At 62.1% G+C, this 450,995-nt stretch carries 428 protein-coding genes, 1 tRNA gene, 2 pseudogenes and 1 riboswitch (2 of these 432 running past the window's edge); of the genes and pseudogenes, 199 read left to right on the top strand and 232 right to left on the bottom strand.

Features of this window, described 5'->3' with window-relative positions:
- Positions 1–339, bottom strand: the start of a protein-coding gene (locus AB8A23_RS16265) for a rhomboid family intramembrane serine protease (RefSeq protein WP_439058968.1). Its footprint begins 435 nt before the window's first position; only the first 339 of its 774 coding nucleotides appear in the window; it begins with the start codon at positions 337–339; the stop codon falls past the left edge of the window.
- Positions 340–927: 588 nt separating this feature from the next.
- On the opposite strand from AB8A23_RS16265, the gene AB8A23_RS16260 reads away from it, so the two are divergent.
- The 3 genes from AB8A23_RS16260 to AB8A23_RS16250 all read left to right on the top strand — a co-directional run bounded on the left by AB8A23_RS16260 (position 928) and on the right by AB8A23_RS16250 (position 3,204).
- Positions 928–1,485 (top strand): PAS domain-containing protein, encoded by a 558-nt coding sequence (locus AB8A23_RS16260; RefSeq protein WP_089264908.1) that lies wholly within the window; start codon positions 928–930, stop codon positions 1,483–1,485.
- A 149-nt stretch (positions 1,486–1,634) separates the two neighbouring features.
- On the top strand, positions 1,635–2,249 hold the full coding sequence (locus AB8A23_RS16255) for a PilZ domain-containing protein (protein WP_089264909.1): 615 nt from the start codon (positions 1,635–1,637) through the stop codon (positions 2,247–2,249).
- A gap of 331 nt (positions 2,250–2,580) precedes the next feature.
- A complete protein-coding gene (locus AB8A23_RS16250; RefSeq protein ID WP_093762025.1) occupies positions 2,581–3,204 on the top strand; it encodes a transglutaminase-like cysteine peptidase in 624 nt (207 codons plus the stop codon).
- 246 nt (positions 3,205–3,450) lie between these two features.
- On the opposite strand, the gene AB8A23_RS16245 is transcribed toward AB8A23_RS16250, so the two are convergent.
- The 3 genes from AB8A23_RS16245 to AB8A23_RS16235 form a co-directional block, all read right to left on the bottom strand.
- Positions 3,451–3,690: a hypothetical protein gene (locus tag AB8A23_RS16245; RefSeq protein WP_089264911.1), complete on the bottom strand. Its 240-nt coding sequence runs from the start codon at positions 3,688–3,690 to the stop codon at positions 3,451–3,453.
- 65 nt (positions 3,691–3,755) lie between these two features.
- The gene (locus tag AB8A23_RS16240) at positions 3,756–4,124 is read right to left on the bottom strand and encodes a hypothetical protein (RefSeq protein WP_439058969.1); all 369 of its coding nucleotides are present in this window, start codon (positions 4,122–4,124) and stop codon (positions 3,756–3,758) included.
- Positions 4,125–4,279: 155 nt separating this feature from the next.
- Positions 4,280–4,576: a hypothetical protein gene (locus AB8A23_RS16235; RefSeq protein WP_439058971.1), complete on the bottom strand. Its 297-nt coding sequence runs from the start codon at positions 4,574–4,576 to the stop codon at positions 4,280–4,282.
- 108 nt (positions 4,577–4,684) lie between these two features.
- Between AB8A23_RS16235 and AB8A23_RS16230 the strand changes: the two genes are divergently transcribed.
- Genes AB8A23_RS16230 through AB8A23_RS16220 form a run of 3 tightly spaced genes read left to right on the top strand, consistent with a single transcriptional unit; the run spans position 4,685 to position 5,395 of the window.
- Positions 4,685–4,966: a hypothetical protein gene (locus tag AB8A23_RS16230; RefSeq protein WP_093762019.1), complete on the top strand. Its 282-nt coding sequence runs from the start codon at positions 4,685–4,687 to the stop codon at positions 4,964–4,966.
- 8 nt (positions 4,967–4,974) lie between these two features.
- Entirely contained in the window at positions 4,975–5,253 is a 279-nt protein-coding gene (locus tag AB8A23_RS16225) for a hypothetical protein (RefSeq protein WP_439058973.1), read from the top strand.
- The gene (locus AB8A23_RS16220; RefSeq protein ID WP_170849843.1) at positions 5,222–5,395 is read left to right on the top strand and encodes a hypothetical protein; all 174 of its coding nucleotides are present in this window, start codon (positions 5,222–5,224) and stop codon (positions 5,393–5,395) included. The genes AB8A23_RS16225 and AB8A23_RS16220 overlap by 32 nt, the downstream gene beginning before the upstream one ends.
- A 78-nt stretch (positions 5,396–5,473) precedes the next feature.
- On the opposite strand, the gene AB8A23_RS16215 is transcribed toward AB8A23_RS16220, so the two are convergent.
- Complete coding sequence (locus AB8A23_RS16215) at positions 5,474–6,004, bottom strand: gamma carbonic anhydrase family protein (protein ID WP_089264916.1); 531 nt, start codon at positions 6,002–6,004, stop codon at positions 5,474–5,476.
- A 48-nt stretch (positions 6,005–6,052) separates the two neighbouring features.
- Complete coding sequence (locus tag AB8A23_RS16210) at positions 6,053–6,382, bottom strand: DUF6949 family protein (RefSeq protein ID WP_439060511.1); 330 nt, start codon at positions 6,380–6,382, stop codon at positions 6,053–6,055.
- 229 nt (positions 6,383–6,611) lie between these two features.
- Between AB8A23_RS16210 and AB8A23_RS16205 the strand changes: the two genes are divergently transcribed.
- The gene (locus tag AB8A23_RS16205; RefSeq protein WP_439058975.1) at positions 6,612–7,319 is read left to right on the top strand and encodes a hypothetical protein; all 708 of its coding nucleotides are present in this window, start codon (positions 6,612–6,614) and stop codon (positions 7,317–7,319) included.
- Positions 7,320–8,269: 950 nt separating this feature from the next.
- On the opposite strand, the gene AB8A23_RS16200 is transcribed toward AB8A23_RS16205, so the two are convergent.
- Genes AB8A23_RS16200 through AB8A23_RS16190 form a run of 3 tightly spaced genes read right to left on the bottom strand, consistent with a single transcriptional unit; the run spans position 8,270 to position 10,276 of the window.
- The gene (locus tag AB8A23_RS16200) at positions 8,270–8,875 is read right to left on the bottom strand and encodes a hypothetical protein (RefSeq protein WP_089264920.1); all 606 of its coding nucleotides are present in this window, start codon (positions 8,873–8,875) and stop codon (positions 8,270–8,272) included.
- A 4-nt stretch (positions 8,876–8,879) separates the two neighbouring features.
- Positions 8,880–9,518 (bottom strand): hypothetical protein, encoded by a 639-nt coding sequence (locus tag AB8A23_RS16195; protein WP_439058977.1) that lies wholly within the window; start codon positions 9,516–9,518, stop codon positions 8,880–8,882.
- Positions 9,515–10,276 (bottom strand): MotA/TolQ/ExbB proton channel family protein, encoded by a 762-nt coding sequence (locus AB8A23_RS16190; RefSeq protein WP_439058979.1) that lies wholly within the window; start codon positions 10,274–10,276, stop codon positions 9,515–9,517. The genes AB8A23_RS16195 and AB8A23_RS16190 overlap by 4 nt, the downstream gene beginning before the upstream one ends.
- A gap of 194 nt (positions 10,277–10,470) precedes the next feature.
- Here AB8A23_RS16190 and AB8A23_RS16185 point away from each other — a divergent pair, with 194 nt between their 5' ends.
- Both AB8A23_RS16185 and AB8A23_RS16180 read left to right on the top strand, forming a co-directional pair.
- On the top strand, positions 10,471–11,850 hold the full coding sequence (locus AB8A23_RS16185) for a histidine kinase (protein ID WP_439058981.1): 1,380 nt from the start codon (positions 10,471–10,473) through the stop codon (positions 11,848–11,850).
- A complete protein-coding gene (locus tag AB8A23_RS16180) occupies positions 11,847–12,497 on the top strand; it encodes a response regulator (RefSeq protein ID WP_068736182.1) in 651 nt (216 codons plus the stop codon). Before AB8A23_RS16185 ends, AB8A23_RS16180 begins: the two co-directional genes overlap by 4 nt.
- A gap of 78 nt (positions 12,498–12,575) precedes the next feature.
- Here AB8A23_RS16180 and AB8A23_RS16175 read toward each other — a convergent pair whose 3' ends face one another.
- From AB8A23_RS16175 to AB8A23_RS16160, 4 genes are all read right to left on the bottom strand, one after another.
- Positions 12,576–12,794, bottom strand: a complete 219-nt coding sequence (locus tag AB8A23_RS16175) for a DUF3126 family protein (protein ID WP_068736180.1) — start codon at positions 12,792–12,794, stop codon at positions 12,576–12,578.
- A gap of 174 nt (positions 12,795–12,968) precedes the next feature.
- Positions 12,969–13,796, bottom strand: coding sequence for a serine O-acetyltransferase (gene cysE, locus AB8A23_RS16170; protein ID WP_068736178.1), 828 nt, complete (start codon positions 13,794–13,796; stop codon positions 12,969–12,971).
- 226 nt (positions 13,797–14,022) lie between these two features.
- Positions 14,023–14,775, bottom strand: coding sequence for an alpha/beta fold hydrolase (locus tag AB8A23_RS16165; protein ID WP_175365776.1), 753 nt, complete (start codon positions 14,773–14,775; stop codon positions 14,023–14,025).
- Between the two features lie 69 nt (positions 14,776–14,844).
- Positions 14,845–16,053 carry a hypothetical protein gene (locus AB8A23_RS16160; protein WP_439058984.1) on the bottom strand — a complete coding sequence of 403 codons (1,209 nt, stop codon included), beginning with the start codon at positions 16,051–16,053 and terminating at the stop codon, positions 14,845–14,847.
- Between the two features lie 229 nt (positions 16,054–16,282).
- Here AB8A23_RS16160 and AB8A23_RS16155 point away from each other — a divergent pair, with 229 nt between their 5' ends.
- Both AB8A23_RS16155 and AB8A23_RS16150 read left to right on the top strand, forming a co-directional pair.
- Complete coding sequence (locus AB8A23_RS16155) at positions 16,283–16,528, top strand: zinc-finger domain-containing protein (protein WP_089265655.1); 246 nt, start codon at positions 16,283–16,285, stop codon at positions 16,526–16,528.
- 9 nt (positions 16,529–16,537) lie between these two features.
- A complete protein-coding gene (locus AB8A23_RS16150; protein ID WP_439058985.1) occupies positions 16,538–17,704 on the top strand; it encodes an FAD-dependent monooxygenase in 1,167 nt (388 codons plus the stop codon).
- A gap of 11 nt (positions 17,705–17,715) precedes the next feature.
- On the opposite strand, the gene AB8A23_RS16145 is transcribed toward AB8A23_RS16150, so the two are convergent.
- Positions 17,716–18,132, bottom strand: coding sequence for a twin-arginine translocation pathway signal (locus tag AB8A23_RS16145; protein WP_439058986.1), 417 nt, complete (start codon positions 18,130–18,132; stop codon positions 17,716–17,718).
- A 148-nt stretch (positions 18,133–18,280) separates the two neighbouring features.
- Between AB8A23_RS16145 and AB8A23_RS16140 the strand changes: the two genes are divergently transcribed.
- Positions 18,281–18,366: transfer RNA gene (locus tag AB8A23_RS16140), tRNA-Leu, on the top strand.
- Positions 18,367–18,370: 4 nt separating this feature from the next.
- Here AB8A23_RS16140 and AB8A23_RS16135 read toward each other — a convergent pair.
- From AB8A23_RS16135 to AB8A23_RS16100, 8 genes are all read right to left on the bottom strand, one after another.
- On the bottom strand, positions 18,371–19,135 hold the full coding sequence (locus AB8A23_RS16135; protein WP_439058988.1) for a DeoR/GlpR family DNA-binding transcription regulator: 765 nt from the start codon (positions 19,133–19,135) through the stop codon (positions 18,371–18,373).
- 148 nt (positions 19,136–19,283) lie between these two features.
- Positions 19,284–20,285, bottom strand: coding sequence for a 4-hydroxythreonine-4-phosphate dehydrogenase PdxA (pdxA, locus tag AB8A23_RS16130; protein ID WP_439058989.1), 1,002 nt, complete (start codon positions 20,283–20,285; stop codon positions 19,284–19,286).
- Complete coding sequence (locus AB8A23_RS16125; RefSeq protein ID WP_439058990.1) at positions 20,282–21,544, bottom strand: four-carbon acid sugar kinase family protein; 1,263 nt, start codon at positions 21,542–21,544, stop codon at positions 20,282–20,284. The genes pdxA and AB8A23_RS16125 overlap by 4 nt, the downstream gene beginning before the upstream one ends.
- 1 nt (position 21,545) lies before the next feature.
- A complete protein-coding gene (locus tag AB8A23_RS16120) occupies positions 21,546–22,574 on the bottom strand; it encodes a 2-keto-3-deoxygluconate permease (protein ID WP_309948694.1) in 1,029 nt (342 codons plus the stop codon).
- Between the two features lie 258 nt (positions 22,575–22,832).
- A complete protein-coding gene (locus tag AB8A23_RS16115) occupies positions 22,833–23,789 on the bottom strand; it encodes a PDR/VanB family oxidoreductase (protein WP_439058991.1) in 957 nt (318 codons plus the stop codon).
- Positions 23,786–24,307, bottom strand: coding sequence for an MOSC domain-containing protein (locus tag AB8A23_RS16110; protein WP_439058992.1), 522 nt, complete (start codon positions 24,305–24,307; stop codon positions 23,786–23,788). The genes AB8A23_RS16115 and AB8A23_RS16110 overlap by 4 nt, the downstream gene beginning before the upstream one ends.
- A 133-nt stretch (positions 24,308–24,440) precedes the next feature.
- The gene (locus tag AB8A23_RS16105) at positions 24,441–25,697 is read right to left on the bottom strand and encodes an MFS transporter (protein WP_374725737.1); all 1,257 of its coding nucleotides are present in this window, start codon (positions 25,695–25,697) and stop codon (positions 24,441–24,443) included.
- Between the two features lie 221 nt (positions 25,698–25,918).
- Positions 25,919–26,266, bottom strand: a complete 348-nt coding sequence (locus AB8A23_RS16100) for a RidA family protein (protein WP_116664285.1) — start codon at positions 26,264–26,266, stop codon at positions 25,919–25,921.
- Between the two features lie 314 nt (positions 26,267–26,580).
- Between AB8A23_RS16100 and AB8A23_RS16095 the strand changes: the two genes are divergently transcribed.
- Positions 26,581–27,159 carry a helix-turn-helix domain-containing protein gene (locus tag AB8A23_RS16095; protein ID WP_439058994.1) on the top strand — a complete coding sequence of 193 codons (579 nt, stop codon included), beginning with the start codon at positions 26,581–26,583 and terminating at the stop codon, positions 27,157–27,159.
- 109 nt (positions 27,160–27,268) lie between these two features.
- Here AB8A23_RS16095 and AB8A23_RS16090 read toward each other — a convergent pair whose 3' ends face one another.
- A complete protein-coding gene (locus tag AB8A23_RS16090) occupies positions 27,269–28,894 on the bottom strand; it encodes an ABC transporter substrate-binding protein (RefSeq protein WP_089264938.1) in 1,626 nt (541 codons plus the stop codon).
- Positions 28,895–29,063: 169 nt separating this feature from the next.
- On the opposite strand from AB8A23_RS16090, the gene AB8A23_RS16085 reads away from it, so the two are divergent.
- On the top strand, positions 29,064–29,294 hold the full coding sequence (locus AB8A23_RS16085; protein WP_089264939.1) for a hypothetical protein: 231 nt from the start codon (positions 29,064–29,066) through the stop codon (positions 29,292–29,294).
- On the opposite strand, the gene AB8A23_RS16080 is transcribed toward AB8A23_RS16085, so the two are convergent.
- Positions 29,291–30,910 (bottom strand): ABC transporter substrate-binding protein, encoded by a 1,620-nt coding sequence (locus tag AB8A23_RS16080; RefSeq protein ID WP_439060512.1) that lies wholly within the window; start codon positions 30,908–30,910, stop codon positions 29,291–29,293. The genes AB8A23_RS16085 and AB8A23_RS16080 overlap by 4 nt on opposite strands.
- Positions 30,911–31,240: 330 nt before the next feature.
- On the opposite strand from AB8A23_RS16080, the gene AB8A23_RS16075 reads away from it, so the two are divergent.
- The 8 genes from AB8A23_RS16075 (at position 31,241) to AB8A23_RS16040 (ending at position 40,624) form a co-directional block, all read left to right on the top strand.
- Positions 31,241–32,374 (top strand): M20/M25/M40 family metallo-hydrolase, encoded by a 1,134-nt coding sequence (locus AB8A23_RS16075; protein ID WP_439058996.1) that lies wholly within the window; start codon positions 31,241–31,243, stop codon positions 32,372–32,374.
- Between the two features lie 246 nt (positions 32,375–32,620).
- Positions 32,621–33,562, top strand: a complete 942-nt coding sequence (locus tag AB8A23_RS16070; protein ID WP_089264942.1) for an ABC transporter permease — start codon at positions 32,621–32,623, stop codon at positions 33,560–33,562.
- A gap of 13 nt (positions 33,563–33,575) precedes the next feature.
- Positions 33,576–34,460, top strand: coding sequence for an ABC transporter permease (locus AB8A23_RS16065; RefSeq protein WP_439058998.1), 885 nt, complete (start codon positions 33,576–33,578; stop codon positions 34,458–34,460).
- The gene (locus AB8A23_RS16060; RefSeq protein ID WP_439058999.1) at positions 34,457–36,142 is read left to right on the top strand and encodes an ABC transporter ATP-binding protein; all 1,686 of its coding nucleotides are present in this window, start codon (positions 34,457–34,459) and stop codon (positions 36,140–36,142) included. The genes AB8A23_RS16065 and AB8A23_RS16060 overlap by 4 nt, the downstream gene beginning before the upstream one ends.
- Positions 36,143–36,172: 30 nt before the next feature.
- Positions 36,173–37,696: a M81 family metallopeptidase gene (locus AB8A23_RS16055; RefSeq protein WP_439059001.1), complete on the top strand. Its 1,524-nt coding sequence runs from the start codon at positions 36,173–36,175 to the stop codon at positions 37,694–37,696.
- Between the two features lie 12 nt (positions 37,697–37,708).
- On the top strand, positions 37,709–38,869 hold the full coding sequence (locus tag AB8A23_RS16050; RefSeq protein ID WP_439059003.1) for a M20 aminoacylase family protein: 1,161 nt from the start codon (positions 37,709–37,711) through the stop codon (positions 38,867–38,869).
- 184 nt (positions 38,870–39,053) lie between these two features.
- Complete coding sequence (locus AB8A23_RS16045; RefSeq protein ID WP_439059004.1) at positions 39,054–39,944, top strand: crotonase/enoyl-CoA hydratase family protein; 891 nt, start codon at positions 39,054–39,056, stop codon at positions 39,942–39,944.
- Between the two features lie 8 nt (positions 39,945–39,952).
- Positions 39,953–40,624, top strand: a complete 672-nt coding sequence (locus tag AB8A23_RS16040) for an esterase/lipase family protein (protein ID WP_439059005.1) — start codon at positions 39,953–39,955, stop codon at positions 40,622–40,624.
- A 4-nt stretch (positions 40,625–40,628) separates the two neighbouring features.
- On the opposite strand, the gene AB8A23_RS16035 is transcribed toward AB8A23_RS16040, so the two are convergent.
- The 3 genes from AB8A23_RS16035 to AB8A23_RS16025 form a co-directional block, all read right to left on the bottom strand.
- A complete protein-coding gene (locus AB8A23_RS16035) occupies positions 40,629–41,606 on the bottom strand; it encodes an NADPH:quinone oxidoreductase family protein (protein ID WP_439059007.1) in 978 nt (325 codons plus the stop codon).
- Positions 41,606–42,235, bottom strand: coding sequence for a 2-hydroxychromene-2-carboxylate isomerase (locus AB8A23_RS16030; protein ID WP_439059009.1), 630 nt, complete (start codon positions 42,233–42,235; stop codon positions 41,606–41,608). Before AB8A23_RS16030 ends, AB8A23_RS16035 begins: the two co-directional genes overlap by 1 nt.
- A gap of 61 nt (positions 42,236–42,296) precedes the next feature.
- Positions 42,297–43,001 carry a glutathione S-transferase N-terminal domain-containing protein gene (locus tag AB8A23_RS16025; protein WP_439059011.1) on the bottom strand — a complete coding sequence of 235 codons (705 nt, stop codon included), beginning with the start codon at positions 42,999–43,001 and terminating at the stop codon, positions 42,297–42,299.
- A 134-nt stretch (positions 43,002–43,135) separates the two neighbouring features.
- Between AB8A23_RS16025 and AB8A23_RS16020 the strand changes: the two genes are divergently transcribed.
- A complete protein-coding gene (locus AB8A23_RS16020; RefSeq protein ID WP_439059012.1) occupies positions 43,136–44,158 on the top strand; it encodes a methionine synthase in 1,023 nt (340 codons plus the stop codon).
- 112 nt (positions 44,159–44,270) lie between these two features.
- Here AB8A23_RS16020 and AB8A23_RS16015 read toward each other — a convergent pair whose 3' ends face one another.
- From AB8A23_RS16015 to AB8A23_RS16005, 3 genes are all read right to left on the bottom strand, one after another.
- Positions 44,271–44,894: a hypothetical protein gene (locus AB8A23_RS16015; protein WP_439059013.1), complete on the bottom strand. Its 624-nt coding sequence runs from the start codon at positions 44,892–44,894 to the stop codon at positions 44,271–44,273.
- A gap of 23 nt (positions 44,895–44,917) precedes the next feature.
- A complete protein-coding gene (gpt, locus tag AB8A23_RS16010; protein ID WP_068736116.1) occupies positions 44,918–45,442 on the bottom strand; it encodes a xanthine phosphoribosyltransferase in 525 nt (174 codons plus the stop codon).
- Positions 45,443–45,515: 73 nt separating this feature from the next.
- Complete coding sequence (locus AB8A23_RS16005; protein WP_309948719.1) at positions 45,516–46,250, bottom strand: competence/damage-inducible protein A; 735 nt, start codon at positions 46,248–46,250, stop codon at positions 45,516–45,518.
- 221 nt (positions 46,251–46,471) lie between these two features.
- On the opposite strand from AB8A23_RS16005, the gene AB8A23_RS16000 reads away from it, so the two are divergent.
- From AB8A23_RS16000 to AB8A23_RS15970, 7 genes are all read left to right on the top strand, one after another.
- The gene (locus AB8A23_RS16000) at positions 46,472–47,890 is read left to right on the top strand and encodes a circularly permuted type 2 ATP-grasp protein (RefSeq protein WP_175365791.1); all 1,419 of its coding nucleotides are present in this window, start codon (positions 46,472–46,474) and stop codon (positions 47,888–47,890) included.
- A 62-nt stretch (positions 47,891–47,952) separates the two neighbouring features.
- Entirely contained in the window at positions 47,953–48,897 is a 945-nt protein-coding gene (locus tag AB8A23_RS15995) for an alpha-E domain-containing protein (RefSeq protein ID WP_068736110.1), read from the top strand.
- Between the two features lie 40 nt (positions 48,898–48,937).
- A complete protein-coding gene (locus AB8A23_RS15990) occupies positions 48,938–49,780 on the top strand; it encodes a transglutaminase family protein (protein WP_120292654.1) in 843 nt (280 codons plus the stop codon).
- Between the two features lie 78 nt (positions 49,781–49,858).
- A complete protein-coding gene (locus tag AB8A23_RS15985) occupies positions 49,859–50,605 on the top strand; it encodes a proteasome-type protease (RefSeq protein WP_093756417.1) in 747 nt (248 codons plus the stop codon).
- The gene (locus AB8A23_RS15980) at positions 50,602–51,135 is read left to right on the top strand and encodes a GNAT family N-acetyltransferase (RefSeq protein WP_439059015.1); all 534 of its coding nucleotides are present in this window, start codon (positions 50,602–50,604) and stop codon (positions 51,133–51,135) included. Before AB8A23_RS15985 ends, AB8A23_RS15980 begins: the two co-directional genes overlap by 4 nt.
- Before the next feature lie 22 nt (positions 51,136–51,157).
- A complete protein-coding gene (locus tag AB8A23_RS15975) occupies positions 51,158–51,916 on the top strand; it encodes an SDR family oxidoreductase (protein ID WP_439059017.1) in 759 nt (252 codons plus the stop codon).
- Positions 51,917–51,994: 78 nt separating this feature from the next.
- A complete protein-coding gene (locus tag AB8A23_RS15970) occupies positions 51,995–53,245 on the top strand; it encodes a NupC/NupG family nucleoside CNT transporter (protein ID WP_184518253.1) in 1,251 nt (416 codons plus the stop codon).
- A gap of 19 nt (positions 53,246–53,264) precedes the next feature.
- Here the strand turns inward: AB8A23_RS15970 and AB8A23_RS15965 are convergent, their stop codons facing one another.
- The 3 genes from AB8A23_RS15965 to AB8A23_RS15955 form a co-directional block, all read right to left on the bottom strand.
- Complete coding sequence (locus AB8A23_RS15965; protein WP_439059019.1) at positions 53,265–54,326, bottom strand: dipeptidase; 1,062 nt, start codon at positions 54,324–54,326, stop codon at positions 53,265–53,267.
- Between the two features lie 101 nt (positions 54,327–54,427).
- On the bottom strand, positions 54,428–54,964 hold the full coding sequence (locus tag AB8A23_RS15960; protein WP_439059020.1) for a cupin domain-containing protein: 537 nt from the start codon (positions 54,962–54,964) through the stop codon (positions 54,428–54,430).
- Positions 54,965–55,071: 107 nt separating this feature from the next.
- Positions 55,072–55,356: an usg protein gene (locus AB8A23_RS15955; RefSeq protein WP_089265658.1), complete on the bottom strand. Its 285-nt coding sequence runs from the start codon at positions 55,354–55,356 to the stop codon at positions 55,072–55,074.
- 419 nt (positions 55,357–55,775) lie between these two features.
- Between AB8A23_RS15955 and AB8A23_RS15950 the strand changes: the two genes are divergently transcribed.
- The gene (locus AB8A23_RS15950; protein WP_089264960.1) at positions 55,776–56,093 is read left to right on the top strand and encodes a co-chaperone GroES; all 318 of its coding nucleotides are present in this window, start codon (positions 55,776–55,778) and stop codon (positions 56,091–56,093) included.
- Between the two features lie 42 nt (positions 56,094–56,135).
- Positions 56,136–57,779: a chaperonin GroEL gene (gene groL / locus AB8A23_RS15945; protein WP_089264961.1), complete on the top strand. Its 1,644-nt coding sequence runs from the start codon at positions 56,136–56,138 to the stop codon at positions 57,777–57,779.
- A gap of 104 nt (positions 57,780–57,883) precedes the next feature.
- Here the strand turns inward: groL and AB8A23_RS15940 are convergent, their stop codons facing one another.
- Together AB8A23_RS15940 and AB8A23_RS15935 are read right to left on the bottom strand one after the other, a co-directional pair.
- A complete protein-coding gene (locus tag AB8A23_RS15940) occupies positions 57,884–58,807 on the bottom strand; it encodes an SIR2 family protein (protein ID WP_439059023.1) in 924 nt (307 codons plus the stop codon).
- 756 nt (positions 58,808–59,563) lie between these two features.
- Positions 59,564–59,902 (bottom strand): ArsR/SmtB family transcription factor, encoded by a 339-nt coding sequence (locus AB8A23_RS15935; RefSeq protein WP_439059025.1) that lies wholly within the window; start codon positions 59,900–59,902, stop codon positions 59,564–59,566.
- 83 nt (positions 59,903–59,985) lie between these two features.
- Here AB8A23_RS15935 and AB8A23_RS15930 point away from each other — a divergent pair, with 83 nt between their 5' ends.
- Complete coding sequence (locus AB8A23_RS15930; RefSeq protein WP_184518261.1) at positions 59,986–60,738, top strand: SDR family NAD(P)-dependent oxidoreductase; 753 nt, start codon at positions 59,986–59,988, stop codon at positions 60,736–60,738.
- Positions 60,739–60,835: 97 nt separating this feature from the next.
- Here AB8A23_RS15930 and AB8A23_RS15925 read toward each other — a convergent pair whose 3' ends face one another.
- Both AB8A23_RS15925 and AB8A23_RS15920 read right to left on the bottom strand, forming a co-directional pair.
- Positions 60,836–61,189: a hypothetical protein gene (locus AB8A23_RS15925; protein ID WP_439059027.1), complete on the bottom strand. Its 354-nt coding sequence runs from the start codon at positions 61,187–61,189 to the stop codon at positions 60,836–60,838.
- Positions 61,190–61,316: 127 nt separating this feature from the next.
- The gene (locus AB8A23_RS15920; protein WP_439059028.1) at positions 61,317–62,144 is read right to left on the bottom strand and encodes a transglutaminase domain-containing protein; all 828 of its coding nucleotides are present in this window, start codon (positions 62,142–62,144) and stop codon (positions 61,317–61,319) included.
- 276 nt (positions 62,145–62,420) lie between these two features.
- Between AB8A23_RS15920 and AB8A23_RS15915 the strand changes: the two genes are divergently transcribed.
- The 5 genes from AB8A23_RS15915 to AB8A23_RS15895 all read left to right on the top strand — a co-directional run bounded on the left by AB8A23_RS15915 (position 62,421) and on the right by AB8A23_RS15895 (position 64,494).
- Complete coding sequence (locus tag AB8A23_RS15915) at positions 62,421–62,684, top strand: hypothetical protein (RefSeq protein WP_068736091.1); 264 nt, start codon at positions 62,421–62,423, stop codon at positions 62,682–62,684.
- Positions 62,681–62,977: a hypothetical protein gene (locus AB8A23_RS15910; protein WP_068736086.1), complete on the top strand. Its 297-nt coding sequence runs from the start codon at positions 62,681–62,683 to the stop codon at positions 62,975–62,977. The genes AB8A23_RS15915 and AB8A23_RS15910 overlap by 4 nt, the downstream gene beginning before the upstream one ends.
- Before the next feature lie 62 nt (positions 62,978–63,039).
- Positions 63,040–63,219, top strand: coding sequence for a hypothetical protein (locus AB8A23_RS15905; protein WP_068736084.1), 180 nt, complete (start codon positions 63,040–63,042; stop codon positions 63,217–63,219).
- A gap of 15 nt (positions 63,220–63,234) precedes the next feature.
- Positions 63,235–63,510 (top strand): DUF1488 domain-containing protein, encoded by a 276-nt coding sequence (locus AB8A23_RS15900; protein ID WP_089264967.1) that lies wholly within the window; start codon positions 63,235–63,237, stop codon positions 63,508–63,510.
- Between the two features lie 69 nt (positions 63,511–63,579).
- Complete coding sequence (locus AB8A23_RS15895) at positions 63,580–64,494, top strand: tetratricopeptide repeat protein (protein WP_439059030.1); 915 nt, start codon at positions 63,580–63,582, stop codon at positions 64,492–64,494.
- A 47-nt stretch (positions 64,495–64,541) separates the two neighbouring features.
- Here AB8A23_RS15895 and AB8A23_RS15890 read toward each other — a convergent pair whose 3' ends face one another.
- Both AB8A23_RS15890 and AB8A23_RS15885 read right to left on the bottom strand, forming a co-directional pair.
- Positions 64,542–65,678 (bottom strand): tlde1 domain-containing protein, encoded by a 1,137-nt coding sequence (locus AB8A23_RS15890; RefSeq protein ID WP_439059032.1) that lies wholly within the window; start codon positions 65,676–65,678, stop codon positions 64,542–64,544.
- 476 nt (positions 65,679–66,154) lie between these two features.
- Positions 66,155–66,856: a DUF899 family protein gene (locus AB8A23_RS15885; RefSeq protein ID WP_439059034.1), complete on the bottom strand. Its 702-nt coding sequence runs from the start codon at positions 66,854–66,856 to the stop codon at positions 66,155–66,157.
- A 167-nt stretch (positions 66,857–67,023) separates the two neighbouring features.
- Here AB8A23_RS15885 and AB8A23_RS15880 point away from each other — a divergent pair, with 167 nt between their 5' ends.
- Entirely contained in the window at positions 67,024–67,545 is a 522-nt protein-coding gene (locus AB8A23_RS15880) for a DUF6886 family protein (protein WP_439060513.1), read from the top strand.
- Positions 67,546–67,712: 167 nt separating this feature from the next.
- On the opposite strand, the gene AB8A23_RS15875 is transcribed toward AB8A23_RS15880, so the two are convergent.
- Complete coding sequence (locus AB8A23_RS15875) at positions 67,713–70,265, bottom strand: sensor domain-containing diguanylate cyclase (RefSeq protein WP_439059036.1); 2,553 nt, start codon at positions 70,263–70,265, stop codon at positions 67,713–67,715.
- 180 nt (positions 70,266–70,445) lie between these two features.
- Between AB8A23_RS15875 and AB8A23_RS15870 the strand changes: the two genes are divergently transcribed.
- Positions 70,446–70,949 carry an RrF2 family transcriptional regulator gene (locus AB8A23_RS15870; protein ID WP_089264972.1) on the top strand — a complete coding sequence of 168 codons (504 nt, stop codon included), beginning with the start codon at positions 70,446–70,448 and terminating at the stop codon, positions 70,947–70,949.
- A gap of 38 nt (positions 70,950–70,987) precedes the next feature.
- Positions 70,988–71,452, top strand: coding sequence for a carboxymuconolactone decarboxylase family protein (locus AB8A23_RS15865; protein ID WP_439059038.1), 465 nt, complete (start codon positions 70,988–70,990; stop codon positions 71,450–71,452).
- A gap of 111 nt (positions 71,453–71,563) precedes the next feature.
- On the opposite strand, the gene AB8A23_RS15860 is transcribed toward AB8A23_RS15865, so the two are convergent.
- On the bottom strand, positions 71,564–72,538 hold the full coding sequence (locus AB8A23_RS15860) for a Bug family tripartite tricarboxylate transporter substrate binding protein (protein ID WP_439059040.1): 975 nt from the start codon (positions 72,536–72,538) through the stop codon (positions 71,564–71,566).
- Between the two features lie 294 nt (positions 72,539–72,832).
- Here AB8A23_RS15860 and phhA point away from each other — a divergent pair, with 294 nt between their 5' ends.
- Entirely contained in the window at positions 72,833–73,720 is an 888-nt protein-coding gene (phhA, locus tag AB8A23_RS15855) for a phenylalanine 4-monooxygenase (protein ID WP_439059041.1), read from the top strand.
- Here phhA and AB8A23_RS15850 read toward each other — a convergent pair.
- Positions 73,706–74,155, bottom strand: coding sequence for a helix-turn-helix transcriptional regulator (locus AB8A23_RS15850; RefSeq protein WP_068736063.1), 450 nt, complete (start codon positions 74,153–74,155; stop codon positions 73,706–73,708). The two genes, phhA and AB8A23_RS15850, sit on opposite strands and share 15 nt — an antisense overlap.
- 370 nt (positions 74,156–74,525) lie before the next feature.
- Between AB8A23_RS15850 and AB8A23_RS15845 the strand changes: the two genes are divergently transcribed.
- Entirely contained in the window at positions 74,526–75,902 is a 1,377-nt protein-coding gene (locus tag AB8A23_RS15845; RefSeq protein ID WP_439059044.1) for an outer membrane protein, read from the top strand.
- 51 nt (positions 75,903–75,953) lie between these two features.
- On the opposite strand, the gene AB8A23_RS15840 is transcribed toward AB8A23_RS15845, so the two are convergent.
- Both AB8A23_RS15840 and AB8A23_RS15835 read right to left on the bottom strand, forming a co-directional pair.
- Positions 75,954–77,462, bottom strand: a complete 1,509-nt coding sequence (locus AB8A23_RS15840; RefSeq protein WP_439059046.1) for a glycosyltransferase family 39 protein — start codon at positions 77,460–77,462, stop codon at positions 75,954–75,956.
- A 7-nt stretch (positions 77,463–77,469) separates the two neighbouring features.
- A complete protein-coding gene (locus AB8A23_RS15835; RefSeq protein ID WP_439059048.1) occupies positions 77,470–78,603 on the bottom strand; it encodes a glycosyltransferase in 1,134 nt (377 codons plus the stop codon).
- A 457-nt stretch (positions 78,604–79,060) separates the two neighbouring features.
- Between AB8A23_RS15835 and AB8A23_RS15830 the strand changes: the two genes are divergently transcribed.
- The gene (locus tag AB8A23_RS15830) at positions 79,061–80,368 is read left to right on the top strand and encodes a M20/M25/M40 family metallo-hydrolase (RefSeq protein ID WP_439059049.1); all 1,308 of its coding nucleotides are present in this window, start codon (positions 79,061–79,063) and stop codon (positions 80,366–80,368) included.
- A 35-nt stretch (positions 80,369–80,403) separates the two neighbouring features.
- Positions 80,404–81,207 (top strand): DUF72 domain-containing protein, encoded by an 804-nt coding sequence (locus AB8A23_RS15825; protein ID WP_175365810.1) that lies wholly within the window; start codon positions 80,404–80,406, stop codon positions 81,205–81,207.
- 16 nt (positions 81,208–81,223) lie between these two features.
- Here AB8A23_RS15825 and AB8A23_RS15820 read toward each other — a convergent pair whose 3' ends face one another.
- Positions 81,224–82,192 (bottom strand): Bug family tripartite tricarboxylate transporter substrate binding protein, encoded by a 969-nt coding sequence (locus AB8A23_RS15820; RefSeq protein ID WP_439059051.1) that lies wholly within the window; start codon positions 82,190–82,192, stop codon positions 81,224–81,226.
- Between the two features lie 145 nt (positions 82,193–82,337).
- On the opposite strand from AB8A23_RS15820, the gene AB8A23_RS15815 reads away from it, so the two are divergent.
- Both AB8A23_RS15815 and bcsS read left to right on the top strand, forming a co-directional pair.
- On the top strand, positions 82,338–82,802 hold the full coding sequence (locus tag AB8A23_RS15815; RefSeq protein ID WP_175365812.1) for a DUF488 domain-containing protein: 465 nt from the start codon (positions 82,338–82,340) through the stop codon (positions 82,800–82,802).
- A gap of 133 nt (positions 82,803–82,935) precedes the next feature.
- Positions 82,936–83,778, top strand: coding sequence for a cellulose biosynthesis protein BcsS (gene bcsS / locus AB8A23_RS15810; RefSeq protein ID WP_439059053.1), 843 nt, complete (start codon positions 82,936–82,938; stop codon positions 83,776–83,778).
- Between the two features lie 8 nt (positions 83,779–83,786).
- Here bcsS and AB8A23_RS15805 read toward each other — a convergent pair whose 3' ends face one another.
- From AB8A23_RS15805 to AB8A23_RS15760, 10 genes are all read right to left on the bottom strand, one after another.
- A complete protein-coding gene (locus tag AB8A23_RS15805) occupies positions 83,787–85,109 on the bottom strand; it encodes an adenylate/guanylate cyclase domain-containing protein (RefSeq protein WP_439059055.1) in 1,323 nt (440 codons plus the stop codon).
- Between the two features lie 53 nt (positions 85,110–85,162).
- Entirely contained in the window at positions 85,163–85,489 is a 327-nt protein-coding gene (locus tag AB8A23_RS15800) for a DUF4189 domain-containing protein (protein WP_439060514.1), read from the bottom strand.
- Between the two features lie 155 nt (positions 85,490–85,644).
- The gene (locus tag AB8A23_RS15795) at positions 85,645–87,249 is read right to left on the bottom strand and encodes an NTP transferase domain-containing protein (RefSeq protein WP_439059056.1); all 1,605 of its coding nucleotides are present in this window, start codon (positions 87,247–87,249) and stop codon (positions 85,645–85,647) included.
- On the bottom strand, positions 87,246–87,962 hold the full coding sequence (locus tag AB8A23_RS15790) for an XdhC family protein (protein ID WP_439059057.1): 717 nt from the start codon (positions 87,960–87,962) through the stop codon (positions 87,246–87,248). Before AB8A23_RS15790 ends, AB8A23_RS15795 begins: the two co-directional genes overlap by 4 nt.
- Entirely contained in the window at positions 87,959–88,288 is a 330-nt protein-coding gene (locus AB8A23_RS15785) for an XdhC family protein (RefSeq protein ID WP_068736040.1), read from the bottom strand. Before AB8A23_RS15785 ends, AB8A23_RS15790 begins: the two co-directional genes overlap by 4 nt.
- 11 nt (positions 88,289–88,299) lie before the next feature.
- Positions 88,300–89,466 (bottom strand): vWA domain-containing protein, encoded by a 1,167-nt coding sequence (locus AB8A23_RS15780; RefSeq protein ID WP_120292714.1) that lies wholly within the window; start codon positions 89,464–89,466, stop codon positions 88,300–88,302.
- Between the two features lie 190 nt (positions 89,467–89,656).
- On the bottom strand, positions 89,657–90,565 hold the full coding sequence (locus tag AB8A23_RS15775) for an AAA family ATPase (RefSeq protein ID WP_439059059.1): 909 nt from the start codon (positions 90,563–90,565) through the stop codon (positions 89,657–89,659).
- 38 nt (positions 90,566–90,603) lie between these two features.
- Positions 90,604–91,410, bottom strand: a complete 807-nt coding sequence (locus tag AB8A23_RS15770; RefSeq protein WP_439059060.1) for an FAD binding domain-containing protein — start codon at positions 91,408–91,410, stop codon at positions 90,604–90,606.
- 46 nt (positions 91,411–91,456) lie between these two features.
- A complete protein-coding gene (locus AB8A23_RS15765) occupies positions 91,457–91,942 on the bottom strand; it encodes a (2Fe-2S)-binding protein (RefSeq protein ID WP_089264990.1) in 486 nt (161 codons plus the stop codon).
- A gap of 171 nt (positions 91,943–92,113) precedes the next feature.
- A complete protein-coding gene (locus AB8A23_RS15760; RefSeq protein WP_089264991.1) occupies positions 92,114–92,560 on the bottom strand; it encodes an SRPBCC family protein in 447 nt (148 codons plus the stop codon).
- A 210-nt stretch (positions 92,561–92,770) separates the two neighbouring features.
- Between AB8A23_RS15760 and AB8A23_RS15755 the strand changes: the two genes are divergently transcribed.
- From AB8A23_RS15755 to AB8A23_RS15745, 3 genes are read left to right on the top strand one after another with little or no spacing between them, the layout of a single operon-like run.
- Positions 92,771–94,120 carry a 3-carboxy-cis,cis-muconate cycloisomerase gene (locus tag AB8A23_RS15755; protein WP_439059062.1) on the top strand — a complete coding sequence of 450 codons (1,350 nt, stop codon included), beginning with the start codon at positions 92,771–92,773 and terminating at the stop codon, positions 94,118–94,120.
- A 23-nt stretch (positions 94,121–94,143) separates the two neighbouring features.
- Entirely contained in the window at positions 94,144–94,923 is a 780-nt protein-coding gene (pcaD, locus tag AB8A23_RS15750) for a 3-oxoadipate enol-lactonase (RefSeq protein ID WP_175365821.1), read from the top strand.
- Positions 94,924–94,936: 13 nt separating this feature from the next.
- Positions 94,937–95,326: a carboxymuconolactone decarboxylase family protein gene (locus AB8A23_RS15745; protein ID WP_175365822.1), complete on the top strand. Its 390-nt coding sequence runs from the start codon at positions 94,937–94,939 to the stop codon at positions 95,324–95,326.
- Positions 95,327–95,338: 12 nt separating this feature from the next.
- On the opposite strand, the gene AB8A23_RS15740 is transcribed toward AB8A23_RS15745, so the two are convergent.
- Positions 95,339–95,953 carry a hypothetical protein gene (locus tag AB8A23_RS15740; protein ID WP_439059064.1) on the bottom strand — a complete coding sequence of 205 codons (615 nt, stop codon included), beginning with the start codon at positions 95,951–95,953 and terminating at the stop codon, positions 95,339–95,341.
- Positions 95,954–96,191: 238 nt separating this feature from the next.
- On the bottom strand, positions 96,192–96,344 hold the full coding sequence (locus AB8A23_RS15735) for a hypothetical protein (RefSeq protein ID WP_170849538.1): 153 nt from the start codon (positions 96,342–96,344) through the stop codon (positions 96,192–96,194).
- A 318-nt stretch (positions 96,345–96,662) separates the two neighbouring features.
- Here AB8A23_RS15735 and AB8A23_RS15730 point away from each other — a divergent pair, with 318 nt between their 5' ends.
- The 6 genes from AB8A23_RS15730 to AB8A23_RS15705 all read left to right on the top strand — a co-directional run bounded on the left by AB8A23_RS15730 (position 96,663) and on the right by AB8A23_RS15705 (position 103,050).
- On the top strand, positions 96,663–97,580 hold the full coding sequence (locus tag AB8A23_RS15730) for an ABC transporter permease subunit (RefSeq protein ID WP_089264995.1): 918 nt from the start codon (positions 96,663–96,665) through the stop codon (positions 97,578–97,580).
- A 10-nt stretch (positions 97,581–97,590) separates the two neighbouring features.
- The gene (gene livM / locus AB8A23_RS15725) at positions 97,591–98,913 is read left to right on the top strand and encodes a high-affinity branched-chain amino acid ABC transporter permease LivM (protein WP_439059066.1); all 1,323 of its coding nucleotides are present in this window, start codon (positions 97,591–97,593) and stop codon (positions 98,911–98,913) included.
- Positions 98,910–99,740 (top strand): ABC transporter ATP-binding protein, encoded by an 831-nt coding sequence (locus AB8A23_RS15720; protein ID WP_089264997.1) that lies wholly within the window; start codon positions 98,910–98,912, stop codon positions 99,738–99,740. The genes livM and AB8A23_RS15720 overlap by 4 nt, the downstream gene beginning before the upstream one ends.
- Positions 99,741–99,751: 11 nt before the next feature.
- Positions 99,752–100,474: an ABC transporter ATP-binding protein gene (locus tag AB8A23_RS15715; RefSeq protein ID WP_439060515.1), complete on the top strand. Its 723-nt coding sequence runs from the start codon at positions 99,752–99,754 to the stop codon at positions 100,472–100,474.
- 139 nt (positions 100,475–100,613) lie between these two features.
- A complete protein-coding gene (locus AB8A23_RS15710) occupies positions 100,614–101,723 on the top strand; it encodes a branched-chain amino acid ABC transporter substrate-binding protein (protein ID WP_439059068.1) in 1,110 nt (369 codons plus the stop codon).
- 211 nt (positions 101,724–101,934) lie between these two features.
- The gene (locus tag AB8A23_RS15705) at positions 101,935–103,050 is read left to right on the top strand and encodes a branched-chain amino acid ABC transporter substrate-binding protein (protein WP_089265000.1); all 1,116 of its coding nucleotides are present in this window, start codon (positions 101,935–101,937) and stop codon (positions 103,048–103,050) included.
- 264 nt (positions 103,051–103,314) lie between these two features.
- Here AB8A23_RS15705 and AB8A23_RS15700 read toward each other — a convergent pair whose 3' ends face one another.
- Complete coding sequence (locus AB8A23_RS15700; protein ID WP_439059070.1) at positions 103,315–104,049, bottom strand: cytochrome c biogenesis CcdA family protein; 735 nt, start codon at positions 104,047–104,049, stop codon at positions 103,315–103,317.
- A 138-nt stretch (positions 104,050–104,187) separates the two neighbouring features.
- On the opposite strand from AB8A23_RS15700, the gene AB8A23_RS15695 reads away from it, so the two are divergent.
- Positions 104,188–105,180 carry a P1 family peptidase gene (locus AB8A23_RS15695; RefSeq protein ID WP_439059072.1) on the top strand — a complete coding sequence of 331 codons (993 nt, stop codon included), beginning with the start codon at positions 104,188–104,190 and terminating at the stop codon, positions 105,178–105,180.
- A gap of 65 nt (positions 105,181–105,245) precedes the next feature.
- Positions 105,246–105,497: a KTSC domain-containing protein gene (locus tag AB8A23_RS15690; protein ID WP_439059073.1), complete on the top strand. Its 252-nt coding sequence runs from the start codon at positions 105,246–105,248 to the stop codon at positions 105,495–105,497.
- Here the strand turns inward: AB8A23_RS15690 and AB8A23_RS15685 are convergent.
- Complete coding sequence (locus tag AB8A23_RS15685) at positions 105,462–106,211, bottom strand: EF-hand domain-containing protein (RefSeq protein ID WP_439059075.1); 750 nt, start codon at positions 106,209–106,211, stop codon at positions 105,462–105,464. The two genes, AB8A23_RS15690 and AB8A23_RS15685, sit on opposite strands and share 36 nt — an antisense overlap.
- A 289-nt stretch (positions 106,212–106,500) precedes the next feature.
- Here AB8A23_RS15685 and rpe point away from each other — a divergent pair, with 289 nt between their 5' ends.
- Together rpe and AB8A23_RS15675 are read left to right on the top strand one after the other, a co-directional pair.
- Positions 106,501–107,202, top strand: a complete 702-nt coding sequence (gene rpe / locus AB8A23_RS15680) for a ribulose-phosphate 3-epimerase (protein ID WP_175365829.1) — start codon at positions 106,501–106,503, stop codon at positions 107,200–107,202.
- 540 nt (positions 107,203–107,742) lie between these two features.
- Positions 107,743–108,447, top strand: a complete 705-nt coding sequence (locus tag AB8A23_RS15675) for a DUF2259 domain-containing protein (protein WP_439059077.1) — start codon at positions 107,743–107,745, stop codon at positions 108,445–108,447.
- 350 nt (positions 108,448–108,797) lie between these two features.
- On the opposite strand, the gene AB8A23_RS15670 is transcribed toward AB8A23_RS15675, so the two are convergent.
- Both AB8A23_RS15670 and AB8A23_RS15665 read right to left on the bottom strand, forming a co-directional pair.
- On the bottom strand, positions 108,798–109,307 hold the full coding sequence (locus tag AB8A23_RS15670; protein ID WP_439059079.1) for a hypothetical protein: 510 nt from the start codon (positions 109,305–109,307) through the stop codon (positions 108,798–108,800).
- A gap of 7 nt (positions 109,308–109,314) precedes the next feature.
- On the bottom strand, positions 109,315–110,202 hold the full coding sequence (locus tag AB8A23_RS15665; protein WP_439059081.1) for a hypothetical protein: 888 nt from the start codon (positions 110,200–110,202) through the stop codon (positions 109,315–109,317).
- Between the two features lie 189 nt (positions 110,203–110,391).
- Here AB8A23_RS15665 and purB point away from each other — a divergent pair, with 189 nt between their 5' ends.
- From purB to AB8A23_RS15630, 7 genes are all read left to right on the top strand, one after another.
- Entirely contained in the window at positions 110,392–111,702 is a 1,311-nt protein-coding gene (purB, locus tag AB8A23_RS15660; protein WP_120292744.1) for an adenylosuccinate lyase, read from the top strand.
- A gap of 82 nt (positions 111,703–111,784) precedes the next feature.
- Positions 111,785–112,339, top strand: coding sequence for an MOSC domain-containing protein (locus tag AB8A23_RS15655; RefSeq protein WP_439059082.1), 555 nt, complete (start codon positions 111,785–111,787; stop codon positions 112,337–112,339).
- A 321-nt stretch (positions 112,340–112,660) separates the two neighbouring features.
- Entirely contained in the window at positions 112,661–113,452 is a 792-nt protein-coding gene (gene murI, locus AB8A23_RS15650) for a glutamate racemase (RefSeq protein WP_184518349.1), read from the top strand.
- Positions 113,453–113,531: 79 nt separating this feature from the next.
- Positions 113,532–113,939: a cupin domain-containing protein gene (locus tag AB8A23_RS15645; RefSeq protein ID WP_439059084.1), complete on the top strand. Its 408-nt coding sequence runs from the start codon at positions 113,532–113,534 to the stop codon at positions 113,937–113,939.
- A gap of 17 nt (positions 113,940–113,956) precedes the next feature.
- Positions 113,957–114,727, top strand: coding sequence for an HpcH/HpaI aldolase family protein (locus AB8A23_RS15640; RefSeq protein ID WP_439060516.1), 771 nt, complete (start codon positions 113,957–113,959; stop codon positions 114,725–114,727).
- A 284-nt stretch (positions 114,728–115,011) separates the two neighbouring features.
- Positions 115,012–115,629: a 30S ribosomal protein S4 gene (gene rpsD, locus AB8A23_RS15635; protein WP_089265666.1), complete on the top strand. Its 618-nt coding sequence runs from the start codon at positions 115,012–115,014 to the stop codon at positions 115,627–115,629.
- A 103-nt stretch (positions 115,630–115,732) separates the two neighbouring features.
- Positions 115,733–116,800 (top strand): threonine aldolase family protein, encoded by a 1,068-nt coding sequence (locus AB8A23_RS15630; protein ID WP_439059086.1) that lies wholly within the window; start codon positions 115,733–115,735, stop codon positions 116,798–116,800.
- Between the two features lie 156 nt (positions 116,801–116,956).
- On the opposite strand, the gene AB8A23_RS15625 is transcribed toward AB8A23_RS15630, so the two are convergent.
- From AB8A23_RS15625 to grxD, 4 genes are read right to left on the bottom strand one after another with little or no spacing between them, the layout of a single operon-like run.
- Positions 116,957–118,237: a serine hydrolase domain-containing protein gene (locus tag AB8A23_RS15625; protein WP_439059088.1), complete on the bottom strand. Its 1,281-nt coding sequence runs from the start codon at positions 118,235–118,237 to the stop codon at positions 116,957–116,959.
- Positions 118,218–119,516 (bottom strand): serine hydrolase domain-containing protein, encoded by a 1,299-nt coding sequence (locus AB8A23_RS15620; RefSeq protein ID WP_439059090.1) that lies wholly within the window; start codon positions 119,514–119,516, stop codon positions 118,218–118,220. Before AB8A23_RS15620 ends, AB8A23_RS15625 begins: the two co-directional genes overlap by 20 nt.
- Positions 119,517–119,562: 46 nt before the next feature.
- Complete coding sequence (locus tag AB8A23_RS15615; RefSeq protein ID WP_439060517.1) at positions 119,563–120,105, bottom strand: O-acetyl-ADP-ribose deacetylase; 543 nt, start codon at positions 120,103–120,105, stop codon at positions 119,563–119,565.
- The gene (gene grxD / locus AB8A23_RS15610) at positions 120,105–120,440 is read right to left on the bottom strand and encodes a Grx4 family monothiol glutaredoxin (RefSeq protein WP_068736311.1); all 336 of its coding nucleotides are present in this window, start codon (positions 120,438–120,440) and stop codon (positions 120,105–120,107) included. The genes AB8A23_RS15615 and grxD overlap by 1 nt, the downstream gene beginning before the upstream one ends.
- A 359-nt stretch (positions 120,441–120,799) precedes the next feature.
- Here grxD and egtB point away from each other — a divergent pair, with 359 nt between their 5' ends.
- Together egtB and egtD are read left to right on the top strand one after the other, a co-directional pair.
- Complete coding sequence (egtB, locus tag AB8A23_RS15605; protein WP_439060518.1) at positions 120,800–122,035, top strand: ergothioneine biosynthesis protein EgtB; 1,236 nt, start codon at positions 120,800–120,802, stop codon at positions 122,033–122,035.
- Positions 122,036–122,078: 43 nt separating this feature from the next.
- Positions 122,079–123,044: an L-histidine N(alpha)-methyltransferase gene (gene egtD / locus AB8A23_RS15600; protein ID WP_089265017.1), complete on the top strand. Its 966-nt coding sequence runs from the start codon at positions 122,079–122,081 to the stop codon at positions 123,042–123,044.
- 166 nt (positions 123,045–123,210) lie between these two features.
- Here the strand turns inward: egtD and AB8A23_RS15595 are convergent, their stop codons facing one another.
- Entirely contained in the window at positions 123,211–123,447 is a 237-nt protein-coding gene (locus AB8A23_RS15595) for a BolA family protein (RefSeq protein ID WP_068735968.1), read from the bottom strand.
- 181 nt (positions 123,448–123,628) lie between these two features.
- Between AB8A23_RS15595 and AB8A23_RS15590 the strand changes: the two genes are divergently transcribed.
- The 3 genes from AB8A23_RS15590 to AB8A23_RS15580 all read left to right on the top strand — a co-directional run bounded on the left by AB8A23_RS15590 (position 123,629) and on the right by AB8A23_RS15580 (position 126,292).
- Positions 123,629–123,991 (top strand): DUF427 domain-containing protein, encoded by a 363-nt coding sequence (locus AB8A23_RS15590; RefSeq protein ID WP_089265668.1) that lies wholly within the window; start codon positions 123,629–123,631, stop codon positions 123,989–123,991.
- A gap of 109 nt (positions 123,992–124,100) precedes the next feature.
- Complete coding sequence (locus AB8A23_RS15585; protein WP_439059093.1) at positions 124,101–125,273, top strand: acyltransferase family protein; 1,173 nt, start codon at positions 124,101–124,103, stop codon at positions 125,271–125,273.
- A 59-nt stretch (positions 125,274–125,332) separates the two neighbouring features.
- Entirely contained in the window at positions 125,333–126,292 is a 960-nt protein-coding gene (locus AB8A23_RS15580) for a 2-hydroxyacid dehydrogenase (protein WP_439059095.1), read from the top strand.
- A gap of 175 nt (positions 126,293–126,467) precedes the next feature.
- Here AB8A23_RS15580 and purL read toward each other — a convergent pair whose 3' ends face one another.
- Entirely contained in the window at positions 126,468–128,675 is a 2,208-nt protein-coding gene (purL, locus tag AB8A23_RS15575) for a phosphoribosylformylglycinamidine synthase subunit PurL (RefSeq protein WP_439059096.1), read from the bottom strand.
- Positions 128,676–128,897: 222 nt separating this feature from the next.
- Here purL and AB8A23_RS15570 point away from each other — a divergent pair, with 222 nt between their 5' ends.
- From AB8A23_RS15570 to AB8A23_RS15555, 4 genes are all read left to right on the top strand, one after another.
- Positions 128,898–129,377 carry a PaaI family thioesterase gene (locus AB8A23_RS15570; protein ID WP_371419948.1) on the top strand — a complete coding sequence of 160 codons (480 nt, stop codon included), beginning with the start codon at positions 128,898–128,900 and terminating at the stop codon, positions 129,375–129,377.
- A 196-nt stretch (positions 129,378–129,573) separates the two neighbouring features.
- Positions 129,574–130,320: a helix-turn-helix domain-containing protein gene (locus tag AB8A23_RS15565; protein WP_439059098.1), complete on the top strand. Its 747-nt coding sequence runs from the start codon at positions 129,574–129,576 to the stop codon at positions 130,318–130,320.
- Positions 130,321–130,434: 114 nt separating this feature from the next.
- The gene (locus AB8A23_RS15560) at positions 130,435–131,343 is read left to right on the top strand and encodes a PhzF family phenazine biosynthesis protein (RefSeq protein WP_439059100.1); all 909 of its coding nucleotides are present in this window, start codon (positions 130,435–130,437) and stop codon (positions 131,341–131,343) included.
- On the top strand, positions 131,340–132,536 hold the full coding sequence (locus AB8A23_RS15555) for a serine hydrolase domain-containing protein (protein ID WP_439059101.1): 1,197 nt from the start codon (positions 131,340–131,342) through the stop codon (positions 132,534–132,536). The genes AB8A23_RS15560 and AB8A23_RS15555 overlap by 4 nt, the downstream gene beginning before the upstream one ends.
- A gap of 43 nt (positions 132,537–132,579) precedes the next feature.
- On the opposite strand, the gene catC is transcribed toward AB8A23_RS15555, so the two are convergent.
- From catC to AB8A23_RS15535, 4 genes are all read right to left on the bottom strand, one after another.
- Positions 132,580–132,870, bottom strand: a complete 291-nt coding sequence (gene catC, locus AB8A23_RS15550) for a muconolactone Delta-isomerase (protein ID WP_115029691.1) — start codon at positions 132,868–132,870, stop codon at positions 132,580–132,582.
- Between the two features lie 3 nt (positions 132,871–132,873).
- Entirely contained in the window at positions 132,874–134,049 is a 1,176-nt protein-coding gene (locus AB8A23_RS15545) for a muconate/chloromuconate family cycloisomerase (protein WP_439059103.1), read from the bottom strand.
- 91 nt (positions 134,050–134,140) lie between these two features.
- Entirely contained in the window at positions 134,141–135,346 is a 1,206-nt protein-coding gene (locus AB8A23_RS15540; RefSeq protein ID WP_120292900.1) for an ABC transporter substrate-binding protein, read from the bottom strand.
- A 91-nt stretch (positions 135,347–135,437) separates the two neighbouring features.
- Entirely contained in the window at positions 135,438–136,436 is a 999-nt protein-coding gene (locus AB8A23_RS15535; protein WP_439059106.1) for a Bug family tripartite tricarboxylate transporter substrate binding protein, read from the bottom strand.
- 145 nt (positions 136,437–136,581) lie between these two features.
- Between AB8A23_RS15535 and AB8A23_RS15530 the strand changes: the two genes are divergently transcribed.
- Positions 136,582–137,478, top strand: a complete 897-nt coding sequence (locus tag AB8A23_RS15530) for a LysR substrate-binding domain-containing protein (protein ID WP_089265026.1) — start codon at positions 136,582–136,584, stop codon at positions 137,476–137,478.
- A gap of 110 nt (positions 137,479–137,588) precedes the next feature.
- On the opposite strand, the gene AB8A23_RS15525 is transcribed toward AB8A23_RS15530, so the two are convergent.
- From AB8A23_RS15525 to purC, 7 genes are all read right to left on the bottom strand, one after another.
- On the bottom strand, positions 137,589–139,133 hold the full coding sequence (locus AB8A23_RS15525; RefSeq protein WP_439059107.1) for a L,D-transpeptidase: 1,545 nt from the start codon (positions 139,131–139,133) through the stop codon (positions 137,589–137,591).
- Between the two features lie 224 nt (positions 139,134–139,357).
- Positions 139,358–140,812: a GntP family permease gene (locus AB8A23_RS15520; RefSeq protein ID WP_439059108.1), complete on the bottom strand. Its 1,455-nt coding sequence runs from the start codon at positions 140,810–140,812 to the stop codon at positions 139,358–139,360.
- A 3-nt stretch (positions 140,813–140,815) separates the two neighbouring features.
- The gene (locus AB8A23_RS15515) at positions 140,816–141,835 is read right to left on the bottom strand and encodes a patatin-like phospholipase family protein (RefSeq protein WP_093757281.1); all 1,020 of its coding nucleotides are present in this window, start codon (positions 141,833–141,835) and stop codon (positions 140,816–140,818) included.
- Positions 141,836–142,186: 351 nt separating this feature from the next.
- Positions 142,187–143,146, bottom strand: a complete 960-nt coding sequence (locus AB8A23_RS15510) for a tripartite tricarboxylate transporter substrate-binding protein (RefSeq protein WP_439060519.1) — start codon at positions 143,144–143,146, stop codon at positions 142,187–142,189.
- An 8-nt stretch (positions 143,147–143,154) separates the two neighbouring features.
- Complete coding sequence (gene purQ, locus AB8A23_RS15505; protein ID WP_309948809.1) at positions 143,155–143,856, bottom strand: phosphoribosylformylglycinamidine synthase subunit PurQ; 702 nt, start codon at positions 143,854–143,856, stop codon at positions 143,155–143,157.
- A 14-nt stretch (positions 143,857–143,870) separates the two neighbouring features.
- Entirely contained in the window at positions 143,871–144,110 is a 240-nt protein-coding gene (gene purS, locus AB8A23_RS15500) for a phosphoribosylformylglycinamidine synthase subunit PurS (protein ID WP_089265033.1), read from the bottom strand.
- 10 nt (positions 144,111–144,120) lie between these two features.
- On the bottom strand, positions 144,121–144,888 hold the full coding sequence (gene purC, locus AB8A23_RS15495; RefSeq protein WP_170849540.1) for a phosphoribosylaminoimidazolesuccinocarboxamide synthase: 768 nt from the start codon (positions 144,886–144,888) through the stop codon (positions 144,121–144,123).
- A gap of 347 nt (positions 144,889–145,235) precedes the next feature.
- Here purC and AB8A23_RS15490 point away from each other — a divergent pair, with 347 nt between their 5' ends.
- The 3 genes from AB8A23_RS15490 to AB8A23_RS15480 all read left to right on the top strand — a co-directional run bounded on the left by AB8A23_RS15490 (position 145,236) and on the right by AB8A23_RS15480 (position 149,314).
- A complete protein-coding gene (locus tag AB8A23_RS15490; RefSeq protein ID WP_089265035.1) occupies positions 145,236–145,559 on the top strand; it encodes a DUF1476 domain-containing protein in 324 nt (107 codons plus the stop codon).
- Positions 145,560–145,949: 390 nt separating this feature from the next.
- The gene (locus AB8A23_RS15485; RefSeq protein WP_439059112.1) at positions 145,950–148,286 is read left to right on the top strand and encodes a TonB-dependent siderophore receptor; all 2,337 of its coding nucleotides are present in this window, start codon (positions 145,950–145,952) and stop codon (positions 148,284–148,286) included.
- A gap of 2 nt (positions 148,287–148,288) precedes the next feature.
- Positions 148,289–149,314, top strand: coding sequence for an extracellular solute-binding protein (locus AB8A23_RS15480; protein WP_439059113.1), 1,026 nt, complete (start codon positions 148,289–148,291; stop codon positions 149,312–149,314).
- Positions 149,315–149,534: 220 nt separating this feature from the next.
- Here AB8A23_RS15480 and AB8A23_RS15475 read toward each other — a convergent pair whose 3' ends face one another.
- The gene (locus AB8A23_RS15475) at positions 149,535–150,557 is read right to left on the bottom strand and encodes an LLM class flavin-dependent oxidoreductase (protein WP_439059114.1); all 1,023 of its coding nucleotides are present in this window, start codon (positions 150,555–150,557) and stop codon (positions 149,535–149,537) included.
- A 273-nt stretch (positions 150,558–150,830) separates the two neighbouring features.
- On the opposite strand from AB8A23_RS15475, the gene AB8A23_RS15470 reads away from it, so the two are divergent.
- Positions 150,831–152,846, top strand: a complete 2,016-nt coding sequence (locus AB8A23_RS15470; protein WP_439059116.1) for a phospholipase D-like domain-containing protein — start codon at positions 150,831–150,833, stop codon at positions 152,844–152,846.
- 33 nt (positions 152,847–152,879) lie between these two features.
- Here the strand turns inward: AB8A23_RS15470 and AB8A23_RS15465 are convergent, their stop codons facing one another.
- Positions 152,880–153,926: an alpha/beta fold hydrolase gene (locus AB8A23_RS15465; RefSeq protein WP_439059118.1), complete on the bottom strand. Its 1,047-nt coding sequence runs from the start codon at positions 153,924–153,926 to the stop codon at positions 152,880–152,882.
- 219 nt (positions 153,927–154,145) lie between these two features.
- Here AB8A23_RS15465 and AB8A23_RS15460 point away from each other — a divergent pair, with 219 nt between their 5' ends.
- Positions 154,146–154,811 (top strand): hypothetical protein, encoded by a 666-nt coding sequence (locus AB8A23_RS15460; RefSeq protein WP_439059120.1) that lies wholly within the window; start codon positions 154,146–154,148, stop codon positions 154,809–154,811.
- A 191-nt stretch (positions 154,812–155,002) separates the two neighbouring features.
- Here AB8A23_RS15460 and AB8A23_RS15455 read toward each other — a convergent pair whose 3' ends face one another.
- Positions 155,003–155,881, bottom strand: coding sequence for an effector binding domain-containing protein (locus AB8A23_RS15455; protein ID WP_439059121.1), 879 nt, complete (start codon positions 155,879–155,881; stop codon positions 155,003–155,005).
- 228 nt (positions 155,882–156,109) lie between these two features.
- Between AB8A23_RS15455 and AB8A23_RS15450 the strand changes: the two genes are divergently transcribed.
- Complete coding sequence (locus AB8A23_RS15450) at positions 156,110–159,928, top strand: SIR2 family protein (RefSeq protein WP_439059123.1); 3,819 nt, start codon at positions 156,110–156,112, stop codon at positions 159,926–159,928.
- 31 nt (positions 159,929–159,959) lie between these two features.
- Positions 159,960–160,223: a hypothetical protein gene (locus tag AB8A23_RS15445; protein ID WP_439059125.1), complete on the top strand. Its 264-nt coding sequence runs from the start codon at positions 159,960–159,962 to the stop codon at positions 160,221–160,223.
- Positions 160,224–160,335: 112 nt separating this feature from the next.
- Here the strand turns inward: AB8A23_RS15445 and cynS are convergent, their stop codons facing one another.
- From cynS to AB8A23_RS15425, 4 genes are all read right to left on the bottom strand, one after another.
- Complete coding sequence (gene cynS / locus AB8A23_RS15440) at positions 160,336–160,824, bottom strand: cyanase (protein WP_092146678.1); 489 nt, start codon at positions 160,822–160,824, stop codon at positions 160,336–160,338.
- Positions 160,825–160,863: 39 nt separating this feature from the next.
- Positions 160,864–161,751 carry an ABC transporter ATP-binding protein gene (locus tag AB8A23_RS15435; RefSeq protein ID WP_092147189.1) on the bottom strand — a complete coding sequence of 296 codons (888 nt, stop codon included), beginning with the start codon at positions 161,749–161,751 and terminating at the stop codon, positions 160,864–160,866.
- 5 nt (positions 161,752–161,756) lie between these two features.
- Positions 161,757–162,596 (bottom strand): nitrate ABC transporter permease, encoded by an 840-nt coding sequence (gene ntrB, locus AB8A23_RS15430; protein WP_439059128.1) that lies wholly within the window; start codon positions 162,594–162,596, stop codon positions 161,757–161,759.
- Positions 162,597–162,801: 205 nt separating this feature from the next.
- A complete protein-coding gene (locus AB8A23_RS15425) occupies positions 162,802–164,187 on the bottom strand; it encodes a CmpA/NrtA family ABC transporter substrate-binding protein (RefSeq protein WP_089265048.1) in 1,386 nt (461 codons plus the stop codon).
- A gap of 165 nt (positions 164,188–164,352) precedes the next feature.
- Here AB8A23_RS15425 and AB8A23_RS15420 point away from each other — a divergent pair, with 165 nt between their 5' ends.
- Together AB8A23_RS15420 and AB8A23_RS15415 are read left to right on the top strand one after the other, a co-directional pair.
- Positions 164,353–166,257, top strand: a complete 1,905-nt coding sequence (locus AB8A23_RS15420) for a sigma 54-interacting transcriptional regulator (RefSeq protein WP_439059130.1) — start codon at positions 164,353–164,355, stop codon at positions 166,255–166,257.
- A 250-nt stretch (positions 166,258–166,507) separates the two neighbouring features.
- Positions 166,508–167,209, top strand: coding sequence for a hypothetical protein (locus AB8A23_RS15415; RefSeq protein WP_439059132.1), 702 nt, complete (start codon positions 166,508–166,510; stop codon positions 167,207–167,209).
- Positions 167,210–167,419: 210 nt separating this feature from the next.
- Here AB8A23_RS15415 and AB8A23_RS15410 read toward each other — a convergent pair whose 3' ends face one another.
- The 7 genes from AB8A23_RS15410 to AB8A23_RS15380 all read right to left on the bottom strand — a co-directional run bounded on the left by AB8A23_RS15410 (position 167,420) and on the right by AB8A23_RS15380 (position 174,468).
- On the bottom strand, positions 167,420–168,208 hold the full coding sequence (locus tag AB8A23_RS15410) for an HNH endonuclease signature motif containing protein (protein WP_439059133.1): 789 nt from the start codon (positions 168,206–168,208) through the stop codon (positions 167,420–167,422).
- Positions 168,209–168,292: 84 nt separating this feature from the next.
- On the bottom strand, positions 168,293–169,030 hold the full coding sequence (locus AB8A23_RS15405) for an HNH endonuclease (protein ID WP_439059135.1): 738 nt from the start codon (positions 169,028–169,030) through the stop codon (positions 168,293–168,295).
- Between the two features lie 96 nt (positions 169,031–169,126).
- The gene (locus tag AB8A23_RS15400) at positions 169,127–169,807 is read right to left on the bottom strand and encodes a hypothetical protein (protein WP_439059137.1); all 681 of its coding nucleotides are present in this window, start codon (positions 169,805–169,807) and stop codon (positions 169,127–169,129) included.
- Positions 169,808–170,199: 392 nt separating this feature from the next.
- Positions 170,200–170,598 carry a hypothetical protein gene (locus AB8A23_RS15395; RefSeq protein WP_439059139.1) on the bottom strand — a complete coding sequence of 133 codons (399 nt, stop codon included), beginning with the start codon at positions 170,596–170,598 and terminating at the stop codon, positions 170,200–170,202.
- A gap of 440 nt (positions 170,599–171,038) precedes the next feature.
- Positions 171,039–171,530, bottom strand: a complete 492-nt coding sequence (locus AB8A23_RS15390; RefSeq protein WP_439059140.1) for a hypothetical protein — start codon at positions 171,528–171,530, stop codon at positions 171,039–171,041.
- A 684-nt stretch (positions 171,531–172,214) separates the two neighbouring features.
- Positions 172,215–173,045 carry an isocitrate lyase/PEP mutase family protein gene (locus AB8A23_RS15385; protein ID WP_439059141.1) on the bottom strand — a complete coding sequence of 277 codons (831 nt, stop codon included), beginning with the start codon at positions 173,043–173,045 and terminating at the stop codon, positions 172,215–172,217.
- A 202-nt stretch (positions 173,046–173,247) separates the two neighbouring features.
- The gene (locus AB8A23_RS15380) at positions 173,248–174,468 is read right to left on the bottom strand and encodes a TrmJ/YjtD family RNA methyltransferase (protein WP_439059143.1); all 1,221 of its coding nucleotides are present in this window, start codon (positions 174,466–174,468) and stop codon (positions 173,248–173,250) included.
- Positions 174,469–174,756: 288 nt separating this feature from the next.
- On the opposite strand from AB8A23_RS15380, the gene AB8A23_RS15375 reads away from it, so the two are divergent.
- The 6 genes from AB8A23_RS15375 (at position 174,757) to AB8A23_RS15350 (ending at position 183,449) form a co-directional block, all read left to right on the top strand.
- Positions 174,757–176,487: an alpha/beta hydrolase gene (locus AB8A23_RS15375; protein ID WP_439059145.1), complete on the top strand. Its 1,731-nt coding sequence runs from the start codon at positions 174,757–174,759 to the stop codon at positions 176,485–176,487.
- Positions 176,488–176,735: 248 nt separating this feature from the next.
- Positions 176,736–178,460 (top strand): carbamoyltransferase C-terminal domain-containing protein, encoded by a 1,725-nt coding sequence (locus tag AB8A23_RS15370; RefSeq protein ID WP_439059147.1) that lies wholly within the window; start codon positions 176,736–176,738, stop codon positions 178,458–178,460.
- A gap of 195 nt (positions 178,461–178,655) precedes the next feature.
- Positions 178,656–179,870: an NADP-dependent isocitrate dehydrogenase gene (locus AB8A23_RS15365; RefSeq protein WP_068735892.1), complete on the top strand. Its 1,215-nt coding sequence runs from the start codon at positions 178,656–178,658 to the stop codon at positions 179,868–179,870.
- Between the two features lie 94 nt (positions 179,871–179,964).
- Positions 179,965–182,031 carry a prolyl oligopeptidase family serine peptidase gene (locus AB8A23_RS15360; RefSeq protein WP_439059149.1) on the top strand — a complete coding sequence of 689 codons (2,067 nt, stop codon included), beginning with the start codon at positions 179,965–179,967 and terminating at the stop codon, positions 182,029–182,031.
- 144 nt (positions 182,032–182,175) lie between these two features.
- Positions 182,176–182,604, top strand: a complete 429-nt coding sequence (locus AB8A23_RS15355) for a DUF3455 domain-containing protein (RefSeq protein WP_439060520.1) — start codon at positions 182,176–182,178, stop codon at positions 182,602–182,604.
- A 140-nt stretch (positions 182,605–182,744) separates the two neighbouring features.
- A complete protein-coding gene (locus tag AB8A23_RS15350) occupies positions 182,745–183,449 on the top strand; it encodes an SDR family oxidoreductase (protein WP_439059150.1) in 705 nt (234 codons plus the stop codon).
- Positions 183,450–183,471: 22 nt separating this feature from the next.
- Here AB8A23_RS15350 and ybaL read toward each other — a convergent pair whose 3' ends face one another.
- Both ybaL and alaS read right to left on the bottom strand, forming a co-directional pair.
- On the bottom strand, positions 183,472–185,163 hold the full coding sequence (ybaL, locus tag AB8A23_RS15345) for a YbaL family putative K(+) efflux transporter (RefSeq protein ID WP_439059152.1): 1,692 nt from the start codon (positions 185,161–185,163) through the stop codon (positions 183,472–183,474).
- A gap of 259 nt (positions 185,164–185,422) precedes the next feature.
- A complete protein-coding gene (gene alaS / locus AB8A23_RS15340; protein ID WP_439059154.1) occupies positions 185,423–188,101 on the bottom strand; it encodes an alanine--tRNA ligase in 2,679 nt (892 codons plus the stop codon).
- 272 nt (positions 188,102–188,373) lie between these two features.
- A riboswitch (glycine riboswitch) is annotated at positions 188,374–188,467 on the top strand.
- A gap of 140 nt (positions 188,468–188,607) precedes the next feature.
- Here alaS and gcvT point away from each other — a divergent pair.
- From gcvT to gcvP, 3 genes are all read left to right on the top strand, one after another.
- Positions 188,608–189,771, top strand: a complete 1,164-nt coding sequence (gene gcvT / locus AB8A23_RS15335) for a glycine cleavage system aminomethyltransferase GcvT (RefSeq protein WP_439059156.1) — start codon at positions 188,608–188,610, stop codon at positions 189,769–189,771.
- An 11-nt stretch (positions 189,772–189,782) separates the two neighbouring features.
- Positions 189,783–190,148: a glycine cleavage system protein GcvH gene (gene gcvH / locus AB8A23_RS15330; protein WP_309948859.1), complete on the top strand. Its 366-nt coding sequence runs from the start codon at positions 189,783–189,785 to the stop codon at positions 190,146–190,148.
- A 61-nt stretch (positions 190,149–190,209) separates the two neighbouring features.
- A complete protein-coding gene (gene gcvP / locus AB8A23_RS15325) occupies positions 190,210–193,074 on the top strand; it encodes an aminomethyl-transferring glycine dehydrogenase (RefSeq protein WP_439059158.1) in 2,865 nt (954 codons plus the stop codon).
- A 42-nt stretch (positions 193,075–193,116) separates the two neighbouring features.
- On the opposite strand, the gene AB8A23_RS15320 is transcribed toward gcvP, so the two are convergent.
- Together AB8A23_RS15320 and AB8A23_RS15315 are read right to left on the bottom strand one after the other, a co-directional pair.
- A complete protein-coding gene (locus tag AB8A23_RS15320; RefSeq protein ID WP_068735876.1) occupies positions 193,117–193,614 on the bottom strand; it encodes a YciE/YciF ferroxidase family protein in 498 nt (165 codons plus the stop codon).
- A 113-nt stretch (positions 193,615–193,727) separates the two neighbouring features.
- Complete coding sequence (locus tag AB8A23_RS15315; RefSeq protein ID WP_093756520.1) at positions 193,728–194,900, bottom strand: M20 aminoacylase family protein; 1,173 nt, start codon at positions 194,898–194,900, stop codon at positions 193,728–193,730.
- A gap of 165 nt (positions 194,901–195,065) precedes the next feature.
- Between AB8A23_RS15315 and AB8A23_RS15310 the strand changes: the two genes are divergently transcribed.
- The 5 genes from AB8A23_RS15310 (at position 195,066) to AB8A23_RS15290 (ending at position 199,447) form a co-directional block, all read left to right on the top strand.
- The gene (locus AB8A23_RS15310; RefSeq protein WP_439059160.1) at positions 195,066–196,685 is read left to right on the top strand and encodes a GMC family oxidoreductase; all 1,620 of its coding nucleotides are present in this window, start codon (positions 195,066–195,068) and stop codon (positions 196,683–196,685) included.
- Positions 196,686–196,762: 77 nt separating this feature from the next.
- Positions 196,763–197,713, top strand: a complete 951-nt coding sequence (locus AB8A23_RS15305; RefSeq protein ID WP_439059162.1) for a metallophosphoesterase family protein — start codon at positions 196,763–196,765, stop codon at positions 197,711–197,713.
- Between the two features lie 12 nt (positions 197,714–197,725).
- Complete coding sequence (locus tag AB8A23_RS15300) at positions 197,726–198,055, top strand: cupredoxin domain-containing protein (protein WP_089265065.1); 330 nt, start codon at positions 197,726–197,728, stop codon at positions 198,053–198,055.
- 79 nt (positions 198,056–198,134) lie between these two features.
- Complete coding sequence (locus AB8A23_RS15295; RefSeq protein WP_439059164.1) at positions 198,135–198,698, top strand: sigma-70 family RNA polymerase sigma factor; 564 nt, start codon at positions 198,135–198,137, stop codon at positions 198,696–198,698.
- A complete protein-coding gene (locus tag AB8A23_RS15290) occupies positions 198,695–199,447 on the top strand; it encodes an anti-sigma factor family protein (protein ID WP_439059165.1) in 753 nt (250 codons plus the stop codon). The genes AB8A23_RS15295 and AB8A23_RS15290 overlap by 4 nt, the downstream gene beginning before the upstream one ends.
- 3 nt (positions 199,448–199,450) lie before the next feature.
- On the opposite strand, the gene hpnO is transcribed toward AB8A23_RS15290, so the two are convergent.
- Entirely contained in the window at positions 199,451–200,842 is a 1,392-nt protein-coding gene (gene hpnO, locus AB8A23_RS15285; protein WP_439059167.1) for an aminobacteriohopanetriol synthase HpnO, read from the bottom strand.
- Between the two features lie 99 nt (positions 200,843–200,941).
- Between hpnO and AB8A23_RS15280 the strand changes: the two genes are divergently transcribed.
- Complete coding sequence (locus AB8A23_RS15280; RefSeq protein ID WP_439059169.1) at positions 200,942–201,649, top strand: DUF2147 domain-containing protein; 708 nt, start codon at positions 200,942–200,944, stop codon at positions 201,647–201,649.
- On the opposite strand, the gene AB8A23_RS15275 is transcribed toward AB8A23_RS15280, so the two are convergent.
- Complete coding sequence (locus AB8A23_RS15275; RefSeq protein ID WP_439059171.1) at positions 201,639–204,227, bottom strand: MMPL family transporter; 2,589 nt, start codon at positions 204,225–204,227, stop codon at positions 201,639–201,641. The two genes, AB8A23_RS15280 and AB8A23_RS15275, sit on opposite strands and share 11 nt — an antisense overlap.
- 394 nt (positions 204,228–204,621) lie before the next feature.
- On the opposite strand from AB8A23_RS15275, the gene ispH reads away from it, so the two are divergent.
- Positions 204,622–205,587 carry a 4-hydroxy-3-methylbut-2-enyl diphosphate reductase gene (gene ispH / locus AB8A23_RS15270; protein ID WP_439059172.1) on the top strand — a complete coding sequence of 322 codons (966 nt, stop codon included), beginning with the start codon at positions 204,622–204,624 and terminating at the stop codon, positions 205,585–205,587.
- 21 nt (positions 205,588–205,608) lie between these two features.
- Complete coding sequence (gene hpnH, locus AB8A23_RS15265; protein WP_068735862.1) at positions 205,609–206,778, top strand: adenosyl-hopene transferase HpnH; 1,170 nt, start codon at positions 205,609–205,611, stop codon at positions 206,776–206,778.
- Between the two features lie 105 nt (positions 206,779–206,883).
- On the opposite strand, the gene AB8A23_RS15260 is transcribed toward hpnH, so the two are convergent.
- The 6 genes from AB8A23_RS15260 to AB8A23_RS15235 form a co-directional block, all read right to left on the bottom strand.
- Positions 206,884–207,618: a phosphorylase gene (locus AB8A23_RS15260; protein WP_439059174.1), complete on the bottom strand. Its 735-nt coding sequence runs from the start codon at positions 207,616–207,618 to the stop codon at positions 206,884–206,886.
- Positions 207,615–209,588 carry a squalene--hopene cyclase gene (gene shc / locus AB8A23_RS15255; RefSeq protein ID WP_439059176.1) on the bottom strand — a complete coding sequence of 658 codons (1,974 nt, stop codon included), beginning with the start codon at positions 209,586–209,588 and terminating at the stop codon, positions 207,615–207,617. Before shc ends, AB8A23_RS15260 begins: the two co-directional genes overlap by 4 nt.
- A gap of 42 nt (positions 209,589–209,630) precedes the next feature.
- Positions 209,631–210,881 carry a hydroxysqualene dehydroxylase HpnE gene (gene hpnE, locus AB8A23_RS15250; RefSeq protein ID WP_439059178.1) on the bottom strand — a complete coding sequence of 417 codons (1,251 nt, stop codon included), beginning with the start codon at positions 210,879–210,881 and terminating at the stop codon, positions 209,631–209,633.
- Complete coding sequence (hpnD, locus tag AB8A23_RS15245) at positions 210,881–211,735, bottom strand: presqualene diphosphate synthase HpnD (protein ID WP_374725736.1); 855 nt, start codon at positions 211,733–211,735, stop codon at positions 210,881–210,883. Before hpnD ends, hpnE begins: the two co-directional genes overlap by 1 nt.
- Positions 211,732–212,613, bottom strand: coding sequence for a squalene synthase HpnC (gene hpnC / locus AB8A23_RS15240; protein ID WP_068735856.1), 882 nt, complete (start codon positions 212,611–212,613; stop codon positions 211,732–211,734). The genes hpnD and hpnC overlap by 4 nt, the downstream gene beginning before the upstream one ends.
- A gap of 231 nt (positions 212,614–212,844) precedes the next feature.
- On the bottom strand, positions 212,845–213,087 hold the full coding sequence (locus AB8A23_RS15235; RefSeq protein ID WP_068735855.1) for a cysteine rich repeat-containing protein: 243 nt from the start codon (positions 213,085–213,087) through the stop codon (positions 212,845–212,847).
- A gap of 430 nt (positions 213,088–213,517) precedes the next feature.
- Here AB8A23_RS15235 and AB8A23_RS15230 point away from each other — a divergent pair, with 430 nt between their 5' ends.
- Positions 213,518–214,018, top strand: coding sequence for a hypothetical protein (locus tag AB8A23_RS15230; protein ID WP_439059180.1), 501 nt, complete (start codon positions 213,518–213,520; stop codon positions 214,016–214,018).
- Between the two features lie 85 nt (positions 214,019–214,103).
- Here the strand turns inward: AB8A23_RS15230 and AB8A23_RS15225 are convergent, their stop codons facing one another.
- The 12 genes from AB8A23_RS15225 to AB8A23_RS15170 form a co-directional block, all read right to left on the bottom strand.
- Positions 214,104–216,443, bottom strand: a complete 2,340-nt coding sequence (locus AB8A23_RS15225; RefSeq protein ID WP_439059182.1) for an efflux RND transporter permease subunit — start codon at positions 216,441–216,443, stop codon at positions 214,104–214,106.
- A 247-nt stretch (positions 216,444–216,690) separates the two neighbouring features.
- Positions 216,691–217,476 carry an ethanolamine ammonia-lyase subunit EutC gene (gene eutC / locus AB8A23_RS15220; RefSeq protein WP_439059184.1) on the bottom strand — a complete coding sequence of 262 codons (786 nt, stop codon included), beginning with the start codon at positions 217,474–217,476 and terminating at the stop codon, positions 216,691–216,693.
- A gap of 16 nt (positions 217,477–217,492) precedes the next feature.
- A complete protein-coding gene (locus AB8A23_RS15215) occupies positions 217,493–219,076 on the bottom strand; it encodes a B12-binding domain-containing radical SAM protein (protein WP_089265078.1) in 1,584 nt (527 codons plus the stop codon).
- Positions 219,077–219,301: 225 nt separating this feature from the next.
- Positions 219,302–220,684 carry an ethanolamine ammonia-lyase subunit EutB gene (locus tag AB8A23_RS15210; RefSeq protein ID WP_439059186.1) on the bottom strand — a complete coding sequence of 461 codons (1,383 nt, stop codon included), beginning with the start codon at positions 220,682–220,684 and terminating at the stop codon, positions 219,302–219,304.
- A gap of 32 nt (positions 220,685–220,716) precedes the next feature.
- Complete coding sequence (locus AB8A23_RS15205; RefSeq protein ID WP_439059188.1) at positions 220,717–221,916, bottom strand: NAD(P)/FAD-dependent oxidoreductase; 1,200 nt, start codon at positions 221,914–221,916, stop codon at positions 220,717–220,719.
- Complete coding sequence (locus tag AB8A23_RS15200; protein WP_439059190.1) at positions 221,913–222,791, bottom strand: transglutaminase family protein; 879 nt, start codon at positions 222,789–222,791, stop codon at positions 221,913–221,915. Before AB8A23_RS15200 ends, AB8A23_RS15205 begins: the two co-directional genes overlap by 4 nt.
- Entirely contained in the window at positions 222,788–225,295 is a 2,508-nt protein-coding gene (locus tag AB8A23_RS15195) for a circularly permuted type 2 ATP-grasp protein (RefSeq protein ID WP_439059191.1), read from the bottom strand. Before AB8A23_RS15195 ends, AB8A23_RS15200 begins: the two co-directional genes overlap by 4 nt.
- 31 nt (positions 225,296–225,326) lie before the next feature.
- A complete protein-coding gene (locus AB8A23_RS15190; protein WP_439059193.1) occupies positions 225,327–228,614 on the bottom strand; it encodes a DUF2126 domain-containing protein in 3,288 nt (1,095 codons plus the stop codon).
- A 234-nt stretch (positions 228,615–228,848) separates the two neighbouring features.
- A complete protein-coding gene (locus tag AB8A23_RS15185; RefSeq protein WP_439059195.1) occupies positions 228,849–230,372 on the bottom strand; it encodes a UxaA family hydrolase in 1,524 nt (507 codons plus the stop codon).
- Positions 230,373–231,255: 883 nt separating this feature from the next.
- Positions 231,256–232,254: a Bug family tripartite tricarboxylate transporter substrate binding protein gene (locus AB8A23_RS15180; RefSeq protein WP_244499825.1), complete on the bottom strand. Its 999-nt coding sequence runs from the start codon at positions 232,252–232,254 to the stop codon at positions 231,256–231,258.
- Between the two features lie 175 nt (positions 232,255–232,429).
- Positions 232,430–233,380, bottom strand: coding sequence for a polysaccharide deacetylase family protein (locus tag AB8A23_RS15175; RefSeq protein WP_439059197.1), 951 nt, complete (start codon positions 233,378–233,380; stop codon positions 232,430–232,432).
- Positions 233,359–234,519, bottom strand: a complete 1,161-nt coding sequence (locus tag AB8A23_RS15170; RefSeq protein WP_439059199.1) for an FAD-dependent oxidoreductase — start codon at positions 234,517–234,519, stop codon at positions 233,359–233,361. Before AB8A23_RS15170 ends, AB8A23_RS15175 begins: the two co-directional genes overlap by 22 nt.
- A 298-nt stretch (positions 234,520–234,817) precedes the next feature.
- On the opposite strand from AB8A23_RS15170, the gene AB8A23_RS15165 reads away from it, so the two are divergent.
- Genes AB8A23_RS15165 through AB8A23_RS15150 form a run of 4 tightly spaced genes read left to right on the top strand, consistent with a single transcriptional unit; the run spans position 234,818 to position 237,920 of the window.
- Complete coding sequence (locus AB8A23_RS15165) at positions 234,818–235,786, top strand: ABC transporter substrate-binding protein (RefSeq protein WP_439059200.1); 969 nt, start codon at positions 234,818–234,820, stop codon at positions 235,784–235,786.
- Complete coding sequence (locus tag AB8A23_RS15160) at positions 235,786–236,607, top strand: ABC transporter ATP-binding protein (RefSeq protein ID WP_439059202.1); 822 nt, start codon at positions 235,786–235,788, stop codon at positions 236,605–236,607. The genes AB8A23_RS15165 and AB8A23_RS15160 overlap by 1 nt, the downstream gene beginning before the upstream one ends.
- A gap of 1 nt (position 236,608) precedes the next feature.
- Entirely contained in the window at positions 236,609–237,358 is a 750-nt protein-coding gene (locus AB8A23_RS15155; RefSeq protein WP_439059204.1) for an ABC transporter permease, read from the top strand.
- Between the two features lie 4 nt (positions 237,359–237,362).
- On the top strand, positions 237,363–237,920 hold the full coding sequence (locus AB8A23_RS15150; protein ID WP_309948038.1) for a MarR family winged helix-turn-helix transcriptional regulator: 558 nt from the start codon (positions 237,363–237,365) through the stop codon (positions 237,918–237,920).
- Positions 237,921–238,086: 166 nt separating this feature from the next.
- On the opposite strand, the gene AB8A23_RS15145 is transcribed toward AB8A23_RS15150, so the two are convergent.
- From AB8A23_RS15145 to hpaR, 7 genes are all read right to left on the bottom strand, one after another.
- A complete protein-coding gene (locus AB8A23_RS15145) occupies positions 238,087–238,863 on the bottom strand; it encodes an HpcH/HpaI aldolase family protein (protein ID WP_068735824.1) in 777 nt (258 codons plus the stop codon).
- Between the two features lie 64 nt (positions 238,864–238,927).
- On the bottom strand, positions 238,928–240,013 hold the full coding sequence (locus AB8A23_RS15140) for a malate/lactate/ureidoglycolate dehydrogenase (RefSeq protein WP_068735822.1): 1,086 nt from the start codon (positions 240,011–240,013) through the stop codon (positions 238,928–238,930).
- Positions 240,014–240,065: 52 nt separating this feature from the next.
- Positions 240,066–240,809: an ABC transporter ATP-binding protein gene (locus AB8A23_RS15135; protein WP_068735820.1), complete on the bottom strand. Its 744-nt coding sequence runs from the start codon at positions 240,807–240,809 to the stop codon at positions 240,066–240,068.
- Positions 240,809–242,587: a branched-chain amino acid ABC transporter ATP-binding protein/permease gene (locus AB8A23_RS15130; RefSeq protein WP_439059207.1), complete on the bottom strand. Its 1,779-nt coding sequence runs from the start codon at positions 242,585–242,587 to the stop codon at positions 240,809–240,811. The genes AB8A23_RS15135 and AB8A23_RS15130 overlap by 1 nt, the downstream gene beginning before the upstream one ends.
- The gene (locus tag AB8A23_RS15125; protein ID WP_439059209.1) at positions 242,584–243,459 is read right to left on the bottom strand and encodes a branched-chain amino acid ABC transporter permease; all 876 of its coding nucleotides are present in this window, start codon (positions 243,457–243,459) and stop codon (positions 242,584–242,586) included. Before AB8A23_RS15125 ends, AB8A23_RS15130 begins: the two co-directional genes overlap by 4 nt.
- Positions 243,460–243,704: 245 nt before the next feature.
- The gene (locus tag AB8A23_RS15120) at positions 243,705–244,853 is read right to left on the bottom strand and encodes an ABC transporter substrate-binding protein (protein ID WP_089265093.1); all 1,149 of its coding nucleotides are present in this window, start codon (positions 244,851–244,853) and stop codon (positions 243,705–243,707) included.
- A 159-nt stretch (positions 244,854–245,012) separates the two neighbouring features.
- On the bottom strand, positions 245,013–245,534 hold the full coding sequence (hpaR, locus tag AB8A23_RS15115; protein WP_439059211.1) for a homoprotocatechuate degradation operon regulator HpaR: 522 nt from the start codon (positions 245,532–245,534) through the stop codon (positions 245,013–245,015).
- Positions 245,535–245,671: 137 nt separating this feature from the next.
- On the opposite strand from hpaR, the gene hpaH reads away from it, so the two are divergent.
- From hpaH to AB8A23_RS15085, 6 genes are all read left to right on the top strand, one after another.
- Positions 245,672–246,478, top strand: a complete 807-nt coding sequence (gene hpaH / locus AB8A23_RS15110; protein WP_439059213.1) for a 2-oxo-hept-4-ene-1,7-dioate hydratase — start codon at positions 245,672–245,674, stop codon at positions 246,476–246,478.
- Between the two features lie 16 nt (positions 246,479–246,494).
- The gene (locus tag AB8A23_RS15105) at positions 246,495–246,893 is read left to right on the top strand and encodes a 5-carboxymethyl-2-hydroxymuconate Delta-isomerase (RefSeq protein ID WP_439059215.1); all 399 of its coding nucleotides are present in this window, start codon (positions 246,495–246,497) and stop codon (positions 246,891–246,893) included.
- Positions 246,886–248,427, top strand: a complete 1,542-nt coding sequence (gene hpaE / locus AB8A23_RS15100; RefSeq protein WP_439059217.1) for a 5-carboxymethyl-2-hydroxymuconate semialdehyde dehydrogenase — start codon at positions 246,886–246,888, stop codon at positions 248,425–248,427. Before AB8A23_RS15105 ends, hpaE begins: the two co-directional genes overlap by 8 nt.
- 174 nt (positions 248,428–248,601) lie before the next feature.
- A complete protein-coding gene (gene hpaD / locus AB8A23_RS15095; RefSeq protein ID WP_439059219.1) occupies positions 248,602–249,585 on the top strand; it encodes a 3,4-dihydroxyphenylacetate 2,3-dioxygenase in 984 nt (327 codons plus the stop codon).
- Positions 249,586–249,726: 141 nt separating this feature from the next.
- Complete coding sequence (locus tag AB8A23_RS15090; protein ID WP_439059221.1) at positions 249,727–250,596, top strand: fumarylacetoacetate hydrolase family protein; 870 nt, start codon at positions 249,727–249,729, stop codon at positions 250,594–250,596.
- 15 nt (positions 250,597–250,611) lie between these two features.
- Entirely contained in the window at positions 250,612–252,240 is a 1,629-nt protein-coding gene (locus AB8A23_RS15085) for a thiamine pyrophosphate-dependent enzyme (RefSeq protein WP_439059223.1), read from the top strand.
- Between the two features lie 236 nt (positions 252,241–252,476).
- Here the strand turns inward: AB8A23_RS15085 and AB8A23_RS15080 are convergent, their stop codons facing one another.
- The 7 genes from AB8A23_RS15080 to AB8A23_RS15050 all read right to left on the bottom strand — a co-directional run bounded on the left by AB8A23_RS15080 (position 252,477) and on the right by AB8A23_RS15050 (position 259,377).
- Positions 252,477–253,694 (bottom strand): ABC transporter substrate-binding protein, encoded by a 1,218-nt coding sequence (locus tag AB8A23_RS15080; protein WP_439059225.1) that lies wholly within the window; start codon positions 253,692–253,694, stop codon positions 252,477–252,479.
- 110 nt (positions 253,695–253,804) lie between these two features.
- On the bottom strand, positions 253,805–255,049 hold the full coding sequence (locus AB8A23_RS15075; protein WP_439059227.1) for an MFS transporter: 1,245 nt from the start codon (positions 255,047–255,049) through the stop codon (positions 253,805–253,807).
- Between the two features lie 81 nt (positions 255,050–255,130).
- Entirely contained in the window at positions 255,131–255,781 is a 651-nt protein-coding gene (gene alkB, locus AB8A23_RS15070; RefSeq protein WP_439059229.1) for a DNA oxidative demethylase AlkB, read from the bottom strand.
- Between the two features lie 21 nt (positions 255,782–255,802).
- On the bottom strand, positions 255,803–256,549 hold the full coding sequence (locus tag AB8A23_RS15065; protein ID WP_439059231.1) for a 2OG-Fe(II) oxygenase: 747 nt from the start codon (positions 256,547–256,549) through the stop codon (positions 255,803–255,805).
- 318 nt (positions 256,550–256,867) lie between these two features.
- Positions 256,868–257,557 (bottom strand): DUF2848 domain-containing protein, encoded by a 690-nt coding sequence (locus AB8A23_RS15060; RefSeq protein WP_439059233.1) that lies wholly within the window; start codon positions 257,555–257,557, stop codon positions 256,868–256,870.
- 82 nt (positions 257,558–257,639) lie between these two features.
- The gene (locus tag AB8A23_RS15055) at positions 257,640–259,004 is read right to left on the bottom strand and encodes an amidase (RefSeq protein WP_439059235.1); all 1,365 of its coding nucleotides are present in this window, start codon (positions 259,002–259,004) and stop codon (positions 257,640–257,642) included.
- Between the two features lie 40 nt (positions 259,005–259,044).
- Complete coding sequence (locus AB8A23_RS15050) at positions 259,045–259,377, bottom strand: AtuA-related protein (protein ID WP_068735784.1); 333 nt, start codon at positions 259,375–259,377, stop codon at positions 259,045–259,047.
- A gap of 214 nt (positions 259,378–259,591) precedes the next feature.
- Here AB8A23_RS15050 and AB8A23_RS15045 point away from each other — a divergent pair, with 214 nt between their 5' ends.
- The 4 genes from AB8A23_RS15045 to AB8A23_RS15030 all read left to right on the top strand — a co-directional run bounded on the left by AB8A23_RS15045 (position 259,592) and on the right by AB8A23_RS15030 (position 263,758).
- On the top strand, positions 259,592–260,005 hold the full coding sequence (locus tag AB8A23_RS15045; RefSeq protein ID WP_439059237.1) for a Zn-ribbon domain-containing OB-fold protein: 414 nt from the start codon (positions 259,592–259,594) through the stop codon (positions 260,003–260,005).
- Positions 260,006–260,009: 4 nt separating this feature from the next.
- Complete coding sequence (locus AB8A23_RS15040; RefSeq protein ID WP_439059239.1) at positions 260,010–261,149, top strand: thiolase C-terminal domain-containing protein; 1,140 nt, start codon at positions 260,010–260,012, stop codon at positions 261,147–261,149.
- Between the two features lie 148 nt (positions 261,150–261,297).
- Positions 261,298–262,221 carry an SDR family NAD(P)-dependent oxidoreductase gene (locus tag AB8A23_RS15035; RefSeq protein ID WP_120291267.1) on the top strand — a complete coding sequence of 308 codons (924 nt, stop codon included), beginning with the start codon at positions 261,298–261,300 and terminating at the stop codon, positions 262,219–262,221.
- A 235-nt stretch (positions 262,222–262,456) separates the two neighbouring features.
- Positions 262,457–263,758: an MFS transporter gene (locus AB8A23_RS15030; RefSeq protein ID WP_175366507.1), complete on the top strand. Its 1,302-nt coding sequence runs from the start codon at positions 262,457–262,459 to the stop codon at positions 263,756–263,758.
- Positions 263,759–263,815: 57 nt separating this feature from the next.
- On the opposite strand, the gene AB8A23_RS15025 is transcribed toward AB8A23_RS15030, so the two are convergent.
- Positions 263,816–265,048, bottom strand: coding sequence for a tetratricopeptide repeat protein (locus AB8A23_RS15025; RefSeq protein WP_439059242.1), 1,233 nt, complete (start codon positions 265,046–265,048; stop codon positions 263,816–263,818).
- A gap of 112 nt (positions 265,049–265,160) precedes the next feature.
- Here AB8A23_RS15025 and AB8A23_RS15020 point away from each other — a divergent pair.
- Positions 265,161–266,470, top strand: a pseudogene (locus AB8A23_RS15020) (SMP-30/gluconolactonase/LRE family protein).
- 154 nt (positions 266,471–266,624) lie between these two features.
- Here AB8A23_RS15020 and ppc read toward each other — a convergent pair.
- The 6 genes from ppc to AB8A23_RS14990 form a co-directional block, all read right to left on the bottom strand.
- A complete protein-coding gene (ppc, locus tag AB8A23_RS15015; RefSeq protein ID WP_439060521.1) occupies positions 266,625–269,402 on the bottom strand; it encodes a phosphoenolpyruvate carboxylase in 2,778 nt (925 codons plus the stop codon).
- 260 nt (positions 269,403–269,662) lie between these two features.
- On the bottom strand, positions 269,663–270,586 hold the full coding sequence (locus AB8A23_RS15010; RefSeq protein ID WP_439059244.1) for a DUF1932 domain-containing protein: 924 nt from the start codon (positions 270,584–270,586) through the stop codon (positions 269,663–269,665).
- A 5-nt stretch (positions 270,587–270,591) separates the two neighbouring features.
- Positions 270,592–271,590 (bottom strand): tripartite tricarboxylate transporter substrate binding protein, encoded by a 999-nt coding sequence (locus AB8A23_RS15005; protein ID WP_439059245.1) that lies wholly within the window; start codon positions 271,588–271,590, stop codon positions 270,592–270,594.
- Between the two features lie 60 nt (positions 271,591–271,650).
- Positions 271,651–272,451 carry a transporter substrate-binding domain-containing protein gene (locus AB8A23_RS15000; RefSeq protein WP_439059247.1) on the bottom strand — a complete coding sequence of 267 codons (801 nt, stop codon included), beginning with the start codon at positions 272,449–272,451 and terminating at the stop codon, positions 271,651–271,653.
- A 16-nt stretch (positions 272,452–272,467) separates the two neighbouring features.
- The gene (locus AB8A23_RS14995) at positions 272,468–274,006 is read right to left on the bottom strand and encodes an acyl-CoA synthetase (RefSeq protein ID WP_439059249.1); all 1,539 of its coding nucleotides are present in this window, start codon (positions 274,004–274,006) and stop codon (positions 272,468–272,470) included.
- Positions 274,007–274,183: 177 nt separating this feature from the next.
- Positions 274,184–274,993: a crotonase/enoyl-CoA hydratase family protein gene (locus tag AB8A23_RS14990; RefSeq protein ID WP_439059251.1), complete on the bottom strand. Its 810-nt coding sequence runs from the start codon at positions 274,991–274,993 to the stop codon at positions 274,184–274,186.
- 112 nt (positions 274,994–275,105) lie between these two features.
- Between AB8A23_RS14990 and AB8A23_RS14985 the strand changes: the two genes are divergently transcribed.
- Positions 275,106–275,978 carry an SDR family oxidoreductase gene (locus AB8A23_RS14985; protein ID WP_089265117.1) on the top strand — a complete coding sequence of 291 codons (873 nt, stop codon included), beginning with the start codon at positions 275,106–275,108 and terminating at the stop codon, positions 275,976–275,978.
- A gap of 65 nt (positions 275,979–276,043) precedes the next feature.
- Here the strand turns inward: AB8A23_RS14985 and AB8A23_RS14980 are convergent, their stop codons facing one another.
- A complete protein-coding gene (locus AB8A23_RS14980; protein WP_439059253.1) occupies positions 276,044–276,337 on the bottom strand; it encodes a hypothetical protein in 294 nt (97 codons plus the stop codon).
- A 240-nt stretch (positions 276,338–276,577) separates the two neighbouring features.
- Here AB8A23_RS14980 and AB8A23_RS14975 point away from each other — a divergent pair, with 240 nt between their 5' ends.
- The 5 genes and pseudogenes from AB8A23_RS14975 (at position 276,578) to AB8A23_RS14955 (ending at position 281,264) form a co-directional block, all read left to right on the top strand.
- Positions 276,578–277,381, top strand: a complete 804-nt coding sequence (locus AB8A23_RS14975; protein WP_439059255.1) for an AraC family transcriptional regulator — start codon at positions 276,578–276,580, stop codon at positions 277,379–277,381.
- A gap of 109 nt (positions 277,382–277,490) precedes the next feature.
- Positions 277,491–279,068: a fatty acid--CoA ligase gene (locus tag AB8A23_RS14970; protein WP_439059257.1), complete on the top strand. Its 1,578-nt coding sequence runs from the start codon at positions 277,491–277,493 to the stop codon at positions 279,066–279,068.
- Between the two features lie 210 nt (positions 279,069–279,278).
- A pseudogene (locus AB8A23_RS14965) lies at positions 279,279–279,713 on the top strand (adenylate/guanylate cyclase domain-containing protein); the annotation flags it as partial.
- Between the two features lie 438 nt (positions 279,714–280,151).
- Positions 280,152–280,811: a formylglycine-generating enzyme family protein gene (locus tag AB8A23_RS14960; protein ID WP_439061206.1), complete on the top strand. Its 660-nt coding sequence runs from the start codon at positions 280,152–280,154 to the stop codon at positions 280,809–280,811.
- Between the two features lie 27 nt (positions 280,812–280,838).
- On the top strand, positions 280,839–281,264 hold the full coding sequence (locus AB8A23_RS14955; protein WP_089265122.1) for a DUF4399 domain-containing protein: 426 nt from the start codon (positions 280,839–280,841) through the stop codon (positions 281,262–281,264).
- A 104-nt stretch (positions 281,265–281,368) separates the two neighbouring features.
- On the opposite strand, the gene AB8A23_RS14950 is transcribed toward AB8A23_RS14955, so the two are convergent.
- Positions 281,369–281,857, bottom strand: coding sequence for a phasin family protein (locus tag AB8A23_RS14950; RefSeq protein ID WP_231079957.1), 489 nt, complete (start codon positions 281,855–281,857; stop codon positions 281,369–281,371).
- A gap of 491 nt (positions 281,858–282,348) precedes the next feature.
- On the opposite strand from AB8A23_RS14950, the gene AB8A23_RS14945 reads away from it, so the two are divergent.
- The 4 genes from AB8A23_RS14945 (at position 282,349) to AB8A23_RS14930 (ending at position 289,382) form a co-directional block, all read left to right on the top strand.
- Positions 282,349–283,890: a WS/DGAT/MGAT family O-acyltransferase gene (locus tag AB8A23_RS14945; protein WP_439059261.1), complete on the top strand. Its 1,542-nt coding sequence runs from the start codon at positions 282,349–282,351 to the stop codon at positions 283,888–283,890.
- Between the two features lie 9 nt (positions 283,891–283,899).
- Entirely contained in the window at positions 283,900–284,895 is a 996-nt protein-coding gene (locus AB8A23_RS14940) for an alpha/beta fold hydrolase (RefSeq protein ID WP_439059263.1), read from the top strand.
- A gap of 109 nt (positions 284,896–285,004) precedes the next feature.
- Positions 285,005–288,238: a bifunctional cytochrome P450/NADPH--P450 reductase gene (locus tag AB8A23_RS14935; RefSeq protein WP_439059265.1), complete on the top strand. Its 3,234-nt coding sequence runs from the start codon at positions 285,005–285,007 to the stop codon at positions 288,236–288,238.
- Positions 288,239–288,404: 166 nt separating this feature from the next.
- Positions 288,405–289,382: an alpha/beta fold hydrolase gene (locus AB8A23_RS14930; RefSeq protein WP_439060522.1), complete on the top strand. Its 978-nt coding sequence runs from the start codon at positions 288,405–288,407 to the stop codon at positions 289,380–289,382.
- Positions 289,383–289,388: 6 nt separating this feature from the next.
- Here AB8A23_RS14930 and AB8A23_RS14925 read toward each other — a convergent pair whose 3' ends face one another.
- Together AB8A23_RS14925 and AB8A23_RS14920 are read right to left on the bottom strand one after the other, a co-directional pair.
- Entirely contained in the window at positions 289,389–289,640 is a 252-nt protein-coding gene (locus AB8A23_RS14925) for a DUF6489 family protein (RefSeq protein ID WP_068735746.1), read from the bottom strand.
- 116 nt (positions 289,641–289,756) lie between these two features.
- A complete protein-coding gene (locus AB8A23_RS14920; RefSeq protein WP_439059267.1) occupies positions 289,757–291,010 on the bottom strand; it encodes an NAD(P)/FAD-dependent oxidoreductase in 1,254 nt (417 codons plus the stop codon).
- Positions 291,011–291,263: 253 nt separating this feature from the next.
- On the opposite strand from AB8A23_RS14920, the gene AB8A23_RS14915 reads away from it, so the two are divergent.
- The 5 genes from AB8A23_RS14915 to AB8A23_RS14895 all read left to right on the top strand — a co-directional run bounded on the left by AB8A23_RS14915 (position 291,264) and on the right by AB8A23_RS14895 (position 297,006).
- A complete protein-coding gene (locus AB8A23_RS14915; protein ID WP_439059269.1) occupies positions 291,264–292,871 on the top strand; it encodes an ABC transporter substrate-binding protein in 1,608 nt (535 codons plus the stop codon).
- 181 nt (positions 292,872–293,052) lie between these two features.
- Positions 293,053–294,033 (top strand): ABC transporter permease, encoded by a 981-nt coding sequence (locus AB8A23_RS14910; RefSeq protein ID WP_149531197.1) that lies wholly within the window; start codon positions 293,053–293,055, stop codon positions 294,031–294,033.
- Between the two features lie 9 nt (positions 294,034–294,042).
- The gene (locus AB8A23_RS14905) at positions 294,043–294,981 is read left to right on the top strand and encodes an ABC transporter permease (RefSeq protein WP_439059272.1); all 939 of its coding nucleotides are present in this window, start codon (positions 294,043–294,045) and stop codon (positions 294,979–294,981) included.
- Positions 294,982–295,006: 25 nt separating this feature from the next.
- Positions 295,007–295,996: an ABC transporter ATP-binding protein gene (locus tag AB8A23_RS14900; RefSeq protein ID WP_439059274.1), complete on the top strand. Its 990-nt coding sequence runs from the start codon at positions 295,007–295,009 to the stop codon at positions 295,994–295,996.
- Entirely contained in the window at positions 295,993–297,006 is a 1,014-nt protein-coding gene (locus tag AB8A23_RS14895) for an ABC transporter ATP-binding protein (RefSeq protein ID WP_439059276.1), read from the top strand. The genes AB8A23_RS14900 and AB8A23_RS14895 overlap by 4 nt, the downstream gene beginning before the upstream one ends.
- Before the next feature lie 184 nt (positions 297,007–297,190).
- On the opposite strand, the gene recA is transcribed toward AB8A23_RS14895, so the two are convergent.
- The gene (gene recA / locus AB8A23_RS14890) at positions 297,191–298,294 is read right to left on the bottom strand and encodes a recombinase RecA (RefSeq protein ID WP_089265133.1); all 1,104 of its coding nucleotides are present in this window, start codon (positions 298,292–298,294) and stop codon (positions 297,191–297,193) included.
- Here recA and AB8A23_RS14885 point away from each other — a divergent pair.
- From AB8A23_RS14885 to AB8A23_RS14870, 4 genes are all read left to right on the top strand, one after another.
- Complete coding sequence (locus AB8A23_RS14885) at positions 298,284–298,754, top strand: hypothetical protein (RefSeq protein ID WP_175366528.1); 471 nt, start codon at positions 298,284–298,286, stop codon at positions 298,752–298,754. The two genes, recA and AB8A23_RS14885, sit on opposite strands and share 11 nt — an antisense overlap.
- Before the next feature lie 177 nt (positions 298,755–298,931).
- A complete protein-coding gene (locus AB8A23_RS14880; protein ID WP_231079946.1) occupies positions 298,932–299,345 on the top strand; it encodes a hypothetical protein in 414 nt (137 codons plus the stop codon).
- A gap of 16 nt (positions 299,346–299,361) precedes the next feature.
- Positions 299,362–299,718, top strand: a complete 357-nt coding sequence (locus AB8A23_RS14875) for a hypothetical protein (RefSeq protein WP_439059279.1) — start codon at positions 299,362–299,364, stop codon at positions 299,716–299,718.
- A gap of 164 nt (positions 299,719–299,882) precedes the next feature.
- Positions 299,883–300,110 carry a hypothetical protein gene (locus tag AB8A23_RS14870; protein WP_068735728.1) on the top strand — a complete coding sequence of 76 codons (228 nt, stop codon included), beginning with the start codon at positions 299,883–299,885 and terminating at the stop codon, positions 300,108–300,110.
- Positions 300,111–300,150: 40 nt separating this feature from the next.
- On the opposite strand, the gene AB8A23_RS14865 is transcribed toward AB8A23_RS14870, so the two are convergent.
- The 3 genes from AB8A23_RS14865 to AB8A23_RS14855 form a co-directional block, all read right to left on the bottom strand.
- On the bottom strand, positions 300,151–300,588 hold the full coding sequence (locus tag AB8A23_RS14865; RefSeq protein WP_439059281.1) for an acyl-CoA thioesterase: 438 nt from the start codon (positions 300,586–300,588) through the stop codon (positions 300,151–300,153).
- A 103-nt stretch (positions 300,589–300,691) separates the two neighbouring features.
- Positions 300,692–300,850, bottom strand: a complete 159-nt coding sequence (locus tag AB8A23_RS14860) for a hypothetical protein (protein ID WP_439059283.1) — start codon at positions 300,848–300,850, stop codon at positions 300,692–300,694.
- Complete coding sequence (locus AB8A23_RS14855; protein WP_439059285.1) at positions 300,832–300,999, bottom strand: hypothetical protein; 168 nt, start codon at positions 300,997–300,999, stop codon at positions 300,832–300,834. Before AB8A23_RS14855 ends, AB8A23_RS14860 begins: the two co-directional genes overlap by 19 nt.
- A gap of 294 nt (positions 301,000–301,293) precedes the next feature.
- Between AB8A23_RS14855 and AB8A23_RS14850 the strand changes: the two genes are divergently transcribed.
- Positions 301,294–301,503: a DUF6894 family protein gene (locus AB8A23_RS14850; protein WP_068735723.1), complete on the top strand. Its 210-nt coding sequence runs from the start codon at positions 301,294–301,296 to the stop codon at positions 301,501–301,503.
- A gap of 89 nt (positions 301,504–301,592) precedes the next feature.
- Here the strand turns inward: AB8A23_RS14850 and AB8A23_RS14845 are convergent, their stop codons facing one another.
- Together AB8A23_RS14845 and AB8A23_RS14840 are read right to left on the bottom strand one after the other, a co-directional pair.
- Entirely contained in the window at positions 301,593–301,874 is a 282-nt protein-coding gene (locus AB8A23_RS14845) for a hypothetical protein (RefSeq protein ID WP_120291323.1), read from the bottom strand.
- Positions 301,875–302,020: 146 nt separating this feature from the next.
- Positions 302,021–302,314, bottom strand: a complete 294-nt coding sequence (locus AB8A23_RS14840; RefSeq protein ID WP_414716866.1) for an HdeA/HdeB family chaperone — start codon at positions 302,312–302,314, stop codon at positions 302,021–302,023.
- A gap of 227 nt (positions 302,315–302,541) precedes the next feature.
- Between AB8A23_RS14840 and AB8A23_RS14835 the strand changes: the two genes are divergently transcribed.
- Positions 302,542–302,781, top strand: coding sequence for a PilZ domain-containing protein (locus AB8A23_RS14835; RefSeq protein WP_089265685.1), 240 nt, complete (start codon positions 302,542–302,544; stop codon positions 302,779–302,781).
- A 7-nt stretch (positions 302,782–302,788) separates the two neighbouring features.
- On the opposite strand, the gene AB8A23_RS14830 is transcribed toward AB8A23_RS14835, so the two are convergent.
- On the bottom strand, positions 302,789–304,189 hold the full coding sequence (locus AB8A23_RS14830; protein WP_439059288.1) for a caspase family protein: 1,401 nt from the start codon (positions 304,187–304,189) through the stop codon (positions 302,789–302,791).
- Positions 304,190–304,363: 174 nt separating this feature from the next.
- Positions 304,364–304,603 (bottom strand): hypothetical protein, encoded by a 240-nt coding sequence (locus AB8A23_RS14825; protein WP_089265686.1) that lies wholly within the window; start codon positions 304,601–304,603, stop codon positions 304,364–304,366.
- A gap of 314 nt (positions 304,604–304,917) precedes the next feature.
- On the opposite strand from AB8A23_RS14825, the gene AB8A23_RS14820 reads away from it, so the two are divergent.
- Together AB8A23_RS14820 and AB8A23_RS14815 are read left to right on the top strand one after the other, a co-directional pair.
- Positions 304,918–306,129: a GNAT family N-acetyltransferase gene (locus AB8A23_RS14820; protein WP_439060523.1), complete on the top strand. Its 1,212-nt coding sequence runs from the start codon at positions 304,918–304,920 to the stop codon at positions 306,127–306,129.
- Between the two features lie 18 nt (positions 306,130–306,147).
- Positions 306,148–307,092, top strand: coding sequence for a JmjC domain-containing protein (locus tag AB8A23_RS14815; protein ID WP_439059290.1), 945 nt, complete (start codon positions 306,148–306,150; stop codon positions 307,090–307,092).
- An 8-nt stretch (positions 307,093–307,100) separates the two neighbouring features.
- Here AB8A23_RS14815 and AB8A23_RS14810 read toward each other — a convergent pair whose 3' ends face one another.
- Positions 307,101–307,766 carry a DsbA family oxidoreductase gene (locus AB8A23_RS14810; RefSeq protein WP_439059292.1) on the bottom strand — a complete coding sequence of 222 codons (666 nt, stop codon included), beginning with the start codon at positions 307,764–307,766 and terminating at the stop codon, positions 307,101–307,103.
- 63 nt (positions 307,767–307,829) lie between these two features.
- Positions 307,830–308,648, bottom strand: coding sequence for a helix-turn-helix domain-containing protein (locus AB8A23_RS14805; protein ID WP_439059294.1), 819 nt, complete (start codon positions 308,646–308,648; stop codon positions 307,830–307,832).
- Positions 308,649–308,764: 116 nt separating this feature from the next.
- Between AB8A23_RS14805 and AB8A23_RS14800 the strand changes: the two genes are divergently transcribed.
- The gene (locus AB8A23_RS14800) at positions 308,765–309,163 is read left to right on the top strand and encodes a hypothetical protein (RefSeq protein ID WP_439059296.1); all 399 of its coding nucleotides are present in this window, start codon (positions 308,765–308,767) and stop codon (positions 309,161–309,163) included.
- Here the strand turns inward: AB8A23_RS14800 and AB8A23_RS14795 are convergent.
- Positions 309,160–309,861 (bottom strand): SET domain-containing protein, encoded by a 702-nt coding sequence (locus AB8A23_RS14795; protein ID WP_439059298.1) that lies wholly within the window; start codon positions 309,859–309,861, stop codon positions 309,160–309,162. The genes AB8A23_RS14800 and AB8A23_RS14795 overlap by 4 nt on opposite strands.
- A gap of 148 nt (positions 309,862–310,009) precedes the next feature.
- Between AB8A23_RS14795 and AB8A23_RS14790 the strand changes: the two genes are divergently transcribed.
- Positions 310,010–310,648 (top strand): hypothetical protein, encoded by a 639-nt coding sequence (locus AB8A23_RS14790; RefSeq protein WP_231079936.1) that lies wholly within the window; start codon positions 310,010–310,012, stop codon positions 310,646–310,648.
- Positions 310,649–310,667: 19 nt separating this feature from the next.
- On the opposite strand, the gene AB8A23_RS14785 is transcribed toward AB8A23_RS14790, so the two are convergent.
- The 3 genes from AB8A23_RS14785 to AB8A23_RS14775 all read right to left on the bottom strand — a co-directional run bounded on the left by AB8A23_RS14785 (position 310,668) and on the right by AB8A23_RS14775 (position 313,687).
- Complete coding sequence (locus AB8A23_RS14785; protein WP_439059301.1) at positions 310,668–311,618, bottom strand: tripartite tricarboxylate transporter substrate binding protein; 951 nt, start codon at positions 311,616–311,618, stop codon at positions 310,668–310,670.
- A 136-nt stretch (positions 311,619–311,754) separates the two neighbouring features.
- Positions 311,755–312,654, bottom strand: a complete 900-nt coding sequence (locus tag AB8A23_RS14780; protein WP_439059303.1) for a VOC family protein — start codon at positions 312,652–312,654, stop codon at positions 311,755–311,757.
- A gap of 40 nt (positions 312,655–312,694) precedes the next feature.
- Positions 312,695–313,687: a zinc-dependent alcohol dehydrogenase family protein gene (locus AB8A23_RS14775; protein ID WP_175366542.1), complete on the bottom strand. Its 993-nt coding sequence runs from the start codon at positions 313,685–313,687 to the stop codon at positions 312,695–312,697.
- On the opposite strand from AB8A23_RS14775, the gene AB8A23_RS14770 reads away from it, so the two are divergent.
- From AB8A23_RS14770 to AB8A23_RS14760, 3 genes are all read left to right on the top strand, one after another.
- Positions 313,667–314,515, top strand: a complete 849-nt coding sequence (locus AB8A23_RS14770) for a GntR family transcriptional regulator (protein WP_420878656.1) — start codon at positions 313,667–313,669, stop codon at positions 314,513–314,515. The genes AB8A23_RS14775 and AB8A23_RS14770 overlap by 21 nt on opposite strands.
- A gap of 161 nt (positions 314,516–314,676) precedes the next feature.
- A complete protein-coding gene (locus AB8A23_RS14765; protein WP_439059305.1) occupies positions 314,677–315,537 on the top strand; it encodes a fumarylacetoacetate hydrolase family protein in 861 nt (286 codons plus the stop codon).
- A 50-nt stretch (positions 315,538–315,587) separates the two neighbouring features.
- Positions 315,588–316,169, top strand: coding sequence for an amino acid synthesis family protein (locus tag AB8A23_RS14760; protein WP_439059307.1), 582 nt, complete (start codon positions 315,588–315,590; stop codon positions 316,167–316,169).
- Between the two features lie 51 nt (positions 316,170–316,220).
- On the opposite strand, the gene AB8A23_RS14755 is transcribed toward AB8A23_RS14760, so the two are convergent.
- Positions 316,221–316,955 carry a TetR/AcrR family transcriptional regulator gene (locus AB8A23_RS14755; protein WP_439060524.1) on the bottom strand — a complete coding sequence of 245 codons (735 nt, stop codon included), beginning with the start codon at positions 316,953–316,955 and terminating at the stop codon, positions 316,221–316,223.
- 87 nt (positions 316,956–317,042) lie between these two features.
- On the opposite strand from AB8A23_RS14755, the gene AB8A23_RS14750 reads away from it, so the two are divergent.
- Positions 317,043–318,446 (top strand): carotenoid oxygenase family protein, encoded by a 1,404-nt coding sequence (locus tag AB8A23_RS14750; RefSeq protein ID WP_439059309.1) that lies wholly within the window; start codon positions 317,043–317,045, stop codon positions 318,444–318,446.
- A gap of 33 nt (positions 318,447–318,479) precedes the next feature.
- On the opposite strand, the gene AB8A23_RS14745 is transcribed toward AB8A23_RS14750, so the two are convergent.
- Positions 318,480–318,674: a hypothetical protein gene (locus tag AB8A23_RS14745; RefSeq protein WP_439059311.1), complete on the bottom strand. Its 195-nt coding sequence runs from the start codon at positions 318,672–318,674 to the stop codon at positions 318,480–318,482.
- Between AB8A23_RS14745 and AB8A23_RS14740 the strand changes: the two genes are divergently transcribed.
- From AB8A23_RS14740 to AB8A23_RS14730, 3 genes are all read left to right on the top strand, one after another.
- Positions 318,673–318,996, top strand: coding sequence for a hypothetical protein (locus AB8A23_RS14740; RefSeq protein ID WP_115029860.1), 324 nt, complete (start codon positions 318,673–318,675; stop codon positions 318,994–318,996). The two genes, AB8A23_RS14745 and AB8A23_RS14740, sit on opposite strands and share 2 nt — an antisense overlap.
- Before the next feature lie 90 nt (positions 318,997–319,086).
- Positions 319,087–319,662 (top strand): hypothetical protein, encoded by a 576-nt coding sequence (locus AB8A23_RS14735; protein ID WP_439059314.1) that lies wholly within the window; start codon positions 319,087–319,089, stop codon positions 319,660–319,662.
- A 56-nt stretch (positions 319,663–319,718) separates the two neighbouring features.
- Entirely contained in the window at positions 319,719–320,291 is a 573-nt protein-coding gene (locus AB8A23_RS14730) for an inner membrane-spanning protein YciB (RefSeq protein WP_439059315.1), read from the top strand.
- Here the strand turns inward: AB8A23_RS14730 and AB8A23_RS14725 are convergent.
- Complete coding sequence (locus AB8A23_RS14725) at positions 320,288–320,989, bottom strand: Ig-like domain-containing protein (RefSeq protein ID WP_439059317.1); 702 nt, start codon at positions 320,987–320,989, stop codon at positions 320,288–320,290. The two genes, AB8A23_RS14730 and AB8A23_RS14725, sit on opposite strands and share 4 nt — an antisense overlap.
- A 399-nt stretch (positions 320,990–321,388) precedes the next feature.
- On the opposite strand from AB8A23_RS14725, the gene AB8A23_RS14720 reads away from it, so the two are divergent.
- On the top strand, positions 321,389–322,378 hold the full coding sequence (locus AB8A23_RS14720) for an SH3 domain-containing protein (protein ID WP_439059319.1): 990 nt from the start codon (positions 321,389–321,391) through the stop codon (positions 322,376–322,378).
- Between the two features lie 90 nt (positions 322,379–322,468).
- Positions 322,469–323,371 (top strand): hypothetical protein, encoded by a 903-nt coding sequence (locus tag AB8A23_RS14715; protein ID WP_439059321.1) that lies wholly within the window; start codon positions 322,469–322,471, stop codon positions 323,369–323,371.
- A 371-nt stretch (positions 323,372–323,742) separates the two neighbouring features.
- Here AB8A23_RS14715 and AB8A23_RS14710 read toward each other — a convergent pair whose 3' ends face one another.
- Together AB8A23_RS14710 and AB8A23_RS14705 are read right to left on the bottom strand one after the other, a co-directional pair.
- Entirely contained in the window at positions 323,743–324,417 is a 675-nt protein-coding gene (locus AB8A23_RS14710; RefSeq protein ID WP_439059323.1) for a DUF429 domain-containing protein, read from the bottom strand.
- 115 nt (positions 324,418–324,532) lie between these two features.
- The gene (locus AB8A23_RS14705; RefSeq protein WP_439059325.1) at positions 324,533–326,185 is read right to left on the bottom strand and encodes a fumarate hydratase; all 1,653 of its coding nucleotides are present in this window, start codon (positions 326,183–326,185) and stop codon (positions 324,533–324,535) included.
- A 200-nt stretch (positions 326,186–326,385) separates the two neighbouring features.
- Between AB8A23_RS14705 and AB8A23_RS14700 the strand changes: the two genes are divergently transcribed.
- The 3 genes from AB8A23_RS14700 to AB8A23_RS14690 all read left to right on the top strand — a co-directional run bounded on the left by AB8A23_RS14700 (position 326,386) and on the right by AB8A23_RS14690 (position 327,962).
- Complete coding sequence (locus AB8A23_RS14700) at positions 326,386–326,859, top strand: hypothetical protein (protein WP_231079917.1); 474 nt, start codon at positions 326,386–326,388, stop codon at positions 326,857–326,859.
- Positions 326,860–327,015: 156 nt separating this feature from the next.
- Positions 327,016–327,186 (top strand): hypothetical protein, encoded by a 171-nt coding sequence (locus tag AB8A23_RS14695; RefSeq protein ID WP_165826873.1) that lies wholly within the window; start codon positions 327,016–327,018, stop codon positions 327,184–327,186.
- A gap of 101 nt (positions 327,187–327,287) precedes the next feature.
- Positions 327,288–327,962: a methyltransferase family protein gene (locus AB8A23_RS14690; RefSeq protein WP_439059327.1), complete on the top strand. Its 675-nt coding sequence runs from the start codon at positions 327,288–327,290 to the stop codon at positions 327,960–327,962.
- A 24-nt stretch (positions 327,963–327,986) separates the two neighbouring features.
- Here the strand turns inward: AB8A23_RS14690 and AB8A23_RS14685 are convergent, their stop codons facing one another.
- From AB8A23_RS14685 to flgB, 10 genes are all read right to left on the bottom strand, one after another.
- Complete coding sequence (locus tag AB8A23_RS14685; protein WP_439059329.1) at positions 327,987–328,694, bottom strand: glutathione S-transferase; 708 nt, start codon at positions 328,692–328,694, stop codon at positions 327,987–327,989.
- A gap of 182 nt (positions 328,695–328,876) precedes the next feature.
- Positions 328,877–329,545, bottom strand: a complete 669-nt coding sequence (locus AB8A23_RS14680; protein WP_089265691.1) for a lectin — start codon at positions 329,543–329,545, stop codon at positions 328,877–328,879.
- A 211-nt stretch (positions 329,546–329,756) separates the two neighbouring features.
- On the bottom strand, positions 329,757–330,794 hold the full coding sequence (locus AB8A23_RS14675; protein ID WP_439060525.1) for a Tim44 domain-containing protein: 1,038 nt from the start codon (positions 330,792–330,794) through the stop codon (positions 329,757–329,759).
- A gap of 215 nt (positions 330,795–331,009) precedes the next feature.
- Positions 331,010–333,583, bottom strand: coding sequence for a cell cycle histidine kinase CckA (cckA, locus tag AB8A23_RS14670; RefSeq protein ID WP_093756614.1), 2,574 nt, complete (start codon positions 333,581–333,583; stop codon positions 331,010–331,012).
- 160 nt (positions 333,584–333,743) lie between these two features.
- Positions 333,744–334,817 carry a flagellar biosynthesis protein FlhB gene (gene flhB, locus AB8A23_RS14665; RefSeq protein ID WP_089265170.1) on the bottom strand — a complete coding sequence of 358 codons (1,074 nt, stop codon included), beginning with the start codon at positions 334,815–334,817 and terminating at the stop codon, positions 333,744–333,746.
- A 10-nt stretch (positions 334,818–334,827) separates the two neighbouring features.
- The gene (gene fliR / locus AB8A23_RS14660) at positions 334,828–335,598 is read right to left on the bottom strand and encodes a flagellar biosynthetic protein FliR (protein ID WP_439059332.1); all 771 of its coding nucleotides are present in this window, start codon (positions 335,596–335,598) and stop codon (positions 334,828–334,830) included.
- Positions 335,599–335,611: 13 nt separating this feature from the next.
- Positions 335,612–335,875, bottom strand: a complete 264-nt coding sequence (gene fliQ / locus AB8A23_RS14655) for a flagellar biosynthesis protein FliQ (RefSeq protein WP_068735669.1) — start codon at positions 335,873–335,875, stop codon at positions 335,612–335,614.
- A gap of 42 nt (positions 335,876–335,917) precedes the next feature.
- The gene (gene fliE, locus AB8A23_RS14650) at positions 335,918–336,244 is read right to left on the bottom strand and encodes a flagellar hook-basal body complex protein FliE (RefSeq protein ID WP_068735666.1); all 327 of its coding nucleotides are present in this window, start codon (positions 336,242–336,244) and stop codon (positions 335,918–335,920) included.
- A 16-nt stretch (positions 336,245–336,260) separates the two neighbouring features.
- Positions 336,261–336,686 carry a flagellar basal body rod protein FlgC gene (flgC, locus tag AB8A23_RS14645; protein ID WP_089265171.1) on the bottom strand — a complete coding sequence of 142 codons (426 nt, stop codon included), beginning with the start codon at positions 336,684–336,686 and terminating at the stop codon, positions 336,261–336,263.
- Positions 336,687–336,715: 29 nt separating this feature from the next.
- Positions 336,716–337,129: a flagellar basal body rod protein FlgB gene (gene flgB / locus AB8A23_RS14640; protein WP_439059335.1), complete on the bottom strand. Its 414-nt coding sequence runs from the start codon at positions 337,127–337,129 to the stop codon at positions 336,716–336,718.
- A gap of 376 nt (positions 337,130–337,505) precedes the next feature.
- Here flgB and AB8A23_RS14635 point away from each other — a divergent pair, with 376 nt between their 5' ends.
- Positions 337,506–338,591, top strand: coding sequence for a flagellar biosynthetic protein FliO (locus AB8A23_RS14635; RefSeq protein WP_439059337.1), 1,086 nt, complete (start codon positions 337,506–337,508; stop codon positions 338,589–338,591).
- A complete protein-coding gene (gene fliP, locus AB8A23_RS14630; RefSeq protein ID WP_092146430.1) occupies positions 338,588–339,340 on the top strand; it encodes a flagellar type III secretion system pore protein FliP in 753 nt (250 codons plus the stop codon). Before AB8A23_RS14635 ends, fliP begins: the two co-directional genes overlap by 4 nt.
- A 12-nt stretch (positions 339,341–339,352) precedes the next feature.
- Here fliP and AB8A23_RS14625 read toward each other — a convergent pair whose 3' ends face one another.
- The 5 genes from AB8A23_RS14625 to fliL all read right to left on the bottom strand — a co-directional run bounded on the left by AB8A23_RS14625 (position 339,353) and on the right by fliL (position 346,042).
- Positions 339,353–343,033 (bottom strand): tetratricopeptide repeat protein, encoded by a 3,681-nt coding sequence (locus tag AB8A23_RS14625; RefSeq protein WP_439059340.1) that lies wholly within the window; start codon positions 343,031–343,033, stop codon positions 339,353–339,355.
- Between the two features lie 98 nt (positions 343,034–343,131).
- A complete protein-coding gene (locus AB8A23_RS14620; protein WP_089265175.1) occupies positions 343,132–343,902 on the bottom strand; it encodes a MotE family protein in 771 nt (256 codons plus the stop codon).
- The gene (locus AB8A23_RS14615; RefSeq protein ID WP_089265176.1) at positions 343,899–344,336 is read right to left on the bottom strand and encodes a DUF6468 domain-containing protein; all 438 of its coding nucleotides are present in this window, start codon (positions 344,334–344,336) and stop codon (positions 343,899–343,901) included. The genes AB8A23_RS14620 and AB8A23_RS14615 overlap by 4 nt, the downstream gene beginning before the upstream one ends.
- Positions 344,333–345,532, bottom strand: a complete 1,200-nt coding sequence (fliM, locus tag AB8A23_RS14610; protein ID WP_410001823.1) for a flagellar motor switch protein FliM — start codon at positions 345,530–345,532, stop codon at positions 344,333–344,335. The genes AB8A23_RS14615 and fliM overlap by 4 nt, the downstream gene beginning before the upstream one ends.
- An 18-nt stretch (positions 345,533–345,550) precedes the next feature.
- On the bottom strand, positions 345,551–346,042 hold the full coding sequence (gene fliL / locus AB8A23_RS14605; RefSeq protein WP_175366556.1) for a flagellar basal body-associated protein FliL: 492 nt from the start codon (positions 346,040–346,042) through the stop codon (positions 345,551–345,553).
- A gap of 362 nt (positions 346,043–346,404) precedes the next feature.
- On the opposite strand from fliL, the gene flgF reads away from it, so the two are divergent.
- The 4 genes from flgF to flgH are packed head-to-tail and all read left to right on the top strand — an operon-like array spanning position 346,405 to position 349,888.
- Positions 346,405–347,169 (top strand): flagellar basal-body rod protein FlgF, encoded by a 765-nt coding sequence (gene flgF / locus AB8A23_RS14600; RefSeq protein ID WP_439059343.1) that lies wholly within the window; start codon positions 346,405–346,407, stop codon positions 347,167–347,169.
- A 12-nt stretch (positions 347,170–347,181) separates the two neighbouring features.
- Positions 347,182–347,970: a flagellar basal-body rod protein FlgG gene (gene flgG, locus AB8A23_RS14595; RefSeq protein WP_089265180.1), complete on the top strand. Its 789-nt coding sequence runs from the start codon at positions 347,182–347,184 to the stop codon at positions 347,968–347,970.
- Positions 347,971–347,981: 11 nt separating this feature from the next.
- Positions 347,982–349,130, top strand: coding sequence for a flagellar basal body P-ring formation chaperone FlgA (flgA, locus tag AB8A23_RS14590; protein ID WP_439059346.1), 1,149 nt, complete (start codon positions 347,982–347,984; stop codon positions 349,128–349,130).
- A gap of 5 nt (positions 349,131–349,135) precedes the next feature.
- Positions 349,136–349,888, top strand: coding sequence for a flagellar basal body L-ring protein FlgH (gene flgH, locus AB8A23_RS14585; protein ID WP_068736258.1), 753 nt, complete (start codon positions 349,136–349,138; stop codon positions 349,886–349,888).
- A 134-nt stretch (positions 349,889–350,022) separates the two neighbouring features.
- Here flgH and AB8A23_RS14580 read toward each other — a convergent pair whose 3' ends face one another.
- The 4 genes from AB8A23_RS14580 to AB8A23_RS14565 all read right to left on the bottom strand — a co-directional run bounded on the left by AB8A23_RS14580 (position 350,023) and on the right by AB8A23_RS14565 (position 352,490).
- The gene (locus AB8A23_RS14580) at positions 350,023–350,811 is read right to left on the bottom strand and encodes a 2-keto-4-pentenoate hydratase (protein ID WP_175366558.1); all 789 of its coding nucleotides are present in this window, start codon (positions 350,809–350,811) and stop codon (positions 350,023–350,025) included.
- 139 nt (positions 350,812–350,950) lie between these two features.
- Entirely contained in the window at positions 350,951–351,214 is a 264-nt protein-coding gene (locus AB8A23_RS14575) for a hypothetical protein (protein WP_120291376.1), read from the bottom strand.
- Positions 351,215–351,416: 202 nt separating this feature from the next.
- Positions 351,417–351,827: an RNA polymerase-binding protein DksA gene (dksA, locus tag AB8A23_RS14570; protein ID WP_068735634.1), complete on the bottom strand. Its 411-nt coding sequence runs from the start codon at positions 351,825–351,827 to the stop codon at positions 351,417–351,419.
- Positions 351,828–352,079: 252 nt separating this feature from the next.
- Positions 352,080–352,490, bottom strand: coding sequence for a flagellar assembly protein FliX (locus AB8A23_RS14565; RefSeq protein ID WP_439059349.1), 411 nt, complete (start codon positions 352,488–352,490; stop codon positions 352,080–352,082).
- Between the two features lie 327 nt (positions 352,491–352,817).
- On the opposite strand from AB8A23_RS14565, the gene AB8A23_RS14560 reads away from it, so the two are divergent.
- From AB8A23_RS14560 to AB8A23_RS14545, 4 genes are all read left to right on the top strand, one after another.
- Positions 352,818–353,942 carry a flagellar basal body P-ring protein FlgI gene (locus tag AB8A23_RS14560; protein WP_184518763.1) on the top strand — a complete coding sequence of 375 codons (1,125 nt, stop codon included), beginning with the start codon at positions 352,818–352,820 and terminating at the stop codon, positions 353,940–353,942.
- Positions 353,942–354,289: a flagellar assembly peptidoglycan hydrolase FlgJ gene (gene flgJ / locus AB8A23_RS14555; protein WP_089265185.1), complete on the top strand. Its 348-nt coding sequence runs from the start codon at positions 353,942–353,944 to the stop codon at positions 354,287–354,289. Before AB8A23_RS14560 ends, flgJ begins: the two co-directional genes overlap by 1 nt.
- A gap of 17 nt (positions 354,290–354,306) precedes the next feature.
- On the top strand, positions 354,307–354,801 hold the full coding sequence (locus AB8A23_RS14550; protein ID WP_175366560.1) for a hypothetical protein: 495 nt from the start codon (positions 354,307–354,309) through the stop codon (positions 354,799–354,801).
- A gap of 160 nt (positions 354,802–354,961) precedes the next feature.
- Positions 354,962–355,348, top strand: a complete 387-nt coding sequence (locus AB8A23_RS14545) for a hypothetical protein (RefSeq protein WP_068735627.1) — start codon at positions 354,962–354,964, stop codon at positions 355,346–355,348.
- Between the two features lie 8 nt (positions 355,349–355,356).
- Here AB8A23_RS14545 and AB8A23_RS14540 read toward each other — a convergent pair whose 3' ends face one another.
- The 10 genes from AB8A23_RS14540 to AB8A23_RS14495 all read right to left on the bottom strand — a co-directional run bounded on the left by AB8A23_RS14540 (position 355,357) and on the right by AB8A23_RS14495 (position 368,298).
- Positions 355,357–355,716 (bottom strand): hypothetical protein, encoded by a 360-nt coding sequence (locus AB8A23_RS14540; RefSeq protein WP_175366562.1) that lies wholly within the window; start codon positions 355,714–355,716, stop codon positions 355,357–355,359.
- A 93-nt stretch (positions 355,717–355,809) separates the two neighbouring features.
- The gene (gene flaF, locus AB8A23_RS14535; protein ID WP_068735623.1) at positions 355,810–356,175 is read right to left on the bottom strand and encodes a flagellar biosynthesis regulator FlaF; all 366 of its coding nucleotides are present in this window, start codon (positions 356,173–356,175) and stop codon (positions 355,810–355,812) included.
- Positions 356,176–356,178: 3 nt separating this feature from the next.
- Positions 356,179–356,556, bottom strand: a complete 378-nt coding sequence (gene flbT, locus AB8A23_RS14530; protein ID WP_089265190.1) for a flagellar biosynthesis repressor FlbT — start codon at positions 356,554–356,556, stop codon at positions 356,179–356,181.
- A 255-nt stretch (positions 356,557–356,811) separates the two neighbouring features.
- Positions 356,812–358,410 (bottom strand): flagellin N-terminal helical domain-containing protein, encoded by a 1,599-nt coding sequence (locus AB8A23_RS14525; RefSeq protein ID WP_439059351.1) that lies wholly within the window; start codon positions 358,408–358,410, stop codon positions 356,812–356,814.
- A 375-nt stretch (positions 358,411–358,785) separates the two neighbouring features.
- Positions 358,786–360,375 (bottom strand): flagellin N-terminal helical domain-containing protein, encoded by a 1,590-nt coding sequence (locus AB8A23_RS14520; RefSeq protein WP_439059352.1) that lies wholly within the window; start codon positions 360,373–360,375, stop codon positions 358,786–358,788.
- A gap of 282 nt (positions 360,376–360,657) precedes the next feature.
- On the bottom strand, positions 360,658–362,247 hold the full coding sequence (locus tag AB8A23_RS14515; RefSeq protein ID WP_439059353.1) for a flagellar biosynthesis protein FlgL: 1,590 nt from the start codon (positions 362,245–362,247) through the stop codon (positions 360,658–360,660).
- A 7-nt stretch (positions 362,248–362,254) separates the two neighbouring features.
- The gene (gene flgK / locus AB8A23_RS14510; RefSeq protein ID WP_439059354.1) at positions 362,255–364,156 is read right to left on the bottom strand and encodes a flagellar hook-associated protein FlgK; all 1,902 of its coding nucleotides are present in this window, start codon (positions 364,154–364,156) and stop codon (positions 362,255–362,257) included.
- 58 nt (positions 364,157–364,214) lie between these two features.
- Positions 364,215–366,071: a flagellar hook-basal body complex protein gene (locus tag AB8A23_RS14505; RefSeq protein ID WP_175366566.1), complete on the bottom strand. Its 1,857-nt coding sequence runs from the start codon at positions 366,069–366,071 to the stop codon at positions 364,215–364,217.
- 217 nt (positions 366,072–366,288) lie between these two features.
- Positions 366,289–366,795, bottom strand: a complete 507-nt coding sequence (msrB, locus tag AB8A23_RS14500; RefSeq protein ID WP_120291386.1) for a peptide-methionine (R)-S-oxide reductase MsrB — start codon at positions 366,793–366,795, stop codon at positions 366,289–366,291.
- Between the two features lie 129 nt (positions 366,796–366,924).
- Positions 366,925–368,298 carry an NAD(P)/FAD-dependent oxidoreductase gene (locus AB8A23_RS14495; protein ID WP_439059355.1) on the bottom strand — a complete coding sequence of 458 codons (1,374 nt, stop codon included), beginning with the start codon at positions 368,296–368,298 and terminating at the stop codon, positions 366,925–366,927.
- 135 nt (positions 368,299–368,433) lie between these two features.
- Between AB8A23_RS14495 and AB8A23_RS14490 the strand changes: the two genes are divergently transcribed.
- A complete protein-coding gene (locus AB8A23_RS14490) occupies positions 368,434–368,970 on the top strand; it encodes a SixA phosphatase family protein (RefSeq protein ID WP_439059356.1) in 537 nt (178 codons plus the stop codon).
- A 58-nt stretch (positions 368,971–369,028) separates the two neighbouring features.
- Positions 369,029–369,454: a universal stress protein gene (locus tag AB8A23_RS14485; RefSeq protein ID WP_093757305.1), complete on the top strand. Its 426-nt coding sequence runs from the start codon at positions 369,029–369,031 to the stop codon at positions 369,452–369,454.
- Here AB8A23_RS14485 and AB8A23_RS14480 read toward each other — a convergent pair whose 3' ends face one another.
- A complete protein-coding gene (locus tag AB8A23_RS14480) occupies positions 369,455–370,069 on the bottom strand; it encodes a hypothetical protein (protein ID WP_439059357.1) in 615 nt (204 codons plus the stop codon).
- 70 nt (positions 370,070–370,139) lie between these two features.
- On the opposite strand from AB8A23_RS14480, the gene AB8A23_RS14475 reads away from it, so the two are divergent.
- Entirely contained in the window at positions 370,140–370,568 is a 429-nt protein-coding gene (locus AB8A23_RS14475) for a hypothetical protein (protein WP_439060526.1), read from the top strand.
- Positions 370,569–370,642: 74 nt separating this feature from the next.
- Here AB8A23_RS14475 and AB8A23_RS14470 read toward each other — a convergent pair whose 3' ends face one another.
- A complete protein-coding gene (locus tag AB8A23_RS14470; protein WP_439059358.1) occupies positions 370,643–371,149 on the bottom strand; it encodes a YciE/YciF ferroxidase family protein in 507 nt (168 codons plus the stop codon).
- 402 nt (positions 371,150–371,551) lie between these two features.
- Between AB8A23_RS14470 and AB8A23_RS14465 the strand changes: the two genes are divergently transcribed.
- Together AB8A23_RS14465 and AB8A23_RS14460 are read left to right on the top strand one after the other, a co-directional pair.
- A complete protein-coding gene (locus tag AB8A23_RS14465) occupies positions 371,552–372,628 on the top strand; it encodes a lysylphosphatidylglycerol synthase transmembrane domain-containing protein (RefSeq protein ID WP_184518800.1) in 1,077 nt (358 codons plus the stop codon).
- An 80-nt stretch (positions 372,629–372,708) separates the two neighbouring features.
- On the top strand, positions 372,709–374,667 hold the full coding sequence (locus AB8A23_RS14460) for a hypothetical protein (protein WP_439059359.1): 1,959 nt from the start codon (positions 372,709–372,711) through the stop codon (positions 374,665–374,667).
- 53 nt (positions 374,668–374,720) lie between these two features.
- Here the strand turns inward: AB8A23_RS14460 and AB8A23_RS14455 are convergent, their stop codons facing one another.
- Complete coding sequence (locus tag AB8A23_RS14455) at positions 374,721–376,265, bottom strand: MFS transporter (RefSeq protein WP_439059360.1); 1,545 nt, start codon at positions 376,263–376,265, stop codon at positions 374,721–374,723.
- Between the two features lie 158 nt (positions 376,266–376,423).
- Between AB8A23_RS14455 and AB8A23_RS14450 the strand changes: the two genes are divergently transcribed.
- On the top strand, positions 376,424–377,281 hold the full coding sequence (locus AB8A23_RS14450) for a LysR family transcriptional regulator (protein WP_068735591.1): 858 nt from the start codon (positions 376,424–376,426) through the stop codon (positions 377,279–377,281).
- Here AB8A23_RS14450 and AB8A23_RS14445 read toward each other — a convergent pair.
- The 3 genes from AB8A23_RS14445 to AB8A23_RS14435 form a co-directional block, all read right to left on the bottom strand.
- Entirely contained in the window at positions 377,278–377,847 is a 570-nt protein-coding gene (locus tag AB8A23_RS14445) for a DUF4865 family protein (protein ID WP_320445023.1), read from the bottom strand. The genes AB8A23_RS14450 and AB8A23_RS14445 overlap by 4 nt on opposite strands.
- Before the next feature lie 267 nt (positions 377,848–378,114).
- Positions 378,115–378,750: a DUF2147 domain-containing protein gene (locus AB8A23_RS14440; protein WP_320445024.1), complete on the bottom strand. Its 636-nt coding sequence runs from the start codon at positions 378,748–378,750 to the stop codon at positions 378,115–378,117.
- A gap of 264 nt (positions 378,751–379,014) precedes the next feature.
- Positions 379,015–380,043 (bottom strand): NAD(P)/FAD-dependent oxidoreductase, encoded by a 1,029-nt coding sequence (locus tag AB8A23_RS14435; RefSeq protein ID WP_439059362.1) that lies wholly within the window; start codon positions 380,041–380,043, stop codon positions 379,015–379,017.
- Positions 380,044–380,243: 200 nt separating this feature from the next.
- Here AB8A23_RS14435 and AB8A23_RS14430 point away from each other — a divergent pair, with 200 nt between their 5' ends.
- Positions 380,244–380,696, top strand: coding sequence for an acyl-CoA thioesterase (locus tag AB8A23_RS14430; RefSeq protein ID WP_092147107.1), 453 nt, complete (start codon positions 380,244–380,246; stop codon positions 380,694–380,696).
- A gap of 19 nt (positions 380,697–380,715) precedes the next feature.
- On the opposite strand, the gene AB8A23_RS14425 is transcribed toward AB8A23_RS14430, so the two are convergent.
- Together AB8A23_RS14425 and AB8A23_RS14420 are read right to left on the bottom strand one after the other, a co-directional pair.
- On the bottom strand, positions 380,716–381,036 hold the full coding sequence (locus AB8A23_RS14425) for a 2Fe-2S iron-sulfur cluster-binding protein (RefSeq protein ID WP_089265206.1): 321 nt from the start codon (positions 381,034–381,036) through the stop codon (positions 380,716–380,718).
- Between the two features lie 167 nt (positions 381,037–381,203).
- On the bottom strand, positions 381,204–381,674 hold the full coding sequence (locus AB8A23_RS14420) for an Hpt domain-containing protein (protein WP_439059363.1): 471 nt from the start codon (positions 381,672–381,674) through the stop codon (positions 381,204–381,206).
- A 303-nt stretch (positions 381,675–381,977) separates the two neighbouring features.
- Between AB8A23_RS14420 and AB8A23_RS14415 the strand changes: the two genes are divergently transcribed.
- Positions 381,978–387,392, top strand: a complete 5,415-nt coding sequence (locus tag AB8A23_RS14415) for a hypothetical protein (RefSeq protein WP_439059364.1) — start codon at positions 381,978–381,980, stop codon at positions 387,390–387,392.
- Between the two features lie 108 nt (positions 387,393–387,500).
- On the opposite strand, the gene AB8A23_RS14410 is transcribed toward AB8A23_RS14415, so the two are convergent.
- The 5 genes from AB8A23_RS14410 to AB8A23_RS14390 are packed head-to-tail and all read right to left on the bottom strand — an operon-like array spanning position 387,501 to position 391,763.
- A complete protein-coding gene (locus AB8A23_RS14410; RefSeq protein WP_093756638.1) occupies positions 387,501–387,905 on the bottom strand; it encodes a GFA family protein in 405 nt (134 codons plus the stop codon).
- Positions 387,906–387,958: 53 nt separating this feature from the next.
- Positions 387,959–388,834 carry an aldose 1-epimerase family protein gene (locus AB8A23_RS14405; protein WP_439059365.1) on the bottom strand — a complete coding sequence of 292 codons (876 nt, stop codon included), beginning with the start codon at positions 388,832–388,834 and terminating at the stop codon, positions 387,959–387,961.
- Positions 388,835–388,865: 31 nt separating this feature from the next.
- A complete protein-coding gene (locus AB8A23_RS14400) occupies positions 388,866–389,795 on the bottom strand; it encodes an MlaD family protein (RefSeq protein WP_089265211.1) in 930 nt (309 codons plus the stop codon).
- Positions 389,796–389,814: 19 nt separating this feature from the next.
- On the bottom strand, positions 389,815–390,627 hold the full coding sequence (locus tag AB8A23_RS14395; RefSeq protein WP_439059366.1) for an ABC transporter ATP-binding protein: 813 nt from the start codon (positions 390,625–390,627) through the stop codon (positions 389,815–389,817).
- Positions 390,628–390,632: 5 nt separating this feature from the next.
- The gene (locus AB8A23_RS14390; RefSeq protein ID WP_089265213.1) at positions 390,633–391,763 is read right to left on the bottom strand and encodes an ABC transporter permease; all 1,131 of its coding nucleotides are present in this window, start codon (positions 391,761–391,763) and stop codon (positions 390,633–390,635) included.
- 253 nt (positions 391,764–392,016) lie between these two features.
- Between AB8A23_RS14390 and dgcA the strand changes: the two genes are divergently transcribed.
- The gene (gene dgcA, locus AB8A23_RS14385; RefSeq protein WP_231081076.1) at positions 392,017–392,988 is read left to right on the top strand and encodes an N-acetyl-D-Glu racemase DgcA; all 972 of its coding nucleotides are present in this window, start codon (positions 392,017–392,019) and stop codon (positions 392,986–392,988) included.
- On the opposite strand, the gene AB8A23_RS14380 is transcribed toward dgcA, so the two are convergent.
- Positions 392,958–394,175 (bottom strand): MFS transporter, encoded by a 1,218-nt coding sequence (locus AB8A23_RS14380; protein ID WP_439059367.1) that lies wholly within the window; start codon positions 394,173–394,175, stop codon positions 392,958–392,960. The two genes, dgcA and AB8A23_RS14380, sit on opposite strands and share 31 nt — an antisense overlap.
- A 79-nt stretch (positions 394,176–394,254) precedes the next feature.
- Here AB8A23_RS14380 and AB8A23_RS14375 point away from each other — a divergent pair, with 79 nt between their 5' ends.
- Positions 394,255–395,505 (top strand): hypothetical protein, encoded by a 1,251-nt coding sequence (locus AB8A23_RS14375; protein WP_439061185.1) that lies wholly within the window; start codon positions 394,255–394,257, stop codon positions 395,503–395,505.
- 10 nt (positions 395,506–395,515) lie between these two features.
- On the opposite strand, the gene AB8A23_RS14370 is transcribed toward AB8A23_RS14375, so the two are convergent.
- The 4 genes from AB8A23_RS14370 to AB8A23_RS14355 are packed head-to-tail and all read right to left on the bottom strand — an operon-like array spanning position 395,516 to position 399,133.
- Positions 395,516–396,502, bottom strand: a complete 987-nt coding sequence (locus tag AB8A23_RS14370) for a threonine ammonia-lyase (protein ID WP_439059369.1) — start codon at positions 396,500–396,502, stop codon at positions 395,516–395,518.
- Between the two features lie 53 nt (positions 396,503–396,555).
- Positions 396,556–397,605 (bottom strand): glycosyltransferase family 4 protein, encoded by a 1,050-nt coding sequence (locus tag AB8A23_RS14365; RefSeq protein WP_439059370.1) that lies wholly within the window; start codon positions 397,603–397,605, stop codon positions 396,556–396,558.
- A gap of 14 nt (positions 397,606–397,619) precedes the next feature.
- Positions 397,620–398,417, bottom strand: coding sequence for a UDP-2,3-diacylglucosamine diphosphatase (locus AB8A23_RS14360; RefSeq protein WP_374725715.1), 798 nt, complete (start codon positions 398,415–398,417; stop codon positions 397,620–397,622).
- Positions 398,418–398,473: 56 nt separating this feature from the next.
- Entirely contained in the window at positions 398,474–399,133 is a 660-nt protein-coding gene (locus tag AB8A23_RS14355) for a class I SAM-dependent methyltransferase (RefSeq protein WP_093756645.1), read from the bottom strand.
- Positions 399,134–399,438: 305 nt separating this feature from the next.
- On the opposite strand from AB8A23_RS14355, the gene AB8A23_RS14350 reads away from it, so the two are divergent.
- On the top strand, positions 399,439–400,512 hold the full coding sequence (locus AB8A23_RS14350; protein WP_439059371.1) for an acyltransferase family protein: 1,074 nt from the start codon (positions 399,439–399,441) through the stop codon (positions 400,510–400,512).
- Here AB8A23_RS14350 and AB8A23_RS14345 read toward each other — a convergent pair.
- Together AB8A23_RS14345 and AB8A23_RS14340 are read right to left on the bottom strand one after the other, a co-directional pair.
- Positions 400,509–400,634: a hypothetical protein gene (locus tag AB8A23_RS14345; protein ID WP_439059372.1), complete on the bottom strand. Its 126-nt coding sequence runs from the start codon at positions 400,632–400,634 to the stop codon at positions 400,509–400,511. The genes AB8A23_RS14350 and AB8A23_RS14345 overlap by 4 nt on opposite strands.
- Positions 400,635–400,659: 25 nt before the next feature.
- Entirely contained in the window at positions 400,660–400,827 is a 168-nt protein-coding gene (locus AB8A23_RS14340; RefSeq protein WP_439059373.1) for a hypothetical protein, read from the bottom strand.
- Positions 400,828–400,883: 56 nt separating this feature from the next.
- Here AB8A23_RS14340 and AB8A23_RS14335 point away from each other — a divergent pair, with 56 nt between their 5' ends.
- The 3 genes from AB8A23_RS14335 to AB8A23_RS14325 all read left to right on the top strand — a co-directional run bounded on the left by AB8A23_RS14335 (position 400,884) and on the right by AB8A23_RS14325 (position 403,001).
- A complete protein-coding gene (locus AB8A23_RS14335; RefSeq protein WP_439059374.1) occupies positions 400,884–401,108 on the top strand; it encodes a DUF1127 domain-containing protein in 225 nt (74 codons plus the stop codon).
- Positions 401,109–401,447: 339 nt separating this feature from the next.
- Positions 401,448–402,398 (top strand): hypothetical protein, encoded by a 951-nt coding sequence (locus tag AB8A23_RS14330; protein WP_439059375.1) that lies wholly within the window; start codon positions 401,448–401,450, stop codon positions 402,396–402,398.
- Between the two features lie 135 nt (positions 402,399–402,533).
- A complete protein-coding gene (locus AB8A23_RS14325) occupies positions 402,534–403,001 on the top strand; it encodes an MAPEG family protein (protein ID WP_184518843.1) in 468 nt (155 codons plus the stop codon).
- 3 nt (positions 403,002–403,004) lie between these two features.
- On the opposite strand, the gene AB8A23_RS14320 is transcribed toward AB8A23_RS14325, so the two are convergent.
- Positions 403,005–404,987: a BTAD domain-containing putative transcriptional regulator gene (locus AB8A23_RS14320; RefSeq protein ID WP_439059376.1), complete on the bottom strand. Its 1,983-nt coding sequence runs from the start codon at positions 404,985–404,987 to the stop codon at positions 403,005–403,007.
- Between the two features lie 153 nt (positions 404,988–405,140).
- On the opposite strand from AB8A23_RS14320, the gene AB8A23_RS14315 reads away from it, so the two are divergent.
- The 4 genes from AB8A23_RS14315 to AB8A23_RS14300 all read left to right on the top strand — a co-directional run bounded on the left by AB8A23_RS14315 (position 405,141) and on the right by AB8A23_RS14300 (position 406,792).
- Positions 405,141–405,332, top strand: a complete 192-nt coding sequence (locus tag AB8A23_RS14315) for a hypothetical protein (RefSeq protein WP_116662864.1) — start codon at positions 405,141–405,143, stop codon at positions 405,330–405,332.
- 408 nt (positions 405,333–405,740) lie between these two features.
- The gene (locus tag AB8A23_RS14310; RefSeq protein WP_439059377.1) at positions 405,741–406,094 is read left to right on the top strand and encodes a hypothetical protein; all 354 of its coding nucleotides are present in this window, start codon (positions 405,741–405,743) and stop codon (positions 406,092–406,094) included.
- A 31-nt stretch (positions 406,095–406,125) separates the two neighbouring features.
- A complete protein-coding gene (locus tag AB8A23_RS14305) occupies positions 406,126–406,305 on the top strand; it encodes a hypothetical protein (RefSeq protein WP_439059378.1) in 180 nt (59 codons plus the stop codon).
- Positions 406,306–406,372: 67 nt separating this feature from the next.
- Positions 406,373–406,792: a DUF6647 family protein gene (locus AB8A23_RS14300; RefSeq protein ID WP_439059379.1), complete on the top strand. Its 420-nt coding sequence runs from the start codon at positions 406,373–406,375 to the stop codon at positions 406,790–406,792.
- Between the two features lie 113 nt (positions 406,793–406,905).
- Here the strand turns inward: AB8A23_RS14300 and thiD are convergent, their stop codons facing one another.
- Positions 406,906–407,706 (bottom strand): bifunctional hydroxymethylpyrimidine kinase/phosphomethylpyrimidine kinase, encoded by an 801-nt coding sequence (gene thiD / locus AB8A23_RS14295; protein ID WP_439059380.1) that lies wholly within the window; start codon positions 407,704–407,706, stop codon positions 406,906–406,908.
- A gap of 153 nt (positions 407,707–407,859) precedes the next feature.
- Between thiD and AB8A23_RS14290 the strand changes: the two genes are divergently transcribed.
- Positions 407,860–408,096 (top strand): Lrp/AsnC ligand binding domain-containing protein, encoded by a 237-nt coding sequence (locus tag AB8A23_RS14290; protein WP_068735543.1) that lies wholly within the window; start codon positions 407,860–407,862, stop codon positions 408,094–408,096.
- Positions 408,097–408,333: 237 nt separating this feature from the next.
- Here AB8A23_RS14290 and AB8A23_RS14285 read toward each other — a convergent pair whose 3' ends face one another.
- Positions 408,334–410,718: a transketolase gene (locus tag AB8A23_RS14285; RefSeq protein ID WP_439059381.1), complete on the bottom strand. Its 2,385-nt coding sequence runs from the start codon at positions 410,716–410,718 to the stop codon at positions 408,334–408,336.
- Between the two features lie 152 nt (positions 410,719–410,870).
- Between AB8A23_RS14285 and AB8A23_RS14280 the strand changes: the two genes are divergently transcribed.
- Positions 410,871–411,332 carry an Lrp/AsnC family transcriptional regulator gene (locus tag AB8A23_RS14280; RefSeq protein WP_439059382.1) on the top strand — a complete coding sequence of 154 codons (462 nt, stop codon included), beginning with the start codon at positions 410,871–410,873 and terminating at the stop codon, positions 411,330–411,332.
- Between the two features lie 10 nt (positions 411,333–411,342).
- Here the strand turns inward: AB8A23_RS14280 and AB8A23_RS14275 are convergent, their stop codons facing one another.
- The 10 genes from AB8A23_RS14275 to urtA form a co-directional block, all read right to left on the bottom strand.
- Positions 411,343–413,760, bottom strand: coding sequence for a bifunctional diguanylate cyclase/phosphodiesterase (locus AB8A23_RS14275; RefSeq protein WP_439059383.1), 2,418 nt, complete (start codon positions 413,758–413,760; stop codon positions 411,343–411,345).
- A 247-nt stretch (positions 413,761–414,007) separates the two neighbouring features.
- On the bottom strand, positions 414,008–414,961 hold the full coding sequence (locus tag AB8A23_RS14270) for a DMT family transporter (RefSeq protein ID WP_414716979.1): 954 nt from the start codon (positions 414,959–414,961) through the stop codon (positions 414,008–414,010).
- Between the two features lie 185 nt (positions 414,962–415,146).
- Complete coding sequence (locus tag AB8A23_RS14265) at positions 415,147–415,986, bottom strand: aldo/keto reductase (RefSeq protein WP_439059384.1); 840 nt, start codon at positions 415,984–415,986, stop codon at positions 415,147–415,149.
- 68 nt (positions 415,987–416,054) lie between these two features.
- On the bottom strand, positions 416,055–416,396 hold the full coding sequence (locus tag AB8A23_RS14260) for an FmdB family zinc ribbon protein (protein WP_439059385.1): 342 nt from the start codon (positions 416,394–416,396) through the stop codon (positions 416,055–416,057).
- 78 nt (positions 416,397–416,474) lie between these two features.
- Positions 416,475–417,704, bottom strand: coding sequence for a formamidase (fmdA, locus tag AB8A23_RS14255; protein WP_439059386.1), 1,230 nt, complete (start codon positions 417,702–417,704; stop codon positions 416,475–416,477).
- A gap of 49 nt (positions 417,705–417,753) precedes the next feature.
- Positions 417,754–418,443 carry an urea ABC transporter ATP-binding subunit UrtE gene (urtE, locus tag AB8A23_RS14250; RefSeq protein ID WP_068735526.1) on the bottom strand — a complete coding sequence of 230 codons (690 nt, stop codon included), beginning with the start codon at positions 418,441–418,443 and terminating at the stop codon, positions 417,754–417,756.
- Between the two features lie 10 nt (positions 418,444–418,453).
- On the bottom strand, positions 418,454–419,209 hold the full coding sequence (urtD, locus tag AB8A23_RS14245) for an urea ABC transporter ATP-binding protein UrtD (RefSeq protein WP_068735525.1): 756 nt from the start codon (positions 419,207–419,209) through the stop codon (positions 418,454–418,456).
- Positions 419,210–419,218: 9 nt separating this feature from the next.
- On the bottom strand, positions 419,219–420,364 hold the full coding sequence (gene urtC, locus AB8A23_RS14240; protein ID WP_175366595.1) for an urea ABC transporter permease subunit UrtC: 1,146 nt from the start codon (positions 420,362–420,364) through the stop codon (positions 419,219–419,221).
- Between the two features lie 36 nt (positions 420,365–420,400).
- Positions 420,401–421,327, bottom strand: coding sequence for an urea ABC transporter permease subunit UrtB (urtB, locus tag AB8A23_RS14235; protein WP_089265233.1), 927 nt, complete (start codon positions 421,325–421,327; stop codon positions 420,401–420,403).
- A gap of 133 nt (positions 421,328–421,460) precedes the next feature.
- Positions 421,461–422,720 carry an urea ABC transporter substrate-binding protein gene (urtA, locus tag AB8A23_RS14230; protein WP_089265234.1) on the bottom strand — a complete coding sequence of 420 codons (1,260 nt, stop codon included), beginning with the start codon at positions 422,718–422,720 and terminating at the stop codon, positions 421,461–421,463.
- Positions 422,721–422,881: 161 nt separating this feature from the next.
- On the opposite strand from urtA, the gene AB8A23_RS14225 reads away from it, so the two are divergent.
- From AB8A23_RS14225 to AB8A23_RS14185, 9 genes are all read left to right on the top strand, one after another.
- The gene (locus AB8A23_RS14225; protein WP_184518869.1) at positions 422,882–426,256 is read left to right on the top strand and encodes a hybrid sensor histidine kinase/response regulator; all 3,375 of its coding nucleotides are present in this window, start codon (positions 422,882–422,884) and stop codon (positions 426,254–426,256) included.
- Entirely contained in the window at positions 426,246–427,169 is a 924-nt protein-coding gene (locus AB8A23_RS14220) for a response regulator (protein WP_089265236.1), read from the top strand. The genes AB8A23_RS14225 and AB8A23_RS14220 overlap by 11 nt, the downstream gene beginning before the upstream one ends.
- A gap of 196 nt (positions 427,170–427,365) precedes the next feature.
- Entirely contained in the window at positions 427,366–428,571 is a 1,206-nt protein-coding gene (locus AB8A23_RS14215; RefSeq protein ID WP_115029955.1) for an ABC transporter substrate-binding protein, read from the top strand.
- Positions 428,572–428,577: 6 nt separating this feature from the next.
- Complete coding sequence (locus AB8A23_RS14210) at positions 428,578–430,305, top strand: FAD-dependent oxidoreductase (protein WP_439059387.1); 1,728 nt, start codon at positions 428,578–428,580, stop codon at positions 430,303–430,305.
- Positions 430,305–431,072, top strand: coding sequence for an SDR family NAD(P)-dependent oxidoreductase (locus AB8A23_RS14205; protein ID WP_439059388.1), 768 nt, complete (start codon positions 430,305–430,307; stop codon positions 431,070–431,072). The genes AB8A23_RS14210 and AB8A23_RS14205 overlap by 1 nt, the downstream gene beginning before the upstream one ends.
- A gap of 27 nt (positions 431,073–431,099) precedes the next feature.
- Entirely contained in the window at positions 431,100–431,885 is a 786-nt protein-coding gene (locus AB8A23_RS14200; protein ID WP_120291451.1) for an IclR family transcriptional regulator, read from the top strand.
- A gap of 172 nt (positions 431,886–432,057) precedes the next feature.
- On the top strand, positions 432,058–433,380 hold the full coding sequence (locus tag AB8A23_RS14195) for an ABC transporter substrate-binding protein (protein ID WP_439059389.1): 1,323 nt from the start codon (positions 432,058–432,060) through the stop codon (positions 433,378–433,380).
- Positions 433,377–434,336, top strand: a complete 960-nt coding sequence (locus AB8A23_RS14190) for a carbohydrate ABC transporter permease (RefSeq protein WP_439059390.1) — start codon at positions 433,377–433,379, stop codon at positions 434,334–434,336. The genes AB8A23_RS14195 and AB8A23_RS14190 overlap by 4 nt, the downstream gene beginning before the upstream one ends.
- Positions 434,337–434,338: 2 nt before the next feature.
- On the top strand, positions 434,339–435,151 hold the full coding sequence (locus AB8A23_RS14185; protein ID WP_068735498.1) for a carbohydrate ABC transporter permease: 813 nt from the start codon (positions 434,339–434,341) through the stop codon (positions 435,149–435,151).
- A 4-nt stretch (positions 435,152–435,155) separates the two neighbouring features.
- Here the strand turns inward: AB8A23_RS14185 and AB8A23_RS14180 are convergent, their stop codons facing one another.
- The 7 genes from AB8A23_RS14180 to AB8A23_RS14150 all read right to left on the bottom strand — a co-directional run bounded on the left by AB8A23_RS14180 (position 435,156) and on the right by AB8A23_RS14150 (position 443,167).
- Positions 435,156–437,861 (bottom strand): molybdopterin-dependent oxidoreductase, encoded by a 2,706-nt coding sequence (locus AB8A23_RS14180; protein WP_439059391.1) that lies wholly within the window; start codon positions 437,859–437,861, stop codon positions 435,156–435,158.
- Positions 437,861–439,078, bottom strand: coding sequence for an NAD(P)/FAD-dependent oxidoreductase (locus AB8A23_RS14175; protein ID WP_439059392.1), 1,218 nt, complete (start codon positions 439,076–439,078; stop codon positions 437,861–437,863). Before AB8A23_RS14175 ends, AB8A23_RS14180 begins: the two co-directional genes overlap by 1 nt.
- 9 nt (positions 439,079–439,087) lie before the next feature.
- Positions 439,088–439,513, bottom strand: a complete 426-nt coding sequence (locus AB8A23_RS14170; protein WP_439059393.1) for a globin family protein — start codon at positions 439,511–439,513, stop codon at positions 439,088–439,090.
- Positions 439,514–439,598: 85 nt separating this feature from the next.
- Positions 439,599–440,024: a globin family protein gene (locus AB8A23_RS14165; protein WP_089265244.1), complete on the bottom strand. Its 426-nt coding sequence runs from the start codon at positions 440,022–440,024 to the stop codon at positions 439,599–439,601.
- 74 nt (positions 440,025–440,098) lie between these two features.
- Entirely contained in the window at positions 440,099–440,893 is a 795-nt protein-coding gene (locus AB8A23_RS14160) for an ABC transporter ATP-binding protein (RefSeq protein WP_068735490.1), read from the bottom strand.
- A 12-nt stretch (positions 440,894–440,905) separates the two neighbouring features.
- On the bottom strand, positions 440,906–441,799 hold the full coding sequence (ntrB, locus tag AB8A23_RS14155) for a nitrate ABC transporter permease (protein WP_320445057.1): 894 nt from the start codon (positions 441,797–441,799) through the stop codon (positions 440,906–440,908).
- A 51-nt stretch (positions 441,800–441,850) separates the two neighbouring features.
- Complete coding sequence (locus AB8A23_RS14150; protein WP_439059394.1) at positions 441,851–443,167, bottom strand: CmpA/NrtA family ABC transporter substrate-binding protein; 1,317 nt, start codon at positions 443,165–443,167, stop codon at positions 441,851–441,853.
- A 417-nt stretch (positions 443,168–443,584) separates the two neighbouring features.
- On the opposite strand from AB8A23_RS14150, the gene AB8A23_RS14145 reads away from it, so the two are divergent.
- On the top strand, positions 443,585–444,100 hold the full coding sequence (locus tag AB8A23_RS14145) for a hypothetical protein (protein WP_439059395.1): 516 nt from the start codon (positions 443,585–443,587) through the stop codon (positions 444,098–444,100).
- Positions 444,101–444,127: 27 nt separating this feature from the next.
- On the opposite strand, the gene AB8A23_RS14140 is transcribed toward AB8A23_RS14145, so the two are convergent.
- A complete protein-coding gene (locus AB8A23_RS14140; protein ID WP_439059396.1) occupies positions 444,128–445,039 on the bottom strand; it encodes an intradiol ring-cleavage dioxygenase in 912 nt (303 codons plus the stop codon).
- 152 nt (positions 445,040–445,191) lie between these two features.
- On the opposite strand from AB8A23_RS14140, the gene AB8A23_RS14135 reads away from it, so the two are divergent.
- The 3 genes from AB8A23_RS14135 to AB8A23_RS14125 all read left to right on the top strand — a co-directional run bounded on the left by AB8A23_RS14135 (position 445,192) and on the right by AB8A23_RS14125 (position 448,926).
- Positions 445,192–446,448, top strand: a complete 1,257-nt coding sequence (locus AB8A23_RS14135; RefSeq protein ID WP_439059397.1) for a serine hydrolase domain-containing protein — start codon at positions 445,192–445,194, stop codon at positions 446,446–446,448.
- 619 nt (positions 446,449–447,067) lie between these two features.
- Positions 447,068–447,439, top strand: coding sequence for a helix-turn-helix domain-containing protein (locus tag AB8A23_RS14130; RefSeq protein WP_089265251.1), 372 nt, complete (start codon positions 447,068–447,070; stop codon positions 447,437–447,439).
- Positions 447,440–447,603: 164 nt separating this feature from the next.
- Positions 447,604–448,926, top strand: a complete 1,323-nt coding sequence (locus AB8A23_RS14125; protein ID WP_089265252.1) for a dicarboxylate/amino acid:cation symporter — start codon at positions 447,604–447,606, stop codon at positions 448,924–448,926.
- Between the two features lie 67 nt (positions 448,927–448,993).
- Here AB8A23_RS14125 and AB8A23_RS14120 read toward each other — a convergent pair whose 3' ends face one another.
- Together AB8A23_RS14120 and AB8A23_RS14115 are read right to left on the bottom strand one after the other, a co-directional pair.
- Positions 448,994–450,061, bottom strand: a complete 1,068-nt coding sequence (locus AB8A23_RS14120; RefSeq protein WP_439059398.1) for an alcohol dehydrogenase — start codon at positions 450,059–450,061, stop codon at positions 448,994–448,996.
- A 120-nt stretch (positions 450,062–450,181) separates the two neighbouring features.
- Positions 450,182–450,995: the end of a xanthine dehydrogenase family protein molybdopterin-binding subunit gene (locus AB8A23_RS14115; protein WP_439059399.1), read on the bottom strand. Its footprint extends 1,514 nt past the window's final position; only the last 814 of its 2,328 coding nucleotides appear in the window; its start codon lies beyond the right edge, outside the window — the gene reads right to left on this strand; it ends in the stop codon at positions 450,182–450,184.

The following is a 450,995-nucleotide window of genomic DNA, read 5'->3' as shown; positions in this document are numbered from 1 at the left end:
GAAGATGAAGAAGCGGACCGCGCCAAAGCGCCGCGCCAGCGCGCTGCCGAACGGCAGCAGCCACAACACGTTGAAGCCGATATGGCTGAGATTGGCGTGCAGCAGCGAATAGGTGACGAAACTCCAGACCTTGGCGCCATTGCCGCCGGGAAACGGCATCGACAGCAGCGTCTGGTCGTAGCGCTTCGGAATGAAACCGAAGACCTCAATGGTCCAGTATTCCAGATCCACCGGCAGCAACATGCGGATAATGTGGATCACGGCAAGCAACCCGACATAGGCCGTCAGCGCCCCCGGCAGGGTCAGGATCGGTTCGCGCGGGGGAGCGGGGGAATCCAAGGTGTCCAAGGGGATAACGGCCTGTCAGCGGCTCTGGCGAGCGATGCCCCAGATAGTCGGCTTTGCCGGTACCGCGCAAGCTCAGGATCGCCGCAGGACAGCAAACCCGCTTGAAAAGAAAAAGGGAGAGCCTCTGAGAAAGGCTCTCCCGGGTCCGTCTTGATCTTTTCCCGCGGATGGATGTCCCGGTGTGCCGGACGAGCCGACATCCCCACCCCTCCCCGCGTGACGACCAATTCTGTTTTCAGCCACCTGTTTATCGAAGCGCGTCACGAACTGCTGGAGACAGTCCGCTCCGCTCTGGAGTGAGCAGGAGACTACCGGCAATCCCCGCGTTGCCAAGCGCATGCTTAACTTAGAGTTAACGGCGAACCGGTCCACCCGCTCCGAAACCGGACGGTTAATGAGATCGTAACAATCATAGTAAACTTAACCTTAACGGCGGATACCCGCCCGAACGCGGTGGAAAACGCGCCTTCGGCATGGACGCTGCAATGACTGATCTGCACAACATGTAGCGGCGAGCGATGGATGGATTCGGGACAGAAATGTCCCCGATCCACTGCAAGCCGGGTCAGGATCAGGCGAATGAAACATCCATCCAGCCGCGCGTTCTTCGCCTATTGGGACGACAAACGCGGTTTTGCGCGCGCCCCCGATCGGAGTGAGCTGGAACCCGGCCCCGTTCGCGAGTTGCTGGGCGACATCTTCGTGCTGTCCTATGACCAGCCCGTCGAATTCCCGTTCCGCGTGGCCGGCACAAGAGTTTGTGCCCTACTCGGCCGCGACCTGAAGAACCAGCCGTTTCCGTTGCTGTTCGCGCCCGAGTGTCGCGACGAGATCCGGGACATGATCACCGTCGTATCCGAGGAGCAGCTCGTCGCCGTCGCTGGCGTGACCGCAATGACCGAATTCGGTCAGAAGGCGCATCTGGAACTGCTGTTGCTGCCATTCGCGACGCGCGCGCATTCCCCTATCAGCCTGACCGGCCTGCTGGCGCCCATGTATGAAGTCCGCGGCCGGCTCGGCGCATTCCAGCTGACGTCGTTTCGCTATCTCGCCCACCAGCCGCAGCGCTTTGCTCCGCGCGCCCTGCGCAAACTGCAGGTTGCCCGCGGCCTTATGGTCTATGAAGGACTGCGCTGAGCAGCCTTCTACGTACGCTGCCCATTATAAGTGTCGCGCAGAACAATCACGCCAACTGGTTGCGCCAGTTCGGTATTTGCTAACGCGGCGTTAACCCTACGGGCCGTAGGGTCGGTCGAAACTCGACCCGCATCACCGGCACGGCACTGATGGCGTTCGCGCAAACAAAATCGATTCTTCCGTCTGCAGAAGAACGCCGTCGCTTTCAGCGGGTGAAAGTGCACCTGCTTGGCCGCTATATGCTGCCGGATCGCCGCGAGTTTCCGTGTCAGGTCATCAATATGTCGCCCGGCGGCCTCGCGCTGCTCGGTCCCGGCATCGGCAATGTGGGCGACCGCGTCATCGCCTATCTCGACCATATCGGCCGCGTCGAAGGTAAAATAACCCGGATCATCGACAACGGCTTCGCCATGACCGTGGGTGCGACACCGCGCAAACGCGACAAGCTGGCAGCCCAGCTGACCTGGCTGGCCAACCGCGACATTCTCAATCTGCCGGAAGACCGCCGCCACGACCGTATCGTGCCGCGCAACCCGATGGTGCTCCTCACCCTCGAGGATGGCGTCCAGATGAACGGCCGCATTATCGACCTGTCGCTGTCCGGCGCCGCCATCGCGGCAGAGAAGCGCCCGCTGCTGAATTCGATTGTCATGCTCGGCCGAATCCAGTCCCGCGTGGTCCGCCATCTCGAAGAAGGCTTCGCTCTGGAGTTCTTCCACGAGCAGTTGGCGGAGACGCTCGAAGACAGCGTCAACGCCCGGTAAACGGCCGAACGCCCCCGATCCTCGTTTTTCAATGTCCTGAAGGCGCTATCCGCGTCAGCGGATACCGTTGCGCGTCATCTGCACGCGGTCGCGAGGGGTTAATTTCACGCCGCTTTGCGCACGCAAGTTCCTGAATTGCAGCATTCAAGCCATTAACGCGTAAAATTTGAATCAAATACAATTAGCTAAAATTTGAATCACATTCGATTCAAGTATAGTTCGAATTCGCCGCGCCTTTTACTTGTAATCGCTTCAATTGTACTTGAGCGATTTAGCGGCGACGAAAATCCTTTGTGCGAAACATGGTCCCAACAAGAAAACGGGGGCCACAATGTTTGGTAACAAGGGGCGATACTTCGGACTGGCCGTTTTAGCAGTCCTTCTTGGAGTGACTTCGTCGGCACGTGCCGGCAACGAAAAACTCTACGCAAGCCTAGGCGACAGCACGCGCGCACCGATCGGCTGGGTCGAATTCTGTTCAGACAATCCGACCGACTGCCGCGGCGGTGCGACGCAAGCACGTGACATCGTCATCACGCAGACTGCGTGGAAGGATCTGGTGCGGGTCAATCGCTGGGTCAACGAGACCATCAAGCCAATGACCGACATGGATCATTGGGGCGTGATCGAAAAGTGGTCGCTGCCATCAGACGGTTACGGTGACTGCGAAGACTATGTACTCCTGAAGCGCAAGATGCTGATCGAAGCAGGCTGGCCACGTGAGGCGCTGCTGATCACCGTGGTGCGTGACAAGAAGGGCGAAGGCCACGCCGTGCTCACGGTGAAGACGGACAAGGGCGAATACGTTCTGGACAACCAGAATGAGAACGTCCTCGCCTGGACCGAGACCGGCTACCGCTTCGTCAAACGCCAGTCACAGAGCGATCCGAATGTGTGGGTCTCGCTCGGCGACAACCGTCCTGCAGTGGCTACGGCCAGCGCGCGGGATCGCTAAACAACACGAATTCGAGACACGCGACCCGGTCACATCCCCACCCCTCCCCGTCCCAGACCGGATCGCGCGCGGCCAGCTCTCCCCCAAGAGCTGGCCGCAACTTTTTGGAGTGGTGCTCGCGCAGCTTCCGACAGGAAGCGGCCAAATGGGTGGGAACAGATGCAGGCTTGGCTGACGAAGTACAAAGCGCTGGGCTGATCTCAGACTGCCGTCTGAGAAACCCGAACCGACGAAGAAATCGCCGCGCTAGTCGCGGCGATTTGCGTCTCGGTCGATGGTGCCGTCGGGCCGATAGCCGAAGCGCACGAGTGCAATCGCCGTCAACCGCTTTCCGAACCGGCGCTCGAACTCACAGAACATCCAGACGAAAGCCATCACCAGCGCAAAGACGGTGGTGACGAACAGTAGCGTGAGACTGGCAATGTCGAGGGTCATGGTCATCGTTTCGATTTTGCAAAACGCGTACCAGACAATCTGACCAGCCATGATGTAGCTCCAGCACAGCTATGCTGGAGCCGACGAGGTAATCAGGTGGCGTCGCTCAAGGCCGATCAGTCACAAACCTCGACACGACGCACCCGATATCCAGCCGGTGTCCGTACGCGCTTACGCGTTATGTAACAACCGCCCTCGTCATCATAACCGCCATAAGCGTAGGGGTACCCACCGTAATACGCATAGGGGCCGTAGCCGTAGTAGCCGCCATAAAGGCCGGCGCCGGCGAGGCCAAATCCCAATCCTATTCCAGCACCGCGAAATCCACGGCCGAAGCCGCCGCCATGCCAGCCACCACCATGGAATCCACCGCCGTGGAATCCGCCGCCACCATGCCCGCCGCCACCGCGCGCCGATGCGGCTGTCGGCGCGACCAGCGCGACTGCGGCAAGGGTCAACAGACCAAACACCAATTTGCGTAACATCAACTACACTCCGTCACGGGTCACTCACAGCGCGCCCCTGTCAGATAGGTAGCTCTTTCGTTCGTGAACCGCCACGGTGTGACGATCAATAGCCGTCACTTGTTCGCGACTGTCGGTTACGGTGTGTTGCTGAAAGCCTGTCGCGCAACGTTGCGCTAGCACCCCTTACAGATGCTCTTCACCTTGCGATCGACGGCACGATCCTGCGCATCGACCGCTGCATCGCCTGTCGCCGGCTTGCCATCGGGCGACGCCTGTCCGGTCCCGCTCGCGCCTGCCGTGATCCCGGTCGCGGCGCGTCCACCGCTCGCATTCGCCGTGCCTGCACTGTTGGTGCCCGCAGCGCCGCCCGTCGCGCCGCCACCTGCACTGCCAGATTGGGCGAACGCCGCAACTGACGACAACAGGACGGTAGCCGTTGCAGTCGCGATGAGTTTCGAGGAATGCGTCATTGGAAATCTCCTTTGGCGTTCAACGAGACCAGCGGAAACGGGTTCCGTTGCGGGAACGAATTTGGCGCTCGCGGCTTGAATCCCTGACATTGCCGAGGAGAAGCCTGCGTGTCCTGGGACAAGCCGTTTCGCGAACCGATCGAATTGCCCGACGGCAACACGCTGGTGTCGCTGCGCGACGCCGGCGCTTACATCACACAGCTGTCACCGTCTGAACACGATGCGAAGGAGTGGCAGACCGCGATGCATTGCCTGATCGAGGCGGCTGACTACGGCGGCCCTATCAGTTTCGCGCGGCTCGGCGTTGCACAGGCGCTGCATCGCCATCAGGAGAAAGTATTCGACCCGACGCGCAAGCGATCGCGCTGGCGCAAGCCGGGCCTCAGTTAGCAGATGTCATGCGCAAGCTGATCGACTTCGACGACGAGACCCTCGACAAGCTCATCCAGCTTGGCCGCGACCGCATGGCGACGACGCAAGAACTTGCGGATGAAGCCTTCGCCGACCTCCTGAAAAAGCACGGCATTCCGATCGATCTCAAGGATGCGCTTCGCAAGAGCGTGAAAGCCGCCGGTCCATCATCGGCATCAAGCCGCAACACTGCGATGCGCCCCGCCTCGTCACGTCCAGCAAGGAAGAAGGCCCATGCCAAACGATCCGCAAAAAGATCCATTTGAGGAAGGCGAGCGTGCCGCCAGCGAGGGCATCCCCGCCGAAGCCAATCCCTATCAGGATGGCACCGAGGAGCATTCGCTATGGAGTGCCGGCCACGAGCGCGTGGCCGGCGAGACAGAAGCCAATGAGTCCGAAGGGACGTGATCGCGCTGCAAGGCTCTGGCTTTGTGTGGTGACGCGTTTTCTTGATGCGAACCGGTACCCGCTTCGCTCGAAAACGCTCTAGCCGATCTTCTTGAGACCTTTCTGGAAACGCGGGCCGTTGGCCGCATAGAATCGCGCCGCGCTGCCCATCGCCGTCACCTGCTCCGGCGACAGCGTGCGAATGACGCGCGCCGGCGATCCGATGATCAGCGAATTCTCCGGAAATTCCTTGCCCTCGGTGATCACCGAGCCGGCGCCCACGATGCTGTTCTTGCCAATTTTTGCGCCGTTCATCACGATCGAGCCCATGCCGATCAGCGCGCCGTCTTCAATCGTGCAGCCGTGCAGGATGACGTTGTGGCCGACGGTGCAGTTCTTGCCGATGGTCAAGGGAAAGCCCTTGTCGGTATGGCACGTGCAGTTGTCCTGCACATTGGAGCCTTCACCGATCTCGATCCATTCGTTGTCGCCGCGCAGCACCGCGCCAAACCAGACACTCGCCTGCTCCAGCAAACGAATCTTGCCGATCACATCGGCCGTGTCGGCGATAAAGTAATTTCCGCTGGCCGGAAGATCCGGTCCCTGCCCGTCGAGTTCGTAGATTGCCATGATTGAGTGGTCTCCCTTTGCGGGAGACACTGCCACGGATTCTTGCGCTTAGGCTAGTATGCCCAGCGCTTCCAGGGTCATCACGATGAAGGTGCCCGACATCAGGCTCCAGATGCCCGACAGCACGGTCGCGATCATCACGAACTGAATGCGATGCTGCTCGGCCGCGCCGTTGCGCAGGGTGTTGCGCATGATGATAAAGGGCGCCGTGAAGACCAGCAGCGGCACGGCTGCGAAGGCTTCAGGGGACGGCCCCTGCTGGAGCAGGCTGAAGCTCGGGGGACGTTTGGCAAAGGCCTGATAGGCGCTTGCAATGGCGCCTGCGAGCGCGAAGCCAATGCATAGCTGGAAGAATGAATTCAACGCATCGGGGTACATCGAAGCTCTTTCACGGCACATACAAACACCGCCCTGCATCGCAAAATGCGAAGCTCCCCGCCAGCATAACGTTAATAAAGGGTTAACGACATTGTCGGGAACCGCGCGCGGTGCATGGCTCCCGGATACCGCCTGCGGCGAGACGCGCGAGGCCGTTAACCATCGGCTGGCATATTCGCGGTTGATTCGCCCACCCGGTACACAGTCCCAGTTCCAATTTAGCGTGCGCATGTCTCTGCTGTTTCCGACCCACCCGACGACGCGGCCGCGGCGCCGCCACCGCCGCAACCACGTCGTACCGATGCTGGTCGGTGCCGCATTGGCAGCCCCCGCTATCGCAGTGGTGGCCTATCTGTTGTGGCCGACCTGGCAGAGCCAGAAGCCCGGCGATCCCGACCGTATTCCGGTGAGCGTGGGCGCCACGCTGTTCAACGTCCCGACCCATGCGTTTCGCCGTAAGGTGCAGAAACATTCAGGGCCGCAGGAACGCGTCGATCTGAGCTATGTCTATCCCTCGCTCGAAGCGAGCAACCTGCCGAGGCATGTCAGCGTCGAGAATTTCGATGAGAACGCGCAGCCGATCGATCGCATCTTCGTCTCGATCTCGGCGCATCACGATGCAACCTCGCCGGACACCCGCCTGCGCACGATCTATCCGCGCTATATCGACCACGCGACATCAAGCGAAGACGGCCTGACCACGCAGCCATTCCGCGACAACTCGCCTTACAGCAATGAAGATCTGTTTCTCGGCACGACGCCAGCGCTGGTGGCGCGCTGCACGCGCGACGGCGCCACCGAAGGCATGTGCATGAGCGAACGCCGCATCGGCGGCGCCGATCTCATTTTCCGCTTTCCACGTAGCTGGCTCGCGCAATGGCGCGATGTCGGCAATGCGATGGATCGACTGACGATCCAGCTCAGCGGGCTGCGGTAAACGCCCTCGTCGTGATTGCGTTGATCGTAGGATGTGGGGTGAGCGTCTGCGCGATGCGCCTGCACTCACTCCATCCCACGATCTTGCGTAACCCTCTCACTCGTCATAGCCAGATGGCGCGAAGCGAGCTTCGCAATAATCCCAGGCCTCTCCCCACGTCATGGCCGGGCTTGACCCGGCCATCCACCTTGTCTTGTGCGACGGTGTGCGGGCCAAGCTGGATCCCCGGGTCAAGCCCGGGGATGACACCTGTGGGGGCGGCGCCTTCATCGCGCCATCACAGATTCAACTATCAAACAGCCACTGTTCTTCAGACATGCGTCATCGCCCCCATTGTTTGCGGCGCGGGGGCGCCGTCGTTGCTTGCATTCTCGCCCTCTTGTGAGAGGGCGTGCGGAACGCCGGGTGCCCGTTGCACCCTTGGGCCTGATGCGATGCGGTCTTCCGCAATTGAGAGTGCATCAGGACTTTCGGAGGCGCCGAGCAAGTGCCCGACGTTCCGCCTGCGGTGTTTTTTCGGTTGCTTGCACTTTGCCTCGACGAACGCTCCGATCGCGAATTAAAGTCCCAAGGCGATGGGAAGGGAGCCTCAAGCGAATAGGCCGAACGCGTTTTGACTTGGTCGTCCGTCACACTGTCCAGAGAGTCTTTCCATCCGAAGGTCGGCCGTCTCCTTGCCAGTGGCAGTGCTGGCGCAGATCCGTCCTGCCCGAAGACAGACGTCACCCATGAACCGCGTGACGCCGCATCTCCGGCGTCCACCGCATCCCACCCCGCGAACGTGACGATCGCGATCGCCCCTCTCGGTGGGGCAGGACGAAGGGGAATATAAACCTGATAGGGATGTTGTCAACGGGAGATAGGAAAAAATGTTTGACGGCGCATCACCGCCCCAAACTGTCATTCCCCGCCACCCCAAGCGGAGCTAACGTTCGCGCCGGCCATCGCCGCTACGGCACATCTTTGGCTGGCAGGACGGGCACGGGCAGCGGGGCGAATGTGATGGACTGGGAGTCGCCGCGCATGAAAGCGGGGTCCAGCAGGCCACCGCCGGACGGATCGCCGCCGGGCTCGCCGCTAGCGAACAACGCACCTGGCGGCCCCCCTGGTGGCAACTCGCCCTCGCCGGATCCGAATTGCGCGGCACGCCCGCCTTGCGGATGACCCGCGGCGATCTCAGTGCGCGCACGCTCAGCCTTGCGCGCGAGCGCGGTGGAGTAAGGCCGCCGATAGGCCCGCGGCGCCCCGCTCGGGAGATTGTCGTCGTCGAGGGCCTCGACCCACATGTGGATGGCACCGGGCTCGCCCTGGGCGATGTTGGGCTCGACGCTGCGCACCCACAACAACTGGAAGTTCGGCGGCAGCGGATCGTCCGCCGACCAGCCGAGCAGGCCCTGGGTGCGGAAGAACACCAGCACGTAAAACGCCGAAGTCACCGCCACCGCACCGGCCTTCACCGGCCACGGCAGCCGCGTCCGCACCACCGCCAGCAACAGCAACAGGCCAAGCAGCACGTAGCCGAGCGACAGACCGATAATGCTGGTTTGCAGGCTCATCGCTTCATCCAGCCTTGCGCTCCCTGTACCGCTTGTTCAGCATCTGCACGAGCGATGTCTGGTCGTGATTGACCTCGGTAACATTGCCGGTCTTGTCCATGATGAAACGCACCGCGGTTGTCTCGGCGCCGCCATGATCGACATTGACGGTGTCGTAGTGCACCACTTGTACTTTCGGATTCAGCTTCTCGACCTTGACCGTCACTGGCACTGGCTGTCCGGTCAGCGCCGCGAAATGGTAGATGTTGACGATGTACTCGCCGGCCACGATGCCGCGCAGGCTGACGATCTCCTGACGGATCGGCGAGAGTACCTTCTGGCCGTTGACCATGATGAAATCGTTGAGCCCGCCGCGGTCATCGCGGTCGAGTACCATGAAGCCGGTCTCGCGCCGCCGGTACCACACAATATTGCCGAGCGGGTCCTGCACGAACATGTCGATGTCGTCCGGGTGCTTGTCGGGCCAGCTCACCGTGATCATGAATTCCAGCTTGGGATCGACCTTGCCTTCGTCGTCATGGGTCTTGATCGCCAGCAGCGCGATGAAGAACAGGAAGGCGATCACCTGCAGCGCCTTGAACAGCATGACGCCGAGCGGATCGAACGGTGCTTCCTTGCCAGAGAATTCGAACTCGTCGATCACCTGGCGTGCTCCGCTTCACGTTCGAGCAGCGACACGGCGTGAACGTCGATGACGCCGACGGCAAAGGCGAACAGTTTGGCGGTTGCGTCCTCCAGCATGTAATACTGGATGCGGATCAGGATCGAACCGATCAGCCCTGCCAGCGTGGTATACATCGCCACCGCCATGCCCTCGCTCATCAGGTTCATGGAGGCCTTGATGGCGCCCTGATTGCCGGTGTCGAGGCCGGCGATCGGCGCCAGCATCATGATGAAGCCAACTATCGTACCGATCAGGCCGAGTTTCATCAGCGTGTCGCCGGCAAAGCCGCCGAAGCCGTTAGAGCCGCGCAGATTGCCGGCAAGACGACGCAGCAGCAGCGTCTGGTCGAGCTGCCGACCGCTTTGCAGCGCGGACTTCACGGCGAGGTCGCGGATATGCGACGCCATCAGGCCTTTCGGTAACGCACCGACGCCGTCGATCGCGACACCGTCGCCGGCCACGACGATGCGTTGGCCGCCCTCCGCGAATAGCTCCGCTGCACCCCGCGCCGCGTCGGCTTCGCGCGACACGGCGATCAGGCGCCACAGGCAATGCAGCGAAGCACCGAAATAGAGCAGTACGATTACTGACGAGATATAGGTGCGATCGACGGCAAGCATCTGCCGCACCAGGCCATAGTGCCAGAGCAGAACCGCGGCGAACAGGCAGAGCCCGGTAAAGATCAACCAGTGCAGCAGCGGCGCGCGATCTGCCGGATCGAGATGATGCCGGCTCACCACATGTCCCTCCTGCTGGTTGTTTCACCGATCACGATCGGCGGTTGGCTTCAATCTGCCGCCTGTACGACTGAGCCTCCAAGGGCATCGCACCCGCCACATACCGGGCAAATTGCCCAAACGATGCAGAACCGCTTGCCAGACCGCGATGCGTGCCGCTTTAATATCAATGTCTCACCGCGGGGAATGCGATCATGCGCCTGCTGATACATCTCGTTCTTCGTCTCGTCGCCGTGGTGCTGCTCTGTCTGGCCTGTACGATCGGATGGATTCTGGTCGATGCGCACCGCACCATCGAGGCCGACACCGCCGCCTCCGCCGACCGCGTCGCGACAACCCTGCAGAACCTGTACTGGCGCGAATTGCTGTGGCGCGATGGCACTTACCGCGATGCACTGCTGCCGCTGCCGGACTGGAAATCCATTGCTACCATGAAGGTGATCGCGCCAGGCGTGTGCATTGACTTCCGGCTCGGCAGCGCGCCGCCTTTCGTCCTGTGCAGCCAGACCGAAGATATCGGCAGCCCGGCGCCGTCATGGTTCGTCAGTCTCTACGGCGCGCTGTTCGGGCCACATGCCACGGAGACGCGGCCGCTTACCGTGCGGCAGCGCGATGCCGGCACCGTGCAAGCCCGTGTCGAACCTGTCGCCGCCGTGCGTCAGGCATGGCGGCAGGTGACCGTGATGGTCAGCATCGCCGCGGCGATGGCGCTAGGCATCAGTCTGCTCGCGATCCTCCTGATCGGCCATGCGCTGATGCCGGCCCGGAGCATCGTACGCGGCCTGCGCCGCCTCGAACACGGTGACCACCGCCATCGCCTGCCCGCTTTCGGCGCCACCGAATTCAGCCATATCGCCCGCGCCGTCAACGATCTCGCCGGCCGTCTCGCGGCCACCACTGCCGAACGCGTCGCGCTGACCAAGCGACTGTTTCAGGTACAGGAAGAAGAACGCCGCGCACTGGCGCGCGATCTGCACGACGAGTTCGGCCAGTGCCTCACCGCCACCGCGGCGCTCGCCGCAGCCATCGAGACCGGCGCCACGCCCTCCCGTCCCGATCTGGCCGACGATGCCCGCGCAATCGCCCGCATCACCGGCCAGATGATGACGACGCTGCGCAGCGCGCTGGCGCGGCTGCGCTCGCAGGATCTCGAGGAACTGGGATTGCAGGCCAGCCTTGTGCAACTGGTGGCGCAGTGGAATGCGAGCGCAACGCGGCGCGCGGTGTTTCATCTCGACGTAACCGGCGATCTCACCGCCGTCCCCGCAGAAGCCGCCGTCAACATCTACCGCATCGCGCAGGAGTGCCTCACCAACGCCGCACGCCACGGCCGGCCGCAGCACGTTCATCTCCGCGTCAACCATGGGGAAGAGGTCCGCGACGCCATCGCCGTCAGTGTCGAGGATGACGGCGGCGGCGACGCCACGCAGGCCCACACCGCCTCCGGTCACGGCATTCTCGGCATCCGCGAACGCATCGCAGCGCTTGGCGGCAGCCTGTCGATCGGCCCGGCGGCACACGGTATCCGCGTGGCCGCGGTGATTCCGCTGCTGCCGCGACAAGCGGCGGCATGACCGCCGTCAGCATCCTGCTGGTCGACGACCATCCGGTCGTGCGCGAAGGTTATCGCCGGCTACTGGAGCGGCAGGTCGGTTTTCGCGTGAGCGCGGAGGCCGAGGATGCCGCTGCGGCCTATCGCGCCTATCAGGCAGAGCGCCCGGACGTGGTGGTCATGGATCTGTCGCTGCCCGGCCCCGGCGGGCTGGAAGCGATCCGGCATATCCGGCAATGGGATCGCACCGCGCGCCTGCTGGTGTTCACCATGCATGCAAGCGCTGCGTTCGCTCTGAAAGCGTTCGAGGCTGGCGCCTGCGGCTACATCACAAAGAGCAGCGCGCCGCACGAACTGGTGCGCGCCATCGCCACCGTCGCCCGCGGCGGACGTGCATTGAGCGAAGACATCGCGCGCGAAATCGCCAGCGAGCGGCTCGGCAACGAACGGTCGCTGGTGGAAGATCTCGGGCCGCGCGAAACGGAAATCCTGCGGCTGGTGGCGTCAGGCTGGACCACGGAGCAGATCGCGACATCGCTCAATCTGAGCACCAAGACCGTGCAGAATTATCACTACCAGATCAAATCGAAGATCGGCGCGCGCACCGACGCGCACCTGGTCTGGCTTGCCACCGCCGCCGGCCTGGTCGCGCCGGACAACGCGGCCTAGCGTGTGATGCGCAGAGCGCGGGGCCTGCGCAGCGCTTGCGTGACCTCGCCGCCGCCAAGCCGGAGGCGAGGCGCAGCCTCAGCCGTTATCGACGAGGTCTTCTTCGAGGATCGCCATCTGGAACTGGAACGAGCGATCGTCGTCTTCGTCATCGACGAACAGCACGCCGATGAATTCTTCGCCGATATAGACTTCGGCGGAGTCGTCCTTCTTCGGGCGCGGCACCACGCGGAGCTTCTGGTTGCCGAACACGCGCTTGAGATAGGCGTCGAGCTTTCTGACTTCCTGAACGTCCACAGGTGTCTCCAATGCAGTTGATGTCTGTTGAGCTGATGGAGAGAAGCTTTAATGCGAGATGACGGCCACGGCTAGGCCGTTTCTCGAAAAATCACGCCATCCCACAAGTGAACGAAAACGCGTGCAATATCAGCGCTTGCAAATCGCAAGCCCAGAAGTCTCAGCCCCTGAAAATCAGAGCCCGATCGCGTTCAGCATCTGGTTCATGGTGCGCGACGGCTCCGAACAGCCGGCTTCGCCGACGATCTTCGCCGGCACGCCGGCCACGGTGACGTTGTGCGGCACAGGCTTGACGACAACGGAACCCGCGGCAATGCGCGCGCAATGGCCGACCTCGATATTGCCGAGAATCTTGGCGCCGGCGCCGATCAGCACGCCGTGGCGAATCTTCGGATGGCGGTCCTCGTTTTCCTTGCCGGTGCCGCCGAGCGTCACGCCGTGCAGGATCGACACGTCGTCTTCGATCACAGCGGTCTCGCCAACGACAAAGCCGGTCGCGTGATCGAGAAAGATTCCGCGGCCGATCTTGGCGGCGGGATTGATGTCGGTCTGGAAGGCCGCCGACGAGCGGCTCTGCAGATACCACGCAAAGTCCTTGCGGCCCTTTTTGTGGAGCCAATGCGCAAGACGATGCGCCTGGATGGCATGAAAGCCCTTGAAGTATAGCAGCGGATCGATGAAGCGCGTGGTGGCGGGATCGCGGTCGAACACGGCGACAAGATCGGCGCGGAACGCATTGCCAAGATCCGGCTCGTCGCGCAGCGCTTCGTCGAAGGTCTGGCGGATCAGGTCGCCGGACAGCGCTGCGTGATCGAGACGTTCCGCAACGCGGTGCACCACCGAATCTTCCAGACGGTTGTGATGCAGCACGGTCGAATAGATGAAGGATGCGAGTTCAGGCTCGCGATGGACGATGTCTTCCGCCTCGGAACGGATGCGATCCCAGATTGGATCCAGCGTTGCGAGTTTTGAGTTCTGCGGATTGATGCTCTGCACGGCCATGGCGGACTCGCAATTTCCTGAATACGGCGTCGATTATAGCACAAGGCGCATCGCTGTCGCGACACGGCTCCTGCCATCGTGAACGGTGGCTTACCCGGAAATCACCTGCCAACACGTTGAAAGCGCAGGCATTTCCGGTGGAAGCCCCGTCCGCCCAAAAACCGGGCGTGCATCAGAAGTGGGCGCTCGTGTGATCAAAACAAGGTGCGCCCCTCGCCAATTGTCATCACGGGCGGCGGGACAGGAAATCCAGCACGCCTTCCTTGTAGACGCGATCGCCAACCGCCCGCATGTGATCGCGGTTCGGAATATCCAGCACTTCAGAGCCGGCGATGACCTTCTGCAACTCCTGCGCGGAGCCGCTGATCTCGTCCGTCGTTCCCACCGCGATCAGCAGCGGCACCTTGATGGCGGCGGCTTCCTCATTCGTCATCAGCCGGCGCGAACCGCGCAGACAGGCTGCGAGCGCGCGGCGATCCGAACGGGTCTGATCGGCGAAAGCGCGGAACGTGCGGCCCACGGGATCGGTGACGTCGTCGAGCGAGTCCGCCTCGAGCGCGAGGGCGACATTCTCACCGGGACCACCGCCCTTGATGAGGCCGATGCCGAGACCGCCGAAGATCGCGCTGCGGATCAATTCGGGATGGCTGTAGGCGATATAGGCAGTGATGCGCGCGCCCATCGAATAACCCATCATGTCGGTGCGCCCGATGCCAAGATGCGCGAGCAGCGCGCGCACGTCAGCGGCCATCGCACCAATGCTGTATTGTTCGGAATCGTAGAGCTTGCTGGAATCGCCATGGCCGCGATTGTCGAGCGCGATGACGCGGCGATTGTGCTTCTTCAATTCCGACACCCAGGTCGGATAGACCCAGTTGACGTTCTTGCTCGATGCAAAGCCGTGCACGAGAACGATCGGATCGCCCTCGCCTTCATCGAGATAAGCAATTTCGACAGCGCCGTTGTGAAAGCTCGGCATCCAGAATTCCGTTACGATTGAGAGATGGGTGATTGAGAGAATGAATGGTGGTGGTGGGAAGCGCGCAGTTTACCCGTGGACGAGCACCGGCGCCAGTGAGTGAGCCGGCGCGGGATGGCGGAGAGCCATGTCCCTGAGTAATGCGTCCTTGCGTGAGATCTCCTGCAGCAGCGCATCCTGACGCACCGCCAGTTCCCGGCGCGCGCGCCTCGCCTTGGAGCGCTGCAGCCACGACCACGTGATGCGCTCGGTGGTTGCCTTGATCGACACGACAAATCCAAGCAGCGCGAACAATGCCCAGAACACCCACATCGAAAGATTGAACGCGCCAGCCGCCAGCAGCAGCGCGCCCCGGCCGAACATCTTCATGATCGCGCGGGTCTGGCCGCCCTTGACCGTGGCCAGACGCGCTGCGCGCGTAACATCCTTGGGGCTCTGGGCGATACGCAACGTATCGAGCGCGCCGCGCGTGCCGGCTTTCTCGCCGACGCGGCCAACATCCCCGGCGAGACGCACGATGCCGCCGGCCTTCTCGGTGCGGAACGCCGCCTTCACCGCGGTGATGGTCTGGCCCGGACGCAGCAGCGAGGCATCGGCCACCGCAGCCCGCAACATCGGCCCGTCCACCACGCCGCGCGCCGAGCGCGCCGCCCAGGTGGTGAGCCCCTCGCCGATCCGTCCGACCTTGCGCGCATCCTTTACCAGCGTGAGGCCCGCGCGCACCGGCGCGACACCGCCAACGCTGACATAGGTCGCGGCGGTGACAGCCAGACCGGCCGCGGCAAGGCCGAGGATCAGGTGATCGGTATCCTCACCCATCGCCATGTGCTTGCCCTCGCGCACCACGTCGCGAATATCGCCAAACACAAAGAGATCACCGGCGACGGTGCCGGACAGGCTGCCGACATCGTCGGCATTGCCGGTGACAAAACCAGTGGCAAAGCGGCTGGCGAAATGGGAGGCGGAATTCTCGTCCGCAACCGCATCCGTCACACGCTTGGAAAGATCGTCCGGCAGTTGAACATTTCTAGCAGCCGCAACATCGGCAAAGCTTTTGGCGAGGTCGGCATCCCTGGCCGCGAGCGCCTCCTCGATATTGCGGGCGAGCACCGCGGGATCGTTCCGCAATGCAGAGCTGAGTTGCGCATCGGCCAGAGCGACGGGGTCGTCCTGCGCGGCCAGCACGGCGCCGGCGTCGCGCGCATGCGGCAGCAACAGCAGGCCGGCGGTCGCACAGACCGCTACCCCCGTCAAAGCTGTGTCGAGCCGGAACCACATGGCGAAAAACCCTATCCTTGCACCTCTTTAGAAATGGTGCGTCACATCGTGGACACAACTGCCCCGACGAAAGAAGGGCTATTCGGAGACACCCGAATTGTGTCGAATTTGTACGGATGAATGACCCCTGCGCGGTCTAGGAATCATGGTTCCGGACCAGTATGGTGCGCCGCACTGAATGGCGCGCCGGTTCATACGCCCGCGGCTGTTGCGAGCAAAGGTAGAGAAGATGTCCGACCACGTGGTTCCGCACTTTCACAATGACGCCGGCGTTCCGATCATCGAGATCGGCTCGCAGGAATTCATGTGCGTGGGTGCCAATCCGCCGTTCGATCATCCGCATGTCTTCCTCGATCTCGGCAACGACAACGAGATCATCTGCCCGTATTGCTCGACCCTGTATCGCTTTGCCGCCGATCTCGGCGCCGGCCAGTCACGTCCGCCGGAATGCGTGGTGAAAGACAAGGTTGCCTGATTCCCGGCCGTGACGGCGCCGCGCACCATCGTCATCGCTGGTGCGGGCATCGGTGGACTGACGGCCGCGCTGGCGCTGGCCGCCCGGGGCTTTCGCGTCCTCATCTGTGAGAAGACCGGACGGCTTGAAGAAGCCGGCGCCGGACTGCAGCTCTCGCCCAATGCGACCCGCATACTGATCGGCCTTGGCCTGCAACCACGCCTTGCGCCCCATGTCACGACGCCGGCCAGTGTGAGCATCATGACTGCACGCAGCGGCGGCGAAGTGATCCGCCTGCCACTCGGCAGCGCAAGCGACAATGCGCCCTACTGGCTGGTGCATCGCGCCGATCTGCAATCGGCCTTGCTTGGCGCGGTCACGGCGCATCCCGACATCGAACTGCGCCTTGGCTGTCCCGTGGACAATCTCCGCGCCACGCCCGCCGGTATCATCGTCAACGGCGAGTCGGTGCTGGCCTTGATCGGCGCCGATGGCGCGTGGTCTTTCGTGCGACGACAACTGTTTCCCGAAACGCAGCCGCACTTCTCCGGCCTGATCGCCTGGCGCGGCACGCTGGAAACGCGCCGGCTGGAAAGCGACCTGGTCCCCCGTGGCGTCCAGCTCTGGATGGGGCCGAGGGCCCATCTCGTTGTCTATCCGGTGTCATCGGGCGAGCGGATCAACATGGTCGCGATCATGCCCGGCGCTGTGATGCAGCCTGGCGGCAGCGATGCTGGCGACGCCAGCGAGATCCGCCGACATTTTGCAGCGTCGCGCTGGCCCGCCAATGCACGCGCCATGATCGACAGTATCGATACCTGGCGACGCTGGCCGCTGTTCACGATCCAGGATGGCGGCATGTGGCACGAAGGCGCCGTGGCGCTGCTCGGCGATGCCGCCCATGCGATGCTGCCATTCGCCGCGCAGGGCGCCGGCATGGCCATCGAGGATGCGGCGGTGCTGGCAGAGTGCCTTGCCGCCGCTGGCCACGATGCCGCAGCGATCGCGCCCGCATTGGCGCGCTACGCCGCGCTGCGCCAGCCACGCGTCGGCCTGATACAGCGCACCGCCCGGCAATCCGGCCAGATTTATCATCTGCGTGGCCCCATGGCGCTGGCGCGCGACCTCGCCATGCGCGCGCTCGGTGCAGAGCGTCTACAGGCGCGGCAGGATTGGATCTATGACTGGAAACTCTGATCCTGACAGGCTCAGGAGCGGGCGCCAGCCCGCTTGCGCGGCGTAACGGGTTCTGATGCCGCCGGCGCTTTCGGCGCACTCGCCACACACTTGCTCTTCTGCCAGTTCTCTTCTGCCAGCTTGGCCTGCGCACGCGTGGAGATGTAATCATTGCGATAAGCGAGTTCGCTGACCACCGCGCCACCCGTGCCGGTCTGCGCCTTGTCGATCAGCCCCTGCAATTCGGCCGTCCGCGTCGCAAGCGTCTTGCGCTCGGTCTCAAGCTGCGGGCAATCATAAAGGTCATATTTCGCAGGATCGACGAAAGCGCCCGACACCATGCCATCGCCCATGCTGGCGCAGCCGCCGAGATAGCCGGCCAGAACGAGCAATGACGGCATCGCGGCAGCACGCGTCGGCAGGCGGAAACGAAGGTGACGGTCGATCATCGGGACTTTCTAGCCGGGTACTATTGAGGTTGCGTAAAGCAGCCGCCGGTGGCCGGATTGAGGCCGAAGCTGTGCCCCCACCCGCCATTCGCCTGATCTCGCAAGCGATTTGGCGACTGGCGATTTTAAAGGTAAGGAAGCGCGGCCTGCCCCCTTGATGGAATTGGTAGACATACAAGACTTAAAATCTTGAGTCCTCTGGGCGTGCCGGTTCGAGTCCGGCAGGGGGCACCAGCGGCTAGACGCCCGCCAGCACGATATGAGCCCCTGCTTCCTCCATCAGCCTGCGCTGCTCCGTCGAGGCGCCAGCGCCCGTCACCAGCGTCCAGCGCGGCGGGAGCGGCGCCCAGGCGTCCTGTTCGGCGCGGCCGAGCTTGCCGGCATCGGCGAGCACGATGACCTCCTTGGCCTGCTGCATCATCAGGGACTTCAAGGCGACCTGATCGAGATCGGCCTCGCACAACCCACGGCCGCTCACGACACCATCGGCGCTCATGATGGCGCGGTCGGCCGTCAGGCGCCGCAGTCCCTCGCTGGCCAGCGGCCCCATGGTGCTCATGCTGGTTGAGCGCAGCGCGCCGCCGAGCACTACGAGTTCGATGCTTGGTGCCTTGGCGAGAAACGGCAGCAGCGCGATATTGTTGGTGATGATACGCAGGCGGCGCTGCAGCAGCAGCTTGCCGAAAGCGGCGACCGTCGAGCCGGCATCGAGGATCAGCGTGTCGCCGTCCTCGATCAGGTCGATCGCGGCCCGCGCGATGGCCTGCTTCTCCTTGCCCTGGACCGCGAAACGCTGGTCGAGCGTGGTCTCTGCGACATGGCCGGTGAGAATCGCGCCGCCGTAAGTACGGCGCACCGCGTTGTTCTTCGAGAGATGCTGCAGGTCGCGCCGCACGGTGGACCCGGACACACCAAAGCGCCGTGCGAGATCGTCGACATCGATCTCGCCGGCATTCAGCGCGTCCAGCAGGCGTGAGCGACGTTCCTTGTTGCGCATCGACATGGATGTCCCTGCCCTCTCATCACGCTCGTCGTTCCGGGGCGTCACCGCGCCTTCGCGGCGACGAACCCGGAACCTCGATATGTGACAGACACTTCGAGATTCCGGGTTCGCGCGCAAGAGCGCGCGCCCCGGGATGACGAAGGATGCGTCAAGCCGCCTTGGCGCCCGGTGCGAGATCGACCGCCTGCCGCAATGCCTCGAGAAGGCTGCGCTCATCGGCGATGCCCTTGCCCGCGATATCGAAGGCGGTGCCGTGATCGACCGAGGTGCGGATGACGGGAAGGCCGACCGTGATGTTCACGCCGGATTCCAGACCCAGCACCTTGATCGGGCCATGGCCCTGATCGTGATACATCGCGACCACCATGTCGTAGTCGCCGCGGCCGGCGAGGAAGAACAGCGTATCGGCCGGCAGCGGACCGCGGACGTCCCAGCCCTTCTTCTGGCAGACTTCGACGGCCGGCGTGATCTTCTCGGCTTCCTCGCCATAGCCGAACAACCCGTTCTCGCCGGCATGCGGGTTGATGGCGCAAACGCCGATCTTCGGATTCTTGATGCCGGCCTTGACCAGCACTTCATGGCCGCGGGTGATGACGCGCTCGACCAGACCCGGCTCGATCTTCTTGATGGCGTCGATCAGGCCGATATGCGTCGTCACGTGAATCACGCGCAGCTTCGGCGACACCAGCATCATCGACACTTCCGGCGTGCCGGTCAGATGCGCGAGCAGTTCGGTATGGCCGGGATATTTGTGACCGGCCGCATGCAGTGCTTCCTTGGAGAGCGGCGCGGTGCAGATGCCCTGTGCGATGCCGGCCTGGACGATCTCGACGGCCTTCTCGATGAAGCGGTAAGCCGCCTCGCCCGCGATCGGGGAGTTCTGGCCGAACGGCAGGTCATCGGGCACGATCTTCAGATCCACGCACTGGACGTTCTTCGACGCGAAATTCGCAGCCTTTGCATCGCTGAGCGAGTCGACGCCGATCTTGGCGCCGACGATCTCGCCGGCCTTGCGCAGGCGGTTGGCGTCACCGATCACCAGCGGATTGCACATCGCGAGCATTTCCGGATGCGCGAAGGCTTTCATGATCACTTCGGGGCCAATGCCTGCGGGATCGCCCATAGTGATCGCAATGGTCGGACGGGTCATGTGAAGCTTCCTTGAGTTCGGACGGTGTGAAGACGTTCGCGGATTTTGATCAGGCTGTTCTCGTCGCCAAAGGCGCCGGCCTTGGTTGCGATCGGAACTGATAGTGCGCCAAGCGTAAGACCCAGCGAGACGCCGGGCTCGATCTCGTCGGCCAGACGGATTCCGTTGACACCGAAGCGCGACAGCAGTGCTGCGGCAGTCTCGCCGCCAGTTGCTGCAAAGGCGCCGATGCTGGACGCCACCGGCATCAGCGCATCGGCGAGATTCTGCGCGAGCTGCGGGCCAAGCGACATTTTCGGATTGTCGTCCATCACGATCTCGACCAGGACATCGCCGCCTGCGATCAAGCCTTCGGTCACGCGTGTCGCCAGCGCCGCCTGTCCAGCCTTGTCGCCGAGCAGGACTTCCGGCGTGACAGGCAGATGAGTGACGGTGCCGCTGGCGATCAGCTTGCGCGCTGCGGAGCGCGACGCGCCGGCGAGCGAGCCGACGACAATCAGGGTACCATATGTGCTCGTCGGAATTTCCAGCTTCTCGGCGGCACTCGTGCCATCGAGCGCAGCCAGCGCATGTGCAAGGCCCGCGCTGCCGATGAACACTGTCGCCGGTGAAATCTTCAGGCTGGCTTCGGCGATCAGATGCAGATCGTGCTCGGTCTCTGCATCGCAGATCGCAACGACGCTGTCCTCGGACGCGATACGCGCCAGGTGAGCCTTGAGATGGCCGCCGCGGATCGTCGCAAGCAGCACCTTCTCGCTGCGAACGCCTGCAGATGCGAGCACGTCGGCGATATCGGCATTGTCATAGGTGTGATCGCGCTTCCACACTTCGGCTTCTTCCAGCGGACGGCCGCCGACCATCACGCGGCCATTGATCGTGGTGCGGTTCGTCGCGGGAAAGGCCGGCGCGAAAATGCCGAAGGCCGAACCCGACTGCGCCTTGAGATGTGCGAACGCGGCCGCCGTCTCGGAGGCCGGCTGTCCGCGCAGCGTGGAGTCGATCTTCTTGAACAGGAGCCGATCCGGCTCCATCAACTGTTGCAACACGTCGGCGTGCCGACGCGCAGCGGCCTCGGCCGTCAGGCCGCGGCTCGCTGCATCATAGGAGAGAACCGGATGCTGGCGATCCCCGGCACTTGCCCCGGCGCCTGCGATCTCGCCCCAGGTCACGGCAGCCGCAAGGCCCCGGCGACCGAAGGCGATGGCGCAGTCCGCTGCACCGGTGAGATCATCAGCGAGGATCAGCCAGCGTCCCGCCATCTTAGTGCCCGGCCACTGGTGCGGCTGATGCGACGCTTGGCGCGGCAGGCGTCGTCGCCTCTGCTTCCGGCTCGACATCACGGCCGACGATGCCGGCAACCCACGAGGTGAGGATCGGCGTCAGGATCGCCGTCACGACCACGCAGGCCGCGATGAGGATGGTCGCCGGACCGGCAGCAGCCGCATAGGCCGGATTGGCCGCAGCGACGATCGCTGGCACAGCCGCCGCATTGCCGGCGGTCGATGCCGCAGCAACACCCGCAACGCCGTTGCCGCCGGTGAGACGGTCAACGAAGAACAGCGGGATGCCGGTCACGATGACGACGGCAACGCCCATGCCGACGCCGAGCAGACCTGCCTGCCAGACCTGCGTCAGGTTCAGGCCGGTGCCGAGCGCAAAGGCGAAGAACGGGATCATCACAGGCACGGCCTTGCTGAGGAAGTCGCGCAGTTCGCGATCGAGATTACCAAGGATCATGCCGGCCACCAGCGGCAGGATCGCGCCAACGAGCGCGGGCCACTGGAACGACGACAGACCGGCAACGCCGAGCGTCACCATGGTGAGGAACGGGCCGCTTTCCAGCGTCATGATGCTGTAAGCACCCACGTCGCGCGGACGGCCATACTGGCCCATCAGCGCCATGTAGAGACCGCCATTGGTGTCGTTCATGGCGGCGACGATCGCCAGCGTCGAGACGCCTGCGAAAATGCCGGCGGTGACCGGCGCTTCACCGAGGAAGCGGCCGAAGATCAGGCCCAAGATAATTGCGGTACCGACCTTCACGATCATCAGGGCGCCGCCCTTCTTCACGATGTAAGGCGTCGCCTTGAAGTCGATGCTCGCGCCCATGCACACATAGAACACGGCGAGGATGCTGAGAGCGCCGCCGGAGAACAGCGCGCCGGTGAAGGAGCCGAAGAATTTCGGGGTGTTGGGGGCAAAGGTCGCGAACAGCGCGCCGATCAGCAGCGGCACCGTCATCATGCCGCCCGGCACCTTCTCAATCGCCCGCTTAATTGGAATCTGCATGGTTATTTCCTTCCCGCGCCGTGCGCATCACTGATTATTCTGCGCAATTTCCCTCAGGAGCCCCTGCGCACACCGCCCGATATGCGCAAATTACGCAGACATCAAACACTTTTTGCGCACTTTGCGCAATTTCTAAGAATTAGTTAAGCGGTCAAGGTATGTCTGTAAGCCATCCAAAGCGGGCGCTTCGCTGACCGGAACGCAAACGGGCGGCAACGGATGACCGTTGCCGCCCGTTGAGCGATCAGATTGATGCGCTCAGAGATCGAGAACCAGACGATCCCCAGCGGAACCTGCCACGCAGACCAGAAGGCTGCGTTCGCGCTCTGCCTGCGACAGCACGCGGTCGCGATGCACCGGCTGTCCTTCGAGCCAGTCCACCTTGCAGGAGCCGCAGATGCCGCCGCAGCAGGACGCGGGGACATCGACCCCGATATCTGTCAGCGCCGACAGCATGGTCTGTCCTGCAGCCACAGTGATTTCCCGGTTCGATTTTGCGAGCGCGAGCACATAGGGCTTCGCGTCGGGGTCGACCGGCAGCGGCGGCGGCACGAAGCGCTCGATATGAACGCGATCAGCGGGCCAGTCGCGTGACGCCTGTTCGAAGTCGTCGATCATGCCGTCGGGACCGCAGCAGGCGAGCGCGACGTCCGACAACGGCCGGCCGACCAGTGCCGCGATATCCGGGCGTTGCCCGCTCGACGTGTCGTGAATCACCACATGACCGGACTTGCGCAGCGGCGCGAGGAGATCGGCGAGTGGCGGCTCACCGCGCGCAATCATGTGCAGCATGAATTTCGAACGGCCCATGCGCTTGAGCCAGGCCGCCGCCGACAGGAACGGCGTCACGCCGATGCCACCGCCAATGAAGGTGAAGCGCGTCACATCCACAGATAGATTGAGCCCGCCGCGCGGCAGCGTCACGCCGATGGTGTCGCCGACCTTGACCTCGTCATGCAGCACAATCGAACCGCCCCGCCCTTCGGCCTCGCGTTTCACCGCAACGACATAGCGCTTGTCATCGGCGGGGTCGTTGCAGAGCGAGTAAGTCCGCACCAATCCACGGGGCAGATGCAGATCGATATGCGCACCCGGCCAGAACGGCGGCAGCTCCCAGTGATCGGGATCGACCAGCGAAAACAGCTTGATGCCCTTGCCGCCGTCCTCGATCTTGTCGACGACGGTCCTGACCCTGGTGATCGCTACCGCGCTCATTGCATGTTCCGCACGGCGTCGCCGACGCGCACGGTGCCGCCTTGCAAGATCTTGCAGTTGAGGCCGGAGCGGTTGATCAGCGGATCGAAGATCGCCTTGCCGGTGATCTCCTCGATATGCCGGCACGGAATCGACAAACGCGTCGATTCCAGCAGCGTCTCGCCGAGCCAGAACTGACGGCCAACAAGATGCGTCAGCGGCACGCCGGATACGGTGACATTGCGGCGATGCTCCTCGGGGGCGAGATCGATATTGTGATCGCGCTTCAGGGCTACCAGCGTCTCGTATTCGAACAACGTGACCTGACGCCCCTCTTCGGGCTTGTGCGAATAGAACCCCTCCTCGCGGCCGATCATGTAGCGATCGCCTTCGATGCCCTTGCCGGCAATCAGTGTGAGTTCTGGCATCTCGCGCATCGGCAGGAAAGCGCGCGGTGTGATGTGAAGATAGCGCACCACGCCGGTCCATGACGGGACCACGGCGCCGGATGCGAATTTGGCAGTCAATGTATCGAGCATGATTGTCGTCCTTATGCCTTGAGCAACTTTACTCCGTCATGCCCGGCGCATGCCGGGCATCCACGTCTTTTCTCTTTTGCCGCGAAGACGTGGATGGCCGGAACAAGCCCGGCCATGACGGCGTGTGTGTGCGTCAGGTCAGTTCCTTGTTCGCCATTTCCGGCGCAAAGGATGTCGCAATCGCGGTGATGCAGGCGCAGAAGATCAGGAACACGGAGACCGGCCAGGTCGCACCGGCCCAGGTCATCAGCGACGCTGCGATGAGCGGGCTGAGACCGCCAGAGATAGCCGCTCCGACCTGGAAGCCGAGCGAGGCACCGCTATAGCGCAGCTTCGCGGTGAACAGCTCCGAGTACCAGGGCGCGCCGATGCCGAACATCACCATCTGGCCGAACGAGATCGCGACAACGATGGTGAGGATCACGATGGTCGGATCGCGGGTATCGAGCAGCCAGAACATCGGGAATGCGAAAGCTGCGCAAAAGAGGCAGCTCGCATAGAACATCGCCTTGCGACCGACCTTGTCCGACAGCCAGCCGAAGAACGGGATCGAGAACAGCGCGACAAAGGATGCGATGAAGGCGCCGTTCAGCACCAGCCCGCGCGACAGGCCGAGCTTCGACGTCGCATAGGACATGATGAACACGCCGGCAATCGAGGCATAGGCAATTTCCGAGATCTTCAGGCCGACCGCCGTGAAGAACGGACGGCGGTGATACTTGAAGATGTCGACGATCGGCATCTTGGCGACTTCATTCTTCGCCTTGAGCGCGCGGAAGGCCGGAGTCTCTTCCATGCTCATGCGGATCCAGAGGCCGACGCCGACCAGTAGGATCGAGATCAGGAACGGAATGCGCCAGCCATAGCTCATGAAGTCTTCTTCAGGCAGTTGCGACACCAGCGCGAACATGCCGATGGCTGCGAGATTGCCGACGGGATTGCCGACCTGCACCATGCTGCCGAGGAAGCCGCGTTTATGCGTAGGACAATTCTCGACCACCATCAGAACCGCGCCGCCCCATTCACCGCCAAGGCCGATGCCCTGCAGGAAGCGGAGTGCGATGAGCAGGATCGGCGCCGCGATGCCGATCTGCGCATAGGTCGGCAGCAGGCCGATGGCGAAAGTGCCGAGGCCCATCACCATGATCGTAATCGCAAGCATCGCCTTGCGGCCGACACGGTCGCCATAGTGACCGAAGATCGCGGCACCAAGCGGACGCGCGAGGAAGCCAACCGCATAGGTGCCGAAGGCTGCAATAGTCGCGAGCGCCGGATCGCCAGCGGCGAAGAACACCTTGTTGAACACCAGCGCGGTTGCCGCGCCATAGATCAGGAAGTCGTACCATTCGACGGCGGTGCCGATCACGCTCGACCAGACGATCTTGCGCATGGCCGCATCGTCGGGATTCTCCGCCGTGGCGGTGACTGTATTGAATTCTTCTGCGACGGTCATGTTCACTCCTTCAAAAGACATGTTCAGTTTCAGGCGCGTGGGCTCGTTCCGTGCCGCGACATCTCGCGGCGCAGTCCGGGTCTTCTCGTGAACTTTCGCTGTTGCTTCAGTCGCCCCAGCGCAGGCGGAGGTGATGCCTAAGGAATGGCAGCGATTCCCTAGAGAATCGCAGCGATGGCTGCGATCTCGACTCTGATCGAGGGATTGGCGAGCCGCGCTTCGACACAGGCGCGTGCAGGCGATGCGCCTGCCGGCACCCACTCATCCCAGACCGTATTGAAAGCCGCGAAATCCGCGATGTTTGGCAACCACACCGTGGCGCTCAGGATCGATGACTTGTCGGTGCCGGCTTCGCTGAGCAGTGCATCGATCTTGGCGAGCACTTCGGCGGCCTGCGCTTCGACACCGACAGACAGATCGTCCGGCACTTGTCCTGCGAGATAAACGAGACCACCATGAACAGTGGCCATACTGAGCCGCTTACCGGGCTTCAAACGCTTGATCATATATCTGCCTTCGTGCCGTTTTCTGAGGACATATTCCCGTCATCAAAATCCAACAGGTTTACTGACAGAAATCAACGTCACGAAAATCGGCATCTGATGCCTAAATCGGCAAAAGGCAGCCGATGCACATAACGCAGGCTGAAAATCGGCGTTCTCCGGCACTTTTGCCTAAATTATCCTTGCCCGTGCTGGAAATATCTGCAGCAATGTTTTCCTGTAGAAACACTCCAGCATCGCTCTGGAGCTCTTTCAAAGAGATCAGCGAGACGGCCCTTCCACCATCGCCGCGCGCCCTCTAAAAGAACGAGCACCTCATGAGGAGATCGACGTTGCTCGACGTCAGCAAGAATGCGGTTGGCTTCAACCTGCGCCAGCTACGCACCACCAAGGGACTGACGCTGGATCAGCTCGCCACCCAGAGCGAGCTGACGCGCGGCTATATCTCCCTCGTCGAGCGCGGCCTGAAAACGCCGTCGGTCAATGCGCTGCTGCGGCTCGCCGCGGCGCTCGATGTCAACGTTACCTATCTGTTCGACCCCAACCCAACGCCGGCCCCGCGCTACACGCTGTTCCGGCAGGACGAACAGCAAACGCCCATGCAGGACGACGGCGTCGATCTGCTGGCGCTGGCTGCGGGACGCACACGCAAGATGATGGAGCCGTTCCTGATCCGGCCGCCGCTGAAATTCGCGCCGCGCGCATCGCATGCGGGCGAGGAATTCCTGTTCGTCATATCAGGCAAGATGGCGATCAAGATCGAGGACGAAGAGATCGTCCTGAAGAAAGGCGACTGCCTGTACTTTTCCGGCGAGACCCCGCACTGGGTGCGCAGCATCGGCAAGCCCAAGGCCGATGTGCTGCTCGTGGTATCGGCGGCATCGCCCGAGCGGTAGTACCGGCCCATCCCCGTCATTGCGAGGTCATTCGCAAAAACAAAGGCGCCGGCCTGATCACTCGGGCCGGCGCTCTCTTATTCAAACCTGCCCGCCGCAGCGGCGCCGGTTACTCCTTCTTGTCGATGTTCCAGAACACCGGAGTGGCGGCGCCCGGCAGCACGCCGGTCAGTGACTTCCGCCATATGCTGGGGATCCGGTATTCGCCAAGCGGCAGATACGCGACCTGCTCGAGCGCACGGGCCTGGACTTCCGCAGCGGCAGCCTTCTGTTCCGCAGGCGTCGCTGCGCGCGCATACTTGTCGCGCAGTTCTTCGATCTTGGCGTCCTCGAACCATCCGAACCAGCCGCCATTCTTGCCGCGGCCCGACGTCGAGACGTTGGAAACCGGGTTAAGAATATCAGCAGCGACCCAATTGGTGAAGAACATGTTCCAACCGCCCTCCTTGACGGGCTTCTGGCTGGCGCGGCGCGTCACCACGGTCTGCCAGTCGGTGGCCTGCACTTCGACCTTGAAGCCGGCATCGCGCAGAAGCTGCGCTGCAACGATCGGCTGCGCCTTCAGCGACGACACATCGGTGGGCGCCATGATGACCACGGGCGTGCCATCATAACCGGATTCGGCCAGCGCCTTCTTGGCTTCCGCCATGCCGCTGCCCTTGACCATGGTTTCCGAACCGACGTCGGTATCATTCGGCGTGCCGCAGCCGAACATGGCACCGCAGATCTTCATGTAGTCGGGATTACCGACCAGCGCATCGAGCACCGGCTTCTGGTTCATCGCGAGGAATGCCGCGCGGCGAACCTTGACGTTGTCGAAGGGAGGCAACAGGAAGTTCATACGCCCCAGCGTCTGGTAACCGAGCTCGTTCAGAACCTCGATCTTGAGGTCCTTGTCCTTGACGAGAATCGGCAGCAGGTCGTAGGGACCGTTCTCCATGAAATCGATGTCGCCGGACTGCAGCGCGTTCACCGCCGTCTGCGCATCGGGCATCGTGACCCATTCGACGCGGTCGACCTTGACGACCTTGCCACCGGCCGCCCAGCTCGCAGGCTCGGAGCGCGGCACGTAGTCCTTGTTCTTCTCATAGACCGCCTTCACGCCCGGCTGGAATTCAGCCTGCACGAACTTGAACGGACCCGAACCGATCTGCTCCGGAATGGCCTTGCCGGCGGGCGTCTCGGCGAGACGCTTCGGCATCATGAACGGCACCAGCGACGATGGCTTGGCGATCGAGTCGAGCACGAGGCCATAGGGCTCCTTGAGCGTCAGCACGATGGTCTTGGCGTCGGGGGCTTCGATGCTCTTGGTGAAGTCCATGAGCTTCTGGCCCATGCCGTCATTGCGGCCCCAGCGCTGCAACGAAGCGGCGCAATCTTCCGCAGTGACAGGCTTGCCGTCGTGCCACTTCAGGCCGTCGCGCAGCGTGAAAGTATAGACCATCTTGTCATCGGAGACTTTGTACTCCGCCATCTGCGGCTGGACTTTGAAGTTTGCGTCCATCGCCAGCAACGTGTCGTAAACCATGTAACCGTGATCGCGCACGATATAGGCCGTGGTAATACCCGGATCGAGCACGCGCAGATCCGAGTGCATCACTGCGGTGATGGTCTTGCCGGCAGCATGCGCGGGCGACGACAGCACCGGCAGCGCCAGCGCAACGGCTACCGCCAGACCTGGTAGCGTCAATTTCGTGAAGGCCGCAGAACGCTGCCAACGTGACATGTAGGACATTCGATCTCTCCTGACTTGAAACTGACCATCGGTCGATGATTGCTTGTGCAACGCGATAGAAATTTAGGCGCCACCACGCGTTGGCTTTATCTTTTAGACATCAAAGACTTGCATCAAGCGTGATGCGCGTCAATCGCGTTTTCCACGCGCTACATCCACATGCTGCAGAATGCATTCCAATGCACATCGTCAATTTGCAAAGGAGATTGCCTGCTGCTGCCAAGTCACGCACGCAGTCAACGGCATGCTCGACCCCGCTGCACGCGACATGGCAATCATGGGTGCGACCATCGAACGCATCGCTCGTGGAGAGGTCATTCGCAAAAACAAGAACGCCGGCCTGATCACTCAGGCCGGCGTTCTGTTACTTCACACGAACCGCGACAGCGGCGCCGGTTAGTCCTTCTTGTCGATGTTCCAGAACATCGGAATGGCAGCGCCCTGGGTGACGCCGGTCAGCGAGGTGCGCCAGATGCTCGGCACCTTGTATTCGCCGAGCGGGATGTAGATGACCTTGTCATAGATCTCCTTCTGGATCTCGGCGGCGAGCTTCTTTTGCTCTTCCGGCGTGGTCGCGCGTGCGTATTTGTCGCGCAGCACTTCCAGCTCGGCATCTTCGCTCCAGCCGAACCAGCCGCCATTGCTCTTGCCGCGGCCGGAGGTCGCGACATTGCTGATGGGGTTGAGAATGTCGGCGCCGACCCAGTTGGAGAAGAACATGTTCCAGCCGCCTTCCTTGATGGGCTTCTGGCTCGGACGACGGCTGAGCACCGTCTGCCAATCGGTGGCCTGCACTTCGACCTTGAAGCCGACATTGCGGAGCAGTTGCGCCGCAACGATCGGCTGCGCCTTCAACGTGGTCACGTCGGTCGGCGCCATGATCACCACCGGCGTGCCGTCATAACCGGCCTCGGCGAGCAGCTTCTTGGCTTCCTCGACGCCATTGCCCTTCACCAGGCTTTCCGAACCGACATCCGTCGCATTCGGCGTGTCGCAACCGAACACCGCGCCGCAGACCTTATAATATTTGGGATCGCCGACCAGCGCATCCAGCACCGGCTTCTGGCTCATTGCCAAAAACGCGGCACGGCGAATCTTCGGATTGTCGAAGGGCGGGTTAAGGAAGTTCATGCGACCGAAGGTCTGGAAGCCCAGAGGGTTGAGCACTTCGATCTTGAGCTCCGGATCCTTCGCCAGGACCGGCAGCAGGTCGTAGGGACCATTCTCCATGAAGTCGATGTCACCCGACTGCAGCGCATTCACCGCGGTCTGTGCATCGGGCATGGTGATCCATTCGACGCGATCGACCTTCACCACCTTGCCGCCTGCCTGCCAGTCGGTCGGCTCGGAGCGCGGCTTGTACTCCTTGAACTTCTCGTAGACCGCCTTCACACCGGGCTGGAATTCAGCCTGCACGAATTTGAACGGACCCGAACCGACCTGCTCGGCAATCGCCTTGCCGGCCGGCGTCTCGGCGAGACGCTTCGGCATCATGAACGGCACCAGCGACGATGGCTTGGCGATCGAATCCAGAACGAGGCCGTAGGGCTCCTTCAGCGTCAGCACGATGGTCTTGGCATCGGGAGCCTCGATGCTCTTGGTGAAGTCCATGAGCTTCTGGCCCATGCCGTCATTGCGGCCCCAGCGCTGCAGCGACGCGGCGCAGTCTTCGGCGGTGACCGGCTTGCCGTCATGCCACAGCAGGCCGTCGCGCAGGGTAAATGTATAGACAAGCTTGTCGTCGGAGACCTTCCAGTCGGCCATCTGCGGCTTGATCTCGTATTTCGAGTTCATGCCGAGCAGCGTGTCGTAAACCATGTAGCCGTGGTCGCGGACGATATAACCGGTGGTGATACCGGGATCGATCACACGCAGATCGGAATGCATCACTGCAGTGATGGTCTTACCTGCAGCATGCGCGGGCGACGACAGCACCGGCAGCGCGAGCGCAACGACGACCGCCAGACCGGGCAGCGCAAATTTCGTGAAGGCCGCAGAATGCTGCCAACGTGACATGTAGGACACTCAATCTCTCCTGACTGGAATCTGACCATCGATCGATGATCGATTATGCAACGCGATAGAATTTTAGGCGCCTTCGCGTATTGCCTTTATCATTTAGGCTTCAAGGACTTGGCATCAAGCGTGATGCGCGTCAATCGCGTTTTCCACGCGATACATCCACACGGTGTAGAATGCATTGCAATGCACATTGTCGATTTGCAAAGGCGATTGCGCTGCTGCTAAGTCATGCGCGAACTCTCGCCGACAAACTCTCGCAATGTGCGCAGGCACGGAGCGCCTTGATCATCCGTGACGAAATTCTCATCCAAGAGGAATGACTTGATGAACCCCGCCGAACTCCCGTTTGATCTCGAGAACATGTTGCAGGGCCTGCGCATCTGGGTCGAATGCGAGAGCCCCACATGGGACGCGAATGCGGTCAACAGCATGCTCGACCTCGCTGCACGCGACATGGCAATCATGGGTGCGACCATCGAGCGCATCGCGGGACGTCAGGGATTCGGCGGCTGCATCCGCGCCCGTTTTCCACATCCGAAATTCGGCGAACCCGGTATCCTGATCGCGGGCCACATGGATACGGTTCATCCGGTTGGCACCATTGAAAAGCTGAAGTGGCGCCGCGATGGCGAGCGCTGCTACGGCCCGGCGATCTGCGACATGAAGGGCGGTAATTATCTATCGCTGGAAGCCATCCGCCAGCTCGCACGTATCTCCTATACGACGCCGCTACCCATCACCGTACTGTTCACGCCCGATGAGGAAGTCGGCACGCCATCGACCCGCGACATCATCGAAGCTGAAGCCGCGCGGAACAAATACGTGCTGGTGCCGGAGCCCGGTAGTGCGGGCAACGGTGTCACCACTGGCCGCTATGCGATCGCCCGCTTCAATCTCGAAACCATCGGCCGGCCCAGCCATTCGGGCGCGACGCTGTCGAACGGCCGCTCCGCGATTCGCGAAATGGCGAAGAAGATCGTGCAGATCGACGAGATGACCGGACCGGACTGCACGTTCAGCGTCGGCATCGTGCATGGCGGACAATGGGTCAACTGCGTTGCCTCGTCATGCACCGGCGAAGCGCTGAGCATGGCCAAGCGTCAGGAAGATCTCGATGCCGGCGTCCAGCGCATGCTCGCTCTCTCAGGTACCGAGAATGACGTGACCTTCAACGTCACCCGCGGCGTCACCCGCCCGGTGTGGGAACCGAACGCGGCGACCATGGCGCTGTTCGAGAAAGCCAAGGCCATCAATGGTCGCCTCGGCCTGCCCGAACTGACCCATGGCAGCAAGGGTGGCGGTTCGGATGGTAATTTTACCGGCGCAATGGGCATCCCGACCCTCGACGGGCTCGGCGTTCATGGCGCCGATATGCACACGCTCAACGAATATATCGTCGCGCAGAGCCTTGTTGATCGTGGCCGCCTGATGGCGGGATTGCTGGCAACCCTCGATTGATGCAACGTCGCCCGGTTTGCACATGCATCGCATGGCGCAAATCGGGCGGTGGCACAGGACTTGCTACCTTTACGTTTAAGTTTAGCGAACTTCGGGTTGAGGCAAGTTGCGACAGTGAATCATTGTTTCTCGAAAAATCTGTGTTTCTCGCGGACCATGACGACCAAGAGCAGCGAGCCCGTGACGTTTCCGGTTGACCGACGCGGTCCAGTTACGTTCGATCAACACCACCACTAGGAAAGCGCCATGCTCGGATACCTCATTCGCCGGATTCTTGCGGCCATACCCGTTATGGGTGTGGTGGCCCTGTTTGTCTTCCTGCTGCTTCGGCTGACGCCCGGCGATCCTGCCGCGATCATCGCCGGCGATAACGCGACGGCCGAGCAGCTCGACCGCATCCGGACGCAGCTCGGCCTCAACGAACCGCTCTACACGCAGTTTTTCAGCTGGGTCTGGCGGCTGCTGCACGGTGACTTCGGCACCTCGCTGATCTCCAACGTGCCTGTGCTGCAGATGGTCAACCAGCGCATCGAGCCCTCTTTGAGCATTGCATTGAGCGTGATGCTGGTTTCGATCCTTGTTGCGATCCCGCTCGGCGTCATCGCCGCATGGAAACACGGCACATGGATCGACCGTTTCGTGATGGCGCTGTCAGTGATCGGCTTCTCCGTGCCGGTGTTCGTGATCGGTTACGTGCTGGTCCAGGTGTTCGCGATCGAACTGCGCTGGTTTCCGGTGCAGGGTTTCCGCAGCATCTCGCGTGGCTTCGGGCCGTTCTTTGAGCGCATCACGCTGCCGACCGTCGCGCTGTCCTTTGTCTATGTCGCGCTAATCGCGCGCATGACCCGCGCGGCGATGCTCGGAGTGCTCGGCGAAGACTATGTCCGCACCGCGCGCGCCAAGGGCATCAACGAGAGCGGTGTGCTGTTCCGCCACGCGCTGCGTAACGCCGCCGTGCCGGTCATCACGGTGATCGGTACCGGCTTCGCATTGCTGATCTCCGGCGTCGTCGTCACCGAAAGCGTGTTCAACCTGCCCGGCATCGGTCGCTTGACGGTCGACGCCGTGCTGGCGCGGGATTTTCCCGTGATCCAGGCCATGATCCTTTTGACCTCGGGCGTTTATGTCGGGGTCAATTTGCTTATCGACCTTGCCTACGCACTGCTCGATCCCAGAATTCGTTACTAGGAATCTGTATCTGATGGCGATCGAATCCCTTCCCAACCCGGCCCTCCCCTCCCGCAGCGGTCCGTCGCTCGGCTTTCTCACCGCGACGCCGATTATCGCCTTGGCGACGATTTGCCTGACGCTGGTGATCCTGTCGGCGATCTTCGCACCGTGGCTGACGTCGCACGATCCGCAATTGCTGGCACCCGCCTTGCGGCTGAAGCCGGCCAGTTCGGAATATCTGCTCGGCACCGACGCTTACGGCCGCGACGTGCTGGCGCGCATCCTCTATGGCGGTCGCATCTCGCTCCTGATCGGCCTCGGCGCCGCCGTCACCAGTATTGTCATCGGCCTCTTCATCGGCCTGTTCTCGGGCTTTTTCAAATTGGCCGACGCTGTGATGATGCGTGTCATGGACGGCCTGATGGCGATGCCCGGCGTGCTGCTGGCCATCGCCGTCGTGTCGCTGTCAGGCGCCACTCTGACGACGGTGCTGATTGCGATCACTATTCCGGAAATCCCCCGTGTCGCGCGACTGGTGCGTTCCGTGGTGCTGTCGGCGCGTGAGGAGCCCTATGTGGAGGCGGCGATCTCGCTCGGCTCCAGCATGCCGAAGATCATGTTGAAACATCTGATGCCCAACACGGTGGCGCCGCTGATCGTCCAGGGCACCTTCATCGCCGCATCCGCCATTCTCACCGAGGCGATCCTGTCGTTCCTCGGCGCCGGCATCAGCCCGGAAACCCCGACCTGGGGGAATATCATGGCCGAGGGTCGCGCCTTCTTCCAGGTCAAGCCATCGCTGATCTTCTGGCCGGGACTACTGCTCTCGGTTGCCATCCTCTCCGTCAATCTGATCGGCGACGCTGCCCGCGATGCGCTCGATCCCCGCATGAAACAGCGTGAGGCCGGCAAGTGAGTGAACTAGTGAACCCCACCGTGAATACCCGCCCCATCGCACTGGAAATCGAAAATCTCGTTGTCGGCGTCGGCAAGAGCGGCGCCGGCAAGAAGATCATCGACGGCATTTCTCTCGAGGTGCGCCAGGGCGAAACGCTCTGCGTGGTCGGCGAAAGTGGTTCCGGCAAGTCGGTGACCTCGCTCTCCACCATGGGCCTGCTGCCGCGAGATTCACTCAAAGCCATCGGCGGCAGCATTAAGTTGGTCGGCGAAGATGTGCTGCAGGCCAGCGACCGGCGGCTGCGCGAGCTCCGCGCCACCACCATGGCGATGATCTTCCAGGAGCCGATGACGGCGCTCAATCCGGTCGTCCCCGTTGGCAAGCAGATCGACGAAGTACTACGCACCCACACCAGTCTCGGCGCTAGCGCCCGCCGTGCGCGCATTCTCGACATGATGGAGCAAGTGCGGCTTCCCGATGTGAAGCGCATCTTCGCGTCCTATCCGCACCGCCTGTCGGGCGGCCAGCGCCAGCGCATCATGATCGCCATGGCGCTCGTGCTGGAGCCGAAACTGCTGATCGCCGATGAGCCAACGACAGCGCTCGACGTCACCACCCAGGCGCAAATTCTCAAGCTGATGCGCGACCTTCAGAAGGATCACGGCACCGCCGTGCTGTTCATCACTCACGATATGGGCGTGGTGGCCGACATCGCCGATCGCGTCGCCGTGATGCGTCATGGACGGCTGGTGGAAACCGGAGCATTGAAGGATATTCTGAGCGCGCCCACGCAGGACTATACTCGTAACCTGCTGTCGTCGGTGCCGAGCCTCATTCCCCGCGCGGCCCGCGAGGAAGTGGGCTTCAATCCAGTCGTGCTCGAAGCGAATGAGCTCGGCAAGGTCTATCGCGAGCGTTCCATGTTCGGGAAACCACGCGAAGTCCACGCAGCCCAGGACGTCACGCTGACACTGCGCAAGGGCCGCACGCTCGGCATCGTCGGCGAAAGCGGCTCCGGCAAATCGACCGTGGCGCGCTGTATCGTCCGACTGATCGATCCAACCTCGGGCGGCATCCGTCTCGCCGGACGCGAAATCTCCGATCTGTCACGTCACGCGTTGCAGCCGCACCGCAAGAAGATACAGATCGTCTTCCAGGACCCCTATCGTTCCCTCAATCCGCGCATCACCATCGGCGAGTCCATTTGCGAAGGTCCGATCAATTTCGGCACCAAACATTCGGTGGCAATGGCCAGAGCGCGTGAACTGCTCGAACTGGTCGGTCTTCCACCTGACGCAGTGTCGCGCTATCCGCACCAGTTCTCCGGCGGCCAGCGCCAGCGCATCGCCATTGCGCGCGCGCTAGCCCTCGATCCGGAAGTTCTGGTGGCCGACGAGGCCGTCTCGGCCCTCGACGTCTCGGTGCAGGCGCAGGTGCTGCGGCTGCTCGACGACATCCAGACCCGGCTCGGCATCGCCATCCTGTTCATCACCCACGATCTGCGCGTCGCCGCCCAGATTTGCGACGACGTTGCCGTAATGCAGCATGGTCGGGTGGTGGAACAGGGCCCGGCGGCGGAAGTCCTCGCAAATCCGCAACAGCCCTATACGCGCCAGCTGCTTGACGCGGCGCCCGGACGAGGATGGGATTTCGCCAACTTCCGCGCGGTCGATGGCAGCACCACCGTGCCGGCGGCCTGAGCCCATACCGAAACTGACCCTGGATTCTGAATGACCCGTATCGCTGTCGGCGGCTTTCTGCACGAAACGAACACGTTTGCGCCGACCAAGGCGACCTATGAGGCCTTTGTACATGGCGGCGGCTGGCCGTCGATGACGCACGGCGCCGACGTCCTTAAGGTGATGCGAGGCATCAATGTCGGCCTCGCCGGCTTTATCGAGGAAGCCGAGACACGCGGCTGGGAACTGATCCCGACCATCGCCTGCGGCGCGAGCCCTTCGGCGCATGTCACCAGGGATGCGTTCGAGCGCATCGTTGGCGAGATGATCGACGGCATCAAAGCGGCGCTACCGCTGGACGCTGTCTATCTCGATTTGCACGGCGCCATGGTCACCGAACATCTCGACGACGGCGAAGGCGAAATCGCGCGGCGCGTACGCGAGGTGATCGGGCCGGATATTCCGTTCGTGGTCAGCCTCGATCTGCACGGCAATATCTCGCCGGAAACGGTCGAATATACCGACGCGCTGATCGCCTATCGCACCTATCCCCATGTGGACATGGCCGACACCGGCCGCGCCTGCGCACGCCACATGGACTTGCTGCTGGCCGGCAATCGCTTCGCCAAGGCATTCCGCCAGTTGCCGTTCCTGATTCCGATCAGCTGGCAATGCACCAATGACGAGCCGACGAAGAGCATCTATCTGAAGCTGGCCGCGCTCGAACATGACCAGATCCCCACGCTGTCGTTCTGCCCGGGCTTTCCTGCCGCCGATTTCCCACATTGCTGCCCGAGCGTGTTCGCCTATGGCGTGACGCAGGCTGATGCCGACGCTGCAGCGGACACCATCGTCAAGCTGGTGATGGGCCACGAAGACGATTTCGACGGCAAGATCTACAGGCCGGATGAAGGCGTGTTGCATGCCATGGAATTGGCGAAGACCCTCACCAAGCCGGTCGTCATTGCCGACACCCAGGACAATCCCGGCGCCGGCGGCGACAGCGACACCACCGGCATGCTGCGCGCGCTGGTGAAGAACAAGGCGATCAAGGCCGCCCATGGCGTGATCTATGATCCCGCTGCGGCGAAGGCTGCCCATCAGGCCGGCGAAGGCGCTACGGTCAAACTCTCGATCGGCGGCAAGTCCTGCATCCCCGGCGATGCGCCCTATGAGAACACCTTCGTCGTCGAGAAACTCTCCGATGGCAAGTTCGTCGCCAACGGCCCCTATTACGGCGGCCGCGACATGGATATGGGCCTCTCGGCCTGTCTGCGTATCGACGACGTCCGCGTCGTGATCTCCTCGCACAAGGCCCAGCTCGCCGACCAGTCGATGTATCGCTATGTCGGTATCGAGCCGACTGAGCAGAACATTCTCGTCAACAAGAGCTCGGTGCATTTCCGCGCCGACTTCGAGCCCATCGCCGGCAAGCTGCTGATCTGCGCCGCGCCCGGTGCGATGCCCGCGGATACGTCGGTGCTGCCCTGGAAGCATCTGCGTCCGGGCATTCGGCTGAAGCCGAACGGCGAACCATTTACGCCCCAGACCTCATCACCTGCCCTCGTGCCGTGAACGGATAGACCCATGCCCACACCCGAACGTATCGACGCCTTCGCCGACGAACTCACCGCCATCCGCCGCGACCTGCACGCGCATCCGGAAATCGGCTTCGAGGAAGTCCGCACCTCCGGCATCGTTGCCGACAAGCTGACTTCATGGGGCGTCGAAGTGCATCGCGGCTTCGGGGGTACCGGCGTCGTCGGCGTGTTGAAGGGCAAAGGCTCGGGCACCAAGCGCATCGGCCTGCGCGCCGACATGGACGCGCTGCCGATGGAAGAAAACACCAACCTCGCCTGGCGCTCCACCATTCCCGGCCGTTTTCACGGCTGCGGTCATGATGGCCACACCACCATGCTGCTCGGCACCGCTCGCTATCTCGCCGAGACCCGCAATTTCGACGGCACCGTGCATTTCATCTTCCAGCCCGCCGAAGAAGGCCTCGGCGGCGCCCGCGCGATGATCAAGGACGGTCTGTTCAAGCAGTTTCCGTGCGACGAAATCTACGGCCTGCACAATGCGCCGGACATGAATCACGGCGAAGTCGGTATCTTCCCAGGTCCCGCAATGGCTGCCGCTGATTTCTTCGACATCACCATCCGGGGCTATGGCGCGCATGGCGCAATGCCGGAGCGCTCGAAGGACCCTGTTGTGATCGCGATGTCGCTCGGTCAGGCGATGCAGTCGATCGTGAGCCGCAACGTCAATCCGTTCGAATCCGCCGTGCTGTCGATCACCCAGATCCATTCGGGCTCGGCCTATAACGTCATTCCGGATGACGCCAAGCTCTGCGGCACCGTGCGCTGTTTCTCCGAGAAGGTCCGGATGCAGATCCGCGAGCGGATGCACGCCTTGGCCGCCGGCATGGCGACGGCGTTCGATTGCGAGATCAAGGTCGATATCCGCGACGGCTTCAGCGTGCTGGTCAATCAGGAAGAACATTCCAAAGCCGTCGAGGACGTTGCACGCACGATCGTCGGCGACGCCAATGTGATCACCCGCGCGAAGCCAAAAATGGGCTCCGAAGATTTCGCCGACATGCTGCATGCCGTGCCCGGTGCCTATTTCTGGGTCGGCCAAGAAGGCTCGGTACCCGTGCACAATCCCGGCTACTATCTCGACGATAAAATACTGCCCATCGGCGCCAGCATGTTCGCCCGCATCGTCGAAACCCGGCTGCCGGTATAAGAAGCGGCGGCCAACGCTGTCGGCATAATTCCGCAGGATGGGTTGAGAGCAGCCGTGCAAGCTGCTGTCCGACAACCCATCACGACCGCGCGCATGACAGGATGGGTTTCGCTATCGCGCAACCCATCCTAAAATCGGCGGCGAGCAACCGTCCAACAAACAAGAAAACAGGGAAGAAACCACCATGGCCTATGAGACGATCCTCTACAGCGTCGAAGATCAGATCCTCACCATCACGCTGAACCGCCCCGAAAAGCTCAATGCCTATAACGCTACGATGCAGGCCGAGCTGATCGACGCCTTCGACAAGGCCGATGCGGACGACAATGTGCGCGCGATCATCGTGACCGGCGCCGGACGTGGCTTCTGCGCGGGTGCTGATCTCTCCTCGGGTGCTGACACCTTCGATCGCGACGCGCGGCGCGGCCCGGTGAAGCGCCTCGCCAGTGGTGATGTCGATTACAGCGACCCGATGGTGCGCGATGGTGGCGGTCAGGTGACCCTGCGGATCTTCAAATGCCTCAAACCGGTCATCGCCGCGGTGAACGGCCCGGCCGTTGGCATCGGCGCCACCATGCAGCTCGCGATGGACATCCGCATCGCCTCGGAAGCCGCACGCTTCGGCTTCGTGTTCTCCCAGCGCGGCATCGTGCCGGAAGCCGCCTCGAGCTGGTTCCTGCCGCGCCTCGTCGGCATCTCGCAGGCGCTGGAATGGTGCTACTCCGGTCGCGTGTTCCCGGCGCAGGAGGCCCTCGCCGGCCGCCTCGTCAGCAAGGTTGTGCCCCCCGAGGAGCTACTGCCGACCGCACGCGCGCTGGCCAAGACCTTCATCGACAAGACGGCGCCGGTGTCTGTCGCGCTGATCCGCCAGATGATGTGGCGCATGATGGGCGCCGACGATCCGATGGAAGCGCACAAGATCGACAGCCGCGGCATCTATGCGCGTGGCCGATCCGAAGACGTCAAGGAAGGCGTCGTGGCGTTTCTCGAAAAGCGCCCGGCCGCGTTCAAGAACAAGGTCAGCACGGACATGCCGAGCTATTTCCCCTGGTGGGACGAGCGCGACTACAAATAGGACGACGAATGAATCCGACGCCCTCTGGTCGTCCGTCTGAGGGCGTCATTTTCCTGCACGGCATCAGCCGGTCGTTCCGATCTTTTATCAAGATGCAGCAGGCGGTCGAAGCTGCAGGATTCGCCACGCGGAACATTGGCTATCCCAGCCGGCGCAAGACGCTGTCTGCACTGGCCGATGACATCCATCCCGCCATCGCGCCGTTTGCCGAAGCCAACGAAGGCTGCACGCATTTCGTCTGCCATTCGATGGGAGGTCTGCTGGCGCGTGTCTATCTGGCGCGCCACCGTCCATCACGTCTGGGCCGCGTGGTGATGCTGGGTACGCCGAACGGCGGCAGCGAAATCGCCGATCTGTTCAAGAACTGGCTGCCGTATCGCCAGTATTTCGGCCCGGCGGGGCAGCAACTCGTTACGATGCGGGATGACGTAACTGAGGCGATGCTTCCCCCAGTTGACTATCCGGTTGGTATCATCGCCGGCGATCGTACGCTCGATCCGATCGCTTCGCGCTTGATGTTGCGTGGCCCGAATGATGGTCGTGTCACCGTCGCGCGCACAAAACTTGAAGGCATGACCGACCACCTCGTCATCCACGCGTCACATGCGATGATGATCCGGAACCGGGAAGCAATCATGCAGACCAGCGCCTTCCTGAAGGACGGCCAGTTTCGGCGCTGAGCGCTCAGCCCATGGTCAGCGCCACACGGCCGATCGCCCTGCGCTCCGTCAGCAGCCGCATGGCAGCCGCGACATCCGCCAGCGGCAGGCGATGCGAAACATTTGGCCTGATCTTTCCCGCTTCTGCCCATGCGAGGAGCTGAGCGATGCGGGCTTCGCCGATCTTCGGATCGCGCCGCGCCGCTTCGCCGGCGCGAACGCCGAGCACGCTGGCGCCTTTGATGAGCACGAGATTGGTTTTCGCCACGCCGATGCCACCGGTGAAGCCGATCACCAGCAGTCGCGCGCCCCAATTGATGCAGCGCAGGCTCTGTTCGAAGATTTCGCCACCAACCGGGTCGAACACCACATCGGCACCCTTGCCATCGGTGATGCGTTTCACGGCATCGCGGAACGGCTCCGCGCCATACAGCACGCCATGATCCGCGCCGCGCCCACGCGCCACTGCGAGCTTCTCTTCAGATGACGCTGCCGCAATCACGGTAGCCCCAAGCAGCTTGCCGATCTCCACCGCTGCTAGACCGACGCCGCCGCCGGCACCATGCACCAGCAGCGTCTCGCCTGGCTTGATCTGGCCGCGATCGACCAGCGCATGATGCGCGGTGCCATGCGCGGCGAGAAACGTCGCCCCCTCCGCGTAGTCGAATGTCGATGGCAGCGGGGTGAGTTGCGCCGGCGCAACCACGACTTCGTCCGCATAGCCGCCATGACGCAGCTTGACGATGACGCGATCCCCGACCGCGATGCCGGGCGCATCGGCGGCGACTTCGCTGACGTCGCCGGCCGCTTCCATGCCCGGCGTGAACGGCAGTTCGGGCTTAAGCTGATATTCGCCGGCCGCCATCAGGATATCCGGAAAATTGATCCCGGCCGCGCGCACGGCAACGCGGACCTGCCCCGGCTTTAGCGCCTTTGACTCGAATTGTTCGAGGCGCAGGCCTTCCGGCGCTCCGAGCTCACGGCAGACAATCGCTTTCGGCATCAGGCTGCGCTCTCGGCGCTTCCAGCGCCAACGTGGCGACGCTGCAGCGCCTCGCGGATCAGCGGCAGGCGGTCATTGCCGAAATACATGTCGGTCTTGTCGAGATAGATGGTCGGCGAGCCGAAGCCGCCCCGTGCGATCACATCATCCGTATTGACCTTGAGCTGGTCCTTGATCGCCTGATCGCCGATGCCCGCGAAGAATTTCGCGGGATCGATGCCGGTGCGCGTACAGATCTCGGTGAGAACATCATCTTTCGAGATATCCTTGTCGTCGCCCCAATAGGCTTCGAACACCCCGCGCGCGAACGGCACCATCGCGTCGCTTCCAAGCCAGATGCAGCCGCGCATCGCCTTGACGCTGTTCACCGGAAACACCGTTGGCGGCATCTTGATCGCCAGGCCCGCCGAGCGCGCCCAGTCGCCAAGGTCCTTCTTCATGTAGCGCGCCTTGGCCGGCACCGGCGTCTTGCGCGATTCATAGACGCTGGGATTGATCGAATTGAAGATGCCACCCACCAGAATGGGCCGCCACGAGATTTCCTCGCCGAACTCCTTCGCCAGCGGCTGGATGTTGTGGAAGGCGAGATAGGTCCAGGGGCTGGAACAGTCGAAGAAGAATTCGATCATGGGTGTTTCCTCGTTTTGTTATTATTTTCTTCGTCATGCGCGCGCCCCGAAATGACGAGCTCTATTGCTGCGCCTGCGCATGCGCCGGTGCATCGACACCGAACATAATCTTCCTCGCCTGCTCATCCATCGGCTTCTTCTCCTGCTTGCCGACGGCAAGCCCCGCCTGCACCTGCGGCCGTGCGCGGACCAGCGCAAACCAGCGCTTCACGTTCGGGAAATCATCCAGCGTTAGCCCCTGCGCCTTATGGGTCATGATCCACGGAAAGCACGCCATGTCGGCGACGGAGTAGTCGCCGGCGATATAATCGTGGCCTTTCCCGAGATGCGCATCGAGTACGCCGTACAGGCGCTTGGCTTCGCGGGTATAGCGATCCATCGCATAGGGAATCTTCTCGGGGGCATAGAGCAGGAAATGTCCGTTCTGGCCGAGCATCGGACCGAGCCCGCCCATCTGCCACATCAGCCATTGCATGACGTCGAAACGCTTTCGCATCTCGGCCGGCATGAAACGGCCGGACTTCTCCGCGAGATAGATCAGGATCGCGCCGCTCTCGAAGACCGACACCGGCGCGCCGCCATCGGCAGGCGCATGATCGACGATGGCCGGCATGCGGCCGTTGGGGCTGAGTTTCAGAAACTCCGGCTGGTGCTGGTCGCCGCGACCGAGTTGCATCGGGACGACCGTATAGGGCAGCCCGCATTCTTCCAGCATAATCGAGATTTTCCAGCCGTTCGGCGTCGGTGCGTAATGCAGGTCGATCATGTAATTTTCCCGGCGTCCTCGATACGTTTTGGCCGATCCTAGCCCTCCCTTATGGATGCGCCAATCCCATATACGGAGGGTCAGGAACGTGGCAGATAGGCCTCCGCAAAACACAATTTCCGGGGAGCGAACAAATGCTGTTTCCAACCACTATCGCCGGCTCGCTGCCGAAGCCCGAATGGCTCGCCGAGCCGAACAAGCTGTGGCCAACCTGGCGCTCCTCCGGCGACGAACTGGTACGCGCCAAGCGCGACGCGACGCTGCTGGCGGTGAAAGTGCAGGAAGATGCCGGCGTCGACATCGTCACCGAAGGCGAGCAGGCGCGGCAGCATTTCGTCCATGGCTTTCTGGAAAAGGTCGACGGCATCGACTTCGCCCACAAGGTCGAGATGGGCATCCGCAAGGATCGCTATAAAGCGATGGTGCCGCAGGTGATCGCGCCGCTGCAGCTCAAGGGCCGCGTTCACGCCTTCGAGGCGCAGGCTGCCCGCGCGCATACGACGAACAAGCTCAAGTTCACACTGCCCGGTCCGATGACCATTATCGACACCCTGTCGGACAGCTATTACGGCGACCGCGTCAAGATGGCCTTTGCTTTCGCCGAACTGCTGAACCAGGAAGCGCTCGCGCTGCAGGCCGACGGCGTCGACATGATCCAGTTCGACGAGCCGGCCTTCAACGTCTTCATGGACGAAGCCGCCGACTGGGGCGTCAAGGCGCTGGAGCGCGCGGCACAGGGCCTCACTTGCGCGACAGCCGTTCACATCTGCTACGGCTACGGCATCAAGGCCAATACCGACTGGAAGGAAACCCTCGGCAGCGAGTGGCGGCAATATGAGGAGATATTCCCGGCCATCGACGCCAGCCCGATCCAGCAGGTCGCCATCGAATGCCGCAATTCGCGCGTGCCACTGGAATTGCTGGGGCTGCTGAAGAACAAGATCGTGCAGGCCGGCGTGATCGATGTTGCCAGCGACACTGTCGAGACGCCGGAAGATGTGGTCGCCACCATCGAGGCCGTGATGAAACACGTGCCGAAGGACAAGATCGTGCCGACGACCAATTGCGGCATGGCCCCAATGCAGCGCGATATCGCGGAAGCAAAACTGCGCGCACTGGGTGCGGGTGCGAAGCTGGCGAGAGAGAAGCTGGGGTAAGACGTTCCCCGCAACAAACGCCGTCATGCCCGGCCTTGTGCCGGGCATCCACGTCTTAGCATCAAGCAAGGAAAGACGTGGATGGCCGGGACAAGCCCGGCCATGACGAATGCTAGTTTCCCGCGGCAGCACTCACATGCAGCACCGGACGATAGCCGGCGCGAAATGCATTCAGCGTCGATGGTGGCGTCAGCAATTGCGCATCGACGGGTTCGACATCAACCACGCGATACCCAGCAAACGACCACTGCAGCGCCTGCCCCTGCGCGATCAGAAAGCTCTCACCACCCGCCTGCACCATCGCCCCATCCGGCAATACCTCGACAGGCCCATCCACCGGATGCAATCGCTTCTTCCTGTTATCCAGCCGCTCACGATGCAGCACCGCATCGATCTCCGTCGCCCGCACACGCATGACGCCGTTGCCCTCCTCCCACGCCGCACGAAAGCGGTTGGCATCGTCGCGGCGGCAATAGAAGCATGGCCGGTGACCGGCGGCGAAGGATGTGGCCTCGTCGAGGAAGAACAGCTCGGTCCAGCTGCGTGTCGCCATGACATCGCGGCGACGCCCGCGAAACTCGCAGACGCAGGTGATCCAGGCCGGATTCGACCAGCGCCTGTTCAGGAGCGTTTTGGTCGAAGGATCATGGATGATGCCACGATTGCCGGTGAACGTTCCGCGTTCCGGTGTCGCGACGATCTCGCCTGCCGGCGTGACACGATTTTGCAGCGGCAATCGCGTCTCCTCGCAACGAGCGCCTAGCCTGCGCCTTCGCGCATCGGCGGCTGGAACGACAGGCCGAGATCCCATGGAAAGAATATCCATGTGTCCTGCGACACTTCGGTGATGTACGTATCGACCAGCGGCCGGCCCATGGGCTTGGCATAGACAGTCGCAAAGTGCGCTTTCGGCAGCATGTCGCGGACGATGCGTGCCGTCTTGCCGGTATCGACGAGGTCGTCGATGATCAAGAGGCCCTTGCCGTCGCCGCCGCCGAGTTTCAACGCATCGGCCGAGAGCCCCTTCAGTACCTGCAACTCACCGCGCTTGTTGTGCTCATAGCTGGCGATGCACACCGTATCGATGACACGGACGCCGAGCTCGCGCGCCACGATCGCTGCCGGCACAAGCCCGCCGCGGGTGATGGCGATGATCGCGTGAAATGGACCAGCGCTGTTCAGCCGCCAGGTCAGCGCGCGGCAATCGCGATGGAACTGATCCCAGGACACCGGGAATGCCTTGCCGGCGCGCTCCTCAGCACTCAATTCCGGATGATCGGCCATGTTCGTCTCCTCACATCGGTCGCCCTCAGGCGGCCGGACTTATGTTGATCCACTCGTTAGTTCACTCTTGATTTCACTTGGGCGCGTTGATTGTCGCCAACATCGCCTTGACGGCCTCCATTGCCGCATTGAGTTTATCCTGATCGCGCGAACGCACCACCAGATTGGTGTTCGGCTTGCCCTGTTCGTCCATGAACGGATAGCTGCCGATGATCGTGTCGGGATGCGCCTTCGCGATATCGCGTAGCGGACCGCCGACATCACCTTCACGCGCATTGGCCTTCACCGTATCGGATAGCATCCGCAAACCAGATTTCAGCTTCGGCGACACGATGTCCATCATCGCCTGCATGATCGTCGGCACGCCGGCCATCACGATCACGTTGTCGATCTTGAAGCCGGGCGCCAGGATGGTCGCGCTCTGGATCAGGTCGGCGCCGTCGGGAATACGGGCCATCCGCAGCCGGGCTTCGTTCAGGTCGGCGCCGAAGCGCTCCTGGAAGCGCGCGACCACCTCGGGATGGTGATCGATCTTGACGCCGAACGCCTTGGCGACCGCATCCGCTGTAATGTCATCGTGAGTGGGGCCGATGCCGCCAGTGGTAAAAACGTAGGTGTAACGTTTGCGCAGCGCATCGAGTGCCGCGATGATATCCGGCTCATCATCGGAGACGACACGGACTTCCTTGAGATCGATACCGATATTGGTGAGGTACTCGGCAATGAATCCGATGTTCTTGTCCTTGGTCCGACCTGACAGAATCTCGTCGCCGATCACCAGGATGCCCGCGGTCACAATCTCGGTCATTTGTCGTTCCTCACCATTCCCGGGACCATGCGCAGGCAAAGTCCTGATGTCACGGGGTTTTGCTGCCGAAACGAGCAGCGTCCAGCCGTTTTTTCAGGCAGCTTTACACGCATCTCATACGAATTGCTCTTGTTGAATGCATATCGTGCTGGCCCGCCCCTTGCTACCATCCCTTTCAGTCGTGCAATCTCCGTACGGCCTCGAAACAACAGTCAGGGTACATGGCAGTCGCGTTCGACGAAATGAACGGGCCCCAAGGCGAACTCCGCCCGGCCTATGAAGAACTCTCCCGCTGGCTCAAGGAGACGCCTCCGGACGCTTTGGAACATCGCCGCCAGGAAGCGGAGTTGCTGTTCCGCCGGATCGGCATCACCTTCGCGGTTTACGGCGACTCCGAATCCACCGAACGGCTGATCCCCTTTGACGTCATTCCGCGGATCATTTCCGGCAAGGAATGGACCCTGCTGGAAAAGGGCCTGAAGCAGCGCACCCGCGCCATCAACATGTTCCTCAAGGACATCTATCACGGCCGCGAAATTCTCCGCGCCGGCCTGATCCCCGATGACCTGATCTTCCAGAACCCGGTGTTCCGTCCGGAGATGAACGGTCAGGACGTCCCGCACGACGTCTATGTCCACATCGCCGGCATCGACATCGTCCGCACCAATCCGGACGAGTTCTTCGTCCTCGAAGACAATGCCCGCACGCCCTCCGGCGTCTCCTACATGCTGGAGAACCGCGAGATCATGATGCGGCTTTTCCCCGACCTGTTCGCTCGGCATCGCGTCGCGCCGGTCGAGAAATATCCAGACGAGCTGCTGTCCTGCCTGCGCTCCGTGGCACCACGCAGCGCCTCGACGGAGCCGACCGTCGCACTGATGACACCCGGCGTCTACAACTCGGCCTATTACGAACATTCGTTCCTGGCCGACAAGCTCGGCGTCGAATTGGTCGAGGGCCGCGACCTCATCGTCAAGAATGATGAAGTCTTCATGCGCACCACCGAAGGCCTCAAACGCGTCGACGTGATCTATCGCCGCGTCGATGACGATTTCCTCGATCCTCTCACCTTCCGCCCGGATTCAGCGCTCGGCGTGCCCGGCCTGATGTCGGCCTATATGGCCGGCAACGTCACGCTGGCCAATGCAGTCGGCACCGGCATCGCCGACGACAAGGCGATCTACAGCTATATGCCGGAAGTGGTGAAGTTCTATCTCGGCGAAGAGCCGATCCTGAAGAATGTGCCGACCTGGCGCTGCCGCGAACCTGGCGATCTTGCTTATGTGCTCGATCACTTAGGCGAACTCGTCGTCAAGGAAGTCCACGGCTCCGGTGGTTACGGCATGCTGATCGGGCCTGCCGCCACCAAGGCCACCATCGAAGCGTTCCGCGACAAGCTGAAGCGCGAGCCGGAAGGCTTCATTGCGCAGCCGACGCTGGCGCTGTCGACCTGCCCGACCTGCACCGAGTCAGGCCTCGCGCCGCGGCATGTCGATCTTCGCCCCTTCGTGCTCACCGGCAGCAAGAACGTCTCCATCGTCGCAGGCGGTCTGACCCGCGTCGCGCTGAAGGAAGGCTCACTGGTGGTGAATTCCAGCCAGGGAGGCGGCACCAAGGATACATGGATACTGGACGAATAACTCTCGATATAGGCAACCGGACTTCGACCGACGACCCAATTTTCAAAGAGTAACATCCCCGCATGCTGTCGCGCACCGCCGAGAACCTTTACTGGCTAGCCCGCTATGTCGAACGCGCCGAATATCTCGCGCGCACGATCGAGGCGACACTGCGCGTCACCGCGCTGCCAAATACCTATATCGGCCAGACCAACGAATGGGATTCGGCGCTACTGACCGCAGGCGTCAGCGCAGCCTTCTACGAGATCTACGAGGAAGCCAACGAGACCAATGTCGTCGAATATCTCTCGTTCTCGACGGCCAATCCCTCCTCTATCCGCAATTGCATCGAAGCCGCACGCCTGAACTCGCGCTCGGTCCGCACCGCACTAACCGGCGAGATGTGGGACACGATCAACAGCGCCTGGCTGGAACTGCAATCCGCCTGGAGCGGCGGTGCCAAGACACGCGAGCAACTGGCGAACTTCCTCCGCTTCGTGCAGGAAACATCGCTGCGCTTCGACGGCTCGGCCTACCGCACCATGCTGCGCAACGACGCCTACTGGTTCTCGCGGCTCGGCCTGCATCTGGAACGCGCCGACAACACCGCGCGCATTCTCGATGTGAAATATCATCTGCTGCTGCCCGAAGACGAACATGTCGGTGGCCCGCTCGACTACTATCAATGGACCTCGATCCTGCGTTCGGTCTCCGCACTGACGGCCTATCACTGGGTCTATCGCGAGACGCTGAAGCCCTGGCTGATCGCGGATCTGCTGATCCTCAATGACACGCTGCCGCGCTCGCTGGCGAGCTGCTACGGCAATCTGGTCCGCAATCTCGACCAGATCGGCGTATCCTATGGCCGTCAGGGCGCCGCGCAGCGCCACGCCCGCGGCGTCCGAAACCGCCTCGAACACAGCAACATGCAGGATATTTTCCAGCACGGGTTGCATGAATTCATCCAGGAATTCATTGCAGATAACAGCCGTCTGGGCGACATCATTGCCAAACAATACCTGATTTGAGCTAGCGTCCCGGCTCATCTGCAGATTCGGACACGTTGCCATGCGCCTGCGTATCGCCCATTCGACCACCTATCGCTACGAGCCGCCGGCTTCGGGCGTGATCCAGATTCTGCGGATGACCCCCGGCAGCCATGACGGCCAGTATGTCGCCGAATGGCAGATCGACGTCTCCACCGATTCCCGCCTCGATCTCCATGAAGACGCATTCGGCAACGTCACCCATGTGCTGACCCATGGGCCCATCGCCGACCTCACCGTGACCGTCGAAGGCCTGATCGACACCCAGGACACCGGAGGCGTGCTGAAGGGCACCGATGAGCGGTTTCCGCCGAGCTTCTTCCTGCGCCAGACCGACCTGACCGACGCCAGCGCAGCGATGCAGACCTTTGCCAAGGATCTGTCACCAAGCGCGGAGACCGACGTACTTGGCTTCCTGCACGCGTTGATGATGGCCATCAACGAGCACATGACCTTCGACGTCGATCCAACCAGCACCGGCACTTCGGCCAGCGAGGCCTTCATCGGCAAGCGTGGCGTCTGCCAGGATTACGCGCATATCTTCATCGCCTGTGCCCGCTCGGCCGGCGTCCCTGCCCGCTTCGTCTCCGGCCATTTCTGGCGTGCCGATGGCGAGACCAACCAGCAGGCCGGCCATGCCTGGGCCGAGGCCTATGTGCCTGATCTCGGCTGGGTCGGCTTCGACCCTGCGAATGCCATCTGCACCACCGACGCCCATGCCCGTGTTGCCATCGGCCTGGATTACCTCGGCGCAGCCCCCGTCCGCGGCACCCGCTATGGCGGCGGCACGGAAACCCTGACGGTCGCCGTCAAGGTCGATCAGGCCAATGGCCGCGGCCAGTCACAATCGCAGAGCCAGTCCTGAACAACCTCAAACTGGCTTTCCGAGGTTGCCCGGTCGATACCCACCGCGTAAGACGCTTCCCTGACCAAGGGACCGACGATGACCTATTGCTGCGGAATTCTCGTCAAGGACGGCCTGGTGATGATCGCGGACACGCGCACCAATGCCGGGCTCGACAACATCTCGACCTTCCGCAAGCTGCACATCTTCAACCAGCCCGGCGACCGCATCATGGCGGTGGCCTCCGCGGGCAATCTCGCCATCAGCCAGTCGGTGCTCTCCACCCTGAGCGAGGGCCTCGAGAACCCGACCACCGGCGAGCTGGAGACCCTGCTGAACGCGCCCACGATGTTTCAGGCTGCGCAGCGCATCGGCCGCGCCATCCGGCACGTCAACGCCACCGAGGGCAAGGCGCTGGAGGCCGAGGATATCAATTTCGACGTCTCATTCCTGTTCGGCGGCCAGATCAAGGGCGCCAAGATGCGGCTGTTCATGATCTACCCGGCCGGCAATTTCATCGAATGCACGGTGGACACACCCTATCTGCAGATCGGAGAGCACAAATACGGCAAGCCGGTACTCGACCGCGCGATGCATTACGACGTAGAACTCTATGAGGCACTCAAGACCGGCCTGATCTCGATGGACTCGACCATGCGCTCCAATATCGGCGTCGGTCTCCCGATCGATGTGCTGGTGGTGCGTACCGATGTCTGCGACGCCGACCTCAATCACCGTATCGAAGCCGGCGAGCCCTATTTCCATGACCTGCGCTCGCGCTGGTCGGCAGCACTGCGCGCGGCCCATCAAAACATTCCGCGCCCGCCCTACAAGAAAGACAATTGAGCGCGGCCGCGATGACCGCAGTTCCGATGAAATGGCGCATCATGACGGAGGCAGACCTGCCATCCGTCCTCGCCATCGCCGATGCCGTTCATCCGGATTTCCCCGAAGATGAGGTCGTGTTCGCGAACCGCCTGGCGCTCGATCCAAACGGTTGCGCCGTGCTCGAGGCCCAGGACGGGATCAAGGGTTATCTCGTCAGCCATCCCTGGCAATTCAGGGAGCCGCCGTCGCTGAACAGCCTGCTGACAATGCCCGCCGCCCCGTCGACCTTCTACATTCACGATCTCGCATTGCTGCCCGAAACCCGCAGATCTGGCGCGGCGACTGTGGCCGTCGATATGATGGCGGCACGCGCCAGGCTGATGCAACTGCCCAACATGACGCTTGTTGCCGTCAACAATTCAGTTCATTTTTGGCAGCGGCACGATTTCACCATCATGCGCGATTCCGAATTGGATCAGAAACTGCAAAGCTACGGCGACAACGCACGTTTCATGGTCCGGGACCTCACTCAAAAAGACCTCTCGTAAAAAGAAAACAGGGACGAAACAGATGACCAACAAAATCGCACTTGTGACCGGAGCTGGCACCGGCGTCGGCCGTGCCGCATCGCTTGCGCTGATGAATGCCGGTTTCACCGTCGTGCTCGCCGGTCGCCGGCTCGAACTGCTGCAAGAGACCCAGAAGCTCGGCGCGGCCAATGGCAGCAAGAGCCTCCCCGTGAGCGCGGACATGGCCGACCCGGCCTCCATCGCCGCGCTGTTCGCCAGGGTAATGCAGGAATTCGGCCGGCTCGACGTGCTGTTCAACAATGCCGGCATGGGCGCGCCCGCGATCCCGTTCGAAGACCTCGGCCTCGAACAGTGGCAGGCCGTGGTGAACACCAATCTCACCGCGCCGTTCCTGTGCACGCAGCACGCCTTCCGCATCATGAAGGATCAGACGCCCCGCGGCGGCCGCATCATCAATAACGGCTCGATCTCGGCGCATGCGCCGCGCCCGTTCTCCGCCGCCTATACCTCGACCAAACACGCCATCACCGGCTTGACCAAGGCCAGCAATCTCGACGGCCGCGCCTATGACATCGCCGTCGGCCAGGTCGATATCGGCAACGCCGCCACACCCATGACCGACCGCATGGTCAACGGCCCCGGCGTGCTGCAGCCCGACGGCACCTCGAAGCAAGAGCCACGCATGGACGCCAAAGCCGTCGGCGACGCCGTCGCCTATATGGCCGGCCTGCCGCTCGACGCCAATGTGCTGACCATGACGGTCATGGCGACGAAGATGCCGTTCGTCGGACGCGGCTAAAACGCAATCCGCCTCAGCGGCATTGCGATTGCATGACATGGGAAGCCGCGGCATCATCGCTGCGGTTTCGGGGGATTTATGCTTCAGCTACAATCGGCGTTCGGCGTCATCGCGCTTTTGGGGATCGCCTGGGCGCTCGGTGAAAACCGCAGCAAGGTGTCGCTGAGACAGGCCGCGATCGGTCTCGCATTGACGATCGTCGCTGCCGTGATCCTGCTGAAGCTTCCCGTCGTGACACGCGCCTTCAGCAGCATCAACGATGCTGTCAGCACCATCGCCGCAGCGTCGCGCGCCGGCACCTCCTTCGTGTTCGGTTATCTCGGCGGCGGCGCACTACCGTTCGATCTCAAGAATCCCGGCGCGGATTTCGTGCTCGCACTGCAGGCACTCCCCGTGGTGCTGGTCATCAGCGTGCTGACCAGCCTGCTCTTCTACTGGCGTATCCTGCCGCCAATCGTGCGCGGCATGGCGTGGCTGCTCGAACGCACGCTCGGCATCGGCGGCGCGGTCGGGCTGTCAACGGCCGCGAACATCTTTCTGGGCATGGTCGAGGCCCCGTTGTTTATTCGCCCTTACCTCGCGCAGCTCACGCGCAGCGAACTGTTTCTGGTGATGACGGGCGGCATGGCGGGGATCGCCGGTACCGTGCTGGTGCTCTACGCCACTTTCATGGCGCCACTGATCCCCGATGCGTCGGCGCATTTCGTGATTGCTTCCGTGCTCTCGGCGCCAGCTGCGATCCTTGTCAGCCTGATCATGGTGCCCGAGACGGAGGATCGTCGCACAGGTGGATTGCTCGCCAATCCGGACGCATCGGCCACGAGCACGATAGATGCGATCGTCAAGGGCACGAGTGCAGGCATCGAACTGCTCGTCAACATCATCGCCCTGCTGCTGGTCTTCGTGGCGCTGATGTATCTCATGAACGCGATCCTCATGATGATGCCGACCGTGGGAGGCAACACGCTGTCCGTGCAGCGCCTACTGGGTTACGTGATGGCACCGGTGTGCTGGCTGATGGGCCTGCCGTGGGACCAGGCGCTGACCGCGGGCTCGCTGATGGGCGTCAAGACGATCCTCAACGAGTTGATCGCTTATGTTCAATTGGCGAAGCTCGGTCCCGATGCGCTGGATGCGCGCTCGCGCCTCATCATGCTTTATGCGCTGTGCGGATTTGCAAATTTTGCCAGCCTCGGAATTATGATCGGAGGCCTGGGCACCATGGCGCCGGAACGTCGTAACGAAATCAACGCGCTCGGTGTGAAGTCGATCGTCTCGGGGACGCTGACGACCTGCCTGATGGGCGCGATCGTCGGCATGCTCACCTGAGACACGCCGCCAGCGCCGGTCAGCCGATCGTCCGCTGCAGCAGATCGAGCCAGTTGCGCGCGCCGAGCTTGCCGAGCAGCGTCTCGGAATAGCCCTTGTCGCGCAAGGCCACGAACAGCGCCTGCAGACCCGCGGCGGAGTCGATGGCCTCGGGCACCACCGCGCCGTCGAAATCCGATCCCAGCCCGACGTGATCCTCGCCCAACTTCTCCAGCAGATAGTCGATCTGCTGCACCATCAGCTCGATGCCGGTGTCGGGCCGCATGCTGCCGTCGGGGCGCAGGAAGCAGGTCGCGAAATTCAGGCCGACCATGCCGCCGGTGTCGCGGATCGCGGCGAGCTGCTTGTCGGTGAGATTGCGCGGCGACGGGCACAGCGCATGGGCATTGGAATGGGTCGCCACCAGCGGCGCCTTCGACAGCCGCGCCACATCCCAAAAACCCTTCTCGGTGATGTGCGACAGGTCGACCAAAATCTTCAGGTCATTGCAGGCGCCGATCAACCGCTCGCCGGCCGCGGTGAGACCGTCGCCGAGATCGGGCCCGGACGGGAAGTGAAACGGCACGCCATGGCCGAAGATGTTGGTCCGGCTCCACACCGGCCCGATCGACCGCAACCCCGCCGCATAGAGAACGTCGAGGAATCTGAGCTCGGCGTCGATGGCCTCCGCGCCTTCCAGATGGACCACCACGGCCAGCGCCTTGCGCTCAATGGCGGACCGGATTTCGGCGGTGGTGGCGCAGATCGCCACCGCGCCTGCGGAAGCGCGTTCGAGCTGCAGCAGGATGGCCAGTTCGGCGACGACGGAATTGCGCGCCTCGTCCATCGTCAGCGGCTCGGGGAGCGGCACGGCGTAGCGTCCGCCCGTCATCTGAGCCATGAATCCCGATGACGCCTGAGCTGCCGGCGAATACAGCGCGAACAGCCCGCCGACGAATGCGCCGGCCTTCGCCTTCGGCAGGTCGATGTGACCGGCGGCTTCCCCGGTCAGGAAGTCGGATACCGGATCGTGCGATTGCGATTTGTACAGCCGCAGCAGCACATCGTTGTGACCGTCGAAAACCGGAACGGATGCAGTCATGAGATACTCGTTGAGGGCCAGGGCAGCGACGGGCTCAGCATAGCTGATTCAACGCCACTGCGACGCGCGAACAAGGCACGCGTCGCATTTCCGCACGCGAACTACCGGACTTCCACCGTCTTGAACTCCGCCGGAAGGATCACTTCCAGCAGTTCGCAATTGTCGGAGTAATCACGGATCAGATGCCTGATGCGTGGCGGCTGGGTCCAGCATGACCCCTGACGCATGGTCATCTCGCCCTCGCCTTCCATATAGGCCTTCACCCAGCCGTTCAGCACATAGACCAGCTGAAACTCGGCATCGTGATAGTGAAGCTTGGAGACCTCTTTCGGATCGCAAGGTCCGATCAGCCGGATGACATGCGCATGCGCCAAACCGCCGGTCGCAGCGGCAACGCCGAGATCGCGATACTTTGCGTAGGCACGCAGGCCGTCGCCGAGAAATGCTTCTTCCTGATAGTGACTGATCGCGACGCGCTGCTTGCGGCGCTGGCCGGGTTTCGCGACAGCTTTTGCACTCGCCTTGGCTGGCTTGCCAACAGAGAGCTTCTTTGCTGCTTTCGCTACCGCCTGTGTCGCAGGCTTCTTCGTCGCAGCCGCTTTCGCTGCGCTCTTTGACGTTCGCTTCAGCTTCGCCATGTCGTGTTTCCCACCCGGCGCAATGCCGAACAAACGGCCAGCGCGTCCGGGAACCTAGCTGTAGTTCAGCACAGCGGCAATTCATCCGGCGCGTTGAGAGGCGCGGACTAGTGCAACCGGAAGACGCCATCCACGGCACGAAGCTCGGCCGGCTTGATCAGTTTCGAATGCGCGACGGTTACCGCAAAGAGCGGGCCATCGAGCTTCTCTTGCCAGAAATCCAGGAAATCCTTCAGCGCGGGAAACTTCGGAAACAAATCATAGTTCTGCCAGACATAGGTCTGCAGCAGCGAGGGGTGATCGGGCATGCGGTAGAGGATCTGCGCCGTCGTCAGTCCGTAGCCAAGCACCTGCTTCCTGAAATCGTCAGAAACTGCATTTCTCGAGACCATGTTCAACCTCCATGGACAGAGCGCATTCGGCTAAGTGGATTCCGGTTTGACGTCGAACTTCGCTCTGCTCTCCTGTGACCGTGCTGACTGCAGCGAACCGGCTTCCACTTCGCCCATGACAACACGATGCATGAAATGTGACGCAAGCAACGTCTTCATCACAAGCTTAAAAGTTTAATAATGTATTGAAAGCCGAGTGTTAGCAGCCACTTACCGTGGATGCTAACGGATTCGAGAGCCGGTATCGGAGGGTCTTAACCAATTCTGGCACCCGTCATATTTGAGTGCCAAAATATTTGATACAGACCCTTGCCGGTGAGGAACGTTCGGCCTATGTCCGGACCAGCTGCGCTGGCACTTGTTGGCTCAGACTGCCAATTTAAATTTCTCAAGCATCTACAGAAACTTAGGAGGACTGCATGAAATTCCGTCCGCTTCACGATCGCGTTGTGGTCAAGCGTATCGACGCCGAAGAGAAGTCCGCTGGCGGCATCATCATTCCGGATAGCGCCAAAGAGAAGCCCTCCCAGGGCGAGATCGTCTCCGTCGGCCCGGGCGGCCGCGACGAAGCCGGCAAGCTGATCCCGATCGATCTGAAGGTCGGCGAGCGCGTGCTGTTCGGCAAGTGGTCGGGCACCGAGGTCAAGATCGATGGTCAGGACCTGCTGATCATGAAGGAAAGCGACATCATGGGCGTCCTCGAAGGTGCCGCTCCCGCCAAGAAGAAGGCCGCTTAAGCGCCTTTTCCCCATCCATCCTGATTTTCAAGGAAGCAAAACATGTCAGCTAAAGAAGTGAAATTCGGCGTTGATGCCCGCGACAAGATGCTGCGCGGCGTCGACATTCTCGCCAACGCCGTGAAGGTGACGCTCGGTCCGAAGGGCCGCAACGTCGTCATCGACAAGTCATTCGGCGCGCCCCGCATCACCAAGGACGGCGTCACCGTCGCCAAGGAAATCGAGCTCGACGACAAGTTCGAGAACATGGGCGCCCAGATGGTGCGCGAAGTGGCCTCGAAGTCGGCCGACGCGGCCGGCGACGGCACCACCACCGCCACCGTGCTCGCTCAGGCGATCGTCCGTGAAGGCGCCAAGTCGGTTGCTGCCGGCATGAACCCGATGGATCTGAAGCGCGGCATCGACCTGGCTGTGGAAGCCGTGGTTGCTGACCTCGTCAAGAACTCCAAGAAGGTCACCTCGAACGACGAAATCGCTCAGGTCGGCACCATCTCCGCCAACGGCGACGCAGAAATCGGCAAGTTCCTCGCCGACGCGATGAAGAAGGTCGGCAACGAGGGCGTCATCACGGTTGAAGAAGCCAAGTCGCTCGAAACCGAACTCGACGTCGTCGAAGGCATGCAGTTCGACCGCGGCTACATCTCGCCCTACTTCGTCACCAACGCCGACAAGATGCGCGTTGAATTCGACGACGCCTACATCCTGATCAACGAGAAGAAGCTCTCCTCGCTGAACGAGATGCTGCCGCTGCTCGAAGCCGTCGTGCAGACCGGCAAGCCGCTCGTCATCGTCGCGGAAGACGTCGAAGGCGAAGCTCTCGCCACCCTCGTCGTCAACCGCCTGCGTGGCGGCCTCAAGGTCGCTGCCGTCAAGGCTCCGGGCTTCGGCGATCGCCGCAAGGCCATGCTGCAGGACATCGCGATCCTGACCGGCGGCCAGGCGATCTCGGAAGATCTCGGCATCAAGCTCGAGAACGTCACGCTCGCCATGCTTGGCCGCGCCAAGAAGGTGATGATCGACAAGGAAAACTCCACCATCGTCAACGGCGCCGGCAAGAAGGCCGACATCGAAGCACGCGTGGCGCAGATCAAGGCACAGATCGAAGAAACCACTTCGGACTACGACCGTGAGAAGCTGCAGGAGCGTCTCGCCAAGCTGGCTGGCGGCGTTGCCGTCATCCGCGTCGGCGGCGCGACCGAAGTCGAAGTGAAGGAGCGCAAGGACCGCGTTGATGACGCGATGCATGCGACCCGCGCTGCGGTTGAAGAAGGCATCGTCCCCGGCGGCGGCGTCGCTCTGCTCCGCGCTTCGGAACAGCTGAAGAAGATCAAGACCGCGAACGACGACCAGAAGACCGGCGTCGAGATCGTCCGCAAGGCCCTGTCGGCTCCGGCTCGCCAGATCGCCATCAACGCAGGCGAAGACGGTTCGGTCATCGTCGGCAAGGTCCTCGAGACCGCGACCTACAGCTACGGCTTCGACTCGCAGACCGGCACCTACGGCGACATGCTCAAGAAGGGCATCATCGATCCGACCAAGGTTGTCCGTGCAGCGATCCAGAACGCAGCTTCGGTTGCCGGCCTGCTGATCACCACGGAAGCCATGGTTGCCGAACTGCCCAAGAAGGGCGGCGCAGGCGGTGGCGGCATGCCTCCGGGCGGCGGCATGGGCGGCATGGACTTCTAAGTCCAACGCTTCAAGCAACTATCAGAATGCAGAACCCCGGCAGCGATGCCGGGGTTTTTGTTTGCGGGATAGGATAGAGAAAACAACTGGGCTCGCCGCCCATTTCAGATCGCAAGAAGATTCCTCAATGCGGGCGCTATGTCGATCCAATCGTCAAGCCAACATACACGCACTCCCAAGTGCAGCAAGGACACCTCCTGTATCTCGCGGACCTTGGGATCCACAGGGGACTTAGCCACCCAAATATGCCGAGGGGAGATCTCGTTTGCGCTGCTAACTACAGAGAATGTCTTGATGGAGTTTGCGTGTGTCCACCCTAGCCATTTTCTAATGTTGGGATCGGCAAGTGAGTGGCCGACTATCAGCAAGCGTGAGCTTTGCGCATGAAATAGAAAGAGCGACTGAGCCCATGTTGAGATACTTCCAGCAAGATCCAAGTATTCCTGCTCTCTAAATATCAATTGATCTCTAGAATCTCGCCGACGGCTGCTCTTTGACTTCCGCGAAGCGGGAGCGATCGCTCCATGGCAATGGAAGATCGGGGTCGCCAATCTACCTTTGGCTTCCCCTCCTCGAAATGACTTCACAAACGACGCTGGCGGGTTCTCTATCTTCCCTGTTCGAGCGCGATATTCCCTGATCAGAAACAAATCCAACAGGGCATAAAGCAACGTGTCAGCGTTGAAGTTGATGATCGACTCCGGCCCCTTCCCACTACCATTTGCTCGAGCCAGCTCTCTGGTAAGCTGAATCAAGGTGCAATCGGCATATTCAGCTTCAAAAAACGAGCACAGATCATGAAGCGGGCCATTTTTCAGCCATCGCGGATCATTTAACGCCTCGACTAGTGCTGCTTCGACCTTGGCTTTCTTCGCTATTTTCAGCAGGTCCGAGTAAAGCGCTTGCTCCAGTAAATTCTCGAAGTCCTCTAAAGACTTCCCATTCAATAACAAGCGACTCGCCGCGCCTTGTAACAAGGCATCCAGACCCCATCGCGTTTCCTGGATGACACTGCGAAATGACGCCATGTCGTACCACGTGCTGAATGCCTCATTCACGATTCGGCGAGATAACTCTTCCCATGTGGGGACTAGCCCCGTCGAAATACCGGCCCCAACGCAGAGACACCAAGAGCTAGATGCTAAGACCCCGCGATAACGATGATCAGTACCTTTAAACGGGCTGTTTTTTGGGGTTACCTTGATCGGGGAAAGAGACATTCTTGCTCTCTGGCGCGCGGTTAATTCCGGAGACGTACATTACACGCTCTGATCGATGGAAACGAGGTGCGAGTACCACAACGTTCATACGCCCTACTGCTCGTAATTCAGCAGCCCCTTGTCGCGCGTGATGAGCGTCGCAACGAGGTTGGGGGCGCGGCGACGATGCGGGCGGCGACTTGCCGGGCGGGAGTGACGACGCCCTCAGCAATCCCGATGATATGCCGGCAAGCTGCATCTACGGAAACGCAGGCAAAGATAGTTCGGTAATTGCGCACAAGGTGCTCGAAACACCACCTACGCGCACAGCTTGGACTCGCAGGCCGGCACCTACAGCGACATGTTCAAGAAGGAGTAACGGTCGCCGAACTGCCGAAGAAGAACGCTGCATGCCCCGTAATTCCTCCGGGTGATGGCGCGGGCGACATGTACTTCTAAGGTCCAGCCCCTCAGCTAGTTACGAAACGAAAGAGCCCCGGCAAGCTACGCCGGGGTGTTTGTCTGCGCGGTCGTTAACTAAGAGCGACGTGTCAACGCACAGCGCCCGTGCAAAATGCCGCCTAATCAGCTTCCCGCGGCCGGCACCACATCACTCATCGAATTCGCCAGGATCGCCATCAGAAGCCCGGGAAACCGCGCTTCGATATCGGCGGCCCGCACGGCGTTCTGATGCTCGACGCCCTTTTTCCTTGTCTGGATCAGGCCGGCCTCGCGCAGCACGCGAAAATGGTTCGACAAAGTGGACTTGGCAATGGTCGGGCATGGCGACGCCGCCGTGCAGGACAGGCAGCCGCTCTCCTGCAGCAAGCCCCGGACGATCTGCAGCCGAATGGGATCAGCCAGCGCCGAGAGCACGCCGGCCAGCGTGATGTCCTTGGTCGCGGGGTGAACGAATTGAACCATAAAAAAGATATAGGCGCCCCCTTGCGCTGGTTCAATAGTCCCATACTTCCGAACTATTGAAGCATCCGAGAGGGATCACGACCATGACCAAGACATTCGAAGGCAAAGTTGCGCTGGTGACCGGCGGCTCAAAGGGCATCGGCGCCGAAATCGCCATCCAGCTCGCCGCCGGAGGCGCTGCTGTCGCCGTCAATTACGCATCCAGCAAGAAGGGCGCCGACGAGGTTGTCGCGAAGATCACAGCCAAGGGCGGCAAGGCGATCGCGGTGCACGGCAATCTCGCCGAGCCGGACGGCGCCAAATCCGTGGTGGCCGAGACCGTCAAGGCGTTCGGACCGATCGACGTTCTCGTCAACAATGCGGGCGTCTATGAATTCGCCCCTCTCGACAGCATTACGCCGGAGCACTTCCACAAACATTTCGATCTGAACGTGCTCGGGCTGCTGCTCGTCTCGCAGGAAGCGGCCAGACACTTCAACGCCAATGGCGGCAGCATCGTCAACATCTCATCGGGCGTCTCGACCATCACCCCGCCGGGCTCGGCAGTCTACACCGCGACCAAGGCGTCTGTCGACGCGATCACGTCGGTACTGGCAAAGGAGCTTGCGCCGCGCAAGATCCGCGTCAACGCCGTCAATCCTGGCATGATCGCGACCGAGGGCGTGGTATCAGCCGGATTCCATGAAGGCGACATGCGCAAGTGGATCGAATCTGCCACGCCGATGGGCCGCATCGGCAAGGTCGAGGAAATCGCTTCCGTCGTCGCATTCCTCGCTTCCGACGCTGCATCTTACGTGACGGGCGAAACACTGCACGCTACCGGCGGCTTCAGGTAACCCACGCGCTCTGCTCAACAGTCTATCCGACATAGCCAAGGGCGGTGCAATCAGCACCGCCCTTGCTTGTTATCGCGAGGCCAGATCTCGCCTTGCCTCAATCATCATCACCGCCGGCCGGCGGCATCTGCGGCATAGACGGTGTCTGCATGCGATCCGCCGCTGATGGCTTCATGCGTTCGCGTGACGGAGCTTGCCCACGCATCATCTGAGCCTGATCGTGCTCGATCTGCGGAAAGAACACATCATAGCAAGCGCGGCTCAATCGCGGTCCTGCGCTGCGCAAGCAATTTTCGACCCGCCCCTCATCCGGCATTGCCGATGTACAGAGGCGAAACGCATCGGGCGTGCAGGCTTCGCGCTGCGCCTCCGTGCCGCTGCCCAAAGCCACGACGCTGGAACCCGCGATCAACGCCATGGCGGTCGTCAGGCTTGTCAGAGTGTTTGCCATCAGTCCTGTCCTTACGAAGTTATGACAGGTGAAATTCTCAGTGGCGCGCCCGGTTCCTTCCTGGCCGCTCACATGCTGCTGAAAATGCAGGCTTAAGCGAGCGTAATGACAGAACCGACAAAGCGATTCAGTTGACCGCCTGCGTGCTTTCGTCGATCTCGTCGGTCCACACCTTGAAACTCACCAGCGTGTTCGGCCCAAAAGTTTGCGTGATCGGCACATCCGCGGCATCGCGGCCCTGCGCGATCAACACGCGTCCGATGCGCGGGATATTGTTGCGGGCATCAAACGTATACCAGCGGCCGCCGATATAGGCTTCGAACCAGCCGGCGAAATCGCCGTCGGCCCATGGCTTCGGCATGCCGATGTCACCGAGATAGCCGGTGCAGTAGCGCGCTGGAATATTCATGCAGCGGCAGAAGGTGATGGCCAGATGTGCATAGTCGCGGCAAACGCCCTTCCCCTCGTTGTAAGCGTCCCAGGCGGTCTTGGTCGCGCGTGCGTGCTCGTAACCGAACTGGATATGGTTATGCACGAAATCGCAGATTGCCTGCACGCGCGCCCAGCCAGGCACAGTCTTCTCGAACAACTGCCAGGCGACGTCCGACAGCCGATCCGTCTCGCAGTAACGGCTACCGAGCAGATAGACGATCGTCTCGGCCGGCAGATCCTCCACTGCGTGCTGCACAGCGGACCGCACGATGATATCCGGCTTGCCGCTATCGTTGACGATACCGTCGGCTTTGAACGTGATGCGGCCCGTCGGCGCAACAATGCGGCTGCACCAGTTGCCAAAGCCATCGCGATACGGCGTGATCGGAACTGAGGGATTTATCGTGAGATAGTCCGGCACCACCACGTCGGAGGCACGCGTGAAGTGCATGCCCATCACGATCATGACGGGCGTCGGCTGCGGGAAATCATAGATCATCTCGTAGCCAACACGGATCTTCATGCAAAACACCTCATCCCGGCAAATCGTTGATTTCAAAAGCGAGACATCGCAAGCGTTGCACATTGCGCGACGATCTTGCGAGAAAAACCAGCGCAAGCGTCGGCGAGAATGTCATCGATGTCAGATACATCCTCGAAATGGCGACAAAACGTCCAATAACAAGACAATCATAGCGAAATTCGACGAAACACCGGATCGCTTAAAGAAATCGATGGCTAATGTCTGTGAATAGGCGCACGCTGAACGGATGCCGGATCTCAGCAGCGACATGCGCGCGTGACCACGAGATCGCGCCGTGAGACCGTTACTTTCAAGCATCCTTTCCAGTTGAAGGGCCTTGGTCGTTTGATCCCGGCGGGGTCGTATGACGTCATCACCGATGAGGAGATGATCGAGGGACTGTCCTTCGCCAGCTATCGGCGCACGGCGACCATGATGATCGTGCCCGGTGCACCACCCCATACAAGTTCCATGGAGATGATCTCCATTGGGTCGCTTGAGCTGGCGGATGTGCAGCGCATCGATGCGAGCGCACCATGACCGACACTCCCGTCGAGCTGGATAGCCGCCGCGGCATGGCGGCACAGAAAGCCACCGATATCCGGCGCAGTCTCGCCGAAGTCGAATCCAATGCCGCAGCACTGCGTGAGCGGCAGCTGGCACTCGAAGAGCAGTTACTGACCACGCCGGCCACCACATGGCCTGAGGCTGCAGCGAAGGCGCGCTACGTCCTCAATCTCTACGGCGCATCGCTCAGCGCACAGGATACCCAGCACCGCGATCTGATCGCCATCGTTCTGGACGATTTTACGCGGCTTGCCGCCAACGACTGATCCCATCATTACGCAGGTCGCAGCGATCCCGCAGCAGCCAGCGCTCAACCGAAAGCATCCTCATGCAGAACCTCTTGCACCGTCACGTTCAAGTTGCAGAATCTCTCCGCCTCGGCGTCGAGTCCGGCTGGTACAGCACCAAGATCAGCGGAACCTTTGTTACGGGCCCACATCCCACCGAGGCCGAATGCTTGCGCAAGATCGCTGAACTCAACCCTGTCGTGCCGAAGCGCAAGGCCTAACGCGGGAAGACGACGATGGCGCTTACACACGGTGTTTTCCAAAGCTTCGAATATAATCGTATGGTCGTCCTGTTCTCGATGATGAATGACGCGACCGAAGTCACCTGCGCGATCAGCACCAGTGCGATGGACGAGCTCGAAAAGGCGAAACGCACCAAGCCCGAACAACGCGAGGAACAATTCGTCCGGCTGCGTGATCGCATCGAGGCCTGCGCAGCGCGCAAATTCGCGAACGCCGAATTTGAGGGCAAGCCGCCCGGTATCGTGCTGCGCAGCATCGATTTCCGGTAGCCTCTCCCACCATTGAACCCTTCCTCCTCGCGGTGTGACCAACGCTTGTCACACGCGAGAGGTCGAGCCATGCGCCACTTTCCAAGCCTGAACCGTTGCGCCATCCGCGTCCTGTTCGCTGCCATGCTGGCGAGCGCAGCGATGCCGATCGCGCAAGCTGCCGCCGACGATGCACAGCAATGTACCGATGCCTCCGGCGTCCTGGCGATCGCGGCCTGCGACCGCGCCATCGCGTCGGGCAATTACAGCGGCCGCCAGCTTGCTGAGCTGCATTTCAACCGCGCCTTCGAATATCACGAGCGGCACGAGAGCGGCCCTGCCATGGCCGCTTTCGATGAAGCCATCCGCCTGAACCCGGACTATGCCCGCGCCTATTTCATGCGCGGCAATCTCTGGCTCGCCCGCGGCGACAACGACCGCGCCATCAGCGACTTCAGCGTGGCGCTCGGTCTCGATCCCAACAATACCGATGCCTATGTCAATCGCGGTGTCGCCTGGTACGCCAAGGATGACAACGACCGCGCTATTGCCGACTACGACATGGCGATCCGTCTCAATCCGCAGGAAGGTGGCGCCTATAGCAATCGCGGCGGCGCCTGGCTGGTGAAGGGCGATCATGCGCGCGCCATCGCCGATTTCGGCGAAGCAATCCGGATCAATCCGAACGACCCCTGCCCGGTGTTCAACCGCGGCTTCGCCTTCAGCCTGAAGGGGGACAACGATCGTGCTATCGCCGACTACAACGAGGCGATCCGCATCGCACCGACCTATGTGGCGGCGCTGACCAATCGTGGCAGCGTGTGGTCCGACAAGGGCGACAACGACCGCGCCATGGCCGATTTCAATGCGGCGCTGCGCATCAATCCGAAATACGCCAAGGCGCTCTATCTGCGCGGCATGACACGGCTTGAAATGGGCGACATTACGGGCGGCGCAGCAGATGTCGCCAGCGCACGGAAGATCGATCCGAAGGTCGGCTCATAGTCACTGAACACGCATCGCCTTCACGGGCGGCACGTCAGTCATATCGATCAGTCGAGTTTGGCAACCACGATGAGGCGCTTCACTTCGCCGTTGCGATAGGCCTGCAGGAACTTGTTGTAATCCCGGAACGAGACGCAGCCGTTGGAATCGCCATTGGGGCCGAGCATATAGGTATGCGCGAGCAGACCCGTGCGGCCATGGATCGCGCCCTCGCCGCCCACCGGCGTCAGGCGCAGCGCGGCCACGCCATGGAACAGAGCCTCGCGCGGCTTCAGATCATAGATGTGCGGCGGCGTCACGCCGCGCATCTTCTCATGGGCATAAGCGGGATTGTCGAGACGGCTGCCGAGGCCGGAATGCGCTTCCAGCTTGGTGCCGTCGGGCATGTAAACTTTACGCGCTGAGATGTCGTAGACTGCGGTGGTGCGATCGCTCAGGGTGGGCTCGTTGCTGGCCGCCGCATCGGTGCCGTTGCTCAGCACGCCGCCGTCGGAGCCGGCATAAGCGAGCACGGGGCCGGACTGCGGAGCGTTGCCGCCGAACAGTTTTTCAAAGACATTGAAATTGCCGGACTTGGGCTGTGCGGCCAGCGCCAGCCGTGCCTTCTGGACCAGCGAGTCGTGGCCATAGGCGCCGCCCCTGGCGGCGCTGGCCTGTGCGACCGGCTGCGACGGCGCTTGTGTTGCCTGCTGCGGCGCGGACGGCGTACGGGCATCGGAGGGCCGTGCGGCCGGCATCGGAATGCTGTCGACGAGCTGGCGCACCGTCGGCGCCGGCTGCATCAGTGCGACCTCCTGCGGCTTCGCAGCCGGTGCAGGGATCACAGCTTCAGAAGCCGGGTTGCGCTTGACGAAGCGCTCGGGCGCGGCGCCCATCGAATAGGTCGGGTCGAACCAGGCGACCTGACGCTTGGGCTCGGTCTGTGCGGCAGCGAGCGGCGCATTAACGGCCGGCTCAAAACGCTCGGAGAAGGATGTGCGGTGTTCGGTGCGTGAGAAGCGACTGTCGAAGCGCTCGGCGAAAGACGACTGGCCGACGCCTGCATCATTACCGAGATTGGCGGAGACCATCGCAGGCTGCACGCCGTTCTGGAAAAGCTTGCCGGCGAGCGTCCATCCACCGGTCAATGCGACGGCGGCAAGAGCAGCGCCGGTCACGAACATGCGTGAACTGGATTTCGACACTTGATGCTGGCCTCGGCGTGAGGGTGCAGAATGGTTCAACGCACGTTTACTGCTGCTCATACGCCTGACGTCCAACACACGTTTACTAAGCTCCCTGCCCGTTGTGCCTGACGAGACACACAGGTCTCGAAAAGCACCGCGCAGGGATGCGAAACGCCATTAAGGCGAGTTTTAGTTAAATGCGGATTAATTGGAGGTCCCCCACCGATACCTACCTAAAGGCCTGCCAATCATGGCCTTTTTGAGTAACCGACAGGACGAATTCGGGGAACCTGCGAGAGCTTTGTGGGCTCTCGCAGGCCGGTCTCAGGCGCGCTGGGGTTTTGGGTCACGCCCGGCCCGAACTATTGGCGCGCTGTGATTAGGCCATTGGCCTAGTGCGAGGCTGGTGCGCGGGGAACCACATTTCCTTTTGCGGTATTTAGGTAATCACAACGATCAATTTGTACCGGCTAAGGCGTCAAATGATCACGACCTCAGTAGTTCAGCTTCGGATACCAGTCGGTCCCCCGCCCCTCCGGCGTGACATCCAGAACCGTCCAGAGCGGCATCAGATCCGGCGCCCCACGCGGGTCCTGGCCGGGATCGGCCGTAGACCCATCCATCTCGCCGCTCCAGAAATGGCGAATCTTGCCGCTGCGGCGGGTGAAGACGTTGAAGGCAGCGTCGTCGCCACCGTCCTTGGTCAGCCCGTGATAGTCACGGCTGAACGCGCCGGAGGTGTCCGAGAACAGCGGCAGGTAATGCCAGCCACGCTGCTTCTTGAAAGCGACCAGCCGCTCGATCGGCGAGCGCGCCACAACGGCCAGCGCCACGCGCTGCGTAATGTCAGGCACCTCGCCGTCCCAGGCCGACAGCAACGATGTACACATCGGGCACGGCTTCTCGCGCTGCGGCCCGTACATGTAGGAATAGACGACGAGCGTCTGCTTGTCGCCGAACAGGCCCGCGAAATTCACGGGGCCCCTCTCGCCGATGAAGTCGTAGTCCTTGGTCACCTCGCCGCCATCTGGCAGCGCACGACGCAGCTCCGCGACGCGTTCGATCTGACGCCGCAGTTCGATCTCCTCGACAAGCAACGCATTACGCGCATCGCGGTATTCACGGCTCTCATTGGGATAGCGAAAACTGGCCTTCTTCGCGAGTTCGGGCGCAGGCGTCAGGCTGGAACCGGTCATGACATGATCCTCCCTTGGTGAATTTCAACGTGTTCCGTCTGAAAGACGTTCCGGGAGCGGCCAATCCGACATGACGATCCACAAATTCATCATGCGCAGCTTCGTGAACGGCCAGAACACGCATGAGGGTCATTGACGCGCTGTGCACGGATGCCCATGAGTGGGCGATGCGCCTGTTTCATTTCAGCGAAGAGAACAACATCGAAGTTTTCATGCCGCGGCAGGTGGAGGTTGCGACGCCTCGCACTCAGGGACAGGAGTGGCTCAACGGTCCCCTGATCTGGGCGATCGATGACTGGCATGCGCCGATGTATCTGTTCCCGCGCGACTGCCCGCGTATTTTTGTCTGGCCGACAGCGAGCACGACGCCGGAATACCTCACGGCCTACAAGAAGATGACCACCTGCCGCATGGTTGCGCATATCGAACTCAGCTGGCTGGACCGACTCTCCCACACCACCATCTATCGCTACGAGCTTTCGCCGGACGGGTTTGAATCGCTGGACGATGCGGGTATGTGGATTTCGCGCACGCCGTCCATGCCGCTGAACATGGAGCGGATCGACAACATCGAAAAGGCACTGGAAGCCGCCGGCGTCGAATTGCGCGTCCTGCCGTCCCTGAAGACGCTGGCGCCCTTGTGGGAGACATCGCTGCATGTCAGCGGCATTCGCCTCCGCAGTGCATAGGACGGACCGATCGCGCTGCCCTAAACCGACAAAGCATGCCTGGACGTTCAGGAGCCGTAGGATCGTAGCATCCTCGCGACATTCATCGCTCGTTGTCACGATGTGCGACGAGTATCGCTTTGACGTGATGCGCCTACGTTCTACCCATCCTGTAATGACCCACGAGCTCAGGCCGCGGTGTCGGCCTTTGCACGGCGATGACTGACCACGACGCGGTTGCGGCCCTCTCGCTTGGCCTCGTAAAGCGCGGCGTCGGCGGCCGCGAGCAGATCATCGCCCTCGGCGACGTGCACCGGCATCACCGCCAGACCGATCGACAGTGTGACGCCATCGAGCGTGGCCGATGGCAGCGTCACCTGCATGCGATGCACGGCATCGAGCACCTGCTGCGCCCGCTGCGCCGCAACCTCGACCGTGACGCCCGGCATCAACATCAGGAACTCCTCCCCGCCGAACCGGCCGATGATATCCGAGGCGCGCGTCGTCTCGCGCAATATCCTGCCGAGGCCGCGCAGCACGGCATCACCGGCCTCATGGCCGTGGCTGTCATTGATACCCTTGAAGTGATCGATGTCGAGCATCGCCAGCGCGAGCGGCTTGCCGTCCTGCTGGCTGCGCGTGGTCTCGCGCACCAGGGCATCTTCGAGGTAGCGGCGGTTGTGAAGATCCGTCAGCGGATCGCGCACCGCCTGCTGACGCAGCAGCTCGCGGAGTTCGAGATTGGCCATCGCCAGCGACACCTGTTCGGCCAGCATCGTCGCCAATTGATCCGCCCCCTCACCGAACACAGAAGTATGCTCGCGATACAGCAGACCAAGCAGGTTGTTCTGCGCGATCAGCGGCTGACAAACGAACCCCGTACCGGTGACACCGCAGGGACCGGCATGATTGCAGACCAGTCCCTGACTCGCCTCGGAAATCGGGAATGTCGTGCCACGACGCAGCGCCCAGCAGTCATCGACCGGAAACGACACCGCATCGGCCTGTAGTGCCCCCCAATGGGCGCCGCGCTGAACTGCGTTGCGGGCGTTATTCAGATAGTACAGAGCGCCCGCCTCTTCCGTAAACAGGTAACCTGCATAGGTCTGAACCGCCGCGAAAATCTCTTCGCGCGACTGACACGACTGCAGCACGCCCGAGAGTTCAGTGAGCAGCACGATTTCCTTGGCGCGAATTTCCGCCAGTTGCAGCGAGGTGGTCAGCCGTTCGTTGGCCTCCTCCATAGCGTGCGCATGCGCGCGCCGCTCCGCCTCGACAGCGAGCGCGTCGGTCTTGTCCTGGATCACCCAGAGGATATCGCCGGTCGCCAGCGGCTTGCCATAGGCATCGACCAGCAGCGTGGAACCGTCGCTGCGGCGCAGATGCAATTCGACTTCCGTCGCCATGGCGCTGTCACGAATGCGATTCAACGCGGCATCGAACGCCTCCCCGTCCACCTTCGTCGCAACCAGTTCGTCGATCGTGTTGCCGGGAAGCGTATCGGCGGAGCTGCGGCCGCAGAGTTCGGCAATCCGCCGATTGCCGCGCAGGATGCGATGGCCGGACGTAAACAGGATGCCTGCCAGCGGATTGTCGACCAGCGCGCGCTGCTCGGCATCGAGCGTGCTGAGATTGCCGGACAACCGGCGCGACCTCATCGTGATCACGGCGAGCAGCATCATCAGGAGGCTGATGGCGCTGCCGCTAGCGAGAACGACGTTCGGCACTGTATGGCTGACCTCGTAGATCGAGCCGGGATTGGCGGTGAACAGGACGCGCCAGACGCGCTCGCCGACAACCAGCGAACGATCCGCCGAGATTCCCGCCGACATCACCATCTGCGTGACGAGACCGAGATTGGGCTCAAGACTGTCATACATGAGGGTCGGAGTGACGGTCGTATCTTCCGGCTCGCCAATCATGACGCCTTCCTGCGTCGGCTTGGCATAACCGCGATCAACCACCTGGATATGCATCTGCTGCAGCGTCCGCGGGTCGAGGATGCCGCGCATCAGGTCATTGGTGCGATAGACCGATGCAACGAAACCGTGGAGCGCTGCGTTTCGCTGCGAGACGGTCTGCGTGGGCTCGCCGGCCCGGTAGATCGGCGCACGGATAATGAAACCGAGGCCACCCGAGGTGTCCTGCACCAGTTTGACCGGCGGCGTCGCGACAATCCGGCCGGTCTCCGCGGAACGCCGCAGCGAGTCCAGTTGCGCAGGATTGGCACCGGCATCGAAGCCCAGCGCATTTTCGTTGCCACGCATCGGCTCGACGAATTCGACCACGTTGTAGATTGATCGCGGCCCCGGCGGACGCACGGCGAAATCCGGCTGTCCGGAATGCTCGATGCTCTTGTCGGCACGAACTTCCGCAACGAAGGCATCGAGATGATCCGGCGTCACATGACGCAGCGACTGCAAGGCCTGGAAGCCGGGATAGCGGCGGCCGAGATCGAGCACATCGATGTAGCGACGGAACTGGGCGCGATCGACGCGGCCGATCGAGGCGTACAACCCCTGCATGCTGACCAGTACTTCGGCGTGGGTGCGCAGCCGTTCGCTGATCGCATTGGAAATATCAACCGCGTCGACCGCGAAGCGACGCTGCATATCGGCCGCAATCAGACGCTCCGAGAATTCGCGAATGGCGAATGTCGCGGCGAGGCCGGCTCCGAGAATGGCTGCTGCAACGAAAGTCGTCCGCCGCGCCTGCGGCGCCAGCAAGTCACGCAATGCCATGTCGAGTTCCCTGAACTGACCCGGCCCCCGGCTTCGGATCACAGTACCTAGGTCGGGTGATACCGGCATCGGGATTTAGATTCTGTTGCGCTGCCCACCAGCGAACCACCTCAGGACCTGACACTTGACGACATCCTTAATCGCGGATAATAATTATCCACGATAGAGGTGAAATAAGCCATGAAGATGAGCGACGGGGTTGAGCAGGCGATCCACAGCGTGGCGATGCTCGCAGGCCTGCAATCGAACGGCGTGTTGTCCGCCGGCGCCCTCGCCGAATTCCATGGCGTGTCCACCAGCTATCTCCTGAAACACCTGCAGGCGCTTTCGGGCGCCGGCTTGCTCATCGCACAGCCTGGCCCGACCGGCGGCTATCGCCTTGCCCGGACGCCAGACCAGATCACCTTGCTCGATGTCGTCCTTGCCGTTGAGGGCGATGCGCCCGCCTTCCGCTGCAGCGAAATCCGCCAGCGCGGGCCCAATCCCCTGCCCGGCAAACCCACGGCGCCCTGCGGCATCAATGCCGCGATGTTGCGTGCCGAGCGCGTCTATCGCGATGAGCTAGCCAAGGTGAGCATTGCCGATGTGCTCGGCGATCTCCGCGCCAAGGACACCGACGGCGCCATCGCCGCCCGCGGCTGCGCCTTTCTGGAACTCAACGAACGACGCCGTAACGCCAACTGAAACCTGAAACCTGAAACCGCACACCAAGGAGAAAGACCATGCAAGCCCGCCTCAACATCGCCAAGGCCGCCCCCGACGCCTACAAGGCCGTCGCCGCGCTCGATCAATATGTCGTCAAGGAGAGCGGCCTCGAGCCGGCGATCATCCATCTCATCAAGCTCCGCGCGTCGATCATCAATGGCTGCGCCTTCTGCGTCGATATGCATGTGAAGGAATCCCGCCACGACGGCCTCAGCGAGCAGTGGATCAACATGATGCCGGTCTGGCACGAATCCACGGTCTATACGCCGCGCGAGCGTGCCCTCCTCGCCTGGGTCGATGCCGTCACGCTGATCGCGCAGACGCGCGCGCCCGATGCCGATTATGAAGCGCTGCGCGCGCATTTCTCGGAAGAGGAATGCCTCAAGATCACGGTGGCGATCGGTGCCATCAATGTCTGGAACCGTCTGGCCGTCGGCTTCCGCGTTCCGCATCCGATCGAGAAGCCGAAGGCTGCTGCCTGAACACAGGCTTCAGCAGATAATCGACAAGCAAAAGGCCGGGTTGAAACATCAACCCGGCCTTTCTTGGTTTCAGCTTGGCCCGACCGATGTGTCAGGCAATATGGCTAGTAGTCAGAAAAGCTTCGCGCCAGACGCATCGACGACGCGTCCCCAACGGGCGTAATCGTCCTTGATCGTCTTGGCGAAGGCCTGAGGCGTCGAGGTCGTGATGCTGAGGCCCTGCTTTTCGAGACGCTCGCGAACATCCGGCAGCGCGCCGATGCGCACCACTTCGGCGTTCAGGCGATCAACAATGGCATCGGGCGTCCCTGCAGGCACGACGAGGCCGAACCAGGAGTCGACGACGAAGTCAGCCACGCCAGCTTCCGCCGGCGTCGGCACATCGGGAAGCTGCGACGAGCGCTCGCGGCTGGTGACCACGAGACCCTTGACCTTGCCGTCGCGGATCTGCGGCGCCAGCACCGTCAGCGTGTCGAAAGACAGATTCACCTGATTTCCGAGCAGTGCATTGACGGCCGGAGCGCTGCCCTTGAACGGCACATGCAGCAGATCCGTCTCGGTCAGGCTCTTGAACAGCTCGCCGCTCAGATGGCAGAGCGTGCCGGGTCCGCACGACGAGTAGGTGAATTTCCCCGGCTCGCGTTTCGCAGCAGCAACGAGCTCCTTCACTGATGACACCGGCGTATCGGGGCTGGCCGCGAGCACGTAAGGCACCGACGTCAGCATGGCCACCGGCGTGAAGCTCTTGAAGGGGTCGTAAGAGATGGTCTTGTTGATATGCGGCAGGATCGTGAGCTGTCCAGCAGGCGCCAGCGACAGCGTGTAGCCATCCGGATCGGCCTTGGCGACAGCATCGGCAGCAATAGCCGTACCGGCACCAGCCTTGTTCTCGACCACAATGGTCTGCTTCAGCGCCTCACCGAGCTTGTCGGCATAGACCCGCGCCGTGATGTCCGCAGCGCCGCCCGGCGGGAACGGAACGATCAGCTTGATCGTCCGGCTCGGCCAGCTGTCAGCGAGCGCCCCCGTCGCGCCGGAAACCAGCAGCACTGCCGCGAAAGCACCTGAGAGGAAGCGAAAAGACATGACGGACCGCACGGTCGTATTCCTTATGATCGATAATGAGAGTGTTTTGCCCGTGGCTCCCGCGAGGTTTCGCGGAGATTTCGCAATCATTTCAGCGATGTGGGACCACGTTTGTTACCACTGAAAATGTCATCGAGACGGGTGTCCGACAAGGAAACGCCTTTGCAAATAAGATCTGGACGATGGTGGATTGCTATCGTCGGACGGGCGGATGCGAGAAGTTGCTTCTTTTGACGGAACTATTCGGCAGCGGAACCTTATGCTCTGATCGGACCGTCGGAGTCGGAGAGCGTCATGACCGAGCTGAACCAGTCGACCGAGAAGAGCCGCTACCTCAGCGCCCCGAAACGCCCTGACTTCACGCTGGACCAGGACTGGGGCTCCTACTCCGCCGCCGAGCACGATCGCTGGGACCGCCTGTTCGCCCGCGCACAGACCGTCCTTAAAGGCCGGGCTTGCAACGAATTCCTCGCTGCGCTGAACACGCTGCAGCTGTCCGAATCCGGCATTCCCGATCTGGAGAAACTGAGTGCCCGTCTAACGCCGCTGACCGGTTGGCAGGTCGTGCCGGTCGCGGAACTGGTGCCCGACGAGATCTTCTTCGATCATCTTGCCAATCGCCGCTTCCCGGCCGGCGCCTTCATCCGCCCCGAACACGAAATGGATTACCTGCAGGAGCCTGACATCTTCCATGACGTTTTCGGGCACGTTCCGCTATTGGCGAACTCGGTCTATGCCGACTTCATGGAGGCCTATGGAAAAGGCGGCCAGCGCGCGATGGCGCTGGGCCAGTTGAAGAACCTGGCGCGTCTGTACTGGTACACGGTGGAGTTCGGCCTGATGAAGAGCGCGGACGGATTGCGCATCTTCGGCGCCGGCATTCTGTCGTCAGCAACAGAGTCGGTCTTCGCCCTGGAAGACTCCTCGCCGAACCGGATCACGTTCGACCTCGAACGCGTGATGCGGACGAACTACATCATCGACGATTTCCAGCAGAGCTATTTCGTCATTGAGAGCTTTGAGAAACTGCTGCAGGACAGCTATCAGGATTTTGGCGCACTCTATACCCGCCTGGCCAAAGCAGACGACATCGCGGCCGACGAGGTGACCCCTGAGGATCACGTCATCAGCCGCGGGACGCTAGACTATTTCAAGCGCAAGCGCGCGTCAGCCATTCATTGACTGGATGCGGAATTTAGCCGGCGACGCGCCGAAGCGACGACGGAAGCTGCGGTGGAAATAGGATAGTTCGTTGAAGCCGCAGGCGGCCGCGACTTCGCTGATCTTCAGGCTGCACTGCCGATCGCCGGTCAGCATGCTGCGGGCCTTTTCAAGCCTCAGCTCCATGATGCGATCGGTGATGCTGAGGCCGGAACCCTGCAGCAAATCCTGAACGTAGCGGACGGACAGGCCGAGCTTCTCGGCGACCACCCGGGTCGAGAACTGCTGGTCGGCAAAGCTCTCATTGATCTGGTTGATCACGCTGGCGATCCGCGCTCCGCGCAGGCCGCCGACCTCGGTGAGGTTCACGGGGTCCGGCTTTTCGATGCTGTGCACCTTGGCACGGTCGGATCCAAAGTCGGAGTGGCTGCTGAATGCGAGATTTGTGTTTTCCATGTTCCCAATCACCGCCCATTTCAATGTGTGCGGAGATAGGTCGTCCGGACCCCTGACTTTGGTTCAACGCCGACGACGATAATTTATCGTCTTTCGAAACCATAGCGGCGCACTGCGCCCCGATGGTGACCCATAAGTCGTTGGCCGGTGGTCGTCGTGTGGTCCCAAGATCGCGTTCCCCAGTAGTACTTCCAGGTGAGACCGAGCGGCGACAGCCGCTCACAATGCGACGCCAAGAGCGCGATCCAGCACAAGTCACGCGCTTACGACCACGACGAGAGCGGTATTTTTATACATGGTCGCTGCCGAAATGACGCGCGAAGCAGCTCCGATTCCTCGAGGGCCGCCAGCGCACCTGCAAGGAAACGACATGAAACAGCTTCTCCTCGGCACCATCGGCATCCTCAGCCTCGGCAATGCCGCCATCGCCGCAGACGTGCCGGCCCGCGCCTATACCAAGGCCTCCGCCATCGATCCTGCCTATAACTGGACCGGCTTTTATGCCGGCGTTCATGCCGGTTACGGTCTCGGCGGGACCGAATGGCAAATCCTGAATATCCGGACCGACGGCGCGCTGGGCGGCATTCAGGCCGGCTACAATCAACAGATCGGCAATCTGCTGCTCGGCATCGAGGCCGACATCAGCCTTAGCGGCATCAAGGGCAATCGCACGGTAAGCATTCTGAACCAGGCCACCCTGTCCCAGACGTCGCAAATCAACTGGCTGTCGACCGTGACCGGACGCATTGGCTTCGCCAATGGCCGCTGGCTCACTTACGCCAAGGGCGGCTTCGCCTGGGCCAATGAAGATCACGGCTACGACGTTCAGGTTTCGGTGCCGGGGCCGGACCGGCTTACACTGTCCGGCAGCGAGACACGGCGGGGTTGGATCGTCGGCGCCGGCATGGAATATGCGCTTGCCAACAACTGGTCGCTGCGCGGCGAGTATAACTTCGTCAACTTCCCCGACCACGAGTTCGATTTCAGCGGCACGCGGGCCTCCACCGGGCCGATCGCCTCCACGGCTTCGACCAAGCAGACGCTGCATCTCATCAAGCTCGGCGCGAATTACCAGTTCGGCGCTCCCGATGCCGCCAAACCGATCCCGCCGCTGCAATACGCACAGTCAGGATTCAATTGGACCGGGCTCTATCTCGGTGCGCAGGCAGGCTACGGATCGGGACACGGCGACTGGCGCGACTACACACCCGATGGGAAGTTCTCGATGACCGGAGGCTTTGGCGGCGGCCAGATCGGCGCCAATGTGCAGCTCGGGGTGATCGTCATGGGTGTTGAAGGTGAACTGGTCGGCGGCAATATCGGCGGCGGCACCCGCACCAACTTTGATAACAATCTCGAGATGCGCTCGCGCACCGAATGGCTCGCAATGGCCACCGCACGTATCGGTATGGTGACCAACGAGCGCTGGCTGACCTATCTCAAGGGCGGTGTCGCCGTCGCTGGGGATCATCACGCCATATCGCTGTCGTCGGGCCCGCAATACGCAAATCTCGACGGATCCCGCCTTCACACCGGTTACGTGGTCGGTGCCGGCGTGGAATACGCCTTCGCACCAAACTGGTCCGTCAAGGCGGAGTACAACTACATCGGCTTCGGCCACGACAATGCGAGCCTCGAAGGCGTGATCAATGCCCCTCCGATGGTCGGCCCTTATTATCTGAATGCCGATATTGCCCAGACCATGCAGCTCAGCAAGATCGGCGTGAACTATCACTTTGCGCCATAAACGCGACAGCCGACCACCATCGCGCTATCAAGCGCATGGTGGTCGCGCCTCCTAGCGCGGTAACATCTCGGGTGGCGGCGAACGGTCCAGTACATCGCCTTTCGCGCCTTCCAGCAGATTCAGCTCGACATTCTCCACGACCAGCGGGCCACGTTTGCGTTTGAGGTCAGCCACTTTCTCGATATTCGCAAAAGCCGCCCGCCATTCCGGATTGGCCGCAGCATTTTGCTCACCCACCAGCAAAAGCTTGCCGGATAGCTGCTCTGCACTCGGCTCCGGCATGTTCACCCAGCGAATCCGCTGGGTGCGCTGGAAGACACAGGTCCCCCTCGGCAGATAGAAGGTCAGCCATCCCGTGGTGCCGTAATCGGGCGCCACCACGCATGTGGCCCCGACACGGGCGCGAACCGCCTCGACGTCGGCCGCCAGTTCGACGAAACCCACGCCGATGCTGCGTACTGTCGCATCACGCTTGTAGCCGGACAGCAGACCCGTATTGGCCTGCACCACCAGTGCCGTGAACATGACGACGCCGGTCGGCCCCGCCCAGCGCAGGCAGAAGTCCACCGTGCGCTGCTCGCGCGGCTTCCATTGCACGATCGTTGCCGCGACGGCAGCAATGATGGCCAGCGTCGGATAGACCGGCGCGAACCAGTTGGCCTCGACGCGGCTGTGCAGCGCATGCCAGCCGAAATACAGCACGATGACCCAAAACATCGCATTCAGCAGCACCCGCGCCGGCCACGCTCCGGGCCTGCGGACCGCCAAGGCATAGAGACCCATCACGCCGAGAATGAACACCAGCGGTGTCGCGAAGGCGAATTGGGTCGGGATCAACTCGGCGATGAAAGCCGGATTGAAGTGATCGATCCGGGCGCGTCCGAGCTGCTTGATGAAAGACACCCAGCCATGTTCGGCATTCCAGAACAGCACCGGCGAGAACACCGCGAGCGCTACCAGACCGCCGAGATAGGGCCATGGCGAGATCAGCCAGCGCCGCATCTTCGGTACGGCAATGAGCCAGATCAGGATCGCCGGCCCGAAAAACAGTGCGGTATATTTCGATAGCAGCGCTACGCCGACGGCCACGCCCACCGCGAGCCACCACGCGCCCTGCCCGGTGGCCAGCACCTGGGCCAGCGTCAACAACACGAAACTCGAGGCGACCAGCACCGGCGCGTCCGGCGTGACGATCATCAACCCGACCGACGTGATCATCGTCGCATTGAGCAGGATCACCGCCGTCGTCGCGATCCGCTGACCGCCGAACAGCAGTTCGGCCGTGCGATACACCGCCCAGCTCATCGGCAGTGCCAGCAGCACCGAGACAAGCCTGACACCTAAGGCGGTATCGCCCGCGATCATCGTGCCGAGCCGGATCACGACTGCGACCATCGGCGGGTGGTCGTAATAGCCACCAGCCAGATGTTTCGACCACATCCAGTAATAGGCTTCATCGAAGGTCAGCGGCGTCCATGCGGCCGCCGCCAGCCGCAGCAGCACCAGACCGACGACCACGGCCGCGGTGCCGCGAACCAGCCGCAGTTCCTGCGCGGTCATCCAGCGATCACCGTTTCCGCCACACGAAGAGGCCCGACATCGCGTAGTTCCAGACCACGCCCATCAGCGCGCCGGAAGCACCCGCCAGCCACCAGATCGGCTCCTGGTCGAAGACCGACCAAGCCACGCCGACATTGGCGAGCAGACCCACGCTGCAGACCACGTAGAAGATCGCCAGACCACGCAGGATGCCGAAACCTTTCAAACGCTGGTCGCGATAGGTCAGGAAATTGTTGAGCAGGAAGTTGCCGGTCATCGCGCAAAACGCCGCAATGGCCTGCGCCTCTGCGAATGGCGGATCGAAAACTTCCAGCGTGACGAACAACACGGCGAAATGCACGAACAGGCCGATCGAGCCGACCATAGCAAACAGCAGGAAGCGCAGCGACACGGTATCGTTGGTCAGCTTTGCCAGCACAAGGCCCAGGAAGTCGAGCGCCACCATGGAATCGAGCTTGCTTTCACCATGCAGCCGCGAGCCGAATGTGTAGGGCACCTCGATAACGCGCAGATCGCCTTCTGCCGTCGCGACGACATCGAGCAGGATCTTGAAGCCCTGCGTTGAGAGTTTCGGCGCCAGTTGTTCAAAGCGATCGCGGCGGATCATGAAGAAGCCGCTCATCGGATCGGCGATCTCGACCTTCAGCACCCGCTGCGCCACGGCGGTGGCAAATTTGCTGGCGCCAAGGCGCTGCTGGTTGAAACTGTCGGCGCTGCCGCCCTCGATATAGCGGCTGCCGATCACCAGTTCGGCGGCGCCGCTTTCGATCAGACCAAGCATCTTGCCGAGCTGGGTCTCATCGTGCTGCAAGTCGCCGTCGATCACCGCCGCGCAGGGCGCGCTGGACGCCAGCATGCCCTCGATGCAGGCGCCGGACAGGCCGCGCCGGCCGATGCGCCGGATACAGCGCACGCGCGAGTCGGCGCGCGCCAGTTCGCGTACCGCGTCGGCGGTGCCGTCCGGCGAATTGTCGTCGACGAAAATGACTTCCCAGGAAATGCCGACCAGCGCCGCGTCCAACCGCTGCACCAGAGTGGCGACATTGCCGCGCTCGTTGAAAGTGGGGACGACAACGGACAGCTGCAGCGGAGCGCCCGCCTGCAATATCTGTCCGGGCCCCGGTCTGCTGGCTTCGTTCATGGCGCCAGCATATATCTGCCGCGCCGGACCATGCCAAGGCGGACAGGGAACGGCGGGGCTTAACAGGTGCCGGAACAAGCCATCAGAGGGGAAACGGCCGAAAGTGGCCCAAAAATGCTAACGACCCCGAACAACAGGCGCACGTACATCCGGCGCACCGAGCTATTCAAGGTCGTTCCAGCGCCGGAGCTATGAAGCATCATCGTCGCCGTTGGAGACAAAATAGGGACGCTGGAGACATTCCGCAAGGGGTGTCCCGGGACTGCGTTCAACGCCACAGTCCGGCCGCAAACACCGCACCCTGGCACCATTCTGTTGCTGGCGAGCTATAGCCAGTCTTGCCCGTGCCCGCTACCTTGCCCCGGTCAACAGCGGCGCGTTCGCGCGGTTTTCTGAGGCGGAAGCCCCGCCTGAACCGCGACCACAATCGTCTCCGCGCATGATAATCGGAGGCGCCATGCGACGCTCGCTCGGACCATGCCTATTCGCTGCATCGCTGACGCTGGCATCCTTCGGCGCCAGCCATGTCACCGCGCAGACAATTGATACCGTCACGACGACGCTGCTGTCCGATTCGCGCGTCACGGCTGCGCTCGATGCCATCAAGGCCGACGATGCCCACACCCTGAAAGAGCAGATCCGGATCACCGAAATTCCCGCGCCTCCGTTCAAGGAGAACCTGCGCGGCAACTACATTCTGTCACGGTTTCAGGAACTGGGCTTCAAAGACGCCGTGATCGACGCCGAGGGCAATGTGATCGCCCGGCGCAAGGGCACCGCCGGAACGCCGAAGCTGGTCATCTCCGCACATCAGGACACTGTCTTTCCCGAGGGGACCGACGTCACGGTGAAGGAAAAGGACGGCGTCTATCTGGCGCCGGGGATCGGTGATGATGCCCGTGGGCTCGCGGCCCTGCTGTCTTTGATGCAGACCCTCAACACGCAGCAGATTGCGACGGTCGGGGACGTCATGTTCGTCGCCAGCGTCGGCGAAGAAGAGCTGGGCAATCTGCGCGGCGTCAAAGCCCTGTTTCGCGACAACAAGGATATCGACGGTTTCATCTCGATCGACGGACTCGGCGTCACGCGCATCGTCAACCAGGGAACGGGAAGCCACCGCTACGAGATGATCTTCAAGGGTCCGGGCGGTCACAGTTTTCAGGAATTCGGCCTGCCGAGCGCGACCCATGCGCTGGGTCGCGCAATCGCGAAAATCTCGGAGCTGCAGACTCCCGCAGATCCGAAAACCACCTTCACGGTCGGAACGGTAAGTGGCGGCACATCCGTCAACGCCATCGCAGCGGAAGCACGCATGACGATCGACATGCGATCGAATTCGACCGAAGAACTGTTGAAACTCGAAGCGAGGCTTCTCGATCAGGTGAAGGACGCAGTGGGTGAAGAAAACAAACGCTGGGGATCGGACAAGATCACTGTCGAGATCAAACTGATTGGCGACCGCCCGGCGGGCGTTGTCGCAGAAGACTCTCCCCTCGTGCAGGCGACCGCGCGTGCCGTGACCGCGCTGACCCGCGCGCCCCATGTCACCTTTGCCGGCTCTAGCACGGACTCCAATCTCGCGATGTCGCTCGGCATCCCTGCGGTGACCATCGGCGGCGGCGGCCAGGGCGGCAACTGGCATTCGCGCAATGAATGGTACAAGCCCGTCGACGCTTATATCGGGCCGCAAAATGCACTGCTGACGATGCTGGTGCTGACCGGCGTGGAGGGCGTAACCAAGCCGGTGCTGCCGGCGCGGCACTGAGTAACACGGCGAATACTGAAAGGATCGGCCTCACAATGGTTGCGAAATCCGGACAAATCCGTATCGGCATCGGCGGTTGGACTTTCGCGCCGTGGCGCGGGGTGTTCTATCCGGAGAAACTCACGCAAGCGAAGGAGCTGAGCTATGCCGCGTCCAAGCTGACCTCGATCGAGATCAACGGGACCTTCTACGGCTCGCAGAAGCCGGAGAGCTTTCGCAAATGGGCGCGCGAGGTGCCGGAGGATTTCGTATTCTCGCTCAAGGGCCCCCGCTTCGCAACCAATCGCCGGGTGCTCGCCGAAGCCGGCGAGAGCGTGAGCCGGTTCTACGATTCCGGCGTGCTTGAACTCGGCGGCAAGCTCGGCCCCGTTCTGTGGCAATTCGCGCCGACCAAGAAATTCGACGAAGCCGATTTCGGGAAGTTTCTCGAATTGTTGCCGACAGAGCTCGGTGGGCGCAAGCTGCGCCATGTGGTCGAGGTCCGCCACGACAGTTTCTGCGTGCCGGCCTTCATTGCGCTGCTACGACAGTTCAAGATCCCCGTGGTATTCTCCGAACACGCCACCTACCCGGCCATTGCCGATGTCACCGGCGACTTCGTCTATCTGCGTTTGCAGAAGGGTGAGGACAGCATCAAGACTGCCTATCCACCGAAGGCGCTGGATGCCTGGGCCAAACGTTTCGAGACCTGGGCCGGCGGCGGCGAGCCAACCGACCTGCCGCGCGTCGACGACGCCAAGATCAAGAAACAGCCACGCGACGTGTTCGCCTATGTCATCCACGAGGCCAAGGTACGCGCACCACACGGTGCCATGGCGTTGATCGAGCGGGTGACGTAGCACCCACGCGCGTTGCTCAATCGAGCTTGATGCCAGCCTCGCGGATCAGTTTTGTCCAAGTCGCGTGTTCTGATGCGATGAAGCCGTCGAGCTTGTCGTCGGGCATATCCCAGGGCTCACCGCCGCTCTTCTCGAACCGCTCCTTCAGATCGGGCAACACCGCCCGAATGTCCTGACGGAGCTTTGCGATCACTGCAGGCGGCGTTTTGGCCGGCACGAAAATGCCCAGCCATGAATCCACATCGAGGCCGGGCACGCCCGCTTCCGCCATGGTCGGAACATCGGGCGCCAGCGGACTCCGCTTCGACGACAGGACCGCGATGCCCCGCACCTGCCCCGTCTGCACATAAGGCAGCCCGGCAGCAATCGAATCGAAGAACAGATCGATACGGCCCGCCAGCAGATCGGCAAAAGCAGGCGGAGATCCCCTGTAAGGCACCTCCTGCAGCTTGACGCCGGCAGACTTCATGAAGGCCGCGGCCACCAATTGCTGGCCGGTCCCGACGCCGGCCGTCGCCACAGTGATCGACCCCGGCTTGTCCAATGCGGCCGCGACGATCTCCTTCGGCGTCTGCTGCGGCAGATCCTTGCGGCCGACCATGATGTAGCCAAACTTGTAGACCAGCGCGACCGGCACGAAATCCTTCAACGGGTCATAGGCGAGCTTGGCGTAAAGTGCGGAGTTGAAGGCCATGTTGGAAAGGCCGCCGACCATCAGCGTATAGCCGTCGGCCTCGCTCTGGGCCGCAGCCTGCGTGCCCACGACGGTGCCCGCTCCTGGCTTGTTCTCGACAAAGAACGCCTGCCCCGTTCGCTTCGCCAGCGCATCGGCGAGATGCCGCCCGACCAGATCGTAGCTGCCGCCGGGCGCGATCGGCACGATAATTCTGACCGGACGATCCGGATATGCGCCTTGCGCCAGAGATGTGGACTGAAACGACACAAGCGCGAGCGCGAGCGCGATTACGCCTAACGCACCAACCATGCGAGCCATCATTCCCCCGGTAATATCGGCCATTGAACTGGCGGAGTTTGTTGAGTTGACTATGTGCCATGTTGCAAATGGGAGCAACGCCTCGCGGCTGGCCGCGACATTGTGCCAATCATTCGTCGATCACGGGGATGCTCACATGGCCCGAAAAGCGCCTCAACTCTTCACCGTCGGTTACGAGCAGACGCCAGCGAAAGCCGTGCTCGATGAACTGCAAAATGCCGGCGTCAAGCTGCTGGTCGATGTGCGTGCCGTCGCCGCGTCGCGGCGGCCGGGTTTCTCCAAGAACCAACTCGCCGCCGGCCTCGACGAGCGCGGCATCGGCTACATCCATCTGCGCGGACTGGGTACGCCCAAGGACGGCCGCGAAGCCGCACGCAGCGGCAAGCTCGCAGCGCTCGAAAAGATCTATATGGCTCATCTCAAGACACCGCAGGCACGGGAGGAGATGGATGAGCTGGCGGCGCTGGTGACGAAGTCCGGACCGGTCTGCATCCTCTGCTACGAGCGCGACCACGAACACTGCCATCGGCGCTGGATCGCCGAGATCATCGAGGAGCGCGAAGGTGCCAAGGTTCAGAACCTGCTGCCGTCGCAGCTTTGAAGCCGCGCGACGATCTCACAGCAGATTTTTTCAGATTATTACTTATCCACACTGGACGTAGGCTTATCCCCAAGATAATCTACCTTAAGTTGTATTTTTATGTTGTGTTTCTGTTGCGTTGGGTGGGGGCTCGATGCGTTGGGGACTGGCGTTACGCGCATTATGCGTTGCAGCGGCCGCATATTCCTGCGGCGTAGCCTCGGCTCAGGATGTCGGCGAGATCGATACGACGATCGAGCCGGCATCCGGCTCATCGAGCTTTTGGTCGTCCCTGTTCGACACGCGTATCAAAAAACGGCGCGCCTTCGATTTTCTCTCCGGAGGCATGCCGGACCGCCTGATGTATTTCGGCGGCGTGGACGCGTCGCATTGGAGCCTTGGTGCCTATTTGGGGCTGCAATGGGCTCCCGCCGGCCTTAACAAGGACGGTTTCATTCTGCGTTTCTTTCTGTCGGAAAACCTCGAACGCTACACGACAGGCACGCGCTCAGACTACACCCAGATCAGCCGCGCAGCGATCCTGCCGGGCTACCTCATCCGAAGCGGCAATCTGGAAGTTCAGCTATTGGCTGGCCTCGATATGGAAGCCGACTATTTCTACCACGATCAGCGCCGCTCCCGGCTTCGCGCGATGCTCGGCGCGCGGGGCACGATGGATGTCTGGTGGGAGCCGACACGCGAGCTGATGCTGCAATATGCCATCTCAGGCACGACCATCGATACTGGCTATACCACGCGCATTGCAGCCGGCTGGCGCCTGTTCGATTTGTTCTGGATCGGCCCGGAGGCAGCACTGTCGAACGACTATTTCAGCCAACAGACCCGGATCGGCGGCCATCTGACTGGCTTGCGCACCGGTCCTTACGAATGGTCATTCGCCGCGGGACATGTGCGGGACAATTTCGAGCGCCAGGGCGTCTATGCGCGCTTCGGCATGGTCATGCGACCGCCCCGCGCGCCATTCTTCGAGAACTGACGCAGCACTCAGCCCAAGCGCCAGATCGCCTGCGGCAGGTCATAGCCGCGGATCGGCACATCGCCGAGCAGCTCCGCATCGCTGCAAGTGTCGCCCAAGGCATCACGTATGGAGGCAGAGATCAGTAATTGTGAGCCGAACTGTTTGTTGAGCGCCTCAAGCCGAGCCGCGAAGTTCACGGTATCGCCGATGACGGTGTATTCCTTGCGGCGCGGGGAGCCAACGTTGCCGGCAATCACGGCCCCAATATGAAGCCCTATGCCGATGCGCAGGGGCCATTCGCTGTCCTGATTGCTTTTCTCGACAGCTATGAGCATCTCGCGTGCCGCCTGCACGGCGCCATGCGCCGCATTCGGATCCTCAATGGGCGCTCCGAACAGCGCGAGAAATCCGTCCCCGAGAAACTTGTTCACGATCCCGGAATGTCGATCCAGCACGTCGACCAATAGAGCAAAGGTCTCGTCGAGCCGATCCACCACCTCGCGGGGCGAATGCACACGGGTCGCTGCGGTAAAGTTACGGATATCGACGAACATCACCGCGACCTGACGCATCTCGGTCGTAGAGCTCGTTCCCGACGCCAGCAACTGCTCCACAACCTGCGGCGAGACATGCTGACCGAACAGATTGGTGACACGATCGCGCGCCGAAGTTGCCGCGATGCTCGCCTCGAACTGGCGACGGAGTTGCAAGCCGACCGCGCCTGCAAGAATACCGCAGAGCAGGACCATGGCGCTGCGGATAAGCTGAAACGCAAAATCCGGTGCCGGTTCCGAGGCGAATTGCACCGGATGATACAGCATGGCCAGCGCGAGCATCTGGGCGGCCGCGACAAAGCCCGTAAATGTCGACAGCCAGAAATCGAGCCGAAGCGTGGATAGAATGATGAAGATGAAATAGGACAAAGGCGCCGCAAATGCCAACGCCGCCGCCGGCCCCATCCAGCCCATATGGAGATGCAGTGCGGCCGTCGGAATGCTGGTCTCGATGAGTGCGCTCAAATAGCGCCGCCCCTGCGCAATATCCTGCCCTGCAGCGATGCGCTGATTGACCTTGTAAAGAACGAAGAACTCGAACAGCAGCAGCGGGCCCGTGATCATAAAAGACGATTTAAGATCGAACTGGCCATTGGATATGCGCGCGAAGCTCGACGGCGCCAGCAGATAGGCGATGGACAGCGACAGCGTCACGATCACCACGGTGCCAATGACCGTCTTGACCCGCAACCGTTCGGTCAACAGCATCTCGCGGCTCAGCGCCTTGCGAAATTCGCGAACGGACGGATCGGCGTCGGCGGCAGACTTCAGAAGTGTCCGGAAAAATTGAATCATTGCAGCAGTCTAGCTGCCGCAGGCGCATTGAACGAGATATTTGTCGGGGAGCTCTAGCCCTTGGCGTCGCAGGCCCATGCGCGGATGACGCATTCCTTACCGCCGTAGTCATAGCATTTCTTGGTCGCCTGATTCAGCGAACTCGAAATACGGGGCGCCCCGGCATAGCCGTGTGCGCCGCAGGGATTCTTCATATCGACGGCGAAGGCTGCACAGGCACGGTTGATCGTTACGGTCGTGCATTCGCCCTTGCACTGCTTTTTAGCGGCCGCCAGCGCCGCCCCCTGCGCCGGATAGTCGAAGGCCTGGCCATAGGCACCGCACTTGCCCACGGCGAGGGCACCAGCGGCCGAAGCCACGTCCATGGCACCGACGCTCATCAACAAGGCAACGGCGAGAATCGCGCGACGACGCGCGGCAACAAACAGTGACAATTTCCCCTCCCCCGAGGTCGATCGAGGCAGACGCTAAAGGAAGGGCGTTTCAACTTGGTGAACGAAAGTGCAATGCGGCGGCCCGCCGCATACGCCATGCGTTAGCCGCTCCGCGCGTCTTCCAGCGCCTGCGGTGTATCGATATCGAGGAAGGCGCCGTGACCTTCGACCGCCACATCGGCAACGGCTTCGGCGTGCTTCATGATCAGGTGCCGAGCGCCGATATCGCCGTCCAACGTCATCAACTCATTGAAGAAGCGCCGAGACCACAACACGGGATTACCGCGACGGCCCTCGCTTACAGGGACGACGATGAGGTTGCCGCGATCCGGCGCGAAGGCTTCGATCAACCGGTCGATCAAGCGGGCATCGATCAGCGGCATGTCGCCGAGACAGATCACGGCTCCATTGGCATCGGCCGGGACCGCCGCGATGCCGGCTTTCACCGAACTGGCAAGGCCATCAGCAAAATCAGGGTTGTAGACGAACGTGACTTTGAGTCCGGCCAGCGCCTTCTCGACCTCTGGCGCCTGATGACCTGTCACCACCGTTACGCTCGACGCTTTCGATGCGATCGCCTGTTCGGCGACTATCCGGACCAATGCCTTGCCGTTGAGTTCGGCGAGCAACTTGTTCGGCCCCCCCATCCGGGTCGAACGACCGGCGGCCAGAATAACGGCGGCGACGTTGCTGTTGCCATCGCTGCCGACGGGCACGCGCGGTTGCGGCCGGGTGACGATTTCCATCAGCAAACCGCCGACGCCCATGCCTGTGAGATCCGAACGCGTGACCTTGAGACCGGCCAGCAGCCGCATCAACACCCAATCGAAGCCGTTCTCGACTGGGGATCGCGCACAGCCCGGCGCACCCAGCACCGGCACGTTGCCGGCCCTGCCGATCAGCAGCAGATTGCCGGGATCTACCGGCATGCCGAAATGCTCGATGGCGCCGCCGATCTGTTCGATCGCCGACGGAATGACATCACGGCGGTCGGCAATGGCCGAGGCGCCGAACACAATCACCAGCTCGGCGCCCAGCCCGAGCAGTTCCTTGATTGTCTTTGCCAGCACCTTCTCGTCGTGTGGCACGCGGCGCTCGGCGATGATCTTCGCACCGGCAGGCGCGAGACGCTCTTCGGTCACACGCAGCGTCTTGTCGATCACCTTCGGCGACAGCCCCGGTAACAGCGTCGAGACGATGCCGACTTTCTTGACCGTGTAAGGCGCGATCCTCATCGCGCCGCCCGAGGCAGCCTGGACGGCCGCGTCGCGCAGCGTACCGGCGACGCCGAACGGGATCAGCTTGACGGTCGCGATCATCTCGCCTTCGACCACCGGCTTGTAGGCCGCCAGCGTTGCAAAGGTGATCGCTTCATCGACGGCATTGATGCGATCGACGATGGCGCGATCGACGACCAGCACGCCCGGAGTCCCCGCAAACAGATTGGCGCGGCCCGTGAAGGCTCGCTCGACATTGACGCCCTCGCCCGCCACTGACTGCGCGATACTAGCTGCAGCGACGTCTTCGGACACATCACCGTCCTCGAGACGCACGACGACCACGTCCTTGACCCCCGCGCCGGTCAGCGCGGCGACTTCATCGGGACCGATAGTGGTGCCCTTCTTGAGAACGAGCGAACCCTGACGCAGTGTGTGGACGGTCACGCCGCCAAGTGCATCCGCCGGACTGGCGGGACCGAACTTCATGGGTTGCTCACTTTGGACAATTCCGCGGGTATCGTCTTGGGCATGCGCAGTTCGGCGGTGATCTCGGCCATGATCGAGACCGCGATCTCCGACGGCGAAACAGCACCGATATTGAGACCGATCGGCGCCTTGATCCGCGCGAAGTCAGCCTCGCTGACGCCCTGCGCCTTCAGCCGGTCGCCGCGCTTCGCGTGGGTTTTCCGCGAGCCGAGCGCGCCGATATAGAAGCAGTTCTTCTCGAACGCATGCAGCAGCGCGGGATCGTCAATCTTCGGATCATGGGTCACGGCGACGAAGGCTGTGTAGTGATCGATGTGGAGGCCCGGCAGCGCCTCATCCGGCCATTCGGCGATCAGCTGCACGTCCGGGAAACGCTCGGGGCTGGCAAAGGCCGTGCGCGGATCGACCACGGTGACGTCGTAATCCAGCGACCGTGCCAGCGGCGCCAGCGCCTGGCTGATATGGACGGCACCGATGATCACGAGGCGCGCGGTCGGCGCGTAGACATTGAGGAACAGCTTCTTGCCATTTGACTCGATCATGGCGCTCTTGCCCATGCGCAGCTGCTTCTCCAGCTCGGCATGCAGCGGATCAGCGCCGAAATCGGCGGCCTTCATCAGGCGTTGTGTTCCATCGGATATATCGGTGATCAAAATAACGGGGCGCCGAGCGGCGCGTTCCGTGTTCAGGGTGGCGAGCGTCTCGGCTTTCACGACTGACCGACCTTCTCGACGAACACGCGGATGGTGCCGCCGCAGGACAGGCCGACATTCCACGCGGTCTCGTCAGCCACGCCGAATTCGAGCAATTTGGGCTCGCCACTCGCAATCACATCGAGCGCCTCGGTGACCACGGCGCCCTCGACGCAACCGCCGGAGACCGAGCCCAGGAAGGTGCCATCGTCATTGATGACGAGATTCGAGCCTGCGGGACGCGGCGCCGAACCCCAGGTCTCAACCACGGTGGCCAGCGCCACGCCGTGTCCGGCCTTCTGCCACGCTTCCGCGGCCTGCAGGATGTCTTCATCGCGATTGAGCATGGAAGCCTCTCTTAAGCTGCGGGCCGGATCAGGCTGCGGTGATGGACCGGGGGCGCCGATGACAGCGCCTTAATCAGTCCGTCGATCGAACTCAAATTATGCACCGGGCGGAATTCGTCAACGTGCGGGAGCATCATTTTGATGCCCTGCGCTTTCGGCTCGAAGCCGTCGAAGCGCAATAGCGGGTTGAGCCAGATCAGCCGCCGGCAGGAGCGATGCAGCCGGTCCATCTCGAAGGCCAGTTGGGAATCCGCCTCCCGCTCCAAACCGTCGGAAATTAGCAGCACGATGGCCCCTTGGCCGAGCACGCGGCGTCCCCAGAGCTTATTGAAGTTGTGCAGCGACGCGGAAATGCGCGTGCCGCCGGCCCAGTCTTCCACCGAGGCCGAGCATGAGGCGAGCGCCTCGTCGGGATCGCGCGAGCGCAGCGCCCGCGTCACATTGGTCAGCCTTGTGCCGAACAGGAAGACCGAGACGCGCTTGCGGGCGTCCGTAATGGCATGAAGGAAGTGCAGGAACAGCCGGGTATATTCACTCATCGAGCCGGAGATATCGAGCAATGCGACAATCGGCGCCGGCTTATCGATCAGGCCTAGCCTGCGGATATCGATGATGTCGCCGCCCGTGCGCAGGCTACCGCGCAGCGTGCGCCGCAGATCGAGCCGCGCGCCGTGCTTGTCCGGCTGGGTGCGGCGCGTGCGCAATTCAGCTTGCGGCAGCCGCATATTGGCGATGGCGCGCGTGACCTCGGCGATCTCCGCTGCGCTCATCTGCGCAAAATCCTTCTTCTGCAAAACCTCGCGGTCGGAGACCGACAGCCTGATTTCCTGCTCCTGCGGCGCCTCGCGCTCTTGGCCCTGCGCCGGCTGCGCCATGGCCTCCTGCACGCGGCGCGAGGCCGGCGGCGGCTTGCGCTTGGCATCGTCGGGCAGCGGCACCGAATCCAGCATCTGCTTCCATTCGTCGGCCGCACGGAAAAACAGATCGAAGGCCTGGGCAAACACCAACGCATGCTCGTGGCGTTTGACGAAGATCGCTTCCAGCGTGGTGAAAACGTCGGCGCGCTTGCCGATCTCGATCATCTGCAAGGCATTCAGCGCATCGATCACCGCACCCGGCCCAACCGGCAGGCCGGCGGCGCGGAGCGCACGCGCAAAGCCGATGACATTGTCTGCCATCTGGCCGGTCGGTGGGTTGAGATGGTCGATGGGCAAACCTAACTCCGTCGTTCCGGGGCGGGCGCGCCACTTGCGCGACCGAACCTCAGCCACTCCAATTGGAGTGGTGGGGAACCTCGATGTGTTCAACTACTTCGGGATTCCGGGTTCGCGTTCGGCTATCGCCGCCCGCGCCCCGGAATGACGAGTGTTAATCGCTCGTCGCTTCCTTGATCACCTTCGCCAGCGCATCGCCCTGCATGCGCTGGATGTCGTCCTGATACTTCAACAGCGCGCCCAGCGTATCGCCCACCACCTGCGGCGTCAGCGAGCGGGCGTCGAGTTCGGTCAGCGCGGTCGCCCAGTCCAGTGTTTCGGCGACGCCGGGCGATTTGTAGAAATCCTGGTCGCGCAGCGCCTGCACGAACTTCACCACCTGCTGCGACAGCTTCGCTGAGATGCCCGGCACGCGCGACTTGACGATGGCGAGTTCGCGCTCGGCGTTGGGATAGTCCACCCAGTGATACAGACAGCGCCGCTTCAACGCATCGTGGATTTCGCGGGTGCGGTTCGACGTGACGATGACAATCGGTGGCGCCGGCGCCTTCACGGTACCCAGTTCGGGAATCGTCACCTGGAAGTCGCTGAGGATCTCGAGGAGATAGGCCTCAAATGCCTCGTCGGCGCGATCGAGTTCGTCGATCAGCAAGACAGGCGCACCATTCACATCTGGCTCGAGCGCCTGCAGGAGCGGGCGCTTGATCAGGTAACGCTCGGCGAAGATGTCGCTGGAGAGCTGATCGCGGTCGGTATCGCCAGCAGCTTCCGCCAACCGGATCGCGATCATCTGCGAGGCGCTGTTCCACTCATAGACCGCGGAGGAGACGTCGAGGCCTTCGTAGCACTGCAGCCGGATCAGCTTGCGGCCAAGCGCGGCCGACAGCACCTTGGCGATCTCGGTCTTGCCGACGCCGGCCTCGCCTTCGAGAAACAGCGGCCGCCCCATTTTCAGCGAGAGATAGGTGACTGTCGCCAACGATCGCTCGGCGAGATAGCCGCGCGATGTCAGCAATTCCAGCATGCCATCGACGGAGGTGGGGAGCGCCGATGGCTTAGTCATGAGAGAACCAATCCGGGAAAGTGCGGACCTGACAAATATCAGGCCCGGTTGTTGGCAGCTTCGACCGCACGCTTGGCCAGCACGCCGATCAGATGCGCCCGATATTCGGCGCTGCCATGGAGATCGCTGTTGAGGCCTTCGGCCGGCACCGTAAGCCCGTCCAGCGCCTTTGGCGAGAACCGCTTCTGCAATGCTGCCTCGAACTCCTCGACGCGGAACACACCATCCGAGCCCGCACCGGTGACGGTGACGCGCACGCCCGAGGGCAGACGCGCCACGAACACCCCGACCAGCGCGTAGCGCGAGGCCTGGTTGCGGAACTTGATATAGGCGGCCTTCTTCGGCACGGGGAAGGAGACCTTGGTAATGATCTCGTCGGCCTCCAGCGCGGTCGTGAACAAGCCCTGGAAGAACTCTTCCGGCTTCAGCTTGCGCTTGTTGGTGGTGATGGTGGCGCCAAGCGCCATCACAGCCGCTGGATAGTCGGCGGTGGGATCGTTGTTGGCGAGCGAACCGCCAATAGTGCCCTTGTGGCGCACAGCGGGATCTCCGATCAGGCCCGCGAGTTCGGCCAGTGCCGGAATGGCTTCGCCAACGATCGGCGATGACGCGACAGCGGCATGCTTGGCGAGCGCGCCGATCGCCAGCGAGCGGCCCTTCATCTCGATGCCGTCGACACCCTCGATATGCGAGAGATCGATGATATGCGGCGGCGCCGCCAAACGCTGCTTCATGACCGGCACCAGCGTATGACCGCCGGCGATCAGCTTGGCGTCCTCGTTCTTGATGAGGAGATTCGCGGCCTGCCGCACGGTCGACGGACGATGATATTTGAATTCGTACATGGGTGGGGATCCCTGATTCGCGGTGCGCGATTATCGTTGTGCGTCGTTATGCGAGATCGGATTTCGCCATCGCCTTGGCGCCGGCTGCGATCGACGCCACGATGTTCTGATAACCGGTGCAGCGACAGAGATTGCCTTCGAGTTCTTCGCGGATCAGGTGATCGCTGAGATCATGTCCCTTGCGATGCACGAGGTCCACCGCGGTCATGATCATGCCTGGAGTGCAGAAGCCGCACTGCAGGCCATGATGCTCGCGAAACGCTTCCTGCATCGGATGCAGCGGCGCGCCATCGGCTGCGAGACCTTCGATGGTCTTCACCTCGTGACCGTCGGCCATGACAGCGAGCGTGGTGCAGGACTTCACGGCCTTGCCGTCGAGATGCACAACGCAGGCACCGCATTGCGACGTGTCGCAACCCACATGGGTGCCGGTGAGCCGCAGATTCTCACGTAGAAACTGCACCAGCAATGTGCGCGGATCGATATTGCCGGTGACGGGATTGCCGTTCACGATCATCGAGATTTTGGCCATATGCACTCTCTTGGTCCGCGTCCCATTGCGTGGCGACGCGGTCATTAAAATCATTCCAAATGCATAATATGGCCCATCCCGGCAATGAGCAACCTCAAGTCGGGACGGTCTCTGGTGTGTTTTTCTGCGGTATCAAGCACACTTGATCGCCGCTATCAGACGCTCCGGGCCTTAGCCCTGAACAGCCTTGGCGAAGTTCGCGAAGAACTCGTCGGCGATCTTCTTGGCCGAACCGTTGATCAGGCGCTGACCGAGCTGGGCCAGCTTGCCACCGATCTGGGCTTCCACATTGTAGGTCAACAGCGTGCCACCATCCTTGTCGGTCAGGCCGACGACAGCGCCGCCCTTGGCAAAGCCGGCCACGCCGCCCTCGCCTTCACCGGTGATCTTGTAGCCGTTGGGCGGATCGAGATCACTCAGCGTGACCTTGCCCTTGAAACGCGCGGAGACCGGGCCGACCTTGATCTTGGCCGTGGCGCGGAAGCCGCCTTCCTCTGTGGTCTCGAGCTCTTCGCAGCCCGGGATGCAGGCCTTCAGCACTGCGGGGTCGTTGAGCTTTCCCCATACCACTTCGCGGGGCGCGGCAAGCTGAACTTCACCGCTCATCGTCATGGCCATGGGTCTGTCTCCTGAATTTGTCGCCGTCCGGAATTGAGGCTGTCATCCCCAAGGGATTGAACCCCCAATCCCAAGTAATGCACGGACGGCGCAAAGGAAAGACCGTCCGGCGGGATGAGGCGATGCCTATTCGCAGTGCAACAGGGGACGGCGACAAGAAGATTGCGGGGGATTGGCAGACTCTCGCCGGAATGGTTAGGTCCCGCACAGATGAGCACATCCCTGTCCCCTCTGCTGGCACCCTTGTTGTCGAGCCCCGCGATGCGTGCGGTTTGCGATGATACCGCCCATTTGCAGCATATGCTGGACTTCGAAGCCGCACTGGCGCGGGCCGAGGCCGCAGTCGGGGTGATTCCCGCCAGCGCGGTGGCGGCCATCGAGGCCGCCTGCAAAGCCGACCAGTTCGATCTCGCTGCACTCGCCGATGCAGCCACGCGTTCCGGCAATCTCGCCATCCCGCTGGTCAAGACGCTCACCGCCAAAGTGGCGAAAGCCGATGCCGAGGCCGCGCGCTACGTGCATTGGGGCGCCACCAGTCAGGACGTCATCGACAGCGCAACCATGCTCGGCCTGCGCGCCGCCATCGACGCCCTGCTCGCGGATCTCGACCGCGCCATCGCCGGCTTTGCAGCCTTGGCGATCAAGCACCGCAACACCGCCGTGGTCGCCCGCACCTGGTTGCAGCACGCGCTGCCGATGCCATTCGGGCTGAAGCTCGCCGAATATGCTTCGGCGCTGCACCGTTCGCGCTTGCGGCTGAAACGATTGCGCACCGAAGGCCTCGCACTGCAATTCGGCGGAGCCGCCGGCACGCTTGCTGCGCTCGGCGACAAGGGGCTCGTCGTTGCAGAGCAACTCGCCAGGGAATTGCAGCTGCCGCTACCCGATGCGCCATGGCACACCCATCGCGACCGTATCGCCGAAGTAGCTTCCGTGTTGGCGATCCTGTCCGGCAGTTGCGGCAAGATCGCCCGTGACGTCTCGCTGATGATGCAGACCGATGTCGGCGAAGCGTTCGAGCCCTCTGGCGAAGGCCGCGGCGGCTCCTCCACCATGCCGCACAAGCGCAACCCCGTGGCATCGGCCTCTGCGCTTGGCGCCGCGACCATGGCGCCGAATCTCGCTGCAACGATCTTTGCCGCTCAGATCCAGGATCACGAACGCAGTGCCGGACCGTGGCACGCGGAATGGCCGACGCTGCCGACGCTCCTGCTGGTGACATCGGGCGCTCTTGCCGCCATTGTCGATATCGCCGAAGGACTCGAGGTCGACACCGAGCGAATGCGCCTCAATCTCGATGAAACCAACGGGCTCATTATGGCGGAAGCCGTGACCTTTGCGCTCGCCGAAAAGCTCGGCAAGAGCGCCGCCCATCATCTGGTCGAGGCCGCCACCAAGCGCGCCGTCGCCGAGAAGAAACATCTGCGCGATATTCTCACGGCCGATCCCAAGGTCAATGCGCAGCTCAACGCCGCCGCCATCGCCAAACTGTTCGAGCCGATGGACTATCAGGGTGTCTCGCAAGCCCTGATCGACCGCCAGCTCGCCTCACTCAAGTAATAAAGAAACGCGGGAGACACACCATGCCCATGATCGACGCCGACGGCTGCCTGCTGAATGTCTCCGTGGAGGGCCGCGACAGCGGGCCGACGCTGATGATGTCGAATTCGCTTGGCTGCACCATGGCGATGTGGGAGCCGCAGATGCCGGCGCTGACAAAGCTGTTTCGCGTGATCCGCTACGATCGGCGCGGCCACGGCAAGTCCGGCATGAACGGCCCGACCTCGATGGAACGCTACGGCAAGGACGTGCTGGCGATCCTCGACGACCTCAATATCGATAAGGTCCATTGGTGCGGGTTGTCGATGGGTGGCATGGTCGGCCAGTGGTTAGGCGCCCACGCGCCTGAGCGGTTCAACAAGATCATCCTGGCCAACACCAGCTGCTACTATCCGGATCCGACCAACTGGCACAACCGCATCAAGGCGGTGCGCGAGGGTGGCCTCAAAGCGGTGGCCGACGCCGTCATCGGCGGCTGGCTCACTGCCGACTTCCGCGAGCGCGAGCCCGAGACCACCGCGAAGATGAAGGCGATGCTGATCGCCTCACCGGTCGAAGGCTATCTTGCTGCCTGCGAGGCGCTGAGCACGCTCGATCAGCGCGCGCTGCTGCCCAAGATCAAAAGCCCGACGCTGGTGATCGCCGGCCGTCAAGACAACGCAACACCGGTTGCGGCTGGTGAACTGATCCGCAGCAACATCCCCGGCGCGAGCATGACGCTCCTGGACGCTGCACACATCTCGAACGTCGAACAGCCCTACGCCTTCACCGACGCCGTAGTCGGCTTCCTGACGCAGCGCTGAACGGAGACCTAAGATGGACGAGCAACAGCGCGCCGCCGACGGCACCGCAAAACGCCGCAAGGTTCTCGGCAATGCCTGGGTCGACAAATCGGCCGCCGGCAAGAACGCATTCAATGCGGATTTTCTCGACCTGATCAGCCGCTACGCCTGGGGCGAGATCTGGACGCGGCCGCATTTCGACGACCGCACGCGCCGCGTATTGGTGATCGGCACCATGCTCGCGCTCGGCCAGTGGGACGAATTTCGCATGCATGTGCGCGCCGCCCTCACCGAAGGCGGCTTCACACCGGACGACATCAAGGAAATCCTGCTACAGCAGGCGATCTATTGCGGCGTCCCGGCGGCCAATCACGCCACCAAGGAAGCCGGAGCGATCATTAAGGAGCTCGGGCTCGCCATTTAGGCGACCTTTTAGTTAGGCGACCTTCTGCAAAAGCTGCACGTCGTTAGCTGCCTTGCCCGGCTGCCCGGGATCAAGCTCCTGCGCCGCCGCGCGACGCAGCGGCGGCTCGATCGCCATCAACACCGCGGTGCCCAGCAGCAACAGCAATTCTGTGATGTGCAGCCGCATCGCAGCGATCTCGCCGACTTTCGATGCCATGATCATACTGGCGAACGAGATCACGCCGCCGATACCGAGCGCCATCATCAACGCCTCATCGCAGCCGCCCGTCTTGCGGATTTTCGGCCGTGTGATGAACACCAAGAATACCATGAAGAAAGCAACCACCGTCAGCTTGCCGACGGCGAGCAGCCACGCATAGCGCACCGTGCCCATGCTGGAAAATTGCATGTAGTCGCTGAGAAACAGCGCCAGTGAAATATTGGGGCGCTCATAGAAGCCCTGGATCGGCGAGACCATGATGCGGAACGCGAAGATCGTCCAGGTCGGGATGAAATAGCAGGCGATCAGCGCGCCCGTGAACGTGCTGATCCGCCAAGTCTGAAACGTACCGGTCTGAAACGTGCCAGCAGCCTGGAGAGTTCCACCCTGATGGGCTCCGGTCTGGTCTGCGCTGCTCTGATCCATCACGTCGTCCATCGCTCTGCCGGCGACTCGCAGGAGTCGCACGCCTGCGCCGACGTAACGCCCGTTCAATCAGACGGACAATGTAAACCAATTGGTAACCTTAATTCGAAAATTGCCGGGATAAACGGCGGGAGAATACGATCAGGACTTGCCAAACGAAAAGCCCCACCTTTCGGCGGGGCCTTCCACATGGGTCGCTGAGAACGCCCCAAATCTCGATTGATGTCTGCCTGACGGCCTATCTCTGGCCCTGCCGGCCCGGGTCCTGCTCATGGTCGGGCTTCATTCCACCGCCCTGCTGCTGACCGGGCTTCTGGCCCTGCTGCCCGGGGTTCTGGCTCTGCTGGCCTGGCTTCTGCTGACCGGGCTTTTGCTGGTTCTGATTGGACATTCTTCAATCTCCTGTGTTGAACCATTCAACGCCCGACAACGTGCAGCCCCGATCTTCGTTTCGGTTCCCGCGTGATGATTGCAAGGCCGTTGCACGGCGCAACTGTGACATCGGAACAGCCGCAAATAAGGCGGGGATTTGTGTGCGCTGCGGCGCAAGTGAACGGACGCCAATCGCCGCGAAAAACAGCATGTACAGGCTACTTTAGCCGCACCGGCCCCTGTTGCCGCCTCCAATGGCCGCTGTTAGAAAACGATACAACGACGCAATGATCCGGCTGCCGGATCATGGTGGCGCCTCACTCGAATTCGGCAGCGCATGGATTATTTCGCCCAGCAACTGATCAACGGACTCGTGCTCGGCTCCATCTATGGCCTGATCGCGATCGGCTACACGATGGTCTACGGCATCGTCGGCATGATCAATTTCGCCCATGGCGACATCTTCATGATCGGCGGCTTCATCGCGCTGATCACCTTTCTCATTCTCGTCTCGATCGGCCTCACCGCGGTGCCGGTGATCCTGCTGCTGGTGCTCCTGGTCTCGATGGCCATCACCTCGCTCTATGGCTGGACCATCGAGCGCATCGCCTACCGTCCCCTGCGCCATTCCTTCCGCCTAGCGCCGATGCTGTCAGCGATCGGCATGTCTTTTGTGCTGACCAATTTCTCGCAGGTCGCACAGGGCGCCCGCGTCAAACCGGTGCCGCCGATCATCACCGGCGGCTACACGCTGCACGAAGGTGCCGACGGTTTCGCCGTACGCTTGTCCAACATCCAGATCATCGTCGTCATCACCACCATCGTACTGCTGGCGTTGTTCACCTGGCTGGTCGCCCGCACGCGCCTCGGCCGCGACATGCGCGCCTGCGAGCAGGACCAGACCATGGCCTCGCTGCTCGGCGTCGATGTCGACCGCACGATCTCCATGACCTTTGTGATCGGTGCCGCGCTCGCCGCCGTCGCGGGGATGATGTATCTGCTCTATTACGGCCTCGTGGATTTCTTCATGGGCTTCGTCGCCGGCATCAAGGCCTTCACGGCCGCCGTGCTCGGCGGTATCGGCTCGCTGCCTGGCGCCATGCTCGGTGGCTTGCTGATCGGCCTGATCGAGACATTGTGGGCCGCCTACTTCTCGACCGAATACAAAGACGTCGCCGCCTTTTCGATTCTGATCGTGGTGCTGATCTTCCTGCCGACCGGCCTGCTCGGCCGTCCCGAAGTCGAAAAAGTCTGACGGGATCCAAGTGGCAGCAAACGCATCACAAGCTAAGACTGCCCGCGGGCCGGACGCCGCATTCATCCTCAAGAAGGCCGTGATCTCCGCGCTGGTCGCGCTGGTGCTGTTCTCGCTGATGATCGGCATCCGCACGGAGGCCGGCTCCGACGGGCAATTGACCTGGTGGACGCGCTTCGGCGATCTCGCCGCCATGGTCGCCGTGGTGTTCGGCGGCAGTATCGTGATGGAGTTGCTGCGCCGCTGGTGGGGCCCGGTGGACACCGTGCGCGTCGTGCCGCCATCGGCGCAGAAGGTATTTTCCTTCGCCGGCCGTGCGCTGGTGCCGGCGCTGTTGATCTTCACCTTCCTCGTCCCGGTGATCTTCTACGACGAGCGCTACATCCTCGATCTCGGCATTCTCGTGCTGACTTACGTGATGCTCGGCTGGGGCCTCAATGTGGTTGTCGGCCTCGCCGGTCTTCTCGATCTCGGCTATGTCGCCTTCTATGCCGTCGGCGCCTATTCCTACGCGCTGCTGGCCACCAATTTCGGCCTGTCGTTCTGGATCTGCCTGCCACTCGCCGGTATCCTCGCGGCGTTCTTCGGTGTGCTGCTCGGCTTTCCAGTCCTGCGGCTGCGCGGCGACTACCTCGCCATCGTTACACTGGCCTTTGGCGAGATCATCCGCCTCGTCATCATCAACTGGCAGACTCTCACCGGTGGTCCCAACGGCATCTCCGGCATTCCGCGTCCAACCATGTTCGGCATTCCGCTGACGCCGGGCGATGGCGGCCTCGCTGACCGCCTTGGCATCGAGTTCTCGCCGACCCACCGCATCGTCTTCCTGTTCTATCTGATCCTCGCGCTCGCACTGCTCACCAACTGGGTCACCATCCGCCTGCGCCGCCTACCCATTGGCCGGGCCTGGGAGGCGCTGCGCGAAGACGAAGTCGCCTGCCGCGCGCTCGGCATCAATACGACGACGACGAAGCTCACCGCCTTCGCCACCGGCGCCATGTTCGGCGGCTTCGCCGGCGCGTTCTTTGCGACCCGTCAGGGTTTCATCAGCCCGGAATCCTTCACCTTCCACGAATCCGCACTGGTGCTGGCCATCGTCGTGCTCGGCGGCATGGGCTCACAACTCGGCGTGGCCCTCGCAGCGCTCGCGATGATCGGCGGCTTCGAACTGTTCAGAGGCCTTGAGCAATTCCGCATGCTGGTGTTCGGCGGCGCCATGGTGCTGCTAATGATCTGGCGCCCGCGCGGCCTGATCGGCCACCGCGCGCCAACCGTCTTTCTCGAACGCAACACGGTGATCTCGTCCGACCTCGTCAAAGAGGGGCACGGATGAACATCAACGACATTCTCAGCGTTGAAAATCTGACGATGCGCTTCGGTGGCATCGTCGCCGTCAACGATCTCTCCTTCACCGCCGAGCGTGGCAAGATCACAGCGCTGATCGGCCCCAACGGTGCCGGCAAGACCACCGTCTTCAATTGCATCACCGGCTTCTACAAGCCGACATCCGGCACCATCAAGCTGCGCCACAGCGATGGTGAATGGCGGCTGGAGCGGCTGAACGACTTCCGCATCTCGAAGATCGCCAAGGTCGCGCGCACCTTCCAGAATATCCGGCTGTTTCCCGGCATGACCGCGCTGGAAAACCTGATGGTGGCGCAGCACAATACGCTGATGCGCGCTTCTGGCTTCACTCTTCTCGGCCTGTTCGGCGTGCCCAGCTATCGCGCCGCCGAGAAGGCTGCGATCGACCTAGCGCGCTACTGGCTCGATCAGATCGGCCTGCTGGAGCGCGCCGACGATGCCGCCGGCAACCTGCCTTATGGCGACCAGCGCCGCCTCGAAATCGCGCGTGCGATGTGTACCGAACCCGCACTGCTCTGCCTCGATGAACCCGCCGCCGGCCTCAATGCGCGCGAGAGCGCCGCGCTCAACGAGCTATTGCTCAAGATCCGCGCCGAACATGGCACATCGATCCTGCTCATCGAGCATGACATGTCCGTCGTGATGCAGATCTCCGACCATATCAACGTGCTCGATTACGGCGTGAAGATCGCCGACGGCACGCCGCAGCAAATTCGCGACAATCCCAAAGTCATCGCCGCCTATCTCGGCGCGGATGAAGAGGAAGCCATTGCGGTGATGGAGGGCGAGACGTGAGCGCTGCCCCCATGCTCGCCATCGCCGGCCTGCACGCATCCTATGGCAAGATCGAAGCGCTGAAAGGCGTCGATCTCGACATCAAGCACGGCGAGATCGTTGCGCTGATCGGCGCCAACGGCGCCGGCAAATCGACACTGATGATGACGATCTTCGGCAAGCCGCGGGCGCGCTCGGGCGCGATCACCTATGACGGGACGGACATCACCGACCTACCGACCCACGAGATCGCGCGCATGCGCATCGCGCAATCACCCGAAGGCCGCCGGATTTTCCCGCGTATGAGTGTGGCGGAAAATCTGCAGATGGGCGCCGACGTCAATGAGAGCACGCCGGCCGAACGCGCTGAAAGCCTCGACAAGGTATTGGCGCTGTTTCCGCGCCTCAAGGAGCGCATGACCCAGCGCGGCGGCACACTGTCCGGCGGCGAGCAGCAGATGCTGGCCATCGGCCGCGCACTGATGAGCCGCCCGCGCCTGCTGCTGCTCGACGAGCCGTCGCTGGGTCTGGCACCGCTGATCGCCAAGCAGATTTTCGACGCGATCCGCGTGCTCAACAAACAGGACGGATTGACGGTCCTGATCGTCGAGCAAAACGCCAATCACGCGCTGCGTCTGGCCCATCGCGGCTATGTCATGGTCAATGGGTTGATCACCCTCTCGGGCACCGGCGCCGAATTGCTCAAGGCCCCGGAAATCCGTTCCGCCTATCTCGAAGGCGGCCGGCACGGCTGACGGATCGATATCCTTCATCAAATGACGCGCAGCGCGATGCAAACAATCGACACTATTCTGAAGGTAGAATGATGCGCCAATCGCGATTCAGTCACGGCGTCGCGTTTGTCTGCATTCGAACGGAACACGGGGACTTCCTATGAAATTCATCAAACTCATCGGCCTGACGGCGGGTGCTTCGATTGCGCTGGCGTCCGTTGCACTGGCGCAGGATATTCCTGTCGCCGTCGCATCATCGATGACCGGCAGCGAATCCGCCTTCGGCCGCCAGTTCAAGAATGGCGCCGAACTCGCCGTCGCCGATATCAACGCCGCTGGCGGTCTGCTGAACAAGAAGCTGGCGCTACAGGTCGGCGATGATGCCTGCGATCCCAAGCAGGCCCGCTCGATTGCCGAGAAATTCGCCAGCGCGCGCATTCCGTTCGTCGCCGGTCACTATTGTTCGTCGTCGTCGATCCCGGCATCGGAGGCCTATGCCGACGGCAATGTGCTGCAGATCTCGCCGGGCTCGACCAATCCGCTGTTCACCGAACGCAAGCTCGCCAATGTGCTGCGCGTCTGCGGCCGTGACGACCAGCAGGGGTTTGTCGCCGGCGAGTACATTGCCAAGAATTACAAGGGCAAGAATATCGCGATCCTGAACGACAAGACGACCTATGGAAAAGGCCTCGCCGACGAGACCAGGAAGGCGCTGAACAAGGCCGGCGTTACCGAGAAGATGTTCGAGAGCTACAACAAGGGCGACAAGGATTTTAATGCTATCGTGTCGCGCCTGAAGCGCGACAATATCGATCTGGTTTACGTGGGCGGCTATCACCAGGAAGCCGGGCTCATCGTGCGCCAGATGCGCGACCAGGGCCTTAAGACGGTGCTGATGGCGGGCGACGCTATCAACGACAAGGAGTTCGCCTCGATCACCGGCCCGGCTGCGGAAGGCACGCTGTTCACCTTCGGCCCCGACCCGCGCAACAAGCCGACCGCCAAGGCGATCGTCGACCGCTTCAAGGCCAAGAACATCGATCCCGAGGGCTACACGCTGTACACCTATGCGGCGTTCCAGGTCTGGTCGCAGGCCGTTGCCAAGGCCGGCTCCACCGACACCAAGAAGGTGATGGACACGATCAAGGCCGGCGAATGGGACACCGTACTCGGCAAGCTGGCCTTTGACGCCAAGGGCGACATCAAGGCGATCGACTATGTCGTCTACAAGTGGGACGCCAAGGGCGACTACGCCGAACTGAAGCAATAAGCTTGCAGGCCGCACCTCTCTGCGCACAGCCAGAGGTGCGGCTCGGCTCGCGAAAGCTCTTGCGACGACCTGCCGCAGCCGGACTCGCAGGCAGGCTGTTTGCGGCCGAAAATTGCCGATGACTCGGCATCAAAATAAGTTGAGAATGATCCTATCGTTCGGGCGGCCGGATTGCGTTTGTGGCCGAAAACTCTTTGCGAGGATCATCCCCATGAAACCATTGAATGTAATCGGCCTGGCCTTTGCCGCGTCGCTGCTCTCTACCGCAGCTTTTGCACAGGACATCAACGTCGCGGTCGCCGGCCCGATGACAGGCGGCGAATCGGCCTTCGGCCGCCAGATGAAGAACGGCGCCGACCAGGCTGTGGCCGATCTCAACGCCGCTGGCGGCGTGCTCGGCAAGAAGCTGGCGCTGCAGGTGGGCGATGATGCCTGCGATCCCAAACAGGCGCGCTCGATCGCCGAGAAGTTCGCAAGCTCCAAGGTGCCGTTCGTCGCCGGCCACTTCTGCTCGTCATCGTCGATCCCGGCGTCCGAAGCCTATGCCGACGGCAACGTGCTGCAGATCACCCCTGCCTCGACCAACCCACTGTTCACCGAACGCAAGCTCGCCAATGTGCTGCGCGTCTGCGGCCGTGACGACCAGCAGGGCCTTGTCGCCGCCGACTACATTGCCAAGAACTTCAAGGGCAAGAACGTCGCGATCCTCAACGACAAGACCACTTACGGCAAGGGTCTCGCCGACGAGACCAAGAAGGCGCTCAACAAGGCCGGCTTCACCGAAAAGATGTTCGAGAGCTACAACAAGGGCGACAAGGACTTCAACTCGATCGTGTCGCGTCTGAAGCGCGACAATATCGATCTGGTTTATGTCGGCGGCTATCATCAGGAAGCCGGTCTGATCCTGCGCCAGATGCGCGACCAGGGCCTCAAGACCATATTGATGGCCGGCGACGCCATGAACGACAAGGAATTCGCCTCCATCACCGGCCCCGCGGCAGAAGGCACGCTGTTCACCTTCGGCCCCGATCCGCGCAACAAGCCGACCGCGAAGGCGATCGTCGAGAAGTTCAAGGCTAAGAACATCGATCCCGAAGGCTACACGCTCTACACCTATGCAGCGTTCCAGGTCTGGTCGCAGGCCGTTGCCAAGGCCGGCTCCACCGACACCAAGAAGGTGATGGATGTGATCAAGGCCGGCGAATGGGACACCGTACTCGGCAAGATGGCGTTTGACGCCAAGGGCGACATCAAGGCGATCGACTACGTCGTCTACAAGTGGGACGCCAAGGGCAACTACACCCAGATCGACGCGAAGGGAACCTGAGGCGACGCCGCGAGCGCTTCCCTTAACCTCTCCCCGCTCTTTGCGGGGAGAGGTTGGGCGGCGAAGCTGACCGGGTGAGGGGCATGGTATGCACCTGCCCCATCTCGGACTATCGGATCGAATATTGTCCGGGCGGGTTGCTAACTTTGTTGATCTGCCGACCCGATAGATATCGGTTATGTCTTCTCCAGCGTGAGGCCCCTCATCCGGCGCTGCGCGCCGACCTCTCCCCGCAAGTGCGGGGCGAGGTTAAGAGGGAGCCCCTCACCCGAAATTCTGCAGCGCGGGAAACGTCTCAAGCAGCCAGATGCTGGCATTCGACACGGCGCCGGTGAGAAACGCGATGCCGGTGATCACCATCAGCACGCCCATCGCGCGCTCGACGTAGACGAGATGCTTCTTCATGCGCGCAAACACGCTGGAGAACTGCTCAACCATGAAGGCCGCCAGCAGGAACGGAATGCCGAGGCCGAGGGAATAAACCGCGAGCAATCCCGCGCCCTTGGTCACCGTTGCTTCTGCCGCCGCCACCGACAGGATCGCCGCGAGGATCGGGCCGATGCACGGCGTCCAGCCAAACGCGAAAGCCAGACCCATCACATAGGCGCCCCACAGTCCCACGGGCCTGGGCATGCTCAGACGTCCCTCGCGCATCAGCAGCCCGATGCGCGTGAGCCCGAGAAAATGCAGGCCCATCAGGATGATCAGGATGCCGGCAACGATTGACAGCTCCGCCGCATAGGAGCGAACTACGCTGCCGACCAGGCTGGCGCTGGCGCCGAGCGCCACGAACACTGTGGAGAAGCCCAGCACAAACATGCCAGCCGAGATCATCACCGCGCGCCTGGAGGCCGCTTCCTGCTCGTCATTGGCGACGTGCTCGATGGTCGCGCCGGTGAGATAGATAAGATAGGGCGGCACCAGCGGCAGCACGCAGGGCGACAGGAACGAGACAATGCCGGCAATCAATGCGGCGGGGATCGTGACATCGGAGATCATGCGGCTAGATGCACTGCTGACATGACGGGATGCAAGCGGGATGGATCAAATGCCCGCCACTTCCGGCTGTTGTGATCATGCGTGATCGGTTGACCGGGCAGCCTTGCTGCGGTCTGGTCGGATCAAGAGGGAACCGCCATGAAGAACCTGCTCACCGATATCGCCGGCGTTCGCGTCGGCCACGCCGACGACGCCCGACTGGCTTCCGGCGTCACCGCCATCCTGTTCGACAGCCCAGCCGTGGCCTCGGTGGACATCCGCGGCGGCGGACCGGGCACGCGCGAGAGTGCTCTGCTCGATCCTGTCAACACCGTGGACGCCATCCACGGCCTCGCGCTGGCCGGCGGCTCGGCCTTCGGCCTCGAAGCCGGCGGCGGCGTACAGGCCTGGCTCGCCGAACAGGGCCGCGGCTACCAGATCGGCAATGCCGTCATCCCCATCGTGCCAGGCGCGATCCTGTTCGACCTGCTCAATGGCGGCGACAAGGCCTGGGGCCGCTTCCCGCCCTATCGCGATCTCGGCTATGCCGCCGCGGCGGCCGCCAGCGATGACTTCAAGCTCGGCAGCGTCGGCGCAGGGCTCGGGGCCACGACAGTCAACTACAAAGGCGGCATCGGCTCGGCCTCCGCCGTCACGCCATCGGGCGTGCGCGTCGCCGCACTCGCGGCGGTCAACGCGGTCGGCAGTATCACGATCGGTGATGGCCCGCACTTCTGGGCAGCGCCATTCGAAGTCGGCAATGAGTTCGGCGGACACGGCATGCCGAACAAGTTGAAGCCCGAGATGCTGGCGATGCGTATCAAGGGCGGACCGGCGGCAACCTCGATCGAGAACACGACACTCGCCGTCGTTGTTACCGATGCGATCCTGACCAAGGCGCAGGCACGGCGTCTCGCCATGATGGCACAGACCGGATTTGCGCGCGCGATCTATCCGGTGCATGCGCCGCTCGATGGCGACATCGTGTTTGCGGCCGCGACGGGCGAGAAGCCGATCGATCCGCTGGTGGGTTTGACGGAGCTCGGCATGGTCGCGGGTAATGTGATCGCCCGCGCCATCGCGCGCGGCGTGTATGAAGCGACGGCGTTGCCGTTTCCGGGCGCGCTTCCGGCGTTTCGCGACCGGAACTAGGTCGTCGTTCCGCAACCAATCGCTCCGGTAATCGTTTCTACCCAAGAGACATTCGGAGGATTGCGATGCCGTCGACTGCGATTCGACATGTCACTTATGACCCGGTGAGTCGCGAAATGCGCGTCACCTTCACGAGCGGCCGTCGGTATGCTTATGCGCAGGTGCCGCCGGAAGTTCACGCGGCCTTCAGCAGCGCGGCGTCACGCGGCGCGTTCTTCAATCACCGTATTCGTGATCGCTTCGCCTATCGCGAACTGCCGCGTTCGGGATCAGAGCGCAGATCAGGCGCTGATCGCCAGCGTCGACTTCGCATTTGAGATCTGCTGCGCCTGACGTGCGATCATCTTTTCGATCGCGTTATAGGACGAGCTTGCGGTTGATGACGTGGACGACGCCGGGACGGCCGTGGTCGACGTCACCGTCGATCCGTCCGCATATGCGATAGACGTCGTGGTGCTGCCATCAGCATTCACCGTGGTCGTTGTGGTCGAACCAGCAGTGTCAGAGCCACCACCAGATCCACCGCTCTTACCGCCGCCGCCGGCGTGATGTGCCTTGCTGCCATTCAGCGCCGGGCTCAGTTCATCGATATTGACCGAGCCGTCACCGTTCTTGTCGAGCTCGGCGAATACCTTGTCGGCATTGGCGGTGTTGGTGCCGCCGGCGCCAAGTTTCTTCTCGAACTCCGCCTTGCTGATGCCGCCGCTGCCGTCGCTGTCGAGCATCCCCATCAGTCTTTTCAGCGAGTCGGCTCGTTTCGCCTCAGAGGCTGCCGTCGCGGGCTGGCTCTGGGCATCGAGCAGCGTGCTCATGGTGCCCGGGGCCAGCTTGTAGGAGCTGTTCGTGCTGCTGGTGGCAGAGGTTGCCGTCGATGACGTGGCGCTCGCCGCCGTCGACGTGCTGGCGACATCGAACGGGCTGGCGGTCTTCTGGGTGACACCGGTCGCGGTGGTCGCGGCCTTCGACTTCGACTTCGTGAGTGCCTGCAGCGCATCGATCGCGGTGGTGGCAGCAGCAAGGGCTGGCAGCATCGTCAAATTCCTGATCATGCCGCAGCGTGCGGCGTGAATTCCCTGGGGAACATGGAGCAAGCCCCATGCCAGCGAAAAAAGTTCGATAAAACAACGGCCTTGGTCGCACGGGCCGCGCGCGTTTCCCGGCAAATCGTGCCCTTGCGGCAGAATGTGCCGGGACTATCCTGCTGCAGCGCGTCGATGGCGCGGCCGTGGCTGGCGCGTTGCCCGTCCCCCGGCCCCATGTTACGCGGGGCGGTCCATTCGCCGCCGCCCAAAAATGTTCAGGAAACCCCAGGAAACCCCGATGTCCCAGAGCTTCACGCCTCGCCCGCTGGTAATCGCCCCGTCCATTCTGGCGGCTGATTTCGCGAGGCTTGGCGAAGAAGTCCGCGCCGTGGATACCGCCGGCGCCGACTGGATGCATCTCGACGTCATGGACGGCCATTTCGTGCCGAACATTTCCTACGGCCCCGACGTCATCAAGGCGATGCGCCCGCACACGACAAAGATCTTCGACGCGCATCTGATGATCGCACCATGCGATCCCTATCTCGAAGCCTTCGCCAAGGCCGGCTGCGATCACATCACCGTCCATGCCGAGGCGGGCCCGCATCTGCATCGCACACTGCAGGCGATCCGCAATCTCGGCAAGAAGGCCGGCGTCTCGCTCAATCCTGGCACGCCGCTCTCGGCCATCGAATATGTGATCGATCTCGTCGATCTCGTGCTGGTGATGTCGGTCAATCCCGGCTTCGGCGGCCAGGCGTTCATTCCGTCCGCGCTCGGCAAGATCTCGGACCTGCGCGCGATGACCGCGGGCCGTCCGATCGATATTGAAGTCGATGGCGGCGTGTCCGCTGCAGTCGCCGGGCAACTCGCCGCAGCAGGTGCCAATGCCTTCGTCGCCGGCTCGGCCGTATTCAAGGGCGGCACGGTGGAAAGCTACAAGGCCAATATCGACGGCATCCGCGCGGCAGCCGCGAATGCGCGCGGCGAGATGGTGTAGTCGCTTCTCCCGATTCAAAGATCAAACAGCCACGCTCTCGCATTCTCGCGGCTCAATGAGCCCGAGTTGTTCGGATAGTCTCCCCTCGAAACATGAGGGGTGGCGGCGCGCCGTGAGGCGCAAAGGGTGGTTTTATCGCGATCCGCTCCACCGGAACGCCGGCAAGCTGCAACCGCGCAACGCCTCACGGCGCGCCACCGCGGCGATTTCTGTCCCCGGGACCGTTCTTCCGGGCAAAGGCGCAGAGCTCCGCACTCCGCTGATCCCGACGGTTTCCCGCCGTTCACCAATGCCACGTCCAGCCAGCATGAGTGGCAGACCCCCGTAGTGGGGCCGGACGGTGACCCAAGGCCTCCCGAGTGCGCGGGGTACGTCACCCCACACCCGCAGGCGCCGCATCCCTGTCCCACTTCAAGACGCCTCATGAAGCGCCCCTCGCGAACGGGACAATTCGGATAATAATCCTTAAAGGAATGTTGTCAACATCTGCGAAGACCAATAGGCGCATGAACTTTGCTCTGCGTAGCGCGACCAACCGGGATGACACAGCATTCAATCGCCGGCTTTCGCCTCCTCCTGCTCGCTCCCCTGCTCTCGCTCGCCTTGCTCGGCACGGCGCAGGCCGGCGATGCCGCCGCGCGCAAGGTGATCGGCTTCTCGCCGGACGGCGCGCATTTCGCCTTCGAGCACTATACGCAGCTCTATGATGCGACCGAGATCGTCGCCGAGATCCTGGTGATCGACACGCGTACCGACGACTTTGCGAAGGGCACGCCCTTCTCCCTTCGCACCAAAGACGATGACGAGCGCGAGGTGGACGCTGTACGCGCCGAGCTGATGACCAGGGCCAAGCCGCTGCTGGGCAAGCTTGGTATCACCGAGCCCGGCACGCGCTTCGCCGGCAAACCGTCGATGGATCTGGACGAGATCGGCATCTACCAGATGGACCCGAAGCCGCTCGCCACCACGCAGGCCATCACTTTGCCCGACGGCCGCAAGTTGCTTCTGACGATCTCCGATCAGGCCCTCGGCAAGGCATCATGTTATGGCGCCGGCGGCCGCGGCACCTTTGGCAGCGTCATCATCACCGGCATGACACTACAACTGAGCATCGACGGCGCCGCGCCCGTCACCCTGCAGCAGGACAAGCAACTGCCGAAGCGCCGCCGTTGCGTCACCGCCTACGGGATCGCCGAGACCTATCATCACCAGGCCAAGGACGCACGCAGACGCTGGCAGTCCTGATCGAGACCGTGGACGCCGACCAGTTTCACGCCGGGCCGAACCGGCGGTTCATGGCGGTGACGGCGAAGTTGCCGCTGAAATAGCATTCCTGCTTTGGGATCGCCTTGTTTCAGATGCTACGCGAGCATTGCTATCTTGGCGATCGCGCCGACGGCCAGACGCCCCACTCAGCAACTGACATCGTGTCTATGGATTCCGGGCCCGCGCAAGAGCGCCCCGGAATGACGGATGAAAGGTCGGCACTTGTATTCTGACTGAGAGAAACAACTTTCCGGAATGACTCGGTCCCGGACAGAACGACCAGGATGGTTCCCGACGCTGCGGATCGCGCAAAGAATGCCGCAGACCGATCAAGGCACCAGTCGGAGCCGCGGCGGCACTACGCTTGCTGACAGTCCAAGTTTCTCGATTTGCTCATCGCGCCAGTTGTCGAGCAGTGGTTGCAATGCTGCGGGGTCGTTTTCCAGCAGATCCAAAACCTGCGTAATCACCGACCGATACCTGTCCTGTCTTTGCGGCTTGTAGTCGGCGAGATCCCGTTCCATGCCGCGAAAGATGTCGGTCGCTTGCTGCAAGTTGCCGAGCAAATAATGCGTCAACCCGAAATCGAGACGAACGGGCATCATGCGGTTGCTCGCCATCCAGGAGATGTAGCCAAGAAACTCTCGGGGGCCGTGAAGATTCCTTAGGGGTTCGATATGCGGGTTGATTTTATCGAGCACGATTGACGCAGACTCAGCGTAGGCTTTTCTGTCGACAAGAAATAACCCGGCGTGTTCGCCAGAAATCGTATTACTATAATTGAGCGAGAAATATTCTCCCGGGCGATACAATGGCATAACCACCCGGAAGAGCTTCATCTGATTCTTATGCGGCGTGGTGTCGAGAAAAAAGCCGCGAGCGACGTAGACGCTCGGCTTGATAATCAGATAATTCCCGCACACAACCGTCCCCGTCGCGCGGGGCTGGATCAGCTCGAAAATTTTCCGCGATCTGCTCATGCTTTAGCCGTGATCCACGAAAAAAGTTCAATTCAATAACCGGTGTATTTGGCAACGCCCCTGTATGCGCTCTCAGTTCATCGGCCCTTGATGCGCTCAGTACCGCGCCTCCGGTCTTTAAGTCGTAGATCGCGATCACGTCACCGCCTACATCCCTCAAAGCTACGTCGGTTCGTATACTGCCGGCAATGCCATATTCGACGACCTCCTTGAAAAGGAAGCTTTGTTCAACTCCGTCCTCGCCAATCCCGGGATAGTCGGCGGCCCTGACCCTTGTGGCAAACGCGACATGCACCGCAATCCCGTATGCTTGCGGCGTTTGATCGGGGATAAATTCTAGTCCATCCATAACTCGGATTAAATCGGCCGATAGCTTCTCGGTTGTTTCGTCGATAGTCGGGATTCCCGTTCGTGCGGTATCCTGCGTAATCGTGGCCGCTATATTTTGAAGGAAGTCTTCAGTCGTATTACTGCCATTTCCGCCGAGCAATTCCTCGAACCGCGGAACGCTTGCCAGATCTGCGAATGTTGCAGATACCTGATTTTCGCCCGTCTCGTCGACTGACGCACCTCCACTACCATCGGTCCACATGCCAAGGGCGTCCCGCGGCTGACCGGGGTCGAATCCAGCTTTCCGATTGATCAACCTTCGAAACTTCAATTCCAATTTGAGCCCGCACAATTCGTACCTCAGGCGGGCTAGGGTTCCATCGATCTCGTCCAGTTCCTGCATTATTCCCATTGCAACCTCCACCTTCTTTCCTATGACTATAATCATACAAGATCATAAACCTAGCGTCCAGCCACACTGCGCCGCCCGGGTGCCATGCCGGATGTTTGCGGTATCGTCGGCGGTTTCGCGCCAAGCCCCCTTCTCCGAGGTGGCCTCCCCCGCCCCGATCTGCTAAAGCGCGGCGTAATCCCCCAAACGTCAGAGTGCGCAATGATCCCTCGCTATACCCGTCCGGAAATGGCCTCCATTTGGGAGCCGCAGACCCGCTTCAAGATCTGGTTCGAGATCGAGGCGCATGCCGCCGATGCGCTGGCGGAACTGGGCACCATTCCGAAGGACGCGGCGAAGACGATCTGGGCCAAGGCCAAGGATGCCACCTTCAATGTGGAGCGCATCGACGAGATCGAGCGCGAGACCAAGCATGACGTGATCGCCTTCCTGACCCATCTGGCCGAGATCGTCGGCCCGGAAGCGCGCTTCGTGCATCAGGGCATGACCTCGTCCGACGTGCTCGATACCTGCCTGAACGTCCAGCTCACGCGCTGCGCAGACATCCTGATCGCCGATATCGACCGCCTGCTCGCGGCGCTGAAGACCCGCGCCTTCGAGCACAAGATGACGCCGACCATTGGCCGATCCCATGGCATCCATGCCGAGCCGGTCACTTTCGGTCTCAAGCTCGCTTATGCCTATGCCGAATTCACCCGCAACCGCGAGCGCCTCGTCGCCGCGCGCAAGGAAGTCGCGACCTGCGCCATCTCCGGCGCTGTCGGCACCTTCGCGCAGATCGATCCGCGCGTCGAAGAACATGTCGCGAAAGCAATGGGCCTCGTGCCGGAGCCGATCTCGACCCAGGTGATCCCGCGCGACCGCCACGCGATGTTCTTCGCCACGCTCGGCGTCATCGCCTCGTCGATGGAACGCCTTGCGGTGGAAATCCGCCACATGCAGCGCACCGAAGTGCTGGAAGCCGAGGAGTTCTTCTCCGAGGGCCAGAAGGGCTCGTCGGCGATGCCGCACAAGCGCAACCCGGTGCTGACCGAAAACATCACCGGCCTTGCCCGCATGGTGCGCGCCTATGTGACCCCCGCGCTGGAAAACGTGGTGCTGTGGCACGAGCGCGATATCTCGCACTCCTCGGCCGAGCGCATGTTCGGCCCGGACGCCACCGTGACGCTCGACTTCGCGCTCAACCGCATGGCCGGCGTGATCGAGAAGCTGCTGGTCTATCCCGCCAACATGCAGAAGAATCTCGACCGCCTCGGCGGCCTCGTGCATTCGCAGCGCGTGCTGATCGCACTGACGCAGAAGGGCGCATCGCGCGAAGACAGCTACAAGCTCGTGCAGCGCAACGCCATGCCGGTGTGGCGAGGCGAAGGCGACTTCCAGACACTGCTGAAGAACGATCCCGAGGTGAAGAAGTATCTCACCGACGACGAGATCTCCGAGAAATTCGACCTCGGCTATCACCTCAAGCATGTGGACACGATCTTCACGCGCGTGTTCGGTACCTCATCCTGAGGAGCGACGTCTTCGTCGCGTCTCGAAGGATGAGCGCCACACGCCATGGTTCGAGACGGCGCCGAAGCGGCGCCTCCTCACCATGAGGACGGAGTCCACTGGCTACATCGTCGCCGTATGTCTGCGGCACGGTCATCACTTCAGCAAGACGCCAAGCCTGAGCATTCGCCTGCTCGCGGGTCTCGGCGTCGAAGGCGACGGCCATATGGGCGCATTGGTGCAGCATCGCTACGATCGCCGCCGCGATCCGACAAAACCCAATTTGCGCCAGGTGCATCTGATCCCGTCCGAGCTGTTCGACGAATTGCGCGCTGAGGGTTTCACGATTCAGCCCGGCGATCTCGGCGAGAATGTCACTACATCGGGGATCGACCTCGCAGCGCTGCCGACCGGCACGCGGCTGCATCTCGGCGAGTCCGCCGTGATCGAACTTACGGGGCTGCGCGAGCCGTGTGTGCTGATGGATAGCTTTCAGCAGGGATTGAAGGCAGCGACGGAGGATCGCGATGCTGATGGCAATGTCATCTGCAAGGCCGGCGTGATGGCGGTGGTCGTTGCCGACGGCGAAGTGGCGGCGGGCGACGCGATCAAGGTTGAGCTACCGGCCGGAGCGCGGCAGCCGCTAGCGCCGGTGTAACAAGTCGAGATGCGTGAGAGCGCTCCCTCTCCCCGCATCTTGCGCGGGGAGAGGGGTGGGGTGAGGGGCATGGCATTGGCCTGTCCTATGCGTCTCGTTTTCGGATCGAAGATTCCGATCCGAAAGAGCGCAACAAGCGGTGAGCGCGTGCCATGCCCCTCACCCGCCCGGCTTCGCTGCGCTAAGCCGGGCGACCTCTCCCCGCGCAGAGCGGGGAGAGGTTAAGAGCCGCCGCCCTTCCCGAAAAAGCCCGAATGCCCCTGTCTTGATTGCCAGACCCGCAGCAACTCCGCAGTAACCATCCTCCCCTAGGCTCTCATGATGCCCACGCGTCCCACCATCCTTGTGTTCGACTCCGGTCTCGGCGGCCTCACCGTCCAGCGCGAGATCGCCAAGGCGCGGCCGGATGCGCGCTATGTCTATGTGGCGGATGACGCGTTCTTTCCCTACGGCCAGCACACCGAGGAGGCTCTGATCGGCCGCGTGGTGCCCCTGATGGGCGAACTGATCGACGCGCACCGGCCGGACCTCGTCGTCATCGCCTGCAACACCGCCTCGACACTGGTGCTCAGCCATCTGCGCGCCGCCTATGCCGTGCCCTTTGTCGGCACCGTGCCGGCGATCAAGCCGGCCTGCGCGCGCTCGGTCAGCAAGCGCGTCTCCGTGCTCGGCACGTCAGGCACCGTGAAGCGCGAATATACCCAGACGCTGATCCGCGAATTCGGCGGCGGCTGCATCGTCACGCTGGTCGGCTCCGCCGAACTCGCCGCACTGGCGGAAGGCGCACTCGGCGGCCAAGGCATCGACGACGCCGATCTGTTTCGCGAGATCGCGCCCTGCTTCGTGCAGGACGCCGCCGGTGCCCGCACCGACACAATCGTGCTCGCCTGTACGCATTACCCGCTGTTGCTCGACCACCTCAATCGCATCGCGCCCTGGCCGGTGGCATGGATCGATCCGGCCCCGGCAATCGCACGCCGCGTGGTCGGCCTGATCGGCGATCATCAACCCGGCGTGCCACCCGGCGATGCCGTGCTGCTCTACACCTCCGGCAAGCGCCACGCCTGGCCGGAAGCACTGGCGCCGTTCTTCGGCGGACAGGTCGCGGCATAGCGAGCGCTCGACTTTCCCTTGCACGCTGCTAGCTTTGCGGCGCGCCGTTCCGAAAAGAGAACGGCAAAGGGAGACCAGCATGCTCGATACGAATTTTCTGAAGAATGGCCTTCTCAAGACACTGCTTGTTGGCGCGGCGATCACGGCCTGCGCCGGTGCTGCCAGTGCACAAGGCATCAAGCGCACGCCGCTGCAGGACGTCAAATATCCCGCCGGCCATCGCATCGTGACGGTCGTGGCTGAGCTCGGCCCTAACCAGCTCGCCGGCCGCCATACCCATCCAGGTGTCGATACCGGTTACGTCCTCGATGGCGACGCGACGCTGATCGTCGAGGGCCAGCCGGACCAGATGCTCAAGGCCGGCGATTCCTATGCCGTCCCGGCCGGGATTCCGCATGACGTGAAGACCGGCGACAAGGGCCTGAAGATCATGGCAGTCTATGTCGTGGAAGACGGCAAGCCAGTGGCGACGCCCGCGCCGAAATAACAGGATCCCATGTGACGATGACGACCCCCGCGCCATTTCACGATCTCAAGCAGAAATGGCGCGAGGGCCGCCCCACTTTCGGAGCCATCGCGACCATCCCGTCGATCCAGACCGTGCGCATCATGGCGCAATCGCTCGACTGGATCATCGTCGACCTCGAACACGGCCCGATCGATCTCAACACCGCCCATGGCATGATCATGGCCACCGCGGGCACGCCCTGCACGCCATTGGTGCGGATCGCCGCCAACGAGCCATGGCTGGCGAAAGCACCGATGGATTTCGGCGCGATGGGCATCAACTTCCCGATGATCAACAGCGCCGACGATGCCTACAAGGCCGCGCGCAGCCTGCGCTATCCGACCCAGGGCGAGCGGCTGTGGGGACCGTTCCATGCGCCGTTCCGCTGGAACACCGGCATGCCCGACTACATGGCCCGCGCCGACGACAGCATGATCTGCATGATCACGATCGAGCATATCGATGCGGTGAACCGGATCGGCGAGATCATGGCCACGCCGGGCATCGACATCGCGGTAATCGGCGTCGGCGACCTCGCGACATCCATCGGCAAACGCGGCCAGCCAGGCGATCCCGAGGTGCAGGCGCTGGTCGCCAGGGCCGAAGCGGGAATCCTCAGGTCAGGCGTACCGCTGGGCGGCGCGGCGCTGAACGCCGAGATGGGCAACGCCATGATCCAGCGGGGCTATGTGGCGCTGGCGCTGGGATTCGACTGGTCATTGTTCCAACGCGGAATCGCCGCCGGATTCGAGGGCATCAGGCGGTAAAACTGCCCTTTCGAGGCCGATTTTGCGTCGAAACCGGCCGGATTGGCGCTATAGGCCCGCCAAACGGCAAAAAGCCTGTCTTTCAATTGACATAACCGGGCCTTCACCCTAGAAACCGCCTTGCTCGCGGGCCGTTTTCGGCCCGCGAAGCGTTTCGCACCCGTGGTTCTCCACCCAGCTTTGGGAATGAACCTGTCGGTGCCGAGATTTTCCAGACTCTGGACTGATCACGGTACACAGGAGGGCGCGTCTCCTCACATTGACCATTGAACATCGAGGACGCGATGACAAAGCGTAGTGAAGCTAAATACAAAATCGATCGCCGTATGGGCCAGAACATTTGGGGTCGTCCCAAGTCTCCGGTCAACAAGCGTGAATACGGCCCCGGCCAGCACGGCCAGCGCCGCAAGGGCAAGCTCTCCGACTTCGGCACGCAGCTGCGCGCCAAGCAGAAGCTGAAGGGCTATTACGCCAACATCTCCGAGCGCCAGTTCCACTCCATCTATGTGGAAGCCGGCCGCCTGAAGGGCGACACCGGTGAAAACTTGATCGGCCTGCTCGAGCGCCGCCTCGACACCGTCGTGTATCGCGCCAAGTTCGTCGCCACCATGTTTGCGGCCCGTCAGTTCATCAACCACGGCCACATCAAGGTGAACGGCAAGCGCGTCAACATCGCGAGCTATCTCGTGAAGGTCGGCGACGTCATCGAGATCAAGGAATCCTCCAAGCAGCTCGCTTTCGTTCTGGAAGCCAGCCAGCTCGGCGAACGCGACACCCCGGATTACGTCGAAACCGACCACAGCAAGATGACCGCCAAGTTCATCCGCATTCCGCAGCTGTCGGACGTTCCCTTCGCCGTGCAGATGGAACCGCATCTGATCGTCGAATTCTATTCGCGCTAATTTCTGACAGCGCAGACGAGATCAAGGCCCCGGATTTTCCGGGGCCTTTTTTGTTACCCAACTGACGGGTTAAGCTGTCGCGCGTAACAACGTGGAATTCCCAATGCCCTTCACCCCTGCTCGTCCCGATCCATCACAGCCGGCGGTTCGCATCAATCTGCTGTCGGACACACAGACGAAGCCCACGCCCGCGATGCGCGCGGCGATGGCTGCGGCAGATGTCGGCGATGAACAGGTCGGCGACGATCCCACCGTCAACGCGCTCTGCGACCGCGTCGCCGAACTGCTCGGCAAGGAAGCCGCCGTGTTCATGCCATCGGGTACCATGTGCAATGTCGCCGGCCTGCTGGCGCATTGCCGGCCCGGCGACGAGATCCTCGCGCATCGCACCGCGCATATCCTCTCGCGCGAGGGCGGCACCCATGCCGCTCTTGGCGGCTTCCAGATTACCGGGCTCGACGGCGCCGACGGCAAATTCACACCCGACGCACTGCGCGCCGCATTGCATCCGCGCACGCGCTACGAGGCAGCGCAGACCGTGGTCAGCGTCGAACAGACTGCCAATATCGGCGGCGGCACCATCTGGTCGAAATCCGATCTCGAAGCGATCGTCACCATCGCGCGTGACCGCGGCCTTGCCACGCATATGGATGGCGCGCGACTGATGAATGCCTGCGTCGCCACCGGTATCGGTGCGAGCAGGATGTCCGATGGCTGGGACTCGGTGTGGATCGATTTCAGTAAGGGGCTCGGCGCGCCGATCGGAGCCGTGCTCGCCGGCACGCGCGACTACATTGATGCAGTGTGGCGCTGGAAGCAGGGATTGGGCGGCTCGATGCGCCAGGCCGGTATCGTTGCCGCCGCCTGCATCCACGCGCTGGACCATCACGTCGAGCGCCTCGCCGACGATCACGCGAATGCGCACGCGCTCGCGCGCGGACTGGCCCAGATCGACGAGATCGCCGTTCAGCAGCCGGAGACCAATCTCGTCTTCTTCGATCCCGCGGGCGCAGGCATTAGCGGTGCTGCTATGGTGAAAGCCTTGCGCACGAAAGGCGTACTGCTCGCCACCATGGACGGCCGCATCCGCGCCTGCACGCATCTGGATGTGACGGCAGACATGATCGAGGAGACGCTGGGATTGATCAGGGACGTGGTGCGAGCGGTTTAGCCTTATCCCGACGGCCCTCATGGTGAGGAGGCGCCGCTTGGCGCCGTCGCGAACCATGAGATGTTTGGCCCATCCTTCGAGACGCGCGCAAGAGCGCGCTCCTCAGGATGAGGACTGAGTATGTGGAACAGGCACCACGATGACCTACCCTGCCGCTTACTCCAGCGCCTCGGCGATGATCTTCCGCACATCAACCTCCATCCGCACCCGCTGCGACGGCGATTGCGCCATCACCAGCACGAACATGTCGTTCTTCGGATCAACCCAGAAGAACGTGCCGCCAACACCGTCCCAGCGATACTCACCGATCGGGCCGGGCTCGCTCGCGAGCTCCTTGGTGCGCACGGCGAATCCGAGGCCGAAGCCGCTGCCGGCGCCCGGGAAATAATAGTAATCGCGCTTCACGCCGCTATCAGGCCCGACGTGATCGCGCGTCATCTCGGCCACTGTTTCCGGTTTGAGATAGCGCTTGCCGTCAAGCATGCCGCCGTTGAGCAGCATCTGCAGGAAGCGCGCGTAATCCGCCGCCGTGCCGACCAGACCGGAGCCCCCCGCCTCCCATTGCATGACCTCCGCGGGATCGTGCATGCCGACAACCGGGCCGACCATGCGATCTCCCGGGAACGGCTCGGCCACGCGCGAGCGCCGTTCGCCATCGGTGATGTAGAACGAGGTGTCCCGCATCCCCAATGGACCGAACAGCCGTTCCTCCAGAAAATGATAGAGCGACTGGCCGGACACCACTTCGATGACGCGGCCGAGAATGTCGGTGGAATGGCCGTAGTCCCACAGCGTGCCGGGCTGCTCGGCGAGCGGAAGCTGCGCGATGCGGTCGGCCCAGGAGGCATTGTCCCAGTCGCGGCCGAAGATATCGAGCTGCGCATAACGTTTCCGCGCGGGATCGTCGCCATAGAAACCGTAAGTGATGCCCGATGTGTGCGTGAGCAAATCGGCGATGCTGATCGGCCGCTGCAGCGGCACGAGGCCGAATGTGGCGTGTTCGTCGCCGCCTTTAACGTCAACGCCCACCTTCGTCTTCGCGAAAGCCGGGATATATTTCGCAACGGGATCGTCGAGGCGCAGCTTGCCATCCTCGATCAGCATCATCGCGGCTACCGAGGTGATCGGCTTCGACATCGAATATAGCCGGAAGATCGCATCCCTCGTCATCGGGTGCCCGCTGTCGAGATTGCCGAACGTATCGAAATAGACAGGCTTGCCGTGCTGTTGCACCAGCACCACCGCGCCGGGAATCTTCCGCTCCGCGACCATGTCGAGAAAGTAGCGATCGAGCGCCAGCAGTTTTTCGGCAGAGAATTCGCGCGCAATGGATTGCGGTTTTTCGGCCCGGGCCGGCGGCGAAAGCGCGATAACGGTGCCGACGCAGCAGAGCGTCAGCAGCAGGAGTACGGCGCGCCTATTTCTCCAGCGCTTCATAGACCAACAGCTTCAAAGACCTTTGAATGCGCTGTCGCTCCGACGGCGTCTGCTCCAGCAGGATGAAGAAAAAATCCTGTTTGGGATCGATGATGAAATAGCAACCGCTGGCGCCGTCCCATTTCAGCTCGCCGAGCGATCCAGGCGGCGACGGCTTGGCATTGCCGGCATCGGTGCGCACGGCGAAGCCATAACCGAAGCCGAAACCGTCACCGGGGAAATACAGATAGTCACGGCCGACCCCGGAGTCCTTGCCGATATGATCCGTGGTCATGTCCTTGAACGTGGCCGCGCTCATGAAGCGCTTGCCATCATATTCGCCGCCGTTCAGCAGCATCTGCGCGAACTTCGTGTAGTCGGCCAGCGTCGAGACCATGCCGCCGCTGCCGGATTCCCATTTCTGGTATGTGTCGGGGCGCCCCTGTCGTCCGGTGCGGAAATCGCGGTCCCAGGCCATCGGCTTGGCGAGCATCACTTCCTTCGACTTCTCCTTCACGAAGAAGCCGGTGTCCTTCATCCCGAGCGGACCGAGGAAGGCCTGCTCCTCATAACCGAGCAGCGACTTGCCGGTAACCACTTCAATCACGCGGCCGAGAATATCGGTGGAGTGGCCGTAGTCCCACATGGTGCCGGGCTGGTGCTCGAGCGGCAGTTGCGCGATGCGGTCGGCGAATTCCTTGTTGTCGAAATCGCCGCTGTAGATATCCGCATTGCCATAGGCGCGGCGGACCAGGCTCTCGCCATAGAAACCGTAAGTGATGCCGGACGTGTGCAGCAGGAGATCGCGGATCGTCACCGGGCGGTTGGGCGCGACGATGTCCAGCGCCTTCTCGCCATTCTCCAGCTTCTTCTCAACGCCGACCTTGGCCTTGGCGAAAGACGGAATGTATTGCGAGACGGGATCGTCGAGTTTCAGCTTGCCCTGATCGATCAGCATCATCGCCGCAAACGACGTGATCGGCTTCGACATGGAATGCAGCCGGAAGATCGTATCATCGGTCATCGGCTGCTTCGTGTCGGGATCGCGAACGCCGAAGAATTCCTTGTAGACCGGTTTGCCATGCTGCTGGATCAGGACAATGGCGCCGGGGATCTTGCCGTCGGCGATCTGCTTGCGGAAGAATTCGCCGATCTTGGCCAGCTTCTCCTGCGAGAATTTGGCGCCGGCGGGAATGTCGAAGGTGCCTTCGGCGGCGAAGCGATCCTGGGCGAAGACGGGCGATCCGGCGAGCAGCAGCGCTCCGCAGAGCAGCGCGCGTAGTCTGTGCCGCAAATTCATCGCCGCTCCTTTTGCCTGATCAAAGGAGTGTAACGGCGGGTCGTTCTCAGACAAGGGGAAGTGCGCGTGCGAGCGCGAGGCGATGCAGGTCCGCAGATGGCTCCGAAAAGCAGCAGAAGGTGACGGCCGTGACCACCGGTGCGTCTTTCAGCATCTGGATGACCGAGCCCACGGCGATGGGAGCCGCACGCGCGGCCGGAAAGCCATAGACACCGGTGGAGATGGCCGGAAACGCAACGGAGGCCAGGCCATGCGCCTGACACAACATCAGCGCCCGCCGGTAGCAGGACGCCAGCGCCTCATCCTCGCCGCTCCGGCCGCCATGCCAGACGGGACCGACCGCATGGATCACATGCGTGGCCGGTAGCTTGTAACCTTTGGTGATTTTGGCGTCGCCGGTCTCGCAACCCTTGAGGGTGCGGCATTCAGCGAGCAAGTTGGGACCGGCCGCCCGATGGATGGCGCCGTCCACGCCGCCGCCTCCGAGAAGCGAAGCATTGGCCGCGTTGACGATGGCGTCAACGCGGAGGGTCGTGATGTCGGCCACGACGACGTCGAGCGTCGCCGTGCCGATTTGTCGACTTGAGATCAGGCGGAGGCCGGGGCGGCAATCACGCCCTTCTCGGCCAGCAGGCTCTGCAACTCGCCAGCCTGGAACATCTCACGGATGATGTCGCAGCCACCGACGAATTCGCCCTTCACATAGAGCTGCGGAATGGTCGGCCAGTTCGAGTAGGTCTTGATGCCGTCGCGCAGATCGGCGGATTCGAGAACGTTGAGGCCCTTGTAGCCGACACCCACGTGATCGAGGATCTGGACCACCTGGCCCGAGAAACCGCACTGCGGAAACTGCGGCGTGCCCTTCATGAACAGCACCACGTCGTTGGTCTTCACTTCGTTCTCGATGAATTGCTCAATGCTCATGTCACGTCCCTGTTCAAGGTCCAGATTCAAGGTCTGGAGTTGGCGGCCCAGCCATCGGGCGCACGCCCGGTCAGACTTGTCATATATGTAGCCGAATCCGTTCCGCACCCCAAGTCTTATGGACGTGATCAAGAGCCTGAAATCACAGGCATTGGGGCTTATTGCCGGCCCGCCACGGTCACTTTTCCGCAGTTTTTGCCAAGTCCGGTCCGGCCAAAGATCATATGACGACAGGCCTTTTATAACCCATCGGATGACCTATTTAGGACAGGCTGCTCGGGAACCCATCTCCAAGAGCAACGTTCTCTCCAAAATCGGAGACTTTCGTGACGAATCCAGCTTTCGCCAAGAGTTCAGGCATGAGTTCAGGCACCGCGTCCCCTGCCTCCGAATCCGCCCCCGCAGGCGCACTGGCCCAAAGACTGGGCGACGCTTTCCTGATGGTCCGCAACGAAACCGAACGCCGCGCCGCCCCGCTTTCCCCGGAAGATCAGTTGGTGCAGTCGATGCCCGACGCCAGCCCGGCGAAGTGGCACCGCGCCCATGTGACCTGGTTCTGGGAGCAATTCCTGCTCGGCGATCACGCCCCCGGCTACAAGGTCTACCACCCCGACTACGCCTATCTGTTCAATTCCTATTATGTCTCCGCCGGCCCGCGCCACGCCCGCACGCAGCGCGGCCATCTCACCCGGCCCGGCGCCGACGAAGTCACCGCCTATCGCGAACACGTCGATGCGGCCGTCATCAAATTCTTCAACGAGACCTCAGACGAGAAACTGACTTCGCTGATCCCGCTGCTCGAAGTCGGCTTCAATCACGAGCAGCAGCATCAGGAGCTGATGCTCACCGACATCCTGCATGCCTTCGCGCAGAACCCGATCCCGCCGGCCTATGACGCCGACTGGCGCTTTCCTGCATCCAACAAGTCAGGCGATACGTGGCTGACGCTGACCGAGGGCATCCACACCATCGGCCATCAGAGCGAGAGCTTCCATTTCGACAACGAGAAGCCCGCACATCGCGCGCTTGTCGGTCCCGTCAAGCTCGCAAGGAATCTCGTCACCAACCGCGAATGGCTCGCCTTCATGGAGGCCGGCGGTTACGACGAAGCGACGCTGTGGCTGATGGATGGCTTTGCCGCCGCGGCCCGCGAGGAATGGCAGGCACCTGGCCACTGGCGCAAGGTCAATGGCGAGTGGCAGATCATGACCCTCGCCGGGCTGAAGCCGATCGATCTCGACGCGCCGGTGTGCCACGTCAGCTATTACGAATGTGACGCCTTTGCGCGCTGGAGCGGCAAGCATCTGCCCACCGAAATGGAATGGGAAGTGGCAGCGCGTGCCGGTCAGCTCAACGACGCCTTCGGCATCGTCTGGCAATGGACGCGCTCCGCTTACGCCGCCTATCCGGGCTACCGCGCCATCGAAGGCGCACTCGGCGAGTACAACGGCAAGTTCATGATCAATCAGCTGGTGCTGCGCGGCTCGTCGCTGGCAACACCGGACGATCACAGCCGCGTCACCTACCGCAATTTCTTCTATCCCCATCATCGCTGGCAATTCACGGGCCTGCGGCTGGCCGATTACGGCAACTGACTTCCTGACATCACGGCGCTTCGAAAGCGTTGAGGAGACTGACATGAACGTTCATGCCCCGTTGGCACTGTCGCTGCTGAATGCCTCGGCCTCCGCATTTGCCGCGGATGTCGCCGAAGCGCTGTCGCAGCATCCGAAAAAGCTGTCGCCGAAATACTTCTATGACGAAGCCGGCTCGGAGCTGTTCGAACAGATCACCAAACTGCCGGAATATTACCCGACCCGCACCGAGCTCGGCATCCTCCGCTCGCGTGGCAAGGACATCAACGCGATCATTCCGAAGAATGCCGCTTTGATCGAATTCGGCGCCGGCGCGACCACCAAGGTTCGGCTGCTGCTGGATGAATGCGACGTCGGCGCCTATGCGCCGGTCGATATCTCAGGCGACTTCCTGCAGGCGCAGGCAGCCGAGCTGCGCAAGGATTTCCCGGGCCTGAAGGTGCTGCCGGTGAATGCCGACTTCACCGCACCGTTCGACCTTCCCGCCGATATCCGGATGATGCCGAAGGTCGGCTTCTTCCCGGGCTCGACCCTCGGTAATTTCGAGCCGCACGAGGCCTGCGCCTTCCTGCGCTCCGCCCGTGCCATTCTCGGCAAGGACGCCTTGATGCTGATCGGCATCGATCTGGAGAAAGACGAGAAGCTGCTGCACGCCGCCTATAACGACGCGGCAGGGGTCACCGGCAAGTTCAACATGAATGTGCTGGTGCGTATCAACCGCGAACTCGGCGGCGATTTCGATCTCTCGGCCTTCACGCACCGCGCGATATACAACAAGGAACGCCACCGCATCGAGATGCACCTGATCGCCAGGAAGCCGCAGACCGTGCATGTGCTCGGTCGCAGCTTCGCATTCCGTGCCGGCGAGAGCATCCACACCGAAAGCAGCTACAAATACAGCATCGAGCGTTTTGCAACGCTGGCCCGCGGTTCGGGCTGGGAGCCGAAGGCGTCATGGACCGACGCGGACAAGCATTTCTCGGTGCATGCGCTGATGGCGGTGGAGTAAAAGGCTGCTCCACACTCAGCCTTCATCCCAGCCTAAACCCGAGTGGGTTTAGGCGAGAGGAGCGCGCTCTTGCGCGCGTCTCGAAGGATGGCCGCACCCTTGGGTGCCCACAACTCATGGTTCGAGACGGCGCCAAATGGCGCCTCCTCACCATGAGGACTGCGCTTTACGCCTCCGGCACACCCGTCTGCAGCGCCAGTGCGTGCAGGACACCGCCCATCTGGCCTTTCAGCGACTGATAGACAATCTGGTGCTGGGCGACGCGGGATTTGCCGCGGAAGGATTCCGAAATCACGGTTGCCGCGTAATGGTCGCCGTCACCGGCCAGATCACGGATCGTCACCTGCGCGTCGGGAATCGCGGCCTTGATCATGGTCTCGATATCGCGGGCGTCCATCGGCATTAATCGGGTCTCCAGAAAGGTTCGAATCGCGGCCAGTCGGTGCCGCCTCGGATTGCGAGCCTATCGCGGCTGCCGCATGACGTCACGGCTTTCTAACGATAATCCCTCGCGTGCCCCTTTTAAAGGCCGGAGGGATCGCACATCTGAAGAAGTGAAATATGACCGTCACAAGGGTTTAACCATGAAGCTTCCCGGCCCGGACCACCCGATCACCATTGCGCCCGCCGGCAAACACATCCGTGTTTCTGCCGGAGACGTCGTGATCGCCGACACGACCAATGCCCTGAGCCTCAAGGAGGCCAGCTACCCCGCAGTGCTGTATATCCCCCGCGCCGACGCCAACATGGACGCGGTAGCGCGCACCGACCGTGTGACGCATTGCCCGTACAAGGGCGACGCGAATTATTACAGCATCAAGACCGGCGAGAAGGTTCTCGACAACGCGATCTGGACCTATGAGACGCCGTTTCCGGCGATGGCCGAGATCAAGGATTATCTCGCATTTTATCCAGACAAGGTGAAAATCGAGGAAGTGCCCGCGTGATCCTCGGCTGATTGCCGAAGCGGCTTTCGACATTTATCATGACGGCGCGCATCACTGATGCGCCCGGCGACGCCTGTTGCGCGCGGAAGCGAGGGGGCTCGCCGTTCACATGTCAGACCGTAACGCTGCGCTCGATCGCGCCCGCACCTTTGTCACGCTGCTCGTGCTGGCGAACCACGCGGCGGTCGCTTACACCGCCTTCGGGCGCTATTACCCGAACCACTATCTGTGGTCGACCGCGCCGATCGTCGACAGCCAGCGCTGGATCGGCTTCAACATCCTGACGCTGTTCAACGACACCTTCTTCATGTGTCTGATGTTCATGCTGTCGGGCCTGTTCGTGTGGCCGAGCCTGAAGCGCAAGGGCATCGCCGACTTCCTGCGCGACCGCGCGCTGCGCCTCGGCCTGCCCTTCCTGGCCATGATCTTCGTGCTGATGCCAATCGCCTATTACGCGTCGTTCAGCCTGTCGACGCACAAGACCGGCTTTGTCGAATTCTACGTCAACAATTTCAAACAGGGCCAATGGTTCGCCGGCCCCGGCTGGTTCATCTGGTATCTGCTGTTTCTCGATCTCGTCGCGATCCCGGTCTTCCTGTTCGCACCGCGACTGGTCGACGGCATCAACCGGCTGTCGATCCGTGCCTTCGAACGACCGTGGTTGTTCGCCGCCGTGCTCGCCGTCATCGCCGTGATCTCCTATGTGCCGTTCCTGTTTACGGTCGGCGCTGTCCGCTGGTTCAGCTGGGGGCCGCTCCAGGTGCAGTTCAGCCGCATGGCGATCTATGGCGTGTTCTTCTTCGCCGGCATGGGCATTGGCGCCGCCAATATCGACCAGGGCCTGCTGGCCCGCACCGGCGCGCTGGCACGGCAATGGCTGTGGTGGACCATCGCCGCCGCCGCCTCCTTTGGCTCGCTCGCTTTTCTCGTCAATTTTCGCCGCATGAAGCTCGCCAATCTCACCGGCGCGCCGCCTTTCTGGTGGCAGTCGAGCTACGGCGTGATCTACGCGGTCGCCTGCACGCTGATCTGCCTCGCGGTGCTGGCGCTGTTCCTGCGCTTCGGCCAACGCGAGAAGAGCATCTTCGATCCGCTGCGCGGCGATGCCTATGGCATCTTCGTGCTGCACTACATCCCGATGCTGTGGCTGCAATATGCGCTGCTGAACGCACCGCTCGGCGCCGGATCGAAAGCTTTCATCGCCTTCGCGGGCACGCTGGCGGCAAGCTGGGCGGCGACGCGGGCGCTCCGCGCAATCCCGGGTGTGAAACGGATTTTGTAATCCGTTCACGCCGCCCTTTTCCGACAACCGACATTGACAGTGATCTGCAGGAGACCAGCATGCGCGCGCGCAACGGCGACAAGGCGATCAATCTTCTTTTCAACGTCACGCCGGCGCTGTTCGAGGACTATCACGAACCCATTCTGGATGCGCTTCGGCGCCGGAGCATCGACGCGCGAGCCAGTCTCCTGGGTGACATTGCGCATCAGGACGTGGACTACATCATCCACGCGACCGGCGGTCCCATCACCGATTTCGCCCCTTTCAGCAATGCGCGCGCCGTATTGAGCCTTTGGGCCGGTGTCGAGAAGATCGTCGGCAACGCGACGCTGACGCAGCCGCTGTGCCGCATGGTCGATGACGGCCTCCGGCAGGGCATGGTCGAATGGGTCGTCGGTCATACCCTGCGCTTGCATCTCGGGATGGACCGCTACGTCTGTGAAAAACCTCTGACATGGTCGCAGCATGTTCCGCCGCTTGCCACGGACCGATCGGTGACAGTGCTGGGTCTCGGCGAATTGGGATCGGCTGCAGCAACAGCACTTGTGCAACTCGGCTTTCGCGTCACCGGCTGGAGCCGTCGCGCGCGCGAGGTGGCCGGCGTCCGCTGCCTCGCAGGGATGGAGAAGCTGCCGCAAGCGCTGGCCGCGGCGGAAATCCTCGTGGGGCTTCTGCCCCAGACGCCGGAGACCATCGACCTCCTGAATGCCGAACGGCTCGCGCTTCTGCCCAAGGGAAGTTTCATCCTGAATGCCGGACGCGGCACGCTGATCGACGACGATGCGCTGATCGCGGCACTCGACAGCGGACGCGTGGCGCAGGCGACGCTCGATGTCTTCCGCACCGAGCCCGTACCATCAGGCCATCCGTTCTGGTCGCATCCGGGTGTCACGATCTCGCCCCACATCGCAGCAGCAACGCGTGTTGCATCGGCCGCCGAAAACATCGCCGACAATATCGCACGCGCGGAATGCGGCACGCCGCTGATGAATTTGGTCGATCGGACGCTGAGCTACTGAGACGGTTGCACGAACGCTCATGGCCTCCCTCCCCCAAGCGAAGCGCAGTGGGGAGGGTCGGCCGATAGGCCGGGGTGGGGTGTCTCCGCAAACGCCGTCGCTTGTGGCACCCCCACCCGTCCGGCCTTCGGCCGGCCCCCCTCCCCGCAAGGGGGAGGGAAAAGATCAGCGCCTGTTACGACGCCTTGCCGCTCATGTAGTTGGGCAGCCAGCTCTCATGCGCATGTACGAGTGCCTTGATATCGACAGCGCGTTCACCGGCAATCGCCACCGCATGTCCGCCAGTCTTGCCGATCTGCACGCAGGGCACGCCAACATTCTTCAGTTTCGACAGCACCGTCAGCAACTGATCTTCCGCGACAGTCACGATGTAACGCGCCTGATCCTCGCCGAACCACCAGGCATGCGGCACCGTCGATGATGGCGCGGCATCGAGCTTGGCGCCGATGCCGGAGGCCATCGCCATTTCGGTGAGTGCCACCAGCAAGCCGCCATCGGCAATGTCATGCACGGCGGTCGCGGTGCCTGCATGGATCATGCCGCGGACCACGTCGCCGTTGCGCTTCTCAGTGGCGAGGTCGACTGGCGGCGGAGCGCCCTCTTCCTTGCCGCAGATGTCGCGCAGATAGACCGACTGGCCGAGCCAGCCCTTGGTTTCGCCGATCAGCAGGATCGCTTCGCCCGGCGCCTTGAACGCCAGCGTCGCGGACTTCGTGAAATCGTCGAGCACGCCGACGCCGCCGATCGACGGGGTCGGCAGGATGCCGCGGCCGTTGGTCTCGTTGTAGAGCGAGACATTGCCGGACACGATCGGGAAATCCAGCGTGATGCAGGCTTCGGCGATGCCCTTCAGGCAGCCGACGAGCTGGCCCATGATCTCGGGCCGCTCCGGATTGCCGAAGTTGAGATTGTCGGTGACCGCCAGCGGCCTGCCGCCGACCGCGGTGATGTTGCGCCAGGCTTCGGCGACCGCCTGCTTGCCGCCCTCGACCGGATCGGCCTCGCAATAGCGCGGCGTGACATCGACCGACATCGCAAGACCCTTGGGGCCGTCCTCGATGCGCACCACCGCGGCGTCGCCACCGGGGCGCTGCACGGTGTTGCCGAGAATGACGTGGTCGTACTGCTCCCACACCCAGCGCTTCGAGCACAGTTCGGGTGTGCCGATCAGCTTCTCCAGTGCATCCGGGATCGACGACGGCGCGGCGATATCACGCGCATGCACGACGGGCAGCACCGGCGACGGCACATGCGGACGATCGTAGAGTGGCGCTTCGTCGCCGAGTTCCTTGATCGGCAGATCGGCCATCACCTTGCCGCCATGCTTCACGACGAAGCGCAGCGTCGGTGTGGTGTAGCCGACAATCGCGAAGTCGAGTCCCCACTTCCGGAAAATATCCTCGGCCTGCTTTTCCTTCTCGGGCTTCAGCACCATGAGCATGCGCTCCTGGCTTTCCGAGAGCATCATCTCATAGGCGGTCATGCCTTCTTCGCGCGTCGGCACGGCGTCGAGATTGAGCTCGACGCCGAGGTCGCCCTTGGCGCCCATCTCGACGGCCGAACATGTCAAACCTGCAGCGCCCATGTCCTGGATCGCGATGACGCAATCGGCGGCCATGATTTCGAGACAGGCTTCCAGCAGCAGTTTTTCGGCGAAGGGATCGCCGACCTGCACGGTGGGACGCTTCTCCTCGGAATCCTCGTCGAACTCGGCCGAGGCCATCGACGCGCCGTGGATGCCGTCGCGGCCCGTTTTGGACCCTAAGTAGACGATCGGCATGTTCACGCCCGACGCCGCAGCAAGGAAGATCTTGTCGGCATCGGCGAGACCGACGGCCATCGCGTTGACGAGGTTGTTGCCGTCATAGCGGGTGTGGAAACGCGTCTGGCCACCGACGGTGGGCACGCCGAACGAATTGCCGTAGCCGCCGACACCGGCGACGACGCCCGACACCAGATGGCGGGTCTTCGGATGCTCCGGCGCACCGAACGACAGCGCATTGAGGCAGGCGATCGGGCGCGCGCCCATGGTGAAGACGTCGCGCAGGATGCCGCCGACACCCGTGGTCGCGCCCTGATAGGGCTCGATATAGCTCGGGTGGTTGTGGCTCTCCATCTTGAACACGATGGCCTGATTGTCGCCGATATCGATGACGCCGGCATTCTCGCCCGGCCCCTGCAGCACCCACGGCGCCTTGGTCGGCAGCCCCTTCAGATGGATGCGCGAGGATTTGTACGAGCAATGCTCGTTCCACATGGCCGAGAAGATGCCGAGCTCGGTGAACGACGGCTCGCGGCCGATCAGCTTGAGAATGCGCTCATACTCGTCGGGCTTGAGGCCGTGGCTGGCGACGAGTTCGGGAGTGATCTTTGGCTCGGTCATGGGGTCTCTTGGCTCTGTAAGGCTTCTTCATAGGGAGATCGGAGCATGCGGAAAAGGCCTATTCCGGCCCGTTCCCCGCATGTCCCAAGCTTTGCCCGGGCAATGCCCGAACTGCTCGAAAAACAGCCTGCATAAGGCCCTGCGCCGGCGCCGGATTGCGCCCGCCGGATGGATCGGATTTAACACTTTTCGCAGCCAATCCAAGGAGTTCAGACCGTGAATGTGCCCGCCGATGCCACCATCCCGTTCCACGCCGACGCCTATACCGCGACGGAGGGGGAATTTGCGGGCTGGACCACCTGGAAGCGAGATTCCTTCGAATCGGTCTCCGGCCCGTTCTGGCACAAGGTCGAGGCCGACGGTTCCGTCCGCTGCGCCTTCCGGGTCGAGAAAAAGCACCTCAACGGCATGAAGAACGTTCATGGCGGCTGCTTCATGACCTTTGCCGATTATTGTCTGTTTGCGCTGGCCTCCCGCGAGCTGCAGGGCCCCGGCATCACTGTCTCGTTCGGCTGTGAATTCCTCGATGCCGCCCGCGAAGGCGAACTGGTCGAATGCCACGGCGAAATGACCCGGATCGGCGGCTCATTGATCTTCCTGCGCGGAATCCTGAAAGCCGGCGAACGTTCGCTGCTGACCTTCTCGGGCACCATCAAGCGCGTGAAGAAGCGCCCGAAGCCGGCGGCCATCGCGGCGGAGTAATCGGGCGTCGATTGGCGGGCATGGGCGCACCCTGCTAGGTTCGTCGACGACACATGTGGGCCCGAACATGCTGAGTTCATTCGAACGATTGCGTCACACGGCAAAAGCGGATCTCCTGATCGCGGCGGACGACGAGCATGCGGCTGTCGCCGGCCGCGGCGATTACGCCATGCCGTGGCACTGGCATGATTGCCTGATGTTCATCCTGCCGAGCCGCGGGACGATCGAGCTGAAGCACGAAGCCGGACGCGAAGGCAGCTGGCTGTCGCAGGACCGGTTCGCGATCGTTCCGCCGAACCAGGCACATGAGACGCGCGCGGGGATCGGCGCACACAGCCACGTCGCCATCTACGCAACTGGCTCGGTCCTGGAGCGCCTCGAAAGAGAGAACGGCTCGCTGAGCGAATTCCGCAGACGAACCACCACGACCCGGCTGTTTCGCCGGTCAGACAGACTGCGCGCCCTGCAGGCGCTGCTGGTCGGGGATGGCAGGCACGCCTATGGCAATGCCCATGTCCGGCACGGACTGTCCTCTGCCCTGCTCGTTCAGTGCATCGCCGAGGCTCTGACCGGTGATGCCGTATCCAGCGCCTCGCATCGCGAACACGGCATGACATTGGTCGCGGAGCTGAGGGACTATCTCACCCTTCATGCCGACCGGGATGTTCCGCTCGACGCCCTGGAAGAACGGTTCGGCGTTTCGCGGCGTCACATCACCCGACTGTTCCGCGCGGGGACCGGCGCGTCGATCGGCGAATTCCAGCAACGGATCCGCCTCGATAATGCAAGCGAGCTGTTGAAGGCAACCGATCTCCCGATCGGCGAGATCGCGCTCCGTGTCGGCTTCGACAGCGGTGCGGCGCTCGCCCATGCGATGCGCCGGGCAGACGGCCAATCGCCAAGCGAAATCCGCAAGCGCATGGCCCGGCAGATCAAAATCTAGGGCCCGCTGGAACGCGCGTCGCAGCAACACCCCCCGTAGCTTCGCACCGGTGAATTCCGTGCAGCGCTGGCTGACGTGCAGTGCGAACGCGCGAGGCTGCTAGAGGGTGCAAACATGATGACGACATCTCCCGAACCGCAGGTTCGATTTGTCAGTGTCTTTGCGGCAGGACCGCAGGGCGGCAATCCCGCCCCGATCGTGGTCGACGCTGCCGGCATGAGTGATGCAGAGATGCAGCAGGTGGCGCGCGCCTACGGGCACGAGAGCGGGTTTGTATTGCCGCCGCCGCCGGGCTCCAACTGCGATTTCGAGTTTCGCTTCTGGGTGCCCAATCATGAGATGTCCATGTGCGGACACGCCACCGTCGGCGCGACGTGGCTGATTCAACGGCTCGGCCGGCTGCAGCGCGATCGGATCACGATCCTGACGAAGAGTGGCCGCGTCCATGCGCGGATCGGCCAATCAGACGAACAGGATATTTCGGTCGAGGTCTCACAGCCTGCGGGTGTTATCGAGCCGCTTCCCGATACGCCCCGAAGCGTCGATGACATTCTCGACGTCCTCGGGATCGGTGCCGACTGCCTCGCGCCCTTCCCGATCCAGAATGCACGCACCAGCCGGATCAAGACCCTCATTCCGTTGAAGAGTGTGTCCATCCTTGATGACCTGAAGCCTGACTTCTCGAGGATGGAGCGCCTGTGCAATGGCATCGACTCCACCGGTCTCTATCCCTATGCCGTGTCCGACCGGGACGCTCAGATCATTGACGCACGGCAGTTTCCGAGCTCTTCGGGCTACCCGGAAGATGCGGCAACAGGCATTGCAGCCTCCGCCTTGTCCTTCGGTCTCCTCGCGAACCGGATGGTGGATGCGTCGGAGCGCCAGATCACCATTCGCCAGGGACGCGCCATGAATCGCCCCTCCGCAATCAAGGTGCGCTTCAGCTTCGATGACGGCGATCTCAACGGCTGCTGGCTCGGCGGCGCCGTTCAGCCGACCGAATGCGAGAAGATTGCGTCATGACGGGCAAAGGACAGCCCTCGGCGTTCGAAGCCGACTATGGCTTTGCGCGAAGCGACGTTCGTCTCGATAACTGGCGGCAGGCGCCCTGGAATGTCTGGGCATTCCGTCACGTGTCCGAACTCATTCCGACGGCACGCATCGCAGCGACGCCGGGACTGATCGAGGATCCGTCCGTCGACGCCGGAGATCTCATCAAGCAGGCTTTTTCCACCGATGGAGAAACCGCGACGATCGAAGACGTTCTACGCAGCACTTCGACCGATGCCCTCATCGTGATGAAATCCGGCCGTGTCGTTGCAGATTACCATGCGCCGAATTTCACGGCGCAATCGCGGCACATTCTGTTCTCCGCGAGCAAGTCGGTGACATCGATCGTCGCGGGAATTTTATACAGCGACGGCCTGATCGATTTTGACGAGACGGTCTCGCACTACGTTCCGGAACTCAAATCCTCCGCCTATTCGGACGCGAGCCTGCGCGATGTCCTCGACATGCGGGTGAGCCTGGATTTCGAGGAAACCTATCAGGATCCGCGCGGTGATTTCGCGAGGTATCGTCGCGCCGGCCTGCTCGAACCCTCCAAGGCCGGAGACACCCCTGACTCTCTCATCGCCTTCCTCGCTACGCTGCAAAAGGGCGCCGGCGATCACGGAGGTCCCTTTCACTACTGCTCACCGAATTCCGACGTGCTGGGTCTGGTGATCGAGCGCGCCTCGGGCCAGCGTTTCGCCGATTTTGCCGCTGCGCGTTTGTGGCAGCCGCTCGGCGCGCGGCAGGATGCCTATATTACGGTCGATGCGATCGGCAGCGCCCGGACCGGCGGCGGTTTCTGCATGACACCGCGCGACCTCGCCCGCACCGGCGAGATGATGCGACTGGGCGGCGTCGCCAACGGCCGCCGGATCGTCTCGCAGGATTGGGTATCGGATACGATCACGAACGGCTCCGCCGGGGCCTGGCGCGCGGGCAAGTTCGTCGAATGGCTGCCAGAAGGCCGCTATCGCAACAAATGGTACCAGACCGGCAACGAAAGCAGCGCCTTCTTCGCGCTCGGCATTCACGGGCAATATCTCTATGTGAATCCGCGCGCCGAAATGGTCGTCGCAAAATTCTCGTCGCAACCGGAGCCAGTGGACAACAACCTGAAACGGCTCAACCTCGCACTGTTCGATACGCTTGCGAGATTGTGCTGATGAAGCCGCTGCCGATTGCGGCTGACAGAGGACTGCCCCGCGCCTAGCTGTCGTCCGAGCGCACGGACGAAGGATGCCGGCACAAGGGTGTCACGCTGACGCGCATGAAGGGGAAGAGCGGCAATGTCGACAGAATGTCGTGCAGCGCCTCATTGCTCGCCACATCGAAGATGCTGACATTGGCGTAACGTCCGGCAACCCGCCAGAGATGGCGCCACTCGCCCGTCTTTTGCAGTTCCTGCGCGCGCTCACGCTCGGTCTTTTTCAGTTGCTCGACCACATCGGGAGCGATCCCGGGCGGGATCTGCACGTCCATTTCCACCTGAAAAAGCATCGATCAAACTCCTGTGGTTGTGCCAGCCGGTTGAATGCGCGGCGCGTAACCATCGCGGCGGAAGAATGCGACGCGGTCCATGTCCAGTTCGACCCCGATGCCGGGCGCCGTCGGCACCTGCAACACGAAGTCGCCGTAACGCAGGGGCGTCGCGAGAATCTCCTCGGTCAGAAGCAGTGGGCCGAACAGTTCGGTGCCCCATGCGAGTTTTGGCAGCACGGAGAACACCTGGGCCGACGCCGCGGTGCCGACACCGCCTTCCAGCATGGTGCCGCCATACAGGCCGATGCCTGCAGCATCGCCGATCGCAGCCATCTTCACCGCATCGTACAGACCACCGGCCTGATTGATCTTCAGGGCGAACACGTCCGCGGCACCGCGCGCCGCGATGTCGAAGGCATCCGTCGTGCCGTGCAGCGCCTCATCGGCCATGATGGGCACGGCGAAGCGACCGCTGAGCCGGGCCTGTGCCCCGCGATTGTCACGCGACAAAGGCTGCTCGATGAGGTCCACGCCGGCCGCCTCCAAGGCGGGAATGCCACGCCGTGCCTCGGGCTCGCTCCAGGCCTGGTTCACGTCGACCCGCACGCTGGCGCGATCTCCGAGGGCGCGCTTGATGGCCGCCACATGCGCCACGTCATCGTCCACCGACCGCAGGCCGATCTTCAGCTTGAAAATATTGTGGCGGCGCGCATCGAGCATCTGCTCGGCTTCCGCGATGTCGCGCGTGGTATCGCCGGTGGCCAGTGTCCAGGCCACCGGCAAGGTGTCGTGCTGGCGCCCGCCCAGCAGCTCCGACACCGGCAGGCCCAGGCGCTTGCCGAGCGCGTCCAGCAGCGCGGTCTCGACCGCGCATTTGGCGAAGCGGTTGCCTTTGACGCGCCGTTTCACGTCGGCCATGAGCGCGGCGACGCGTGAGGCATCCATGCCGATGATGGCCGGAGCGATATAGGTGTCGACAGTCAGCTTGATGCCCTCGGGGCTCTCCTCGCCGTAGCTGAGGCCGCCGATGGTCGTGCCCTCGCCGATTCCGACCGTTCCGTCGGAGCAGCGGATGATGACCAGAACCAGGGTCTGGCTGTTCATCGTATGCATCGACAATCGATGGGGGCGGATTGTCGGCACATCGACCAGGATGGTCTCGACCTGGTTGACGCGGACTGCCACGCTGGTGCTCATGAGGGGCATCTTCCTGTTGTCCATGGATGGGGCCTTGAACAGATCGCCGCTACCTTCCCGGCGACCCGTCGCTTTGCCATCTGCCGCTGCGCTACTTCTTGATGAGCGGGCAGCGTGACGCCGATAGCGGCTGGAACGCGTCGTCGCCGGACACGGTCGCGAGCAGCTTGTAGTCGTCCCAGCGCGCTTTCGATTCCGACGGCTTCTTCACTTCGAACAGATACATGTCGTGCACCATGCGGCCGTCCTCGCGGATCCGGCCGTTCTTCGCGAACATGTCGTTGATCGGCGTGTCCTTCATGACCTTCATCACGGCCGCTGAATCGGTGGTACCTGCCTTCTTCACCGCGTTCAGGTAGGTCGTGACGGAGGAATAGACACCCGCCTGCGCCGACGTCGGCGCGCGCTTGGTCCGCTCCATGAAGCGCTTAGCGAATGCGCGCGTTTCGTCGTTGAGATCCCAATAGAACGCCTCGGCCAGCAACAGGCCCTGCGCGGTCTCAAGTCCAACGCTGTCGATGTCGGAAATGAAGGCCAGCAAGGGCGACAGCTTCTGCCCGGACTGGGTCAGGCCGAACTCGGCGGCCTGCTTGATCGCATTGATGGTATCGCCGCCCGCATTGGCGAGGCCGATCACGCTGGCCTTGGTGCTCTGCGCCTGGAGCAAAAACGACGAGAAATCCGAGGTGTTGATCGGGTGCTTCACACTGCCGACAACCTTGCCGCCCGCCTTGGTGACGATGTTCGAGGTGTCGCGCTCCAGCTCCTGGCCGAATGCGTAGTCGGCCGTGAGGAAGAACCAGCTATTGAGGCCGCGCTTCACCGTGGCGAGGCCGGTGACGCTGGCCAGCGCGTAGGTGTCATAGGTGTAGTGGACGATGTAGGGACCGCACGCCTCGTTGGTCAGCCTGACCGCGCCGGGACCATTGAACATGATGATCTTGCCGCGCGTCCTGGCCATTTCCGCCGCAGCCAGCGCCGTGGCAGAGCCAGCCACGTCGACGATCGCCTCGACATTCTGGTTGTCGAACATTTCACGGGTGAAATTCGCGGCCAGGTCGGATTTGTTGAGATGGTCGGCGACCACGATCTGGACCTTGCGCCCGAGAACCTCACCGCCGAAATCCTCAACGGCCATCTTGGCTGCGGTCTCGCTGCCCGGCCCCGTAATGTCGGCAAAGAGGCCGGACATATCGAGGACGGCCCCCAGTTTCAGCGGCGCGGTGTTCTGCGCCATGGCGGCCGAAGTGGTGACGAGCATGACGGATGCCGTCAGGCCTGAAAGTAGCTTCTTCACATCATTCTCCATCAGCGCTCTCATCCTGAGCGCGCGTCTCTTGCTTGATATTCGTCAGCGATTGATCGCCGTATGTGTCAGGCGTCTGTCGTCACTGGCTGCCGCGAATGCCTGCCGTCTCGACGATCTGCTTCCACTTGGCGCTTTCCTGCGCCAGATGCGCAGCAAGTTCCTGGGGCGACGACGCGATGACGCGCCCGCTGACATCGGCGAAACGCTTCTGCACATCCGGATCCGCCAGAACCTTGCGGATATCGCCGCTGATGCGCTCCGCCAGCGCCGGCGGCATCTGGCCCGGACCAAAAATGGCCCACCAGTTGGCGAGCTCGAAGCCCGGCAGCCCGGATTCGCTGATCGTCGGCACGTCATGCAGTGCGGCGATGCGCTCCCTCGTGGTGACGGCAATGGCGCGGAGGCTGCCGCCCTGCACCTGCGGAAGCGCCGTCGAGGCGTTGTCGAACATCAGGTCGATCCGGCCGGCCATCAGATCTGTCAGGGCCGGCGACGAGCCACGATAGGGAACGTGGGTCATCTCGACATTGGCCTTTTGCCGGAACACTTCCGCCGCCAGATGCAGAGAAGAACCGACGCCGGCAGAGCCATAGGTGGCGCCGCCCGATGCCGCCTTTTCTTTCGCAAAGGCGATCAGATCCTTGATGTTCTTGATCGGCGATGAGGGCGGCACAAGCACCACGTTCGGCGTTTCGAGCGCCAGCGTCAGCGGTGTCAGATCCTTCACAGGATCGTAGGGCATCGACTTGAAAAGCCAGGGATTGACGGCCACGGCGATCGACGCAAGCACCAGCGTGTAACCATCGGGCGCGCTCTTGGCGGCAGCGTTGATGCCGATATTCGATCCGGCCCCGCCCCTGTTTTCGACGACGACCTGCTGGCCCCAGGTCTGGCTCAGCTTTTCCGCGATCGTGCGGCCGATGATGTCGGCGGCACCGCCGGCGGCGAAGGGAACGATCAACTGGACCGGCTTGGTCGGATAGTCCTGCGCCGTCGCACGGTTTGCGCCCACGGCGATACAGCAAGCCGCCACCGCGGCGTGGGTCGCGCGGGCAAGTAAGGTGCGTCGTGACAGCATGAAAGAGCCTCCCAGTCGGTTCTTATGTTTCGACGGCCGCACAAAAGCGTGCCGGCCAGGTCCGATATTGACAAACACTGGCACGGGATGCGTGATAGGCCAACACAGTCAAAACTATAGATGCGATAGAAGATTGTAATTGGCTATGGATCCCAGACGTCTCGGCTATTTTCTGGCAATCGCGACCCACAAGCGCATGGCGAAGGCTGCGGAAGCCCTCGGCGTCGCCCAGCCAACGCTGTCGCAGCAGATCCGCGCCCTCGAACAGGACCTCGGCACCGTTCTGTTCAACCGGACGCCCCAGGGCATGCAACTGACCGAGACAGGACATGCACTGCGCGAACACGCACAACGTCTGATGGTTCAGACCGAAGCGGCGCGCACGGCAATCGCCGAGCTGGAGGGCGGCATGGCCGGCACGCTTCGTGTCGGCGTCATCTACACCTACAGCACGACATTCCTGCCGAAGATCATCGGCAGCTTCGGCGAAAAATACCCTGACGTTCGGCTCAGCGTGGAGGTCGGCTCCGCAAACGATGTCGAGCGACGCATCCTATCCGGGGACCTTGATCTCGCGATTGCTTTCGCGCCGCCGCAGCACGCGGAATTGGGCGTCGACCTGTTGTTCGAGGAACGGCTCGTCCTGGTGCTTGCGAAGTCACAAAGTCAATCACGGCAACAGTCGATCACGCTGCCTGAACTCGCCCGCCGCCCGTTGGCACTTTTGACCCCCGCCTTTGCGACCCGCCGCATTCTCGACCAGTCACTGCCGCCCGATATACAGCTCGACGTGCGCGTCGAGATGAACTCGGTCGAGGCCTTGATCGAACTCGCGAAATCGGGAGGGCTGCCGACGGTTCTTGCCGACCGAAGCCTGAACGCCCGAAAGGACCTCGCGATCATTCCGATCGGGCCTCCGTGGATACGCCGTTCCGGTGCCTTGCTGTGGGATGCCCACCGCTACCAGACAGCGGCCGCGCGCGCTTTCATGGCGATCGCCCGCAAGACGACCAAAAGCGCACAGACCACGCGCGCGTCATAGCGCACAATGGTGGACATCAGCATGGCGCGAGGAGCACTGGCTGATGGTCCCGCGCGCGTCGATGCGATCAGACCGCTCAGCGTCCCAGGCGAGCAATGGCCTGGCGCGACCTACCACCAGCCGGTTTGCGGCTGGCGCTGATACGGCGCGACCCTGCGGCGAGCCTGCACGGGCGCGGGGTCCGCATTCCAGCGCTGGAAGAACGAGCCAAAGCCGTCGCCATCCGCATCGTCGCTGCTCGCCATGAGATCGGCAGGCGGCGTCGGCTTGCGCGTGATGAAGCCACCTTGCGGCTGGTTGCTGAGCACCACGACGAATTCGGTGCGATAGTTGGTTTCGCTGCTCAGCGGCTCGTCGGAAATCACGATCGACGATCGCGGCAGCGCAGTCGCGGCGATCCGGTCGAGCACTTCCTGCGGAATGGTGATGCGGTCGAGGGCTGCCTTCGCGCTATCGCCTTCATCGATCGAGACGGCGCTCCAGCGCAGGCCTGCATCGTTCCGCGCCATTGCCGTAAACACATGCGTGCCGATCGGCTTGCCGGGGTCGCGGATGGTGATGGGAACTTCGATGCTTGAATCGAACACTTCGCCGCCGCCGTCCGGCGCCGGCTTATGCGTATTGCGCCGAACGTAAAGCATCTGCGTCTCGCGGCTGATATAGATCGAGACCGGCTCGAGCGCGAGTTTCGCATCGCTAGCTGCCTTGGCGGTGGCGACCTTTTTGGTCTCGGCCGCCTTGGCGGCTTCCTTTGCGGCGGCGGCAGCATCGAGCTTCGACGCCGTATCGGACTTTGCGGTTTCGAATTGCGCCCCAAGCTCCGCGGCCTTGGCGGCGGCCTTCTGCTTCGCGTCCTCAGCCCGCGCCTTGGCCTCATCGGTCTTTGCCGCAACGACGGCCTTGTCGGCGGATGCAAGCTCGCCATCGGCGCGTGCTTTCAGCGATTGCAGCTTGCGCAGGGCTGCAGGCAGCGGCTTCGCCTCGCGCGCCGAAGTCGCTGCGAGTTTCTTCGTCGCGTCCGCGGCAGCAGCGGCCTCCGCAGCCTCGCGGGCGAGCACCTCGACACGGCCCGGAGCAGCGGCGATGGCTTCCGCTTTCGGCATCAGAAGCGCCGGATGGGAGAACTCGACGGGCGCCGCGTCATTCGGCGAGATGATCACCCGCATCCCGATCCGCGTCTTGTCGAACAACCTGTCCGCGAAGCCGTAGGGCATCCGCACGCAGCCGTGCGATGCGGCATAGCCGGGCAGCGGGCCGCCATGCAGTGCGACGCCGTTCCATGTGATCCGCTGCATGTTCGGCATGGCAGCATCGTCATACATGTTGGAGCGATGGTCCTTGTTCTTCTCGAGAACGGCAAAGACGCCTGCCGGCGTCTCGCGACCGGACACCCCGGTCGAGACCGGTGCGCGCGTGATCCATCCATCGGCGTCGTAGAATGTGACCTGCTGGCTCTTGATCGACACGATCGCCATCATCGGCTCGCCTGCTTCGCGCGTGGCGGTCGCCTCGACGACGCGGGCGGGACGCGCCTGCTTTGCGGCGGCTCCGGCCGCCGGAGCGGCCACCGCAACCATTGCTGCCAACACCACGACGGGAGATATCCAGTGCCGCATCCCGACGTTGGGTTGCGCCGTCGCCAATCGATTTGCCATTCAGTGCCCCGGTCAAATGCCTTCCGATCGCGAATCGTACGGGCGTTTGATTGCGATTGTATCAATTCGCCGCCGCTTCGCTTGCCCGATGTCTCGTTGACGCGGCGAGCGCGGCGAAAGTTCATTCGTAGCCGACAAACGGCGCCGGACAAAGGTGGCTCACTGCCACACCCGGCACGTGGTCGACTGCGAAATCTGGACAAAACGGCGGTTGGGGCCGGAGTTCAAAATGAGCCCAGTGCGGAGCCCATGGCAATCACGGCGGCAAGAGCGACAACCGAGCTCACGATGCCGACCATCACAATATCGAGATAACTTTGGCGATGCGTCAGGCCGCAGATCGCGAGCAGGCTGACGACCGCACCATTGTGAGGGAGAATATCCAGGGTGCCGGAGCCGATCACAGCTACGCGGTGCAGCAACCCGGGATCGATCCCTTCCCGCGTGGCAACGTCCATATAGGTCTGACCGAGTGCATCAAGCGCGATTGTCAGTCCGCCGGATGCCGAACCTGTCAACGCGGCGAGCAGGTTCGTGGAAACGGCCAACGACACCAGCGGGCCACCTTTAATGCCCAGCGCCCAGTCCCGCACCATGTCAAATGCAGGCAGCGCTGCGATGACAGCGCCAAAGCCAACGAGGCTCGCGACAGTCAGCGCTGGCAGCACGGATGCATTGGCCCCCGCATCCATCGTCTGTCGTAGCGCAGGCAATCGCGTCCAGTTGCAGATGACGACTGTCGCGGTCGCTCCTGCGAGCGCGACGACAACGGACCACACGCCGGCAACGGCAGATAGAGACGTGCTGCCCCAGCGCTGCTCGGCCAGGAAGGAGACATCAAGCCGGGGAAGGACAAGGAGCGACATCACGAGATTGACGACGACAACGACAACCAGGGGAAGAACGGCATTGACGACAGGCACTTCCGCTTTGCTGCGATGCCCGTGGGATATTTCGGCCGGGTCGAATTCGCGCGCCGTCGTAGCACGCCCGCGCAAGCGCTCGTCATCGGCAGCGGCGTTGGTCGCGATCGACAATTCTTCGCCATAACCCTCATTCGCTTGTCGTGCCGCCTTCTCGGCGCGAAGCAACCACCACAGTCCAATACCCAGCATGATCAATGACGCGATCATGCCGAGGCCTGGCGCAGCGAAGGGCGTGGTGCCAAAGAAGGGCATAGGTATCGCATTCTGAATCGATGGTGTGCCCGGCAAGGCTGACATGGTGAAAGTGGACGTTCCGAGAATGACCGTCGCTGGCACGAGGCGGCGCGGAATCTCCGCCGCGCGAAAGAGCGACTGGGCCATCGGAACGATCACAAAAAATGCGACGAAAAGGCTGACGCCTCCATAGGTGACCAGTGCCCCCGAGAGCACAACGGCGAGGATGACCCGGCGCTCGCCAAGGCGGCGGGTGATGAAGTTCGCGACCGCAGTGACCGCGCCGCTGTCGTCCATCAGTTTCCCGAATACGGCGCCGAGCAGAAAGATGGGAAAGAACTGAGCGAGAAACTGGGCTGCGCTGCCCATGAAGATCTGCGTCCAATTGGCAAGCAATGGCTCTCTGCCAAAAGCCGACGCAACCAGTGCGGAGAGCGGAGCAAGCAGCAGAACACTCCACCCCCGGAAAGCCAGCCAGATGAGAAGACCAAGCCCGACGAGAATGCCGAGAAGCCCCATGCGTCAGCACTCCGCCAACAGGATGTCGAGATCGGCCGTCGAACGCTCGCCAAGATCGGCGCCATGCGCGTCGAGAAAGTCACCGGCCGCTTGCCGCCCCTCGTCGCGCAGCTTGGATAGGAAGGCCCATTCGGCGTTGAGCTTGGATGACGCAGCGAAAGTCGCGAGCAGATCGCTCTTGATCCGGTGCGTCTTCATTTGAGCCCAGCGGGCGCCCTCCCCGGTGCCGGGATCCGCCACCTGACGAAGCAGCGCGATCATCCGCAGCTCCTTTGCCAGCGGCGAGTTGAATGAAATTTCATTGAGACGGTTGAGAATGTCCGCAGCCGTGCGCGGCTCCTCCAGTCGCTCGGTCGGATTGATTTGCACGACGATCGTGTCCTGCGCGTCTGTCTCCCGAACAAGCGGCGTGATCGTGGGGTTGCCTGCATAGCCCCCGTCCCAATAGGCTTCGCCTTCAATCTCGATCGCGCGGAACATCGTTGGCAGGCATGCCGACGCAAGCAGCACATCCGCGGTGATCTCGGCGTTACGGAAAATTCGCCCGCGACCTGTTCGTACCCGCGTGGCCGTTACGAAGAGTTTGATCGGCGCACCGGCGAGACGCTCGAAATCGATGCTCTCGGCCAGTATCTCGCGCAACGGATTGTAACCGAGCGGATTGAGATCATAAGGCGACAGGACTCGCGACATCAGATCGGCGAAGAGATAGGCCGGAGAAGTGTCGAGCGACCAGCGTCCCATGAGGCGGTCGAGGGGGGAGCGTTGAAACGGACTGAAGGCCGCGGCACGCGAGACGCGCCGCCAGTATTTGTCCAGAGCCTCGCGTGCTCCGTCGGCACCTCCGGCAGTCCAACCGTCCGCCAGAACGGCAGCATTCATCGCTCCTGCCGATGTTCCGGATATGCCGGCAATTTGCAACCACGGCTCCTCAAGCAGCCGATCGAGGACACCCCACGTGAATGCGCCATGCGAGCCTCCGCCCTGGAGCGCCAAATCCACGAGTACCTGCCTTCGGTTCATCATGCAGCTTCTCCAACTGCCGAGAGACACGCTGGTAGCCAACCGTCGAGCACTTCAGAAACCACGCACCGAATAGGCGTGGCCATCATAGACTTGGAAAGTCTGCTTCAGGTCGCTTTCGACCGAGCCCTGCGACCTCTGCGTGCTATTTGATGCCCACCTCGCTCCAAAAGCAACCGGCCGGGGCCTGGCCGGAAACATCGCGCTGGATCCGACAATCGCACGCGGCGACCTGCAGAGGGACTTTAGTAAATATCAGGGGAAAATATCAGGCCATCGCCCCGTAATGAGACAATGGGCGGTGCCAAAATGTGAAGGCGCGACAATGAAGCGCCTTCGGACATCGGACGACTACGGCGTCAGGAGCTTGTTGTATTTCGCCACATCGCGCGTCACCAGCTGCTGCAGCACCTGCGGCGCATGCTCATCAGCATCGGGCGCCACAGTCGACAAATCGCGGAAACGCTTCTTCACAAGATCGCTTTCAACCGACGCCCGCGCCGCCGCGTTGAGTTTGGCGATGATCTCCGGCGGCGTGCCCTTCGGCGCGAACAGGCCATTCCAGCCCTGCGCCTCGAAGTCGGGCAGCCCCGCTTCCGCCGAGGTCGGCAGATCGGGCAGCGTCGCCAGCCGCACCGTGGAGCCGACCACGATGCCCTTCACCAGCTTGTCGTCGATGGCCTGCGAAACGGAGGCTGCGGAATCGCAGACGCCGTCGATCTGGCCACCGATGGCATCGGTGAGCGCGGGCGCCGCGCCGCGATAGCCGACCAGTGTGACGTCGATGCCGGCGGCCTGCACGAAGCTCTTGCAGATCAGGTAATTCGAGGAACCGATCCCGGCATGGCCGAGATTGACCTTGCCCGGATTGGCTTTGGCATAGGCGATGAAGCCCTTGAGATCACTCGCCGGGAAATCCTTGCGCAGCGCCACGACGCCGAAGGTCTTGGCCACCATGCCGATGGAGGCAAAGGAGTCCGGCGTGAAGGACAATTTCGGATAGATCGTGTAGGTCGCCGCGCTGGTGCCGGCATTGCCGATGGCGATGGTGTAGCCGTCGGGGGCAGACCGCGCCGCGCGGGCCAGCGCGGTGGAGCCGCCGGCGCCGACGACATTCTCGATGATGATGGTCTGGCCGAGCGGCACCGCCATCTGTTCGGCCACCGCGCGCGCGATGACGTCCGACGTGCCGCCGGCCGCGAAAGGCACGATCATCGTGATGGGGCGTTTGGGATAATCATCGGCAGATGCCGAGACGCTCGTAGCCAGCACGAGCGCAAGCGTTGCGGCGAGCTTCGACAGCCGCGCCACAGCAGCGATCACGCAGCGCGCTCCAGATGCTCGACAAGACCAGCAAACAGACCGCGGCCGTCGGTGCAGCCCATGATGTCTTCGACGTGATTTTCCGGATGCGGCATCATGCCGAGCACGTTGCCCTTCTCGCTGACGATGCCGGCAATCGATGCGGCGGCGCCATTGATATTGTGCAGATCGCCAACCTCGCCCGTCGGCGAGCAATAGCGATAGAGCACGCGGCCATCGCCTTCGAGGCGCTTCAGCGTTTCGGCATCGGCTGTGTAGTTGCCCTCGCCGTGGGCGATCGGCACGCGGATCACCTGACCGGCATTGTAGCCACGGGTAAACGCCGTGTCGGACCGTTCGACGCGCAGATGCACGTCGTGGCACAGGAATTTCAGTTTGGCATTGCGCATCAGGATGCCCGGCAGCAGGCCGGACTCGCACAGGATCTGGAAGCCGTTGCAGACGCCCATCACGAGGCCGCCGTCAGCCGCGAACGCCCGCACCGCATCCATCACCGGCGAGCGCGCCGCAATGGCGCCGCAGCGCAGATAGTCACCATAGGAGAAGCCGCCGGGGACGACGACGAGATCGGTGCCCTTGGGCAGCGCGGTCTCGGCGTGCCAGACCATCGTGGACTCCTGCCCCGATGCCAGCTTGAGCGCCCGCGCCATGTCGCGTTCGCGGTTGATTCCGGGGAAGACGAGAACGGCGGATTTCATAGCGATAACCTGGCTCAGAGCACTTCGACGCGATAGTTTTCGATCACCGTATTCGCCAGCAGCTTGTCGGCTGCGGCTTTCAGCGCTTCCTCGGCTTTCGCCTTGTCGGCGCCATTCAGTTCGATGTCGAACACCTTGCCCTGCCGCACAGAGGCAATGCCATCGACGCCGAGCGATTTCAGCGCGCCTTCGATGGCCTTGCCCTGCGGGTCAAGGATGCCGTTCTTCAGGGTAACAGTTACGCGGGCTTTCACGTCTTGATCCTCAGCTCTTGACCAGTACCGGGCCGGTGCCCATCGGGCGTTCGTTTTCGGAGAGAATGCCGAGACGCTTGGCGACCTCGGTATAGGCCTCCAGCACGCCGCCGAGATCCCTGCGGAAACGATCCTTGTCCAGCTTCTCGTTCGACTTGATATCCCACAGCCGGCATGAGTCGGGCGAGATCTCGTCGGCGACGATGATGCGCATCATGTCGTTTTCGAACAGGCGACCGCATTCCATCTTGAAATCGACGAGGCGGATGCCGATGCCCAGGAAGAGACCCGTGAGGAAGTCGTTGACGCGGATGGCAAGCGCCATGATGTCATCGATTTCCTGCGGGGTGGCCCAGCCGAAGGCCGTGATGTGCTCTTCCGAGACCATCGGGTCGTTGAGCTGGTCGTTCTTGTAATAGAACTCGATGATCGAGCGCGGCAGCTGGGTGCCTTCCTCGATGCCGAGGCGCTGCGACAGCGAGCCCGCCGCCACGTTACGCACCACCACTTCCAGCGGCACGATCTCGACTTCGCGAATCAGCTGCTCGCGCATGTTGAGTCGGCGGATGAAATGGGTCGGCACGCCGATGTCGTTCAGATGCTGGAACAGGTATTCCGAAATCCGGTTGTTGAGGACGCCCTTGCCCTCGATCACCTGGTGTTTCTTGGCATTGAACGCGGTCGCGTCGTCCTTGAAGTGCTGAATCAGGGTACCGGGCTCCGGGCCTTCATACAGGACCTTGCCCTTGCCTTCATAAATGCGACGTCGACGGCTCATGGGGATGTACCGGGTGTTGTTGAAATCCATGGATGTGGTGTGCTCCGAATAACGGGATCGACCCACGACGGAGCTGCCGTGAAGGCCAGGAACGGGAAGAAACAGAACGAGAACCGGGCCTGCAGGCAACCTACCCGATCGGCCCTGCCAGTACAATCGACCCGGCCCGCCCAGCGGGGGTTTACCCCAACCTCGCGCAAGCCTGGTCCGATAAGCCTCGCCCGATACCGTCTTGCCTGCGACCTTGCGGCCGATTGTTCCAACGGTATCTCGACCTTATTTAAGCTCCGAACCGGCGTTTACAACGTCGTCCTGACCGCCCAACAACCCCGACGGAAACTTTAACCATGTCATCATTCGACAAGCGCGGCGAAGCCTTCGAGAACAAGTATGCGCTCGATGAAAGCCAGAAGTTCAAGGCCGAGGCCCGCCGCAACAAGCTGCTGGGCCTGTGGGTCGCCGAGCAGCTCGGCAAGTCCGGCGACGAGGCCGCCGCCTATGCCAAGGAAGTCGTCGCAGCCGATTTCGAGGAAGCCGGCGACGGCGACGTGGTGCGCAAGGTGCTCGCCGATCTCACCGCCAAGGGCATCGCGATCACCGAGCCGCAGCTGCGCGTGAAGATGGATCAGCTGACCGCTGAGGCCGTCGCGCAGGTGAAGGCGGGGATCTGAGGTCAACAGCTTCGAGTTGCAGCGAGACATCTCGCTGCAACTCACGACGTTTCATAGAGAGCCGCGCATCACATGATGGCGCGGCTCTTGTCTTTTGAAACGTTCCAGACTCGCAGAGCCTGACTCAAGATTCCGAATTGCGATGTGCAAATTCTGAAACAGAGTCGCACAGCGTGCCGATGACGGCTCGCATGCGCGTGCTACAAATTGCTCAAAATGCACGTCGATTGTTCAATCGTGTCGCGGCTCACCTTGCGACTGCATCACCGAAGACACACAGGCTCGCCAATCTCGTCGCTTTAGAGCGATTCAACCTCCCATTCGAAGTTTTCATTCAAAGCTACTGCTAGATCGCCTGCGCATGTTTCTCAAACGCGAAGGCGACACAACGTGACGACGGACAACCATTGCAATCTCAACAGCAACGCACGCAGCATCTTCAAGTTGCGCCGCGCGTATTGGTTGATCGGCGCGACGTTCCTGCTCGGCGATTATGTCACCGGGGCCTCGATCGCCAATGCACAGACGAATACGACGCTGCCGCCGGTCACCGTCGAATCGCCAACACAGGCGCGCCGGCCCGCACGTGCTGCGAGCGCCACGCCGAGCCGGGCGCGAACTGTCGCCGCACGCCGCAATGCCACGCCCCCGCCCGCCCCGCCGACACCGACCGAGCGCGCGATCGCCGCAGCCGCCGCAAAATACGAACAGATCCTCGGCTATCGCGCGATGCCGAATGCGACGACGCTGCGCGGTGCCACGTCGGCACTCAATACATCGCAGACTGTCAACGTCGTGCCGGAGCAGGTGATCAAGGATCAGAGGCCGCGCAATCTGGACGACGCGCTGGTCAATATATCAGGCATTACCCAGACCAATACGCTCGCCGGCACCCAGGATGCCGTGATGCGCCGCGGCTTCGGCGACAACCGCGACGGCTCGATCATGCGCAACGGCATGCCGCTGGTGCAGGGCCGCGCACTCACCGCCGCCGTCGAAAGCGTCGAGGTCCTGAAGGGACCGGCCTCGCTGCTCTACGGCATCATCGATCCAGGCGGCATCGTCAACACCATCAGCAAGCGGCCTGAACTCTACCAGCACGGCGAAGTGACGCTGGAAGGCGCGACCTACGGCTCGCGCAGCGGCGGCAATGCAACGATCGATATCACCGGCCCGATTGGCAAGGACGGCCTCGCCTATCGCTTCATCAGCTATGGCATCAACGAGGATTACTGGCGCAATTTTGGCACCCGCAAGGAGACGCTCTACGCACCGTCGCTTGCCTGGTATGGTGAGAACACCACGGTGCAGTTCAATTACGAGCACCGCGATTTTTACTCGCCATTCGACCGCGGCACGGCGCTCGATACCCGCACAATGAAGCCGCTGGCGATCCCGGCGACTCGCCGCATCGATGAGCCCCTCAATAGCATGTGGGGAACCTCCGACCTCACCCAGATTTCGGTCGATCACAAGATCAACGAAAACTGGAAGATCTATGCGGGCTACAGCTACAACGTCGAGACCTACAACGCCGCGCAGCTCCGCAACACGGCCGTCAATCCGGTCACCGGCGTCGCGACGCGCAGCAATGATGGCACCTACGGCGCACTGACGAACGCCAGCTATGGAACAGCCTACGTCTCCGGTAGCTTCTGGCTCGGCGGCCTGAAGAACGATGTACTGTTCGGCGGCGATGCGCAGCATCGCGTGATCTACCGTAAGGATCTGGAGAGGCAAGCAGTCGGGACGTTCAACGTCTACAATCCAGTTTATGGCACGATGCTGCCCGGTACGACCATCGTGGCCGCGGATAGCGATCAGACTGACAAGCTCGATACCCAGGGCCTATTCTTCCAGGATACGCTGCACCTGACCAACCAGTTCTCGATTGTCGGCGGCGTGCGCTACATCGACTACGCGCAGATCGCTGGCAAAGGCCGGCCGTTCGATACCAACACCAACCTCAGCGGCAACAAGGTGCTGCCGCTCGGCGGCGTGATCTACAAGATCACCGACGAACTCTCGACCTATGTCAGCTATACCCAGTCGCTGAAGCCGACCTCGACCATCGCCAACTTCTCTTCCACGAATCCGGACTACGTCATTACGGGGGGCGTGCAGCCCGAAGAAGGCACGCAGTGGGAAACTGGCCTGAAATATGATAATAAGCGCATCTCCGGCACGCTCGCTTTCTACGATATCGAAAAGAAGAACGTCCTCGTCGCGCAGCTCAACAGCACCACCAATGTCACCGAAGCAACGGCGGCGGGCAAGGTCCGCTCGCGCGGTATCGAGCTCGATGTCACCGGTCGGCTGTCCGACAACTGGAGCATGATCGGCAGCTATGGCTACACCGATGCACGCGTTACCGAAGACCCGGTCTATTTCGGTAAGCAGTTGCAGAATGTCGCGATGAACACCGCGTCGCTGTACTTGGTCTACGACTTCGGAACGCTGCTGCCCGGCCGCCTGCGGGTCGGCGCCGGCGCGCATTATGCCGGCGACCGCCCGGGCGATGCGCTCAACACCTTCGTGCTGCCGTCCTACACCGTCGCCGATACGTTCGCGACCTACGAAACAAAGTATCAGAATCTGCCGGTGATCTATCAGTTCAACGTCAAGAACCTGTTCAACCAGGTCTACTATCCCTCGGCAGTAAGCGCTCCCAACATTGCGGTCGGCGACGCCCGTCGCTTCTCGCTGGCAGCGACGGTGAAGTTCTGACCATGTCAATGCCACGTCGCGCCAGTGCAGGACTGATTGCGCTGGCAGCGACGTGGCTGAGCTTCGGCTTGGCCACAAGCCGCGCCGAAGAGATCAACCTCTATTCGACGCGCGAGCCGCAACTCGCGGAGCCGGTCATCGCATCCTTCACGGCGGCAACCGGGATCACGGTCAAGCTCACTTATATCGAGGACAATCTCGTCACGCGCATGAAGGCCGAGGGCGACGCCTCCCCCGCCGACGTGCTGATGACCATCGGCCTCGACAAGACCTCGCAATTCGCCGCGAATGATCTGTCGCAACCGACCACCTCTGCCCTGCTCCACAAGGCAATCCCGCCGCAGCTGCGCGGCAGGGAATGGATCAGCCTGTCGGTGCGTCCGCGCGTGGTGATGGTACGGAATGACTCACCGCAAGGCGCGATCCGCTACGAGGATCTCGCCGATCCCCGCTTTCGCGGCCAGCTCTGCATCCGCTCGCCACTGCACCAGAACAATGTCGCGCTGATATCGGCCTATCTCGTGCATCACGGTGCCGATGCCACGGAGACGTGGCTCAAGGGTATCAAGGCCAATCTGGCGCATGCGCCGGAAGGCAAGGACAACGACGTCATCCGTCAGCTTGCCGAAGGCCGCTGCAGTATCGGCATCGCCAATACCGTGGCGCTGGCGCAATTGCGCGACGGCCGCGAAGGCGCGGAATGGACGGCCTGGGCCAACAAGGTGAAGACGGTGCCGACGACATTCGAGCGCGGCGGCACGCATGTGAACCTCACCGGCGCAGCGCTGGCGAAACACGCGCCGCATCGCGCGGCCGCGGTGAAGTTCCTGGAATTTCTGGTGACACCGGCCGCGCAGAAACTCTATGCCGCGGCTGAGCTGGAATATCCGGTGACGGCAGGTGCCGAGAGCGCACCGCTGGTGGCGGCGATGGGGGCGTTTCCGAGCGATACGCTTGATATCGATGCGATCGCTGCCAGCCAGAAGGCGGCGATTGCACTGATCAAGAAGGTTGGGTTTGAGAAGTAGGCGCGCATGATGCGCCACCTCCGCCCACGCGTCATTCCGGGGCGCGTGCGTCTTCGCACGCGAACCTCAGCCACTCCACTTGGAGTAGCGGGGAATCCCGGCATGGCGGTCACCTCTCCGCCGCCCGGAATGTCGAGATGATGAACACGCGGGGATTCCGGGTTCGTGCTTGGCCGGCTTCGCCGGCAACGCACGCCCCGGAATGACGACGTGTGGTTAGCTACCGCCAGCCCATGCCCGGCGCGACGTGCTTCAAGATCGCCTCGATCACATGCGCATTGTAGTCGACGCCCAACTGGTTCGGCACCGTCAGCAACAGCGTATCGGCCTCCGCAATCGCCTCGTCGCCCTTCAACTGCTTAATCAGTGCGTCCGGCTCTGCTGCGAAGCTGCGGCCGAAGATGGCGCGCTCGGTGCCGTGCAGGTAGCCGACCTTGTCCTCGCCCTCGTTGCCCCGGCCGAAATAAGCGCGGTCGCGGTCGTCCACCAGCGCGAAAATGCTGCGGCTGACCGAGACGCGCGGGTCACGCGTGTGCCCTGCCGCCTTCCAGGCGTCGCGATAGAGCCGGATCTGCTCGGCCTGCTGCACATGAAACGGCTTGCCACTCTCATCGATCTTCAGCGTCGACGACTGCAGGTTCATGCCCTGCTTGGCCGCCCATTCCGCCGTCGCGTTGGTGGAGGCGCCCCACCAGATGCGCTCGCGCAGGCCTTCGCTATGCGGCTCGAGCCGCAGCAGGCCGGGCGGATTCGGAAACATCGGATTGGGATTGGGCTGCGCAAAGCCCTTGCCTTGCAACACGTCGAGAAACACCTCGGTATGCCGCCGCGCCATGTCGGCGTCGGTCTGGCCCTCAGGGGGCCCGTAACCGAAATAGCGATAGCCGTCGATCACCTGCTCCGGCGAGCCTCTGGAGATGCCCAGCTGCAGCCGCCCGCCCGCGATGAGATCCGCGCTGCCGGCATCCTCCGCCATATAGAGCGGGTTCTCGTAGCGCATGTCGATCACGGCGGTGCCGATCTCAATCTTCTTGGTGCGCGCGCCGACCGCGGCAAGCAGCGGAAACGGTGCGGCGAGCTGGCGGGCGAAATGATGCACCCGGAAATAGGCGCCATCGGCGCCGAGTTCCTCGGCAGCAACGGCGAGATCGATGGATTGCAGCAGCGCGTCGCCCGCCGAGCGCGTCTGCGACGATGCGGACGGGGTCCAGTGGCCGAAGGAAAGAAAGCCGATGTTCTTCATGGGACGGGTACTCAGGGTGGGTTTGCTGAACCCCTATTTAGGCGTGAATGGGAGCAAGAAAAGGGAAACGATGGAAACGCATCGTTTCCGATGAGGCGATCATGTTCGCAGACTGCAGATCCGTGTCCACTTGCGCGCACCCGGGCACGACGTCGCACAGCCCCTCGCCCTCACTCCTTAAGCGTGCATCCTGTCACAAATCTTCTATAGGTTGACCAAAATACGGCGCTGGGCGAGCATCAACGTCACATCGAAAAACGGGGGGACAGGGCCATGCGCGTCACGACGTCTGCCGGAGCTTTCGAAGCGAGCGCGATCGCGGGCACGCGCGCCATTATGATCGCGCTCAATTGCGACGAGGCCGCGTGCAAGGGGCTGCTGGGATTTGCGTTCCGCCGCGCCAGGGGCGCCGGCAAGCCGGAATTCCTGCGCTCGCTGAAAGTGTTCGAAGAGGTCGAGCCAGAGCCCGACACCGAGCACGGAGAGTATTTCACCGACAAATTTCCGATCCAGAGTTTCCTCTGGAGCGACTACACCGCGGAGCCTGGCACGACCTATCACTTCGAGGTCATCCCCGTATTTGGCGATCCGACCGCGCCCGAACTGCGCGACGCCGAAAAGCTCGCCTTCACCGTCACGACGGAGAAGGAGGACGATGGTCAACACGGCATCTGGTTCAACCGCGGCGCCATCGCCAGCCAGGCCTATGCGCGCAAGTTCAAGAACCACAAGCCGACCGAAGCGGAGATGGACAATCCGAAGGACAAGCACACGGTCTGGCTCTCGCGCGGCCTGCTCGAGGCCTGCCTGGACTATATCGACACGACGAAGAAGAGCGAGGCGCTGCGCGCCTGCATCTACGAATTCACCTATGCGCCCATCATCGAGGCGTTCAAGGCGAAGATCGATGACGGCTTCGACGTCCGGCTGATCGTGCATGACGACAAGAAGGGCAAGAACCGCAAGGCGATGAAGGCCGCCGGTCTCGACGTCAAGGCGAAGCACAATGGCGAGCCGGTGGTGATCTGGCGCACGCGGCCGCCGATCCCGCACAACAAGTTCATCATCAAGCTCGACGGCGACGCGCCGCAAGAAGTGTGGACCGGCTCGACCAACATCACGCCGTCCGGTTTCCTCGGCCAGTCGAATGTCGGCCACCTCGTCCATGACAGCGACGTCGCCGAACAATACCTGAAATACTGGACGATCCTGAGCGACAACCCAACCGGCAAGCCGGCGAAGGAAGGCGTCGCGGAGATTTCGCCCTACCCGCCCGCCCTCGTGAACGAGGGATCACAGACCTGCATCTTCTCGCCGCGCCAGACGGCGTCGATGCTGAACTGGTATGCCGACCGGATGAGCGACGCCACCTCGTCGATCATGTTCACCGCGGCCTTCAACGTCGCCGCCGATTTCATCGAGCCGCTGGCGCGCGACCGTGACTTCCTGCGCTTCGTGCTCAAGGAGAAGCCGCCCACCGCCGACGAGCGCAAGGCGCTCAAGGGCGACCGCGACCTGCAGATTTCCTTTGGCGCCGTGCTGGGCGCCGAGTTCAAGGTGGTCGACGGCAAGCTGGTCGCCAAGCGCAAGGTGAAGGAGTTTCCGCTGGACCGCTGGTTTCTCAAGGAGGAGCTCACCCGCGACGAAGGCAATATCTTCTTCGTTCACACGAAATATCTGCTGATCGATCCCCTGAGCGACGATCCCCTGATCTGCACCGGCTCGGCGAATTTCTCGGAGGGATCGCTGACCACCAATGACGAGAACATGATCCTGATCCGCGGCTCCACCCGCGTGGCCGACATCTACATGACCGAGTTCGACCGGCTGTTCCGCCATTTCTATTTCCGCGATGTCGCCAATGACGTGGCCAGCAAGCGCAAGAAAGGCGAGAAGCCGGAAAAGGTGTTCCTCGATCCGGACGACCGATGGACGGAGAGCTATTTCAAGCCCGGCGGATTCAAGTCGCGGCGCCGCGAGATGTTCTTCACCATCCCGGCCTCCAACTGGACCGTCAATGCCGCAACCCACAGCGATGACGAACCGGTTCGTCCGCCAAAGAAGAAAGCAGCGAAGGCTGTAGCGAAGAAGGCCAAGGCAAAGACAGCCAAGAAGAAAACAACGAAAAAGACGGCAAAGGCCGCGTCAGCCAAAAAGGCCAAGACAACCAAAACCAAGAAGGTCGCGAAGGCGAAGGTCAAAAAAGCGAAGACCAAGACGACCAAGACGAAGAAAGCCAAGACCAAGAAGTCAAAGGCCAAGAAATCAAAGGCCAAGTCGAAACGTTGAGCACGACACCACGCCGGAGCCCCGCGCCCGGCGCTAGCTCAGCACCCCCGTCCCGTCGCGCGGCGCGCCGCCGCGGGTGGCGGCGGCCTTGATGCCCCAGTCGGCCATGAATTTCGGCCGCGGTCTGTCCTGCAGCACCAGCGCGCCGGCGACCAGCGCGCGTGTCGGGATCGCATCGCGGTCGATGGCGCCTTCGAGGGTCATGGCGAGGTCGCGCGCGAAGACGCGGTTGCCGATGTGCCAGGAATGGGTGAAGTCGCCGAAGAACGTGCTCTTCTTCGGATCGAGCGTGGCGAAATAGTCCCCGCAATTGACGTTGGTCGCTTTCGCATGCGCATCCGCCGGCAGGCCGACGCGGCCCGCGCGCGGCGCCACGCCGAGCCGCTTGGCATTGGAGGCCGCCAGCACGCTGTCATAGGGGTTTGAATAGTTGGTCAGCCGCAGGATGCGCTTGAACATCGGCCCCGACCAGGAATCATTCACCGACAGGCTCGACGACGCCACGTCGCCCGCGATGAAGGCGACCTGGCTGACGCGCCAGTTGCTCTTGAACAGCGCGCCGTCCTTCTCCGCCTGCACGAAGGCTTCCATGGCCACATAGGCGCCGGTGGAATGGCCGAGCAGATGGACATTGGTGACGCAGTCCTTCTCCTGCCCCTGCGCCAGCACGGTAATGCAATCGCTCACCAGCTTCACCGCCACTTCGGCGCCCTTGGAGCGATCCTGCCAATAGGCCAGCGTCTCGTTGTCGCTCGGCCAGTCGAAGCCGATGACGAGGCCCTTCCAGCCCTCGGCCTTGAGATCCTTCGCGAGCTGCCGCTGGCGCTTCATGATGATGTCGAGATCGTTGTTATAGCCGTGGATGAAGACGAGGATGTCGCCGGCTACGCTGATCGAATTCTGGTTCGGATCGCCGTCAGCGATATCGCGCACCTCCTTCACCCATTTGGCGAGATCGGTCTTGCTCGATGTCGCCATCGCCGGCGTCGGGATCGCCACATTGGTCGGCACCCGCAGATAGCGGATGGTGCCGACATTCTCGTTGAAGGCCGCGCCCGAGATGCCGCGCGCACCTGCCATGAAATTCCCCTGCCGTTCCCGCCGGGTTTCCTCCGCATCGCGCCACCCCCTCTTTGTGAGCCAGGCACGATCGACGTGTGCCAGCCTATCGCGCAATCACAGGTGCAGCCAAGTGACCGGATGCGCGCCCGCCACGCCATCGGCGACGACGGACGGCGATGCATCGGACGCCGCACGCCCGGCTTGCGCAATCTCGCCTTTAGGTATATATTCTTCGACATGACACATCCTTTCTTCGGCCCCATCATCCGCCTGCGCGTCACGCCCGATGAGCCCGAGCCGCCGGATGCCTTTGTGGGCGGCCCACGGGTGCGCGGCTCGAAGCGGCCGCATGGGGATGCCAAATGCGCGCAGGTGCGCCGCCTGATCGAGACGACGGTGCTGACCTATGGCGAGATCGCGAAGCAAACCGGCGTCGGCCGCGCCTCGATCTGCCGCTGGACGCGCGACGGCGGCTGGCAGCGCCCGCTGTTTGCGCCGCGCGCCACCGACACGGTGCCGTCCGCCCGCGCCTCGCAGAAACTCAAGCTGCGCAAACTCGCCGAGCGGCTTCACGCGCTGGCGGAGCGCGCCGTGCGCGAGCTGGAAGCGCAGCCTGATGTCAATCTCGATCGCCTGATGCAGGCGCTGCAGGTGCTGAAGATGGCGCGGCTGGAAGCGATGGGCCGCCGGCGCCCGCGTCGCCACATCGACATGCCCGCGCGCACCGGCCGCGAGATGATGGAGCGCGACGCTGCGATCCGCACCGCGCTGAAGGAGATGCGCCGCGGCGGCGTCGATGTGGCACAGATTCCGGACGACGCGATGGCGCTGCTGGAAGCCGCGCATACGCCGCCGGAATGGGATCATCCAGCGCTGCGGCCAAGGGGGAGCAGGCGATATTAGCGCGCCGCCATCCGTATGACGCCGTCATGCCTCCACACTCCACGTCATCCCCGGGCTTGACCCGGGGATCCATCTTTGCGCCGAGCGCAGAATGCAACGTGGATGGCCGGGTCAAGCCCGGCCATGACGTGAGGAGAGAACAGCGTGCAACACGCGGTGCCGCCCGGCCACGACGTGGAGAAGACGAAGCCTCACACCTCCACTGGCAGATAGAAATCGATCACCGCGCCCTTCTTGGTCGGCGCGAACTCGCTGTCATAGCGCTCGAAATCCGGCCGGTCGGCGACCGTCAGACCGGATGCCGGCACCAGCTCGCCCCAGATGGTCGCCATCGCGCGCTTGATCTGCGGATGCACCGCCCCGCCATTCAGCACGATGCGAAACACCGCATAGGTCGACGCTTCGATACGCTTCGCCGCAAAGCCCAAAGGCAGCGCCGCGCCTTCATCCGCGCCGACGCCGGCCATGTAATCGAAACTGCCTTCGGCGCGGTCGACATTCCAGACCACGCCATAGGTGGTCCAGCTCGGCGCCTGCCCTTTGAACGGCAATGCGCCCATCAGCTTCGACCACAGTTGGGGGATCTGGGCCTTGGTCTCTTCATCGAACCGCGCCGAAGGACCTGCGACGGTGAAGGCGTCCAGTGCCACCAGGTCCGGCAAACGGGTGACAGCAACGGCGACGTCATCGGGCATGGTCATCGGATATTGTCCTTCGATGGGAGTAACACTGAAGCCGCGCCGAAACCGCCCGGGCGCGACGCCGAACAGGCGGGCGAAGGCGCGCGTGAACGCCTCCTGCGAGTCGAAGCCGCAATCGAGTGCGAGATCGACAAGGCGCAGATCGGGATCAGCGGTCAGCCGCCGCGCCGCACGAACCAGCCTGCGCCCGCGCACATGCGCCATCACGCCCCGGCCCATCGCGGCCGAGAACAGCCGCGAGAAATGATAGGGCGAGAGACTGGCGCAGGCGGCGATCGTCTCGACGCTCAGGGGATCGTCGAGATGCTGCTCGATCCAGGCGAGAACGGCGACAAGGTCAGGCGTGCGGTGCGGGATGGGCTGGTTCATGCGGCGGGTATCGCATGGGCGGCCGGGGGTGTCTTGATCGGTCTTGCTGTACGGAGCTGGGATTTCGAAAGGGCCAGCATCTCACCGATCGCATAATGCACGCTCACTTTCATCTCAGACGGCGCCACCAGCTTTCAGGCAATATCTGCGGCGGCGCAAACAAAACCAGTAGTTGCCGAATGCAAGCTTTTGCATTCTCATAGCAGCCGCTGGTTGGGGGAAAGTGCTGTGAGATTCATCGCGGATGGGCCGTCCATACCAGACGAGCTCCTTGTTGCTCGAGACGAAGGACGCGTTGTCTTTTTCTGTGGCGCAGGCGTCTCACGAGCACGCGCTCGACTTGTCGACTTTCTCGGACTAGCCCGAACTGTTGCAGACAAGCTCGCGATCGGACCCGACAACGCAACGCGGAGACTGATTAGCGCTATCGAAAGCTTTCCGCCGATTGAGGGAGTTGGAAGTCTGATAGCTGCGGATCGCGTATTCTCGCTAATTGAAAGAGAATTTGAATCCCGCGACATATACAGAGCGATAGCAGATGCACTCAAACCTCCCGCTTCCGCAGACCTATCTGCACATCGGGATATTCTCGATTTAGCGCGATCGCCCGACAGAACGGTGCGACTCATAACAACAAATTTCGACCTCTTGTTTGAAGCGTGCGACAACACTGTACAGCGCTGGCGGCCGCCAAGACTTCCAGATCCACTCAGAAACGATGAATTTCGTGGCATCATCCATCTACATGGACATGTCACGGATGATTACACCGATGCGGCAGGTGATGGATTCGTCATATCCAGCGCCGAGTTCGGTCAAGCATATCTCTCGGAACGTTGGGCAGCCGATTTCATTCGAACTGTCTTGCAGAAATTTCTGGTGGTCTTCATCGGATACACTGCTGACGATCCGCCAATGCAATATCTATTAGAGGCATTGAACCGCAGCGTCGGCTCTCTGAGCGGCGTTTACGCCTTTCAATCCGGTTCAGCCCAAGATGCAGAGGCTCGATGGTTACAAAAGGGCGTGCGTTCAATTGCCTACAATGAATCGACAGATCACGCGGAGCTTTGGAACACGTTATCCGCATGGGCCGCGCGAGCGAGAAACCACGATCTATGGTACAGCCAGACCATCGTCGCCGCACAATCGGGCCCAGAAGCATTGGCACCTCACGAGCGCGGTCAAATCACTCACATTGCTTCAACACTGGAAGGCGCTCGCCGATTCTCACAAGCAGACCCCCCTCCTCCTGCGAGTTGGCTTTGCACATTTGATCCGCTTGTTCGATTCTCCATGCCTGGCAGACTAGGCTCCCTCATGGAACGAGGGGACTATTTCGATCCATTTGACGCCTATGGAATCGACAACGATCCGGTTCCACCCAAGCTGAACCCGGACGATAGCTTCGCTAAGAGAGAGCAGCCTTCCGATGTATGGAATTGCTTCTCCGTTACACGGCAAGATCGGGAGAATTTGCAGGACGATCAATACCCCAGTCTTCGTGGCCATTGGTCAGTACATTCGCCAAGGCTGCCGAGTCGATTAGGTCTAATTGGGAATTGGCTGTCCAAGATTGCGTGTCAACCTGCAGCGGCATGGTGGGCCGCCCACCAAGCTGGGATCCATCCAGACATTCAACAACAAATCCGCTATGCGCTAGAGCACGACCACGGAAAATTCCCCAACGTTGTTAGGCAAGCATGGCATTATATACTTTACGCTTGGGAAAATACGCGAACTGACTTCTATCGGGACTGGTTTGATCTTGTCGCGCAAATAAAACTGGATGGATGGTCTCACGCCATAACTCGTGAATTCTTTGCGATTCAACGACCGTATTTGAAAGTTCAAAGACCTCTTGGCGGCGCGCCGCGCGCGCCAGATGACCACACGGACATACGGCTAAACGAACTCGTCTACCTCGACGTTGAGTATTCATCGCACAACGACGAGTTATCAATTCCGCCCGAGCATCTTTCACACTTTCTCAAAGAATTTCGAAAGAATTTGGAACTCGCAGTAGCGTTAGAGAACGAAATCGGTGGTTACGGCCTCCAAACGTTCAATCCAATAGAAGCGGAGCCCGCAGAGGAGCCTGCCTATCTTCATGGCATCTCCAAACCAATCGCCTCATTTGCAAAACTCTTTCGACAGCTAACCGATGTTGATCCAAAACTCGCGAAAGCAGAAGCAATAGCGTGGCAAAGCAATCAAGATCCTATATTCGCCAGGCTTGCAATATGGGCTACCGCCGACGAGCGCCTATTTACGGCAAGTGAAGCAGCCCGAATTATCCGTAAAATCAAACGGGACGAGTTTTGGAACGTCAGAGATCAGCGCGATCTTTTGATTGTACTTGCAAAGCGTTGGAGCGGTCTTTCTATCAGTGCACGCCGCGGTCTTGAACGGCGCCTATTACAAGGGCGTGGGAAATGGACAGGTGAGAAGACGGACGAGTTTCGTAGCAGACGGGCATCTCAAATTCTTGATCGCCTTTTTTGGCTGTCCTCAAGAGGCTGCAATTTTTCTTTCAACCTTCAGAAAGAGGCCACCAGGTTGAGGCTCGATGCTCCGCAATGGGACAGCAGCTTTGCAGAGCATGCAGCAGATTCACTTGAATCACGAACTGGCTGGGTCCGAACGGACACGGACAGCTCCGCACTAACAAATGAGCCCCTCGCCAATGTCTTGACTAAGGCCCAAGAACTAAGCGGAAGAACGCGTGAATTCTTCGTTGAGCGAGATCCATTCTCTGGTTTCGCCGAAAAGCGGCCAGTTCGGGCTTTCGCTAGTCTAGTCGTCGCTACAAAGCGCGGAATAGTTTCCGATTGGGCTTGGCGCACATTCCTGAACTCTGAATCAAGAAAGGCCGACAAACCGAGACTCGTGATCGCGATTGCAATAAGACTTTCTAACATTATCACGCCCACGTCTGTCGCTCTTGTTAGGCCAGCGTCCGATTGGATCCAACGCGTTAGCAAATCACTAGTCCCGATCAGACGAGACGTATTCGATCGATTGTGGGCTGCACTCGTTACAGCACTTAAAAGCCAAGTCGAGGCCGGCGCTTCCTCCATTATACGACAGAGAGAAGACCCCGATTGGGCAACAGAAGCTCTCAATTCGCCTGTCGGAAGCTTGGCGCAAGCCCTGATGAACGACCCAATTCTTTCAGGGCGACAGCCGCTTACAAAATTCCCTGACTGGTGGACTGTCCACGTAGAAGAACTATTACTACTTCCCGGTCCACTACGCCGCCATGCCCTGCCGTTACTCGCACACAACCTCGGTTGGCTTTTCGCAATTGATCCAACTTGGACGGAGCAAAACTTTCTACGTTTCTCTGAGCGAAACGACGAAGATAGCAGCGCGTTCTGGGCCGGATTCTTTTGGGGAGCAAAGATCCCCCAACAGGAACTCTATCTCCTATTGAAGCCCTCGTTCTTGCGACTAGCCAGCGGACGCACGATCGATCGACGGCAACACACCGAGATATTGGCCGGCGTTATCCTCGCAGGTTGGGGAAGTAGAATGACAGCTAGTGGCGATCGCATCATAACCGACGAAGAACTCCGGACTACCCTGATCACATCCGACGATGAATTTCGAACGAACGTTGTTTGGCAGTTGGAACGATGGTCACAGGAACCGGAATCTCGCTGGAATGAAGAGGCTTTGACTTTACTCCGCCAAGTTTGGCCTCGGCAGATCGCCGCAAAGACAGCACGTGTCTCAGCACGTCTATGTGACCTCGCATTTTCCCAAGAAGAACGGTTTCCGGATTACGTGGATGCAATCCTTCCACTCGTTACGCGCATCGTAGGCGACGATGTAAACTTGCCGATCCTGAGGCGAGCAAAAGACAATATTGTCGATTTATTCCCCGAAAACGCTTTAGCAATTTTGAGCGAAGTGCTGCCGGACAATGTTCGACGCTGGCCCTACGGGATAGACAGTATTCTAAGCCGAATCTCAAGCTCAGATCCTGCGTTACTTTTGGACTCTCGACTAATCGAACTGAACCGAAAATGGAATTCGCGCTAACCACCTAGTCAGTCAAAAAGGAGTTTCGTGGATGCCTCAGACGGATTACTCGGACCCCGAAATTCCATACCCGCGCTTAAGAATTCGAATTCAGAAGCGTGAGAGCGAAGCGTACTGGCTCACAATTTGGCTTCATGACAAGCCAGACGTGGATGGGCACCGCATCGTGAACGGAAAGTTTTTTGGCTCGTTCCCCGACGCCCACGAAAGAGTCACACAAACTGCTAAGGAGTTCAAAGCAGATGTTGGCTCAGACGATTTCACCATCGACTGGCCCGAAATGGAACGCGATTAAAATTTCTGTAGGAATGCGGTTTAGAACCTTCAGTAACAAACTCTATGGAAATGGCTGCAAGCTGCGGTGGATCAACGAAACGCGTCTCATCACAGCTTGCAAAGCCTTCCCCCTACCCCTCCTTAAACCCATATTCCGGCACATTGCCCGTCGCGCCGTAATACTTGTACGGCAGGAACTTGCCGGACATCGTGATCTGGACGCGGTCGCCCTTCGGATTGGCGATGCGCTGCATCACCATGTCGAAATCGATCGCCGACATGATGCCGTCGCCGAATTCCTCCTCGATCAGCGCCTTCCAGGCCGGGCCGTTCACCATCACCATCTCGTAGAAGCGATAGATCAGCGGATCCTGCGGCGGCATCTGCACGTTTTCGGCGCGCATCGGGATCTCGTTGAGCATCGCGGTCTCGCTCTTCGAGAGGCCGAACAGCTCGCCGGCATTGGCCGCCTGCGGCTTGGTCAGCTTCATGTTGCCGAGAATGGCGCCGACGATCAGCACTTCGCTGTAGCCGCCGATCTGCTCGCAGATATATTTCCAGGTCCATTCCTTCTCGCGCTTGATGTCGAGCAGCTTTTCGGTGAGGTCGGATCGCAGCATGGTCGTTTCTCCTTCGTCTTGAGGCTTCGGGTGACGCGGCTAGCGCGTCGCGCTGTGAAGAGACGGCATCGTTGGCGCCTCGGGGAATGCGGGCCGCACCACCGGCACATGGCGCGGGTCGTGGTGCGGCGTGGTGGCGGTGAACGTCTTGCTGCGCGTCACCAGGAAATCGATGATGTGGTTGCGCAGCGCGTAATAATGCGGGTGCTTGTGCAGATCGATGCGCGAGCGATCCCGCGGCAGCGGGTTCTCGACGATCTCCGCCAGCACGGCGCCGGGGCCGTTGGTCATCAGGAAGATCTTGTCGGCGAGATACATCGCCTCGTCGACGTCATGGGTGATCATGAAGGTGGTCTGCCCGGTCTCCAGCGTCACGCGGCGCACCTCGTCCTGCAGCGTCCCCCGTGTCAGCGCATCGAGCGCCGAAAACGGCTCGTCCATCAGCATGATCTTCGGCGTGATCGACAGCGCGCGCGCGATGCCGACGCGCTGCTTCATGCCACCGGACAGTTCCGACGGCCGCTTGTGCTCGGAGCCCGTGAGGCCGACCTTGTCGATATAGGTCTGCGCATGGGCGCGGACTTTTGTTTTGTCCCACTTGCGCCATTTCGACGACACGGCATAGGCGATGTTACCCATGACCGTCAGCCACGGCAGCAGCGCGTGGCTCTGGAAGATCACCGCGCGGTCGAGACTGGTGCCTGATATCGCCTGGCCGTCGACGATGACGGTGCCTTCGGAGGGCTCATCGAGCCCGGCAAGGATGTTCAGCACCGTGGTCTTGCCGCAGCCGGAATGGCCGATGATGCAGCCGAACTCGCCAGATGGCATCGACAGCCACAGATCCTCGAAGATCGTGGTGCTGCCGCCCGCCGCCGCCGGATAGCGCTTGGCGATGCCTTCGATGGAGATGAATTTGGTGGTCATCGCATTCACTCCGGAAACGTGACCATGCGGGTGAAGCGCGCTAATATCTGATCGAGCAACATGCCGACCACGCCGATCAGCAAAATCGCGATAATCACATTTGTGATCGATAAATTATTCCATTCGTTCCAGACGAAGTAACCAATCCCCGTCCCGCCGACCAACATTTCAGCCGCGACGATCACAAGCCATGCGATGCCGATGGAAATGCGCATGCCGGTGAGGATCGTCGGCGCGGCTGCAGGAAGAATGACGGTGAAGGCGCGGCGGAAGGTGCCGACTTCCAGCGTGCGCGCGACATTGATCCATTCCTTGCGCACGGCGGCGACGCCGAAGGCGGTGTTGAGCAGCATCGGCCATACCGAGCAGATGAAGATCACGAAGATCGCCGACAGGCTGGAATCCTTGATGGTGTAGAGCGCCAGCGGCATCCAGGCGAGCGGCGAGATCGGCTTCAGCACCTGGATGAAGGGATCGAGCGCCTTGTTCATCAGCGGCGACATGCCGATCAGGAAGCCGAGCGGGATCGCGACGATGACGGCGATGAGATAGCCGAGCCCGACGCGGCCGATCGAATAGGCGAGCTGGATGCCGAGGCCCTTGTCGTTCGGCCCGTTGTCATAGAACGGCCGCTTCAGGTGCTCCCAGAGTTTGGCGCCGACATCGAGCGGCCCGGGCATCGCGGACTTGCCCGATGTGGCCGTGAGGCCCATCAGTTTTGCGTATTCCGGCGACATGGTGCCGACCGTTGCTGTCTGCCGCGTGGCGAGATGCCACACGCCGATGAAGGCGAGAAAGATCGCGATGGAGACGACGGCAGCGCGGAAGCGAAGGGATTGGATCATGTGCGTCCTTTCCTTCTCCCCGCTTGCGGGGAGAAGGTGGCGCGAGCTTGCGAAGCAAGGTCGCGTCGGATGAGGGGGACTCTCCGCAAACTGCGGAGCGTGTGGAGAGTCCCCCTCACCCGACTTCCACGCGCTACGCGCGCTCCAGTCGACCTCTCCCCGCAAGCGGGGCGAGGCAAGGAAGAAGCGCTCGCGGCGTTCATCCTCACGTCGCCTTCCTGATCTTGAAGCTCGCCAGATACTCTTTCGGCTTCTCCGGATCGAAGGTCTTGCCCATCACCGCGAACGACTTGTAGCTCGTCGCCGGCGGGGTCAGGCCCATCTCCTTCATCACCTTGGCGGTGTCGGTGGCGAGATAGATCTGCTCGGCGACGCCCTTGTAGTCGACATCGCCCTTGATCTGGCCCCAGCGCTGCATCTGGGTCATCATCCAAACTGCGAAGGACTGCCACGGGAACGGATCGAAATCGACGCGCTTCGCATCGGTCTTGATGCCGCCGAGCCCGTCGGCATAGGTGCCGGTCAGCACCTGCTCCAGCACCACCGGCGGCGCATTGAGATAGGCCGCGGGCGCGATGGCCTCCGCGATGGACTTGCGGTTCTCCGCCTTCGACGCATAGGCGGTGGCATCGACGATGGCGCGCGTCAGCGCGGCGAAGGAATTCGGCGACGTGGTGATGAACTCCTTGGACGCCGCGAACGAACAGCACGGATGGCCGTCCCAGATCTCCTTGGACAGGATGTGCATGAAGCCGACGCCGTCATAGATCGCGCGCTGGCAGATATTGTCCGGCGCGAGGAAGCCGTCGATATTGTCGGCGCGGAGGTTGGCGACCATTTCCGGCGGCGGCACCGAGCGCAGCTGCACATCGGTGTCCGGATCGATGCCGTGTTCGGCGAGATAGTAGCGCAAGAGATAATTGTGCATCGAATAGTCGAACGGAATGGCGAGCTTGAAGCCTTTCCAGTCCCGGGGATCGCGCTTGTCCTTGTGCTTCATGGCCAGCGTGATGCCCTGGCCGTTGATGTTCTCGATCGCGGGCACGGTGTAGGGGATCGGCTGCGAGCCGAGGCCCAGCGAGATCGCGATCGGCATCGGCGCCAGCATATGGGCGGCGTCATATTCCTTGTTGATGGTCTTGTCGCGAATGACGGCCCAGCCGGCGGTCTTCACCACTTCGACATTGAGCCCCTGCTTCTTATAGAAGCCAAGCGGATCGGCCATGATGATCGGCGTCGCGCAGGTGATCGGAATGAAGCCGACCTTGAGGTCGGTCTTTTCCAGTTTGCCCGCGCCCTGCGCGAACACCTCGGTCGCCGTCTTGATCGGGAAGAACTGCGACAGCGCCGCCAGCGCGCTGGACGCACCGACCGACTTCAGGAATGCGCGGCGCGCGACCTCCTTCGGGAACACCGCGCGCATCACCGCCGACGCGACGACGCCCTCGTAGCGCTTGTCCTCGGTCTCGGGAATGTCGCAGCGGAGCTGCAGCGTCGCCTCATGCTCGGACTGGCTGGCGTGCTGGCCGCAGCTGCAGGCGCCGGCTCGCAAGCGGCGGGCGGGATCGAACGGATTGTCGAATGTGGACATGTGACCTCCTCGGTGACGCTGAGGTCATTTACGCAAGGAGTGTGCCAGCGCAGTGCTGGCCGGAATGTCCAATCGCCGCAGGCATTTCGGCCCAACATTGGCGATTACGAGAATTCGTGCTACACGAAAACTCGTAGCCTAATTACGATTTTTCGGAGTGCGTCGATGGATTTTGCAACCGCCCAGCCGAGCGATTTGCGCACCATCGCCTTCGATTATTCGGTCGAGCCGACGCTGCTGCTCGATCCTCATGCCGACCAGATCATCGACGCCAATCCGGCGGCCTGCACCCTGCTCGGCTATGACCGCGCGCTGCTGCGCCAGATCAAGATCAGCGCGCTGCATGCGGGCCAGTTGCCGGCGCTGATCGTGTTCACCCAGGCGGTGCTGGCCAAGGGCTCCTACTGGACCAACACCCTGACGCCGCGTCACGCCACCGGCGAAGCGTTGCAGCTCGAATATGCGGGATCGCTGGTGCCGCAAGGTGAACGCACCTTGCTGCTGCTCACCATGAGCGATCTCGAACAGCGCCGCCGCCGCCATGTCGATGCCGCCGCCGAGGATCACATGCGCGGCGGCATTGCCGCGTGGCAACGCGTCGAGCGGGTGTTTCAGGATATCGAACGCGAAAACCAGCTGATCCTGCGCGCCGCGGGCGAAGGCATTTACGGCGTCAATGCCGACGGCAAGACCACCTTCGTCAATCCCGCGGCCGAGCGCATGCTGGGCTGGACCGCCGATGAACTGGTCGGCAAGGAAATCCACCCCATCGTGCATCACAGCCATCACGACGGCAGCCACTATCCGGATCACGATTGCCCGATCTATGCCGCGTTTCGCGACGGCGCCGTGCACAATGTCGACAACGAGGTGTTCTGGCGCAAGGACGGCTCGCCGGTCTGGGTCGAATACACGTCAACGCCGATCCGCGACCGCCACATGGTGGTCGGCGCCGTGATCGTGTTTCGCGATGTCAGCCAGCGCCGCGAGGCCGATGAAAAACTCCATGCCGCGCTGGCCGAAGTCGATCGGCTGCGCGAGCGGCTCGAACTCGAAAACGCTTATCTGCAGGAGGAAATCCGCATCGAGACCAATCCGCGCGGCATCATCGGCCAGAGCGAGGCGATCCAGAAAACGCTGCGGCAGGTCAAGCTCGTCGCGCCCACCACGGCCGCGGTGATGATCACCGGCGAGTCCGGCACCGGCAAGGAACTGATCGCGCGCGCGATCCACGAAGCCTCGGGCCGCCGCGACCGGCCGCTGATCCGCGTCAATTGCGCGGCAATCCCGCGCGAATTGTTCGAGAGCGAATTCTTCGGCCATGTGCGCGGCGCCTTCACCGGCGCGGTGCGCGACCGCATCGGCCGCTTCGAACTTGCCGATGGCGGCACGCTGTTTCTGGACGAGGTCGGCGAGATCCCGCTGGAGCTGCAGGGCAAGCTGCTGCGCGTGTTGCAGGAAGGCAATTTCGAACGCGTCGGCGAGGAGCGCACCCGCTCCGTCGATGTCCGCGTCATCGCCGCCACCAACCGCAACCTGAAACAGGAAGTGGCGCGCGGCCGGTTTCGCGAGGATCTGTATTTCCGGCTGAACGTGTTTCCCGTGGAGTCGGTGCCGCTGCGCGACCGGCGCGAGGACATTCCCCTGCTGGCGCAGCACTTCCTGCTCAGCGAGAAACTGAAATCCGATCTGCGCCTGTCCGAGGGCGATGCACGGCGGCTATCGCGTTACGACTGGCCGGGCAATGTGCGCGAGCTGCAGAACGTCATCGAGCGCGCGGTGATCCTGGCGCAGAACGGCCGTTTGCGGATCGACCTGCCCGATGCGCCCGGCCCGCATCACGCGACAGGCGCGCATCGCGTGAAGTCCGACGCCCGGCCGGCGGTGATGACCTCGGCCGAACTGCGCGATCACGAACGCAGCAACATCCTCGCAGCGCTTGCCGCGACATCCGGCAAGGTGTTCGGTCCGGGCGGCGCGGCGGAGCTGCTGGACATCAAACCGACGACGCTGGCGTCACGGATGAAGGTGTTGGGGATCGAGGGGGCGCGCGGGCGGGCTGGTTCGTAGAGCTCTGCGTTTCCACAAACTGTCATTCCGGGGCGAGGCCGGCGTCAGCCGGACGCGAACCCGGAATCTCGACTTGGGAGTCTCCGTAGAGCCAAACACTCAGAGATTCCGGGTTCGTGTGCGCGAAGACGCGCCCACGCCCCGGAATGACGAGCTTTTCCATCCTGCACCCAACGCACCCCCGCTTGCGCTCTCCTGCAATAGGTATATATTCCACTCCCGATTGGCCGTGGTCTAAAAGGGAGTCAGCATGCGCTATCCTGCCTATCCTCTGTTTCCCTCCAACATCCGCGTCATCGACTCCTCCGCGGACGCGGTGGCGCGCGTTCGGGTCGATGCCGATCCCGGACCGCCGCCCGTTCCGGGCGGCCGCCCCAAGGGCTGCAAGAAGCTGCACACCAATGCCACGGTCGCCGCGGCGCGCCGCCTGATCGAGGAGACGACGCTGACCTACAAGCAGATCGCGGCGAGGACCGGCGCAACCCACGGCACCATCGGCCGCTGGGCCCGCGAGGGCGGCTGGCAGCGTCACCCTTTTGCGCCTGTGGCCAGCGATACATTGCGGGGCGCCCGCGCCGGCCGCCGGCTGAAGCTGCGCGTCTTGAGAGAGAAGCTGCAGGCGCTGGCCGAGCGCTGCGTCACTGAGCTGTGGAACAGCCCCACGGTCGATCTCGACCGGCTGATCCAGGCCATGCAGGTGGTGAAGATGGCGCGGCTGGAAGCCATGGGCAACCGCCGCCCGCGCCGCCGCCCCGATGCGCCGGCGCGCACCGGCCAGGACTGGATCGACCGCGACACCGCGATCCGCAATGCGCTGAAGCAGATGCGCCGCGGCGGCGTCACGATCGACCGCATCCCCGACGAGGCGATGGCTCTGCTGGAAGACGCGCATACGCCGCCGGAGCGGGATCACCCGGCGCTCCGACCGAGGGGGCCGCGGCGGAGGCTGTAGCGTGAACACGATGCTGACTTACATGCAGCGCGCCATTAGGGAGGTAACAACAAATGGCTGCCGTTTATGTGGAGACCCGTCCGAAAGTTCGGCAAGAAGGCTCAGCTATAACCGACTACGTGGTTGAAGATCACGCGGACCACGTGCTTCACAACTCTCAAACGCAGCACGCGGCCATCGATTTGGCTGAACGCGGGGCACGCGGCTCCATCATTTGCCAGCGGCTGCATTCCAGCGAGAATGCCACGCCTCGAAGTCAAGCTCATCTAAGTGATGAGCGCATAGCGTTTGCACCAGTTCAACAAGCGCCCTCTCCATATCCTTCATCGTACCTCCGTACGCGATGATCCGCGCTTCTCTACCAGCTGTCCCCCATCCAAGCGGTTCACTGAGAGCAGCGTTCCAAATATGACGGTCAGCAAGTAACTCGGCAAAGAATTCAGAGGCGCCCTTCCCGCCGAAGTGCTGAGGTGGAAACCATTGTGCCAAACGCAGGAACATCTGTTCAACAACGTCGATCACGATACTTGTACCTTCAAGCATGTCAGGTCGTACGGGCGAACTCCACAAAGGCCGCGCTTTTAGGTAAATGTAACGACGCGTATCAGGCAACGATTCAATTTGCGCCTCAAGCACATGAAGTGATGGTGGTAGCCACTCGACGTCGACGTTGTGCGACACCTCCTGATTTGCTGCGACCGTTTCGGCTACGAAAGCCTTATCGGCTGCAGCTCTACGTTCACTGACGCGACGAAGCCAATCGTCTCGATTTCTAAGCACTTCGGTCGCACGTAGTTTACGGCCAAATCCGCCGCGCACCTGCGTGTTCTCATGATCTTGCAAGCAAAGTACCGCGAGATTTTCGATGGAATTATTGCTAGGATCGTCATCAATGTGATGAATCTGAACGGCGCGTTCTCGCAGGGTACAAACGCAGCAGGTCCGCATATGCAGGAACATCACTTCTGCAGCGATATCATCTGGAATAGTGACGCGCATTGCTATCGTTCCAATTTCGACTGATTTGGCAGAATTTCGGATGGGCTTTCCATGATGACTTATTCAGCAGCGAACGCTCGTAAGTTATTTCTGACGACTTCCAAGAGCTTGGAAATAGCTCCCGGCAAGATCACTAGATACACCGGAACGACGACGCAAGTTGGCGCGCAGCTTCCTCATCGAAAAGTATGAATGCGCAGCGCCGGACTCGATCAGATCGAACGCTTTTATTTTTGCTTCGAGGACTGATCCAAACTGAAGCTTACCTAGAGTCCCGTTCATGCGAAGCTTGTAGTTTGGTCCATCAGGAACAATCGAGAGTTCGACGCCCTTCTGAGCGATTGAACGCTCCCCAGATTGGCCCGCAGACCAGCGGCTAGAGAATACGAAACGTGTGCGCCGTTTAACGTATCTCATTTGATTAGACGCATAGTTGCTGGAGGTCAGGTGGTCACAGCAAACTTCCCCGACCTCCATCGTCCCCCATTTCGAATGATAAACGGAGAAGACGTAGCGAATTGCAGTTCCACATAGCTCACATTCGCCATCGAGGCCACCGAGGTCTTCGTGGTCGTTGAAATGCTCCCATCCAGATTGGGGCATTATCTTCCCATGCTCTTCAGCGTGACAGCCTTTACACAAGGCCTCACACGCTTCGTGCGGATACTGCCAAGGCTGGCGCTTCGGTATGTAAATATTGTGATGGACTTGGAGTATTACTCCATCGTCCGGCCCTCGTTGACATCGGTTGCAGAGGCCATCGTGGAGGCGAATGACTTCGGTCCGGAAGGCCCGCCATTCAGGTCGATTGTAGCGCTTCATCGGGATCGTCCGCAGCGAATCGAATAGCAGCTTAGCAAAAGCCAAGAGGCTTGGCGTTCACTGGCGCGCCCCAAGCACACGCGCTCTTACAAATCATCAAGTCTGAACCTTACCATCGCGATGAAGCTGAGCAGCCACAGGCACCGCCCCGTGCGCAGCGCTCATCTGTACCATTAGAGACTGGGTTCGTTCATCTCGTTCCCGCTTTCTTCTTTCAATTTCGGCTATTTCGGCCTTAAAGCTCTCGCTGGGCGTATAATAGTCAGGCCGCTCAGGGACAGGAATTTTATATTCGCGACAAAGAGTATCGATCAAGCTCAACGCTTGCAGACCGAATTTCGACCAATTGAGCCTGCGGTATTCGAAATACTCTTCATAGTCCGGTGGAAAAGACTCTTCGCCGACTGAAGACAGCCCCTCTTTGATTCCGCTTAAGCGGTTCGGCATCGACAGCAATTCGTACATCACGGAGCGAGGAAGTGCCTTGTAGTCCCCATCTGCTGGCAAAGTGAGCGTGGGGTTAGGCGTCGTTGTGTGGGATGCGCCTTCCTCATCTTCGCGCAGAGGATCGCACACTGCGTTGTAGCACCCGCCTACTAACTCATCCAAAGTAAGGACTACCCGCATAGCAAGATACTCGGCCTCCTTTCGCCGTTTATCTGCAGCGAACAAAGCCTCCTTTGTCCAGGCCATAAGTGTCACCGTGAGCTGACCGCCCACAGCAATCGCACCTCCCAATGCCACCTTGCCGACGTCGGTGCTAAAAAACTCAAGCATCTCACACGCTCCTCCTGTGCCTCAATTATTGGTTCTTCAGCCCGGGACGCCGCTATCACAAATGGGAACCGCAGGATTGCAAGATTCAACCTCAACGGAAGCGATTTTGCTGCTCCTTATGCCTCAATCGAAATATGAGCGACAGACCAACCTCTGTTCACCCTCGCGGGCATTTGGCCCTTTGGAGCGGCCCACGGGCAACTAAAAAAGACCACAACATAGGAATCACCTAGTCTGAGGCTTACTCATTTGCGTGTCCAATGGCAGAGTTGGCCGTGTTCGACTCGGAAGCGGTGCCGGGGTGTCATACGAGCGCTCAGGAATGGGACGTGTGGATGCGAACGCCGTGGGATGAGGCTCGGAAAACCACGAGCCCGAGTTCAAACAGAACCTCAGCTTCCGCTATTGCCGTTTGTGGCGTTTGCTAGTGCATTTAGAATGAAGCCAGCAGCATCGTCAGCCTCTCTGTCGGTCAGACTCGTTGTCGGCCACTGAATGTCATTGCGACCAACAGGCGCAAGCTGCACGACCTTGGAGCTCGGCCTGCCGGTCATATCGACAATATCAGGATGGACTGAAGAGAAAGCGTGGACATAGAGACGACCGAACACCAAGGTCGTGCTTTGGGTATTTGGCATTGGCACCCCGTCTGGCAAGTAACGAGCGGGATGGTCATCACTCTCAATCATCAACGCGTTCTTTATCCACTCGGGTATCCAATCCCCTCGCTCATAATCTCCCATCCAAATCTTCCACTGATCCCATGGGGGATGGCCATCTTCCATGAGCATCGTACGATGCGCCTAAGGGATAGCCGACACAGCCGGATAAAAGTGATCCGAGGTCATCACCGACACGGCACACCATGCCGCCAGAGTCTTTTGATTTTCGGTCGTTAGAACAGCAGACTGTCCCGTAGCGAGTGAGAGCACTATTGGTTTAGCTTCTTCCTGCAATCTGCTCATCCAGCCATTGTTGCAATTAGCGCAAACGAGCTTGACTCGTCTGGACTTGGCATCGCCATTGATGGTCCTCCGATCCACATCGGGCGCCCTGTCTTCATGCACCACCGTCCTCGACGCTGTGTAGCTAACTCCATTCTTGGGGATGTGTTTTCCCAACCAGGTCGGCCACACGTCCTCCTTCGTGAGTCGACCACAACCGGGTCCACAGAAAATACATGTTCGAATTGCGACTGACATCATTGGCTCAGATTGGCGCGGTATGGTCACTACTTTTTGGGTCTCAAACGCGGCTCAATGCTGCTCCATCGGCCAGCGCCCATACCAGAAGCAAAGCCCTTACCAGAAGACAATTCAACGTCGTGCTTTATCGCAAGAGCCGCGAACTGCTGCGCAAAGGGGATAACGTGTTGTTGCAAGTATTTCGTGAAGAATGATTTGTGAACTATATCGATTCCGAAGGTCTGAATGCGATCATGAGACGCTGTTTGATCAACCGCTTCATGCCGCACAACCCGAACCCAAGGTGTCAGGCTAAGTGACTGTTTGTCATCTTGAATGCGGGCCGCAATCATAGGTGCATCAAGCACCGCAACTGCGAGCGGGATGTGGCAGTCGAAGTAACGAGCCGTTGAAGGGGGCGCTTCTTGCTTCTTGAAGTATCGCAACGCTTTCGTCAGCGGCAACACCGTGTTCTGAAATGCGTCCGTGCCTGACAATTCGACCTTATCTCCCTTTCTTACACACTTCGAGAAAGTCATACACGGCTCAACTGCACCTCGGACAAAATGGTGCTCAGAGAGGCTAAGGGCACTTAGTATTGTCTCGCTGTACGTCGAGCGGTCATCGTCCGTTGTGAGGGAAATTCTATCCCCAGCGAGCCCAGCAAAGTATGGAAACTCCCGTAGCCGCGGTCGCGTTGGCGATAAGAAGAAGACGTAGGGAAGATCAGATTGCTTGCATTCGATGAGCAAATCTAGCGTTGGTCGGACAAAGGGTTGGCCTTCCTTCCACGGGTCGAACATTTGCCGTGACGCCCAGATATCCAGCGTTCGAAGCGTTCCCCCCTCATTATCTACAAAACTCCACTCTTCCTGCACATTGAAATCTTGACGCAGCGAACTCGTGATAACTGTTTGGAGGGGATAGCCTGACTTCCGAACTGCGTCCCTTAGTTGCTGCTCGGTAAGGCCAGCGCCGAGAACATTCTCCGGAGTATTAGTTGGTTCACCCTGGATGATCGCCTCCTGTCGATAGCTTGCGCGCTGATGTCTATCATCCATCAAAGTCATGCAAAACGGGGGAGAAACTCGCCGCTCTTGGTTCGGGCTAAAGCGGCCATCCTGACTGCCATTTGTGGCGCTCTTGTATTCTTAGCGCGGACAATAATTTTAGGCCTGTCAGTAAAACGCTCGGACGGCATTCACCTTCTGCCAGTGTGCCCCTTACTTTCCCGCCTTCCCCGCAAACACCCCGTTCAGCTCCCCGCCCTTCGCCCCCTGCGCGAACGCCGTGAACGTCCCCTGCCCGGCGATCTCCTGCGAGGCCTGCATGAATCCTGCCCAGGCCACGCGCGCGAGCGCGCCGCCGACACTGATGCGGCGGACGCCGAGGCTGGCGAGATGCGCCACGGTCATGGTCGGCTGCACGGTCAGCACATTGAGCGGCTTGCCGCCGATCGCCTTCACCAGCGTGGTGATCTCATCGTCGGTGGCGACGCCCGGCGCATAGAGGCAATCGGCGCCGGCCTCCGCAAAGGCGACAAGGCGCGCCGTGGTCTTCTTGAGGTCGCGCTCGCCATGCAGAAACCCTTCGCAGCGCGCGACCAGCATCACCGCGGGATCGACGCTGTCGATGGCGGCGCGGGCGGCCTTGATGCGCTCGACCGCGAGCTTGTCGTCATAGAGCGGCTTGTCGGACTTTCCGGTGGAGTTCTCGATGGAGAGACCGGCAATACCGCTCTTCACCGCGCGGGCGACATTGGCGGCGACGCCGTTCGGGTCGTCGGCGAAGCCGGCCTCGAAATCGGCATTGACGGGGAGATCGGTCGCGGCCGAGAGCAGCGCGAGATGTTCGATGACATCGTCTGCGGTGACCTTGTTGTCGGGGCGGCCGGTGGACCAGGCATAGCCGGCTGACGTCGAGGCCAGCGCCTTGAAGCCGAGATGGGCGAGATAGCGGGCGCTGCCGACATCCCAGGGATTGGGCAGCACGAAGCAGCCGGACTCGTGGAGCTTGCGGAAATTGGCGCGCTTCTCGGCGGTGGAGATGGTCATGGGGCCTCCCGGTCTTAGTGCCGCGTTGATCGCGGCCGGTCACTGCCATCGTAGCTCGGGATGCGCCATTGATCACGCCGTCATTCCGGGGCGCGCCTCTTGGCGCGAACCCGGAATCCCGGCATGGGAGTCACCGGTGAGCCAAGCCACTCAGAGATTCCGGGTTCGCTCGCCAAGTGGCGAGCGCCCCGGAATGACAGTTCTAATTATTGCCCTGCCCCGGCATTCCGCTCGCCAGCAAGGCCTCCAGCCGATCGAGCTCCGCCGCGATGTCGCTAATAACATCGTCCGCCCGCATCGCGATGACGCGATAGCCGCGCTCCTGCAGCCAAGTCTGACGGGCGGCGCGGTCGCTGACAATCACCTCGGTCTCGCCGGGATTGACCAGCTCGATGGCGATCCGCTCCGGGAAGGAGACGAAATCCGGGATGTGGCGCCCCACCGGGGTCTGGCGCTTGAACTGGCCGGCGAAGCGGCGGTCGGCGCGGAGCTGGTCCCAAAGCAGCCGTTCGGCGTCGGTCGGGTTGCGGCGGAGCATGCGCGCGAGACCGCGGACCGTGCCGCTCTCATGCGCCTGCGCGCCCTGCCCGTGTTCGGCCAGAAGCGCGCGCAGCCGGGTCGCCTGTTCGCCGTCGAGGACGCCGCCCTTGGCCGGGCCCTTGCGGCCCTCGGCGATGGCCATGACCACGCCGTGCAAGGTGTGCATGTCCTGCTTGGTCGGCTCCATCCGGGTGAAGATGTTGCGCAGGTTGACCAGCATGGTGTCGCGCTTCTCCGGCGGGCGCAGGAATTCGACCTTGTCGAGCTCGCCGACGAGGTTGTCGAAAAAGGCCGACATCTGGTGCTGCGACGCCGGCTCCGACCGCTCCGGCATCGCATAAGGCAGCGCGTTGGAGGTTGCCTGCTTGAACCATTCATAGCCGCAGAGCAGAACCGCCTGGGCGAGGTTCAGCGAGGCGAAAGCCGGGTTGACCGGGAAGGTGATGATCCGGTTGGCCAGCGCCACCTCCTCGTTCTGGAGGCCGTAGCGCTCCCTACCGAACAGGATGCCGGCGGTGGCACCTCCGGCGACATGGGCGATGGTCTCGGCGGCCGCGGCCTCGGGGGCGACCACCGGCTTGGCCTGGTCATGCGCCCGGGCGGTGGTGGCGAACAGCAGCGTGCAGTCGGCGACCGCCTGCTCGACGGTGTCGAACAGCTCGACCTTGTCGAGGATGTGATCGGCGCCCGACGCTGCCCGGCGGGCATGGACGTTGGGCCAGCCATCACGCGGGTTGACGATGCGCAGCCGGGTCAGGCCGAAATTGCCCATGGCCCGCGCGCACATGCCGATGTTCTCGCCGAGCTGCGGTTCGACGAGGATGACAACGGGGCCGACCAGGTCGGTATGCGCCTTGGTAGAGTCGGTGCCTGAACCGGACATCGCACTTCACTTTCTGATTCAATCTCTGAAGGTCTTGAATCAACCCGTGAAGGTTTTGATTCAACACCTCATCCGGGCGCTGCAAGTCACATGAAGCTGGACGGTTTTTGCCAGCCGGATGAGCGGCTTGCCGGGATTTGGTAGATTTCCCCTAAAACCGGCCCGCGTGGTCGCGCGCTCCGTTTGCTTTGGGTCTGGTTTCGGTTACCGGTAGCAGTAACGTTCAAACGAAACTGCAAACGAACCCGGTCACCAGTATCACTGGCGCGGGATTATGGGAGGAATGCAATGCGCGCAAGATGGACATTGGCGATAGTTGGCGCCGCAATGATGGTTGCAGGCAGCCTGCTCGCCCATCTGACGCAGACCTCGGGCGGCATCAAGATCGAGGACATTCGCTTCAAGGGCGCCAAGGGCAACACCATGAGCGCCCTGCTCTACACCCCGCCAAACGCCACGCCGCAGACCCCGGCGCCGGGCATCCTCGCGGTCCATGGCTACATCAATTCCCGCGAGACCCAGGACGGCTTCGCCATCGAATTCGCACGCCGCGGCTATGTGGTGCTGGCGCTGGACCAGACCGGCCACGGCTATAGCGACGGGCCGGCCTTCTCGAATGGCTTCGGCGGTCCCGACGGACTGGCGCATCTGCGCGGTCTCGCCAATGTCGACAAGAATAACATCGGTCTCGAGGGTCACTCGATGGGCGGCTGGACCATCCTGTCGGCGGCCACCGCCATGCCCAACGATTACAAGGCCATGGTCCTCGAAGGCTCTTCCACCGGCAAACCGTTCGCCGCCGACGGCACCTCCACCTGGCCGCGCAACCTCGCGCTGGTGTTCGCCAAGTATGAGGAATTCTCGACCCTGATGTGGGGCGTCCCGAAGGCCCGCGACACCGTCAGCAGCCCGAAGCTGTGGGCGCTGTTCGGCACGAATGCGGCGGTCGAACCGGGCAAGGTCTATGGCGACCTCGCCGCCGGCACCGCCCGGGTGCTCTATACCCCGGCCATCACCCATCCCGCCGAGCACATCTCCCATGAGGCGATCGGCTATGCCCTCGACTGGTTCGGCAAGACCCTGACCGGCGGCACGCCGCTGCCGGCCTCCGACCAGATCTGGTTCCGCAAGGAGATCGGCACCGGCATAGCGCTGCTCGGTTTCGTCGCCTTCCTGATCGGCATCTTCGACGGGTTGCTGGAGGCCCGCATGTTTGCCCGGCTGATCCTGCCGGAGCCGGCGGATGGCTCGAAGCCTTTGGAGACCCCAGTCGACCGCAGCCGCTGGCTCGGCGCTCTGGTCCTCTCGGTTCTGATCCCGGCTTTGACCTATTATCCGGCCTTCACGCTGGCCGGGAATTGGGTCAAGGCATCGCCCTGGCTGCCGCAGGGGATCACCAACCAGATCGTGGTCTGGGCCCTGATCAACGCCGCCATCGCGCTGGTGCTGATGCCGTTCGCGCCAAAACGCGCCAGCCGCCGCGGCATCGTCGGCCTGTCGATCGCCATCGCGCTCGCCACCGTCGCGTCAGGCTACCTGGCGCTGTGGCTGGCCGACCTGATCTTCACGGTCGACTTCCGGTTCTGGATCGTGGCGCTGAAGCTGCTCAACGGCAAGCAGGCGCTGATGGCGCTGATCTACCTCGCCCCGATCGCCCTGTTCTTCGTCATCGCCCTGCACGTGATGCACCGGAATTTCTCGACGCTCAGCGCCAGCCGGTCCGCCGTCTACCTCACCAACATGACCGCGCTGGCCTTTGGCTTCGCTCTCTTGCTGGGCATCCAGTACGGCGCCCTGTTCCTGAACGGCCAGTTGATCGACCCGGCACCCGCGGTGATCACCTCGGTCCCGCTGAACACCATCGTGGCAATCCAGTTCGTGCCGCTGATGGCGATTGTGGCCGTGATTGCCACCTTCACCTGGCGGCGCACCGGATCGAGCCTGCCGGGCGCCCTGATCTGCAGCTTGCTGGTGACCTGGTACGTGGTGGCGGGCACAGCGACGCAGGCTGCATTTTAAGCACGAACAGCCTGCGTTTTGGGTTCAAAATTGGGCTGAAACCGCATGGCGCCCCGGCTTTCGCCGGGGCAGGCGTGCGAGGCCGCGGACCGTGCCGCTCTCATGCGGCGACGATGCCTTGCCGTGTTCGCGGCCTGCCTGCCCTGACAATCCGGATGAAGGCGAGTTCCCGGCCAAGCGCTCGTGATTTGCCGGTCGTAGCGGGGGGTAGGTAATGTGCCGCTCCCTGGAATGACCTTGCAGCCTTCATGCCCCAGCTCATCCTCAGCGTTCACTCCGGCGTCCATGACGCCGCCGTCGCCATTTTCGAAGATTACGATCTGAAGGCCGCCATCGCGCTGGAGCGACTGACCCGGCGCAAGAGTGATGGCAGCGTTCATCCCGATGCGGCCATCGACGAGGTGCTGTCGATCGCCGGCGCCACCCGGCGCGATGTCGACGTCGTCGCCACTAGCCGGGCGATGTTTCCCAAGGCCTACTTCCCCCGCCTCGGTGGCCTCCGCTGGCTGCGCGAGCAGTATCGCAGCCGGGTCGGCAAGGACCGCCTGCTGCTCGGCGCCGAGCAGCATCGCTACCGCGCGCCGCGGGCGGAGGACGTCTTCGATGCCGCGGCGTGGCGGCGCGACGGCGGTTTCCGCGACGATGCCGCGATCCATTTCTACAACCACCACGAAGCGCATGCGCTTCCTACCCTGTTCTACAGCCCGTGGCCGGATGCCCTGCTGGTGACGGCCGATGGCGGCGGCGACAATGTCAATTACAGCTACCGGCACTTCACGGGCGGCCGCCTGACGACGGTCTATGGCGACGACGCCTGTCTGTTCCTGCCAAATCCCGTCGACAGCCTGGGCCGCGCCTATAGCGCGGCGACCAAGTCGCTCGGATTTCGCCCCAACCGGCACGAGGGCAAGCTGACCGGGCTCGCGGCCATGGGGAAACCGACAGCGGCCGATACGATCGCCGGGTATTTTTCGGTGGCTCCGGACGGACGTATCCAGTCCGGCTTTCGCAGCTATCACCAGATGAACGCCTTGATGCGCCGGCTGGCCAAACAGGCCGGCCGTGCGGATTTTGCGGCGTCGATCCAGAAGGTGCTGGAAGACACCATGCTGCTGTCGCTGCAGCGCCTTTTGCAGCGGCATCCGGCGCGACATCTCGGCCTGTCCGGCGGCGTGTTCGCCAACGTCAAGCTCAACCGCCTGCTCGCGGAGCAATTGCCGATCGATGAATTGTTCATTTTCCCGGCGATGGGCGACGACGGCCTGCCGATCGGCGGGGCGCTGTCCTACCTGATGCAGCGCGACGGCCTGGCGCCATGGCTGGGCCGCCGCCGCGATCTCGGGGATGTCTATCTCGGCCGCGATTTTCAGGCCGGGCTCGACGCCGGCATCGCAGCCACCCCGGGGATTCACCGCGTCAACGAGGCGCCGGTCGATGGCGCGGTGAAGCGGCTGGTGGCGGGCGAGATCGGCGCGATCTTCAATGGCCGGATGGAATACGGCCCCCGCGCATTGGGCGCCCGGACCATCCTCGCCAATCCGGCGCGGCGCGGCACCCACGACCTGCTGAACGAACGGCTGAGCCGTTCCGAATTCATGCCGTTCGCCCCCGTCATCACCACTGAGCGTGCCGCGGAGGTGTTCGACGTCAATCCCGTCAATGCGCGCGCCTGCCGCTACATGACCATCGCCTGCGACGTGAGGCCGGAATGGCGTGACCGCATCCCCGCCGTGGTCCATGTCGATGGATCCGCGCGGCCGCAGGTGATCGCGCGCCCGGACAACCCGCTGTATTATGACATTGTCGAGGGGTTTGCCCGGGCCAGCGGATTGCCGGTGCTGGTCAATACCAGCTTCAATGTGCACGAGGAGCCCATCGTCAACAGCCCGCACGAAGCGCTGCGGGCGCTGCTCGACCGGCGGATCGATTTCCTGGTGACCACGGGCGGCCTGTACCGGCGCGACGCGGCGTAACGGCAGCCTGCCGGTGAGCTGGTACGTGGTGGCGGACACCGCGACGCGGCTGCATTTTGAGCAAAAACAGCCTGCGTTTTGGGCTGAAAATTGCGCCGAAACTGCATGACGCCCCGGCTTTCGCCGGGTCCTGCGCGGTGCTATAGCCCCCCTACAAATCATCCCTCCCGCAACGCGCTAAAGGCCCGAACCACCATGGCAAAAATCAAGGTAGCCAACCCCGTCGTCGAACTCGACGGCGATGAGATGACCCGGATCATCTGGCAGTACATCAAGGACAAGCTGATCAACCCCTTCCTTGACGTCAACCTGATGTATTTCGACCTCGGGATGGAATACCGCGACAAGACCGACGATCAGGTCACCATTGACGCCGCCCACGCGATCAAGAAATACGGCGTCGGCGTGAAGTGTGCCACCATCACCCCCGATGAAGCGCGCGTGAAGGAATTCGGCCTCAAGCAGATGTGGAAGTCGCCGAACGGCACCATCCGCAACATCCTCGGCGGCGTGATCTTCCGCGAACCGATTATCTGCAGCAACGTGCCGCGCCTGGTCCCCGGCTGGACCAAGCCGATCATCATCGGCCGTCACGCTTTCGGCGATCAGTACCGCGCCACCGACTTCAAGTTCCCCGGCAAGGGCACCCTGACGATGAAGTTCGTCGGCGAAGACGGCGCCGTGATCGAGCGCGAAGTGTTCCAGTCCCCCGGCGCCGGCGTCGCACTGGCCATGTACAACCTCGACGACTCGATCCGCGACTTCGCCCGCGCATCGCTGAACTACGGCCTGTCGCGCGGCGTTCCGGTCTACCTGTCGACCAAGAACACCATCCTCAAGGTCTATGACGGTCGCTTCAAGGACATCTTCCAGGAAATCTTCGACGCCGAATTCAAGACCAAGTTCGAAGCCGCGAAGATCACCTATGAGCATCGCCTGATCGACGACATGGTGGCTGCTGCCATGAAGTGGTCCGGCGGTTACGTCTGGGCCTGTAAGAACTACGACGGCGACGTGCAGTCCGACACTGTGGCCCAGGGCTACGGCTCACTCGGCCTGATGACCTCGGTCTTGTTGACGCCGGACGGTTCGGTGGTGGAAGCCGAAGCTGCCCACGGCACCGTGACTCGTCACTACCGCGAGCACCAGAAGGGCAAGGAAACATCGACCAACTCGATCGCGTCGATCTTCGCCTGGACCCAGGGTCTCGCCCACCGCGCCAAGCTCGACAACAATGCCGAGCTGGCGAAGTTCGCCAAGACCCTCGAAAAGGTCTGCGTCGACACCGTCGAAGCCGGCTACATGACCAAGGATCTGGCGCTGCTGGTCGGCGCCGACCAGCGCTGGCTCTCGACCACGGGCTTCCTCGACAAGGTCGCGGAAAACCTGACCAAGGAACTGGCGGCCTGATTTCCGCCCTCTCCTGACTGCACCATCCGAACGTCCGGGTTGCCTCAGGCACCCCGGACTTTCTTTTTGAGACGTTCCGTTTTCGAGGTGACCCATGACTGCGCCAAATCCCGCCGACGGCAGCAATGATCCATATGTCTGGCTCGAAGAAATCGAGGGCGAGAAAGCCGTGGCATGGGTCGAGGCACAGAATGCGCGGACCGATGGCTTTCTCTGCGACGATAGCTACAAGCGCGATTTCGACGCAGTCATGAAAATCCTCGACGCCGACGATCGCATTCCCTTCGTCGGAAAGTCTGGCGACTATCTCTATAATTTCTGGAAAGACGCCGCTCATCCGCGCGGGCTTTGGCGCCGCACGGTGCTGGAGAGCTACAAGACCGATACGCCTGAATGGGACGTGCTGCTCGACATCGATGCACTGAACCAAGCGGAAGGCATCTCCTGGGCCTTCGCAGGTGCTGCGCGTTCGCCGGACAAGACCCGCGCGTTGATCAGCCTGTCGTTCAACGGCACTGACGCCATCGAGGTCCGTGAGTTCGATATTCCCAGCAAGAGCTTCGTTGCCGACGGCTTCATCATCCCGAAGGCCAAGACGCAGGTGAGCTGGGTCGATCAGGACACACTGCTGCTCGGCAGCGCGCAGACGCCCGAGGACAGCACGGAGGCCGGCTATACCCGCACCGTACGCAGGTGGACGCGCGGCACGCCGCTGGCCGCGGCTGAAACCGTCTTCGAGGTCGAGAAGCAGGACGTCGCCGCCTGGTTCGGCGTCAACCGCCGACCGAGCCATGAAGGCGTGATGTACTGGCGCGCGCTGGATTTCACGCGCTCGCATATCTTCCTCGAGCGCAAGCATGGTCCGCATGCCGGAAAGCGCCTGCGCCTCGAACTGCCGGAAGAAGTCTCCGTCTCGGCGGAAGCGGACGATCTCCTGATCAGCCCGAAACAGGACTGGACTGTCGGCGACGAGACGATTCCGACTGGCGCACTCGCCGTCATCGACCTCGATCGCTTCCTGTCTGGGGCACGCAATTTCGAGATCGTGTTCATGCCGACACCGACCCGCGCATTGCAGTCATGGTCGGAGACGCGACACGGCATTGTGCTGGAAATCCTCGACAACGTCCGCGGTCGCCTCGCTCTGCTGCAGCGGAGCGAGGCTGGCTGGCGCGAGACGGCAATTCCGGGATTGCCCGATAACGCCACGATCTCGGCGCAGAATTTCGGCGGCGAGGACGATCCCGATCTCGGCACCGACATGCTCTTCACCGTCGCGGGCTTCGACCGGCCGACAACGACAGTGCTGTGGAATGGCCACGGCGCACCCGAGCCGCTGAAGAGCTCGCCGCCCAATTTCAATCCCGAGGGCATCGAGGTGCAACAACGCCATGCGGTGGCAGCGGACGGCACCAGGATCCCCTACTTCCTGATCGGCAAGAATCTCTCGGCCGGCGCCCCGCCCCGGCCGACGATTCTCTATGGCTATGGCGGCTTCGAGATATCGCTGACACCCGCCTATATGGGCATCGCCGGCAAGCTGTGGCTCGAACAAGGTCATCTCTACGCCATCGCCAATATCCGCGGTGGTGGTGAGTTCGGCCCGGCGTGGCATCTGGCTTCGCGCAAGATCACCAAGCATGTGGCCCATGACGACTTCGCGACTGTGGCGCGAGATCTCGCTGCATCAGGTATAACGACGCCGCAGAAACTCGCCTGCCACGGCGGCAGCAATGGTGGCCTGCTGGTCGGCAACATGCTGACGCGCTATCCGGAACTGTTCGGCGCGGTCTGGTGCAGCGTGCCGCTACTCGACATGGCGCGCTATACCAAGCTGCTCGCCGGCGCGAGCTGGATCGCCGAATATGGCGATCCAGAAATTCCCGACGAGTGGGCCTATCTGCAGAAATACTCGCCCTATCACCTGATCGCGCCCGGTAAGACCTATCCGCCGATCTTCATCACCACCAACCGCACCGACGACCGCGTCCATCCCGGCCATGCCCGCAAGATGGCAGCGAAGCTCGAAGACCTTGGTTATCCCGTCTGGTTCAACGAGACGGTGGCGGGCGGACACTCCGGCGCGGTGGACAATACCAAGCAGGCACAGAGCCAGGCTCTGGGATTTGCGTTTCTACGGCGGACGATTGGAGCTGCGTAAAACGAACGACAGAGCAACTACCAACCAGAGCAAGAGAGGGTTCACATGACCTGCAATACGCCACATGTTTTCAAACGCCCGATCCTGACCACGATTGTCACGCTCTCGCTCAGTGTCGCGGGCGCATTCTCTGCTTTGGCGCAGATGCCGGATGCGATTGCAGCCCCCGGCGAGACGCAGATCGCCAAGCTGCATGCTGAAGGCGCGCAGGTCTATGAGTGCAAGGTCGACGCTTCAGGAAAGCTGACATGGGCGTTCCGCGAGCCGATCGCCACGCTGATGGCGGATGGCAAGACCGTGGGGCGGCACTATGTCGGACCGAACTGGGAATACAGCGATGGCAGCGCGGTGGTCGGTAAGGTGACCGGCAACGCACCAGGCACCACTGCCAAGGACATTCCGTGGCTCCGCCTCGAAGCCGCCTCGCATCGCGGCAGCGGCATGTTGAGCGGCGTGACCACGGTACAGCGCATCAACACCGTTGGCGGCACGCTCGGCGGCACCTGCAGCGGCGCCGGCACGTTACAGAGCGAGCCCTATTCGGCCGACTACGTGTTCCTGCGCAAAGGCTAAGGACATTTCGCCGGCGGACACTCCGGCGCGGTGGAGAATACCGAGCAGGCACAGAGCCAGGCGTGAGGTTTGCGTTTCTACGCCGAACGATTTGCCGCTAGAGCAGAGAAGACCAGAAAAACAGTCAGGGAGACCGCCTCATGTCATCTAGCAAAGTCGCCATCATCACGGCCGGTGGAAGCGGCATGGGCGCAGCATCTGCGCGCCGCCTTGCCGCCGACGGCTTTAATGTCGCGATCCTGTCTTCATCGGGGAAAGGTGAAGCGTTGGCGCAAGAACTCGGCGGCATTGGCGTCACCGGCTCCAACCAGTCGAGCGACGATTTGAAGCGACTGGTCGATGACACGCTGGAGAAATGGGGCCGGATCGACACGCTGGTAAACAGCGCCGGTCACGGCCCGCGTGCGCCGCTGCTCGATATCACCGACGAGCAGTGGCACACTGGCATGGATGTCTACCTGATGAACGTGATCCGGCCAACGCGGCTGGTGACACCGATCATGCAGAAACAAAAGTCCGGCGCGATCATCAACATCTCCACCGCATGGGCATTCGAGCCCTCAGCGATGTTTCCGACTTCCGCCGTGTTCCGCGCCGGTCTCGCCTCTTACACAAAATTGTTCGCGGATAGTTTTGCCGCCGACAATGTACGGATGAACAATGTGCTGCCCGGCTGGATCGACAGCCTGCCCGCCACCGAAGAGCGGCGCCAGAGCGTCCCGATGCAACGCTATGGCAAGAGCGACGAGATCGCAGCCACGGTCGCATTCCTCGCATCGGATGGCGCTGGCTATATCACCGGCCAGAACATTCGCGTCGATGGCGGCATGACGCGGTCGGTGTGATGACCTGATCGCAACGGCGCGACTAAACGGCCGCCGTCGCGCCGATCTGCAGCAGCATCGCCTTGGCGATTTCCTGCTCGCCCATGATCACGACATTGGCGCCGTGATGCTTGAGATGCGCGATCTCTTCTTCGGAATGGGCGCGGGCGATGATTGGAAGCGTAGGGTTGAGCGCACGGGCCTTGGCGACGATCTGACCGCCTTCGAAGGCGTCCGGGATGGCGACGAGCAATCCCCTGGCGCCCATCACATTCGCAGCCTGCAACATGTCCGGCGCCGCGGCATTGCCGGTGATCACTTCGACACCGAGACTCTGCAGGCGCTCGACGACACCTGGCGTGTCCTCGATCACCAGCAGCGGCGTGTTGTTCAGGCGCAGCGCCCTGCTGACGACGCTGCCAACGCGGCCGTGTCCGACCAGCACGACGTGGTCCTTGAGCTGGGTGTCCGGCAACGGGACGCGCGGGACCGCCTTCTCCTTGCTGTCCGCAGCAGCGGCTTCACTCGCTGCCGCTGCTTTCGCGTCCTTGTCGGCCAGTAAGCGATCGAGCAACGCGAAGAACAGCGGATTGAGCATGATCGAGATGATCGCGCCGGCGAGCACAAGATCGCGACCGCGATCGGGCAGCAGACCGAGGCCCACACCGAGGCTGACGAGAATGAAGGAGAACTCGCCGATCTGCGCCAGCGAGGCGGAGATCGTCAGCGCCGTCGAGGTCGGATACCCGAACAGCCGGACGATGCCGAAGGCAGCCGCCGACTTGCCGAACAGGATGATGAACACGGTGGCGAGCAGCGGCAGCGGTTCGCGCAGGATGATCGCCGGATCGACGAGCATACCGACCGAAACGAAAAACAACACCGCAAACGCGTCGCGCAGCGGCAGCGTCTCATTGGCGGCGCGCTGGCTGAGTTCGGATTCGCTGAGGATCATGCCCGCAAAGAACGCACCGAGCGCGAATGACACGTCGAATATGAGAGCTGCGCCGAAGGCGACCCCGAGCGAGATCGCGAACACCGCAAGACGAAACAACTCGCGCGATCCGGTATGCGCCACATAGTGCAGCAGCATCGGGATGACGCGGCGGCCGACCACCAGCATGAAGATGACGAAGCCCGCGACCTTACCGAGCGTGATCAGCACCGGCATAGCCAACGACGACATGCTGGCACCATTGCCCTCGCCTTTAAGCAGGCCAGCGATCGCCGGAAGCAGCACCAGCGTCAGCACCATTGCGAGATCCTCGACGATCAGCCAACCGATGGCGATGCGGCCGCGTTCGCTGTCCACCAGGCGTCGTTCCTGCAGCGCGCGAAGCAGCACCACCGTCGAAGCCACCGACAGCGCGAGGCCGAACACAAGGCCGCCACCGAACGACCAGCCCAGCGCCTCGCCGAGACCGATGCCGAGCAGGGTAGCCACGGCGATCTGCACGATGGCCCCGGGGATCGCGATATTCTTGACCGACAGCAAATCCTTCAGCGAGAAATGCAGGCCTACGCCAAACATCAGCAGGATGATGCCGATTTCCGCGAGTTCATTGGCGATATTCTGGTCCGCCACATAGCCGGGCGTAAATGGACCCATGAAGACGCCGGCGAGCAGATAGCCGACCAGCGGCGACACGCGAATACGCTGTGCGATCAGGCCGAGGATGAATGCCAGTACGAGGCCAACGACGACGGTGGAAATCAGCGGGGTGTTATGCTCCATGCCGCTTTTTGCCGCATGGGCGCGTGGGATGCCACCCTTAACGAGGGCTACTCATGGTCGCAGGCGCGAGCGGTCACGTCATCGCGAGATGGGGGTGTGTGACCCACACTGCCATTTCGGGACGCGATCTCAGCGAAGCTGAGAGCGTGAACCTCAGCCATTCCAGTTGGAATGGCGGGGAATCTCGATGTGAGAGTCACATTGCGGGATTCCGGGTTCGCGCCCGCCTGGCGGCGTTCGCGACACCGGAATGACGAGATTAGTTGCCGATCGCCGCTTCGATCGCCGCCAGCGCCGCATCGGCCTTGGCGCCGTCCGGACCGCCGGCCTGCGCCATGTCCGCCCGCCCACCGCCGCCTTTGCCGCCCAAGGCTTCAGAGGCGAGCTTCACCAGATCGACAGCGCTGAAGCGCTTGGTCAGATCCTCGGTGACGCCGACCACGACGCCGGCCTTGCCGTCTTCACCGACATTGATGATCGCGACCACGCCGGAGCCGAGCTGCTTCTTGCCGGCATCGGCGAGGCTCTTGAGATCCTTCATCTCGATGCCCGACACACTCTTGGCCATCAGCTTGACGTCGCCGACAGTCTTGACGTCTGCGGATGCGCCACCTGCGGCCGGTGCACCGGCCGCAGCACCGCCCATGGCGATGGTCTTCTTCGCCTCGGAGAGTTCACGCTCCAGCTTCTTGCGCTCGTCCATCAGCGCAGCGATGCGCGCCGGCATGTCGTCGAGCGTCGTGCGGAGCTCGTTCGCAGCGGTCTTGGCGAGCTGCATCGTCTCGTTGGCGTGATGACGCGCATGATTACCGGTCAGCGCCTCGATGCGGCGCACGCCGGAAGACACCGCGCTTTCGCCGGTGACCGAGATCATGCCGATGTCGCCAGTGCGCCGCACATGGGTGCCGCCGCAAAGTTCGACCGACCAGCCGAGCGCATTGCTGCCGCTATCGCGCGGCATCTTGCCCATGGAGACAACGCGAACTTCGTCGCCGTATTTCTCGCCGAACAGCGCGCGAGCGCCGGCCTCGCGGGCATCGTCCACCGCCATCAGGCGCGTGGTGACGGCGTCGTTTTCCAGCACGACATTGTTGGCGATGTCCTCAACGCGGCGGAGCTCGTCGGCCGTGATCGGCTTCTGATGCACGAAATCGAAACGCAGGCGATCCGGCGCCACCAGCGAACCGCGCTGGGCGATGTGATCGCCGAGCACCTGACGCAGCGCTTCATGCAGCAGATGCGTCGCCGAGTGATTGGCGCGAATCGATGAGCGACGGGTGTGATCGACGTCGAGCGCCAGTGCAGCGCCGACTTTCAGCGTGCCCTGCTCGAGCGTGCCGACATGCACGAACAGATCGCCTGCGCGCTTCTGGGTTTCTGTGACACGGAAGGTCACGCCCTCGCCGGTGATCACACCAGTGTCGCCGACCTGGCCACCGGACTCTGCATAGAACGGCGTCTGGTTGAGCACGATGGCGCCGGTGTCGCCTGCCTTGAGGCTGTCGACTTCCTTGCCATCCTTCACCAGTGCCGTAACCGCACCTTCCGCAGACTCGGTCTCGTAGCCGAGAAATTCCGTCGCACCGAGTTTTTCACGCAACTCGAACCAGATCGCTTCGGTCGCGGTCTCGCCGGAGGAAAAGCGCGACGCGCGGGCCTTCTGTTTCTGCTTCTCCATCGCATCGGTGAAGGACGCGATATCGACCGAGATGCCGCGGTTGCGCAGTGCGTCCTGTGTGAGGTCGAGCGGGAAGCCGTAGGTGTCGTACAGCGTGAAGGCGGTCTCGCCGTCGAACATGTCGCCCTTCTTCAGCGATGCGCTCTTGTCGTCGAGAATGCCGAGACCACGATCCAGCGTCTTGCGGAAGCGCGTCTCTTCGAGCCGCAGCGTTTCCTCGATCAGGCTCTCGGCGCGCACCAGCTCCGGATAGGCCTGGCCCATCTCGCGCACCAGCGCCCACACAAGGCGCCACATCAGCGGCTCCTTGGCGCCGAGCAACTGGCCGTGACGCATGGCGCGGCGCATGATCCGGCGCAGCACATAGCCGCGGCCTTCATTCGACGGCAGCACGCCATCGGCAATCAGGAATGACGAGGCGCGCAGATGGTCGGCGATGACGCGCAGCGAGGCCTTCATCGGGCCCTGCGGATCGGCCCCGGTGAGATCGGCGATGGCGCGGATCAGTGCGACGAATAGGTCGATGTCGTAATTGTCGTGCTTGCCCTGCAGCACCGCAGCGATGCGCTCGAGGCCCATGCCAGTGTCGATTGACGGCTTCGGCAGCGAGATGCGGTTGCCCGGCGCAAGCTGGTCGAACTGCATGAACACCAGATTCCAGATCTCGATGAAGCGGTCGCCGTCTTCATCGGGCGAGCCGGGAGGGCCACCTGGAATCTTGTCGCCATGGTCGAAGAAGATTTCCGAACACGGGCCGCAGGGGCCGGTATCGCCCATCTGCCAGAAATTGTCCGAGGTCGGGATGCGGATGATCTTGGAATCCGGCAGGCCAATCTTCTTCCACAGAGCGAAAGCTTCATCGTCCTCGGAATAGACGGTGACCAGCAGGCGATCTTTCGCCAGACCGTATTCCTTGGTGATCAGGTTCCAGGCCAGCTCGATCGCGCGTTCCTTGAAATAGTCGCCAAACGAGAAGTTGCCGAGCATCTCGAAGAAGGTGTGATGGCGCGCGGTATAGCCGACATTGTCGAGATCGTTATGCTTGCCGCCGGCGCGGACGCATTTCTGCGACGTCGTCGCGCGCTGATAGGGCCGCTTCTCGACGCCGGTAAAGACGTTCTTGAACTGCACCATGCCGGCATTGGTGAACATCAGCGTGGGGTCGTTGCGCGGCACCAGCGGCGACGACGACACGATGTCGTGACCATTCGCCGCGAAGTAATTCAGAAATGCCGACCTGATCTCGTTAACGCCGCTCATATCAGTCCCATTGCGCCCAAGACTTGTTACGTTCAAGACTTGGCGCCTAAAAATCGCCCACGGCCAAATTGTTTGAAGATTTGCCGCCGGCCAATGCCACAACCGGTTGCTTTTAGACCGGCGGCACTAGGCCTGTCCAGAAACTGTGCAAGGGGATGACAAGGGATCATTCAAGCGGATCAGGGGCTTGCCGCAGCAGCACAGGGCCGTTGATAGGTGCCGGAACCGCGTTGACAGATTCAGGGAACGCATGCTCTTGTGCCGGCGTTGAAAGACGTCACGTCGGGAGAGACCGGCCCCGTTTGGGCCGGCGCCGAAGGAGCAACCGCCCCGGAAACTCTCAGGCAAAAGGACCGCGTGACAGGTTAGCATCTGGAAAGAGATGCCTTTGAGCCCGAACGGGCCGATGGCGTCCGCCGACGGGATAATACTCTCAGGCACAGCGACAGATGGGGCTCGTACAGGCACTCCGGGAATGGTCCCGGGGAACCGCGAGGACCCGTCACATGTCTGCTGTCGATATGCTAGCGACCGCTAAACCCTCAACTTTAAAACAAACGCCGCTGCACGCCCTCCACATCGCCCGTGGCGGCAAGATGGTGCCCTTCGCCGGCTATGACATGCCAGTGCAATACGCCACCGGCGTGCTGAAGGAGCATCTCCACACCCGCGGGGCCGCGGGACTGTTCGATGTTTCCCATATGGGCCAGCTCAGGTTGCGGGCGAAGTCCGGCAAACTCGAAGATGCGGCCTTGGCGCTCGAGAAGCTGGTGCCGATGGACATTCTGGCGCTGGCACCGGGGCGTCAGCGTTATGCCCAGTTCACCAATGAGGCCGGCGGCATTCTCGACGACCTGATGGTGGCGAATTTCGGCGATCACCTGTTTCTGGTGGTCAACGCTGCCTGCAAGGACGAGGACGAGGCGCATCTGCGCGCGCATCTCTCCGACAGCTGCATTATCGAGACCCTGCCCGACCGTGCACTGATCGCCCTGCAAGGGCCAAAGGCCGCGGATGTGCTGGCAAAATTCTGCCCGGAAGCGCCGGCGATGAAGTTCATGGATGCTGGCCCGCATCAGGTGAACGGCATTGCCTGTTTCGTCTCGCGCTCCGGTTATACGGGCGAAGACGGCTACGAGATCTCGATCCCGAACGATCAGGCCGAGGCCCTTACCTCCGCCTTGCTCGATCATCCCGACGTCCTGCCGATTGGCCTCGGCGCCCGCGACAGCCTGCGTCTCGAAGCCGGGCTGTGCCTCTACGGCCATGACATCGACACGACGACCACGCCCATCGAAGGCGGGTTGAACTGGTCGATCCAGAAGAGCCGCCGGACCGGCGGCGCCCGCGCCGGCGGTTTTCTCGGCAGCGACAAGATCCTGGCGCAGCTCGATGGCGGCGCGCCGCGCAAGCGCATCGGCCTGCTGCCGGAAGGCCGCGCGCCAGTGCGCGAAGGTGTGTTGCTGTTTGCGGACGCCACCTCCACCGAATCGATCGGCAGCGTCACCTCGGGCGGTTTCGGCCCCAGTCTCGGCGCGCCAATTGCAATGGGCTATCTGCCCAGCGCGCAGGCAGCCGACGGAGCCACCGTTTTCGCCGAACTGCGCGGCCAGCGCATGCCGATGAAAGTGTCACCCATGCCCTTCGTCCCCCACAGCTACAAGCGTTGAGGAACTGATCCATGACCACCCTGTACACCGAAGACCACGAATGGCTCCTAATTGACGGCGACGTCGTCACCGTCGGCATCACCGACTACGCGCAGTCACAGCTCGGCGACGTCGTGTTCGTCGAACTACCCAAAGTGGGCCGCGTGCTGAAGAAGGCCGAAGCCGCCGCCGTGGTCGAATCGGTCAAGGCCGCCTCCGACGTCTATGCGCCGATCACCGGCGAGGTTGTCGCGATCAACGACGCGCTCGCGGCCGAGCCCGCGCTGGTGAATTCCGATGCCGACAGCAAGGCGTGGTTCTTCAAGCTCAAACTCGCCGACAAGAGCGAGCTCGAAGGCCTGATGGATGCCGACGCCTACAAAGCCCACACCGCCTAGTCGTCATGCCCGGCGAATGCCGGGCATGACGAGCTTCTGAAATTCGTTCGAGGAACAACAGATGACCCTGAACAAATCTTCCGGCGACGTCGCCACCGATTTCGTCCGCCGCCATATCGGCCCTTCGCAAGCCGATATTCGTGTGATGCTTGAAACGGTCGGCGCGAAAAGCCTGTCCGCACTGATGGGCGAGACGCTCCCTGCATCAATTCGCCAGAAGACGCCGCTCGATCTCGGCCGCGCGCTCAGCGAAACCGAGGCGCTGGCGCATATGACCGAGATGGCGGCCAAGAACGCGGTGTTCACGTCACTGATCGGCCAGGGCTATTCCGGCACTGTTCTCCCGACGGTGATCCAGCGCAACATCCTGGAGAACCCGGCCTGGTACACGGCCTATACGCCGTATCAGCCGGAGATCAGTCAGGGCCGACTCGAGGCGCTGTTCAATTTCCAGACCATGATCTGCGATCTCACTGGCCTCGACGTCGCCAATGCGTCGCTACTCGATGAAGCGACCGCCGCTGCGGAAGCCATGGCACTGGCCGAGCGCGCCTCAAACGTTCAGACCAAAACCTTCTTCGTCGATCATGAAGTTCATCCGCAGACCCTCGCGGTGCTGCGTACCCGCGCCGAGCCGCTCGGTTGGAAGCTTCAGATCGGCGATCCGCTCACTGACCTCGACAAAGCCGATGTGTTCGGCGCGATCCTGCAATATCCCGGCACGACGGGCATCGTGCGCGATTTCAAGCCGGCCATCGCCGCCCTTAAAGCGAAGGGCGCGCTCGCCGTCGTCGCCGCCGACCTGCTGGCGTTGACGCTGCTGGCCTCGCCGGGCGAACTCGGCGCCGATATCGCCATCGGCTCGGCGCAGCGCTTCGGCGTGCCGATGGGCTATGGCGGTCCGCATGCCGGCTACATGTCGGTGCGCGACGCGATCAAACGCTCGATCCCGGGCCGTCTCGTCGGCCTCTCCATCGATTCCCGCGGCGAGCCCGCCTATCGTCTGGCGCTGCAGACCCGCGAACAGCATATCCGCCGCGAAAAGGCGACATCGAACATCTGCACCGCGCAGGTGCTGCTCGCCGTAATCGCCTCGATGTATGCAGTCTATCACGGCCCCGAGGGTCTCAAGCACATCGCCCGCACGGTCCATCGCCGCGCACTGGTGCTGGCCGCCGGCCTGAAGAAGCTCGGCTTCGCGCCGGAGAGCGAAGCGTTCTTCGACACGCTCACCATAACAGTCAGTGACAAGCGCGACGGCATCATTGCCGCAGCCCAGGCCGAGAAGATCAACCTGCGCATCGGTGACGGCACGATCGGCATCGCGCTCGACGAGACCACGACGCCGGAAACCGTCGAAGCCATCTGGCACGCCTTCGGCGGCAAGCTCGGCTATTCAGACGTCGAGCATGGCGTCAGCGACGCCCTGCCCGCCTCGCTGAAGCGCAGCTCGGCCTTCCTCACCCATCCTGTCTTCCACAGCCATCGCTCCGAGACCGAACTCCTCCGTTATATGCGGAAGCTCTCGGACCGCGATCTGGCGCTCGATCGCGCGATGATCCCGCTCGGCTCCTGCACGATGAAGCTGAACGCGACCACCGAGATGATGCCGTTGACCTGGCCCGCTTGGGGCTCGCTGCATCCATTCGTGCCCCGCGAACAGGCCGCCGGCTATCACCAGCTTTTCGCGACACTGGAAAAGTGGTTGTGCGACATCACCGGTTACGACGCTGTATCGCTGCAGCCCAATTCCGGCGCGCAGGGCGAATATGCCGGCCTGCTCGCGATCCGCGCCTATCACGCGGCGCGCGGCGACAGCCATCGCAATATCTGCCTGATCCCGTCATCGGCGCACGGCACCAATCCTGCCTCGGCCAGCATGGTCAATATGGATGTGGTTGTCGTCGCCTGCGACAAGCGCGGTGACGTGGACGTCAACGACCTGCGCATCAAGGCCGAGAAACACGCGGCCAATCTCGCAGCAATCATGATCACCTATCCGTCGACCCACGGCGTGTTCGAGGAGCATATCCGCGAGATCTGCGAGATCGTCCACGCCAATGGCGGTCAGGTCTATCTCGACGGCGCCAACATGAATGCGCAGGTCGGCCTGTCGCGTCCGGGTGATTACGGCGCGGACGTCAGTCATCTCAACCTGCACAAGACGTTCTGTATTCCGCACGGCGGCGGCGGCCCCGGCATGGGCCCGATCGGCGTCAAGGCGCATCTGGCGCCCTATTTGCCCGGTCATCCCTCGGCCAACGGCGATGTGCCGGTGGGTCCGGTGTCGGCCGCGCCCTACGGTTCGGCGTCGATCCTGACCATCTCCTACATTTACATCCTGATGATGGGCGGCGCGGGTCTCACCTCGGCCACCGAGCTTGCGATCCTCAATGCGAACTACATGGCCACACGGCTGCATCCGCATTTCCCGGTGCTGTATCGCAACGAAAAGGGACGCGTGGCGCATGAATGCATCATCGATCCGCGCGCATTCAAGACGTCCGCCGGTGTCACCGTCGACGACATCGCCAAGCGCCTGATCGACTACGGTTTCCACGCGCCGACCATGAGCTTTCCTGTCGTGGGGACGCTGATGATCGAGCCGACGGAATCGGAATCGAAACTCGAACTCGATCGGTTCTGTGAGGCGATGATCGCGATCCGCAAGGAGATCACGGATATCGAGAGTGGCCGCTGGAACGTCGAGGCGTCACCGCTGCGTCATGCACCGCATACCGTCCACGATATCGCGGATGACGACTGGAAGCGCGCTTATACCCGCGCGGAAGGCTGTTTCCCGGCCGGCACCTCGCGCACCGACAAATACTGGTGCCCGGTGGGTCGCGTCGACAACGTCTATGGCGACCGCAATCTGGTGTGCTCATGCCCGCCGATGGAAGACTACGCGCAGGCCGCGGAGTGAAATGAGAAGGGCCACCCGCACGGTGCGGGTGGCCCTTTCCGATCAAGCCGCAGCAGCCAGATTGACTGCCGATTTCGCCAGCACCGACAGTGACTCATCGGTCTTCTTTTCCTGATTGAGCGTCTCGTCGAGCAGCCGCACTGCGTCCTTCATGCCGAGTTCCGTGGCCCAGGCCTTCAAGGTGCCATAGCGCGAGATCTCATAGTGTTCGACAGCCTGCGCCGCAGCAAGCAGGCCGGCATCGAGCGAACTCGTGCCCTTGTACTCGTCCATGATCTCCTTGCCTTCATCGAGGATACCCATGATGGCATCGCAGGTCTTGCCGCGGGCGGGCTTGTCGAGCAGCTCGAAGATCTGTTCCAGGCGCTCGACCTGGCCTTCGGTTTCGTCGTGATGCTTTTCGAAAGCGGCACGCAATTTGTCCGAGGTTGCGGCCTTGGCCATCTTCGGCAGGGCTTTCAGGATCTGCTTTTCCGCGAAGTAGATATCCTTGAGCGTATCGAGAAAGAGGTCGTTGAGGTCTTTGTCTTTAGTCGCCATGACGCGCACTCCGTTAAGCCAGGGGTTGTTTCCCGCGGCTCAACGTCACCTGTTGTGTCTTGTTCCTGAGGTTGTGACGCAACTATTAAAAATCATTGCGTGGACGCCCGCTGTCAGGCCGCCAGCGTGGTCTCCACCAGCTTCACCCAATAGGACGTGCCGTAGACGATGGCGTCGTCGTTGAAATTATAGGCGGGGTGGTGCAGCCCGGCGCTGTCGCCATTTCCGCAGAAGATGAAGGCGCCGGGGCGCGCTTCCAGCATATAGGCGAAGTCTTCGGCGCCCATCACCGGCGGCATGTCGATATTGACCTTCTCAGCCCCGGATATTTCGCTGGCGACGCGCACCGCCATGTCGGTCTCGGCGCGGTGGTTGACCACGACGGGATAGCCGCGGTCATAGTCGAGCACGATCTTCGCGCCGGTCTGCAGCGCGACGCCGTTGACCACCTCGTTCATGCGCTTCTCCATGAGATCACGCACCTCGGCGTTCAACGTCCGCACGGTGCCGCGCAGTTCAGCGGTAGCCGGGATGACGTTGCTGGCATGCCCGGCATGGAATTCACAGATCGACAGCACCGCGGATTCTAGGGGATTGACGGTACGGGAAACGATCGTCTGCAGCGCCATCACGAGCTGCGAGCCGACCAGCACGGAATCGATGGTCTTGTGTGGATAGGCGGCATGGCCGCCCTTGCCCTCGATCTGGATCGAGATGCGGTCCATCGCCGCCATGATCGGGCCCGGACGCAGCGCGAAGGAGCCGACGGGCATGCCGGGATTGTTGTGCATGCCGTAGACCTGATCGATCTTGAAACGGTCCATCAAGCCGTCCTTGATCATCGCCGCCGCGCCCGCACCGCCCTCTTCGGCCGGCTGGAAGATGACGACGGCATCGCCCGCGAAATTGCGTGTTTCGGCGAGATATTGCGCCGCTCCCAGCAGCATGGACGTGTGGCCATCGTGACCGCAGGCATGCATCTTGCCGGGGGTCTTCGAGGCGTAAGGCAGATTGGTCTCTTCCTCGATCGGCAGCGCGTCCATGTCGGCGCGCAGCCCGATGACCTTGTGCTCGCCCGAGGCCGGCTTGCGGCCCCTGATGACGCCGACGACACCGGTCCGTCCCAAGCCGGTCACAACTTCGTCGCAACCGAACTCCTTCAGTCGTTCCGCCACGAAGCCCGCGGTCCGGTGCACGTCATACATCAGCTCTGGATGGGCATGCAGGTCACGGCGCCAGGCCATGATTTCCGGTTGCAGATCGGCGACACGATTGATGATGGGCATGGGTCAGGGTCTCGATGCGGTGGAACGGCGATATCCTTGTCTAGCATGTCGCGTGCCAACGGCCCACCCCACCGGCCCCATCACACGCTGTACAGGCGCCCGCGGCCTCGCTAATCCCTTTCGGCACGGCAGGTGAGACCGTGGAACGGATGCGGCAGGGAAACGATGACGACACGGCTCGAGGGTGATTTCGATTATATCGTGGTTGGTGCGGGTACCGCCGGTTGCATCGTCGCCAATCGCCTTTCGGCAGATCCCGGCAAGCACGTCCTCGTCCTGGAGGCCGGCGGCAACGACAACTGGATCTGGTTTCACATCCCGGTCGGCTACCTTTTCGCCATCGGCAACCCCCGCTCCGACTGGATGTTCCGCACCGAGCCCGAGCCCGGCCTCAATGGCCGCGCGCTGGCCTATCCGCGCGGCAAGGTGATCGGTGGTTCCTCCGCGATCAATGCCATGATCTCGATGCGCGGCCAGGCGGCCGACTACGATCACTGGCGACAGCTCGGCCTCAATGGCTGGGGCTATGACGATGTGCTCCCGGCGTTCAAGACATTGGAAGATCATTTCCTTGGCGCCAGCGAACATCACGGCGCAGGCGGCGGCTGGCGCATCGAAGAACCACGGCTGTCGTGGGAAGTGCTCGACGCCGTCGGCAATGCTGCGGCCGAAATGGGCATTCGCAAGACCGCCGATTTCAACACCGGCGACAACGAAGGCATCGGCTATTTTCACGTCAACCAGAAGCGCGGTCGGCGCTGGTCGTCGGCTCGCGGCTTTCTCAAGCCCGCACTGCACCGCCCGAACCTGCGGCTTGAAACCAAGGTGATGGTCGATCGCCTGATCGTCGAAAACGGCCGCGCGGTCGGCGTGCGTTTCATCCAGAACGGCCAGGAGATGGAGGCACGTGCCAAGGGCGAAGTCATCCTGTGTGCTGGCGCGGTCGGCTCACCGCATCTGTTGCAGCGCTCCGGCATCGGACCCGCGGAGTGGCTGTCCGCAGCTGGCGTCGACGTCACGCTCGACCGCCAGGGCGTCGGCCGTAATCTGCAGGATCACCTGCAGCAGCGTGCGATCTACAAAGTCTCCGGCGTGCGCACGCTGAACGAGACCTACTACAATCTGTTCCGCCGTGGCTGGATGGGCGTCGATTACGCGCTTCGCCGCCGCGGGCCGCTCACCATGGCGCCATCGCAGCTTGGCATCTTCACGCGCTCCGATGCCCATCGCGAACGCGCCAACATCCAGTTTCACGTCCAGCCGCTCTCGCTCGACAAATTCGGCGATCCACTGCATCGCTTTCCGGCGATCACCATTGCTGCCTGCAATCTGCAGCCCACATCGCGCGGCGAGATCAAGCTACGCTCGGCGAAGCCCGATGACGCACCGGCAATTGCTCCGCACTATCTCTCGACAGACGACGATCGTCAGGTTGCTGCCGATGCGATCCGTGTCACGCGCAGGCTGATGAAGCAGCAGGCGCTCGCCGCCTATCATCCCGAAGAATATCTGCCGGGGCCATCGGTTGGCGACGATGCGGCGTCGTTGGCCAAGGCCGCCGGCGATATCGGCACCACCATCTTCCATCCTGTCGGGACCGCGAAGATGGGCACGTCATCGGACCCGATGGCAGCGGTGGACGAGCGGCTGCGCTTTTACGGGATCGCCGGATTGCGCGTCGTGGACGCCTCGGTCATGCCAACGATCACGTCGGGCAATACCAACACGCCGACCGCGATGATCGCGGAAAAAGGCGCATCAATGATCATCACGGATTCGCGATAACCTCATTCGGCGGGAATAAATTTCCGCCTTCGCCGATCCAGTCCCCATAGCCCAATCCAGGGCGATGGAGATTGGCGATGAGTGCATTCGATCACGATCATTCCCAGGACGACCCGAGACTGAGCCGTCGAAAGGTACTGGAGTGCATGACCTGGGCCGGCACCGGCGTACTCTGGAGCATCGCCGGCGGCGTTCCGCACGCCCTTGGGCTGATTGATTCGGCACAAGCGGCAGAGCCCACCGGCCTGACCTTCCTGCAGATCAGCGACAGCCATATCGGCTTCGACAAGCCGGCCAATCCCAACGCCATCGGTACGCTCGAGGAAGCCATCGGCCGGATCAAAGCCATGCCGGTGAAGCCGTCGTTCATGATCCATACCGGCGATATCAGTCACCTCTCCAAGGCCTCCGAATTCGACGATGCCGACCGCATCATCTCGCAGGCGCGGCTCGATGTGCATTACGTTCCGGGAGAACATGATTTCATCGACGAGGAGGTCAAGCTCTACCGCGAGCGCTACGGACGTGGGACCAAGGGCTCCGGCTGGTATTCCTTCGACGCAAGCGGCGTACACTTCATCGGGCTTGTGAACGTCGTCGATCTCAAAGCCGGCGGACTTGGAAACCTCGGCGCCGAACAACTCGCGTGGCTGGAGGACGATCTTCGCGGCCGATCAAAATCGACACCTATCGTGGTGTTTGCGCATATTCCACTCTGGACCGTTTATCCGACCTGGGGATGGGGCACCGAAGACGGAGCACGCGCGCTGGACTACCTCAAGGGCTTTGGCTCGGTCACGGTGCTGAACGGCCATATCCATCAGGTGATGCAGAAAGTAGAAGGCAACGTCACGTTCCACACCGCACGCTCTACTGCGTTTCCACAACCGGCACCGGGGACAGCGCCCTCACCCGGCCCCATGAAGGTGGCCGACGACAAATTACGCGGCCTGCTGGGCATCGCCAGCATCATCTTCAAACCCGGCGATGAACGCCTCGCCATCATCGATACCCAGTTGCAAGGCTGAGGGCATCGCAACATGACATCCGTCGCCTTACGCAACATCTGCATCCGTGTCGCCGTTCTTGCCGTCATGACCGCTTGCATGACAGCGGCGCGGTGCGAAGACCTCGCGGTGATGATCGACAACTTCACCTTCGAGCCGGCGCAGCTCACCATCAAGGTCGGCACGACCGTCACCTGGAAGAACCGAGACGACATCCCGCACGCCGTGGTCTCAGCCGGAAAATTCAGGTCGAAAACACTCGACACTGACGACAGCTATTCCTTCACGTTCACGTCACCAGGTGACTACGCGTATTTTTGCTCGCTGCATCCGCATATGACGGGGATGATCAAGGTTGAGTAGCAGCCAAAACCAAGGCATCACAACGATGCCCGGCCTCTGGAAACCCGGCAGCCGGGCATCGGCCGGCAAGGACAAGTCGATGCCAGCGCACAGAGCTGACGACGATGGCGAAAGGACGCGCCGTTTTCGCGACGCCGCGCTGCCATGCCTCGACGACGTCTATACGCTCGCCCGCTATCTGCTGTGCGATGCCGACGCCGCCGAAGACGCCGTCCAGGAATGCTATCTGCGCGCGCTGAAACATTTCGACAGCTATCGTGGCCCTGCAATCAAACCATGGCTGTTCGCCATCCTGCGCAATATCTGCCATGCGGAGTTCGCCCGTCGCATGAACTCACCAACCCCGATCGCCGAAATCGCCGAGGCAGAGTCGCAGGAAGCCGCGCCGCTCTGGCATGAGGCACAAGCTTCACCGGAGGCGGAATTGCTCCGACGTCGCGATGCCACGACGATCCAGCGTCTCGTGAGCGCGCTTGCCGAGCCGTTCAGGGAAATCCTCGTGCTGCGAGAAATGCAAAACCTGTCTTACCGGGAGGTTTCCGACATCGTCGGCGCGCCCATCGGCACCGTGATGTCACGCCTCGCCCGCGCACGCGCGATGCTCCGGATCGCATGGATGGCTGAAGAGGAGCCACACAAATGACCTGCGACGAGGCCGAGATTCTTCTTCACGCATTGCTCGATGACGAGCTCGACGCCGGGCATGTCCGTGAGGTCGAGGCGCACATTGCCACGTGCCAACGCTGCGCTGCTCAACTGAACACCTATCGCGACATGCGATCCGCAATGGCCGCCAGCGATCTGCATTTTACGGCGCCTCCACAGCTACGCCAGCGCATCGAGGCGGCGCTCCCCAAGGCTCACACGCCAAATCGTCGCGCCGTGCTGAAAGGCTTCGCGATGGGATCGGTGTTGTCCGCTGTAGCTGCGACCGGCCTCGTCGTCGTCGTACTTCGCCATGAAGACGAGCAGCGCATTCTTTCGGAGGTGGTGTCGGCGCATCTGCGCGCGCTGCAGGCCGGGCACCTCACCGATGTGCTCTCCACCGATCAGCACACGGTGAAGCCCTGGTTCAACGGTCGGCTTGACGTGGCGCCGCCGGTTGTCGATCTCACCGCGCAAGGTTTCACGCTCATCGGCGGGCGGCTTGATTATGTCAATGGACGAACGATCGGTGCCATCGTCTACCGGCGGCGCACCCATGTGATCAATCTGTTCGTTGCACAGACGACAAATGCAGAATCACGGATGGCCAAGATCGAGACCGTTCAGGGCTTCAACATTCGCCACTGGAGCGAGCGCGGCCTGACCTACTGGGCGGTCAGCGATTTGAACGCCGATGAACTTGCTGATTTCGGCAGCAAGGTTGAACTTGCAACGGGGGCGAGCTGAAACCTAGGCTGACTTCCGCACGGCGTTGTCGACCAGCGTCTTGCCGAGCGACCAGATCGCACCAGGAACCTTGTGGCTATCGGCGATCACGGTACGGAACGAGTTCTCGATCCACTTGCCGTCTTCCTCGGTGACCACCAGCGGCGGCAGCAGCTTGATGGTGTGACTGCCGTGGCCGGAGACCTGGGTCAGGATCTTCTGCTCCTTGAACAGCGGCACGGTGATCAACTGGCAGAACAGGCCTTTGCTGGCCGACTCCAGGATGTTCCACGATGCCTTGAGGCGCAGCGACTTCGGCGGGCCGAATTCGACACCGATCATGAGACCTTTGCCGCGCACTTCTTTCAGAAGCTCGAATTCGGGAATCATATTCTGCAGAGCGAGCCGCAATTCGGCACCGCGCTTGGCCGCGTTCTCGACCAGCTTCTCGTGCTTCATGATCTCCAGCGTGGCAATACCGGCGGCCATCGCCAGATCGTTCTTGCCAAAGGTAGAACCATGGACCAGCGAACGATCCATCCGGTTGAAGATCTTGTCGAAGATGCTTTTTCGCGTCAGCAGCGCGCCAACAGGAACATGACCTCCCGACAAGGCCTTTGCGAGAAGGATCATGTCGGGTTCGACATTCCAGTGCTCGATCGCCAGAAATTTTCCGGTGCGTCCGAGGCCGGTCTGGATTTCATCGGCGATGAACAGCGTGCCGTATTTGCGGCACAGCGCAGCAGCGCCCGACAGGAATTCATCGGTGGGCAGGTTGACGCCTTTGCCCTGGATCGGTTCGACGATGAAGCCGGCAACCTGCTTGGACGACAGCGCCTTCTCCAACGCTTCGAGGTCGTTGAATGGCACCGTGGTGCAGCCCGAGAGCAGCGGGCCGAAACCGGCGCGGAAATTGGCGTCGTCGGTCAGTGACAGCGCGCCATAGGTTAGTCCGTGATAGGCGTGATCGCAATATACGATCCCGTCGCGGCCGGTCGCATTGCGAGCAAATTTGATCGCCGCCTCGACGGTTTCCGCGCCCGAGTTCGCGAAAAACACCTTGTCCATATAGGGGACGTTTTCCAGCAGCTTCTCTGAGAGGATACCTGCGAGTGTGGAAACATCCATTTGCACCAAATTGGGCATGTCGGCGTCGAGCACGCTTTTGAGCGCATTCCGCATCACCGGATGGTTCCGGCCAATCGCAAAAACGCCAAATCCGCTCAGTAGATCGAGATAACGGGCGCCGTCCCGGTCGAACAAATACTGGCCGGTGCCTCGCTGAAAGCCAACGTCATATCCGATGGTCTTGAGGACTCGAACGAGCTGTTCATTGAGATGGCGCGTATGCATCGAGCTACGCTGCGCCTCCCGTTCAACAAACATCTCGGAAACGTCTAGATTCGGATATACCATGAGTTACATACGTCGGTTGATGGTCGCTTCGTCAACTGAAAACCGTAAATGCGGCGATTTGACTTCGCCGAGAACCGCTACTTAAGCATAGGTCTAAACATGTTGCAGCGCCCACGCATTACTACGCGTACTCTTACATATTGCGGAATCCTTTTTTCGGCAGGCTTGTTTTCGGCAGGGCTGGCTCCCGCATTTGCAGCTGATCCGACCGGCGATTGGAAGGTCGAGGACGGCGTCGCGCATATTCGTGTTGCTGAATGCGGTGGCAGCATGTGGGGGGCCGTAGCCTGGGAAAAGACCCCCGGCGGGATCGACAAGAACAATCCCGATGCCACCAAGAAGGCGCGCCCCACTCTGGGCATCGTGACATTGCTGGACATGAAAAAGAATGCCGCAAACGACAAATGGGCGGGTCAGGTCTACAATGCCAAGGACGGAAAATTCTATAAATCGACGATCAAGCTCGGTGATACTGCTGACGAACTTGAAATCGAAGGATGCGTCCTTGGTTTCCTGTGCGGCGGTCAGACCTGGACGCGCGTAGGCCCGTCGATTCCATCGAGCCCCTCGAACCTCACCGCCAAGGGTGCCCTGCCTAAGGCGGGCGCTGCCACCGGCGGCAAGATGGCCCCAGCGGCTACTCCGACGGCTGCTGCTGCACCCAAGGCTGCACCGGCTCCCGCTGCCGGCGCCCCCAAGGCCGCCGCTCCTACCGGTCAGAAAACCGCTGCAGCGCCGTTGCCGGGACAGCCGGCCGATATCGGCGATATCTGCCTGCTGCCCGAGATCAACAAGGTCACTCACTAGTCTCGCGCGGCTTACCCATAAGAGCCGGCTGGAAGAGCAGCACGGCCGCCAGCGTCACGACAAAGGACATCGCGAGCAGTTTACCCATGCTCGCGGTGCCCGGATGGTTCGACAGCCACAGGCTGCCGAACGCCGTGGCAGTCGTCAGCGCGCTAAAGAAAATCGCGCGTGTCAGCGATGACTGCAGCAGGTTTTTGTAGCCTGCCCGCCAGGCCGTCACATAGTAGATCTTGAACGCCACGCCGACGCCGAGCAGCAGCGGCAGCGCGATGATGTTGGCGAAGTTCAGCGGCAAGCCGATCAACACACAGATCTCCAGCGTAACCGTTCCCGCCACCAGCAAGGGAACGATAGTCAGCAACACGTCGCTGATGCGCCGCAAAGCCAGCCACAGCAATAACGAGATCGAAAGCAGCGCCCAGATGCCTGCATGAATGAAGGCGGTGACAATGGTGTCGCCCGACTTCAGGATCGAGATCGGACCACCGACGGCGAGCGGCTCGGACTTCAGCACGGCATCGGCGAACTTGCGCAATGTGTCGTTATCGTTCGGATCGCCGTTGGGCTGCGCCTCGACGCGGATCTGGCCGTCCTTAGTCTTCCACGAATTCACCAATTCGGCTGGCAAGGTCTGCAAACTGATCGGGCTCGCCTGCATCAGATTACGCAATTGCCCCAACGCAAGCTTGAGCGGCACCACAAAGGTCGCCTGCACCTGATCGCGCACAGGCTGGCTAGCATCAGCGGTCTTGGCCAATGCATCCGCCAGACGCTTCGCGGCGACAGCGCCGGGACTGGTCTGCGTTCCCGCAAGTTTGCGCAGGCTCGCCGCGGAGTCCTTCAGAGAGGTGACATTTTCCGCATCGGTTGGCGCCTTGTCGATCGACTCAGGGTTCAAAGCCGGCTCGAGTATCTTCGCGCCCTCCTGGATCGCCTTCAGCTTGGCGGGCTGATCCTCAGGCACGAAGCTGCCGAGCGAAATCGTACGAGCAACTTCCGGGACCTTCGAGAGACGTTCTTCGACCTGCTTCGCAGCGGCCTCGTTCGGCGCCATGATATTGACGGCATTGGCGCCGGTGTTCGGATCCTTGCGCAGATCGAGGAAGGTCGCGATCGACTCGACATTCGGATTGCGCAGGTTGATCGGATTGAAGTCGAACTTCAGGAAGTAGAGCAACGGCAGACCGGCGATCGTGAGCGCCAGTGTGATGCCGATAATCCAGAAGCGCTTCTCTTCCAGGAAACGGTCGACAGGTGCCAGGAACGCATAACCGACGGGCTCCTTTTCGCCCGCGGGATTCAAGAGGTCGAGCAATGCCGGCAGAACGGTGATGCTGGTCAGGAACGCGATCATCATGCCGGCGCCGGCGATCTTGCCGAGTTCGGACACGCCTTTGTAATCGGTCGGCAGGAACGACAGAAAGCCGGCAGCCGTTGCGAAAGCGGCGAGCGACAGCGGCACGGCGCAATATTCGGCAGCCTTCGTCAAAGCCAGCGGCAGGTTGTCGTTCTTGTAACGCTCGGAGCGATAACGCACGCTGAACTGGATGCCGAAATCGACACCCAAGCCGACGAACAACACGGCAAATGCAATCGACAGTAGGTTCAGCGAGCCAACCATCATAAGACCGACGGCGGTCGTTGTGACGAGGCCGACGAACAGAGTTGCGAACACGGAAACGATGATCTTGGCCGAGTGCAGCGCCATCCAGAGGATGACCAGCACGATCAAAACCGTACCGATCCCGTTGACGATGGCTCCATCCTGCACAGTGGAGAATTCCTCGTTTGCGATGGGGACCGGGCCGGTCAACCGCACGCGTGCGCCGTATTCGCCAGCGATGTTCAGGTCGATGGCAGCCTGCCGGATCGCATCTGTCGCGGTCTTGCCGGGCTCAAGCGCGTTGAAGTCGAGGATAGGCTTGATTTCGATGAAGCCGCGCTTGTCGCCATCCGTCAGAGGCTTGTCGCTGACCAGCCCGCGCCATGAGAAGGTGCCCTTGCCGTTTTTCAGCACGTCTTCGATTGTCTGCGAGACGGCGTTGAAGGTCGGCGCTGCGGCGTCGAGCTGAAGCTGCCCCCGACGAATGCCGGTGAGGCCGGTCTCCAGCGCGCCGGTGAGACCGCGCAGGCTTGGATCGCCGGCCATGATTTCGATCAGCGGAGCAGCTTGCTGGAACTGGCCCGTCAGTTGCGCAACTTCCTTGGTCGGCAGGAACAGCAAGCCGTTTTTCTCGAAGAACGCTCCGCCATCCAATCGGCGAACCGAGTCGAAATCCGTCTTGTTGGTGACCAGCTTCGCTTCCATCGCATTAGCTGCGGCATTGGCGAATTCAGGCGTGGGCGCCTCAACCACCGCGATGATCAGGCGCTCCTGGTCGAAGGCCTTGTCGAAGGCGATGTCGCGCTGACGCCAATCGAGATTGGGCGAGATCAGCTTGTTGATGTCTGTATTGATCGAGAAATTCTTCGCCGTGTAATAGCTCGCGCCAATCGAAAGAAGCACACAAACGAGCACCACCGGCAGGGCAAACCGGGTGCAGAAGTTCACGATCGAGACGACAACTCTTGTCAGCACGCTTTTTCTTTCTATTTGGGCGAGGCTCGCAAAGAATGCGGTTCACGAGGGAGGGTTCCGCAAACCATTACTTTCGCATTGGATGCGCTTTGCTTTCAGCAATGTGATGGGATGGCATAAAACGTGCTGATCACCGTAGCAACGGCCGTGTTAGCGACGCCTCGTCGCGCCGTAAAGTGACGAACAAGTGAGAGTTTTCAGGTTCTTGTGGCGCAACCGCAAGATATTACCGCAACCCGGCCAGTCGTCGCAAACCACGTTTTCGGTTCGTGATTGCATACTGAGTGATTTTTGTCACACAGAACGGCTCAAATATCCAGCTGGGCTGGATATGTGCCTGATTGTGGTACAGAATTAAGGATTATACCGGAATCAATTATGGACTTTGTACCACGTGCTTGATCGTCGTCCCCTTGAAATCTTTCTGGCTCAGCCGCGCGGCTTCTGCGCGGGCGTCGTGCGTGCCATCGAGATCGTAGAGCGTGCTCTCGAACGCTACGGGGCGCCGGTCTATGTCCGCCATGAGATCGTCCATAACAAATACGTAGTCGAGAGCCTGAAGGCTAAGGGCGCCATTTTCGTCGAGGAACTCTCCGAAGTACCTCCGAATGCCATGACCGTCTTCAGCGCCCATGGCGTCGCCCGGAGCGTCGAGGAAGAAGCGGCTACCCGTGGCTTGCCTATTTTGGATGCAACTTGCCCGCTTGTTACCAAGGTCCACAACCAGGGCAAGCGGTACATGTCCAAGGGCCGTAAGGTCATCCTGATCGGCCACGCAGGCCATCCGGAGGTCGACGGTACCATGGGACAGGTACCCGGCCCGGTTTACCTTGTTCAGAGCGTTGAGGACGTGAAGACGCTGACGCTGCCACCGCAGGAACCGGTCGCCTATATCACCCAGACGACCCTCAGCGTGGATGACACCAAGGACATCATTTTGGCCCTGGAACAGCGTTTCAGTGACATTGAGGGCCCCGATACCCGCGATATCTGCTATGCAACACAAAACCGCCAATCTGCGGTAAGAGACCTCAGCAAACTTGTGGACGTCATCCTGGTCGTCGGAGCGACCAACAGTTCCAACTCGAACCGGTTGCGCGAAATCGGCACCGAAGTCGGTGTCGCAAGTTACCTCATTGCCGATGGCAGCGAACTCAACCCCGCCTGGTTGAAGGATGCGCGTGCCGTAGGCATCACGGCTGGCGCATCCGCGCCAGAAGTGCTTGTAGATGACGTGATCGAGACCTTACGGCGGATCGGACCGGTTGCGGTGTCGGTGTTGCCCGGACGTGAAGAGAATATCGAATTCAAGCTACCCGCCGAACTGACCGCGGTTCGATCCACCTTCGTCACGATGTGATGCGCAGAGAGAAAATTCGAAATGGCCATTCCGTTTTTTAAAGAAATGAAGATCGGCTCCTATCTGTTGAAGAAGAAGCTGACTGGCCAGAAGCGCTATCCGCTGGTGCTGATGCTGGAGCCACTTTTCCGCTGCAACCTGGCCTGTGTCGGCTGTGGCAAGATCGACTATCCGAACGCTATCCTCAACCGCCGCATGTCGGCGCAGGAATGCTGGGATGCCGCCGATGAGTGCGGCGCGCCGATGGTTGCGATCCCGGGCGGCGAGCCGCTGATCCACAAGGAAATCGGTGAGATCGTGCGTGGCCTGGTCGAGCGCAAGAAGTTCGTCTCGCTCTGCACCAACGCGCTGCTGCTTGAGAAGAAGCTCGACCTGTTCACGCCGTCGCCCTACCTGTTCTTCTCGGTGCATCTCGACGGCCTCAAGGATCATCACGACAAGGCCGTGTCGCAGGAAGGCGTGTTCGACCGCGCCGTCTCCGCGATCAAGGCCGCCAAGGCCAAGGGCTTCGCCGTCAACGTCAACGCGACCATCTTCGACGGCCATGCGGCCGAGGACATTGCCAAGTTCCTCGACTACACCGTTGAGCTCGGCGTCGGCGTCTCGATGTCGCCGGGCTATGCCTATGAGCGCGCACCGGATCAGGAGCACTTCCTGAACCGCACCAAGACCAAAAAGCTGTTCCGCGACGTCTTTGCACTCGGCAAGGGCAAGAAGTGGAACATCATGCATTCCGGCCTGTTCCTGGACTTTCTCGCCGGCAACCAGGAATACGAGTGCAAGCCGTGGGGCATGCCCGCACGCAACATCTTCGGCTGGCAGAAGCCCTGCTACCTGCTCGGTGAAGGCTACACCAAGACCTTCAAGGAATTGATGGACACCACCGATTGGGACACCTACGGCACCGGCAAGTACGAGAAGTGCGCCGACTGTATGGCCCATTGCGGCTACGAGCCGACCGCCGCGGACGAAGCCATCAGCAACCCGTTCAAGGCCATGTGGGTGGCGATGCGCGGCGTGAAAACGTCGGGCCCGATGGCGCCGGAAATCGACCTTACCAAGCAGCGTCCGGCACAGTACGTGTTCTCGTCGGAAGTGCAGAAGCGCCTGTCGGACATCCGCAAGGAAGAAGCTGTCGCCGCTGCCGCCAAGGCAGAGGAAAAGGCGCAGAAGGCTTCGACCGCCGCCTGAGCAATTTCAAGCTGAATATAAAAAAAGGGCGCGATGCAGATCGCGCCCTTTTTCTTTGAAAGATTGAATTCGCGAGACGCCCGGCAAACACCGCCAGAGTAGCGCTCAGACGTCCGCGGAAACGAGGTTCGTGTGCCCGAGCAAATAGCTGCGGCAGTCCCGCAGGCTGCGTAGCGCGCGATTGAAGTCGCGCCCGGTCGAAACCAGCGCCCGAATCACCAGCGGATTGCGGGCAATGCCGCGCAGCACCTTGCGCAGATCGACATCACCATTGGGTTTGATCGCAGTGGTGGCGATTTCCGGCAGGGCGCGATGGGCGGGATCGCTGACGACGCGCAGTGCGGCGAACGGCAGTCCGGCCATGGCGGCAAATTCAGCGGCGATGTGGCTTTCCATATCGACGGCAGCGGCGCCGAATTCCGAGCGCAGCGCGGCCTTGCCGGCCTGCCCCGTCACGACCTTTTCGACACCAACCAGACCGCCGCGAAACACCTTCTGGCGGCCGACGCCGGCACCGGCGATCAGTTCGTCGCTAAGGACCTCGGACGCTGACCAACGGCTGTTACCGGCCACCACTTCCGTGGCCACAACGACAGCGCCTGATTTGAGATCGGGATCGAGGCCGCCGGCGACGCCAAAGCTGATGACGCCGCGGATGGTGGCGGGGTCGAAGTCAGCCAGCAGGCTGCGGAGCTGGACAGGGTCACTTGAACTGCAAATCACGGTCGTTCCCGGCCCGGCAGCGATCTTCGCTTCCTGGACCAGCCCCGTGACGATCAATACCGGCCGCGGGTCGGTTGTATCGCCCGCGGTCGAAATGCCCCCATCGCCCAAAATCACATCCCAACCCCTACCGTCTTGCTGTTGGTGCTCTTCAAGTTCCGGAACCGCGCCAACGCCCAGAGCGGGAAGAATTTCGAGTAGCCATGATAACGCAGATAAAACACGCGGGGGAAGCCGGTAGCCGTGTAACGGGCCTCGTCCCAGAGTCCTTTTTCCGTCTGTGTGTCCATCAGGTACCGCGTTCCACGGGCGACAGCCGGATTATCGACCTCGCCCGCCGCCATCAGGGCAAGCAAAGCCCATGCCGTTTGCGACGACGTGCTCGGGGCCGCCTCGAATCCCTTGTAGTCGAGTCGATAGCTGACCGCATCTTCGCCCCAGCCGCCGTCCTCGTTCTGGATCGAGAGCAGCCAGCCCACCGCCTTGCGGAACGCCGGATCCTGGTGGTCGATGCCAACAGCATTGAGAGCGCACAGCACCGACCAGGTGCCGTAGATGTAGTTCAGGCCCCAGCGGCCATACCAGGAGCCCTCCGCGAGCTGGGTACGGCGCAGATATTCCACACCGTCTGCCAGCGGCTTCGAGGTCTCGACGGTGTCGCCAAGCTGCGCCAGCATCGAGACGCAGCGCGCGGTGACGTCCTCTGTCGGCGGATCGAGCAGTGCGCCATGGTCCGAGAACGGGATGTTGTTGAGGTAATATTCGAGGTTATCGACCTCGAACGCCGCGAAGCCGCCGTCGCTGCTCTGCATGCCCAGGATCCACTCCCGGCCGCGATCGAGCGCAACGTCGTATTCCTTGCCACCGGTCTGACGGCGTGCGCGGTCCATCGCCATCATCACCACAGCTGTGTCGTCGAGATCCGGGTAATAGGCGTTGTTGTACTGGAACGCCCAGCCGCCCGGACGCAGGTCCGGCCGCTTCACCGCCCAGTCGCCCTTCACGTCGAGCACCTGCTTCGTCGCCAGCCAGTCGAGCCCTTCTTTCGCCGGACCGAACGCTTCATCGCCGCCGGTCTCCAGCATCGCATGCGCGGTCAGCGCGGTGTCCCACACTGGCGATACGCAAGGCTGGCAATAGGCTTCGACCTCACCGACAATCAGAAGCTTGTCGATACCGCGCCGCTGGATGGCGCGGGGCGGATAGTCGGCGGGGAAGCCGAGCACTTCATACATCATGACCATATTGGCCATCGGCGGATAGATCGCGCCGAGACCGTCTTCGCCGTTCAGGCGCTCCTCGCAAAACTCGACGGCTTTCGCGATCGAATGGGCGCGGAGTTTCTTTGGGAAATACGGTTCGGCGGCGCGGAGCAGAATGTCGATGCCGGTGAAGAAGGCGAACATCGCGCGACTCTGATGCGGCGCGCGTTTAATGCCTCCGACCTTGGACGGATCTTCCAGGAACAGCTCGTCGATGCCGACGCCCTTCTTGTTCTGCGCGCGCGGCTTCAGCGCTGCGAGCACCATGAGCGGCACGATCGTGGTGCGCGCCCAATAGGACATCTTGTTGAGGTGGAACGGAAACCACATCGGCAGCAACATGATCTCGACAGGCAGCACCGGAGTGGCGCGCCAGGAGAGAATGCCGAACATCGCCAGCAGAAAGCGCGTGAAGACGTTCACATTGGCGGCACCGCCGCGCGAGCGGATCGCTTCGCGGGCGCGGACCATATGCGGCGCGTCGGTCGAATCGCCGATCATCTTCAGCGCGAAATACACTTTCACGCTGGCGCTCATGTCGAAGTCGCCGTCCTGCACCAGCGCCCAGCCGCCATGCTTGCCTTGGGTGCGGCGCAGATAGTTGGCGATCTTGCCTTCAAGCTCGGCATCGACGGGCTCGCCGAGGTAGTGCCGCAACAACACATATTCTGACGGGATCGTGCCGTCGGCTTCGAGCTCAAATACCCAATGGCCGTCAGGCTGCCGGAACTTCAGCAGGCCCTGCTTCGCCGAAGCGATGCTCGTCTCGAGCGCCGCGTTCTGAATTGTGATCTCTGGACTGACCGAATGCATCTCGCTCGCCATATCTCCGTACTCGTCGTGAATGATCGTCTGGCTGCGCAACGGTCAGCGCATCGCCAGAACGAGATCGGCCGCGCGGTCACCCGACCGCACCGATCCCTCAATAGTCGCCGGCAGACCGGTATCGGTCCAATCGCCTGCAAGAAACAGGTTCTTGAAATCGGTGCGCGTGCCCGGACGCAGGGCATCTTGGGCAGGCGTAGCCGCAAAAGTGGCGCGGCGCTCGCGCACGATCTGCCACGCCGGCAGTGGCGCCTGGATACTCGAAATCTTGCAGATCTCGTCCCAGATCTGTTGCGCAAACTGTTCGCGCGGTGTGTTCACGAAACGGTCGCCATTGCTGATCGTGATCGACAGGCGATTGTGGAAAGCAAACAGCCATTCCACCACACCGCCGACAACGCCAATCAGCGGCGCGTGGCCTGCTGGCGGAACATAATTGAAATGCGCATTCACGATCGCGCGGAATTCGGTCGGCGTCTTCACACCAGGCAATAGCGACTTCGCGGCCCATGGCGGAACAGCCATCACCACGACGTCGTCCGCACCAAGCGTGATGACGTCATCAGCGCCAAACTTCAGCTCGGTGACGCGATCACCACTCATGGTGTAACCGCGCAGCTCATGACCAAAATGAACGCCGGCGCCCTTGGCACGCAGCAATTCGATCGCAGGCTCGACCAGAACATCGCTAAGACCAGCGCGCGCGATCAGCGGGCGGCACGCCTGGCCGCCTGCCAGCAGCGTTTCGCGCACGATGGCGCCGGCCAGACCAGCCGAACCTTCCGGCGGATCGACATTGAGCGCGGCCAGCAACAGTGGCTGTACCAGACGATCGTAGAGGACGCCTTCACAGCGAATGGCATCGCCGACCAGGCGACTATTCGATGACCAGATCAGCGGCGACAGCGCGAGATAATCGGCGACTGATGTGTCCGGGACGCGGCGCGTCTTGTCGAACAACCATGTCGGGATCTTGCCATCGCCGAGATCGAGCTGCCAGCGCTTGCCAGTCTTGGCATCCGCAAATGCAAATTGCGCCCGCTGCGGACCAACCAGCCCTGCTTCAGTGCCGATCGACTTTGCATAAGCGACGACATGGCTGTTGCCCGACAGAACCAGATGGTTGCCATTGTCGATCTGGAGCTGTGTCTGCGCGTCGAAATACGACCGGCAGCGGCCGCCGGCCTGCTGCGTCGCCTCATGGACGTGGACCTTGAAGCCGGCATTGACGAGACGCACGGCGGCCGACAGGCCGGAAACGCCGGCACCAATGATATGAGCGGTCTTTTGCATCAGATGATCGCGTATCGCAGCAGGATCGCTATCTTGGAGGCCTTGCCGAGACGAACGGGGTCGCGCGGCAAAGCAAAGCCGCGCGCCACCAGCAATTCCAGGATGGCGTGATAATATTTCGACATGATCCGCGGCGCGCGCACCACGCGGCGCTTGTTACGCGCCATGATCTCGTCGGATTTTTCGAAATGCGCCTGCGCCCGCTTCACCAGCGGCACACAGACCTTCGGCAATGCCGGGCTGGCGCGCACCACGTCGGGATCGCTCGACGTGATGCCGGCGTGATAGAGCAGCTCACGCGGCAGATAGAGACGACCGATACCGGCGTCTTCGTCGATATCGCGCAGGATATTGGTGATCTGCAGCGCACGGCCGAGATGATGCGCAAGCAGAATGCCATCTTCGTCCGGCATGCCGAACACCTTCACCGACAGGCGTCCGACGGCACTGGCAACACGATCGCAATACAGATCGAGCGTTGCGTCATCGGGCGCGCGAATATCTGCAGGGATATCCATCTCCATGCCGTCGATGACGGCGATGAAATCCTCCTTGCGCATGCCGAATTGCTTGATTGGCCCGGCATAGTCGCGCACACGCGCTGGCGGATTGCCTGCATAGAGCGCATCGATATCTGCGCGCCACTGCTGCATGTCAGCGAGCCTGACGTCGCGCGGACCATCGGAATCCGCGATATCGTCGACCTGACGGCAGAAGCTGTAGATCTGGAACATCGCATCGCGCTGGGCACGCGGCAGAATGCGCATCGCGGCATAGAACGAGCTACCGGCAGCAACGCCCTGAACCTCGCTCTGAGATTCGCTATTATTCACCTGGCTCGTCATCTGGTTCATGCGCCCGGCGTCGTCGAACGAGGCATCGGCGCGCTGGTGGTGGCGCGGCGCCACAGCCCGCCGGCAATGCCGGCCAGCGCGTAGCCAGCCATGCTGGCCTTAGAGAGGTGAACCTTCTCGCTGAGCGGATCGCGCAACTTCAGCATCTTCAGGATCTGCCAGGCAAAAGTCTCGATGACGGCCACATCGCAGCCCAGCCGGACGTCGGCGATATGGACCGTCAGTGTCTCGCTCTCATGCATCAGGGTCTCGGTCTTGGCGACCAGCTCGCGAATACAGGCCAGCAGCGCCGGCGACGCCTTCGCCTGCTTGAGATCTTCCACCGAGGCGCCGTGCCGGTCCAGCGTGTCCTGCGGAATGTAGACCCGATCGAGATCGCGATAGTCGTTGCCGCAATCCTGCAGGTGATTGTTGATCTGCAAGGCCGCGCACAGCGCATCCGACGCCGGCCAGGTGGCTTTGCTTTCGCCGTGCACGTCGAGCATGAAACGTCCGACCGGCATCGCCGAGAACGAACAATAATGAATGAGCTCATCCCAGTCGGCGTAGCGCAGCTTGGTCACGTCCATCCGAAAAGCTGTCAGGACGTCGAGCGCATGACGCGGGGGCATCTCGCGCATCTGGAGCGCCTCGCGCAGGACGACGGCTTCGGCCTGGCCGTCACCCTGACCGAGCAAGTCGGCCTCCAGCTCGTCGAGCAGGGCCAGTTTTGCAGGCGCATCGAGTAGCGCGTGATCGGCAATGTCGTCTGCGGTCCGGACGAAATTATAGAAGGCAAGAATCAGCGCCCGGTGGCGCGGATGGATAATCCACGACGCGACAGGAAAATTCTCGTCACGATCGGTCTTGCCGGATCGCAGTTCGCTCGCAGGGGTCATCCAGAACTGGCTACGTTGGATTTGAACAGGGTGGCTCGGGGGCCGCCAAGGTCCGGTAATACCGGCAGGCGGGGTCGGCCGCGAGCCCCCATATAGGGCAAATTGGCCGGTGAAACCAATGCCAATATGCCACTTTCGGCCGCAGCCAGTGCCGGGCCGGATCACGTCTTGGCGGGCTCGCGGCGAGACCAAAGCGGCGCCACGAGCCCGGAATCTCGCATTAGGGCGGGGTTATTGGCCGTGGCTGACCAGCACGTCGTTGCAGGCCTTGCTGATCTTGGGGCGGTTTTCCTTCAGGCAGGACAGAACAACGAGGTCGCCCTGATCCATGACGGCGCGGCAGAGCTTCTGCACGTCGCGGGTGCAGGCCTTCTGCTCCGCGTCGGTGCCGCTGCGGGGCTGGTTTTGCTGGGCCAATGCGCCGGTCGAGGCAGATGCGGAAAGCACGGACAGTACCAGGAGAAATTTACGCATTGTCTTCCTTCAGTATGGTGACGAGATCACAGCCCGTGTGGTGCATAGCATAAACTGAAACATTCGCATCGCCGGGAAGGCTTTATCTTCAGGCACATCGGCGAATTCGCGGCGATGGATGCAATCAGGACACAGAACATTCCCGCCACCACAGACACGAATAAATGCGGCGAAAACTTGCGCATATGGCCGCACTGGCGACGCCCCCCCCCCCCCCAGGACAAGATAAGGTTTTACGACAATTGTTCAGACGCGCATCACCTCCACCCGTTCCGCTACGGGAACCTTCGCGCTTGTGGGCGGTGACATGTTACTTTTACAATCGTCCAATTATGATCGCTCTATTGAACCTAAAGATGTGCAGCGACACTTAAGCTTCGATGAGGCACGGCATAACTCGGTTACACAGCGCTATTTTGGGAAAACTTACATGACATTCCATTCTGCAAAGCGGTTCGGGCACGCCTTCAAGGCCGCTGGCGCTGGCGCGATCCTGCTGCTGTCGGTATCCGCAGGCCATGCCCAGTCCGGACCGTTCGCCGGCTTCGACGGGGCCTGGAGCGGTACCGGAACGGTCTCCATGTCGGACGGCTCCTCGGAGCGCATTCGCTGCCGGGCAACCTACAAGGTGGATGGCGGCGGCAGCGCCCTGGCGCAGACGCTGCGCTGCGCCAGCGACAGCTACAAGTTCGACCTCTCCAGCAATGTCACCAGCCAGGGCAACAACGTGTCCGGCAGCTGGAGCGAAGCCAGCCGCAACGTCTACGGCAATCTGGTCGGCAAGGCGGGCGGCGGCCAGATCGACGTCTTCGTCGAGGCCGCGGGCTTTGCGGCCAACATCACGCTGACGACCCGCGGCAACAAGCAGTCGGTATCGATCAGCTCCAAGGGCGAAATTCGCGGCGTCTCGATCAGCATGGTCAAGAGCTGACGCCGGCTTGCACACCTTCACAAAAAAGCCCCCGGAGCGATCCGGGGGCTTTTTTGTTGATCGCCCTTTGCTGTGGCGTAGCTGACTACTTCTCTTGCTTCGCCAGAACCGAACTGCCGGTGAGACGCTGCTGAAGATTGATCAACCACATCGCGGTCGGGCGCAGGATGAACAGATCGGCCACCAGTGCCGCGACCATCGAGAAGGCGCTGAGCCAGCCGAACAGCCGCAGCGACGGCAGATCCGAGAACACCGTCACCACGAGGCCGCAGGCCAGCACCACCGTCGTCAGGATCAGCGCGGGACCAACGAGCACAGTCGCACGCTCGACGGCGATCGCGGGATCGGTGCCCGGCGTGTCTTCCAGACGCAAACGGTTGAGGAAGTGGATCGTGGCGCTAAGGCCGAGACCGAAGGACACTGTCAGTGCCACCACACTGGCGAATTGCAGCCCCTCCCCGAGCAACCACAATACGAAGCCGGCCAGCACCACCGGGAAGATGCCCGGCAGGATACAGGCCAGCATCACCACCCACGAGCGGAACGCGAGGCCGATGAAGACGGCGACCAATCCGAATTCGATGGTCAGGCCGTGATTGAGCTTCTCGATCATCCCGGCGCTGTTACGCGCCGCGATCGCCGAGAGGCCGGTCACCGCGATCTCATAGCCGGGGTGCTTGGTGCGAACGGCGTTCAGCGCATTGTCGAGCTTGTCGACCACCGGCAGGATCTTGCTCGAATCGCTGTCAGGCACGCGGCCGGACACCACCACCGCCGTCTGGTCCGCCGAGATGAAGCGGCGCACCAGATGTTCGGGTATCACGCTGACATATTCCTTCAGCGTCGCGACATCCGACGAGCCGGCCTTTTCCGCAAGCCAGCGCCGCAGCGTTTCCAACGACCAGACATTGCCGACACCCGCCTGCTTCTCGACCATGGCGTGGACTTCGGCGATGGTCGCCAACGTGTCCGGCGAATAAAGATCCGCGCCCTTCGGAAACTCGATCAGCACGTCGATCGGATTGGCGCCGGTCAGCTTGGCGTCGAGCCGTCCGCTGGCGGCGACCGCCTGCTCCTTGTCCGGCACCTGATCGGCCAGCCGATAGCGCGGTTCGAGATTGGCGTAAACGATCCCGAGACCAACGACGACGACGAGCGAGATCAGGCTGAACAGGCCAGGACGACCGACCATGCGCACCGCGATCCAGTAACAGAAGGCGCGCAGCGCCTGCACGCCGGCATCGGCGGTCTGGAACTTGGCGGCGAAGATCTTCTCGTTACGCACCAGCAGCACGCCGAACACCGGCACCAGCGACAGCACCGCGACCAGCGCGATGATGGTCGCCGTGAGACCGGCCTCGCCGAAGGCGCGGATCAGGTCCGAGTCGGAGAACTGCAACGCCAGGAACGAAATGCCGGCGGTGCCATGGGTGAGGACGCAGGCCGGACCCACGACACGAACTGCATTCGTAAATGCCGAATACTTGTCCTCGCCTGCAATCAACCGGTCACGCGCCGCGAAAGTGAGCTGCATCGAGTCGGCAAAACTGATCACCATGATCAGCGGCGTCATCACATTGAGGAACATGTTGAGGCTGAAGCCGGCCCAGCCGAGCGCGCCGAGCGACAACAGGATCGCCAGCAGCGGCGGAAACGCCGCGATGATCATGAACGAGATCTTGCGGAAGAAGATGATCGCAATGACGCAGCCGGCGAGAATGCCGGCGATGTTATAGATCAGGCCGTCGCGCTCGACCGCGTTGCGGATTTCGAGCTGCATCACCGGCACGCCCGACAATTCCTTGGTCAGACCGCTATTGGCCAGGTCCTCATTCATGGTCTTGCGGATATCGGCGACGACGTTGCTGAGCTTGCTGTTGCTGACCACGGCCGGGTCGAGCGACAGCACCACCAGCGCCAGAGTTCCATCGTCGGACAAAAGCTTGCCGCGGATCAGCTCGTTCTGCTTCACCGTCTCGATGAACTTGTCGTAGTCGGCGCCTTCAGGAAGATCGTTGGGAAACAGCGCTGCCGGCAACTTGCCGGGGGCCGGCGTCTGACGCGCCGAGAAGATCGAGATCAGCCCCCGCACGCCATCGACCAATTGCAGGTCGGTGACAAGGTCGCGCATCTTTCCAAGATTGTCGCGCGCAAGCAGCGTCTTGCCTTCGAGCACCACGAGCACGTCGAACTCGGTGGACGGGAAGCGCTTCGTCACTTCCTCGTATTGCTTGTATTCCTTGCTGTCAGAACGAAATAGCTGGCTTAGCGAATCGTCGATCTTGATGCGCTGGATGCCAAAGATCGCACCGATCACCAGCGCGAGCAGGATCACGCAAGACAGGACCGGTGCCTTCACCGCGATCAGACCGATGCGCTCGAGCCCGAAGGCGATGCTGATCGGCCCCTTGCGCAATTTATTCATATCCGCGTCGTGGGGGGGAACCGTATCGTGCATACCCTATCCAGTCCTGTCGTCAGCGGCGTCTGCCTAGCAAGCGTCGCGGGCAGTAGTAAGGCTGGAATCGGCGAGACCGAACAGCGCTAGCCCTTGAAAACATGCGGTAAATTTGCCGCGGGCAGATGTAGCAGGTCTGTATGACATATCGCAAGGCGGCGCGCGCGCCGAGGTTGCGTTTCAGGTCACAAAATGGAGCGCAGAGGCTGTTGTTTCATGCTGGTGCAACGAGCGGTGCTACCAGTTGCAGACCGCTTTCGTCTTTCAGAGCCACACCGGTGATGTTGCGATTCAGCCCTTCGCGCGCCAGCCAGGCAATCTTGCTCGCTGCCTCCTCGAAGGACAGACCGGCCACCTGGATGTTCGACACGCAGTTGCGCGCAGCGTCCGTCAGACCCGGCTGCGGTGCGAAGGTCAGGTAGGCACCGAGACTCTGCGGCGCCGAGAGACCCGGACGTTCGCCGATCAGCATGATCGTCATCCGGGCCCTCAATAACGCACCGATCTCGTCGCCGAGCGCGACCCTAGCGCCGCCGGCAACCACGACAGCGCCGATCCCGACCCCCGCCAATTTGGGCATTAAGGCACCCAGCAGGCCAAGCGCATGCGCATTGACCGCAGCCGGAGACAGGCCGTCCGCAATCACGATCACCAGATCGCACGCGGCGCTGTCGCGCCCTTCAAGCAACTCCTGTGACTCGCGAGACAATCGGCGGCCGAGATCGGGGCGCTTGAGATAGTCGGCCCGATCCGCGACTTGGCTCGTCACCACCAACGCGCTCGTCCCCAGCCCGGCCAGCGCGGCCGCAATGGCTTCAGCCTCGAAGGGCGCATGGACCGCGTCACGTGCGCGGGCATGGTCGAGCGTGAAATCAAGCAGGGCCTGCGTGGTCAGGCTGGCGCCGGCCCGGCCGAGCCCTACACGCGCCGGCGTCAGCGCCCGCAGCTCCGCGAGGGAGCGCTGCGGCACCGGTGGCGTCACATCATTCCGATCTGTCATGACGCCAGCCTATCGCTCATTCGGCCGGAACGGCAGCGTCCTGCAGCTTCAACGAATAATAGGACGCGTTGGTCTGACCACCGGACGCATCGCGGGCAAAGTTGATCAGGTGGTGCGCCACCATGATCCCGCTGATGAGATACTCGATCTCGCCGCGCGCCAGCCGACGGAGCGCAAATTTCCAGAACGCCCGCTTGTAATCACCAAGCACGCCGACCTTCCAGAAGATGTTGCGCAACATCACCAGCCCGAGCCGGATGCTCTTCCAGGTCAGCATGGCCCCGATCGGCGGCTTGATACGGTTCGGATAGGTATGGCGGATCTGGTACTCGAAGCGCTCGAGCAGTTTTTCCGGCACATAGGCACTGCCCATGGCGCGCCGCCAGCTTTTCACCACGTCCTCATACGGCAACAGGAAGTCGACGTTGGAATCGCGGCCCTCGTCCTCGTTCAGGCGTCCTTCCTTCTTCAACCTGTCCCAAAGCGGCGTCTGCGGCAGCGCCTGCAGCAGATTGATGGTCAGAAGCGGTATCTGTGACGTTTCCACGAACTCGAGCAAATGCTGGCCGGTCTCGGGCTTGTCGGTATCGAGGCCGAGGATGATGCCGGACACGACTTCCATGCCAAAGCTGTTCAGCGTCTCGATCGCCTCCATGATGGGGACCATCATGTTGTGATCCTTCTTCATCGCCTTGAGGGCGACGGGATCGGGCGTCTCGATGCCGCAGAAGATCGTGCCGAACCAGGCTTCGCGCATCAGCGAAAGGATTTCCGGCCGCTTGGCGATGTTCAGCGTCGCCTCGCAGGACAGGCGCAAGACAAAACCGGTCCTCTTCTGCCACTCGACGAGATGCGGCAGCAGATCGAGTGCGGCCTTGCGATTGCCGATGAAGTTGTCGTCGACGAAATAGACTGAGCCCATGATGCCGCATTCGAGCAGCTTGTCGAGTTCAGCGGTGATCTGCTCCGGCGACTTCAGGCGCGGATTACGACCGTACAGACCGGGGATATCGCAGAACTCGCACTGATATGGACAGCCCGAAGAATACTGGATGCTGCCGAGGAAGTAGCGCGGAATATCGGCCAGTTCATAGGCCGGAATCGGAAACCTGGTCATGTCCAGACGGTCGGTGGTCTTCAGCACGACCTGCTGGTCGGGGCGCGACGTATCCTTTTCCAGGATATCGATCAGTTGATCGGTGGCATCACCGAGTTCGCCGATATGGAGATAGTCGAAAGCCGGGTAGTAATCGGGGCATGACGAGACCGACGGCCCTCCGATCGCCACCGGAAGATCGTAGGAATGTGCGCGGTAGCAGATGTCGTTCATCTGCGTACGCTGGATGTGCATGCCTGACACCAGCACCACTTCGGCCCACAGGAAATCATTGGGCGTGGCGGCGCGAATGTTCTCGTCGATAAAACGGACTTCCCAGTTCTCGGGCATGTAGGCGGCAATCAGCAGCAAGCCCTGGGGAGGCATGAAGGCCTGAACGCCGTCGGTCAGAGGATATGAATATTCAAACGTGCCAAATGAAGACGTGTATCGCGGAAAGACGCACAGGATGCGCCGGACCGTCTGCCTGCCCTCAGCTCTCATCAAAATTCCTCTGTGAATGCATCAGCGGTCCCCATAAGCGCTGAACCTTCAATAACGTCGCCGAGCTAAAACCGTTCCACTCCTGCCGAATACTTTGAGCGATCTAATCACGACGTCTGAATCTGGGCCAGAATTTCTTCAAGATTGTGGCGGGCGGTGACAAGGTCGTGACCAGCTCCGCGCAAGTGCGCACAAAGCGCCAAGCCTTATGACGGTTTATTGACGTCAGGCGATCAGACGTGCGGCCAGATCGGGCAGCAGGCCTTCGCGGTCGCGAATGCGAAGGTCCGCTCCGGAGAGCCCGACCCGCTGCAGCCAGTTGTCGAATTCCGGTGCGCGTTTGAGCCCAAAGAGGTCGCGGATATAGAGCGCGTCGTGAAATGACGTCGACTGGTAGTTCAGCATCACGTCGTCAGCGCCGGGGACACCCATCACGAAAGTCACACCGGCCGCGGCCAGCAGCGTCAGCAGATTGTCCATGTCGTCCTGATCGGCTTCGGCATGGTTGGTGTAACAGACGTCGACGCCCAGCGGCAGGCCAAGCAGCTTGCCACAGAAATGATCCTCCAGCCCGGCACGGATGATCTCCTTGCCGTCATACAAATATTCCGGCCCAATGAAGCCGACGACGCTGTTCACCAGCAATGGGTCGAACGCCCGCGCAACTGCATAGGCCCGTGCCTCCAAAGTCTGCTGATCGACGCCGTGATGGGCGTTGGCCGACAGAGCCGAGCCCTGCCCGGTCTCGAAATACATGACGTTCTGGCCGAGCGTGCCGCGTTTCAGCGAAAGCCCGGCGGCATGAGCTTCCTTCAGGATCGCCAGATCGATGCCGAAGCTCTTATTGGCGGCTTCGGTCCCGGCGATCGACTGAAACACCAGATCGACCGGGGCGCCCTGGTTGATGAGATCAAGACTGGTCGTGACATGGGTGAGCACGCAGCTTTGGGTCGGAATATCCAGCTTGGTGATGACATCGTCGAGCAGCCGCACCAGCCCGCCCAGCACTGCAGGATCGTCGCTTGCCGGATTGATGCCGATACAGGCATCGCCCGAGCCCAGCATCAGCCCGTCGAGAATGGATGCCGTGATACCCCTGATATCGTCGAACGGGTGGTTCGGCTGCAACCGCACGCTCATGCACCCGCGCAGACCGATCGTGTTGCGAAAGCGCGTGATCACCTCGCACTTCCTGGCCACCAGGATCAGGTCCTGATTGCGCATCAGCTTCGAGACCGCGGCGGCCATTTCCGGGGTGATGCCGCGGGCGACGGTCTGAAGGACTTGCGGCGTGGCCGCATCTGACAGCAGCCAGTCACGAAAGCCGCCGACGGTCAGCGACGAGATCGTGGAGAATGCGGCGGCATCATGCGTATCGACGACAAGACGCGTGACCTCATCGTCCTCGTAGGGCACGACCATTTCCTGCAGGAATTGCCTGAGCGACACGTCGGCGAGCGCCATCCGCGCCGCGATCATCTGCTCGGCGGTCTCGGCTGCAATCCCGGCCAACCGATCACCGGATCGCGGCGGCGTTGCCTTGGCCATGAGGTCGCGCAGATCCGCGAAGACATGCGTATGGTCACCGATGGCGTGGCGATAGATCATGGCCGGATTGTTGGATATTCGCCGGAGGCTGTCTAGACGTGCCGCCCCGCGGCAACGCCGGAAGACCACGCCCACTGGAAGTTGAAGCCGCCGAGATGGCCGGTGACATCGATGACTTCGCCGATGAAATACAGCCCCGGCACTGATGTCGCTTCGAACGTTTTTGATGACAGTTCTGTGGTGTCCACACCGCCAAGGGTTACCTCGGCCGTGCGATAACCCTCGGTGCCGTTCGGCCGTACGCGCCATTCCTTCACCGCTGCCGCCACCGACGCCAGAAGCTTGTCCGAAAAATCCGCCAGCCGCGGCGGGCCGACGATCCTGTCCGCAACCATCTGGGCCAGTCGTTTCGGCAAGATATCGCCGAGCACGGTCGCCAGTTCCTGCCGCGGACGTTCGCGGCGTGCCTCCTTCAGGGCGGCGAGCACATCGCGCGTCGGCGCCATGTCGATGACGACATCGAGCCCGTCCCGCCAATAGGATGAAATCTGCAGGATCGCCGGACCGCTGAGACCGCGATGGGTGAACAGCAGCGCCTCGTCGAATTTGGTCTTGCCGACACTGACCACGGCATCGACGGCAACGCCCGCCAGATCCTTGAATTGCGCAAGCGCCGCAACGTCGAAGGTCAATGGCACCAGTGCGGCGCGCGGCGCGATCATCTTCAGCCCGAACTGCTGCGCCAGCTTGTAACCGAAGGCACTGGCGCCCATTTTCGGGATCGACGGCCCGCCGGTGGCGACGACCAGCGACTGGCTCCGGTACTCGCCCTGATCAGTCGCGACCACAAAGCCGCTGTCGTTCTTCGTCACGCCGAGAATGCTAACGCCGAGCCGCATCTGCACGTCGCTGCGGCGGTTTTCGTCCAGCAGCATGTCGATGACCTGCTGGGACGAACCATCACAGAACAATTGCCCGCGCGTCTTCTCGTGATAGGCGATGCGATATTTTTCGACCAGCGCGATGAAGTCCTGCTGAGTAAACCCCTTCAGTGCGGATTTGCAGAATTGTGGATTCTGCGACAGGAAATTCGCTGGCGTCGTATGCAGGTTGGTGAAATTGCAGCGCCCACCGCCGGAGATGCGGATCTTCTCGCCCGGCGCCCTCGCCTGCTCAAGCAGCATCACCGAGCGACCGCGTTGCCCCGCAATGCCGGCGCACATCAGGCCGGCCGCACCGGCACCGAGAATGACGATGTCGGCCGTGTTATGCGCGCGACGAACGATGGTCATTCCAGCAGCAGCACATCGACGGCAACGGCGAGCTTCTGCTTGCGGGCCCCAACGATCACACCATCGACCGGCGACACGTCGGAGAAGTCGCGGCCGATCGCCAGCACGATGTGATCGTTCTCGACCAAAATGTCGTTGGTCGGATCGAAGCCTATCCAGCCGAGTTCTTCGCCGCACCAGACTGACACCCAGGCATGGGTCGCGTCGGCGCCCTGCAGGCGTTCCTTGCCCGGCGGGGGAATGGTGCGCAGATATCCGCTGACATAGGCGGCAGGCAGGCCGAGGCCGCGCATGCCCGCAATCATGATATGCGCAAAATCCTGACAGACGCCGTGGCGCTTATCCAGCACCTCCTGCAACGGCGTCGAGATCACCGTGGCCTTGGGATCGTATTTGAACTGGGTGCGGATGCGGTGCATCAGGTCGACGGCGCCGGCGAGAATCCCGCGGCCTTCGGTAAAGCTCACCGCCGCATAGTCCGTGACGGCATCGATGATCGGCACCAGCGGACTGGCGAAGACATAACCAATCGGCGAGGCACCGCTGAGGTCGCTGGAATCGAACGCCGCCTCGCGCACGCTTTCCCAGGCGGGGCTGTCATCACCGCGACCCGGCGCAAAACGTTCGACATAGACGCGCGACCGGCTGTCGATCCGCAGCACCCGATGCGGGGTTTCGATCAACACGCTTTCCGTCGGCGTGCCGAAGAAATCCGTCCGCATGGCGCGGGCCGCCGGCAGCGGCTTGATATCGACGCTGTGCGAGACCAGTTGCTGCCCGGCGCTGCTATTGGGCTGCAGCCGCAGCGAGCAGCGCGCATAGCTCACAGAGCTTTCATAACTATAGGTCGTGACATGGCGGATTTCGTAGATCACGCCAGCCCCGTCAGCTTTTCAGGACGCGATGCGCTGGCGCCGTGCGGGAAGTAATGCAGGCCGATCGAATCCGCGAGCGTCAGCAGATCCTGCTCCAGCGCAAACAGTGACTTGGTGTGGATTTCGGATGCCTCGCCGGTGACCAGCGACGAACGCAGCGCCACCGCCAGCCGCTGCGGCCGTTCCATCAGGCCGTTCTCCTTCAGCGTCGGCAGGCTGGCGATGTGATCATTTAGTGCCGAGACCTGGAACGCCACCGAGCGCGGGTTATAGGGATCGAGCACCACGAGATCACGCACCGGTGCCAATAGCGGACCGACCAGATAGCGCGAGCGATAGGTGATCTGGCAATCCACCAGCGTCAGCAGGATGTCGAGATCGTCGCTCGTCGCCTCGTCGGATGCGAATTGCCGCGCGAAGCGCGTGGTGTTGATGGCGCGTTCGGCACGGCGGCCCATTTCGAGGAATCGCCAGCCGGCGGCACGGTTCATGTTTTCCTGCGCGAGACCGGCGAAGCTCGCCAGTTCCTGCAAGGTCAGCTCGGCCGCACTGACGACGTCATCGTCATCTTCGACTTCATGCGCAAGCCGCTCGGCCATTTCGGTGATGACCTGCCAGGCGTCGGGGGACAGCCGTTCGCGCAGCGAGGTTGCGGTCCGCAATGCCGAGCGCACCAGCGATAGCGCTGAGCCAAACTGCTCCTCGCTCTGCAAGGCTTGCGCGGCGACCTTCGCCGGCTGCGAACGTGATGTCAGCGATGTCGCGCCCCAGGTCATCAGCATACGCTGGATGCGCTCGATCGATTGCTGCCCGGTGGCGCCGCCCTTGCCGGGATCGCGCTGCGGCACGCTGAGTGCACGGATCAGACGCAGCGTGGACTCCGCGCGCTCGAGATAGCGCCCGAGCCAGAACAGATTGTCGGCGGCGCGACTCGGCACCCAGCCGGCGATGCGGCGGATACGCACATTGTCGACGGCCGGCAGCAGCGTCGATGCAGCAACGGCCTTGTCGGCCACCACCCAGACGTCGGCTGCGCGCGCGCCGGCACCCATGGAGACTGCGCGGGCATCCGGTTGATCCGCAATACGGCAGAAGCCGCCGGGCATGACGGTCCAGCCCTCAGGCGTCGCCGCCGCGAAGACGCGCAGCACGAACGGACGCGGCGCGAGCCGGCCATTGTCCCAGACCGGCGTGGTCGAAAGCTGCACCAGCTCCTGCCCGACATAATCGACACCGCGATTGGCAATCGCCGCCTTCAGACGCTCGCGCTCGCTTGGCGAGAGCTGCGACGGCAGCACCGGCGAGTAGCCAGGGAAACCGGGCACCGCTCCGCCATAGGCGCCTTCGATCGCAAAGTCGTCGAGCCGCGCCAGCACTTCCTCGCGCGCCGATTTCTGGCCGCACCACCAGGTCGCGATATGCGGCATCTTGAGTGGTTCACCGAGCAGCTTCCGGCTCAAGCTTGGCAGAAAACCCAAAAGCGCGCGCGCTTCCATCACGCCGGAGCCCGGCATGTTGGCGACGACGACGCCATTCTTTCTGACAACGTCGATCAGCCCGGGCACGCCGAGTTGCGACGAGGCATCGAGCTCCAGCGGGTCGAGCGAATTGGCATCCACCCGGCGCAAAAGCACATCAAGGCGCTTCAAGCCGGCCACAGTGCGGATGTGCACGCGGTCGCCTGAGACTGCGAGGTCATCGCCTTCCACCAGCAGGAAACCGAGATAGCGCGCCAATGTCGCGTGTTCGAAATAGGTTTCGCTGAACGGCCCCGGTGACAACAGGCCGACCCGCGGTTCGTCACGATCGGCCGACGCGCGCAGACTGTCGCGGAAGGCTTCGAAGAACGGCGCGACGCGCTCGACATTCATCGATTTGTAGAGGTCGGTGAAGGCGCGCGACAACACCAGCCGGTTTTCCAGCGCATAGCCCATGCCGGACGGCGCTTGTGTGCGATCGCCGAGCACCCACCAGCGGCCATCGGGACCGCGGCCGAGATCGGCCGCATAGACGTTGAGATAGCGGCCGCCCGGCGGCTTCACGCCGCGCATTGCCCGCAGATATTCGGAGCTGCCGGCAATCGCCGCCGCCGGGATCGCGCCGGACGCGACGAGGCTGGCATCGCCATAGAGATCGCCGAGAATCTTCTCCAGCAACTCGGCGCGCTGGGTCATGGCCGCCGAGATCTGCAGCCATTCGGATTCGTCGATCAGGAGCGGCACATGGCTGAGCGGCCAGATCCGGTCGGCGATTTCGCCGGGCGCGCGGTAGGTGACGCCGGCTTCCCGGAGATGACGGTCGGCGGAACCGAAGCGGCGTTCGATCTCGACGGGCGCCATGGCGCCGAAGGCCTCGAAGAACCGCGTCCAGACCTCCCGCGGCGTGCCGTCCTGGGCGATGAATTCGTCGGGAATCCCGGGCAGCCGCTCGTAGTCGCGGGTCCATTGCGCGACTTTACGATGTCCCGGACGGGGCTTTTTCCCCTGACCGGCCTGTCCCGTCATTCCGACTCTCCAGCCCAAACTGCCTGCATTCTCAATGCAGGAGAGGCGTTCGCAAGTCGAGGGTCAATGGGAATTCAAGTGTGCGTTCTGCCCTTGGCGGAGCGATTTCGCCGGGCGTGTGGCCGATCTCCTCGAAACGGGCCAGCCGGCGAGCTTCCGCCTCGTAGGCATTGACCGGTTTTGTCTCGTAATTGCGGCCGCCGGGATGCGCCACATGATAGACGCAGCCGCCGAGCGACCGCCGATTCCAGCTGTCATAAATGTCGAAAACCAGCGGCGCATGGACCGGGATCGTCGGATGCAGGCCGGATGCCGGCTGCCAGGCCTTGAAACGGACGCCGGCGACCACCTCGCCGGCCCGGCCGGTCTCGGTCATCGGCAGCGCCCGGCCGTTGCAGGTAATGATGTGCCGCCCCGGCGTAAAGCCGTTGGCCTTCAATTGCAGCCGCTCCACCGAGGAATCAACATAGCGCACGGTGCCGCCGGCCGAGCCCTCCTCGCCCAGCACATGCCAGGGCTCCAGCGCCTGGCGGACTTCCAGCGTGACGCCGCCATAGGTCACGTGGCCGAACACGGGAAAGCGGAATTCGAGCTGCGCCTCGAACCACTCCTTGGAGAATTCGTAACCGGACCGGCCGAGTTCACTCAGCACGTCCTGGAAATCCTCCCACAGGAAATGCGGCAGCATGAAGCGATCATGCAGCGCCGTGCCCCAGCGGACGAATTTGCCGTCCTGCGGCTCGCGCCACATCCGGGCGATCAGCGCGCGGATCAGGAGCTGCTGCGCCAGCGACATGCGCGGATCGGGCGGCATTTCGAGCGCACGGAATTCGACGAGGCCGAGACGACCTGTCGTGCCATCGGGCGAATAGAGCTTGTCGATACAGATTTCGGCGCGATGGGTATTGCCGGTGATATCGACGAGGATGTGCCGGAACAGCCGATCGACCAGCCACAGCGGCGCCTTTCCACCGGGTGGCGGCACCTGTGCCAGTGCGATCTCCAGTTCGTAGAGACCATCATGCCGCGCTTCATCGATGCGCGGCGCCTGACTGGTCGGACCGATGAACATGCCGGAGAACAGATAGGACAGCGACGGGTGGCGCTGCCAGTACAGCACGAGACTCTTCAGAAGATCCGGCCGACGCAGGAACGGCGAGTCCGCCGGTGAGCTGCCGCCGACCACGACGTGATTGCCACCACCGGTGCCGGTGTGACGGCCATCAAGCAGAAACTTGTTGGCACCGAGCCGTGTCTTCGCGGCCTCTTCATAGAGAAATGTCGTGGTGTCGACGGCTTCGCGCCAGCTCGAAGCGGGATGAATGTTGATCTCCAGCACGCCGGGATCGGGCGTCACCTTGATGACTTCGACGCGCGGATCGAACGGCGGCGGATAGCCTTCGACATGCACCTGCATCTGCAATTCTTCGGCCGTCGCCTCCAGCGCCGTCACCAGTTCGAGATAATCTTCAAACTTCTCGACCGGCGGCATGAAGGCACAGAGAATGCCGTCGCGAATTTCAATCGACATCGCCGTACGTACGCCGCCGGAACGAATCTGCTGCTCCTGGACGTATTGCGCGGCAGGCTGGTTTTCCGCAGACGCGATTTCGTCGAACACCGGCATGTCGCCACGCGGCTCCAGCGGATCCTGCTCCACGATGAACGGATATTCCTCTTCGGTGAGATGCGGCAGCGACGACAACGGCAGGCGCAGGCCCATCGGTGAATCGCCGGGTGTCAGAAACAGGTTGCCGCGGCGGAGCTTCCACCGCTCGGACCGCCAGCGTCTGTCCGCGGCCGTCTCCGCATTCCAGCGCTGGATCGGCAGCACGAACCCCTTCGGCCTGTCGAGTCCATGTTCGAAGACCCGCGCCATGCGCGCGCGTTCCTCCGGATCGGGCAATTTGGAGTCGCCGGGCACGACATTGTTCGGCAGGTTCGATTCCTTCTGCTCCCAATAGACGGGATCCTCGAAGGCCGGGATGACATAGTCCTTCGGTAGGCCAAGCCGCCGCGCCGTGCCTTCGGCGAAGCGCTCGGCGCCGCCGATATCGGCGCTGCGCGGGCCTTCGATCCGCGAGATCAGTGCGTCGTTCTTCCAGATCGGCACGCCGTCCTTGCGCCAATACAGGCCGAACGCCCAGCGCGGCAGGCTTTCGCCGGGATACCATTTGCCCTGCCCGTAATGCATCAGGCCACCCGGCGCGAAGCGCGTCCGCAACCGGCGGATCAGATCGTCGCCGAGGCCGCGTTTGGTCGGGCCGACGGCGGCCGTATTCCACTCCGGCGATTCCATATCGTCGACGGAGACGAAGGTCGGCTCGCCTCCCATGGTGAGACGCACGTCATGGGCTTTGAGATCGGCATCGACCTTTTCGCCGAGCGCATCGAGTCTTGCCCAGGATTCATCCGAGAACGGTTTGGTGATCCGCGGTGCCTCGCGAATACGTTTGACGCCCATCGCGAACGCGAACTCGACTTCGGCGAAACCCGCCATACCCGAGATCGGCGCCGCCGACCGGAAATGCGGCGTCGCCGCGACGGGGACGTGTCCCTCGCCCGTCAACATGCCCGATGTCGCATCGAAGCCGACCCAGCCGGCGCCGGGGATATAGACTTCGGCCCAGGCGTGCAGATCGGTGAAGTCCGCTTCGACTTCGGGCGGCCCTTCGATCGGATCGATGTCCGGCCGCAACTGGATCAGATAGCCGGAGACAAAACGTGCAGCGAGACCGAGATGGCGCAGTGTCTCGATCAGCAGCCACGCAGAGTCGCGGCATGAGCCCGCCCCGGACAGCAGCGTCTCTTCCGGAGACTGCACGCCGGGCTCCATGCGGATGATGTAGTTGACCTTCTCGCGCAGGCGCGCATTGAGATCGACGAGGAAGTTCACCGTGTTCGGCGCTTCCTTCGCGATCTCTGCCATATAGGCCGTGAAGCGCGGACCCGGCTCCGTCGTCGCCATATAAGGCGCGAGTTCGCTCTTCAGGTCGTCGGTATAGGCGAAGGGAAATGTCTCGGCATAAGGCTCAACGAAGAAGTCGAACGGATTGATCACCGTCATTTCGGCGGTGAAGTCGACCTCAATCTTCAATTCGTTGGCCGGTTCCGGAAAGACGAAGCGCGCCAGCCAGTTGCCCTGCGGATCCTGCTGCCAGTTCACGAAATGATTGGTCGGCGTGACCTTCAGCGAATAGCTCAGAATCGGCGTGCGCGCATGCGGCGCCGGTCGCAGCCGGATGGTCTGCGGCCCCAGCGTGATCGGCCGATCATATTTGTAATGGGTGACGTGGTTCAGTGCGACGAAGATCGACACAGTGGCGCAACTCCAGCAGCTTTTTTAAGCAGAACACCGGAGGTGCCAGGGATCAAGCTCTAACAACGGGCACGATGTGCCTCGATTGGGGGCGCTTCGCCTAACTCAGCCCTCATGGTGAGGAGCGCGCCGCTTGGCACGCGTCTCGAACCATGAATCGGAGTGCTGGGCCATCCTTCGAGACGCGGCGCAAGTGCGCCGCTCCTCAGGATGAGGACGGAGCAGCGGTCCCCCTCACATCGTCGCGCCGAGCACCCAGGGCGCGAACTCCGCGCCGCCGAAATCGAAGCTTTCGCTCTTGGTCGGCGCGCCGGAAGCGGTCTTGAGCATCAGCTCGAAGATGCGCTGGCCGCATTCCCCGACCGTCTCGTCGCCATCGAGGATGGTTCCGCAATTGATGTCCATGTCCTCTTCCATGCGCTTGAACATCGGCGTGTTGGTGGCGAGCTTGATGGACGGTGCCGGCTTGCAGCCGAACACGCTGCCGCGGCCGGTGGTGAAGCAGACGAGATTGGCGCCGCCGGCGACCTGCCCTGTCGCAGCAACGGGGTCGTAACCGGGCGTGTCCATGAACACAAAACCCTTCTTGGTGATCGTCTCGGCATAGTTCAGCACATCGACGAGATTGGTCGAGCCGGCCTTGGCCATAGCGCCCAAAGATTTTTCGAGAATGGTGGTGAGGCCGCCGGCCTTGTTGCCGGGGCTCGGATTGGCGTTCATCTCGGCGCCCTCGCGTTCGCAATAGGCGTCCCACCAGCGCATCAGCCCGACCAGTTTCTCGCCGACTTCGCGCGACACCGCGCGGCGCGTCAGCAGATGTTCGGCGCCATAGGTCTCCGGCGTTTCCGACAGCACCACGGTGCCGCCATGACGCACCAGCAGATCGCTCGCCGCGCCGAGCGCCGGGTTGGCTGATATGCCGGAATAGCCATCGGAGCCGCCGCATTGCAGAGCGACCGTCAACTCGCTGGCAGAGACTTCCTCGCGCGTGACGTTGTTGGCATCGGCCAGCACTTCATTGACGAAGGCGACGCCGGCCTCGGTGGTCTTGCGGGTGCCGCCGATCTCCTGGATCTGCATCTCGCGCAGACGTCCTGCGAGCTTCTGCTCCTGCATCAAGCCACCGATCTGGTTGATCTCGCAGCCGAGGCCGAGCACGACCACATGGGAGAAGTTCACGTGCCGCGCATAGCCGCCGAGCGTGCGCCTCAACAATGTGAGTGGCTCGTCCTGCGTCATGCCGCAGCCGGTCTTGTGCGTGAGCGCAACGACGCCGTCGACATTGGGATAGTCGGCGAGCGGATTGTGCCCGGTGAAGGGATTCTTCTTGAACACGTCGGCAACCATGCTGGCGACATGCGCGCTGCAATTCACCGAGGTGAGGATGCCGATATAGTTGCGCGTGGCGACGCGGCCGTCGCTGCGCTTGAGACCCATGAAGGTGGCGGGCAGATCGAAATTCGGCGTCGGCTTGACGTCGACACCGTAAGCATAGTCGCGATCGAAATCGCCCATGCCCATGTTCTGCGTATGGACATGCTGGCCCGGCGCGATCGGCTGCGTGGCAAAGCCGATGATCTGCCCGTAGCGGCGGATCTCCTCGCCAGTGGCGATGGGCCGGATCGCGACCTTGTGGCCCGCGGGGATGCGCTCCGACGTCACGACGCCTGTCGTCACCTCGATACCGGGCAGCAGCGTGGTACGCGCGATCAATACGGCGTCGTTGTCATGCAGACGAATGACGGGAGATGGAGCCATCGGGATTTCCTCGCGCGCGTTTTGTGGTCTGGCAGACCTCTTGTTTGGAATGACTCTAGCTGAAAGACGCAGGCGGCGTCAGCCCCGCTGTGGCCCATGATGACGCCGATCAGACATGCGTCATCGCCCCCATTGTTTGCGGCGCGGGGGCGCCGTCGTCCTTTGCATTCCCACCCTCTTGCGAGAGGGCGTGCGGAACGCCGGGTGCCCGTTGCACCCTTGGGCCTGATGCGATGCGGTCTTCCGCAGGTTAGTGTGCATCAGGACTTTCGGAGGCGCCGAGCAAGTGCCCGACGTTCCGCCTGCGGTGTTTTTTCGGTTGCTTGCACATCTGCCATGGCGAACGGTCCCATCACCAAAATTAATGTCCCAGGGCGGAGGGACAGGGTAGCCGCAAAGCACTTGGCCGAACGCGTTTCGATTTGGTCGTCCGTCACACTGTCCAGGGCTCTTTCCATCCGAAGGTCGGCCGTCTCCTTGCCAGTGGCAGTGCTGGCGCAGATCCGTCCTGCCCGAAGACAGACGTCCCCCATGAACCGCGTGACGCCGCATCTCCGGCGTCCACCGCATCCCACCCCGCGAACGTGACGATCGCGATCGCCCCTCTCGGTGGGGCAGGACAACGGGGAATATAAACCTGATGGGGATGTTGTCAATGATGTATAGGAAAAAATGTTTAGGGGTGAGCTTACCGCCCCCACTCGTCATTCCGGGGCGTGCGCGCATCTTTGCGCGCGCGAACCCGGAATCCCAGCATGGGAGTCTCCGATCACGCCGAACACTTCGAGATTCCGGGTTTGCACTACGCGGCTGCGCCGCTTCGTGCGCCCCGGAATGACGAGTGTGTGGCGGGCCGGACTGCCAGAGTGCCTCCAGACCCAACCTACTGCGGCTGCGGCCCCAGACTCGCCGCAAGCTCAGCCCAGACCGGCGCCTCTTCCTTGTAGAGCGCCTGGCTCGCTTCCAGCGTCATCGGGCCCTCGTCGATACCCTGGCTCTTGAGGAGTTCACGCACGCGATCGCTCTTGCCGGCGCCAACGAACAGCGCGGACAGTTTTGCGACGACCTCCGGCGGCGTCTTCGCCGGAGCCACACATCCCTGAAAGGTCAGCAGGCTGTGCGCGCGTGAGGTTGCGCCCTGTTCGAGGAATGTGCCGACGTCGGGAAGATCCTTGATGCGGCGGCGCGACACCGCGACGGCGCGCGCTTTCCCGGTTTGCAGCACCGGCAGTGCCGCGGCGTAACTGCCGATGCCGGCATCGATGGATCCGCCGGCGAGATCCTGCCACATCGGCGCCTCGCCGCGATAATGCACCGCTTCCATCTTCAGCCCGTACTGCTTGTTGAGCTCGACAATGACCATATGCGCGAAGGAGCCGGACGCATATGTACCGACATTCACCTTCTCGGTCTTGCGCGCATAGTCGATGAAGTCCTTCAGCGTCTTCGCGCCGACCTTCTCGCTCACCATCAGCGGCAGGCTGCCGCCCGGCATCACCGCGACCCAGGCGAAGTCCTGCGGGACACTGTATTTGATGTCCTTGATGAGAACGGGATTGAGCATATAGGCGGTGGTGTTGCAGATCATCAGCGTGTGGCCGTCGGGATCGGAGCGTTTCAGCTCCATCGCTGCAACGGCGCCGCCGGCACCGGCCTTGTTCTCGACCACCACGGTCTGCCCGAGTTCACGCGACAGATACTCGCCATAAACGCGCGAGAACTGATCGGTCTGGCCGCCGGCCGCGGAGCCCGCGAGAATCTTGATCGGCTTGGTCGGCCAGCTATTGGCGCGGACGAGTGACGGCGCACTCAACAATGCAGCAGCGCCTGCGCCCGCGGTGACGAATTGGCGTCGATTGAGCAGACGCAAGTTGTTTCGCACGATCATCCTCCTGATTTGATCTTATCTCTGCGGATAAGTGTATCGAGTATGACCGGCTTCGCCTGCGAAGGCAAAGCAGCAGTGGCACGCACAGACGTTCTGAGAACACTTGCAGCAACGCCGCCTCCGGCGTGCATGCCATCAGCCGGAATATTGCCCGGCCGTCAGCGGCGCGTCATGGCTTCGGCGGAAAATGCGTTCGCCAATGCTGCGCGACATCGATGCCGCGGCAGAACCATACGCCATCATGCGCGCTCATGTGTTCGAGCATCTTGATGAGCCCGCCAACACGGCCAGGACGGCCGATCAAACGGTCATGCAAACCGATGGACAGCAGTTTCGGCGCGCCGGCGACGCCTTCCGCGTAGAGCACGTCGAAGGCATCGCGCATGTAAGTGAAGAACTGCTCGCCGGTCGAAAAGCCGGAATTCTCGTTGAAGCGATTGTCGTTGGATTCATAGGAGTAAGGCACGACGAGAAACGGGCCATGCTCGGTCTTCACCCAGTAAGGCAGTTCATCGGCGAGCGAGTCGCGATCGTAGAGAAAACCGCCCTCCTCCGCGATCAGCCGCCGCGTGTTGGGACCGGGGCGGCCGGTCATCCAGCCGAGCGGACGGCTGCCGGTCAGCTCGGTAAGTATCTCGATCGCCTTGAGGATATGCGCACGCTCGGTCGCTTCGTCCACAGGGCAATAGTCGATCCAGCGATAGCCGTGGCTGACCATCTCATGACCGCGCGCAACGCAGGCTTTCGCCAGCTCCGGATTTTGCTCCATCGCCCGCGCGACGCCGAGAATACTGACAGGCACCTTGAAGCGATCGAGCACATCGAGAATGCGCCAGGCGCCGCGACGGCTGCCATATTCGAACACGGACTCCACCAGCGGAACGCGAACGCCCTCTTTCGTCGGCACGCCGATGTCATTCAGCATGCCTTCGGAGACTGCATCGCCATTCACCAGCGTGGACTCGCCGCCACCTTCGATATTCAGGCTGATGCTGACCGCGATCTTCGCGCCGTTCGGCCAGCGCGGATCGGGTGACGTGGCACCGTAACCGACGAGATCGCGTTCGATCATCGGCTCCGGTCGGATGTCGCCGGGCTTCATCGCTGCAAATTCGGACATAGGGCCTCCGGAATGGCTCGGTCGAGCGGCACGGTGCAGGCATCATAGCCGAAGAACCAGTCGGTCTCGGTCGGGCCATGCATCCACGAATTAGCGATGGAAATCTGCTGGATGTCGGCGACGCGCGGGATGCGGATCATCGTGTAATGCGCGAAGGCCGTAGCGGGATCGCCGAATTCGGCGATGCAGCGACCGAGGATCGCGGCGTCCTCGATGGCCGCCGAGCCACCAGCCGCCATGAACGGACGCACCGCATGGCAGGCATCGCCCATCAGCACCACGCGGCCCTTGTGCCAGGTGTCGTTGCGCGGTCGGTCGTAGATCGGCCACACGGTGACATCCTCCGCCGCTTCCGCCGCGCGCCTGAGATCGGGATGCGCGCTGTCGAAGGCGGCAATGAATTCGTCGCGGTCGCCCTTCACCGGTGAACCGTCGCCGTCCCAGCGCGCCATAGGCAGCGCGGCCATCACATAGACCTCGTTGCGGTCGGGCGTCATGTAATAAGCGAGCGTATGCCGGTCGGGCGCCCACCACTTGGTGCAGTCGTCGATAGGGTCACCCTTGATGCGGCTGGCCGGAAACACCGCGCGCGGTGCAGAACGCCCGATGAAGCGCGGCTCTTCCGCGCCAAGGATGAGTTCGCGGGTGATGGAGCGAATGCCGTCGGCGCCGATGGCGATATCGGCTTCCGCGCTTGTGCCGTTCTCGAAGTCCAAGGTGAGCGCGTCGCCGCGCTCCGCGATGCCGGTGAGCTTGTGGCCGAAACGGATGGTGCCGGGCGCGAGCGGTCGCTGCAGCAACTGATGCAGATCGGCGCGGTGGATATTGACAAAGGGGCCGCCGAAACGCGCTTCGCATTCCGCGTCGAAATCGAGCCTGTAAAGCTGTTCGCCCGTATCCCATGCACGGCTGAGAAACGCATCGGGGCGAATGCCGGTGGCGGCGAAGGCGTCTTCGAGATCGAGCCGTCGCAGCACCTTGGAAACGTTGGCGCCAAGAATGATGCCGGCGCCGATGCGCGAAAAACTCGGCGACTGCTCATAGACCGCGACCGGGAAGCCGGCGCGCTGCAGCAGCCCCGCCACCGTCAATCCGGCGAGACCCGCGCCGAGAACGGCGATCCGTGTTCCGCGATCCATCTCTCACCTCGTTCCTGCGGCGCCACAGCGTCCGGGCTGCAGATAATTCGATAGCTAACGATTTCGCATAGAACGGGCCGATCACGGCTGTCAAGCAACGGCATAGGCCGCCTCAGAAACAAGCCATATGCGCGGATTTTGCGCGGAATTTCGTTTATCTCGATGAGTTTTTGGGCAACGCCGCCGTTGATCTTCATCAAAGCCGCCCTTAGCATTTATTCGATTGCGAACGAATTTGGCTGCGCCGCTTGCGCACCGAAAGCCGGCCTCCTCCTCACCTGTCACTGAAGGTCAGACCATGAAATTCCGCGCTCGCCTCACCGCCGTCCTGCTCGCGACCCTGGCTACGGCCGGCATCTCCAGCGCGCAGGCTGCCGAGATCAATTTCATCACCGATTTCGGCTTCAACGGCCGCCACGCTTATTTCTACGTCGCCCGCGAGAAGGGCTACTACAAGGCCGAGGGCTTCGACGTGACCTTCGTGCGTGGCCAGGGCTCCGCCGACGCCATCAAGAAGGTTGCTGCCGGCGTCGCCACCTTCGGCTTCGCCGATGCCGGTTCGCTGGTACTGGCGCGCGGCAATGACGGCGTGCCGGTGAAGCTGGTCTCGGTGGTCTATGCGAAACCGCCGCAGGCAATCTTCGCCATCAAGGGCAGCGGCATCAATTCGCCGAAGGATCTCGAAGGCAAGACCGTCGCCGACACCGCATCGAGCTCGGTGCGCCTGCTGTTCCCGGCTTTCGCCAAGGCCGCCGGCATCGACGCCAGCAAGGTGAAGTGGGTGGTCGCCGAAGGCTCGGCGCTGCCGTCGCTGCTCGCCAATGGCCGCGCGGATGCGATCTGCCAGTTCTCGGTCGGCGAGCCGCTGATTGCAGCAGCCGTGGCGCCGAAGGAAGTCACCCGCATCAACTACGCCGACTCCAATCTCGATTATTACGGCAACGGCCTGATCGCCTCCGAGGAGATGATCGCGAAGAGCCCGGATCAGGTGAAGGCCTTCGTCCGCGCCACCATCAAGGGCATGAAGGACGCCTTCGCCAATCCGGCGGAAGCCGCCACCATCATGGCGAAGTATCAGAAGGAATTGCAGCCGGCGGTGATCGAAGGCGAGACCAGGCTGGTGAAGGAACTCGCAGAGGTGAAGGGATCGCTCGGCCATATCGACCCGAAGAGCATCGCCAGCACCGTCGATGTGATGTCGGCCAACTTCACGCTGAAGAATCCCGTGAAACCGGAAGACCTGTTCGCGCCGGGCTTCATCGACTGATGACGGCGATCCCCGCACACAATGATGCGCCGTCGCGGACTGCCGCGGCGGTGGTTCCTGCGATCGATCTCAAGGGCGTCACCAAGACCTATCCGGGCCGCGACGGCAAGGCCACGCATGCGCTGGGACCGGTCGACCTGCGCATCGATCCCGGCAGTTTCGTCTCGGTGGTCGGCCCATCAGGCTGCGGCAAGTCCACGCTGCTGCGCCTCGTTGCCGGGCTGGAAATGCCGGACACCGGCACCATGCAGCGCTATGGCACGACGCTCGACGGCCCATCGCATGAAGTGGGCATCGTGTTTCAGGAGCACGTGCTGTTTCCATGGACCAGCGTGCTCGACAACGTCTTGCTTCCCGCCGACGTGCTAGCGCTGCCGAAAGCCGCCGCGCGCGAGCGCGCGCTGAAACTGCTCGAACTCACCGGCCTGAAGGATTTCGCCCATCAGCGCCCGCAGGCACTGTCCGGCGGCATGAAGCAGCGCGCCGCCTTCTGCCGCGCCATGATCTCCGATCCGCGCCTGCTACTCCTCGACGAACCCTTTGGCGCGCTCGACGCGCTCACTCGCGAGGAATTGTCGCTCGAACTCTCGCGCCTCTGGCAGAAACTGGGCCGTGCCGCGCTGCTCATCACCCATGACATCGAGGAGGCGATCCTGCTCGGTGACCGCGTGCTGATCATGTCGGAACGCCCCGGCACCATCCGTGCCGACATCACCATCGATCTGCCGCGTCCGCGCGATGCCGACACGGTGAAGCTGCCGCGCTTCCAGGAGATCAAGAACCAGATCCGCGACATCATCTTCAACCGGACGGGTGACTGACATGATCTCGCGCTTCATCGACCGCGCCGCCACACCGCTGATCTATCTGGCACTATTGATCGGCTGGGAGCTTATCGCCGACGTCCTGAAGATTCCGACCTGGATCCTGCCGGCGCCTTTGGAGATCTATCATTCAGCCGTAAAGTGGGCGCCGGAGCTTGCCTCCAATACGCTAGTAACGCTCCGTGAAACGGTGCTCGGCTTCGTGCTGGCGATCGCGCTGTCGCTGCCGCTGGCGATCCTGATCAGCCTCAATCCACTGGCGCGCCGGATCATCTATCCGATCCTGCTCGGCCTGCAGTCAGTGCCGAAGGTCGCCGTGGCGCCGCTGATCATTTTGTGGTTCGGCCTCTCCGAATGGCCGAAGATCCTGGTCGTGGTGCTGGTCTGCTTCTTCCCGATCCTCGTCAACATGGTTGCCGGCTTCGAGGCTGCGCCAAAGACCATGCTCGACCTGATGCGCTCGCTCGGCGCCTCGCCGCATATGGTGTTCCGCCGGCTGCGCGTTCCCGTGGCGCTGCCGCACTTCTTCACCGGCTGCAAGGTGGCGGTGACCTTCGCCGTGATCGGCGCTGTGATCAGCGAATTCGTCGCCGCGCAGGACGGGCTCGGCTATCTGATCCTGACCTCCACCGCGCAATCGCAGACGCCGCTCGCTTTCGCCGCTATCGCGCTGCTCACCGTGTTGAGTATTGCGCTGTTTCACGGCATCGAGTTTATCGAACGACGTGTGATCGACTGGACGCCGTGAGACCATGACTGACGAGACATCTGGATCGAAACCACCCTCGCGTCGCCCGACACGCGCGCGCGCGGCAATGCGCGAACAGGTCGATGCCATTTTCTCGCAGTGGCAGACGGAGCGGCCGGATATCGACCCCAGCCCGGTGCACATCTACGGCCTGATCGGCCGGATTCAGATGCAATGTACAGCCCTCATCGACGAGGCGCTCGCGCCCTTCGAACTGACGCGTGGCACCTATGATGTGCTGACGGCGCTGCGCCGCGCCGGCGCGCCCTACAGCCTGTCGCCGAAGCAGATCGCCCAATCGCTGCTACTCAGTGGCGCAGGCCTGACCAGCCGGCTCAACAAGCTTGAGGCGCAGAATTATCTAGCACGGTTGCCGGAGCCGAACGATCGCAGGACGCTGCGCGTGCAGCTTACCTCGGCGGGCGAGACCGTGATCAATGAAGCGATCCCGCGGGTGTTCGACGTGCAGCGGGAGTTGCTGGCACCGCTCGGACTCGAAGGGCAGCAGTTGCTGATGCAGGAGCTGATGCGTTTTGCGGATGTGATCGACGGACGCCTTTAACACCGTCATTCCGGGGACGGACCGACGCCGCAGGCGGCGGGGCGGAGCCCGGAATCTCAGAATGTTCATCACCTCTTACACCACGCGCGGAAAGAGGCGGCTCTCATTGCGAGGTTCCGGGTTCGCGCGCCTGCGGCGCGCGCCCCGGAACGACGAGGACTTGGCGTTACGCCTTGCCGCCCGAACCCTTGCGGGTGTCGTTGACCCAGCTCTTCGCGCCGGTGGCGAGAATGCCGCTGTCGTTGAGCAGCGTCACCAGCTTGAAGCCCATGCCGATGTTTTTCGCAGCACCCACGGGGCCCGAGCAGTGAATGCCCGGATTGAGGCCGCGCTTGTCGCATTCCTTGATGAGCTTGTCGTAGATCTTCAGGATCTCCGGCTCCTCGCGGTCGAGCTTCGGCACCAGACCATAGGAAAAGCCGAGGTCGGACGGCCCGACATAGACACCATCGATGCCCTCGACATCGAGAATGGCTTCCATGTTGTCGACCGCGGTCTTGGTTTCCAGCATCGGCAGGCAGATGATGTCGGCATTGGCCGTCTTCTGATAGTCGCCGGCGCCGCCATACATGCCGGAACGGATCGGACCGTTCGAGCGCGTGCCGCGCGGCGGATACTTGCAGTACTGAACGAAGTTCTCGGCTTCTTCCTTGGTGTTGACCATCGGACAGATCACGCCATAAGCGCCGCCGTCGAGCACCTTGCCGATGATGCCGGGCTCGTTCCATGGCACGCGGACCATTGGCGTCACCGGATGCGCACCCATCGCCTGGAAGCACTCCACCATCGACATGTAGTCCTGCACGCCGTGCTGGATATCCACGGTGACGCTGTCGAAACCGCACTGCGCCATCACTTCGGCAGAGAAGCCCGACGGAATCGCGAGCCAGCCGTTGACGGCAACCTTGCCCGCCTTCCAGATTTCCTTGACTTTGTTTGCCATCGTCGATGGTCCTTCTTTTGGTTGGTAGTGATGACTTGAGTGCAGCAGAGTTGAGTTCGAGAAATTACGACGTCGCCTTCTTTACGGCTTCTTCGCTCACGCCGACGTCGCGGGCGGTCTGCACGATGGCAGCCCAGGTCTCATCCGGCAATGGCACGCCATTGGCGGTGCGCTCGGCGCGAGTCTTCGCTTCGTTGTCGCCGGGGATCAGAACCGCATCGACGCCGGCGGCCGGCTTGGCGCTCTTGAAGAAGTCGACGTAACGCGCGACTTCGCCGTCGAAGAAGTTCGCGGGGTCGATCACCTTCGGATCGATATAGATCGAGAACATGCCATTGGCGAAAGGCCGATCATACTTGGTGGCACCATTGCCGGTCAGCGCGCCGCCGAGCAGTTCGCAGATCAATGCGAGGCCCGAGCCCTTGTGATCGCCGAAGGCGCGGATCGCGCCGGTGCCCTTGGAGTGATCGCGCGGACCTTGCATCTCATGCGGGCCGTAAAGCAGCGCCGGATCTTCGCTCAGCGTGCCGTCGGGCGCAATCAGCGCGCCCTTCGGCAGCTTCTTGCCGCCGCGCGAGGCGACCAGCACCTTGCCTTCGGCAACAACCGAGGTCGCGAAATCCAACACCACCGGCATCTGTCCGGGACGCGGAATGCCGACGCAATAGGGCGCGGTGGAGAGGCGACGCTCGACGCCGCCGTAAGGCGCGACCAGCACGGAGCCAGCGGCCGTGACAAAATGGATCGAGACCAGGCCTTCGGCCGCAGCCATTTCCGCCCAGTCGCCGATGCGGCCGATGTGACCGGAGTTTTTCGTGGCGATGGCAGAGAGACCGGCCGCCTTGCACTTCTCGATGCCGAGCTTCACAGCCTGTGGGCCGACCGTCTGACCGTAGCCGAAGCGGCCATCGACGACGGCGAGCGATGGCGTATCGACGGGGATCTCGATGGTCTGGTTCGGGGTGATCATCCCGTTATTGCGCCAGCGGATATAGACCGGCACGCGGATGACGCCGTGGCTGTCATGGCCGGTGAGGTTCGCTGTCGTGAGATAGGTCGCGATGCGCCGGGCTTCTTCCGGAGAAGAGTCGGCATGGGCGAACACGTCGGCGACGAAATCGATGAGCTTGTTGACTTGAACTGTAACCATGGCGGGACATTCGTCCTTGTTGATGGGCAGCGAGACTGTCAGTGCAAGACCCTCAATGGGCCGCAAGACCCGCTGCAGGTTTGCCATGACCGCCGAGATAGGCGGCCGCGATGGCCTCGTTGGCCCAGAGATCCTCCGGCTTGCCGCCAAGCACGATACGGCCGGTTTCCAGCACGTAACCCTGATCGGCGACGGATAGTCCCATGCGCGCATTTTGCTCCACAAGCAAGACCGTGGTGCTCAGGCGGATTTCCGTGATGATGCGGAACACCGCCTGCACGATGACCGGCGCGAGGCCGAGCGACGGCTCGTCCAGGAGTAGCAACCGCGGCTTGGCCATCAACCCGCGGGCGACCGCCACCATCTGCAACTGACCACCGGACAGCGTCCAACCGAGCGCACCAGAGAATTTCCGTATGTCGGGAAACAGATCGAACATCGCGTCGGCTTCACCAGACAATTCGGCCTTGCTCGCTTTGCGGTTGGAGCCCCCGAGCATGATGTTCTCTTTCACCGTCAGGCCGGGAAACACCCGCCTGCCCTCCGGCACATGGGAGATGCCCATCCGCACGATGGCTTCCGGGCCAAGCCCTGCGATCGACTTGCCGTCGAACAGGATGTCGCCCGAGGCCGGCTTGGCGAGACCCGAGATCGCACGCAGCGTGGTCGACTTGCCGGCGCCATTGGCGCCGAGCAGCGTCACCACCTGCCCTTCCTCGACATTGAACGACACACCGCGAAGCGCGACGATTTCGCCGTAGCGGACATTGAGATCGTTGATTTCAAGCAGCGGCATCAGTCTGTTCCGAGATAGGCCGAGACGACGTCGGGATGGCGCAGCACCGCCATCGACTCGCCGTCGGCAATGCGCCGTCCGAAATTCAGCACGGTGATGTGCTGCGCTGCTTCCGACACCAGCGTCATGTCGTGATCGATGATCAGGATGGTCAGCCCCTGCGCCGCGATGCGCTTGAGCAGTTCGTGCAGCTCAAGCTTCTCGGTCGAATTGAGACCGGCAGCGGGCTCGTCCAGCAGCAGCAGCGTCGGGTTCGCCGCCAATGCGCGCGCGATCTCGATCAGGCGCTGATGGCCGTAGGAGAAGCTGGAGATCAACTCCATGGCGCGCGGGCCGAGGCCGACAAAGGTCAGCGCCGCCAGCGCACGCTCGGTCAGCGCGGCTTCATCGCCCTTGCCGGTGAGCGTATTGCCCGGACGCTCGGCGCCGATGATGACGTTTTCGAGCGCTGTCATCGAGCGGAACAGGCGGATGTTCTGGAAGGTGCGGCCGAGTCCCGCTGCTGCGCGCAGATGCGGCGGCATGGTGGTGACGTCGGTGCCGTCCAGCACCACCTTGCCTGAGGTCGCGTTGTAGAGACCCGACAGCACATTCAGCGTCGTGGTCTTTCCCGAGCCGTTCGGGCCGATCAGCGCGTGAACGCCGCCGCGGCGCACGGATATGTCGACCTGATCGACGGCTTTCAAGCCGCCGAAATGTTTCGACAGGCCGGTGACTTCGAGCACCATGTCGCCGCCGGTCGCCGCCGGCTTGAGCTGCAGCGGCGCGCTGGTCACAGCCACCTTCTTGCTGCTGCGCATGCGATCATAGGCCGCGGTGACGAAGCCCCAGATGCCATCCGGCATGAAGCGGATGATCAGGATCACCGAGAGGCCGTAGATGGCGAGATACAGGCCCGGCACGCTCTTGAGGAAGCGCAGCCATTCCGGAATGAGGATCAGCAAGCCTGTACCGATGGCCGACCCGATCGGCGACGCCACGCCGCCGAGCAGCGACATTGTCAGGAACACGATGGATTCGGCGAAGGAGAACTGGTCCGGACTGATGTAAGCAAAGCCGCCCGCGAACAGGCCGCCGCCAAGACCGCCGAGCACGGCCGATATGGCGAAGGCATAGACCTTGGTGCGGAACACATCGATGCCGTTGACACCGGCCGCCAGTTCGTTGTCGCGCACCGCGCGCATGGCGCGGCCGAGCCGTGTCTCCGGCAGATGCCAGACGATGTAGCCGACCAGCGCCAGCATCGCGACGCAGAAGGCGAGATAGGACTGCGACGACAGGAACAGCGACGGCCGCCCGATCTTCGACACGCCGTCCGGTCCCTTGGTGAGCCAGATCGCATTGATCATCACCAAAGTGACGATCTGCTGGAACGAGATCGTCACCATCGCGAGATAGTGGCCACCGAGCCGCAGCGTCGACAGGCCGAGGACCGCGCCGGCGACCAGTGCCATCACGCAGCCGGCCACGAGACAGAGCCAGTAGCTGAGCTGATAGTCCGTGGTGCCGATGCCGACCGCATAGGCGCCGAAGCCGAAGAAGGCCGCCTGCGCCAGATTGATCTGCCCGCACAGGCCAAGCACCACCGACAGGCCGAACACGGCGATGGCGAAGGTGGTGGCCTGCATCAGGATGTTGAGGATGTAGCCGTCGAACTGCATCGACGACGCCAGAAAGACCAAAATGGCGGCGCCGATGAAATACGGCGCGTGACGCAGCAGCAGCGGTTTCGGACGCGTGATGACCACCGCCGGGATGTTGTCGCTGGAGGTGCTCATGCTTTCTCCGCGACACGTTCGCCGAAGATGCCCTGCGGACGGAACACCAGGAACAGCACCAGCACGAGGAAGGCGAAGCCGTCTTTATAGGGCACGGACACATAGGCCGCGCCAAATGTCTCGATGATGCCGAGCGCGAGACCGCCGATGATGGCGCCAGTAACATCGCCGAAGCCGCCGATGATGGTGGCCGCAAACGCCTTCAGCGCGATGGTGGAGCCCATCTGGATCGACACGAACAGGATCGGCGCAACCAGAAGCCCGGCGAGACCGCCGAGTACGGCCGAATAGATGAAGGTGACCATGATCATCGTCGAGACGGAAATGCCGAGCAGCGAGGCCATTTCCTTGTCCTGCGACGTCGCCTGCAGCTTCTTGCCGATCATGGTGTGTTCGAAGAACCAGTAATTGAAGATAACCAGCGCGATGGTAACCACGATGATCAGCAGATACTGGCTGTCGAGATAGACCGGACCGAGCTGGATGCCGGGCGTATCGAACCAGCCCGGCAGCACCTGCGGCTGCGGGCCGTACAGCGCCAGAACGCCGTTGGCCATCAGGATCGAGGCGCCGATGGTGGCGATGATGACAGGCAGATAGGTGCGGTGGCGCAGCGGATAATAGACGCCGAGATTGAAGATGACGCCGATGATCGCCATGCCGGCGAGCGCAATGATGAAGGACAGCCAGTAAGGCAGTTCCAGATCGACGGCGCAGACCACCATGAGATAGGCGGCGACCATCGAGAACTCTCCCTGTGCGAAATTGACGACATTGGTGGCGCGGAAGATCAGCACGAAGCCCAGCGCCACCAGCGCGTAGACGGCTCCGATGCCGATTCCCGTAAATAGTAACTGCAGTACCAGATCCATCAGGCGTGCTCGGTGGGAGGTGATTTTGCCAAGAACTCGTCATTCCGGGATGCGCCCGCTTGGGCGCAGACCCGGAATCTCGACATGGTGAGCGCGGCAACAGGCGCTGAACATTTCGGGATTCCGGGTTCGCGACCGCCTGGCGGCGCTCGCGCCCCGGAATGACAATGGTGCGGCGGTTCACGCGCCGAAGACGCGCGTGCCCCGGGATGACGATTTAGGCCGTTGGTCGACGGCCCTCGCCGTCAGTTATCGAATTCGATGTGCTTGTCGAAGACGATGTTGCCCTTCTCGTTCTTCACGATGTTGTAGCCGTGCAGGCCGTCGCCGTTCTTGTCGAAGTTGTATTCGCCTTCGGCTCCCGGATATTTCTTGACCGTGAGGATCGCCTCGCGGATCTTCTGCGGATCGGTCGAGCCGGCATTCTTGATCGCCGTCGCCAGCACGTTGATGGCATCATACGGCCACGAGCTCTGGTTATCCGGTGCAACCTTGTAGGCATCGCGATAGGCCTTGCCGAAGGCCTTCGACGCCTCGGAGGAATCTTCCGCGTAATCGGCGACGCCATAGGTGCCGTAGAGCGCGGGACCGGCGAGCTTCAATGCGGTGACGTTGACGATCGAGGGCGAACCGACCCACGGAATGTTGACGCCGAGCTGTCGCAGCTGGCGGGCAAAAATGCCGAGATCGTTCTCGAAGGTGAAATAGGAGCCGAGAATGTCGGCACCGGACTGCTTGATCGCGAGCACCACCGGCGTGAAATCCTGGCTCTGATTGGCATAGCCCTGATCGAGCGCGACGGTTGCACCCAGCGGCCCGAGCGCTTCGGTCAGTGCCTTGCCGCCCGCGGTGCCGAAGGCATCGGTCGAATGCAGCACGGCCCACTTCTTCTTGTCGAGATTCTTGACGCCGTATTCGGCGATGACGCGGCCGGAATAGCTGTCATTCGGGCGGAAGCGGAACAGCCAGGGATTGCCGAGCTTGGTGAGGTTCGGATCGGTACCGCCGAACATCACAGGCTTGCCGAGTTTGAGCACGTCGGGCGCCATCGCATGCACCTGAGTCGAGCGGATCGAACCGAGGAAACCGACGATGTCGGGATTGGCAGCAAGCTTGGAGAAGGCCAGCACGATGCCGGGATTGGTGGTCTGATCGTCCTCGATGATCAGTTCGATCTGTTTGCCGAGAATGCCGCCCGCCTTGTTGATGGCCTCGACCGCAAGCTTGGCGCCTCCGGTCGCATATTTGCCCGCTTCCGCAGCCGGTCCCGTGATCGGCGCGCACATGCCGATCTTGATCGTTCCGCCGCCCTGGGCGCGCGCGCTGCCAATGATGTAGGGGGCGGTCAGACCAGCGGCCAATCCTGCCGTGAATCCACGTCTCGTGAGCGTCATCGTTCTCTCCCTAAGAGGCCGGACTTGAGCGCCAGCCTTCTTTTGATGGCGGGAGTTGAGCGAAAAATTCTTCTCCTGTCTACAGCCCAGCGAAATTCGTACGACGAATTAACGTTCGCGTGACGTGCGGCGGCCTTGCCGCAAAAATATGCAGATCAGCTATTCACCAGCGTCATCGTCTTCCGCCCCATCGGCAGCAGGCATGGCCAGCAGCGCAGCTTCCAGCTGATGCAACAGGGCCTGCAGGTCCGACAATTTGCGCGCGCCGAAGCGCTTCGTCATCTCGGCATAGATTGCCTCCGATGTGGGCGCGACGGCCTCGATCAATTTCAATCCCTTTGACGTGATCGAAACAATGCTGCGGCGCAAATCGGCCTTCAGCAAGCGCCGCTCGATCAGCTTGCGCCCTTCGAGATCACGCAGGATGCGCGACAGGCTCGGCCCCAGCAGGAAGGCGACCCGCGCGAGTTCCGTCACCTCGATCTCGCCCGACGCCGCGAGCGCGCGCAGGATACGCCATTGCTGTTCGGTGAGATCATGCGCGCGAAGCGATGGTCGAAAATGTCGCATCACCGATTCCCGCGTTCGCAGCAGCGACATCGGCAGCGACTGCGAGAAGTCGCGCATGGGGATTTTCGCGGCGGCCCTGGCGGCGGTCCGTGGCTTTGAAGCTGTCGTCATGGTCGCCTCTATAGGATGATTCTGGCGCACCGCAGTGTGCAACGCACAATCGAATTGTCACGTCCAGGGTTTGATCGCAACAACTTAACATGTTAATCGGTTTTCCGCGCGGCTTTTCTGCGCGGGATGACGACGCGATGGCACTCACCTCTTCAGACATATCAAGCGCGGCGCAGCGCCTGCATCACGCCGAGAAGACGCGGACGCAGATCCGGCAACTGTCGCTGGATCATCCCGGCATCACCATCGACGATTCCTACGCGATTCAGAAAGCCTGGATTGCAATCAAGACCGGTGAAGGCCGCATCGTGCGCGGCCACAAGATCGGTCTCACCTCCAAGGCGATGCAGAGCGCGCTGAATATCGACGAGCCGGATTCCGGCGTGCTGCTCGACGACATGTTCTTCGCCGATGGCGGCATCGTTCCCACCGATCGCTTCATCGCCACCCGCGTCGAGGCCGAACTGGCTTTCGTGATGAAGACGCGGCTCACAGGCCCGGACTGCACGATGTTCGACGTGCTCAATGCCACCGACTTCGTGGTCCCAGCGCTGGAAATTCTCGATACCCGCGTCGAGCGCGTCGATGTGGCGACGAAAGCCACGCGAAAGATCCTCGATACCATCGCCGACAATGCGGCCAATGCCGGCATCGTGCTCGGCGGCCGACCGATGCGGCCACTGGAGACTGACCTGCGCTGGGTCGGCGCCATGTGCCATCGCAACGGCCAGCTCGAAGAAACCGGCCTGGCCGCTGGTGTGCTGAATCATCCCGCCACCAGCGTCGCCTGGCTGGCCAACAAGATCGCGCCGCATGGGCTAGCGCTGGAACCCGGTCAGGTCGTTCTCGCCGGCTCGTTCATTCGCCCCATCGAGACCCGCAAAGGCGACACGATCCAGGCGGACTATGGCCCATGGGGCACCGTGAGCTGCTACTTCGGCTGAACAGGGATCACGCACAATGCCGCATTTCACCATCGAATATTCGGCCAATCTCGACGGCGCGATCGATATCAGCGCGCTCTGCGAGGTCATCCGCAATGCTGCGGTGCAGACCGGCATCTTTCCGCTCGGCGGCATCCGCGTCCGCGCGATCCGCTGCGAGCATTATGCCATCGCCGACGGCCGCGCCGGCCTCAGCTTTCTCGATATCCTGCTGCGGATCGGCGAAGGCCGCTCGCTCGAGGCTCGCCAGACGGCCGGTGCGCATATCTTCGATGTGGTCTCGACCCATCTCGACAATGTTTTCGCCAGCGGCCGATTTGCGCTGTCCTTCGACATACAGATCAACGACAGCGCCACGAGCTGGAAGCGCAATCCCATTCACGACCTGCTGAAAGCCGAGGCCAACAATGGCTAAGACCCCTGCCGATCCCGCCGCTGTCCTTCAGGCCAACACCGAGCGCGCCGCGCCGCTGCTGAAAAAACTCGCGTCCGACGGCATCGGCAATATCATCGATGGCCGGATCGTGCCATCCTCGTCGGGTGAGGTGTTCGAGACGACATCGCCCATCGATGGCACCGTGCTGGCACAGGTCGCGCGCGGCACGGCAGCGGATATCGACAGTGCCGCCAAGGCCGCCCATCGCGCCTTCAGAGAATGGCGCGACATGGCGCCGACCGCGCGCAAGAAGCTGCTGCATCGCGTCGCCGATGCCATCGAGGACAATGCCGACGACATCGCGGTGCTGGAATGTATCGACACCGGCCAGGCGCATCGCTTCATGGCCAAGGCCGCGATCCGCGGCGCCGAGAATTTCCGCTTCTATGCCGACAAATGCCTGGAGGCGCGCGACGGCCAGAACATGCCAGCGGATGAGCACTGGAATGTCTCGACGCGCGTGCCGATCGGCCCGGTCGGTGTCATCACGCCATGGAACACTCCGTTCATGCTCTCCACCTGGAAGATCGCGCCGGCGCTCGCTGCCGGCTGCACGGTGGTGCACAAGCCGGCCGAATGGTCGCCGGTCACGGCGGATCTCCTCGCCAAGCTCGCCAAACAGGCCGGACTTCCCGACGGCGTGCTGAACACCGTGCACGGCTTCGGCGAAGAGTCCGGCAAGGCACTGACCGAGCATCCCGCCATCAAGGCCATCGCCTTTGTCGGCGAAAGCGCCACCGGCTCCGCGATCATGGCGCAGGGCGCGCCGACGCTGAAGCGCGTGCATTTCGAACTCGGCGGCAAGAATCCGGTGATCGTGTTCGACGATGCCGATCTGGACCGCGCGCTCGATGCCGTGGTGTTCATGATCTACTCGCTGAATGGCGAGCGCTGTACATCGTCCAGTCGGTTGCTGGTGCAGGCGAGCATTGCCGATACATTCATCGAGAAGCTTACCGCCCGCGTGCAGGCACTGAAGGTCGGGCATCCGCTCGATCCCCGGACCGAAGTCGGTCCGCTGATCCATGAGCGGCATCACGCAAAGGTCTGCAGCTATTTCGACATCGCGCGGCAGGACGGCGCGACCATCGCCGTCGGCGGCAAGCCTTATGACGGCCCCGGCGGCGGACATTACGTGCAGCCGACGCTGGTGACTGGCGCGCACAAGGACATGCGCGTGGCACAAGAGGAAGTGTTCGGCCCGTTCCTCACGGTGATCCCGTTCAGCAACGAAGCTGAAGCCATTGAGATCGCCAATGCCGTGCAATACGGCCTCACCGGCTATGTCTGGACCAATGATGTGGGCCGTGCGCTGCGCGTGGCCGACGCGCTGGAGGCCGGCATGATCTGGCTCAATTCAGAAAATGTCCGCCACCTGCCGACGCCCTTCGGCGGCATGAAAGCCTCCGGCATTGGAAGGGATGGCGGGGATTATTCGTTCGAGTTCTACATGGAAACCAAACACGTCTCGCTCGCGCGCGGGACGCACAAGATACAGAGACTTGGTATCTAGACTGTCATTCCGGGGCACGTGCGCCCTTACGCACGTGAACCCGGAATCTCGTGCGGTTCATCCCCCTCTGAACCGCCCGGCATCGAGAAGTGATGAACATATCGGGATTCCGGGTTCACGTGCGCTAGTGCGCACGCGCCCCGGAATGACGAGATAAAAACGCAGGAAACGCCCATGCCCGTGCCGACCCACGTGTTCGATCCGCCCTTCAACATCCTGCGCTCCAGCCACGTCGTGCTGGATATCGTCGATCTCAAGGCCAGCCGCGCCTTCTATGAGAATGCGGTCGGCCTGCATGTCGAGGACGCCGACAGCGACACCGTCTATCTGCGCGCCGTCGAGGAGCACCAGCATCACTCGCTGGTGCTGCGCAAGGCGGCTACGGCCGCCTGTCACCGGCTCGGCTTCCGCGTCGCCAGCGAGAACGATCTCGACAAGGCCGCCTCCTGGTTCGCCGCCAACGGGGTCACCTATTCCTTCGTCGATCGCCCGTTTCAGGGCCGCACGATGCATGTCACCGATCCGTTCGGCTTCCAGATCGAACTTTATGCGACGATGGACAAGCGGCCGCATCTGCTGCGCCGCTTCGATCTCTACAAGGGTTGCCATCCGCAGCGGCTCGATCATTTCAACGTCTTCGCCGCCGAGGTGCAGGACACCGTCGACTTCTATGCGCGGCTCGGCTTCCGGCTAACAGAATATGGCGAAGAGGACGGCGACAATGGCCGCATCGCCGCGGCTTGGATGCATCGCAAGGGCAATGTGCACGACTTCGCCATCACCAATGGCAAGGGACCGCGGCTGCACCACTTCGCCTATTGGGTGCCGACCGCGATGAACATCCTGCATCTCTGCGACGTCATGGCGTCATCGGGCTATCTGAAGAACCTCGAACGTGGCCCCGGCCGCCACGGCATCTCCAATGCGTTCTTCCTCTATGTGCGCGATCCCGACGGGCATCGGCTCGAACTCTACACGTCAGACTACCAGACCATGGACACCGATCACGAGCCGCTGCGCTGGTCGCTGAAGGACCCGCGCCGCCAGACCCTGTGGGGCGCGCCTGCGCCGCGCTCGTGGTTCGAACAGGGTTCGCCATTCAATGGGCAGGCCGTGCGTGAGCCGGCGTTTGTGGCTGATGTGACGATTGCGGATTGAGGCGACATACTCCCCTGTCATCGCCCGGCTTGACCGGGCGATCCAGTAAACGGAGACAACAATGATTGAACACGGGCAGCGCCGGATACTGGATCACCCGCTTTCGCGGGTGATGACAACAGCATGTGAGGTGAGTGCGCGATGACCCACTCCCGCCTCGCCACCTTCACCGTCAACGGCACGCTAAAATACGGCGCCGTCACTGACGATGGGATCGTCGATCTGTCGGCGCGCTACGGCGGGGATTATCCGACGCTGCGCGAAGCCATCGCGCATGGCGCCTTGCATCGCCTCGCCGATGCCGCGGCCAACCAGCCTGCGGATTTTGCACTGGAGAGCATCACCTGGCAGCCGCCGATCCCCGCCCCGGAAAAGATCATCTGCATCGGCGTCAACTATCCGGACCGCAACGCCGAATACAAGGACGGCCAGGACGCGCCGAAATATCCCTCGATCTTCATGCGCACGCCGCGCTCCTTCGTCGGACACGATACGCCGCTGGTGCGGCCGCGCGTATCCAGGCAGCTCGACTATGAAGGCGAAGTGGTGCTGGTGATCGGCAAGGCCGGGCGCCACATCGCCGAGGGCGATGCGCTGGACCACATCGCTGCGCTGACGCTCTGCAACGAAGGCACCATCCGCGACTGGGTGCGGCACGCCAAGTTCAACGTCACCCAAGGCAAGAATTTCGACTCCACCGGCAGCCTTGGGCCGTGGATCGTGCCCTATACCGACGAGAGCCAGATCGCCGATATCCGCCTCACCACGCATGTGAATGGCGAGCTGCGGCAGGACGATCGCACCTCGCGGCTGATGTTCGGCTTCCGCTATCTCCTGAGCTATATCTCGACCTTCACGACCCTCGTGCCCGGCGACGTGATCGTCACCGGCACGCCGACCGGCGCCGGTGCGCGCTTCGATCCGCCACGCTATCTTGTCCCCGGCGATGTAATCGAGATCAAGGCGGACGGCATCGGCACGCTGCGCAATGGCGTCGTCGACGAACACTAACGGATTGGAATACGCATGACTGTTCTCACCGGTGGCGAAGCCATCGTCAGCGGGCTCAAGGCACATGGCGTTGATACGGTGTTCGGCCTGCCCGGCGCGCAGGTCTATGGTCTGTTCGACGCCTTTCATCAGGCGAAGCTGAACGTCATCGGCGCGCGCCACGAACAGGCCTGCGGCTATATGGCGTTCGGCTATGCCCGCGCCTCCGGCAAGCCCGGCGTGTTTAGCGTGGTGCCCGGCCCAGGCATTCTCAATGCCAGCGCGGCGATGCTGACCGCCTTCGGCTGCAACGAGCCGGTGATGTGCCTCACCGGTCAGGTGCCATCGGACTATCTCGGCAAGGGCCGCGGCCATCTGCATGAGATGCCGGACCAGCTTGCAACACTCCGCAGTTTCGTGAAATGGGCCGACCGTATCGACTATCCCGCGGATGCGCCGACCAAGGTGGGACGCGGATTTCAGGAAATGATGTCCGGCCGCCGCGGCCCGGTGGCGCTGGAAATGCCATGGGATGTGTTCACGCAGCGCGCGGAAACCGCTGCAGCGACGACGCTTGAACCGTTCGCCGCTCCCTCGCCCGATCCTGATCGCATCAAGGCCGCCGCCGCGCTGATCAAGGGGAGCAAATCGCCGATGATCTTCGTCGGCGCGGGCGCGATGGACGCAGGCGACGATATCCTCGCACTCGCGGAGATGATCGACGCGCCGGTGGTCGCGTTCCGCTCTGGCCGCGGCATCGTCAGCAATGCCCATGAGCTCGGCCTCACCATGGCCGCCGCCTACAATCTGTGGCCGCAGACCGATCTCATGATCGGCATCGGCTCGCGGATGGAATTGCCGACCACGTTCCGCTGGCCGTTCCGGCCGGAGGGGCTGAAGTCTATCCGCATCGATATCGATCCCGTCGAATTCCGACGGCTCACGGTCGATGCGCCGATCGTTGCCGATGCGACAGAAGGAACGCGCGCGCTGGTCGCCGCCGTAAGCAAGGCCGGATATACGAAGACGGCCGGGCGGCGCGAGACGATCCGCGCAGCCTCGGCGAAAGCGCAGAAAGATATCCAGGCGATCCAGCCGCAGATGGCCTATCTCGACATCCTGCGCGACGTGCTGCCGGACAATGCCATCGTCACCGACGAACTGTCGCAGGTCGGCTTCACCTCATGGTTCGGCTTCCCGGTCTATCAGCCGCGCACCTTCATCACCTCAGGCTATCAGGGCACGCTCGGCTCCGGCTTTCCCACCGCGCTCGGCGCCAAGGTGGCGCATCCGGACCGGCCGGTGGTAGCGATCACCGGCGATGGCGGCTTCATGTTCGCGGTGCAGGAACTGGCGACGGCCGTGCAGTTCAAGATCGGCGTGGTGACGCTGGTGTTCAACAACAATGCCTATGGCAATGTGCGGCGCGACCAGTTGCAGGTGTTCGACGGCCGCGTGGTCGCCGCCGATCTGGTCAATCCGGATTTCGTCAGGCTGGCGGAATCGTTCGGCGTCGGTGCTATCAGAGTAACGTCACCGGCGGAGTTCAAGCCGGCGCTGGAGAAGGCGCTTGCGGACGGCGGGCCGTACCTGATCGCGGTGGATGTGCCGAGAGACTCGGAAGTGAGTCCGTGGGCGTTCATTCATCCGAAGAAGCCAGCTTAACCTCTCCCCGCTCTGCGCGGGGAGAGGTCGACCGGCGTAGCGCAGCGAAGTCGGTCGGGTGAGGGGCGAGGCAAGAAAGAGGACACATGTTCAACCTCTCGGATCGAAGATGTGCGATCCGAGAGGAATAGTTCGCAGCGACTGCAGTGGATGCCCCTCACCCGCCGCGCCCCTCGATGCTGCGCATCGAAAGGCGCGTCGACCTCTCCCCGCAAATGCGGGGAGAGGTCGACGCGTTACTGCTTCACCGGCGGATCCAGCAGCGTGCATCCGCCATCCGCAATCGGGCGCATGATGTCTTCCGCCTTCACCTTGCCCTTGATGGTGAGCAGGTCCCACTCGCCTTTGACCTCCGACGGCTTCTTCACTTCTGCCAGCAGCATATCGTTCATCAGCCGGCCGTCCTCGCGCACGCGGGCGCCCGGCGCGAAGAAGTCGTCGACCGGCATCGCCTTCATCTGACGCATCACCTTCAACCCGTCATTCTCGTTGGCGGCTTCCGCAGCGCGCAGATAATGCTTCACGGCGCTATAGACGCCGGCCTGAGCATGGGTCGGCATCTTGCCGTGCTTGGCCATGAAGCGTTTGCCGAAGGCGCGGCTCGCATCATCATTGTCCCAGTAATAGCCCTCGAGATACTGCACGCCCTGCGTCGCTTCCGAGCCGAGCGCCTTCACCGAGGTGAGATAGAAGATCAGCACGGCGAGCTTCTGTTTGCCTTCGCCGATCTGGAATTCGCGCGCCTGCTTGATATTGGTGACGGTGTCGCCCGAGGCATTGGCCAGCGCGATCACCTTGGCGCCGGAGGATTGCGCCTGCAGCAGGAAGGACGAGAAATCCATCGTCCCGACCGGATGCTTCACCGCGCCGAGCACCTTGCCGCCGGCAGCTTCCACCACTTTCGAGACTTCCGCCTGCATGGCGATACCGAACGCGTAATCCGCCGTGATGAAATACCAGGTGTCGCCGCCCTGCTTGACCACCGCCTTGGCGATGCCCTGCGCCAGCGAATAGGTGTCGTAGAGCCACATCGCAGCGGTCGGCGCGCATTGCTTGCCGAATACGTCCGCCGTGGCCGAGCCGACATGCACCAGCACCTTGCCGCGCTCGCGCGCCATGTTCTGCACGGCCAGCGAGATCGCCGAATTGCCGATGTCGAAGATCGCATCGACGCCCTGCTGATCGTAGAGATCGCGCGCCAGCGACACGCCGATATCGGTCTTGTTCTGATGATCTGGCCCGAGCAGTTTCACCGGCAGGCCGCGCACCTTGCCGCCGACATCGTCGATCGCAAGCTGCGCCGCAACCACGCTGCCGGTGCCGCCGGCATCGGAGAACACCGAACTCTTGTCGTTCAGTACGGCGATGGTGAGAGGCTTGGTGATGGGTTCGGCAAGCGCCGAACCGTTCAGGCAAGCAAGAGCAATGGCAGCCAATATGCCCATTCGGGTCATTGTCGTTTCCTCGTTCTGGTTTTTATTGAGGAAAGCGTAATGGCGGCCGAATGCCTTGGCCAGCAAAATTTAATCGACCGATTAAATCGAATTCCGACGCGCGGAAAGCATCAGACGACTGGTATCGATGCGCTCCGCCGCTGCCACCGAACCGCAGCAAGCGCCAGTAGTCCAGCACCGGCGACCGCCCAGCATGCGACGGGCGCCCAGTGCAGCAACGGCGCATAGTCCGGCAGCTTCTGCAATCCGCCGGCGACCGCGGCCATGCGTGCGAAAGTCGCGAGCGCGAGCGCCGAGAAGACAAGACCGATGACCTTGCCTTCCGCGCCGGTCTCGCCGATCGCCATCGCCGCCGACACCGCGCTCATCATCATGCAGCCCCATGCGGCGCCTGCGATGAATTGCGCAGCGATCAGCATGTTGAGATTCACAGCGAACTCCGCGCCGATCACCGCAAGCGCGCCGAGCAATCCGGCGGCGCCAATGACGACGATGCCGCCCTGACGCTTGACCACCGCGCTGGCCGGAAACATCGCAATGTTGAAGCCGATCCAGAATATCGGCATCAGCCATTCCAGATCGGCCGGCTTGGCGAAGCGCAGGAACATCGGCGCGCTGTTGATGCTGAAATGCAATTGGAAACCAAACGCAAGGATGACCATCGCAGCGATGAACAGTATGGGCATGCGGCCGAGCGCCTTGCCTTGCGCCGGCGAGGCCTTCGCTTCACGCGCGCTGACCTGCACGAGGCCGCGCTCGACGCGCGACAGCGCCAACGTCACGATCAGCAAGACCACGCCGGCAACAACGAAAGGCAGCCGCGGATCGACGCCGCGCAATGTTGCGCCGAGATAGGGCGCCAGCGCACCGGCGACGCCATAGCCGAGCATGGCCAGCGCAGCGAGAAACGGCCGCGACGGGCGCGCCGCATATTTGCCGAGCAATGTTAGCGGCGGCGCGCGCAAGGCGGAGGATGTCGCCGACCAGATCACGATCAATGCGATCAGCGCGACTTGCGCCTTCGGTCCCTGCCCGGCAACGAAAGGCAGCGCGACGAAGGCTGCGCAGGACACTGCGGTCAGGATGCCGACAATGAGACCGAGCCGCCCGACCACGCGCGTGATCCTGTCAGCGACCAGGCCCATCGCCGTATCGGTGACGGTGAAGATCGCCTGATCGAGCATCAGGATGACAATCACGACGGTGGGGGCAATGCCGACATCGGCGGCAAGCTTCGGCAGATAGATCACATAGGTGACCCAGCCGAGCGTAAAGACCAGTTGCAGCACGGCGAGATAGACGCCCGCGCCATTGCTGGTGGCGGCCTGTGTGCCGGTTCGTTCCTGCTCGCTCATGGTCCCCTCGCCCCGTCCGACCATAGAATGGTCGCGGCAGCCAAGGAAAGCGTTCAACGCGCGGCGTTCAACAGGTCTCGTTCAACAGGTCTTGCGGAAGGTCAGGTTGATGCGCTGGCCGCCCATGACCGGATGTTCGCCGTCCGGCAGCGGTGCAACGCCATGATAGGCCAGCCGCGACGGGCCGCCCCAGACCACGACATCGCCATGGGTCAGACGATAGCGCTTCTGCGGCGCGCTCCGTGTGAGACCGCCGAACAGGAAGGTCGCCGGCAGGCCGAGCGAGACAGAGACGATGGGCGCGCCGAGATCCAGCTCGTCCTTGTCCTGGTGCAGCGAGAGTTTGGCGCCGGGTTTGTAGCGGTTGATCAGGCAGGCGTCCGGCATGAAGGCATCGAAGCCGGCACGAACCGCCGCGCGTGCGGCGAGATCGCGAAACGGCGCCGGCATCTCGGGCCATGGCATGCCGCTGTCGGGATCGACGGGGTCGTAGCGATAACCGCGTGCGTCAGACACCCATCCGACACGGCCGCAATTGGTCATCGCGACCGACATGGTGTGACCGCCCGGCGTGACCAGATGGCGGAACGGCGCCGCCTTCACGATAAGGCGCAGCGCCGCGATCACATCCGGCTGTTCGGCCGCGAAGAAGTTGCGCAGCAGAACGGCTCCCTCGGCAAGCTCTTCGCACGCGGGCTGGTCATCCCTGATATCGGCGAACAGGTCGGTCATCGCGGTTGTTCAGTCGTCCCGTCACTTCGCATCGTGAAAGATCACCCCGAGCGTATGGCGCCGGCCCGACTTCACGCGGCTGACGCCATGGCGCAGATTGACGCGGTAGCTGCCGCGCGTGCCGGCAACCGGCCGGTGATGCACGGCGAACACCACGGCATCGCCCTGCCGCAAGTCTACCACTTCGGCGCGCGACTGCATGCGCGGACGCTGCTCCGTCAACACGAATTCTCCGCCGGTGAAATCCTCACGTGGCGCCGACAGCAGGATCGCGACCTGCAGCGGAAACACGTGCTCGCCATAGAGATCCTGATGCAGGCAATTGTAGTCACCGGCCTCATATTGCAGCAGCAGCGGCGTCGGCCGCGTCTGGCCGGCCTCATGACAGCGTTTGAGGAATGCGGCGTGATCGGCGGGAAAGCGCACGTCGATCCCCATCGCCTCGTTCCAGCGATTGGCGATCGTGCTCAATGGTCCGTAGAGCGCCGGACGCAGGCCGGCGATCGGATCGGGCAGCGGATAATTGAAATACTTGTATTCGCCGCGGCCGAAGCCGTGGCGGCCCATGACGATGCGGCTGCGGAAACGGGGATCGTCGGGATAGAGCGATGCGAGGTGACGGCACTCATCGGCGGTGAGCAGTTTGTCGAAGACGGCGCAGCCCTGCGCGTCGAGATCGGCAGAGATACGCTGCCAGTCGATGGCGTCGACGCGCGACTGCGGCGCGGCGTCATTGTTTTCCGGGCGCTTCTTCGCGAGTGAAACCATGTCATCGCCTCCGTCATCCGGCCGCGATCATGTTGTCATGGCCTGTTGGCCATTTTGGGGAGATGGGCGGGTGAAGCCACCCGATTTCCGGCCCCTAACCTCTCCCCGCTCTTTGCGGGGAGAGGTCGGACGGCGAAGCCGGCCGGGTGAGGGGCGAGGCAGGAGAGAAAAGACAGGCGCAGAACCATCGGATCGAAGGACGGGAGACCCGAGAGCGCGCGCGCGTGGTGACGACGGTGACCGCCCCTCACCCGCTCCGGCTGCGCTGCGCTTCGCCGGATCGACCTCTCCCCGCAATGCGGGGAGAGGTTAGGAACTTCAGCCCACCACCGGCAACGTCTTCACATCATACCCATGGCTGATCTTGCGCTTCAGCACGGGATCTTCGATCTCGTAATCGAAACGATCGGCCGGGCGGATGCCGCCCTTGGCTGCAAACGTACCGCCGAACATGGCGGTGCCGTCGGGCAGCTTGTCGCTGTCGAAACCTTTCTTGATCAGTTCGGCCACCGGCAGCATGCCGCTCAGCAGGCCCTCCTGATACAGCACCTTCTCGCCCTTGATGGTCGCCCAGGAGCGCAGGATGATCTGGTCCCAATGCGGAAGCAGTTCGGAGAGCTCCCACACCACCGGCGCGATCGGCTTGTCGCACATCTGCTTCGACACGGTGATGTTGTAGGTCTCGACCTTGCGATCAGTGTGGTCGGAGCCGACGCCGACATAGGTCTTGCCGCCTGACGCGAACAGGCAGAACTCGACTTCGCCCGACGAATTCTCGTCGGTGCATTCGATCATGCCATCGGTGGTGAAGCGGCGCGCCGAGCAGCGATAGTAGATCGGCGTCGAGGCCGGCGGCGCGATGCCGAGCGCCTCGAGTTCCTTGATGTGATGATCGCGCGCGACGGGATCGCGGCCGGTCCAGCCGGCGATGACGCCTTGCGTGATCTTGAGCGTCAGCGGCGTCTTGGTGCCTTTTGCGTCCAGCGTGAACGCGATCTCGGTGGTCATATGGTTCTTCCTTGCTTGCAATTGAAAGTGAGCTCCGGCGTCGCGCTCCCTCTCCCCGCCTGCGGGGAGAGGTTAGAAAACATCAGCCACGAACGAGCGTCTCCATCCCCGCGGCGAGTTCGAAGATGCGGCGGTCGGCGCCGCCGGCGGCTGCCAGCATCAGGCCGACAGGCGCTTCGTCCGCGGCCGAGATCGGCAGCGAGATGGCGCAGCCGTCGATCATGTTGATCAGCGTGCAGTTGCGCAGCGCCATCAGGTTCTGCTTGGAGAACACCTTGTCGTCGGCCATGTCGGCAATCGACGGCGGCGTGATCGCGCAGGTCGGCAACACCAGCGCATCGTAAGGCGCGATGCGCTTTTCGGTCCGCGCGATCAACGAACGGCGCATCGGCAGCAGGTCGAGATAATCGGCGGCGTTCTGGGTTTCGCCGCGCTGGATACGCAGCGCGACTCTGGGATCATAGACGTCGCCCTTGCTGGCCAGGAGATAGCGATGCCAGGCATAGGATTCAGCAGCCGTAAAGCCACCCTTGGTGCTCATCGGTCCGATGTCGTTGAACTCAGGCACTTCGATGCGCTCGATGATCGCGCCCTTGTCGGCGAGCTTCTTCAGCGCGCGTTCGAAAGCCGAGGCGACGACCGGATCGAGATCGTCCATCGCCATGGTGGTCGGTACAGCAAGGCGCATGCCCTTGATCGGGCGCGGCGTGAGCTCAAATTCCGGTTCGCCGGCCAGCACAGCATCCATCGCCGCGCAGCAGGCGACCGAGCGTGCGAGCGGGCCGATGCTGTCGAGCGTAAAGGACAGCGGCACGGCGCCATCGAGCGGCACGCGGCGCTGCGTCGGCTTGTAGCCGACGATGCCGTTGAAGGCCGCGGGAATGCGGCAGGAACCGCCGGTGTCGGTGCCCAGCGCCGCATGCGCCATGCCATCGAGCACGGAGACGGCGGCACCGGAGGACGAGCCGCCGGGCACATGGCCGACCTCGCGCTTCCACGCCCCCTTCGGCGTGCCGTAATGCGGATTGGTGCCGATGCCCGAATAGGCGAATTCGACCATGTTGGTGCGGCCGATCACCACGAAGCCGGCGCGGCGCAGACGCGCGACGGTGGGGGCATCAGCATCGGCCGGCGCGGAATCGTCCAGCGCGCGCGAACCGGCGCGGGTCACCTGCCCCTTGATGTCGAACAGGTCCTTGATGGAGATCGGAATGCCGGCAAAGCGCGACGGCGCGGCATTGGCCTTGCGCAGCGCGTCCATGGCATCGGCGGCGGCCAGAGCTGCATCCTTGTCGACGTGAATGAAGGTGCGCTCGCCCTCGCCGTTCGGATCGGCGATTTTGGCCAGACAGGCTTCGACCAGTTTGCGGGACGTGGTCCGACCGGCGGCAAGGGCGGCGGCCAGGCTGGCGAGGGTCGGTGCGGTCTGGTGGAAGTCGTTGCTCATGGTCGCGGCATCCTGTGTGTCTTGCCGGACCCGCAGGTGGTCACGGCGCCCGGTCGGTATCGCCGAAAGTGTCCTCGATTTCCAGATCGAGCAGCGCGGAGCTGAGCGATTTGCCATGCGCATCAAGCGCGAGCGATCGCGTCACCCCTCCGCCAAGCGCCTGATCCATCACGAAGTTCAACGCTGCGAGATTGGGCAGCTCGTAGCGGACCACCTCGCCCGCGACGATGCCCGCAAACAGGGCCTTCACGCGCGCGGCGGTCACCTGCGATACTATCAACGGATATAGCTTTGCGTCAAAGGCAATTACCGAGATGTTGGAAATGTTGCCTTTGTCACCTGTGCGGGAATGGGCGATCTCGCGCAGCTTCACGTCATGCTCCCTGAACCATCCGTACCAACCTACCCTGCCTGGTTGCAGCGGGACAAGCCTCGCACGTATTTCAACCTGAATTCCACGTCGTCCCGCAGTGAGCAGATACGGCCATGCAGCACGCGCGCTGGACCGCCCCCGGTGGAATGTGGAATGTCCATCCAGAGGACAACGAACGGGGCCAAATCCCCGTCCAAGGGAGAGAACACCACACATGGCTGAACCAGCCCGCGCGCGGCCGAAACCGACACCGGAAACCCAGCATTATTGGGACGGCGCCAAAGCCGGCGAACTCCGCCTGCAGCGCTGCGACGATTGCAGCAATGTGTATTTTCCGCCGCGGCCGTTCTGCCCCGGCTGCGCCTCGCGCAAGGTGTCGGTGTTCAAGGCCTCGGGCAAGGGTTTCCTCTACAGCTACGTCATCAATCACCGCCCCGCTGCGCCGGGCTTCACGCCGCCTTACGCGATTGCCGTGGTCGAGCTTGAGGAAGGTCCGCGGCTGATGAGCAACATCATCGATTGCCCGCAGACGCCGGAGGCGCTCGAACTCGACATGAAGCTCGAGGTCGCCTTCGAGAAGCTCGACGACGCCATCACCCTCCCCGTATTCCGTCCGGCTGGGGGTTGAGATCATGCGCAGAAATGCAGTCGCCGTTGTCGGCGCAGCCGAGACCACCGAGCTCGGCGTCATCCCGAACATGTCGCAGCTCCAGCTTCACGCGGATGCGGCGCTCAACGCCATCAAGGATGCCGGGCTGAAACTGTCCGACATCGACGGCATCGCCACAGCCGTCGAGACACCGCAGCAGATCGCGCATTATCTCGGCATCACGCCGACCTGGGTCGACGGTACATCCGTGGGCGGTTGCTCGTTCATGCTGCATGTTCGCCACGCGGCCGCGGCGATCGAAGCCGGCCTGTGCAAGACGGTTCTGATCACCCATGCCGAAAGCGGCAAGTCGATGATCGGCAAACTGCCGCGCTCGATTCCGGCCGACAGCCTGCAAGGCCAGTTCGAGGCGCCCTATGGCGTCTACGGTCCGCCGAGCATGTTCCCGATTCCGGTGCTGCGCTACATGAAGACCCATGGCATCACCCATGAGCAGATCGCCTCGGTCGCCGTATTCCAGCGCGAATGGGCGGCGAAGAATCCGCGCGCGATGATGAAGGCGCCGATCACGGTCGAGGACGTGCTGAACTCGAAGATGATCGCCTATCCGTTCCGCATCCTGCAATGCTGCCTCGTCACCGATGGCGGCGGCGCGCTGATCCTGACCTCGGCGGATCGCGCCAAGGATTTCCCGAACAAGCCGGTCTATATTCTCGGCACCGGCGAGAGCGTAGAAACGCCGATGGTCAGCCAGATGAAGACCTTCGATTCATCACGCGCCTTCACCGTGGCCGGACCGACGGCCTTCCGCGAGGCAGGGATCGCGCACAAGGACGTCGATCATCTGATGATCTACGATGCCTTTGCGCATCTGCCATTGTATGGTCTCGGCGATCTCGGCTTCATGCCGCATGAGGAAACCGGCAAGTTCATCGCCGACGGCAACACCCGCCCCGGCGGCAAGCTGCCGATGAACACCAATGGCGGCGGCCTCAGCTATATGCATTCCGGCATGTACGGCATGTATGCGCTGCAGGAGAGCGTACGGCAGATGCGCGGCATCGCGCCGGCACAGGTGCCGGGCGCGAAGATCTCAGTGTGCCACGGCGTCGGCGGCATGTTCGCCGCGTCGGGCACGGTGATTTTTACGAACGAGAAGTAACTCACACTCGGTGTCATTGCCGGGCTTGACCCGGCAATCCATCTTCTTCGGAAAAAGCATCTTGCGAAGACAGATGGATACGCGGGTCAAGCCCGCGTATGACGACTGAGAGTATTTCGCCAGAATTCACCACCAAAAGGAAAACCACATGGCATCTACCAAATCACTCGACGGCAAGGTCATCGTCGTCACCGGCGCGGGTCGCGGCATTGGCCGTGGCATTGCGCTACTCTGCGCCGCTGAAGGCGCCAAGGTCGTCGTCAACGATCCCGGCGTCGGCACCGACGGTTCGGGCGGCGATGGCGCGGCTCCGGCCGAGCAGGTCGTCGAGGAAATCAAAGCAGCCGGTGGCACCGCCGTTGCGAACTTCGAGTCGGTTGCCGAAGCGATCCCGGCCAGCAAGATCATCAAGCAGGCCGTAGACACCTACGGCAAGATCGACGGCGTGGTGAACAATGCAGGCATCCTGCGCGACGCGATCTTCCACAAGATGTCCATCGATGCCTTCGAGATGGTGATCAAGGTCCATCTGATGGGCTCGTTCTATACATCCCATGCTGCCGCGCGATATTTCCGCGAGCAGAATTCCGGCTCGTTCGTGCACTTCACCTCGACCTCGGGTCTGATCGGCAATTTCGGCCAGGCCAATTACTCGGCGGCCAAGCTCGGCATCGTCGGCCTGTCGAAGTCCATCGCGCTCGACATGGGCCGCTTTGGCGTCAATTCGAACTGCGTCTCGCCCTTCGCCTGGAGCCGCATGATCGGCAGCATCCCGACCGAGACCGAAGCCGAGAAGGCCCGCGTCGAGCGCATGCAGCGCATGGGTCCGGAAAAGATCGCACCGCTGGTGGCGCATCTGCTCTCTGACGATGCCAAGGAAATCTCCGGGCAGATCTTTGCCGCGCGCATGAACGAGATCTTCCTGATGGGCCAGTCGCGCCCGCTGCGCTCCATCCATCGCGCCGAAGGCTGGACCCCGCAGAGCCTCGCCGAACACGGCATGCCGGCGCTGAAGTCGTCCTTCTACAAGCTCGACCGCTCGGCTGACATTTTCAGCTGGGATCCAGTCTAAGCGTTTAAGTCGGCTCGCGGGAGCATCACTCCCGTGAGCCGATTTCTACAACCCAGAATTTAAAACGAAACAATATTACTCAAATAGCTATGCATAGCGGTCTTATCTGACCCGAGATCGCGCTAATTTCGTCATAAAGAATTCAAACGCCGACCAAGACCGGCTATGTCACCAGCAATCAACGGGTTTGACGTCACGCATGTGCGGACGAAACCGCATTTGCTGGACGAACATCATGACAGATCACGCGGGCGCGATGCCCTCCGCGGCTATGCCGCATTCCAAGCCGCTGAATTCCCCCGCCCGCGTTCTGCTGGCGAGCCTGATCGGCACCACCATCGAATTCTTCGACTTCTACGTCTACGCCACCGCCGCAGTGCTGGTGTTTCCAAAACTGTTCTTCCCCGCTGGCAACGATACCGCCGCGCTGCTCGCGTCCTTCGCGGTGTTCTCGATCGCGTTCTTTGCGCGTCCGTTCGGCGCTGTCGTGTTCGGCCATTTCGGCGATCGCGTCGGCCGCAAGACCACGCTGGTCGCAGCATTGCTCACCATGGGCATCTCGACCGTGCTGATAGGCCTGCTGCCGACGCATGCGCAGATCGGCCTCGCTGCGCCGCTGCTGCTGGTGCTGTGCCGTTTCGGTCAGGGCTTTGGACTCGGCGGTGAATGGGGCGGCGCAGTGCTGCTCGCCACCGAGAATGCACCGGAAGGCAAGCGCAACTGGTACGCCATGTTCCCGCAGCTCGGTGCGCCGCTCGGCCTGTTCCTGTCGTCCGGCACGTTCTTCATTCTGCTGCACTTCGTCTCGCCGGAAACGTTCCTGAGCTGGGCGTGGCGCGTGCCGTTCCTCGCCTCCATCGTGCTGATCGCCATCGGCCTGTGGGTGCGCCTGTCGATCACCGAGACGCCGGAATTCCAGAAGGCAATCGAGAAGGCTGAGCGCGTTGCCGTCCCCAGCATGGAGCTGCTGCGCAAGCACAAGCGCAGCCTCGTGCTCGGCACGCTGGTCGGTCTGATGACCTTCGTGTTCTTCTATGTCTGCACGGCCTATCTGCTGTCCTACAATGTCGGGATCGCGAAGATGTCGCTGCTCGATGCGCTCAAGGTGCAGATCGCCGGCGCCGTCGCCTTCGGCACCACCAACATTCTGGCTGGCCTGCTCGCCGACAAGATCGGTCGCCGCACGCTGCTGATCGCCAATTGCCTGATGGTGATCGTGTTCTCGTTCTTCCTGGCGCCGCTGCTGTCAGGCGGCGTGGCGGGCATCTATGCCTTCGCGCTGATCGGCCTGGCGATCTTCGGCATCAATTACGGCCTGATCGGCGCCGCACTCGCGGCACCGTTCCCGACCACCGTGCGCTATACCGGCGCGTCGATGACGTTCAATCTGGCGAGCATCTTCGGTGCCTCGCTGGCGCCTTATATCGCCACCTGGCTGCAGGCGAATTATGGGCTCGCTTACATCGGCTATTACGTGCTCGCCGCCGCGGTGATCACGCTCATCGCGATCTTCGTGTCAGACAAGCACGAGGTTTGAGCGCGCTCGCATGACGATCTCAAAGGGGCAGCGCTGGCGCTGCCCCTTTTTTGTTTGTCAGTTCGACGCCTGCTGCCGCTTGAGCTCGTTCCGCGCAGCGTCACGCTCGAATTCGCCATCGCCCCGGCACACCTCAGCTGCCTGTTTCAGATAGGGCAACGCTTCCTGCGGCTTGTGCTTCACCATCAGATACTGACCGAGATAGAACGACACGCCGCAAGGGCCGAAGTCGTCGTCGAGCGGCATGTTCTTCATTTTGGCGAGCATCTCGTCGCGGGTCATCTGGCCGAGATAGACCGCCACCATCGGCCACGGCCAGCCCTTCCGATCGAGCGTGTCAGTGTTGCGCTTCAGCTCGCCAATATCGTAATCGCCGCTACGCGCCCGCGCGATGTAGCGCAGCAGCTTGCCCAGTTCGTATTGCGGCGTCTTCTCGACCACATCGCCGAAGTCGGCGGCAGCCTCGGCGAAATGTCCCTCGATGAAGTTCATATGCGATCGCCGGTTACGGGTGTCGGGATCGTCCGGCCTCAGCTTTAGCGCCGCGTCCAGGTCCGGGATCGCGCCGGCAAAATCGCCCTTGCGCGCAAAGGCGATGCCGCGGTCAACATGGGCGCCGACGTCGTTCGGATCGCTGGCCAGAACGACGTCGAAATCCGCGATCGCGCCGTCATTGTCGCCCCGTCGAATCCTGACGTCAGCGCGACCACGGTGGGCATAGGTGTCGCCGGGCTTGATCTGCAGCGCAGCGTCGTAATCGGCCAGCGCCTTGCTAAAGTCTTTCTTGGCGGCACGGCTGTTACCGCGCAATGCGAACGCCGCATAGTCTTTCGGATCGACGCGGATGGCTTCCGAGAAATCTGCGATCGCGCCATCGATGTCGGCCAATCTCTTGCGCAACATTCCGCGTCCGCGATGGTAGGACGAATTGTCCGGCTGCAGGCGAATCGCCTTGTCATAGTCGGCGCGCGCCCGCACGAAATCGCCCTTGGATTCATAGGCGCTCGCCCGCGAGCCGAAGCCCGAGGCGTAAGTGGGATCGAGGGCGATCGCCTTGTTAGCATCCGCGATAGCCAGATCGAATTCGTCGAGGCGGTTGTGGACCATGGCGCGCGCGCCATAGCCTTTCGCAAAATCAGGATTGAGTGCGATGAAGGCAGTAAAATCCGCGCGCGCCGCCTCCATATGGCCGAGTTCGAAGTTCCCGATGGCGCGAAGGCGAAGCGCTTCGGAGCGCTCGGCATCCGTTGCGCCGGGACGATCGATGATATCGCTACAGCCTGCGATCATCCGCTGATCCATCGGCGGGCGACATCCATTATCCGCGTGCGCTGACAATGATGTGGCGAACAGCAATGCTGCAGAAGCGACTGCAACGCGCATGTGACAGCAAAACGACGACATGGGAACCACACATCAGTATGAGAGATTTGGCCATTGGTCGCGTGGAACTATCAAAACGTTCACTGCGCTGCGATGCGCGCTTGTGCACCGCCATGACCGCGCGGCAGCATCGAATTGTGTAGCATCGACGTCGCAACGGTATTTAGACTGCTGCCAACGGCTGGAGAAAACCAGAAAAGCCGGGAGGACGACGATGCCAACTCAGCTCGACGCGAACGACGCAGTTCAACCCGCCGCAATATCCAACTCACTCAGTCGCAGAAAAATCCTGAGCGGCGCCGCGGCAATGGCCGCGACATCGCTGATCGCGCCCGATGCGCTGGCGCGAAATTTCAACCGCGGCGCGGAACCGCAGCGCTATCCCGATCCCGATATCGTCGTCATCGACGCCAATCGCTTCAAGGCGAGAGTCGGCAACACCGTCATCAAGCGGCTCTATACGGGCTGCCTGTGGGCGGAGGGACCGGCGTGGAATGCACAGGGTCAGTATCTGATCTGGAGCGATATCCCTGCCAATCGCCAGTTGCGTTATCTCGACGATGACGGCCACATCTCCGAGCGCTTCCGCTATCCATCCGAGGAGAGTAACGGGAATTCGTTCGACACCGAGGGCCGCCAGCTTTCCGCGCAGCGCACGCGCCTCGTCCGCTTCGAGCACAATGGCAGCGTCACGACGCTGGCTGAACAGGCCAACGGCAAGCCGCTGAACGGGCCGAACGATATGGTGGTCAATCCGATCGACAAGGCGATCTGGTTCACCGATCCCGGCTACGGCGCCATCAATCTCTATGAGGGCCAGCGCGCCGCGGCGGGCGTCACGCAGCCGCACCAGAAGGAAGCGTATCGCATCGACCCCACGAACGGCCAGATCAGCAAGGTCGCGGACGATCCGTTCAAGCCGAACGGCTTGGCGTTCAGCCCGGATTACAAGAAACTCTATGTCTGCGACACCGGCATCACGCATTATCCCAATGCCAAGAATGTGGTGTGGCAATACGACGTGGACGGCGGCAAGCTCAGCAATGCGAAGCCGCTGATCGACATGACGCTGGACGCAAGTCCGGCTTCCCTGACGGGCTGCGCGTCGATACCGAAGGCAATATCTGGGTCGGCGCCGGATGGGTCGGCGAGGGCTATGACGGCGTGCAGATCTTCGCGCCGGACGGCCAGCGCATCGGCCAGATCAAGCTTCCGGAGACCTGCGCGAACGTGTGTTTCGGCGGCAAGAAGCGCAACCGGCTGTTCATGACGGCGAGCCAGTCACTCTATGCGGTCTATGTGGAGACGCAGGGCGCGCATTTCTGTTGAGGGGCCCACGTCGCAGCCAGCGGCTTCGCGCAACTCTCTCCACGTCATGCCCGGGCTTGACCCGGGCATCCAGCTTTGCGGCAAGCAACGGAGAAGATGGATGGCCGGGTCAAGCCCGGCCATGACGTAGGGATTGGACGTAGCGCCTCGACGACTACCCGCTATTCCGCAGCCCCGCCGAGATCCCATTGATCGTCAGCTGAATCCCGCGCAGCACCTGCTCGTCCGGATTATTCGCGCGGTGCTCTTTCAGCAACTCGACCTGCACGTGGTTGAGCGGATCGAGATACGGAAACCGGTTGCGAATCGAGCGGTCGAGCAGCGGGTTGTTTTGCAGCAGGCGCTCCTGCTCCATGATATCCAGCAGCGTCTCGATGCACAGATGCCATTCGCCGCGGATGCGGCCAAAGATGGTCTCGCGCAGCTTTTGGTCGGCGACAAGCTCCGCATAGCGCGAGGCGATGGCGATGGAGCTCTTGGCGAGCACCATGTCCATGTTGGACAGCAGCGTGCGGAAGAACGGCCATTCGCGGTGCATCTCCTGCAGGAAGGCCATGCCCTTGTCGGGATGATTGGCGAGCCACGCCTCGATGGCGCTGCCGAAACCGTACCAGCCCGGCAGCATCAACCGGCATTGCGCCCAGGAGAACACCCAGGGGATGGCGCGGAGATCCTCGATGGCGCGGGTCTTCTTGCGCGAGGCCGGACGGCTGCCGATGTTCAGCGTCGAGATCTCGTTGATGACGGTGGATTCCCAGAAGTAATCGACGAAGCCTTCGGTCTCGTAGACGAGGCCGCGATAAGCTTTGAAAGCGAGTTCGGAGATCTCCTCCATGGCTTCGAGATATTCGCGGCGCGGCGCGCTGTGCTTTGGCGCCAGCAGGCTTGCTTCCAGCGTTGCAGCGGCGAGGATTTCCAGATTGTTGCGGCCGACTTCGGCGTTGGAATATTTGCTGGAGATGATTTCCCCCTGTTCGGTGATGCGGATCTGGCCATCCACCGCGCCGCCGGGCTGCGCCAGGATCGCATCGTGGCTCGGGCCGCCGCCGCGGCCCACAGAGCCGCCGCGGCCGTGGAACAGCCGCAGCCGGATGTGATGCCGCTCGAACACTTCGATGAGCTCGATCTCGGCCTTGTACAGTTCCCAGCCGGAGGTCACGAAGCCGCCATCCTTGTTGCTGTCGGAATAGCCGAGCATGACTTCCTGCACCGCGCCGCGGCTGTCGACCAGCTTGCGATAATCATGCAGCGAGAACATGCGGTCCATGATGGCTGCAGAGGCCTGCAGATCCTCGATGGTTTCGAACAACGGCACGATATTGATGGCGCTGCGGCCGGAGCAATCGACGAGCCCGACTTCCTTCAGTAGCACCGCGACTTCGAGCATGTCGGAGACGCCCTTGCACATGGAGATGATGCATTGGGGGATTGCCGCCGCGCCGAATTTCGCATGAACCTGCGCCGCCATACGGAACAGTGCGAGTTCGCCCAGCGTCTCATCGCTATATTTGACGAACAGCGAGCCGAGCGGCCGCGCATTCTTCAATTCATTCGTCAGCAGCGCGATGCGCGCTTCCTCGCCGAGCGCGAGATAGGACGTGCCGGGCATCGCGGCATCGATCAGTTCGGCGACGGTGCGCTCATGCACAGCGGAATTCTGCCGGATGTCGAGACTGGCGAGATAGAAGCCAAAGCAATCCACCGCGCGGCGCAGTTGCCGCAGCCGGCCGCGGGCGATGACTGCGGAATTATCAGCGATCAGCGAACGATCGAGCACATCGAGATCGGCCTTGAACTCCTGCGCCGATGCATAGGCCGGCGCATCGCCCACGGCCGCGCGGCGGTTCGGCAATTCGAGCGCATGGGCCGTCGCCGCCATCCGGGCATAGACGCCGGAGATCGCCAGACGATAGGGCTCGCCGGCGCGGTGCGGCGACGGATCAGGGGAGCGTTCGGCCAATGCGCGCAGCTCATCGGAAACATCGGCGAGATGCGCCGCCATGGACAGTTCCGCGCCCAGCGCGTGGAGCTCGTCGAGATAGAAGCTGAAGGCGCGCCTGCTCTGCAGCATCATGGTGCCGCGCATCACATCTGCCGTGACGAACGGATTGCCGTCGCGGTCGCCGCCGATCCAGCTGCCCATGCGCAGGAACGAGCCGAGTTCGGCAGCGCCGCCCTGCGCGCGCAGGCTGTCCTCCAGCACACAATGCAGCCGCGGCACCTCGCGCAAAAACGTATAATCGTAGAACGACAATCCGTTGGCGACCTCGTCGAGCACCGTGAGCTTGCTCCGGCGCAGCAGATTGGTCTGCCACAACGTCACGACGGCGCGGCGCAATTGCTCTTCCGACGCCTCAATCTCCTCGGCGGTGAGCTGCATGCGCTCGCGCCGGTCCAGCAATGCCGCGATTTCCATTTCGCGGTCGATGGTGCTCTTGCGGCGCACTTCGGTGGGATGCGCGGTCAGCACCGGACTGATCAGCGCCTGTCCGAAGAACTTGCTGAGCAGCGCGGCATCGATGCCGGCCTCGCGCGCGCGCTTCACCGCATGGGCCAGCGTGCCCGATGCGTTGGCCGCATCCGCGCGCTGCGCTCGCATCCGGCGGATGTTGTTCTGGTCCTCCGCGATATTGGCGAGATGGGAGAAATAGCTGTAGGCGCGAACGATGCGCACGGTCTCGGCGATCGACATGCCGTCGAGAATGGCTTCGAGTTCACGCCGCGCCAGCTTGTCCTCGTCGCGGTGAAAACGGACCGAGGTCTGGCGGATGTTTTCGACGAGGGCGAATACCGCCTCGCCTTCCTGATCGCGCACGGTGTCGCCAAGGATGCGGCCGAGCAGCCGGATGTCCTCGCGCAACCGGGCATCGGCCTCCTGGTGAGCAGGATCGTCACCGCGCTGGGATGCGGGTTCTTCGGTGGACAGGGTCAGGGACACAAGGACGCTCCAGGAAGTTGCCGGCGCCCCATTTGGTCGCAACTCATGCTGCGACGCAAGACGAAGTTGTGTGGCGGATGACGCCTCCTCGGGTGTCGTCCCCGCGAAGGCGGGGACCCATAACCTCCGACAAAGAAATATAGACGGCAGAGCCGCGGCGATCCCGCTTCAACTATAGCCTCGATGTGTATGGGTCCCCGCCCCGCGTGCGCCGAAGGCGCACTAGGCGGGGACGACAACCACGTTTACGGAACTCAGCCCTTCGGCTTGACCTTGCGGAGAATCCGATCCGCCTCGGTGCGCCAGTCCGCGCTGCGCGCGAAACCCGCCTCGCCCTTGGTGCCGAACAGCCCGTCTTCGGCGAGATCCGCGATCCAGCCCTGACGCTCGGCCGTGCCTTCGGCCGACCATGGCGTGAGCCCGATCTCACGTACGGTCTCGGCGACCTCGCGGACTTCCTCGCTGCGGCGGCGGCCGTGTTCGATGACGCGCTGGAAGAAATAGGCGCCCTGCTTCTCCCAGTCGATCGACGGGAACGTCTCGACCAGCGAGGCGATCACGGCGTCCTCGACGCCATAGGCGCGTGCGGTGGTGAAGCTCTCGATCACCATGGCTTCGAGGCCCTTAATCATGATGCTGCGGCACATCTTGGTGGCCGAGGCGACGCCGAGCCTGTCGCTGGCGACTTTCGCATCGAAGCCGATGACGTTGAGCAGCGGCGCGAGATCGCGCGCGCCGGTGCCGCCGAGCAGCAGCGGCACCCTGATGCGGTATGGCGGGATCGAAGTCATGACCGCGCCCTCGACATAGCGCCCGCCGGCGCCATCGATCAGCGCAGCCGCACGTTGCTTCGCGCCGGGAGATGCGGAGTTAAAATCGAGAAACCATGCCTGCGGCTTCAGACCGGGCACACAGGCCTGCGCGGCTGGCACTGTCTGGCTTGCGGTCACCGCACAGACGATGAAATCCGCGCGTGAGGCGAGATCGGCATGCGAAGATGCGAGCGTGACACCATGGGTCTCGGCGTGGTCGCAGAGCGCCCCGGCATCTGCCCCGTCGAGCTTGAGATCATAGGCGCTGACGCGGATATCCTGCTTGCGCAGGTCTTCCGCGAGAATGCGCCCGACTTCGCCATAGCCGATCAGGCCGACGTGCCACTGGTTCGAACGTTCAGTCATATTGCTTACTGGACCTTGATGTTTGCCGCCTTCAGCACCGGCCCCCATTTGTCCGCTTCGGCATGCATGAACTTGTCGAACTCGGCCGGCGAGGAACCGACCGGCGTGGCATCGATCTTCTTCAGCGCCGCCAGCACCACCGGATCCTTCAGCGCCGTCACCAGATCCGCATGGATCTTCGCCACGACATCGGCCGGCATGCCGGCAGGTCCGAGGAATCCCCACCACACCGCCGTATCATAACCGGCGACACCGGATTCGGCGACCGTCGGCACATTGGGCAGCGCCGCCGAGCGCGTCGCCGTCGTCACCGCGACGGCACGCACCGCGCCGCCTTCGAGCTGACCGACGATCTCGGGCAGCGGATTGATGCTCATGGGAATGTCGCCGGCAATCACCGCGGTGAGCGCAGGCGCACCGCCCTTGTAGGGAATCGAGACGATTTTCGTGCCGGCCATATGGTTCAGCAATTCGCCGGCAAGATGCGCCGAGGTGCCATTGCCCGACATGCCGTAGGACAGCGAGTCCGGCTTGGCTTTCGCCTGCGCCAGCAGCTCCTGCAGGTTCTTCGCCGGATTGTCCTTCGACACCACGATGGCCAGCGGCGAATAGGCGACTTCGCTGATCGCGGTGAAATCCTTGAACGTGTCGTAGGGCAGCTTCGGATAGAAGAACTGATTGAGCGGGTGGCCCGACGCCACAAGGATCAGCGTGTAGCCATCGGGCGGCGACTTCGCGAGCGCCTGCGAGGCGATGATCCCGCCGGCGCCCGGACGGTTGTCCACCACGGGCTGCTGGCCCCAGGTCTTCGACAGCGATTGGGCGAAGGTCCGCGCCAACACGTCGACCGCGCCGCCGGCCGCATAGGGCACCAGGATTGTCACCTGCTTGCTGGGAAACGTCTGGGCGTGCAGCGACGGGCTGGTGAACGACAGCAGCGCAGCCGCCGTGGCGATGGCCAGTTTCATGGGCGCAAGCAAGGAAACAGGCAAAGACACGGGCATGGGTGGTCGTCCCTCTTGTAATATCGCGCAACAATCTCGTGTCGTTGCTAATTGATATAGCTACTTGGCTGTGGTCGCAGCGCGCAGTCCGGATCGTGCGATGGCCGCATCGACCAGTCCTTGCGCCTTCACATCCTCGGTGAATTTGCGGATAAATGCCATCCCCTCGTCGCGCCCCTTGGGGATCGCGATGGCATGCCGCTCGACGCCCCAGCGTCCCTCCAGCACCTTCGCCCCCGGCGCTTGCTCTGCGAGTTCGAACAGTGTCGCCTTGTTGGTAGCAAACACATCGATGCTGCCGGCCATCAGCAGGCCGGGCGCAAGCCTGATGGCCGGCACGCGAACGACCTCGGCATTCTTCAAATCGCGCGACAGCACCGCGTCGGATGAACTTCCGGCGGTGACGCCGACATGGACGCCCTTGACATCGACATCATCGGGCCCCGCAACCTTGGACTCTCTCGCGACGAGATAGCCAAGATCGCTTTCCAGATAAGACGGGCCGAAATCCATGTCGTTCGCACGCGCGGCCGACGCATTGGTGAAAGCGGCATCGACGGCGCCTGTCTTCACCGCTTCGAGAACCTCGGCATTCCTGGAGAACACCACCGGCTCATAGGGCACGCCCAATTGCCGCGCGAGCTCCTTGCCGAGATCGTAACCGACACCACGCGGGCCTTCGGTTTGCGATACGAGAATAGACGTCGGTGTTCCCGGATAGAGCCCGACACGCAGCTTGCCTGATGGTGCGAGGATCTGCTTCGGCTCGAGATCGACGGCAACTGCAGGACCGGCAAACGCTGCCACCAGGAGCGCGATCGCCGCGATCTGCGCGGCAAGTTTGTTTCCAACCGTTGCCACGCGCATCATCATCCTCCTAGATCGTCCGCCCAGCCTTGGCCCAATAGGGATCGCGCAGCCGGCGCTTGAAGATCTTGCCGGAGTCTTCGCGCGGCAGATTGCTCTGGATCTCCATCTGCTTCGGCACTTTGTAGTCGGCCAGCGCCTTCTTGAGGTCCGCGCGCACTGTCGCCAGGTCGAGCACCACGCCGGGCTGCGGCTCGATCACCGCCATCAGCGACTCGCCGAACTCCTCATCGGGAATCCCGAACACGGCGCAGTCATGGACGCCGGGCAGCGCATGCAGCGCGGATTCGATTTCGGCCGGATAGATATTGACGCCGCCGGAGATCACCATGTCGCGCTTGCGATCGCAGATGAAGACATAGCCGTCGGCATCGAGATAACCGACATCGCCCGAAGTGATGAAACCGTCGCGGTCGATCTCGGCGCGCTTTTCGGGCTTGTTGTGATAGGTGAAATCCGGATTGCCTGATATGCGCGAATAGATCTCGCCGATCTCGCCTTGCGGCAGGATCTCGCCATTATCGCCAAGGAAGCGCAGTTCGGCGCCGGGGGCGATCTTGCCGACGGTGCCGGGCTTCTTCAGCGCGTCTTCGGAATTCGCAAAGGTCACCGCGCCGGATTCGGTCGAGCCGTAGAATTCGTAGATCACCGGTCCCCACCAGTCGATCATCGCAGTCTTCACATCGGCGGGGCACGGCGCAGCGGCATGGATGATGTGGCGCAGCGACGACATGTCGTATTTCTTGCGGACGTCCTCCGGCAGCTTCATCAGGCGGATGAACATGGTCGGCACCATGAAGATGGTGTCGATCTTCTCGTCCTGCACCACGCGCAGGAATTCTTCGGGATCGAAGCGCGGCATCATCACCAGCGCGCCACCGAGGCGCCCAGCGCGCAGCGCGAAGGCATTGGGGGCCGAGTGATAGAGCGGTCCGGGCAGCAAGGCACGGGCGCCAGGCTTGAGGCCATAGACGCGTGCGCGCATCTGGTCGGCTGACGCGGCCTGCTCCGGCGTCGGCGCAAAGCGGCGCACACCCTTGGGATGACCCGTGGTGCCCGACGTGTAGATCATGTTGTGCGGCTGCGGCAAGCCGTCATAGGGCGCCTGTTCGGTCAGCCAGGATTCCAGATCGATGGCCCCGTCCGGCGTGCCGAGCCGTGCGGGATCGATCTTGTAGTTGGCGATGATCTCCGGCGGCGTCGGCACGCTCAGCGACACGATGCCCTGCGGGATCGCCTCGCGCAGCTGATGCAGCATGTCGGCATGGGCGATCAGGACGTTGCTGCCGGAATCCTTGATGACATAGGTGATCTCTTCCGGCTTGAAGTGCCAGTTCACCGGTACGCCGTACGCGCCGAGCTGCGCCACCGCGTAGGCCGCTTCAAGAAACGCGATGTCGTTGCGCATCAGGATGCTGACGCTGTCACCCTGCTTGACGCCAAGCCGCGACAACCCGCCGGCAATGCGGCTCGCACGTTCGGTCAGTTCGGCAAAGCCGCGGCGGCGATCACCTGAGATGACGCCTTGGAAGAGGGAGTTTGTCGACATGGATACGTTTCCGGATTTTTGTTTTTGATTTTTGATGAACTCTTCGCCGTCATTGCGAGGAGCCCTTGCGACGAAGCAATCCAGTCTTCGTTTGTGACTTTCTGGATTGCTTCGCCCAAAGAAAGTTGGAAGTCCAACTTTCTCAGGGCTCGCAATGACGGCTGAGAACGTCGCGGGCTAATCCACAAATTTCGGCGCACGCTTCTCGATATTCGCACGCACGGCTTCGGTTTGGTTCGGTCCACCCATCAGCTTCATCTGCTCAACGGATTCGGCGAGCAGCGCCGGGCCGGGATCGACCGCGAGATTGTTAAGCATGCGCTTGGCGGCGCGGATCGCATCCGGACTCTTGCCGGCGATCTCGCGCGCCGTCTCAAGTGCCGCGGCACGCGGATCGTCGCAGATGCGCGTGGCAAGGCCATAGCTCAGCGCTTCCTGCGCCGAAAAGATACGGCCGGTGTAAGTGAGATCGCGCAGGATGTCGTCGCGCACGAGGCTGGCGAGGATCGGCGTGCCCGCCATGTCGGGCACCAGGCCCCATTTGATTTCCATGACCGACATGCGCGTGTCCGGCGCGAGAAAGCGCATATCGGCGCCGAGCGCGACCTGGAAGCCGCCGCCGAAGGCGACGCCGTGCACGGCCGCTATGACCGGCACCGGCAATTGACGCCAGCCCCACACTGCCTGCTGGGAGTGATTGCAAAGACCGTGGGTGCGCAGTGACAGGTCGCGCTTCTGCGCGCCGCCGATACCGTCGCCGCCATTGTCGTTCATCGCGGCGAATCGTCCCATGTCGAGGCCGGCGCAGAACGCCCGGCCCTCGCCGGACAGCACCACCGCGCGCAGGCCCTTCTCGTGGCTCAGGCGCTCGGCGGTATCGACCAATGCCGCGAACATCGCAGCATCCAGCGCATTCATCTTGTCCGCACGGACGAGGCGAACATCGGCAACGCCATCCGTCATGGACACAGAGATGCGGTCTTCCATGGGTGGTTTCCTTCCTAGACTTGTTTTTCTTCCCGCTTTACACGCAAGCGGTATCGGGTTTAGTCAATCAACTAATTAACCCGTCCGCATCCTCTTAAAGCAGGACCCTCCCATGTTCAATCAGCAGCTCCTCGCAGGCCGAAAAATCCTCGTCACCGGCGGTGGCACCGGTCTCGGCAAATCGATGGCGGCGAAATTCCTCGAACTCGGCGCCGAAGTGCATATCTGCGGTCGCCGCAAGGCTGTATGCGACGAGACCGCAACCGAGCTGATGGCGGAATTTGGCGGCAAGGTCTCCAGCCACGGCGTCGACATCCGCGACGCCGCGGCGGTCGATGCGATGATCGAAGGCATCTGGGCCGATGGTCCCCTCACCGACCTGATCAACAACGCCGCCGGAAATTTCATCTCGCGGACGCAGGACCTGTCGGCGCGCGGCTTCGACGCGGTCGCCAATACCGTGATGCACGGCACGTTCTACATGACCCATGCAGTCGGCCGGCGCTGGATCGCCGACAAGGTGCCGGGCAATGTGGTCTCGATCACCGTGACCTGGGTACGCAACGGCAGCCCCTATGTGGTGCCGTCAGCGATGAGCAAATCGGCGATCCATGCCATGACCATGTCGCTGGCCACCGAATGGGGCCGCTACGGCATCCGCCTCAACACCATCGCGCCCGGCGAGATTCCCACCGAAGGCATGAGCAAGCGCATCAAGCCCGGCGACGAGGCCGGCGCGCGCACCCGCGCGCAGAACCCGATGGGCCGCGTCGGCAAGATGGAAGAGCTGCAGAACCTCGCGGTGTTTCTGATCTCCGGCGGCTGCGACTGGATATCAGGCGAGACCATCGCCATGGACGGCGCGCAGGCGCTCGCCATGGGCGGCAACTTCTATCAGCTGCGCGACTGGTCCGATGCCGAATGGATCCAGGCACGCGACAGCATCAAGGCGCAGAACGAAAAGGACAAGGCGCAGCGGGGGTAAGGGCCGCAAAATAATTCGACCGGCAGCGAGGCTCCCATGCGGGAGGCCTCGCTTTGTTTTTTTGATCAACGCGCAACCTGCAACCGCTCGCGCGCAACCCTCATGGCCTCGTCTTCGGATGCGACCACCGCGGAACTGATGCCGAACGCCTTCGTCGCAAGTGCCGACTGGGCCTCCACGAGAACGCGTGTGACGGCATTCGGCTCGACGGCAATAATGGCACGGCAAAGCAGCGCGAGCGTCGCTTTGTTGCGCTTGAGCCAAAGCCCCCTCGCTTTGCGATCTTCATGCGCCTCATCATGATGATGACTGGCCATGATCATGACGAAAGGCTGCTTGCGGCCGATGAGATCGTCCATCTCGACCTCCCACTGCGCCGCACTTCCCGGCTGAAGCTCATCATGCCGGACCCACACGATCGGGAAGGCCGCAACATCGTGAATGAGAAAGGCACCGCTATCGAGGCTCATCGTCGTCTCCTGACTGTTCGTTGATCTGCATGCGGAGATAGACCCGGTCGCTCAAACCCGTTAACGACATTCGGACGCAAAATAATGAGAACCGGCCAGGCTGGAGCGGTTCTGAAAAGGCATGGTGTCATGACCTCGCTCACCGAGCGCCTCGACGGACCATCCGCAATCGCTATCTGGGGCAGCGATGAGCCCGGTGATGCATTTCGGCTCGGCACCCGCGAACTCGACTGGCATCATCACCGCCGCGGCCAGTTGTTCTGTATCGAAAGCGGATTGATCCGCCTGCACACGAAACAGGGCTCGTGGCTACTGCCGCCGCAGCGCATCGGCTGGCTGCCGCCCGGGCTCCATCACAAGGTGACCCTGAGCGGTGTACTGAGCGGATGGGGCGTACTCCTGACGCCGGCCGCGAGCCGGACATTGCCGTCGCAGCCCTGCGTCATGGGTGTCAGCGATCTGCTGCGCGCGCTCGTCAGACGCGCTGCGGGTTGGACGAATGCGGATCGGCTCACGCCGGCGCAGACGCGCGTCGTGGCGGTGCTGCTCGACGAAATCCGCGGTGCGCCGCAGGAGCCGCTGCATCTGCCGATGCCGACGGATATCCGCGCCTTGCGTATCGCCAATGCGCTGATCCGGCGGCCGCATGACGCGCGCACGCTGCATGAGCTTGGCGAATGGGCTGGCCTGTCGGAACGAACGGCACGTCGCATCTTCATGACGGAGACCGGCATGGGCTTCACGCAGTGGCGGCAGCAGGCGCGTCTCACGCTGGCGTTGGAACGGCTGGCCACCAATGAACCCGTCGCGGATGTCGCCGAAGCGCTCGGCTATGCCACGTCCAGCAACTTCATCGCGATGTTTCGACGGGCGTTTGGCGAGCCGCCCGCGCGCTATTTTGCAAAACAGCGCAGGACGCGCAACGTCGGCTGAACGACCTCCCGGCACCTGTCTCACCGCACCGCAGCACCTTTCCCGTCTTGTCAGTCCTCCCGGACGCCCGCACACTCACCGCAACTAATAAACTGAGGGAGGGAGACACATGTCCGTTGCGGAAGCGGCCACGCTGGCCGATGTCATTCGCGCGCAAGCACAGACGCGCGGCGATTCAATTGCGCTGGTGTTCGAGGGCCGCGAGACCAGCTACAGATCACTCGATCGCAATGCCAATCGCGTCGCCAACGGGCTGATCGCGCTCGGCGTCAAGCCGAACGAGCGCATCGCCTATCTCGGCAAGAACAGCGACCTCTTCATCGAACTGCTGATCGGCGCCGTGAACGCCAAGGTGGTGACGGCGCCGGTGAACTGGCGCCTCGCCGGACCGGAGATCGCCTTCATCGTTGATGACGCGAAGGCACAGGTGCTGTTCGTCGGACCGGAATTCGTCGATCTCGTTCGCAGCCTCAAGCCGCAAATGCCGGGCGTGCGCATCGTCATGACCATGGAAGGCGGCGCAACCGAGTGGCAGGACTTTACGGCCTGGCGCGACGCGCAGAGCGAGCGCGACCCGAACCTCACAATGACCAAGGACGATGTCGCGATTCAGCTCTACACGTCGGGCACGACAGGCAAGCCGAAAGGCGCGATGCTGTCGCATCAGAATTTCCTGTCGCTGCTGCGCATCGGCGGCACCGACGAGAACCCGGACTGGAACGTCTGGACCGACACCGATGTGTCGCTGGTGGCGATGCCGGTATTTCATATCGGCGGCGTCGGTTGGGCGGTGTTCGGCCTCTATCACGGCGCCAAGAGCGTGATCGCGCGGGAGTTCGATCCCAACAAGATACTGGATTTCTTCCGGGACTACGGTATCAGCAAACTGTTCCTGGTGCCGGCGGCGATGCAGTTCATCGTGCGGCAGCCGCGTGCGCGGGAGATGGATTTCAGCAAGTTGCGCTACATCATGTATGGCGCATCGCCGATCCCCGCCGCCCTGCTCAAGGAATGCATCAGCGTGTTCGGCTGCGGCTTCGTGCAGATGTACGGGATGACCGAGACCACCGGTACCATCGTGGTGCTCGCCCCGGAAGATCACGTCGAGGGCCGCGACTGCATGCGTTCCGCCGGCAAGGCGCTACCGGGAATCGAAATCGCCATCCTCGATGTCGACGGCAAACAGCTGCCTATGGGCGAGGTCGGCGAGATCGCGACGCGCTCGGCGTCCAACATGGTCGGCTACTGGAATCTGCCGGACGCCACCGCGCGCACGCTCGGCCGCGACAACTGGCTGCGCACCGGCGACGCCGGCTATCTCGACAAAGACGGCTTCCTCTACATCCACGACCGTATCAAGGACATGATCATCTCCGGCGGCGAGAACATTTATCCCGCCGAAGTCGAGAGCGCGATCTGCGATCATCCGGATGTCGCCGAAGTCGCCGTCATCGGTATTCCCGACGATACATGGGGCGAAGCGGTGAAGGCCGTGGTGGTGCTGAAGCCCGGCAAGGAGCTCGGCGCAACCGACCTGATGAAGTTCACGCGCGAGCGCATCGCGGGATTCAAGGCGCCGAAGACGATCGACTTCATCGCAGCATTGCCACGCAATGCATCGGGCAAGATCCTGCGACGGCAGTTGCGCGATCCCTATTGGGTGGGGAAAGAGCGGCAGGTGAACTGAGAACTTGTATAGCTACCGCCGCATTCTATCGGCGCCGGGTATATCGATACAGCGAATGCGAGGAACGTCGTCATCTCGCTACCGCGCGGCTCCTCCGGGATCAGCCAATTTGCGTTTTCAGCTAATTGTCTGACGGAGACGTTGAGCGTAGCGTCATGACGGTCGACCGAACTAGTGAACCTCGTGTGTCCGTTGTAGAGGCGCGAAGTCATGCGCGGCGAGATTCGTGACATCAGTTCAGGCAGGGGTAAGGACCCTGCCACCCCGCGCGTCGGAACGCCGCGTCGCCTTGCGGCGATCGTTGTGGGGGACATCTGCGGATATAGCCGCCTCATGGAACTCGACGAGGAAGAAACGCATGCGCGCGTCAAGCGCATCGAGCGTGACCTCATCGAGCCGAGCATTACCGAGCACGACGGCAAACTCGTCAAAAGGACTGGCGATGGGTTCATTGCGATATTCGATAGTCCGGTCGAAGCCGTTCGATGCGGTATCGTCATCCAGCAAAGCATGATCGGACGCAACGCCGCGCTGCCAAAGAGCTCCTGGATCGAATATCGCATTGGCGTCAATCTGGGAGACGTGATCATCGAGCCCAATGATGTCTTCGGCGATGGCGTCAATATCGCTGCGCGCCTCGAGGGGATCGCCGACCCCGGCCAAGTGTACATCTCGGGTGGCATCTACGAGCAGATCAAGCACAAGCTCGTCTGCGGCTACGAGTCGCTTGGAGACCGCAAGATCAAGAACATTACCGATCCGGTGCGCGTTTACCGGGTGCTTCCTGATCCCGCGGCATTCAACAAGGCGCGGAAGCGGCGTGAACATGTTCTGATCGTTTCGTTTTGCGCCATCCTGCTGGCTCTCGCAGGCGCCGGCGTCTGGTACATGAAGACTTATCCGCGCAGTGAAATCGGCAATCAGGCGTCAGCTCCCGTAACGCCTCCGCAAGAGACTGGGAATGCAAGCACCCGATCAGCGCCCGCGCCCGCCGCCAAGCAAGCCCGGCCTGAACCTGCTCCGGTGGTAACGCCTGCCCCGCCTCCGCCGCCAGCACCACCAAAGCCGGTCATAGAGCCCGTCATGATCCCGCTCCCTGGCGGGACCTTCGCGATGGGCAGCAATGACGACATATCGGAAAAGCCGGTCCACCAGGTCACGATCAAGCCCTTCGCTATCAGCAAGTATCCGGTCTCGGTTCGGGAATGGAACGCGTGCGCTGCTGCGAATGCATGCGCGTTTCTGGTGACAGGGCGGGACGACATTCCGGTCACGGATGTGAGCTGGACCGATGCCAAGCAGTTTGTCGCATGGCTCGCGAAGGAAACGCAAAAAGCCTTCCGGCTCCCGAGCGAAGCTGAATGGGAGTATGCCGCGCGTGGCGGCACGCAAACGAAATACTGGTGGGGCGATCAGCTCCAGCCCGGCATGGCCAATTGCAAGAACTGCACGGACGCCGCCGCCGAACAGCCGCTCAAGCTCGGCAGTCTGAAGCCAAATCCGTTCGGGCTCTACGATATGGGTGGCGGCGTCAATCAATGGACAGAGGATTGCTGGCACAAGAACTATCAGGGTGCCCCGCAGAACGGCGCGCCATGGGTCGAGAACGACTGCGTCTCGCACGTCATTCGATCGGGCTCCTGGAAAAACGATGCGCGTTACGTCCGACCCGCAAGCCGCGATGGCTACGACACCAATGTGCGATATCCGACCCACGGCTTCCGGATTGCCATTTCGTCCTGAGACCGCCCCCGAAGGAAAGGCTGCGTCATGAGGATCACCGGGCTCATCGTGTTGTCCGCCATGCTGTCAACGGCGCCCCTTGCAGTCCATGCGCAAGGAAAGTCCGCACCGAAGGATGCGGTCCTCTATTTCGTGTGGCCGCAGGACAAAGCGGTAATCAAGGGCGGGTTCTGGTGTCGTTTCGGTTTACGCAACATGGGCGTCACTCATGCAGGCGATAATTTCCAGAACAGCGGCCATCATCATTTGCTGATCGATGTGAATGACCCGCTCGATCCCAAGGAGCCGATCCCGCAGGACAAGTCGCATCTCCATTTCGGAGCCGGCCAGACCGAAGCACGCATAGAATTGCCCCCCGGCAAACATACGCTCCAGCTCGTGCTGGGAGACGGCGCTCATTATCCCTTCAACCCGCCCATCGTCTCGAACAAGATCACCGTGACAATCAAGTGAGCGTGCTTCCGATGCCGGGACGCACGGCCTGCTCTGGCGGAACGACGAAAAAAAGGCCCGCTTGCGCGGGCCTTTCGAATTCATGTCGCTTGATCGCGTGTGGATCAGGCGGTCTTGGCGAACGACGTCGCCTTCGAGAAGTTGTCCTGCGCGCTCTTGGCGCCTTCCGACACCAGCTTGCCGAGATATTCGGTCGACGCCTTGGCGCGCGAGCTCAAAACTTCGCCATGGGCACGCACGAGATCGGTCTGCACCTGGAAGGCTTCGGTCAGCGATTTCGCCGAAGCGAGCTTGTCGATGCCAGCGAAGAACGACTGGACGTCGGCATAGAACGCGTCCTGAACGTTGCGGCTGATCTTGGTCGCCTCGGAGACCGAGTTCGACACAGCGGTTTCGATGGCGGAGGTCACCTTCTCGGAATTGGCCTGGAAGTCGGCGGCCTTGTCCTTGGCAGTGCCGGCAGCGCGCTTGACGAAGTCACGGGTCGCTTCGGGCACTTCCAGATTCTGCAGCTTGGTGAACGCCTCGGTGACGGGCGCGAAAGCCTGCTTGACGTTGTTCAGCACGGAATTGGTTTCGGTTTCGATCGTCATGTTCGTCTCCATCCTCGGGTTGGGCCGCCTCTGCAAAGCTCATGCTTGCACTCAGGCTCGGCTCACCCCGTCCCGCCGTTGTGGGCCCGGGGTGCAACTTCTATGACATAGTAAATAATGCACTGCAACATCTATGGTGCATCGCAACATCACAAACCCGTGATATGCCCGGTAATCAGGCGGCGCCTGATGCATTAACGGGCTACCGCCAGAGATCTGAAACAGGAGAGTAACCGACGTGTTGATTTAGCTTTATAATTTAGCATTTCGAGCCGCGGATTCTTCGGATATCCAACTGGGCAAGGCAAATGGCACCTGCCCTTTAAGTCGGCAAACCGACCTCCCAACGCCTCGACGACCCCAGCCTTAAGTCGTGGGCCTGGCCGGTGTCCGGCCTCGCCTTTGCCATTGCATATTCGCCCCGCGCGCAGGCACACTCATCGGTAGAGCGCCGCAAAGGCGTCGGTGACCATGCGAGGGAGGGACGTATCATGGCGGAAGCCAGCAGGAAGCTGTCCTCAATGGACGCGTCGTTTCTGTATCTGGAAACGCCGGAGATGCCGATGCATGTCGGCAGCATGGCGATCTTTCGCCTGCCCGAGGATTACAAGGGCGACTTCTTCGAGGACTTCAAGGCGATGATCGCCTCGCGCCTCCATGTGGCGCCGATCCTCAAGGCCCGGCTGGAAAAGGCCCCGCTGGATATCGACCATCCCTCCTGGGTCGAGGACGACCAGTTCGACATCGATCGTCACATCTTCCGCGGCAGCCTGCCCGCGCCCCATGACCGTCCCACGCTGGAGCGCATCGTCGGCTGGATGCATGCCAAGCTGCTGAACCGCGCCCGGCCGCTGTGGGAGTTCTATGTTTTCGAGGGCATGAAGGACAACGAGATCGGCCTGTATTCGAAGATGCACCATGCCTGCATCGATGGCGGCGCCGGTGCGGCCCTCACCAGCATGATCTATGACGTGACGCCGATACCGCGCGAGATCGAAAAGCCGGAAGTGCGCGCCAAGCAGCGTCAGGAGCCGCGCGATATCGCAGCGAGCTTCATCGACTCCTACCAGCAGCTCTGGCGTCAGCCGCTGGAGAATTCCGGAAAAGGCATCGAACTGCCGCGCTCCGGCAAGAGCGATATCGGCTCGATCCTGTTCGACAACGCCATGTTCCAGATCGAGAGTGCGGTGAAATTCGCCGGCTCGATCCCGACTATGGTGAAGAGCGCGTCCGACGTGATGGCCAAAATCGCCGATCCGAAATCGCGCGACAATCTCAACAGTATGCTGTCGCCGCCGACGCTGCTCAACAAAACCATCTCCTCGGAGCGCAGCTTTGCCGGCGTGTCGGTACCGCTGTCGGCGGCCAAGGCCGTAGCCAAGCAGGCGGGCGGCAAACTCAATGACGTGGTGCTGGCGCTCTCGTCAGGCGTTGTCCGGCGCTACCTCAAGGAAAAAGGCGCCCTGCCCGCCAAGTCCCTGACTGCCGCGGTGCCGATCTCGCTGCGCGAGGAAGGCAACACCGATTCCAACAATCAGGTGTTCGGCATGATCTGCTCGATCGCCAGCAATATCGAGGACCCAAAGGAGCGGCTGGAAGCGATCATCGCGCAATCGACCAAGTCCAAGGAGATGTCGCATCCGCTACGCGCATTGATGCCGCAGGTCTCCAACATCTCCATGCTGGGCGCACCGATCATGGTGCAGATCCTGGCGCTGCTTTACAGCCGCACCAACCTCTCCGACGTGTTGCCGCCGGCGGCCAACATCACGGTGTCCAACGTGCCCGGTCCGCGGCAGACACTCTATGCGGCCGGCGCCGAGCTGTTGCACATCTTCCCGGTATCCATCGCCACCCATGGGCTGGCGCTGAATATCACCGTGCAGAGTTATCGCGACCAGCTCGATTTCGGCTTCATCGCCGGCGCCAACATCATCCCGCATGTGCAGGTGCTCGCCGACATGATGCCGGACGAATTCGCGCTGCTGCAGGCGGCGTTTGCGCCGCCCGACGTTCTCAAGACCGCCAGCTAGGGAATAACCATGATTGAAATGCCCCCGTTGCAGTTCGCCAAGCTGAATGGCATTCGCATGGGATATTATGATGCCGGCCCCATGAGCGACACGCCGCCTGTGGTGCTGTGCCACGGCTGGCCGGAAATGGCATTCTCCTGGCGGCACCAGATCAAGGCACTGGCCGCCGCCGGCATCCGCGTCATCGCACCGGATCAGCGCGGCTACGGCGCGACGTCGCGGCCTGACGCGGTCGAGGACTACAGTATCGAACATCTCACCGGCGATCTCGTCGCATTGCTCGATCATCTCAAGATCGACAAGGCGATCTTCGTCGGCCACGACTGGGGCGGCTTCATCGTCTGGCAGATGCCGCTGCGGCATCGCGATCGCGTCGCCGGCGTGGTCGGCGTGAATACGCCGCACACCGATCGCGCACCGGTCGATCCGTTGCAGATCTATAAAAAGCGCTTCGGCGAGACGATGTATATCGTCCAGTTTCAGGATCCCGCGCACGAGCCGGATCGCATCTTCGGCGAGAATGTCGACAAGGCCTTCGACTTCTTCATGCGCAAGCCGATGCCGCGCAAGCACGCCAATGTTGGCGAAGCGCCGGTCGGCGGCATCGGCGCGTCGTCAAAGACCAATCTGGCATTTCCGCAAATGGTGGCAGGCTACGATCCCGCAAAGGACCCGCGCCAGAAGATTCTCTCCGACGAGGAAAAGAAGATCTTCGTCGACGCCTTCAAGGAATCCGGCTTCACCGGCGGCATCAACTGGTATCGCAATATGAGCGCCAACTGGGCGCGCGCCGAGGGGCTCGATCACACCGTACGCGTGCCGTCGCTAATGATCATGGCAGAGAACGACGCGGTGCTGCCGCCCTCCTCCGCAGATGGCATGGAAAACATCATTCCCGATCTGGAGAAATATCTGGTGAAAGACAGCGGTCACTGGACCCAGCAGGAAAAGCCCGACGAAGTCAGCCAAGTGCTGATCGACTGGCGGCGAAGACGGTTTGGATGATCCGTAGGATGGGTAGAGCTCTTGCGAAACCCATCACGGCCGGGTGCAGGATTTTGATGGGTTTCGCGAAGACGCTCTACCCATCCTACGCAACAGGAAACGCTTGAGAATGTCCTCCACCAACAAACTCGCCCCGATCCCGCATCCGCCGAAGAAGCCGGTGGTGGGCAACATGCTGTCGCTGGACGCCAATGCGCCGGTGCAGGATCTGGCGCGGCTGGCCAAGGAGCTCGGGCCGATCTTCTGGCTGGACATGATGGGCTCGCCCATCGTGATCGTCGGCGGCCATGATCTGGTGGACGAGCTCAGCGACGAGAAGCGCTTCGACAAGGCGGTGCGCGGCGCGTTGCGCCGGGTGCGCGCCGTCGGCGGCGACGGACTGTTCACGGCGGACACGAAAGAGCCGAACTGGACCAAGGCGCACAACATCCTGCTGCAGCCCTTCGGCAACCGCGCGATGCAGTCCTATCACCCGAGCATGGTGGATATCGCCGAGCAGCTGGTGAAGAAATGGGAACGCCTCAACACCGACGAGGAGATCGACGTCGTCCATGACATGACGGCGCTGACCCTCGACACGATCGGCCTGTGCGGCTTCGACTATCGCTTCAACTCGTTCTACCGGAGCGACTACCACCCCTTCGTGGAATCGCTGGTGCGCTCGCTCGAAACCATCATGATGACCCGCGGCCTGCCGCTGGAAAGCCTGTGGATGCAGAAGCGCCGCCGCGATCTCGCCGGCGACGTCGCTTTCATGAACTCCATGGTCGACGAGATCATCGCCGAGCGCCGCAAGAATGCCGAGGCGACCGAGGCCAAGAAGGACATGCTCGGCGCCATGATGACCGGCGTCGACCGCGCGACCGGCGAACAGCTCGACGATGTCAACATCCGCTACCAGATCAACACCTTCCTGATCGCCGGCCACGAGACCACGTCGGGTCTGCTGTCATGCGCGATCTACGCGATGCTGAAACATCCGGAGATGCTGAAGAAGGCCTATGAGGAAGTCGACCGTGTCTTCGGCCCCGATGTGAATGCCAAGCCGACCTATCAGCAGGTTACGCAGCTGCATTACATCACGCAGATCCTGAAAGAGTCGCTGCGGCTGTGGCCGCCGGCACCGGCCTATGGCATCGCGCCGGTGCAGGACGAGACCATCGGCGGCGGCAAATACAAGCTGCGCAAGGGCACCTTCGTCACCATCCTGGTGCTGGCGCTGCATCGCGATCCCTCGGTGTGGGGACCCAATCCCGACGCCTTCGATCCCGAAAATTTTTCGAAGGAAGCCGAAGCGGCGCGGCCGATCAACGCCTGGAAACCGTTCGGCAACGGCCAGCGCGCCTGTATCGGCCGTGGTTTCGCCATGCACGAAGCTGCGCTGGCGCTCGGCATGATCCTGCAGCGCTTCAAGATGACGGACCACAAGCGCTACCAGATGGTGCTGAAGGAAACGCTGACCATCAAGCCCGACGGTTTCAAGATCAAGGTGCGCCCGCGCCACGATCATGAGCGCAGCGCCTATGCCGGACACACAAGCGCGGCCACCTCGGCTGCCGCGCCACTCGCGTCGGTTGCCACGGGTCGCGCGCGGCCCAGCCACAACACACCGCTGCTGGTGCTCTATGGCTCCAATCTCGGCACCGCCGAGGAACTGGCGACACGCGTCGCCGATCTCGCCGAAGTCAATGGCTTCGCCACCAAACTCGCGCCGCTGGATGACTTTGTCGGCAAACTGCCGACCGAGGGCGGCGTTCTCATTTTCTGCGCGTCCTATAACGGCGCGGCACCCGATAACGCCACGCAATTCGTCAACTGGCTCGGCACCGACCTGCCGAAGGACGCCTTTGCCAAGGTGCGCTACGCCGTGTTCGGCTGCGGCAACAGCGACTGGCTGGCGACCTATCAGTCCATCCCGCGCACCATCGACGACAGACTGCGTGAACATGGCGCGACCAATGCCTATGTGCGCGGTGAAGGCGATGCGCGCGACGATCTCGACGGCCAGTTCGAGGACTGGTTCGCGAAACTGCGCCCGCTCGCGGTGAAGGAATTCGGCCTCGACACCGGCTTCGAGCGCAGCGCCGACGATGCGCCGCTCTATCAGATCGAACCTGTCGCGCCGAGCGCGGTGAACACCGTCGTCGCCCTCGGCGGCGTGGTCCCGATGAAGGTGCTGGGCAACAGGGAATTGCAGAACGGTGCGTCCGATCGCTCGACACGTCATATCGAGATCGAGCTGCCTGCCGGGACCAGCTACCGCGTCGGCGACCACCTCAGCGTGGTGCCGCGCAACGATCCGGCGCTTGTCGATGCAGTCGCGCGTCGTTTCGGCTTCCTGCCGGACGACCAGATCCGGCTGCAGGTCGCGACGGGCCGCCGCGCGCAATTGCCGGTCGGCGATGTCGTCTCAGTCGGCCGATTGCTGACAGAGTTCGTCGAGCTGCAGCAGGTCGCCACCCGCAAGCAGATCCAGATCATGGCGGAGAACACCCGCTGCCCGATGACCAAACCGAAACTGCTCGGTTATGTCGGCGACGATCCCGCTGCAAGCGAGCGCTATCGCAGTGACATCCTCGCCAAACGCAAATCGGTGTTCGATCTGCTCGAGGAACATCCGGCCTGCGAATTGCCGTTCCACACCTATCTGGAAATGCTGTCGCTGCTGGCGCCGCGCTATTACTCGATCTCGTCGTCACCGCAAGGCGAGACGTCACGCTGCAGCGTCACCACAGCCGTCGTTCAAGGCCCGGCGCATTCGGGCCGCGGTATCTATCGCGGCGTCTGCTCCAACTATCTCAGCGGCCGCCGCGCCGGCGATACCGTGCATGCGATCGTGCGCGAGACCAAGGCCGGCTTCCGCCTGCCCGCCGATCCCCTTGTGCCGCTCATCATGATCGGACCGGGCACGGGTCTCGCGCCGTTCCGCGGCTTCCTGCAGGAACGCGCCGCACGCAAGGCGCAAGGTGCTACGCTTGGCCCTGCGCTGCTGTTCTTCGGCTGCCGCCATCCCGATCAGGACTTTCTCTATGCCGAGGAGCTGAAGGGTTTCGCCGCCGATGGTATCTGTGAACTACACACCGCCTTCTCGCGCGGCGATGCGCCGAAGACTTATGTGCAGCACCTCATCACCCAGCAGAAGGACCGCGTCTGGGATCTGATCCAGCAGGGCGCCATTACTTATGTCTGCGGCGACGGCGGCAAGATGGAGCCGGACGTGAAAGCGGCGCTGATGATGATCCAGCGCGAGCGCAGCGGCGGCGATGAGACTGCGGCGCTGACCTGGATCGACGACCTCGGCACACGCAATCGCTACGTGCTCGACGTCTGGGCCGGGAGTTAGCGAGAGGCTGATACCAGTTCCATTGTCACAATCGCTGTCACAAAAGCCCGCGCGCGCTGTCACAATTGCCATACGCGCAATCTCTCATTAATCGCTGCGACGATTTGTTTTGCGCATGACGCGCTTGTCACTTTTTCGCAGAGACTTTCCGTGTCATATGTTTGACATGAGCCCACGTTCCGCCCGATCCCCCGAACCGATTGATGTCCCGTACGAGCCGCCAAAGCTGGCGCGCGCGAACGGGATCGATATCTGTTACGATATCTTCGGCTATTCGGACGCGGAACCGATGGTGATGATCATGGGCCTCGGCGCCCAGATGATTCACTGGGACGACGACTTCTGCCGCGAATTGGCCAGCAATGGCTTTCGCGTGATCCGCTTCGACAACCGCGACATCGGCCTGTCCTCCAAGATGGCCGGCGGCAAGCCGTTCACTCTGTTCGAGCTGGCCAAGCTGCGCTTTCTCGGTACGCCCGTCTCCGCCCCCTACAAGCTGAGCGACATGGCGACCGATGTGGTGGCCCTGCTCGATGTGTTGCGCATCCGCTCCGCGCATGTGGTTGGCGCATCGATGGGCGGCATGATCGCGCAGGAAATGGCGATCGCCTATCCGGAGCGCCTGCGCTCGCTGACCTCGATCATGTCGACGACCGGCAATCCGCGCCTGCCGCAGCCGAGCCGCGCGGTGTCACTGCTGCTGCTGAAGCCACAGCCGACCGGTTACGAAGCGTTCCTCGAACGCTTCAAGCAGACTTGGCTGTTCCTGCGGGTCGGCAGCTTCCCGGATGACGAAGCCAGGGATCTCGACCGCGCCGAGCGGACCTATGCCCGCGGCTTGAGCCCGGCCGGCGTCGGTCGGCAACTCCGCGCGATTTTGGCTTCGGGCAGCCGTAAAGAAAGACTCGCCACGGTCACCGCGCCGACGCTGGTGATCCACGGCAAGATCGATCCCCTGGTGCATCCGGCCGCCGGCCGCGACACGGCCGCGTCGATTCCCGGCGCCAAGCTGATGATGGTCGACCGGATGGGCCATGCCCTGCCGATCTCGATGTGGTCCCTGGTGATCGACGCCATCTCCCGGCATGCGCACGGGGCAAAGCTGCAGCAGCCGCTGCAGGCCAACGCGCGCCGCGCGGGCTGAGCGCGCCTACTTCTTGTCCTTCGGCTTCACACCGAGGCCGGCCATGTTGGCGAACATCTCCTGGAAGCGCTCGCCCATCTTCGGATCGAACGAGAACCAGCTCTGCATGATGGACTCCGGCGAGAACTTGTCGATGTTGTCCATCATCTTTTTCTGCATCTGATCCATCATCGCCGACTGCATCGGCTGCACATCAGGCAGCCCCAGGAATTCGCGCGCCTCAAGCGGCGTACAGTCCACGGTGACGATCACTTTCATTATCAGCTCCTGAGGCAAACCGGCCGCTCACGCGAACATGGCGGCGCAGCGGCAGTATCGCCGCTGACGCCTGCCCGATGCAAGCGATGTGACATCTACATTGCAGTTGCGAGATGTCAGCCGAAACGCTCGGCCGCGAAGGCCTTGGGATCGGTGAAGGGCGTGACGCCCGTCACCATGTCCGCAATTAGACGGCCGGTCACCGGCCCCAGCGTGAAGCCATGATGCTGGTGGCCGAAATCGAACCACAGGCCCTTGTGGCGCGGCGCCTTACTGATCACCGGCAGCATGTCCGGCAGGCATGGCCGCGCGCCCATCCAGGGCTTCGCCTCGACGGGATTGCCGAGCGGGAAGGTCTGCCGTGCGATCGGCAGCGCCCGCTCGATCTGCGCCGGCGTCGGCGGCGCATCGCGAAGCGCGAACTCGGCGCCGGTGGTCAGCCGGATGCCGCGATTCATCGGCGCCAGCAGATAGCCGCGATCGGCATCGAGAACCGGATGGCGCAGCACCGCATTGCCAGATGGCGCCAGATGGATGTGATAGCCACGCTTGCTCTTGAGCGGGATATTGTAGCCGAGCGGCCGAAACACCTGATCCGACCATGGCCCGAGCGCGACCACCACATCGCGCGCGACCAGCGCCCCGTTCGGCCCGGCCACGCGCCATTTGCCGTCGCTCTGTTCCAGCGTCCGCGCGTCGGCGGCAATGAAGCGACCGCCCTTGCGGATGAACAGTGCGGCATAGGCTTTCGCGAGGCCGCCGGGATCGGGCACGAAGCCCGGCGACGTCCAGTGAATGGCGCCGGCGAAATCGGTGGACAGGTTCGGCTCCTGCTCCGCAATGGCGGCGGCGTCCAGAACGTCGCCCGGCACGCCATAGGCGCGATGGCGTTCGAGATCCGCAATGCCTTTCGCCAGCGTAGCCTCGGAGCGAAATGCGTTGATCCATCCCATCCGGCGCAGCAGCTCCGGCACGCCGGCCTCCGCGATCAGCGCCTCGTGCTCGGTCAGGCTGCGCTGGATCAGCGGCAGCGCCGCCATCGCACTGCGGAGTGCTCCCTCAGGCGACGAGTTCAGGAAATATCTGACGATCCATGGCACCATGCCGGGCAGCGCGTTGAGATGATAGTGAACCTCGGGCGCGCGGTTCAGTGCATATCTAAACAGCTTGGTGAGGTCGCGCGGCAGCATATAGGGAAAAACCGAACAGCACTGGATCAGCCCGGCATTGCCATAGCTCGTCTCCTCGCCGGCCTTCTCATGCCGGTCGACCAGCACCACGTTGCGGCCGCGCGCCTGCAGATGCAGCGCCGCCGACACACCGACCATACCTGCGCCGAGCACAAGCACATCAGCCTTGAGTTCCGCCATTCCTGCTCCGAAATCTTGCCGCTCTGGCGGTTCTGTTAGCGCTGTGTCGTGACCGAATGATGCACGCACGCAATGCGTAGAATTGCTTATATCCAATCCTAGCAAGGATTGCGCCAGCCACTTCATTGTGCAGCGCATAGCTGACAAATGCTGCTTGCGCAGCCAGCAATCTCCGCCAACAATGTGACACTCGCTCAACTGTCGGGCGGCCGCGTGGTGATGCAATCGCGGCAATGCAATGGAGAAGCTCAGTATGTCGATCCGTCAGACGTTGATTGCCGCCGCTGCATCGCTGATTGCCTTCGCCACATTTTCTGCCCCCACGCTGCCCGCTTCCGCACAAACGCTGCGCTATGCCAATCAGGGCGACCTGAAATCGCTCGATCCCTATACGCTGCGCGAGACCACGACGATCGCCCATCACGGCCAGGTCTATGAAGGCCTCGTTGGACGCGGCAAGGATCTGCAGATCATCCCGGCGCTCGCCGAGAGCTGGGAAACACCGGAGCCGACGCGCTGGCGCTTCCATCTGCGCAAGGGTGTCAAATTCCACAATGGCGATCCCTTCACGGCCGATGATGTCGTGTTCTCCGCTGACCGCGTGCGCGCCAAGGGCTCCGACTTCACGACGGTCATTCCGGCCGATGCCAAGGTGCTCAAGATCGACGACTACACCGTCGATTTCGTGCTGACCAAGCCCAATCCCATCCTGACGTCGCAATGGGACGTCTGGTACATCATGGACAAGAAATGGGCGGAAGCGAACAATGCCAACGCGCCGACGCCTGCCGCGGCGACCTCGCCAAGCTTCGCGTCACTGAATGCGAATGGCACGGGCCCCTTCACCATCGAAAGCCATCAGCCGGGCGTGAAGACAGTCTTCAAGGTCAATCCGAACTGGTGGGGCAAGCCCGAGCATAATCTCAAGGAGATCATCTTCACGCCGATCGCCTCCGACGCCACCCGCGTCGCGGCGCTGCTGTCCGGCGAAGTCGACATCATCGAGCCGGTGCCGGTGCAGGACATCGCCCGCGTCAATGGGTCAGCCAACGCCGCCGTGATGGCCGGGCCGGAGCTGCGCACCATCTTCCTCGGCATGGACCAGATTCGCGACGAGCTGCTGTTCTCGAACATCAAGGGCAAGAATCCGTTCAAGGACATCCGCGTCCGCGAGGCCTTCTACAAGGCCATCGACATCGAACTGATCAAGAGCCGCGTCATGCGCGGCCTGTCGACACCATCCGCTTTGATGATCGCGCCGCCGCTGTTCAAGCTCTCCGGCGACTTCACGCGGCCGAAATACGACGCCGACGGCGCCAAGAAACTGCTGGCCGATGCCGGCTATCCCGACGGCTTCGAAGTCGGCATGGATTGCCCGAACGATCGCTATGTCAACGACGCCGCGATCTGCCAGGCGGTGGTCGGCATGCTCGCGCGCATCGGGGTGAAGGTGATCCTGAACGCGCAGCCGAAGGCGCTGTATTTTGCCAAGGTGTTCAAGACCGGCGGCTTCAACACCTCATTCTATCTGCTCGGCTGGACACCGGGCACGCAGGATTCGCACAATGTGATGCATGACATCATGGGCTGCCGCGACGATCCTGCGAGCCCGCGCGGCGCCACCAATCTCGGCGGCTATTGCAACAAGCAGTTCGACGCCCTCACCGACCAGGTGCTGCAGGAGACCGACACCGCCAAGCGCGACCAGCTCATCAAACAGGCCTATGAGATCGCCGCCAAGGACTGGGCCTATATCCCGCTGCATCAGCAGGCGCTGGCCTGGGGCGTCTCCAAGAAGGTGAAGATCGTGCAGCGCCCGGACAATCAGGTCCTGCCATACTGGGCGGTGAAGTCGGAATAGGTTTGGCATCCGCGTGGAAGGCCAGGTCGCCCCGATCTCAGTCCTCATCCTGAGGAGCGGCGCCTTCGTCGCGTCTCGAAGGATGGTGGCCTGCATTATCTCATGGTTCGAGACGGCGCTGAAGAAGCGCCTCCTCACCATGAGGTCCCAGATGTTTCAATAACAGAAAGCGAAATAGCCCATGCTCGCTTTCATCCTGCGCCGCGCATTGCAGTCCATTGGTGTGATGATCGCCGTCGGCATCATCGCCTTCACCATGTTCCGCTTTGCCGGCGATCCCGTGAACCAGATGGTGGCCATCGACACCACGCCGGCGCAGCGCGCCGAGGTGCGCGCATCGCTCGGCCTTGACGACCCCGTCCCGGTGCAGTTTGCGCGCTACTTCATCAATGCCGTGCAGTTCAAGTTCGGCGTCTCCTACCAGTTTCGTCAGCCGGTCTCGGCGCTGCTGAAGGAGCGCATGCCGGCGACGCTGGAGCTCGCCACCTGCGCCACCGTGATTGCCATGGTGTTCGGCATCCTGATGGGCATCTATTCGGCGCTGCGGAAGGATTCGTTCTTCGCCAAGGTGTTGCAGGCGGTATCGCTGATCGGCATCTCGCTGCCGACCTTCCTGATCGGCATTCTGCTGATCTATCTGTTCGCGGTCACTCTGGGCTGGCTGCCCTCCTTCGGGCGCGGCGATGTTGTCAAGTTCGGCTGGTGGACCACCGGCCTGCTGACAATCTCCGGCCTGAAGGCGCTGATCATGCCATCGGTCACGCTCGGCCTGTTCCAGATGACGCTGATCATGCGCCTCGTCCGCGCCGAGATGCTGGAAGTGCTGCGCACCGACTATATCCGCTTCGCCCGCGCCCGCGGCCTGACCACCCGGGCGATCCATTTCGGCCATGCACTGAAGAATACGCTGGTGCCGGTCATCACCGTGGCCGGGTTGCAATTCGGCTCGGTCATCGCCTTTGCGATCATCACCGAGACGGTGTTCCAGTGGCCGGGCATGGGACTGCTGTTCGTGCAGGCCGTGCAGAATGTCGATATCCCGATCATGGCGGCCTATCTCCTGGTGGTGTCGCTGATCTTCGTCACCATCAACCTGATTGTGGACATCCTCTACACCATCGTCGATCCGCGCTTGCGCGCGACAATCAACCGTCCGGCATAAGAGGGTGACATGACCGACGCGCCCTTCCCCCGCACACCGTCGCTCCTCGCCCGCGCCATCGACAGCGACATCTTCTATTCGTTCCGCCGCTCCAGGCTCACAATGGTCGCCGCGGCGATCGTGTTCGTACTGCTGATGATGGCGCTGTTTGCGCCTGTGCTGGTGGTGCAGAATCCGTTCGATCCGGCGCAGCTCGAACTGATCAATTCCCGCATCTCGCCGCTCTGGACGGCGGAGGGCCAGAGGCCGTTCCTGCTCGGCACCGACGAACAGGGTCGCGATATCTATTCGGCGATCCTCTACGGCATGCGGATCTCGCTGGTGGTCGGCGTACTTGGCGTCAGTTTCGCGGCGGTGCTCGGCATCGGGCTCGGCCTGATCGCCGGCTATGTCGGCGGCGCCGTGGACAGCCTGATCATGCGCATTGCCGATGTGCAGCTCACCTTTCCAGCGATCCTGATCGCGCTCTTGATCGACGGCGTCGTGAAGTCGGCGCTCGGCAATCATCTCGATGCCTCGACCACGTTGATCGTGCTGGTGGTGGCCATCGGGCTGAGTTTCTGGGTGCAATATGCCCGCACCGTGCGCGGCTCGGTGATGGTCGAGAAGAACAAGGACTATGTCGCGGCGGCGCAGCTGATCGGCCTGCCCGCGCGGGTGATCATGATCCGCCATGTACTGCCCAACACCATGGGGCCGATCCTGGTGATCGCCACCATCAATCTCGCGCTCGCCATCATCACCGAGGCGACGCTGTCGTTTCTCGGCTCCGGCATGCCGGACACGATGCCGTCGCTGGGCACGCTGATCCGCATCGGTAATAACTATCTGTTCTCCGGCGAATGGTGGGTCATCGCCTTTCCCGGCCTCGCGCTGGCCTCGCTGATCCTCTCGATCAACCTGCTCGGCGACTGGCTGCGCGATGCGCTGAACCCGAAGCTGCAATGATGCCTCACATCACACAGTGCCCGACATGAGCGTGCCCGTCCTCTCCGTGCGCAACCTGCGCGTCGAATTCGCCAGCCGGCGCGGCGCGCTACGTGCCATCGACGGTGTGTCCTTCGATATCGCCAAGGGCGAGGTGCTGGGCGTGGTCGGCGAATCCGGCGCCGGGAAATCGGTGACGGGACTTGCAGCCATCGGCCTGATCGATCCGCCCGGGCGCATTGCCGGCGGCGAGATCCTGCTGTCGGGCCTGCGCATCGACAATCTGCCGGCGGAGGCGATGCGCCGGATTCGCGGCAAGCGCATCGCCATGATCTTTCAGGATCCGCTGACCAGTCTCAATCCACTGTATCGGATTGGCGACCAGCTGGTGGAGACCATCCGCACCCATCTCAACATGAACGAGACGCAGGCACGCAAGCGCGCCGTGGACCTGCTGGCCGAGGTCGGCATCCCCGCGCCTGAGAAGCGCGTCGATGCCTATCCGCACGAGTTTTCCGGCGGCATGCGGCAGCGTGTGGTGATCGCGCTGGCGATCGCGGCCGAGCCCGAACTGATCATCGCGGACGAACCGACCACCGCGCTCGATGTCTCCGTGCAGGCGCAGATCATTGCGCTGATCAAACGACTCGGCCGCGACCACGGCACGGCGGTGATGCTGGTCACCCACGACATGGGCGTGATCGCCGAGACATCCGACCGCGTCGCCGTGATGTATTCCGGGCGCATCGCCGAGATCGGACCGGTGCGCGACGTGGTGCAGAACCCGCTGCATCCCTATGCCAAGGGGCTGATGGGGGCGATCCCGACGCTGACGGGCGACGCGTCGCAACGGCTGGTGCAGATTCCGGGAAGCATGCCACGGCTGTCGGCCATTCCGCAGGGCTGTGCGTTCAATCCGCGCTGCAGTTTTGCGTTCGACCGCTGTCGTATCGAGCGGCCGGAGCCCATCGCCGTCGGCGCGCAGCAGGTCGCCTGTCATCTCTACGATCATGCCCATGCGGAGAGCGCGGCATGACGGCGCTGGTGCAGGCACGCAATCTCAAACGCGCCTTCGACGTCTCGAAGCCCTGGCTTAACCGGATGATCGAGCGCAGCCCGATGGAGTTTCTGAAAGCGGTCGACGGCGTCTCCTTCGAGATCAGGCGCGGCGAGACCTTTGCGCTGGTCGGCGAATCCGGCTCAGGCAAGAGCACGGTGGCGCGGATGGTGGTCGGGCTGCTGCCGCCGACATCCGGCGACGTCATCATCGACGGCGTCTCGATGAGCGATCCCGGACAGGCGGGCGCGCGCAAGCTGCTGCGCAAGCGCATCCAGATGATCTTCCAGGATCCCTATGCCAGTCTCAATCCGCGGCTGCGCGTCGACGCCATCATCGCCGAACCGATCCGCGCCTTCGATCTCATTCAGGGCGAGCGCGACATTCGCGCGCGGGTCGGCGAATTGTTGACTTTGGTGGGCCTGCATCCCGATGACGGGCAGAAATATCCGCATCAGTTCTCCGGGGGGCAGCGGCAGCGTATCGCGATTGCCCGCGCACTCGCCTCGGAGGCCGAGTTCATCGTCTGCGACGAGCCGACCTCGGCGCTGGATGTCTCGGTGCAGGCGCAGATTCTCAACCTGATGCGCGAGCTGCAGGACAAATTCGGCCTGACCTATCTGTTCATCAGCCACAACCTTGCTGTGGTCAGGCATATGGCTGACCGGATCGGCGTGATGTATCTCGGCCGAATCGTGGAGATTGCGGAAGGGCGCGAACTCTTCCGCGCGCCGCGCATGCCCTATACGCGCATGCTGCTCGGCGCAGTGCCGGATCTGGCGATGTCAGGCCGCGCACGCATCGCGGTCTCCGGCGAGATTCCGAATCCGATCGATCCGCCCTCCGGCTGCACGTTTCATCCGCGCTGCCCGGAAGTGTTCGATCTCTGTCGCAAAGTCGTGCCGGATCTGGTCGACGGCGTCGCCTGTCATGCGGTGAACAAACTGATCGCGCCGCCAAGCGATGCTGTCCCCGCCGCGCGGCTATAGTTGCGATCGGCGCGCACTCAGATCAGCATGCCCTGAAACGACAACGCGGCAGGCACCGCAGGGTATCGGCAACAGACCCCCACAGCACCCACCGCGAAATCATTCAGCCGACACTGTCGGCTGCAAGGTCGGTCCGGCAAGATCACTGCGCATGAACGTCAGTGCGTCTCCGGACCCGATCCGATCAATCTTCTGCCGGCTCCTCGCCGTCACCGCCGTCTTCGTCGCGCTCGATGGGACCAGCGAGAATCTGCTCGGCGATCAGGCCGGAATTCTGCCGGATCGATGCTTCGATCTTGGCGGTCATGTCCGGATTGGCTTTCAGGAAGGCCTTGGAATTTTCGCGGCCCTGACCGAGGCGCTGGCTGTCATAGGAGAACCAGGCGCCGGACTTCTCGACGATGCCGGCCTTGACGCCGAGATCGAGGATCTCGCCCATCTTGGAGACGCCTTCGCCATACATGATGTCGAATTCGACCTGCTTGAAGGGCGGCGCCAGCTTGTTCTTCACGACCTTGACGCGGGTCGAATTGCCGACTACTTCGTCGCGCTCCTTGATCGCGCCGATGCGACGGATGTCGAGACGGACCGAGGCGTAGAATTTCAGCGCATTGCCGCCGGTGGTGGTTTCCGGCGAGCCATACATCACACCGATCTTCATGCGGATCTGGTTGATGAAGATCACCATCGTATTGGATTTGTTGATCGAGGCGGTCAGCTTGCGCAGCGCCTGGCTCATCAGACGGGCTTGCAGGCCGGGCAGCGCGTCGCCCATTTCGCCTTCGAGTTCGGCGCGCGGCACCAGCGCTGCCACGGAGTCGATGATCAGCACGTCCACCGCGCCGGAGCGCACCAGCGTGTCGGCGATTTCCAGCGCCTGTTCGCCGTGGTCCGGCTGCGAGATCAGGAGTTCATCGACATTGACCCCCAGCTTGCGGGCATAGACCGGGTCGAGCGCGTGTTCGGCGTCGATGAAGGCGCAGATGCCGCCCTTCTTCTGGGCTTCCGCGGCGCAATGCAGCGCCAAAGTGGTCTTGCCCGAGGATTCCGGTCCGTAAATCTCGATCACGCGGCCCTTCGGCAGGCCACCGACGCCGAGCGCGATATCGAGGCCGAGCGAGCCCGACGAAATCACCTCGATGTCCATCGACCGGTCGTTCTTGCCGAGCTTCATCACCGAGCCCTTGCCGAACTGGCGCTCGATCTGGGAGAGCGCGGCCGACAGGGCCTTGGTCTTGTCCATGGAGGATCCTTCAACGATACGCAGGGCAGTCGGAGTGGTAGCCATTGATCTAGCTCCTTATGAAGGGATTCGCGACAGGACAAACGGCAAGCGCCAGAGGATAGCGGTGCTGTTCGGGTTGAAAACAATGTACCCTATCTGTTCTATGTTCGCAATATGTTCTTTTGGGAATTTGGGTACTGCCTGTTTTGACCCTCAGTGGCCTAGTTTGATTTCGGCTGTGGCCTATTATGAAAAAATGACCGCAGAGAAAAAAATCGTTGCAACTGGGATTTGGCTTTACGACCGAACCGCCCCTAGGCGGATTGCTATCTACGCCCAGCCCGTGCGGTTTGCGTCGTCTCGATATGACAACGATGACCAATTGGACGAAAGCCGTCCGATTCCAGAAACGCCAGATGGACTCGTTTATACGTGCGACCTCACGGGAGGGAGCCACCACACCCTCGACGAGGCGAAGGATTGGGCCGACCAACAACCATGGGGGCCGGTTGAATGGGACTAAGGCCGCCTCAGTGGGCGGCCTCTTTCATTCTTAGTCATCTTCGTCGATATCGTTCAAAAACGACAGCCACCCGATTTGGACTAATCGAGCCACTTTTGAACCTTCCTGCACGTTTCCCGCACAACAGGATGTCCGCATCGCTCATGCGTTCAATCCGACATGGGAAGGTCACACGCCGTGAAGACGATCGCACTGCTCTCCGCCGCTGCCCTGTTGCTCGTCGAACTCAGTGGCGCGATGCCCAGGTCGAGCGTGGGTGGCCCGCTGACCATCATGCTGATCATGGTTATCGCCATGCTGGCGGTGGGAATTCACGAGGCCTGGACAAAGAAGCGCGGCCCGCTTGGATGGATCGCGAGTATTGTCGCGTCGGTCATCGGCGGCTTCGTGGCGGCGAGCCTGGTCGGCATGGTCATGGACATGATCCGCCCGCACCTGCACCTCAACGGGTCGCTCGTATCCTCGCAACATCCTCTGCTCTATATCTCGCTCGCGGGCATGGCGATCCTCACGGTGCTCGGATCATGGATCACGCTGCAGATCCCAGGCTGGTTCCTGACGCGCAGCGAAGCACCCCATAGCGGTGCATGAGGCGAGTCTTCCTCCTTTGAACCTGCGTGCAGCTTTCCTGCACAACGGGCGTGAAGTCAGCGAGAGATATCCGATGAACAGAAATCAGCGCATGGTCGTGGCAACAGCACTCTGCGTGATCGCAACCGTGCTGGCATTTACATTTCTCGTGTGGTCACACGGGCACATATCCAACGCCGCAAAATTTGTCGTCTTCTATACGAACACCGACCCCAGTTACCCCGGCCTCGTCAACTATTGGGGCATCTATATTCGGCACGGTCTTGCCGGATACCTGCTCGGTCTGATTGCGCCCGTCTGCCTTCTGGCGGTCGCAGCATTCGTTGCCCTGGGCAGGCCTTCATCGGGCGATCTGGGAACGTTGCCAAGGTAAGGCCGCCTCGGGGCGCGGCCTCTTTTGGTCAGTGCGGCGGTTTGAACGGGCCGGCCGCCGGGGTCACCCAAGACAGGCAAGTCGGGTCACACAAACTGCGAGCCCGGCACACTCTGGACAGTTCCCCGCCGCCACTTTAGAACGCTTCTAGCCAGGGAGCGTGGATGCCCAAGCCAAAGAAAACCGCCGCCGAACTTCAGAAGATCATTCGAGAAGCCGCCGCAATCGCCGGGCCATGGCCCAAGAACATGAGCGTAATCATCTATTCGCTGGATGACAGCTGGCGCGTCATCGTCAGTTACTCGGATCCGGCACAGACCCCCTTTCGCGACCGGTTGATGGAGATCTGCCGGGGGCTCGCCCATTTCTACGATCTGGACGAGCCAGCCTAGAGTCGCCGGTGCAGCGCACCGGGCCCATGGCACCTGTGACTTATCCCGCGAGATGCGTTTCGCGCGTGGCGATCAGGTCGCGGATCGGCTGCGCGATCGGTACCGGACGATGGGTCTTCTGATCGGTATTGACCCAGACGATCTCGCCCGTCGCAAACAGACTGTCGGCTGCGCGCGCGAAGATGCCGAGTTCGAACACCAGACTGGAGTTGCCGATCCGCGCCACGCGCGCGGCGACGTCCAACTCCTGATCGAAGAGGATCGGCGCCTTGTATTCGATCACCGATTTGACGACGTGAAAGTCGACGCCGCTCACTTTGGCATCGGCAAACTGGTCATAGCCGAGCGCACGAAAATATTCGGTGATGGTCGTATCGAAGTAAGTGAGATAGTGCGCGTTGAACACGACGCCCTGGCCGTCGATCTCGGAATAGCGCACCCGAAACGGGTGGAAGAACCAGAACCGATCGCGTGACATATGCCCCTCGCCTGTGACGGCGGCTTCGTTCTCCGCCCTTACGCTCCCCTAGCCTCTCTTGCGCGGCGAAGCCAGCCGCCGCAGGGAGACGTCATGCCGCAACTCAGGTCCGCTTGATTGCTTTCAGCACAATGAAACTATGCGACGCTGCGATGATCACCGACGCCAACATGAGTCCGAGATTGGCGCCGTGAACCTTCTCCGGTGCGAAGGTCGTCGCCGTCCAGATGATCAGGCGCACCGTCAGCATAAAAACGACCATGCCCTCCGCTTCGGCGCATCCCATGTCGGCTTGCCGTCGAAGCCCCACTGCATCGCAACGCGCTCACCTGCAATCCGCGGCTCGCCATAGAGGTTGCACCCGATCATCACGACCAGAGCACACGCAAAGACGATATCGGCCGACAACATGATGGCCCCTATGTGAAACTGCGGCCGGATGACGCCTGCATCTCACCTAATCATACCGCAACGATCTATGGCGCCCGATACCATGGCCGCCTTCGATGACGACCCAGAGATGCATCACGGTTCCGAAAGCGGATCCCTGCACGAGAACTGCCTGCCAAAAAAAACGTTTATTTGCCGCAAATTTTGCACATTTCTATCGACGCACGGAACAAGTTGGTTTAGCGGTATCATTGTCTTACAGCAACCTCAGGTGCTGCAAGCCATTTACACGCGCGCCAGATGTGGTCGTTTCCCGTGCCTCGATTTTTCTTTCATATTATCGCCGAAAACACGTTCCTCGACGATGAAGGGACGAGCTTCAAGGACGATCAGGAAGCGATGCTGCACGCACGTCAGCTTGCATCGGAGATGGTGCGCAGTATCGGCGTCGTGAAGGGCGCGATCGTCGTCGAGAACGAAGACAGCGGCGGATTGTTCGAAGTGCCGCTGTCCTGGAGCAACTGACACAGGCGCATATGTCAGTGGCCGCGCGCGGGCTTCAGTCCATTTGCGCGCTGGCGGCACGGGCCGCCGATGCCACGGTCATCACCTGATCAATTCGCAGCGCTGCCGGTCTTGGTGCGCGGCTGTTTCGCGGGTGCAGCCGCCTTCGGCGCATCGCTGCGCACATTGCCCCATGGATCGGCCGCGGCCTTGGTGTCGGGAATCTTGCGCAGCGACTCGCGATACGCCTTCTCGGTGATCGCGTCCTGCTCCTTCTCCTCCGCCGACTTGGACTTCACCTCCGGCATCAGGTTCATCATCTGCGCGGCGGCCGGGCCGGTCAAAAGCGCGAGCACTGCGACGACGCTGAATAGTTTGCTGGATCGTTTCATGGCACCAAAGCTCCGTGAATTTCGGAGGCGTTATACCACTGGCCATTCGGGCACGCCAAGCGCCTGACGCAAGGCACCCCGTCGTGCCTCACGCAGGTTGAAACCTTCGGAAACCGGGAAACCCGGGCGCTGGCCCGGACTGGAGCCTAGTCGCCCAGCACTTTCTCCGCGGCCGTCACGATGCTGATGGTCGGGTGCGCCGCGCAATAGGTACCGAATTTCTTGGCGTTCTCGACGAACACCTCGGTGTCGATGATCGCATCGTCCGAGTCGCCCTTGTACCAGCCGTCCATCCAGGTCAGCACCATCTTGATCTCGTCGGGACCGGATTCGACGAATTGCTTGCAGGACATGGTGGACAGATCGAGCACGACGGCCTGGGCCGGCGCGGCAGAGAACATGGCAGCGGCAGTCAGAAACGCGCAGGCGAATTTCATCATGGTCCCCTTCCCCGAAAAATGACGCCGGCCGATGGCTGGCTGAGCGTCCAACGGCCAGACGGTATCATGGAGTCCATTTCCTTGATTTGATATTTTTATGAAATCTTCTGATCCTCCAGAACTTCACGAAGGATGAACAGGCGGGTCAGAATCTCTGCAATCGGCTTTATCGGCCGGCAAGATCGCGGTGCTAGGCATGGCGCATGCAGACGATGCGGACGACGACCATGATCGAGAAACGAACGGCTCCACGACACCGGGTTCTGAAGCGCGGCACGCTGGCCTTTGGCGGCGGCGGTATCGATTGCACCGTCCGCAACCTCTCGGCCTCTGGCGCGCGTGTCGATATCGCGAGCCCGCTCGGCTTGCCCTCGAATTTCATGCTGGTGATCGAGGCGGATCACTTCATCCGCCGCTGCCGTCCGGTCTGGAATAACGACCGCCAGCTTGGCGTGGCGTTCGAGTAGGCGCCCGTCAGTAGCGCCCGCGGCCGCCATAGTTGCCGCCGCCGTAACCGCCATAGCCTCCACCGCCGTAATAGACGCGCGGTAGCGGCTCGTAATAGACCGGCGGCGCACGGCGGATAATGACCTCTTCCTCGACGATCTCACGGCTGCGCCGCGGCGGTGGCGATGGCTTGTCGGCGCGCTTCTTCGCAGGCTCGGTGGCTTTCTCGGCCTTCTTCGATGCAGGCGCTGCTGCGGGCGGCGCACCGCACGGGCATGTCAGGCCCGGTCCGGCCAATGCGACATTGGTCGGCGCGTTCGCTACCGCATCCGGCACCGGCCTGTTGCGCGTGCGCTCCTCAAGCTTCTGCGCGGTCGATGTCAGATCGCTGTCGGGATATTTCGCCAGGAAGTCGCGATAGGACGGCGCGGTGTTGGTGATGACGGCGTTGTTCCACGCCACCATCTTGTAGTGACGGTCGAGCCATTCTTTCGCCTGCGGGCCGAGCGGCGGCTCGGCATAGAGGCCGACAAAGGCCTCATAGGCTTCCACCGACCCATCCGAGACGATCAGATTGTTGGCGTCCTGCACCGGCTTGCCCTGCAGCTCCTTGCGCCATTGATCGACGGTCTTCTTGGTCACGGCGGGCTTGGCGCCGGCATCAGTGCCAAAGAAGCGAAAGTCATTGACCAGCGATGAGCTCTCCCACGGCGTCTGACGACCTTCGGTCGCCTGATTGACCGACAGTCGCACGCGCTTGAACGCATCCTCGATCGGCAGGCCCGGCTCGCGCCCCGCCTTCAGCAGCGCCATGGTATAGGGGCTGTTGCCGTCCTTGCCGTCTTCGGCTTCGGCGCCGGGCGACGTCGAGAAGGACAGCAACGTGCCGGGCGTGCCGAATTTCACGTCGACCTGGGCGAGCCCGCGGCCGGTGGTCTTGCTGATGGCTGGAAACGGATTGTTGCGGCAGGCATCGAGCAGGATGATGCGGCTCTTGCTCGGTACGGATGTCAGCGTGTTCAGGATGTCGTTGAGGCGCACCGCCTGCAGTGGAATATCGGCTTCGCGCTTCGGATCGATATCGACCGGCACCAGATAGTTCTCGCCGTCGATCTGCAAACCGTGGCCGGCATAGAACACCAGCGCCACCGTGTCGGGCCCCTTGGCGGACACATTGGCGGCGAAGCCGGCGATCCTGGCGCGCAGATCGGTCTGCGACAGGTCCGTGGCCGACTGCACCTCGAAGCCGGCATCGCCGAGCATCTGCGCCATGGCCTTGGCGTCATTGACCGGATTGGGCTGCGGCGCGATGGACCGATAGGAGGACTGCCCGATCACCAGCGCCAGACGGCTCTCGGCCAAAGCGGCTTGCGAGCCAAGCATCACCGTGGCTGCAACGATCGCGCTGCGAATGACAGGACGAACCATCGAACAGTCTCCCCGGCCCGGGCCGGCTCGCGCGACGGATAATTCCCCGCCTGATTCAACTGAAATCAGGATGACCGTGCGCCAACAATGCGACGGCCTGCCGCTGCCCAAATTGGTCGCTGTCAACGCAAACGCGGTTCATGGGAACCGCGTGCGACATGTGCTGCCCGACGATTACTTTTTCTTCGCTGCCGTTGCGGGCGCGGGAGCTGGCGCGACGCCGCCCCACGGATCGTATTTTTCCTTGGGAGTCGGAACGCGTTCCAAGGCGGCCTTGTAGGCCTTCTCGTCGATCTTCGGCTTTTCGGGCGCGGGCGCATGATCGCTGCCGCCGCGTTTGCCGCCGCCCACCTGTGCGTTCGCCGGCGCAGCCAGAAGCGCCACTGCCGCGATCGCCAATACCAATGCTCTCATCATGGGTCCCTCCGGCGCCTTGATAGCCTGACGTAGAGGCCATTTTCCAGCCCCAACATGGCGAGGCCGCGACCATCGACCGCAGGTCCGCCCGTCCGCGGAAACGCGAGAATACTCCGGCCCCCGTCACCCCGGCCGGCCCATATCCACTGAAAACACAGGCTTTTCAGCGACCGTTTGGTGAACGATCGGTTGCACATTCCCGTCAAATTTCGTGTCCGGAAAAACCGGATCTTGGAATGTTTCTCCTAATCTCGGCAGACAGCAATGGAGAAGCGGCCTGCGCCGCCTTCCTTGCGACGGGGATCGGGGACGTGGTCGACATTGCGAACTCAGCCGGCATGCATGGCAGCAGAGCGACGGGCGCCGGGATGACCGCAGCGAGCCGCCCAGCGTCTGCGCCCGATGCGCTTGCGCCGCTCGCAGCAATCGCGCCCGAGCCATGGCGCGCGCTCGCGCAGCAGGCCGTCGAGCCGAACGGCTATTATCTCGCCGATTGGGAACTGGCCGTAAATGCATCCGCGCGCGGCCGCACCGATGTCGCCGCGCTCAGCGCCTGGATGAGCGAAGCCGGAACACCCCGCTTGATCGGGCTGCTGCCAGTAATCACCGCCCGGCGCGCCTATCGCATTCCACTCCCGGCACTGGTCAGCGCCGATCCCTATGGCACGCTCTCCACGCCGCTGCTCGATCGCGACATGGCGCCTGATGCTGTCACGGGCCTGCTGGAACAGGCCCGCAAGGCCGGCGCGCATGCACTGATCCTCGAGAACGTCTCGCTCGATTGCGCCGCAATGCAGGCGATCCGCAAGTCGCTCGCCATGCAGGACCTTGCGCCGCGCATCCTGCAATCCCACACCCGCGCCTGCCTCGACGCCACGCGCGATGCCGATGACCTGCTGCGCGATGCGCTAGGTGCGAAGAAGCTGAAAGAACTGCGCCGCCAGCGCAATCGTCTCGCCGAACACGGCGATGTGACATTCGAGATCGCGCGCACGCCAGCCGAGATCGCGGCGACCATCGACACGTTCCTGACGCTGGAAGCGAGCGGATGGAAGGGCAAACGCGGCACCGCCCTGATGCAGGATGCCGGCGACAATGCCTTCATCCGCAGCGCCACCAAGGCGCTCGCCGAACACGGCCAATGCGAGATCGTCACGCTGCGCGCGGGCGACACGCCGGTCGCCTCCGGTGTGCTGCTCAGGCATCTCGATCGCGCGTTCTACTTCAAGCTTGGCGTCGACGAGCGCTTCGCCAAACTGTCCCCCGGCGTGCAACTCACGCTCGACGTGACGCGGCATCTCTGCGCCGATCCCGTGATTGCAAGCGCCGACTCCACGGCCAATGCCGGTCACCCGATGATCGACCCGATCTGGCGCGGCCGCCTTGCCATCGGCGACGTGCTGATTCCGCTGCGCAAGCACGATCCGCTGGTATCGCTGATCCACGGCGCACTCACCTTGCGTCGCTCCATCCGCGAGCCGCTGCGGCACGTCGCCCGCTCCATCCGCAACCGCCTCCGATAGATATCCAGGGGTTCAACCATGAACGCTGCAACTGACGTCGCGCCGGTGATCTCGGCCGCCAATCAATCGCTCAAGAACGATTTTCCGCTGAAGCCGTTCGCCATCAAGCACAAGCTCGCCGGACATCCGCTGCTGACGCTGCAGCGTATCGCGCAGCTCGCATCCGAACTGCCGCGCGATCTCATCGAATACAATTCGGGCAAGGTCGCGATCAGCCAGGACCCCGACGCGATCCCGTCGGTGGATCTCGACCCGGTCGAGGTGGTCAAGCGCATCGAGACTGCTGGTGCATGGATGGTGCTGAAGCGGATCGAGAACTCGCCGGAGTATCGTCAACTCCTAGAAGACACGCTGCTGTCGGTAGCCCGTGCCCGCGGCTTCAACAGCCTGCTCGATGCCGGTTTCGAACAGCTCGAAGGCTTCCTGTTCGTGTCGTCGCCGAATTCGACCACGCCGTTCCATCTCGACAGCGAGGATAACTTCTTCGTCCAGATCCACGGCGAGAAGTTCTTCACGATCTATGACAACAAAGACCGCGCGATCGTCTCCGACGACGAGATCGAGCGTTCGATGACCAAGCACCGCAACCTCAAATTCGACGACAGCTTCGCGCCGCGCGCCGTTGAGTTTCACATGTTCGATGGCGACGGCTGCTACGTGCCCTATCAGTGGCCGCACTGGGTGCGCACCGCCGGTTCGTTCTCGATCTCGATGGCAATCACCTGGAAGACCAAAGAAGTGCGCCGGGTCAACGACCTGCACTTCTTCAATTCGATGCTGCGTGGTGTCGGCTTCCCGCAGCAGCCGCCGGGCCGGCAGCCGGTGCTGGATACGTTGAAGCTCGCCTTCTACCGGACGGTGACCACGGCGATCAAACCGCTGCGTAGCTCACTGGCCATGCGCAAACTGCTGCGCCGCATCGCGCTCGGCAAGAAGGCGAATTATTATTTGAAGGGCGCGTAAGGCGCGCCCTACTCCGCCGCCTCGGCGTTCACTTCCGCCGAGACCTGACGGATCGCACGCGCAAGTTTTTCGGCATCCTGCGCACCGGACACCGCATATTTTCCGGCGAACACGAAAGTCGGCACGCCGGAGATGCCTTTGTCCGCGGCTTCCTTGGCGTTGCCGGAAATCAGTTCGACATCCTCGTCGGTGGCAAGGCGCTTGCGGATATCGTCCGCATCGAGTTCGACATCGGCCGCCGCCTGGACCAGCGTCTCGCTTTGGGTGAGGTCGCCGCCGTCGCGGAAATACAATTCCATCAGACGCTGCTTGACCTCGGCCGACTTGCCGGAGGCTTCGGCCCAATGGATCAGCCGGTGGCAATCGATGGTGTTCGGCTGGCGCTTCACGCTGTCCGGCCGGTAGGTCAGGCCCTCCTGCTCGGCCGCATCGACGACACGGCCGGCAATGCCTTTGTAGGCTTCGACCGAACCGAATTTGGTCTCCAGATAGGTCGAGCGATCGATGCCCTCGCGCGGGATCCACGGATTAAGGAAGAACGGCCGCCAATTGACATGCACCGGCACGTCGGGGACCAACGCCAGCGCATTCTCGATGCGGCGCTTGCCGATATAGCACCACGGGCACACGACGTCGGAGACGATATCGATCTGAAGCGGCTTGATGGTGCTCATGGGCGGGCTCCCTGTATTTGTTCCGCCCACAAATAGGCGTCGTGGACATCGCGGACAAGGCCGTTAGTTCCCGTTTGAAGCGATCTCCCGGAGCCTGTTCGCCGTGACGTCATCCGCCGGAAAGAACGTCTCGATGGCGATTTCCGACAGGGTGATATCCAGCGGCGTACCGAAGGTCATGGTCGTCGACATGAAGCTCAGCACATCGTCGCCGAGCTTCATGCGGAATGGCACCACGACGCTGTCAGCCACGATCGGCGCCGACCGCGCCGGCACCGGATAGGTCTTTAATTCCTGATACAATTTGATCAGTTCCGGATCGGCGGTCGCCTCGCATTGTCGATGCAGACGTTCCAGCAGATGCGCGCACCATTCGCCGAGATTGACAGTGCGCGAGGCCAACGCCTCCGCATGAAAGCTCAGCCGCAGCACGTTGAAGGGCTGCCCGAGCAAGCGCGGCGCGATGCCTTCCAGCAGCGGCATCACCATTCGGTTGGCCGCGACCAGATTCCAGTGCCGATCGACCGCCAGCGCCGGATTGGGCTCATGGGCCTTCAGCACGAGGTCAATGGCCTGTCGCGCTGAATTCAGCGCGGGATCGTCCAGCGCCCGCTGCGGAAAGGCCGGTGCGAAGCCAGCAGCCACCAGCAAGACATTGCGCTCGCGCAGCGGCACGTCGAGCCGCTCGGCCAGCCGCAACACCATCTCGCGCGAGGGCGAGGCGCGGCCGGTCTCCAGGAAACTCAGATGACGCGTGGAAATCTCGGCATCGCCGGCCAGATCCAGCTGGCTCAGGCGGCGGCGCTGCCGCCATTCGCGCAAATGATGGCCGATCCCGGCGGGCCGGGATGTTGCGGAGGACGCTGCAAGCTGTGTGTTCATGGCAAAAAGCTAACACGCGAATTTCGCAGCTTCCATGACCTCACAGGTAATCGATTTGGCTCCGCCGCGCCGTCATGGTCGGGACATCCACAACGACCAACCGAAGGACAACGACCATGATCAATCCCTCTCTCCTGCTCCGCCGCGCCATCCAGATCGACGCCATCGTTAGCGGCGCCATGGCGCTGCTGCTGACCTTTGCCACGGGCCTGCTGGCGCCCCTACTGCATCTGCCTGAAGCACTGCTGCTGGAATCCGGCCTGTTTCTGATCGCCTATGCGGCGCTGGTCGGCTGGCTCGGCACCCGCGCGACCATGCCGAAGCTGCTGGTGCTGGTGATCATCATCGGCAATGCGCTGTGGACTCTGGGCAGCATCGGCCTGCTGTTTTCGGGCGCGGTGACGCCGAACCTGCTCGGCCAGATCTTCGTGGCCGCGCAGGCGATCGCAGTCGGTGTGTTTGCGGAGCTGCAATATATCGGGCTGCGCCGGAGCGCAGCGGTACAGGCAGCTTAAGCCGCCTTGCTCCTGACCTTGCCGGCCTTTGCCTTGCTAGCCTTGGCCGACCTGGATTTAGCCGACTTGGCCTTAACAGACTTGGCCTTGGTCGCTGCGGAGGTCTTCTCCGCGGCGGCCTTGGTCGTTTTGGCTTTGCCCGAAGCCGCTTTGCCCGAAGACTTGGCCTTCTTGGCCTTATCTTTGGCCCTCTTGGCCTTCGCCTTTTCTTCCTTCTTCAGCGCCTTGCGCTCGGCCTTCTCCTTGGCCTTGAGCTTCTCGGCTCGTGCCTCGGCGCGCTTCTTCTTGCGCTTCTTCTCGCAGGAATCGCACTTGCAGCCGATCGGCTTCAGGTATTCCTTGAAATACTCCGTGCCGTAATCGTAGTTGATCTCTTCGCCCGGCTCGATCTTCTTGATCGAGCGGATGATGATCTTCTTCTTCGCCGCATTGACGTCGGACTCAGCGTTCGGCTTGCAGGCGTGGTTGATATAGCGCGCGATGTTCTTGCGGATCGAACCATCGACGGTCCAGCGCTTGCTGATCTGGAACAGATACTTGTTCTCGATCGCGTCGTGCTTCTCGTTCTTCGAATCCAGCAGGGGCCCGAAGTATTGGACGATCTTGACGCCCTTCTTGATCGGCTGGGTGGCGAAAAGACCGAGACCGGTTTTGGAACGGCCGATGCGATATGGCTTAGCGGAAGTCGAGGCGGGCATGGGATGAGGAACTGACGCTGCTGGAGACAAAATGAAGGCTGACCAAGCTGTCTAGCGCGATTCAACCAGCCCTGTCAGCCGCTTCGGTTGAACCTTCCCCAGCTTGTGAACGTCAAAGCAGCACCTTTCCCGTGCTGGATGCCCTGAAATGCCCCGCCTGCCCGCCCTCGCTGTCGCCACACTGACGATCCTGCTCGGCGCGCCCTCGCTCGCCGCGGCCAACACTATCGGCAGCGTCTACACGTCGACGACCGACAACGACTGCCGCAAAGCGTCCAACCTCAAAATCGATGGCGATGACTACGCCGCGGAACGGACTTGCCGCGGCCCAGCTGGTCTCGTCGTGGTGAAGAACGAGGACGACCTGCGCGAGACCATCACGGTCGGACGCAGCGCCAGCGCCGCTGACAAGGAGCCGGCGGCATCGCAAGGCTTCGGTCCGTTCAACTCCACCACCAACACGATCGAATGGCGCGTCATTGGCGGCAAACCATTCGCGATGATCCAGCGCTGGCACATCGCCGACAACGACGATCCCGAGAAAAATGGCCGGCCAAAATCCAAACAGATGCTGGTGGTCACGCGGTTGCCGCCGGGCGCCGTGTGCCATGTCGCCTATATCGACGTGACGGCCAATCCGGAGGCCAACGAGCTGGCCCGCAAAGCCGCTGACGAACTCGCCCGCGGCTTCGATTGCAAGACGGACAAGGTCAGCGTGATCGGCATCGGCGGCCGGGCTACGGCACTGGCGATGGCATCGCGCAACATCCCGGGCCCGGCCAAGTAGGTTCAGATCGATCGTGCGGTCAAAGTTTCGGTATTTTCGCCGCGTCGATCACCGCCGTCCATCGCGCGATTTCCGACGTGACCAATTCACGCATTTCCGGCGGCGTGCTTCCCCGCACCTCGCCACCGATCGCCGCTTCCAGCCGCGCCCTGATCCCCGGGTCGGCCAGAGACTTCAGAACGGCCGCGTTGAGTTGGGCGATGATCCCCGGTGGGGTGCCCTTCGGCGCCAGCAGCCCGGCCCACGTCCTGACATCGAACCCCTTCAGACCTGCCTCGCCGGCCGATGGAACATTCGGCAGCAAAGCACTCCGGGTCGATGATGTGACGGCGAGGCCGCGCACCGCACCACTCTCGATCTGCGGCGCAACAAGCACGCTGGTGCCAACGATCATCGGCACATCGCCCGCGAGTAGCGCGGTGATCGCCTGGGAGTCGCCGCGGTAGGGCACGTGCAACACGTCGATGCCGGCTGCTGCTTTCAACAATTCGCCAGCAAGGTGATGCGTGCTGCCGAAGCCGACCGATCCGAAACTCAGGGATCCCGGCTTGGCCTTTGCGAGCGCGATGAGCTCTCCCAGCGTCTTTGCTTCATAGTCGCTGCGGGTAGCGACGACGAGCGCGTAGTAGACGATCGTGGAGATCATCTCGAAACTATCGACGGGTTGATAGGACAACGATTTGTAAAGCCCTGCCGAAATCGCATGGCCTCCGGTTACAAGGCCGAGCGTGTATCCGTCAGGCGCTGCCTTGGCGACCGCGTCCGATGCGAGATTCCCGCCTGCGCCAGGCTTCGCTTCGACGATGACGGTCTCATTGAGCTGTTTCGCCAGCCCGTCGGCAACGACGCGGGAGAGCGTGTCCGCCGCCCCACCCGATGCGAAACCGTGAACGATACGAATGACACGATTTGGGTATACTTGCGCTGAGGCGCCAGGCACGTCGATCGACGAGACTATAAATATAGACACCGCGAGGCATGCGAGAACTCTGCCCCGAATAGATTTCGACCGCTGGCTCATTATTTCCTCCCCTTTTATTTCTTCAGCACTGATCGCCGTGGTGCCGATCTGTCGCTTCATGGCGGCGACTTTGTCGGCAGCGATGTCATGTCGCCTTGCGTTTGAACTCCGCGAGCTCCGGCGATGGAGCCGGCCCCCAGATATCTCGGGGGAGACCTACCCAGACCTTGGGGCGCTGCGGACGATCCCGGTGCCATGGGCGTGGTTCGAAATAGCCGAGATCTTCATCGATCATCTGATCGAGATCGAAGAACAGTTCGATGAGATGGCCATCGGGGTCGCGGTGATAGATCGCAACATTGTGGCCCGGGCCATGACGCACCGGCCCCCACAGGATCTGCATCTTCTTGCGCCCGAGCAGATCGCAGGCGCGATGCATGTGCGAGGCATCACGGAGCTCGAACGCCGCGTGATGCAATCGCCGACCCGGGCCGCGCGCGAAATTGACGGAGTGATGATCAAAACCACACCGCATGAAGACGAAGGCGTCCTCGATCCAGTCCGACACCCGGAAATTCAGCACGTCACCATAAAACTTCGACGCCTTCAGCGGGTCTTGCGTGTAGAGCGCGATATGGCCGAGGCGGTCGGCTGCAATGCCGCCGACAGGCTGCTCCGCGACAGCGAATGTCGGCCCCGCAAGCAGCTCGATCTCCATTTCCTCGAAGTCGCGGAACAGCACCGAACGGGACACGCCAGGAAGCGGATCGGACTGGATCTCAGCCGCAATTCCAGCGCGCGACAGTGTAGCCACCAGGTCGGCGAAATCCAGATCGAGCGCCACTTCGAAGGTCAATCGCCGACAGGCCGCCTGATCGCCACGCTGCAGGACGACGGCGAGTTCATCCGAGTCGGTGGCCAGCGATGCGCGACTAGCGTCACGCGTCACCACACCGAGTCCGACCACCGCTTGATAGTAGTCGATCTGCCTGTCGATATCAGGCGTAACGAACGTCACATGCCTGATGCGTTTTACCTTGATCATGTGGTCCTCCGTATCTCGTTCCAGACCGATAGCCGTTCGCCTACGGGGTCATGATGATCTTGCCGAGCGCGCCCCCGGACTCCAGCAGCGTGTGCGCCTGCCGGACCTCGGATAATTTCAGCCGTGCCGAGATTGCGGGCTTGATCTCCCCGCGCCCAAGCAGCGAGATCAACTTCCCCATGATGGCGCGGCGCGCATCGCGGTCATGATCGTAGATGTGAAAGGAGAAACAGCGGATAGCCGGACAGACGTCGAGATACTTCCGCATCTCTCCCATCAAGTTTTCTTCGGGAAGGCCGGCGAAGGCGTTGTAGGAGACCAGCGTCCCCCATTTGCCGAGCACGCCAAGATAGGAGACGAATTCGGGACCGCAAACATGGTCGAGCACGAGGCCGACGCCGCTCCCCCCGGTCAATTCGCGCGTCCGCGCGACGACGTCCTCGTCACGATAGAAGATCACGTGGTCGGCGCCGTTGGATTTGGCGAACCGGGCTTTTTCGGGGGTGCTGACCGTACCGATCACCGTCATGCCTGCCAGCTTCGCCAATTGCACGATCGACGTACCGACGCCGCCCGCAGCACCAATCACAAGCACACTGCCAGCGGGATTACGCCCACCGCATTCATGGAGCAGCGCCCAGGCCACTTGATAGTTGGCAAGACAGACGGCGTCCTGAAGATCGACGGCATCAGGCAACAGATGAATGGCATCGGCCGGCGCCACCACATATTCGGCGTAACAGCCGCCGCGCTGTGACAGATCGCGGGCGCTCAGCAAAACCTTCTGCCCGACCGAGATACCGACAACACCGTGACCGACCGCGGAGATGCGCCCGGCGACATCATTCCCCGGATTGGCCGGTAGTGGCGGCATCCACTTGTAAACGCCGCGCCGGATCAAGGCGTCCGGCTGGCCGACGCCAAAAGCCTCCGCCTTGATCTGCACCTCTTTCGGGCCCGGAGCCGGAATGGCGACATCGACATAATCGAGCGCGTCGGGACCACCGGGACGATGAACCAGCACAGCCTTCATGAATCCACCCTGCAGAAGATATTTTCGAAAATATGTCCTATTACGAAAATTATTGCAATAGCGGTCATGCGCCGGCATTCTGCAACCAGCCGGCACCATCAGCCGGCGGAATCTGAGGTCCATTCCATGACTGCTTCGGCCGTCAAATCGCGCAAAGAATTCGGCAAAACACTCGCAGTCGATATCACGCACCGACTGCGTCAGGATATCGTCGCTTGCCGGCTCAAGCCTGGCGAACCGCTAAAATTCGATGCCTTGAAGCTCGCTTTCGGCGCAAGCTTCACGACGCTGCGCGAGGCGCTGACGTCGCTGACGGCGGACGGCCTGGTCGTTGCCGAGGAGCAGCGTGGCTTTCGCGTGGCGCCCGTTACGAGCGACGACCTGATCGACATCACCCAGACCCGGATCCTGATCGAGATCGAACTGCTCAGCCGCTCCATCGCAAATGGCGGAGATGACTGGGAAATAGCGGTTATGTCGACCCTGCACAGGCTGGGACGCATTGAGGAAAGGCTTCCCGGTAATCACGTCGAGAATCCGGAATGGCAGATCGCCCACCGCCAGTTTCACGAGGCGCTGGTGTCGTGCGGGCGCTCCCCGACGTTGTTCGGCATTCGGGCTTCGCTGTTCGAGCGCGCCGAACGCTATCGAAACCTGTCCGCCATGTTTCGCCCCCAACCACGCGACAAGGTCGGTGAGCATCGCGCCATCATGCAGGCCGCGATTGCCCGCGATACGGCACTGGCCACGTCCCTGATCGACCGGCACATCCGCAGCACCTCCGACAATGTCGTGAAATACGCGTCTCATCTGCTGACTGAATCCTGAGACGGGATCGCCGGCTAGTCGGCGAAGAAACCGACCGTGCGCCCCACGTCACACGTGGAAAGCGCCGTCAGGCCTCGTTAGCCCTCTTGCCAGACATTATTTTCGAAAATATAATCCACTTACGAAATTTTGATATCCAGGATTAACGGAAAGGCCTCATCATGAAGCTCTTGTCTTTCAGCCATCAGCAGCGCGAGAGCTGGGGAGCCGTCGTCAACGACGCGATCGTCGATCTCGGCAAGGCACTCCCGCACTATCCGACGCTCGCCGATTTCATCGCCAGCCCCGACTTCGCCAAGCGCGACCAGATTGTTGACGGACACAAGCCGGACCTGAAGCTCTCGGACATCAGCTACCTGCCGGTGATCCCCCGCCCCGAAAAGATCGTCTGCGCGGTGCGCAACTATCTCGACCACCACAAGGAAGCGGTGGCTCATGGCATGGACCGTCAGATCACCGAATTCCCGCCGATCTTTCTGCGGGTCTGGCGCTCACAGGTTGGCCACAACCAGCCGGTGATCCGACCGAAGGTCTCCACGCATCTGGACTGGGAAGGTGAACTCGCCGTCGTGATCGGAAAGGGCGGCCGACACATTCCCGAGAGCGAAGCCATGGATCACATCGCGGGCTATTCGATTTATAACGATGTCAGCGTCCGTGATTATCAGCGACACGCGCAGCAGATCGCGGCCGGCAAGAATTTCGTCGGCACCGGACCGTTCGGCCCGTGGCTGGTGACCACCGATGAAGTGCCGGATCCCACCAAGCTCAAGCTCGAAACCCGCGTGAATGGTGACATCGTCCAATCCTCGGACACATCCTTTTTGATCTTCTCGATTCCCCGGCTGATCAACTACGCGTCGGAAATCTTCGACCTCGTCCCGGGTGACGTCATTGCAACGGGAACGCCTGCCGGCGTCGGCTTTACGCGCAAGCCTCCAATCTTCCTGAAGGCCGGCGACGTCGTCGAAGTCGAGATCGAGAAACTCGGCATCCTCAGCAATCCCGTCATCGACGAGTAGTCAGTGGACGGCTTCCTCACAACGCTCGCAAAACACGGACTGGGTCAGCCATGACATCCTATGACATTCGCAAGACCCAGATTTCCGTCGAGACGGTCTGGCACGAACGTGGGCCGCGTCTCTCGCAGCCGCTCCATGTCGGCACGGCGCTTGCGATCATCCGCAATCCTTTTGCTGGTCGCTACGAGCCCGACCTGATGGCCTTCCAGGCCGAACTACGCGAACTTGGACGCACACTTGCGGCCGAACTCGTTCAGGCGCTCGGCGGCAAGGACAAGATCGAAGCCTACGGCAAGGGCATGATCGTCGGTGAAGATGGCGAGCTCGAACATGCAGCGGTGTGGCATGAGGCCGGCGGCTGGGCGATGCGCGAGATTCTCGGCCAGCCCAAAGCCATCGTGCCGGCCGCGAAGACCGTCGGCGGGATCGGCACACGGTTGATGGTCCCGCTCGGCCATATCGAAGCGGCCTATGTCCGCAGTCATTTCAGCACTGCTGAAATGACTGTCTGGGACGGCCCGCGCCGCGACGAGATCGCCTTCGGCCTGGTGATGGGCACGGGCGGAAGGCCGCATGCGCGTATTGGCGGGCTGGCCGCGTCCGATATCTCGGTGCATGACGGACAGCGATAACTCCCGCAAACAACGCCTGCACACAACGCCGGCGCTTCGCAAAGAGTTTCGCTACTTCGGCGTCTCCATCGCCCTGGCGACGGTGATCTTCAGCATCTCGACGAACAGTTTCTCTGCGTCGGTCCCGTCAGGCAAGCGGCGCAGGATATCAGTGAGGCGGCCATCGAGGGTCAGCATGGTGAAACCATGCACCAACGACCACGTGCGCGCGATCTGCGCGGCCTGCTCGATGGTCAGCGCATCGGTGGCGACATTGCCCGGATGGTGCGCGCCGACAACGCTGGCAAGACCGGCGAAGGATGCATTGGCTGCCTCGCGCAGATTCGGCCGCGTCATGTCGAGCCGCTCGGTACGAAACATCAGCTGATACATGCCGGGCTGCGCACGTGCATAAGCGAGATAGGCCTTGGCGCGGGCGAGCGCGCTTTCGAGCGGCGTCGTGCCGCTCGCACCAGCCGCAGTCATTGTGGCGTTGAAGTTGCGAAAGCCGATAGCGGCGAGTTCGCTGACGAGGCCAGTGAGATCGCCGAAGTGATGCGTCGGAGCCGCATGCGAGACGCCGGCTTCGCGGGCGACGGCGCGCAACGTCAGACCTGATAGTCCATCGCGCTCCAGCACGATTTCCGCGGCTTTCAGCAGCGCACCGTGCAAGTCCCCGTGATGATAGGGAGATTCGGCGCCGGCGGATTTTTTGGCCGTGGTCTTCGCTTGCGAATTTCCTGCGACCTTCTTGCGGCGGTCTTGCGGCACGGCGCGCGGTTTCGCGGTCTTGGTCTGCTTCGTCATGGTCATGTTATAGGTCGTCATTTTTACACTGTAAAGATTTTGCTTAGAAATCTAGACAACGTAAAGATAATAGCATGGGAGACGACGATGGCGCTGCTGGACCCGATCGAGGCTGCTCATGACAATCTAGCGCCAATCCCGATGGAGTGCGACGCGCCATTCCTGACAGTCGTCGGCGAATTGCCACGTGAGCTCAACGGCACGCTCTACCGCAATGGCCCCAATCCTCAATTCGAAACCAAAGGCTCGCACTGGTTTGTCGGCGACGGCATGCTGCATGCCTTTCACATCGAGAACGGCCGCGCGAGCTATCGCAATCGCTGGATCCGCACGCCGAAATTTCTCGCCGAGCACGATGCCGGCCACGCGCTCTATCGCGGCTTCGGCCAGAAGCTCCCGGATGCCCCCGCTTCGCTTGGCAATGACTCAGGCGCGGCCAATACCAACATCGTCTTTCACGCCGGCCGCCTGCTCGCGCTGGAGGAAGGCCATGCGCCAACCGAGATCGAACCGGGCACGCTGAAGACGCTCGGCTATCAGAACTATGGCGGACGCATTGGCGGGCCGTTCACCGCGCATCCGAAGATCGATCCCGTTACCGGAGAGATGATTTTCTTCGGCTATAATGCCCGGGGAATCTTCAGTCCGACGATCTCGTTCGGCGCGATCGATTCATCGGGCATCGTGACGCGCTTCGAACGTTTCGACGCACCTTATGCCAGCATGGTGCATGACTTCATCGTCACCGAGAACCACCTACTGTTTCCGATCCTGCCCATTGCTGGCAGCATGGAGCGCGCCCGGTCTGGCCGCCCGCCCTATGCGTGGGAGCCGGACAAGGGCTCTTATGTCGGCGTGATGAAGCGCGGCGGCAGTGCGGATGATATCAAGTGGTTTCGCGCCGAAGCCTGCTACGTCTTCCATGTGATGAATGCGTGGGAGGAAGGCGACCGCATCATCGCCGACGTCATGCAGTCCGAGGAAGCGCCGCTGTTCACGCATCCCGACGGCTCGCCGACCGATCCTGCGAAATCCAACGCGCGACTTTGTCGCTGGACCTTCGATCTGTCAGCCAATACCGATCGTTTCACCCGCACCTATCTCGACGACGTCACCGGCGAATTCCCGCGCATCGACGAGCGCCGCTCCGGCCTCCTCAGCACGCAAGGCTGGTACGCCTGCGATAATCCGGCACCGGGCGCCAGCAGCGCCTTTTCCGGGATCACACATGTCTGGCGCGACGGCGTCAGGCTCGGCCAGTATATGCTGCCGCTCGGCGACAGCATCTCCGAGCCCGTCTTCGTCGCGCGCGGAAAGGATGCAGCCGAAGGCGATGGCTGGCTGCTCGCCGTGGTGTGGCGCGCGCGGCAGAACCGCAGCGATCTGGCAGTGTTCAATGCCACCGATGTCGCCGCGGGACCGATCGCTCTCGTCCAGCTCGGTCACCGGGTACCGGCGGGCTTTCACGGTAACTGGGTCGATTCCTTATAAACTATTGATTCAATGACAGTTAAAGATCTCGGCTCACATAATTTTGACAGTGTAAAGATTTTTGTTGACGAGTCCGCGGGCAAGACCTAAAAGAAATCTTGACAACGTAAAGATAGAGCGACGGGAAAACAGCATGGCGTCCTTTCTCATGATCGGCACGGCTGCCACCGCCTCCTGAAGCACAACGACAAAAGTACTCATTCGACAACAAGCGCGGAACCACGCCATGATCAACGTCCTCGCCAAGCTGGCCATCGGCTTCCTTTCCACCATCGCCTTTTTCACGACCTTTGCGGTCGCAGGAGACGTGCTGATCGCGACTGCCGTCGCCATCGCAAGCGCTGCTACGCAGTTCGTTCTCGCACGAACCGCATATCGCAGGCCGGACATGATGACCCGGACAGCAAGCTGGGGCAGCTTGGCCCTCGTGCTGGTTGTGACCGGGACCACACTCGTCGGTATCGAACCATCCGGCGCGGCCGCCTCGGCCTCTCATGACGTTTTCACGCCGGTCGGCAATGTCTGCCCGCTCTCACAACAAGACATATGATCGCAGGATAATGAGCAGCGACGCGACGACCTCGTAAGCGAGCCTGCAACTCACCTTCACAACGTCAAGATAGCCCGAACTGGAAACGCCATGGCTTCCTTTCTCATCATCGCCCCGTTCGGTGCTTTCGCCATACTGATAATGGTGTCATCGGTCGCGATCAGCCTCTTCGCCGCAGCCGCGCTGTCGCTCGGCATCGTGGTCTGGGACGTGATCCGCGGCGGCTCGCTGAAGATGCTCGCAGCAGGCTCGGTGCTGATCTTCAGCGCGCTCGGCTGCTACATCACGCTGGTCGACGGCAATTGGAGCACGGTGGCCGTCCGCCTCGCCGTCGATGTCGGCCTGCTCTCAATCGTGCTGCTGTCGCTGGCGATCCGCCTGCCCTTCACGCTGCAATATGCCCGCGAGATGGTCGACGCCGAAACCTTGAAGCTGCCCGGCTTCATGAAGGCGAACTACATCCTCACCTGGGCCTGGGCCGGCGCATTTGTGCTGATGCTGGTGGCGGATATGTTGATCATGTACATGCCCTCGCTGCCGCTATGGATCGGCTTTGCGGTGGCTTTTGCCGCTCGCAACTCTGCCGTTGCCTTCACCAAATGGTACCCACAGTATCGTCGCGCGAAATATGGTGCAGTGAAACCGGCTGAACCGCTGAAGCCCTGATCCACTTCGCCTGCAAATCGACGCCTGACCATCTCGACTGCATTGGGAGCACTGCGATGAAGGACGTATTCGCCAAACTTGGCCAGGATTTCTTCTCCACCATCGTCTTCCTGGTGCTCTACCTCGTCACCGGTGACGTCCTGCTGGCAACCTGCGTGGCGATTGCGGGTGCCGTCGCACAGTTCGTCTATGCCCGCGTCAAGGGCTCGAGGCTCGACGTAATGACCTATGCCAGTCTCGCGCTGGTTGTCGTCCTCGGCGGCGCGACGCTGCTGACCAAGGATCCGCGCTTCGTGCTGGCCAAGCCCAGCATTGGACATTTCGCCATCGGCGCGATCATGCTGCGCAAGGGCTGGATGCTGCGCTACCTGCCACCCATCGTCAGCGAGACGATCCCTGAATATGTGACCGTTGCGGGCTATGCCTGGGCTGCGCTGATGTTCGCGCTTGGCGCCGGTGTCGTCGCTGTGGCCATGACCGGCGATATGAAACTGTGGGCGTTCTATGTGTCGGTCGTGGCCATTGGCGCCAAGGTGCTGGCCTTCGCGATCCAGTATGTCGTGTTCCGGGTGATCGTCGGCCGCAAGCTTCGCGCAGCTGCAGCGACGGCGCCGCAGATGGGCGCCTAGTCGCTCGTACGCAACAGCGAGCTTCGCAAACGGGCTACTCCGACATCCACCGTCAGCGGCGGCGATGCCGCGGGCGCATGAACCGTGTCGCCCTCATATTCAGCCGTGATCCAGCGCGTGCCATCCGCCAGCGCCGAGGTGGTGAACGACGCCGTGCCGGCGCGATCGAGGCCGACATGGGTCGCAAGAACCTGCTCGCCATCGCGAAAGGTGACGGCACCTTTCGGAATGCCAACACCGCCGGCAATCGCGGCCGTCAACGTGACCACCGCTCCAGACGGACAAGGATTCTCGGACGACGACAGCGCCACCGCCGGCGTGACGCGTATGGTTTCCTCCACCACCGCGGATTGGCTCGGCTGCACCACGACAGGCAGATAGTTGGACGTCCCCATATAATCCGCACGGAAGCGATGCGGACCCGGCGGCAGTCGCTGGACCACCAGCGACGGATGGGCCACATCGACCCAGCCAAGCACCATGAGCGTCGTCTCATCGACAAAGCGGACGATGCCGCCCGGGACGCCCCCACCGCGTTCACTGGTCACGGACGCCGTCAGTGTCGTGCGACCGGTCGCATCGATAGATGCCACCAAAGTGGTCCGGGTCAGTTCGGAGTGAATGATGGATTGGGCGCGGGCCGCGGCCGGACTTGCGAGCATAACTGCAGTGACGACGACCAGATGAAAATTGTTCACCTGTTACACTCCGGTTTGCCACCCCTGGGATGAGGCGCGTGGCCGGCGAAAAGGTTCAAACACAAAAACCGGATGCGGAGAGGCCGCATGCCGATGTGAACAATTCGTCACAGATACTGATAAAACATGATCCCGTTGACCGCGCTGGCCGCGGCCAACAACGTCACCACCGTCACATTCAGCTTCAGAGCATCCAACATGGCGCGGCCTCAAATTCGTCTGCAGTCTGATCGCTATTGGAACAGCGCCGCCTGAGTCGTCACCGCTTTTCTTTTTCCTCCGCATCCTTGCGAGTCACCGGAGAATCGAGTCCCGCGCACAGACCGAAATTCAGCGGGGTCGCTGCAAGCCTGAGTCGCGTTTTGTCGAACCAAATCGCTGGTGCCGCGACACAAAACCATGACCCGAATCGCCATCCTGATCGCCGGCCTCATCACCTCCGGCACCGCCTTTGCGCAACCCGTGACGCCGCCGCCGGAGCTGCTATCGCAGGAGACACCGGAGTGGTTTGCGAGCGCCCGTGCCTTCGTGCCGCCGGACCGCGTGGCCGGTCAGGCGTTTCATGTCGACATGTCCGATCCGCAGGCGCCGGTCGGATATGTCGCGATCTATCCAGCCGGTGCCAACGATCCGAAGACAGCGGCAAGCGCATTCGATGCCGGCGAGATGCTGGTGGCGAAGCTGGCACGCAGTGACGGCAAGCTGACCGCCCTGTCAGCCGAGCTGCGCTCGCGTGACGTCACGCTGAACAGCAACATCCCGCGTGTACTGAGCGCTGCGCATGACGATGCGGAATATCGCCAACTCCACGCCGAATTGCTGAAGGCGCGCGGCACGCTGCCGGATGGCGCCATTCCCTGCGATATCCATGGCTGGTCGACCGACCGCGACCCCAACGGATTGAATGTGCGCGCCGGGCCATCGACGAAAGCCAAGGTGCTCGGCACTCTGCCGCCGCCCTACAAATTCAAGAGCAAAGGTGAGAACGTGCCTGACGGAGGCTGGCTGACGGAATTTTCCATCATCGGCTTCAAGGATGGCTGGTTCCTGATCGAAGGCGCAACGCCGCCCGGCAAGGAATATGAGGACGAGAGCGTCTATCCGCGCAACCATCCGAAGCCTTACAGCGGCCGTGGCTGGGTCGCGGCCAGCAAGGTCGGCGCGCAATATGCCAATGGCGACACGCGGATGGGCGGACTGTTCCAGGCGCCGCATGTGGACGCGCAATGGACACCGGCCAAAGGCGAAGGTGGCAGCGAGATCAGCGCCGACGGCGGCCCCAAGCGCGTTCTCGCTTGCAGCGGCTTCTGGGCGCTGGTGGAAAGCCACGACGGCGTCCGCGGCTGGTGGCGACGGCTGTGTTCAAGCCAGGTGACGAATTGCAGCTGAGCGAAATCACTGGCGGGCCCGAGAAAAATACCTTAGGTTGTATTTATATCAGATACATATTGAGGAATCCATTTTGAGGGAGGAACGTCCATGGACAGCGTCATCCAGCAACTGGCACTCGTATCGGAATCCGCGACCATTAGCGCCAGCGACCTGATGCGGGTGGCCGCCGCGCTCCAGAAGCAGGCCAGCCGCGACTTGGCTCCCGTGTGGAATATCTCGGCCACGATCGATGCCTTCGAGAAGCTTGAGGATGTGCCGCTCGGCTACTGGCCCATGGTCGTGAGGGATGACATCGGATACGACGCTGCCGGAATCCATCTCGACAATGACCGCCAGCCGTTTGCGCTGATCAGCGCGTCATCCGATATCGATCACTGGTCGCTGACGGCATCGCACGAGACGCTCGAAATGCTTGTAGACCCCTATGGTGACAGGTTGATTGCCGGAAATTCGCCCAAGAAAGACCAGGGCCGCGTGAGCTTTCTGGTCGAGGTCGCCGATCCGTCGGAGGCTGCCGAGTTCGCCTACACCTGCAACAACGTGAGGGTATCGGATTTCTACACGCCGCGTTACTTCGATCCGGTGGCGGCTTCCGGCGTTCGCTATTCCTTCATGGGTGTCATCAAAGAACCGCGACAAGTGCTCAAAGGCGGCTATCTGTCATGGGTCGATCCGGTCACCTCGCACTGGTGGCAGCAGACCTGGTTCGGCGGCTCCAAGCCCGCCTTTCGCGACCTCGGCAAGCTTGATCCCAAGGCGGGAAGTCTGCGGTCTCAGATCGACCGGCTGTCCACGGCCGAAAGCGCCAGGGCAAACGCGACCAAGCACGCACTGGTCGGCTCCGCGCTCGTGAAGCAGGCAAGTGCGCGGTCCACGGCATCGAAAGCCAGGATGTGGAAGAGCCAGATCGATCAAATCGTGGCGGCACCCAAACCCCGGCAACGCAGGTCGGCAACACGGCGTGCCGGCCCGGCCGCGGCCGACGGCTAGGCGCGGATCGGCCCGGTGCAGGGGAGACTGCATCGGTATCGCCATCCGACATGCACTGCCTTTCATTTGCCCGAAGGCGGCATATATTTGGGAGACAAGTATTCTGCGCGACGACAACAGGGGAATGCACCATGCCCAATGAAAACTCCGCAGAGAGCATCGCACGCGCGGCGAAGTTGCGGGCGCAGATTGATCGGATGACCAAGCCATCGGCTGAGGTATCCGGGAACAGCACCTCATCGTCCAGCGAGCGCCCCATGTCGCCCCGCGAGTTCATTCAGCGCGAAATGGACCGGCTCGATAGGAAGGAGTAGCGGGACGGCGGCCGTTGCCGGCCATCGCTGCGCTCGAACCCATGTGACGACCGGTTGCTAGAACCAGATCTGCATCGGCAGGCCTTGCGTGTCGCGCGGTGGCTCGCCTTCGGGGACACAGCCCACGCAATCGCGCGCCGCCAGCGCCACCGCGCACGCATCGAGCACGTCGTCCCGCTGTGCGCCGGTGCGCGTGCGCTTGCCGGTCAGCCAGTCGTCGAGATCGCTGAAGCCGTTCACCATCAGCAGATGACGACGCAGCGCGAGCCCCTCCTCCGCATGTTTGGACGGCAGCGGCACATCGCCATTCAGACGGAGAAAGACAAGTTCAGGATGCGCTTCGCGGATATCGAGATCACGGTGCTCCAGCACGAAGCCATCGACCTCCATGATCTTCGGTCCGAGATGCCAGAGCTGGCGCGAGACTTTCTTCTGCCCGCGCCTCTCGGCCTCCGCGTTGGCGAGGTCGGGATCGGTGAAGTCCTGCCACAGCCAGCGACGTCCGCCGGAGAATACGCGCGAACCGTGGGGGCTGAGCTTCTTGCGCGCCAGCTGATCGCAGCACCGCACACCGTCATCGCCGAGGCCGATGGGAATATCGATGGCCGCACGGGCAAAGCGCTGCGTCGCAAGCCAGGAGATATCGCTGATAAAATCGATGGAGCGCCGGTCGCCGTCGAGTGTGACGGCGACCCAGCCTTTGCCGAAGCCATCGAGGCCAATGAAGGTCACGACATCCTCTCAGCCGTCATTGCGAGGAGCATCTTGCGACGAAGCAATCCAGTCTTCGCTTGTAGCTTTCTGGATTGCTTCGCTGCGCTCGCCATGACGCCAAGAGGTCGCAGCATCAACCGAGGTTCAATTCCTTGAAGAAGTCGTTGCCCTTGTCATCGATAATGATGAAGGCCGGGAAATCCACGACGTCGATGCGCCAGATCGCTTCCATGCCGAGTTCGGGATACTCGACCACCTCGACTTTCTTGATGCAGTGTTCGGCGAGGTTTGCCGCCGAGCCGCCGATCGAGCCGAGATAGAAGCCGCCATGCTTCTTGCAGGCCTCGCGCACCGCAACGGCGCGATTGCCCTTGGCAACCATCACCATCGAACCGCCCGCCGCCTGGAACTGGTCGACGAAGCTATCCATGCGGCCGGCCGTGGTCGGGCCGAACGCGCCGGAGGCATAGCCTTCGGGCGTCTTGGCGGGACCGGCGTAATAGACCGGGTGGTTCTTGAAGTAGTCCGGCAGTGGCTCGCCCTTCTCTAGCCGGTCGCGCAGCTTGGCATGCGCCGAGTCGCGCGCGACGATCATGGTGCCGGTCAGCGACAGGCGGGTCTTGGTCGGATAGTTCGACAGCGTCGCGAGAATGTCCTTCATCGGCTGGTTGAGATCTATCTTCACAACCTCGCCGCCGAGCGCCTGCTCGACCTGCGGCAGATACTGTGCGGGGTTATGCTCGAGCTCTTCGAGATAGACGCCGTCCTTGGTGATCTTGCCGAGCACCTGACGATCCGCGGAGCACGACACGCCGAGGCCGATCGGCAGCGACGCGCCATGACGCGGCAGGCGGATGACGCGGACGTCATGACAGAAATACTTGCCGCCGAACTGCGCGCCGACGCCGGACGACTGCGTCATCTTGAGGATTTCCTGCTCCATCTCCAGATCGCGGAACGCATTGCCGTCCGGCGAACCTTGCGTGGGCAGCGCATCGAGGTAACGCGCGGAAGCGAGCTTCACCGTCTTCATGCACAGCTCGGCCGAGGTGCCACCGATGACGATGGCGAGGTGGTAGGGCGGGCACGCGGCGGTGCCCAGCGTCATGATTTTTTCCTTCAGGAAGGCCAGCAGGCGATCCTTCGTCAGAACGGATGGCGTCGCCTGGAACAGAAAACTCTTGTTGGCGGAGCCGCCGCCCTTGGCCATGAACATGAACTTGTAGGCGTCATCGCCCTCGGCATATATCTCGCACTGTGCCGGCATGTTGTTGGCGGTGTTCTTCTCTTCATACATGGTCAGCGGGGCGACCTGCGAGTAGCGCAAGTTGCGGCGCAGATAGGCATCGCGGGCGCCTTCGCTGAGTGCCGCCTCATCGTCGCCATCGGTGATGACGTTGCAGCCCTTCTTGCCCATGATGATTGCGGTGCCGGTGTCCTGGCACATCGGCAGCACGCCGCCGGCGGCGATGTTCGCATTCTTGAGGAAGTCGAAGGCCACGAACTTGTCATTCGGACTGGCTTCGCTGTCGTCCAGGATGTTGCGAAGCTGCTGCAGATGGCCGGGGCGCAGATAGTGGTTGATGTCGCCGAACGCGGCCTCCGAGAGCGCCTTCAGCGCGTCGCGGGAGACCACCAGCATGTCCCTGCCCAGCACCTTCTCGACCCGCACGCCCTCGGTGGTGACCTTCTTGTAGGGAGTGGTGTCTGCGCCCAGCGGAAACAGCGGAGTGTGCTTGTAGGGCGGGACGGGCTTCTGGTCGGGGAAAGCGGTGGGAGCGTTCATGGATGGGGCCTCAAAAAGGGAGGGGATTTGAGGCCCTTGTAGGCGGTTTCCGGACAGTTTTGAAGGGTTCAAAACAGGGGGACAGGCCCGCAATCGCGGGGATAATCCCCCGTTCCAGCAGTAACCGGCTGCGCCCGCCGCGCCTTGCATAAAGTGGCGTCCCGCGTTTCAGTGCGACCGGGGATTGAGGAGAATCTGGAATGTCCATCGACCGCCTGCGCGGCATTTTTTCGGCTGTGGCGCTGCTCGCCACCGTGACCCTTGTCGCCTCGCCTGCCCGCGCCGACCGCTGCGATGATCTCGCGCGGCAGCTCAAGAGCCAGATCGACGGGCTCAGCGTCGGGCGCACCGCAGCCAATGTGATCTACCTGTCGCATCCGGCGGCGAAGCAGTTGCGACTTGGCTGCGCCAGCCGCAATTTCAGCAACGAGCTCTACGCGGCATCCGCGACCCGCAAGCCGGCGCCAGCCTTCACCGATCTCGTCGCCAGTGCGGCAGCCGTCATCTTCACGATCCCCAAGCCGGATACGGTGAAGGGCACCACGCGATGTCTCGGCCGCATGGGGATTTTCCGCGGCGACGACGTGAAGCTGCGCTATCGCCGGCTCGACCTGCGCTGCACCCGCAACAAAACATCGGCGAACATCACGATCTCCCGCGGCAAGGACGAGTGAGTATTTCGTTTTAATTGTAGTGAAGTCCTGGACGGCACGTTTACCACCGTTTCCGATCCACACCGATTGCCGCAAATTGCAGCGCCTGATTTACCAAGTCCTTGTTGGCGCATGCGCCATGGTTCGACTGCAAGTGTTGGAAACAGGGAATTTGAAATGAGCGTTTCAAGCGTCAGCAGCGCACCGCCGGTCACGCAGGTGACACCAGTCGAAGCGAAGCCGCCAGAGCCGAAGAAGAATGACGACAACGACAGCCGTACCGCGCCGCCCCCGCCGCGCGCAGCACTGCCGCCCGGCCAGGGTACGCGGATCGACCAGCTCGCCTGAGCCGGCATCATGGGACAGATCAGCCACCGATCGGGCTGACGCTCTGCCTGCCACACCGCCGCCGCGAATCTGGCATCGGATGCGCAGCTTGGGGGTTCGGCATGATCGTTCGTCTCGTGATACGGACGCTGGTCTGGTTCGGCGTGATCGGCGCCGTTTTGTTCACCGCCGCCGGGACCTTGCAATGGCCGGCGGCGTGGTCATTTCTGCTCTTCATGATCCTGCTCGGCCTTGGCGGCGGCCTGTGGCTGATCCAGATCGATCCCGCGCTGTTTGAAGAACGCATGCGCCCCGTCGTACAGCAGGGGCAGCCCACAGCGGACCGCGTCTTCATGGTGGCGTTCTTTACCGTGGCACTGGTCTGGCTGATCGTTGCGGGGCTGGATCAGCGCTTCGGTCTTTCGCAAATGACCGTTGGAGTCCAGGTCGCGGGTACGGCACTCGCAATCACGGGAATGGCAATCTCATTCTGGGTCCTGCGCGAAAACAGTTTCGCCGCACCGGTCATCAAGCTTCAACGCGACCGCGGCCAGCACGTCATCGATACCGGTCCGTATCATCTCGTGCGTCATCCCATGTATAGCGGCGCCATCCTGTTTTTTCTCGGCACATCCCTCTGGCTTGGCTCGTGGTGGAGTACCGCGCTGACGCTGATCCTGGCCGTGCTGCTCGCATGGCGCACGACGGCCGAAGAGCGTACGTTGCGGGACGGTCTCCCCGGTTACACCGACTATGCGACGCGAGTCCGCTATCGTCTGTGTCCGGGGCTCTGGTAACCTCGCCACGCGAGCTGCGCGGCGCTATTTGTCCAGCGCCTTGTAGTGCCGGAAGATGCCGTCCTTGTTGAAGGCAATGCGGCGGTCGCTGTCGAGATAGGCCTTGATGTTCGGGCGAGCCGCCACGCGGTCATGCAAATCGATCAGGCGTGGGATCTCCCGCTCGAATTTTTTCATGCGTTTCGGAAATGCGTAGCGCAGTCCTTCGACGATCTGGAACAATGACAGATCCACATAGGTCGCCTTGCGGCCAGTGACATAGGCACCCTCGCCAGCCTTCAATATCCGCTCGAAATAGCCGAGATATTTCGGCACGCGCTCTTTCAGGAATTCAGCGCTGCGCTTTTTGGCCGGGCCTTTCTGATCCTCGTAATAGAGCGACACGCCGATCGGGTGATGGGTGTCGTGCACTTCGGCAATGAAATCGGTGATCGTGAGCTGGAGTTCATGCAGTTGCAGTCGCGCCGCTTCGGACTTCGGCGCCAGACCGTGACGTGGGCCGAGATAGAACAGGATGTTCGCTGTCTGGCCGATCACCATCTTGCCTGCCTTGAGAAATGGCGGGGCGAATGGCGGAATGCCTTTCTTGCTGCCGAGCATCCTCGTCATTGCGGCCATTCCGCCCTTGCCACGCGCCATATCGCGGTAGTCCGCGCCGGCGTCTTCGAGCGCCAGGCGCACGAATTCGCCGCGGCCCTGGATCGTCGGCCAATAATACAGCTCATATCGCATGCAGAACCTCGCCAATGTCGCGTCAGGGGGTGCCAGGGTAACTGTTCACCGCGGAATTCGTTCGCCGCGCTGGTCCGGCGAGAACTCCGCACCATCGTCCAGCTACCGCCGCAAAACGCGCCATGGCCGGGACAGGCCCGGCCATGGCGGAGTGTATTGCCGCTCGTCTGCCGCAACAGAACTCAGTTCGACGCGAAGCAGTACAGCAGCCCGTCGCCGCCGGTGCTCTTCAGGTCGTTCTGCGAGCAACCGCCATCGGGGCCGCGCGACGGATGCGAGGTGTTCCATGACTTGGACGGCGGTTCTTCGTTTAGCCCCGTACGATCGATATGACCGACCATGGCGGCCCCCTGGGTGCTGCTCGTCCAGTTCTTGCAGGTGCGATCCTCGCCGGCGGCGAAGGCGGTGCCATCGGCTTGTGAGCCGGTCAGCACGTCATGGCGATTCGGCGTATCGCCGCGGCCATTGATCACCTCGCCCTTTTCGCTGAGTGAGGTCTGCTTGGAGAGGTTGTTGCTGGCACCATGCAGATCAGCGACATCCTTGGCGACGACGACGCCCTTGGCATTCTTCCATGGGCCGTTGCCGATCCGGTCCTTGGCATTGATTGCGGGCTTGCCGTCGGCGGCCTGCGTCGAGAGATAAGCGCGCCAGGTCTTGGCGCCCGCGCCTGCAGCCTGCGCCAGCGTCTGGCAATGATTGTCAGCACCGGCGAGGCCACCGAGATTGCCGCCATTGCCGATGCCATTGCTGGTGACGAAGAAGCTGGTGTCCGCGCCCTGCGCGAACGATGGCGACGTTGCTGCAAGCGAGACGGCGACAGCACCGGCGCATAGGCCGAGACGGGTCATGGTCGAGAGAAGAGTGGGCATCGATTCCTCCAATTTGTTTTTGTAGCCACGCAACGCCAGTCGCGATGGGACGCAACTGACCAACACGTCATCCGGCGGATTATTCCCGCTCTCTTATTGAGATCATCGCCTGGTAATGCACACGCATGAGGCCAATAAAAAGCGCCGCGGAATGATCCGCGGCGCTTGTCCGATTTCGATGACGCAAGGCTTACGCCTGCTGGATCGCCGACAGTTCCCACTGGGCGCCGCGCGGGCGCACGAAGGTCCAGATCTCGGTCGCTTCGATCGGCGTTTCGCTACCAGCCACCAAGCGATTGGTGCCACGCTCCAGCGTCTTGTCGACCAGCGAGAAGCGCATCGCGACGCTCGCATAGTCGGTGTCGCCTTCGCGCCAGGCTTCCGCAAGGTCGCCCTGCAGCAACTTCACATCCGACACCTTGTTGATGTCGTTGCGAGCCTTGTTCTCGGCGAGGTCCTTGGCGAAGTACGACACCATTTCCGGCGTCGACAGCTTGCCGAGCTTCTCGACATCTTCGTTCGACCAGGCAGCCTGTACATCGCTGAGCAGCTTCTCGAAAGCTTCATAATCCTGCGGTGCGATCTCGATCGGCTTGTCATTGTTCGAGCCGCCGAAACCGAAGCCACCGAGACCGCTGCGCTGCGTCGGCTGTGCGCCATAACCCTGCTGCGCCTGGTTCATGTGTGCCTGGTTCTGGTCGGGACCATTGGCCGGGCCGGTATAGGCCGAGTTGGCCGGACCGGCATAGGCCGACGCCGTCTGGTTGCGACGCTGCCACCAGGACATTGCGAGGCGGACGACGATGATGATCAGGCCGACCTGCAGCAGCAGGCCGATGATCGACGAGATACCGCCGAGGCCGCTGAACAGACCGCCGCCGAACAGCATGCCGAGCAGGCCTGCGCCGAGGAAGCCGGCAGCGAGGCCACCGAGCATGCCCATGCCCGGACGGTTGAAGAAACCGCCCTTGCTGGCTGCGCCCGTGGTCGCGCTGTTCATGCCGGGCGAACCCGGCTGTTGCATGGTGCGGTTGAACGGCTGAGCCGCGTTAGGCGCCGTCGACGTGCTCGGCGGGGCCGAGAACGTGCGGTTGCCGCGCGAGCCCGAGCTGCTGCCACCGCCAACGCGGGCGTCGGCAGAGGAGATTGCAATTGTGAGCGGCATCGCCAGCGATAGGACAACGGCCATCGTCTTGACGACGCCGCGCATGCTGAACGTGAAAGTCATGGTCATTCCCTCAATCCCCGGCAGGGGGAAAACACCCCTAACATGGCTACCCCAGCCTAAAATGGAAGCACCGTTCGAGGGTAAACGCTGCGGCCCTCGGTCGCGGCTCGTCATTGAACCTTTGGCGCAAGAGTCATCTTGCTTTCAAATACTTATGGTGCATTGCGGGGTGAATGCGCGTTTGAGAGCACGGCCGTTTTGGGAAGGTGGCGCCCTTAATTCGGCGCCATGGTCTCCTTGACCTTGGCAATCAGCGCGCTCAGGGCGAACGGCTTGGCCAGGAAGGCGAATTGCTGGTTTTCCGGCAGGCTCTTTTCGAAGGCTTCCTCGGCGTAACCTGACACGAAGATGATGCGAATATCCGCATTGCGGGCGCGCATCTCCTTCAGCAGCGTCGGTCCGTCCATCTCCGGCATCACCACGTCGGACACAACGAGATCAATGGCACCGTTCTGTTCGTCGAATAGCTCCATCGCCTCGACGCCGTTGCCGGCTTCGACCACCGTGTAACCGCGCGAGCGCAGACCGCGAGCGTTCAGCGCGCGCAGGCCCTCTTCGTCCTCGACCAGCAGGATGGTGCCCTGCCCGGTGAGGTCCGCGCGCGGCTTGGCGTCGGCAGCGGCTTCCTTGGCGGCGACGGCGGCCGCGATCGCCGGGTCGGGAGCGACTTCCTTTTCCTGGTGATGGCGCGGCAGGAAGATACGGAACGTGGTGCCTTTGCCCGGCTCGGAGTCGACATAAACGAAACCGCCGGTCTGCTTGACGATGCCGTAGACCGTAGAGAGGCCGAGGCCGGTGCCCTTGCCGACATCCTTGGTGGAGAAGAACGGTTCGAAGATCTTCTCGACGATATCGGCGGGAATACCGGTGCCGGTATCGCTGACATCGATGCGCACATAATCCGACGGCGGCATGCCCTTGTAGGACAAACGCCCGGCTTCCTCGGCCGAGACATTGACGGTGCGCACGGTCAACGCGCCGCCGTCCGGCATCGCGTCGCGCGCATTGACCGCGAGATTCACGATCACCTGCTCGAATTGCGAGATGTCGACCTTCACCGGCCACAGATCGCGGCCGTGCACGACTTCGAGTTTGACCTTCTCGCCGATCAGGCGCTTCAGCAGCAGATCGATATCGGACAGCGCATCGCCAAGATTGAGCACCGTCGGGCGCAGCGTCTGGCGGCGCGAGAATGCGAGCAACTGGCGCACCAGCGTCGCCGCGCGCGTCGCGTTCTGCTTGATCTGCATGATGTCCTGGAACGACGGATCTGTCGGCTTGTGGGCGTTCAGCAGGAAGTCGTTGGCCATCATGATGGCGGAGAGCACATTGTTGAAGTCATGGGCGATGCCGCCGGCCAGCTGGCCGATGGTGTCCATCTTCTGCGCCTGGTTGACCTGGTTCTCGAGCGTGCGGCGCTCGGTGGTCTCCAGCATGTAGACGATGGCCGCCTCGGTCTCGCGTTCGTTCTCTTCGACGGCGGTGACGAAGAACTGTCCCCAGCGTTCCTTGGCGCCTTCCAGCAGCGCTTCCACCGGCGGGATATCGCCCTGCCCCTGGGCGGCGTGACCGATCGCCGCGACGAGCTGGTTGCGGTCGCGGTCGCTGACGGCGGCGAGGATCGACTTGTTGACGGCGCCCGATGTGTTGAGGCTCTGCGCCAGCTTGGCGAAGCGGGCATTGCCGCGCACCACGGTGCCGTCGCGATCCACCGTCGCAATAGCCATCGGCGTATGGTCGAAGAAGCGCATGAAGCGCACTTCGGCAGCACGCTGCGGATCGGAGCGCTCGTCGCGCGCGCGGCTGATGACAAGGGTGCGCGACGCACCCGGCACGCCGTCGGCGCCGAAAGCGAGCTTGTGATAGAGCCGCACCGGCATGGTCTTGCCGTTGCGCATGCGCAGGTCGATGTCGAATACTTCGGTTTTGACCTCGCCGGGCATCGGCACAATGGATGTCAGCAACGAGGCGCCGTCACCGGAGACGATGTCGGTCAGCTTCAGACCGCCGGAGCCGATCTCGGCAAGATCGTGATCGAGCCAGTTTGCCAGTGTGGCGTTGACGTAAACCAGCTCGCCCTTTGGATTGACTGAGAAGAAGCCGCAAGGTGCGTGATCCAGATATTCGATGGCGTGCTGCAATTCCTGGAATACGTCTTCCTGGCGTTGCCGATCGCGGGAAATATCGGCCACCGACCACACCGTGGATTTGGCCTCGCGCTTGCCCTCACCCAGTGGACGCACGCGCATGCGCAGCCAGCGGCCGTGGCTGCCGTCGGGCGCTGCGACACGGACTTCCTCCTGCTGGCGCTTGCCCTCGCGGGCAGCCTTGAGTAGGCGGAAGACGGCTTCGGAGACATCCGGATTACCGATGAAGACGCGCTCGACCGGTCGCGCATCCTGTGCGGAGGCCGCGCCGGTCAATGTGAGATAGGCAGCATTGGCATAGACCACATGGCCCCGCGCATCGGTGACCGCGATACCGTCAAAGGCGTGATCGGCCACGGTGCGCATGATCGGATCGTCGGAGGTGCGATCGGCAAAGCGGACAATACCGGCGGCAAAGGCGAACAAAACGAACAGGCCGACCATCGCCAGCAGCGCCAACAGGCCCAGAATATAAGGCTGCGCCTGGGCGCGGCCGAGAGTCATGAATGCCACGGCGCAGGCGATGATCGCCGCGGCAATCAGTAGCACCAGCACGATGCTGCCGCTGCGCCGGGCCGGCTCGTGCAGAACCGGATTCTGCGCCGTCATCGATTGGCGATCGTGGTCGGTCTCGGCAGTCATCGGACGGTTCGTCGCCTGTTGGCAGTTGCGGCAGCGCGGGTTTGCGCGCCTCCTGAGTGCATCAATCGGCTGGCCTTACGCAAGCGCCGCGTCGGCCTATTCGCTTCCAATCCGCCGATTCGCAACACGTTCCCGGCCCCTTGCCAGGCGCTTTGCCGAATCATGACGGGCGCCCGGACAGGCCACGCTTCAGGCCCATGACGTAGCCAATGACTTCGGCCACCGCATGGTAGTGTTCGCCCGGAATTTCCTCGTCGATCTCGACGGTGGCGTAAAGCGCGCGCGCCAGCGGCACGTTTTCGACGATCGGAATGTCGTGCTTGCCGGCAACCTCCCTGATCTTCAGCGCGATGTTGTCGACGCCTTTGGCAACGCAGATCGGCGCGGTCATGCCGCGCTCATAGGACAGCGCCACGGCGTAGTGCGTCGGGTTGGTGATGATTACCGACGCCTTCGGCACCGCTGCCATCATGCGCTTCTTCATGTTCTGCTGACGCAGCTGCTTGATCTTGCCCTTGATGTGGGGGTCGCCCTCGGACTGCTTGTATTCTTCCTTCACTTCCTGCAGCGACATCTTCAGCTTCTCGTACCAGGTGCGGTACTGGAAGAAGAAGTCGGCAATGGCGACGAAGGCGAGCATCGCCACCACCGAACCCATCAGCTGCAGCGTCAGCGATGTAGTGATGCCGAGGATCGCCGACGGATCGATATGGATCAGCGCATCCAGACGAAAACGCTCGGGCCACAGCACCGCGCACATCACGGCGCCGAGCAGGACGAGCTTGAACAGGCCCTTCAGGAAATTGGCCAGCGCCTGCTTGCCGAAGACGCGCTTGGCGCCTTCCATCGGCGACAGCTTGCTGAACTTGGGCACCAGCCCTTCGGTGGAGAACACCAGCCGGTGCTGGATCAGATTGCCGGCAAGCGCGGCGATCACGAGAAACAGGATCGGCATGCCCATGGTGGACAAGATGGACATGCAGAGACTCTTGGCCAGCAGCAATAGTCCGGGCCCGTCCGTCCGTATCATCCAGGAATTTTGCAGAAGATTTTTAAGCGGCGTCTGCAGCCCGCCGCCGACCGAGCCGTTGAAGGTCGACAAGACCAGCGTCGCACCCGCCAGCAGGAACCAGGTATTGACCTCCTGGCTTTTGGCTACGTCACCGCGTTCGTGAGCATCGTCGAGCTTTTTTTGCGTGGGGTCATGTGTCTTCTCGGAATCGTCGTCGGCCATCCGCGCGCCCCTATATCCGCGGCATCATTTGTTGCATGACGCCGGTGACGTATTCGAGGTAGGTCCCCATCATGGTCGCGAGCACGACGGCGAAGATCAGGAATCCGATCATGATCGAAAGCGGTACACCGACGAAATAGACCTGCATCTGCGGCATCAGCCGTGCCAGCACGCCAAGCCCCATGTTGAAGACGAGGCCGAACACCAGGAAAGGCGCAGCAAGCTGCGTCCCGATCTTGAACGCCGCCGCGAAGGCATTGGTCGCGAGCTTTGCCACATCGCCCGTCGACATGATCTCGCCGGGCGCGAAAATCTTGTAGCTGTCGTTAATGGCGGCGATCACAAGGTGATGCGTATCGGTGGCGAACAGCATCGTGATGCCGAGCATCGTGAGAAAATTGCCGATCAGCACGCCCTGCTGACCCTGGGTCGGATCCACCGAGGTGACGAAGCCGAGACCGAGTTGCTGCGCAATGATCGATCCGGCGACCTGCAGCGCCGACAGCGTGACGCGCGCGGTGGCGCCGAGCACGACGCCGATGATGATCTCATGCGCCAGCAGAACCAGCATCGGCACGATCGATCCCATATCGACGTTATAGGCGCCGCGATGCGCCGGCAGCATGAGGAGGGTCAGTCCCAATGCGATCGATAGCTTGGCCCGTGCGGGAATGTTGGTTTCGCCAAAGCCCGGCATCAACATCACCATCGTACCGATGCGGGCGAAAGCCAGCATGAAGGCAGCGGCGAGAGCGGGCAGAAGCGAGACATCGATGCGCATACGGGATTGTGCATCACCCCCCGATGATTCGCGACGATATCCGCAACATGTAGCTCGACAATGCGTCCCCCATGAACGGGAGCGTCAGCATCATGGTGGCAAAGACCGCGAGAATCTTCGGCACGAAGACCAGCGACTGTTCCTGGATCTGGGTCAGCGCCTGCACCAGCGACACGACGACGCCGACCAGGAGGCCCACGACCATCAGCGGACCGGACACGATCACAATCGTCCAGATCGCATCGCGGGCAACGTCGAGAGTTTCGGGGCCGGTCATTGCAGTAATCCTTGTGTTACGCGGTGTTCGTGATGAGGAGGATCAGATCGGCATCTTCATGATGTCTTCGTAGGACTGGATGACGCGATCGCGCACCGAGACCAGCGTCGACACGGCGACGTCGGTTTCCGCAACTGCCGTGACCACGTCCATCACATTGGCCTTGCCGTTGGCCATTGCGATGGTCTGCGCATCCGACTTGCGGCCGGAATCGAGCACGCTGCCCAGCGCGTCCTTGAGGACCGCGCCGAACGACTGACCACCACCGGCGTCCGCCGCCTTGTTGAGACCACCACCGACGCCACCACCGGCGTCCATGATGCGCGAGAGAGCCGAGTAAGCATTGGCGGCGACAGAGGGAGTTGCCATGGTTCAGCTGTCCTGTTCAGGCCTTGAGGATGTCGAGCGTACGTTGGATCATCCGGCGCGTGGCGCTGATGATGTTGAGATTGGCTTCGTAGGAGCGCTGCGCTTCCTTCATGTCCGTCATTTCCACCAGCGAATTCACGTTGGGGTATTTGACGTTACCGGCGGCATCCGCCGCGGGATTGCCGGGCTCGTAGCGCGTGGGAAACGCAGACTGGTCGGGCCTGATGCGGCCGAGGCCGACGATGCGGGCATCCAGCGAGCGGTCCAGCTCCGATTTGAAGGTCGGCACCTTGCGGCGATAGGGGTCACCGCCCGAAGTCTGCGCTGTGGACTGCGCATTGGCGATGTTTTCCGAAATCACCCGCATGCGGCCCGCCTGGGCGCGCAGACCGGAGGTCGCGATGCCCATGGACCGCGAGAAGTCGCTAATATCGTCTGCCATGATGAGCTCCGTTTATGCGCGCGGCGGCGTCAGCGCTTGCCGATAGCGGTCTTCAACAGACCGAGGCTGCGGGTGTAGAGCGAGGTCGCGGCGGCATAGTCCATCTGGTTGGCCGAGACCTTGAGCATCTCGTCTTCCAGATTGACGGCATTGCCGGCGGGCCGGGTCTCGTAGCCGACCCGGCTGTTCTGGTTAAACGAGGCTGCGCCTCCGGTCGGCAGGATATTGGTCCCGGACGCCCGCATCATTGGCAGCGAGCCCATGCCGCCCGCGGTGACGGACGTGTTCCCGGCCTTGTCGAATTTCGGTTCCACGAGATCGCGGGGGCGGAAGTTCGGAGTGTCCGAATTGGAGATATTTTCGGCCAGCACACGCTGGCGCTCCTGATGCCACTGCATCTTGGTGCGCAGCGCCGACAACATCGGCATGTCGCTGATCGCCATCGGCCTTCTCCGCCCCGCTCGGACGGAGTGTCCTGAGCTAGGCAGAATTTGCCGCCTGCATGGTTAATACGAAGTTAATTTCCGGCGGTACTTGTTACCGAACCGTAAATGAATGCTGCAAAATTGACGTTTTTCGCAACTGCCAACGCTTTTTCGCCTGAATTGGCCGATTAACCATCCCCATCGGCCATACGACGGGGCGGCAGAAGTCGTTTTGGCTGCAGCGATTCATAGTTTATTATTAACCAACGGCAGGTTCTGCCGTGGGGCGTTAACAGATGGGGCGTGATTCACGCTGCGTGCGGGGCGTGCGGGGGTATGACACCTCCGGCTCTGGACGTGGACGTTGCAGCCACCCCGTCTGGCTGGGGACTTTATGATGCAATCATCGGTGCAATTTATCTTGGCCTTCGTTGTCGTGCTGGCGCTGATCGGGCTTACCGCCTGGCTGGTGCGCCGATTCGCTGGCAACCGGCTGGGCAACAACACCAGCCGCGGGCGCTTGCCGCGGCTCGCGGTGATCGACGCCGCCGCCGTGGACGGCCGCCGCCGCCTGGTGCTGGTCCGCCGCGACAATGTCGAACATTTGCTGATGATCGGTGGCCCGTCGGACATCGTCGTCGAGCCCAATATCGTCCGCGCCATGCCCGGCCGCGAGCAGGCCCCGCAGCGCGGCGGCCTCGCCGCCGATGTGGCAAGCCGTGGCCCGTCGCTGCCCGAAGCCCCGAGCTGGGCAGAGAGCAACGAGTCCGGCTTCGATTCCGAACCGCATGTGCCGGAGCCGGCGCCGCGTCCCGCGCGCCCCTCCTTTATCGAAGAACCGCGCCGCCCGGCCGCGCCCTTGCCGGAGCGTCGGCCCGATCCGGTCGCCAGCCTCGCGCCGGAACCTGCGCCGCGCCCCGAACCGGCGCCACGCAACGACCTTTTCCCGCAGCGGCCGATTCCGCGAAGTGAAATGCCACGTGCCGAGATGCCACGTAGCGAGCCGATGATACCGCGCCCGATGCGTGCCGATCCGCCGATCCGCACCATGCCGCCCCCCCGCACGCCGGACCGTCCCGTCGCAGCAGCGCCGACCCCGCCTGCTCCGGTTGTTGCTGCCCCGGCTCCCGCCCCGGTCGTTGCGCCGCCCGTACCGACGCAAGCCCCTACGCCTCCTGCTCCGGCAGTCGCCGTGTCGTCTGCCGATCAGAACCTTGCCGATATGGCGCAGCGCCTCGAAGCAGCCTTGCGCCGTCCTGCCGGCGAAACCCGCCAGGATGCGCCTGAGCCCCGGGTCGGCGCTCCGTCGGTGGCGCCTGAGGCACCATCGATCCGCCCGGCTTCGCGGTCGCCGGAAGTCTCGATCGCCAGCCCTGCCCGTGCGGAGGCGCCGCCAGTCGTTCCGCCGGTCAAATCGGGTTTTGAAAATCTCGAAGACGAGATGGCCTCCCTGCTGGGACGGCCGAAGTCCAGTTCGTGAGTTCGGCGAACCTCCCGCGTAGAGTATTTTTCCTTTCAGTTCTGATCGCCGCCGGGACCTTCGCAGGTCCCGCGATGGCGCAGGACATCAGCATCAATCTCGGCGGCGGTGGCGGCGGCGTCACCGAACGTGCGGTGCAGATGATTGCGTTGTTGACGGTGCTGTCGATCGCACCGTCGATCCTGATCATGATGACGTCATTCACACGCATCGTGGTCGTGCTGTCGCTGCTGCGCACCGCATTGGGTACAGCGACGGCTCCGCCAAACTCGGTGATCATCGCGCTGGCGATGTTCCTTACGGCTTTCGTGATGGGACCGGTGCTACAACGTTCCTATGACGACGGCATCAAGCCGCTGATCTCCAACGACATCACCGTCGAACAAGCCCTGGTGCGTGCATCCATTCCGCTGCGCGGCTTCATGCAGAAGAACGTGCGCGAGAAGGATCTCAAGCTGTTCATGGACTTGTCGGGCGAGCCAATTCCAGCGACGCCTGACGACCTGTCGCTCCGCATCCTTGTGCCGGCCTTCATGATCTCCGAACTGAAGCGCGCTTTCGAGATCGGCTTCCTGCTGTTCCTGCCATTCCTGATCATCGATCTCGTGGTCGCCTCGGTCTTGATGGCGATGGGCATGATGATGCTGCCACCGGCGGTGGTGTCACTGCCGTTCAAGCTGATCTTCTTCGTGCTGGTGGATGGCTGGTCGCTGGTGGCCGGCAGCCTGGTACAGAGTTACGGGCAGTAGCGAAGCTCGCCCCTACCGCGTCATCTCGATCTTGCGGACATTGACCACCGGCTGCGGCTTCAGCGAGCCGGTCGGCATCGGATCCGCACTGGCACCCGGCAGGATCGCCTTGGCGCTACTTTCGGGGAAGCGCGTCTTCATCTCGCGCAGGAAGCCGTCGAGCGTATCGACGGATGCGGCCATCTTGGCAATGGCGGCGAATTCCGAAGAGTTAGTCGAGGTCGGCTTGCTCGCGGTGTCGAAGGCGATCTTGTCGGCACCGACATTCATCAGCGGCGCATACTTTTCGCGGAAGCGCGCGAGACCGAGGGCATCTTCCGCCAGCGCATAACCCACGACAGCACGGATGATGTCGCTCTTTTCGCTTGGCGTCAGCGGCGAGAAATCCCGCCAGCGGTCGCCGTAATAGAGTTCGATCTGTTCGGAGGCTTCGCGCCAGCGCCGCGACGACCAGTAGATATCCGAGCGGAGCCGGATCGCTTCGCGCCCGCTGACATGAGAGATGATGTCGAGAGCCAGCTCACGGCGGCCAATGTCGCTCTGCGCCCGCGCCTCAAGCAGCAACCGCTGTTGACGCAGTTCGCCATTGAGATCGGCGATACGCGTAGTGCGCAGCGCGGCGATGGCCCGGTCGGGCTTGCGGCTCATCAGATAAACCATCGCCAGACGCGCAGCGACTTGCGAGCGTGCAGCGCCTTCGAGACGGTGATCGACCTGATACTGTAGAAGCTCGGCAGCCTGATCGAGCAGATCGACAGCTACGAGACGATCTGCGAGACGGCGGATCATTTCGTCGCCCCGGCGGCCGATCGGGGTCAGCTCGCGAAACTCGTAGAACATCGCCAGCGCATCGACCGGCGGCAGACTGTCACCCTTTGGCGACAGATAGATCTGCGAGAATAGCGCCTGAGCTTCGTCCTGCACCTGGCGCGCAGCTTCGCTGTTGGCCTGGCGCTCGGTGGCCGTGCGGGCGGCCAGCAGCGAGTCATTGTAGCGGCCGAGTTCGGCATACATGCGCGACAGGATCTGCAGCACCTGCACTTCCGTGCCGTCGCCGCGCCAGGTCACTGCCAGCACTTCGAGATCATGCAGCGCGTCCTCGCTGCTGATCTCGTTGCGCTTCTGGCGCAAATTGATTTCGCGCAGCTTGGCTTCCGCTGCAGACTGACGATCCACCGAACCGGTGACATCCTGATACTTCGACAGCGCGTCCTTCTCACGACCGAGTGCCTCGTCGAGCCAGCCGCTGAGCAGCATGGCCGCGGGCTTGATCTCCGGCGAGATGCCGACCGTTTCGAGCTCACTGCCGCGCGACGACGCGCCGGCATAGTCCTTGACCTCGAGCGAGGCCCGCAGCGCGAGCATCAGGGCCGCACGCTGCAGATCGGCCGGCAGCGCGGCGAGCGTGAACTCGGCATTCTTGAAACGCTCGCGCGCCTCGACCCATTTTTCCTGCTTGGCGTAGGCGAGCGCCTTCCACAATTCACCATCGTAACCCGGCCCGAGCACCGGATTGGCGATATCCTTCAGGGTTTGTTCGGGACGCCCCATCATCGCGCTGGCCACCGCATGAACGATCAGCGCGACAGGGCTTTCCTCGCCGACCTTGGTGACCGCGATCGCGAGATCGGCGACGCCCTTGGCCTCGTGGTACATGCCGCGCGCCATGTAGAATCTGGCCAGATCCATCCGCGCCTGCGGCAGCGAGCTGGCTTCGGCCGACGACATCGCGTCGATCAACTCGTCGAAGCGCGCGTTGAACGGGCCTTCCTGATCCTTGCGCCACTGGCCGACATCGAAGATCGGCCGGGCGACCGTCGACGCACGTTGCGGCGCTGCATCGGCTGCCGACAGCGTCAGGCCGCCGGGCTTGGTGAGCATCACCTTGTCGATACTGGCTTCAACGGACACGTCGTCGGAGTTCACCTGAACCACCACGCCGTGAATCGATTCCAGCAACGAGAATTCAACGAAGTCCTGGCGACGGATGAAGCCGCGCGATGGTGGCAGCGCAGTGATGATATTGAGCGTATCGCCGGCATCCGGATCAACCAGGCGATGCTTGAGACCGGGCTTGGCCAATGGCACCTGCACGCTGGCGCGCGAGGGATCGGCAATATTGCGCACGGCGGACAACGGCTGCGACGGTGTCTGACGTGTATCGGCCAGCATCAGCGACCAGGCCTGTCCCGCGCCGGGAGGATCGTCGGTCGTGAGCGAAGCCAGTTGTGGGCGATTAAGGCGGATGCGGATCGCCTGCCCCTTCTCCAGCGGGATCGTCCTCACATCGGCAATGATCGATCCGCTATCGCGGCGGATCGGCGCGGTGTCGATGGGCCGCGTCGAATCTGCCACCAGCCACAGGATATCGCCGCGACGAAACAAAGCGACCGGCGTTTGCGATGGAAAGGCAAAGGCTATGCGCACGCCGTCGCTGCTGCGCTTGACCTCAACCGGCATGCCCGCCGGTTCGGTCGGCGCAGCAGCAACGGGTGCAGCAGCAGGGGCCGCCGCAACGACAGGCGCAGGCGGCGGTGTTTCTTTCGCAGGAACGACGACAACAGGCTCGGCTGCCGGCGCAGGCTTGGGTGATTCAGCGACCTTGGCCGTCTCGGGCTTTGGCTCTTCCGGCTTCGCTGCCGCGACGGGCGCTGCCGGTGCAGCCGTCACAACCTCGACCTTCTTCTCCGGAACGATCTCTTTCGCGATCATTTCGGAGGTCGGCGGCACGATCTCGCCGGAGCGCTGTGCCGGGACGCTGGCGGGCTTTTCGACCTCAGGAGGCTTCACCGCGACCGGCGGTTTCTCGTCCGCAGGAGCGGCCACCGGCAGCTTGGCCAGCGGCGACGGCTTTTCATTCTGCTGGAAGCCGATGTCGACGACGTAGCTCTTGTCCTCGCGGAACGACTTCACATCGACGTCGCCGATCAAGCCGATCTCGACGGCGGTCCGGTTGCCGTCCATCGCCTGACCGATCGATGCGACATTGGCGGGTGCAGACAGTTTGGCATCGGCGAGATCGAACACCAGACCGGCATTGAAGGTCAGCGTCAGCGTCTTCTCGTTCAGCACCGACGACACACCGACGCCGCCAGTCTCGAACACGAAGCGCACGAAGGTCGGCTGCACGGATGCGCGTACGCGGATCGGCGGCTTCTTCTGGCTTTCCGCGGCAGCGCGTTGCTGGCGCAAGGCGCGCTCTGCCGCGCGCGCACGCTCCGACAATTCCTTGACCACATCCTGCGGCAGACCGGGCGGCATACCCTTCCAGGTGTCGGGCAACAGATCGATGAAGATGCGCTCGCCCGCCGTCATCGAATTGATGGTCACCCTGCGTGACAAAGCGAGGCGGATCGCCGTGCCATCGGGATCGCGGCGTGCGGAGCCGATATAGTCGGGGGCGGCGTCGCCGAGAATCTCGACAGGAATATCGACCGGCCGCTTGAAGCGAATGACGAGAATGGTGCCGGCCTGCGTCACCTCGGACTCCACGTCCTCGGCAAGCTTCAGCACGATGCGGCCATAGCCGCCCGACGTACCCATGCTGGCGGTGCCCCTCACCGCTTGCGCAGATGCGGCATCCGGGAACGACAGCGCAAGACAGACAATGCCCGCGAAGACCGCACAACGTCGAACGGCCCGCGTCCATGCGCGAGCTTGCGTCCAACATGCAACGGCAGCCGTCCGTACCATTCAGAAGTGTCTCTCAGCCCGATGCTCGAAGGAGGACTAGTCGCCCGCCCTGTGTCGAATCTAGATTCCGCGCTCTAAGGATTTGTTAATTAATTTCTTTAATTCCGGCCCTGCTGGATCGGCCTGCCTTCGATCTTGGGCAGTTCGACCGCCGCGGCAGATCGTTCGCCGCCCGAGGCGCGGCGCGCCAGTTCAACGGTGAGGCGTTCAGCGGCCTCCGGCTGCATCAGACCGAGAATGTCGGACATCTTCCGAGGTGCAATCTGCGAGGCGATCTCGAACAGCACCGGCATTTCCAGCCGGTCGAAGATCTTCGCGGCGTCCTTCGGCTTCATGCTTTCATACATGGTGACGATGCCCTTGAAGCGGGCGGCATCGACTTCGCTCTTCTGGTCGTTCGCCGTCTTGATACCGGCTTCGACACCCTTCAATTCATCGACGCGGGTTTCGATGCGCTTCTCGGCGGCCTTCAGCAGGCTCTCGCGAATGTCGATCTCGCGTGCACGCGCTTCCAGTTCCTGACGGCGGGCTTGCAGTCGTTCGAGGATCGCGCGTTCAGCAGGCGAGATTTGAGGAGACAGTTCGACAGGCGGATTGCTGGTCGGTTCGATCGCTGCAGGCGCTGCTACCGCGGGCTTCGGCTCTTCCTTCTTGGCTGAGACCGAGCCGGTAATATCGCCGTCCACTGGCTTGCCGCCCGGGAAGTTGAACATCTCCTGCGCCCACGATCCTTTCGTAGGCTGAGGCTGCGGATCATAATTGAACACGTAGCCGCCATCGATCACCAGGCCGGCGATCTTGAGAATCGCCAGCCCGAAAACCGCCACCAAGACGACAGGAAGAATACGAACGTCCCGAAAAGCTTTCATGCAGCGATGCCGTCAGGCCTCCTCCGTTCGGCAAACGCCTGCGCTGCCGCGGCATTGGCCCGCGCTGCGGATACCCGCGGCGCATCAGGGTCGGTTTCGGTGAGCGGTCGTGCCGCCACCGCGATCTTCGATAGCCGGCGCACGACGGCGTCGCTCTCGGCGAGCTGGGCTTTCAGTTGATCGGCCAGCGCCGTTGCCGCCGAAATCTGGCTGCCCAGATTCTCATTGACGTCGCGCACGGTAAGCTTGAGTCCGCCGATCGCACGCTCGGCGATCTCGGTCACGGTGATGAGCTCGCCGATCGTGGCCTTCAACGATTGCTCGTCCGCCTTGAGGCGCTTCAGGCGCTTATTGAGCAACATGCAATAGGCGATGGTCAGGATCAGAAGCACCGCAACCAGGCTCTCGATCACAATTCCTAATGAATGACTCATTGTGCCTCCATCAATTTAGTTTGCTCATCAGCCTTCTCAAACATGGCGAAGGTTGTGTTAGGCTTGCGTAATTGTTTCGTGACTCTAATGGCAACGCGGTCGCCGACACGGCCCATGCGACCTTCAGTCAAGGTCACGGCTCCGCAACGCACGGCAACAAGGGCATCCGCACGCATTTCCAGCGGCAGCGTATCGCCCACTTTGAGAAGCATCAGCTGCTTCAACGGGATCTCCGCCTCATACAGCACGGCGTCGACGGCGATCTCGGCCTGAGCAATTTCAGTGGCGAGATGGCTTTCCCAGATCGGATCACGGCCGAATTTTTCGCCCATGAACATCTGCATGAGCACGGCGCGGATCGGCTCGATCGTCGCATAGGGCAGCAGCAATTCGATATTGCCGCCGCGATCTTCCATGTCGATATGCAGGCGCACCAGGATTGCGGCATTGGCTGGACGGCTGATGGCGGCAAAGCGCGGATTGGTCTCAAGCCGGTCGATGGTGAAAGCCACGGGCGACAGTGGCCGGAACGCCTGTTCTGCGTCGGCCAGCACGACTTCGATCAGGCGCTTCACCAGATTGGTTTCGATGGTGGTATAGGGACGGCCCTCGATGCGCAGCGAGGCCTGACCACGACGGCCGCCGAGCAGCACGTCGATCATCGAATAGATCAGGCTGGAATCGACGGTAGCGAGGCCAAAATTCTCCCACTCCTCTGCCTTGAACACGCACAGCACGGCTGGCAGCGGAATCGAATTCATATAGTCGCCGAAACGCACCGAAGTGATGCGATCGAGCGAGACTTCGACGTTGTCGGAGGTGAAATTGCGCAGGCTCGTGGTCATCAACCGCACCAGACGGTCGAACACGATTTCGAGCATCGGCAGACGCTCATACGACACCATCGAGGAATCGATGATGGCGCGAATGCCGGAATTCTCGTCGAGATGAACCTCGTTGACGCTGAAGCCGAGGAGGTTGTCGATTTCTTCCTGCGAGAGAACGCGCTCGCCGCCGTTCTTGCCGCCGCCGATATCGCGACCGCCATCCTCGACCATGGCGGCCCATTGCTCCGCCATGGTGCCGGTGAGTTCGTTTTCGGCAGCCGCTTTCGCCGCCTCAACGGGATCCTCTGAATCCAGAGAAGCTTCCCATTCGGCGGCAATTGCGTCCTGATCGACCTGTTCGGTAGACATCAGCCTAAATCCAATTCCTCACTGAATGAGGATTTCCTTGAACAGTACAGCGTTCACGTGATGAGGAGAGATCGCGGCATTGACGCGCCGCGTCAGCTCTTCCTTCAGCCGGAACATGCCAACGGAGCCGTTCAGATCGGTGGTGCGCAGTTCGCGCAGGTAAACCTGGAACATGTCGGTGATACGCGGCATCGACGGCGTGATCTGCGCCACCAACGGCGCTTCCTTCACCTCGAGCACGATCTTGGCCTTGAGATATTGCACGCGCTCGCCGGGCTGACCGGCAAGGTTCACCAGAATCTCCGGCACATCGATGAAGGCGAGCGGCTTCGCAGCCGGCGCCGCCTCTTTCTTCTCTTCCTTGGGGTGCCCCTTCAGAAAGAACCAGCCGCCACCGCCCGCTGCAAGCACCAGCACGCCCACGACGATTGCGATCAGCTTGAATTTGCTCTTGGGAGCTGCCGCCTCGTCCCCGGTCGGGGTGCTTTCTGAAGTTTCCGTATCCGCCATCGCCTGCCCGTCCGGGGTTGGGATGAGCTCGATGCTGCAAAGCAGGCTTTAAAGACGCGATACAAATGCTGCCAGCGCCCAAGGCCCTGTGTGATCGTGACGCTAGGTCGCAATGGTTAACGGAATCTTTCTTTTGACGCTCAACTAGGAAAATTCTGCCGGCAAATATGGTCAACAAGACCTTTCTGCCGCCTGCTTTCGCGCCCTGAAAACCACCAACAAATTGAAAAATATCAGCTTTTTGACTTGGCACGGCTTTCGCTAAGTAGTCTGCGAACCGCGGCTTGGGAGAGCTGTGCGGTTTACGGGATCCGCGGCGAGCTTGGGAGAGCGATCCGCGCGAACTTAGGGGAGAACCACCGATGGAGAATATGCTTCTCGTCGGACTGTCGCGGCAGATGACGCTTCGGCGTCAGATGGACGTCGTGGCGAACAACATTGCGAATATCAACACGAGCGGCTTCAAGGCCGAGCGGACGATTTTCGAGGAATATCTGAGCCCGGCCGCCCGCGAAGACAACTTCGTCGGCCGCGACCGCCGCGTGTCCTTCGTGCAGGACCGCGCCACGATGCATGATTTCACCGGCGGCGCGACCGAGCAAACCAAGAATCCGCTGGATGTCGCCATCGATGGCAACGCCTTCCTCGCGGTGCAGACCCCGAACGGCGAGCGCTACACCCGCGACGGCGGCATGCAGATCAATTCGCAGGGCCAGCTCGTGACAGCGTCGGGCGCACCGGTGCTCGGCGCCAACGGCCCGATCGTGTTCCAGCAGACCGACCACGACATCAGCATCTCGCAGGACGGCACGGTCACGGTGCTCGAAGGCATCAACCGCATCGACTCCGTGCGCGGCAAAATTCGCATGGTCAACTTCGCGCAGCCCCAGCGGCTGGTGAAGGAAGGCTCCAACCTGTTCTCGGCCGGTCCCGGCGCCAATCCGCAGCCATCCACCACGTCGAAGCTCAACCAGGGCTTCATCGAAAAGTCGAACGTCAGCTCGGTCGTCGAAATGACCCGGATGATCGACGTCACCCGCGCCTATACCGAGCTGTCCAACATGCTGCAGTCGCAAGGCGATGCGCGGCGCTCCGCCATCGAAAAACTTGCCGACGTTCCGGCTTAAGGAATCTGACCCATGCGCGCTCTTTACACTGCAGCGACCGGGATGGCGGCCCAGGAACTCAACGTCCAGGTCATCTCGAATAATATCGCCAACATGCGCACGACCGGCTTCAAGAAGCAGCGCGCCGCATTCCAGGACCTCATCTACGATCACGTCCGCCGCGTCGGTGCGCAAGCATCGGATCAGGGCACGGTCATTCCTGTCGGCGTCGACATCGGCGGCGGTGTGAAGACCGTCGGCACTCCGCGCATGATGACCCAGGGCACGCTGTCGGCAACCGGCGGCGATCTCGATATCGCGGTCCGCGGCGAAGGCTTCTTCAAGATCCAGCTCACCGATGGCACCTTCGCCTATACTCGCGATGGCACGTTTTCCACCGACCAGCAGGGCCGCATCGTCAACCCGCAGGGCAACCTGCTGCAGCCAACGATCTCGATTCCCCAGGCATCGTCGCAACTCTCGATCAATGCGCAGGGCCAGGTCTCGGTCATCGTACCGGGCTCGACGACCCCGACCGTTCTCGGCCAGATCAGCCTCACGCGCTTCATCAACAAGGCCGGTCTCAATTCGATCGGTGACAACCTGTTCACCGAAACACCGGCCTCCGGCCCACCGCAGGACGGCGTCGCCAATGCCGACGGCTTCGGCGACATGCAGCAGCGCAACCTCGAAATGGCCAATGTCGAAGTGGTCACCGAAATCTCGGACCTGATCGCCGCGCAGCGCGCCTATGAGATGAACGCCAAGGTCATCAGCGCTGCCGACCAGATGCTGCAATCCACCGCCGGCATGTTCCGCTGAGGAGAATGATCATGACATCAGCCATGCGTTCGCTTCTCCTCGCCACCGCCCTGCTCGCTGCAGCGGCCACTGCTGCGCTCGGCCAAGCGCAGCGCGACGAGGTCATCGCATCGCCAACGCTGCGCGCCAACGTCACGGTCTCCAGCGACGTGGTGCGGATTGGCGATGTCATCGACAATGCCGGCCCCACCGCGCAGATCGCAATCTATCGGGCGCCCGATCTCGGCACCGTCGGCACGCTATCGACCGCGCAGGTCATCGCGGCGTTGCGGCAGCATCAGGTGATCGGCGTCGATACACGCGAGCTCAAGTCCATTACCGTGACACGGCTGTCGCGCAGCATCGAGAGCAAGGATATAGAGAACCAGGTCGCGCAAGCGCTGGAGAACCGCCACGGCCTTGGTGCCGCCGCCAATCTCAGCCTCACTTTCGACCGCGAAGTCCAGGGCCTGCAGCTCGACGCCAGCAATACCGGCGCGTTGCAGCCCGTCGCGGCCCGGTTCGACGCGCGTAGCGGCCGTTTCGACGTCACCTTTGCGATCGGCAACGACGCCAACGTGTCTGCCACCAAGCTGCGCTTCACCGGCAGTGCCGTTGAGACCGTGGAAGCGGCGGTGCTGGTCCGCGGCGTCGAACGCAACGAGGTGCTGAAGTCCTCTGACGTCGTCGTCGAGCGTCGCCCGAAAGCCGAAGTCGGCAACGATGGCGTAACGCGCGACCGCGCCGTGGGGATGCAGAGCCGCCGCCAATTGCGCGCCGGTCAGGCAATCCGCAATGCCGACCTCGCCAAGCCAGACCTGGTCACTCGCGATCAGGCAGTGACGCTGATCTACGAAACCGCCGGGCTTTACCTCACGCTGCGCGGCAAGGCCATCGAAGGCGGCACCGAAGGCGACGTGGTCAATGTGATCAACCTGCAGTCCAAGCGCACCGTCTCCGGCGTCGTGGTCGGTCGCGGCCAGGTCGCCGTCTCCGCTCCATCACCGCGTCTCCCCGCGCAAGTCGAAACTCCCGCGCCAACTCTTGCTCCAACCCGCGAGTCTCTCCCGTCCGAAAAAATCTCCCAGGCAAGACCTCCCCTGGCCAACTCTCCCGCTGCCACCTCTCCCGTCGCGCTTGCTGCCAACGACCACGTGCCTGTTTCTCGAAAAGCTGAGTAAAGTTGATGTTCCAGTTCCATCGTCCCTTCGCCACCGGCGCTGCGCTTCTGACGGTCGGCCTTGCTGCCAGCGGCTGTTCATCGATCGACCGTCTCGCGTCCATCGGCGAGAAACCGGCGCTCACGGCGATCGAAAACCCGACGACACAGCCCGGCTACAAGCCGGTGCAGATGCCGATGCCAAAGCCGGAGGTCGCATCCTACAACGCCAACTCGCTGTGGCGCAGCGGATCGCGCGCGTTCTTTAAGGATCAGCGCGCGCGCCAGATCGGCGACATCCTGACGGTCACCGTGAACTTCACCGATAAGGCCAATATCGCCAACGAGACCCAGCGCAGCCGTACCAATACGGAAAACTCGGGGATCACCGACTTTGCGGGCAGCAAGCTGCTGACAGGTTCGGCGGCCTCGGTCCTGCCCGGCCGTCTGCTGACGGCTGATGGATCGTCGTCGAGCGACGGCAAAGGATCGGTGGCGCGGCAGGAAGCGTTGCAAACCAGCGTCGCCGCCGTGGTCACGCAATTGCTGCCGAACGGCAACCTCGTAGTCGAGGGCAAGCAGGAGATCCGCGTCAACTACGAGATCCGCGAACTGATCGTCGCCGGCATCGTGCGTCCGGAAGACATTCAGAGCGACAACACTATCGACAGCGCCAAGATCGCGCAGGCCCGCATCGCTTATGGCGGTCGCGGTCAGATTTCGGATGTCCAGCAGCCGCGCTACGGCCAGCAAGTGATGGACGTGCTGCTGCCCTTCTAACGTTACGAACTCCCACATCTCATCGTGCTCCCACGCGATGAGATGTTCACGCGCGGCCTTCCGTCAGCTCCCCTGGCGGAAGGCCGTCGTCGTTCTGGACAGACTCCAAATGCGGTCAGGCGAAGCGCTGAACGTCAGCTCTTGAAATCCACCTCGACGCTGCCCAGTCCGAGCAATTCCATTCGGACGTGATCTCCGGCACTGAGCCACGCCGTTTGCACTAGGCTGCCCGTCAGTACGAAGTCTCCGGCGCGCAATATCTTGTCTCGGGCCGCGAGATGGTTGGCAAGCCAAGCCAGTGCATGATGTGGATGACCAAGAACATCGGCGCCATTGCCGCGCCCCACTTCCGTGCCGTTAACGACGGCACGTCCAATCACCGACAGAAGATCAGGCGCCTTGCCACGAGTAACAGGCGCACCCAGAACACATCCTGCCGCAAAGAAATCATCTGCGATCAGTGTCGGCGCATCCATACTGCGCCAGTCCGCATAACGATCATCGACGATCTCGATAGCCGGATGGTAGGCATCGATCGCTGTTGCGACGTCATCAGCTGTGAACGGCTCGCCCGACGGCATCAGATCGCTCGCGAGCTGGACCGCAATTTCACACTCCACGCCGACATGTACATAATCGTTGTAGCGCAGCGACGTTCCGGCGGCATGAACACCGCTCATATAGAGTCCGCCGGCGCAAGGATGCGAAATACCGAGATATTGCTGCATCACCGCGCTTGTGCAGCCGATCTTGTAACCGACCTGCAAGCCGAAATCGGGCGACAGCAAATTGTGAAGCGCGTCCTGTACGCGATAGCCATCGGCCTCGTCATGCGGGACCGCGTCTGGCGGCAATACGGCGAGCGGCGTGCGGTTATGGCGGACGTAAGCCAGGATTTCGGCGATCGCGAGATACTTTTCCATCGGCGGTCCCTTCGCTCGTCACACGGCTCATGCCGACATATGACTAACGGGTAGCGACCACCATCCTGCTTGGCAACGGTGCGCAGCGTTGCTAGCGCGAACCGACGCTCGCGCCACTGCAACTCTTCGATTCTGGAGTTCAGCCGAAGACCCTGGTCAGGTCTTCATGAAGTCGCCTCATCCCGGCGGGTCCGGTGAATATCTCCTTCACCTCGGCAAGAGCCTCTGTGGTCAGGACGTCTTCAGAACGCCGGCCCTGCGCAGCAGTCGCAAGGATGCGCGAGGCGATCGCGGCCTGATTGCAGGAGGTGCGGTGCTGCTCCGGCACCCTTGCGACGACCTTTTGAAGAACATTCCGCATCAGCGCGATCGTATCGGGATCATAAGAGGCAGGCGCAGCCATTGTTCATCCTCCCGTTTTTTTCTGGAGCAAGCCTACGTCCTATCGGCGAATGATGACGTTCATATTCCCGTGTTTAAGAATGTCGCCGTGCTGCAGTGCAGTCATCGCAGATCACTGCATCGCACAGCATGCGTGATTGCCTTCCGGAACTCCGAAATGAAAAACGGCCGCCCGATGGGGCGGCCGTTTGGCATCTGAAAGACTATTCGTCGCGATAGACCTTTTCGCGCTTCTCGTGGCGCTCCTGAGCTTCCACGGAGAGTGTTGCGATCGGGCGGGCTTCTAGCCGCTTGAGCGAGATCGGCTCGCCGGTCTCCTCGCAATAGCCGTAGGTATTATCCTCGATGCGTAGCAGCGCGGCGTCGATCTTGGAGATCAGCTTGCGCTGCCGGTCGCGCGCGCGCAGTTCGATGGCGCGGTCGGTTTCCGACGATGCCCGGTCGGCGAGGTCGGGGTGATTGACGTTCTCCTCCTGCAAAGCCTGCAGGGTGAGTTTCGATTCACGGAGGATTTCTTCCTTCCAGGCCAGCAATTTCGCGCGGAAATAGTCGCGCTGCCGGTCGTTCATGAAAGGCTCTTTTTCGGAGGGGCGATAGCTTTTCAACTTGTCCAAGGCCAATCCATCTATGCGTGCAAGGCGCCGGAAATGACCGGCCGCGCCGCAGCTTATATAGCGACGTCATGTGACAGACAATAACGTCAGGATACCTCCAGAACCGCCGTCCACCGCCCGGTTTCATGGTCGGAACCGTGCTGCTGCAGCGCACCACAACCCCGGCGCGGTCCATTGGTCCAAGAGCCATCCGAGCAGCCATAAACACGGCTTATGCGGGTTTCAGCCGCGCTTGGGGCCGGCCTCGCCGACTTAGACCTGGCCGGCCTTGGCCAGCTCAACTTCGACCCGGAGCTCGATCTCGGAGAGCACGGCGTCCAGACCGGGCTCGCCGGATGATTCCTTGAGGTTGGCCGCCGCACTGCGCAATCGCGCCACCATGGCCGGATTGATCGAGCCCGTGAGCAGGCCGATCTTGAGTTCGTCGAGGACATCGAGCGCACCGCGGCCGCGCTTCACCGAGCGCTGGCGGCGCTCCATGGGATCTTCGACGCTCTGCATGGCCAGAAGCGCATCGATGCTGTTGGCCGCCCGGGGCGCTACGGTCGGTTTGGTCTCGGAGGTGGGTGTCGCATCAGGCAACGAAAACCCGGTCGAACTGGTTTTCTTCGCTCCTGACGACGGGGCTCCGAATGTGGTGCCGTTCGGTCCGTAAATGCGCATCGGCGTGTCCAGCAAGGGTAATGGCCGATCCCGGCCCACGGCGGCTTGCCGTTCGCTCAGTACCATCGCGAGCGTAAACGGACCTCCAACCGGAAAGGTCGTCTTTTATGGTTAATCAATCGTAAACGGCCCGGCAAAATCTGCCGCGGGCGGCACATTCGCCGGGGCTCGGATCACACATCCAGCCCGAGAGCTTTCCTCATTATCTTTATAAATCAATATTTTAAAGCGAATTAGAACGCTGGCACGGCGCTCGCATAATGAAAGCCGGATCGTCGTCATGGGAGTGGCGAGCGGTCCAGTGAAGACCTCAGCGGGGAGCAGAGGATGCCGAGCCTACCTTCGATCCGATTCTGTCAGACGGCCTGTGCGGTGCTGCTCGTGCTGCTCGTGCAGGCGGTGTCGGCACACGCGACGTCGCGGATCAAGGATCTCGCCAATATCGAAGGCGTCCGGCAGAACCAGCTGATCGGCTACGGCCTCGTTGTCGGCCTCAACGGTACCGGCGACACCCTCAACAACATTCCTTTCACCAAGCAGTCGCTGCAGGCCATGCTCGAACGCATGGGCGTCAATATCCGCGGCCAGACCATCCGTACCGGCAATGTCGCCGCGGTCATGGTCACCGGCAACCTGCCCGCTTTCGGCACCCAGGGCACCCGGGTGGACGTCACCGTCTCGGCGCTCGGCGATGCCAAGAACCTGACCGGCGGCACCCTGCTGGTCACCCCCCTGCTCGGCGCTGACGGCAACGTCTACGCCGTCGCCCAGGGCTCCCTCGCGATCAATGGCTTTGCCGCCGAAGGTGCCGCAGCCAGCATCACCCGCGGCGTGCCCACCGTTGGCCGCATCGCCAATGGCGCCATTATCGAGCGCGAGATCGAGTTTGCGCTGAACCGCCTGCCCAATGTGCGCCTCGCTTTGCGCAACCCCGACTTCACCACGGCCAAGCGCATTGCCGCCGCCGTCAACGATTTCCTGGGATCCAAGACCGCCGAGCCGATCGATCCCTCCACCGTGCAGCTGTCGATCCCGCCGGAGTTCAAGGGCAACGTCGTCGCGCTGCTCACCGAGATCGAGCAGCTGCAGGTCGAACCGGATCTGGCCGCCAAGATCATCATCGACGAACGCTCCGGGATCATCGTGATGGGCCGCGACGTGCGCGTCGCCACCGTCGCTGTGGCGCAAGGCAATCTCACCGTGACGATTTCGGAGAGCGCCAATGTCAGCCAGCCCAATGCATTCTCCAACGGCCGCACTGTCGTCACGCCAAGCACACGAGTCGGCGTCACCGAGGACGGCAAGAAGTTCGCTCTGGTGAAGGACGGTGTGTCGCTGCAGCAGCTCGTCGACGGTCTCAATGGCCTCGGCATCGGCCCGCGCGACCTGATCGGCATCCTGCAGGCCATCAAGGCCGCGGGCGCCATCCAGGCCGACATCGAGGTGATGTGATGAACGTCAACACCGCCGTCGCCGCCTATCAGGCCAAGCACCCGACCATCAATGGCCGCCCCGATCAGAACCTGATCGATGCGCTGCAGAAAGTATCGCCGCAAGCTCAGGCCAAGACGCGCAAGCAGTCCGAAGATTTCGAGGCGATGTTCATCAACACGATGTTCTCGCAGATGACATCGGGCATCAAGGGCGAAGGCCCGTTCGGCGACACCACCGGCACCGGCGCATGGCGCTCAATGCTGACCGACGAATATTCGAAGTCCTTCGCCAAGGCCGGCGGCGTCGGCATCTCCAACGAAGTTTTTCGTTCACTCATCATCCAGCAAGCCAATCGCGCCAGCTGATCGCAGAGGACACCGCCATGAACAATGCGCAACGCCAGCAAGCCGCCCCGATCGCCGCACCGCGTTCGGTCGCGACGCTGATGGAAGCCCGTCAGCTCGCCGACGAACTTATGAAGGTGATGAACGAGCTGCTCGCCGTCATCGAACAGGAGACCACGCTGGTCCGCAACGGCCATATCCGCGAGGCCATCAAGCTCGAAGCGCCGAAGGCGGATATTTCGCGTCGTTACATTGCGATGATCTCGCTGCTCAAGATCAGCCAGACATATCTCGCGCAGACGACGCCCGACCTGCTCTCCGCCTTGCGCAAGCACCATGACGTGTTCCGTGCGATGCTGCAGGTCAATCTGACCGTGCTCGCCACCGCGCATGCGGTGTCGGAAGGCATTGTCCGCGGTGTCAATGCCGAGGTTCAGAAGCGTAATATCCCGCAGACCTATACGGCGGCCGGTCGGCAGGCCCAGCCGGGCCGGGTCAACATGACGCCCATCGTCGTCAGCCGGTCACTTTGATCGTATAATTGGTCATGCGACCGTTGGTTTGACGCGCCGCGGCATTGTTATCTTTTGACTTAAATTACAGCACGCAAGTAAGCACCGGATTCAGCCGTCCGATGCATAATGTCGTTTGGGAACGGGTCGGGATTTATCGAATGGAGCCAGGAGGGCTGCCATGGGTGCCGACTTCAATATCAAACCGGTGGGGGCACCGGTTGCCACGCCGGTGATACGACCCGCACCAGAAGCGGTGCGCGAAGCCGTGCCTACTCAGCTGCCTCCCGACAAGACCGTGTCAGCAGCGCCCCGTGTACTGCAGCCGAACATTTCTGCGGCGAACTATCAGCAGGTCGACAGCGATCGGATTTCGAAGGAAGTCATCATCGACAAGGGCGCAGGCGAGATCGTCTTCGTATCTGTGGACAAGAAGTCCAATCAGGTGATCGATCAGTATCCCGAGGAATCGCGACTGCGCTCCCGCGCCTATCTGCGCGCCATGGACACGCTCAACCAGGACGCAAAGCTGCAGAATCGACGTATGGAGACGGATCGCAGGATCTAATGCGCTGATCAGACGTCGCGCGTTGCAAAGGCCGTATCGAGATAGGTGCCACCGGTAGCGGCGTCGGTCACGACGTTCTTGATCGTCGCCTTGTTGTTGGCCGTCATCTGGAACTTGGTGTCGCCCACGCGAAACGAGTTATCCTTGATCAGGACCTGCTGATACTTCACGGTCCCCTCGCTCTGATACTTCACCTGCGCGCGGAAGCCTTCGACCTGCGAAATCGCGACCTCGAACTTCTTTCCATTAGCGTAGGTGCCCTGCCAACTGCCTTTGTAGGCGTCGGCATCCACCGCCACATACTTGCCTGCCGTGACCGGCGTGGTGGTCTTGTAAGCCGTTGCAAGAATGCTGAGTGCGTCTGCCATCGTGCCTCGTCGCACGCGGCTTCGAATCGCCGCGCCTGTCAGGCGCCATTAGGCCGCGCCAACCATTAAGCTAAAGTTACAGTGTCGACACGCTCACGGGCGACCGGACAGTCCCGCCGCAATATTGCGGTTGATGTCGATGAGCGCTTGCAGATGTTCGACCTGGCGGACCTGCTGAAGCGCGGTGCACTGCGTCAGAACAAAAATGCCGATATTGGCGATATTCTGCCGGATCTCGATCGATTCCGGATTCTGATCATTCATGGCATCGCCGACGAAGATGGACCAGAGCTTGCGATTGAATAGAAGAGCGTCGTCGAGACCAGCATCGGTATGGTCCCAATTTTCCACAACGTCCTGCAGCTTGCGCGCTGCTTTCAGAAGGGCCTGGGCTTCGATGTCTCTCGGTGTCGCCGTGGTCTGCGCAGTACGCGCGTAAGCTTGAGCACCGATCGACATTCGCTACCTCAAAAACTCTTCTTCCCGCTTGATTAGCGGACGCAATTCCTTGAGTGCTTTGTAAAGTGCGCCGCTTAAAATAAGCTTACTGACGTCCTCGATCGTCTCGCGAAAACTCGGAACCGCTTCGATCAATTCCTTGATGAAACCGAGATATAGCTCCTGATAGGCCGGGATATCGTTTTCCAGATACATCATCTGTACGCAGAGATAGACGCGCTTGACGGGCGTCGTTGCAGTCTCCGCCGTGAGGATGTCCTTTTCACGCATGATCGGCGCATCGCCATCAATCAGGAACGCCGTGCGCGTATCGGAATTGGTGATCACGCTCTGACCGATGATGATTCGCTCACCCGGCTTCAGTTCGACTCGCAAAGGCATTCAGCTCTCCTTCCCCGCAGCGGCCGTGAGGCCACATGCAAAGCCAACGGTATCTGGTGCCACATTTCGGGCGGGCATGACTATCCAGGAACCCTGAAAATACGCCTGCGATTCGAATAATACCAGCGTTCAGCGACCGGCGTCTTCAGTCTGGGGAAAGCCAGGATGCCGGGCGACGCGCCGCTGACTACCCCGACCAACGAAAAACGGCGGGATTTCTCCCGCCGTTCGGTAATCTTGGTGCGACCGCCAGACTTACTGGAGCAGCTTGAGCACGCTCTGCTGCGACTGGTTGGCCAGCGCCAGCGCGGACACCGCGATCGACTGCCGGGTCGACAGCGCCTGGCTGTTGGCGGCTTCCTCATTGGTGTCGGCCAGCGTCAGATTGGACGAGCCGGTCTGCAGCACGTTGATCAGGTTCTTGGCGAACTCCTGACGGATCTGCACGATCGACAGGTTGGAGCCGAGCGCCGAGGCCTGCGCGCGGAGAACCGAGCTGGAGATGTTGAGCGCTGCCAGCGTGTTGTTCGCAGAGGTATTGTCGAGGAAGTCCGCACCCTTGGCGAGCTTGCTGAGACCCAGACCTGCCGGCGTCAGGGTCGTGCCGGCGATATTGAGCGTCGACTTGCCGGTCTCGTTGAACACCAGCTTAAGCTGATCGCCACCGAGCAGGTTGATGCCGTTGAACGAGGCATCCTGCGACGTGGTCGTGATCTGATCGATGATGTTGTTGTACTGCGCAACGAGATTGGCGCGCGAGGTCTGCGACGCGAAGTCCTGAACCGGAGTGCTCGGCACCAGGCCATTGAACAGCTTGCCGACGGCCGCGGCTGTGCCGCCAATGGCGCCGATGGTCGACGAGGCCGCATCGTTGGACGTCTGGATGGTCATGAAGCCGGCGGGATCGATGACGGCTTGCAGGTTGTTCGGCGCCAGCGCGGCGTTGAGCTGCGCCAGGGTAGAGACCTGGCCGCTCGCGGTACCGAAGGTGATGTTCGTCGCGGTGCTCGACGGATTGGTCGCCGCAATCGTCAGCGTCAGCGCCGGCGGACCACCCAGGGCGGTCGGACCTGAGGTCCGCGCCTGGGTCACCGACGTACCCAGGCCGAGCCCGGCGAGCGCGGCGGTGTTCGAGCTCGTGATCGACAGATCGGAAGCCGCACCCGTGTGCAGCGTGATCGCCCCGATGGGCGCTGCCGTGTTGACTGCAGAGCCGGCACCACCCGACAGCGCATCGATCTTGCCCAGCAGCGTAGCGACGGTGTCCGTGATGTTGATTTCGTTGGCGCCCGACGCGCCCGAAGCTCTGAAGGTCAGGCTCTGACCATTGACGGTGATGGTGTCGTTCGCCGCGAAGCTGGTAGCAATCGAGTCGGTGGCCGCAAGACCCGACAGCAGCGTGGCGCCGGTGATGGCAGCGGCATTCTTGTTATTCGCGACAGTGCCGACATAGGTGTTGTCGGTCTTCGTGGATGTACCCAACAGGTTGTCGGCGGTCGCACCGGGATTGATCGGCGTCGTGAACGACGACTTGGCGTTATAGCCGACCGGAATCTGCAGCGCCTGGTTGGCGATCGATTTCGCGGTATCGACCAGCTTCTGCAGCGAGGTGATGCCGGTATTGGCCGCCTGCAGCACCTGCACGCCGTTGCCGATGCCGTCGAGCAGGCTGTTGATGTCACCGGCGCGGCTGTCGAGCCCTGCTGCCGTGAAGAAGTTCGTGGGGTTATCGAGGGCGGTGTTAACCTTCTTGCCGGTCGCAAGACGGTTCTGCGTCGTGGACAAGAGGTCCGCCGTCGACTGCAACGACAGCAGGTTCTGGCGAACCGAAGCCGATAGAACGATGCCTGACATATGGAAACCTTCCTGTTCCCAGCGCGGTCGACCTTCAGGTCGCGCAAGCGCATGGTGCATCTGACGAGACCCGTCTCGCCGCGATGCTGCCGGTTAAATTTGACGCCCTTCTGGAAGAGGAATCTCGGTCCGCCTTGCGGCGATGCCCGGATTAAACGCGGCCGATTCTCGGCCTACCTGCTTCCTACTCAGGCCGAATATGACCGACGACCATTTAAGATATGGTTAACAGCGGATTAAGGCTTTCGTAAAACTGTCCCAAAACGGCAAAGGCCCGGAAAGCTTGAGCTTTCCGGGCCTTTGCGACGATCGGACAACGAAAAACGGCGGGGCTTTCTGCCCCGCCGCCTTCTGTTTCGACTAGTCCGCTGAAGTTTAGCGGAGCAGCTGGAGAACGCCCTGCTGCGACTGGTTGGCCAGCGACAGCGCGGAGACGGCGATCGACTGACGGGTCGACAGCGCCTGGCTGTTGGCGGCTTCCTCGTTGGTGTCGGCGAGCGTGAGGCTCGACGCACCGGTCTGCAGCACGTTGATCATCTGCTTCGAGAAGTCCTGACGCATCTGCACGACCGACAGGTTCGAACCGAAGGCCGAAGCCTGCGAACGCAGCTTGGAGCTGGCGTTGTTCAAGCCGGTCAGCAGCTTGTTGGTGGCAGCGTTGTCAAGGAAGTCAGTGCCCTTGGTCAGCGAGGCCAGACCGAGACCCGTCGGATCGAAGGTCACGCCTGTGATGCTCAGCTTCGACTTGCCGGTCTCGTTGAAGGTGAGAGCCAGCGTGTCGCCGTTGAGCAGGTTGACGCCGTTGAAGGATGCGTCAGCCGCAGTCGTCTTGATCTGATCGATCACCGTGTTGTACTGGGCAACCAGGCCAGCACGGGTGTTCTGCGCGTTGACGTCGGCAACCGGACCGCTCAGCGACAGAGCAGCGCCGAACAGCTTGCCAGAAGCAGCAGCCGTACCGGAGAAGATGCTCGTACCCTTCGTGAAGTCGAACGAGGCTTCGTCGTTGGTCGTGGTGATGGTCAGCTTGCCGGTCTTGTCGTCGATCGATGCCTGCAGGTTGCTGTCAGCCAGCTTCTTGTTCAGGTCGTCGAGCGTCTTGACCTGTCCCGCGCCGGTGCCGAAAGTGATGGTCTGAGCAGCGCTGCCATCGAGAGCGCCGATCTTCAGGGTTTCGCCAACGTGGGAGCTCGTCGCCGCCGTCGTTCCAGCGGTGAGACCCAGCTTGGCCAGAACAGAGGCACTACCGCCCAGAACGATGCTGTCTGTGGCGTTGGAACCAGTAAGGGTAACCTTGCTGCCGGTGATAGAAGCGACTGCAGAGCCGCCACCGAGTGCCGTCTTGATGGCATCGGTCATATCGGTCGAGGTAGCAGGAGTGGTTGCAGTGGTGTTCAGAAGGATCGAGCCATCGGTGTCAGTCGTGTTGGCATTGACTGTGGTGCCAAGCGCCACAACCTTGATGGTCGTACCGTTAACACTGAAGGAGTCGCCAGCAACGAAGCTACCGCCGGTCGCGCCAGTAAGAGCCGCGCCGGCAGCGAGCGTACCGGCAGCTGCACCGGTGAGCGTTGCTGCTACGTCGGGCGTGCCGAGCAGATTGTCAGCGGTCGCGCCGGTAATCGTCGCAGTAGCCTGGGACTTGGTCGAATAGCCCGAGGTCGCCTGCAGCGCCTGGTTGGCAATCGACTTGGCGGAGTCAACGAGCTTCTGCAGCGAGGTGATGCCGGTATTGGCAGCCTGCAGGATCTGCACGCCGTTGCCGATACCATCGAGCAGGTTGTTGATGTCGCCAGCGCGGTTGTTCAGGCCCTGCGCGGTGAAGAAGTTGGTGGGATTGTCGAGCGCCGAGTTGACCTTGTTGCCGGTCGCGAGGCGGTTCTGGGTGGTGGAGAGAAGATCCGCGGTCGACTGCAGCGAGAGCAGGTTCTGACGAACGGAAGCCGAGAGTGTAATGCCGGACATGTTTGGTTACCTTCCTGGTAGACACAACGAACGACCTTCTTGGTCGGTATCGGGAAGATGACGCTGAGGTTCTAAAATTGCGTAAAGGGAACTGCGCGGATTCGATGCTCCTTATGCGTGTATTTAATTACCTATACCCGCCCTGAAAATGACAAAGCCCAACTCGTGAAAGTCGGGCTTTGTCATTTGTTATCAGTGCTTTTTGTGTAGCTGGGAGGTTGGCCTCCCGGACTTTGGCGAGGTGGCCAAAACCCGGCGAAGTTGTAAACACGAAGCAACCCGTTAAAGAAACTTAACCAAGCTCATCTGATAAAGATTTGACGTTGTCTGATACGAGGCCTGCAAAGCGGTCTGCAGCGCCAGAATTTTGGTCGCGACCTCGTCGTCATTGATGCCCTCGATGGAGTCGAGCATCGTCTGGGCCATCGCCTTGGTCTGAACCTGACGATCCGTGGTCGACTTGATCGACGCCTGCGCTCCGGCGAAGTCGGCCTGGATGTCCTGAATCGTCTGCTGACCGGGGATATTCGCCAGGTTTTGCGCCACGCGCTGGTTCAGCGCCGCGATCTGCGCATTGGCGCTCTTTGCATAGGTCGCATTGCTGAGTTGTGCCGGATCGACGGCCACGGCCGCGAACACCGCGACGGTCTGCAGTTGCGCGCGCAGGGCCTGCTCGTCGGCACGCGCGCCATATTGCACCTTAATCGATGTATCGACCTGGGAGACTGCCGATCCGCGGGCGGAGCCGTTCGCGGCCGTGTTCTGCTCGCCCTGATACCAGATCACGGTATTGTCGGCCGTGCCGGCAACGAGCGTGGTCGCTGAGCCGAGCGGCGTCGAGCCGACGCGCAGCGGCGGCTGGTCGAAGAAGTTGTCGCCGGCCTCGATCGCGGATGCCGCCACCATCGGCCCGTTGGCGAGATCCTTCATCGCGCTGCCCAGCGCGGTGTTGAGATTTGCCGCCGTCGCGGTGCTGTCGGCGCCAATCGCAAAACTGCCCGCCGGCAACGGCGTCTGGTCCGACGCCGTCAGGACGATGTCTTCCGTGGTCCCGTCAGGCATCGTGAAAGTGAACTTCACCTGATCGCCGACATTCGGGTTGGTCGCCCCGAGATCGACCGACATCGATTTCGCCACGGGCGTCGCCGGCAGCGCAGGCGGGATGGTCGCTGGCAGATCGACCGGCTGGGTGACGGTGGCACCGGCGATCGTGGTAGACACGCCAGTGACCTTCATACCGAAGGGCTGAGCTTCCAGCGGCGGGGCTGGCGTCGCGTCTTCTTCGGAAATCACCACCGAGGTCACCGGGGTTCCGACTGCGCTGCCAACGCGCCCGTTTGCGTTGACACCAAGGTCGGCCGTCTTGCGCTCGGCGATCACCTGCTTGAGGCCGGCGACGAGCGCACCATTGCCGTTCATGATCTGGTCGGCGGGAGCAACGGGCGCCGTATCGGTGGCGCGGCCGGAGAACAGGTAGCGGTCGCCCGACCGCGCATTCAGCATATCGACGGAATCGAAGAAGCCGAGCGACGCCGTCTTCTGCCCCGGCGTCTGACCGGTATTGTCGAAATTGCTGCCGGCGCTGACGGCGGCGCCTTTGACATCCGATCCGATCGCCACCAGCCGCTGCAGCGACAAATTTGCCACGCCGATGCGCGTGTTCAGATTGACGGCAGTATCGGCATAGGCCGCAACGCCACTGATCTGCGCGCGGAGCGCGATCGCGAGACTGCGACCGCTGCCCTGCCCTGCATAGGTGTTGGAGACCTTGCCGCTCGACAGCTGCTGCGTCAGCGTGTCGAGCTGATCGCGCAGATTGGTAATTCCGGATCCGATATAGGATGTGCGTGAGCCGACACCGCTGATTGTCATGATTGCCTCAGAATGCCTGCATCAGGGTTTTGTACAATTCGTTGACCGTCGACATCACGCGCGCATTGGCCGAATAGGCGTTCTGCAGAGACAGCAGATGTGCCATCTCGTCATCCATATTCACGCCGGACGCGTCTGCCATCTTCTTGTCGAGTGTGTTGAGAACGACGTTCTGGCCATCCGCGAGTTGCTTGGCGGAATCCGCCGCAGCGCCCTGTTGCCCGACGAACTGGCGCATATAGCTCGACAGCGTCCCCTTGAACGGTGCCGTATCACTGCCCGTTCCCGTCGCCGGCGAATAAGTGAAACTGGCATTGTTCAACTGGTTGAGCAGGAGGGCCGACCGCGTCGTGTCGCCTGCCGCCGTCGATCCGCTATAAACCACCAGCTTGGAGGGGTCGGCGACGATCGCATTGTTGATCGTCAACCGGCCGGCGAGACCGGCCATCTGCGAACCGTTCTTGCTGATGCCACCGCTATAAGCGGCGCCGCTGTCAGTGAACAGCGCCAGCTCCGGGCTGCCATTGCTTAGATCGGTGGGACCTTGCGTCACCGTCACCGACGCCGCATTGACGTTGGAGAATGCGGGATTGTTGACGACGGTAAGCGCGCCAGCCGTGCCGGAGAACGTAGCCTGGCCGCCAAGCGCCGCGTTCAACTGATTCAGAACCGAGCCGAAACCCGAAGAAAAATCGAGGCCGATGACGGTATCATTCGGATTGGTCGTTGCCGTGTTCGGCAGCGGCAGCACGCTGGGATCATCGACCCGCATGAACGAAATTTCGCGCTGCGTGTTGGTCGCCGTATCCGTATATGTGAAGTGAATGACATTGCCGGGCTTCATTTGCGATACGTCGAGCGTGAAGCCGGTTGGCGTTCCCGGCGGCAGCGTCGTCGGCGGCACCGTCGGCGCCGGGAACACGCTTCCCGCCGTCGTCTTGTCCGAGAGCGCGCTCGAGATCGATGCTGCGAACTGATCGAGCTGATTCTGCGCCTCGACAAGCGTCTTGTCGCGAAGTTCGGTATATGCGGCGATCGTGCCCGACTTGATAGCGCCGGCAGCGGTCAGGTCGATCGATCCGCCGTTCGGAAATTCGATCACCACCGAGCCAAGATTGCTCTTGCTGGGATCCGCGCTCCACGTCGTGTCGGCCGATACTGTGCCTTGGGCATTAAACGCAAGTGTCGCCGCTTCATTACCCACCAGCTGCACACCGGAACCGGTGAAGATGGTGACCTGATTGGCGCCATTGGTGGTGACGCGGATATCCATCAGCTGCGACAGCTGCGTGACATATTGATCGCGCTGATCGAGCAGCGCGGCGGTGTTGGAATCTGTCGATGTTCCGCCTTGCGGGTTGGCCGTCAACTGATTGTTGATCTTGGCAATCTGCTTCATCAGAGTGTTGGCGGTCGTCACCGAATCCTTGATGCCGCTTTCCGCCGAGCTGCGCAGGTTCTGAATACCCTGCGTCATCGAATTCAATTGTTGCGCGAGTGTCTGCGCGGCGTTGAGCACGCCGATCCGCGCCGACTGACTGTCCGCGCTCGTTGACAGCGCCTGCACTGCTGTCGTCAGAGCATTGAAGGAATATTCGAGCGAGCCGACTGAACCAGGATCGCCATAGAGGCTCTGCATCTGCTGCAGGAAGCTCGAACGGAGCGAGGCATAGCCCGCACCCGACGTTTCGGTGCGGAGCTGCGCCTGGATATACTGATCGAGTTCGCGATTGACGCCGACGGTGCGGACGCTGCTGCCGTTGCCGGAATTGACTGCGACCTGATCCGTCGACTTGCGAATGTAGCCAGGCGTTTCCGCATTGGCCACATTCGAGGAGACCAGCGACATCGCGGCCTGATTGGCGCGCAGGCCGGACATGGCGATGGAGAGTGCGTCGTTCAGACTCATAACTAACTGTCGCTCTCAAGGTTCACGCGGGAAGAAGGCCGCAGATGCGGCCTTGCGATTAACGCATCACGTTCAGCAGATCCTGAACCATGGTGTTGGTGGTCGTGATCACCTTGGTATTGGCCGAATAGGCCTGCTGGGTGACGATGAGCTTGGTGAATTCGTCGGCGATGTCGGTGTTCGACGACTCCAGCGACGAGCCGGAAATACTGCCACCCTTGCCGTACAGCGCTTCGCCGGATTCGTTGGTCGTCTCGAACGCGCCGCCATCGATGCGCTTGAGGAAGTTGGCGCCGTTGAAGGTGGCAATGCTGACTTCGGCAAGATCGATGTTGCGGCCGTTGGAGTAGCTGCCGACCACACGGCCTTCATTGCTGACCGACACGCTCTGGAGCTGACCCGCAGCGTAGCCGTCCTGCTCGAGCTGATTGACCTGGACGTTGCCATTGGTGTCGGCGAATTGGGTGAGACCGCCCGTGCCGAACGCCATGGTGACATTGCCAAGGCTCTTGCCGCTGACGGTCAGGCCGGTCAGCGTGATCTGGCCGACAACGGGCTGCATCTGGCCGTTCGGGCCGAACTTGAAGTCGGTGCCGACATTCTGCCAGGCAGGGCTTGCACCCGTGGCCGCTGGATCGGTCTGGTAGAACAGGTTCCAGGTATCCGTTCCGCCCTGCGTGGCGGACTCGACCTTCGCCCACCTGAATTGCAGGCTGACCGGTGCACCGTTGCCATCATAGACCGTCTTGGCGCCACCGCTGATCGATTCATCGAGGAAGGTCTGGGAGTCACTGCCGATCACGACGCCGGTGCCCGCCGTGCCGCCGCCCGAACGAAGGCCGGTAACGGTGCCGGTGAAACCCAAGGCCTGGAATGCGGCGACCGCCGTGGTCGTCGAACCTGCCGCCAGCGTAAAGTCGTTCGCCGTACCGGAGTTCAACGTGATCACGCCGGTGGCGGACACGCTCGATAGCGGCGACGCATTGCCGGTCGCAGTGTCGATGGCGGTGAGCACGTCGCCGACAGTGGCCGTATCGATAGGGATAAAGGTCGTGCCTGGTACAGCCGCAGGAGCAACGGCGCCCGTGTAGAACGAAAGCGTCTTGGTCGTGGTGACACCGGCACTGGTGGTCTTCAGCACGAGCGTATCGCCGTTGGCAAAGCCGACCGGCAGCGTATCGCTGCCGGATACGGGCGCGAGTTTGGTATTCGCCGAGATCGGCGCCGGTGTCGTCGCGAAATTGTTGCGCGCGTTGCCGGGAACAGCAGTATTTCCGAAGGGCGTTGCCGCAGTGCCCAGCACGCGCGGGTTCGACACGAAGTCGGCCGATCGCAGCAGTTCGGAACCAGGCACCGACGTCTGATGCTTGGTGGTCAACGGATAGCTGGCGAGGTTGGCGCGGTAGTCGATCTTGGTGGTGGCCTGCGACGGCAGGAAGTCATTCTGGAAGCGCAGCACTTCCGGCGTACTGCCGGCCGGGTTGCCGGTCGAGGGATCAATCTTGACGCCCTGCAGATAGTAGCCGGCGCCGTTGACGAGATAGCCGTTCTTGTCGAGCGAGAAGTCGCCGCGACGGGTATATTTGTTGACGCCGTCAAAGATCGGCGTGGAGTCGGAGACGTTGCCCGGCTTCTGCACCGCAAAGAAGCCGTCGCCGTTGATCGCCATATAAGTCGCGACCGACGACGACTGCACCGAACCCGCGATGGTGTTGGTGCTGCGCGATTGCGCCGTTACGCTGCCGGCCACCTGTGCTGATGTGCCGGCATCGGGAATGAGGTCGAGGAAGCTGGTATCGATCCGCTTGAAGGCGGTGGTTTGCGAGTTCGCGATGTTGCCGGAAATGTTTTCCAGCGCATAGGAGTTCGCCCGCAGGCCCGCAACGGACGTGGTGAGAGCGCCGAAGATACCCATTACATCGTCTCCAACTTCGATCCGGGCGGCCCGCCGGATGGTGCCAAATTCACAGCCGCTGTCGGAGGAGATGTCGCAAGCCCCGTGCCAAGGGGAGAAATTCAACGAATTCAACGCACTAAACAAAGAACCCCGGTCCATGGACCGGGGCACAATTGCCTAGCAGGGAAATAATTGCCGGATTGGCGCCTGATTTCGCCGGGTTCTGCGTAGTTGCTCAGGTCGCCGACGGCGCGGCCGGTTTGAAGATCATCGCGAAGCCGTCCATGCAGTAGCGCAGGCCGGTCGGCTTCGGGCCGTCATCGAAGACGTGACCGAGATGGCCACCGCAGCGACGGCAATGGATCTCGGTGCGGACCATGCCGAGCGTCGAATCCTTGCGCTCGCCCACAGCATTCTGCAGCGGCTGCCAGAAACTCGGCCAGCCGGTGCCGCTCTCGAACTTGGTCTCCGACGAGAACAGCGGATTGTCGCAGCCGGCGCAGGCGAAGGTGCCCTTGCGCTTTTCCTTGTTCAGCGGGCTCGAATACGGCCGCTCGGTGCCTTCCTTGCGCAGGATCTCGTATTGCTGCGGCGTCAGCTGCTTGCGCCATTCCTCATCGGTCTTCATGACTTCGAACTTCTCGTCCGAGGCAGCCCGCGCCGGCGAAGCCGTCAGCCATTTCAGCGACAGCAATCCTCCCAGGCCAGCAGCGGTCGTCAACAGAAAGCGGCGGTCGATCATGGTTGGTCTCCCTGACAATCGAGACAATCATCTCGTTCGCTTGAAATACGGGCGGACGGGCCGGAAGTTACACGCCGGTTCAGAAATATTACTCACGTTTTGTTGCGCGCCCAAACCGGGTGGATCTGCCTAGCTCGGCCGCGGGCCCCGCGTTCCCGCGCGCAGATTGGCCTCGGCCAGCCGCGCCTCGCGGATTCGCTCCCGTGCCCCGGCTCGTTCGCGGTACCGCGCCAGCGTGCCGGCCAGCGCCGAACCCTGCCGCTCCCATAGCCCGACCGCGTAGCCGACGGCCCGCCCGGTCGTGCCACCAGCCCAGACCAGTTCGAACGGCGCGAACAGCTTGAAGCGATCATCATAGGCATACATGCCACGGGCGATCAGTTGCCCGGCCATGGCCGTCGTGTTGAGGCCCCGATGGCTGAAGCCGCTGGCGACCCACAATCCCTGACGGAGTTGCCCGATCTGCGGCATGCCGTGCACGGTCTGGCCGAGCGCGCCGCCGAAGGTCTCGGCCATGGCAACCTTGCCCAGCGCCGGAAACACGGTGCGGATGCGACGCGCGATGGCGCCGGCATAGCGCTCCGGCTGCCCGGCCCATGTTGTTTCCGGGCTCGACCACATCAGCCGATCACCATCGACGATACGGAAATGGTCGACGCCGTCGCTGTCACTCACCGAGCCCTGAAACGTCACCGCCTCGGCGAGACGCTCACCAAGCGGTTCGGTGATGCCGGCATAGCGCCACACCGGCAACAGCGTGTCCGACAGCTTTTGCGCAGGCGCACCGAGATGGATGTTGCCGGCCAGCACGATGTGTGTGGCACGCATCCGCGCCGACGGAGTCACGATGCGTTTGCGGATGCCGCCGGCATCGATGCTGACCACCGGCGTGTCCTCGAATATCCGCACACCAGCCTGTTTCGCCAGCGCTGCGAGACCCAGCAGATATTTGCGGCCATCGATCTGAAACGCCTTCGGATAATGCACGCCGTGAAAGTAGCGTTTGGTTTTCAGCACGTCGCGGACGCGGTCGATCTGCCAGCCGTCCACTTCAGTATCGAAATCTTCGCCGAGCATCTGCAGGCGTGCGATCAGGCGATCGCCGACATCGACATTGGAGACTTCCAGCGCCCCCTCGGACAGGCCGAGACCTGGGATCAGGTCGTCTGATGCCTGGGTCCGGACATACTCTGCGCCCTGCTTCGAGAGCGCCCACAACTCACGAGCGTCCTCCAGGCCAACACGCGCAATCAGATCGGCGAGCGGCAGGCCAAAGCCCGGCATCACGGTTCCCAACTGGTTGCCGGACGCGTTCCAGCCGACATGGCGCCCTTCGAGCACCGCGACGCTTGCACCCAAACGCGCCGCTTCCAGCGCAATGCTGAGCCCGGCGAGCCCGGCCCCGACCACGCAGACATCGACATCGAGGCTGAAGGTCAGCCGCGCGCGGTCGGCGTCGGCGACCTCAGGTCCAAATGTCACGCTTGCGGAAGGGGCGGTCATAACGTTTTCTTACGGACAGGTGGCGCGCTTGTCACCTTGTCCTCACGGTTCATGTCCATTAATCCGCAGACCTGACGTCTGGCGCGACCGCGCCGCCCGCCTCGCTACTACCTCTTGCCGAATCGAGATCGCGCCATGCGCCGTTTACTGCTGCTGCGTCACGCCAAGACTGAAACGGACGCGCCGAGCGGCAAGGATTTTGATCGCAGGCTGGATGACCGCGGCCGGCTGGATGCGGCTCTCATGGGCGCCTGGCTCAGCAGAAATCCGCCCCTGCCCGATCTGGTCTGCGTCTCCACGGCGGTACGCGCGCAGCAGACCTGGAGCCTCGTGGCCGCGGCGATGCCGGCGGCGAAACCGACAGTCGCCAGCCTTGATGAACTCTATGGCGCCGGCCTCTCCGAATTGCTGGCGGTGATCCGCGGCGCCGCCGTGGAAGATCCAGAGCAGCTGATGCTGGTCGGCCACAATCCCGGCCTGCATGAAATGGCGCTCAGCCTGATTGGCGGCGGCGATGCCGCAGGCAGGAAAACCGTCGCCGACAACTTGCCGACCGGCAGCATCGTCGTGATCGACTTTCCCATCGAGGACTGGAACGACGTTGCCTTCCGCGATGGACAACTCGTGCAATTCGTCAGTCCGAAACTGCTGAAGGGCGCCGCGGGCGAATAAGCTGCGCCCATCGGAACCGGTTTGTGCTATCCTTCTCCGGACGACGATGGAGGTGCACATGTACAAATCCATTCTGGTCCCGATCGATCTGGCCGAAACCGATGTGGCCAAACCCGCGATTGCCCAGGCCGCGACGCTGTCGCAAACCTTCGGTGCCACCGTCCGGCTGCTCAACATAATGCCGATGACCCCGGTGATGCTGGCCGAATATGTCCCGGCGGATTTCGATACTCAGCAACTGGAATCGTCGCAGGCCGCTCTTGCTGCGGTGGCACGCGATTGCGGCATCGACAGCAGCCGCGTCTCCAGCGTGGTGCGACAGGGCGGCATCTATCACGAGATTCTCGAAGAAGCCTCGGCGATCAAGGCCGATCTCATTGTGATGACCTCGCACCGCCCGGCGATGCGCACTTACTTTCTCGGCTCCAATGCCGGCCATGTGGTGCGCTATGCGAAATGTTCGGTACTCGTCGTGCGGCCGTGACTACGGCAACAGCTCGGCCGGCACACTGCTGAATGTGTAGTTGCGCGGTTTATTGCGGCGGATGAAACCGCTGATCTGCCAGCCGAAGAATATTGCGAAGCCAATGATGAAGACCACGCCGGCAAACTCGCCGGTGAGCAACGCGCGCAGGAGCAGCGCGGTCATTGCGAGACCGACAAAGGCCAGTGCCACAACAATCATTGTGTAGATGCCTGGTCGCAGGCCGGAGCTGAGCTTGGCCAGACTACCTGCCACAGCGAGGCGGCGATGCAGCTCCAGGATAAACGCGCTGAAGCCCGACTGCGGCTCCATCAGCGCGACGGTTTGTTTCGACGTCGAGAAGATCGTGATGTGACGACCGTCGGCATGATCGATATCGGCCCGAAAGCGGCGGTGCTGCATACCCATCGGCCGATAGGACAGCCGGATCGCCGCGATATCCGCATAGGCCCAGACACCAGAGCGACGACCTGTGCGCCATAACAAACCTTCATCGGTCAATTCATAACGATGCGCGGCGCCAATCAGGGAGGCCTTGTAGGCATAGGTGTGCCCCGGCCCTGCCGCTTCTGCGGCAGACGATGCGTCTCTGCGCCTGAAGAGGGTCTTGAGCAAACAGAAGTCCCCTGCGCTGTTCGATCTCGCTTGCTTGCGCGATCGCCTGCATGTCCCTTACAAGCTTGCCATGGCCGAGACGACCACTTTTCCGCGCCGCCTGATTCTGGCCGGCGCGATGATTTCAGGATTGCTGCTGACGCTGGCCGTACACATGCTCGGCCAGCGATTCGGCCTCGACCTCGGTGGCCTCTGGCGCAACGATCCCGACAATTTCATGCCGATCGGATCCGCCTTCGCCTGGTGGCTGATCGCGGCGATGGCCTTTGTCGGCGGCTATGTGACCGCTAACCTGCTGCACAGCGCAGCATCCGGTCGCATCCCGCAGCGCATGCGGCAGTTTCTGATCACCATTGGCGTGCTGTTTCTGGCCGGCGCCGGTCAGGCGGCCTCGGCGCCCAACGCTATACCGACGGGTGTTCTGGCCAGTCTTGCCGCCCTCGGCCTCGGCGGCGTCATGGCGTTCTGCGGCGCCCATTTTGCGCTGCGAAAGGCATAGGCGAAGCCCAAAAAAAATCGCGCAGGCTTTCGCCCGCGCGATTGTTCTGTGCCGTGTGATCGCTGGTACCGCGATCAGCTTGCGGCGCGCATATTGACCTTGCCTTCGGCCAATGACGTCAGCTTCTTGTCGGTGGTCTTTTCCTCATCGAGCGTCTTCTGCAGCACGGCCGCGCAATCGTTGCGGCCAAGCTGGCGCGCCCACGCGATCAGGCTGCCGTAACGCGCGATCTCGTAGTGCTCGGCGGCCTGAGCCGCATTGATCAGCGCGGCGTCGAGTACCTTCTTGTCCTCGACTTCCCCGGCGGTCTCGTCGGCTTCCTTGATGATACCGTCGATTGCCGGGCAGGTAACCGCCTTCACCTCGGCGCCGTGCATGGCGAAGACCTGCTCAAGCCGCAGCACATGCACTTCGGTTTCTTGCAAATGCGTCTTGAAAGCCTGCTTCAACAGTGGTTCTGCAGCCTTGTCAGCCATTTTCGGCAGCGCCTTCAGAAGCTGCTTCTCCGCGTAATAAATGTCCTGCAGCTGGTGCACAAACAGGTCATCCATCGTCTTGATGTCCTTGGTGAACAGTCCCATCGTTTCAATCCCGGTGTTCTGGAACGGGGTGGCCGCTGCGGCGCATTGTCCCGCTCGGTTGCGATAGGCCGGTAACCATCGATATTGGGACGTGTTCCGGGACCGTCTTGATTTGCCGCATGGAACATTCGACTTGCCCGCCTATATGAAATGCGGGACGAATGGCTCGGAATTGTCTGTGCGATTGTCGTGCAGGGTCAGGGCTTTGCAGCCGGCGCGGGTATGTGGCGACCTTGCGGCGCGGTATTAACGCTGGCGCTGTCAAGGACTGCACAACGAAACGTTTTTGCCGTAAGGGTTTGGGCTTGATGAGTGAACTTCGCGTATGAGTGAATTGGTCGCCGCTTGCCGCCTGTTACCCCGATCGGCTTTCCACCTGTTCGCGCTCCGCCGGGAGGACGAATGCAACGATTGCTGACCGCGCTCGGGCGCGGCTTCAAGCAACACGTCGGCTGGAAACGGCTGGGTGTTGTCGCAAGCCTGATCGTCATCGCCCTCGCCATCTCCCATCTGGTGCATACGCTGAAGGGCCTCGATACCGCCAAGATCCTGGCGGCGATGGCCGCAAAATCGACGATGCAAATCGCCATGGCGACGCTGTGCGTGATCGGCGCCTTCTGCACTCTCACCTTCTACGATTACTTCGCGCTCAGAACGATCGGCAAGAAGCATGTGCCGTATCGGATCGCGGCACTCTCGGGCTTCACCAGCTACACCATCGGCCACAATATCGGGGCCACCGTGTTCACTGGCGGCGCCATCCGCTTCCGCATCTATTCGGACTACGGATTGAATGCCATTGACGTCGCCAAGATCTGCTTCATCTCCGGACTGACCTTCTGGCTCGGCAATCTGTTCGTGCTAGGCATCGGCATGGTCTGGCATCCGCAGGCCGCCTCGGCCATCGATCTCCTGCCCAATGCCATCAATCGGCTGATCGGGTTCGGCTGTCTGGCCGGCATCATCGGCTATCTGGTCTGGCTGTCGGTCGGCAAGCAACGCCGCGAGCTCGGTCAGAACGGCTGGAAGGTCGTCCTGCCTTCCGCCCAGTTGACGCTGCTGCAGATCGCCATCGGCGTTGTCGATCTCGGCTTCTGCGCGCTGGCCATGTATCTGCTGATGCCCGATCAGCCCTATATCGATTTCGTCTCGCTGGCTGTGGTGTTCATCCTCGCCACCCTGCTGGGCTTCGCCAGCCATGCCCCGGGCAGCCTTGGCGTATTCGACGCCGCTTTGCTGGTGGCGCTGCCGCAGTTCCGCCAGGAGGAGCTGGTCGCCACCGTGGTCATGTTCCGGATCCTGTATTTCATGATCCCGTTCGCCATCTCGATCTGCATCATGGGCACCCGCGAAATCTGGCTCAGTGTCATCCAGCCATGGCACAGGCGCCGCCTGGATGACCGCAATGAACGTCGCGAGATCGAGCCCGCCCCGGTCGTGGTGCATGAGCAGCCATTGAAGCGTCAGTCACAGGGTTGAATCAGTCCCGGGCGTGCCACATCACGCGTCCGGCCAATCGATTTCTTACTTCCGCCCCATACGTGACGTTCAACACCGCCATGGCCCCCATCTATTTCAGACGTTCATTGATCAACCTCGCCGTGCTGCTCGGCATGCTGGGCACGCTGCCGGTTGAACTGGCCGCCGCGCAGGGCGTGGCCAACAGTTCGATCCAGATTTCCTGGGAAGTGCGCAACCGCTTCCGGCTGTTCCGCGAAGAACGTGACTTCCAGCTCCATGTCGACGCCATGCGCAACCGCAGCGTGCTGGCCGCCGAACAGGCTTTGGGCGTGCAGAGCGATGGCCGCGGTTGGGCGCGCAACACCGTCAACCGGCTGTGCATCGATCTGGCCGGAAAGGTCAGCGAGCCCTGCACCCGCGACACCGTCAAGGAAAGCTACCTGACGCCGACCGAACATCCGATCACCGTCCGCCTTACCGGCGAAGTGCCGGTCGGTGCGATCTGCGCCTGGACCTTCGAGGACGGCGAAGGCCCGCGTCAATCCACCCTCGACTGCGCCGAGCCGATCAATTTCCGCGCCATCTATGGTCGCCGCACGGTCGCGACTGTGGAGGTTACCAGCGGCGCCGAGGCTCCTGTGCGGGTCAGCGCCGACATCGCCGTGCGCGACATCCTGATTGCGGGCCTCGGCGATTCCATTGCGTCGGGTGAAGGCAATCCGGATCGTCCGGTTGCGCTGTCCGATGACGGTTTCTGCTTCCGCTCTTATCTCGGCGGCCCCAGCGGGCAGTTCTATCGGCCGAGCCGTGCCGGCTTCAAAGGTGGCCGTTCCTGCGACTCCTATGAGTCGCTGCAGGCCTGGCAGCGCGCGGGCGCGCAGTGGTTCAACGCCGCGTGCCACCGTTCGCTCTATAGCTACCAGACCCGCGCCGCGCTGGCGCTTGCCGTGCAGTATCCGCACGTCGCCGTCACCTATCTGCCGCTGGCCTGTTCGGGCGCGACCATCGCCGACGGATTGCTGGGTGGACAGCGCGCGCGTGAGTGCCTCACCACGAAGAATGCGAGCACCTGTGCGGGCAGCGTCAACGCGCAGATCGCCGAACTGCGCGAAGCCATCACTGCCGCCAAGCGCCGTCAGCCGGCACGCCGGCTCGATCTCGTGCTGCTGTCGATCGGCGCCAACGACATTAACTTCTCCGGGCTCGTTGCCGACGTCATCGTCGAGAACGCCACCGAACGTGCGCTGTTCAAGCGCGGCGGCATTCTTGGCTCGGTCGAGGACTCCCGCAGCGCGCTGGTCCGCGAACTGCCCTCCAGCTTCGGCAAGGTGCGGGAAGCCCTGAAGCCGCTGCTCGGCGGAGACATGTCGCGCGTGGTGTTTGCCGCTTACGCCAACCCGACTTTCGCCAATGGCGCACCCTGCCCCGGCGGCCCGGCCGGCTTCGACGTGCATCCGTCATTCTCAGCCGATCCGCAGCGGCTGGCCAATGTCGCGAATTTCGTCGAGTCCGAATTCCTGCCGCAACTGAAGTCCATCGCGCTGTGTCAAGGCGGCGTACTGTGCCGCAATCCCGAAGCCGACCGTATGACCTTCGTCGATCAGCATCAGGCGAGTTTCGCCAATCACGGCTTCTGCGCACGCTCCGCATCCGATCCCGAATTCGATCGCGCCTGCTTCTCGCCCAAGGGCGACAGCTTCGAGACCAGTCTCGTCGAAGCGGCGGCGCAGCCGATGGTGTGCGGTCGCGGCGCCAGCGAATTCCGCCCCTATTTGCCGCGTGGCCGCTGGATCCGCGACGCCAATGACAGCTACTTCGCGGCGATGACCTATCCGCAGGGCTATTCGGCGGCGATCCAGCCGGCCGATATCCATGACGCGACCTGGGGCATTCTCTCCGCCGTCTATGGCGGTGCGATCCATCCCACCGGCGAAGGTCATGCAGCAATGGCCGATGCCGTCGTGCCGGCAGCGGCGAGCGTATTGCGGCTGGGCGCGGAAGCTGATGTCACGCAGGAGCCACTGGCACCGATGGTGCTGCAGCCAGCTGCGCGATAGGACGATCAGCTCAGCTATCCATCGAGGTCCCGGCAGAAGGAAAGCGGTCCGGACTACGCCCGTCCGTCGCCTTCGACACAGCTTTGACCATGTGGCGCGCGTCTCGGCAGTCCATGGCCGAAGACAACAAAGCTGATGCCCGCGAGAATCCACACGCTCATTCCGCCATAGAGCATGACCCAGCCGAACCCTTGGGTCAGGGCGTCTTGAATGACGGCTCCGCCGGGATTGTATTCGGACGCGAGCGCCGTGCCGGCTGCGACGCTTTCTGCCAGCGAGCGTAAGAGCTCGACACTGGTACCGCTCGGTAGCGCGGCCTTCAAAGACGCACGAACTCCCTCGACGAGAATGAGGCCCATGAGCGCGATATTAATGGCAAGCGCAATCATGCGGGCGCTCATATCGATGCCTGACGCCATGCCCGCGCGTTCCTGCGGCACTGATCCGGTCGTCGTGTTGGTCACGGGCGTATTGGTCAGCCCCAATCCGATGCCGGCAAGGACGCATCCCGGCAGCATCGTCAGCCAGCTCGCATGCGCGACCGAGCTGCCGATCTTCATGGCGAAGAACCCCGCTCCAATCGTGAACAGGCCGAGCGGGATGACCAGACCCGGATGGAAACGTAGCACGAGCCGTTCGGCCACCGGCGGCACGACCAGCGTCGGCAACGTATAGGCCAGAAGCGACAGTCCGGCGCCGACGCTGCTATAACCCAACCCTGCCTGGAAATAGATCGGCAGATAGATCATGAACGGCCAGAAGCTGAAGTTCATGGCCATCGAGCCGACCAGCGCGCCGGAAAAATTACGGATCCGGAAGACGGTGAAGTCGAACATCGGCCTCGGGCTGAGACGCTCGGCGAAGACAAAGCCGATCAGGCTTGCAGCGAACACGCCGACGACCGCAAACGCCGTCCAGCTGTCGAAGCCGATATCCGGGCCTTGCGTAATGAAGAATGCGAGGCAGAAGACTGCAAGCGAGAGCGTGATGATCCCTGCAAGATCAAGGCTGCTGGCCTCCGGATCGCGCGACTCGCGAACTCCGCTCCCGGCGAGGATCAAGGCGATCACGGCAAGCGGGGCATGGATGAGGAAGGCCCATTCCCAGCTCGACAAAGCCACGATTGCGCCGCCGATGATCGGGCCGAAGCCCAGACCGATGCCAAAGATGATCCCCCACCAGCCGAATGCAACGGCGCGTTGCCGCCCTTCCGGAAATTGATGGGATAGCACCGCGACCTGGCAGATCAGCATCGCCCCGCCGCTCATGCCCTGGAGAAATCTGGCAACGATCAGCACCAATATATTTTCGGTCAGACCGCAAAGCAGCGATGCAGCGGCAAACGCGACGATCGCAATCAGATAGACGCGCTTGCGCCCATAGCGATCCGCGAGCGTGCCGGTTGCCATCAGCACCGTCGTCACCGCGATCGCATACGCATTCATGACCCATTGGAGCTGTTTGAAATCGGCATGAAGCACCCGCTCCAGTGTCGGCAGGACCGCGGGAATGCTGGAAATCTCCAGACCGAACATCAGGGAGGTGAGACAGGCAGCCGCCAAAGCCAATGTGCTTTGTCGTGTCGATTCGGAGAGCATGGGAGCCTTTCGGGATAATAACGCGCCACAGTGAAGCCCGACGACAGAGGATGAGGTCCACCCGGTCTCCGTTGTGATGAACGCAACATAGGCAGAGGTTGACCATTTCAGAATTGGATGGTTGATTATTTCAGAGACAACAAATCTGGATAACTCAAATGAGCGCCCTGGACGTGGATGCGGTGCAGGCATTCGTGACCATCGCCAATCTTCAGAGCTTCACCCGCGCAGCGGAAGCGCTCGGCACGACGCAGGGCGCGATCAGCGTGAAGCTGAAGCGGCTGGAAGACCGCCTCGGCCATAAATTGATCGAACGAACCCCGCGAATGGTGCGCCTCTCGGCGCAAGGCGCGCTATTCGTCGATTCAGCCCGCGACTTCCTGGCCGCGCATGATCGCGCTGTCGCAGCTTTGTCTGCGACCCGTCGCCGTTTCGCACTCGGCATTGCGGCCCATGTGGCCGGGCCGGAGGTTCCGACGCTGCTGGCTCGCCTGAATGCCCATGACCCCACGCTCACGATCGAGGTTCGCCTCGATAATTCACGCAATTTGCTGGACGCATTCGACCGCGGCGAAATCGATGCGGCCATCGTCCGGCGTGAGGATGACCGACGCGACGGCGAAGTGCTTGCGCCCGAGCATTTCGGCTGGTTCGCAGCACCAGGCTTTGTGCACCGGCCGGGCGAGGCATTGCGACTGGCGGCGCTAACGCCAGTATGTGGCGTGCACGACGTTGCCATTCATGCGCTGGACGCGGCCGGCATCGCATGGACGGAGGTGTTTCTCGGTGGCGGCTCTTCAGTCGTGTCGGACGCGGTCTCGGCGGGCCTTGCCACCGCGGTCTTCTCCTGCCGGCTTGCACCGGCCGGCACCATCGAAGTCAGCCAGAAGTTTGGCCTGCCGCCGCTGGCGTCATCGGAAATCGTACTTCTCTCGACACTGTCGGATATGCAATCTCGCCAAGCGCTGCGAACCCTCGCGGCTGCGTTCCGCGAACACCGCGCGCATACGAGCTAGGTAGCGTATGGAAGGCGATCCAGCAGCGGCTGCGCCAGATGCAGGACCTGATAGCAAGCACCAGCATCGGTCTGTTCATTCTCTGACAGCAGAACGCGGGTGAATATCCACTTTTCGGCATCCAGTCCGATCACGGCTGCAACAATTCCGGCGCGAACCGAGAGATCCGCGTTGCGCTCGATCTCCCCTCTTATCGTTGTTTCAAGATCGGCGTCGGGCGGTATGGCGATATCTTGCCGATAGGCGAAGCGAGCTTTCCGGCTACGCCCCTTGCGGGCATCGAGGGCAACGCGTGTTTCGATCCGCGCCCGACCGAACATATCGACGACGATCTTGTAACCGCCGTTCACGAGAAAATCGCGAAACGCCTCGTCGTGCCGCCACAGATAAAGCGAGGAATAGCTAGACGTCGTTGCACCGAAGCGCCCGCTCTCTCGCAAGAGAAATCCCTTGAAATAAAGCTCCGGCTTTGCATCCCAGAGCGGCCCACGCTCCTGTGCGCGTGAGCGGATCAAGCCGAGATCATAGTCGGCGGGCAAGCGATGCTCGTAATGCGCAACGATCATCGTGATGGGCTCCTTCAGCAGCCATTGTCATTGAATCGATGCACGATATCGATCGACCGGCCGCGAAGAACAGACGTGGAATCATATTTCTACGATCCGGTATTCAAATGAATGACGTCCGGAGAGAGCCGACAAGCAACGTTGGAAGCTGGCGCGCCACGATTGAATTGGCAACGAAATGGCCGACGCGCCATGGCGTCGGCTTCCAGAATGCGGGGTGTTGGACAGTCTTCGCTTGTGGGGGAGCCACAATCAAGTTGGCGGCGATCAGCGCGCGACGTTGCTACCCGGGGTCACGTTGCTGGCCTTCTTCATCGGCGCGACGGGGGCCTTCGCGGCGGCATTACCGACGGTTGGCGGCTTCACGGCTGCTGCCGCGAGGGTCGGCACATATTTCGCGATCACGGTTGGATCGAGCGAGGCCATTTCGGTGTCGGGCAGACGGTACCAGGTCTCGTCCTTGCCGAGCAGCGCAATGCCCCAATAGCCACGCACGGTGAGCGCCCGACCATCGGCGCTGACGCTCATCTTGGCCTTGTAGACCTTGCCATCGCGCGGATCGAGAATGTTGCCGTTTTCGTATTTCAGTCCCTGCTGCTGCATGTTGCGGATGAAGGAGATGCCCAGCACTGGCTGGCCCTTCCGGTCATCGACGCACTTGCCGCAGAAGTCGTCGCCCGGCTTGTCATCGGGGCTCGGGAACGTCTTGGCGATCGCGCCTTCGAATACGCCGCCGCCATGATCAACCACCAGAACCCAGACGACAGGCTTGTTGTTCTCGACCTTCTGCCAGAGCCCGGCAGCAGTCGGCTCAGCGGCGCGGAGAGGGCCGGCGAACATCGCGCATGCGGCCAGACCTGAAGCGACTGTGAGCGCCAGACGTCGGAATCGAAGTTGTGCCATCGCCTTCCCCACTGCAGTTCGTCGTCCAGGCATCCGCCGAGTATCCGCACTCGATCCGATTGCATAGACTATCAATCTTCCGCGACGAGAGAGTGACTGCGGTTGATGGCTTTTGCAAGATTGCCGATCGCGCCCCGGATGTCCGATTGTGTCAGCGGCCACAGCTTTGCCACAAGCTGCCCCACCGAACCCGACGCGGTTACCGGCGATCCGAACCGCCTTTGCATCTCCGTCATACAAGATGATTCCAACAACTAGCCGAAGTTAGTTAACGCCGAGCTTCTTCTGCAGGCTCGAGGAGGACGTCGTGTACTGAAACACCAGTCGCTTGTCCGGATAGACGTAGTGATACGCCTTCTGTGCCATCAGCGCGCCCTCGTGGAAGCCGGACAGGATGAGTTTCAGCTTGCCGGGATACGTATTGATATCTCCGATGGCGAAGATGCCGGGCACGTTGGTCTCGAACGACGCCGTCTCCACCGGGATCAGGTTGTTCTCCAGCGTGACGCCCCAGTTGGCGACCGGACCGAGCTTCATGGTCAGGCCGAAGAACGGCAGGATCGTATTGCAGTCGATCCGGACACTTTCGTTGTCATTGCCCTTGATAACAGCCCCAGTGAGATGGCCTCCCTCGCCTTCGAGCGCTGTGACCTGACCGATCTGCAGGTCCATCTGACCGGCTGCCACGAGCTTGCGCACCTGCTCGACACTGTGAGGCGCAGCACGAAAATCATCGCGCCGATGCAACAGCGTGACGCGCCGCGCGACCGGATGCAGGTTGAGCGTCCAGTCCAGCGCACTATCGCCGCCGCCGACGATCAGCAGATCCTTGTCGCGGAATTGCTCCATCTTGCGCACCGCGTAGAACACCGACGTGCCTTCATAGGCCTCGATGCCCGGCACCGGCGGACGCTTCGGCTGGAACGAGCCGCCGCCGGCGGAGATCACCACCACCTTGGTTTCGAACACCTGGCCGGCATCCGTCGTGACACGAAACAAGGGATCGCCGATCTTCTCGATGGTCTCGATCATTTCATTCAGATGAAAGGTCGGATGGAACGGCTTGATCTGCTCCAGCAGTGCTTCGGTCAGCCCCTGACCGGTGACCAGCGGAATCGCAGGAATGTCGTAGATCGGTTTTTCAGGATAGAGCTCGGCGCATTGGCCACCGATCTTGTCCAAGATATCGACGAGGTGGACCTTCATATCGAGCAGACCAAGTTCAAAAACGGCGAACAGTCCGCAGGGGCCGGCGCCGATGATCAGCACGTCCGTCTTGATCGTTTCGCCCATAGTGTTTTGTCTCGGTTGAACCAGCCCTGCGAGATCGCAGAGCCTGGCGCCATCCGGCTGTTGCGTCCAGCCTAGCGGCGCCACACGGGGAAAGCCACAGCGGCTCGGCCTGAAATCAGCATGTGCCCCGCCCTTGCCTGGGCTGTGCAACTGCGCTGTAACAGGCGCAAACCTGCCAAGCATTGCTGGAGATCAATTTCGTGAACGCCCCTGCCCGCGCTCCGGCGCCTGTCCTCGACGACTATCCCTATCGCCTGTCGGACAATGTGCGCTTTGCGGATCTCGATCCGAACAATCACGTCAACAACGCGGTGTATTCGAGCTATTTCGAGACCAGCCGCGTGTTGCTGATGCGGGACCCGGCGTGCGGGCTGATCGCGCCTGGCCAAAGCTGGGTGCTGGCGCGGCTCGATATTCACTTTCGCGCCGAATTGCACTGGCCCGGCAAGATCGAACTCGGGCTCGGCGTCACCAAGATCGGCCGGACCTCGGTGACCTATTCGCAGGTCGTGTTTTCGGAAGGCAAGTGCATGGCCTCGGCGATCGCAACGACCGTGATGGTTGGCCTCACCAGCCGTCAACCAACGCCGATCCCGCCCGACGTCGTCGACCGGTTTCAGCCATGGATGCTGCGCGGCTTGAACGCGCAGTAGATAACAAGGCTTGGAAAGCTCAGGCCTGGCGTTCCGGCGTGATCACGACAAGTCCATCGAGCGCATCGGTGATCTTGATCTGGCACGACAGCCGGGAGTTCGGCTTGATGTCGTAACCGAAGTCCAGCATGTCCTCTTCCATCGGCGTCGGCGCACCGACGCGTTCCTGCCAGGCTTCGTCGACATAGACGTGGCAGGTGGCACAGGCGCAGGCGCCGCCACATTCGGCTTCGATACCCGGGATGGCATTGCGAATGGCCGCCTCCATCACCGTGGAGCCGATCTCGGCGTCAATGCTGCGGGTCTCACCGGAGTGATCGACAAAGTTTATCTTGGCCATGATGCTCGCGCTGCCGAAAGGAAGATACCGGCTGTCCTATAACGGGTCGATCCGGATCGCGCCAGCGCTCCGCAGCAAAACCGTCATCTAGAAAAGCCGTGCCAAGCAGGACCCCTTTGGGGAATCAAAAACGATCCCTTTTGGGATCAAAGCTGATCCCTTGGGAATCAGGACCGTTTCAGAAGGACGTCGATCTCCGCCCGCGCCTCGAGAACAGCGTCGGTGAGCGTCATCAGGGCCTCAGCGGTATCGCTGCTGTCGCGCAGCGTCGTTTCCAGCCATTCGGCGGCTTCCGTGATGCGGAACGCGCCGACCGCCTGCGCGGAGCCCTTCAGCTTGTGCGTGAGTTCAGCCGCATCCGTCGGCATTTTGACGATCTTCTCGATCAATTCGCTCGACTGCGCCGCGAACATCGCCAGAACTTCACGTTCCAGGCTGCTATCGCCCATAGTCATACGTTGAAGGTGGGGGAAATCGATCGGTCCGTCGTCGGGAACCAGCGGCGGTGACGGCATCCATTGAACCCGTTCGAGGTGAAGCGGCATTGATGATGGCCCAAATTCCCGCCAACCGAACGATCCGGCTGCGATTTTTTGCAGCCAAACACGGAATTGGTTAACGGAACGTTCTAGGTACAATCCGCTGGGTTGACGCAGTTTTGACGCAAACTCGCCACGATTGAGGGGCCATTCCGTTTATTTGAGGCGCCACAAGAAGTTACCGGGGGAAGCCGTTAACTATCATTAAGAATGTCTTAACCAGAACCATTTCATTCGCGCGACCAAGCCAATAGGATGTTTGCGGAAGTAGCGGACAAGCCGAGCGACCGGCAGTCCGAAATTCGTCCCGCGGGGTGCACATGGCCAGTTGCCATGCTGCAGGCGGGAACGAATCGTGGGGACTTCTGTGTCAGTTGCGTAATCAGGGGGCGTGGAACGAGCATGGCAAACAACACCAAAAAGGCCAAGGATCCGACCGAAGTCGCGCTCTCTGCCATCCAGGAAGCTCTCAACATCAGTGACCCCGCGCATGTCGATCGCGATCAACCCGCGATCCGTGCCGACAACGCCCCCACCAATCCATCTTCCCCCGTCGACCTCGACGACAACGCCTTCGACGCACGCATCGCCAATGATCGCCCGAGCTTCGAGCCGCAGGACGATCAGCGCTTTGCGCGCCGTCCCGCAAACGATGACCGCGAAACCATCGGCCAGATCCTGCAGGCGCTGCAGAAGAACCGCCCCGCCCGCAACGTCTATACGCTCGCCACCCTGTTCGCCGGCTTGTGGATCGTCGGCGCAGGCCTGTTGACCGTTGCGTTCCTGCCGTCGCTGCAGGCCCTGATCGGTCAGGGCTCCGGCGGCACGCTGGCTCTGGCTGGCCTTGCTGCGCTGCTGTTCGCTCCAATTTTGCTGTTTTACTTCCTCGCCAGCCTCGCCTGGCGCGGCCAGGAAATGCGCCTGATCGCCCAGTCGATGGCACAGGTTGCGATCCGCTTCTCCGAGCCCGAAAGCACGGCCAGCGACTCGATGGTCACGGTCGGCCAGGCGATCCGCCGCGAAGTCGCCGCGATGGGCGACGGCGTCGAGCGCGCGATTGCGCGTGCCGGCGAACTCGAAACCCTCGTCGCCAACGAAGTTTCCGCGCTCGAGCGCGCTTACTCTGACAACGAAGTCCGCATCCGCGCGCTGCTGCAGGACATCGCGCATCAGCGCGACAACCTGGTCGGTCAGGCCGAGCAGGTTCGCTCCGCCATTTCGGGCGTGCAGATCGATCTCCGCCACGACATCGCACTGATTTCGGACGCCATCGCATCACGCGTCGATGAAGTCGCCAAGAGCATCACCGGCGCCCTCGAAGAGCGCGGTGAACACATCACCCGTGCGCTCGGCAATGCCGGCGACAACATGATCCTCGCGCTCGGCGAGCGTGGCGGCGACCTGCTCGACCGCCTCGAAGAGGCCAGTGCCGAGACCACCCGCGCGGTGCTCGACGCCAGCGAGCGTCTGACGACGAGCCTCAACTTCAAGACCGGCCACGTACACGACGAGTTCGTCGATCTGGCAGACCGCGTCCACGAAATGCTCAACGAGCGTATCGACCGCATCACCAGCGAATTCGAACAGCGCTCCTCGACCATCGTCGATCGCGTGTCGGACCGCACCGAGCAGGTCCACGACTCGCTTAAGAATTCCAGCGATAGTCTGCTGCTCGAACTCGAGCTGCGCAGCGGCGACCTCGTCAGCAAGATCGACGATGCCGGCAACCGCCTGGCCAACCAGATCCTCACGTCAGGTGACAAGGCGGGCGAGTCCCTCGACGCCACCGTCAACGCACTGGTCGCCAAGGTCGCGAGCCAGACCGAAACCGCGCACGACACCCTCAGCCTGCAGATGAACGCCTTCGACGAACTGGTGAAGGAACAGGGCAGCGAGCTGGCCGAGCGCTTCTCGCGCGACAGCGGCACGCTGGGCGCACTGATCACCAAGCACATCTCGGAATTCGACCGCACCGTGAAGACCTTCGGCGGCGAAGTCGTCGATCGCCTGGGTCAGCGTACGCAGGACATCTCGGAAACGCTGAAGACCTATGTCGATAATTTCGACACCCGCGTCGCGTCCAATGTCGGCGGCATCACGTCGTCGCTCGACACCCGCCTCGCAGAATTCGAGACCAAATTCGAAGGCCGCGTCGTCAATCTCGATGCGTCGCTCGACACCAGGATCAAGTCGTTCGACGAGACCGTCGATGGACGTCTCAAGAGCCTTGAAGAAACGTTTGACGCGCGCGCGCAGTCGGTCACCGCGACCATCGATACGCGCCTTGAGAACCTCGCATCGACGCTCTCGGAAGGTGCCAATCAGGCCGTCCAGTCGGTCGACGCGCGCCTGACGCATCTGACCACCGCCCTGACCGAAGGCGCGAATCTCGCAGTCAGCTCGGTCGACGGCCGCCTGACCCACCTGACGACCGCGCTCACGGAAGGCGCCGTGCAGGCGATCCACTCGATCGACGACCGCCTTTCCTACTTCACGAGCTCTCTCACGGAAGGCACGACGCAGGCGATCACGGCCATCGACAGCCGCATCAACAACGTCACCGATGCCATCGACAGCCGCAGCACGCAGTTCGCGGATACCATCACTGCGCGCTTCCAGACGATCCACGAAGGCATGGAAGGTCGTATCGGCATCGTCGCCGGCGGGATCGAAACCCGCGTCGAACAGTTCGAGGAACTGCTCGGCTCGCGCATTGAGGCTGTTGCCGGCCGTATCGAAACCTCCGGCCGCACGGCCAGCGACTCGCTCATGGCCCGCGCCGAAGAACTCTCGATCGGCATCAAGACCAATGTCGAGGACGCCGAGCGTTCGCTCACGCATCTCATGGTCAACACGAGCGAGACCATTCAGGCTGGCGCCCGCGCCGCGCAGGAATCCCTCGTGTCGGTCTCGACCGATGTCGGCGCGCAGCTGAAGCTGACGGCGTCCGATATCGAGAGCTCGCTGACCGCCGTCGGCACCACTGCCGCCACGGCCATCGTCAACAGCGCCCGCGATGCGCAGGCCACGCTGGTCAATGCGTCTTCGGAAGCCTCGCTGCAGGTGAAGTCGCTGTCGGCCGATGTCGAACGCACCCTCACCGCGGCCGGCTCCGCCACGGCAGCCTCGATGCTGTCGGGTGCTCGCGACGCCCAGTCGACACTGGTCGCCACCTCTTCGGAAGTTGCCAGCCAGATCCAGTCGCTCTCGGCCGATATCGAACGCACACTCACTGCCGCCGGCACGGCGACGGCCGACTCGGTCCTGTCCGGCGCCCGCGCCGCGCAGAGCACACTGGTCGCCGCATCGACAGACGCCTCGCAGCAGGTCCGCACCCTTGCGGCCGACGTGGAGCGCACACTAATCGCCGCCGGCACCGCCAGCGCGGACTCGATCCTGGCCAGCACGCGCAACGTCCAGTCCTCGCTGATCGACGCCTCGACCGAAGCGTCGAACCATGTCCGCAACCTCGCGGCCGACATGGAGCGCAGCCTGACCACCGCCGGCACCGCAACTGCCGAGTCGATCGTCGCCGGCGCCCGCGAAGCCCAGAGCACGCTGGTCACAGCATCTTCCGAGGCATCAAGCCACGTGAAGTCGCTCTCCATCGACGTGCAGCGCACACTCACCGCGGTCGGCGCCGATACGGCGGCTGCGATTCTCTCGAGCGCTCGCGAAGTGCAGACCTCGCTGGCAACCTCCTCGGCGGATGCCGCGAACCAGATCAAGGTGATCTCCGCCGACATCGAGCGTTCGCTCTCGAACGTCACTGCCAACACCACCGACAACATCCAGACCAGTGCGCAGAATGCGCACAACTCGCTGGTCGCCGCCTCGAACGAGATCACCACCAAGATCAAGACCACCTCGTCGGAGATCGAGCGGTCGGTGTTCGCCGCTTCGGGCAGCTTCGGCACCACGATGACCGGCAAGACCGACGAAATCGTCACCTATGTGCAGCAGCAGACCGACCGTCTGTCGCAGATGGTCGACGCCAAGCGCGGTTCGCTGGTCGATGCGCTGGGCGCCAAGGCCAATCAGCTCACGGTCGATATCGATCGCGTCACCGCCGACGCGCTCAAGGCGATCGAGAGCCGCGGCCAGACCTTCTCGCAGACCATGGTCACCAACAGCACGGACGTGGCTCGCGCGATCACCACGGCTGGCGAACTCGCCACCGGTGCGGTCAACAAGTCGCTGAAGGATCTCGAGCAGAGCTCGCGCACCGCCATCGAGCAGTCGCGTCAGGTCTCGATCACTGCGGTCACGGAAATGCAGGAAACCAGCAAGATCCTGCGCACCGATACCGTGGCGCTGTTCGAACGCCTGCGTGAAGGCAACATCCTGCTGCAGGAAGTCCTCACCGGCGCCCACGACAATCTCAACTCGCTGGAGCGCGCTCTGGTCACCCGCGTGGCGGACTTCGTGTCCACCATGAACGACGTGACGTCGCGCAACGGCCTGGCTACCCAGACGCTGGAAGAACAGCTCACCGTCTTCACCTCCAAGACCTCCAAGGCCCTGGAAGATCTCGGCTCACTCTCGGGCCAGTTCGAAACCCATGGCCATGCCCTCGTGGACGCCGCGGCTCTGGTCGAACAGAGCAACCGCACCACGATGTCGTCGGTCGGCGAACGCAAGGCGGCGCTGGAATCGCTGGTCACCACCATCGATCTGCGCACCACCGATCTCGATCAGCGCCTCACCCGCTTCACCGGCCTGCTCGATGAATCGCTGGCAGCCGCTGAAGAACGTGCCCGTGACATCGCCCGCGTCGTCGCGGAGACCGCAGGTCAGGGCTCGGCAGCGATCAGCCGGCAGTTCGAAGCCGTCCGCACTGCAGCGGAAGAAGAACGCCGCGCGACAACGCAAGCCATGAGCGAAATCTACCAGCAGGGCACGCAGGAAGCCGATGCCATGTTCAAGCAGTCGGCCGACAAGTTCTCGTCGATGGTCGCCAGCATGAAGCAGATGGCTGCCGAAATGCACAACGAGCTCGAGAGCACCCGCACCGAACTGCGCCGTGGCGTTCTCGACATGCCGCAGGAAGCCGCCGAGAGCACTGCGCAGATGCGCAAGGTGATCGTCGACCAGATCGAGGCGCTCGCCGAGCTCAACCGCATCGTTGCCCGTCATGGCCGCGGCCTCGACGTGGTCTCGACCAGCCGCACCACCAGCGTGCAGCGTGACGAGGAGCCGGCGATGGCGATCGCCAGCAGCCGTAGTGAAGCGCGCCACGAGGCTCCGCGTCCGGCCCCGCGCCGCGAGGAGCCGCCTGCCCGTAGCGCAACGAACTTGCCGATGCCCGATATCGGTGGCCCAGCGCCGCGTCGCACCGAAGCGCCGTCGGTCGCTCCGGCCAACTCCGACCAGGGCCGTGACGGCTGGTTGTCGGATCTGCTCGGCCGCGCCGATCACGTCGAAGAAGATCGCACGCCGCCGCGCCGCGCACCGGCTCCGCAGCAGCCTGCAGCCTCGGCCAATCCGCTGGAGTCGCTGTCGCTCGACATCGGCCGCTTGATGGATCGGACGCTCGCCGCTGAAATGTGGGATCGCTATCAGCGCGGCGAGAGCAAGGCCTTCAGCAAGCGGCTCTATACGCCCGCCGGCCAGAAGGCTTTCGATGAAGTCGCCCGCAAGTATCGGTCGGATCGCAACTTCAAGGGCACGGTGGATCGCTACATCACCGAGTTCGAACGCCTGCTTGACGAAGTCGCCCGCGATGAACGCGGCCCAGCAGCGCTGCGCAGCCATCTGACCTCGGAAACGGGTCTGGTCTACACCCTGCTCGCTCATGCAGCGGGTCGGCTGGGCTAAGCAAGATTAAATACGAACGCGAAAAGCGGAGGCAGCGATGCCTCCGCTTTTTTGTTGGGCATGCTGTTGTGCCGGAGCGCTAGACGCGGGGCCGGGCCGGTGCCGTCATCACGCGGGATCCTTGTCGTGAATGTTGACGCCGAATGGCAAGGACACCCAGGCATGCCGCCGGCAATGATAGACGGAGATCTCCGGAGGCGGAAAATCGGGATCGGCAAAGCAGCCGACCGCCACCGCTACGGAACGCGCTTCATATCCTTCTTCGGTGTGGAAGAGATTGGTGCCGCAGACGGGACAGAACCGGAATCGAAAGCGCGCCCCCTGATCCCCTGTGCGGACATACTCGGTCGCGATGCCGCTCACATTGTAACTTGGCCCGAAGCCCGCGAGCGCGGCAAAGACGCTGCCGGTCCGGCGCTGGCAAGCGAAACAGTGGCATATACCGACGCCCCTCGGCTCGCCTTCGAGCACGATGGACAGCTGACCGCACGAACAGGACGCAGTTCTCGACATGACGGAGCTCCTCGATGCAGCGGTCTGCTGGATCACGGGCCGTGACAGTTACCTTATGCGAACCCGATGCGTTGGGTGAAGCTGCGCGTCTCGCCCACCGCGATGTGCATCACGCCCGGCTTGTCGGCGAACTCGCCGTCAAAATCCACCGGGCTGGCATAGCCGTACCACGGCTCGATGCAGAGGAATGCAGCGCCGGATGGTTTCGACCAGATGCCAAGTTCGCGAAAGCCTTCCCAGGCGAAGGTGATCGTCGGTCCGCCAGGCGCGCTATAGCTCAGCGACCTGCTGGCGAGATGATCGAAGATCATCGCATCCTTCACGAACAGCGATTCCGACAGCGCCAGTGCGCCGCCCTGCACCGGTGACGATTCCGGCTCCTTCAGCAGCAACCCGCCTTCGAGGCGTCGGATCGGCGCCGGTTCGGCATCGGAGAAGATGATCGTATGCGCGCGCTTGTCGGCGCCATCCTTCAGCGGCCAGTGAAATGCCGGATGCGCACCGATCGAGGCCGGTAGCATCTCGTCGCCAGTGTTGGTGACGGCATAACCGATCACCAGTTCATCGCCCTCGATCACATAGGTGACGTCAAGCCGGAACGCGAACGGATATTTCGCCCGGCTGGCGTCATTGTCCGCCAGCGATAGCGCGCAGGATGCAGGTCCCTGCCCGGTCCAGCTGAAGCGCTGGTCGCGCGCAAAGCCGTGTTGGGTCATCGCATAGACCTGGCCGCGATGGCGCAGCACATCGTCCTTCAGCTTCCCGACAATCGGAAACAGCAGCGGCGCGTGGCGAGGCCATTCCTCACCGGCCTGCCAGAGCACCTCATGCCCATGCGCATCCTTCAATGAGCAGAGTTCGGCGCCATCGGCCTTGATCGTCGCCGTGACGCGGCCATTGCTGATGGTGAAGCTATCTTGGGTCTCCATCAGCGCGCTCCCTGTATATTCAGACTGGTGTCTATTGAGCCTGCTGGCGACGACGCGGCGGAGCGACAGATGCCGGAGGCGCCGCCGGTGCAGGCGCAGCCGCGGGTGTGCCGCTGCTGGCGCCAAACAACAGGCGCGTCGGGTTGCGGTCAAGATTGTTCACCGCACGGCTGATATCGGCGAGCGTGCGGCGACCGTCGAGGATCAGAGCACCCGAGCGCTTGTCGAGGTTCTCGGTCAGCTCATGGAACGACTTCACAGCCGCCGTGAGTTCGCCGCCGTCTTTGCCGCCCGCGAGCGCATCAAGGCCGAGCAGGATATTGTCGGTTCGCGCAACGACGCTGTCGGCTTTGCCCATGACACCATCGGCTTTGCCCATCACGCTGTCGATCTTCAGCATGATGCCGTCGATCACTTCGGAATTTTTCGCCAGCGTCGCCGTGAAGGTTTCGACATTCTTCATGGCGCCCTTGAGAGTATCCTGATTGTCGGCGACCAGACGATTGACGTTGTTCAGCGTTGCCCGGATCGATTCAGAGATATCCCGCAGTAGTTCCGGATCGGCCGTCAGCACCGGCACGCCGTCGGTGTCCAGCGGGACCGCGGGCGCAGCTTCATCGCCGCCCTTCAGCGCGATCGCCGCTACACCGGTGAGCCCCTGAAATTCCAGGCCGACCTGCGTGTCCTTGCGAATGGGCGCGATATTCTCGACCATCGCCAGCGCAACGACGCGCTTGGGATTGTCGAGCTTCACCGAGACGACTTCACCGACCCGGATACCATTGAAATTGACATTGCCGCCGTTGCGCAGGCCCGACGCCGCGCCTTCGAAAATGATGCGCAGCGGCGTGCGCTGCGTGGTCGAATGCAGATTCTGGAACCACAACACGAAGCCGAACGCTGCGGCGATCACCGCCAGCGTGAAAATTCCGATCAGGACGAAGTTCGCCCGCGTTTCCATCAAACCAACTCCAGTACAACTAGCCGATAACAGCGCGTGCGCGCTTGCCGTGGAAATATTCCCGAAGCCAGGGATGCTGCGAGGCCAGCATGTCGGCCATCGTTCCCTGCGCGATGATCTTGCCATTACCGAGAACGGCGATCCGGTCGCAGGCTGTATGCAGGCTGTCGAGATCATGAGTTACCATGAAAACGGTCAGCCCCAAAGTTCGCTGCAGCGTGCGCACCAATTCGTCGAAATCGCCAGCGCCGATCGGATCGAGACCCGATGTTGGCTCGTCCAGGAACACGATCTCCGGATCGAGCGCGAGCGCCCGCGCCAGCGCCACGCGCTTGATCATGCCGCCCGAGAGTTCCGACGGATAGCGATCGGCGACCTCCGGCTTGAGACCGACCATGGTAAGCTTGGCCATGGTGATCTCGTCGAGCAGGCGTTCCGAGACCTTGAGATATTCGCGCACCGGAAACTGGATGTTCTGTCGCACGTTGAGCGACGAGAACAGCGCCCCGTGTTGAAACAGGATACCCCAACGCCGCTCGACTTCGCGGCGTTCCTTGTCGCCGCTGTCGAGATCGGTGCCGAACACTTCGATCGTGCCGGAGACCTTTGGGACGAGGCCAATGATCGTGCGCATCAGCACGGACTTGCCGGCGCCGGACGCGCCGACGAAACCGAGGATTTCGCCGCGCGCCACGTTCAGGTTGAGGCCGTCGAGCACCCGACGGCTGCCGAATGCCACGGTAAGATCGCGCACGCTGATGATCGCATCGGCAGAGCTGGAGGCGGCAGCCGTCGGCGTCTCAGTAATGGGCGTCGCAGTCGTCGAGGTCATGGCCGTCAGATCCCGATCGTTGCGAAGAAGATCGCGAATACGCCATCCATCACGATCACGAAGAAGATTCCCTTCACCACCGATGATGTGGTGTGCTGCCCCAGCGACTCCGCGCTGCCCTGCACGGCCAGGCCTTCGACGCAGGCCACGATGCCGATCACCATGGCCATCACGGGCGCCTTCACCATGCCAACGATGAAGTGGTTGATCGAAATCGCCTCGCGCAGCCGCGAGAGGAACGACGACGGATCGACGCCGCCATAGAGCCAGGCGACCAGACCACCGCCATAGAGCGCAGCCATCGCGCCGAGAAATGCGAGAATAGGCAGCGCCAGCACCAGCGCCACCATGCGCGGCAGGATCAGAACTTCGATGGCATCGAAGCCCATGGTACGAAGCGCATCGATCTCCTCGCGCATCTTCATGGAGCCGAGTTCGGCTGTGTAGGCGCTGCCGGACCGGCCGGCGACCATGATCGCCACCAGCAGCACGCCGAGCTCACGCAGCACCAGCACGCCGAGCATGTCGACCACGAAGACGTCGGCGCCGAAGCGGCGGAAATGGAACAGGCCCTGCTGGGCAACGATACAGCCGATCAGGAACGTAATCAGGACCACGATCGGTACTGCGTTCCAGCACACCTGCTCCAGGTGATGCACCACCGAGGTGAGCCGGAATTTCGACGGATGCCGCCAGACGCGGAACCAGGCCGCGATCACGGCACCGATCATATCGACCAGCGCGACGAGGGTTTCCCCGATGCCATAGATATTGCGACCGATGCCATCGAGCACGGCAGTCAGGGCGCTACCGCTTGCCGGTAACGGGACCGCGGGCTTCACGCGGCGGACCTCGTCGACCAGGGTCGCGTAATTCGCCGAAAGGCCCGCGATCTGCGCCTCGTGGCCGCCATTGGTCAGCGCCCGACGCAACCGCTCGATCAGCCAGGCGCCGAATGTGTCCAGCTTGGAGACCTGCGACACGTCGATGAAGATGTTGGGGCGGCTACCGGTCAGCTTTTCGGCCTCGCCGACGAGTTTTTCGAGCGCGGGGGCAAAACGCGCCGTCCACGACCCAGCCGCGCACAGCGCCAAGCCGTCGCCTTTCGCGATCTGTTCCAAGGTCGGGCCGCTCAAAACAGGCTCCCGCGGGCGTTCAGTCTGTGCATGAACAAAGTATTAACACGCCCAAATACGTTTCTGAGAAGCCAAGTGAAGCCAACACGTTGCTATGGTTAATATAGCCTTAATCCGCCCTGTCAGACACCGGCATTGCGTCGCAAACAAGTTCACGGCGATCACGTAAACTTATAGACACGTCATTACCCGCCGTTGCCGGCACAGCCCGAAAGACGCCGCATTGTCCGCATCCGACGCTGCCCCCGCCCTAATGACCGCCCGGATCGAGCAATGGCCGATCGCTGGCGCCTTCACCATCAGCCGCGGCGCCAAGACCGAGGCCGTCGTCGTGGTCGCCGAGATCAGCCGTGGCGGCGTAACCGGCCGCGGCGAATGCGTGCCCTATGCGCGCTATGGCGAGACCCCTGAGGCTACGCTGGCGGCCATTCTGGCGATGCAGGACCGATTTGCCGCAGGCCTCGGCCGTGACGCCTTGCAATCGGCCATGCCTGCCGGTGCCGCCCGTAACGCCGTGGATTGCGCCCTGCTCGATCTTGAAGCCAAGAGCCAGGGCCAGCGCGTCTGGGACTTGCTGCAGCGGCCGGCTCCCCGCGCCTGCACCACCGCCTATACGATCTCGCTTGGTACGCCCGAGGCGATGGCCTCCGCCACCGCAAAGGCCGCCTACCGACCGTTGCTGAAGATCAAGCTCGGCAGTGATGACGACATCAGCCGCATCGCGGCCGTGCGCCAGGCTGCACCGGAATCCGAATTGATCGTCGATGCCAATGAGGCGTGGACACCGGACAACCTGAAAGCCAATCTCGACGCCTGCCATAACGCCGGCGTCACGTTGATCGAGCAGCCGTTGCCGGCAGGCAAGGATGACGCGCTGATGCATGTGCATCGGCCGATCATGGTCTGCGCCGACGAGAGCGTGCATGGCCTCGCTTCGCTCGAGGCGCTGCGCGGGCGCTATGATGCGATCAATATCAAGCTCGACAAGGCCGGTGGCCTGACCGAAGCGCTGGCGATGGCCGATGCCGCGCGCGCCATGAATCTCGACATCATGGTCGGTTGCATGGTGGCGACGTCGCTGGCGATGGCGCCCGCGATGCTGATTGCGCAATATGCACGCTTCGTCGATCTCGATGGCCCGCTATTGCTCGCCGGGGATCGCGACGGCGGTTTGCGCTATGACGAAAGCACGGTCTATCCGCCCGACGCGGCACTCTGGGGCTGATCGCCCGCAACGCCCGGCGGCTGCCCGGCGCGATGCCGGCCGAACCATATGACGGTCGCCCCGGCAAGGCCAAGCACGGCCATCACGTAGTAAACGCCCTCGCCGTAACGCGCATAGATCGCGCCTGACAGAACTGCCATGCTGCTCATCACGAGGCCGGTGCAGGCGGTGACGTAGCCCTGCGCCCGCGCCATCACATGCGGCGGCACGTGATGCAGCAACAGGCCCATTGTGCCGAGTTGCGTCAGACCGTAGGTCGCGCCGTGCAGCAATTGCACAACCACGAGAATCGGGAGCGGAAGCGTTTGCGCGGTCAGCGTCCAGCGCAGCAATGCGCCAAGGCCACCAAGGATGACCATGGTTGCAGGTGACAAAGTCAGGCGTGGCGACACTGCGAACAGAATGATTTCGGCGAGCACGCCGAGCGTCCACAGACCCGCGATAGTGAGGCCGTCGAGGCCGGACGCCTGCCAGGTGATCGACGCGAAGGTGTAGTAGCCGGCATGGCTGCCCTGGATCAGCGCCGCGGAGATCGCGATCGCGAGGAAGCCGGGATCGCGCAGCAATGCGCTTGCCTTCGACAGCACCGTGCCGTCGCCCACCGGCGCGCCCAATGGCTGCAGACCGAGACTGACGACAGCCGAGAGCACCATCGCTGCAACAATCACCCAGATCAGATGCTGACCGTCGAGCCAGTTGACCACCAGACCGCAGGCAAGCGCGCCAACCACGAAGGCGGCCGAGCCCCACAGCCGCAGCGGACCGTAACTGAAGCCGAAGCGCACCACGCCTTTCAGCGCATAGCCATCGGTCAACGCCGTGAGCGGCGTCCAGACCACTGCCGTCAGCGCGAACACCAGGAGCACGGCGAGCGGTTCGCGTAGCGTGCCTACTGTCGCAAAGCCGATCATGGTGAGGAAGGCACAGACAATCATCGTCTGGCGCAGGGCATGACGGCGCTCTGCGAAAGCGGTGATGAAGGGCAGCGTGGTGAAGCGCGTCATCGACGGCACAGCAAGGATGGCGCCGATCCAGGTCGGGTCGATGCCGATCGCCTTCAGCCAGACCGGGAAGAACGGCAGATAGAAGCCGCTGGAGCCGAACACGGTGCCGTAGAACATCGCCAGCCGCTGCGCGAATTTGCGGCGGATTTGCGGGGCGCTATGGGTGGCAGATTCGGCTATCATGAGGTGAACTGCGATTCGCCACAGGATCGTGGAGATGGTTACATACCGCGCATCCCTGTGCGCGCCACGAGTTATCATGATGGCCGAAGAAGCATTTGCCCTGTCGCCGATCTCCGCCCGCCCCACACTGCCGGGCGAGGCAGACTATGACGCGATCCGCGAAGCCTTCATGGAGACCGCGCGCGGCCGCTGGTTTCTCGCCGAATATGCCAAGCGCAACCGCACGGCCGATACCAGCCTAGTGCTCGAAGCCGTCACGCGGCTGGAAGCCAATCTCGCCGCCCAGAAGCAGGCGCCGGCGCTCAGCCTGATCGCCGCGCTCGGCGCGATCCGTTCTGCCGTCCGTCAAGCCAAGGCCAGCGCCATCGAAGCGATGCCGCGCGTCGACGCCGACGAGGTTTTGACCGGCGCCCGTAACGGCACCCGCATCATCCGCGAGATCGCCTGGACCCTGCGCGAATGCGGCGCCGACACGCGGATCTGCGATCTGCTCGACACGCAGGTCAAGGCCATCGAGGCTGGCCAGCAGGCTCTCAATGGCAACGGCCGTGAGGATGTGCTGGCGAGCTACGACTTGCTGATGCAGCGGGTCGAGCAGATGGTCGATGGCAGCGCGACGACGACTGCGCAGGCCGAACCGACTCCGGCTGCCGAAAAGGTCGAGCCCGTTGTCGCAGAGGCGCGCGAAGCATCCGTGACGCCGTTGTTCAAGTCGCAGGCGAGCGAAGTACTCGCTGAAACGGTCACGATCTCAAGCGTCGAACCGCCGCGCGCCGCTGTACAGCCGGCCCCCGCAGAGACGGTCGCCGCAGAGACCGTCGCTGAAACGGCCGCGCCTGTCGCAGAAGCCACCGCGGAGCTTGCCGCCACGATGGCCGAGGTCTCCGCGGCTATCGCTGCGGACGATGTCCCGGAGGCGCCTGAAACGGCAGGGATTGCTGAGGACGAACATGACCTCGCCGTCCTCGATATGGTCGCCGCAGAGATGGGCGCGCTCGATCTGAGCGAGCCCGACGTTATTGAGCCTCAGCCTGCCGAGCCTCAATACCTTGAGCCTGAGGTGATGCAGGTTGAAGCTGTCGCTGTTCAGCCAGCCGAGCCCGAAGCCCTCAATCCCGATCTGATGACGCTAGCGCAGATCGCCGAGGTTGCACTGGCACCCGAGCCGCCGCAGCCGGATCTGGTACCTCAGGTGGAAGCCGCCGCGCCGTCGCTTGGCGCAGCGCTGATTGCTGGCGGCGTGATCGCGGATCCGAACGCGCCGGCGTCGGACCCGCTGGCGCCGATCCGCAAGATGACGCAGGCCGAGAAGATCGCGTTCTTCTCGTAAGCGCTTCAGCTCAGGCGTTGATGATCCTGGCGTAGAGATCCGCATCGACATTGCCGCCGGACAAAACGATCACCACCGTCTTGCCGCGCGCGTCGAAACGCCCGTGCATCAGCGCAGCCAGCGCCACGGCGCCACCGGGCTCGACCACCAGCTTCAAGTCGCGGAACGCAAAGGCCATTGCCTTGCGGACTTCGTCGTCGGTGGCCGTGACGCCCCCCGACAGCAGATGCTGATTGACGGCGAAGGTGATTTCGCCGGGCGTCAGGGCCATCAGAGCGTCGCAGATCGTTCGCCCCGCATTGCTGTGGGCGACGCGCTTGCCGGCGCGCAATGAGAGGCCGTGATCGTCAAAGCCCGCGGGCTCTGCGACGATGATCGAGGTCTCGGGGAATCGCGCCTTCACGGCGGTCGCGATGCCGCCGATCAGGCCGCCACCGGACGCCTGCGCAGACACGATGTCCGGCACGATGCCCAAGGCGGCCATGTCTTCGGCGATCTCGCGGCCGACAGTGCCCTGCCCGGCCATCACGAACGGATCGTCATAGGGCGGCACGACCGTGGCGCCGCTCTTGCCGGCGATGTCGCGGGCGATGGCTTCGCGGTCTTCCTTGTCGCGATCATAGAGCACGACTTCGGCGCCATAACCCCTGGTGCGCTCGACTTTCGACACCGGCGCATCGGACGGCATCACGATGGTCGCCTTCATGCCGAGGATCTGCGCTGCAGCGGCTACGCCCTGCGCATGATTGCCGGACGAGAATGCGACGACGCCCCTGCCGCGCTCCCCCTCGGGGATCGAGGAAATCTTGTTGAAGGCGCCGCGAAACTTGAACGAGCCGGTCCGCTGCAGCACTTCCGGCTTCAGGAACACTTTCGCGCCGGTCAGCGCATCGAGCGCAGGCGACCGGAGCAACGGCGTACGCGCTGCATAAGGGGCGATGACGCGCGCGGCAGCATCGATATCGGCGGACGCAATCGGCAATGGGGTGTTTGTCATGCGCGCATTTTATCGCGCGGCACAACCGGCGGGCAAGCTATACAAAGAGCATGTCAGGCAGCGAAACGCGGATGCTTCGCTGCGGACGGTGCACGGGCGGCGATTTCGGCCCGCACATGGCTGATATTGTTGACGAAAGCGCGTGCCGACGCTTCCCAGGTGTGACCGGCAGCAAACTTGAGACAATCTTGCGGCGAGATTTCGAGCGCCTTGAGACAGGCCTGCCGCAAGTCATCCGACAACACACCGACCGGCGACCCGCCGATCACGTCCTTCGGACCCGTCACCGGGAAGGCTGCCACCGGCACGCCGCTCGCCAACGCCTCGAGCAGGACGAGACCATAGGTGTCGGTCTTGCTCGGAAACACGAAGACATCGGCTGAGGCGTAGGCAACGGCCAGAGCTTCTCCCTGCAACGCGCCCGTGAACACCGCCTCGGGATATTTCGCTTCGAGCGCGGCACGTGCCGGGCCGTCGCCAACCACGACCTTCGTACCCGGCAGGTCGAGATCGAGGAAGGCTTCGAGGTTCTTCTCGACGGCGACGCGGCCAACCGAGAGGAAAATCGGTTTCGGCTTGCCGAGATCGACCTGCCGCGGATGAAACAGATTGGCGTCGACGCCGCGCGGCCACAGCACGACATTGCGGAAGCCGCGGCCACGTAGCTCGGTCGCGAGCGCTGGCGTAGCCGCCATCACGGCAGAGCTGGCGCCATGGAAGCGGCGCAGGCCGGCCCAGACCCAGGATTCCGGTATCGGAAAACGCGCCGAGATATATTCGGGAAAGCGCGTGTGGAAACTGGTGGTGAAGGGAATGCTCCGGCGGCGGCAATAGGCACGCACCGAAAATCCGATCGGGCCTTCGGTGGCGATATGGATATTGTCGGGCTTCGCCTCGTCGATCAGTTGCGCAATCTTGCGGCGGCTCGGGATCGCAACGCGCAAATCAGCGTAGCTCGGCAGCCCGACCGTACGAAACGATTCCGGCGTGAGAAAACTCACATCGACGCCAAAGCCCTTCGCCGCCTCCGCCATCATTGTCAGCGTGCGTACGACACCGTTGACTTGGGGATGCCAGGCGTCGGTAGCGACGAGAATGCGCATCAGGCCGCCATCCTTCACGCCGCCTTGGCCGGTGCAAGCGCCTGCACCGGCATGCCGCGGCGGACCGGATCGGTCCAGGTAATGATCTCGAAGCGGCCATCCTCGTGTTCGACCAGCGCCGTACAGCTTTCGACCCAGTCGCCGCAGTTCATGTAGCGGATACCGTGCTCGTCGCGGATCGTCGCGTAGTGGATATGACCGCAGATCACGCCGTCAGCGCCGTGACGCCGCGCCTCACCGGCCAGCGTCTCTTCGAACGCGCCGATATAGTTGACGGCGTTCTTCACCTTCATCTTGGCCCATTTCGACAGCGACCAGTAAGGGAAGCCGAACAATTTGCGCAACGCATTGACCAGACGATTCATCTGGATCGCGAAGTCATAAGCCTTGTCGCCGAGATGGGCGAGCCAGCGCGCGTTCTGCACCACAAGGTCGAAAATGTCGCCATGGATGACAAGATACTTCTTGCCGTCCGCGCCTTCATGCGTCGCGGTCTCGACGACCTCGATACCGCCGAAATGCGTGCCGTAATAGCTGCGCAGAAACTCGTCGTGATTGCCGGGAATATAAACGACCTTGGCGCCCTTGCGCACCTTGCGCAGCATCTTCTGGACGAAGTCGTTATGGGACTGCGGCCAGTGCCAGCCGGATTTCAGCGCCCAACCATCAACGATGTCGCCAACGAGATAGATGGTATCGGCATCATGGGTACGGAGGAAGTCCAGCAGCCGGTCAGCCTGCGATCCGCGGGCGCCAAGGTGGACGTCGGAGATAAACAAGGTGCGAAAGCGCTTTTCGTTGCCTTCACTCATCACGTCTCTTTCCATGTCGAGCAGCTAACTGATTTGCATGACACGGCGATGACGATTTACGCCGCCAGCGCCGCCGCGGTTCGCTCAAAAGTAACCAATGTGTAGATGCCGAACGGCGCCACCTTGCGGCGTTCGACGAGGATCGATTCAGCATTCGCCTGCGACCACGCCTGCAGCCGCGCGAACGGGAATTCCGGGCGCAGACCGAGGGAACGGGTCTTCACGGCGGCCCAGCGCTCGACGGCGGCTGCCAGACCAGTCTCCGAATACAGATGATTGACGAGAATGATGCGGCCGCCCGGCTTCACCACGCGGTGGCATTCCGACAGCACCTGCTCGGGATTCTCGACGAGGGTGATCACGAACTGGGCTACAACACAGTCGAAGGTCGCGTCAGAAAATGTCATCGCATGGGCGTCCATCTCTCTGATGTCCTTGACCCATGGATAGCGGCCAGTCGCCATCTTGGCGCGCGCCTTGGCGAGCATGGGCGCGCTCAGATCGATACCGGTGATCTCGGTTGTCGCATCATAGTCATCGAATGACAGGCCGGTGCCAACGCCGACTTCAAGCACCTTGCCGCCCACAGCGCGCGCTGCTTCCGCAGCCGCACGGCGCCCCTTCAGCATCACCGGACCGCACACCGCATCATAGATCGGAGCCCAGCGCGCATAGGCCGTTTCAACAATGGACTTTTCGAGATCCAGCGTCGTCATCGAAGGTTCCGCCCAGCGTGTCCGGAAGAATCGGACAACCCATTTGCTGTTCGGCTGATATCAAGCCGGGATGACAGATCGACGACAGAGTGTCGCAGGAACAAGTATCTGAGTGCTGTGGACACCCCCTGTGTCGTCGCCATCCTGAGGAGCTCGCTCCTGGGAGGCTCGAAGGATGAGGCTACGGGTGCCTCGGCGCGTCCAGGGCCCTAAGACGTTGACGGCGATGGCTAAGAACCATGCCACCTGTAGAACCATTCGTATCTATTAACAGCCACTAAAGGTTTTCCACGCAGGATTCGGCGATGGGCACGCTCAGAATCATCCTCGCGATTTCCGTTGCATTCGCGCATTTCGGGCTGCCTTTCGGCATTCTCACCAGCGATATCGCCGTACAGAGCTTCTTTGTTATTTCTGGGTTCTATATGGCCCTGGTGCTGAACGAGAAATACGCGCCCGGTTCCTATCGGCTGTTCATCTCCAACCGCATGCTGCGCCTGTTTCCGGCATACCTGCTCGTGCTGACTCTCTCCCTCGTCGTGACCGGGCACTGGAAGCAACTGATGTCTCTGGACCCGTTTGACGCCGCATATTTCGTCGTCTCCCAATTAGTGATCATTGGTCAGGAGACGTATTTTTTTCTGGTTGTTCGAGATGGTGGGCTGGTGCTCGCCTTGCAGCCGGCCGGTGTACCCGACCTGCTCTACACATTCGCCCCGATTCCGCAGGCATGGACTCTGGCACTGGAGATCTACTTCTATCTGCTCGCGCCGTTGCTGGTGAGACGAGGACCGATCGCGATTGTCTCAGCTATCGCTGCAAGCCTTGTCTTCCGGATGGGAGTTCAATGGCTATTCGGCTTCAGTGGAGACCCGTGGTCCTATCGCGTATTTCCTTCCGAGATGGCGTTGTTCTGCGCGGGAGCGCTAGGCTACCAAGTATACGCATCCGGAGATGACAGCCGACGAGCCCGCCTGAACGCACTGCTCGTACTGGCTTCGGCGCTGATATTCGTTTGCCTCACGATCAACAAGTCGAAAGGATTCGAGACGCTGCCGTCGATCTTGTTCCTCGCCATTGTGATCGTCGCAGTTCCCAGACTGTTCGAGCTAAGCAAGAACATAGGATGGGACAGATATCTCGGCGAGCTGTCCTATCCAATCTATATCTGCCATTTCCTATTTGGATGGATATTGCTGCCGGAGACGCTTCTAGCGTCCTACGGCGCGCTATTCCTCACCGTGACGACGTCGATACTGATCTATCATCTTGTCGATCGACCGATCGATCGCTGGCGACAAAAGCGCTTTGCCCGAATTCAACGCAAGGTGAGCGAGCGCGGCCCATTAAGCAGCCGTGTAACGGTGCGACCGATTTAATAGAACGCGTAGAAATGCTGCACCGGGCCGGTCCCGTAGCCGCCCTTGATCAGCACAGCGTTGCAGCCGAGCGCGAGCGCTTCGCGGACGTGCGTCTCTCCGGCTTCGGCATCAAGCTTCAAGACGGGTCGCTAGATCGCAGAGCCGCTACAGCGCCTGGATCGCGAATCCGGCGCTGACGCGCGCGGAATTTGCAAGACGAAGCCCTTCCTGAACGCCTTCGACACGCTTGGCGGCCTTTTCGCGGCGCCTTAAGCGAAAATAACGCTGCTCTGACGCCTGACTGACGTCGGCGACGACGTCGACCGGCTTCAATGCTTGTCACGCAGCGATGTGCCTGGATATCCCGGTCACAAAATCGGAGCACCACCATGCGCGCCTACGCCCAGTTTGTATCAGGCGACGATCATATGCGTCTCGGCGCGATCTTCAGCCTGCCTGCCACGTGGCGGCAGCGAGCCCGTTTCAGGGCAGAGTTGCGCGCGGATATCAGAGACAGGCCCGATTTCCTCCGCGATATCGGCATCGGCCTGTACGAGGCGCATGCCGAAGCGTCACGGTTTTTCTGGGAGCCTTGGCTACTGAAGCGCCGCTAGTCCAAAATCATACTTTGCTGCGGCGGACCTACGCTCGACCAAGAGCATAACATTCGTCTTTTCCAACAACGGTTGATCGGACGATGTAACGCTCATACTGCGCCGATCTCTCAACAACACTTCTGTAGCGCCCAACTAACGCCGGCGATGACGTCGACAGGCTTCAATGGGTGTCACGCGAGTCCTGCGCCCGCACATTCGGATCGCAAGGGTCTTTACCAGATAGCTACCGATTTCGGACCGATGCAATTCCAATAATTGCGATCGCGATTGCTTCGCATTCCGCGGAGCACTTGAGAGGCCCGCCAGGGCAAATACGTAACCAGGCAAGGGGTGCGCATGCAGATGGTTGGCAGGCTATTGTCCGCACTTGGCGGACAAGGACCAGCGCTTTTGGTGATCTCGCTTTGTGCAGGGCTCTTGATCCAACCTTTCGCTCATTTCGGCTACGATCTTTTGCCGTTCTCGGCATTTCTCCTGACACTAGGCTCGTTTCTCACAGCCGGTCTCGCGCCATCCGAAGCCAGGATTCGTCTGCCTCTGATGGCCCTGGTGGTTGCCTGGGTTGGCCTGGCGCTTCCGCTGGCCGCTGCGGTTCTACTGTCCTTCCTTCCGCTTGATCCTGCGCTGCGGGCCGGTGTTCTGCTTTCTCTCCTGGCGCCGCCGGTCGGAAGCGCGGCCGCGATCGCTGGAATGCTTGGTCTGCGAACACGTCTCGCTTTACTCGTATCCATCGCACTCACCCTCCTCACGCCGATTTCAATTCCGTGTTTTGCCACAGTGCTCGGACTTGGAATTGAATTCGACATGGGCGCGCTGGCTATCCGATTGTTCAGCATCATCGGCGCTGCAGGCTTGGTTGCCTTTCTGGCAATACGGTTTCGCCGCAATCTGATGCCCGTTCTGCCCGACCAACACGCTGCCACCGGGGTCGCCGTTATCGGACTCATCATCGTCGGACTGGCAACCTCGCAGGGCATACGGACCCACTGGATCAGCAATCCGCTAGGTTTCGACGTCATGCTGGCCGCGGCGATCGTCTCCAACTTCGGACTGTGCGTACTCGCAACTTTGACATTCGCGAGAATGGGGTTACAGACCGCTGGAACGATAGGCCTCGTGAGCGGAAACCGTAATGTCACTCTCGTGTGGGCAGCGGCCAGCTTTGGTCTGCCATCTCTCGCGGAGGGTTATGTCGCTGCGTGCGTCATCCCTGTCCTCGCGCTCCCTCTCATCGTCAAGCTTTGCCTCAAACTACCTTCCTTCAGCCGTCTCCTCCCGCAAAACTGATGACCAAGAGGCGACAGCCCCCGATCAGCACTCGTACGGGGGGCCAAATCCCGCGTAAACAGACACAGACATTGTATTTCGCTGGGAAACGCGCTGGGCCATAGATACGATCTATGGCCTATGGGGGACGGCACATTGGACAAACTCACTCTGAACGATCCGCTATTCGCTACCTACGTCATTGCTGCGAGCCTGACGATCCTCAAGGCTGTGGCGATGTCGTGGCTGACTGTAGTCCGTATGGTCGACGTCAAAGGCGGCTACCGTTCGCCCGAGGATATCAAGAAGACGCCGATGAACCCCGCGCCCGACCCGGCGCAACTCTTGCCCAACGAGCGCGTCGAGCGGATTCGCCGGATCCAAATGAACGACCTCGAGAGCCTGCCCTACTTCCTGGTCGCGGGCTTGCTCTACATTCTCACGCAACCATCCCTGCTGCTCGCCCAATGGCTGCTATACGGCTACGTCGCCTCACGTCTGCTTCACTTCATCGCCTATCTCACCGGACAGATTCATGAGATACGCGCAACCTTCTGGACTGTAGGCTCGCTCATCCTGATCTTCATGACCGTCCGGACGTTGATATCTGCAGTCGGCGCGTGAAGTTCAAGCCGTAACGCCGGCTTCGCGCTGGGCCGATAGGTAACGTTCAAGATCGTCGTCCTGCTTGAAGAAGCGCATGGCACGAAGCTCTGCGATAGTTGTCTTTTGCACGGCATCGCGCTGGCGCGTCACGTCGCGGGCCTCTTCCAATCGCCTGGCGGCTACAAGATTGGCTACCAGCATGCGATGGCCCGTACCGTTGGCCGGATTCTGCTGGATCGAGTTGCGCGCCCACAAGACACCATCCTCAGGGCGTCCGAGCGCAAAGCACGATGCAGCCAGGCCCGTCATCCAAAAATGGAGCATATTGTCGTAGGGGCTGAGGGCGATCGAGCGGTGAAGACATGTGACAGCATGCTCATAGTCGCCCCCCATGCTGTCGATCATTCCAAGAATACCCCAGGCGAAGGCGGAGCTTGGATTGAGGCGCACAGCTTCCTTGCAATGGATGCGCCCCTGATCGTTGTTGCCGACCGGACCAAACAATGTGAAGCCATAGACCGCATGGGCGAAAGCATCTGCGCCATCTTGCTCGACGGCGCGGCGCGCCAAGACGAGGGCTTCGACCAACGTTTCCGGCAACGCCGCGGCCCCCAGAGGCGACGCCATGACAAGTGCCCAAGCAAGGGACGCCAGCGTGGCTGGGCGCAGCTGATCGCGCTTGAGAGACTGTCGCAACAATACGATCGCCCTCGTGATCCCGTCACGGGTTCCGTTCCATAGATGGGGAAGCGCTCGCAGGTAGATGTCGTAAGCCGAAAGATCAGAGAGCGGCTTGCGCCTTGCGCGCTCGACCTCGGCGCTCCGCACGGCCGGATCAATCACTGCAGCGACGCTCGCGCTGATGTCATCCTGCAGATCGAAAACATCGACGATGGCGCGATCGTAGCGATCAGACCAGACCTGAACCTCATCGCGGGCATGGGTCAGTTCGGCCGATACACGAATGCGGTTGCCCGCTTTGCGGATGTTGCCGCTCAGGACGTATTGAACACCGAGTTGTTGCGCGATTTGCCGGCTGGTCAGCCTTCTATCCTTGAAGGCGAAGCTCGATCCGCGTGCGATGACCACGAATTCGCGAAAGCGCGACAAAGCGGTGATGATGTCCTCGGTGACACCGTCAGCGAAGTATTCCTGCTCCGGGTCGTCGCTCATGTTCCGAAACGGCAAAACCACGATGGATGGTTGATCCATGACCATCATCAGAGCAGGCGTAAGTGGAGTCGATATCTCGATCTCGCTGACAGCCACCGATTCGATCAGTGTCTGGGCTCTGCGTAGTTCGGCAACGAGCGCTCTGGTTGCCTCGTCCGGCTCTGTATTGAGCTCTCGCTTCAGAAGCCCAACGACCTCTTGATAGTATTTGAGCGCTTCAGCTTTACGCCCAGTTGCAGACAGAGCTTGCATGATCAGCCGGTGCGCATCCTCACGCATGTTGTTCAGTGCGCTGGCACGGTGCCCGGCCTTCAATGCGTGATCGGCGCGACCGGCGACCAGTTCTTTTTCGCCGAGCCCGACCATCGCAGTCAGAGCCAGCTCCTGAAATCGCTGGCGTTCGCCAGCCAGCCAATCGCTCCAGCCTTCTTCGCTAACACCGATGTCATCGACGAAGCGCCCTCGATAGAGATCCGCTGCCTCACCCAGCGCATCACGGCCGCCTTCCCGCACCAAGGCCTCGAACCGGCTGATATCGCACAGGATCACCGTCGTATTCAGCGATACGAACTCGCCATCGCTCTTGAGAGCATCCCGACCCAGAATTTGACGTAGCTTGAACAGTGACTGACGGAGGTTCTGCCTTGCTTGCGCGTCGAAATAAGACCCCCAGAACAGGGTCGACAGTTTTTCGCGCGGCTGAGGCTCCGGTGCCGTGCAAGCCAGATAAGCAAGCAATCCCGAGAGCTTCTTGTTTGGCAAGCCGACCACGCCGTTCGGCCCGGCGAGCACGACGCGTCCCAAAAGCGAAAGATTAAATTTTGGGCACACTGTCGGCTACTTCCAAATTTTGAACAAATGCGTCCTCTGAATATACATTTAACTCAGATTGGCAACTTTGCGAGCAGTATTAACGCAGCGATGACGGCTGACTAACGCCGGTGAGACGGCGGCGGGTTCAAGTCAAAATGCGACGAGATGCGAATGGCATTCGGCGCAGAGCAACTTCACCCGGAAGCCGTCATGCGCACGCGTCACATCATTGCAGTCGTCGTTACCCTGACCGTGATCCTCGCAGGAGTTGATGTGGCGCTGACTTCCCTGGCCGCTCCGAAAGCCAGGGCGGCTTCGCACACCACGCCTCCCGTCTCACCCCTCCTTTTCGGAGGCGACTGATCTCAGTTCGATTTCGAAGTAGCCATCAAGCAGGAGGTCGCATTGACCAATACCGCGCAACTACAAGCGCGATCGTATGCCTTTCTCTCAACCGAAGACGAACGACGAGTCGTCGCGAGATGGAGAATTGGAGTGATCGCGTTCTATGGCTCGATTTTGTTGATTGCATTGGCAGCAACGAGCCAGAGGCCAAAAGCGGATCAGACTGACCTCGCTTCCGATGATTTCGTCACATACCACATGTCGAGCCGGCCGTTACCGTAGGCGAACAAAGCCAACGCCGCGACAGCATCGCTGCCAATGCCAGCAAGCGCAACGAAGGTTCAATGCAAATTTCAAGCGTGTCAGGCGGGCCGAGCGGTCAGCAAGCTCACCTGCATCATCCCGTGAAGTATCAGGAAAAGAGTGATGAAGACCGACTTTCCGGCGCCATCTCCAGCACCTATGGGGGCCTCGATGATCGTCAGCGCACTTCATGAATCCCGTCGCCGGCAGGCAATCAACGTCATTCATCGCTACCAGCATCTTATCTCCGACCGCATCGAAACCAATCTTGGCAAGCCCATTCCATCGCCGGACACGCGCGTTCGTCAGATACAGAACAGTGAAGGGAAAAGAAACGTGAGGCGGCTGAGCGAAACACACCTGATCATCCTGATCCTTATCGGCTTCGGCATTGTGCACGTGATTGGCGGCGTCCTGCTGGCACGGGCGGCGCCCGAGCATAGTCGCCCTGTGAATATAGCAGCCTGGGGCGACTGATCGCGGCAGGCGAAGACGGCATCAATCATCAATGGATGGCAACAATCGTGAGGCTGACATGACTGCAATCGCGAGCGCGATGTCCCGCGCGATTCGTTCGATCACCGGAGCCGATGTGCTCAGGCATTTTCTGTTTTTCTGCGGAGCCGGAATTCTGGTGTTCGTGCTCTCGCTCACTTACGGCCTGGATTTGAGCTCGGGCCTTTTCTGATCCTCGCCACGATTACGCAACTGAAGCGTCCAATTCCCCGCAGGCCATATCCGCACGAGGTCACCACGTGAACGCTCTGATCGCCACCTATATCGCATGGATCATCGCCCAAACCGGCTTCGCCCCTCCGGCTCACCCGCCAATCCATTTCGCGACGTCAGCAGAAATGGCTGCGCTAAGTGGTGCGCCGGAAAATAGCGGGCTCGAATTTCAAGCCCTCTACAGCCGCGAACAAGGCACGATCTACCTTCCCCACGAATGGCAACCGGTCAATTTGCGGCAGAAGAGCGCGCTGCTGCACGAACTCGTGCATCACGTGCAACGGGCCAACAACGTCGAAGCTCCGTGTGTGGCAGCCCACGAACGCCAGGCCTATGACCTTCAGATGACATGGCTACGCGAACAGGGGGTCGAGGATCCCTACGGCCTCATCGGCACGAATGAGCTCACAATCTACATGGTGAGCGTCTGCCGCGACGGTTCGTAAGCGGCACGCGACGTTCCTTCGTCATAGGCCATGAGATGCAACGGGCTCGTGCGCGAGCCGATGCTCAGGCGATTGGAGCGCGCCGAGGTTGGTTTGAGCCGATCTGGACCTGCCTAATAGAACGCATGGAAGTGATGCACCGGGCCGTGGCCGTGCCCGACCGTAAACCGATCAGCGGCGCTGATCGCCGCTGTGACATACGCTTTCGCTGAACGCACCGCGGCTTCCAGCGTCTCGCCTTTGGCAAGCCCTGCGGCGATCGCTGACGATAGCGTGCAGCCGGTACCGTGCGTGTTCTTCGTCGCCACACGTGGCGCAGGCAATGCGATGGCGCGGTCGGCGGTGATGAAATAGTCGGTGCTCTCCGGGCCATGGCCGTGACCGCCCTTGATCAGCACAGCCTTGCAGCCGAGCGCGAGCAGACGCTTGCCCTGCGCCTCGATGGCCGCATCGCCCTCTGCCATCGGCTCGTCGAGCAGTGCGGCGGCCTCTGGTAGGTTCGGCGTGATAATCTGCGCCCGCGGGATCAGCGTACTGCGCAGCGCGGCGATGGCCTCCGGCGCCAGCAGACGATCGCCTGAGGTCGCCACCATCACGGGATCGAGCACCACATGTTTCGGCTGCCATGTCGCAAGGCCGGCGGCGATGGCCTCGATCACATCGCGCTGAGCGACCATGCCGATCTTCACCGCGCCGACCGCGAGATCGACGAACACGGCGTTGATCTGTTCAGCGACAAACTCCGCCGGCACCTGATAGATGCCGGTGACGCCTTTGGTGTTCTGCGCGGTCAGTGCTGCGATCACCGACGCGCCATAGACGCCCAGCGCCGCGAAGGTCTTGAGGTCGGCCTGGATCCCGGCGCCGCCCGAGGAATCCGAACCGGCAATGGTCAGCGCAATGGGTGTGGTCATCGGAAAAACTCGCACGAGATCAAGGGATAAGCAGCCATACCAGTCCTACCCTGCCAGTCATGAACCAGCAACCCGGCGACATGCTGGCGGCTTGCGCCGCCCCCTGTTTTGGGCTTGATGATCTCTAAAATCGCCCGTTTCCGGAGAATCCCGATGGTCCCCTTCTTTGTCCAGTTCAAGTGCAAGCTTGGCCAGTCCTACGCCGTCGCCAACGCGCTGGCCGAAGCCGAAATCGCCTCGGAGATCTATTCCACCGCTGGGCATTACGACCTGCTGGTGAAGTTCTACGTCGATAACGCCACCGACATCGGCCATTTCGTGAACGAGAAAGTGCAGACCATCCCGGGCATCCAGGACACGCATACGATCATTACGTTCAAGGCGTTTTGAGGCGGAGCGCATAGCGCTTCGAGAGTTTCGCACCGGCGGTGTACTCCCTCTCCCCGCTCTGCGCGGGGAGAGGGTTGGGGTGAGGGGCGAGGCAGTCGGCTCGCCAAGATGAAGCATTCTCGGATCACACGAATTCCGATCCGTGAACTCGAAATATGTGATGAGGCCGTGCCATGCCCCTCACCCGCCGCGAAGACGCGGCGACCTCTCCCCGCAAGCGGGGAGAGGTTAAGAGACCTACACGGCCATCTTCCGATGCAGCACGGGCACGCCGCTCAGCTCCTCCGCCGCGTCGACGATCGCATTCGCGTCGATGCCGTGGTGGCGATAGAGATCGCCGATGGTGCCGGTCTGGCCGAATTGCTCGACACCCAGCGCTTCCATGCGATGACCGCACACACTGCCGATCCAGCCCAAAGTCGCCGGATGGCCGTCGAGCACGGTGACGATGCCGCAGTCGCGCGGCAGCGGCTGCAGGAGCTTCTCGATGTGGCTCAGATGCTGCGGATTACGCCTGTCGCGGCGGATCTTTCGCGCCGATGTCCAGCCGGCATGGAGACGGTCGGCTGACGTGATCGCCAGCAGGCCGATGTCGCGATGGCTGTCGCCGAGCAATCCCGTTGCCTCGATCGCCTCCGGCGCCAGCGTGCCGGTATAGGCGATTACCAGATCGCAATTGGCGCCGGGCTTGCGCAGCCAATAGGCGCCATCAGTGATGCCCTGCTGCAGCTCCGGCGTCATCATGCGCTGCGGCTGCTCGATGGTGCGCGTGGAGAGCCGCAGATAGACCGAGCCGCCGGCACGCTGGCCGCTGTCATCAGTGCCCGCGTCGCGCTGCATGTGCTGGAAGCCCCAACCCATGATGACGGCGAGCTCATCGACGAAAGCCGGCTCGAACGATGCAAGACCGTCCTGCGCCATGCCAATTAGCGGCGTCGCGATCGACTGATGAGCACCGCCTTCCGGCGCCAGCGTGATGCCCGACGGCGTCGCCGCCACCATGAAGCGGGCATCCTGATAGCAGGCATAGTTGAGCTGATCGAGACCACGCTCGATGAAGGGATCGTACAGCGTCGCGACCGGCAGCAGGCGGACGCCGTTGATGCTGCTCGACAGGCCCAAGGCTGACATCAGGATGAACAGGTTCGCCTCGGCGATGCCGAGTTCGAGATGCTGGCCCTTCGGCGAAAAGTCCCAGTTGAAGGTGGAGGGGATCTTCTCGCTGCGGAAGTGATCGGCCTTCTCGGCGCGTGCGAACAGCCCACGCCGATTGACCCATGCTCCGAGGTTCGTCGACACGGTGACATCGGGCGACGCGGTCACGATGCGCGACGCCAGTTCGGTATCGCCGCGTGCCAGCTCATGCAGGACGAGGCCGAAACCCTGCTGCGTCGACATTTCCGGCGACGGCTTGAACGACAGATGCGCGGGAACGTCGATCACATCAGCGCTCAGGCGCCGCGTGCCCTGCTGCACGAAGGGCACATCCTTCAGGAAGGCATCGAGCTTCGCAGCGTCCTGTGTCAGCCCCTCATACCTCTCCCATTCATGGCCGGGCCGGATGTTCTGCGCCGCGCGCCAGGTCTCCATCTGGGTCGGCGTCATCAGGCCGGCATGGTTGTCCTTGTGGCCCTGGAACGGCAGGCCGACGCCCTTGATGGTGTAAGCGATGAAGCAGACCGGACGATCGTGATCGATGGCTTCGAAAGCCTCGACCATGCTGGCCATGTCGTGGCCGCCCAAATTGGACATCAGCGCCAGCAGTTCCTCGTCGCTGCGCGCCTCGATCAGGCGCGACACCGGACCCTGATCGCCGATCTCGTCGTTGAGCCGCTTGCGGAACGCTGCGCCGCCCTGGAAACACAAAGCCGAATAGATCTGGTTCGGACAGTTGTCGATCCAGGTCTTGAGTGCCGCGCCGCCGGGCTCGGCAAAGGCGGCGTCCATCAGCCGGCCATACTTCACGATCACCACGTCCCAGCCAAAGTTGCGGAACATGGATTCGAACTTCTCCCAGAGACCCTCGCGCACCACGGCGTCGAGGCTCTGGCGGTTGTAGTCCACGATCCACCAGGTGTTGCGCAGCCCGTGCTTCCAGCCTTCAAGCAAGGCTTCGAAGATATTGCCCTCGTCCATCTCGGCATCGCCGACCAGCGCGATCATGCGGCCTTCGCGGCGGTCCTTCATCCAGCCGTGAGCCGAGACGTAGTCCTGCACCAGCGATGAGAACAGCGTCTGCGCGACGCCGAGGCCGACCGAGCCGGTGGAGAAATCGACATCGTCGATATCCTTGGTGCGCGACGGATAGCTTTGCGCCCCCTTGAAGCCGCGGAAGTTCTCGAGCTTCTCGCGCGCCTGGTTGCCGAACAGATACTGGATGGCGTGGAACACCGGACTCGCATGCGGCTTCACCGCGACGCGGTCTTCCGGCTTCAGCACGGCGAAATACAGCGCCGACATGATCGTCGCCAGCGAAGCGGACGACGCCTGATGGCCGCCAACCTTGAGGCCGTCGGTATTGGGGCGGATGTGGTTGGCGTTATGGATGGTCCATGACGAGAGCCAGAGCACCTTGCGCGCCAATGCGGTCAGGGTCTGCACGCGATGGTGATCGATCGGCATGGTGGGCTCCCGCGTCGGCCAGCTGTGCTGGTTCGTGATGAGGTCGCCATTCTAGCAGGCGCCCCAAAGGGATTTTCTCAATTCATCGCGACAACCACGGCCATATTGGGATAAATGAATTGTTCTGGCTCCAATTTCATGGAATTTTCCCAATGTCAGCCCTCGACGCAATCGACCGCAAGATTCTCGCCGCGCTGCAGATCGACAGCCGCATCACCATGCAGGAGCTTGCCGAAAGGGTCGGGCTATCGATCTCGCCGTGCCATCGCAGGGTGAAATTGCTGGAGGAGCGCGGCGTCATCACCCGCTATATGGCGCTCGTGGACCAGAAGGAGATCGGGCTTCCGGTCAGCGTCTTCATCTCCATCAAGCTCGTGCGACAGAAGGAGGAAGACCTCAATCGTTTCGCCAAGGCGATTTCGAAATGGGAGGAAGTGCTGGAGTGTTATCTGATGACAGGGAACCGCGACTATCTCTTGCGCGTCGTCGCGGCGGATCTGTCATCCTATGAAGCATTCCTGAAGAACAAGCTGACCCGGCTCGACGGCATCGCCTCGATCGAATCCAGCTTCGCCCTCAGCCAGGTGAAGTATTCGATCGCACTGCCGGTGTGAGGGCCCAGAGCTAGCTGGCTCGCTTCACCGTGGCGGCGGTACCACCCGGGGCGCTGACGACGCTCTGGTAGTGCGCAATCGGCTGCGGGCGGCCGATCAGGAAACCTTGGATCTCTGCACAGCCCTCGGCGGCAAGAAACGACAGTTGGGCGACGGTCTCGACGCCCTCGGCGATCACCGGGAGCTTCAACGAGCGGCCGAGCCCGATGATAGCGTGAACAATAGCCGCGGACTGCGGATTGTCCTCGAGCTTGGCCACGAAGGTCTGGTCGATCTTGATCTTGTCGAAGGGGAAGGCCTGCAGATAGCTCAGGCTCGAATAACCCGTGCCGAAATCGTCCATGGCGACGCGAACGCCCAGTTCCTTGACGGCGTGCAGGATCGCGATGGCACCAGCAAAGTCGTCAATCAGCACGCCTTCGGTGATCTCGATCTCGACACGCTTTGGGCAGAGACCGGTTTCCGCCAGAACGGCGGCGAGCATCCCGGGCACATCGCCGCGCTGAAAGTTGACTGGCGACAGGTTGATGGCGATCGACAGCGGATTGACCCAGGTCGCCGCCTCGCGACAAGCCTCGCGCACCACCCACTCGTCGATGGCGCCTATCAGACCGCTCTCCTCCGCCAGCGGAATGAACACCGTCGGCGAGATGATGCCGCGCTCGGGATGCCGCCAGCGCAGCAGAACCTCGAAGGCGACCACAGCGCCCTCGGTGGTCGCCTGCGGCTGAAAATAGAGCTGGAATTGCTTGTTCTCGACCGCCACCACGAGATCACGTTGCAGCAGTCGCTTCTCGCGGATGTGCTGATCCATCGCAGCCTCGAAGAAGCGGATGGTGCCGCGTTCCTCGGCCTTGGCGCGATCAAGCGCCAGATCTGCATGCGCAATGAGAGCTTCGATATCCTGGCCGTCCTGCGGATAGACCGAGATGCCGATACTACAGCGAACATTGACGTGCTGGCCGTCGATCTGAAACGTATTATCGAGAATGTCCGACAACCGCGCACAGAGATCTTCCGCTGTTTGCGGCTCCGCGCCGAGATGAGACACGATCGAGAAGATATCGCCACTCGGCCGTGCCAGAAATGCACCCTTGCAGGCTTGCGCCAGCCGCTTCGCCAGCTCGGCCAATACGGCGTCTCCAGCGGCCTGGCCGTATACATCATTTGTCTCTCTGAAGCGGTCGATATCGATCCGCGCGATCGCAAACGAGCCGTGTCCCGCCGAGGCCTCTTTGAAGACGCGGGCCAGATGTTCGTTGAAGGCAACACGATTGGGCAGATCGGTGATCGGATCGTGCCGCGCGAGATGCACGATCCGCGCTTCGCTGAGTTTGCGGTCGGTGATGTCGGCGTGGGTCGCGACCCAGCCGCCATTCTTCATCGGCCGGTAGCGCACATTGATGGCGCGTCCATCCGGCAGCTCGGCGGTCTGGCTGCTCGGCACGCGATCCGCGAGCGCCGTCCGCATCTTCATCTCATAACTATCCATATCGACGAACAGCGTGCCAGCCGCCGCGCGAATTGCCAACACCTGATCCTCGGTCGTGCCGGCGAACATTTTCGCCGGCGGGATATTGTACATGCGCATGTAGCTTTCGTTCCACAATTCGAGCAGGCCATCAGCGCTATACATGCATAAGCCCTGCTCCATATTGTTGAGCGCCGCATCGAGCTGCAGATTGCGCTTGCTCATGCTGCGGCGGGTGCGCTGATCTGTTACGGCAACGACGAGGCCCGCGATCACCACGGCGGCGGTAAAGGCCGCAATGGCCAGCGACAGTTCGATCGGCGACAGCAGACTTTGGTTCTCAGCAGCTGCGGCATTGTAGGTCAGATCTATCGCGCCCATGGCGACGAAGTGATGTACGCAGATCGCGAGCGTCAGAAGCAGTGCGGCAACGAGCAGCTTGCCGGACCGGTCGGCAGTCTGGGCAACGAGGATTGCCAACGCGGCAATCACCATGCCGCCGACGACCGACACCGTCACGAGGTCCGGCATCCACTGGATGATGGCGGGGATGCGCAGCGACGCCATGCCCATATAGTGCATGCAGGCGATGCCGAGGCCGATCACCGCGCCGCCGGCCAGCGCGTTCCGTTTGGTTCGATTGAACAGCGCGATGGCGAAGCCGGCCGTGGTCATCACTGCAGAGGCGACGAGCGAACAGGCGGTGATGATGAGGTCGTAGTGGAGTTCGAAACCAGGCGTGTATGCGAGCATCGCGATGAAATGCGTCGCCCATGTGCCGAAGCCGGTGACCGCGCCTGCGGTAATCAACCACGCAAGGCGCGTGTCGGGCAATGCGGTGCGCGCACGCGTGAACAAGTTGACGGCAGCAAGGCTGGAGAGAAAACACACCGCTGCCGCCAGCAGAATCTGCCGCCAGTCATGCTGCAACTCGATGCAATTCCAGACTCGTAGCATAAAGATACCAACATATGACGAGATATCGAAGCATAGCGCGTGCAACGTTCGGAATGTTTAAAACTCACGGAAAAATTGCACAGAAGAGCTGTTATTCTTAAGCCGCGATAAAGCCCGAAATATGCCGGGTATCATCGTCCACGTTTGCGGAAAAATATGCAACACATTCGGATGTACCCACCGCAAGCGCCATGGCTCAGGGGAAATCGAGCTATGGGGACGACCTGTCTCGATCAACAGCTCATCATTACGCGCTCGGATAAGGTTCCGCCGGCGCGGTGACCTGCGCGCGGCGCACGCGTTCGCGATGTGCGGTGTAGACACCGCTGGCGATGATGATTGCAGCACCGGCGAAAGTGACAGCATCGGGCACTTCGCTAAACAGGAAGAAGCCGATCAGCGTCACCCACACCAGCTGCACATAGGAGAACGGCGCCAGTACCGATGCATCCGCATAGCGGAAGGCCAATACGACAATCCAGTGGCCGACAGTAGCGGCAACGCCAATACCAACACCGAGCGCGATCTGCGTCCAGCTCGGCACGATCCAGTAGAACGGCACGATGACACTGAGCACGAGAAAGCCGGTGATCGCCGAGAACGCCATCGTGGTGATGGCGCGGTCGGCCCCGCTGATTTTGCGCGTCAGCACCAATGCGGTCGCCCAGCCCAGCGCCGAAATGATCGGAAAGATCGTACCGGGCTGAAACGCCGCGGTACCCGGCCGCACGATGATCAATACGCCCAGAAGCCCTGCGATGGTGGCGGTCCAGCGGCGCAGACCGACCTTTTCGCCGAGGAAGAGAACCGATAGCCCGGTGACGAATAGCGGCGAGATGAAGCCAGTCGCAGTCGCTTCCGCGATCGGCAGATAACCGAGCGCCATGATGAAGAAGATCGACGAACACAACAGGCCCAGCCCGCGAAATACCTGCAGCAGCGGCCGCGTCGAGCGCATCGGATTGCCCGAGGCCGGCGCCAACACGATCGGCAGCAGGATCACGACGAACACCAGAAAGCGGATCCAGGCGATCTCCACCGATGGCATGCCCGTGCGCGACAGATATTTCGCCATCGCGTCCGATGACGCCAGAAACGCCGTCGAGCAAATGATCATCAGAATGCCGCGCAGCGGCCGGTCGGTATGGCGATGCGCCGATACAGGGGCAGCAGTCTTCGGCGGCGGAACATGGCTTGTCACGAGCGGGGACCAATATGCGGGCTCGTCGGTGCATGCGAGCCGAATCGAATACGGCTCACAAAACGACGATCACGAGGCCGGGACAACTGCCGATATCAGGACACGGATATGCAGGCAGGCAAAAAAGCCTATGCCGGCCGATGCATCAGCGGCCAGCGTGCAGCGCAACATCGATTACCGCATCCCTACAGCATCGGCAGACTGGAAGGCTCCCGGCCGAGCGGGAATACCTTTCCAATATCAGCCAGTTCGGCCGCGCTGAGCGTCAATGCACTCGCCGCCGCGTTGTCCGCCGCATGGGCGGCCGAAGACGCCTTCGGAATTGCGAAGACCGTTGGCTGACGGATCAGGAAAGCGAGCGCCACCTGCCGCGGCGTGGCCAGATGGGCATCGGCGATCTGCTGCAGGATTTTGCCGCCCGGCGAGCGCGTCGACGGGAAATCATTATGACCGAACGGCGAATAGGCCACGACGGCGACGCCATGGCTCTCGCACCACGGGATCACGCGATGTTCGATGGCGCGCTCCTGCAAATGATAGAGCACCTGATTGCAGGCGATGGCGCCCTTGCCTGCAAGTTTCGACAGTTCGTTGAGATCGTCGACATCGAAATTGCTGACGCCCCAGGAGGCAATCTTGCCGGCGGCCTTCAACTCTCCGAAGGCAGCAACGGTCTCGGCAAGCGGCACCTGACCGCGCCAGTGCAGCAGGTAGCAATCGAGCCGGTCAGTCCCCAGCCGCTTCAGCGAGCGCTCGCAGGCGGCGATGGTGCCCTTCCGTGATGCGTTGCTCGGCAGCACCTTGGAGACCAGGAACACCTCGTCGCGACGGCGGGCGATGGCCTCTGCAATCACGAGTTCCGCGTCACCATACATTTCGGCCGTGTCGATATGGCTCATGCCGGCATCGAGGCCGGCCTGCAGCGCCCTGACCACCGCAGCGCGGTCACTGTGGTCGATATACCAGGTGCCCTGCCCGATGACTGAGGCGTCGCGCTTGGTTTGGCCGAATGGATTGTGTCGCATGGTGCGCCTCCGCCTCCCGCGGCAATGAGGCACACGGGAGTGGACTTTAGCGCATCAATTCAGAGGAGTCAGTGGCTGATCATCCACGGCCGCGCTGTCGGGAAGCTCTTGGCGCCCGAGCGGGTCTGCTTCACCAGTCGCGACGGCTTCTTGCCGGAACAGCAGCCGCAGCCAGCCCCGTGCGCGGCCTTGTATTCCGCCGATGTCTTCGGCGCGTTGCGGCTGCGCTCGTTGGTGGCGTGGGCCTTGCGCTTGTCGGAGGGCATGCAGAAGAACGCCGGCGCGGTCAGGATCACACGCGGTGCCTGTGTCGCGCAATGCGGACAGCTCTGCGGATCATCGCATTCGGCCATCGGCCGCATGTCGGTGAACGGACCGCAATCGTCGCAAAGATATTCATAGACCGGCATGGCGCTTCACTCTCGTTCGCACATTAGAAAAAGGTGCTGCGGGGTCGTGACGCCAACCCCGCAGCCGAGTTGACCGCGTTACTTGTCCGGCGAGAGCGGCATCTGGATGTCGCCCTTGATGTGCTTGATCGGGCCCGCCGACGACGGATTGATGTCGAAGTCGAAGATCTGCGTCGGCAGCCATAGTGTGGCGCAGGCATTGGGCACATCGACGACGCCGGAGATGTGGCCCTGCACCGGCGCGGTGCCGAGGATCGAATAGGCCTGCGCGCCGGAATAGCCGAACTTCTTCAGATATTCGATGGCATTCAGACAGGCCTGACGATAGGCGATATGCACGTCGAGATAATGCTGCTTGCCCTGCTCATCGACAGAGATGCCTTCGAAGATCAGGAAGTCGTTGTAGTTCGGCGTCATCGGTGACGGCTTGAACACGGGGTTCTTGATACCGTATTTCGACACGCCGTCCTTGATGACATCGACCTTGATGTGCAGCCAGCCGGCCATCTCGATGGCGCCGCAGAAGGTGATTTCGCCGTCGCCCTGCGAGAAGTGCAGGTCGCCCATGGAGAGACCGCCGCCAGGGACATAGACCGGGAAATAGACCTTCGAGCCGCGCGACAGATCCTTGATGTCGCAATTGCCGCCATGCTCGCGCGGCGGCACGGTGCGTGCGCCTTCGGCCGCAGCCTTCTCCTTCGCCTCACCCTTCAGCCGACCCATATGAGCAGTCGGGCCGAACGGCGGATTGGCAAGGCCGGGCACGCGGGTCGGGTTCGTCGCGATCAGCGCGGTCTCGCGCTCGTTCCAGGTGGCGAGCAGTTTCGGATCTGGCAGACAGCCGATCAGACCGGGATGGATGAGGCCGGCGAAATTCACGCCCGGGATATGGCGCGACGAGGTGTACATGCCCTTGAAGTCCCAGATCGACTTCTGCGCTTCCGGGAAATGATCCGTCAGGAAACCGCCGCCATTCTGCTTGGAGAAGAAGCCGTTGAAGCCCCAGAGACTATCCTTCATCGGGCCGACATCGAGCAGGTCGACCACGAGCAGGTCGCCGGGCTCCGCACCCTTGACGCCGATCGGGCCGGACAGGAAGTGCACAATCGACAAATCGATATCGCGCACGTCGTCGGCGCTGTCGTTGTTCTTGATGAAGCCGCCGGTCCAGTCATAGGTCTCGACGACGAAATCATCGCCGGGATTGACCCATGCGACCATGGGAATGTCCGAATGCCAGCGGTTGTGAATCATGTCGTTGTCGTAGGCCGATTGCGTAAGGTCGACCTTGATCAGTGTATCTGGCATTCAATGCTCCCCTTCGGTTACTGGTCTTGGTGGTTGGACGCGTGGTGAATTAGACGGACAGGTACTTGGCGATCTGCGCGGCATCGATGCCCTCGCGGGCTTCGTCGCGAACGATCTCACCATTCTCGATCACCAGCACGCGGTCGGCGACATCGAGCGCGAAACTCAGCACCTGTTCGGAGACAATGATCGAAAGACCCTTGGTGTCGCGGATGTGCTTCAGCGTGCGGGCCATGTCCTTGATGATCGACGGCTGGATGCCTTCGGTGGGTTCATCCAGCAGCAGCACCTTCGGCTTGGTGGCGAGCGCGCGGGCGATGGCAAGCTGCTGCTGTTGGCCGCCGGAGAGATTGCCACCGCGGCGGCCCTTCATTTCCAGCAGCACCGGGAACAGCTCATAGAGATCGCCCGGCACTTCCTTCTCGCCGGAGGCGACAAGGCCGGTCTCGATATTCTCCTTCACCGTCATATGAGAGAAAATCATGCGGCCCTGCGGCACGTAAGCGAGGCCGCGCGCGACGCGCTCATAGCTCTTGAGCGCACCGAGCTCCTTGCCCTCCATGGTCACCGAGCCGGACTTGGTCGGCACGATTCCCATCAGCGATTTCATCAGTGTGGTCTTGCCCATGCCGTTGCGGCCCATGATGGCCACGATTTCGTTGGGCTGCACCGAGACATTCAGGCCATGCAGGACTTCGCTCTGGCCGTAAGCGACGTGGAGATCGTTGATCGCGAGCATGATGATCTCCTCAATGACCCAGATAAACTTCGATGACCTTGGGATCGTTCTGAACCTTCTCCATGGTGCCTTCGGACAGGATCTGTCCCTGATGCAGCACGGTCACCTTGTGGGCGATGTCCTCGACGAATTTCATGTCGTGCTCGATCACCAGCACCGAGCGGTTCTTGATGATCGTATTGAGCAGCTCCGCCGTCTTGACGCGCTCGCTGACGCTCATGCCGGCGACGGGCTCGTCGAGCATCAGCAGGTCTGGATCCTGGATCAGCAGCATACCGATCTCGAGCCACTGCTTCTGGCCATGCGAGAGCACATCGGCATACATGTTGAGGCGATCCTTCAGGAAGATCATCTCGGCGACTTCCTCGACGCGTTCGCGCACCGCCGCATCACGCTTGAACATCAGCGAACCGAACACCGAGCGCCCACGCGGATAGGAAATCTCCAGATTTTCGAAGACGGTGAGATCGTCATACACCGACGGTGTCTGGAATTTGCGGCCGACGCCGGCCTGCACGATCTGGTTTTCCTTCAGCTTGGTCAGCTCCGTGCCACGGAACTGCACCGAGCCCGACGTGGCTTTGGTCTTGCCGCAGATCAGATCGAGGACGGTGGTCTTGCCCGCGCCATTGGGGCCGATGATGACGCGGATCTCGTTCTCCTCCACATAGAAGGAGAGATCGTTGACCGCCTTGAAGCCGTCGAAGGAAACGGTGAGCCCTTCGACCGCGAGCAAAAACTCTTTGGGCTGATGTCCGATGAGCATGATGTCCCCTTACTCGGCCGGCGCGCCGTCGGCGGCGGATTTGATGGCCCAAGCCTTCTTGGATTTAGACGAGCGCATGGCAATCAGGCGATCGATGTGGCGCGCCACGTGATCGCGCCAGATGCCGGACAGGCCATTGGGGAAGAACAGCACCACGGCAATGAACAAGCCGCCGAGGCCGAACAGCCAGAGCTCGGGGAAGGATTCCGACAGCATGGTCTTTGCGTAGTTCACCAGTAGCGTGCCGTAGACCGCACCGAAGATGGACATGCGGCCACCCACGGCCGTGTAGATCACCATCTCGATGGACGGCACGATGCCGACAAAGGACGGCGACATGAAGCCGATCTGCAGCGTGAACATGGCGCCGCCGATTGCCGCGAACATCGCCGCGGCACAGAAGGCGAAGATCTTGAAATTGGCGACGCTGTAGCCGGAGAAGCGGACGCGGTCCTCCTGTTCGCGCATCGCCACCAGGATGCGGCCGAGCTTGGTCAGGCGGATAAACTGCGCGGTGATGATACAGGCGAACAGCACGAAGACTTCGAAGAAGTAGAGAATGACCTTGGCGTGATCGGTGCGGATGTCCCAGCCGTTCAGCGTGCGCAGGTCGGTCATGCCGTTGATGCCGCCGGTGTAACCCTGCTGGCCGATGATCAGGATGGTGGCGATCGCTGCGATGGCTTGGGTGATGATGGCGAAATAGACGCCGCCCACGCGGCGTTTGAACATCGCAGCGCCGATGATGAAGGCCAGTAGCGTTGGCACCACGAGAATGGCGATGATCGTCAGCGTCAGCGAGTGAAACGGCTTCCAGAACATCGGCAGCGACGTGATCTGGTTCCAGTCCATGAAATCCGGAATGCCGGGGGTCGACTGGATCTTAGTGTTGGCGACGCTGGAGGCTTCCAGCTTCAGGAACATCGCCATGCAGTAGCCGCCGAGGCCGAAGAACACGCCCTGCCCGAGGCTTAGGATGCCGCCATAACCCCAGCACATCACAAGGCCCAAGGCGACGAAGGCATAGGTCAGATATTTGGCGACGAGGTTGAGACGAAACACATCGAGAAACAGCGGCAGGATCACCGCGAGCAGCAGCAGCAGCGACAGGAAACCGAGAAGCTCCGAGCGGTTGAAGAAGCGTGAATTGATCATGTGATGATTGCCCTGCTCTGTCTGTACTGCACGCGCTTACTTGCGGACCTTGAGGGCGAACAGGCCCTGCGGCCGGATCATCAGGATCGCGACGATGGTGAGCAGCGTCAGCACTTTGGCCATTGAGCCGGACATGAAGAACTCCATGGTCGACTGCGCCTGGGAGATGGTGAAGGCCGAGGCAATGGTGCCGAACAGGCTGGCCGCGCCGCCGAACACCACGACGAGGAACGTGTCGACGATGTAGAGCTGGCCGGAGGTCGGGCCGGTCGAACCGATCATGGTGAAGGCGGAGCCCGCGATCCCCGCGATGCCGCAGCCGAGGCCGAAGGTGTAGCGGTCGACCTTCTCGGTATTGATGCCGACGGCGCCGGCCATCACGCGGTTCTGCACCACGGCGCGAACCTGACGACCCCAACGCGACTTGTACATGATGTAGGCGACCACCATGGTGATCCCCAGCGTCAGCACCATCACGAAGATGCCGTTGATCGGCACCTCGATCGTATCGGTGACCTGCTTGGAGCCCATCATCCATTGCGGCAGCTCGACACCAACTTCGCGCGCACCGAACACCGAGCGATAGGCCTGCTGCAGGATCAGGCTGAGACCCCAGGTCGCCAGCAGCGTGTCGAGCGGACGCTTGTAGAGATGCCGTATCAGCCCCCATTCGACCAACATCCCCAGCGCACCGGAGGCGATGAAGGCGAGGATCATGGCGACGAAGAAGTAGCCGGAGAACAGCGACGGCAGATGCGACTGGAAGAAGCTCGACGTCAGCCAGGTAACGTAGGCGCCGAGGATCATGAATTCGCCATGCGCCATGTTGATGACGCCCATCTGCCCGAAGATGATTGCGAGGCCGAGTGCCATCAGCACATAGACCGAGAACAGGATCAGGCCGGCAAAGCCCTGCATTGCAAAGATGGCGCCAAGGTCGCCAATCGAATAGTCGCCGAACATCGATCCGTCCTCCGTCAGGGAAAGGGTCCCGCGCCGCGCGATGAGACGCGACGCGGGGTTGTCGTGCGCGGATAGGTCGTCCGCGCCAGGGAGAAGCTGCGCGGAGGCACGCTCCGCGCTTGAGGAGGACGGCTTACTGGTAGCCCTTGGGGAACGGATCCGGCTCGATCAGTTCGGGCGTCTCGTAGACGACCTTGAACTGGCCATCGAGCTGGGCCTGGCCGACGCGGGCCTTGGACCACAGATGGTGGTTCGGATGGACCTTGACGTAGCCTTCCGGCGCCTTGGTGAATTCGATACCGGCAGACGCAGGTGCGATCTTGTCGATATCGAAGGAGCCGGCCTTTTCGACCGTCATTTTCCAGAGCCACGGGCCGAGATAGGCGGCCTGCGTCACGTCGCCGATCACGGTCTTCTCGCCCCACATCTTCTTGAAGGCAGCGACGAATTCCTTGTTGTTCGGATTATCCAGCGACTGGAAGTATTTCATACAGGCATAGGCGCCCGCGATGTTTTCACCACCGATGCCGTCGATCTCGTCCTCGGTTACCGAAATGGTCAGCATGGTCTGCTTCGACAGGTCGATGCCGGCCGCCTTGAGCTGCTTGTAGAAGGCGACGTTGGAGCCGCCGACCACGGCCGCATAGATCACGTCGGGCTTGGTCAGCTTGATCTTGTTGATCACCGAGTTGAACTGGGTGTGGCCGAGCGGGAAGTATTCTTCCCCCGACACTTTGCCGCCGAGCTTGCCCTCGATGTGCTTGCGGGCGATCTTCATCGACGTGCGCGGCCAGATATAGTCCGAGCCGATCAGATAGAAGCTCTTGCCGTTCTTGGTCTTGGAGACCCAGTCGAGGCCGGCGAGGATCTGCTGGGTAGCTTCCTGACCCGTATAGATCACGTTCTTCGACTGCTCGAGACCTTCATAGAAGGTCGGGTAGTAGAGCATGCCGTTATATTGTTCCATGACCGGCAGCACCGCCTTGCGGGAGGCCGAGGTCCAGCAGCCCATGATGGCAGCGACCTTGTCATTGACCAGCAACTTCTTGGCCTTTTCAGCGAAGGTCGGCCAGTCCGAGGCACCGTCTTCCTGGATGAACTTGATCTTGCGGCCGAGCACGCCGCCCATGGCGTTGATCTGGTCGATGGCGAGCTTTTCAGCCTGAACCGAGCCGGTTTCCGAGATCGCCATCGTACCGGTGACGGAATGCAGAATGCCGACGGTAACTTCCGTATCGGTAACCGCAAGGCCGGTGGTATTGATGGCCGAGGTGGCCGGCGCCTGCGCAAAAGATGTGCGCGGAAGCAGCGACATTGCCGGCAAAGCCGCCATGCCCATCAGCAGTTTACGCCGCAACGGCGAGTGCAAGCCCGGTTTCTTCTCGTCTGACATTTCAACCCCACTGGTTCGAGTACGCCTATTGGTGAGGCAAGCATTGCTGAACTTGTGCGGTGCACGGATACGCGAGATCGCGTATACTGCACCGCAAAATGCCGACGTAGGTTTTTGCATCACGCAAACATGCGTAGTTTGACAGGGTCAGGAGCGAAGTAGTGGCAGGGCGGCAGCGTATCGACCGCGTGAGACGCCAGTACAATCAATGGGTCGCCAACCAGACCCTGGAGGATTACGCACTCCGCTTTACGGCGAAGAGCGCCAGGCGCTGGTCCGCCGCGCGGGTCGCCAACACGGCATTGGGCGCCATTTCGTTTCTCGCCCTTGAGGCCATCGGCGGCACCATCACCATCAATTACGGCATGACCAACGCCACCGCTGCGATCCTGGTGGTCAGCGTCATCATCTTCTGCTGCGGACTGCCGATCGCGTATTATGCCGCAAAATGCGGCATTGATATCGATCTCCTCACCCGCGGTGCCGGTTTCGGCTATATCGGCTCGACTGTTACCTCGCTGATTTATGCGTCTTTCACCTTCATCTTCTTCGCCATCGAGGCGGTCATTCTCGCCTCGGCGCTGGAGATGTGTTTCGATATTCCACGCCCCATCGGCTACCTGATATCGGCCGTGGTCATCATCCCGCTGGTGACCCATGGCATCACGCTGATCAGCCGTTTCCAGCTCTGGACCCAGCCGATCTGGCTGGTGCTCAACCTGCTGCCTTTCGCAGCCATCGCCTATGCCAGCCGCGACTCCTTCGTGGCCTGGACCAAATTTCCGGGCGACCACGGCAGCGCCGCCGGTCATCTCGATCTCCTGCTGTTTGGCACGGCCGCTTCGGTCGTATTCTCGCTGGTCGCGCAGATCGGCGAACAGGTCGACTTCCTGCGCTTCCTGCCGCGCGACCGCCGCAGCTCGCGTGCGAGCTGGTGGGTGGCGCTGCTGTGCGCGGGCCCGGGCTGGATCATTGTCGGCGCGATCAAGCTGCTGGCCGGCTCGTTCCTCGCTTATTTCGCGCTGACCCACGGCGTCTCGGCCGAGCACGCCGCCGAGCCCGCGCATATGTATCTCGAAGCGTTTCGCTATGTGCTGTCGCAGCCTGATCTGGCGCTCGCTTTGACAGGAACCTTCGTGATCCTGTCGCAGCTCAAGATCAACGTCACCAATGCCTATGCCGGCTCGATCGCCTGGTCGAATTTCTTCTCGCGCCTCACCCACAGCCATCCCGGCCGCGTCGTCTGGCTGGTGTTCAATGTGCTGGTCGCGCTGCTGCTGATGGAAATCGGCGTCTACAAGGCGCTGGAGCAGACGCTGGCGCTGTACTCGAACGTTGCGATTGCATGGGTCGGCGCGCTGGTGGCCGATCTGGTCATCAACAAGCCACTCGGGCTGCGCCCGCAGCAGATGGAGTTCAAGCGCGCGCATCTCTACGACATCAACCCGGTCGGCGTCGGTGCCATGCTGGCAGCAACCGTGATGTCGGTCAGCGCCTTCTATGGCCTGTTCGGGCCCACGGCCAAGGCGCTATCGCCTTTCGTGGCGCTGATCACCGCGCTCGCCACCGCCCCCATCATCGCCTTCGCGACAGGCGGGAAATACTACATTGCCCGCAAGCCGAAGCGCGCCTGGCAGAACATGGCAGCGATCCAGTGCTGTATCTGCGAACATTCGTTCGAGCCCGAGGACATGGCGCATTGCCCGGCCTATGCCGGCCCGATCTGCTCACTGTGCTGCTCGCTCGATGCGCGTTGCCACGATCTCTGCAAGCCGCATGCGCGGATCGACGCACAGATGTCGGCGACGTTCGGCAAATTGCTGCCGGAGCCGATCCTGGCCCGGCTCAATTCGCAGCTCGGCCATTATCTTGGCGTGTTCGTGATCGCTGCCGGTCTCGTCGGCCTGACGCTGGGACTGATCTATCTGCAGACCTCCGCCGCATCGCCGGGAGACAGTGCGCAGGTCTCGGAAGTGCTGTGGAAAGTGTTCTTCGCGCTGGCGATCATCATCGGCGTGGTGGCATGGCTATTCGTGCTGGCCAAACAAAGCCGCCGCGCCGCTGAAGCCGAGACCAAGCGGCAGACCACCCTGCTGATGCAGGAAATCGACGCGCACAAGCGCACCGATGCCGAACTGCAGCGCGCCAAGGAGGTCGCAGAATCCGCCAACCTCGCCAAGAGCCGTTATGTGGTCGGCCTGAGCCACGAGCTGCGATCGCCGCTCAATGCCATCAGCGGCTATGCGCAGCTATTGGAACAGGACGAGAGCCTGCAGACCCGCCCGCGCGATCAGGTGCGTGTCGTTAAGCGCAGCGCCGATCATCTCTCCGGATTGATCGACGGCATTCTTGATATTTCCAAGATCGAGGCGGGGCGCCTTTATCTCTCGCGCGACGAAGTCCGTCTCACCGATTTCCTCGATCAGCTCGTCGGCATGTTCCGCCTGCAGGCCGCGGCCAAAGGGATCGACTTCGTATTCCGACGGCCGAACATCCTACCAACGGTCGTCTATGCGGACGAGAAGCGGCTGCGCCAGATCCTGATCAACCTGCTCTCCAATGCCATCAAGTTCACCCAACACGGCAGCGTGCAGTTCGTAATCCATTACCGCAGCCCGGTCGCCGAATTCGAAATCATCGACACCGGACCAGGCATCCGGCCGGATGATCTCGAGCGCATCTTCGCTCCGTTCGAACGCGGCGCGCTCGGCGCAGCGCAGCCGCATACGGGCACCGGCCTTGGCCTCACCATCAGCAAATTACTCGCCGGCGTGATGGGTGGCGATATCCGCGTCGCCAGCGAGGTCGGCACCGGCAGCACGTTCCGCGTCAAGATGCTGTTGTCCGAAGTGACCAACCCGACGCGCATCGCGCCGGTGGATGCGCCGATCTATGGCTATCACGGTATCAGAAAGACCATTCTCGTGACCGACGACGATCCGACGCAGCGCGACCTCTTGCGTCAGGTGCTCACGCCGCTGGGCTTCATCCTTCTGAGCGCGCCCGATGGCCAGGCCTGCCTCAGCCTCGCCCAGCATTGCCGTCCGGACCTGTTCCTGCTGGATATTTCCATGGCCGGCATGGACGGCTGGACCGTCGCGGAGAAGCTACGGTCGTCGGGCCACCATCAAGCGCGTATCCTGATGGTCTCGGCCAGCGCGCTGGAAGCCCATGGCGCGCCGCTCGCCCAGCCATTCCATGACGGCTACCTGATGAAGCCGATCGAACTGCCGCGGCTGCTGGAACAGATCGGACAACTCCTGAAGATCGAATGGCAATACGAACGCGACGAAGTGGCACCGCTGCCGCAATGGACGCCCAATAGCGGCGCCCGGCCGCCCGTGCATCATGTAGAGGAACTCATTAGCCTCGGGCAGATGGGGCACATTCGCGCCATCCAGTTGAAGCTCGACGAGATCGGCAATGAACACCCCGAACATGCCGACTTCGTCGCGCAGATGCGCTCGCTGATCGATCGTTTCGACCTCGATCAATACATGGCCACCTTGAAGACGCTGTACACCTATGACCACTGAATCCAAAAAGCGCGACGTCGCACTGGTGGTAGATGACTCGCCGGAAACATTGCGGCTGCTAACTGATGCCTTGGACGGCGCCGGCATGACCGTGATGGTGGCCATGGACGGCGCCGCTGCGATGCGCATTGTCGAACAGATCACGCCGGACATCATCCTGCTGGATGCCGTCATGCCGGGAATCGACGGCTTCGAAACCTGTCGCCGGCTGAAGCGCGACGCGGGCCTCGGCGACGTGCCCGTGATTTTCATGACCGGGCTCTCCGAGACCGAACATATCGTGCGCGGACTCGAGGCCGGCGGCGTCGATTACGTCACCAAGCCGATCATCATCGAGGAAATGCTGGCGCGGATCCGCGTGCATCTCGCCAATGCGCGGCTGACGCAGAGTGCGCGCACCGCGCTCGATGTCTCCGGACGCTTCCTCCTTGCCGTGAGCAACAAGGGCAATATCCTCTGGGCCACACCGCAGGCGCAGAAATTGCTCAGCGATCACCTGATCGCCGCCCCCAATGATGAATTGCTGCTGCCACCAGTCATGATGCAGTGGCTCGAACAGATGCAGCGGCCGGGCGCCAAACCGGCACCATCATCGGGCTTTCCGAGCAACGAGCTGCTGCGTCTGCAATATATGGGGAAAGTCGGCTCCGACGAATTCCTGCTGCGGCTCGCCAAGGAAAACGCGCCAACCGCTCCCGCCGAATTCAGCAAGGAGCTTGGCCTCACCGGCCGCGAGGGCGAAGTGCTGTCCTGGCTCAGCAAGGGCAAGAGCAACCGTGATATCGCGCAGATTCTTGGCCTCAGCCCCCGCACCGTCGATAAGCATCTTGAGCAGATCTACGCCAAACTTGGCGTCGAGAACCGTACTGCGGCTGCAGCAATTGCGGTGAATGCGAGCCACAGACGGCAATAGCCGCGACGTGATCGTCGCGTAGTTCGACCGCTGCTCCAATCGGTCTGATACTGCACCGCACGCGCGGCATCGCGGCGCGTGCTCGCACCTTTCCACGCGCGAATTCGCTATTGACAAACCTTTTCGCCAATATCTAATTTGTCGAAAAACAGAGAATGAATGGCCCAACACGAGGCCGCATTGGGGAGAGAAACAGATGACACGCCAGTTCCTGGTGTGCGCAGCCGCGCTCACGCTTTGGACATCCACTGCCTCCGCTCAGGTCTCCGACGACGTCGTTCGCATCGGCGTTCTCACCGATCTCTCAAGCTGGGGGCGCGACAACAGCGGCCCCGGCTCCGTCGAAGCCGCGAAGATGGCGCTCGAGGAATTCGGCCCGACCGTTCTCGGCAAGCCGATCGAGATCATCAGCGCCGATCATCAGATGAAGTCTGACGTCGGCATCCAGATCGCGCGCAACTGGTTTGATGCCGGCAAGGTCGACGCCGTTGTCGATATCCCGAACTCCGCCATCGCCATCGCGGTTCATAATCTGGCGAAGGACCGCAACAAGATCGCGCTGCTGTCTGGCCCCGGCGCAAGCACGCTCACGGATGAGCTGTGCAGCCCCAACACGGTCCACTTCACCTACGACACCTACGCGCTTGCGAAGGTGACGGCCTCTGCTGTAGTCGCCGGCGGTGGAAAGTCATGGTTCTTCATCACCGCCGACTACGCCTTCGGCAATCAGCTTGAACAGGACGCGACGCGCTTCATCAAGGCGAGCGGTGGCACCGTGCTGGGCGGCGTTCGCCATCCGACCAACACCGCCGACTTCTCATCCTTTGCGCTGCAGGCGCAGAACTCGAAGGCTGAAGTCGTCGCCTTCGCCAATGCCGGCCAGGACACTGACAATTCGATCAAGCAATCCGGTGAATTCGGCCTCGTGAAGGGCGGCCAGAAACTGGTCGGCCTGCTGATGTTCGACACCGACGTTCACGCAATCGGACTCGAGGCTGCCCAAGGCACCTATCTCACGACAGCATCGTACTGGAACATGGACGACAAGACGCGCGCCTGGTCGAAGAAATTTTTCGAACGCACCAAGGTGATGCCGACCATGATCCAGACCGGCGTTTATGGCTCGGTGCTGCACTATCTCCAGGCCATCAAGGCTGCCGGCACCGACGATCCGGCCAAGGTGATGGCCAAGATGCGCGAACTGCCCATCGAGGACACGTTCGTGCATGGCGGCAAGCTGCGCGAGGACGGCCGCGTCATTCGCGACATGTATCTGGCCCGCGTCAAGAAGCCGTCGGAATCCAAAGAGCCGTGGGATTATCTCGACATCGTCAAGACCGTGAAGGGCGATGACGCGTTCCGGCCCATCTCTGAATCGAAATGCCCATTACTGAAAAAGTAAGGTCTCATGGCTGCTGATCCCAAAGCGAATATTGAGCTCTATGAATGCGACGTACTCGTCGCCGGCTCCGGCTGCTCCGGCATGTCGGCGGCGATTACCGCCAAACATAGCGGGCTCGATGTCCTGATCGTCGAAAAGGAGCCGCGGTTCGGTGGCACGACCGCACGCTCCGGCGGCTGGCTGTGGATTCCCGGCACCTCGCTGGCGCGCGCCTGGGGCATCAATGAAGGCCCTGACGAGGCGCGCACCTATCTGCGCCACGAGGCCGGCAACAGTTACGACGCCGCACGCGTCGATGCGTTTCTCGCCGCAGGGCCCGAAGCGGTTGATTTCTTCACAAGCAAGACGGCGGTGCGCTTCGATATGCCGCTGACTTTTCCCGACTACGATGCGGAGGCGCCCGGCGGCAAGCAGGGCGGCCGTTCCATGGTGGCGCGGCCGTTCGACGGGCGTGAGCTCGGCGAACATATCAAAGATATCGGCGCGCCCCTGCCCGAACTGACGGTGTTTGGCATCATGCTTGGCTCCGGCAAGGACATCATCCATTTCATGCGCGCGACCAAGTCGCTGACCTCGGCGGTCTATGTGGCCAAGCGGCTGTCGAAGCACTTCATGAACGTGCTGCGCTATGGCCGCGGCATGACACTGACCAACGGCAACGCACTCGCCGGCCGGCTCGCCAAGTCGGCCTTCGACCTCAAGATCCCGCTCTGGCTATCGTCCCCGGTGCGTGAACTGATCATCGAGAACGGCGCGGTCCGCGGCGCCATCATCGAACGCAACGGCAAGCGCGTCCGCATCTTCGCACGCCGCGGCGTGGTGCTCGCATGCGGCGGCTTCCCGCATGACATCGAACGGCGCAAGGCAATGTTTCCGCATGCACCGACCGGCCGAGAGCACTATTCGCCCGGTCCAACCGGCAATACCGGCGACGGTCTTCGTCTGGCCGAATCCGTGGGCGGCCGTGTCGAAGATTCATTGCCGAATGCCGCTGCCTGGGTGCCGGTCTCGGTCACTCATCGCAAGGATGGCAGCAAGGGCGTGATGCCTCATTTCATTGACCGCGCCAAACCGGGTGTGATTGCCGTGATGCGCGACGGTGCCCGCTTCGCCAATGAAGGCAATTCCTACCACGCCTTCGTTCAGCAGATGATGAAGGCAGCGAAGCCCGGCGAGGAAATCGCGGCCTGGCTCGTCTGCGACCACCGCGCCTTGCGCCAATACGGACTCGGCGCCGTGCCGCCCTTCCCGATGTCGATCGGCCAGTATCTGAACTCGGGCTATCTCATCAAGGGCAACACGCTCGAAGAACTCGCGGGCAAGGCCGGCATCGACGCCGGCGGCTTTGTCACCACTGTCGCGCAATTCAATAACACCGCCGCCGAAGGCCGCGATCCCGCCTATGGCAAGGGCTCACGCGCCTATAATCGCTATCAGGGTGACGCCAATCACGGGCCGAACCCCTGCGTAGCACCCATCGAACAGGGGCCATTCTATGCCATCAAGATGGTGATCGGCGATCTCGGCACCTATGCCGGCATCAGGACCGATGCGCAGGCACGCGCGCTCGATGCCGGCGGTCAGGTCATCAACGGCCTCTATGCGGCCGGCAACGACATGGCGAGCATCATGGGCGGCAACTACCCCGGCGCGGGTATCACGCTCGGCCCCGCGCTCACCTTCGGCTATATCGCCGGCCGCCACCTCGCCGGCACACCGGTAAAGGCGGCATGATGGCCAGCTTCGCACCCCATCTGCTCAAGGGTCAATTGGCGCTTGTAACGGGTGCCGGCGCCGGCAACGGTCGTGCGATTGCGCTGGGGCTGGCTGCACATGGCGCCGATGTTATGGTGGCCGACATCGACCGCGATGGCGCCGCACGCACGGCCGGCGATATTGCAGCCACCGGGCAGCGGTCATGGCATCATCATCTCGACGTCACGGATGTCGATGCCTGCCAACAGCTCGCGCAGACCGTCAAGGCGAGTGCCGGCGACATTTCGATCCTGATCAATAATGCCGGCATCATCATTCGCGAGGGCATCGACTCCGAGCGCGCGGTTGAGAACTGGCGGCGCGTACTCGACGTCAACCTCAACGGCGTGTTTAACGTCACCCATGCCTTCCTGCCGGCCTTGCGCGCCCGGCGTGGCAGCGTGATCAATCTTGCCTCCATCGCCTCTTTCGTCGGCGTCGCCGATACGCTCGGCTATTCGCCGTCCAAGGGCGGCGTGAAGCTTCTGACGCAAGCGCTGGCGCGCGAAGTCGCCAAAGACGGCGTGCGCGTCAACGCCATTGCGCCCGGCGTGATCGAGACGGCCATGACCGAAGCGACACGCAACGATCCCGCACGATTGGCGGGCTTCCTCGGCCGCACGCCGCTGGGCCGCGTCGGCCAGCCCGATGAGCTGATCGGCCCCGTGGTCTTCCTCGCCTCCCCCATGGCGTCCTATGTCACAGGCGTGACCTTGCCAGTGGATGGAGGCTTTCTGGCCGTGTAGTGTCCGCGGCACTGGTTTGGGGCAAGCATGGCTAAAGAGAGTCGCGGTATTCAGTCGATCGAGGTCGGGGGTGAATTGCTGCAAGCGCTGGTGCGCAATGGGGAACCGATGATGCTGCGGGATCTGGCCCGCGAGGCCGGAATGTCACCGGCCAAGGCGCATCCCTATCTCGCCAGTTTCTCCCGCATCGGCCTGATCGAGCAGGACCCCTCCACCGGCCGCTATGAATTCGGTGCGCTCGCCCTCGAACTCGGCATCGTCACGCTGCGGCGCCTGTCGGCGGTTCGCGTCGCAACGCCGGCCATCACGGCATTGGCCGGCACCATCGACCACGCCGTCTCGCTGGCGATCTGGGGTACCCATGGACCCACCGTAGTGCGCATGGAGGAGCCCAGTCATCCCGTACATATCGCCATGCGCGTGGGCTCCACGGTATCGTTGCTCGAAACCGCGACAGGGCGGATATTCGCGGCATTCATGCCACCCGCAACCATCAATGCCGCGCTCACCGAGGATCTCGATCGGCTCTCGATCGGCTACGACCCGAACCGGAAGATAAAAGGCCCGGCCATCGACAAGATCCTCGCCGACATTCGCACGCGCGGGCTGGCCCGCGCCGTTGGCGAACCCCTGCGCGGCGTTAATGCCTTCTCCGCACCGGTGTTCGATCACAGCGGCGCGGTGGTTCTCGCCGTGACCGCCATGGGCGCGGTGGGCACCTTCGACGTCAACTGGAACAGCCCAATCGCCAGCGCCCTGCTCGATTGCACCAATGCGATCTCGCGTCGGCTCGGCCGCGACGTCAAGGACTGAGCAGCGCAGCAATCTGCGTAAGATGCGTGCAGCGTGCAAAGTTGTCTGACAACCCGACGCGTGGCCTTGTCGCCCCAGTCCATCGTGTTACGATCCCTTAGGCGCATCTCCGGTCCACGGGGAGCGACCATAAAATCACCGCCGGTCAAGGCGGCTCGAGGGAGGATGACACATGGCTCTTTACGGCCCGACACGTCGTGCCTTTGTGCAGGGGGCGCTCGCCACCAGCGCGCTTGGCCTCACCGGCATTCCAGCTTTCGCCGATCCCGCCTGGAAGAAGTACGCAGGCACCACGATTGAAGCCAATCTGATCAAGGGTCCGCGCGGCGAACTGCTGCAGAAATACGCCTCCGAATTCACGGAACTAACCGGCATCAAGGTCGAATCCGAAGTGATCCCGGAGCAACAGCAGCGCCAGAAGGCCGTGATCGAGCTCACCTCGGGCAAGCCCAGCTTCGACGTCGTGCATGTCAGCTACCACGTCCAGAAGCGCCAGTTCGAAAAGGCCGGCTGGCTCGCCGATCTCACCGGCTTCATGAAAGATCCGAACCTCACCGCGCCGGATCTGAAAGTTGAAGACTTCTCCACCGGCGGTCTGCAATTCGCGCAGAACGACAAGGGCCAGATGCATTCACTGCCGTGGTCGGTGGACTATTTCATCCTGTACTACAACAAGGAAATGTTCGCCAAGAAGGGCGTCGCAGTTCCGAAAACCATGGATGAGATGGCAGCCGCCGCCGAGAAACTCAACGATCCCGCCAACGGCATCTATGGTTTCACCGGGCGTGGCCTCCGCAACGCCAACATGACGCTGTGGACCAACTTCTTCCTCAACTATGGCGGCGAATTCCTCGACGCCAAGGGCAACATCCTGACCGATGGGCCCGAGGCGATCGAAGCGACCAAGATGTATCAGCGTCTTCTGACCAAGACGGCACCTCCCGGCGTCGCGGGCTTCAACTGGATGGAGTCGATGGCCTCGCTGACGCAGGGCCGCGCGGCCATGTGGATCGACGGTGTCGGCTGGGCACCGCCGATCGAGGATCCCAATGCGTCGCGCGTGGTCGGCAAGATTGGCTACACCGTCGTGCCCGCCGGACCGAAGGGGCAATTCTCCGCCGCCTATGGCGACGGCATCGGCATCGCCAAGACCAGCACCAAGAAGGAAGCCGCCTATCTCTATTGCCAATGGGCGGTGTCGAAGACCATGGGCGCCCGGCTGTTGCAGAGCGGCGGCGGCGTGCCGTTCCGCAATTCGATCCTCAATGACGAGACGGTGCGCAAGGGCGTGAAGAACCAGGAGTGGCTGGATTCGGTGATCGCCTCGGCCAAGATCAGCAAGCTCGGCCTGCCGGTCATCGTGCCTGTCGCCGAATTCCGCGACCTTGTCGGCGCCGCTGTGACTGCGACTTTGGCAGGCGCGGATCCGGCTACCGAGCTGAAGAAGGCCCACGAACAGTTCCGGCCGATTCTGGAGCGCAGCGAAAAATCGTGAGCGAACTGACAGCGGGAAAGGCAGTCGCCAAAACGACCGCAACGGTCGGGGCCGAAACGGCGACTGCGAAAAAGAACGAGTGGCGGCCAATTTCCTATTGGCCGTTCGTGATTCCAGCGATGATCGTCGTCATGGCGGTCATCATCTTCCCGTGGGTCTATACGATCTGGATGAGCCTGCACGAATGGAAGGTCGGCCAAGCGCCGACTTTCGTCGGCTTCGCCAATTATCTCAGGCTGCCAAGCGATGCGCGTTTTGTGGAATCCGTGGGGCACACCCTGGTCTATACGGCGCTATCGGTCGCGCTGCCGCTGATCCTTGGCACGCTGGCGGCGGTGATCTTCAACAACAAGTTTCCGCTGCGCGGCTTCTTCCGCGGGCTATTCATCCTGCCGATGATGGCAACGCCGGTCGCTATCGCCTTGGTGTGGACGATGATGTTCCACCCGCAGCTCGGCGTGCTGAACTATCTGCTATCGCTGTTCGGCCTACCGCCATCGCTCTGGGTGTTCCATCCCGCCACCGCAATCCCGTCGCTGGTGCTGGTGGAAACGTGGCAATGGACGCCGCTGGTCATGCTGATCGTGCTCGGCGGCCTCAGCGCCATTCCGACCGAGCCCTATGAAAGCGCCCAGATCGACGGCGCGACACCGTGGCAGACCTTCCGCTACATCTCGCTGCCGATGATCACGCCGTTCCTGTTCATCGCGGCGATGATCCGCATGATCGACGCCGTGAAGAGTTTCGACATCATCTTCGCCATCACCCAAGGCGGTCCCGGCAGCGCCTCGGAAACCATCAACCTCTATCTCTACAGCGTCGCCTTCGTCTATTACGACGTCGGCTATGCCTCCGCGATCGTGGTCGTATTCTTCGCGCTCATCGTTGCCCTCGCCGGCGCGCTCTTGCATCTGCGCCAGCGCACCCACTGGAACGAAGCCGGAGGCAGTGCCTGATCATGCGGGACTTTCTCAACAAACTCGGCCTGACCTTCGCCTTCATCGTCATCGTCTCGCCAGCGGTGCTGTTCTTCCTCTGGATGCTGTCGCTGTCGCTGAAATTCGAGATCGACAACGCTTCCTATCCGCCGGTCTTCATCCCCGAGCGCATCAATTGGGGCAATTACGCCGCCGTCATCGAATCCAAGCGATTCATGACTTATTTCTTCAACACGCTGATCGTCACCGGCTCGGCGACCTTGTTCGCTCTCATCATCGGCGTGCCTGCCGGGTACGGCATCGCGCGCATGCGCGCGCGCAAATCCGCCATCGTCATCCTGATCGCGCGCATCACGCCCGGCCTGTCCTACCTGATCCCGCTATTCCTGCTGTTCCAATGGCTCGGCCTGCTCGGCACGTTGTGGCCGCAGATCATCATCCACCTTGTGGTGACAGTGCCGATCGTGATCTGGATCATGATCGGCTATTTCGAGACGACACCGATGGAGCTCGAAGAATCCGCCATCATCGACGGCGCCACCCGCTGGCAGGTGTTCCGCCACGTCGCGCTGCCGATTGCTCGCTCCGGCATCGCCGTTGCCTTCATCCTCTCGGTGATTTTCTCCTGGAATAATTTCGTGTTCGGCATCGTGCTGGCAGGACGGGAAACGCGGACATTGCCGGTCGCGGTCTACAACATGATCTCATTCGATCAATTGAGCTGGGGGCCGCTGGCAGCGGCCGCCCTGATCGTGACGCTGCCGGTGCTGCTGCTGACGATGTTTGCACAAAGGCAGATCGTGGCGGGACTGACCGCGGGCGCGGTGAAGTGACGAGTTAACTCGCAGCAACCTTCCTCTGCTCATCCGGCGCCGTTTCGCTCGCGGCAATCAGGCGCTTGAGCTCCGGAATGCACGAGCCGCAATTGGTGCCGGCCTTGAGCTTCGCGCCGATCTCCGCAGCCGTCCCCGCACCGGCTGCGATGGCATCGCAGATCGTGTTGCGGCCGACGCCGAAGCAGGCGCAGACGATGGGCCCTGCACTCGCAGCACCATCTGCGGACTTTCCAGAGAGCAGCGTACGGCGCTGGTCGTCGCTCACGGTCTCGGCCGCGAATAATTCCTTCACGGCATCCCAGGAGAGCGCCCCCTCCGTCGGGCCGATGAACAGACAGGTCTCGATCCCGTCATCCTTGAACGACACCGCGCGATACACACCTTGGCCGGCGTCTTCGTATTCAGCGGCATCATCGCCCAGCAACGGCTTCAACCAGCTCTGCCAGGTCTCGACGTCGGTATTGTCCGAGAGCAGATAACCGACGCCGCCCGTGACCGCGACGCGCGCCCATTGCACCCCGAACGGCATCTCCAGCGGACTACGCGAGAGCACGAAACCACGCTGTGCAAACACCGCAGATGCGATCGCCACCGGCGTGGCCTTGTTCTCGGGCTGACCGGAGAACGGGTCGGTGATCGGTGCGACAAGTCCACCGACACGCGCGAACCCCGCGGTCTCGTCGTTCCAGTGGATCGGCGCGAACAGCATGCCGCGCTGCTGGCGTTCGCTGACAATGACTTTCAGCACGCATTCGCCATAGTCGGTCGTCAGCCGCGCATGCCCGCCATCGACAATGGCGAACTGCGCAGCATCGTCAGGATGGATCTCGACGAAGGGCTCCGGGATATGCTGGCCGAGCCGCGGGCTGAGACCCGTGCGCGTCATCGTGTGCCACTGATCGCGAACGCGGCCAGTGTTCAAACGTAGCGGGCGCTCGATTGACACCTGCGTGCGCAGCTCCGGCGCCTCCGGCGCGATGAAACGCGCGCGCCGGTCATTGGCGTAGAATTGACCACCGGCGAAGAACCGCGCCTGCGGCTTCGTGGTGCCCTCGCGCACCGGCCATTGCACCGGGGCCATGGTGTCGAAGGCCTCATCCGAGACCTTCATCAATCCGCCGATATCGAAGTCGCGATGGCCGTTGTTCTCGAAGGCCGAAAGGGCCGCGTGCTCGCGAAAAATCTCGGCGGCCGATGTGTAGGCAAATGACGCGCCATAACCCAGGCGCTTGGCGACTTCACTCAGCGCCCACCAGTCCGGTCGCGCCTCGCCAGGCGCGCGGAGGAACGAGCGTTGCCGCGACACGCGGCGTTCGGAATTGGTCACCGTGCCGGACTTCTCGCCCCAGGCCAGTGCTGGCAGCAGCACATGCGCACCGGCATTCACAGTGTCGTTGGAGCGCACATTCTCCGACACCACGAACAGATCGAGCTTGCTCAGCGCCGCGCGCACGGCATCGGCATCCGGGAGCGACACCGCGGGATTGGTGCCCATCACCCACAACGCCTTGATCTCGCCACGGCCGATGGCTTCGAACATCTGCACAGCCTTGAGGCCTTCATGGGTGGCGATATGCGGTGCCTTCCAGAAGCGGCGCACACGGTCGATATCAACAGGCGTGAAGCCCATATGGGCTGCAAGTTGATTGGCGAGGCCGCCGACCTCGCGGCCGCCCATGGCATTCGGCTGGCCGGTCAGCGAGAACGGCGACGCGCCAGGCTTGCCGATGCGGCCGGTGGCCAGATGGCAGTTGAGGATCGCATTGACCTTGTCGGTGCCCTGTGCCGACTGATTGACGCCCTGCGAATACAGCGTGACCACACGCGGCGTCGCCTTGAACATCTGGAAGAAGGTCGCGACATCGATCTCGTCGAGTCCCGTCGCCTTTGCTGTCGCCGCCACACTGCCGGCGATGGTTCTAGCCCGCGCCAGCGCGTCGTCAAAGCCTGACGTATGCTCATCGATATAGCTGCGATCGAGCGCCCCGTTATCGGCGAGATAGGCGAACAGCCCGCTGAACAGTGCGGTATCAGTACCCGGCCTCAGGCCGAGAAACAGATCGTCATCGCCAACCGTGTCGGTGCGGCGTGGATCGATCACGACGATCCGTGCGCCCCGCGTCTGCTTGTTGGCCAGCATGCGCTGATACAGCACCGGATGGCACCAGGCGGCATTGGAGCCGACCAGCACCAGCAGATCTGCCTGGTCGAGATCCTCGTAGCACCCCGGCACCGTATCGGCGCCAAACGCACGCTTGTGGCCAGCCACGGATGAGGCCATGCAGAGCCGCGAATTGGTATCGACATTGGCGCTGCCGAGAAAACCCTTCATCAGCTTGTTGGCGACGTAGTAATCCTCGGTCAGCAGCTGGCCGGAGAGATAAAAGGCTACGGCACCGGGGCCATGTTCGGCGGCGACCTTCTGAAATCCTTCGGCGACATGATCCAGCGCATCGCTCCAGGCGACCTGCGCCATCTCGCCGTCGTCGCTGCGCATCATCGGATGCAGCAGACGCTCGTCGAGGCTCAGCGTTTCGCCGAGTGCCGATCCCTTCGAGCAGAGCCGCCCGAGATTGGCGGGATGCGCGGGATCGCCCGCAATCGCTGCGCCGCCGTTGCCGTCCGGCGTCGCCAGCACGCCGCAACCGACGCCGCAGTAAGGGCATGTGGTGCGCGTGACATGCAGATGCGGATCGACCGCGTTCATCACGCCGCCTCCGCGCGGACGGCGAGTGCGCGGCCGAACATCATCTCGGCGCGGATATCGGAAATATCAGCACCGCTGCGGATCAGTTCGAGATACCACAGCGCATCCTGCGTATCGCCGACCAGCACGGCGCCAGTGAGCGCGCCATCTGCGATCACCAGCTTCTTGTAGGTGCCGCGGCGGACATCGTTGAGCAGCAGCGTCTCGCTGCCTTCGCCCGCCATGAAGTCTCCAGCGGAGAAAACGCTGACGCCGGAGACCTTGAGATTTGTAGAGAGCACGCTGCCCGTATAGGCAGCGGCCTTGCCCGCGAGATGGCGCGCCAACACCCTGGCCTGTTCGTAGGCGGGCTCGACGAGGCCGTAGCAGGTGCCGCGATGCTCGGCGCATTCGCCGAGTGCGAAAACGTCGTCGGTGCCGGTTGCCATCTGGTCGTTGACGACAATGCCGCGATTGACCGGGATTTCCGCTTCCTTGGCGAGGGACGTGTTGGGCCGAATGCCGGCCGCAAAGATCACCGCATCGGCGTCAAGCGTGCGGCCATCGGCGAGTTCGACGCTCTCGACACAATCGTTGCCATGAATACGCGCGGTATTGGCATTGAGCAGAATCCTGACGCCCTTGCGCTCGACCAGCGTCTTCAGGAGGTTCGCTGCAGGTGCATCCAGCTGACGTTCCATCAGCCGGTCCATCAGATGGATCAGTGTGACGTCAGCACCCGCCTTGGCGAGACCATAGGCCGCTTCGAGACCCAGCAGGCCGCCACCGACCACGACGACGCGCTTCTTCTGCGCGGCGAGTTCGAGCAGCAGGTCCACGTCGCGGCTGTCGCGGAACACATGCACGCCCTTGAGATCACCACCGGGCACCGGCAGCCGCAGTGCGGATGAACCGGTGGCGATGACCAGTTTTGAGAACGGCACATGCTTGCCGGTCGATGTCGTAACCTCGCGCGCGGCCATGTCGATGGCGGTCGCCGTCGCGCCGTATTTCAGCGTGACGCCGCGGTCGCGCCACCAGACGGCGGGCTTCAGCTCGATCTCCTGGGACGTCGCCTCACCGGCCAGCACCGACGACAGCAATACGCGATTGTAGGCGAGCCGCGGTTCGTCTCCGATGACGGCGATGGCGTATCGACCGAGCGCGCATTTCGCCAGCTCGTCCACGAGCCGAGCCGCTGCCATTCCGTTACCAATGATGACCAGCGGCTCGCTCACGTCATATCCTTACTCGGCCGCCTGCGCTGTGCCGTAGGCTTCAGAAATCATGTAGCCGGACAGCGTGCCATAGGCTGCGGTCCAGGCTGCTGCGAGTTCGGGCGTCCATGCGTCGCCGAGGCCCTTCTCCAGGGTCCACAGCAGCGCACCGCCGACGATCGGATAATGTTCGGCCTTCACGCCATAGGCCACGTGCTGCTTGGCGAGTGCGCTCGCTGAAGGCAGCACGGTTTCGAGTCGCGTCAGGCCGGTGACGACGACGCCAAGCGTCGCCATCAATTTGCGGCCCTGCTCCTTCATGTCGCCGCGAAACATCGGCTTCACTTGCGGGGCAACCTCGAAGAGACGGCCGTAGAACAATTCCGCAGCCACATCGGAAATCGGCGCGACTTTCTTGAAACTATCCTGAACCAGAGCGACGTCGGACGCGTTCATGCTAACTCTCCTTGCAGTGGAAGGTGAGCTTGTGTGTCGCGCCGCGTGAGCAAATGTTCAGCGCGCGATAAAATGCGATGTGGTTCTAGTGATAGGCCGCAGAAATCATGCGCGCCGCCAGGAAATTGTAGACCTTGTGCCACGAGGCTTCGACCTCGGGCGTCCAGCGCTCGCCAAGCCCCTGCCCCAAACTCCAGAACAGTGCCTCGCCGACAGACTCGTAGTGCGCGGCCTCCACGCCATAATGCACATGGTCTTTCGCGAGCTTGCCGATCACCGACAACAGACCTGTGATGTTGTCGAGACTGCCGACGATCACCGCAAGCGTTGCGATGAACTTGTGCTTGAGCTGCGCCATGTCGCCGCGAAACAGCGGGCGCGTTTCCGGCAATGTCTCGAACAGCCGGGCATAAAACAGATCCACCATGACCGAAGAGTTCGGCCACATCTGATCGAATGACGATTGCACGCGCATGATTTCTTCGCGCGTCAGGCCTATCGAACGACTCATGATTTGCAGCTATCCGGAAAGTCTGAGCCGCATTCATTCGGTTTATCCTCGGAAGTCAAGAGGTAACAAGATGCTTACGCCGCTTCGACGAACTTGTGGCGCTCATACAGGAATTCGAGCACGCGCTTGCGGCAGTCGAGATAGACCGGGTTACTCGCCAGTTCGAGACGCTGACGCGGTCGCGCGAGCGGCACATCGAGCACTTCGCCGATGGTCGCCGATGGTCCGTTGGTCATCATCACGATGCGGTCCGACAGCAGCACGGCTTCGTCCACGTCATGCGTGATCATGACGATGGTGTTGCCGAGCTTCTGATGCAGCGCCATTACCGAGTCCTGCAAATGAGCGCGGGTCAGTGCGTCGAGCGCACCGAACGGTTCGTCGAGCAGCAGCACCTTGGGCTCCATTGCGAGCGCACGGGCAATGCCGACGCGCTGCTTCATGCCGCCGGAGATTTCCGAGGGGCGCTTGTCCTTGGCATGGGTCATCTGCACGAGATTGAGATTGTGCATTGTCCATTCGTCGCGCTCAGCGCGGGACTTGGTCTTGGCAAACACCTTGTCCACGCCAAGACGGACGTTCTGATAAACCGTCAGCCACGGCAGCAGGCTGTGGTTCTGGAACACCACGGCGCGATCGGGGCCGGGCGAATTGACTTCGCGCCCCTCGAGGATAACGCCGCCAATCGTTGCGCGCGTCAGCCCGGCGATGATGTTGAGCATCGTCGACTTTCCGCAACCGGAATGGCCGATGATGGAGACGTAATCGCCCTTGCCGAGGTTGAGGTTGATATCCTTCAGGACTTCGGACGAGACCTTGCCGCGGGTGAACACCTTGTCGACGTGATCGAGCTTCAGATATGGCGTCATGACGATGTCTCCTTAGCTGACTGAGGTGCCGTGGGTGACGAGCTTGCCCAGACCCGCGATCAAGCGGTCGAGGACGAAGCCGACGATGCCGACGTAAAACAGCGCCAGGATGATCTCGCTCATATGCGAGGAATTCCAGGCGTCCCAGATGAAGAACCCGATGCCGACGCCACCGATCAGCATTTCAGCCGCGATGATTGCGAGCCAGGACAGGCCGATACCAATGCGCAGACCGGTGAAAATATAGGGCGCAGCCGCCGGCAGCATGACCTTCCAGAAAAATTCCACCGGATTGAGCTGCACCACGGCGGCGACGTTGCGATAGTCCTGCGGAATATTCCGGATACCGACAGCCGTATTGATAATGATCGGCCAGATCGAGGTGATGAAGATCACGAAGATCGCCGACGGCTGACCGTCCCGGAAGGCCGCGAGCGCCAGCGGCAGCCAGGCCAGCGGCGGAATGGTGCGCAACACCTGGAAGATCGGATCGAGGCCACGCATCGCCCAGACCGACTGGCCAACCAGTGTGCCGAGGCCGATGCCGACCACGGCAGCGAGCGAGTAGCCGTAAGCCACACGCAGGAGACTCGCCGAGATATGCCAGAACAGCCCCTTGTCCAGACCGCCATTGTCGAAGAACGGATCGAAGATCAGTTCCTTGGTGTCCTTGTAGACCTTAGAGGGCGGCGGGAGCGTTGAGCCGGTGCGCCGGCACAAGAGCTCCCACATTACGCCAAGCAGGAGAACGACGATCAGCGGCGGGATGACCCGCGCCGCTGTCTCTTTCGCCATCTTGGCGTATCTGTCGAAACTTACGGGCTGCTTGGGAGAAAGTGCGACGCTCGCCACCGGCGGCTTCGCCAGTGCCGTTGCCGGCTCCGTCTTGATAGCTTGCATGTTCATCGCACTGTCTCCGTCATTTCAGCTAGTCCGCATCGGTCCCAAACGTGTGTCTCAGGCTTCGACGCGCTTGATGGCGAGCGACTTGAGGTAGGCTGCCGGATTTTCGGGATCGAAGACCTTGCCGTCGAAGAAGGTCTCCTTGCCGCGCGAGGTCGAAGTCGGGATTTCGGCGGCAGCGACGCCCATGGTCTTCGCCGCGTCACGCCAGATATCCTCGCGGTTGACCTTGGCGATCAGCGCCTTCGAGTCGAAGCCGGGCTCGTATTTGCCCCAGCGGATGTCCTCGGTCATGAACCAGAGGTCGTGGCTCTGGAACGGATAGGACGCGAAGTCCTTCCAGTACTTCATGATGTGCGGCGAGTTCTCGACCACCTTGCCGGTGCCGTAGTCGAACTTGCCGCGGGCGCGATCGAGGATGTCCTCGACCGGGCAGTTGATCCACTGCCGCTTGCCCATGATGGTGGCGAGCTCTTCCTTGTTCTCCATCTTGTCGGCCCATTGCTGGGCTTCCATGATGGCCATGGTGATGGCCTTCGCCGCCTTCGGGTTCTTGTCGACCCAGGCCGCGCGCATGCCGAGCGACTTCTCCGGATGCTTGTTCCAGATCTCGCCGGTGTTCACCGCGGTGTAGCCGATCTTCTGGTGCACGAGCTGGCCGGGCCACGGCTCACCGACGCAGAATGCGTCCATGGTACCGACCTTCATATTCGCCACCATCTGCGGCGGCGGCACGGTGATGGTCTCAACATCCTTGTCGGGATCGATGCCGCCGGCCGCGAGCCAGTAGCGGATCCAGAGGTCATGGGTACCGCCCGGGAAGGTCATCGCCACCTTCACCGACTTGCCCGCAGCCTTCTTCTTCTCGAACGCGGCTTTCAGCGGCGCGACATCGAGGCCGACCTTCAGATCGGCATATTCGTTGCCGACCGAAATGCACTGCGCATCGAGATTGAGACGCGCGAGGATATACATCGGCGTCGGCTGATTGTTCTGGGTGACCTTGCCGGACGAGATCAGGTACGGCATCGGCGTCAGGATATGCGCGCCATCGATGCCGCTGCCTTCGGAGCCGAGCACCATGTTGTCGCGCAGCGTGCCCCACGAGGCCTGCTTCGACACTTCCACATCGGGCATGCCGTATTTGGCGAACAGGCCCTTGTCCTTGGCAACGAACAGCGGACCGGCATCGCTTAGTGCGATGAAGCCGAGCTTGGCGCCTTTCACTTCGGGCCCGGCATCCTGCGCGAAAGCGCCGCCGGGGAAGTTCAGTCGGGCGGCCGCGAGCAAGGCAGCGGTTCCCGCGCCGGCTTTCAGAAGCTGACGGCGGCTGATCTTGCGGCCCGGCTTGTTGGTCTCTGACTTCGTCATGTGCTGCTGTCGTCCTTTCGCGCCTCGGATCGCCTGCACCGTCATTGGCCCCTCGTCACAGCGCACCTTGGGTCGAAGGCGTACGGACATAGCGGCGCGCCTGGGGGAAGCCCCATGATGGCAATGCTGGCTGGTGATTGATTGTGACGGCTACAATGGCGTCGCTAAGAACTATTCAAAGTTCGTGCCAACCGCTGCCTGATGGAAATTTCGATAAATTGCAGTCACTTACCTAAAGGCAACAAGACCAGCGCAGAGAACCACGCGCATCGAAAATTTGCGGGACGCTCATTTATTGTGCGACGCACGCGGAATAGGCAGTAAATTGTGAGGTACTATTTTGCCGACTTCGTCGGCGTGCCGGCCCGCGGATCGGTGCTATCAACCGGGTCCAATTTCTAACGAACGGACCGCTTCATGCCGACCATTTCGGTGATCACCGAACCTGCCCTCTCGTCGCTGCGGAAGGTAATCAGCACCCTGAAGGCGGCGACCGTGGTCTCCGCGGCGGCGATCCTGTCTCAGGGCAAAAGCGACCTCGACGCGAATGCGGCGGCAGCGTTCGGTCATTTCGAGGATGTCTCACGGCAACTTCATATGTTCCGAAAGAGCGTCCTTGAGGACGCGCTGATACCGACCAAAGACAACGCTGTCACTGTGGATGTCGATATCGATGCCCTCGATCGCGCCGTCGACGATATCGATCTACAGATCGCACAAACCAAAGGCGCACTCCACGCAGTCGTCGAGAGCTCTGATCGCAGCGGGCTCGAGGCCTTTGCCGAGCGCATCGGCGAACTCGGCCGCGCGCTGTTAGGTATGGTCACCCTCATCGCGCCATCGGCCGCACACGGCGATACACCGTTCCTGTTCGATCAGTTCTTCCTGGAGTCGCTGCAGGAACTCTCGCAACGCGACTGGAGCGCGACCTGATCGCAGATGGCAAACGGCCGAGATCGCTTACGCCTCGGCCTTTTCCGACATCATCGGCTGCGGCACCGTGCCCTCGCCCGGCTTCATCCGGAAATTATAGGTCATCAGATGCCACGGCCCCGTGGCAGGCTGACCATCAGGCATGAAGGCATAGCTGCGCTTCTCGACGGTGGCGATCAGATCGTCCTTCACGCCGAACACGACATCGGAGTCGAGATATTCGTCGCCCTCGATGAAGACGTGAGTGATCAGCGGTTCATAGCCGGGAGCCGCGACGAGAAAGTGCACATGCGCCGGACGCATTGGATGACGTCTCGTTTTCAGCACAAGATCTCCGGCCGGACCATCGGTCGGGATCGGATAGCTGCAGGGCAGAATGGTGCGGAAGAACAGCCGGCCATCACTGTCGGTGATGAAGCGCGCGCGCGACGAAGGGCCCTGCGTGGCATAGCTGGCTTTCTGCGAGTCGTAGAAACCGTCATCATCGGCATGCCAGATGTCAACCGGCACGCCCGTCAGCGGCTTGCCGTCGAGATCGGTGACGCGGCTCTGCACGAACATGCGCTCACCCGTGAGGCCCGCAGAGATATCAGCGCCATGCGCCATGACGGGATGCTCGCCGACATAGAACGGTCCGAGTACCGTCGTCTGTGTGGCCCCCTCACGCTCCCTGTGGTTGATGGCATCGACCAGCATCGAGACGCCCAGCACGTCAGAGAGCAAGATGAACTCCTGCCGGATCGGCGTGCATTTCTGGCCAGTGCGGGTCAGGAAGTCGATTGCCACTTCCCATTCACCGAAGGTGAGATCGGTCCTGCGAACATAGTCGTGCAATGACGTCACGAGTTCTTGCAGCAGGAATTTCGTGCGCGGATCGGACGTCTTGTCGAAACTCTGGATGACGGCCGCAGTGAGTTCAGTGTCATTGAATTGGGTCATAATTCCATCCTGAGCAACACGACGCGATTGCATCTTTAACGATACACCAAACAGAGCTTCACGTAAGCTCGCCACGCTACAAACCCATATGGACAACCGCTGATTTTCATCCATAGAAACGAGCCGCGTCCACACATCGGAGTGATGTTGCAATGCCGTCGTCCCAAAGCCTGAGCCCTTCGTCTGCGCCACCCGAACAGGTCGGCATGTCGACCATGGCGCTGGCCCGCGTCGAAGCGCATCTCAAGCAGCGCTATGTCGATGCCGGCCGCTTTCCCGGCACACAGCTTCTGGTCTATCGCCGCGGCGAAATCGTGCACAGCACAGCGCAGGGCTTTGCCGATGTGGAGCGCAAAGCCCCCGTCAAGGACGATACGATCTTCCGCATCTATTCGATGACCAAGCCAATCACGACAGTCGCCTTCATGATGCTTGTGGAGGAAGGACGTATCGCGCTCGATGAACCCGTTCATAAATATATTCCCGAATGGGCAAATCTCGGCGTATTTCAGGCCGGCGTAACGGCGCCGTTCGTGACGAAGCCACCGGCCCGTCCCATGCAGATCATCGACCTGCTGCGTCACACGTCGGGACTCACTTACGGCTTCCAGCAGCGCACCAATGTCGACGCCGCCTATCGTGCACTCAAGATCGGCGAGATCGAAAAATCCGGCACGATGACATCGATGATTTCGGATCTCGCGAAGGTCCCCCTGGAATTCTCCCCGGGGGATGCATGGAATTATTCGGTCTCGACCGACGTGATCGGCTATCTCGTCGAGAAGATCAGTGGACAACCATTCGAACAATTCCTGCAGGAACGTATCTTCGATCCGCTCGGCATGACGGATACCGGCTTCTTTGTGCCGCCCGACAAGGCGCATCGTCTCGCGGCCTGCTACGCCGCCGACGGCAAGGGCGGCTTTGTTCTTCAGGACGATCCCGCGACGAGTTCATTCCTGTCGCCGCCTAAGATGATTTCCGGCGGCGGCGGCCTATGCTCCACCGCCGCGGACTATCTCACCTTCTGTCGCGCCCTGCTCAATGGCGGTGCGCTCGGCGACGTGCGCCTGCTCGCTCCGAAGACGATCGCGCTGATGACCAACAATCATCTGCCCGGCGGGGCCTACGTCGCCGACATGTCGACGTCGATGTTCAGCGAAACGAGCTATGCCGGCGTCGGCTTCGGACTTGGATTTTCGGTGATGATGAATCCGGTCAAGACCATGATCCCCGGCAGCGCCGGTGAGTATGGATGGGGCGGCGCGGCGAGCACGGTGTTCTGGATAGACCCGGCTGAACAGCTGATCGCAATCTTCATGACGCAGCTGTTGCCATCGAGCGCTTATCCGGTTCGGCGCGAGCTGCGTACCATGATCTACTCCGCGATTACCGACAGCAATGTTTAGTAACGAACGGTATGATCAATATTGCTCAGTCGGTGCGCGCCACCGGGCACATCGCGCTCAGCACGAATCAAATGAAATTCTCTCTCAGTGAGAATTTGGAATGAAACTTCCGGTGCGCATGGGACATAGCAACAACCACCCACGGAATTGTGATATTACGTCGGTGCTACACAGGAGATCGTAAAGTGCGAAATTGCAGCTGGAAATCGCATGGAATGCTGCATGCCAGAGATTTGCAGCTTACGAATGCGAACGACTCTCAGTTATCCTGCGTGCGTCAGGCAAGTCACATGTGTATAGCATGATGACCAACTTGTACTTTCGCTTCCGCTGCAAGGCCCGTATCGATAGAAATTGAGTTCCGGTATTCGTTGGAAGTTTTGCAGGCAAATGCGAAGTAGCAACAGAATACCGCAAGGTTTTTTGTACGATTGGATGACCCTCGCGATTACGTGTCGATCAATTCGAGTATCGCGACGATTTCAGCCATCCCAATCGTCATGACGATGTGTATAACAGAGATGCCTTTGAAAGTTAGCTTTAAGGGCTCTCGGGCTAAGAAGCTCAAACAAGAAAATAAAACCAAACTCCCTTATTCAAACAAACTGAATGGTGACGAATGAAGCAACGTAGCGCCGGCAAACCCGACATTGAGATGGGCAAGAGGATCCGTCTGCGTCGTGTTGAGCAGAAAATTTCGCAGGCGGATTTGGGCGAAAAGCTGGGCGTCAGCTTCCAGCAGGTTCAGAAGTACGAAAAGGGTGTCAATCGCGTTGGCGCTGCGCGTCTTCAGCAGATTGCGACGGCGCTCGATGTGCCGGTCACCTTCTTCTACGATGGCGATGGCAAGAGCCGCGAAGTGGAGAGCTTGCTGTTCCTCGATAGCGCTTTCAGCCTCCGCTTGCTTCGTGCTTACAGCCGCATCAAGAGCCAGACGGTCCAGCGCCAGATGGTCGTCCTGATGGAAGCGATCGCCGACGAAGAGAAGTAATCGTCGCATGGCCGCCGGAGCGACCCGGCCGCTGATCGGCTCGATTTCAATCCCCCCTCGACACGAAAAGAACTCGCCGTAACCGCGGCGAGATTTTACGCATCTGCACCTAGCGGTGGCACAGTTGTTGCTGGAATATTCGTGAACCTCAGGGGGAGCGAACCATGTCTACAGCTACGATTACCGCCGTCGAACCAATCCGCAAGCCTCTCTATCAGTCGCTCTTCGTGCAGGTGCTTGTCGCCCTGCTGCTCGGCATCGTCCTTGGCATCGCCGTGCCGGACTTCGCGGTCGGCCTGAAGGTCTTCAGCGACGCGTTCCTCAAACTCATCTCCATGATTGTGGCCCCCATCGTGTTCTGTGTGGTGGTGCATGGGATCGCGGGTGCCGGCGACCTCAAGAAAGTCGGCAGGGTTGGCGTCAAGGCGCTGATCTATTTCGAGGCCATGACCACGCTGGCGCTCGTTGTCGGCCTGGTGCTGGCCTATCTGTTCGGCCCGGGCCACGGCATGAACATCAATCCGGCCTCGCTCGACGGCAAGGCACTCACGACGGTCGCCGACAACGCTCACAAGCTGCAGGGCGGCGGCATCGGCAGCTTCCTGCTCAACATCATTCCGACCACCTCGTTTGACGCTCTGGCGCGCAACGACGTCCTGCAGGTGCTGTTCTTCGCCATCCTCTTCGGCACCAGCCTGGCGCTGGTCGGCGGCGAGAAAGGCGAACGCATCTCCAGTTTCATCGAAGCCGTATCGACCGTTCTGTTCCGCGCCATGGGACTGATCGTTCGCCTCGCCCCGATCGGCGTGCTCGGCGCTGTCGCCTATACGGTCGGACGCTACGGTGTCGGATCGCTGAAGCAACTCGTCTCGCTGGTGGTGCTGTTCTATGTCTCGGTCGCGATCTTCGTCTTCGGCGTACTCGGCGGCGTGATGGCGCTGGCCGGGCTGAACATCATCAAATTCCTGAACTATCTGCGCGAAGAACTCACCATCGTGCTCGCCACCGCGTCATCGGATGCAGTGCTGCCCCAGGTCATGCGCAAACTCGAACGGCTCGGCGTCAAGGACAACGTGGTCGGCCTCGTGATCCCGACAGGCTACTCGTTCAATCTCGATGCATTCTCGATCTATCTGACGCTGGCCGTCGTGTTCATCGCGCAGGCCACGAATACACCGCTGTCTTTCGGCGATCTCATGCTGGTGCTGGGCGTCTCGCTGGTGACGTCGAAGGGCGCCCACGGCGTACCCGGCTCAGCGATCGTGATCCTTGCCGCGACGCTGAATGCCGTGCCGAGCATTCCCGCCATCGGTCTCGTGCTGGTGCTGTCGGTAGACTGGTTCATCGGCATGGCCCGCGCGCTCGGCAACCTGATCGGCAACTGCGTTGCCACCGTCGTGGTCGGTGCATGGGAAGGCGATCTCGACCATGCCAAGGCGAAGCGTGTGTTGGATGGCGAAGAGCTCGTGGACGTGACGGCCGGCTAATTGCCTTCGAGGCAAAAAAGAAGCGGCCTGAAGGCCGCTTCTCGGTGTCAGAACGAATGCTTCAACCCTACGCCGGCGTGAGGATCGCGCGGCCGACCAGCTTGCCGTCTTTCAGATCGTTCAGCGCCGCATTGGCCTTTGCGAGCGGCATCGGGCTCGTCGGGATCGGCTGCACCTTCTTGGTGCGCACCAGCTCCAGCAGCTCCTTGGTCTCGCGGAGATTGCCGACATAGCTGCCCTGGATGGTCAGCGCCTTCATGGCGATCAGCGGCAGCGCCCAGGTGGCGCCGCCACCGAACAGGCCGACCATGATCAACTTGCCGCCCTTGGAGAGCACGTCGAAGCCGAGCTGCGTCGTCGACGGAGTGCCGACCAGATCGATCACCGACAGGATCGGCTGACCGGCGGCCTTGGCAAGCTGCTCAAGCGCGTCGGGCGCATTGCCGTCCACGACCGCCAGAGCGCCGGCCTTGATCGCCGCCTCGCGCTTTCGCGCATCGATATCGACAACGATGGCGCCCTTGCCGCCCATCGCCTTCAAAAGTTCAAGCGCCATCAGGCCGAGGCCACCGGCGCCGAAGATCACGATCGGATTGCCGAGATCGCTCTCGATCTTCTTCAGCGCGCTATAGGTGGTGACGCCCGAGCAGGCGTAAGGCGCGGCGATGACCGGATCCATGCCCTTGAGGTCGATCAGGTAGCGCGGATGCGGCACCAAAAGGTGATCGGAGTAACCACCGTCGCAATGTACGCCGAGGCAGCGCGGCGCAAGACAGAGATTCTCATCACCGGCAAGACAGACCGCACATTTGCCGCAGCCGATCCATGGATAGGCCAATGCGATATCGCCAATCTTGACGCCGCCGGCTTCCTGCTGCGCATCCGGACCAAAAGCGATGACTTCGCCGACAGTCTCGTGACCCATGGTGCGCGGCAGCGTGATGCCGCGATCCTTCAGCGACAGCTTCTTGCGGCCATGACCGAGTTCATAGCCGCCTTCCCAGATGTGCAGGTCGCTATGGCAGACGCCAGCAGCCTTCACGCGGATCAGCACCTGCGTGCCGGTCGGCTGCGGGGTCTGCTCGTCGACCTCGCCGAGCGGTTCGTTGAATTCGAGAACCTTGAAGCTCTTCATTGTGTTTTCTCTCCCGGTTGAAGTTTCTTGTTATCCGTAGGATGGGTAGAAGCGAAACTTATCGCATAGAACCCGATCATGATGGGTTTCGCGACGACGCTCTACCCATCCTGCAGGGTCTCAGCCATGCGTTGCGCTTGCGCTCCTGATTGCTTCCCACACCTTGATGGGCGACAGCGGCGTATTGAGCTGCGTGATGCCCAGTGGTTGCAGCGCATCCAGCACGCCATTGACGATGCAGGGCGGACCACCGATCGCGCCGGATTCGCCGCAGCCCTTCGAGCCGATCGGGTTGGTGACGCAGGGTGCCGAACCATCCAATGTCACTGACAGAGGTGGCAGGTCACCCGCGCGCGGAATGCAGTAATCCTGATAGCTGGCTGTGATGAGCTGGCCATCCTCGTCGTAATGAACGTTCTCGAACAGCGCCTGGCCGATGCCCTGCGCCACGCCGCCGTGGATCTGGCCGGTCACCAGCATCGGATTCACCGCTACGCCGACATCGTCGACCGTGGTGTAACGAACGACATTGGTGATGCCGGTCTCCGGATCGATCTCGACCTCGCAGATATGCGTTCCGTTCGGCCAGGTCGGGCCGTCCGCCACGCCGGTGGACTCGACGCTGAGCTGTTCGCCATCTTCGGCCTTCGCGATTTCGAACAGGCCGACGCGCTTGTCGGTGCCGACGACGGTGAGGAAGCCCGCGGAATACTCGATGTCCTCCACCGAGGCTTCGAGCATGTTGGCCGCCTTCTCGCGTGCCTTGGCGATCATGTCGGCGGCCGACACCACCGCGGCAGTGCCGCCAACGAACAGCGAACGCGAACCGACACTACCCATGCCGACGATGACGTCGGTATCGCCCTGGATCACATCGATCTTGTCGATGCCGATGCCGAGGGCTTCAGAGACGAGCTGCGAATAGGCGGTCTGC

Origin of the sequence: Tardiphaga sp. 619_E2_N8_4, from assembly GCF_051810905.1 — a bacterium.
Classification (GTDB): Bacteria; Pseudomonadota; Alphaproteobacteria; order Rhizobiales; family Xanthobacteraceae; genus Tardiphaga; species Tardiphaga robiniae.
This window is presented reverse-complemented; position numbering and strand designations above follow the sequence as displayed.

What these genes read in the sequence shown, in the direction of transcription:
- AB8A23_RS16260 (WP_089264908.1), top strand. Translation starts at nt 928, where the DNA reads ATGAAACATCCATCCAGCCGCGCGTTCTTCGCCTATTGGGACGACAAA.
- AB8A23_RS16255 (WP_089264909.1), top strand. Translation starts at nt 1,635, where the DNA reads ATGGCGTTCGCGCAAACAAAATCGATTCTTCCGTCTGCAGAAGAACGC.
- AB8A23_RS16250 (WP_093762025.1), top strand. Translation starts at nt 2,581, where the DNA reads ATGTTTGGTAACAAGGGGCGATACTTCGGACTGGCCGTTTTAGCAGTC.
- AB8A23_RS16245 (WP_089264911.1), bottom strand. Translation starts at nt 3,690, where the DNA reads ATGGCTGGTCAGATTGTCTGGTACGCGTTTTGCAAAATCGAAACGATG.
- AB8A23_RS16240 (WP_439058969.1), bottom strand. Translation starts at nt 4,124, where the DNA reads ATGTTACGCAAATTGGTGTTTGGTCTGTTGACCCTTGCCGCAGTCGCG.
- AB8A23_RS16235 (WP_439058971.1), bottom strand. Translation starts at nt 4,576, where the DNA reads ATGACGCATTCCTCGAAACTCATCGCGACTGCAACGGCTACCGTCCTG.
- AB8A23_RS16225 (WP_439058973.1), top strand. Translation starts at nt 4,975, where the DNA reads ATGCGCAAGCTGATCGACTTCGACGACGAGACCCTCGACAAGCTCATC.
- AB8A23_RS16220 (WP_170849843.1), top strand. Translation starts at nt 5,222, where the DNA reads ATGCCAAACGATCCGCAAAAAGATCCATTTGAGGAAGGCGAGCGTGCC.
- AB8A23_RS16215 (WP_089264916.1), bottom strand. Translation starts at nt 6,004, where the DNA reads ATGGCAATCTACGAACTCGACGGGCAGGGACCGGATCTTCCGGCCAGC.
- AB8A23_RS16210 (WP_439060511.1), bottom strand. Translation starts at nt 6,382, where the DNA reads ATGTACCCCGATGCGTTGAATTCATTCTTCCAGCTATGCATTGGCTTC.
- AB8A23_RS16205 (WP_439058975.1), top strand. Translation starts at nt 6,612, where the DNA reads ATGTCTCTGCTGTTTCCGACCCACCCGACGACGCGGCCGCGGCGCCGC.
- AB8A23_RS16200 (WP_089264920.1), bottom strand. Translation starts at nt 8,875, where the DNA reads ATGAGCCTGCAAACCAGCATTATCGGTCTGTCGCTCGGCTACGTGCTG.
- AB8A23_RS16185 (WP_439058981.1), top strand. Translation starts at nt 10,471, where the DNA reads ATGCGCCTGCTGATACATCTCGTTCTTCGTCTCGTCGCCGTGGTGCTG.
- AB8A23_RS16180 (WP_068736182.1), top strand. Translation starts at nt 11,847, where the DNA reads ATGACCGCCGTCAGCATCCTGCTGGTCGACGACCATCCGGTCGTGCGC.
- cysE (WP_068736178.1), bottom strand. Translation starts at nt 13,796, where the DNA reads ATGGCCGTGCAGAGCATCAATCCGCAGAACTCAAAACTCGCAACGCTG.
- AB8A23_RS16165 (WP_175365776.1), bottom strand. Translation starts at nt 14,775, where the DNA reads ATGCCGAGCTTTCACAACGGCGCTGTCGAAATTGCTTATCTCGATGAA.
- AB8A23_RS16160 (WP_439058984.1), bottom strand. Translation starts at nt 16,053, where the DNA reads ATGTGGTTCCGGCTCGACACAGCTTTGACGGGGGTAGCGGTCTGTGCG.
- AB8A23_RS16155 (WP_089265655.1), top strand. Translation starts at nt 16,283, where the DNA reads ATGTCCGACCACGTGGTTCCGCACTTTCACAATGACGCCGGCGTTCCG.
- AB8A23_RS16145 (WP_439058986.1), bottom strand. Translation starts at nt 18,132, where the DNA reads ATGATCGACCGTCACCTTCGTTTCCGCCTGCCGACGCGTGCTGCCGCG.
- AB8A23_RS16135 (WP_439058988.1), bottom strand. Translation starts at nt 19,135, where the DNA reads ATGTCGATGCGCAACAAGGAACGTCGCTCACGCCTGCTGGACGCGCTG.
- pdxA (WP_439058989.1), bottom strand. Translation starts at nt 20,285, where the DNA reads ATGACCCGTCCGACCATTGCGATCACTATGGGCGATCCCGCAGGCATT.
- AB8A23_RS16125 (WP_439058990.1), bottom strand. Translation starts at nt 21,544, where the DNA reads ATGGCGGGACGCTGGCTGATCCTCGCTGATGATCTCACCGGTGCAGCG.
- AB8A23_RS16120 (WP_309948694.1), bottom strand. Translation starts at nt 22,574, where the DNA reads ATGCAGATTCCAATTAAGCGGGCGATTGAGAAGGTGCCGGGCGGCATG.
- AB8A23_RS16115 (WP_439058991.1), bottom strand. Translation starts at nt 23,789, where the DNA reads ATGAGCGCGGTAGCGATCACCAGGGTCAGGACCGTCGTCGACAAGATC.
- AB8A23_RS16110 (WP_439058992.1), bottom strand. Translation starts at nt 24,307, where the DNA reads ATGCTCGATACATTGACTGCCAAATTCGCATCCGGCGCCGTGGTCCCG.
- AB8A23_RS16105 (WP_374725737.1), bottom strand. Translation starts at nt 25,697, where the DNA reads ATGCGCAAGATCGTCTGGTCGAGCGTGATCGGCACCGCCGTCGAATGG.
- AB8A23_RS16100 (WP_116664285.1), bottom strand. Translation starts at nt 26,266, where the DNA reads ATGATCAAGCGTTTGAAGCCCGGTAAGCGGCTCAGTATGGCCACTGTT.
- AB8A23_RS16095 (WP_439058994.1), top strand. Translation starts at nt 26,581, where the DNA reads ATGAGGAGATCGACGTTGCTCGACGTCAGCAAGAATGCGGTTGGCTTC.
- AB8A23_RS16090 (WP_089264938.1), bottom strand. Translation starts at nt 28,894, where the DNA reads ATGTCCTACATGTCACGTTGGCAGCGTTCTGCGGCCTTCACGAAATTG.
- AB8A23_RS16085 (WP_089264939.1), top strand. Translation starts at nt 29,064, where the DNA reads ATGCATTCCAATGCACATCGTCAATTTGCAAAGGAGATTGCCTGCTGC.
- AB8A23_RS16080 (WP_439060512.1), bottom strand. Translation starts at nt 30,910, where the DNA reads ATGTCACGTTGGCAGCATTCTGCGGCCTTCACGAAATTTGCGCTGCCC.
- AB8A23_RS16075 (WP_439058996.1), top strand. Translation starts at nt 31,241, where the DNA reads ATGAACCCCGCCGAACTCCCGTTTGATCTCGAGAACATGTTGCAGGGC.
- AB8A23_RS16070 (WP_089264942.1), top strand. Translation starts at nt 32,621, where the DNA reads ATGCTCGGATACCTCATTCGCCGGATTCTTGCGGCCATACCCGTTATG.
- AB8A23_RS16065 (WP_439058998.1), top strand. Translation starts at nt 33,576, where the DNA reads ATGGCGATCGAATCCCTTCCCAACCCGGCCCTCCCCTCCCGCAGCGGT.
- AB8A23_RS16055 (WP_439059001.1), top strand. Translation starts at nt 36,173, where the DNA reads ATGACCCGTATCGCTGTCGGCGGCTTTCTGCACGAAACGAACACGTTT.
- AB8A23_RS16050 (WP_439059003.1), top strand. Translation starts at nt 37,709, where the DNA reads ATGCCCACACCCGAACGTATCGACGCCTTCGCCGACGAACTCACCGCC.
- AB8A23_RS16045 (WP_439059004.1), top strand. Translation starts at nt 39,054, where the DNA reads ATGGCCTATGAGACGATCCTCTACAGCGTCGAAGATCAGATCCTCACC.
- AB8A23_RS16040 (WP_439059005.1), top strand. Translation starts at nt 39,953, where the DNA reads ATGAATCCGACGCCCTCTGGTCGTCCGTCTGAGGGCGTCATTTTCCTG.
- AB8A23_RS16035 (WP_439059007.1), bottom strand. Translation starts at nt 41,606, where the DNA reads ATGCCGAAAGCGATTGTCTGCCGTGAGCTCGGAGCGCCGGAAGGCCTG.
- AB8A23_RS16030 (WP_439059009.1), bottom strand. Translation starts at nt 42,235, where the DNA reads ATGATCGAATTCTTCTTCGACTGTTCCAGCCCCTGGACCTATCTCGCC.
- AB8A23_RS16025 (WP_439059011.1), bottom strand. Translation starts at nt 43,001, where the DNA reads ATGATCGACCTGCATTACGCACCGACGCCGAACGGCTGGAAAATCTCG.
- AB8A23_RS16020 (WP_439059012.1), top strand. Translation starts at nt 43,136, where the DNA reads ATGCTGTTTCCAACCACTATCGCCGGCTCGCTGCCGAAGCCCGAATGG.
- gpt (WP_068736116.1), bottom strand. Translation starts at nt 45,442, where the DNA reads ATGGCCGATCATCCGGAATTGAGTGCTGAGGAGCGCGCCGGCAAGGCA.
- AB8A23_RS16005 (WP_309948719.1), bottom strand. Translation starts at nt 46,250, where the DNA reads ATGACCGAGATTGTGACCGCGGGCATCCTGGTGATCGGCGACGAGATT.
- AB8A23_RS16000 (WP_175365791.1), top strand. Translation starts at nt 46,472, where the DNA reads ATGGCAGTCGCGTTCGACGAAATGAACGGGCCCCAAGGCGAACTCCGC.
- AB8A23_RS15995 (WP_068736110.1), top strand. Translation starts at nt 47,953, where the DNA reads ATGCTGTCGCGCACCGCCGAGAACCTTTACTGGCTAGCCCGCTATGTC.
- AB8A23_RS15990 (WP_120292654.1), top strand. Translation starts at nt 48,938, where the DNA reads ATGCGCCTGCGTATCGCCCATTCGACCACCTATCGCTACGAGCCGCCG.
- AB8A23_RS15985 (WP_093756417.1), top strand. Translation starts at nt 49,859, where the DNA reads ATGACCTATTGCTGCGGAATTCTCGTCAAGGACGGCCTGGTGATGATC.
- AB8A23_RS15975 (WP_439059017.1), top strand. Translation starts at nt 51,158, where the DNA reads ATGACCAACAAAATCGCACTTGTGACCGGAGCTGGCACCGGCGTCGGC.
- AB8A23_RS15970 (WP_184518253.1), top strand. Translation starts at nt 51,995, where the DNA reads ATGCTTCAGCTACAATCGGCGTTCGGCGTCATCGCGCTTTTGGGGATC.
- AB8A23_RS15965 (WP_439059019.1), bottom strand. Translation starts at nt 54,326, where the DNA reads ATGACTGCATCCGTTCCGGTTTTCGACGGTCACAACGATGTGCTGCTG.
- AB8A23_RS15960 (WP_439059020.1), bottom strand. Translation starts at nt 54,964, where the DNA reads ATGGCGAAGCTGAAGCGAACGTCAAAGAGCGCAGCGAAAGCGGCTGCG.
- AB8A23_RS15955 (WP_089265658.1), bottom strand. Translation starts at nt 55,356, where the DNA reads ATGGTCTCGAGAAATGCAGTTTCTGACGATTTCAGGAAGCAGGTGCTT.
- AB8A23_RS15950 (WP_089264960.1), top strand. Translation starts at nt 55,776, where the DNA reads ATGAAATTCCGTCCGCTTCACGATCGCGTTGTGGTCAAGCGTATCGAC.
- groL (WP_089264961.1), top strand. Translation starts at nt 56,136, where the DNA reads ATGTCAGCTAAAGAAGTGAAATTCGGCGTTGATGCCCGCGACAAGATG.
- AB8A23_RS15940 (WP_439059023.1), bottom strand. Translation starts at nt 58,807, where the DNA reads ATGGCGTCATTTCGCAGTGTCATCCAGGAAACGCGATGGGGTCTGGAT.
- AB8A23_RS15935 (WP_439059025.1), bottom strand. Translation starts at nt 59,902, where the DNA reads ATGGTTCAATTCGTTCACCCCGCGACCAAGGACATCACGCTGGCCGGC.
- AB8A23_RS15930 (WP_184518261.1), top strand. Translation starts at nt 59,986, where the DNA reads ATGACCAAGACATTCGAAGGCAAAGTTGCGCTGGTGACCGGCGGCTCA.
- AB8A23_RS15925 (WP_439059027.1), bottom strand. Translation starts at nt 61,189, where the DNA reads ATGGCAAACACTCTGACAAGCCTGACGACCGCCATGGCGTTGATCGCG.
- AB8A23_RS15920 (WP_439059028.1), bottom strand. Translation starts at nt 62,144, where the DNA reads ATGAAGATCCGTGTTGGCTACGAGATGATCTATGATTTCCCGCAGCCG.
- AB8A23_RS15910 (WP_068736086.1), top strand. Translation starts at nt 62,681, where the DNA reads ATGACCGACACTCCCGTCGAGCTGGATAGCCGCCGCGGCATGGCGGCA.
- AB8A23_RS15905 (WP_068736084.1), top strand. Translation starts at nt 63,040, where the DNA reads ATGCAGAACCTCTTGCACCGTCACGTTCAAGTTGCAGAATCTCTCCGC.
- AB8A23_RS15900 (WP_089264967.1), top strand. Translation starts at nt 63,235, where the DNA reads ATGGCGCTTACACACGGTGTTTTCCAAAGCTTCGAATATAATCGTATG.
- AB8A23_RS15895 (WP_439059030.1), top strand. Translation starts at nt 63,580, where the DNA reads ATGCGCCACTTTCCAAGCCTGAACCGTTGCGCCATCCGCGTCCTGTTC.
- AB8A23_RS15885 (WP_439059034.1), bottom strand. Translation starts at nt 66,856, where the DNA reads ATGACCGGTTCCAGCCTGACGCCTGCGCCCGAACTCGCGAAGAAGGCC.
- AB8A23_RS15880 (WP_439060513.1), top strand. Translation starts at nt 67,024, where the DNA reads ATGCGCCTGTTTCATTTCAGCGAAGAGAACAACATCGAAGTTTTCATG.
- AB8A23_RS15875 (WP_439059036.1), bottom strand. Translation starts at nt 70,265, where the DNA reads ATGGCATTGCGTGACTTGCTGGCGCCGCAGGCGCGGCGGACGACTTTC.
- AB8A23_RS15870 (WP_089264972.1), top strand. Translation starts at nt 70,446, where the DNA reads ATGAAGATGAGCGACGGGGTTGAGCAGGCGATCCACAGCGTGGCGATG.
- AB8A23_RS15865 (WP_439059038.1), top strand. Translation starts at nt 70,988, where the DNA reads ATGCAAGCCCGCCTCAACATCGCCAAGGCCGCCCCCGACGCCTACAAG.
- AB8A23_RS15860 (WP_439059040.1), bottom strand. Translation starts at nt 72,538, where the DNA reads ATGTCTTTTCGCTTCCTCTCAGGTGCTTTCGCGGCAGTGCTGCTGGTT.
- phhA (WP_439059041.1), top strand. Translation starts at nt 72,833, where the DNA reads ATGACCGAGCTGAACCAGTCGACCGAGAAGAGCCGCTACCTCAGCGCC.
- AB8A23_RS15850 (WP_068736063.1), bottom strand. Translation starts at nt 74,155, where the DNA reads ATGGAAAACACAAATCTCGCATTCAGCAGCCACTCCGACTTTGGATCC.
- AB8A23_RS15845 (WP_439059044.1), top strand. Translation starts at nt 74,526, where the DNA reads ATGAAACAGCTTCTCCTCGGCACCATCGGCATCCTCAGCCTCGGCAAT.
- AB8A23_RS15840 (WP_439059046.1), bottom strand. Translation starts at nt 77,462, where the DNA reads ATGACCGCGCAGGAACTGCGGCTGGTTCGCGGCACCGCGGCCGTGGTC.
- AB8A23_RS15835 (WP_439059048.1), bottom strand. Translation starts at nt 78,603, where the DNA reads ATGAACGAAGCCAGCAGACCGGGGCCCGGACAGATATTGCAGGCGGGC.
- AB8A23_RS15830 (WP_439059049.1), top strand. Translation starts at nt 79,061, where the DNA reads ATGCGACGCTCGCTCGGACCATGCCTATTCGCTGCATCGCTGACGCTG.
- AB8A23_RS15825 (WP_175365810.1), top strand. Translation starts at nt 80,404, where the DNA reads ATGGTTGCGAAATCCGGACAAATCCGTATCGGCATCGGCGGTTGGACT.
- AB8A23_RS15820 (WP_439059051.1), bottom strand. Translation starts at nt 82,192, where the DNA reads ATGGTTGGTGCGTTAGGCGTAATCGCGCTCGCGCTCGCGCTTGTGTCG.
- AB8A23_RS15815 (WP_175365812.1), top strand. Translation starts at nt 82,338, where the DNA reads ATGGCCCGAAAAGCGCCTCAACTCTTCACCGTCGGTTACGAGCAGACG.
- bcsS (WP_439059053.1), top strand. Translation starts at nt 82,936, where the DNA reads ATGCGTTGGGGACTGGCGTTACGCGCATTATGCGTTGCAGCGGCCGCA.
- AB8A23_RS15805 (WP_439059055.1), bottom strand. Translation starts at nt 85,109, where the DNA reads ATGATTCAATTTTTCCGGACACTTCTGAAGTCTGCCGCCGACGCCGAT.
- AB8A23_RS15800 (WP_439060514.1), bottom strand. Translation starts at nt 85,489, where the DNA reads ATGAGCGTCGGTGCCATGGACGTGGCTTCGGCCGCTGGTGCCCTCGCC.
- AB8A23_RS15795 (WP_439059056.1), bottom strand. Translation starts at nt 87,249, where the DNA reads ATGAAGTTCGGTCCCGCCAGTCCGGCGGATGCACTTGGCGGCGTGACC.
- AB8A23_RS15785 (WP_068736040.1), bottom strand. Translation starts at nt 88,288, where the DNA reads ATGCTCAATCGCGATGAAGACATCCTGCAGGCCGCGGAAGCGTGGCAG.
- AB8A23_RS15780 (WP_120292714.1), bottom strand. Translation starts at nt 89,466, where the DNA reads ATGGCAGACAATGTCATCGGCTTTGCGCGTGCGCTCCGCGCCGCCGGC.
- AB8A23_RS15775 (WP_439059059.1), bottom strand. Translation starts at nt 90,565, where the DNA reads ATGACTAAGCCATCGGCGCTCCCCACCTCCGTCGATGGCATGCTGGAA.
- AB8A23_RS15770 (WP_439059060.1), bottom strand. Translation starts at nt 91,410, where the DNA reads ATGTACGAATTCAAATATCATCGTCCGTCGACCGTGCGGCAGGCCGCG.
- AB8A23_RS15765 (WP_089264990.1), bottom strand. Translation starts at nt 91,942, where the DNA reads ATGGCCAAAATCTCGATGATCGTGAACGGCAATCCCGTCACCGGCAAT.
- AB8A23_RS15760 (WP_089264991.1), bottom strand. Translation starts at nt 92,560, where the DNA reads ATGGCCATGACGATGAGCGGTGAAGTTCAGCTTGCCGCGCCCCGCGAA.
- AB8A23_RS15755 (WP_439059062.1), top strand. Translation starts at nt 92,771, where the DNA reads ATGAGCACATCCCTGTCCCCTCTGCTGGCACCCTTGTTGTCGAGCCCC.
- pcaD (WP_175365821.1), top strand. Translation starts at nt 94,144, where the DNA reads ATGCCCATGATCGACGCCGACGGCTGCCTGCTGAATGTCTCCGTGGAG.
- AB8A23_RS15745 (WP_175365822.1), top strand. Translation starts at nt 94,937, where the DNA reads ATGGACGAGCAACAGCGCGCCGCCGACGGCACCGCAAAACGCCGCAAG.
- AB8A23_RS15740 (WP_439059064.1), bottom strand. Translation starts at nt 95,953, where the DNA reads ATGGATCAGAGCAGCGCAGACCAGACCGGAGCCCATCAGGGTGGAACT.
- AB8A23_RS15735 (WP_170849538.1), bottom strand. Translation starts at nt 96,344, where the DNA reads ATGTCCAATCAGAACCAGCAAAAGCCCGGTCAGCAGAAGCCAGGCCAG.
- AB8A23_RS15730 (WP_089264995.1), top strand. Translation starts at nt 96,663, where the DNA reads ATGGATTATTTCGCCCAGCAACTGATCAACGGACTCGTGCTCGGCTCC.
- AB8A23_RS15720 (WP_089264997.1), top strand. Translation starts at nt 98,910, where the DNA reads ATGAACATCAACGACATTCTCAGCGTTGAAAATCTGACGATGCGCTTC.
- AB8A23_RS15715 (WP_439060515.1), top strand. Translation starts at nt 99,752, where the DNA reads ATGCTCGCCATCGCCGGCCTGCACGCATCCTATGGCAAGATCGAAGCG.
- AB8A23_RS15710 (WP_439059068.1), top strand. Translation starts at nt 100,614, where the DNA reads ATGAAATTCATCAAACTCATCGGCCTGACGGCGGGTGCTTCGATTGCG.
- AB8A23_RS15705 (WP_089265000.1), top strand. Translation starts at nt 101,935, where the DNA reads ATGAAACCATTGAATGTAATCGGCCTGGCCTTTGCCGCGTCGCTGCTC.
- AB8A23_RS15700 (WP_439059070.1), bottom strand. Translation starts at nt 104,049, where the DNA reads ATGATCTCCGATGTCACGATCCCCGCCGCATTGATTGCCGGCATTGTC.
- AB8A23_RS15695 (WP_439059072.1), top strand. Translation starts at nt 104,188, where the DNA reads ATGAAGAACCTGCTCACCGATATCGCCGGCGTTCGCGTCGGCCACGCC.
- AB8A23_RS15690 (WP_439059073.1), top strand. Translation starts at nt 105,246, where the DNA reads ATGCCGTCGACTGCGATTCGACATGTCACTTATGACCCGGTGAGTCGC.
- AB8A23_RS15685 (WP_439059075.1), bottom strand. Translation starts at nt 106,211, where the DNA reads ATGCTGCCAGCCCTTGCTGCTGCCACCACCGCGATCGATGCGCTGCAG.
- rpe (WP_175365829.1), top strand. Translation starts at nt 106,501, where the DNA reads ATGTCCCAGAGCTTCACGCCTCGCCCGCTGGTAATCGCCCCGTCCATT.
- AB8A23_RS15675 (WP_439059077.1), top strand. Translation starts at nt 107,743, where the DNA reads ATGACACAGCATTCAATCGCCGGCTTTCGCCTCCTCCTGCTCGCTCCC.
- AB8A23_RS15670 (WP_439059079.1), bottom strand. Translation starts at nt 109,307, where the DNA reads ATGAAGCTCTTCCGGGTGGTTATGCCATTGTATCGCCCGGGAGAATAT.
- purB (WP_120292744.1), top strand. Translation starts at nt 110,392, where the DNA reads ATGATCCCTCGCTATACCCGTCCGGAAATGGCCTCCATTTGGGAGCCG.
- AB8A23_RS15655 (WP_439059082.1), top strand. Translation starts at nt 111,785, where the DNA reads ATGAGGACGGAGTCCACTGGCTACATCGTCGCCGTATGTCTGCGGCAC.
- murI (WP_184518349.1), top strand. Translation starts at nt 112,661, where the DNA reads ATGCCCACGCGTCCCACCATCCTTGTGTTCGACTCCGGTCTCGGCGGC.
- AB8A23_RS15645 (WP_439059084.1), top strand. Translation starts at nt 113,532, where the DNA reads ATGCTCGATACGAATTTTCTGAAGAATGGCCTTCTCAAGACACTGCTT.
- AB8A23_RS15640 (WP_439060516.1), top strand. Translation starts at nt 113,957, where the DNA reads ATGACGACCCCCGCGCCATTTCACGATCTCAAGCAGAAATGGCGCGAG.
- rpsD (WP_089265666.1), top strand. Translation starts at nt 115,012, where the DNA reads ATGACAAAGCGTAGTGAAGCTAAATACAAAATCGATCGCCGTATGGGC.
- AB8A23_RS15630 (WP_439059086.1), top strand. Translation starts at nt 115,733, where the DNA reads ATGCCCTTCACCCCTGCTCGTCCCGATCCATCACAGCCGGCGGTTCGC.
- AB8A23_RS15625 (WP_439059088.1), bottom strand. Translation starts at nt 118,237, where the DNA reads ATGAAGCGCTGGAGAAATAGGCGCGCCGTACTCCTGCTGCTGACGCTC.
- AB8A23_RS15620 (WP_439059090.1), bottom strand. Translation starts at nt 119,516, where the DNA reads ATGAATTTGCGGCACAGACTACGCGCGCTGCTCTGCGGAGCGCTGCTG.
- grxD (WP_068736311.1), bottom strand. Translation starts at nt 120,440, where the DNA reads ATGAGCATTGAGCAATTCATCGAGAACGAAGTGAAGACCAACGACGTG.
- egtB (WP_439060518.1), top strand. Translation starts at nt 120,800, where the DNA reads ATGAGTTCAGGCACCGCGTCCCCTGCCTCCGAATCCGCCCCCGCAGGC.
- egtD (WP_089265017.1), top strand. Translation starts at nt 122,079, where the DNA reads ATGAACGTTCATGCCCCGTTGGCACTGTCGCTGCTGAATGCCTCGGCC.
- AB8A23_RS15595 (WP_068735968.1), bottom strand. Translation starts at nt 123,447, where the DNA reads ATGCCGATGGACGCCCGCGATATCGAGACCATGATCAAGGCCGCGATT.
- AB8A23_RS15590 (WP_089265668.1), top strand. Translation starts at nt 123,629, where the DNA reads ATGAAGCTTCCCGGCCCGGACCACCCGATCACCATTGCGCCCGCCGGC.
- AB8A23_RS15585 (WP_439059093.1), top strand. Translation starts at nt 124,101, where the DNA reads ATGTCAGACCGTAACGCTGCGCTCGATCGCGCCCGCACCTTTGTCACG.
- AB8A23_RS15580 (WP_439059095.1), top strand. Translation starts at nt 125,333, where the DNA reads ATGCGCGCGCGCAACGGCGACAAGGCGATCAATCTTCTTTTCAACGTC.
- purL (WP_439059096.1), bottom strand. Translation starts at nt 128,675, where the DNA reads ATGACCGAGCCAAAGATCACTCCCGAACTCGTCGCCAGCCACGGCCTC.
- AB8A23_RS15565 (WP_439059098.1), top strand. Translation starts at nt 129,574, where the DNA reads ATGTTCATCCTGCCGAGCCGCGGGACGATCGAGCTGAAGCACGAAGCC.
- AB8A23_RS15560 (WP_439059100.1), top strand. Translation starts at nt 130,435, where the DNA reads ATGATGACGACATCTCCCGAACCGCAGGTTCGATTTGTCAGTGTCTTT.
- AB8A23_RS15555 (WP_439059101.1), top strand. Translation starts at nt 131,340, where the DNA reads ATGACGGGCAAAGGACAGCCCTCGGCGTTCGAAGCCGACTATGGCTTT.
- catC (WP_115029691.1), bottom strand. Translation starts at nt 132,870, where the DNA reads ATGCTTTTTCAGGTGGAAATGGACGTGCAGATCCCGCCCGGGATCGCT.
- AB8A23_RS15545 (WP_439059103.1), bottom strand. Translation starts at nt 134,049, where the DNA reads ATGAGCACCAGCGTGGCAGTCCGCGTCAACCAGGTCGAGACCATCCTG.
- AB8A23_RS15535 (WP_439059106.1), bottom strand. Translation starts at nt 136,436, where the DNA reads ATGCTGTCACGACGCACCTTACTTGCCCGCGCGACCCACGCCGCGGTG.
- AB8A23_RS15530 (WP_089265026.1), top strand. Translation starts at nt 136,582, where the DNA reads ATGGATCCCAGACGTCTCGGCTATTTTCTGGCAATCGCGACCCACAAG.
- AB8A23_RS15525 (WP_439059107.1), bottom strand. Translation starts at nt 139,133, where the DNA reads ATGGCAAATCGATTGGCGACGGCGCAACCCAACGTCGGGATGCGGCAC.
- AB8A23_RS15520 (WP_439059108.1), bottom strand. Translation starts at nt 140,812, where the DNA reads ATGGGGCTTCTCGGCATTCTCGTCGGGCTTGGTCTTCTCATCTGGCTG.
- AB8A23_RS15515 (WP_093757281.1), bottom strand. Translation starts at nt 141,835, where the DNA reads ATGAACCGAAGGCAGGTACTCGTGGATTTGGCGCTCCAGGGCGGAGGC.
- purQ (WP_309948809.1), bottom strand. Translation starts at nt 143,856, where the DNA reads ATGAAATCCGCCGTTCTCGTCTTCCCCGGAATCAACCGCGAACGCGAC.
- purC (WP_170849540.1), bottom strand. Translation starts at nt 144,888, where the DNA reads ATGAGCCGTCGACGTCGCATTTATGAAGGCAAGGGCAAGGTCCTGTAT.
- AB8A23_RS15490 (WP_089265035.1), top strand. Translation starts at nt 145,236, where the DNA reads ATGTCATCATTCGACAAGCGCGGCGAAGCCTTCGAGAACAAGTATGCG.
- AB8A23_RS15480 (WP_439059113.1), top strand. Translation starts at nt 148,289, where the DNA reads ATGTCAATGCCACGTCGCGCCAGTGCAGGACTGATTGCGCTGGCAGCG.
- AB8A23_RS15475 (WP_439059114.1), bottom strand. Translation starts at nt 150,557, where the DNA reads ATGAAGAACATCGGCTTTCTTTCCTTCGGCCACTGGACCCCGTCCGCA.
- AB8A23_RS15470 (WP_439059116.1), top strand. Translation starts at nt 150,831, where the DNA reads ATGCGCGTCACGACGTCTGCCGGAGCTTTCGAAGCGAGCGCGATCGCG.
- AB8A23_RS15465 (WP_439059118.1), bottom strand. Translation starts at nt 153,926, where the DNA reads ATGGCAGGTGCGCGCGGCATCTCGGGCGCGGCCTTCAACGAGAATGTC.
- AB8A23_RS15460 (WP_439059120.1), top strand. Translation starts at nt 154,146, where the DNA reads ATGACACATCCTTTCTTCGGCCCCATCATCCGCCTGCGCGTCACGCCC.
- AB8A23_RS15455 (WP_439059121.1), bottom strand. Translation starts at nt 155,881, where the DNA reads ATGAACCAGCCCATCCCGCACCGCACGCCTGACCTTGTCGCCGTTCTC.
- AB8A23_RS15445 (WP_439059125.1), top strand. Translation starts at nt 159,960, where the DNA reads ATGCCTCAGACGGATTACTCGGACCCCGAAATTCCATACCCGCGCTTA.
- cynS (WP_092146678.1), bottom strand. Translation starts at nt 160,824, where the DNA reads ATGCTGCGATCCGACCTCACCGAAAAGCTGCTCGACATCAAGCGCGAG.
- AB8A23_RS15435 (WP_092147189.1), bottom strand. Translation starts at nt 161,751, where the DNA reads ATGACCACCAAATTCATCTCCATCGAAGGCATCGCCAAGCGCTATCCG.
- ntrB (WP_439059128.1), bottom strand. Translation starts at nt 162,596, where the DNA reads ATGATCCAATCCCTTCGCTTCCGCGCTGCCGTCGTCTCCATCGCGATC.
- AB8A23_RS15425 (WP_089265048.1), bottom strand. Translation starts at nt 164,187, where the DNA reads ATGTCCACATTCGACAATCCGTTCGATCCCGCCCGCCGCTTGCGAGCC.
- AB8A23_RS15420 (WP_439059130.1), top strand. Translation starts at nt 164,353, where the DNA reads ATGGATTTTGCAACCGCCCAGCCGAGCGATTTGCGCACCATCGCCTTC.
- AB8A23_RS15415 (WP_439059132.1), top strand. Translation starts at nt 166,508, where the DNA reads ATGCGCTATCCTGCCTATCCTCTGTTTCCCTCCAACATCCGCGTCATC.
- AB8A23_RS15410 (WP_439059133.1), bottom strand. Translation starts at nt 168,208, where the DNA reads ATGCGCGTCACTATTCCAGATGATATCGCTGCAGAAGTGATGTTCCTG.
- AB8A23_RS15405 (WP_439059135.1), bottom strand. Translation starts at nt 169,030, where the DNA reads ATGAAGCGCTACAATCGACCTGAATGGCGGGCCTTCCGGACCGAAGTC.
- AB8A23_RS15400 (WP_439059137.1), bottom strand. Translation starts at nt 169,807, where the DNA reads ATGCTTGAGTTTTTTAGCACCGACGTCGGCAAGGTGGCATTGGGAGGT.
- AB8A23_RS15395 (WP_439059139.1), bottom strand. Translation starts at nt 170,598, where the DNA reads ATGCTCATGGAAGATGGCCATCCCCCATGGGATCAGTGGAAGATTTGG.
- AB8A23_RS15390 (WP_439059140.1), bottom strand. Translation starts at nt 171,530, where the DNA reads ATGACTTTCTCGAAGTGTGTAAGAAAGGGAGATAAGGTCGAATTGTCA.
- AB8A23_RS15385 (WP_439059141.1), bottom strand. Translation starts at nt 173,045, where the DNA reads ATGACCATCTCCACCGCCGAGAAGCGCGCCAATTTCCGCAAGCTCCAC.
- AB8A23_RS15380 (WP_439059143.1), bottom strand. Translation starts at nt 174,468, where the DNA reads ATGTCCGGTTCAGGCACCGACTCTACCAAGGCGCATACCGACCTGGTC.
- AB8A23_RS15375 (WP_439059145.1), top strand. Translation starts at nt 174,757, where the DNA reads ATGCGCGCAAGATGGACATTGGCGATAGTTGGCGCCGCAATGATGGTT.
- AB8A23_RS15370 (WP_439059147.1), top strand. Translation starts at nt 176,736, where the DNA reads ATGCCCCAGCTCATCCTCAGCGTTCACTCCGGCGTCCATGACGCCGCC.
- AB8A23_RS15365 (WP_068735892.1), top strand. Translation starts at nt 178,656, where the DNA reads ATGGCAAAAATCAAGGTAGCCAACCCCGTCGTCGAACTCGACGGCGAT.
- AB8A23_RS15360 (WP_439059149.1), top strand. Translation starts at nt 179,965, where the DNA reads ATGACTGCGCCAAATCCCGCCGACGGCAGCAATGATCCATATGTCTGG.
- AB8A23_RS15355 (WP_439060520.1), top strand. Translation starts at nt 182,176, where the DNA reads ATGCCGGATGCGATTGCAGCCCCCGGCGAGACGCAGATCGCCAAGCTG.
- AB8A23_RS15350 (WP_439059150.1), top strand. Translation starts at nt 182,745, where the DNA reads ATGTCATCTAGCAAAGTCGCCATCATCACGGCCGGTGGAAGCGGCATG.
- ybaL (WP_439059152.1), bottom strand. Translation starts at nt 185,163, where the DNA reads ATGGAGCATAACACCCCGCTGATTTCCACCGTCGTCGTTGGCCTCGTA.
- alaS (WP_439059154.1), bottom strand. Translation starts at nt 188,101, where the DNA reads ATGAGCGGCGTTAACGAGATCAGGTCGGCATTTCTGAATTACTTCGCG.
- gcvT (WP_439059156.1), top strand. Translation starts at nt 188,608, where the DNA reads ATGTCTGCTGTCGATATGCTAGCGACCGCTAAACCCTCAACTTTAAAA.
- gcvH (WP_309948859.1), top strand. Translation starts at nt 189,783, where the DNA reads ATGACCACCCTGTACACCGAAGACCACGAATGGCTCCTAATTGACGGC.
- gcvP (WP_439059158.1), top strand. Translation starts at nt 190,210, where the DNA reads ATGACCCTGAACAAATCTTCCGGCGACGTCGCCACCGATTTCGTCCGC.
- AB8A23_RS15320 (WP_068735876.1), bottom strand. Translation starts at nt 193,614, where the DNA reads ATGGCGACTAAAGACAAAGACCTCAACGACCTCTTTCTCGATACGCTC.
- AB8A23_RS15315 (WP_093756520.1), bottom strand. Translation starts at nt 194,900, where the DNA reads ATGCCCATCATCAATCGTGTCGCCGATCTGCAACCGGAAATCATGGCC.
- AB8A23_RS15310 (WP_439059160.1), top strand. Translation starts at nt 195,066, where the DNA reads ATGACGACACGGCTCGAGGGTGATTTCGATTATATCGTGGTTGGTGCG.
- AB8A23_RS15305 (WP_439059162.1), top strand. Translation starts at nt 196,763, where the DNA reads ATGAGTGCATTCGATCACGATCATTCCCAGGACGACCCGAGACTGAGC.
- AB8A23_RS15300 (WP_089265065.1), top strand. Translation starts at nt 197,726, where the DNA reads ATGACATCCGTCGCCTTACGCAACATCTGCATCCGTGTCGCCGTTCTT.
- AB8A23_RS15295 (WP_439059164.1), top strand. Translation starts at nt 198,135, where the DNA reads ATGCCAGCGCACAGAGCTGACGACGATGGCGAAAGGACGCGCCGTTTT.
- AB8A23_RS15290 (WP_439059165.1), top strand. Translation starts at nt 198,695, where the DNA reads ATGACCTGCGACGAGGCCGAGATTCTTCTTCACGCATTGCTCGATGAC.
- hpnO (WP_439059167.1), bottom strand. Translation starts at nt 200,842, where the DNA reads ATGGTATATCCGAATCTAGACGTTTCCGAGATGTTTGTTGAACGGGAG.
- AB8A23_RS15280 (WP_439059169.1), top strand. Translation starts at nt 200,942, where the DNA reads ATGTTGCAGCGCCCACGCATTACTACGCGTACTCTTACATATTGCGGA.
- hpnH (WP_068735862.1), top strand. Translation starts at nt 205,609, where the DNA reads ATGGCCATTCCGTTTTTTAAAGAAATGAAGATCGGCTCCTATCTGTTG.
- shc (WP_439059176.1), bottom strand. Translation starts at nt 209,588, where the DNA reads ATGGCGAGCGAGATGCATTCGGTCAGTCCAGAGATCACAATTCAGAAC.
- hpnE (WP_439059178.1), bottom strand. Translation starts at nt 210,881, where the DNA reads ATGCAAAAGACCGCTCATATCATTGGTGCCGGCGTTTCCGGCCTGTCG.
- hpnD (WP_374725736.1), bottom strand. Translation starts at nt 211,735, where the DNA reads ATGAACCAGATGACGAGCCAGGTGAATAATAGCGAATCTCAGAGCGAG.
- hpnC (WP_068735856.1), bottom strand. Translation starts at nt 212,613, where the DNA reads ATGACCCCTGCGAGCGAACTGCGATCCGGCAAGACCGATCGTGACGAG.
- AB8A23_RS15235 (WP_068735855.1), bottom strand. Translation starts at nt 213,087, where the DNA reads ATGCGTAAATTTCTCCTGGTACTGTCCGTGCTTTCCGCATCTGCCTCG.
- AB8A23_RS15230 (WP_439059180.1), top strand. Translation starts at nt 213,518, where the DNA reads ATGACATTCCATTCTGCAAAGCGGTTCGGGCACGCCTTCAAGGCCGCT.
- AB8A23_RS15225 (WP_439059182.1), bottom strand. Translation starts at nt 216,443, where the DNA reads ATGAATAAATTGCGCAAGGGGCCGATCAGCATCGCCTTCGGGCTCGAG.
- eutC (WP_439059184.1), bottom strand. Translation starts at nt 217,476, where the DNA reads ATGACAGATCGGAATGATGTGACGCCACCGGTGCCGCAGCGCTCCCTC.
- AB8A23_RS15215 (WP_089265078.1), bottom strand. Translation starts at nt 219,076, where the DNA reads ATGAGAGCTGAGGGCAGGCAGACGGTCCGGCGCATCCTGTGCGTCTTT.
- AB8A23_RS15210 (WP_439059186.1), bottom strand. Translation starts at nt 220,684, where the DNA reads ATGATCTATCGCCACGCCATCGGTGACCATACGCATGTCTTCGCGGAT.
- AB8A23_RS15205 (WP_439059188.1), bottom strand. Translation starts at nt 221,916, where the DNA reads ATGACCATCGTTCGTCGCGCGCATAACACGGCCGACATCGTCATTCTC.
- AB8A23_RS15195 (WP_439059191.1), bottom strand. Translation starts at nt 225,295, where the DNA reads ATGACGGGACAGGCCGGTCAGGGGAAAAAGCCCCGTCCGGGACATCGT.
- AB8A23_RS15185 (WP_439059195.1), bottom strand. Translation starts at nt 230,372, where the DNA reads ATGGCTCCATCTCCCGTCATTCGTCTGCATGACAACGACGCCGTATTG.
- AB8A23_RS15175 (WP_439059197.1), bottom strand. Translation starts at nt 233,380, where the DNA reads ATGTCCGAATTTGCAGCGATGAAGCCCGGCGACATCCGACCGGAGCCG.
- AB8A23_RS15170 (WP_439059199.1), bottom strand. Translation starts at nt 234,519, where the DNA reads ATGGATCGCGGAACACGGATCGCCGTTCTCGGCGCGGGTCTCGCCGGA.
- AB8A23_RS15165 (WP_439059200.1), top strand. Translation starts at nt 234,818, where the DNA reads ATGAAATTCCGCGCTCGCCTCACCGCCGTCCTGCTCGCGACCCTGGCT.
- AB8A23_RS15160 (WP_439059202.1), top strand. Translation starts at nt 235,786, where the DNA reads ATGACGGCGATCCCCGCACACAATGATGCGCCGTCGCGGACTGCCGCG.
- AB8A23_RS15155 (WP_439059204.1), top strand. Translation starts at nt 236,609, where the DNA reads ATGATCTCGCGCTTCATCGACCGCGCCGCCACACCGCTGATCTATCTG.
- AB8A23_RS15150 (WP_309948038.1), top strand. Translation starts at nt 237,363, where the DNA reads ATGACTGACGAGACATCTGGATCGAAACCACCCTCGCGTCGCCCGACA.
- AB8A23_RS15145 (WP_068735824.1), bottom strand. Translation starts at nt 238,863, where the DNA reads ATGGCAAACAAAGTCAAGGAAATCTGGAAGGCGGGCAAGGTTGCCGTC.
- AB8A23_RS15140 (WP_068735822.1), bottom strand. Translation starts at nt 240,013, where the DNA reads ATGGTTACAGTTCAAGTCAACAAGCTCATCGATTTCGTCGCCGACGTG.
- AB8A23_RS15135 (WP_068735820.1), bottom strand. Translation starts at nt 240,809, where the DNA reads ATGCCGCTGCTTGAAATCAACGATCTCAATGTCCGCTACGGCGAAATC.
- AB8A23_RS15130 (WP_439059207.1), bottom strand. Translation starts at nt 242,587, where the DNA reads ATGAGCACCTCCAGCGACAACATCCCGGCGGTGGTCATCACGCGTCCG.
- AB8A23_RS15125 (WP_439059209.1), bottom strand. Translation starts at nt 243,459, where the DNA reads ATGGATCTGGTACTGCAGTTACTATTTACGGGAATCGGCATCGGAGCC.
- AB8A23_RS15120 (WP_089265093.1), bottom strand. Translation starts at nt 244,853, where the DNA reads ATGACGCTCACGAGACGTGGATTCACGGCAGGATTGGCCGCTGGTCTG.
- hpaR (WP_439059211.1), bottom strand. Translation starts at nt 245,534, where the DNA reads ATGACGACAGCTTCAAAGCCACGGACCGCCGCCAGGGCCGCCGCGAAA.
- hpaH (WP_439059213.1), top strand. Translation starts at nt 245,672, where the DNA reads ATGGCACTCACCTCTTCAGACATATCAAGCGCGGCGCAGCGCCTGCAT.
- AB8A23_RS15105 (WP_439059215.1), top strand. Translation starts at nt 246,495, where the DNA reads ATGCCGCATTTCACCATCGAATATTCGGCCAATCTCGACGGCGCGATC.
- hpaE (WP_439059217.1), top strand. Translation starts at nt 246,886, where the DNA reads ATGGCTAAGACCCCTGCCGATCCCGCCGCTGTCCTTCAGGCCAACACC.
- hpaD (WP_439059219.1), top strand. Translation starts at nt 248,602, where the DNA reads ATGCCCGTGCCGACCCACGTGTTCGATCCGCCCTTCAACATCCTGCGC.
- AB8A23_RS15090 (WP_439059221.1), top strand. Translation starts at nt 249,727, where the DNA reads ATGACCCACTCCCGCCTCGCCACCTTCACCGTCAACGGCACGCTAAAA.
- AB8A23_RS15085 (WP_439059223.1), top strand. Translation starts at nt 250,612, where the DNA reads ATGACTGTTCTCACCGGTGGCGAAGCCATCGTCAGCGGGCTCAAGGCA.
- AB8A23_RS15080 (WP_439059225.1), bottom strand. Translation starts at nt 253,694, where the DNA reads ATGACCCGAATGGGCATATTGGCTGCCATTGCTCTTGCTTGCCTGAAC.
- AB8A23_RS15075 (WP_439059227.1), bottom strand. Translation starts at nt 255,049, where the DNA reads ATGAGCGAGCAGGAACGAACCGGCACACAGGCCGCCACCAGCAATGGC.
- alkB (WP_439059229.1), bottom strand. Translation starts at nt 255,781, where the DNA reads ATGACCGACCTGTTCGCCGATATCAGGGATGACCAGCCCGCGTGCGAA.
- AB8A23_RS15065 (WP_439059231.1), bottom strand. Translation starts at nt 256,549, where the DNA reads ATGGTTTCACTCGCGAAGAAGCGCCCGGAAAACAATGACGCCGCGCCG.
- AB8A23_RS15060 (WP_439059233.1), bottom strand. Translation starts at nt 257,557, where the DNA reads ATGACCACCGAGATCGCGTTCACGCTGGACGCAAAAGGCACCAAGACG.
- AB8A23_RS15055 (WP_439059235.1), bottom strand. Translation starts at nt 259,004, where the DNA reads ATGAGCAACGACTTCCACCAGACCGCACCGACCCTCGCCAGCCTGGCC.
- AB8A23_RS15045 (WP_439059237.1), top strand. Translation starts at nt 259,592, where the DNA reads ATGGCTGAACCAGCCCGCGCGCGGCCGAAACCGACACCGGAAACCCAG.
- AB8A23_RS15040 (WP_439059239.1), top strand. Translation starts at nt 260,010, where the DNA reads ATGCGCAGAAATGCAGTCGCCGTTGTCGGCGCAGCCGAGACCACCGAG.
- AB8A23_RS15035 (WP_120291267.1), top strand. Translation starts at nt 261,298, where the DNA reads ATGGCATCTACCAAATCACTCGACGGCAAGGTCATCGTCGTCACCGGC.
- AB8A23_RS15030 (WP_175366507.1), top strand. Translation starts at nt 262,457, where the DNA reads ATGACAGATCACGCGGGCGCGATGCCCTCCGCGGCTATGCCGCATTCC.
- AB8A23_RS15025 (WP_439059242.1), bottom strand. Translation starts at nt 265,048, where the DNA reads ATGATCGCAGGCTGTAGCGATATCATCGATCGTCCCGGCGCAACGGAT.
- AB8A23_RS15010 (WP_439059244.1), bottom strand. Translation starts at nt 270,586, where the DNA reads ATGACTGAACGTTCGAACCAGTGGCACGTCGGCCTGATCGGCTATGGC.
- AB8A23_RS15005 (WP_439059245.1), bottom strand. Translation starts at nt 271,590, where the DNA reads ATGCCCGTGTCTTTGCCTGTTTCCTTGCTTGCGCCCATGAAACTGGCC.
- AB8A23_RS14995 (WP_439059249.1), bottom strand. Translation starts at nt 274,006, where the DNA reads ATGTCGACAAACTCCCTCTTCCAAGGCGTCATCTCAGGTGATCGCCGC.
- AB8A23_RS14990 (WP_439059251.1), bottom strand. Translation starts at nt 274,993, where the DNA reads ATGGAAGACCGCATCTCTGTGTCCATGACGGATGGCGTTGCCGATGTT.
- AB8A23_RS14985 (WP_089265117.1), top strand. Translation starts at nt 275,106, where the DNA reads ATGTTCAATCAGCAGCTCCTCGCAGGCCGAAAAATCCTCGTCACCGGC.
- AB8A23_RS14980 (WP_439059253.1), bottom strand. Translation starts at nt 276,337, where the DNA reads ATGGACGATCTCATCGGCCGCAAGCAGCCTTTCGTCATGATCATGGCC.
- AB8A23_RS14975 (WP_439059255.1), top strand. Translation starts at nt 276,578, where the DNA reads ATGACCTCGCTCACCGAGCGCCTCGACGGACCATCCGCAATCGCTATC.
- AB8A23_RS14970 (WP_439059257.1), top strand. Translation starts at nt 277,491, where the DNA reads ATGTCCGTTGCGGAAGCGGCCACGCTGGCCGATGTCATTCGCGCGCAA.
- AB8A23_RS14960 (WP_439061206.1), top strand. Translation starts at nt 280,152, where the DNA reads ATGATCCCGCTCCCTGGCGGGACCTTCGCGATGGGCAGCAATGACGAC.
- AB8A23_RS14955 (WP_089265122.1), top strand. Translation starts at nt 280,839, where the DNA reads ATGAGGATCACCGGGCTCATCGTGTTGTCCGCCATGCTGTCAACGGCG.
- AB8A23_RS14950 (WP_231079957.1), bottom strand. Translation starts at nt 281,857, where the DNA reads ATGACGATCGAAACCGAAACCAATTCCGTGCTGAACAACGTCAAGCAG.
- AB8A23_RS14945 (WP_439059261.1), top strand. Translation starts at nt 282,349, where the DNA reads ATGGCGGAAGCCAGCAGGAAGCTGTCCTCAATGGACGCGTCGTTTCTG.
- AB8A23_RS14940 (WP_439059263.1), top strand. Translation starts at nt 283,900, where the DNA reads ATGATTGAAATGCCCCCGTTGCAGTTCGCCAAGCTGAATGGCATTCGC.
- AB8A23_RS14935 (WP_439059265.1), top strand. Translation starts at nt 285,005, where the DNA reads ATGTCCTCCACCAACAAACTCGCCCCGATCCCGCATCCGCCGAAGAAG.
- AB8A23_RS14930 (WP_439060522.1), top strand. Translation starts at nt 288,405, where the DNA reads ATGAGCCCACGTTCCGCCCGATCCCCCGAACCGATTGATGTCCCGTAC.
- AB8A23_RS14925 (WP_068735746.1), bottom strand. Translation starts at nt 289,640, where the DNA reads ATGAAAGTGATCGTCACCGTGGACTGTACGCCGCTTGAGGCGCGCGAA.
- AB8A23_RS14920 (WP_439059267.1), bottom strand. Translation starts at nt 291,010, where the DNA reads ATGGCGGAACTCAAGGCTGATGTGCTTGTGCTCGGCGCAGGTATGGTC.
- AB8A23_RS14915 (WP_439059269.1), top strand. Translation starts at nt 291,264, where the DNA reads ATGTCGATCCGTCAGACGTTGATTGCCGCCGCTGCATCGCTGATTGCC.
- AB8A23_RS14910 (WP_149531197.1), top strand. Translation starts at nt 293,053, where the DNA reads ATGCTCGCTTTCATCCTGCGCCGCGCATTGCAGTCCATTGGTGTGATG.
- AB8A23_RS14905 (WP_439059272.1), top strand. Translation starts at nt 294,043, where the DNA reads ATGACCGACGCGCCCTTCCCCCGCACACCGTCGCTCCTCGCCCGCGCC.
- AB8A23_RS14900 (WP_439059274.1), top strand. Translation starts at nt 295,007, where the DNA reads ATGAGCGTGCCCGTCCTCTCCGTGCGCAACCTGCGCGTCGAATTCGCC.
- AB8A23_RS14895 (WP_439059276.1), top strand. Translation starts at nt 295,993, where the DNA reads ATGACGGCGCTGGTGCAGGCACGCAATCTCAAACGCGCCTTCGACGTC.
- recA (WP_089265133.1), bottom strand. Translation starts at nt 298,294, where the DNA reads ATGGCTACCACTCCGACTGCCCTGCGTATCGTTGAAGGATCCTCCATG.
- AB8A23_RS14870 (WP_068735728.1), top strand. Translation starts at nt 299,883, where the DNA reads ATGCCCAAGCCAAAGAAAACCGCCGCCGAACTTCAGAAGATCATTCGA.
- AB8A23_RS14865 (WP_439059281.1), bottom strand. Translation starts at nt 300,588, where the DNA reads ATGTCACGCGATCGGTTCTGGTTCTTCCACCCGTTTCGGGTGCGCTAT.
- AB8A23_RS14860 (WP_439059283.1), bottom strand. Translation starts at nt 300,850, where the DNA reads ATGGTCGTTTTTATGCTGACGGTGCGCCTGATCATCTGGACGGCGACG.
- AB8A23_RS14855 (WP_439059285.1), bottom strand. Translation starts at nt 300,999, where the DNA reads ATGTTGTCGGCCGATATCGTCTTTGCGTGTGCTCTGGTCGTGATGATC.
- AB8A23_RS14845 (WP_120291323.1), bottom strand. Translation starts at nt 301,874, where the DNA reads ATGAAACGATCCAGCAAACTATTCAGCGTCGTCGCAGTGCTCGCGCTT.
- AB8A23_RS14840 (WP_414716866.1), bottom strand. Translation starts at nt 302,314, where the DNA reads ATGATGAAATTCGCCTGCGCGTTTCTGACTGCCGCTGCCATGTTCTCT.
- AB8A23_RS14835 (WP_089265685.1), top strand. Translation starts at nt 302,542, where the DNA reads ATGATCGAGAAACGAACGGCTCCACGACACCGGGTTCTGAAGCGCGGC.
- AB8A23_RS14830 (WP_439059288.1), bottom strand. Translation starts at nt 304,189, where the DNA reads ATGGTTCGTCCTGTCATTCGCAGCGCGATCGTTGCAGCCACGGTGATG.
- AB8A23_RS14825 (WP_089265686.1), bottom strand. Translation starts at nt 304,603, where the DNA reads ATGAGAGCATTGGTATTGGCGATCGCGGCAGTGGCGCTTCTGGCTGCG.
- AB8A23_RS14815 (WP_439059290.1), top strand. Translation starts at nt 306,148, where the DNA reads ATGAACGCTGCAACTGACGTCGCGCCGGTGATCTCGGCCGCCAATCAA.
- AB8A23_RS14810 (WP_439059292.1), bottom strand. Translation starts at nt 307,766, where the DNA reads ATGAGCACCATCAAGCCGCTTCAGATCGATATCGTCTCCGACGTCGTG.
- AB8A23_RS14805 (WP_439059294.1), bottom strand. Translation starts at nt 308,648, where the DNA reads ATGAACACACAGCTTGCAGCGTCCTCCGCAACATCCCGGCCCGCCGGG.
- AB8A23_RS14800 (WP_439059296.1), top strand. Translation starts at nt 308,765, where the DNA reads ATGATCAATCCCTCTCTCCTGCTCCGCCGCGCCATCCAGATCGACGCC.
- AB8A23_RS14795 (WP_439059298.1), bottom strand. Translation starts at nt 309,861, where the DNA reads ATGCCCGCCTCGACTTCCGCTAAGCCATATCGCATCGGCCGTTCCAAA.
- AB8A23_RS14790 (WP_231079936.1), top strand. Translation starts at nt 310,010, where the DNA reads ATGCCCCGCCTGCCCGCCCTCGCTGTCGCCACACTGACGATCCTGCTC.
- AB8A23_RS14780 (WP_439059303.1), bottom strand. Translation starts at nt 312,654, where the DNA reads ATGATCAAGGTAAAACGCATCAGGCATGTGACGTTCGTTACGCCTGAT.
- AB8A23_RS14770 (WP_420878656.1), top strand. Translation starts at nt 313,667, where the DNA reads ATGAACCAGCACAGCCTTCATGAATCCACCCTGCAGAAGATATTTTCG.
- AB8A23_RS14775 (WP_175366542.1), bottom strand. Translation starts at nt 313,687, where the DNA reads ATGAAGGCTGTGCTGGTTCATCGTCCCGGTGGTCCCGACGCGCTCGAT.
- AB8A23_RS14765 (WP_439059305.1), top strand. Translation starts at nt 314,677, where the DNA reads ATGAAGCTCTTGTCTTTCAGCCATCAGCAGCGCGAGAGCTGGGGAGCC.
- AB8A23_RS14760 (WP_439059307.1), top strand. Translation starts at nt 315,588, where the DNA reads ATGACATCCTATGACATTCGCAAGACCCAGATTTCCGTCGAGACGGTC.
- AB8A23_RS14755 (WP_439060524.1), bottom strand. Translation starts at nt 316,955, where the DNA reads ATGACGAAGCAGACCAAGACCGCGAAACCGCGCGCCGTGCCGCAAGAC.
- AB8A23_RS14750 (WP_439059309.1), top strand. Translation starts at nt 317,043, where the DNA reads ATGGCGCTGCTGGACCCGATCGAGGCTGCTCATGACAATCTAGCGCCA.
- AB8A23_RS14740 (WP_115029860.1), top strand. Translation starts at nt 318,673, where the DNA reads ATGATCAACGTCCTCGCCAAGCTGGCCATCGGCTTCCTTTCCACCATC.
- AB8A23_RS14745 (WP_439059311.1), bottom strand. Translation starts at nt 318,674, where the DNA reads ATGGCGTGGTTCCGCGCTTGTTGTCGAATGAGTACTTTTGTCGTTGTG.
- AB8A23_RS14735 (WP_439059314.1), top strand. Translation starts at nt 319,087, where the DNA reads ATGGCTTCCTTTCTCATCATCGCCCCGTTCGGTGCTTTCGCCATACTG.
- AB8A23_RS14730 (WP_439059315.1), top strand. Translation starts at nt 319,719, where the DNA reads ATGAAGGACGTATTCGCCAAACTTGGCCAGGATTTCTTCTCCACCATC.
- AB8A23_RS14720 (WP_439059319.1), top strand. Translation starts at nt 321,389, where the DNA reads ATGACCCGAATCGCCATCCTGATCGCCGGCCTCATCACCTCCGGCACC.
- AB8A23_RS14715 (WP_439059321.1), top strand. Translation starts at nt 322,469, where the DNA reads ATGGACAGCGTCATCCAGCAACTGGCACTCGTATCGGAATCCGCGACC.
- AB8A23_RS14705 (WP_439059325.1), bottom strand. Translation starts at nt 326,185, where the DNA reads ATGAACGCTCCCACCGCTTTCCCCGACCAGAAGCCCGTCCCGCCCTAC.
- AB8A23_RS14700 (WP_231079917.1), top strand. Translation starts at nt 326,386, where the DNA reads ATGTCCATCGACCGCCTGCGCGGCATTTTTTCGGCTGTGGCGCTGCTC.
- AB8A23_RS14695 (WP_165826873.1), top strand. Translation starts at nt 327,016, where the DNA reads ATGAGCGTTTCAAGCGTCAGCAGCGCACCGCCGGTCACGCAGGTGACA.
- AB8A23_RS14690 (WP_439059327.1), top strand. Translation starts at nt 327,288, where the DNA reads ATGATCGTTCGTCTCGTGATACGGACGCTGGTCTGGTTCGGCGTGATC.
- AB8A23_RS14685 (WP_439059329.1), bottom strand. Translation starts at nt 328,694, where the DNA reads ATGCGATATGAGCTGTATTATTGGCCGACGATCCAGGGCCGCGGCGAA.
- AB8A23_RS14680 (WP_089265691.1), bottom strand. Translation starts at nt 329,545, where the DNA reads ATGACCCGTCTCGGCCTATGCGCCGGTGCTGTCGCCGTCTCGCTTGCA.
- AB8A23_RS14675 (WP_439060525.1), bottom strand. Translation starts at nt 330,794, where the DNA reads ATGACTTTCACGTTCAGCATGCGCGGCGTCGTCAAGACGATGGCCGTT.
- cckA (WP_093756614.1), bottom strand. Translation starts at nt 333,583, where the DNA reads ATGACTGCCGAGACCGACCACGATCGCCAATCGATGACGGCGCAGAAT.
- flhB (WP_089265170.1), bottom strand. Translation starts at nt 334,817, where the DNA reads ATGGCCGACGACGATTCCGAGAAGACACATGACCCCACGCAAAAAAAG.
- fliR (WP_439059332.1), bottom strand. Translation starts at nt 335,598, where the DNA reads ATGCGCATCGATGTCTCGCTTCTGCCCGCTCTCGCCGCTGCCTTCATG.
- fliQ (WP_068735669.1), bottom strand. Translation starts at nt 335,875, where the DNA reads ATGACCGGCCCCGAAACTCTCGACGTTGCCCGCGATGCGATCTGGACG.
- fliE (WP_068735666.1), bottom strand. Translation starts at nt 336,244, where the DNA reads ATGGCAACTCCCTCTGTCGCCGCCAATGCTTACTCGGCTCTCTCGCGC.
- flgC (WP_089265171.1), bottom strand. Translation starts at nt 336,686, where the DNA reads ATGGCAGACGATATTAGCGACTTCTCGCGGTCCATGGGCATCGCGACC.
- flgB (WP_439059335.1), bottom strand. Translation starts at nt 337,129, where the DNA reads ATGGCGATCAGCGACATGCCGATGTTGTCGGCGCTGCGCACCAAGATG.
- AB8A23_RS14635 (WP_439059337.1), top strand. Translation starts at nt 337,506, where the DNA reads ATGATGCAATCATCGGTGCAATTTATCTTGGCCTTCGTTGTCGTGCTG.
- AB8A23_RS14625 (WP_439059340.1), bottom strand. Translation starts at nt 343,033, where the DNA reads ATGGTACGGACGGCTGCCGTTGCATGTTGGACGCAAGCTCGCGCATGG.
- AB8A23_RS14620 (WP_089265175.1), bottom strand. Translation starts at nt 343,902, where the DNA reads ATGAAAGCTTTTCGGGACGTTCGTATTCTTCCTGTCGTCTTGGTGGCG.
- AB8A23_RS14615 (WP_089265176.1), bottom strand. Translation starts at nt 344,336, where the DNA reads ATGAGTCATTCATTAGGAATTGTGATCGAGAGCCTGGTTGCGGTGCTT.
- fliM (WP_410001823.1), bottom strand. Translation starts at nt 345,532, where the DNA reads ATGTCTACCGAACAGGTCGATCAGGACGCAATTGCCGCCGAATGGGAA.
- fliL (WP_175366556.1), bottom strand. Translation starts at nt 346,042, where the DNA reads ATGGCGGATACGGAAACTTCAGAAAGCACCCCGACCGGGGACGAGGCG.
- flgF (WP_439059343.1), top strand. Translation starts at nt 346,405, where the DNA reads ATGGAGAATATGCTTCTCGTCGGACTGTCGCGGCAGATGACGCTTCGG.
- flgG (WP_089265180.1), top strand. Translation starts at nt 347,182, where the DNA reads ATGCGCGCTCTTTACACTGCAGCGACCGGGATGGCGGCCCAGGAACTC.
- flgA (WP_439059346.1), top strand. Translation starts at nt 347,982, where the DNA reads ATGACATCAGCCATGCGTTCGCTTCTCCTCGCCACCGCCCTGCTCGCT.
- flgH (WP_068736258.1), top strand. Translation starts at nt 349,136, where the DNA reads ATGTTCCAGTTCCATCGTCCCTTCGCCACCGGCGCTGCGCTTCTGACG.
- AB8A23_RS14580 (WP_175366558.1), bottom strand. Translation starts at nt 350,811, where the DNA reads ATGGAAAAGTATCTCGCGATCGCCGAAATCCTGGCTTACGTCCGCCAT.
- AB8A23_RS14575 (WP_120291376.1), bottom strand. Translation starts at nt 351,214, where the DNA reads ATGGCTGCGCCTGCCTCTTATGATCCCGATACGATCGCGCTGATGCGG.
- AB8A23_RS14565 (WP_439059349.1), bottom strand. Translation starts at nt 352,490, where the DNA reads ATGCGCATTTACGGACCGAACGGCACCACATTCGGAGCCCCGTCGTCA.
- AB8A23_RS14560 (WP_184518763.1), top strand. Translation starts at nt 352,818, where the DNA reads ATGCCGAGCCTACCTTCGATCCGATTCTGTCAGACGGCCTGTGCGGTG.
- flgJ (WP_089265185.1), top strand. Translation starts at nt 353,942, where the DNA reads ATGAACGTCAACACCGCCGTCGCCGCCTATCAGGCCAAGCACCCGACC.
- AB8A23_RS14550 (WP_175366560.1), top strand. Translation starts at nt 354,307, where the DNA reads ATGAACAATGCGCAACGCCAGCAAGCCGCCCCGATCGCCGCACCGCGT.
- AB8A23_RS14545 (WP_068735627.1), top strand. Translation starts at nt 354,962, where the DNA reads ATGGGTGCCGACTTCAATATCAAACCGGTGGGGGCACCGGTTGCCACG.
- AB8A23_RS14540 (WP_175366562.1), bottom strand. Translation starts at nt 355,716, where the DNA reads ATGGCAGACGCACTCAGCATTCTTGCAACGGCTTACAAGACCACCACG.
- flaF (WP_068735623.1), bottom strand. Translation starts at nt 356,175, where the DNA reads ATGTCGATCGGTGCTCAAGCTTACGCGCGTACTGCGCAGACCACGGCG.
- flbT (WP_089265190.1), bottom strand. Translation starts at nt 356,556, where the DNA reads ATGCCTTTGCGAGTCGAACTGAAGCCGGGTGAGCGAATCATCATCGGT.
- AB8A23_RS14525 (WP_439059351.1), bottom strand. Translation starts at nt 358,410, where the DNA reads ATGTCAGGCATCGTTCTATCGGCTTCGGTTCGCCAGAACCTGCTGTCG.
- AB8A23_RS14520 (WP_439059352.1), bottom strand. Translation starts at nt 360,375, where the DNA reads ATGTCCGGCATTACACTCTCGGCTTCCGTTCGTCAGAACCTGCTCTCG.
- AB8A23_RS14515 (WP_439059353.1), bottom strand. Translation starts at nt 362,247, where the DNA reads ATGACAATCAGCGGTGTCGGCTCACGCACATCCTATATCGGATCCGGA.
- flgK (WP_439059354.1), bottom strand. Translation starts at nt 364,156, where the DNA reads ATGAGTCTGAACGACGCACTCTCCATCGCCATGTCCGGCCTGCGCGCC.
- AB8A23_RS14505 (WP_175366566.1), bottom strand. Translation starts at nt 366,071, where the DNA reads ATGGGTATCTTCGGCGCTCTCACCACGTCCGTTGCGGGCCTGCGGGCG.
- msrB (WP_120291386.1), bottom strand. Translation starts at nt 366,795, where the DNA reads ATGATCGACCGCCGCTTTCTGTTGACGACCGCTGCTGGCCTGGGAGGA.
- AB8A23_RS14495 (WP_439059355.1), bottom strand. Translation starts at nt 368,298, where the DNA reads ATGACCGCCCCTTCCGCAAGCGTGACATTTGGACCTGAGGTCGCCGAC.
- AB8A23_RS14490 (WP_439059356.1), top strand. Translation starts at nt 368,434, where the DNA reads ATGCGCCGTTTACTGCTGCTGCGTCACGCCAAGACTGAAACGGACGCG.
- AB8A23_RS14485 (WP_093757305.1), top strand. Translation starts at nt 369,029, where the DNA reads ATGTACAAATCCATTCTGGTCCCGATCGATCTGGCCGAAACCGATGTG.
- AB8A23_RS14475 (WP_439060526.1), top strand. Translation starts at nt 370,140, where the DNA reads ATGGCCGAGACGACCACTTTTCCGCGCCGCCTGATTCTGGCCGGCGCG.
- AB8A23_RS14470 (WP_439059358.1), bottom strand. Translation starts at nt 371,149, where the DNA reads ATGGGACTGTTCACCAAGGACATCAAGACGATGGATGACCTGTTTGTG.
- AB8A23_RS14465 (WP_184518800.1), top strand. Translation starts at nt 371,552, where the DNA reads ATGCAACGATTGCTGACCGCGCTCGGGCGCGGCTTCAAGCAACACGTC.
- AB8A23_RS14460 (WP_439059359.1), top strand. Translation starts at nt 372,709, where the DNA reads ATGGCCCCCATCTATTTCAGACGTTCATTGATCAACCTCGCCGTGCTG.
- AB8A23_RS14455 (WP_439059360.1), bottom strand. Translation starts at nt 376,265, where the DNA reads ATGCTCTCCGAATCGACACGACAAAGCACATTGGCTTTGGCGGCTGCC.
- AB8A23_RS14450 (WP_068735591.1), top strand. Translation starts at nt 376,424, where the DNA reads ATGAGCGCCCTGGACGTGGATGCGGTGCAGGCATTCGTGACCATCGCC.
- AB8A23_RS14445 (WP_320445023.1), bottom strand. Translation starts at nt 377,847, where the DNA reads ATGATCGTTGCGCATTACGAGCATCGCTTGCCCGCCGACTATGATCTC.
- AB8A23_RS14440 (WP_320445024.1), bottom strand. Translation starts at nt 378,750, where the DNA reads ATGGCACAACTTCGATTCCGACGTCTGGCGCTCACAGTCGCTTCAGGT.
- AB8A23_RS14435 (WP_439059362.1), bottom strand. Translation starts at nt 380,043, where the DNA reads ATGGGCGAAACGATCAAGACGGACGTGCTGATCATCGGCGCCGGCCCC.
- AB8A23_RS14425 (WP_089265206.1), bottom strand. Translation starts at nt 381,036, where the DNA reads ATGGCCAAGATAAACTTTGTCGATCACTCCGGTGAGACCCGCAGCATT.
- AB8A23_RS14415 (WP_439059364.1), top strand. Translation starts at nt 381,978, where the DNA reads ATGGCAAACAACACCAAAAAGGCCAAGGATCCGACCGAAGTCGCGCTC.
- AB8A23_RS14410 (WP_093756638.1), bottom strand. Translation starts at nt 387,905, where the DNA reads ATGTCGAGAACTGCGTCCTGTTCGTGCGGTCAGCTGTCCATCGTGCTC.
- AB8A23_RS14405 (WP_439059365.1), bottom strand. Translation starts at nt 388,834, where the DNA reads ATGGAGACCCAAGATAGCTTCACCATCAGCAATGGCCGCGTCACGGCG.
- AB8A23_RS14400 (WP_089265211.1), bottom strand. Translation starts at nt 389,795, where the DNA reads ATGGAAACGCGGGCGAACTTCGTCCTGATCGGAATTTTCACGCTGGCG.
- AB8A23_RS14395 (WP_439059366.1), bottom strand. Translation starts at nt 390,627, where the DNA reads ATGACCTCGACGACTGCGACGCCCATTACTGAGACGCCGACGGCTGCC.
- dgcA (WP_231081076.1), top strand. Translation starts at nt 392,017, where the DNA reads ATGACCGCCCGGATCGAGCAATGGCCGATCGCTGGCGCCTTCACCATC.
- AB8A23_RS14380 (WP_439059367.1), bottom strand. Translation starts at nt 394,175, where the DNA reads ATGATAGCCGAATCTGCCACCCATAGCGCCCCGCAAATCCGCCGCAAA.
- AB8A23_RS14375 (WP_439061185.1), top strand. Translation starts at nt 394,255, where the DNA reads ATGGCCGAAGAAGCATTTGCCCTGTCGCCGATCTCCGCCCGCCCCACA.
- AB8A23_RS14370 (WP_439059369.1), bottom strand. Translation starts at nt 396,502, where the DNA reads ATGACAAACACCCCATTGCCGATTGCGTCCGCCGATATCGATGCTGCC.
- AB8A23_RS14365 (WP_439059370.1), bottom strand. Translation starts at nt 397,605, where the DNA reads ATGCGCATTCTCGTCGCTACCGACGCCTGGCATCCCCAAGTCAACGGT.
- AB8A23_RS14360 (WP_374725715.1), bottom strand. Translation starts at nt 398,417, where the DNA reads ATGAGTGAAGGCAACGAAAAGCGCTTTCGCACCTTGTTTATCTCCGAC.
- AB8A23_RS14355 (WP_093756645.1), bottom strand. Translation starts at nt 399,133, where the DNA reads ATGACGACGCTGGATCTCGAAAAGTCCATTGTTGAAACGGCCTATGCG.
- AB8A23_RS14350 (WP_439059371.1), top strand. Translation starts at nt 399,439, where the DNA reads ATGGGCACGCTCAGAATCATCCTCGCGATTTCCGTTGCATTCGCGCAT.
- AB8A23_RS14335 (WP_439059374.1), top strand. Translation starts at nt 400,884, where the DNA reads ATGCGCGCCTACGCCCAGTTTGTATCAGGCGACGATCATATGCGTCTC.
- AB8A23_RS14330 (WP_439059375.1), top strand. Translation starts at nt 401,448, where the DNA reads ATGCAGATGGTTGGCAGGCTATTGTCCGCACTTGGCGGACAAGGACCA.
- AB8A23_RS14315 (WP_116662864.1), top strand. Translation starts at nt 405,141, where the DNA reads ATGGCATTCGGCGCAGAGCAACTTCACCCGGAAGCCGTCATGCGCACG.
- AB8A23_RS14310 (WP_439059377.1), top strand. Translation starts at nt 405,741, where the DNA reads ATGAAGACCGACTTTCCGGCGCCATCTCCAGCACCTATGGGGGCCTCG.
- AB8A23_RS14305 (WP_439059378.1), top strand. Translation starts at nt 406,126, where the DNA reads ATGGATGGCAACAATCGTGAGGCTGACATGACTGCAATCGCGAGCGCG.
- thiD (WP_439059380.1), bottom strand. Translation starts at nt 407,706, where the DNA reads ATGACCACACCCATTGCGCTGACCATTGCCGGTTCGGATTCCTCGGGC.
- AB8A23_RS14290 (WP_068735543.1), top strand. Translation starts at nt 407,860, where the DNA reads ATGGTCCCCTTCTTTGTCCAGTTCAAGTGCAAGCTTGGCCAGTCCTAC.
- AB8A23_RS14285 (WP_439059381.1), bottom strand. Translation starts at nt 410,718, where the DNA reads ATGCCGATCGATCACCATCGCGTGCAGACCCTGACCGCATTGGCGCGC.
- AB8A23_RS14280 (WP_439059382.1), top strand. Translation starts at nt 410,871, where the DNA reads ATGTCAGCCCTCGACGCAATCGACCGCAAGATTCTCGCCGCGCTGCAG.
- AB8A23_RS14275 (WP_439059383.1), bottom strand. Translation starts at nt 413,760, where the DNA reads ATGCTACGAGTCTGGAATTGCATCGAGTTGCAGCATGACTGGCGGCAG.
- AB8A23_RS14265 (WP_439059384.1), bottom strand. Translation starts at nt 415,986, where the DNA reads ATGCGACACAATCCATTCGGCCAAACCAAGCGCGACGCCTCAGTCATC.
- AB8A23_RS14260 (WP_439059385.1), bottom strand. Translation starts at nt 416,396, where the DNA reads ATGCCGGTCTATGAATATCTTTGCGACGATTGCGGTCCGTTCACCGAC.
- fmdA (WP_439059386.1), bottom strand. Translation starts at nt 417,704, where the DNA reads ATGCCAGATACACTGATCAAGGTCGACCTTACGCAATCGGCCTACGAC.
- urtE (WP_068735526.1), bottom strand. Translation starts at nt 418,443, where the DNA reads ATGCTCGCGATCAACGATCTCCACGTCGCTTACGGCCAGAGCGAAGTC.
- urtD (WP_068735525.1), bottom strand. Translation starts at nt 419,209, where the DNA reads ATGCTCATCGGACATCAGCCCAAAGAGTTTTTGCTCGCGGTCGAAGGG.
- urtC (WP_175366595.1), bottom strand. Translation starts at nt 420,364, where the DNA reads ATGATCAATTCACGCTTCTTCAACCGCTCGGAGCTTCTCGGTTTCCTG.
- urtB (WP_089265233.1), bottom strand. Translation starts at nt 421,327, where the DNA reads ATGTTCGGCGACTATTCGATTGGCGACCTTGGCGCCATCTTTGCAATG.
- urtA (WP_089265234.1), bottom strand. Translation starts at nt 422,720, where the DNA reads ATGTCAGACGAGAAGAAACCGGGCTTGCACTCGCCGTTGCGGCGTAAA.
- AB8A23_RS14220 (WP_089265236.1), top strand. Translation starts at nt 426,246, where the DNA reads ATGACCACTGAATCCAAAAAGCGCGACGTCGCACTGGTGGTAGATGAC.
- AB8A23_RS14215 (WP_115029955.1), top strand. Translation starts at nt 427,366, where the DNA reads ATGACACGCCAGTTCCTGGTGTGCGCAGCCGCGCTCACGCTTTGGACA.
- AB8A23_RS14210 (WP_439059387.1), top strand. Translation starts at nt 428,578, where the DNA reads ATGGCTGCTGATCCCAAAGCGAATATTGAGCTCTATGAATGCGACGTA.
- AB8A23_RS14205 (WP_439059388.1), top strand. Translation starts at nt 430,305, where the DNA reads ATGGCCAGCTTCGCACCCCATCTGCTCAAGGGTCAATTGGCGCTTGTA.
- AB8A23_RS14200 (WP_120291451.1), top strand. Translation starts at nt 431,100, where the DNA reads ATGGCTAAAGAGAGTCGCGGTATTCAGTCGATCGAGGTCGGGGGTGAA.
- AB8A23_RS14195 (WP_439059389.1), top strand. Translation starts at nt 432,058, where the DNA reads ATGGCTCTTTACGGCCCGACACGTCGTGCCTTTGTGCAGGGGGCGCTC.
- AB8A23_RS14185 (WP_068735498.1), top strand. Translation starts at nt 434,339, where the DNA reads ATGCGGGACTTTCTCAACAAACTCGGCCTGACCTTCGCCTTCATCGTC.
- AB8A23_RS14180 (WP_439059391.1), bottom strand. Translation starts at nt 437,861, where the DNA reads ATGAACGCGGTCGATCCGCATCTGCATGTCACGCGCACCACATGCCCT.
- AB8A23_RS14170 (WP_439059393.1), bottom strand. Translation starts at nt 439,513, where the DNA reads ATGAACGCGTCCGACGTCGCTCTGGTTCAGGATAGTTTCAAGAAAGTC.
- AB8A23_RS14165 (WP_089265244.1), bottom strand. Translation starts at nt 440,024, where the DNA reads ATGAGTCGTTCGATAGGCCTGACGCGCGAAGAAATCATGCGCGTGCAA.
- AB8A23_RS14160 (WP_068735490.1), bottom strand. Translation starts at nt 440,893, where the DNA reads ATGACGCCATATCTGAAGCTCGATCACGTCGACAAGGTGTTCACCCGC.
- ntrB (WP_320445057.1), bottom strand. Translation starts at nt 441,799, where the DNA reads ATGAACATGCAAGCTATCAAGACGGAGCCGGCAACGGCACTGGCGAAG.
- AB8A23_RS14150 (WP_439059394.1), bottom strand. Translation starts at nt 443,167, where the DNA reads ATGACGAAGTCAGAGACCAACAAGCCGGGCCGCAAGATCAGCCGCCGT.
- AB8A23_RS14145 (WP_439059395.1), top strand. Translation starts at nt 443,585, where the DNA reads ATGCCGACCATTTCGGTGATCACCGAACCTGCCCTCTCGTCGCTGCGG.
- AB8A23_RS14140 (WP_439059396.1), bottom strand. Translation starts at nt 445,039, where the DNA reads ATGACCCAATTCAATGACACTGAACTCACTGCGGCCGTCATCCAGAGT.
- AB8A23_RS14135 (WP_439059397.1), top strand. Translation starts at nt 445,192, where the DNA reads ATGCCGTCGTCCCAAAGCCTGAGCCCTTCGTCTGCGCCACCCGAACAG.
- AB8A23_RS14130 (WP_089265251.1), top strand. Translation starts at nt 447,068, where the DNA reads ATGAAGCAACGTAGCGCCGGCAAACCCGACATTGAGATGGGCAAGAGG.
- AB8A23_RS14125 (WP_089265252.1), top strand. Translation starts at nt 447,604, where the DNA reads ATGTCTACAGCTACGATTACCGCCGTCGAACCAATCCGCAAGCCTCTC.
- AB8A23_RS14120 (WP_439059398.1), bottom strand. Translation starts at nt 450,061, where the DNA reads ATGAAGAGCTTCAAGGTTCTCGAATTCAACGAACCGCTCGGCGAGGTC.